General features: G+C 51.8%; 366 protein-coding genes, 6 tRNA genes and 3 pseudogenes (2 of these 375 cut by a window edge). 199 read left to right on the top strand and 176 right to left on the bottom strand.

The genetic code is table 11. The features are described from left to right. Positions 1-1,181, bottom strand: partial view of a hypothetical protein gene (locus SH580_RS05965; RefSeq protein ID WP_319834097.1) — the 5' portion only. 211 nt of this gene lie to the left of the window's left edge; only the first 1,181 of its 1,392 coding nucleotides appear in the window; the start codon lies at positions 1,179-1,181; its stop codon lies beyond the left edge, outside the window. 73 nt (positions 1,182-1,254) lie between these two features. Here SH580_RS05965 and SH580_RS05970 point away from each other — a divergent pair, with 73 nt between their 5' ends. Further along, on the top strand, positions 1,255-2,250 hold the full coding sequence (locus SH580_RS05970) for a LacI family DNA-binding transcriptional regulator (RefSeq protein WP_319834098.1): 996 nt from the start codon (positions 1,255-1,257) through the stop codon (positions 2,248-2,250). A gap of 39 nt (positions 2,251-2,289) precedes the next feature. Here SH580_RS05970 and SH580_RS05975 read toward each other — a convergent pair whose 3' ends face one another. From SH580_RS05975 to SH580_RS05985, 3 genes are all read right to left on the bottom strand, one after another. Beyond that, the gene (locus SH580_RS05975) at positions 2,290-2,664 is read right to left on the bottom strand and encodes a hypothetical protein (protein ID WP_319834099.1); all 375 of its coding nucleotides are present in this window, start codon (positions 2,662-2,664) and stop codon (positions 2,290-2,292) included. A 172-nt stretch (positions 2,665-2,836) separates the two neighbouring features. After that, a complete protein-coding gene (locus SH580_RS05980; protein ID WP_319834100.1) occupies positions 2,837-3,733 on the bottom strand; it encodes a hypothetical protein in 897 nt (298 codons plus the stop codon). A gap of 125 nt (positions 3,734-3,858) precedes the next feature. Beyond that, positions 3,859-5,772: a sodium:solute symporter family protein gene (locus SH580_RS05985; RefSeq protein WP_319834101.1), complete on the bottom strand. Its 1,914-nt coding sequence runs from the start codon at positions 5,770-5,772 to the stop codon at positions 3,859-3,861. 216 nt (positions 5,773-5,988) lie between these two features. Here SH580_RS05985 and SH580_RS05990 point away from each other — a divergent pair, with 216 nt between their 5' ends. Further along, positions 5,989-6,777 carry a LamG-like jellyroll fold domain-containing protein gene (locus tag SH580_RS05990; protein ID WP_319834102.1) on the top strand — a complete coding sequence of 263 codons (789 nt, stop codon included), beginning with the start codon at positions 5,989-5,991 and terminating at the stop codon, positions 6,775-6,777. 109 nt (positions 6,778-6,886) lie between these two features. Here SH580_RS05990 and SH580_RS05995 read toward each other — a convergent pair whose 3' ends face one another. Then, positions 6,887-9,490, bottom strand: coding sequence for a glycoside hydrolase family 71/99 protein (locus SH580_RS05995; protein WP_319834103.1), 2,604 nt, complete (start codon positions 9,488-9,490; stop codon positions 6,887-6,889). A gap of 81 nt (positions 9,491-9,571) precedes the next feature. After that, positions 9,572-12,565 (bottom strand): glycoside hydrolase family 2 TIM barrel-domain containing protein, encoded by a 2,994-nt coding sequence (locus tag SH580_RS06000; protein ID WP_319834104.1) that lies wholly within the window; start codon positions 12,563-12,565, stop codon positions 9,572-9,574. Between the two features lie 338 nt (positions 12,566-12,903). On the opposite strand from SH580_RS06000, the gene SH580_RS06005 reads away from it, so the two are divergent. From SH580_RS06005 to SH580_RS06025, 5 genes are all read left to right on the top strand, one after another. Next, positions 12,904-13,968, top strand: coding sequence for a LacI family DNA-binding transcriptional regulator (locus SH580_RS06005; protein WP_319834105.1), 1,065 nt, complete (start codon positions 12,904-12,906; stop codon positions 13,966-13,968). A gap of 165 nt (positions 13,969-14,133) precedes the next feature. After that, positions 14,134-14,898, top strand: coding sequence for a hypothetical protein (locus tag SH580_RS06010; RefSeq protein ID WP_319834106.1), 765 nt, complete (start codon positions 14,134-14,136; stop codon positions 14,896-14,898). Positions 14,899-15,474: 576 nt separating this feature from the next. After that, a complete protein-coding gene (locus tag SH580_RS06015; RefSeq protein ID WP_319834107.1) occupies positions 15,475-18,015 on the top strand; it encodes a right-handed parallel beta-helix repeat-containing protein in 2,541 nt (846 codons plus the stop codon). A gap of 194 nt (positions 18,016-18,209) precedes the next feature. Beyond that, positions 18,210-18,944: a prepilin-type N-terminal cleavage/methylation domain-containing protein gene (locus SH580_RS06020; RefSeq protein WP_319834108.1), complete on the top strand. Its 735-nt coding sequence runs from the start codon at positions 18,210-18,212 to the stop codon at positions 18,942-18,944. Between the two features lie 83 nt (positions 18,945-19,027). Continuing rightward, a complete protein-coding gene (locus SH580_RS06025; RefSeq protein WP_319834109.1) occupies positions 19,028-19,801 on the top strand; it encodes a hypothetical protein in 774 nt (257 codons plus the stop codon). Positions 19,802-20,557: 756 nt separating this feature from the next. On the opposite strand, the gene SH580_RS06030 is transcribed toward SH580_RS06025, so the two are convergent. The 30 genes and pseudogenes from SH580_RS06030 to SH580_RS06175 form a co-directional block, all read right to left on the bottom strand. After that, on the bottom strand, positions 20,558-20,971 hold the full coding sequence (locus tag SH580_RS06030; protein WP_319834110.1) for an integrase core domain-containing protein: 414 nt from the start codon (positions 20,969-20,971) through the stop codon (positions 20,558-20,560). A 413-nt stretch (positions 20,972-21,384) separates the two neighbouring features. Continuing rightward, the gene (locus tag SH580_RS06035; RefSeq protein WP_319834111.1) at positions 21,385-21,576 is read right to left on the bottom strand and encodes a hypothetical protein; all 192 of its coding nucleotides are present in this window, start codon (positions 21,574-21,576) and stop codon (positions 21,385-21,387) included. Positions 21,577-21,832: 256 nt separating this feature from the next. After that, positions 21,833-23,134 (bottom strand): TRAP transporter large permease, encoded by a 1,302-nt coding sequence (locus SH580_RS06040; protein WP_319834112.1) that lies wholly within the window; start codon positions 23,132-23,134, stop codon positions 21,833-21,835. Next, positions 23,131-23,619 carry a TRAP transporter small permease gene (locus tag SH580_RS06045; RefSeq protein WP_319834113.1) on the bottom strand — a complete coding sequence of 163 codons (489 nt, stop codon included), beginning with the start codon at positions 23,617-23,619 and terminating at the stop codon, positions 23,131-23,133. Before SH580_RS06045 ends, SH580_RS06040 begins: the two co-directional genes overlap by 4 nt. 14 nt (positions 23,620-23,633) lie before the next feature. Then, entirely contained in the window at positions 23,634-24,659 is a 1,026-nt protein-coding gene (locus tag SH580_RS06050; protein ID WP_319834114.1) for a TRAP transporter substrate-binding protein, read from the bottom strand. A gap of 274 nt (positions 24,660-24,933) precedes the next feature. After that, positions 24,934-25,776: pseudogene (locus SH580_RS22155) on the bottom strand (DUF6786 family protein). Between the two features lie 258 nt (positions 25,777-26,034). Further along, positions 26,035-28,749 carry a carbohydrate-binding protein gene (locus tag SH580_RS06060; protein WP_319834115.1) on the bottom strand — a complete coding sequence of 905 codons (2,715 nt, stop codon included), beginning with the start codon at positions 28,747-28,749 and terminating at the stop codon, positions 26,035-26,037. Next, on the bottom strand, positions 28,736-29,158 hold the full coding sequence (locus tag SH580_RS06065; RefSeq protein WP_319834116.1) for a hypothetical protein: 423 nt from the start codon (positions 29,156-29,158) through the stop codon (positions 28,736-28,738). Before SH580_RS06065 ends, SH580_RS06060 begins: the two co-directional genes overlap by 14 nt. A gap of 279 nt (positions 29,159-29,437) precedes the next feature. After that, on the bottom strand, positions 29,438-31,840 hold the full coding sequence (locus SH580_RS06070) for a carboxypeptidase-like regulatory domain-containing protein (protein WP_319834117.1): 2,403 nt from the start codon (positions 31,838-31,840) through the stop codon (positions 29,438-29,440). Between the two features lie 13 nt (positions 31,841-31,853). Next, positions 31,854-35,459, bottom strand: a complete 3,606-nt coding sequence (locus SH580_RS06075) for a sulfatase-like hydrolase/transferase (protein WP_319834118.1) — start codon at positions 35,457-35,459, stop codon at positions 31,854-31,856. A 312-nt stretch (positions 35,460-35,771) separates the two neighbouring features. Next, a complete protein-coding gene (locus tag SH580_RS06080; protein WP_319834119.1) occupies positions 35,772-39,479 on the bottom strand; it encodes an alpha-L-rhamnosidase-related protein in 3,708 nt (1,235 codons plus the stop codon). 74 nt (positions 39,480-39,553) lie between these two features. Beyond that, a complete protein-coding gene (locus SH580_RS06085; RefSeq protein ID WP_319834120.1) occupies positions 39,554-42,202 on the bottom strand; it encodes an alpha-L-rhamnosidase-related protein in 2,649 nt (882 codons plus the stop codon). A 127-nt stretch (positions 42,203-42,329) separates the two neighbouring features. Beyond that, positions 42,330-43,838, bottom strand: coding sequence for an alpha-L-fucosidase (locus SH580_RS06090; RefSeq protein WP_319834121.1), 1,509 nt, complete (start codon positions 43,836-43,838; stop codon positions 42,330-42,332). Between the two features lie 35 nt (positions 43,839-43,873). Then, positions 43,874-46,174 (bottom strand): glycosyl hydrolase family 95 catalytic domain-containing protein, encoded by a 2,301-nt coding sequence (locus tag SH580_RS06095; protein WP_319834122.1) that lies wholly within the window; start codon positions 46,172-46,174, stop codon positions 43,874-43,876. 398 nt (positions 46,175-46,572) lie between these two features. Further along, positions 46,573-47,418: a PEP-CTERM sorting domain-containing protein gene (locus tag SH580_RS06100; protein WP_319834123.1), complete on the bottom strand. Its 846-nt coding sequence runs from the start codon at positions 47,416-47,418 to the stop codon at positions 46,573-46,575. 404 nt (positions 47,419-47,822) lie between these two features. Continuing rightward, the gene (locus tag SH580_RS06105) at positions 47,823-48,521 is read right to left on the bottom strand and encodes a hypothetical protein (RefSeq protein WP_319834124.1); all 699 of its coding nucleotides are present in this window, start codon (positions 48,519-48,521) and stop codon (positions 47,823-47,825) included. A 5-nt stretch (positions 48,522-48,526) separates the two neighbouring features. Then, on the bottom strand, positions 48,527-49,234 hold the full coding sequence (locus SH580_RS06110; protein ID WP_319834125.1) for a hypothetical protein: 708 nt from the start codon (positions 49,232-49,234) through the stop codon (positions 48,527-48,529). 23 nt (positions 49,235-49,257) lie between these two features. After that, the gene (locus tag SH580_RS06115; RefSeq protein WP_319834126.1) at positions 49,258-53,130 is read right to left on the bottom strand and encodes a hypothetical protein; all 3,873 of its coding nucleotides are present in this window, start codon (positions 53,128-53,130) and stop codon (positions 49,258-49,260) included. 9 nt (positions 53,131-53,139) lie between these two features. Continuing rightward, entirely contained in the window at positions 53,140-55,584 is a 2,445-nt protein-coding gene (locus SH580_RS06120; protein ID WP_319834127.1) for a glycosyl hydrolase family 95 catalytic domain-containing protein, read from the bottom strand. Between the two features lie 560 nt (positions 55,585-56,144). After that, positions 56,145-57,941 (bottom strand): alpha-L-fucosidase, encoded by a 1,797-nt coding sequence (locus tag SH580_RS06125; RefSeq protein ID WP_319834128.1) that lies wholly within the window; start codon positions 57,939-57,941, stop codon positions 56,145-56,147. 197 nt (positions 57,942-58,138) lie between these two features. Next, positions 58,139-60,085, bottom strand: a complete 1,947-nt coding sequence (locus SH580_RS06130; protein ID WP_319834129.1) for a sulfatase family protein — start codon at positions 60,083-60,085, stop codon at positions 58,139-58,141. A gap of 108 nt (positions 60,086-60,193) precedes the next feature. After that, entirely contained in the window at positions 60,194-61,528 is a 1,335-nt protein-coding gene (locus SH580_RS06135; protein WP_319834130.1) for a GDSL-type esterase/lipase family protein, read from the bottom strand. A 234-nt stretch (positions 61,529-61,762) separates the two neighbouring features. Beyond that, positions 61,763-65,419, bottom strand: a complete 3,657-nt coding sequence (locus SH580_RS06140) for a GH116 family glycosyl hydrolase (RefSeq protein WP_319834131.1) — start codon at positions 65,417-65,419, stop codon at positions 61,763-61,765. 48 nt (positions 65,420-65,467) lie between these two features. Continuing rightward, entirely contained in the window at positions 65,468-68,374 is a 2,907-nt protein-coding gene (locus SH580_RS06145; RefSeq protein WP_319834132.1) for a PDZ domain-containing protein, read from the bottom strand. Positions 68,375-68,857: 483 nt separating this feature from the next. Beyond that, on the bottom strand, positions 68,858-69,589 hold the full coding sequence (locus SH580_RS06150; RefSeq protein ID WP_319834133.1) for a hypothetical protein: 732 nt from the start codon (positions 69,587-69,589) through the stop codon (positions 68,858-68,860). Between the two features lie 67 nt (positions 69,590-69,656). Next, the gene (locus SH580_RS06155) at positions 69,657-70,106 is read right to left on the bottom strand and encodes an integrase core domain-containing protein (RefSeq protein WP_319834134.1); all 450 of its coding nucleotides are present in this window, start codon (positions 70,104-70,106) and stop codon (positions 69,657-69,659) included. A 249-nt stretch (positions 70,107-70,355) separates the two neighbouring features. Then, complete coding sequence (locus tag SH580_RS06160) at positions 70,356-71,786, bottom strand: sulfatase family protein (RefSeq protein WP_319834135.1); 1,431 nt, start codon at positions 71,784-71,786, stop codon at positions 70,356-70,358. A 247-nt stretch (positions 71,787-72,033) separates the two neighbouring features. After that, entirely contained in the window at positions 72,034-72,204 is a 171-nt protein-coding gene (locus SH580_RS06165) for a hypothetical protein (protein WP_319834136.1), read from the bottom strand. Then, entirely contained in the window at positions 72,201-73,598 is a 1,398-nt protein-coding gene (locus SH580_RS06170) for a purine-cytosine permease family protein (protein WP_319834137.1), read from the bottom strand. The genes SH580_RS06165 and SH580_RS06170 overlap by 4 nt, the downstream gene beginning before the upstream one ends. A 112-nt stretch (positions 73,599-73,710) precedes the next feature. Further along, positions 73,711-73,965 carry a hypothetical protein gene (locus tag SH580_RS06175; protein ID WP_319834138.1) on the bottom strand — a complete coding sequence of 85 codons (255 nt, stop codon included), beginning with the start codon at positions 73,963-73,965 and terminating at the stop codon, positions 73,711-73,713. A gap of 410 nt (positions 73,966-74,375) precedes the next feature. Here SH580_RS06175 and SH580_RS06180 point away from each other — a divergent pair, with 410 nt between their 5' ends. Continuing rightward, positions 74,376-76,307 carry a histidine kinase gene (locus SH580_RS06180; RefSeq protein ID WP_319834139.1) on the top strand — a complete coding sequence of 644 codons (1,932 nt, stop codon included), beginning with the start codon at positions 74,376-74,378 and terminating at the stop codon, positions 76,305-76,307. Positions 76,308-76,359: 52 nt separating this feature from the next. After that, positions 76,360-77,022 (top strand): response regulator, encoded by a 663-nt coding sequence (locus tag SH580_RS06185; protein WP_319834140.1) that lies wholly within the window; start codon positions 76,360-76,362, stop codon positions 77,020-77,022. 679 nt (positions 77,023-77,701) lie between these two features. Here the strand turns inward: SH580_RS06185 and SH580_RS06190 are convergent. From SH580_RS06190 to lysS, 7 genes are all read right to left on the bottom strand, one after another. After that, a complete protein-coding gene (locus tag SH580_RS06190; protein ID WP_319834141.1) occupies positions 77,702-78,136 on the bottom strand; it encodes an integrase core domain-containing protein in 435 nt (144 codons plus the stop codon). A 173-nt stretch (positions 78,137-78,309) separates the two neighbouring features. Next, a complete protein-coding gene (locus SH580_RS06195; protein ID WP_319834142.1) occupies positions 78,310-79,794 on the bottom strand; it encodes a hypothetical protein in 1,485 nt (494 codons plus the stop codon). A 77-nt stretch (positions 79,795-79,871) separates the two neighbouring features. Next, a complete protein-coding gene (locus SH580_RS06200) occupies positions 79,872-80,171 on the bottom strand; it encodes a hypothetical protein (protein WP_319834143.1) in 300 nt (99 codons plus the stop codon). Further along, the gene (locus tag SH580_RS06205; RefSeq protein WP_319834144.1) at positions 80,168-80,695 is read right to left on the bottom strand and encodes a hypothetical protein; all 528 of its coding nucleotides are present in this window, start codon (positions 80,693-80,695) and stop codon (positions 80,168-80,170) included. Before SH580_RS06205 ends, SH580_RS06200 begins: the two co-directional genes overlap by 4 nt. 340 nt (positions 80,696-81,035) lie before the next feature. Further along, a complete protein-coding gene (locus tag SH580_RS06210; RefSeq protein WP_319834145.1) occupies positions 81,036-81,296 on the bottom strand; it encodes a GIY-YIG nuclease family protein in 261 nt (86 codons plus the stop codon). A gap of 69 nt (positions 81,297-81,365) precedes the next feature. Continuing rightward, positions 81,366-81,440 (bottom strand) — tRNA-Asn (locus SH580_RS06215). 185 nt (positions 81,441-81,625) lie between these two features. After that, positions 81,626-83,122, bottom strand: coding sequence for a lysine--tRNA ligase (gene lysS / locus SH580_RS06220; RefSeq protein ID WP_319834146.1), 1,497 nt, complete (start codon positions 83,120-83,122; stop codon positions 81,626-81,628). A gap of 213 nt (positions 83,123-83,335) precedes the next feature. On the opposite strand from lysS, the gene parS reads away from it, so the two are divergent. From parS to SH580_RS06235, 3 genes are read left to right on the top strand one after another with little or no spacing between them, the layout of a single operon-like run. After that, on the top strand, positions 83,336-83,797 hold the full coding sequence (gene parS / locus SH580_RS06225; RefSeq protein WP_319834147.1) for an Xre family toxin-antitoxin system antitoxin: 462 nt from the start codon (positions 83,336-83,338) through the stop codon (positions 83,795-83,797). Further along, positions 83,797-84,255, top strand: a complete 459-nt coding sequence (locus tag SH580_RS06230) for an RES family NAD+ phosphorylase (RefSeq protein WP_319834148.1) — start codon at positions 83,797-83,799, stop codon at positions 84,253-84,255. The genes parS and SH580_RS06230 overlap by 1 nt, the downstream gene beginning before the upstream one ends. A 43-nt stretch (positions 84,256-84,298) precedes the next feature. Next, positions 84,299-84,799, top strand: a complete 501-nt coding sequence (locus tag SH580_RS06235) for a DUF456 domain-containing protein (RefSeq protein WP_319834149.1) — start codon at positions 84,299-84,301, stop codon at positions 84,797-84,799. On the opposite strand, the gene SH580_RS06240 is transcribed toward SH580_RS06235, so the two are convergent. Together SH580_RS06240 and SH580_RS06245 are read right to left on the bottom strand one after the other, a co-directional pair. Then, positions 84,785-87,010 carry a heavy metal translocating P-type ATPase gene (locus tag SH580_RS06240; RefSeq protein WP_319834150.1) on the bottom strand — a complete coding sequence of 742 codons (2,226 nt, stop codon included), beginning with the start codon at positions 87,008-87,010 and terminating at the stop codon, positions 84,785-84,787. The two genes, SH580_RS06235 and SH580_RS06240, sit on opposite strands and share 15 nt — an antisense overlap. A gap of 53 nt (positions 87,011-87,063) precedes the next feature. Continuing rightward, positions 87,064-88,821 carry a hypothetical protein gene (locus SH580_RS06245; protein ID WP_319834151.1) on the bottom strand — a complete coding sequence of 586 codons (1,758 nt, stop codon included), beginning with the start codon at positions 88,819-88,821 and terminating at the stop codon, positions 87,064-87,066. Positions 88,822-88,950: 129 nt separating this feature from the next. Here SH580_RS06245 and SH580_RS06250 point away from each other — a divergent pair, with 129 nt between their 5' ends. From SH580_RS06250 to SH580_RS06260, 3 genes are all read left to right on the top strand, one after another. Further along, positions 88,951-89,910, top strand: coding sequence for a type II secretion system F family protein (locus SH580_RS06250; protein WP_319834152.1), 960 nt, complete (start codon positions 88,951-88,953; stop codon positions 89,908-89,910). Between the two features lie 109 nt (positions 89,911-90,019). Next, positions 90,020-90,403, top strand: coding sequence for a hypothetical protein (locus SH580_RS06255; protein WP_319834153.1), 384 nt, complete (start codon positions 90,020-90,022; stop codon positions 90,401-90,403). A gap of 114 nt (positions 90,404-90,517) precedes the next feature. Next, the gene (locus tag SH580_RS06260) at positions 90,518-92,455 is read left to right on the top strand and encodes a RecQ family ATP-dependent DNA helicase (protein ID WP_319834154.1); all 1,938 of its coding nucleotides are present in this window, start codon (positions 90,518-90,520) and stop codon (positions 92,453-92,455) included. A 40-nt stretch (positions 92,456-92,495) separates the two neighbouring features. Here the strand turns inward: SH580_RS06260 and SH580_RS06265 are convergent, their stop codons facing one another. Continuing rightward, a complete protein-coding gene (locus SH580_RS06265; protein WP_319834155.1) occupies positions 92,496-95,918 on the bottom strand; it encodes a DEAD/DEAH box helicase in 3,423 nt (1,140 codons plus the stop codon). A gap of 113 nt (positions 95,919-96,031) precedes the next feature. On the opposite strand from SH580_RS06265, the gene SH580_RS06270 reads away from it, so the two are divergent. Beyond that, the gene (locus tag SH580_RS06270) at positions 96,032-96,985 is read left to right on the top strand and encodes a GDP-mannose 4,6-dehydratase (RefSeq protein ID WP_319834156.1); all 954 of its coding nucleotides are present in this window, start codon (positions 96,032-96,034) and stop codon (positions 96,983-96,985) included. A gap of 17 nt (positions 96,986-97,002) precedes the next feature. Continuing rightward, a complete protein-coding gene (locus tag SH580_RS06275; RefSeq protein WP_319834157.1) occupies positions 97,003-97,914 on the top strand; it encodes a mitochondrial fission ELM1 family protein in 912 nt (303 codons plus the stop codon). Positions 97,915-97,943: 29 nt separating this feature from the next. Here the strand turns inward: SH580_RS06275 and SH580_RS06280 are convergent, their stop codons facing one another. Both SH580_RS06280 and SH580_RS06285 read right to left on the bottom strand, forming a co-directional pair. Next, a complete protein-coding gene (locus SH580_RS06280; RefSeq protein ID WP_308952017.1) occupies positions 97,944-98,411 on the bottom strand; it encodes a PIN domain-containing protein in 468 nt (155 codons plus the stop codon). Beyond that, on the bottom strand, positions 98,401-98,610 hold the full coding sequence (locus SH580_RS06285) for a ribbon-helix-helix protein, CopG family (protein WP_319834158.1): 210 nt from the start codon (positions 98,608-98,610) through the stop codon (positions 98,401-98,403). Before SH580_RS06285 ends, SH580_RS06280 begins: the two co-directional genes overlap by 11 nt. Positions 98,611-98,783: 173 nt before the next feature. On the opposite strand from SH580_RS06285, the gene SH580_RS06290 reads away from it, so the two are divergent. Next, complete coding sequence (locus SH580_RS06290; RefSeq protein WP_319834159.1) at positions 98,784-99,899, top strand: glycosyltransferase family 4 protein; 1,116 nt, start codon at positions 98,784-98,786, stop codon at positions 99,897-99,899. A 33-nt stretch (positions 99,900-99,932) separates the two neighbouring features. On the opposite strand, the gene SH580_RS06295 is transcribed toward SH580_RS06290, so the two are convergent. Next, complete coding sequence (locus SH580_RS06295; RefSeq protein ID WP_319834160.1) at positions 99,933-100,955, bottom strand: glycosyltransferase; 1,023 nt, start codon at positions 100,953-100,955, stop codon at positions 99,933-99,935. Between the two features lie 113 nt (positions 100,956-101,068). Here SH580_RS06295 and SH580_RS06300 point away from each other — a divergent pair, with 113 nt between their 5' ends. Genes SH580_RS06300 through SH580_RS06310 form a run of 3 tightly spaced genes read left to right on the top strand, consistent with a single transcriptional unit; the run spans position 101,069 to position 103,476 of the window. Further along, entirely contained in the window at positions 101,069-102,094 is a 1,026-nt protein-coding gene (locus SH580_RS06300) for a glycosyltransferase family protein (protein ID WP_319834161.1), read from the top strand. Continuing rightward, the gene (locus SH580_RS06305) at positions 102,078-102,767 is read left to right on the top strand and encodes a YrbL family protein (RefSeq protein WP_319834162.1); all 690 of its coding nucleotides are present in this window, start codon (positions 102,078-102,080) and stop codon (positions 102,765-102,767) included. Before SH580_RS06300 ends, SH580_RS06305 begins: the two co-directional genes overlap by 17 nt. Positions 102,768-102,807: 40 nt before the next feature. Continuing rightward, the gene (locus SH580_RS06310) at positions 102,808-103,476 is read left to right on the top strand and encodes a YrbL family protein (protein ID WP_319834163.1); all 669 of its coding nucleotides are present in this window, start codon (positions 102,808-102,810) and stop codon (positions 103,474-103,476) included. Here the strand turns inward: SH580_RS06310 and SH580_RS06315 are convergent. Continuing rightward, positions 103,456-104,316: a GT-D fold domain-containing glycosyltransferase gene (locus SH580_RS06315; protein WP_319834164.1), complete on the bottom strand. Its 861-nt coding sequence runs from the start codon at positions 104,314-104,316 to the stop codon at positions 103,456-103,458. The two genes, SH580_RS06310 and SH580_RS06315, sit on opposite strands and share 21 nt — an antisense overlap. A 21-nt stretch (positions 104,317-104,337) precedes the next feature. Between SH580_RS06315 and SH580_RS06320 the strand changes: the two genes are divergently transcribed. The 7 genes from SH580_RS06320 to SH580_RS06350 all read left to right on the top strand — a co-directional run bounded on the left by SH580_RS06320 (position 104,338) and on the right by SH580_RS06350 (position 112,231). After that, positions 104,338-105,195 (top strand): hypothetical protein, encoded by an 858-nt coding sequence (locus SH580_RS06320; protein ID WP_319834165.1) that lies wholly within the window; start codon positions 104,338-104,340, stop codon positions 105,193-105,195. A gap of 13 nt (positions 105,196-105,208) precedes the next feature. Then, a complete protein-coding gene (locus SH580_RS06325; protein ID WP_319834166.1) occupies positions 105,209-106,462 on the top strand; it encodes a glycosyltransferase in 1,254 nt (417 codons plus the stop codon). A 109-nt stretch (positions 106,463-106,571) separates the two neighbouring features. After that, entirely contained in the window at positions 106,572-107,789 is a 1,218-nt protein-coding gene (locus SH580_RS06330) for an alcohol dehydrogenase catalytic domain-containing protein (RefSeq protein WP_319834167.1), read from the top strand. 5 nt (positions 107,790-107,794) lie between these two features. Further along, entirely contained in the window at positions 107,795-108,676 is an 882-nt protein-coding gene (locus SH580_RS06335) for a glycosyltransferase family 2 protein (RefSeq protein WP_319834168.1), read from the top strand. Between the two features lie 16 nt (positions 108,677-108,692). Then, positions 108,693-110,018 carry an enolase C-terminal domain-like protein gene (locus SH580_RS06340; RefSeq protein ID WP_319834169.1) on the top strand — a complete coding sequence of 442 codons (1,326 nt, stop codon included), beginning with the start codon at positions 108,693-108,695 and terminating at the stop codon, positions 110,016-110,018. Between the two features lie 64 nt (positions 110,019-110,082). Then, positions 110,083-110,799 carry an acylneuraminate cytidylyltransferase family protein gene (locus SH580_RS06345; RefSeq protein ID WP_319834170.1) on the top strand — a complete coding sequence of 239 codons (717 nt, stop codon included), beginning with the start codon at positions 110,083-110,085 and terminating at the stop codon, positions 110,797-110,799. Between the two features lie 10 nt (positions 110,800-110,809). After that, entirely contained in the window at positions 110,810-112,231 is a 1,422-nt protein-coding gene (locus tag SH580_RS06350; protein WP_319834171.1) for a hypothetical protein, read from the top strand. Positions 112,232-112,246: 15 nt separating this feature from the next. Here SH580_RS06350 and SH580_RS06355 read toward each other — a convergent pair whose 3' ends face one another. The 9 genes from SH580_RS06355 to SH580_RS06395 all read right to left on the bottom strand — a co-directional run bounded on the left by SH580_RS06355 (position 112,247) and on the right by SH580_RS06395 (position 121,507). Next, positions 112,247-114,037 (bottom strand): hypothetical protein, encoded by a 1,791-nt coding sequence (locus SH580_RS06355; protein WP_319834172.1) that lies wholly within the window; start codon positions 114,035-114,037, stop codon positions 112,247-112,249. Between the two features lie 20 nt (positions 114,038-114,057). Then, positions 114,058-115,107 carry a pseudaminic acid synthase gene (gene pseI, locus SH580_RS06360; protein ID WP_319834173.1) on the bottom strand — a complete coding sequence of 350 codons (1,050 nt, stop codon included), beginning with the start codon at positions 115,105-115,107 and terminating at the stop codon, positions 114,058-114,060. Continuing rightward, positions 115,104-115,739, bottom strand: coding sequence for a formyltransferase family protein (locus tag SH580_RS06365; RefSeq protein ID WP_319834174.1), 636 nt, complete (start codon positions 115,737-115,739; stop codon positions 115,104-115,106). The genes pseI and SH580_RS06365 overlap by 4 nt, the downstream gene beginning before the upstream one ends. Positions 115,740-115,747: 8 nt before the next feature. After that, positions 115,748-116,794 carry a UDP-2,4-diacetamido-2,4,6-trideoxy-beta-L-altropyranose hydrolase gene (gene pseG, locus SH580_RS06370; RefSeq protein WP_319834175.1) on the bottom strand — a complete coding sequence of 349 codons (1,047 nt, stop codon included), beginning with the start codon at positions 116,792-116,794 and terminating at the stop codon, positions 115,748-115,750. Positions 116,795-116,888: 94 nt separating this feature from the next. Further along, positions 116,889-117,521 (bottom strand): pseudaminic acid biosynthesis-associated methylase, encoded by a 633-nt coding sequence (locus SH580_RS06375; protein WP_319834176.1) that lies wholly within the window; start codon positions 117,519-117,521, stop codon positions 116,889-116,891. 8 nt (positions 117,522-117,529) lie between these two features. Continuing rightward, entirely contained in the window at positions 117,530-118,234 is a 705-nt protein-coding gene (pseF, locus tag SH580_RS06380; RefSeq protein WP_319834177.1) for a pseudaminic acid cytidylyltransferase, read from the bottom strand. Continuing rightward, on the bottom strand, positions 118,231-119,421 hold the full coding sequence (gene pseC, locus SH580_RS06385) for a UDP-4-amino-4,6-dideoxy-N-acetyl-beta-L-altrosamine transaminase (protein ID WP_319834178.1): 1,191 nt from the start codon (positions 119,419-119,421) through the stop codon (positions 118,231-118,233). Before pseC ends, pseF begins: the two co-directional genes overlap by 4 nt. 21 nt (positions 119,422-119,442) lie before the next feature. Then, positions 119,443-120,459, bottom strand: coding sequence for a UDP-N-acetylglucosamine 4,6-dehydratase (inverting) (gene pseB, locus SH580_RS06390; protein ID WP_319834179.1), 1,017 nt, complete (start codon positions 120,457-120,459; stop codon positions 119,443-119,445). Between the two features lie 97 nt (positions 120,460-120,556). Further along, positions 120,557-121,507 (bottom strand): lysophospholipid acyltransferase family protein, encoded by a 951-nt coding sequence (locus SH580_RS06395; RefSeq protein WP_319834180.1) that lies wholly within the window; start codon positions 121,505-121,507, stop codon positions 120,557-120,559. A 236-nt stretch (positions 121,508-121,743) separates the two neighbouring features. Here SH580_RS06395 and SH580_RS06400 point away from each other — a divergent pair, with 236 nt between their 5' ends. Further along, positions 121,744-123,522: an ABC transporter ATP-binding protein gene (locus SH580_RS06400; protein ID WP_319834181.1), complete on the top strand. Its 1,779-nt coding sequence runs from the start codon at positions 121,744-121,746 to the stop codon at positions 123,520-123,522. Here SH580_RS06400 and SH580_RS06405 read toward each other — a convergent pair. Then, positions 123,502-124,380 carry a 1,4-dihydroxy-2-naphthoate polyprenyltransferase gene (locus SH580_RS06405; protein ID WP_319834182.1) on the bottom strand — a complete coding sequence of 293 codons (879 nt, stop codon included), beginning with the start codon at positions 124,378-124,380 and terminating at the stop codon, positions 123,502-123,504. The genes SH580_RS06400 and SH580_RS06405 overlap by 21 nt on opposite strands. Positions 124,381-124,387: 7 nt before the next feature. Next, on the bottom strand, positions 124,388-125,059 hold the full coding sequence (locus SH580_RS06410) for a DUF4126 domain-containing protein (protein ID WP_319834183.1): 672 nt from the start codon (positions 125,057-125,059) through the stop codon (positions 124,388-124,390). 236 nt (positions 125,060-125,295) lie between these two features. Here SH580_RS06410 and SH580_RS06415 point away from each other — a divergent pair, with 236 nt between their 5' ends. Then, positions 125,296-126,594 (top strand): SGNH/GDSL hydrolase family protein, encoded by a 1,299-nt coding sequence (locus tag SH580_RS06415; protein WP_319834184.1) that lies wholly within the window; start codon positions 125,296-125,298, stop codon positions 126,592-126,594. Positions 126,595-126,745: 151 nt separating this feature from the next. On the opposite strand, the gene SH580_RS06420 is transcribed toward SH580_RS06415, so the two are convergent. The 9 genes from SH580_RS06420 to SH580_RS06460 form a co-directional block, all read right to left on the bottom strand. Next, positions 126,746-129,952 carry a glycoside hydrolase family 2 TIM barrel-domain containing protein gene (locus tag SH580_RS06420; protein WP_319834185.1) on the bottom strand — a complete coding sequence of 1,069 codons (3,207 nt, stop codon included), beginning with the start codon at positions 129,950-129,952 and terminating at the stop codon, positions 126,746-126,748. A 16-nt stretch (positions 129,953-129,968) separates the two neighbouring features. Beyond that, complete coding sequence (locus tag SH580_RS06425) at positions 129,969-130,772, bottom strand: SGNH/GDSL hydrolase family protein (protein WP_319834186.1); 804 nt, start codon at positions 130,770-130,772, stop codon at positions 129,969-129,971. Between the two features lie 16 nt (positions 130,773-130,788). Further along, positions 130,789-132,381, bottom strand: coding sequence for a GDSL-type esterase/lipase family protein (locus SH580_RS06430; RefSeq protein ID WP_319834187.1), 1,593 nt, complete (start codon positions 132,379-132,381; stop codon positions 130,789-130,791). Positions 132,382-132,403: 22 nt separating this feature from the next. Continuing rightward, a complete protein-coding gene (locus SH580_RS06435; protein ID WP_319834188.1) occupies positions 132,404-134,428 on the bottom strand; it encodes an alpha-L-fucosidase in 2,025 nt (674 codons plus the stop codon). Positions 134,429-134,448: 20 nt separating this feature from the next. Then, a complete protein-coding gene (locus SH580_RS06440) occupies positions 134,449-135,222 on the bottom strand; it encodes an alpha/beta hydrolase family protein (protein ID WP_319834189.1) in 774 nt (257 codons plus the stop codon). Between the two features lie 11 nt (positions 135,223-135,233). After that, positions 135,234-137,315, bottom strand: coding sequence for an alpha-L-fucosidase (locus tag SH580_RS06445; protein ID WP_319834190.1), 2,082 nt, complete (start codon positions 137,313-137,315; stop codon positions 135,234-135,236). A gap of 46 nt (positions 137,316-137,361) precedes the next feature. Next, entirely contained in the window at positions 137,362-137,994 is a 633-nt protein-coding gene (locus tag SH580_RS06450; protein ID WP_319834191.1) for a sugar-binding protein, read from the bottom strand. A 1-nt stretch (position 137,995) separates the two neighbouring features. Beyond that, complete coding sequence (locus tag SH580_RS06455) at positions 137,996-141,406, bottom strand: carbohydrate binding domain-containing protein (RefSeq protein WP_319834192.1); 3,411 nt, start codon at positions 141,404-141,406, stop codon at positions 137,996-137,998. Positions 141,407-141,573: 167 nt separating this feature from the next. Continuing rightward, positions 141,574-143,433: a BNR-4 repeat-containing protein gene (locus SH580_RS06460; protein ID WP_319834193.1), complete on the bottom strand. Its 1,860-nt coding sequence runs from the start codon at positions 143,431-143,433 to the stop codon at positions 141,574-141,576. Between the two features lie 225 nt (positions 143,434-143,658). Here SH580_RS06460 and SH580_RS06465 point away from each other — a divergent pair, with 225 nt between their 5' ends. Continuing rightward, positions 143,659-145,008, top strand: a complete 1,350-nt coding sequence (locus SH580_RS06465; RefSeq protein WP_319834194.1) for a DUF2254 domain-containing protein — start codon at positions 143,659-143,661, stop codon at positions 145,006-145,008. An 18-nt stretch (positions 145,009-145,026) separates the two neighbouring features. On the opposite strand, the gene SH580_RS06470 is transcribed toward SH580_RS06465, so the two are convergent. Together SH580_RS06470 and SH580_RS06475 are read right to left on the bottom strand one after the other, a co-directional pair. Beyond that, the gene (locus tag SH580_RS06470; RefSeq protein WP_319834195.1) at positions 145,027-146,127 is read right to left on the bottom strand and encodes a class I SAM-dependent rRNA methyltransferase; all 1,101 of its coding nucleotides are present in this window, start codon (positions 146,125-146,127) and stop codon (positions 145,027-145,029) included. 10 nt (positions 146,128-146,137) lie between these two features. Beyond that, complete coding sequence (locus SH580_RS06475; RefSeq protein WP_319834196.1) at positions 146,138-147,250, bottom strand: LptF/LptG family permease; 1,113 nt, start codon at positions 147,248-147,250, stop codon at positions 146,138-146,140. Between the two features lie 96 nt (positions 147,251-147,346). On the opposite strand from SH580_RS06475, the gene SH580_RS06480 reads away from it, so the two are divergent. Together SH580_RS06480 and SH580_RS06485 are read left to right on the top strand one after the other, a co-directional pair. Next, the gene (locus tag SH580_RS06480) at positions 147,347-149,065 is read left to right on the top strand and encodes a sodium-dependent transporter (protein ID WP_319834197.1); all 1,719 of its coding nucleotides are present in this window, start codon (positions 147,347-147,349) and stop codon (positions 149,063-149,065) included. Positions 149,066-149,092: 27 nt separating this feature from the next. Next, a complete protein-coding gene (locus tag SH580_RS06485) occupies positions 149,093-149,215 on the top strand; it encodes a hypothetical protein (RefSeq protein ID WP_319834198.1) in 123 nt (40 codons plus the stop codon). Positions 149,216-149,218: 3 nt separating this feature from the next. On the opposite strand, the gene SH580_RS06490 is transcribed toward SH580_RS06485, so the two are convergent. Both SH580_RS06490 and SH580_RS06495 read right to left on the bottom strand, forming a co-directional pair. Beyond that, positions 149,219-149,617 (bottom strand): Hpt domain-containing protein, encoded by a 399-nt coding sequence (locus SH580_RS06490; RefSeq protein WP_319834199.1) that lies wholly within the window; start codon positions 149,615-149,617, stop codon positions 149,219-149,221. 63 nt (positions 149,618-149,680) lie between these two features. Then, positions 149,681-150,886, bottom strand: a complete 1,206-nt coding sequence (locus SH580_RS06495; protein ID WP_319834200.1) for a glycosyltransferase family 4 protein — start codon at positions 150,884-150,886, stop codon at positions 149,681-149,683. 395 nt (positions 150,887-151,281) lie between these two features. On the opposite strand from SH580_RS06495, the gene SH580_RS06500 reads away from it, so the two are divergent. From SH580_RS06500 to SH580_RS06515, 4 genes are all read left to right on the top strand, one after another. After that, positions 151,282-152,085: a DUF4339 domain-containing protein gene (locus SH580_RS06500; RefSeq protein ID WP_319834201.1), complete on the top strand. Its 804-nt coding sequence runs from the start codon at positions 151,282-151,284 to the stop codon at positions 152,083-152,085. A 108-nt stretch (positions 152,086-152,193) separates the two neighbouring features. Next, positions 152,194-153,600: a YihY/virulence factor BrkB family protein gene (locus tag SH580_RS06505; RefSeq protein ID WP_319834202.1), complete on the top strand. Its 1,407-nt coding sequence runs from the start codon at positions 152,194-152,196 to the stop codon at positions 153,598-153,600. Positions 153,601-153,665: 65 nt separating this feature from the next. After that, entirely contained in the window at positions 153,666-155,333 is a 1,668-nt protein-coding gene (locus SH580_RS06510; protein ID WP_319834203.1) for a peptidylprolyl isomerase, read from the top strand. Between the two features lie 10 nt (positions 155,334-155,343). Continuing rightward, positions 155,344-155,532 carry a DUF4250 domain-containing protein gene (locus SH580_RS06515; protein WP_319834204.1) on the top strand — a complete coding sequence of 63 codons (189 nt, stop codon included), beginning with the start codon at positions 155,344-155,346 and terminating at the stop codon, positions 155,530-155,532. A 66-nt stretch (positions 155,533-155,598) separates the two neighbouring features. Here the strand turns inward: SH580_RS06515 and SH580_RS06520 are convergent, their stop codons facing one another. After that, entirely contained in the window at positions 155,599-155,991 is a 393-nt protein-coding gene (locus SH580_RS06520) for a DUF3568 family protein (protein WP_319834205.1), read from the bottom strand. A gap of 524 nt (positions 155,992-156,515) precedes the next feature. Here SH580_RS06520 and SH580_RS06525 point away from each other — a divergent pair. From SH580_RS06525 to SH580_RS06610, 19 genes are all read left to right on the top strand, one after another. After that, on the top strand, positions 156,516-157,505 hold the full coding sequence (locus SH580_RS06525; protein WP_319834206.1) for an NAD-dependent epimerase/dehydratase family protein: 990 nt from the start codon (positions 156,516-156,518) through the stop codon (positions 157,503-157,505). Positions 157,506-157,626: 121 nt separating this feature from the next. Continuing rightward, on the top strand, positions 157,627-158,760 hold the full coding sequence (locus tag SH580_RS06530; RefSeq protein WP_319834207.1) for an outer membrane beta-barrel protein: 1,134 nt from the start codon (positions 157,627-157,629) through the stop codon (positions 158,758-158,760). Positions 158,761-158,775: 15 nt separating this feature from the next. Then, positions 158,776-159,420 carry a polysaccharide biosynthesis/export family protein gene (locus SH580_RS06535; protein WP_319834208.1) on the top strand — a complete coding sequence of 215 codons (645 nt, stop codon included), beginning with the start codon at positions 158,776-158,778 and terminating at the stop codon, positions 159,418-159,420. A 20-nt stretch (positions 159,421-159,440) separates the two neighbouring features. Beyond that, a complete protein-coding gene (locus SH580_RS06540; RefSeq protein WP_319834209.1) occupies positions 159,441-160,247 on the top strand; it encodes a GumC family protein in 807 nt (268 codons plus the stop codon). Beyond that, entirely contained in the window at positions 160,247-161,641 is a 1,395-nt protein-coding gene (locus tag SH580_RS06545; protein WP_319834210.1) for a polysaccharide biosynthesis tyrosine autokinase, read from the top strand. Before SH580_RS06540 ends, SH580_RS06545 begins: the two co-directional genes overlap by 1 nt. Positions 161,642-161,694: 53 nt before the next feature. Beyond that, positions 161,695-162,633 carry a hypothetical protein gene (locus tag SH580_RS06550; RefSeq protein ID WP_319834211.1) on the top strand — a complete coding sequence of 313 codons (939 nt, stop codon included), beginning with the start codon at positions 161,695-161,697 and terminating at the stop codon, positions 162,631-162,633. Between the two features lie 8 nt (positions 162,634-162,641). Beyond that, positions 162,642-163,826, top strand: a complete 1,185-nt coding sequence (locus SH580_RS06555) for a glycosyltransferase (RefSeq protein WP_319834212.1) — start codon at positions 162,642-162,644, stop codon at positions 163,824-163,826. A 12-nt stretch (positions 163,827-163,838) separates the two neighbouring features. After that, positions 163,839-164,765 (top strand): hypothetical protein, encoded by a 927-nt coding sequence (locus tag SH580_RS06560; RefSeq protein WP_319834213.1) that lies wholly within the window; start codon positions 163,839-163,841, stop codon positions 164,763-164,765. A 29-nt stretch (positions 164,766-164,794) separates the two neighbouring features. Further along, positions 164,795-165,928 carry a hypothetical protein gene (locus tag SH580_RS06565; RefSeq protein WP_319834214.1) on the top strand — a complete coding sequence of 378 codons (1,134 nt, stop codon included), beginning with the start codon at positions 164,795-164,797 and terminating at the stop codon, positions 165,926-165,928. A gap of 47 nt (positions 165,929-165,975) precedes the next feature. Next, positions 165,976-167,544 carry a lipopolysaccharide biosynthesis protein gene (locus tag SH580_RS06570; RefSeq protein WP_319834215.1) on the top strand — a complete coding sequence of 523 codons (1,569 nt, stop codon included), beginning with the start codon at positions 165,976-165,978 and terminating at the stop codon, positions 167,542-167,544. A 12-nt stretch (positions 167,545-167,556) separates the two neighbouring features. Next, entirely contained in the window at positions 167,557-168,126 is a 570-nt protein-coding gene (locus tag SH580_RS06575; protein WP_319834216.1) for an acyltransferase, read from the top strand. Then, positions 168,116-169,252: a glycosyltransferase gene (locus tag SH580_RS06580; protein ID WP_319834217.1), complete on the top strand. Its 1,137-nt coding sequence runs from the start codon at positions 168,116-168,118 to the stop codon at positions 169,250-169,252. Before SH580_RS06575 ends, SH580_RS06580 begins: the two co-directional genes overlap by 11 nt. Beyond that, positions 169,249-170,199, top strand: a complete 951-nt coding sequence (locus SH580_RS06585; protein ID WP_319834218.1) for a hypothetical protein — start codon at positions 169,249-169,251, stop codon at positions 170,197-170,199. Before SH580_RS06580 ends, SH580_RS06585 begins: the two co-directional genes overlap by 4 nt. A gap of 110 nt (positions 170,200-170,309) precedes the next feature. Continuing rightward, a complete protein-coding gene (locus tag SH580_RS22160) occupies positions 170,310-170,870 on the top strand; it encodes a glycosyltransferase (protein WP_425607137.1) in 561 nt (186 codons plus the stop codon). Next, on the top strand, positions 170,852-171,400 hold the full coding sequence (locus SH580_RS06590; protein WP_319834219.1) for a glycosyltransferase family 4 protein: 549 nt from the start codon (positions 170,852-170,854) through the stop codon (positions 171,398-171,400). Before SH580_RS22160 ends, SH580_RS06590 begins: the two co-directional genes overlap by 19 nt. Positions 171,401-171,412: 12 nt before the next feature. Then, positions 171,413-172,084 carry an acyltransferase gene (locus tag SH580_RS06595; protein ID WP_319834220.1) on the top strand — a complete coding sequence of 224 codons (672 nt, stop codon included), beginning with the start codon at positions 171,413-171,415 and terminating at the stop codon, positions 172,082-172,084. Then, positions 172,085-172,885, top strand: a complete 801-nt coding sequence (locus SH580_RS06600; RefSeq protein ID WP_319834221.1) for a glycosyltransferase — start codon at positions 172,085-172,087, stop codon at positions 172,883-172,885. It abuts the gene before it with no gap. 59 nt (positions 172,886-172,944) lie between these two features. Then, positions 172,945-174,072: a glycosyltransferase family 4 protein gene (locus SH580_RS06605; RefSeq protein WP_319834222.1), complete on the top strand. Its 1,128-nt coding sequence runs from the start codon at positions 172,945-172,947 to the stop codon at positions 174,070-174,072. Next, complete coding sequence (locus tag SH580_RS06610; protein ID WP_319834223.1) at positions 174,072-175,223, top strand: glycosyltransferase; 1,152 nt, start codon at positions 174,072-174,074, stop codon at positions 175,221-175,223. Before SH580_RS06605 ends, SH580_RS06610 begins: the two co-directional genes overlap by 1 nt. A gap of 28 nt (positions 175,224-175,251) precedes the next feature. Here SH580_RS06610 and SH580_RS06615 read toward each other — a convergent pair whose 3' ends face one another. After that, entirely contained in the window at positions 175,252-176,679 is a 1,428-nt protein-coding gene (locus SH580_RS06615) for an O-antigen ligase family protein (RefSeq protein WP_319834224.1), read from the bottom strand. A 94-nt stretch (positions 176,680-176,773) separates the two neighbouring features. On the opposite strand from SH580_RS06615, the gene SH580_RS06620 reads away from it, so the two are divergent. From SH580_RS06620 to SH580_RS06675, 12 genes are all read left to right on the top strand, one after another. Beyond that, on the top strand, positions 176,774-177,283 hold the full coding sequence (locus SH580_RS06620) for a hypothetical protein (protein ID WP_319834225.1): 510 nt from the start codon (positions 176,774-176,776) through the stop codon (positions 177,281-177,283). A 75-nt stretch (positions 177,284-177,358) separates the two neighbouring features. Beyond that, entirely contained in the window at positions 177,359-177,814 is a 456-nt protein-coding gene (locus SH580_RS06625; protein ID WP_319834226.1) for a hypothetical protein, read from the top strand. Between the two features lie 126 nt (positions 177,815-177,940). Then, positions 177,941-178,588 carry a hypothetical protein gene (locus tag SH580_RS06630; RefSeq protein ID WP_319834227.1) on the top strand — a complete coding sequence of 216 codons (648 nt, stop codon included), beginning with the start codon at positions 177,941-177,943 and terminating at the stop codon, positions 178,586-178,588. Continuing rightward, a complete protein-coding gene (locus SH580_RS06635; protein ID WP_319834228.1) occupies positions 178,536-179,411 on the top strand; it encodes a sugar transferase in 876 nt (291 codons plus the stop codon). The genes SH580_RS06630 and SH580_RS06635 overlap by 53 nt, the downstream gene beginning before the upstream one ends. A 219-nt stretch (positions 179,412-179,630) precedes the next feature. Further along, a complete protein-coding gene (locus tag SH580_RS06640; protein ID WP_319834229.1) occupies positions 179,631-180,065 on the top strand; it encodes a hypothetical protein in 435 nt (144 codons plus the stop codon). 236 nt (positions 180,066-180,301) lie between these two features. Further along, on the top strand, positions 180,302-182,194 hold the full coding sequence (gene htpG / locus SH580_RS06645) for a molecular chaperone HtpG (RefSeq protein ID WP_319834230.1): 1,893 nt from the start codon (positions 180,302-180,304) through the stop codon (positions 182,192-182,194). A gap of 157 nt (positions 182,195-182,351) precedes the next feature. Then, on the top strand, positions 182,352-182,816 hold the full coding sequence (locus tag SH580_RS06650) for an SRPBCC family protein (protein ID WP_319834231.1): 465 nt from the start codon (positions 182,352-182,354) through the stop codon (positions 182,814-182,816). 286 nt (positions 182,817-183,102) lie between these two features. Continuing rightward, positions 183,103-183,522, top strand: a complete 420-nt coding sequence (locus SH580_RS06655; RefSeq protein ID WP_319834232.1) for a hypothetical protein — start codon at positions 183,103-183,105, stop codon at positions 183,520-183,522. A 56-nt stretch (positions 183,523-183,578) separates the two neighbouring features. Then, complete coding sequence (locus SH580_RS06660; RefSeq protein ID WP_319834233.1) at positions 183,579-184,724, top strand: TMEM43 family protein; 1,146 nt, start codon at positions 183,579-183,581, stop codon at positions 184,722-184,724. 211 nt (positions 184,725-184,935) lie between these two features. After that, on the top strand, positions 184,936-185,538 hold the full coding sequence (locus SH580_RS06665; RefSeq protein WP_319834234.1) for a type II secretion system protein: 603 nt from the start codon (positions 184,936-184,938) through the stop codon (positions 185,536-185,538). Positions 185,539-185,589: 51 nt separating this feature from the next. Then, positions 185,590-186,075 carry a pantetheine-phosphate adenylyltransferase gene (gene coaD, locus SH580_RS06670; protein WP_319834235.1) on the top strand — a complete coding sequence of 162 codons (486 nt, stop codon included), beginning with the start codon at positions 185,590-185,592 and terminating at the stop codon, positions 186,073-186,075. A 4-nt stretch (positions 186,076-186,079) separates the two neighbouring features. Beyond that, the gene (locus SH580_RS06675) at positions 186,080-187,432 is read left to right on the top strand and encodes an MFS transporter (RefSeq protein WP_319834236.1); all 1,353 of its coding nucleotides are present in this window, start codon (positions 186,080-186,082) and stop codon (positions 187,430-187,432) included. A 14-nt stretch (positions 187,433-187,446) separates the two neighbouring features. Here the strand turns inward: SH580_RS06675 and SH580_RS06680 are convergent, their stop codons facing one another. Next, on the bottom strand, positions 187,447-187,722 hold the full coding sequence (locus SH580_RS06680; protein ID WP_319834237.1) for an RNA recognition motif domain-containing protein: 276 nt from the start codon (positions 187,720-187,722) through the stop codon (positions 187,447-187,449). A gap of 314 nt (positions 187,723-188,036) precedes the next feature. Here SH580_RS06680 and SH580_RS06685 point away from each other — a divergent pair, with 314 nt between their 5' ends. Both SH580_RS06685 and SH580_RS06690 read left to right on the top strand, forming a co-directional pair. After that, positions 188,037-189,803 carry an ABC transporter ATP-binding protein gene (locus tag SH580_RS06685; RefSeq protein WP_319834238.1) on the top strand — a complete coding sequence of 589 codons (1,767 nt, stop codon included), beginning with the start codon at positions 188,037-188,039 and terminating at the stop codon, positions 189,801-189,803. A 173-nt stretch (positions 189,804-189,976) separates the two neighbouring features. Continuing rightward, positions 189,977-190,282 carry an HPr family phosphocarrier protein gene (locus SH580_RS06690; protein ID WP_319834239.1) on the top strand — a complete coding sequence of 102 codons (306 nt, stop codon included), beginning with the start codon at positions 189,977-189,979 and terminating at the stop codon, positions 190,280-190,282. 263 nt (positions 190,283-190,545) lie between these two features. On the opposite strand, the gene SH580_RS06695 is transcribed toward SH580_RS06690, so the two are convergent. The 4 genes from SH580_RS06695 to SH580_RS06710 form a co-directional block, all read right to left on the bottom strand. Beyond that, positions 190,546-190,932 carry an RNA recognition motif domain-containing protein gene (locus SH580_RS06695; protein WP_319834240.1) on the bottom strand — a complete coding sequence of 129 codons (387 nt, stop codon included), beginning with the start codon at positions 190,930-190,932 and terminating at the stop codon, positions 190,546-190,548. A 193-nt stretch (positions 190,933-191,125) separates the two neighbouring features. After that, positions 191,126-191,569, bottom strand: coding sequence for a 23S rRNA (pseudouridine(1915)-N(3))-methyltransferase RlmH (locus tag SH580_RS06700; RefSeq protein WP_319834241.1), 444 nt, complete (start codon positions 191,567-191,569; stop codon positions 191,126-191,128). Between the two features lie 30 nt (positions 191,570-191,599). Next, positions 191,600-192,400, bottom strand: coding sequence for an endonuclease/exonuclease/phosphatase family protein (locus tag SH580_RS06705; protein WP_319834242.1), 801 nt, complete (start codon positions 192,398-192,400; stop codon positions 191,600-191,602). Between the two features lie 7 nt (positions 192,401-192,407). Further along, complete coding sequence (locus SH580_RS06710; protein ID WP_319834243.1) at positions 192,408-193,178, bottom strand: hypothetical protein; 771 nt, start codon at positions 193,176-193,178, stop codon at positions 192,408-192,410. Between SH580_RS06710 and SH580_RS06715 the strand changes: the two genes are divergently transcribed. The 3 genes from SH580_RS06715 (at position 193,179) to SH580_RS06725 (ending at position 196,791) form a co-directional block, all read left to right on the top strand. Beyond that, the gene (locus SH580_RS06715; protein ID WP_319834244.1) at positions 193,179-194,717 is read left to right on the top strand and encodes a phospholipase D-like domain-containing protein; all 1,539 of its coding nucleotides are present in this window, start codon (positions 193,179-193,181) and stop codon (positions 194,715-194,717) included. A 142-nt stretch (positions 194,718-194,859) separates the two neighbouring features. Then, the gene (locus SH580_RS06720; RefSeq protein ID WP_319834245.1) at positions 194,860-195,075 is read left to right on the top strand and encodes a dodecin; all 216 of its coding nucleotides are present in this window, start codon (positions 194,860-194,862) and stop codon (positions 195,073-195,075) included. Positions 195,076-195,171: 96 nt separating this feature from the next. After that, on the top strand, positions 195,172-196,791 hold the full coding sequence (locus tag SH580_RS06725) for a peptide ABC transporter substrate-binding protein (protein WP_319834246.1): 1,620 nt from the start codon (positions 195,172-195,174) through the stop codon (positions 196,789-196,791). 125 nt (positions 196,792-196,916) lie between these two features. On the opposite strand, the gene SH580_RS06730 is transcribed toward SH580_RS06725, so the two are convergent. Both SH580_RS06730 and SH580_RS06735 read right to left on the bottom strand, forming a co-directional pair. Further along, complete coding sequence (locus SH580_RS06730; protein ID WP_319834247.1) at positions 196,917-197,771, bottom strand: hypothetical protein; 855 nt, start codon at positions 197,769-197,771, stop codon at positions 196,917-196,919. Between the two features lie 178 nt (positions 197,772-197,949). Then, complete coding sequence (locus SH580_RS06735) at positions 197,950-198,831, bottom strand: LysR substrate-binding domain-containing protein (RefSeq protein ID WP_319834248.1); 882 nt, start codon at positions 198,829-198,831, stop codon at positions 197,950-197,952. A 127-nt stretch (positions 198,832-198,958) separates the two neighbouring features. Between SH580_RS06735 and SH580_RS06740 the strand changes: the two genes are divergently transcribed. Together SH580_RS06740 and SH580_RS06745 are read left to right on the top strand one after the other, a co-directional pair. Next, on the top strand, positions 198,959-200,398 hold the full coding sequence (locus tag SH580_RS06740; RefSeq protein ID WP_319834249.1) for a catalase: 1,440 nt from the start codon (positions 198,959-198,961) through the stop codon (positions 200,396-200,398). Positions 200,399-200,410: 12 nt separating this feature from the next. Further along, positions 200,411-200,914 (top strand): ankyrin repeat domain-containing protein, encoded by a 504-nt coding sequence (locus tag SH580_RS06745; RefSeq protein WP_319834250.1) that lies wholly within the window; start codon positions 200,411-200,413, stop codon positions 200,912-200,914. A 207-nt stretch (positions 200,915-201,121) separates the two neighbouring features. Here SH580_RS06745 and SH580_RS06750 read toward each other — a convergent pair whose 3' ends face one another. The 6 genes from SH580_RS06750 to SH580_RS06775 all read right to left on the bottom strand — a co-directional run bounded on the left by SH580_RS06750 (position 201,122) and on the right by SH580_RS06775 (position 207,660). After that, positions 201,122-202,330 (bottom strand): carbohydrate porin, encoded by a 1,209-nt coding sequence (locus SH580_RS06750; RefSeq protein WP_319834251.1) that lies wholly within the window; start codon positions 202,328-202,330, stop codon positions 201,122-201,124. Positions 202,331-202,450: 120 nt separating this feature from the next. Continuing rightward, the gene (locus SH580_RS06755; protein WP_319834252.1) at positions 202,451-203,107 is read right to left on the bottom strand and encodes a cytidylate kinase-like family protein; all 657 of its coding nucleotides are present in this window, start codon (positions 203,105-203,107) and stop codon (positions 202,451-202,453) included. Positions 203,108-203,146: 39 nt separating this feature from the next. After that, positions 203,147-204,115 (bottom strand): ABC transporter permease, encoded by a 969-nt coding sequence (locus SH580_RS06760; protein ID WP_319834253.1) that lies wholly within the window; start codon positions 204,113-204,115, stop codon positions 203,147-203,149. A gap of 12 nt (positions 204,116-204,127) precedes the next feature. Next, the gene (locus SH580_RS06765; RefSeq protein ID WP_319834254.1) at positions 204,128-205,606 is read right to left on the bottom strand and encodes a sugar ABC transporter ATP-binding protein; all 1,479 of its coding nucleotides are present in this window, start codon (positions 205,604-205,606) and stop codon (positions 204,128-204,130) included. A 124-nt stretch (positions 205,607-205,730) separates the two neighbouring features. Further along, entirely contained in the window at positions 205,731-206,690 is a 960-nt protein-coding gene (locus SH580_RS06770) for a sugar ABC transporter substrate-binding protein (protein WP_319834255.1), read from the bottom strand. 58 nt (positions 206,691-206,748) lie between these two features. After that, positions 206,749-207,660 carry a carbohydrate kinase family protein gene (locus SH580_RS06775; protein ID WP_319834256.1) on the bottom strand — a complete coding sequence of 304 codons (912 nt, stop codon included), beginning with the start codon at positions 207,658-207,660 and terminating at the stop codon, positions 206,749-206,751. Between the two features lie 138 nt (positions 207,661-207,798). Between SH580_RS06775 and SH580_RS06780 the strand changes: the two genes are divergently transcribed. Then, positions 207,799-208,896, top strand: a complete 1,098-nt coding sequence (locus SH580_RS06780) for a GntR family transcriptional regulator (RefSeq protein ID WP_319834257.1) — start codon at positions 207,799-207,801, stop codon at positions 208,894-208,896. A 27-nt stretch (positions 208,897-208,923) separates the two neighbouring features. On the opposite strand, the gene SH580_RS06785 is transcribed toward SH580_RS06780, so the two are convergent. Both SH580_RS06785 and SH580_RS06790 read right to left on the bottom strand, forming a co-directional pair. Further along, positions 208,924-210,120 (bottom strand): PP2C family protein-serine/threonine phosphatase, encoded by a 1,197-nt coding sequence (locus SH580_RS06785; protein WP_319834258.1) that lies wholly within the window; start codon positions 210,118-210,120, stop codon positions 208,924-208,926. 9 nt (positions 210,121-210,129) lie between these two features. Continuing rightward, positions 210,130-211,752 carry an alpha-amylase family glycosyl hydrolase gene (locus SH580_RS06790; RefSeq protein ID WP_319834259.1) on the bottom strand — a complete coding sequence of 541 codons (1,623 nt, stop codon included), beginning with the start codon at positions 211,750-211,752 and terminating at the stop codon, positions 210,130-210,132. Between the two features lie 269 nt (positions 211,753-212,021). Here SH580_RS06790 and SH580_RS06795 point away from each other — a divergent pair, with 269 nt between their 5' ends. Then, positions 212,022-213,431, top strand: coding sequence for a GH39 family glycosyl hydrolase (locus SH580_RS06795; protein ID WP_319834260.1), 1,410 nt, complete (start codon positions 212,022-212,024; stop codon positions 213,429-213,431). 39 nt (positions 213,432-213,470) lie between these two features. Here SH580_RS06795 and SH580_RS06800 read toward each other — a convergent pair whose 3' ends face one another. The 3 genes from SH580_RS06800 to SH580_RS06810 all read right to left on the bottom strand — a co-directional run bounded on the left by SH580_RS06800 (position 213,471) and on the right by SH580_RS06810 (position 217,810). Then, positions 213,471-215,645, bottom strand: coding sequence for a glycosyl hydrolase family 95 catalytic domain-containing protein (locus SH580_RS06800; RefSeq protein WP_319834261.1), 2,175 nt, complete (start codon positions 215,643-215,645; stop codon positions 213,471-213,473). 42 nt (positions 215,646-215,687) lie between these two features. Then, positions 215,688-216,488, bottom strand: coding sequence for a hypothetical protein (locus tag SH580_RS06805; RefSeq protein ID WP_319834262.1), 801 nt, complete (start codon positions 216,486-216,488; stop codon positions 215,688-215,690). Between the two features lie 245 nt (positions 216,489-216,733). Then, positions 216,734-217,810 (bottom strand): LacI family DNA-binding transcriptional regulator, encoded by a 1,077-nt coding sequence (locus SH580_RS06810; protein WP_319834263.1) that lies wholly within the window; start codon positions 217,808-217,810, stop codon positions 216,734-216,736. A 180-nt stretch (positions 217,811-217,990) separates the two neighbouring features. Between SH580_RS06810 and SH580_RS06815 the strand changes: the two genes are divergently transcribed. The 3 genes from SH580_RS06815 (at position 217,991) to SH580_RS06825 (ending at position 231,229) form a co-directional block, all read left to right on the top strand. Continuing rightward, on the top strand, positions 217,991-226,339 hold the full coding sequence (locus SH580_RS06815; protein ID WP_319834264.1) for an alpha-amylase family glycosyl hydrolase: 8,349 nt from the start codon (positions 217,991-217,993) through the stop codon (positions 226,337-226,339). A 12-nt stretch (positions 226,340-226,351) separates the two neighbouring features. Next, positions 226,352-229,354: an alpha-amylase family protein gene (locus SH580_RS06820; protein ID WP_319834265.1), complete on the top strand. Its 3,003-nt coding sequence runs from the start codon at positions 226,352-226,354 to the stop codon at positions 229,352-229,354. Positions 229,355-229,492: 138 nt separating this feature from the next. After that, entirely contained in the window at positions 229,493-231,229 is a 1,737-nt protein-coding gene (locus SH580_RS06825) for a glycoside hydrolase family 13 protein (protein ID WP_319834266.1), read from the top strand. Positions 231,230-231,326: 97 nt separating this feature from the next. On the opposite strand, the gene SH580_RS06830 is transcribed toward SH580_RS06825, so the two are convergent. The 7 genes from SH580_RS06830 to SH580_RS06860 all read right to left on the bottom strand — a co-directional run bounded on the left by SH580_RS06830 (position 231,327) and on the right by SH580_RS06860 (position 235,742). Next, complete coding sequence (locus tag SH580_RS06830; RefSeq protein WP_319834267.1) at positions 231,327-231,899, bottom strand: hypothetical protein; 573 nt, start codon at positions 231,897-231,899, stop codon at positions 231,327-231,329. Positions 231,900-231,906: 7 nt separating this feature from the next. Next, positions 231,907-232,182: a hypothetical protein gene (locus SH580_RS06835; protein ID WP_319834268.1), complete on the bottom strand. Its 276-nt coding sequence runs from the start codon at positions 232,180-232,182 to the stop codon at positions 231,907-231,909. Positions 232,183-232,229: 47 nt separating this feature from the next. Further along, positions 232,230-233,120, bottom strand: a complete 891-nt coding sequence (locus SH580_RS06840; RefSeq protein ID WP_319834269.1) for an ankyrin repeat domain-containing protein — start codon at positions 233,118-233,120, stop codon at positions 232,230-232,232. 138 nt (positions 233,121-233,258) lie between these two features. Next, positions 233,259-233,822, bottom strand: a complete 564-nt coding sequence (locus SH580_RS06845; protein ID WP_319834270.1) for a LemA family protein — start codon at positions 233,820-233,822, stop codon at positions 233,259-233,261. Positions 233,823-233,831: 9 nt separating this feature from the next. Next, positions 233,832-234,524 carry a hypothetical protein gene (locus SH580_RS06850; protein WP_319834271.1) on the bottom strand — a complete coding sequence of 231 codons (693 nt, stop codon included), beginning with the start codon at positions 234,522-234,524 and terminating at the stop codon, positions 233,832-233,834. A gap of 565 nt (positions 234,525-235,089) precedes the next feature. Beyond that, positions 235,090-235,344, bottom strand: coding sequence for a GIY-YIG nuclease family protein (locus SH580_RS06855; RefSeq protein ID WP_319834272.1), 255 nt, complete (start codon positions 235,342-235,344; stop codon positions 235,090-235,092). Beyond that, on the bottom strand, positions 235,341-235,742 hold the full coding sequence (locus SH580_RS06860) for a YchJ family protein (RefSeq protein ID WP_319834273.1): 402 nt from the start codon (positions 235,740-235,742) through the stop codon (positions 235,341-235,343). Before SH580_RS06860 ends, SH580_RS06855 begins: the two co-directional genes overlap by 4 nt. Positions 235,743-235,868: 126 nt before the next feature. Here SH580_RS06860 and SH580_RS06865 point away from each other — a divergent pair, with 126 nt between their 5' ends. Further along, complete coding sequence (locus tag SH580_RS06865; protein ID WP_319834274.1) at positions 235,869-236,354, top strand: hypothetical protein; 486 nt, start codon at positions 235,869-235,871, stop codon at positions 236,352-236,354. 11 nt (positions 236,355-236,365) lie between these two features. Here the strand turns inward: SH580_RS06865 and SH580_RS06870 are convergent, their stop codons facing one another. Together SH580_RS06870 and SH580_RS06875 are read right to left on the bottom strand one after the other, a co-directional pair. Next, entirely contained in the window at positions 236,366-237,133 is a 768-nt protein-coding gene (locus SH580_RS06870; protein WP_319834275.1) for a peptidase associated/transthyretin-like domain-containing protein, read from the bottom strand. Beyond that, entirely contained in the window at positions 237,130-238,407 is a 1,278-nt protein-coding gene (locus SH580_RS06875) for a hypothetical protein (RefSeq protein ID WP_319834276.1), read from the bottom strand. The genes SH580_RS06870 and SH580_RS06875 overlap by 4 nt, the downstream gene beginning before the upstream one ends. 146 nt (positions 238,408-238,553) lie before the next feature. On the opposite strand from SH580_RS06875, the gene SH580_RS06880 reads away from it, so the two are divergent. From SH580_RS06880 to SH580_RS06905, 6 genes are all read left to right on the top strand, one after another. After that, on the top strand, positions 238,554-241,190 hold the full coding sequence (locus SH580_RS06880; protein ID WP_319834277.1) for a DEAD/DEAH box helicase: 2,637 nt from the start codon (positions 238,554-238,556) through the stop codon (positions 241,188-241,190). After that, positions 241,187-241,924 carry an SWIM zinc finger family protein gene (locus SH580_RS06885; RefSeq protein ID WP_319834278.1) on the top strand — a complete coding sequence of 246 codons (738 nt, stop codon included), beginning with the start codon at positions 241,187-241,189 and terminating at the stop codon, positions 241,922-241,924. The genes SH580_RS06880 and SH580_RS06885 overlap by 4 nt, the downstream gene beginning before the upstream one ends. Before the next feature lie 130 nt (positions 241,925-242,054). After that, positions 242,055-243,491 carry a nitronate monooxygenase gene (locus SH580_RS06890; protein ID WP_319834279.1) on the top strand — a complete coding sequence of 479 codons (1,437 nt, stop codon included), beginning with the start codon at positions 242,055-242,057 and terminating at the stop codon, positions 243,489-243,491. 115 nt (positions 243,492-243,606) lie between these two features. Continuing rightward, a complete protein-coding gene (locus tag SH580_RS06895) occupies positions 243,607-244,782 on the top strand; it encodes an SO_0444 family Cu/Zn efflux transporter (RefSeq protein ID WP_319834280.1) in 1,176 nt (391 codons plus the stop codon). Positions 244,783-244,862: 80 nt separating this feature from the next. After that, positions 244,863-245,852 (top strand): sodium:calcium symporter, encoded by a 990-nt coding sequence (locus SH580_RS06900; RefSeq protein ID WP_319834281.1) that lies wholly within the window; start codon positions 244,863-244,865, stop codon positions 245,850-245,852. Continuing rightward, the gene (locus SH580_RS06905; RefSeq protein ID WP_319834282.1) at positions 245,849-246,748 is read left to right on the top strand and encodes a PfkB family carbohydrate kinase; all 900 of its coding nucleotides are present in this window, start codon (positions 245,849-245,851) and stop codon (positions 246,746-246,748) included. The genes SH580_RS06900 and SH580_RS06905 overlap by 4 nt, the downstream gene beginning before the upstream one ends. 25 nt (positions 246,749-246,773) lie before the next feature. On the opposite strand, the gene SH580_RS06910 is transcribed toward SH580_RS06905, so the two are convergent. Next, positions 246,774-248,201, bottom strand: a complete 1,428-nt coding sequence (locus SH580_RS06910; protein ID WP_319834283.1) for an alkaline phosphatase — start codon at positions 248,199-248,201, stop codon at positions 246,774-246,776. A 130-nt stretch (positions 248,202-248,331) separates the two neighbouring features. Beyond that, positions 248,332-248,556 carry a hypothetical protein gene (locus SH580_RS06915; protein WP_319834284.1) on the bottom strand — a complete coding sequence of 75 codons (225 nt, stop codon included), beginning with the start codon at positions 248,554-248,556 and terminating at the stop codon, positions 248,332-248,334. A gap of 190 nt (positions 248,557-248,746) precedes the next feature. On the opposite strand from SH580_RS06915, the gene ppk1 reads away from it, so the two are divergent. From ppk1 to SH580_RS06930, 3 genes are all read left to right on the top strand, one after another. Next, positions 248,747-250,909 carry a polyphosphate kinase 1 gene (gene ppk1, locus SH580_RS06920; RefSeq protein ID WP_319834285.1) on the top strand — a complete coding sequence of 721 codons (2,163 nt, stop codon included), beginning with the start codon at positions 248,747-248,749 and terminating at the stop codon, positions 250,907-250,909. 97 nt (positions 250,910-251,006) lie between these two features. Beyond that, the gene (locus SH580_RS06925) at positions 251,007-252,860 is read left to right on the top strand and encodes a DNA topoisomerase IV subunit B (protein ID WP_319834286.1); all 1,854 of its coding nucleotides are present in this window, start codon (positions 251,007-251,009) and stop codon (positions 252,858-252,860) included. Positions 252,861-253,972: 1,112 nt separating this feature from the next. After that, positions 253,973-259,393: a choice-of-anchor I family protein gene (locus SH580_RS06930; RefSeq protein ID WP_319834287.1), complete on the top strand. Its 5,421-nt coding sequence runs from the start codon at positions 253,973-253,975 to the stop codon at positions 259,391-259,393. Between the two features lie 451 nt (positions 259,394-259,844). Here the strand turns inward: SH580_RS06930 and SH580_RS06935 are convergent, their stop codons facing one another. The 7 genes from SH580_RS06935 to SH580_RS06965 all read right to left on the bottom strand — a co-directional run bounded on the left by SH580_RS06935 (position 259,845) and on the right by SH580_RS06965 (position 264,964). Further along, positions 259,845-260,153 (bottom strand): hypothetical protein, encoded by a 309-nt coding sequence (locus SH580_RS06935; RefSeq protein ID WP_319834288.1) that lies wholly within the window; start codon positions 260,151-260,153, stop codon positions 259,845-259,847. 155 nt (positions 260,154-260,308) lie between these two features. Further along, positions 260,309-260,758 carry a hypothetical protein gene (locus SH580_RS06940; RefSeq protein WP_319834289.1) on the bottom strand — a complete coding sequence of 150 codons (450 nt, stop codon included), beginning with the start codon at positions 260,756-260,758 and terminating at the stop codon, positions 260,309-260,311. A 21-nt stretch (positions 260,759-260,779) separates the two neighbouring features. After that, positions 260,780-261,376, bottom strand: coding sequence for a hypothetical protein (locus SH580_RS06945; protein WP_319834290.1), 597 nt, complete (start codon positions 261,374-261,376; stop codon positions 260,780-260,782). Between the two features lie 54 nt (positions 261,377-261,430). Continuing rightward, positions 261,431-261,634, bottom strand: a complete 204-nt coding sequence (locus SH580_RS06950) for a hypothetical protein (protein WP_319834291.1) — start codon at positions 261,632-261,634, stop codon at positions 261,431-261,433. 20 nt (positions 261,635-261,654) lie between these two features. Beyond that, a complete protein-coding gene (locus tag SH580_RS06955) occupies positions 261,655-262,998 on the bottom strand; it encodes a hypothetical protein (RefSeq protein ID WP_319834292.1) in 1,344 nt (447 codons plus the stop codon). A gap of 32 nt (positions 262,999-263,030) precedes the next feature. Beyond that, positions 263,031-263,399: a hypothetical protein gene (locus SH580_RS06960; protein ID WP_319834293.1), complete on the bottom strand. Its 369-nt coding sequence runs from the start codon at positions 263,397-263,399 to the stop codon at positions 263,031-263,033. A 20-nt stretch (positions 263,400-263,419) separates the two neighbouring features. Next, the gene (locus SH580_RS06965; RefSeq protein WP_319834294.1) at positions 263,420-264,964 is read right to left on the bottom strand and encodes an alkaline phosphatase D family protein; all 1,545 of its coding nucleotides are present in this window, start codon (positions 264,962-264,964) and stop codon (positions 263,420-263,422) included. A gap of 234 nt (positions 264,965-265,198) precedes the next feature. On the opposite strand from SH580_RS06965, the gene SH580_RS06970 reads away from it, so the two are divergent. From SH580_RS06970 to SH580_RS07020, 11 genes are all read left to right on the top strand, one after another. Further along, entirely contained in the window at positions 265,199-265,771 is a 573-nt protein-coding gene (locus SH580_RS06970; protein WP_319834295.1) for a TetR/AcrR family transcriptional regulator, read from the top strand. 150 nt (positions 265,772-265,921) lie between these two features. Continuing rightward, positions 265,922-266,473: a carboxymuconolactone decarboxylase family protein gene (locus SH580_RS06975; RefSeq protein ID WP_319834296.1), complete on the top strand. Its 552-nt coding sequence runs from the start codon at positions 265,922-265,924 to the stop codon at positions 266,471-266,473. 72 nt (positions 266,474-266,545) lie between these two features. Further along, positions 266,546-266,965, top strand: a complete 420-nt coding sequence (locus tag SH580_RS06980; protein ID WP_319834297.1) for a nuclear transport factor 2 family protein — start codon at positions 266,546-266,548, stop codon at positions 266,963-266,965. Between the two features lie 29 nt (positions 266,966-266,994). Further along, positions 266,995-267,453, top strand: coding sequence for a DUF5069 domain-containing protein (locus SH580_RS06985; protein WP_319834298.1), 459 nt, complete (start codon positions 266,995-266,997; stop codon positions 267,451-267,453). Positions 267,454-267,497: 44 nt separating this feature from the next. Further along, positions 267,498-267,950 carry a hypothetical protein gene (locus SH580_RS06990; RefSeq protein ID WP_319834299.1) on the top strand — a complete coding sequence of 151 codons (453 nt, stop codon included), beginning with the start codon at positions 267,498-267,500 and terminating at the stop codon, positions 267,948-267,950. A gap of 60 nt (positions 267,951-268,010) precedes the next feature. Further along, on the top strand, positions 268,011-268,571 hold the full coding sequence (locus SH580_RS06995; RefSeq protein WP_319834300.1) for an RNA polymerase sigma factor: 561 nt from the start codon (positions 268,011-268,013) through the stop codon (positions 268,569-268,571). Positions 268,572-268,651: 80 nt separating this feature from the next. Continuing rightward, positions 268,652-269,089 (top strand): YHS domain-containing (seleno)protein, encoded by a 438-nt coding sequence (locus SH580_RS07000; RefSeq protein ID WP_319834301.1) that lies wholly within the window; start codon positions 268,652-268,654, stop codon positions 269,087-269,089. Positions 269,090-269,479: 390 nt separating this feature from the next. Continuing rightward, positions 269,480-269,830, top strand: coding sequence for a thioredoxin (gene trxA / locus SH580_RS07005; protein WP_319834302.1), 351 nt, complete (start codon positions 269,480-269,482; stop codon positions 269,828-269,830). A gap of 78 nt (positions 269,831-269,908) precedes the next feature. Beyond that, positions 269,909-270,460, top strand: a complete 552-nt coding sequence (locus SH580_RS07010; protein WP_319834303.1) for a pyridoxamine 5'-phosphate oxidase family protein — start codon at positions 269,909-269,911, stop codon at positions 270,458-270,460. A 74-nt stretch (positions 270,461-270,534) separates the two neighbouring features. Beyond that, positions 270,535-271,083 carry a carboxymuconolactone decarboxylase family protein gene (locus SH580_RS07015; protein ID WP_345786251.1) on the top strand — a complete coding sequence of 183 codons (549 nt, stop codon included), beginning with the start codon at positions 270,535-270,537 and terminating at the stop codon, positions 271,081-271,083. Positions 271,084-271,213: 130 nt separating this feature from the next. Further along, positions 271,214-271,879 carry an FMN-dependent NADH-azoreductase gene (locus SH580_RS07020; RefSeq protein WP_319834305.1) on the top strand — a complete coding sequence of 222 codons (666 nt, stop codon included), beginning with the start codon at positions 271,214-271,216 and terminating at the stop codon, positions 271,877-271,879. A gap of 166 nt (positions 271,880-272,045) precedes the next feature. Here SH580_RS07020 and SH580_RS07025 read toward each other — a convergent pair. After that, a tRNA-Leu gene (locus SH580_RS07025) sits at positions 272,046-272,131 on the bottom strand. Positions 272,132-272,331: 200 nt separating this feature from the next. On the opposite strand from SH580_RS07025, the gene nrfH reads away from it, so the two are divergent. Then, the gene (gene nrfH, locus SH580_RS07030) at positions 272,332-272,889 is read left to right on the top strand and encodes a cytochrome c nitrite reductase small subunit (protein WP_319834306.1); all 558 of its coding nucleotides are present in this window, start codon (positions 272,332-272,334) and stop codon (positions 272,887-272,889) included. Next, positions 272,886-274,352, top strand: a complete 1,467-nt coding sequence (locus SH580_RS07035; protein ID WP_319834307.1) for an ammonia-forming cytochrome c nitrite reductase subunit c552 — start codon at positions 272,886-272,888, stop codon at positions 274,350-274,352. Before nrfH ends, SH580_RS07035 begins: the two co-directional genes overlap by 4 nt. Here SH580_RS07035 and SH580_RS07040 read toward each other — a convergent pair. From SH580_RS07040 to SH580_RS07050, 3 genes are all read right to left on the bottom strand, one after another. Continuing rightward, complete coding sequence (locus SH580_RS07040; protein ID WP_319834308.1) at positions 274,336-275,916, bottom strand: hypothetical protein; 1,581 nt, start codon at positions 275,914-275,916, stop codon at positions 274,336-274,338. The two genes, SH580_RS07035 and SH580_RS07040, sit on opposite strands and share 17 nt — an antisense overlap. A 109-nt stretch (positions 275,917-276,025) precedes the next feature. Further along, positions 276,026-278,383: a PAS domain S-box protein gene (locus SH580_RS07045; RefSeq protein WP_319834309.1), complete on the bottom strand. Its 2,358-nt coding sequence runs from the start codon at positions 278,381-278,383 to the stop codon at positions 276,026-276,028. Positions 278,384-278,531: 148 nt separating this feature from the next. Then, positions 278,532-278,828: an ArsR/SmtB family transcription factor gene (locus SH580_RS07050; RefSeq protein ID WP_319834310.1), complete on the bottom strand. Its 297-nt coding sequence runs from the start codon at positions 278,826-278,828 to the stop codon at positions 278,532-278,534. Positions 278,829-278,928: 100 nt separating this feature from the next. Between SH580_RS07050 and SH580_RS07055 the strand changes: the two genes are divergently transcribed. Then, positions 278,929-280,005, top strand: a complete 1,077-nt coding sequence (locus SH580_RS07055) for an alkene reductase (protein ID WP_319834311.1) — start codon at positions 278,929-278,931, stop codon at positions 280,003-280,005. Here the strand turns inward: SH580_RS07055 and SH580_RS07060 are convergent. Continuing rightward, on the bottom strand, positions 279,987-280,592 hold the full coding sequence (locus tag SH580_RS07060) for a rhomboid family protein (RefSeq protein ID WP_319834312.1): 606 nt from the start codon (positions 280,590-280,592) through the stop codon (positions 279,987-279,989). The genes SH580_RS07055 and SH580_RS07060 overlap by 19 nt on opposite strands. A 239-nt stretch (positions 280,593-280,831) precedes the next feature. Further along, positions 280,832-282,850: a VIT and vWA domain-containing protein gene (locus tag SH580_RS07065; protein WP_319834313.1), complete on the bottom strand. Its 2,019-nt coding sequence runs from the start codon at positions 282,848-282,850 to the stop codon at positions 280,832-280,834. 155 nt (positions 282,851-283,005) lie between these two features. Here SH580_RS07065 and SH580_RS07070 point away from each other — a divergent pair, with 155 nt between their 5' ends. Beyond that, on the top strand, positions 283,006-284,499 hold the full coding sequence (locus SH580_RS07070; RefSeq protein ID WP_319834314.1) for a sigma-54-dependent transcriptional regulator: 1,494 nt from the start codon (positions 283,006-283,008) through the stop codon (positions 284,497-284,499). Between the two features lie 30 nt (positions 284,500-284,529). Here SH580_RS07070 and SH580_RS07075 read toward each other — a convergent pair whose 3' ends face one another. Then, complete coding sequence (locus SH580_RS07075) at positions 284,530-285,930, bottom strand: GH39 family glycosyl hydrolase (RefSeq protein ID WP_319834315.1); 1,401 nt, start codon at positions 285,928-285,930, stop codon at positions 284,530-284,532. A gap of 303 nt (positions 285,931-286,233) precedes the next feature. Further along, positions 286,234-287,994: an NADPH-dependent assimilatory sulfite reductase hemoprotein subunit gene (locus SH580_RS07080; protein ID WP_308948731.1), complete on the bottom strand. Its 1,761-nt coding sequence runs from the start codon at positions 287,992-287,994 to the stop codon at positions 286,234-286,236. Positions 287,995-288,191: 197 nt separating this feature from the next. Here SH580_RS07080 and SH580_RS07085 point away from each other — a divergent pair, with 197 nt between their 5' ends. Next, positions 288,192-289,997: an assimilatory sulfite reductase (NADPH) flavoprotein subunit gene (locus tag SH580_RS07085; protein WP_319834316.1), complete on the top strand. Its 1,806-nt coding sequence runs from the start codon at positions 288,192-288,194 to the stop codon at positions 289,995-289,997. 279 nt (positions 289,998-290,276) lie between these two features. Here the strand turns inward: SH580_RS07085 and msrB are convergent, their stop codons facing one another. Then, complete coding sequence (gene msrB / locus SH580_RS07090; RefSeq protein WP_319834317.1) at positions 290,277-290,891, bottom strand: peptide-methionine (R)-S-oxide reductase MsrB; 615 nt, start codon at positions 290,889-290,891, stop codon at positions 290,277-290,279. 385 nt (positions 290,892-291,276) lie between these two features. Between msrB and SH580_RS07095 the strand changes: the two genes are divergently transcribed. Beyond that, the gene (locus SH580_RS07095; protein WP_319834318.1) at positions 291,277-292,476 is read left to right on the top strand and encodes a saccharopine dehydrogenase family protein; all 1,200 of its coding nucleotides are present in this window, start codon (positions 291,277-291,279) and stop codon (positions 292,474-292,476) included. Between the two features lie 546 nt (positions 292,477-293,022). Here the strand turns inward: SH580_RS07095 and SH580_RS07100 are convergent. The 3 genes from SH580_RS07100 to SH580_RS07110 form a co-directional block, all read right to left on the bottom strand. Next, positions 293,023-293,098, bottom strand: a tRNA-Gly gene (locus tag SH580_RS07100). 89 nt (positions 293,099-293,187) lie between these two features. Beyond that, positions 293,188-294,057, bottom strand: a complete 870-nt coding sequence (locus tag SH580_RS07105) for a PstS family phosphate ABC transporter substrate-binding protein (RefSeq protein ID WP_319834319.1) — start codon at positions 294,055-294,057, stop codon at positions 293,188-293,190. A 94-nt stretch (positions 294,058-294,151) separates the two neighbouring features. Beyond that, the gene (locus SH580_RS07110; protein WP_319834320.1) at positions 294,152-295,522 is read right to left on the bottom strand and encodes a sigma-54-dependent transcriptional regulator; all 1,371 of its coding nucleotides are present in this window, start codon (positions 295,520-295,522) and stop codon (positions 294,152-294,154) included. A 123-nt stretch (positions 295,523-295,645) separates the two neighbouring features. On the opposite strand from SH580_RS07110, the gene SH580_RS07115 reads away from it, so the two are divergent. The 14 genes from SH580_RS07115 (at position 295,646) to SH580_RS07180 (ending at position 310,635) form a co-directional block, all read left to right on the top strand. Beyond that, a complete protein-coding gene (locus SH580_RS07115) occupies positions 295,646-296,638 on the top strand; it encodes an AAA family ATPase (protein ID WP_319834321.1) in 993 nt (330 codons plus the stop codon). A 41-nt stretch (positions 296,639-296,679) separates the two neighbouring features. Next, positions 296,680-297,579 carry a DUF58 domain-containing protein gene (locus SH580_RS07120; protein WP_319834322.1) on the top strand — a complete coding sequence of 300 codons (900 nt, stop codon included), beginning with the start codon at positions 296,680-296,682 and terminating at the stop codon, positions 297,577-297,579. 19 nt (positions 297,580-297,598) lie between these two features. Continuing rightward, positions 297,599-298,156, top strand: a complete 558-nt coding sequence (locus tag SH580_RS07125) for a DUF4381 family protein (RefSeq protein ID WP_319834323.1) — start codon at positions 297,599-297,601, stop codon at positions 298,154-298,156. Beyond that, a complete protein-coding gene (locus SH580_RS07130) occupies positions 298,153-299,190 on the top strand; it encodes a vWA domain-containing protein (protein WP_319834324.1) in 1,038 nt (345 codons plus the stop codon). Before SH580_RS07125 ends, SH580_RS07130 begins: the two co-directional genes overlap by 4 nt. Beyond that, the gene (locus tag SH580_RS07135; RefSeq protein WP_319834325.1) at positions 299,187-301,226 is read left to right on the top strand and encodes a VWA domain-containing protein; all 2,040 of its coding nucleotides are present in this window, start codon (positions 299,187-299,189) and stop codon (positions 301,224-301,226) included. Before SH580_RS07130 ends, SH580_RS07135 begins: the two co-directional genes overlap by 4 nt. 10 nt (positions 301,227-301,236) lie before the next feature. Then, positions 301,237-303,057, top strand: a complete 1,821-nt coding sequence (locus tag SH580_RS07140; RefSeq protein WP_319834326.1) for a BatD family protein — start codon at positions 301,237-301,239, stop codon at positions 303,055-303,057. 65 nt (positions 303,058-303,122) lie between these two features. After that, a complete protein-coding gene (locus SH580_RS07145; protein ID WP_319834327.1) occupies positions 303,123-303,848 on the top strand; it encodes a tetratricopeptide repeat protein in 726 nt (241 codons plus the stop codon). A 97-nt stretch (positions 303,849-303,945) separates the two neighbouring features. Then, complete coding sequence (locus SH580_RS07150; protein ID WP_319834328.1) at positions 303,946-304,956, top strand: transposase; 1,011 nt, start codon at positions 303,946-303,948, stop codon at positions 304,954-304,956. Between the two features lie 159 nt (positions 304,957-305,115). Continuing rightward, complete coding sequence (locus SH580_RS07155) at positions 305,116-305,547, top strand: Fur family transcriptional regulator (protein ID WP_308948631.1); 432 nt, start codon at positions 305,116-305,118, stop codon at positions 305,545-305,547. Between the two features lie 121 nt (positions 305,548-305,668). After that, a complete protein-coding gene (gene sufC / locus SH580_RS07160; protein WP_319834329.1) occupies positions 305,669-306,430 on the top strand; it encodes a Fe-S cluster assembly ATPase SufC in 762 nt (253 codons plus the stop codon). Between the two features lie 43 nt (positions 306,431-306,473). Continuing rightward, a complete protein-coding gene (sufB, locus tag SH580_RS07165; protein ID WP_319834330.1) occupies positions 306,474-307,892 on the top strand; it encodes a Fe-S cluster assembly protein SufB in 1,419 nt (472 codons plus the stop codon). A gap of 69 nt (positions 307,893-307,961) precedes the next feature. Beyond that, a complete protein-coding gene (gene sufD / locus SH580_RS07170; protein WP_319834331.1) occupies positions 307,962-309,263 on the top strand; it encodes a Fe-S cluster assembly protein SufD in 1,302 nt (433 codons plus the stop codon). A gap of 6 nt (positions 309,264-309,269) precedes the next feature. Beyond that, the gene (sufT, locus tag SH580_RS07175; protein ID WP_319834332.1) at positions 309,270-309,884 is read left to right on the top strand and encodes a putative Fe-S cluster assembly protein SufT; all 615 of its coding nucleotides are present in this window, start codon (positions 309,270-309,272) and stop codon (positions 309,882-309,884) included. Between the two features lie 145 nt (positions 309,885-310,029). After that, a complete protein-coding gene (locus tag SH580_RS07180) occupies positions 310,030-310,635 on the top strand; it encodes a hypothetical protein (RefSeq protein WP_319834333.1) in 606 nt (201 codons plus the stop codon). A 383-nt stretch (positions 310,636-311,018) separates the two neighbouring features. On the opposite strand, the gene SH580_RS07185 is transcribed toward SH580_RS07180, so the two are convergent. Both SH580_RS07185 and SH580_RS07190 read right to left on the bottom strand, forming a co-directional pair. Beyond that, entirely contained in the window at positions 311,019-311,522 is a 504-nt protein-coding gene (locus SH580_RS07185) for an anthrone oxygenase family protein (protein WP_319834334.1), read from the bottom strand. Positions 311,523-311,609: 87 nt separating this feature from the next. Next, on the bottom strand, positions 311,610-312,464 hold the full coding sequence (locus SH580_RS07190) for an NmrA family NAD(P)-binding protein (protein ID WP_319834335.1): 855 nt from the start codon (positions 312,462-312,464) through the stop codon (positions 311,610-311,612). A gap of 93 nt (positions 312,465-312,557) precedes the next feature. Between SH580_RS07190 and SH580_RS07195 the strand changes: the two genes are divergently transcribed. Next, positions 312,558-313,520: an AraC family transcriptional regulator gene (locus SH580_RS07195; protein WP_319834336.1), complete on the top strand. Its 963-nt coding sequence runs from the start codon at positions 312,558-312,560 to the stop codon at positions 313,518-313,520. Between the two features lie 38 nt (positions 313,521-313,558). Here the strand turns inward: SH580_RS07195 and SH580_RS07200 are convergent, their stop codons facing one another. Genes SH580_RS07200 through SH580_RS07215 form a run of 4 tightly spaced genes read right to left on the bottom strand, consistent with a single transcriptional unit; the run spans position 313,559 to position 316,406 of the window. After that, positions 313,559-314,284, bottom strand: a complete 726-nt coding sequence (locus SH580_RS07200) for an NAD(P)-dependent oxidoreductase (protein WP_319834337.1) — start codon at positions 314,282-314,284, stop codon at positions 313,559-313,561. Between the two features lie 47 nt (positions 314,285-314,331). Then, positions 314,332-314,949, bottom strand: a complete 618-nt coding sequence (locus SH580_RS07205) for a nitroreductase family protein (protein WP_319834338.1) — start codon at positions 314,947-314,949, stop codon at positions 314,332-314,334. A 42-nt stretch (positions 314,950-314,991) separates the two neighbouring features. After that, the gene (locus SH580_RS07210; protein ID WP_319834339.1) at positions 314,992-315,903 is read right to left on the bottom strand and encodes an EamA family transporter; all 912 of its coding nucleotides are present in this window, start codon (positions 315,901-315,903) and stop codon (positions 314,992-314,994) included. Continuing rightward, complete coding sequence (locus SH580_RS07215) at positions 315,900-316,406, bottom strand: DoxX family protein (protein ID WP_319834340.1); 507 nt, start codon at positions 316,404-316,406, stop codon at positions 315,900-315,902. The genes SH580_RS07210 and SH580_RS07215 overlap by 4 nt, the downstream gene beginning before the upstream one ends. A gap of 82 nt (positions 316,407-316,488) precedes the next feature. Between SH580_RS07215 and SH580_RS07220 the strand changes: the two genes are divergently transcribed. Beyond that, positions 316,489-317,364, top strand: a complete 876-nt coding sequence (locus tag SH580_RS07220) for a LysR family transcriptional regulator (RefSeq protein WP_319834341.1) — start codon at positions 316,489-316,491, stop codon at positions 317,362-317,364. A gap of 13 nt (positions 317,365-317,377) precedes the next feature. On the opposite strand, the gene SH580_RS07225 is transcribed toward SH580_RS07220, so the two are convergent. The 3 genes from SH580_RS07225 to SH580_RS07235 all read right to left on the bottom strand — a co-directional run bounded on the left by SH580_RS07225 (position 317,378) and on the right by SH580_RS07235 (position 320,543). Further along, complete coding sequence (locus SH580_RS07225; protein ID WP_319834342.1) at positions 317,378-318,250, bottom strand: DMT family transporter; 873 nt, start codon at positions 318,248-318,250, stop codon at positions 317,378-317,380. A gap of 111 nt (positions 318,251-318,361) precedes the next feature. After that, a complete protein-coding gene (locus tag SH580_RS07230) occupies positions 318,362-320,128 on the bottom strand; it encodes a SulP family inorganic anion transporter (RefSeq protein WP_319834343.1) in 1,767 nt (588 codons plus the stop codon). Positions 320,129-320,300: 172 nt separating this feature from the next. Beyond that, positions 320,301-320,543: a hypothetical protein gene (locus tag SH580_RS07235; RefSeq protein WP_319834344.1), complete on the bottom strand. Its 243-nt coding sequence runs from the start codon at positions 320,541-320,543 to the stop codon at positions 320,301-320,303. Between the two features lie 73 nt (positions 320,544-320,616). Here SH580_RS07235 and SH580_RS07240 point away from each other — a divergent pair, with 73 nt between their 5' ends. After that, positions 320,617-322,524 (top strand): tetratricopeptide repeat protein, encoded by a 1,908-nt coding sequence (locus SH580_RS07240; protein ID WP_319834345.1) that lies wholly within the window; start codon positions 320,617-320,619, stop codon positions 322,522-322,524. Positions 322,525-322,614: 90 nt separating this feature from the next. Here the strand turns inward: SH580_RS07240 and SH580_RS07245 are convergent, their stop codons facing one another. Further along, positions 322,615-325,437, bottom strand: a complete 2,823-nt coding sequence (locus SH580_RS07245; protein WP_319834346.1) for a DUF748 domain-containing protein — start codon at positions 325,435-325,437, stop codon at positions 322,615-322,617. A 171-nt stretch (positions 325,438-325,608) separates the two neighbouring features. On the opposite strand from SH580_RS07245, the gene relB reads away from it, so the two are divergent. Continuing rightward, a complete protein-coding gene (gene relB / locus SH580_RS07250; protein WP_319834347.1) occupies positions 325,609-325,815 on the top strand; it encodes a type II toxin-antitoxin system RelB family antitoxin in 207 nt (68 codons plus the stop codon). Between the two features lie 62 nt (positions 325,816-325,877). On the opposite strand, the gene SH580_RS07255 is transcribed toward relB, so the two are convergent. Then, the gene (locus SH580_RS07255; RefSeq protein WP_425607173.1) at positions 325,878-326,078 is read right to left on the bottom strand and encodes a transposase; all 201 of its coding nucleotides are present in this window, start codon (positions 326,076-326,078) and stop codon (positions 325,878-325,880) included. A gap of 461 nt (positions 326,079-326,539) precedes the next feature. On the opposite strand from SH580_RS07255, the gene SH580_RS07260 reads away from it, so the two are divergent. Next, the gene (locus tag SH580_RS07260) at positions 326,540-327,739 is read left to right on the top strand and encodes a right-handed parallel beta-helix repeat-containing protein (protein WP_319834348.1); all 1,200 of its coding nucleotides are present in this window, start codon (positions 326,540-326,542) and stop codon (positions 327,737-327,739) included. A gap of 181 nt (positions 327,740-327,920) precedes the next feature. Beyond that, positions 327,921-328,190, top strand: coding sequence for a choice-of-anchor Q domain-containing protein (locus SH580_RS07265; protein ID WP_319834349.1), 270 nt, complete (start codon positions 327,921-327,923; stop codon positions 328,188-328,190). Between the two features lie 483 nt (positions 328,191-328,673). On the opposite strand, the gene SH580_RS07270 is transcribed toward SH580_RS07265, so the two are convergent. Beyond that, positions 328,674-330,152 (bottom strand): sensor histidine kinase, encoded by a 1,479-nt coding sequence (locus SH580_RS07270; RefSeq protein ID WP_319834350.1) that lies wholly within the window; start codon positions 330,150-330,152, stop codon positions 328,674-328,676. 20 nt (positions 330,153-330,172) lie between these two features. Then, the gene (locus SH580_RS07275) at positions 330,173-331,012 is read right to left on the bottom strand and encodes a response regulator transcription factor (protein WP_319834351.1); all 840 of its coding nucleotides are present in this window, start codon (positions 331,010-331,012) and stop codon (positions 330,173-330,175) included. A gap of 448 nt (positions 331,013-331,460) precedes the next feature. On the opposite strand from SH580_RS07275, the gene SH580_RS22165 reads away from it, so the two are divergent. The 5 genes and pseudogenes from SH580_RS22165 to SH580_RS22000 form a co-directional block, all read left to right on the top strand. Beyond that, complete coding sequence (locus tag SH580_RS22165; RefSeq protein ID WP_425607174.1) at positions 331,461-331,526, top strand: hypothetical protein; 66 nt, start codon at positions 331,461-331,463, stop codon at positions 331,524-331,526. A gap of 39 nt (positions 331,527-331,565) precedes the next feature. Continuing rightward, positions 331,566-331,811, top strand: coding sequence for a hypothetical protein (locus SH580_RS07285; RefSeq protein ID WP_319834353.1), 246 nt, complete (start codon positions 331,566-331,568; stop codon positions 331,809-331,811). A gap of 56 nt (positions 331,812-331,867) precedes the next feature. Beyond that, on the top strand, positions 331,868-333,019 hold the full coding sequence (locus SH580_RS07290; RefSeq protein WP_319834354.1) for an IS110 family RNA-guided transposase: 1,152 nt from the start codon (positions 331,868-331,870) through the stop codon (positions 333,017-333,019). Positions 333,020-333,366: 347 nt separating this feature from the next. Further along, positions 333,367-334,362 (top strand): transposase, encoded by a 996-nt coding sequence (locus SH580_RS07295; protein ID WP_319834355.1) that lies wholly within the window; start codon positions 333,367-333,369, stop codon positions 334,360-334,362. Positions 334,363-334,396: 34 nt separating this feature from the next. Then, a pseudogene (locus SH580_RS22000) lies at positions 334,397-334,606 on the top strand (potassium channel family protein); the annotation flags it as partial. Here the strand turns inward: SH580_RS22000 and SH580_RS07300 are convergent. From SH580_RS07300 to SH580_RS07315, 5 genes are all read right to left on the bottom strand, one after another. Continuing rightward, on the bottom strand, positions 334,595-335,686 hold the full coding sequence (locus SH580_RS07300) for a DUF4236 domain-containing protein (RefSeq protein WP_319834356.1): 1,092 nt from the start codon (positions 335,684-335,686) through the stop codon (positions 334,595-334,597). The pseudogene SH580_RS22000 and the gene SH580_RS07300 overlap by 12 nt on opposite strands. 10 nt (positions 335,687-335,696) lie before the next feature. Beyond that, on the bottom strand, positions 335,697-336,275 hold the full coding sequence (locus tag SH580_RS07305; RefSeq protein ID WP_319834357.1) for a hypothetical protein: 579 nt from the start codon (positions 336,273-336,275) through the stop codon (positions 335,697-335,699). 317 nt (positions 336,276-336,592) lie between these two features. Further along, positions 336,593-336,730: a hypothetical protein gene (locus SH580_RS22005; protein WP_345786252.1), complete on the bottom strand. Its 138-nt coding sequence runs from the start codon at positions 336,728-336,730 to the stop codon at positions 336,593-336,595. 34 nt (positions 336,731-336,764) lie between these two features. Next, positions 336,765-337,856: a Fic family protein gene (locus SH580_RS07310; RefSeq protein WP_319834358.1), complete on the bottom strand. Its 1,092-nt coding sequence runs from the start codon at positions 337,854-337,856 to the stop codon at positions 336,765-336,767. A 158-nt stretch (positions 337,857-338,014) separates the two neighbouring features. Then, entirely contained in the window at positions 338,015-339,115 is a 1,101-nt protein-coding gene (locus SH580_RS07315; RefSeq protein ID WP_319834359.1) for a DNA glycosylase AlkZ-like family protein, read from the bottom strand. 503 nt (positions 339,116-339,618) lie between these two features. On the opposite strand from SH580_RS07315, the gene rpsO reads away from it, so the two are divergent. The 4 genes from rpsO to SH580_RS07335 all read left to right on the top strand — a co-directional run bounded on the left by rpsO (position 339,619) and on the right by SH580_RS07335 (position 344,146). Further along, entirely contained in the window at positions 339,619-339,906 is a 288-nt protein-coding gene (rpsO, locus tag SH580_RS07320; protein ID WP_319834360.1) for a 30S ribosomal protein S15, read from the top strand. A 445-nt stretch (positions 339,907-340,351) separates the two neighbouring features. Then, entirely contained in the window at positions 340,352-342,538 is a 2,187-nt protein-coding gene (gene pnp, locus SH580_RS07325) for a polyribonucleotide nucleotidyltransferase (protein WP_319834361.1), read from the top strand. A 143-nt stretch (positions 342,539-342,681) separates the two neighbouring features. Next, a complete protein-coding gene (locus tag SH580_RS07330) occupies positions 342,682-343,515 on the top strand; it encodes an alpha/beta hydrolase (RefSeq protein WP_319834362.1) in 834 nt (277 codons plus the stop codon). A gap of 16 nt (positions 343,516-343,531) precedes the next feature. Continuing rightward, a complete protein-coding gene (locus tag SH580_RS07335; protein WP_319834363.1) occupies positions 343,532-344,146 on the top strand; it encodes a trimeric intracellular cation channel family protein in 615 nt (204 codons plus the stop codon). Here the strand turns inward: SH580_RS07335 and SH580_RS07340 are convergent. Further along, positions 344,143-344,982, bottom strand: a complete 840-nt coding sequence (locus SH580_RS07340; protein WP_319834364.1) for a hypothetical protein — start codon at positions 344,980-344,982, stop codon at positions 344,143-344,145. The genes SH580_RS07335 and SH580_RS07340 overlap by 4 nt on opposite strands. Positions 344,983-345,417: 435 nt before the next feature. Here SH580_RS07340 and SH580_RS07345 point away from each other — a divergent pair, with 435 nt between their 5' ends. The 15 genes from SH580_RS07345 to SH580_RS07415 all read left to right on the top strand — a co-directional run bounded on the left by SH580_RS07345 (position 345,418) and on the right by SH580_RS07415 (position 362,209). Continuing rightward, positions 345,418-348,297, top strand: a complete 2,880-nt coding sequence (locus SH580_RS07345) for a type I restriction endonuclease subunit R (protein ID WP_319834365.1) — start codon at positions 345,418-345,420, stop codon at positions 348,295-348,297. Between the two features lie 28 nt (positions 348,298-348,325). After that, a complete protein-coding gene (locus SH580_RS07350) occupies positions 348,326-348,508 on the top strand; it encodes a hypothetical protein (protein ID WP_319834366.1) in 183 nt (60 codons plus the stop codon). Next, positions 348,505-349,413, top strand: a complete 909-nt coding sequence (locus SH580_RS07355; RefSeq protein ID WP_319834367.1) for an Abi family protein — start codon at positions 348,505-348,507, stop codon at positions 349,411-349,413. Before SH580_RS07350 ends, SH580_RS07355 begins: the two co-directional genes overlap by 4 nt. A gap of 69 nt (positions 349,414-349,482) precedes the next feature. Next, a complete protein-coding gene (locus SH580_RS07360) occupies positions 349,483-350,166 on the top strand; it encodes a hypothetical protein (RefSeq protein WP_319834368.1) in 684 nt (227 codons plus the stop codon). Further along, the gene (locus SH580_RS07365) at positions 350,163-351,479 is read left to right on the top strand and encodes a ComEC/Rec2 family competence protein (protein ID WP_319834369.1); all 1,317 of its coding nucleotides are present in this window, start codon (positions 350,163-350,165) and stop codon (positions 351,477-351,479) included. The genes SH580_RS07360 and SH580_RS07365 overlap by 4 nt, the downstream gene beginning before the upstream one ends. 56 nt (positions 351,480-351,535) lie before the next feature. Further along, positions 351,536-353,449 (top strand): tetratricopeptide repeat protein, encoded by a 1,914-nt coding sequence (locus tag SH580_RS07370; protein WP_319834370.1) that lies wholly within the window; start codon positions 351,536-351,538, stop codon positions 353,447-353,449. Continuing rightward, positions 353,446-354,831: a restriction endonuclease subunit S gene (locus SH580_RS07375; protein ID WP_319834371.1), complete on the top strand. Its 1,386-nt coding sequence runs from the start codon at positions 353,446-353,448 to the stop codon at positions 354,829-354,831. Before SH580_RS07370 ends, SH580_RS07375 begins: the two co-directional genes overlap by 4 nt. Next, positions 354,828-356,963 carry a nuclease-related domain-containing protein gene (locus SH580_RS07380; protein ID WP_319834372.1) on the top strand — a complete coding sequence of 712 codons (2,136 nt, stop codon included), beginning with the start codon at positions 354,828-354,830 and terminating at the stop codon, positions 356,961-356,963. Before SH580_RS07375 ends, SH580_RS07380 begins: the two co-directional genes overlap by 4 nt. Before the next feature lie 64 nt (positions 356,964-357,027). Continuing rightward, positions 357,028-357,375 (top strand): type I restriction-modification system subunit M N-terminal domain-containing protein, encoded by a 348-nt coding sequence (locus tag SH580_RS07385; RefSeq protein WP_319834373.1) that lies wholly within the window; start codon positions 357,028-357,030, stop codon positions 357,373-357,375. 114 nt (positions 357,376-357,489) lie between these two features. Further along, a complete protein-coding gene (locus tag SH580_RS07390) occupies positions 357,490-358,071 on the top strand; it encodes an RES family NAD+ phosphorylase (RefSeq protein WP_319834374.1) in 582 nt (193 codons plus the stop codon). A 67-nt stretch (positions 358,072-358,138) separates the two neighbouring features. After that, positions 358,139-358,516 carry an antitoxin Xre/MbcA/ParS toxin-binding domain-containing protein gene (locus SH580_RS07395; protein WP_319834375.1) on the top strand — a complete coding sequence of 126 codons (378 nt, stop codon included), beginning with the start codon at positions 358,139-358,141 and terminating at the stop codon, positions 358,514-358,516. A gap of 464 nt (positions 358,517-358,980) precedes the next feature. Beyond that, on the top strand, positions 358,981-360,486 hold the full coding sequence (locus SH580_RS07400) for a type I restriction-modification system subunit M (RefSeq protein WP_345786253.1): 1,506 nt from the start codon (positions 358,981-358,983) through the stop codon (positions 360,484-360,486). 19 nt (positions 360,487-360,505) lie between these two features. Then, positions 360,506-360,934 carry a GNAT family N-acetyltransferase gene (locus SH580_RS07405; protein ID WP_319834377.1) on the top strand — a complete coding sequence of 143 codons (429 nt, stop codon included), beginning with the start codon at positions 360,506-360,508 and terminating at the stop codon, positions 360,932-360,934. Between the two features lie 51 nt (positions 360,935-360,985). Continuing rightward, on the top strand, positions 360,986-361,582 hold the full coding sequence (locus SH580_RS07410) for a hypothetical protein (RefSeq protein ID WP_319834378.1): 597 nt from the start codon (positions 360,986-360,988) through the stop codon (positions 361,580-361,582). A gap of 87 nt (positions 361,583-361,669) precedes the next feature. Then, on the top strand, positions 361,670-362,209 hold the full coding sequence (locus SH580_RS07415) for a hypothetical protein (RefSeq protein ID WP_319834379.1): 540 nt from the start codon (positions 361,670-361,672) through the stop codon (positions 362,207-362,209). 431 nt (positions 362,210-362,640) lie between these two features. Here SH580_RS07415 and SH580_RS07420 read toward each other — a convergent pair whose 3' ends face one another. Continuing rightward, the gene (locus SH580_RS07420; RefSeq protein ID WP_319834380.1) at positions 362,641-363,519 is read right to left on the bottom strand and encodes a helix-turn-helix domain-containing protein; all 879 of its coding nucleotides are present in this window, start codon (positions 363,517-363,519) and stop codon (positions 362,641-362,643) included. Between the two features lie 82 nt (positions 363,520-363,601). Between SH580_RS07420 and SH580_RS07425 the strand changes: the two genes are divergently transcribed. Beyond that, positions 363,602-367,135 (top strand): DUF5107 domain-containing protein, encoded by a 3,534-nt coding sequence (locus tag SH580_RS07425; RefSeq protein ID WP_319834381.1) that lies wholly within the window; start codon positions 363,602-363,604, stop codon positions 367,133-367,135. Positions 367,136-367,159: 24 nt separating this feature from the next. Here SH580_RS07425 and SH580_RS07430 read toward each other — a convergent pair whose 3' ends face one another. Both SH580_RS07430 and SH580_RS07435 read right to left on the bottom strand, forming a co-directional pair. Next, positions 367,160-368,977, bottom strand: a complete 1,818-nt coding sequence (locus tag SH580_RS07430; RefSeq protein ID WP_319834382.1) for a ShlB/FhaC/HecB family hemolysin secretion/activation protein — start codon at positions 368,975-368,977, stop codon at positions 367,160-367,162. 47 nt (positions 368,978-369,024) lie between these two features. Beyond that, positions 369,025-380,358, bottom strand: coding sequence for a YDG domain-containing protein (locus tag SH580_RS07435; protein ID WP_319834383.1), 11,334 nt, complete (start codon positions 380,356-380,358; stop codon positions 369,025-369,027). Between the two features lie 340 nt (positions 380,359-380,698). Between SH580_RS07435 and SH580_RS07440 the strand changes: the two genes are divergently transcribed. The 5 genes from SH580_RS07440 to SH580_RS07460 all read left to right on the top strand — a co-directional run bounded on the left by SH580_RS07440 (position 380,699) and on the right by SH580_RS07460 (position 387,317). Continuing rightward, positions 380,699-381,835: a transporter gene (locus tag SH580_RS07440; protein ID WP_319834384.1), complete on the top strand. Its 1,137-nt coding sequence runs from the start codon at positions 380,699-380,701 to the stop codon at positions 381,833-381,835. A gap of 51 nt (positions 381,836-381,886) precedes the next feature. After that, a complete protein-coding gene (locus tag SH580_RS07445; RefSeq protein ID WP_319834385.1) occupies positions 381,887-382,390 on the top strand; it encodes a YfiR family protein in 504 nt (167 codons plus the stop codon). Between the two features lie 6 nt (positions 382,391-382,396). Continuing rightward, positions 382,397-384,454: an ATP-binding protein gene (locus tag SH580_RS07450; protein WP_319834386.1), complete on the top strand. Its 2,058-nt coding sequence runs from the start codon at positions 382,397-382,399 to the stop codon at positions 384,452-384,454. 42 nt (positions 384,455-384,496) lie between these two features. Next, positions 384,497-386,233, top strand: a complete 1,737-nt coding sequence (radD, locus tag SH580_RS07455; protein WP_319834387.1) for a DNA repair helicase RadD — start codon at positions 384,497-384,499, stop codon at positions 386,231-386,233. A gap of 172 nt (positions 386,234-386,405) precedes the next feature. Then, entirely contained in the window at positions 386,406-387,317 is a 912-nt protein-coding gene (locus tag SH580_RS07460) for an ion transporter (protein ID WP_319834388.1), read from the top strand. Between the two features lie 43 nt (positions 387,318-387,360). On the opposite strand, the gene SH580_RS07465 is transcribed toward SH580_RS07460, so the two are convergent. Continuing rightward, positions 387,361-388,638, bottom strand: a complete 1,278-nt coding sequence (locus tag SH580_RS07465) for a glycoside hydrolase family 140 protein (RefSeq protein WP_345786254.1) — start codon at positions 388,636-388,638, stop codon at positions 387,361-387,363. A 335-nt stretch (positions 388,639-388,973) separates the two neighbouring features. Between SH580_RS07465 and hpt the strand changes: the two genes are divergently transcribed. Next, entirely contained in the window at positions 388,974-389,516 is a 543-nt protein-coding gene (gene hpt, locus SH580_RS07470; RefSeq protein ID WP_319834390.1) for a hypoxanthine phosphoribosyltransferase, read from the top strand. A gap of 33 nt (positions 389,517-389,549) precedes the next feature. On the opposite strand, the gene SH580_RS07475 is transcribed toward hpt, so the two are convergent. After that, entirely contained in the window at positions 389,550-390,536 is a 987-nt protein-coding gene (locus tag SH580_RS07475; protein ID WP_319834391.1) for a transposase, read from the bottom strand. A 308-nt stretch (positions 390,537-390,844) separates the two neighbouring features. On the opposite strand from SH580_RS07475, the gene SH580_RS07480 reads away from it, so the two are divergent. Beyond that, positions 390,845-391,495 carry a PEP-CTERM sorting domain-containing protein gene (locus SH580_RS07480; protein WP_319834392.1) on the top strand — a complete coding sequence of 217 codons (651 nt, stop codon included), beginning with the start codon at positions 390,845-390,847 and terminating at the stop codon, positions 391,493-391,495. 287 nt (positions 391,496-391,782) lie between these two features. On the opposite strand, the gene SH580_RS07485 is transcribed toward SH580_RS07480, so the two are convergent. Beyond that, positions 391,783-392,658 (bottom strand): LysR family transcriptional regulator, encoded by an 876-nt coding sequence (locus tag SH580_RS07485; RefSeq protein ID WP_319834393.1) that lies wholly within the window; start codon positions 392,656-392,658, stop codon positions 391,783-391,785. Between the two features lie 143 nt (positions 392,659-392,801). Between SH580_RS07485 and SH580_RS07490 the strand changes: the two genes are divergently transcribed. Together SH580_RS07490 and SH580_RS07495 are read left to right on the top strand one after the other, a co-directional pair. After that, entirely contained in the window at positions 392,802-393,194 is a 393-nt protein-coding gene (locus tag SH580_RS07490; protein ID WP_319834394.1) for a DoxX family protein, read from the top strand. A gap of 334 nt (positions 393,195-393,528) precedes the next feature. Then, the gene (locus SH580_RS07495) at positions 393,529-394,542 is read left to right on the top strand and encodes a transposase (protein ID WP_319834395.1); all 1,014 of its coding nucleotides are present in this window, start codon (positions 393,529-393,531) and stop codon (positions 394,540-394,542) included. Here SH580_RS07495 and SH580_RS07500 read toward each other — a convergent pair. From SH580_RS07500 to SH580_RS07510, 3 genes are all read right to left on the bottom strand, one after another. After that, the gene (locus SH580_RS07500; protein WP_319834396.1) at positions 394,513-395,520 is read right to left on the bottom strand and encodes an NACHT domain-containing protein; all 1,008 of its coding nucleotides are present in this window, start codon (positions 395,518-395,520) and stop codon (positions 394,513-394,515) included. The genes SH580_RS07495 and SH580_RS07500 overlap by 30 nt on opposite strands. A 75-nt stretch (positions 395,521-395,595) precedes the next feature. After that, positions 395,596-398,850 carry a ribonucleoside-diphosphate reductase subunit alpha gene (locus tag SH580_RS07505; protein WP_319834397.1) on the bottom strand — a complete coding sequence of 1,085 codons (3,255 nt, stop codon included), beginning with the start codon at positions 398,848-398,850 and terminating at the stop codon, positions 395,596-395,598. 129 nt (positions 398,851-398,979) lie between these two features. After that, entirely contained in the window at positions 398,980-400,062 is a 1,083-nt protein-coding gene (locus SH580_RS07510; RefSeq protein WP_308985197.1) for a ribonucleotide-diphosphate reductase subunit beta, read from the bottom strand. 443 nt (positions 400,063-400,505) lie between these two features. Here SH580_RS07510 and SH580_RS07515 point away from each other — a divergent pair, with 443 nt between their 5' ends. From SH580_RS07515 to SH580_RS07535, 5 genes are all read left to right on the top strand, one after another. Continuing rightward, a complete protein-coding gene (locus SH580_RS07515) occupies positions 400,506-401,153 on the top strand; it encodes an RNA polymerase sigma factor (protein ID WP_319834398.1) in 648 nt (215 codons plus the stop codon). Between the two features lie 34 nt (positions 401,154-401,187). Further along, positions 401,188-401,613 (top strand): hypothetical protein, encoded by a 426-nt coding sequence (locus tag SH580_RS07520; protein ID WP_319834399.1) that lies wholly within the window; start codon positions 401,188-401,190, stop codon positions 401,611-401,613. Between the two features lie 3 nt (positions 401,614-401,616). Continuing rightward, positions 401,617-402,096: a DUF3106 domain-containing protein gene (locus tag SH580_RS07525; RefSeq protein WP_319834400.1), complete on the top strand. Its 480-nt coding sequence runs from the start codon at positions 401,617-401,619 to the stop codon at positions 402,094-402,096. A 93-nt stretch (positions 402,097-402,189) separates the two neighbouring features. Next, a tRNA-Lys gene (locus SH580_RS07530) sits at positions 402,190-402,262 on the top strand. A gap of 19 nt (positions 402,263-402,281) precedes the next feature. Further along, positions 402,282-402,357: transfer RNA gene (locus tag SH580_RS07535), tRNA-Thr, on the top strand. A 191-nt stretch (positions 402,358-402,548) separates the two neighbouring features. Here the strand turns inward: SH580_RS07535 and hisB are convergent. Together hisB and hisC are read right to left on the bottom strand one after the other, a co-directional pair. Further along, positions 402,549-403,151, bottom strand: a complete 603-nt coding sequence (gene hisB / locus SH580_RS07540; RefSeq protein WP_308984192.1) for an imidazoleglycerol-phosphate dehydratase HisB — start codon at positions 403,149-403,151, stop codon at positions 402,549-402,551. Next, positions 403,133-404,224, bottom strand: coding sequence for a histidinol-phosphate transaminase (gene hisC / locus SH580_RS07545; RefSeq protein WP_319834401.1), 1,092 nt, complete (start codon positions 404,222-404,224; stop codon positions 403,133-403,135). The genes hisB and hisC overlap by 19 nt, the downstream gene beginning before the upstream one ends. Positions 404,225-404,366: 142 nt before the next feature. Between hisC and SH580_RS07550 the strand changes: the two genes are divergently transcribed. Then, positions 404,367-405,260, top strand: a complete 894-nt coding sequence (locus SH580_RS07550; RefSeq protein WP_319834402.1) for a nucleotidyltransferase family protein — start codon at positions 404,367-404,369, stop codon at positions 405,258-405,260. A 1-nt stretch (position 405,261) separates the two neighbouring features. Here SH580_RS07550 and SH580_RS07555 read toward each other — a convergent pair whose 3' ends face one another. The 3 genes from SH580_RS07555 to hisD form a co-directional block, all read right to left on the bottom strand. Continuing rightward, positions 405,262-405,639 carry a type II toxin-antitoxin system VapC family toxin gene (locus SH580_RS07555; RefSeq protein ID WP_319834403.1) on the bottom strand — a complete coding sequence of 126 codons (378 nt, stop codon included), beginning with the start codon at positions 405,637-405,639 and terminating at the stop codon, positions 405,262-405,264. Then, entirely contained in the window at positions 405,639-405,869 is a 231-nt protein-coding gene (locus tag SH580_RS07560; RefSeq protein ID WP_319834404.1) for a hypothetical protein, read from the bottom strand. Before SH580_RS07560 ends, SH580_RS07555 begins: the two co-directional genes overlap by 1 nt. A 90-nt stretch (positions 405,870-405,959) precedes the next feature. Further along, positions 405,960-407,255 carry a histidinol dehydrogenase gene (gene hisD, locus SH580_RS07565; RefSeq protein WP_319834405.1) on the bottom strand — a complete coding sequence of 432 codons (1,296 nt, stop codon included), beginning with the start codon at positions 407,253-407,255 and terminating at the stop codon, positions 405,960-405,962. Between the two features lie 252 nt (positions 407,256-407,507). Here hisD and SH580_RS07570 point away from each other — a divergent pair, with 252 nt between their 5' ends. From SH580_RS07570 to SH580_RS07605, 8 genes are all read left to right on the top strand, one after another. Further along, on the top strand, positions 407,508-408,260 hold the full coding sequence (locus SH580_RS07570; RefSeq protein WP_319834406.1) for a hypothetical protein: 753 nt from the start codon (positions 407,508-407,510) through the stop codon (positions 408,258-408,260). A gap of 116 nt (positions 408,261-408,376) precedes the next feature. Beyond that, positions 408,377-409,210, top strand: coding sequence for a hypothetical protein (locus SH580_RS07575; protein ID WP_319834407.1), 834 nt, complete (start codon positions 408,377-408,379; stop codon positions 409,208-409,210). Positions 409,211-409,232: 22 nt separating this feature from the next. Then, complete coding sequence (locus SH580_RS07580; protein WP_319834408.1) at positions 409,233-411,446, top strand: TonB-dependent hemoglobin/transferrin/lactoferrin family receptor; 2,214 nt, start codon at positions 409,233-409,235, stop codon at positions 411,444-411,446. A gap of 22 nt (positions 411,447-411,468) precedes the next feature. Beyond that, complete coding sequence (locus SH580_RS07585; RefSeq protein WP_319834409.1) at positions 411,469-412,332, top strand: heme/hemin ABC transporter substrate-binding protein; 864 nt, start codon at positions 411,469-411,471, stop codon at positions 412,330-412,332. Continuing rightward, positions 412,333-413,388 (top strand): FecCD family ABC transporter permease, encoded by a 1,056-nt coding sequence (locus SH580_RS07590; protein ID WP_319834410.1) that lies wholly within the window; start codon positions 412,333-412,335, stop codon positions 413,386-413,388. 1 nt (position 413,389) lies between these two features. Further along, a complete protein-coding gene (locus SH580_RS07595) occupies positions 413,390-414,205 on the top strand; it encodes a heme ABC transporter ATP-binding protein (protein WP_319834411.1) in 816 nt (271 codons plus the stop codon). After that, positions 414,202-414,753, top strand: a complete 552-nt coding sequence (locus SH580_RS07600) for a HugZ family pyridoxamine 5'-phosphate oxidase (protein WP_319834412.1) — start codon at positions 414,202-414,204, stop codon at positions 414,751-414,753. The genes SH580_RS07595 and SH580_RS07600 overlap by 4 nt, the downstream gene beginning before the upstream one ends. 6 nt (positions 414,754-414,759) lie before the next feature. Next, positions 414,760-415,068 carry a DUF2470 domain-containing protein gene (locus SH580_RS07605; protein ID WP_319834413.1) on the top strand — a complete coding sequence of 103 codons (309 nt, stop codon included), beginning with the start codon at positions 414,760-414,762 and terminating at the stop codon, positions 415,066-415,068. A 62-nt stretch (positions 415,069-415,130) separates the two neighbouring features. Here the strand turns inward: SH580_RS07605 and SH580_RS07610 are convergent, their stop codons facing one another. From SH580_RS07610 to SH580_RS07675, 14 genes are all read right to left on the bottom strand, one after another. After that, a complete protein-coding gene (locus tag SH580_RS07610; RefSeq protein WP_319834414.1) occupies positions 415,131-415,859 on the bottom strand; it encodes a hypothetical protein in 729 nt (242 codons plus the stop codon). Positions 415,860-415,897: 38 nt separating this feature from the next. Next, positions 415,898-417,445, bottom strand: a complete 1,548-nt coding sequence (gene guaA, locus SH580_RS07615) for a glutamine-hydrolyzing GMP synthase (RefSeq protein ID WP_319834415.1) — start codon at positions 417,443-417,445, stop codon at positions 415,898-415,900. Between the two features lie 293 nt (positions 417,446-417,738). Next, positions 417,739-418,692: a ribose-phosphate diphosphokinase gene (locus SH580_RS07620; protein WP_345786255.1), complete on the bottom strand. Its 954-nt coding sequence runs from the start codon at positions 418,690-418,692 to the stop codon at positions 417,739-417,741. A 14-nt stretch (positions 418,693-418,706) separates the two neighbouring features. Continuing rightward, the gene (gene lpxD / locus SH580_RS07625) at positions 418,707-419,759 is read right to left on the bottom strand and encodes a UDP-3-O-(3-hydroxymyristoyl)glucosamine N-acyltransferase (RefSeq protein ID WP_319834417.1); all 1,053 of its coding nucleotides are present in this window, start codon (positions 419,757-419,759) and stop codon (positions 418,707-418,709) included. A 70-nt stretch (positions 419,760-419,829) separates the two neighbouring features. Further along, positions 419,830-420,372, bottom strand: a complete 543-nt coding sequence (locus SH580_RS07630; RefSeq protein ID WP_319834418.1) for an OmpH/Skp family outer membrane protein — start codon at positions 420,370-420,372, stop codon at positions 419,830-419,832. Between the two features lie 42 nt (positions 420,373-420,414). After that, positions 420,415-422,787: an outer membrane protein assembly factor BamA gene (gene bamA, locus SH580_RS07635; RefSeq protein WP_319834419.1), complete on the bottom strand. Its 2,373-nt coding sequence runs from the start codon at positions 422,785-422,787 to the stop codon at positions 420,415-420,417. Between the two features lie 32 nt (positions 422,788-422,819). Then, the gene (locus tag SH580_RS07640) at positions 422,820-423,830 is read right to left on the bottom strand and encodes a replicative DNA helicase (protein WP_319834420.1); all 1,011 of its coding nucleotides are present in this window, start codon (positions 423,828-423,830) and stop codon (positions 422,820-422,822) included. After that, positions 423,827-424,264, bottom strand: coding sequence for a DnaB-like helicase N-terminal domain-containing protein (locus SH580_RS07645; RefSeq protein ID WP_319834421.1), 438 nt, complete (start codon positions 424,262-424,264; stop codon positions 423,827-423,829). Before SH580_RS07645 ends, SH580_RS07640 begins: the two co-directional genes overlap by 4 nt. 36 nt (positions 424,265-424,300) lie before the next feature. Then, positions 424,301-424,804 carry a 50S ribosomal protein L9 gene (gene rplI / locus SH580_RS07650; RefSeq protein WP_319834422.1) on the bottom strand — a complete coding sequence of 168 codons (504 nt, stop codon included), beginning with the start codon at positions 424,802-424,804 and terminating at the stop codon, positions 424,301-424,303. Positions 424,805-424,866: 62 nt separating this feature from the next. Next, positions 424,867-425,337 (bottom strand): single-stranded DNA-binding protein, encoded by a 471-nt coding sequence (locus SH580_RS07655; protein ID WP_319834423.1) that lies wholly within the window; start codon positions 425,335-425,337, stop codon positions 424,867-424,869. A 21-nt stretch (positions 425,338-425,358) separates the two neighbouring features. Continuing rightward, positions 425,359-425,658 carry a 30S ribosomal protein S6 gene (locus tag SH580_RS07660; protein WP_319834424.1) on the bottom strand — a complete coding sequence of 100 codons (300 nt, stop codon included), beginning with the start codon at positions 425,656-425,658 and terminating at the stop codon, positions 425,359-425,361. Continuing rightward, positions 425,636-426,241: an aminoacyl-tRNA hydrolase gene (gene pth, locus SH580_RS07665; protein ID WP_319834425.1), complete on the bottom strand. Its 606-nt coding sequence runs from the start codon at positions 426,239-426,241 to the stop codon at positions 425,636-425,638. Before pth ends, SH580_RS07660 begins: the two co-directional genes overlap by 23 nt. Before the next feature lie 57 nt (positions 426,242-426,298). Next, entirely contained in the window at positions 426,299-426,943 is a 645-nt protein-coding gene (locus SH580_RS07670) for a 50S ribosomal protein L25 (protein ID WP_319834426.1), read from the bottom strand. A 233-nt stretch (positions 426,944-427,176) separates the two neighbouring features. Further along, positions 427,177-427,623 carry a thioredoxin family protein gene (locus tag SH580_RS07675; protein WP_319834427.1) on the bottom strand — a complete coding sequence of 149 codons (447 nt, stop codon included), beginning with the start codon at positions 427,621-427,623 and terminating at the stop codon, positions 427,177-427,179. A gap of 208 nt (positions 427,624-427,831) precedes the next feature. Here SH580_RS07675 and SH580_RS07680 point away from each other — a divergent pair, with 208 nt between their 5' ends. The 6 genes from SH580_RS07680 (at position 427,832) to modC (ending at position 433,412) form a co-directional block, all read left to right on the top strand. After that, positions 427,832-428,464 (top strand): zinc metallopeptidase, encoded by a 633-nt coding sequence (locus tag SH580_RS07680; protein ID WP_425607142.1) that lies wholly within the window; start codon positions 427,832-427,834, stop codon positions 428,462-428,464. Between the two features lie 131 nt (positions 428,465-428,595). After that, positions 428,596-430,299, top strand: a complete 1,704-nt coding sequence (locus SH580_RS07685; protein WP_319834429.1) for a S8 family peptidase — start codon at positions 428,596-428,598, stop codon at positions 430,297-430,299. 56 nt (positions 430,300-430,355) lie between these two features. Continuing rightward, positions 430,356-430,432 (top strand) — tRNA-Pro (locus SH580_RS07690). 378 nt (positions 430,433-430,810) lie between these two features. Then, complete coding sequence (gene modA / locus SH580_RS07695; protein ID WP_319834430.1) at positions 430,811-431,632, top strand: molybdate ABC transporter substrate-binding protein; 822 nt, start codon at positions 430,811-430,813, stop codon at positions 431,630-431,632. A gap of 17 nt (positions 431,633-431,649) precedes the next feature. After that, on the top strand, positions 431,650-432,318 hold the full coding sequence (gene modB, locus SH580_RS07700) for a molybdate ABC transporter permease subunit (protein ID WP_319834431.1): 669 nt from the start codon (positions 431,650-431,652) through the stop codon (positions 432,316-432,318). Continuing rightward, positions 432,315-433,412 carry a molybdenum ABC transporter ATP-binding protein gene (gene modC, locus SH580_RS07705; RefSeq protein WP_319834432.1) on the top strand — a complete coding sequence of 366 codons (1,098 nt, stop codon included), beginning with the start codon at positions 432,315-432,317 and terminating at the stop codon, positions 433,410-433,412. The genes modB and modC overlap by 4 nt, the downstream gene beginning before the upstream one ends. Here the strand turns inward: modC and SH580_RS07710 are convergent. Then, on the bottom strand, positions 433,403-435,025 hold the full coding sequence (locus tag SH580_RS07710; protein WP_319834433.1) for a sigma 54-interacting transcriptional regulator: 1,623 nt from the start codon (positions 435,023-435,025) through the stop codon (positions 433,403-433,405). The genes modC and SH580_RS07710 overlap by 10 nt on opposite strands. Before the next feature lie 419 nt (positions 435,026-435,444). Between SH580_RS07710 and nifH the strand changes: the two genes are divergently transcribed. From nifH to SH580_RS07790, 16 genes and pseudogenes are all read left to right on the top strand, one after another. Further along, entirely contained in the window at positions 435,445-436,269 is an 825-nt protein-coding gene (gene nifH, locus SH580_RS07715) for a nitrogenase iron protein (protein WP_345786256.1), read from the top strand. Positions 436,270-436,369: 100 nt separating this feature from the next. After that, positions 436,370-438,033 (top strand): annotated as a pseudogene (nifD, locus tag SH580_RS07720) (nitrogenase molybdenum-iron protein alpha chain). 38 nt (positions 438,034-438,071) lie between these two features. After that, on the top strand, positions 438,072-439,445 hold the full coding sequence (gene nifK, locus SH580_RS07725; RefSeq protein ID WP_319834436.1) for a nitrogenase molybdenum-iron protein subunit beta: 1,374 nt from the start codon (positions 438,072-438,074) through the stop codon (positions 439,443-439,445). 43 nt (positions 439,446-439,488) lie between these two features. Then, on the top strand, positions 439,489-439,929 hold the full coding sequence (locus SH580_RS07730) for a Dps family protein (protein ID WP_319834437.1): 441 nt from the start codon (positions 439,489-439,491) through the stop codon (positions 439,927-439,929). 127 nt (positions 439,930-440,056) lie between these two features. After that, a complete protein-coding gene (locus SH580_RS07735; RefSeq protein ID WP_319834438.1) occupies positions 440,057-440,557 on the top strand; it encodes a ferritin in 501 nt (166 codons plus the stop codon). A 111-nt stretch (positions 440,558-440,668) separates the two neighbouring features. Beyond that, positions 440,669-442,063 carry a nitrogenase iron-molybdenum cofactor biosynthesis protein NifE gene (gene nifE / locus SH580_RS07740; RefSeq protein WP_319834439.1) on the top strand — a complete coding sequence of 465 codons (1,395 nt, stop codon included), beginning with the start codon at positions 440,669-440,671 and terminating at the stop codon, positions 442,061-442,063. Then, positions 442,063-443,463 carry a nitrogenase component 1 gene (locus tag SH580_RS07745; protein ID WP_425607175.1) on the top strand — a complete coding sequence of 467 codons (1,401 nt, stop codon included), beginning with the start codon at positions 442,063-442,065 and terminating at the stop codon, positions 443,461-443,463. Before nifE ends, SH580_RS07745 begins: the two co-directional genes overlap by 1 nt. Positions 443,464-443,490: 27 nt before the next feature. Next, positions 443,491-444,801 (top strand): radical SAM protein, encoded by a 1,311-nt coding sequence (locus SH580_RS07750; RefSeq protein WP_319834441.1) that lies wholly within the window; start codon positions 443,491-443,493, stop codon positions 444,799-444,801. 177 nt (positions 444,802-444,978) lie between these two features. Next, complete coding sequence (locus SH580_RS07755) at positions 444,979-445,287, top strand: (2Fe-2S) ferredoxin domain-containing protein (RefSeq protein ID WP_308983919.1); 309 nt, start codon at positions 444,979-444,981, stop codon at positions 445,285-445,287. A 30-nt stretch (positions 445,288-445,317) separates the two neighbouring features. Next, entirely contained in the window at positions 445,318-446,454 is a 1,137-nt protein-coding gene (locus tag SH580_RS07760; protein WP_319834442.1) for a hydroxymethylglutaryl-CoA lyase-like TIM-barrel protein, read from the top strand. 4 nt (positions 446,455-446,458) lie between these two features. Beyond that, positions 446,459-446,971, top strand: a complete 513-nt coding sequence (locus SH580_RS07765; RefSeq protein WP_319834443.1) for a hypothetical protein — start codon at positions 446,459-446,461, stop codon at positions 446,969-446,971. Between the two features lie 10 nt (positions 446,972-446,981). Beyond that, complete coding sequence (locus tag SH580_RS07770) at positions 446,982-447,440, top strand: flavodoxin domain-containing protein (RefSeq protein ID WP_319834444.1); 459 nt, start codon at positions 446,982-446,984, stop codon at positions 447,438-447,440. 139 nt (positions 447,441-447,579) lie between these two features. Continuing rightward, complete coding sequence (gene nifJ, locus SH580_RS07775) at positions 447,580-451,161, top strand: pyruvate:ferredoxin (flavodoxin) oxidoreductase (RefSeq protein ID WP_319834445.1); 3,582 nt, start codon at positions 447,580-447,582, stop codon at positions 451,159-451,161. A 22-nt stretch (positions 451,162-451,183) separates the two neighbouring features. Then, positions 451,184-451,960: an NAD(+)--dinitrogen-reductase ADP-D-ribosyltransferase gene (locus SH580_RS07780; RefSeq protein WP_319834446.1), complete on the top strand. Its 777-nt coding sequence runs from the start codon at positions 451,184-451,186 to the stop codon at positions 451,958-451,960. Continuing rightward, positions 451,957-452,973 (top strand): ADP-ribosylglycohydrolase family protein, encoded by a 1,017-nt coding sequence (locus SH580_RS07785; RefSeq protein WP_319834447.1) that lies wholly within the window; start codon positions 451,957-451,959, stop codon positions 452,971-452,973. Before SH580_RS07780 ends, SH580_RS07785 begins: the two co-directional genes overlap by 4 nt. Then, complete coding sequence (locus SH580_RS07790; RefSeq protein ID WP_308983926.1) at positions 452,966-453,187, top strand: Nif11-like leader peptide family natural product precursor; 222 nt, start codon at positions 452,966-452,968, stop codon at positions 453,185-453,187. The genes SH580_RS07785 and SH580_RS07790 overlap by 8 nt, the downstream gene beginning before the upstream one ends. An 84-nt stretch (positions 453,188-453,271) precedes the next feature. Here SH580_RS07790 and SH580_RS07795 read toward each other — a convergent pair whose 3' ends face one another. From SH580_RS07795 to SH580_RS07810, 4 genes are all read right to left on the bottom strand, one after another. Beyond that, positions 453,272-455,620, bottom strand: a complete 2,349-nt coding sequence (locus SH580_RS07795) for a glycosyltransferase family 4 protein (RefSeq protein ID WP_319834448.1) — start codon at positions 455,618-455,620, stop codon at positions 453,272-453,274. 19 nt (positions 455,621-455,639) lie between these two features. Further along, on the bottom strand, positions 455,640-457,103 hold the full coding sequence (locus SH580_RS07800; protein ID WP_319834449.1) for a glycoside hydrolase family 130 protein: 1,464 nt from the start codon (positions 457,101-457,103) through the stop codon (positions 455,640-455,642). 66 nt (positions 457,104-457,169) lie between these two features. After that, entirely contained in the window at positions 457,170-457,673 is a 504-nt protein-coding gene (locus SH580_RS07805; protein ID WP_319834450.1) for an Hsp20/alpha crystallin family protein, read from the bottom strand. Positions 457,674-458,126: 453 nt separating this feature from the next. Further along, the gene (locus tag SH580_RS07810; protein ID WP_319834451.1) at positions 458,127-459,095 is read right to left on the bottom strand and encodes a glycoside hydrolase family 130 protein; all 969 of its coding nucleotides are present in this window, start codon (positions 459,093-459,095) and stop codon (positions 458,127-458,129) included. 136 nt (positions 459,096-459,231) lie between these two features. Between SH580_RS07810 and SH580_RS07815 the strand changes: the two genes are divergently transcribed. After that, positions 459,232-460,665, top strand: a complete 1,434-nt coding sequence (locus SH580_RS07815; RefSeq protein ID WP_319834452.1) for a beta-N-acetylhexosaminidase — start codon at positions 459,232-459,234, stop codon at positions 460,663-460,665. Between the two features lie 63 nt (positions 460,666-460,728). Then, positions 460,729-461,373 carry the 5' portion of a sugar ABC transporter substrate-binding protein gene (locus SH580_RS07820; protein ID WP_319834453.1) on the top strand. 312 nt of this gene lie beyond the right edge of the window, so the window shows 645 of its 957 coding nt (coding positions 1-645); its start codon is at positions 460,729-460,731; the stop codon falls past the right edge of the window.

The raw sequence follows: 461,373 nt of genomic DNA on the forward strand, positions 1-461,373 counted from the left end.
ACCTTTTGATCAAAACCAGTCATCAGATAGGGGTCGGAAGTCTCGTTAGACCGGACTTCATCGTTCCACCATGGTCCTCCCCAGCCAGTGGGTTTCCCGTATTGCCAAAGGTCGTCGGTCTTGCCCATCCAAATCCCTGATTGAGGCTCCGCACAGTGCACATTCTCACCACCATCATGGCTACAATTGTCCGCTCCGATAACGAGTAGCCCCTTCCAAGTGCAAAAGTCACTGTGCACCCATAGGTGAGTCGAGATCGGACGGATGCCCCAGACTTTATTACCATAAGCCCACGGGGAAAGTTCATACCACATGCCGTGATGATCCATGAGCAGGCGCTCGTGTTCAACGGATCGGATACGTGGCCATTCCGTTTGCCACTTGTGCTCGTAAGTATGCGACGCTTTCGGGAGTCGATATCGGCGCCAAGTTTTATCAGCCTCCGTATAGACTTTCAAGATAGCGGACGCGCGATCCCAACCCGAGGCGAAAGTGGTTCCGCCAAAGTCCCCTAGGCCATGAACAGTGACGAAAGGCTTGCGCTCCAGAACGACCCATTCTTCACCATCAAACTCCGCGAGTGTGCCCTCCTGTTGTTCGCCGAGGTAATCTGCCTCGCTATAGTCATTATTAGAGACCACTAACTTATCTTTATTAGTATAGCAGTCTTTGAAATGACATTTCATTTCACCGGGCGTATCCAACTCTTGAGTGAGATCGAAGAGTAGTTGGCATTCCAGCGTCTGGACATTCAACTCGAAGAGTTCCCCCTCCATACCCAGCATGTAAACATGGCTATCAGGTTTACTCAGGTGCTTGGCGGTGCCACATAGGCGAATGTCAATCAGTTCTTCGACAGTGCGTACGTTATGCTCCCGGTCAATGACGTGGGGTCCGATAACCAACTGACTCGTCGGGCTATGGACGAAACGATTCGCATAGGTCCCATCGACTCCAGCCGGATGACGGGTCATGTTAAAATCTCCATCAATCACACGGAGGCCGGATCCAGTGCCCGATGTTTTTCGATGAGAGACATAATTCAGAACATACAGTTTGCCAAGCCATGGCATAAGGCAGCCGATTCCAATTTCGCTGCGGGGCGGCCCAAAGTCGGCAACCTGTGCGAGTGAAGGAATGACACCTGAGTAATTTGCGGGGAGATGAGTATTTTGATTCATGACCACCACTCTGAGACCTATTTCCTTCTTGTGGAAGTCCGGTAAAATGTGTTCAGTCACATTTTACCGACACATGCAAAATACCCCCAATAAACGACCTACAATTTATGATGTGGCAAAGTTGGCCGGAGTCAGTCACGCCACTGTATCTCGGGTCGTGCGCGGCGCAGACATCGTCAAGCCCACAACGATTGAAATAGTAAAAGCAGCCATTGAAAAATTAGGTTATCGCCCCGATCCAGCTCTATCCGCTCTGGCCGCATATCGCTCGAATATGCAGCCGCATCAAGGCCATGGTGAGACCTTGGCCTTTATAGATTGCGACGGTTCTGAATATTCAGAAATCGTATATGCAGGGAGTTTAAAAGAAGCGTCCTCACTCGGCTATCAAGTCGAGAAATATGAACTGTCTGAACAAACCCGCGAACAACATCAACTTGCTAGACAACTGTATCACCGAGGAGTCCGTGGATTGATATTCGGCCCCAGCAATCAAGAAAGAGAGCTGAGCGGGTGGAACTGGGATGAACATGCGGCACTGACCTTAGGAACCTTAATGCACTCCCCGAGGCTGCATGCCGTGGCCGCAGACTACTTCTTTGGAGCTTACTCAGCCTGCCACCTATTACGGGGGCGAGGTTGCCAGAGAATCGGTTTAGCCATTGACCCGAGCCTCGAGGCCCGAACCAGCCATCGATGGCTGGGAGGATATTGCGCCGCAATGGATGGTCTTAATCAAAATATCTACCGAAAACCTTGGCCTCCCGCAAAACATTTTCGCACATGGTGCCGGCGCAAAAAGATCGACGGAATCGTCACTATCCACGGAGAATTGAGGGAATACTGGGAAGAGAATTTTGGAAATTTCCTAATGATATCTAGCTTAGACAATCAAGTAAACAAAGAGGGACAGCACTATGTCTTGGAACCGAGCGGTCTTGGCGAAGAAGCCATCCGTATGATCCATCACTTGCTACTAAAAAGAGAATACGGCCTACCTACGAAACCGAGGATAGTAATGATACCGGGCACGTGGACCGGCATCAATGAAATACCGAACTCAAACTGAGCTTCGCTCAAAAAGAAACCAACAAATCGACAGAATCGGTCACCGGATACGCTCCGGCTTCTGATAGTCTTCATCCATAGTATATGGCAAACGCCAGACCGCATCGCCAGATACATTGCAAAAATGCAGGTTCGAGGGCGACATCGTATCGGGATTGTCATTGCCCCCGTCCCAGGAAGCCACCTCCCAATGGCGAGGCGAACCACCGGGTCCAGGTCGTGGGTCGGAGCTCGTTGAATATAGAACAGCAGGATCCCCCCGGGCATCCAGACAGACATTGTGCAAATATACCAGACGCCCCTCGGATGCATAATCACGAACCAATGCCGCAATCTTGGGACAAGTCAGCGGCGGAACAACCGTTCCTCCATCTAACGCAGACCAAGTTTCACCCCCATCATGCGTTTGCACCACATACTAGAGTTCACGCCCCAAGGCGTGGCCGGTGTATTTCGTGAACAAAAGCAGAAAGCGGCCATCCGGCTGAGTGTGTAGATGAATACGCCCGAGGTCAAGAACCTCGGGCGTACAATTAAGTCAACTTAGACTTCCAGAACTGAATAGCACTAGAAGGCAAAAAATACTCCTACTGACGGCGACTTCTTCGAAGCATGGCCACCGCACCAAGAGCAGTGATCGCCATCACCAAGCTGGCACCGTTTGGCTCTGGCACAGTAACGAGGATATTGTCGATGTAATTACTACTATTCCCCTTAATGTAGATCGTAGAGAAACTCGAGAAGTCCGTATCGGTATGGGTTACAATTTCCTCTCCATCGACAGATAACGTCAGCAAGCCGGTCGACGCCTTCCACGACAAACTTATGCTCGCAAATCCAGTCCAATTTTCAGTGTCGTATGTAGCCAGATCGTCATTCGAAGAGCTTGTTTCGTCTGTTGCGGTAACATCATAGCCCGTAATGGCATGTCCAGAATTGCCAATGGCAAGGTCCGCGCTCCCATTGAATGTTGACCAGTCAGAGTAAGTGGTATCTTGGAATTTCGTAATGCTAACACTACCATTTCCTCCATACTGATTCACTAGACCGCTATTCCAGCCGAAACCATAGCCTGCCTCACCATCAGCGTCCAGCAACAGCATCCGCATCCCCCGCTGATAGTCGCTATGGAGCACATTCACAGACAGTGTCCAATCCTGGGTTATTGTCTGCCCTAAGTCCGTGTAGGCGACCCCATTCGCCAATTTCATGTATCTGTTGCCCGTCGGATTAGGATTCAGTCCATCCAACGGGGCAGGACCAAAATCCATAAGGGAGCCGGATAGCGGCGACGAAGCAAAACTCGACCATACCGCCTGAAGTTCAGTAGTATTCGCGTACTGCATATCATCCTCAAAGACAGTGGTCTGCGCGTGAGCCATCCCGGGAAAGAGAGCAAACGAGCCAAGGGCGAATGCAGGCAGGCTCATCAATGAACGCATGCTTATTATATTCGAGTATGTGTATTTGGGTGTTATTTTCATAGTTGTAGTTTATGGTGTTATTCTTAGTGGTGGGATAAATAATAGCTCAACAAAACCCCCGAAGACATCTCACTGCAAATCAGACTTCATGCAGCAAGCTGCAGGCTACATTCCCAGTCCTATCTTCAATGTGAATCTGTCTTTCCAGTTACTTGGGCTTCATCCAAGTTTTGATGCCCGAGGACAGTTCCGTCGTCCAACTCGTTCACCTGCTCAACTTTCAGGCGTGAGAAAAGTGCAATAATATCGCGCACCCCGCCCCAGGTAAACCAAACTGCAGTAATCAAAGCCATACACACCGGGATTCCAACACCGGTGACATGCCAGAAGGACTTCCAAACCTCTTCAGACCACGGCGAGATTAGGTTCCAGATGGAACCAATGACAAAGGTGGAAAACCAAAGCATACTCCAAGCAAATAAACCGTAGGAAATGCATTTATCACCAAACGTGAAATGTTCATTGAAATTGAGAATTCGCTCAAGGATCCCCTTGTTTTTATAGTCAACAGTCTGCATTTTAGCATCCCCAACTGCATCGACGATTTTAGCATACTTCCCACGGTGCAACATTCGATCCAGGTTGAAATCCTCCTTGCAGGTCAGCAACGACACGAGCACGTAGACGGTAATCGCGCACAGAGTCGCGATGAAAGACACTTGCATTCCGTGTAGCGGAAAGGACTCCGCCCAAATCAGACGAGCAATGATTCCGGAAACGGCTAGGCTGGACCCCGTAAGCAAGGCTGCCCATGCCCCAGTAGTTGTGCCCTTTTTCCAATAGAGTCCGCCAATGATCACGGCACCGGCACCACCGACATAAATCGCCGTCGTGACCGCCCACCACATTGCGATAAACTCAGTCTGCGGAAACATGGCGCCGAAGATGAAAGCGAAGATGGCAACCCCCGCAATGGATCGGCGAAGGATCTTAACATGCTGTTTGGGACCAAATGGCTTCTTCCGCAAAGGAACCAAAATATCCTGTACAAATAGACTCCCCCACGAATGCAAATGCGTCGAGTCCCCTCCAAAAATCCCCATGATCAAGATCGCACAAAACGCGCCTTTCACTCCAATAGGCAAGAGATACGAAACTGCCATCGGAATACGCATTTGATCTTGTGAATTCTCTCCCGGGATCATCGCAAGTGCGTTGTTCACCTGTATTGACTCCTGAAGAAAATCCGGATGCATCATGTAGGTCATGGCACACATGGCGAGCAGGTAGACCAATGCTTGTTTACCAAACTCCCGCCAGCGACCGAGAATGCTACCCATTCTGTTTTCGTGCGCGGTCAGACCGGCCGAGTTGTAGGCACTCTGATTCTGCCAAGCCATTGTTCCGTAGACGTTCACAAACGCCGCCATGAGAATGAACCATATATTGAAATCCTTCAGCGATAGAGAATCAAAAGGGTTGATCAAAGACTCTCCATCCGGGCGATCCGTGAGCACATCAGTGATCTGCCCCCAATCAAACATCAGCAGCAAACTGACAATAACAACCAAATAGAGAATCTGCGAAAGCATCCCTTCGATGCAATCAGTCACCATCACAGTGATCTGACCACCGACCAGGGTCAGGTAGAGTGTGACCGACAGCAGCAGTGCCATCACGATCATGTGAGTCGCAACGTCATACCCGAGGACTTCCGTGACGGGAGGTAATCCTATAAATGTAGTGATGACACGCGCACCGATCACCGGAATAATCCCAAAGTTGACGATCCCGGCGAAAAAGCCGAGGAAACCTGTAAAAACCCGAAAGCGCTTACTATAACGCAACTCGAAAAATTGAGCCAAGGTCATCGCCCGCGTCTCACGATACCGGTAGACAACAAACCCTGTGATCGAGATCATGAGCCCCACAGGTATGTTAATCCATGACCACCATGTCCAAGTGAAGCCAGCACGTGAGATGATCTCAAACACAGCGACAAAAACCACAGCCCCTGCCTGCATTTCACCTCGGGCTACCGCGAGAAGATAGCGCCCCGCAACCCGGCCGCCTGACATAAAGTCAGCGACACTTTTCATATACTTCTGCGTGAAAGCGCCGATAAAAAAAACCAACGCCAATGGGGCGATAACAAAGATCCAATCTATAATATGCATAACTCATTTCGATATTCAAAATAGCTGAGCCACTTGGCAATTCACCAAGAATGCAGCAAGCTGCAACGTATTGAAATTGCACAAGGCATTTGCTTAGGATCAAGTATTTGATTCTGCATTAACTCTATAATTCGACACATGACTGAACACGCCGAAAAGACTTTTCTCATCCCATCTCAACCGTCCGACTTCCCTGGTCTCGTTGCGTACTGGGAATTCAATCAACCGGGTCACTCATGGCGCGCCATCCAGGGGGAACCTTATACACTGACCACCTCGGGCGAACCACTACAAATAACGAGGGATAAATCAGTTCCACTCGGAGGCTCTGCCATCGTCATCCCTGAAGGCACATGGCTGACTTGCCCACGATCCGAATGCCCCAAGCTAGATATTCATGGCGAAAATTGCCAGTTAACTGTAATCGCATGGTTGCGGCGAGAATCCACACAACATGGCGGTTGCGAGTTCATCGCGGGGCAGTGGAACGAAAGTCAATTAGGCCGCCAATATGGTTTATTTTTAAACATATCCGTATGGCGACAGCATCACCAGATTACAGGACACCTATCTAATGTGGGCGGTCCGACTCCCGGGTATAAATACTGTATCGACGGTGCAGTCGGACAATCCGCAGTCCCATGTGACGAATGGTCAGTTGTCGCAATGAGTTACGATGGTTCCCAAGGCTACGTCTGGCTGAATGGAGCCCTCGATGTCAGACCAGGATTGAACCCCTACAGTATGGCAGGAGGCTTACACGATGGTGGTTCCAGTGGTTCTGATTTCACAGTAGCCGGAGTCGACCGTAGCGGGTGTATGGGTAATTTTTTCAAAGGTCAGCTCGCGGGACTTGCGACCTATAACCGTGCCCTCACTCCCGCCGAGATTTACGCCTTATCGACATGCCACGAGCGAGGCTGCTAAGCAGCTCCCTTTAATTGAAACAATTTGACGGTGATTCCCTTATTAAGGAAATCACCGTCAGGAAAGAGGCACTCACTCCAAGTGAATAAATCAAATGCAGATGAGTACGCTACTCTTGCATGACTAGTATATCGTCAAACAATACAAACTTACCCCCTTTTAAGCCAATTTTACTAAAAGTAGTGAAACTAGAATCACGTGCACGTGATCGGATAACTCCATCAACCTTGACGACAAGCTCTCCACTGGAACCATCCAAGATAAACTCGAAATCGGCATACTCTCCACCAACGGCGACATGCCCACTCGAATATCTCTGAGACAGCGATTCGGAAGGAGATCTGTATTTGATTGGTGCCTCACTATCAAATTTAGTAATCGAAACATTCCCCTGACCTTTATACTGGTTTTCGCTCGAAGAGTCCCAATTGATTCCATAACCTTGATTGCCTGCATCATTTAAAATAATCAAGCCTCCACCACGGCCATACTTGGTGTGTAGCATCTTGAATTTGATCGATATGGGTTTTCGAGCGCTATCCAGCGTCTGCCCAACATTCGCAACAAAGAGAGAATCCCCGATTCCAGTGTGCTCTTGCTTCACGATTTTCTCCGTTTTGATAGTACGGCTAATCGCATGACCAATCCCCTTCCACTGATCCATGGAGTTCAGGTCATCCCAAAAAATACTCCCCTCAGGTGCAGGCTTTTCGGTCACATTCACCTGCTGAGCCTCCTGCCTTTTTTCGTAGTTAGGCACGGTGACCAACTTAGGGTGGCCCCAGTTGCCAGAAGAGTCTTTCGCTCTGATCCAAAATATGTGCAGCCCCGGAGTCTCGATCGTATGACGCGGCAGCTTGAGCAGGTAGCTGACTCGCGTCCCTTCAATGTTCGACATATAGGGCTCGGGACGGATTACCCGACGATCCTGAACATCCCCAAGTATCGAGATCGCGGCAATACGCTTCCCTTTTCCGGCAACTTCGATGCCTTCACTCGAAACCTTTTCGTAATCCACTGGAGTGTACAGGGCTGAAGTCCTGACTTGCCAACCATCCCAGACGCTGTGCCCGACATCATCGCTTCGATAGGCCGGCTGCAACTTGATCCTGTAATCGTGTTCCACTTTACCGACAGGCTCCGACACCTCGACCGGATTCTTCCTCGGTAATTTGATTGTCACACCACCGAATGGATCCAGTCGATCAAAAGCATAGACCACACCAATGACAGGATTATCCTGCCGCATTTCAGACGGAAAATTACTATCCGTTTTAAATCGGATACTGGGCTGCAGTATTTCAGAAGCATATCCAGCGGAAAAGTCTAATGCGTTCAGCACTTCAGAGCTTTCCCCCAATCCATCGTCATGCGTAAGCCCGCCCTGCAATTTCAGTCCTGAAGGTTGTTCTGAAATCCAGAATACATCTCCGTTCTGAACGAGCTCTAACTCAGTCACCCGACTGACGCTATCCCTCACAGTCACCTCAAGTGAATTACCCTTATCGTGACTACGCCGGACGTCTTCAATAATCGGACCAGCTCCGTCACCATAGCCAAACTTCTCCCAAATAGTCGGATGCACAGCCGACTTGGATGGCGGAGGAGGAGGCACAAATTCGACACCATTGACTTTGGCTAAAGCACGGCAATAGGCATAGGGGTCGCCCATATAACCATCGAAATCCCAACCCGGCTCAAAATTGGCGCCCTCTTCCCAGTCATTCCAAGAGGAGAACATCAGCAGGTCAGGCTCGTGACGCATCGCCTCCTCAACACTTTTGACAAAAACATTTCCGCCATCACCATACATCGCCACACCTTTAGTTCGCCAAGGTTGGGCGGTTCCATCGAATTTGGGATAGATCAATTCCCCTGCATTTTTACCGTATTGCTTAGCCTGTCTCAACAAGGCTTCCAGCGATTGCTTCGATGAGTCCCACTCACGAGTACGACTATCCATCCGATTGATATTCGCAACCCCGATAACGTCATCGATTTGTTCAATTTCCCCTAGCCGATTGATATCTCCAAAAACCATCCAATGAACGGGGCCGACTTCATTCTCAACAGTTTCGATCATTGTCTCCGTTTCTTGCTGACCAACCCAATACCCCCAGGTCTGATAATAATACACTGGCTCATTGTTGATCTTAAAAAAGCCCTGATGGCTTCCATACTTCTTGATAAAGCGAATGATCCTTTGCGCCATGACCTCGGGATCTTGACTGACAGAGCCTTTTCTAAAGGCCACTTCGTCCATAAAGAAGACCTGAAAGTCTTCCTCAGCAGCAATATCTAGAATCTTGTTCAGGAAATCATCCTTTTCTTGAATAAACACCAGCCCTTTCACCATATCCGGATGAACCATAATCGCCACGGATTTCACACCGGTTGCTTTAATACAACGGATTTGCCAACGGATAATTTCAAGATTGCCCGAGTCATATAATCCAGGTAGCGGGTAGCCGTTCCGATCCCAGTTGAGACGCCATGGCTCACGGTATTGGTCAAAATTAGCCTCCATATGCCCAATGCGCTCGTCAGTGTCTGGAAACGGGAATCCCCACCAAATGTGCCACTCTTGTAAATAAGTGGGGATGTCTTTAGCGACAGCAAAGCCCTGTTCTTTTCCGACTAGAGTGTGCAGCGAACAACAAGCTAAAATAGCCAGAAACCAATTCCGCAGTTTCAGTTTTTCAAATATAATCATATCGATGATAATTCTTTCAAGTAGGGTTAACATTAGGTGGAACAGAGATACAACTGAGAGCATATAGTTTTCTTCAACGTCTTAGGTTATTGAGATTTTAAACGAGAAGTCGTATTTACTTTCGCTCAAACGGTAAGCGGCAAATGTATCCGGACCACAACTTCCAGTCCCCAGTCCACGGTGAGCAATATCAAGACAGAGCAAGGTCTGAGGTCTCGCGACGAGGTCGGTCGCATGAAAGGCATTCGTTAAATCTCTCGGATGGAAATGTAAGGCACTAAACATAAATGGTAAATGAGACTCAACTTTGATGAGGCTCGAATCAGAAGCGAGCGTTAGCCAATCAACATCGCATTTCAGGCCATTTTCCTGCGGCATCACATAGGGCACATATTGTTGATCGACGGTACTACGATGGACGGCACGCCAAACAGAGGACTTGCGGTCTGGATAATTTTCATATGGCCCTAAGCCCAGCCATTCCAAATCTTCGAGTCTAGGGTTAAGCGTAAAGATTGCCCCGACCCGTGGTAGATCTTCGATCTCATTCCCAACCTCCACATGGAAATCAAAGTCGACAGTCTCCTGATCGCGAATGGTAATTTTATAGCTCCAGTAGAAGTCCTGCCACTCCTGCCTCCCGGACGCTTCAAATCCCCATCGGAGTTCGACCTCCTCCCCTGGGATCGTTTCTTCATAAGCAAAATCAACAAGCCTGGATTCCAGTTGATCCAAACCCAGCTTTTGCCACCGCTTCAGAGGCTTGTTTTCCTGCCCACTCCATAGTTTAATCCCATCGTTATCGGTGGGCGCACGCCATAGGCTAATCTGTGGCGGGGTCGATAAGATCTCTCGACCTGCGTGGGTAAGCCGAACCAGCCCACCGGCCTGCGCATCCGCTTCAACTATCAGCTTACCAGATTTCACAAGAACTAGATCGCCATTTTGACAAATCTGACTAATGCCAGAATTCCGACTTTGGCTTGTCGCACCGGCCTCAGCCTGCCCCCCAAGGACACACTTAGGCAACGAGATCCACTCCTTAGCCACTTCGTGCCCTGCAGGACACCAAGCTTGAGTTTCCTTCGAGACGAATCGGATGAGTAATGCCGCTTCTTCTCCTTTGTAAGTATCTTTTGGAGACTGCCACACCACATTCAATTCACTTCCGGGGGCAATTGAATCCAGTTGAAAAGCGCCATCGGCAACGGCCCGGCCATCAATTAAAAGCTCCCAACTCGCATCCAGCCATCCAGTTTCAATGAAATCAAACCGTGAGCGGAACGACAAAGTTACGGGATCATCTTCAACAAGACTCACAGAAACGGGTTGAGCGAGCTTCTTTAATTCATAGATGGATGGGTGAGGCGTCCGGTCAGGCCAAAGTAAACCATCACACACAAAATTGGCATCGTTCGGTTCATCTCCATAATCACCTCCATAGGCCCAGTATGACACCCCGTTCTCATTCAAAGCTTTTAGGCCTTGATCGATCCATTCCCAAATAAATCCTCCCTGCAGCCCGGGAACAGTCTTGAACAGCTCGTAGTAGTCCGAGAGCCCTCCATTACTATTCCCCATCGAATGTGAATATTCACAGAGAATACATGGTCGCCTTTGATCCGGATGCTGCTCGTCAAACGCCCATGCCTTCAACAACTCTAAAGTCGGGTACATGGGACAAACCAGATCAGTTGCCGCGTAACCTTTATCATATGCATGCTCATCGTTAGTTCCATACATATCCCAGAGCGCGCTTTCATAATGAATAGGACGCGATCCATCATAATGCCGGATCCATGCGGCCAAACCATCATGATGTGCACCATGCCCACTTTCATTCCCCAACGACCATGCAATGATCGAAGGATGATTCTTATCTCGTTCAACCATGCGTTTCCCGCGATCATGGAATGCCAAGGAATACGATGAATTATGACATAACCACGGAGCGAATGCATGACTCTCAATGTTCGCCTCATCAATCACATACAAGCCCAGTTCGTCACATAGATCAAGCCAATATGGATCGTTAGGATAATGGGAACACCGAACCGAATTAATGTTATACTGCTTCATCAACACCGCATCTTGTCGCATCGTATCGCGGTCGACTGCTTTGCCCCGAGTCTCGTGGTGATCGTGTCGATTCACTCCATGAATGAGCACCCGCTTGCCATTGATCAGAAGCATTCGATCCCTGACCTCTACGGCCTTGAAGCCAATGCGCATTGACGTGTGCTCAACTTCACGGCCGTCAGCATTCTTCAGGCATAAGACCGCAGTATATAGATTTGGAACTTCAGCAGACCAAACGGAGACATCCCGCAGACACTCGTTGAATTTCGCACACAAGCGGTAGCGTGACCTAGACTCCGAGGCAATAGCTTCGGAGTCTAATGCCTGCTGATAAACTGCCTGACCAGATGGGCTAAAGAGTTGCAACTCCACTTGCCAGCCTTCGGGTAGATGGCCAGAAAACCCAAGCCCAACGGACATATCCAGAACCCCATCTCGGTATTCATTCTCCAAACTCGCACCACAAAACACATCTTCGATAAATACACTGTCTGTAGAATAAAGATAAACTTCGCGGTGAAGCCCGCCCATCCACCATTGATCCTGATCTTCCACAAAACTGGCATCCGACCACTTCACTACAATCGCTACGATGAGATTAGTTTCACCACACTTTATGTATGAACTCACATCGAATTCGGACGGCAAGCGGCTATCCTTGCCCATACCAACAAATTCCCCGTTCACGTAGAGGTAGAGAAGGCTTTCAGCACCACCAAAATGTAAAATGACCCGCCGATTGTCCCATGCTTCCGGAATACGAACTTCTTGCGAATACACTCCAGTCGGGTTCATTTTGGGAACAGTAGGAGGCTCATTCGAAAATGGCATTTGAACGTTGGTATAATGAGGGCGATCATATCCCTGCATGGTCCAGTTACCCGGAACCTCCACATGCCCCCAGTCGCCACGATCCGTATCAATGGCGACATCTCCCACTTGAAGGTCCCCCACTTGATCATGCATCTTGAAACGCCAGATTCTATTCAATGACATAAACCATGGCGAACGCTCACGATCTAAGGTTCTAGCGCTCAGATGTGTATCGAATGGATAGCACGTGGAACGCATCGGGAGTCGGCTTATCGAAACCACCTGTGGGTTTTCCCACAACCGAGTATCTAAAACCAACCCCAGTTCATCCGATTGAGCACTGGTTGCACTTTCCTTGAGGCAAATTCCTGAGGTATTTGAATCCATTAATTCCATCTCATCCAGTAAACTTGAATTTTCAATCTTGCGAAGTTGCAGCAAGCTGCATACATAAATCTACAAGATGAGTTTCATCGACCATTCCCCCGACTATCCCCCAATATATAGAATGGCAGGACAGCATGAAAAGCCCGACGATACGCGAGATTGCCAAGGCCTGTGGCGTTAATAACTCCACGGTATCTAGAGCCCTGAGTAATAAACCCTTGGTCTCCGCCGATACCCGTGAACGAATCTTGGCCATAGCCAAAGACATGGGCTGGAAACCAAATCCCCTGGCATCTGCGTATCTAGCGCATCGCCGCGCAACAAGATCGCCCAAATACAAGGCGCACATTGCCTATATTCTTGCTAGGGGCGATATCACCAAATTTTCCGCGCTGCCCGACTATGTTAAAATCCATTATACAGGCGCTCAAAAACGCGCTGAAGCACTCGGCTACACTTTAGAAATTTTTTGGCTTCACGAAATCAACTACAACCTCAAATCGCTATCGCGACTCTTATATGATCGCGGCGTGCCAGGTGCGATCTTTGCAACTCAGGATTTCCTCAATGAAAAGCAACTCGCGGAATTCAACTGGGACGCCTTTGCGACTGCCGCGACTGCCTATGACATGCTTCAGCCGATGCTTCACCGGGCCGCATTTTATTGGCCACACGCGGTTCGGTTAGCACTCGATAACATTGAAAGAGCAGGTTACAAAAAAATAGGCTTGGCGATTCCAGAATCAATGGATCGCCGTACTGATTATGCCTTAGCGGCGACCTATCACTACGCGGAAAAACATTCTGCTAGAGCCAAACGTTATGATTCTTACATATTCCCCGACACTCATGAGGGAAAGACGACCCTAAAGAACTGGATCTCAAAGAAGATGCCCGAAGTCATTATTGGCACAGAGGAAGTATGGAAGTCATTAAAACAACTAGGGTTGAAAGTCCCCAATGACATTGCCTTCGTGTCACCGCAATGGTCTTCTGTCTGGCCAGATGTTGCAGGGATCGACCAAGACCCGGCTTTGGTCGGAGCTAACACCTTAGACTTAGTGGCCAACCAACTCTTATGCAACGAACGCGGGATACCCAGCAAACCTCAGCTATTGCTCAGCGAAGGCATATGGAGGAACGGAAGAAGCCTACCGCAAAAATCATTAACTGACGACAAATTTTCGACCAAGGGCTGAGATGCAGCTTGCTGCATTAATTATAATTCGTAGCTGCGGTGATGTATCATTATCAAATCTACAACTTCAAAAACCTACCTATTCCCCAAACGCCTGAGAAAGAGCCGCATTGTTAACAACAATTCCCGAACCTAACACCAATAAAAACATTAAACTCACCAAAATATGAATAAATTATATCCGATCCCTAGCTTCTCTGTATTGGCCTTTAGCGCTCTAGCAATTCACGCGCACGGTGATGTAATATACTCAGAAACCTTTGACAACAATACTGCGGGTAATTTGGGCAGCTCATCCATTGGTTGGAGCGCTTATGTTGGAGCTTTCGCCACCGACATCTCTGGCACCATCCCTAACGGAGGCGATCGAATGGGAGTTGCTGACATCCCGGGTAACCCCTCTAGTGATGGCGATTCATATTTCTTCGCCTCCAACACAGGCAACACTCAAGACATTTCCTGGACGGGAATAGAAACCGGCTTATCACTATCCAATGTTTCTAGCATTTCCTGGCGTATGGGTAATGCGACAACTGCAACTACTGTAAAGATCCTCGTGCAAATTGGAGGTAGTTGGTATGCATCCTCAAGTGACTTCTCAAACAGTAGCACCTATACTGGTGGCACGTTTAGTTCAGCTGGAGCTGCCGACGATGTCCTCCAAGAGTTCACATTCTCCACAGATGCAGAGGATTGGCTCGAGCTGACTCTGAATCCGGGGGTCACAATGAGCCTTGGTTCTGCTCCAGTCTCAGACCTTTCATCATCAACAATCACAGGTCTAGGCTTCTACGTCGATACCAACAATACATTCACCACGGCTCGTTTAGACACACTGCAAGTTAACAGCATTCCTGAGGCATCAGTATTTGCCTTATACAGTGCATTGAGCGTGATGGCTCTAGTCTTTACGCGACGTCGTCGAAATTAGAAGAGATTCCCCTCTTGCTTCGAAAAATCGCAGCAACTAGTTGCCGCGCATCCTTCAGATGCGCGGCAATTAAAACGTCAGAAACCTTATTACTTCCCTGCGGCTTGGGCTCCAATGGAGGCAAACTAACCGCCGGCGCGTCCCAGAGACCGGAACAAGCACCGAAGGAGCCGGTTTTCTGACGAAAACTTCAACCGGCAATCAAGGCAGCATCCTGGAATTATCAAATGAAAATCCAGTGCAAATTCAGCTGGGGCTGATCGAAGCAGCAGGCTTCTTTCATACGCAAACAGCTCTACAATTCGCAAAGATAATGACAAACTCTTGTCTAGGATCAGCCAGATTCGAAGATTCATGTGCAGCTTGCTGCAATTCGTAAGTGTTTACGCCAAGATCCGGCTTTGTATGGTATGGCACAGCGCCTATAGCGGGCGTATAACCCCACCCCAAAGCAAATACCCCATGAAGACCTACGAAAACTGCAACCTCTCTCCTCATCTAAAACGAGCACATGGCTTTCTTGCCATAGCAACGCAAATAAAGCACCTGAGAATGGTGCCGCTCGTTGCCATTTTTTTGCTTACATTTTGCAGCACCTCGCATGCGCAAATCTTCGCAGACACCTGCGACGACCTATTGAACTGGACGACAGTCTATGGCTCGAGCCCAAACTTAAGCAATGCCGACAGTTCACTGTCCACGCTTCCCTACATCACGCTGAACAATGGCATCATCCAAGCCGAATTGCCCTACACAGTTACGGGAAGCTGGACACTCCGTTTCAATGCAAGCCATGGCGACTGGCAACGCGCTCTTTTAGCCAACGTACTAAATGCCGATGGTACCGAGGGCTATGGCCTTTGCTGGGACTCAGCCAGCAGCACTCAATACAACGGCGAAGGCCGAATGAGCCTACGCAAATTTTCGCCCGGCACCGCACACGGCTGGAATTACGGTGGAGACATCATGGGGGACACCCCACAAGATTACTGGGCTAGCAGCGGCCATGGTGCCCTAAGTGCACCGATGGCCCGGATTGAGCTGAGTTGGGATGCCATCAGCGGCACACTCGCATTGAGAGTCGACGGCGATCTCGTAAGCCAAGTAACCGACCAGACCTACATCCAGGACGGCCGATCAAAAAGGTTCCGGCGTGTTGAATTGCGCGGCAATACGACCTCCTTTTTTGACAACATTAAGTTTCAAACGACTTTCGAGGATTCAATGGATAGGCTATCGGGCTGGACTACAATGAGCGGGTCAGCACCAGACCTGTCGAATGCAGACTCCTCGCTAAGCAAAGTGCCCTACCTGACACTCGGCAATGGCCTGATCCGAGCCGATCTGGGAACTACGGTCACCACAAGCTGGACGCTCCGATTCAAGGCCAGCCACAGCGATTGGCAGCGCTACCTCTATGCCTGCGTAGTCAATGCCGACGGCACCGAAGGCTATGGGGTGCTCTGGGACTCCGCCAACAGCACACAGTACAACGGAGAAGGCCGAATCAGCATAAGAAAATTTTCGTCCGGCGATCCTCCAACTTTGTATAATGGCGGCGCCATACTGGCCGATCCACCAAATCCGGTTCGCAGCGGCCACAGAAGCCTGAGTGCGCCCATGGCATTGATTGAACTGAGCTGGGACGCATTCGATAACACGCTTTACCTGCGGGTCGATGGGATGCCGATCGCCAGTTACACCGATAACAGCTACGACTCGTTCAGTGCTGTTTACCTAAAGGGAAACACCACTTCAATGTTCGACGATGTCGTTCTTCTTCAAGACAATCCACCCACCCAAAGCGAAATCGATAATGCAATCGACATCACATCCCCCAGTTTCGGCGCAATTGGAGACGGCGTAACCGATAACCAAACCGCAATTACAAATGCCATCGCGGCGGCCAACAGCCAAAACAAAGCACTCTACATTCCACCGGGAGTATTCAAACACTCATCGATCCTATTGCTCAATGGAGCCAGTATATTTGGGCATGGTTATACCAGCGTATTGACAGGATCTGATCCAGCATACAGCACCGTCCGCCTCACGGGGAATGATGTCTTTCTGAAAAACTGTCGTTTAATTTCAAGCCACGCAACAGAACGCCTTCATACTGCCGAATCGACACTAATTCATGCCTACGAGGCCACTGACTTTGTCGTCACCGGGTGCTACCTTGAAGGAGCCGCATCTGCAGCTCTCATTACTGCAAATAAACCATCAATAGGTGGCTCAATCTATAACAACTGGATCTGGGATTCACTCGCCGACGGCATCCATATCACTTCAGGAAACCAAAACATTGGGATATGGGACAACCGAACCCGTAACACTGGAGATGATATGATCGCAGTCGTGTCCTATAACGGACCATTCGATGCCTGCGAGAACATCTGGATTGTCGGCAATGATGTTCGAAATCAACCCCACGGTCGAGGCATCACCTGCATCGGTGGGAAGAGTGTCACAATCGAAGGTAACCACATCAAAAATAGCAAAGGGGCAGGCATACATATCGCCTCCGAGGCATCCTATGATACTTATGGAGTCGAAGACATATCAGTAGTCGACAACCTGATTGTCGAAACAAGCGACAATCAGCATGGCGGTATCTTCATACGAGGCCGGAACGGATACCCAGTCGATGACGTAATGATCGAAAGAAATCGCATTCTGGACTGCGAAACTACCGGCATCCGCATACTGGATTATACGATGAACCTGACAGTGTACGATAATTACATCTACAACACGGCAAAGTCAGGGATCTCCCTATCAGGCATCCTCAAGAATATTACCATCTCAGGAAATGAACTATTGGACATCGGAGCTTACGGCATCCGCAGCTATAATAGTGCAAGTGGCACTGGAAGCTCTTTCATAATAAGTAACAATATCTTCACGGACATCCACTCAATCGGAACAGAAACATACATCGACGTCATTCAAATTGCAGCAGGATCCAATTGGTCGGATGTATCGATTACGGACAACCAATACGAAAACCCATCGAACCATTCAATCGAGCGATTCTTGGAAAGTCACTTCTCCAATGTCATCTTCAACGGTAATTCTTGGCCGAGTGGAGTCAACTATTACATAGCGCCGTAATCACTGCGTCGGAGCCTTCCAACCTATTGATTGGATAAAATAATTCAGCAACCTCGCTCCAATGCAGCTTGCTGCATTGGAGCGAGGTTGCTTTCTCTGAATATCGATACCATGTTGAATACTAAGTTTGAATGAGGCTTCACTAAAAGATTTGCCAAGCCTTCCCGAGACTGGAACCGCGTCCAGAAAAATCTATGAGCACACAGACACGATCAACCGAGCGAGGCACAGTAGCACTACCGTCTGGGTTCACATTGATTGAATTGCTGGCGACGATTGCAATTGTCGCGATTCTGGCCGCGATACTGTTCCCTACAGTCGCCAATGTTCGGCAATCAGTCCAGCAGACAGAATGCGTCAGCAATATGCGGCAAATCGGGATCGCGACTATGGCTTACGTTCAAGACAACAATGGCCGATATCCGTTGAGCAACGAAGAAGCTTCCTGGGACGCCAGGTTATTACCTTACTTGGATCACCCAAACACAGAGACTCCCTGCGAAGCACTCAAATGCCCGAGTGACGTGCGAAATTTAGTTTTAGAAAACAATAAATTTGCACGATCATACACCGCCAGCGCCCCATATACCAACTCAACCACGGGAAATACTGACAAGCGCGGAATGATCAGTGGCAAATATTCGCGCACGATCTTCGAATTAACAAACCCGCCGCAAACGGTCTTACTGACTGAGTGGTACACCGGTGCCGGAGGCGTTCCACTCGAGCGGCAACAGCAATTCAAAGAATCCTATTCCTACATCACGGGCTGGCTCGGCGGAGAAAGCGCACGAGGCTGGCCGAAACGTAGCGACGGGCAAGCATACCATGGTAATGTTATGAACTTTTGCTTTGCCGATGGACATGTGGAAAGCCTACCGCCCTGGGGAGTCAACACCCCAAAAAACAGATGGACCGCCATTGATTAAATCATTCTGACGTTAGGATTTCAACAATTCATCATTTATTTGGAGCATCCAACATTCCGGAAACTATTACTTCTTATCCGACGATGAACACTCCCAAGCCACTTTACCGCATCCCCCTACTCGCCATCAGCATCTTTTCCGCGATAACACATGCAGAGACCATTGTCCTTGAGGACGACATGGATTACGCGAACACTAGCTCACTCAGGTCTAAATGGTCTAGCATCAATTCCTCACCTTCTCTTGCTTCTGAGCTCAAATTCACCCCCCTCCCTTTGAGTTTGGAAAACCCAATCCCTATTAGCGGGAAATTCATGCTTTTGAACAATGGGATCGCATACCGCAAATTAGGGCAAACCATCACGACGGACTGGACATTGACAGCAAGAGTCCTCTTTTCCAGCTATCGACGCGGCCTTCGAGTTTTCCTGCTCAACGATACAGGTGAAGAAGGCTATGGCTTCGGTTGGTCCAGCCAAAACCCGGATCAGTTTGATGGCAACGGCAGCGTAAGAATCACAAAGTTCCAAGACGATGATTACGACAGCTGGAACACTTTCAGAGGAAGCCAAGACTTCGAAGCTGTAAATTCCGGACACCCAGTCACAGGCTATAAAGTCACAGCCACTCCTGACTCCGATCAGCATAATGCCAATTATGACATGACTAACTGGCATGACATGATGACTGCCACTTTGACATGGGACGCTTCAAGCGGGCAGTTGACTTTATTCATCAATGGTGAACGAGTTTCGTCCCATCAAGACACTGAGTTCAATCGCTTCTCTTCGATCTACTTGAGAGGCAATACAAGCGCCTACTTCGACAAGATCGTGCTCACAGTAAGTGATCATTAGTCTATTCTCCCAGCAGTCGAGTTAGCTGCCGACCGAAGCAAATGCGATGAGATTAAGTAAGTAGCTCGACGAAGCCATCCTCCGAATAAGTGAGGTTACGGGCGACCTGCGCCATCACCGGACTATTCATCTGGCAGCTAATCTGAACAATCATGGCCTGACACTTAGCAAGTTTTCGTCTTTGGGTATTACTCAAAGACAACTTCACATCCTTCTTCTCCAGCTCTTCCTTGAGTATCTTATTCTCGGGTATGCAAACAGTTGATCACATCAAGCAGAGTTTGCGGTTCAGCCAGCCTGTCATTGCGACGAGTTCCGTGGCAAAGCCGACAACCGAAGGCAATATGGTCAATCGCGTCCTCAAAACGTTTTGTCGTATTGTGATAAATCGTTGGCAAGTCATGTAGATGCTAAATTTGAGCCTCTCATCGCAACAATTTAAGGTCGCAAACAACTGACAACCAAGTTCCTTCTTCCGACTCCCCCAACTAATTTAATAAGCTAGACCTTATGATGGGCTAATAGGCTGTATGCTACCGTATTTGGTTCAATTTTTACACCGCTGCTTCCACCTTCCTTTTCTTCATGATGATAGTAGTTCAGCACCCCTCCTAGCCGTTCACTTTTCACGATTGAACCACTCTCTGAGTGGCTCTGAGGGATGTTCGGAAAAGGTATTTGATGATCAAGCCCTTGGTGATTCCGTTCTTGATGAAAATGCTCAATATACTGCCCGATAGCCTTACGGAGTGACTTCTAACTGAAGAATATCATCTGGTCAATGCACTCACGCTTGATGGCTGATACGAAACTTTCCGCATAGCCGTTTTGCTGCGGGCACCCCACCCTTGTTTGGATGACTTCAACCCCGGAATCCGTGAGTATCTGACGAAACTCTTTTGTATAAAGCGGATCGTGGTCACAGACAAAGAAACGCCGTCGTTTGAGAATGCCGTCACAGCTGTCAGTCATGTTCCGAGCCACTTGTGCCATCACCGCCCCGTTCACCTGACAGCCGATGTGAGCGACCTCCACCTGACGTTTCGCCAAGTTCATCACGAAGAACACGTGATATCGAACCAGCCCGCGAAGAGTCCATACTTCTACCGTGAAAAAATCTGCGACGGACATCACATCCATGTGAGAGCGCACGAAAGTTTTGCTGTTCATGTCGCCCAAAGGGCACCCACACAAACATCCCTTCGGGCCATCTACGATGCACCATCTTCGCACTGTTGTGCTTCGTCCAGTTGGATTGCTTGCCGCGCTCTGGTGAAGGAATGATTCCTTTAGCCCTGAGTATATTGCCAACAGTCGTCATACTCACTTTGTAACCAAGATTAGAAAGAGCCCCTTGGATGCGGCCATAGGAAATAGCTAGTATTTGGACGCTATGCTTTTGTCGTCGCTACGCGACTCGGAACCTCGGCAAATTTGACGCAGAGTTCCCGAATAACCTCCATCCGTTCCTGTCGGTCGGTTTTCACGACTCGCTTACCAGTATATTTAAGAGCTATTAACTTCCGATGCCATCCCAGGATCGTTTCCGGTCGATCCAAAGCCGCATATTTCTGCAACTGAGCTCAACCCATCGCCTTGCCTCGATTGGCCAAATTACGACGCTGATGATTGTCCAAACGCAGCTTCTTACCCGTCGATTCGAACTGCTGTTTCAAAATCTGGTTCTCCTCAAGGAGATACTCGATCACCTTCTGCTGCTTGCGGTTCATCCAACCCGCCAAAACCACTAAGAATATCTGGACTTGTTTATTCAAGCGCACGAAGGTCGGAAATTGAGAAAAGGCCGTCAAGGCGCATTAACACAGAACTGACCGTATAAGTGAAGGGGGCAGGAACCAATCTGGGAGTCTTTGAGGAAATACTGCTGCTACGAGAAAAGAACCCGACTTAACTACAATCAAGTTTGCGAAGCCATTGAATTCATCGAAACAATGTAGAGCATAAAAGCGTAAGTTGACGCGTATGCCCTCAGGGGCAGTAACATCGTAATAGGAATACGCGGAAATCGAGCTACAATCCCATCCAGGTAGGCAAGGTCATACATAAAGGCGACCAGTATGTGATAATGAGTAAAGCCAGCACCATAACCATGTAGAAAGGTAACATCGCCCGAGATACGCTCACGATATTGCTCTTCCCCACTCCAGCTCCCACAAAGAGGCAGGTGCCAACGGGAGGGGTCAACAAGCCAATACAAAGATTGGCAATTAGGATAATACCGAAGTGAACTGGATCGATCCCAAGCACAGTCGCAATGGGCAAAAAGATCGGAGTGAAAATCAGCACTGCGGGCGTCATGTCCATAAAGACGCCCACCATCAACAGTATCAGGTTCATGATCAATAAGATCACAATCGGATTATCCGACAAGCTGAGTAAACCGGCACTTACCTGCTGTGGCACTTGCTCACTTGTTAACAATCGGCTCATCGCATAGCTACACGCCACTAAAAACAGCACGATCGCCGTGGTGCGAGCCGCTCGTAAAATAATCCCCGACAACTCATGCCACTTAATCTCACGGTAACAACCAACGCCTAAAATAAAGGCCCACAGCACGGCGATGGCCGAAGCCTCTGTCGCCGTAAAAATCCCTCCGAGAATCCCTCCTAGGACAATAAAAACAAGCAGCAAGCTAGGCAACGCTCCGAAAATCGATTTAAACAATGGAGGATAAGTCACGACAGCACCGTCCACGGACTTCCCGTATCCGCGTTTCAAGCACAGCACCAGAGCCACTGCCATAATACCAGAGCCCACCAGCACGCCCGGCAGGACACCTGCCATGAACAAGGCAGCCACCGAGACATTCCCAGCCACCAAGGCATACACGATCATGATATTACTCGGCGGTATCAGCAATCCAGTGGTCGCCGCACTGGCGGTAATGGCGATATTGAAATCACGGTCGTAGCCCTTGCGATTCATCTCAGGAATGAGAGTGCCACCGATACTGGAAACCGCCGCCACCGAAGAGCCGCTAATCGCGCCAAAGAGCATACAAGTAAGCGTATTCACCGCAGCGAGACCGCCGGGTAAACGTCCAACGATCGCGGTCGCCAGATCAATCAATCGACGTGCCAGCCCGCCGCAGCCCATCAGCTCGCCCGCAAGAATAAAGAATGGAATCGCCAACAATGAAAAGCTATCGATCCCGTTGCTCAGGTCACTGGCCATTGCCAGCGGTATGTTGTCATAGTCCAAGGCAACCGCCGTCACAACAGTGACCATGCCCAAAACAAACGCGATCGGCACCCTCAGACACAGCAGCGACGCGAACAGCGCCAGTAAGATCATGAGCTCTTGATTCATTTTGAATCCTCCTTCGCAATTACTAACGCAGCGATGTCTATAAACAAATTCTCGATGCTAAACAGACAAACCAACACACCACTCACCGGTAATGCCAAATAAAACCACGCCCTAGAAATATCGAGCGCGGGCAACATCTGCCCCGACTCAAAACGAGCGACCACTAGTTGCCCCCCGCCCCATGCCATGATCGCCACGGCAAAAATGGCCACCGCACAATGCACAAAGATGGAAGCCAGGCACTGCACTTCATCAGGCCACTGACGCACTAAGACATCTAGGCCGAGGTGCTGCTGCTCCCGCGTCGCGAGCGCCGCACCGAGCAAGGCGAGCCAGACCATCAGCAAGCGAGCGAGCTCCTCCGACCAACGCGCTTGATTCCCCAGTAAATAGCGCGAACCCACGCCCCACAAGACATCGACGACCAGCACAATAAAGATAAAGATCAGCAAGAAATTCAGGCACTTCGATGCCCGTTGATTCATAGCGTTTAACATGACTATTCAACCTCCCCGATTTTAACGACCAACTCACGCAAGGGGCCGGTAGCATATTTATCACGCACCGACTGAGTCGCTTCGATAAAGGAGTCGGCATTGACCTCCACCACCTGCACACCCTCTTCCTTCATAATGCCCACCGCCTCAGCCACACCCGCCGCCCATGCCGCTCGTTGAAACGTGCTCGATTCGGCCGCAGCTTGCGACAGCCACGCCTGCTCCTGCTCGCTCAGGCGATTCCATGTTAGACTGCTCATTAGTAAGACATCAGGAACACGTGCATGGTGATCTAATGAAAATTGTTTGCACACCTCGAAGTGCCGAGACGACACAAAGCTGGGCGAGTTATTCTCAGCCCCATCGACCACCCCTTGTTGCAAGGCAGTATACAGCTCGCCCCACGCCACGGGCGTCGGCGCGGCCCCCATCGCTTCGACCATGTCCATCGCCACAGGGTCGTTTTGCACTCGGATCTTCATCCCTGCCAAATCGGCTGGCGAGTGGATGGCTTTCTTCGCATAGAAACTCCGGCTGCCGGCATCGTAATACGTCAAGCCACGCAAACCACTCGGACGGCCCGCGTCATTTGTGGCAAGTGACTCCAGAATTCCAGCGCCCACTTCACCATTTAATACCGCCCAGAAATGATCTTCGTCACGAAACAGGTAGGGCAAGCTGAAGACCTTGCAGACCGAAATGAAATTACTGATCGGAGCCGAGCTCCCCTTGGCAATGTCGAGTGTGCCCGCTTGCAACTGCTCCATCGTCTGCGTTTCGCTGCCGAGTTGACCATTTGGAAAGACATCCAAACGCATACGTCCGCCCGAAAGCGCTGCAACGCGCTCGGCCATGTGCTGAATCCCGAGATGGACAGGATGCGTGGTCGGTTGATTATGTGCGACTTTCAGAACGTGCACAGATGCGCCGCCCGAATCACTACTAGAGTCAAAAAAGGCAAATAGCAACGAAGCCGCAACGACTCCGAGCAATACTCCGAAAGCTAAATTGGCAGTATTTTTGTTCATAAGAGATTAGAAATTAATAGCTGAATCGAGTCGATCATCTAGTGTCGTGTTGAATAAATCGTTGTATAATCTTACTTTGATATGGCGAGTGCCCAGGTTTTTCCGAGCGCGGAACAGATACAGGGGCGTCCGCAAGCGGACACGCCACGTATGGCGCAGGGCTCAAAATTAAAAACAGACCACGATGAAATAATAAATTGGATACCGTCTTGAGAATATCCCCCATAGCAGGGGTAAGGCTGCGCTTTATTCTTTTTGGTCGAAGGTAGCATACCTAGAAACTATTCTTGATTTGATTGAGAGTGACGCCGAAGACGCGTTGAGCGATAGGATCGAGCAGCGCTTCAGAGCCATGCAGGTGCATGGTGCGTGATATATGTGTCATTGTTTCGCCTGGTTTTAAAGCGGCTGCTGGAGATGATGTCTCGATCTCATAGAATGGACCTAATGGGGCAGCGCCGGGCTCTGGAGATCCATCATTGTAAGCGTTGATGACATCGCCCACATAAGGCTCTTTTTGGATTTCCCAAGATGAGTTTACAAAACCGGCTGGTGCTTCCTGTTTGTTCTAGGTAACGATAGTTAAAACCTGTCCATCTGCATCGTAACTGCCCGCAACTCCTTTGCTACGTTCTGGGCTGATACCGATTTTGCCACGACGTGTGCCATCTCCCTTAAAGAAGAGCACGTTCTTCTTAACAGATAAATAGTCTTCTGGCACTTTACCGAAGTAGTCATCTTTTACCTTAGGTCCAAGTTTCGCAACAGGGCCCGCCGCTTTATAGACTTTACCGATGGTTGGGAGCTCCGGGTTAAGCGGCGCGTCGTTCATGAAAAGGCCATGAGACAGCGCATATTGCCCCGTCAGCAAGCTGGCGCGATACGGCGTAAACACGGGCATGGTCGAAACCGCGTTGACTAAATTAATCCCCTCCTTCGCCAGCTGATCCAGATGCGGCGTTTTCCCCAGCAGATTCGGGTGGCCCGCATAGCCCGTTCGCTTGACCTCGCCACTGATCGGCAAATACAAACAGAAGATTGGGCCGCTGCTCCGCAACGGCTGAGCAAAGCGAAGCGAGCGTGATGACCGCGGCGGCGACGTGTAAGCGTATCTCAAATAGTTTTAGCATCATTTGTTCCTTTTTCTGATTTCGGGGAGAGTTGTCAGGTAGCTATCAAGCGTCGCCTTCATCTGCTTGCGCACGCTGCGCATATTCACAGCTTGCTGCCAGATTGACCATTTCGGCGGGATCTTTGAGAAGTTTTACGCCGACCAAGATGTTCCACAGTCTGCAAAAAATCGCGACTCAAAAACATACGCAGCGATTCTCCACAAACTTGATTCTGTGTTATTCGATCCTGAATAACGACTTGATCAATTCATTATTAATTCAAACCAATTAATATTCCATCCACCGGAAGTAGAATATAACCTAATGGTTTGAGGACCTGACAGCAAAGATACGGAGGTTGATAGCGTCGTCCATTCTTGCCACCCCCCCGTTGAAGCAATACTGGTGGTTGCTTGGGCACTTCCATCCACCTGAAATTGAACAGAAGATCCGCCATTCAAGCTGGCAACCCGATAATTTACCGTGTACGTTCCAGAAGAAGGAATACTCACTTCATAGTCCATCCAATCTCCGGTCCTGATCCAGCCCACATTGAGACCCCCATCCGCATCGGTGGTTGGTTGTGTCGCAATACCACTCATGCCAGTATAGTCTTCTGCCTCGACAAAAAGAGATTCAACAAACGCCCCTACTGGAACAATTTGAAAGGAATCAATAGAACCAATCGTTCCATTAGCCCGCGTGTCGACAAAGACGCCGACGTAGTCCGCCGAGTTGGCGGTGGACGGATTACGCGTTACAACCACCGAACGAGTCGCGCCCACATAGAAACCAAGTTCAAAGGCGTTTGTCGAGGTCCGCGCTGCGAAGAGCGTATCGGCTCCGGAAGCATTTGCATGCGGGTTAACAGAAAACTGAGAGCTTCCGTCATAACCGTGAGTCATGACGGTATCAGAATTTAACGAACTATATATGGTCATATAGTCCTCACGTACATCAAACGCCGGAGCCGTACCGCCGACATAAAGACCCAAGTTTCGGTTCCCCGTATTAGGAAGGTCCATCTTCAGCCTGGCTTCCTGGCCGACGGCCAATGTGGTATCGGAGCGAATCAAGGCGATTTGCTCAATGCCATCGTAATCTGAGGTAACTAGCTCCAACTGATCGTCATTGTTCGCCTGTAGGGTCAAAGTATTGGCCGCGCCATCATTATGATCCAGAATAACGGTCCCCTCCCAATGATCCAGCGCATTCACTCCTGAGAAGTCATCGACAACCCATCCGACTGGAACAATTCGGAAAGAATTAATGGCACCCAGCGTTCCGTTCTTACGAACGTCTGCATAAATACCGACGTAGTCCGCCGAGTTGGCGGTGGACGGATTACGCGTCACAACCACGGTGCGAGTCGACCCCACATAGAAGCCGACCTCGAAGGTATTCTCCGCTGTCCGGGCAATGAAAAACGTATCGGCTCCTGCAGCATCTGCAAACGGGGTGGAAGAAAATACGGAGGTTCCGTCAAAACCGTGAGTCATGACGATATCAGAAATTGACGAACTATAGATGGATATATAGTCCTGCCGCACATCGAACGTTGGAGCCGTGCCTCCGACGTAAAGACCCAAGTTTCTATTCCCCGTATTCGGAATATCCATCTTCAGCTGGGCTTCCTGGCCGACGGCCAATGTGGTATCGTCCCGAATGAAGGCAATTTGTTCAATGTCATCGTAATTAGAGGTGACCAGTTCCAACTGGTCAGCAGCATTCACGCGCCATACTGATGTATTGGCCGCGCCATCATTGTTATCCAGAATAACCGTAGACGTCCAGTTATCAGAACCGGCAAAAGTTACCTCTGGCACATCAAGCTTCCAATCGTAGACTGTTTCTTGGGTTTCTACATTCACCCAGAGATCTAGGTGTTCGAAGGAACGCGTGTATTCATAGCCGTTCTTGATCGGCGGGCCTAAGGGCGCTCCTAAAGGACGGGATAACAGGTCAGAAAAAATTGGGTTAACAGAAATATAGGAATACTCTCCTGCCCCCATTAAAAATACCGCCACAGTGAAAAGGGTCTCAGCCTCCGTATCTGAGACTCCGGTTATATTGACCATTTTCCCCTTGAGTGACGCCTCACGAAGTAACTGAATCATCACAGTGAATGGATCTGCGGAACTTTGACCATGACCTGGAGATTTCCACGCTTCTCGGTAGGAACCGTCCATGTTGGCCATATTTTCCCGCCAGGCGTCAAAATCGAGCCCCGAATTTCCGATGACGAATTTATCAGAAGGCATCCGATTATATAAAGAGGCGACCATATCCCGCGCATCCGCTCCCGCAATCCGATCAAAAAAGAGCCCATCAATATTCGGAATATCGAGGAACGACAGAGCCGACTCGATCCACCACTCACGCACGACAGGATCACCCAAGTGTAACCCCCTCAACGTCCCCCATGATAACGGAGAGGAAAACGTGTCACGATCATATACCCCATCTTGTTGGACAAGATAATCGCCATAGTCTATCGTGGCATTCCAATAAAACATAATCTTGATGTCCGGATTAATTGCTTTTACTCGCGCTGCGAAGTCCGCGCTGCCTTGCTCGTTATAATCCATCCCCAGAAGGGTATTCTTCTCGATCATGAGCATATCAACTTCCGCACAGGCCACCACATCTGCCTGATTTGCAGGATTTGGGTTACTATAATATCTCCAACGCGGAATCGTATCCCAGGAAAAATCGGGCATATCAAAGCTCGTTTTTGATTGGGCAGGATAATAAGAATACGTCGCACCAGTAGTTAAGACCAGATCCCCGTCATTATAATTTGAAGGATCTTCTATGGAGGCCTGCGCACTGCCTTGTATGCCAGAAGACAGGCACAAGATCAGGGCGGCCTGCAATATCTTCTTGGAGTAAGGCACCGTTCTACTAAATATAGATTTGGCCGGAACCTGACGTTTCAATTTACATCTGTTAGTCATCATCCTATTATTTCTCATCATGGTTTATTCCTTTATTGGGGTTTATTAGGTTTGGTATTTCCGTAGGCTTGCCAAATCTCGGCAAGATCTGCATCGGGAAGCCAATTAACAAGGGAGACGTCTCCCTTAAATTCTGTATAGGGAGCAATCTCCAACAACTGCTGCCCTTTCCGCTCGGTGTCATAAACTTCTCCAGCCAGCAGGATTCAATTTTAACAGGTTTGAGATTACCATCTTCGTTCAGGCGGATACGGATGGCCGCCTTGCAAAATTCAATGATGAACTCCCAAGTAGCATCCTTGTCTTCCGGCCCGTGCCCGACACTGCCTTCCATCATCATAGCCATCGCCGCATTTCTCTTCTTGCGCATTGTTGCAAAAGCTTGGTCCTGATGCTGGCGATGAAACCAGCCATCTAGCATACCATGCATAATCAAAGATGGAACCTTTTCGGTATTAGGGAATTGCAGGTAGTTGCTATACCCAGAATGATACGAAATCCAAGCGATCGCTCGATCGGGTCGTTGCGAAGGCAAACAAGCGGCGAAGCCCTAACCATTTGAATGACCAAAGGTAATAAACGGCACATCCATCGGCTCGGTCTGGGAAAAGAAGTTGATTGAATCAATGTTAATACTTTCTTTAACATGTCCCTCCTTCTCAAATTCGAACTGGCTATAAGACTCATCTTTATTTAGTTTGGACACTTTTTAGCGGTCAAATCTTAAGGTAAATTTCCCGTTTGGATCCGTCAGAGTTTTCGCTCCAATCGTTCGTAAAGACACCCTTGCATTAGGCAGCCGGTTATCACTGGTGTCCATCACTCGCCCCGTAAGTAGGCATTGACTCTTAGCGGTACGAACCGTTTCTGCCGAGCGTTCACCAATTGAGCCAAACAGCGCCATTCCGTCGAATTCCATCGAGATACCCGGGCTTGGCGTCAGCGGATAATAGCGGAAGGTTATGCAGTCGATCCCCTGATAGGTAGCAGCGCTCAAATCTACCGATACCTTCCGTGGTGCGTCGCGCGTACCGGTTTCATTGATTACGGTAGAAACGGGCGTGTCGCCGAAGTTTATTGCGCCGCCGTTGACGGAGGCAAATAGAACGTAGCCGCGTGTACTGCTCGACCCGCCACGCGCCGATGCAAAGGTCAGCTCGCGGCAATTCAGTGCGAAACCCGTTAGTGCCTCAATCGTAAATTCAAGATAGCCCCGAGAAAACTCCGTCGCATTGTCGAGCGAATTTCCGTTATTGGCCTCTAAGCTGAACCCCGCCCATTCTGAATTAGCCAGTCTGTCGAGCGTGCTTCCCGCCTTTAATGCGGCACCGTCTGCCGGCCCAATTACGCGCTTATCGCTGAGCACCGATACAATCGAAGGGGTAAAGGTTTTCTTGCCCGCTGCCATTCCGTCCGCCGTGGTCAACTTGAAAAGCGCGCCGTCGAGCGATACCGGCTTGCGAGGAATCGAAAGAACGGGAGGGGCTGGTACTCCCACTGCAGCGCGCAAACGCTTTAGATTTTCATCTGCCTTGTATTGTTTATATAACGAAGCAACTGAAGGGTATTGCTCTGGCAACTGATCATAGGTCGCCCATGCTGCGTCGTAGGCCTTAAGCCATTTCTTGATTCCATCGCGATCTCCTTTGGCCTCTGCGTCCGCCATATAGATTTTGCTCCGGTAGATTTCATAAAGATGCAGTCCGTAATAGGCTGAAGCGATTGCGTGCTCGCGCGTGGCTTCATCGGCCCATTGGATCGATTCCGCCAGCGAGACGATTTCCTGCCATTGAGCAATGGCCTCATCCTTTTGTTGCAGGCTCCGTTGCTGTTTCGCGGCATCGCTGATGACTCCCGGCCAGCCGATCCCCTGATCGCGCGTCCAAATCACCCGCATCCCACCGGGTTCCGAGTAGCGGCCTTTCAACACGCTATTGGCGGACAGCAGGCATAGGCGACGGAATTTGGCGACATCCCCATCTTTTAATTTGAGTCGTTCCGTCGCATAGCGGTTGAAAACGGATTCTTCGCTTTTGGAAGGATCCAACGCCCACTGTGCCGTGACCCACGCATTCAGATCGCACCACATTTCGTTTTTAATGTAGGGACCGCGCCAGCCGCCACCACGCGACCAAGTCCAGATGCCGGCAAAGAGCTCTGGAGTCTTTTCGTAGAACGAACGCAAGCTGTTGATTTTATCCTTGGGCATATCGGCGTGCTCTTCGAAGCCTTCGATGACGCCGTTGGCTATATAGTTCGGATAGGCCCCCTTCCCTTCGTATTCACGGGCGCACTGCACCTCGATGATCTGCCGATGCCGTCCCATACCAATGCAACGGCTGAACGGATGGGTGCGGAAGAAATCGCCTTCGCAATGCTTGATGCTGATGACCAAATTCGGGTGCGGCTCTACCGCATCACTGACAGCCATATAGCGCGACTCATTGTTGTCGAATGCCCGCCACGTGCGAAAAATCAGCTGCTTGTCGCGTTTCACACAAATTTCTTCCCGCAAAATCTGCAGCAATGGAATGATCGTCTTCTGCGGATCGGTTTTGTTTTCAATGTGTCCCTGATGGAACGGTGCATCCTCAAGGTAGGTTTCGCCGATGCGCACAACGAGCCCATCGAAATCGGGGAACTGGTTGAACATCTCATTAATCTGAGCACGAAGTAATTTTTCGACCTGCGGGTGATTCGGGTCGCCGAACGTTTTCTCGATTCCGTATTTCGCGATCAACCGTTTAGGGAACAGGATCAAATCAGACATCGCGTAGGTTTTAATATCCTGCGCCTTACAGGCCGCATGCATCTGTCTAATTTGTTCGGCTTTGGCATCCACCCATTTTCGTTCCTCCGAACCTTTCGGCAAGATGTCCGAATCGACTGATTCCCAGTTAATTGCCAGCGCGGGCGACTCAAACAGAAAATAGACCTTCCCGTTGTATCCCATCTCTTTAATGACCGCGGGATCATTATAGGCGCTATCGTAAGTGGTCTCACCAGGGTTGTGGTGCACCATATCCAAAATCAATCGATCTCCAGCAAAAACCACGGCACACCACAATAAGCCGAACCCGACCACGAAACTCTTCATCTTTATCCAATTCATATTTTTCTCTTTTCTATATATCTACTTTTAAACGAAAAAATTCAGCTTGATTACTCACAACTCCCGAGAGGGGAAGCACGGCCACGCCGTTGGTTTCGAGCACTATCGTATCTAATACTGACCAGGAAACTAGATTGGTAGAATGCTGGAGGTTGTAGCTAATGCCTCGTTTCGCGGACCACTGAATGGAGACCGCATTGGAGATCGAGAGCGACAGCCCGTCTTCAGGATCCACGGGACTGGTGCCGATCTGAAATTCATTGCGATCGGTAATGCCGTCCCCGTCATAGTCATCATCGGGCGCGTTGCCCAAGCCGGCAGACCCCGGTGGTGTAAAGCTCTGTTCCCAGTGGTCAGGAAGCTGGTCGCCATCGGCATCCAGCGTCGCTATTGTCAAGAGCGCCTGCCCAAGATCCTCTCCGATCTGAACCAGCGCGGACGAGAGAAAATGAATTTGGCCATCCGCGAAACCGACGGCTCCCAGATAATTGGCTCCCTCGGTTTCGGTTGCAACCACGAGCGGGTCGGCCGCCGCCACTGCAGCCTGCGCGGCCCTAACGATCTGCCAATCGTCATAATAGGCGTCGTTCTCTTCGATTTGATTCATGGAAAGCCTGGAAAGGACAAAGGGCATATTCGTGGCAAAAGTGGCGCGCACATCGGCGATAAAGGTGGTCAACTTCGCTTCGTAACCGGAAGCAAAGTAGCGGTCGGATTCGCCCTGCACCCACCCCATGCCGATGATCTCGACTTCGTGATAGGGATACTTGGTCTGAATGGCCGCGATCCCGGCATGCACGGTGGTTTGAAATGCTTGGTAGACTGGCCCGTCGGCCGAACGATCGGCGGTGCCATCGCCATACCATTGATTCGCCAAAGCGGTGCCGCCCACTCCATATTTGATAACGATCACCTTGGAGTCGAGGATGTCGATCCCGTCGCGCACCGTGCGCGCCATACTCAGCTCGGGGCCGAAGCGGTTAACGGGCTCCGTCGTCAGGGCCGGATACTGCATCGTCCCGGGATTGTTCCAATCACTTCCTGTGCCGGATTGGAGCGGGAGCAGTTGATTGATCATGGCATCCAGACCGCACCCCGCATACATCTCCACGTCCGTTTGCGGCTGTGCCAACGGATGCGCTTCGTCCAGCAAATATTGGTGATACCCCCAGCCCACCGCGTTGGATTGTCCGCCAAAAAGAATGACATAGATCTTCTTGTTCGAGGGCTGAGCAACAACCGGTGGTGGTTCGACCGGAATCGACGTGATTTGAAAGGCCTCAATGCCTGAAAGTGTTCCGTTCGCTCGAGTATCTGCATAGATACCGACGAAGTCAGCCGAGTTGGCGGTAGTCGGACTACGCGTCCCAACAACCGTGCGCGTCGCGCCCACATAAAAGCCGAGCTCGAAAAGGTTATCAGCAGTCCGGGCAACGAAGAGCGTATCGGCCCCTGCGGCATCCTTGGACGGATCGGGACCATACTGAGTGGTTCCATCAAAACCGTGCATATAAGCAACCGTACCACCAGCCTTGCCATAGATATTCACATAGTCTTGACGCACATTAAACGTCGGGGCCGTGCCCCCCACATAAAGGCCGAATGAATCATTATTATTTGCGCCTGAGAGCGGCCACGACAGCGAAATCTGAGCCTCCTGACCGACCGCCAGAGTTGCCCCGGATCGGATATAGGCATGTTGCTCGATGGCATCGTAATCAGTGGTAATGAGCTCCAGGCTTCCATCGGTTGCGTTCGTTTGCCAAGTGGATGTATTTTGGGTGCCGGTATTACCGTTGTCCAGGATGACCGTATGGGTCCATTCGTCCAATCCGCCAAATCCGTCCTCCCCTTCGGTGTATCTAAAGAAGTCGAACATGATATTCGACCCAGATGCACTCGGATTCTTCGTCCCGGTTGCTTCGAGCTTGATGGTATGTGCTCCGTTGGTCAGCGCGAACTCATAGATAATGACTTGCCCCACTTTTGCCGATGCATAGGTATCGACATCGTTCGCGACGAGCACGCCGTCGAGATACACATCGCACAGGCCGCCACTGGCTCCTTTACGAACGCCGACCTGAATCGAGTCGCCGTTAAAGGTATATTCAACCGATTCCCCCGCCGCATCGGCATAATGCATCGAGCCGTTGTAATCTTCTGAAAAATCGCTAACCAGCGTCCACGTTCCATAGTAGGCCAGCGCGGCATCCGTGTTGTCGACATATCCCGAATCCAGCTCCGGTTCCTCGGGAGGCCAGTTGGAGTAGAGGTCGACATACGCACTGGACGCGGTCTGCATCAATGCCAGCTCGTCGGCATAGGCCGCATTGCCTGCCAAGTTGGTCACTTCACCAGGATCGGCCTGCAAATCATAGAGCTGTTCAAAGTTATCGAGCGGATATTTTACATATTTCCATTGATCGGTTCGAACCCCCTCACTTCTGGGAATCTGACCATTGGCGGTAAAATAGTGCTCAAAAAAGAACTCATTACGCCAGGGTGGATTTTCTCCAGACAGCAGCGGATAGAGGCTCTTACCCTGATACATGTCAGGAATGTCAATCCCTGCTAATTCCAAAATCGTCGGTGCCAGGTCGATATTTAAAGCCACTTGATCCAGCTCCGCGCCCCGCAGGCCTCCATCACGCGGGTCGTAAATAATGAGCGGCACCTGCAAACACTCATCCCATCCCAACCACTTGCCAGCCAACTGTCGCTCATTTATCATGTAGCCGTTATCCCCCATATAGATAATGACCGTATTGTCCGCGATGCCGAGCTCGGTCAGCTTGTCACGGATCATTTGAACGCCTTTATCCACGCCAGTTATGGAGCGATAGTGGCGCTTCACCATTCGTTGATATTTTTCCGGGGTTTCGTAACGCCAGCCCCAGCGGGTTCTGCACATCGACGTTTTGATAAAGTCCGGCAACGCGTTAAAGGTGGCATCATCGGAAATCCGCGCATCGGGAATCGTCACATCATCGTACAGCGTTTCGAATTCCGGCGGATAATAATACTGATTCTCCAAATCATGATCAAAGGCATGGGGATCCCAGAAGCTGACCGACATACACCAGGGCGTTCCTGCATGATTCGTATGAGCGTCTTCAATAAAATCGCGCGCTTTCTGGGCTTTATAATAGGTCTGCGGGATTGCTTCACCGTTGTAGGTTTTATTAATCGTACGCCAGAAATCCTCATAGTAATCAAACCGTTCCGAGCTAGTTTCACTCAGCTCACAACCGAACTTGCCAACGAATCCGGTTCTGTAGCCGTTTTCCTTGAGCATCTTTGGATAGGCGGTGGCCGTAAATTGAGCAGGCACGGCGGATTCACCAAATGTGTAGCCATGTGTTCGCTCCGTTAATCCAGTAAAAATACTGGCTCGACTCGCCGCACAAATCGGAGTGGTTGCATACGCATTATTAAAAAATACACCTGTATCGCACAAATCATCCAACGCGGGGGTTACAACGATGTCATGATACTTACCAATGAGGTCTTTTCGGTGGTCGTCGGCAATCAACACGAGAATATTGGGGCGAGTCAGCGCATCACTTCCAAAAGCGGCAGCACAAGACAGTAGATAACATCCGACTATAAGATTCTTCATTATTCTGGATTTACCATTTATCATCATTTTAATCCAAATTTCACGAGGGCGTAGCCCAATCCAGCTACGATACTAAAAAAGAAAGCGGCAACCATTGGGTCAGAAGACCGTGAGCCGAAGCAAGCGATGGCAGCTATAAGCCACACGCCAAGAATCATTACTACGAACCAATTTATATTTTTCATATTTTATCTTTTTTGAAATTAAAGGGATAACCATTCGAGACAGAGCAATTCTACTCGTGCCTCTCTCCATGTCAGCTCTTAGAGTAATTCTTTATGTAATTCTGCGATCCATTCTGAGCAGATCTGGCTAGGGAAGTTCAACCCGAGTGCGGTAGAACAACGTATTCGAGGTGGCGGAGAATGAGTCGACTAGCCGAACGTCCGTATCTGTGGAGAGTATTTTCGTATCTACGTCCGTCCAGCTCGTGGGCAGGAGTGAGGGTGAACGTTCTAGCGTGTAGCGCCGCCCTCCTTTTCCTGAAAAGGTCGATTCAAATGGGCCGATCGGCGCATTGAAGATCATGTGAGGCATCCAGCGGTCTGCTGCATTTGTAGGATCCGTGTTGGCAATAAACTCCTCCTCGGTCGTGGCTCCATCTCCGTCCCAATCGAGTTCGTCACCGGAAACTTCGGGGTTGTCAGCCTTTTCCCCAAACATCGCTTCCTTCCAGTTTGCCTTGAGCGTTGCGGCGTCCGGAGAGTGTGTTGCGCTCAACCAGAACGAGTGCTTACCCCCGGGCACATTTTCGATCACTAATCGCCCATCGGTGACGGGAACCGTGACCACCTTACCGTTGTAGAGCACCACTGGAGAGGCTAGCCCTTTGGAAGGGAGCGACACGGTGGCCGCCATATTGCCGGGAATCTCCACGGTCAACTGAAAGTTCGTCGGCGAATTTTCGATATTGATGGTAACTGGGCCACGGATGGTAGGGATGGTTCCCGCCGCATGAGTCAGTCCGTTGGCACCATCGCCGGTTCCGAGTTGAGGCTTGATCTCGACTTCTCCGAAACCGGCTGTCAACGGCTTAAGACCCAAGACATAGGTCGGAATGATATTTCCGGGAGCAGCGCCCCAAGCATGGTTCCAATCCGTATTGGATTTAAAGTCGTTGTCCCATGCTTCCATCGTGATCGTCGCGCCCTCAAGCAGCATGTTATACCAATGGCGTTTATAATCGGGATCGTTATCGGCCATCAGGCCGATGGCATAGTCGGACTCGCCTCCTTCGAACAGCGCTTCCAGCAGATATTGTGCGCCATAGACACTCGGTGCCATGCGCTTAGTTTTCAGGTAATCCATAACAGAGGAGACCCGACTAGAGGGAACCAAACCAAAGGCCATCGGGAAAAAATTACCATGTGCTGAGACATGCGTACTGGATTCCCCATCCTGATATTGTGAACCGTTCCAGAAGACCGAATTAAAACTGGTTTCGATGGTATTAGCCCGAGCGGTATAATCCGCAGAGTCAGCCGTTTTTCCGAGGACATCGGCCATCTGCGCCATCAGACGCAAGTTTCTATAGTGGAAAGCATTGATGACCGAGCTATAGCTGGTCTGCACATATCCGTCCCGTTCGCTGCGCGGCCAGTCGATGATGTCCGATGGATTGTTCGCTCCGGTTCCGTTGTTTGGCCAACTCGCGACGAGATTGTCAGACGCACGTTCGCGATCGCTGAGTAAGAAGGCTTTGATATCGTCATAGCTTGCCGCCAGCGCATCGGAATTTCCGGTATACATGTAGTCGGCCCAGGCCATGAGCGGGAAATGCATCCGCCACTCCGTCGGCCACGTCGTGTGATCCAGTAGGTATTCGTAACTGTAGCGCGCGAGGGTATATTCACGATCCACTGCGTAGTGGGTAAGCTGATTAAGGTAGGCATCAGCTTCGTAGGGACATCGTTCCCGATCCCCATCGACATAAACCCCACAAAAGGTGGTAGCCTTCATGGAATAGCGGCACATTTCCCAGACCTTATTCAACGTGTCGTCAGACGAGGTGAAGCGGGCGGCATCATCATCGAACGGTGTATGTAAGACCCATTGACGGATATCGCCGGCCGTGATGGCGGTTGGGCAACCGATCAGTTCAATATACCGAAACGGTGTAACGTCTCCAGCCCATCCAGTGATATCGGTAGCATCGTAGTAAGGCGGGTAAACCGTGGTGGGCGGGCGGATTTCATACGTCACATTCCCGTCACTTAAGGTTTTCGTCGTCGCGCTATAGCGGATGGACGCCCCGGGTGAGGTATCGACACTCATACCCGACGCTTTTTCGCCAAAGCGAATCTCCATCGATTCCCCTGCAAAACTGCCATCCAGTTGGAGAGTGATATAGCCAAAGGCATCCTGACCGAAGTCGATAAAGAAGTTTCCGTTCCCCTTATCCACTACTTTAACAGGCACCACGACAGTGCCGAAGGCGGGTTGGTAGCGACCGGCCCAGTCGAAACCGTTAGCGTCCGCAGCCGAAGCCATATATAGAGAGCGTGAGCCAGCTTGCGGGGTGCTTGCTTCGATCCGAAACGATTGAACAAACGACCAATCGCTGGCCGTCTCAGCCACGCCCCAAGTTCGCACGCGCCAGAAATAGCCATTGCCTCGCATCAGTTCAGATCCAGCGGCATAAGCAACATCCACGGATTCCCCAGAGCTCACCTTGCCACTATCCCATACATCACCAGTGCCGGAACGAGCGAGTGTGTTGGACGACGATACGATAATTTGATAGGCGGTTTGATGATCTCCCCGCATTGCGGGGTGGAAGATCCAGGTGAACTCAGGTTCGGTGTCCGGAATCGTCGTACGGTGGGGATAAGCCAACAGATCAACCATGAGTCCGGTCGGCGTAGTCGAGTCCACGAATCCGGGAGTTGCCTTGCTATTGTTTGGATCCGTATTGGAGGCCTGCTCACTGCTATTATTAGAGGAGTCGCCGTCGGGGTCATCGACACCACTCTGAGACAAATCGCCAAAGTGAGCGAGTTCCCAGTCGTCGGTCAGGCCATCGGCATCGGTATCGCCCGGAACGGACGACGCATGATATGGATTGGTTCCGGCGGCGAACTCTTGAGCGTTGGTGAATCCATCGCGATCGTGATCGTCTTTTCCACCTTCAGCAAGGGAGCCAATATAAAATCGTTCCCAGTCGTCCAATAGGCCATCTTCATCGATATCGTTAATCTTGAAAATAAAATCGAAAGGGCCGCGAGCCACGTTACTAATTCGAGCCTCGTCGATCAGCCCCGGAAAGGACTCAGTTGAGCCGAGCCCAGAGCGCCCCTCATTGCCCAGCATTAATTCGGCGGTCAGATTAGTGGTAGTTAAAGGACTGGTCCATGTATGCAGGACATGAGCTTGACTACTACCGCCATCGACCGGGGTCCAATACATCGTGTAGTTGCCATCAGAGTAGGTTATGGCGGCATGATACCAACTATTCGGCGTAATCGTTCCAACCGATATACTCACTGGACCATCGCCCCCCAAATCAATCGGATGCCATTCCAATTGCTCGGAACTGTTCAAACGGAATTGCCCCCCCCGTGATCCGTCCCCAGAATCCATAGACCAAATATGCCCGTGCTCGGTTAGATCGGATACAGAAGGTTTCACTAATGCCTCCAGAGTAAACTGGCCATTGCTGATTATCGTATTGAAATTAATCTCATCTCCATACTCGAACCCATCTGAAGGCGAATCCACGTCGATACCGATTCCCCGGTGTGAGCTAGGCCCCATCATATTCGCCGCGCCGCCAAATAGCCCCGAAGCCCCCAACACATCGGTCACCTCGTTCGCAGAGATGTCGACGGTATACGCACCGGTTCCTCCGCCGGAACCTTCCCAACTTGCCATACCCGAACCTGCTACTTCATCCAGATGTAAGAGGTAAACCGTATGGGCATCGACCGTGTAGGGTGCATACGTTTGCCCGTAAGACGAAGTTACGGAGAGAGCCATCCCGACGATAGCGAGGCGATGAATTGAATTTAACAGAAAAATCATAGTCGTATGGGGCTCGGTGCCCGAAGAAACTCCCTCACTACGTACTCATGAGCCGCAACATGGGAATGTGGCCCCTAAAAGGCGCTTCCTTTCGGCCGATTCCTTGCGGATGTTCCCGATAGCGCTTTTATGAACACATGCGTCCCGGACCCCACACCGTCGAACACAATGAATCCGCCCTCAACTACCCCCTCCTGGTCGATGCCGTTCACGTTAACAGCGCCGCCAAGAACCGAATTGGAGGGTATTAAGATTTTGGCCGTGGCATTGGCAGGAATTTCAATGGTGTAAACTGCATTGCTCGAAGTTTGCTCAACCGAAACCGAGACCGGACCACGTACGGTAGGCATGGTGAGTGAGGCGAATTCGAGGTCGCCAATCTGAGGCTTTATTTGTATTTTTTCAAACCCCGGCTTCAACGGTGTGACCCCCATCAGCTGACGCGGAATGATATTTGCAGGGGCCGCGCCCCATGCGTGATTCCAATCGAGGTTGCGCTTATACGCCTGTCCCCACGCCTCCAGTGTAACTGTGGACCCCTCCTGCATCATATTCCACCAACTGCGCGAGCCGGTGGAGCGCATTAATTCCAACGCGGCCTGACCTCGGCCGGCATTATACAACCCGTCGAGCAAAAACTGCGCTCCGTACACACTCGGCGCCATGCCCTTGGATTCCACAAAATCCGCCACAGTCTGCATATTAGCTTCAGAAACCAGATCAAATGCCAACGGGAAAAAGTTGGCATGGGCCGCCGAATGCGTGGAGCCCACGCCATCTAGATAAATCCCGGAACCTGCATCAAAAAGTAGGCTTTGGAACACCTGAGTATGTGCGGTAATTTCGCTTTCCCAGAAAGCAACCTCGGTTGGCATATCCAGCGCCTCCGAAATGTCTCGCATCATGTTCAGCCCACGGTTGTAGAAGGCATTAACAACCGTATTGTAACCTCGGAAGTCATACCCGTCCCTTTCGCTGATGGGCCAGTCCACAATATCCTGAATCGCCTTGGGTCCGTCATAATGGACCGACGCATTGAACTTCGCATCCACTCGGCCAGTGGTCGTGGAAATCAGTCCATTGGATTCCTTGAGGGCAATCAGCGACTTTGCTTTCAAATCGTCATAATATTCTGCCAATGAGTCGGTATTCCCGGTATACATCCAGTCGTAATAGGCCATCAGCACAGAATGCGAAAGCCACTCGGTGGGCCACGTGGCATTCTTAATCAGGTATTCATGGCTGTGGCGCGCCGTCGTGAATTCACGCGTGGTGGAATAGTGCCCCAACTGTTGGATAAACGCATCCGCTTCATACGGCAGGGTTTCGCGTATACCGTCCACATAAATCCCTAGCCAGGTCAGCACCTTCATGCTGTAGCGCGAAAACTCCCACACTTCATTCAGGACCGGATCACTGCACACAAAAGATGAATCGCCCTCGTTAAACGGTACCCAGTAAGCAATTTGCTTCACATTGGCCGGTGCAACAGGAAGACCGATGATCTCTGCATAACGAAATGGCAACGTGTTTTCCGTCTGGTCATAAAAATTCCGTAGTCCGGTTTCATATGGATCCAGATCCACATGAACCCTCTGGCTTCCTTCCGGCAAATCGATGGAGAGCGAGTGATAAACAATAGAGCCGCCCGGATTCGTTTCCACGGTATTTTCATTGCGCTTTTCGCCAAAGCGTATTTCCACACCACTCGTTCCACCCAACGGGATCTCTACATCAAACTCCAAGGTTCCGAAGGCTGCCTTGCCGAAATCAACAAAATAGTTTTCACCGTTCTCAACCACGCTTTCCGCCGGAATTTCATGGGCGGAAGGCAAATAGCGGTTCGGAGCCAATGTTCCCGTCGTAAGGTCAGAATTATCCACGGAGAGCGTAGTAACAGTAAACGATTCCGTCCTACCCGTACGAAAACCAACCGTACCCTGCGCATGCACACTATTGGTATGCGTATCAACCAGGACTCCGTCAATATAGGTTTGGAACACCGAACCTGTGGCTGTGATGACCACGTCATATTCGGTACCGGCATTGAAATCGTATGCAATTTCATCCAACAGCGTATACGTACCGTTGGTTCGAATGTGTAGACGGAGTGCATCTTTCGAAGCACTCAATTGCCACATATAAAAATTATTATCGTCCGACATTCGGAAGTTGATACCTGCGGCACCGGAATCGATTAGAACTGTGGTTTCCAGACGATAATCCGTCCAACCAAATCCATTTGGATAAGAGACTAGATGCCCCATCGGAACAACAATTTCGCCATCTCCGTTGACCTCACTCCAGGCATGGGGACTCCGATCCACAACGAAATTTTGCGCATCGGAAAAAGGGCTCGCCTGATCGGTTTTATCCCAGGTGCGTACGGACCACCAATAACTCCCGTCAGCTAGAGCAGTTCCGCCAAACTCAACATTCACGGAAGAATTGCTCAATACCTTCCCAGAATCCCAAATATCCGCAGAGCCGGCCACGAGATTCGATTCGCTGGTAGCCACGAGAATCTGATACGCCGTCTGCACCTCATCGCGATCCTGGTCGTTCACGATCCATGTAAATTCCGGCAATGTATCGGTAATAACGGTCTGCTCCGGATATTCCAAAAGCTCCGTCATCAATCCCGTCGGCGCATCGGCCGCAAGGGCAGACGCTACGCTGAAAACCATACAAATCAGTACTGTGTTAATAAGATTTCGTTTCATACCTTACTCCTTCTTTTCATGCGTCGAAATGGAAACTCATCCGTTACCGTCAAAAACCAGATGGTGGCATTTTCCAGTGCCAACTGAGCGTTGGTTTGACTCCCGTTCAACAGCATTTCCGACGCGGTTATTTCGCAGTAATGCAAAAGCCAGTGACTAAGCGACCCGATAATGTTTGTGGCAGAGTGATGGTCAATCCATCGGTCGTGCGATTCCACTGTAGCTTCTCTTGACTACCGAGCATGGTGATGGACTCGATGTCATCCTCATAGATGCCTCCCGTTGCTAATGTTTTGATCAGGATGTCGTCCGTCGGCGGAGCGAGCACAAAGGCATACAGCTTGCCGCCCTTTGTGGTAAAGCGGATATCCTCTTGGCTGTAGGCTTTCATGTTCTCACTACCACGGCCTTTCTTGATCACGAGTGGGCCTTCACCGAAAACCTTCCACGGACGACTGCCGTAGATCCCCTCACCATTCACCTTCATCAAATCACGAAAGGCATTCAGATATTCCATTTGGTTTTCAGGAATCGTGCCATCCCCCTTCAGGGCGATATTTAACATCACCACGCCATTCTTGCTAATGGAATCAACCGCATTGCTCACCATAACCGGAACACTCATACGGTTGGTCACCCCATCACGGTAGAACCATATGCCAGACAAGTCAGTCGCCCACATCCAGGGCTCAGGTTCAATTTGAGAGGCACTGCCGCGCTCCATGTTATAGGTGAACGCCTGCTTACTCTTGCTCGGATCCTTGAAAGAAAGCACGACGTTCTGCTTCCCATGATTCTCGCGAAGGTCTTTGTTCACATAGTCCGTGAACAGCTTCAGCCCGATTCCTTTTCCGAATTTAAGATCCGGATACGGCGAATCATTATTAAACATGTCGGGATCGTACTTCTCAATGATTTCCCAACAACGCGCGTACCAATGTTCGTTCCAAGCATCATCTGCATGATAGCCATTGGCGGGATAGTCCATGTTAAACAGACTCCAAGCGAGCGTGCCGGGCTTTTGATACTTACGTGCAGAACTGAAAAAGCGCGGCGACCAATAAAGGTGGGTTGAAACCCCGAATTTCAGACCGTGTTTCTGGGCCGCCGCCTTCCACTCCTTGAGCGTGTCACGGTGCGGCCCCATATCGACAGAGTTCCATGGGTGCGAGGAGTCATACATGTCAAAATTATCATGATGGGTCGCGACTGGCATGATAAAATGCGCGCCCACGTCTTTGACCAGAGCCACCAGTGCATCGGGATCCCAGTTGTCCGCAGTAAATCCTGGGATCAGATCTTCATAGCCAAATGTCGCATGAGGCCCATAGGTTTTGTCATGCCAGTCAGTCAATTGTTGAACCGCCTCTGGGTATTTCGCAGCGCTCAATTGATCCTCAGTTCCATACATCCATGCGCCATAATGTGAGCCATCGTGGGGCCGCCCGTCTTTGAGCGAAGAAGGTATCCCCCAGTGAAACCAGACACCGAGTTTGCCATCGACAAACCAGTCGGGGACCTGGTAATTCTCAGCAAGTGATTCCCATGTGGGCTGTATCTCTTTCGCGGATACGGAACCGTTAGGCAAGCTCAAGCCGAAAAATGCAAATGCGATCAATATATTCTCAATTTTCATAGTATTTTTTAAGGAGTTTTTTTGGGGGAAGGCGCTTATTGCGCGGCAGCTTCCCGCTCAGCCTGAACAGGTTTAATAGTGAGATTCGGCAAAGTGTTACCAGTATACAGGATGCACCACTGCCCCTGCTTCAAATTGTTGATTTGCACGACTCCATCACCAAGGTCTGTGAGTGTGCAAGCAAAGTCGCTCGCCACTTTGACGGTGCCGACCATATCTGTTTTCACGCTGCATGGCTCGCCAGCCAAACTTTCAATTTTTATAAATTTCGTCTGACGGTTTTCGCGCTTTGCTGAAACGAGGAAAGCTCCCTTCGCCCTAAAATCACTGTATGCCAAGTTATCCCAATCCGCATCGTCAGGCACCGCGGGAAAGACCCGTATAATATCATCCCCCCAACTCTGTAGCAACATTTCTTGAATAACACGATCCCCCAGGAAGGGGCCCTCTTCGACGTAAGCGGTATCATAAACCGCAAGGCGGGTTGTGTAGTTGCTCACGTCCGGATGATTTACATATCCCGTCTCGTGGGTAATCGACCAAAGGGCGTCATTACCGTCGCCGAACATCGCCCGCATAATTCCCCAAGCGGCATCGGCCATGCCCTGATCTTGAAAGCCTATTTTCTTATGATGCGCCAGCGTCTTGCGAATTACATCCACCTGTGCTGGATTATCAGGTGTATATTCGTAATACGGAAAGATCTGTAACTCATGTGAGTCGTGCCGATGAGCATGCTCCAACGGTGTATCTTTGCCGATCATAAACCCCTGCTCCGGATCGATCGGATAGTCGGTGAGCGTATTCAAGGTGATTTGGCAGTCTGCAGCTTCGGCATCAAGTCCCCCATAGCGCTTGTTGATTTTAATGATCGTATTACAGACCCAGCGCATCGTCGCTATACGGAAGGTGATATCTTCAAACTCGCGTATCTTTTTGCCATCGATTATCTGATGATATTCGGGGCTCGCTGCGGACTTAAAGTGCAGTTTCCCATCCTCCCCGGTAGACAGATCATGATGTTTCATCAAGTTATACGCCCCCTTCAACAAGGGGACCATCTTGTTGAGTAGCATATCTGAGTCCATCGTGCACTGATAACGCTCCCAGCTCAAACTGAGCAACCAGGCAAAACAATAGGCATCACGCCACTTCCCGCGAGCAAGATTCAGGGCCCCCATCCCACCCCAAGGAATTCCATATCCGTCACTTTCCTTATCGTAGAGATTTCCGCGCTGGTTCCACAGGCTGTTTAGCAACGAGTCGGCGAGTTCTGGGTGATTGGAGGTAAAGACATTACTGTATTGCTTCTGCGTATTCCAATTCGCCCAAACTCCGTTCCATTTCAGGTTCCGGTCAAACCATGGGCCGACTAGATCGATAATCACGGGCGCATCCTGCCGAGTCATGCAGCCGATCTTGTAGATCTGCATCCAATGAAACCATTCAAACTTGTGCGGAAGGGTCACAAAACTCTTCTGATAAAAATCGTGCCACCAGTTTTGGTGCTCTGCCTCAAGACGCGCCAATCCTTTGGCAACCGCATGATTAACGTTATCCACGGCCTCCTGCATCGCAGTGGACGCGCGGTAGGACATGGTCGTGCTGGCGTAAATGTAGGTCTTGTTACCTTCGTTAACGATGCGCCAGGCGGTTGCATGCTGGGATGCCGCAGGTTCGCCTTGAGTCGAATAGATCTTACTCACCGGCATGTCCTGCACGCTTACCTTACAGTTCTCAACCTCTGAGAGAATCGGATCGGGATATGCCACATAATGATCAACTGGCACCTTCGGAGCGGTGCCCGCCCATCCACGATTGTCCGGCACCCAGTCCCATTCGCACTTCACATCAGAGCGGCTCCGAGTCAGTTCAAAGACAATGACATCACTGTTCGCATCCGTAAACGCCCGGACCGACACGGCGCGATTACCGGTCGTGAGTTGCGCCTGCAACTGTGCATCCCACAAATCCAAGCGGCAGGTCCCTGTGGGTGTACCGTCAGTCATCTTTAACTTAAAGTAACCATTCGTCTTTCTTCGATTAAAGATCGATCGCACATCACACAAGTCGCCTCGACTCATCTCAAAGCGTATCTCCCCTGTTTCCGAATCCTGAATCAGATAGGTGCCTAGCATCCCATTGCCGATCATCGGCCCATGCTTCGGATGCGTTGGAAGTTCATCCCAGAGGGGATCTAAATTGCCAAGAAAGTCAGCCCAGTTCACGTCGACCACTACATCGGGTGTAACCGCCCTTGCTTGCATCATTCCTACAAAAAGAAAAGCAGTCAGCGCGAAACTACCGCCGCTGAGAAATCGAATTATATATTGCATTATTAATGAAGGCTGGACGATGGGGAAAACGCGTAGGAGCAGTCTGTTTCAAAATTTACTGCGATTTGGGCGGGACAGTTCATCTTTGTTAATGAATGGTCTAAACAATCTAAAATCGATTAAACCAAATAGAACTGTAATGAGCTTATGGGTTTTCTGCATACTACAGATCCCCAGTAAATTCGTCTAGTCACCTTATTAGGTGACAAGACGCTGGACCTTAGATAATAAGCAGACCCGAATGATAACAGGCTTCTCTTTATCAAGGGACACACGAACCTAAGCTGGCACTCGCACTGCCGGATTTCATCGCACTCAAACGCCATGGGGGCAGAAAAAAGCCGAGTTGCCATTAGAGAGGCAACTCGGCTACTAACTTCAAATATTCTTAGGTCTGATTATGAACGGCGACGACGCATCACGACTAAACCAAATACACACGCACCACCGACCAGCGCAAATGCACTAGGCTCAGGAATCACTGAGATCATACCTCCACCATCGTTGAAGAGCGCGGTGTAGTTCGCGTCGAGTGCAGTGAAATCTGCTACTGAATATGTGCCTGCTCCAATCGTATCACCCAAAAGGTTTAGCCCAGAGAAAGACAGATTTTCGTCTAAATTTAGCAAGCCACCTGAGACGATCGACAGACTAGCTGCAGTATCATGCGCATAATCGAAATCGAGCAAGCCACCACTCTGCACCGTTATCGTGCCAGTGAACGAGTTCGACGCATTCGATAAAGTAACTGAATTCCCAGCAACAAGGCTAGTAATATCGATATTACCCTCACCACTGATCGCGGATGCAAAAACAAGGTTACGGCCTGCTTGGGGACCTGCTTCAAACGTGCTAGTCGTCGCGCTGGTTAAGGTAATGCCGCCATTGAGTGTCATAGTGACATTCGCAGAACCATAACCTTGATTCGAAACGGTGCCACCTGACAAAATTAAATTACCAATAGTTGAGCTAACCGCTTTATGACTTAAGATTCCTTCAACAGTTAAGCTGTCACCCTGAAATGTCGTGCTGGGAGCTTGAACCGTGCGCACGGTAAATGCAGATCCCACGGTGTAGTCGTTACCTGAGGTTGCAGCGTTACCATCGCTCCAATCACCTCCAGTAAGCCACGATTCGCCAAAACTATTGGAGCCTACCATAGTGACAGGTGCGGCGTTAAGCGTAAACCCGATCAAGCAGGTTGCCGCTGCAAGTGCATAACGTATGTTTATTTTGTTTATCATATCTTTTCCTCAGTTTTTTGCGTCATTTTACACCACAGATATCTAGTCTATAGCATGCTAGTGGCTTGGGATAATTGTGTTAGTTTTGTTAAATCCGAATAACACATCACAGGCACCAAAATATCGTTTTTAATAAAACCCGTCTAGTCACCTAATTAGGTGACAGAGCATAGTCGCGATCTATCTGCAGGTCATTGCTGTGCCAGTAATGCACAAGTGGCACGGCCCGATTTGCAGAGCCACTCCATCGACCAACTCAAACAACAGCTTGATGACATTGAATCCGAACTCAAGAAATTGGCCCATATCAGCCTTCCCAGTTGAATCGAAAACGTAGGCTATCGCTCGTAGGCTCAAGACGCGTAGAATCATCCCCAATGGAGAGATATACTCCAATCGATCAATCATCTCTGAGCTGGCACGCTTTGCGGGATGAACTTAAATTCCAAAGGCTTTCGGGTGTTCTTGGATTTTCGGATTAATACGAGTTCACGTGATCGTGTGTGCGCGTAAAATCGATTAAATTGCAGTAACTCACCTGCGAGGCTAGTGAAAGTAACCGGAACCATGCCATCGTCGTCCAAAGACTGAGCAGACACCGTCGCTGTCTGCCCCGACTCCAATTCGGTCAATTCATTCCTGACCTTAACCAGCAATGCGGAATCGGTGAAATTCGAAAATTGAAATGAGCCCGGAGGGAAGCCTGCAAGCGAATCATCCAGACTTATTATACTCAGAGGCATCTCTGACTCCGCTTCCGCCGACATAATGATGAAGAGCATCTCTTGAGTTCCCGCAACTAGGGGCGTCGCACCGACCAATTTGTAAGACGGTTCGCTCGCAGCGTTTACATCTGGCACATACAGCTCAAAGACTTCACTCTTCTTTAAAGGATAGTCTTGAGATCGCTTTCCTTTTCTAAACGTAATCAGTTGATAGGATTGGCCATCTTTGTAATACAGCTCCTGCATCGGCAATCTATCCCAAATGAGACAGGTGAATTTTAATCCCGACGCGCCTGCTTCTAACTGAGCCGCAAATACTTGCGTGAACAATGGTAAACAAAGCGCAATGAGTAGGATGAGGCGATTCAAGTTTTTCATAACTTCTATTCAGCGAACTTTTGTGCTTTGGGCATATTTTGCGGGACAAACTTAAAATCAAATTTCTTTCGCAAGTCCTGAGATCTTAGAATAAACACCATCTCACGTGATCTTGCATGGGAATAAATTCGAGTGAAATGTAGTAGCTCACCTGCAGGACTACCAAATGCCACTGGAACCATGCCGCCATCCTCCGAGGATTGAGCATCTGTAACCGTAATCTTACCTGTCTCCAATTGAGTCACTTCATCCCTGACCTTCACCAACAATTTGGAACCAGTGAAATTAGCAAATCGAAAGGATCCGGGAGGGAAGCCCTCTAACGAATCATCCAAGGCTAATATACTCAGCGGCATGTCTGGTTTCCGCTCTAATGGAACCACGATAAAAAGAATTTGCTGCGTCCCCTCAACCAGTGGCGACGACCCCACTAGCTTGAAATACCGCTCACCCTCCTCATTCACTGCGGGCACAAACAATTCAAACACACTGGCGTTTCTAAAGTAATATTCTTGGGAGCGTTTCCCCTTCCTAAAAGTGATCGGCTTATAGGATTTCCCTTCTTTGTAATGTAAGTCCTCCATTGGCAGATCATCCCACATCAGGCAGGTAAATTTTAATCCCGATTCATTTGATTGCGCCACGGCGGACACAGCCAGAGTCGAGAGGAAACACAGAAAGACAACTAATTGACTGAAACGATGGGGGTGCATAAGTTCGATTTTAAAGATTCGTTTTAATTGAGCTCCTCGGGAGACAGCCACCTGAAACTCACAATTTTGAAGCGACGACCAAACTGGGAATTCAGAGCATTCAGGGAAGAGGCGGAGGCTGTCGCAGTGTAAGACAAGGGGTTGGCCAGCTCCTGATCCCATGGTTCGTTATTGGCTGCATCTGTATCCGGATCCACATATTCGGGCACCCGTTGCAACACCGCCTCACAGATTGCTTTGGAAAGGATGGTGCCCCCATCCAAAGAGCGGCGTTCGCCGTAGGCACGCACACGGAAAGTGTCTGAGCGGGCACTGAGACGTGGCGCGAGCGGTAGTAGCAAGTTCGCTTGAGTGATGTCTCCAGGTATGCCTGTCGTTGTTTTGCGGTCACCATTAGGAAGTGGATCGGGGAAATACTCAGCAAAAATGCTGCTGGTATAATCCGGCTCCACCCCTCCGGCGCCGCTTTGCACCGAACTGTTGATACCAGAAGCCTCGATCGCGGCTTGCAGAGCGCCCATGTAGTGCACATCGGTGGCGGAACTTCCTCCGACACGGTGATTCACAAAGTCGGACAAACTCATGAAGGGGCCGCGCAGCTTGACCTGATCAACAATAGCCTCGGCCAGATCTTGGATCTGACCATCGTCAAGCCGAGACAAGCCCGACCAGTAATTACCCGCACCGCTATCGAATGCTGGCGTTGGGCCTGCAGGAAATGGGACTCCGTTGGTGGTGTCGCTGCCAGAACCAGCATAGTCCACGTCAAGGTTTCGATTGGCTCGCAATAGCGCAGCCCACGCCTCCACCGAGGTAGAGTTCACATTGAATTGACCGTCAATCAGACTATAAGCACCCATTTTCAGGTAGCCCTTGCCATTCGTCGTATCATCTAGCTGATCAATGACTTCGGCAACGGTCGTTCCCTCGGGCAAATAGGGTCGCAAAACGGGATTCGCATTGGCCGAACGGTAGTCGGCGCTGAAGAACTTTGTCAGCGTATCGCGGAGCGTACCAGTCGCGGAATAGCCAGTAGAAGAAATGCTATAATCCGGCGCGATGCCCGAAAGGTAGTATCGGTCAAAGAGCGCGTCATTCAGCAACCAAGACGCGTCGGCAGCAGTCACTTCACCAGCGTTGTCTCCATCTTCTAATTTCCCATACGGCGAGACCGGCTCAATCAATACGCTGGCCCATGAGTTGCCTACGGCGTGGAATGCCTCTGAGGTTTTCGTGGTGAGCGCAGCGTGTGAAAACTGAGCCATTGAAAACAGTGGGCTCGACGGGATGTCATTAGTGGGTAGGTGCGTGGATCCATAATCTTCAAAACTAGTGCCCCAATAGGCGTTGCGAATGTTCGGCGGAAAATCAAAACCCATTTCGTCGATGAGCGTGTTGAACCCACCGTCCATACAACGCGCTCGGAACGTATAGTTCGGATCACATCTGCGATTGAATGAACGCTCGTTGCCTCCCAAGGATGCCGGATTGAATTGCGTAAGAATCTCCACTGGCATGGTGGAGTCGGCAGGCAGGGCCAAATACGCGGTGGCTCCAAATGGACTCTTCAAACTAAGCTCCGAATCGCTGAAGGTGACGCCATCGGGTGCCAGCTCGATATCGTAATAGGAGTCGTAGCTAAGGGTGCTCGGCAACAGGGGCACCCAAAAGTCAATGGCTTGAATTTGATCCCCCCAATTATTCCTGTTGCTGAGTTGATTGGCAGCCGTAACTCCACTAGGAGGCAGGCCGGTATGGGTTCTATTTGACCATGCAAAGTATGCGCTGCCAACTCCGAGGGTGGCCGTCACCGTATCACCCGGCGCGAGTGGGACGGTTTCAAATGAAGGACTTTTATTATTACCGATGGGAAACCTCCTAATCGTCAATCCCGAGGTATTGGTAGGCCCTCCACCGATAACCAAACCACTATTCTTGTTGGTATCTCCTGGAGGAGGTGATGCAGAAACGACCTCTCCTGGTGCTAACGTTAAATTCGAGAGCAGATAGGTAATATTATAGCTAGCACCTGAAGAGCCGACATAGGCGCTAAAGTTTCTGGGGCCGTAGGTATTCTTGGTGCTGCCGTCAGCCGCCTTAACTTCAAATTTGAGCGTGCCAGAAAAACCTTTTTCCATACAAACAGCGAATGTATCGGCTTTAATCGTGCGGTTGTATGGGTTCCATAAGTAAAAAACCGGATCCGCGATTAACTCCAAAAATCCAGCGTTATTCTTTAAGCTATAGTAACAAACGGAACCTAACAAGACCGGTGCGTAGTTGGATCTCGCGGGCCGATAAATGTATCTCAGATCCATACTCATTTCGCAATTCCAGGCATTTCTTCCAGAGTTGCTCCGGTCAACCAGGGTTTTCTCTGTCCGACATAACTCACCTAAGGTATGATTTAAATCAAAACTTGAATCAATATTCCGCACAGACAGATTAGGGTAATGCGCCCGAGCATTCATTGTGTAATTCCCACTCGAACCCTCCAAGCGTTTATACAAATTGGCATAATCACGTAGCGCCCACCAGGTCGGCCCCCTCACTGAGGCCCAATGAGGGCTCACGTAGGAATTCGCGATGTCACTGGAAAAGAGCGAACCAGAGCTCGATGTATCACGATACAGAAAGCGTTCATACACCCCGCGCATCCCTTTGGCCAGTTGCGGCGAGGCCAACCGGTCACTGCCGCCGACAAACTCACCGTCCTGTGCGCTGAATAACGTAGGAAAGGAAGTCGCGGATACATCCGCCTCACCATCCATTTCAAAAGCCAAGCTTAAGTCACGGCGGAGGCCACCGAGTTTCACATCGGCCATCACTCCCCTGCTACCCCAGGTGACGTTGGCTTGCGCATCCTGCAGCCAAGCAGCCGCGTCCACTCCATTGGTCATCGTGCTGGTAATACTTTCAACATCACTAAGCTTTAAAATACCGTCTGCTATTAAGGTAGTGCTGTCACTGCTTAGTGGATACGTAATAGTATCGAACGGCCCAGTCGCACCGGAACCATTCAAAGCGCCATAATCCGGCCCAGGGGCAGCCGTTAGACGAGACGCTTGGTAGCGCTCGGCACTTAGGTTACTAGGCGCAAGCTCGTTCCATGATAAATCGGCCTTCAGGCTTTCGTCTTCAACTGCAAAGGCGAAAGCCGTAGTGCCGCCATCCGTCGCATCCACCCGCACTTTTTCGACCTGCACATAGGTCTTGTTGCCGTTGGCATCGGCTGTCGCTCGTGTCGACAAAACAACTAAATCGCTCGGATCATTTGTATTCACGTCGGTTGCCACATCGTCTAGCGTGGTGGGCAACTCAAACTGCCCTGTCGTGTCGTTGGCACTGGAGACCAGCCAACCGACAAGCTCGCGCTCATTGGGAGCTTTAGGACTATAGCTAGCTGTGTCCGTTGAGACGGTGTCCGACTTCCAGACACCTGTCCATGAACTTTGGCCTGCAACGGGACTAACGCTCGCCCCAGTTGCGCTCGAACCATCCGGATTAGTGCTTACATGCGCATTGTTTGCATCACCAAGAATCGCGGCAGCAGCCGTCACTCGTTGATCCGGCCCCGCGACTTCCTGCAACTTACCAATCGCAATGTTGAGGCTCAGCAACGCAGCCTGCTCCGCCTCTAAACGATGTTTATGCGTTTGCGCGCTCTGAGACTCGACTTGCACCAGAGTAGTTATCGACAAAAGCAAGAGTAGCACAAAAGCCATCAAACTGAGGGCGATGACGATGGCGAAGCCAGAATTACGAGTGGATTTCATAGTGGTGTAGCTGCGTGCTTCAGCCGCAGTTCCGATTGTAAGTTGTGGATAGCGCACCAAACGCGGGCTAAAGCACCGCGCTACGCTGGATAGCGCACCATTGACAAATACCTTAAGCATACCTCGTTATTAACGCTCCTTCTTAAAACCTTTCACGACTTCTTCATAGCGGCTGTTAAGCCCAAAGATGTTGGCACTCTTCACAGACGATTTTACAGGATGGATCGCGGCCAGATCGGTGCCTGCAACGGTCGCCCTCAGTGAGGTATCGGCAGGCAGCTCTACCTGATAAAAGCCATCCGCATTCGTCCGCAGCGAGACGGATTGTACGATGCCCCCAGAGTCGATAATGGCGAATTGAGGATCGAGCATTTCCATTTTAAATGTCAGTTGACGCGCACGTTTAGGCGAATCAATCTGGACATAAATTAATTGTCCCTCGCTGCGATCAGCACTCACGGTCGCACCGCCTTGACAAAGCAAGGAACGGAAATGCGCATCCTTCCACGATGACGGCACACCGGGCATGATACGGATGGTATCCCCCCAGCTCTGCAACAGCATATCGTGAATCGCAGTGGCTGCCGAGAAGGGGCTCTCGATCACCGGGTTACCTTCGGCATACATCGTAGTGCACGACACGTTATTGAACGGCAACATTCTCAAATAGCTAAGAGCGGTATCGCCGTCATTTAGCGAGGCATACATCGAGGCCGCCCCAGTGCAAGTGTAGCCAGTCACAGATCTCGCAGTATCTTTTTTATTGTCCAAATTCTGGGTAATCCTCAACCAATGATCGACCGAGCGTTTCAGTAGGTCGCGATCCTTATCTGGCGTCAAATCATACAAGGGATAGAACGCAAGTAGGTGCGAGTAGTGCCGGTGTGCTTTATCAAATGGAATGTCGCGACCGATCCGCAGGCCAGTTTCATCTACCTGATAGTCCGTCAAATTGTCCAGCAAGTGCTGCCATGCCGCCGCCTTCGGATCGTTCAATTGATGCTCGCGGTTGATATCGAGTAGAGTTTCAGCCGCCCACTTCGTTAACGCGATGGTGTAGTTGATATCCACCCCCCTTCCGCCGGGATACTCCGGCGACCATGTGTTCTTAAAATGAATATTACCATCCCCAAGATCGATCGGATGCTCTTCGATGTAACGCAGGTTTGTATTGAGCGCACGCTTGAGTAACGGAAAGAGATCGTCCCGCATTTTATTGGCATTATCCGCATAGCGACATTGCAGCCAGTAATCGTGCAGCAGCCAGATCATGTGATCCGCCACACTTTTCCCTACGGGAGCCACCATGTCCGCAGGAAAGATCGTTCCCGCATTTAGGCAATCCTCACGCCAGTCCTCTGGCACGTTGGTGATCAAATTATGCGTATATTGGTCGGTCTTGTTCACCAATGAAGCTCCCACCTCCAAGCGATTCGCGGTGAGATGTGTCCAATACGTGAGCTGCACGTTTAAGTCCGTCCAGATCATTGGCCAAAACCCTGGCTGATACCAAGGCCCCATCACATCCAGCATCATACCATTAGAGCGCGTCGCCGATGCAAATTTATACATTTGCAGCCAGTAGAACTGCTCCCAGAAATCATCCGAAATCGAAACAAAACTCTGTGGATAATACGCATTCCACCAACGCTCGTGATTCGACAGGTAAGTGCCCTTCTCGACTTCTTGGAGTCCGCGGCGCATATCTGCCTTCACTTGAGGCAGCGCCTCGCCCATTGCCTGCGAAAACGCGATGGAACCAACCAAGGTCTTCGAGCGATCGGTAGTATCTTCGATTACTTTCCATGCGGTGATTAATTCGCCCGACTCCGCATAGAGTTCTTGACGGCTGATATTCCCATTCGGGTTGAGCGAAACCTCGACTTCGGGTGCCTTCGGATACGGCATCGAAGTAAAGCCTTTATCGATCCCAGTCACTTCCTCCCCATTGGCGATTTTACGCGCCGCATTGCGATCACAGACGCGGCGCGGATAGGAATGCGCCTCTTGAGGCTGCCACTCAAAGTCCACCGCCTCATCGCCTTCGGCAGTCACTTTAAAGTAAAAGGAGTCAAACTCCGCATGCACCACACTTTCGATTTGGTAACTGCCCACCGACGTTTGAACCGTGCCCACCAATTTGGCATTCCACAAATCCAAGCGCCAATCCACTCCCGTCACATCACCTTTAGAGCGAATTCGATAAAAACCAATTGGCAGACGCCCACGGTAAATCCAGGTATGGTCGCGCCCGTCTACAGGTGGCCGATTGTCATTATAATCACCACGACCGACGTGAAGGGAGAGCACATTCTTATCATTGGTCGCCTCTGGGTTTTTGAAACCCGCCTTTTCTTGAAACAGCATCAGCCCGAGCATACCATTGCCAAGATACGGTGCCTGCAGCCAGTCCGTGGGCGCTTCATTCTCCCACTTCATATCCTGCCTGCCAATAAAGGACGGCCAATCAATGGGCGGCGTGTTCGCGGAGGAGACAGCGTCCTCATATGCCGAGCAAGCAGATAAAGTGAGCAGAAAGAGTGCAGATGAAACGATTTGAATAAGATGTTTCATATTAGTGGGGCATTCTTAGAGTAAAAAGGGGAGATAGATTGAGCGGAGAACACGTGAATTTTCTACTTCTTGCGATTTAGCACGACGACAACATGCTACATACTATAGTTTCTCTGACAGTTTGTCTCGTCACCTAATTAGGTGATAGAGATACCCAAGTTGACTCACAAATGGTGACACCGGAGAACCTATCCATCTTTAGACTATATTCAGTTTCACGCTCTCAATAAAGAGTCTTTCCATAAGAGTATGTGATTTCGTAGCTTGTGCTGCTTGGCCCGAATTGAGTTTGGATTGCGGTGCCCGTGCATCCAACCTAGTAACCTACGACCTTCTCCCCTGAGAGGATCCTCTCTGCGGCAACTAAACGCTGCACCTCGTAGGCATCCAATATTGAAGCTCGCTGAGGTCAGAATCATTCTCGCCTCGCCATTCATTCTTGTAAAAGGCGTGATAGAAATGTGTGGCTAATGTGCGCAGAGGATTCATCATTTCTTTAATGGAGGAGCCCTTCAGAGTTGGCAGAAACGACACGCTAGTTCATCGGCACCAGCCTGACTTCACGTACCTTGAATCGGCTTCCAGTCCAGATGCCCGACCGACTGGAGCACTAAGTCCAAATGATCGGCATTCGGAAAACTCATTTCCCCGACCTTCACCCGTTGAAAGTCGTCCACACTTCCAGTTACCGGAATTGCAGAGTAAAGATGCTTACCTGGGCCAAAGTAAACAACCATCATGGAATCAATCTCGGTCGCCGAAACCAACAATTCGACAGCGTAACGCCCGGGGCTCCCGATTTCAAGCGGCCAGCGAATCTTCGTGCCTTTATCATTCCAGCCGACAATCGTGGCCGTAGCGCCCTGCCCTTGGAGTATCGCTTCGCCCTCAATTTTAGCGTCAGCCGGACGAAAAACTAAGGTGCCGGGAATCATTTGCTCCGATTCTCCCTTTAAAGCAGATCCATATTGAATGCCCCCAACCTCCTGATCCAAGGTAATCTTCACAATGCTCACGTATGGGTTGCGCTCTTCTTTGGGTATCGTTATCTTAAGGCTACGGGTATCTAAATTCTGGACGAATGGAATCGCTTTACCATTCATCGTAGTCACCGATTCCACGTTCTGCGGGAGGCGATTCAGCTCAATGCCCGCATCGTCTGGATTAAAGACATGCAGATAAACATGGCGACCACGATAGCTTGCGCCGCCCCAGTCGCCATTCAGCCACGGTCCGCCGCGGGTGCCATAAAGCGCCTCCTGGTATTGTGCTGTCCATGGAGCCAAACCTTCTAAGATGGCACGTTCTTCCGCGCGCAACGAGCCATCCGGTAAGGGCGCGACATTGAGCAGCATATTGCCGTCGCCCGTAACACAGGAAGAGAGCAATTGAATCGTTTCCTTTAAAGAGCGGGTCACTCCATCGGGGCGATAGGACCAACCTCCATGATCATCACTAGGTGATAGAATCATACAGGACTCCCAAGCACGGCCCGCCTGAAAGGAGCCCATACGGTTCTCTGGCGTATCATAATCTCCATGCTTTAGCGCGACATACTCACTTGGAATATTCTTAAGCCCACGAGCGGCACGGTTGTTTACCAGCAGGTTCGGAGCAATGTCATACATTTTTTGATACAAACGCGGAATGGTATATTGATCCCATTCACCAAAACAATGGTCGAACCAGAGTATATCAACTGGTCCATAATCGCGGAGCAGTTCTTCCACCTGATTCTCGTAGTAGGAATTATAGGCGACATTGTCCCCTTGCAGATAATCTGGATGCGTCCAGTCACGCGTGCTGTAATACCAACCAACTTTCAGCCCATTGTTCTGAGCGGCATCCCGCACCATTGAGACGATGTCCTTTTGATAGGGCGTGTCGGCGATCGAATAGTGAACCGGATATTCCGAATCCTCGGGAAAGCGTTTCTCTTGAGTGTCCCAGAGACTGAACCCATCGTGATGCTTGGTCACAAACACTGAGTAAGTCATGCCCGCCTCCTTAGCCAAAGCCATGATTTCGTCGGGATTGAAGTTCACCGGATTAAAGTCCCGATAGAGATTCATATACTCATCGCGCGGCACTTTTTGGTGCTGCGCCCCACGCTCGATTCGATCTTTCATCCCCCAACTGATCTCCGCACCGCTCAACGCAGCGGGCCCCCAGTGGATGAACAAGCCGAACTTGGCATCACGAAACCATTGCACACGGGCATCCCGTTCTTCAATCGTTTCCACCAACTGAGGCACACGCACCCGATTAAGCTCTTCAGCATCAACCTGGGCAGCAGCCTGTATCAGAATTGCTGATACAACGGCTGATGCACATTTTATGAATTGTTTTGTTTTCATTATTATTGCGATTATCGAATACTACGTAAACCGAGAAGTAACAAAATGGGTTTAATAGACTGAGGCATTATCGGTTCTGATTGGTCGCTTGCGTATGAAGCCTGTGCATCTTCTTGCGCAATTTGGAGAGCACCTCTGCGTATTCCGGATGGGCAATCAGGTTGTTCATCTCGTATGGATTCGCCTCTTTTCCAAAACTAACGAAGCTCAACTGCGAGTTCCTGGAAAGCGGTGTGTTCGCCGCCGCCTCGTTCCGTGACCGGATAGACCGCCCAGAGGATCCAGCGGAATTGACCGAGTGACCGCCCCGCCGGAGCGCGTAACGACGCGGCAGTGAACTTGGCCTTGGCTCCGCCAGTCGTGTCGATGGTGCCGAGCGCGGTAAACTTCGCCAGATCCCAGCCGGGATCAGTGGCCGAATTGCTGCCATACAACACAATTTTCTGCGCCCCCCGATGCTTGTCCTTGTTATATGACCAGCTGGTAACCGCAGCAACGGGCTGCGCGCGGCCCAGATCCATTTTATACGCACCGCTTTCAACACCATTGTTGAAAATAGGCCCGAAATCCTCGGCTATTTTCCCGTCTACCAGCGAGCCCAACAGGGGCTTTACCACATTCTGATTCGCTGTAACCTTTCCCGATGCAGATTTTGGCAATGGAAATTTAGAAAAACCGCCCGCTTCTGAAGCTGTTTCAATCTCGACGCTCGCAGGGTGCGGCCCCGTCTGCTGAATGGGTTTGAATGCAGGTATTGCCTTGCCTGCTGCTTTTGCGGCGGCTTTTGCACGATTGCGGCTCCGTTCGATCTCCCCCCATGAGGGAATCACGGCAGGCAAGCTCCATTCCTCTGGTTGCGGGTTTTCTACCATGATCGGATCGGTGTCGCCATAGCCCTTACGCGTCGTCTCGAGCAAAGCGGAAAGCTCGGCAATTCTCCCTTCGTGCTCAGGATTAGTCGACAGGTCGTTCAACTCATAGGGATCGGCTTCCAAATCGAAGAGCTGAGTCTTGTTGATCAAGGGATAGCGGATCAGTTTCCAGCGTTCGTCACGGATGGAGCGCTGCCCATCAATGTAGGCGGTGAACAAGGTATCGCGCACCTTGGGCTGCTCGCCCTGGATGACAGGAGATAAATCTTTGGCGTCCAGGCCGGCGGGCACTTCAATGCCGGCAAGATGGCACATCGTTGGATAGATATCATAGAGGTGGGCAAAAGCATCCGTGTCCCCTTTAGGAACGCCCGGACCAGCGAACAAAAGCGGGACATGCATACCGCCCAATTCGTAGAGATTCTGCTTGCCGATCAAGCCGTGAGCTCCCATCGCCATACCGTTGTCGCCAGCGACGACGAAGATAGTATTCTCGAACTGGCCAGCCTGCTTCAACGCTTCGATGATGCGACCCGCTTGGGCGTCCATATACTCGATCGATGCATAGTAACGGGCGAGTGTGCCGCCGACATTTTTCTGTGTGCGCGGCCACTTCACGAGCTGCTCATCCTGTCCTAGCATCTCACCATTATCGAAGGGATGCATTGGCATAAAGTTTGGAGGCATCGGGATCTCGTCAGCCTGGTAATGCGCATGGTATTCTTTGGGCGCAGCATGCGGGTAATGCGGCTCGACGGGCGCGAAATAGAGGAACAGCGGCTTTTTACCAGCATTCTCCTGAATGAATCCGATGATATTGTCGGCATGAGTCGCCGCCGATTGATGAGAGGTTGGATGCTGATCAAAAACCTTATCCAAGTTGTTCGGATTATTGCCATGTTTACCACTGCGAATCGAGGCATACCCAGCTGCCTTAACTGTTTCTGCAAGCGTCGGCGTGCTGATCTGTTCGCGCATATAGCTGACGCCCGTCTGAATCATCGTGCGACTGGGCATACAGACAGCACCCCGGTCCCCGCCCAGCACATACGCATTGCGAAAGATAAATCCATCGCGACACAGCCGGTCGAGGTTTGGGGTTTTGACGAGCTCGTGTCCGAGCAGGCCCATGCAGTCGGCCCGCCAATCGTCGGCAAGAATCAGGCAGATGTTCAGTTTTTCCGACTCGGCTGTGGCTCTAGCGGATGTTCCGAGAAGGAGCACGGTAAGCAGCAAGCAGATCCGTTTCATGATGTTGATAGGTGATTTCATTATTTTGTTTTAATACTCACTTAATTCTAGTTACTTTTATTCGACCGAAGAGTTTATCTTCCTTCGCGAGACTCTTACTGTCGGTCACGATGACGGCATGGAGACCGCTCATTCCGTTACAGTGACATAGACTGGCGCAGAAATCGCATCAAACCATGTTTGGGCAATGATCTCGTTGCCTGTTGCATTCGGGTGCAGATTATCCCTCCTCATGCAGCTCGCATACGCATCGTCGAGCGCAGTGAACTGATCTACAAAATGGACATCTTTCCCTTCGGCCTGAAACTCGGCTACGATTCCTGGAACCTCGGCATTAAACGCGGCCACATATGCGGTATCACTGGCGTTTCTCCGATTCGGCGGAATAGATGCAAGGTAAATGGCGGGGTTCCCCACATCAGGTAATGAATAAATGTCTTCAACGAGACTCCTTAACCGATCGGTCGCTCCAACCGGTGTCGCCACATCATTGGTGCCAAGCATGATCAGAATAGTATCAGGTTTCTCCTCCGCTAACCGGCCACTGTTCCAATAGGTGACGAGGTTCTTGGCGAAGCCTGACGCGCCACCCGCCTCTCCAATTCGGATTCCGGAAACTCCGGAGTGATAGTGATAGAGGTTGTCGGCAGGCTTGCCTCCCGTTGTCGGCAAGCCATCCACATTGGCCGTGAAATGTCCGGTATAGCTGAAGTCGAAACCATCCGCCATCAACAGATCGTAGAGCGATTTGCGGGGAGATCCTGTTGGATCCCCATCGGCCACGCTTTGCGTAATCGAATCGCCGATGAACCAAATAGCCCCCAACTCTTTACCGGCACTGGTGTTCTGTTTAATGAACTCAATGACCGGAGCCGGGGCTTTCATGCCGTGAGAGTGGCCTTTTTTTTCTACAATCACCTCGATGGAACCGCCGAGCGCTTTATAGCGCTCTTCCACGATCGCATCGTTTTCCTCATAAGGAACGGCGGGGTCGCTGTCTCCGCAAACCATCAGAATCGAAATATCGGCTGCGGCCATCGGTGCCAGCATGCCAATGAGGCTCTCCGCCTCTTGCTTCGCAAGCGCCTCTGCATCCGAGGTCCAGCCAAAGGTATCTTTGACTTGCCCCCAGAGCGTGTAGTTCCCAGAGGCAATGGAATCACTGCCCGGTACGGATTTGCCTCCGGGCCAGCTCTTCAAGCTACAAACGCCGTTGTCGATATAGAGACTGTCCACCCGTTCCGAGTGGGTGTAGGCCCAGCGTGCCAACGCCAGCGTTTCACGACTCATGGACGCCAGATTGCACTTTTTCGAGAACCCATACTCCGTGGTCAGCAGATCATACGCCGCATCAATGGTGGCATTTCCGCTCGGATGTCCATAGACATTGCCCGGTGCTAGCACAACATGATATCCCTGCCGAACCAGCTCCAGATCCGCATTGTAAAATCGCGGTATTGACATCCAGAACATACCATACCTCCACAGCCAGGGTTTCCCAGGCGCAGCGGTCTTAGGACAAACGACCCTAATCTTGCCGCTTGATGTCGGAACGGTATAAAGATCAAACCCTTTAAAGTCGGTTGGCTCACCTGGAAATTGATTCGCCCAGGCAGATGGAAAGAGCTGCAGCGCCAGGCAAGCTAATAATAGTAATTGAAATTTCTTCATAGTTTCATTTTTGCTCGATTTCGTTTCTTAGTTAAAGGCGACTTCCAGGCGTTGGCCGGCCTGCAAGCTGACGGTCGTGTCGAAATGCACGACGTAATTACCCTCGTTATAGTTCAATGTCGCAGGGATCACTTTCCCACCGATTTTCACTGAGACAGCATTTGCCTGCGTGCCCTTGACCTTGCCCAAGCTCAGCTGCTTCAATTCGAGCGTTCCGTAGCCTAAATCGATCACGGCAAATTGACGACCACCAGATACCTTTTGCGCAAAACTCCCCCAACCTTCGGCGGTGGTGAAGGCGGCGCGAAAGTCTTCTGGCGTCAGGCGCGGTGCAAACGACAACTCCCCTTTGGGGCCGTGATACTGATAGCCGCACATCGCTTGATAAGCGCCGTAGCTGGCCATGGCACGGGCGTAGTGATCGCCACACTCAATCTCATTATACGGATTGCGTAGTTCCGCACTGTAGCGGTCATGAATCGCACGAGACACGATCAATCCTTTCTCCAGTAGATCGGGTGCATCGATCCCTTCAAAGATCATATGCGATGCGGCCTGCCACTCGAAACCACTCATGATTTCGTAGAAGTAGATGTGGTCTTCCCCTTTGCCCATCGGCCCTTTCGGCCAAGTGCACATCAGCAGTCCGGCATCTCCCGGCAAGGCATACACCCTTCCGTTACGAAACACCTCGCGGTAAGGCCCGAAGTCAGAAATAAAGTTGTAGCGATAGATCGATCGCAAGGCGCTGCGCTGCATATCGACATCGATGATATGCCCCAGCCCGACCCAGTGTGCCCAGCTCTGGCCAAAGACTTGATCAATAAAGCAGCCGTCGCCGTGTCCAAAAGAGTCGGGTTTATCCCCTTTGTCCTGAATGAAATATTCGCCATTGAAGAGCTCATCAACTGCCGTAGAACCCTGATCGGCGAGATGCTTGCACTGCTGCGCATATTCCGTATCGCCGATTTCGTTGGCCATCGCTTCGGCGGCACGCAGGCCAGCGACATACTGGGTGATCGACCAAGAGAATTTGCCATACCACTTACCGTCCAAGGTATTTTGATAAGACCCATCCAGCACACCGTCCTGATCCTTATCCTTGGCGATGATATAATCCATGCCTTTCTTCACGCGCGGCCACATGTGCTCCAAGAACGTATTGTCGGTCGTCATCTGATGCTCGCGATAGACACTCAGGATTCGCCCGAGCTGACCGTCGTCGGCGACCAGACCGCCGCCCATACTGATACGGTGACCAATGCCGCCTTGTGCACTGAAGCCAACACCGAAGTCCGCGACATCACGGGTGTTCCGTTCCAGCGAGGGAAACAAGCGAGAAACTGCCTGCGCATACTGCCACACGTGAGAGCACGTTCCGGCGCAGGAGGAAACCCCTTCCCATCCCCAAAAGCGTCCGTCCTCAAATCTCTGACTGGTCATAGTGGCCAAGGTCGAGGTGTTGGCCATGGTGCGATCCAGGAACCAATACGGCAGCGACGAGTTATACCAGGTATCAACCCATTGACGCGTCTGAGTAAAAAGGCGGTCGGAGTTTTCCAATAAATAGGCGGTCACTTCGGTCGAAGACGCAAAGCGTGAGGCATAATGATGCCCGGCGTGTTCTCTCGGCATATGCACATTGCTATAATTCGGTATAAACCACGAGACCACAAAGGTGAAGGTCGCTTCCTCGCCTGGAGCGAGACGCACGGAGCGACCCACTTCGCCCACCAGCGATTCGCCAAGCTCGGCCGTTGCCTCCGCTTGCTGATTCGCCGCAGTCGTCGAGGCATCCACCTCCCCGTCACCCAATAAGGCCAGCGACATGGTTCCGAAATCTGGCAGGTCTTCCAGAAGCGTGCGCGGCACCGCAGGTGTGTCGGTGAAAACAATATCGTCCACGATGATGCCAGCCATGGTTCGCAAGTGCGGCGTCTGCGGCTTCTCATGGTCGCGGATCTCCAAGGTCGCCATTTTGCCCTCGAAACGCGACACGTCCAGCGTGACTGGTATCAAATTGTTACTATAGCTTCCCGAGGTAGAGGCAACGACCTCACCATCCACCAGCACGTAAAGCCCGACCTTGGTGAGGTCGGCAGCGCCCGCTACCGATGCGGTGATAAACTGGCGTTCAATTTTAAACGGCCGACTGGTTAAAGTTCCGGTCAATCCCCCTATGCGTTGATTCGCCTGCCGTTGTTCATTGCCCGATAATGCCTCACCTTCTTTAGGCTCAAAGGTAAGGGTATTGACTCGCCCCTCGCTATTGTCTCCGAAAGGGCTTTTCCCAAAGGCACTCCCTGTGCCAGTCCAGCGTTGCGCGGCATCTGCATCGAATGTTTCGAACGGGATCGCTTCGCGCGGAGAATCTCTGACCACCGTATCATAAGAGTATACGGAGCACTCCACGCCGACAAATCCATTCTGATCCACTACGCGGTTTCGGATCTGCCCAGTTTTATAATCTCTGGATATAAAACTCACCGCATTCTCGAGGGAACCAGCAAGTGTCAGATCCAATGGCTGAGCACCTTCGTTCTTCACCGTGTAGTGCATCACGGTAGCTGGCAGTTCCGAATCATCGGGATTCATCGGAATGAACGGCGAAAACGCCTCCAGTTGAGCACTCACCGGCAGTTCCGCACCTTGAAAGCTAACCAGCGCACGTGGGTATTGCCCGTTAAAGGTCACGTCCTTAAAACCCTTAGCATCCAAGCTCACCTCCTTGCCATTTGCCCGAATCGTAAAGCCTTGATGGAAGGGTTGCTCTGGCTTCATCGGAGCCACATAGAGGGCGCCATTATCCCATGGCCGATTACGTCCCTCGAACTCCATACGCCCCGGCAGGATGCCCAATGATTCTTTATTAAAAATATCCCAGTTGAACAACCGCCCATCGCCACTCAAATACACCGTGCCAGCAAACAGCCCACCAACCGGCATGCCGATATGCTGCATCGCCGCATCCGAGCTATAGACCTCTTTCTCGCCGCGCTCGAACAAGGACTTCACCCAGGCCGGATCGAGGCCTTTATCCTCTGGAATAAGCGTCAGGTAAACATTCTCGATGCTTTCGGCGGGCACGATCCGTTGGTTGGCCCCCAGCTCTACCGAGAGTTCCTGAAACGCGGTATTCTCACCGCCGCCGCGATTGGAAATCAGTGCAGGTGCCCACACGATCCAGCGGTAGGATCCGAGCGACTGCTGGAGAGGCGCACGCAGGGAAGCTGCGGAATATTGGGTCGAGGCCCCGCCAGTATCGATCGTGCCGAGCGCAGTAAACTTGGAAAGATCCCAACCGGGATCGGAGGTAGCATTGCTGCCGTAGAGTGAAAGCTTCTGGGCGCCGCGCACTCTTCCCTCGTTATACGACCAACTGGTAATGGCCGCGACAGGCTGCACACGACCCAGATCCATCTTATAGGCCCCGTCCTTGACACCATTATTGAAGACCGGCCCAAACCCTTCAGCGAGCGCTCCATCGACCAAGGTTTCGAGTGAATTATCGACGACCTTCTGGTTGGCCGTCACCCTGCCGACAGGAGTCGTAGGTAAGGGAAGATGGCTGAAGCCGCTTGGGCTATTGACTTTTTCAATACAAACCATCGGGTCAGCGTGTGCTTGAAAGGTGCCCGCGATCATTGTCGTGGTGAACAAAGCGAGTAGTGAGTGTTTCTTCATTTAGTTGTTTTGTAAGTTTGTATGTAAGTAAATTGTAGTGATCTGATCCTAGCGAACCTCGACCGAGAATTCCTGAAAAGCGGTATTCTCACCACCTCCGATTTCACTGACAGGGCTAACGGCCCAGGCAATCCAGCGGTAGCTTCCCAGTGACTTCCCAGAGCGTGCGCGTAGCGATACCGCAGAGTAGTCTTTTCTGGTAAGGGCGGTCGTGTCGATCGACCCGAGCGCGGTAAACTTTCCGAGGTCCCAACCGGGATCCTTCGAGTCATTACTGCCATAGATCGTCAGCATCTGAGCCCCGCGCGATCCACTTTGGTTGAACGACCAAGCGGTGACAGCGGAGAGATCCTTCACCGCGCCAAGGTCCATCCTGTATACGCCATTGCGAATGGTATTACCAAAGACGCACCCGAAATCATCAGCAAGCCTTCCATCCGTCAATACGGCCACGGGCTCGTTGCTGGTCTTCGGCTTGGTAGTGATTGTACCGGAGGCTTTTGCCGCTAGTGGCAACTTCGAGAAACCGCCTGCTTCGTTACTGGTCTCCACCACCACATCGCTATGGGGAACAATGCGCAGTTTCCCACTCTGTTGGTTGCGAACAACAGTCATCTCATAGGACTCCGCAGGCTTCGACGCCAGAATCTTGAAAAGGTCGGTGGTCGTACTGACCTTCTGCCCGTCGATTCTCTGAATCAGATCACCTGTCTTGAAGCCGGCTTGCGCCATGACCGATCCCGGGACGATACGCTTGAGCGCGACTCCGCCATCCGACTTGGTGACGCCGTAAGCGGAGAACTCTTCCCCTTGTAGTGAATGCAGCGTCGCGCCCTGCCAGACCTGCGCTTGCGGAACAACCGCCGCCTTGTCAGGAGTCGGTTTAGCCTTGCTCGGCTTTGGTCCGAACGAGGGAGTCCTCGCGATGGCCTTCAACGACGGCTTCTTCACTCCGAATTGATCCATGGGGAAATTCTTGAACCCAACCGCGAAGGCCGGTGAGCCTTCTTTCACGGAAAAGTCACCATTCTCGGGATCCACGAATAAAGGGTCACCAACCTTAGAATCGGCATCCCAGTTGTATTTAGCCTGCAACTGTTTCAGCGTTACTTCGTTAGAGCTGTAGTAGAAGTTCCTGTTCACCAAGCCCTCCACTGTGACATCCTCTTTGATATAGGGCCCATTCGCCCTAGCCATGATGTTGGAATGCACGGAGTCATTACTATTCTGAAACCAAACATGTGAACTGAGACCATTATTGATAATCACATTATTCCAGACACGGCGGCGGAAACCTTCACGCAACTTCAGGCCACCACAGAGCATCAGATTATTATAAATATCGTAGTTGCTGGACCCGTCATCCAAATCGATATCCCAGCCATGCTCGCAACGCCAGCGACTGTCTCGAATGACCGTGGTCTTTATGGCATCGAGAAACGGAAGGTCTGGTTCCTTATCGACTGCTGCCTGTGACGCCGTCAGGTGATCCGAGCGCCAATAGCGGTCGCGTCCCCAGGAGTTAAAGGAGCCGTGGTCGTGAGTCTCCAGCACGGTATCGAACACATCCACACGCTCGATCAAATGTCCGCCCCAGGCACCGTCGCCAATATTGAGCCCCGCACGCGCGGTGTCGTAGATCGACGTATCTCGAATGGTAATCTCCATCGCCATGTCCATCATCACTCCGGCAGGCTGGCGCTCAGTGCGACCGATGCCATGAATCAGGCAATCCTCTACCACACCGAGAGAGGGATAGTTGTTGGTCTTCGGACCAGGCGTGCGGCTGATGCTCGCAAGGTCGTTCTTCTCGTTGTATTCAAAAAGTGGATTTCTCACGGCATCGGGATCCCCGACAAAGCAGACGCCACTGGCGCCGGAATCGTGAATATGGCAGCCCTTCACCAAAGTGCGTCGGTTGTAGTTGTTGACGAATATCGCGTTACCCCCAACCTGATCGAATTCTGTATCCAGAATTTGGATATCTTCAGTGCCAGTCAGCATAAAGGCACCGCCACGGTAAATAGCCCAGTCCGAGCGTAACAATTGCTCTTTAGTGTCCATAAAGGTGCGCGCCGCATGACGCACCACGAATCCTTGAAGGGTGATGTGTTTCACAGGTGCGGACTCTGAACCTTGAAACTCGACGAGGTGACGCAAACGCACCACTTCGACAGTGGCAGAGTGCAAATCCGTTCCAGCCGCGGGCTTGTAGTAGAGCGTATCGGTTTTGGCGTTGTGATACCACTCCCCTTCCGCATCGAGCTCCTCAAAGATATTCTCCACCATTCGGAATTTCTCGTGCATTCCAGACTTGCGGTTGTTCTGCCAGCCTCCCTCATAAGTGACCTTGCCGGTCGCATCCTTGCCGGTAATGAGAAAATGGTAGCCACCCCAGCTAGCCCGGTGCATTCCGTGAATATAGCCGCCGGTCGGATCCGCCCAATTAGCGGCACGATCCTTCGAGAAAGCATCAGCAGAGTATCCCTGATAGGGCTCCGCTTTCTTATTCGGATCGTAATTCGGGTAACGTGCCATGCGCTGATTGCGGCCATTGATAAAGAGTTGGTCGATCTCCAAACCAGTCGGAGTCGTGGCCTGATAGATGCCGTCGCGATACGGTTGCCAGCTAAGGTTCAACTTCGAGCCACCACTCAAGACCGCCCCCCCCTCATTTTCCGCCATAAAAACAACCGGGTAGGCCGCCGTCCCTGAATCAGCAGGCGTGAAGACCAGCGTCTCTGGCAGATAATAGATACCATCGCCCACATGCACCGTAACCGGCGTTTTGCCTGCATGGGAGCGGACCAGCGCTTGCGCACGGGCCAGCGAGGCCACCGGGGCGGCTTGGCTCCCGCCATTGGAGTCCGAACCCGCAGGAGAGACATACAGATCCGCCGCATGGGCAAAGTTCGCAACAACCAGCATGCCCAGTAATAGTTTTGTTTTTAACATAGTTTCTAATGGATCAAAGGAAAAGCGCGGTGTCGCTGAGGTATATTTTAAAATCATATGATACAAATTCAGCGGTTCTTCAGAACTCGTTGGACGACTAAAAATAACATCTTTCCATACTATCAGCTTTTAGAGCGCTTGTCTTGTCACCGTAATGGGTGACCCTCTGCCAATCGGAACTCTTAATCCTAAAAGAGCCGTTGAGTGTCATCATCCATCAGTATGGAGAGTTCCTCGTGATTTCATCAAAACCATCATCTCCCCCTGCTCGCCCAACATGCTCACCGTAACCGCGAAGATCGAAGAAGGGGGCCGAAATCCTATCACCCCACAACGGCGCGTTGAGCGCAAAAAAGTCCGGCACACTTTCTCAAGCGTGCCGGACTCAACCATCGGCCCCCTATAAGCTGATGATTAACCCTAATAATAAATAAGTTAAGCGAATCATCGAGTGTTCGCGCTCGCGACGTCCATTCGACAAGCTCAGGAGCTGCGACGGCGAAGCATCACACCCAGCAAGCCGGTGAGACCGGCAAGCAAGGCGAAGCTGCCTGGCTCTGGAATGATTTGAAAGGAATCAATACTTGAAAGCGTTCCATTCGCTCGAGTGTCAGCGAAAATACCGACAACATCCGCGTCAGTTATTTGCCCGACACGAGTTGAAACAATTGTGCGGGTAGCACCAGTATAGTAGCCTACCTCATAAGTGTCCGTCGCAGTCCGAGCAATGAAAAGCGTATCGGCACCTGTAATAGTTCCAAATTGGCTAGCAATGGCAGTGGTGCCATTAAAACCAGTGGAAAAGCTACTAGCAGACCCACTCTTGTTATAGTGCGTGAGGAAGTCCTGGCGCACATTAAACACCGGAGCGGTGCCACCGACGTAAATACCAAAAGAATCATTCGCATTATTTCCGGAAATAGGAAGCGTCAGAGTAATTTGAGCTTCCTCGCCGACAGCCACGCTGGCACCGGAGCGGATATAGGCATGTTGCTCGATGGCATCGAAATTAGTGGTAACCAATTCCAGCTGGTCAGAGCCATTCACCTGCCAAGTGGATGTATTTTGGGTGCCGGTGTTACCGTTGTCCAGAATGACCGTATGGGTCCAGTTATCCAGTGCATTGACCCCAGTAAAGTCGTCAAAAAGGGTCGCGGCGGACAAAGAGCCACCGAGGCCTGCGAGCATTGCTATGATACTAAGTTGCTTTTTCATTGTTGTATTACGTAGTTTGGGATAATAATTTTTTATTTGCCTAGAGACGAATAACTCCAGACTCACACTAGAATATCGTTATATATAAGATTTGTATAGTCACCTGATTAGGTGACAGAGCCATAGGCAGTGAAATGTGCTTTACGTATTGCTCAACTGCTCGAAGCAGGAGCTTTTCGCCGAGAAAAATATAATGATCGAGGCACCCTGTCTTGATTGGTTTCACGAAGCGCTCGGCATATCCATTCTGTTGCGGTCTCCCTACCCGTGTTCGAATGACTTCAACTCCTGAGCCTTCAAGTATACTTCGGTATTCTTTGGTAAACAGCACATCGCGATCACAAATAAAATATTTCATGTCACGCAGGAATCCGTCTTCAACATCGCTTAGGTTACGTGCAACTTGCGCCATAACTTCACCATTCACCTGACATCCGATATGAGCGATCTCTACTTTTCGCTTAGCCAGAGACATTACAAAAATACATGAAAGCGCACTAAGCCACGTTTTGTCCATGCTTCGACATTCAAAAAGTCAGCCACTGCCATAACATCCATATGCGTACGCACGAACGTTTGCTGTTCATGCCGCCCAAAGGGCCCCCGCACTCACATCCCTGTCAATCAAACGCATGGGGCGAACTAATCCAATAACTTCACCCCACAGGTCAGACACAGGCCAAGTGTAGCGAGTGACAATTTTAATGCGTTATTTTTCATAGTAATCTTCTAATCAGGAAGCATCCTGCTAGATGCTCTGCTAATTTTACTTAATGTAAGGAATGGTTCCGCGGCCATCGACTTTGTAGCCCCATTTTTTGATGTATGCTTCACCGGGCATAAATTCGTCGGATCGTTCTGCTAGTTTTTGCGTAAGCATCGCATCGAGTTTTTTTAGCACAGGTTCCGCATCGGGCGAGTCGACAAGGTTGGTTGTTTGATACGGATCTTTTTTGTTATCAAAAAGGAGCCACGGACCTTTGAGATCGCGCGCGTAGGTGTATTGCCGCGTGCGGAGGCCACGGTATTCGCGCCCGCCGTTGCCACGATGCCAGGACCCGAACGGAGTGATGCATTCAATCAGCGCCGCGTCATTGCTGGGCTCGGATTCGCCCGTCAGAACGCGGGAATAGTCGCTACCTTCCACACCTTCGGGAATTGGGAGGCTGCTGAGTCCGAGGAGTGTAGGCATGATATCCGGCGAGCCGATCGGCATATCGATTTCCCGCCCGTCGCAGCGGGCTGGATAACGCACCAACAATGGGACTCGAGTCGATTCGTCGTATGGCTGCTGTTTGCGTTGTTCGCTGTGCGAATAGAGCATATCGCCATGGTCGGAGGTGAAAACGAGGATCGTGTTGTCGCGAATACCCGCCTCATCAAGTGTCGCCATTAGATCGCCGAGGCATTCGTCGAGCGCGATAATATGGGCGTAGTAGCCCGCGAGATCTTTGCGCGCTCTTTTTGCATTTGCGGCGGGGACATTGGGGCGAAGTTGAATCTTCGACACCGGAAACTGCTTTTTATATTTAGCGGGCGCGGTGTTGTACGGGTCGTGCGGCGCCCCCCAAGAGAGAACGGCCATAAACGGCTTTTGGGTTTGAGCGTGCTCGATAATATAGCGCTGCATGTCGCGGGTCTGCGCGATGGCGTCGTAACCCTCCCATTTTTTCTTTTTGAGATCGTTCCCTGCGTAGTAGGCGGAGTTGTTGTTGTAGTTGTGCGTGCATTCGAGCACTTTCCAGTAATCAAAACCGTGCCGCCGCTCTTCAGGAATATAAGCCGAGCGTCCGTGCCCGTCGATGTGCCATTTACCGACATAGGCGGTGTCATAGCCCGCCGCTTTATAGACTTTGCCGATGGTTGTGAGCTCCGGATTAAGCGGCGCGTCGTTCATGAAAAGGCCATGAGACAGCGCATATTGCCCCGTCAGCAAGCTGGCGCGATACGGCGTACACACGGGCATGGTCGAAACCGCGTTGACTAAATTAACCCCCTCTTTCGCCAGCCGATCCAGATGCGGCGTTTTCCCCAGCAGATTCGGGTCGCCCGCATAGCCCGTCGCTTGACCTCGCCACTGATCGGCAAATACAAACAGAAGATTGGGCCGCTGCTCCGCAACGGCTGAGCAAAGCGAAGCGAGCGTGATGACCGCGGCGGCGACGTGTAGGCGTATCTCAAATAGTTTCAGCATCATTTGTTCCTTTTTCTGATTTCGGGGAGAGTTGTCAGGTAGCTATCAAGCGTCGGGGTTTGAATAAGCTCGTTGCCCTAACAGCCGAGCACATCGCTGCGCTGATCATCCGCAAGAATGCAGAGAATGTTTTTGGGTGCCACCGCAGAAAGTCGCCCCCCCCGAAGAGGGCAAGGGAAAGGAGGAAGAATTTCATTTTCTTGGTACGACAGTGAACATGTACTGGCAGGCTGTGATATTGGGCGATGATCTACTCGGAGTTCCACATCCAGAGCGACGCGGTGACGAACCAGACCAAGGTTCCGACCGCAAGCAGGCTCTTGAGCAGATCCTCGCCAATAGTGTTGGAGAAATAAAGGAAAGGCGGGATGATGATCAGCAGTAGCGAGATCCAACTTATAGGTTTGCAGATAGCTTTCATGAAGTAGTTTTTTGAAGGAATCGGCTGAACACGAGATAGAGCATGCCGCAGGCGATCCATGCGGGGAGCGGGAAATACCAGGCGGTGCCCCCTTTCCCGACAATGAAGTAGAGAGCGACGGCGACAGGGATCAGCCATGCGAGCAACACGGATGGGTTGTATAGAATGCCGTGCCTTTCGGCGTAGAACTGAGTGATGCCGACTCGGCGGCTAAAGGACCAGTCAGCGAAGATGATCGCGCCCATCGGGGCGAGAATGGTGCCGTAGAGGCCGACGAAGCCGAGCAGCTTGAAGGCGAACGCCGGGAACACGGCGGCGAAGGTCGCGATGGCGCCGGCCGTCAGCGTCATGGTCAGGCGCCGACTCTTCGGAAAGATCGCCTGGAACGCCAACCCGGCGCGGTAGATGGTGGGGTTCGCGGTGGTCCATCCGGCGACGATCACGCAGATGATGCCCGCGAGCCCCGCGACGTTGTTGGCCATAGGACCGGGAACGGGCGTGGCGCTCTGCACGAGCTTGATCTGTGCGGCGAGCATGAACGCGGCGGCGATCCATGCCATATAGTGGCCGATGAACATGCCGCCAAGCGTGGCCCACCCAGCGGAAGGCTTTTTCGCATAGCGGAAGACAGAAAGATCCGACATCCCGACGTGCATGGCCGCGTTGCAGAACCATGCGAAAAGGACCACGCTCCAGAAGCCCATCGGGGCGCCCTCCGTTCCGGCCTGGGCGAAGGTGATGGATTCCGACCAGATCGATTCGAGTTCGGCGTATGAGGTGACTCCGAGTTGCTTGAGCGCGACGACGCCGCAGCCGAAAAACACCAGCACCATCCAAGGCGCGGCGATGTTGGCGAACTTGGCAACGGCCTCGTAGCCGAGCGAGGCGACCACGGTAATGACCGCGCCGACTCCGACGACGATGGCGACGAATGTCAGGCTATTCGGATAGATCGCGTCAAACGCGGGCATTTCCAGGTTGAACGGTATGCCCACGGCGGTGGCAGAGACGGTGATCATCGCACCCGCGAGGAAGCAGAACAGGATGCCGTTGGCTAAGTTGTAAACCTTGACCAGGCCCTTGCCCGCGATCTTCTCCAGTTGAAAGTAGAGCGTCATACGGGCGCGGGTGGCGATCGGAGCACAGAGAAAACGCCAACTGCAGACGGCAAGGATGTTTCCTAAGAGGAGCCCCCAGAAGATATTCTGCAGGCTGACCCCCGCGAGCAGGAATAGTGGCCCGATCATAAATTCCGTGCCGGCGGCATGTTCGCCCGCATACATTCCCCAAAATGACTTGGGGCCTTTCAGCGCGTGCTCGGGGACGGGTTCTCGCTCATATTCGTTTTTTACGACGTTTGCGACAACCGGAGGTTCGTGTTCAAAATCACTCATAGATGAAAAGTTAAAGGGTTCGGATGGTTAAGTTTATTACTAGAATAACAGATTGCCTGTCCTGTTATTGTTATAGCCCCTGCAGCGAGTAGTGTTCTCCGGCGACGGTATCTTAAAGACGATCTGCTTGCCATCCGGTGTCCGGACGGCCATAGGGTGCCGAGCAGAGACTAGATCTCCGCTTTGAAGAGTGCCCCCCACGTAATTGACCATACGAATTGTTGTCATCTCCTGATCCAGACACCGGCCATTGCGCCATCGTCAACAGAGCCTCCTCGCCGGCAGCCATAGTTGCTCCGGATCGAATCAAGGCATGTTGCTCGATGTCATCGTAATCAGTGGTAACCAATTTCAGATCGCCCCCCATTCACCAGCCAGATGGATGCATCTCGGGTGCCGATATGACCGTATAGGTCCAGTTTCCCAAACCGCTCGAGGAAGTCATTAATAAATCGGCCCCGTGGATAAAGAGTCACCGAGGCCTAAGAGCATTGCTATGATACTAAGTTGCGTTCTCATAATTATTTGTATTACAAAGTATGGGGAATTTGTTTCAGTTTGTTTAGAGCCAAATAACTCATCAACGGCGACATTATATCGTTTTTTATAAATCCACCTAGTCACCTTTTTAGGTGACAAGGCATAGTCGCAGTCTACGGCGAAGGGCACATGCTGCTCACTCAGAAAAATTAAAAATGACAGGCCGCTGCTAGCGTGCTACCTATATCCAACATGGATCTGCGCATACTTTTATTCTCAACTGCTCTAATCCTGTCTATGCTGCCAGCGCACGCCGAACAACAGGAGTTGTCACTCGACGCGCTTGAGCAACGCTTGGCGGTCATCGACGAAGCACTCGCTCAACTGGCCCCGATCAATCTGCGCGGCGGGGCGGGCTCCATCGGCTACCGCTCAGATCCCAGAGAAATCAGCGAGCACACCGAATGGGTGCAAGTCGATCTAGGGGGCGAATTCCCGATTGACGAAATCGTGCTAGTCCCCTGCCTGTGGCGATCCACCGAATCAGGCATCCAAGCGGACGGATTCCCTTTAAGCTTTCAAATCATTGCGGGCAATGGCAACGAAGACGAAGGTCAAGTAATCGCTTCATACACAGAGGTGGATGGCCTACTGCCACGTATCGCACCAGTCGTAATACCTTGCTCAAACACAACTGCCTCATGGATACGGGTCAATGCGGATCGCCTGTCCCCCCGGGGGTATGACGGCCAATACATTCTACAATTGACGGAACTTTTCGTCTTCAGCGGATCAGAAAACGTCGCCCTGAAAAGGCCGGTCACCGCGTCCACCCAAGGCCCGGTGCTGGCTATCCCATGGGGCGCACGTTATTTGACAGATGGATTCGTCCCCTATCTCATGGATGAAAGCCACGGGTGGAAAAGTAACGCATGGATGAGTTCAGTCATTTCGACGGACACACCCGCAATAACGATCGATTTGAAAGCGCCGCAGACGATTTCTCGTATCCACCTGCACGCAATTGAACTGAGCGACACAATCCCACAGGGAAACATCAATGATCCTGGGACACCTAAACATCTGAAGATCGAAGCCTCTAACGATGCTGACTTTTCGGATGCAGTCACCTTAGTGGATCACCAAGCGTCGTCCATTTTTGAGATGGGCCCCATACTCATGTGGAACCTTCCCGAAACTCGATGCCGCTTTGTCCGCTTGACGGGTCTGCCCACAGACGACCATGACGATAGGGGCACTACAAAATCGTTCATTGGTTTCGCTGAGATTGAGATTTTCTCCGAAGGTCAAAACGTGGCTTACGGCATACAAGCCAGCGTCAACTTTGATGCGCCCAAAGTAGATAGAGATATATCGACCCTAACGGATGGCCACAACTTCTACGGAAAAATCCTACCGATTCGACAATGGATTCAAGAGCTCGCCCAGCGGCACGAATTAGAAAAAGAACGTCCAATCGTCATGGCAGAACTGAGCCAACGCTATGCGAGCCAGAAGACCCACTTCAAGCGCTTGATCTGGCTAGCGGCCCTATTGATCGTCAGCATCGGCGCGATTATTCTAATAGACCGCATCATCCGGCTCAGGCAAATCGCCCTTATCAAAGAACGACTGGCCGCCGACCTACACGATGAACTCGGCGCCAACATACACTCGATTAGAATGCTGAGCGATCTAGCCCAAGACACAGAATCTCCTGACGAATGGAAATCTACACATCAACGCATCCTGATGCTCGCGAATCGAACCACGACAGCTATTCGCTACTGCACAAATATACTGGAAGCCAAAGGGCTTTTTATCGGGCTGGTCAGCGATATGCAACGCACGGCCAAACGTATCGGGGGCAATTTCGATCACAGCTTTTCAGTCGAAGGCGAAGAATGGATCGAACAACTCAAGCCCCGCACAAGCATTGATCTTTTTCTCTTTTACAAAGAGGCGCTCATCAACATATGTCGTCACTCTGGAGCCACACAAGTCTACACGCAGCTAACAGCTAACTACAAAGAGATTATTCTAATCATTAGCGACAACGGCAAAGGCCTATCAGGACAAACGCCTTCCTCACTCAAGCGGCGCGCCCGTCTAATCGGTGCTCAAGTCGACACAGTAAATCCAAGCACGGGCGGCACACAAATCACCCTACGCTTGAACTACGACAAGTTTAAATTTCTCAATCCATTCCGTTGGCGAAAGATTAAATAATCAGACGATCCACCAGAAGAAGTCACACTCATAGATAATACGAAAAGACGTTATGCAAAAACAAATCCAAATCATGCTGGTCGAAGACAGTCCCGAATACCGAGAAACCATCACCCTCGCGGTTGAAAGAGAAGACGACATTAAAATCAGTAGTCAATTTGGCACGGCCGAGGAAGCCATTGGCAAGCTGGAAGCAGGGTCAAGCGACGACACTCCCGACCTCATTCTACTCGACCTAAATTTACCGGGACTTTCTGGCATCGAGGCCATTCCCCATTTAACTAAAATCAATCCCAAGATCCCGATCATCGTGCTAACTCAATCGGAACACGAAGCAGACGTCGTCGCCGCGATCTCAGCCGGAGCGTCCGGCTATTTACTTAAAGATGCAACGCGCCGACAAATATTCGACGGCGTCCGAACGACAGTTCATGGCGGCGCCATTATCGATCCCGAAGTTGCACACTATCTGGTTCATGCCTTAAACAAAGGCACACGCTCAAGCTATACGCAGAAACCTCTCTCAGATCGTGAGCTGGAGATCCTAACCTTACTGGCAGAAGGGAGAGTTCAAAAAGAAATTTCAGATCATTTAAATATCTCCAACAACACAGTCTCCACCCACATCAGGCGCATCTACGACAAACTCAAAGTTCAAAATGCACCCGCAGCCGTCGCCAAAGCCTATAAAGACGGCATCTTCGCGGTAAAGTAATACCGTTTTCAACTATAATTGATATAATGACTATGGTTACTCCGGTTCAAAGAACCTACATCCGATAAATTTTATCAGATGCCCTCAATCCCTAATTCCCTACTTGGGCTAAGCGCTTCAGTCGAGGCAGTAGCGGCGCATCAAAATCAACTTTTGGCTCGTGGCTGGCCAATGGGGATCGGAGAATCCTCCGCACTATTGCCTCTTATGTCGAATCAGAAGCATCCGTCCAATAACGCTTATGTCTAATTAGCTCTATTCACCGAGCACTCGAGAAGCTTAAACATCAACTTAGATCTAGGTTCTATCTTGAGACAATGCCATTGCCAGGGAAGAGCTTGCATCCACAGAATTTGAGATGCGTAAACTAGACAGTCTGCAAACATTGAAGCGAGACTTGTGTATTTGCTGGAATAAACGCCGAGCAAAGATGAACCCTACTCTGCACAAATTTGGACATTCTCTCTCAAAACTCAACAAGTGACTCAGCAGCCGAGTGAAAACTACAGGAAAACAAGCTTCGACCGCCTCATCTCCAGTTAACCACTTTGCTCGTTTTTTAGAACCTTAACGCTTCAGGCATGTTGGCTGGCCAATCACTATTGAAAAAGCGAACTGATCGAAATAAATTCCCATAAGGTAACTGCGAGTGCCGTTTCGGAAATATTTGGTTCAGTTTTTAAGCCGCTTCGCCCACCTCCTGTTCTTCTCGATGATAATAGTTGAGCAACCCTCCTAGCCGTTCACTTTTTACGATCGGCCCACTCTCGGAGTGGTTTTGAGGGATGTTCGGAAACGGTATTAAATTATCGAGCCCTTGGTGATTCCGTTCTTGGTGATAATGCTCAACGTATTGTCCGACAGCGCGACGAAGTGACGTCTCACTGAAAAAAATCATGTGATCAATGCACTCACGCTTAATCGCCGAAACAAAACTCTCAGCATAACCGTTTTGCTGCGGGCAGCCTACCCGAGTTTGGATGACTTCAACTTCTGAATCCGTGAGTATCTGACGAAACTCTTTGGTGTAGAGCGGATCATGGTCGCAGACAAAGAAACGCCTACCTTTGAGCCCGTCCCAGATGAGCGGCTTTTCTGGCAATTTAGGTAGCATGTTAGTTGGCGTTTTTCAGTCTAGCTCTGCTTGCAGTGCAAAAAGAGCTGATATCACCTAAAAATCAGCAACGACAACGTCAGAAACGTGATTTTCAGTAATTTGAATCGATGCGCGTGCGTTGGAACCTCTGCTGGTAAGTTCCGGATATCATTTCGATGTGGTGTGGGAAGTTAAGCGGCTGCCGATTCAATTTGCGGGGGCTGCTTGGCCTGTTCGAGTCGAGCGAGTTTCCACAGGTTGTGAGCTAGCACTGCCCATCCCACCATCATTTCTCGGTGCTCAAAACCTTTGGCACGGGCGGGAGCTCCCATAAACTTGCGGATGATGATGCTGATCCGTGCCTCGGTGCCGGCACGGCGTTTCAGGCCTTCACGCAGCTGCGGTTCAGCCTGCAGACGCTCGCTCAACTCGGTGACGTCACGCGGACACAAGCCGCTGTAAATACTTTTGTTTTTCAACGTTTGTTCGTTCTTCGTGCGATGCAGTCCTCGGTCGCCCCATGCGCTGGTCACTGCTAGTGATTGCTCTTTGGTCAGCCGCTCGATGGCCAACTCGACCTGTTTTGAATCGCTGGTCTTTTCCTTTTCCAAAAGGTAATCGACAATAAAGCCGTCCAAGGATTCTCCCAGCCAGAGGTTGTTGCCGAACTCAACTTCTCCATTACTTTTGCCGCGTTTGATCACTTGCACATCTGGGTCATACAAACTCAAGATCTTATCTTTATTGGCCAGCTTGCGCCCACCAATGATACGCTCATGGGCCTGCTTGAGAATCGCGGGCACCTGCTCGATGACATTCTCCATCTCGGTAATAATACACTGGATCTGCCTGGGGCTCAGGTCGGTATTTTCACCTAGTTCTTTAAGTCGATTTAAGTGCCTTTGTGCGTGCTGTTGGATACGGCGCAGCAAAGCTTTCATTTGTCGCAGGACCTTTTTCCGGTGCTTCTTACCTTCGCTAGTGCGATGCTTGGCACTCATAGCCATGCACAAGGTGTTCATCTCGCTTAAAAACAATAGAGGGGCTTTGGGCATGCGCAGGAGCAGTCCCTTTTTGCGGATACGATCCACCGCCTTCATCAGCGTGCGAGTGGCGTCGCGTAGCAACACCCAATCTACGGGATGGTGGACTGGTGCCTTCAGGCAAGTGCTGTCAAAGAAAACCGCATCAAAACGAACAGCCTTTTCCAATCCAAAATCGCATTGCGCTCCCGGCTGGAGCATCCCGATCAACTTCACATTCAATTTTTGCAGCGAATCTGCATCAATAAAGTGGGCGAAGCGATCACTGGTGCTTTTGGCAAACGTGCTCACTCCATCGACACGCCCGACTTGAAGGAACCACTGCAACAATGAACTATCGGCTAAGCGGATGCAAAAGTCCCGATGGTTCAGGCCAGTGATCAACCGAGCCAGATTACTGCGAAGCGCCAGTGTGCAACTTCTGCTCAGCGATTGAACTTCTGCAGCACTGCGAACAGATAAATCAATCTTACGATGCGCCATGCTCAAAGTGAAGAACTCACCCTCCAGCCCACTTTGACTGAGCAAATTATCCAAGCGCACGAACAAAGCTCGTTGCTCGCGGTATTCTTTCGGCCCATCCACTAAAGGAAGTTCTGGACGTAGGTCAGGTTGGAAGCTTATCGTCGGCATCGTTCGTTTCTATTGGTTTTTGTTTGCACCTAAATTTATAGACGACGAATCTGGGGCATGGGAGCCAATTTTGGCTCTTATGCCCCTTTAACTTTTAGACGATTGCTTAGTAGACCAACACGATGGCTAGACTTGGGACGGGCTCTACCTTTAAGAAAGCCATCGTAACTATCAGTCATATTGCGGGCAACCTGTGCCATCACCGCTCCGTTCACCTGACAGCCGATGTGAGCGACCTCCACCTGACGCTTCGACAAGTTCATCACGAAGAACACATGGTATCGAACCAGCCCGCGAAGAGTCCATACTTCTACCGTGAAAAAATCTGCGACGGACATCACATCCATGTGAGAGCGCACGAAAGTCTTGCTGTTCATGTCGCCCAAAGGGCACCCACACAAACATCCCTTCGGGCACATCTACGATGCACCATCTTCGCACTGTCGTGCTCCGTCCAATTCGATTGCTTACCCCGCTCTGGCGATGGAATGATGCCTTTAGCTCTAAGAATATTCCCAACCGTCGTCAGACTCACTTTGTAGCCGAGATTTGACAGAGCACCTTGGATGCGACCATAGCCCCACCCCACATTCTCCTCAGCAAATTTGACGCAGAGCTCCCGAATGACCTCCATGCGTTCCTGACGGTCGGTTTTCACTACGCGCCTTCCAGTATACTTGAGAGCGACCAATTTCCGGTGCCATCCCAGGATCGTTTCCGGACGAACCAAAGTCGCATATTCCTGTAACTGAGCCCAACCCATGGCCTTGCCTCGCTTGGCCAGATTACGACGCTGATGATTGTCCAAACGCAGCTTCTTCCCCGTCAACTCGAACTGTTGTTTCAAAATGCGGTTCTCCTCCAGAAGATACTCGATCACCTTCTGCTGCTTACGGTTCACTTGTCTCGGCGTAACTTCAGCAAAGACGGATCCAACCCGCCATAACCGCTAAAAATATCTGGACTTGTTTATTCAAGCGAACGAAGGTCGAAAATTGAGAAAAGCCCATCAAGGCGCATCAGCACTGAACTGATCGTATAAGTGAAGGGGCCAAGTCCACCGCAAAACAGCTCTCCAAAACTAGTCCAATTCTAGTCCACCACAATTTTTATTAGTCCCGAAACCGAGACACAAAAAAGCCCTAAGTCGTTCAAATTTCGGGCTTTAAAATGGCTACTTCCCGACAAGTCGGGGCAGGCGAACCAGCGACCAAGTGATTAATCCCGACTTCGTCGGGACTCTACCGCTCGGGAACAAATAGGGCTCGAACTTTCTCTGGGGATTTCCATGACTTGAGTTGCTTTTCGCGCCGCATGGCTTCGCTGCGTGTTTCAAACTTTTCAAAACCCAACAAAGACCACGGGCCGTTGCGATGGGTGTATTTGCCTAAATGGCCTTTACCCTCAGTTGAATTGTGCTCTTCGATTCGGCGAGCGACATCATTGGTATGCCCAATATAAAGACGGCCACTTGCATTTTCTAACACGTAGACGAAATACATGTCTGAATCCTCATTGTCTCCAGCAATCCAGACAACAAAAAAGCCCTCCGATTTCTCGAAGGGCTTAAATGGCTGCTCGGGCTGGGATCGAACCAGCGACCAAGTGATTAACAGTCACCTGCTCTACCGCTGAGCTACCGAGCAATAAAATTAAATAAAGAACTATCTCTGGCTCAATAACTCAAGTGATTAATCCCGATGGAATCGGGACTCTACCGCTGAGCTACCGAGCAATAAAATCGTTTCTTCGGAGCCTCTCGGCTCGTGGGAAAGCGCGTATAAAGGGAATGATTTTGCCCCTTGTCAATAGTTTCGTGAGAATTTTTTATTTATTTTTCTGCCTCTTGTTTGAGGGGCTTTAAACTTGGGAAAAGGATGGTGTCGCGAATGCTCTCAGCGCCTGTTAGAAGGATGATGAGACGGTCGATTCCTAGGCCCATGCCACCTGCGGGGGGCATGCCGTGCTCAAGCGCGGTGAGGAAGTCGGTGTCCATGTCTTGCACTTCTTCCCCGACCTGAGCCTCGAACATTTTGCGCTGGATGATGGGATCGTTCTGCTCGGAGTATGCGGGCGCGATCTCTTGTCCGTTGATGCAGAGCTCGAAGACGTCGATGGTGGTGTCGTCGTCTTGCGTGATCTTGGCCAAGGGGCAAAGCTCCTTGGGAATGTGGGTCACAAAGGTGGGCTGTATCAGCGTGGGCTCAATGAGCTTTTCAAAGACGTTGTTGGTGATCTCGTAGTCTTCGAGCTCGCCATCGACCTCGATATTGAGGGCGCGGGCTTTTTCGAGCTTGTCCTCGCGGCTGTGGCTGAACCAGTCGGCGTCGCCGGTGGCTTCGATGATGAGGTCCTTATATTTGGCTTCGCGCCATTCGCCGTCGAGGTTGATGACGGTGCCATCTGGACGAGCGATTTCGAGGCTGCCGATCACGGTCTTAGCGACGTGTTGGATGAGCCCTTGTGTGAGTTCCATCATGCCGCGGAAGTCGGTGTAGGCCTGATAGAGTTCCAACATGGTGAACTCTGGGTTGTGGCGTCGGGAGAGGCCTTCGTTGCGGAAGACGCGGCCGATCTCGAAGACGCGGTCTTCGCCTGCGACGAGCATGCGCTTGAGATAGAGTTCCAAAGCAATGCGCATATAGAAGTCGCAATCGAGGGCGTTGGAATGAGTGATGAATGGACGTGCGGCCGCACCGCCGGCAACGGACTGCAACATGGGTGTCTCGACTTCGGTGAAGTCACGCTCCCAGAGATACTTGCGCATTTCCTGAATAATTTTGGCGCGGTGACGGAAGCGTTGACGTGACTCTTGATTCACAATCAGGTCGAGATAGCGCTGACGATAGATCTTGTCGTCGTCGGTGAGGCCAGCCCACTTTTCGGGCAATGGACGCAGGGACTTGGAGACGAGCGTATAGCTTTCGGCACGGACGGTGATCTCGCCGGTCTTGGTTTTAAAAAGTCGGCCTTCGATGCCGATGATGTCGCCAAGATCGAGCTTTTTGAAATAGGTGTTATACTCCCCTTCTGGCAATTCGTCGCGGGTGACGTAGGCCTGGATCTGACCGTCGCGGTCTTGGATCTTAATAAAGCTGGCCTTGCCCATCACGCGGAAGACGACGATGCGTCCGGCCACGGCGACTTTGGGCTGTTCCTCATCGGCGCCGCCTTCTTTATAGAGTTTAATCGCCTCCTCAGATGTATGGCTTTGCGCGCAGTTAGCGGCAAAGGGGTTGCGATCCTCTTTGCAGAGATTCTCAAGCTTTTGCAGGCGCACGGCGTATAAATCGTGCGAATTGTCGGGATTGGCGGTCTTATCTGTCATAACGAAGCCCGCGAATGTGCGCGCCTTGCTAGAAATGGCAAACGCAAATTCGACCGCTTCACGAACTGGAACTAGCTGCGTCCGCAGGCACTGCGATTTGAACCGTTAATTTCGTGAATTTTCGTTAATTACTGCAAAGCTGACTTTGTCTCCCCTGGTGATACTGATCAAAAGACTTGCGATCTAGCCAAATGAGCATTAAATAAGGTTCAAATGAATAAAAAAGAGAAAGCATGCGATCTTATCATTGAAGAACCCGCTGCGATCTATGGCGAAAAGCCCGGCATGCCCAAAGGCGAAGCAATGGGACCGGGCGAAACGGTAGCATGCATCCGTGCGGGGCTGCCGATGGTCGAATTTGAAGCACTGCAGGCACTTTTAGGCTTGGGGGCTGAGGAGTTGGCAGGGCATTTGGGGATTTCGCGCAGCACTTTGGTTCGTCGGCGCAAGGGGCGTCGTTTAGACCCACAGGAATCGGATCGGCTCTTACGATATGCGCGGCTGTATGCACGGGCCAAAAGCACATTGGGCGATGAAGCTGCGGCACAACAATGGCTGAAAGCGCCCACACGTGCGCTGGGCTACGAGAATCCGCTACAGTTTGCCGAGACCGAAGCGGGTGCACGTGAAGTGGAAAATTTATTAGGTCGCATCGAGCACGGTGTATTTAGCTAATGATTACGGCTTGGCGGATCGTGCAGACACGTTGGGCAGGACGTGCTTTTGACGGTGAAGGCGCGCGGCTGTATGGTGGACGCTGGAATCCGCCGGGACTGCCTGTAGTGTATCTGGCCGACACGCGGGCGTTGGCAGCGCTGGAAACCTTGGTGCACGCAGAGGGTTCACTGCACAAGGTGCAGTATGTCCGCTATCCAGTGAGTTTTTCAAAGCAATTGATCGAGACGGCGGCACTCTCTGAATTAACGGATGCCTTGTCATCGTTAACGGTTTCGCCCCGCACGCAAACAGTGGGGCGGGATTGGCTTAGGCGCGCCCAACAACCAATCCTGGAAGTGCGCAGTGCGATTATCCCCGAAGAGCCGAACTACTTATTAAATCCTCGGCATGCGAAATTTGACCGAATAAAGATCGGCATGGCCGAACCCTTTGCCTTTGATCCGCGTCTGATTTGAAATGAATTGGAACCGTTAATTTCGTGAATTACCATTAATTATTATGACTGCAATGGAATATACGGCGCTGGGTGTCAGCGTGTTGATTTTTATGATCGGCTTGGCTGGCTCTTTGCTGCCGGTGGTGCCTGGGAGTCTCATCGTATGGCTGGGTGTGATCGTACACCGCCTCTGGATGGGTGCGGAAGACTCGGTGACTTGGAAGATCGTGATCCTTGGCGGCGTGCTGACACTACTCGGGCAGTTGGCAGACTTCGTGATGGGCGTCTGGGGCGCGCGGCGATTTGGCGCGACTTGGAAAGGCGCGGTCGGCGCTTTTGTGGGAGCCTTCGTGGGCTTCTTCATCCCTCCCCCGCTCTTCTGGCTGATCGTCGGCCCGATTCTGGGTGCGGTGATTGGCGAACTGGCCGCGGGCCGCAGTTTTCGTGATGGTGGCAAAGCGGGCATCGGCACCGTGGTGGGCGGCATCTTGGCCTTTGCGCTCAAGTTTGGAATCAGCGTGTGCGTGATCTGCCTGTTCTTTTTGGACTTATTCTTTGTTTGATTGAAAGAGCAGCCGCAGGCTGTTGAGGCAGACGACGACGGTGCTGCCTTCGTGGGCGAAGACTCCGATGCTGAGTGGAATCCAACCTAGGATCGCAGCACCGGCCATTAGGATGACGGTGCCGAGGGCGATAGCGAGGTTTTGACGAATGATGGCGCGGGCTCGATTACTCAGAGAGACCGCCGCTAGAAAATTCTCGATGCGATCTTTCATCAGCACCACCTCGCTCTGCTCCAGCGCCGCATCACTGCCGCGGGCTCCCATGGCTACCGAGACATAGGCGGCCGCCAAGCATGGCGCATCATTGACGCCATCACCAACCATCGCGACCTTGTATCCAGCTTCGGTATACTCCCGAATGGCAGACACTTTACCTTCCGGGCTGAGGGCGGCTCGTATCTCGTCGATACCAATCTGGCTCCCGACAGATTCAGCTGCCGCGCGGCGGTCACCAGTCAGCATCACAGTGCGCACGCCTAGCCCGCGCAAGGCCTCAAGGGTGGCCGCGGATTCAAGCCGTATTTGATCGCGCAATAAGATGCGAGCGATCAGATCGCCCTTAAAAATCCAGTTTTCAACAAACTCCTGCGACGGCTCCGGCACGGACTGGATCCACTCAGCCAAGGGGCCAGCCTCCAGCAGTTCGCGTTGTCCCAGCACACAGAGCGCATCGCCTGCCCGGCCCTGCACGCCTTGACCGCTCATTGCTTCAAAGTCGTCGATTTTCCTTTGGTGAGCCCCTTGTGCTTTGGCGTATTTTTGAATCGCACGTCCGATCGGGTGCGAACCGTGACTCTCCAGTGAATAGGCCAGCTCCAATGCCTCATCTTCGCGTCCAGGAGGGAAACTTTCGATACGATCCACTTCCATTTCGCCCGTGGTCAGCGTGCCTGTTTTATCCAATGCCACTAGATTCACCTCTGCCAATTTTTCGATCGCCGCCCCGCCGCGGAAAAGCACGCCATGCCGGGCGCCCCATGCGATGGAAGCAAGAATCGCCGAAGGAATCGAAATGACTAAGGCGCAGGGGCTAGCGACCACCAGCAAAGTCATGGCGCGGTAAAAGGCCGAAAAGCCGAGCTCGGTATTAGTGAAAGCGGGAATGCCAAAGCCGAGCCACCACACAAAAAACATCAGCGCAGTGAGCCCCAAGATACCAACAGTATACCCCGTGCCAAAGCGGTCAGTGAAGCGCTGACTGGGCGCTTTTAAATGCTGCGCTTCTTGGATCAGCCGAATCACTTTCTGCAAAGCACTCTCCCCCGCGAGCTTCGTCGCCCGAACGCGCACCGCGCCCCACAGATTGAGCGTGCCACTAAACACAGGATCACCTTGGAGCTTCGCGACTGGGTTCGCCTCACCTGTGAGATTGGACTCGTCGGCGGCAGTTTTCCCTTCGATCACTTCGGCATCTACCGGAAATAGCCCGCCGGGCTTGACCGACAGTATATGGCCGACCTGCACCTGAGACACCGGTATCTGATGCTCGCTCCCTGAGGCATCCACTCGCAAGGCCGTCTTAGGAGCCGCATCGAATAGACTGTTTATCTCGCGGCGCGTGCGGTGCAGCGCAAAATGCTCCAAGGCCCCCGAAAACGAAAAGAGAAAGAGCAACAATGCCCCTTCCGCCCACGCACCGATGCAGGCCGCACCGACCGCCACGGCCAACATTAGAAAGTGTATATCCAGCTCCCCCTTGGGCAGTCCCTCCCGCGCATCCTGAAAGGCGTCCCAACCACCCGCCAGCATCGCAGCGAGATACAGCCCCATCGGCAGCCAGGCAGGAGCCACGTCCGCAGTATCCATGCCCCAAGCCGTAAGACCCAAGATGGCACAGGCGCCGGCCAGCATGGCCAGAGTTCGCCAATCCTCTTCCTCGGCCGCAGCCTCCCCAGGCATCGACAATTCGCGCCAGCGCCAAAGTTTAGGCGCAGTCAGGCAAGTCGCTTTGCTCAATTCCAGTCCACCATCAGGCTTGGAATCGACCGAGACTCCGATTGCTTTGGAGTGTGGGCTTTGTTCAATGGCAGCCAGCGTCGCCTCCAGACGCGCTTGCAACGCAGCGACATCCACTTCGCCCAAGGTCGCAACCTCGACTCGATGATGCGTAGCATCCACCCGGATCGCCTCGACGCGACTGCTCTCCTGTAAAAATACAGCCAGAGCATCGACCCATTCAGCAGCATTTGGACTCGGCCTTACTTTACTCATACTTAATTTAGAATTATTCTAAATAAGCAAAATAGCAAGCTAGAAGGCTAAGATCAGACGCCTAAAATCTGCCGCAACTGCTCGACGATTTGAGAACGCCCTGCTTCCGGGGGCGCAGCTCCCACAGCTTGAAGCGCATCCGCACTGGAGCGTGCCTTCGCGCCGAAGTCTCGAACAGCGGCCTGCCAGATCGCGATGGCCTGCTGCGGCTGAGCTTCGCGCCACAAAAATACGCCACGAATAAATTCAACAGCCGCATCGCTGGACTGAATCCTCTCAAGCGCGGGGGCTAAATCTTGCCAATAAATCGGCTCACGCTGGAGCAACCACAGGTTAAAGAGACTCGTCAACTCGAGGCCTTGCGCCTCTGCGCGCATAGGGTCACGCGCCAAAACGGAGCGCGATAGCGCTAAAGCCTGCAAATCATCTCCAAGCTCGCTATTGGCTTTCGCGAGCAGCACTTCGTCTTGGATAAAAGGCGCACGGTCTCTGACATCAAACCAGTTACCAAACGTCAAGCCTCCCAAGCATAACAGCAGTATAGTCGCCAGGCTCCAATCGCGCCAACCTTGCGGCCTACGCAAAAAGACACAGCCCCCCGCGGCCACGCAGAGCAGAGGAACCAGCGGCAAGCGAAAACGCGCACTGACAAAAAAGAGCAACAGCCCTGCGGCATATGCCAGCCCGAGTATAGTGATTCCCCAAAAAGCAGGTCGATCGGAATTCCGGTAACCAAAGCAGAGCCCGGCCCCTGCGAACAACAAGAGCACTCCCCAGCTCAAAGGGTTCCAGGCCAACAAAGGCCAACGTGCCTGATGATAATGATAGCTCAGATTGTTATACTGCTCCCAATTATTAAAAACATAGAACCCCTTGCGCGCCATGAGCCCCAGCCATCGCCACGGATCTGCGGCGACGGACTCGCGCAATTGTTCGCGCCAATATGCATTCATCGCATCCACCTCCAAATCCGCATCCGCACCAAATGCCTCACGATAGAAATGCTCGGACTCCATGCGCGTCGTATTCGCGCCTGCGGGCACTGCATCGAAAGTGACGCGCTGCATGTAGTATTTACCATTCGCCCCCTCACGATTGGCGGCGAAGAGATTATACGCGCCCTGCCAAGGCAACAGGCGGAATTGCCCCGACAGCTGTTGATTGACAAAGCCTTGTACCGCAAGTGCAGCAATCAAGCCCACGGCCACCATCAACGACGCCCTCCATGGACGCGTCTGCGCCAGCAAAATGACTATGGGAAAACAAAGCACTGCGGGCAAAAAATTAGGCCGCGCCAAAACAGCGAGCCCGCCCAACAGGCCCGCAACAAGAGCGAGAGCCAATTGCGAACGCGTGCAATTCGCCCCCATACTTCGCAACAACAGAAAGAGCGCTCCCAAAAAGAACGTCATCGACATCGTGATATCCAAAATTTGCCCCGCAAAATAGAGGGCGACAGGATAAACCGCGAAGAGCAGAGCCGCAGTCCAAGCCGCAGCGCGGACACGCCACAAGCGCCGAGCGATGAGCCCCACCAGCGTGGCACTGAGCAAATGCATGAACAGCCCCAGGCAGGTGGCACTCCCGGGAAGGCTCGACACCGGCATTTGAGCCAAAATAAGAGGATAGAGCAAAGCCCGATAGATCGGCTCAGCAGGCAAGCGACCTTCACGGATCACTTGCGCCCAGGCGATATTTTCACGCGCATCCAAGACGGGGACTTGCCCCAGTGGATCTGCCAAAAACGTCAGGCCGAATAGCAAGACATACACGACTGCAGCCGCCGCCAGGAGCTTGTAAAAACGACTCACGCTTCAACCTTTTCGTTATCACCAATAGTATTCATGCAGTAGTGCCCACGAATGAAGCGCATTTAGACCAGGGATCAAAGCTGAATTTTACCAATCGCCTTTATTGGAAGAATCCGCATTGCTGGAAAGATGGCTTCCCACCAAGCTCTCTCTAATTGGTATACACAACTCGGACAACACCTTGAGGCAGGCGTGTTACTCAGCGCTGCGCTACGCCTCAGTGTAGGGCCGCCACAGACAGAACGCTTTGCGATGGCGGATCGCTTGGAGCAAGGCAAGCCCTTCTACGCCGTGATGGCCACTGCGCCCCAATGGCTACCACGGGCGGACCGCCAATTTCTATTGGCCGGCATGCAAACAGGCAACCTACCGCGCACCTTGGAACACTTATCGGCGCGTCACGCCAGTATTGGAGCCACACAGAGAAAACTACTGCTCGGAGCCATTTACCCACTGCTGGTGCTGCACATCACTGCCCTACTACTGCCAGTCGCGCGGATGATCGACTATGAAACGGGATTCAACTGGAGCCTTCCTCGCTATTTAATAGAAAGTACAAGTTGCATCCTGCCGATATGGCTGCTGATCGGAGCACTCATTTATCTGGCCCGCAACAACAGCCCCTGGATGCCACGTATTTTACGACTATTGCCGATTTTCCGACACTACAGCCACATGCAAGCCATGGGCAATTTAGCCTATGCGCTGGGCACCTTCATTGCCGCGGGCGTGCCCGTTCCAAGTGCGTGGCGACTTTCCGTAAAATTAGTGAACGACCCACGCTACACCCAAGCCGTCGCACAACTGGAGCCTATTTTCGCAGCAGAGCGAGATCCATCGACAGAGCTCAAACAATTTAAGTGTTTTCCAGCAGACTTTACTGCATTCTACCAAACCGGCGCTCAAAGCGGCAAACTTGATACATGCCTCTTAACCGCTGGTCGCCAATTCCAAGAACGTGCGAATCGCGCGTTGACACAGGCCTCGATCGCCTATCCAAGCGGGGCGATGGCTGCCGTTGCGTGCATCGTTATATATATAGTTTTCAATGTATTTAGAGGGTATCTACAGATCTTTGATAGCTTTTAACTTTGAGAATTGAGCTCAATTAGCTCATTTTGACACTTGAGAGTTATCCTCTAGCATGCGTGAATTACAGAAGTATACCTAAATAAGATTATCCACTATTTCAATTTCAATGCCTTATACAACAACATGGCGAAGCAATGGCATCATCTGGACATATACAGGAGTCTTGACCGGAGAAGATTTGCTCAACTCAAACTTCGAAATATTTGGGGATGAACGCTTTGACGACATTCGCTACCAGATCGTAGATCTCACAGCTGTGGAGAAAGTAGAGGTCACTCAAAATCACATGCGTAAGGTCGCCCACCTGGACATGGCAGCCGCACGCAGTAACCCTCGCGTTAAGATCGCAGTCATCACCACATCTACGGACGGCAAGCTCCTCTCCGATACCTATGACCAATACATCGAAGGAAAATCCCCATGGAGCACACAAATATTCCCCACACTGGCTCAGGCAGAGGATTGGGTGAAGACCGAGATTGAGGAATAGGTCACTTCTTGCCCTAGAATTTCCGATGACGTTCGCAAAGCTGTAGGCTAGCCACGCAGACATCCGTTCGGCTCAACTCAGAGAACGACAGACGTCACCACTGCACCAATGACAATGCCCGACAAAACCGCCCCACTCGCCCTGCTTAAAGAACGCTTCGGCTTCGACGCCTTTCGCCCCGGTCAGCAGACCGTGATTGAATGTCTACTCGATGGCCGCAGCGCCGGTGCCATCTTCCCCACCGGCTCGGGCAAGAGTCTGTGCTACCAACTGCCCTCGCTACTACTGCCGGGGCTGACACTCGTGATCTCGCCCTTATTGGCGCTGATGAAAGATCAAATCGACAGCCTGCGCGCCAAAGGCATCCAAGCCGAGCGTTTGGACTCCAGCCTGGATGAGGCCGACTACCGCCGCGTGACCGACGACATACGCAGCGGCACAGTCAAACTACTCTTCGTCGCACCCGAGCGCCTCAGCAACGAACGCTTCCTCAACCTGATTCGCGGTCAGAATATTAGCTTACTCGCCGTCGACGAGGCCCACTGTATCTCCTCTTGGGGCCACAACTTCCGCCCCGACTACCTAAAACTGGCCGACGCCGCACGCGCACTCAAAGTCGAGCGGGTGCTGGCACTCACCGCCACCGCCACACCGCAAGTCGCCAGCGACATGGCGAGCGCCTTTGACATTGCGCCCGCCGACATCACCAACACCGGATTTTACCGTGCCAACCTAGAGCTGCGAGTCACCGCCTGCAACGACGCCGAGCGCCCCGCGCTGCTGGTAGAGCGCCTCAAGCAGCGCCCTGCGGGCGCGACCATCGTATACGTCAGCCTACAGCGTCACGCCGAAGAAGTCGCCGAGCACTTGCAACAAGCCGGCTTCAACGCGGCCGCCTACCACGCAGGCATGGCTGCGGAAAAACGCGTCGCCACCCAAGAGGCCTTCATGCAAGGCCGCACACCCATCATTTGCGCCACCATCGCCTTCGGCATGGGCATCGACAAGTCCGACATCCGCTATATTTACCACTATCACATGGCTAAAGGCTACGAAAGCTACATGCAGGAGATCGGCCGCGCCGGACGCGATGGACAGCCCTCAGTCTGCGAGCTCTTCGCCTGCCCCGACGACGCCACCACTTTGGAAAACTTCGTCTATGGCGACACGCCCGACAGCACCAGTCTGCGCGGACTACTCGACGAATTACTAACTAGCGGCAACGAGATCGACTTCGCACTCACCGACCTCTCGCGCCGCTTCGACATGCGTCAGCTAGTAGTCAGCACCTTGCTCACCCGCTTGGAATTGGCGGGCATCATTCGCTCTGTCGGACACTACTATGGCAGCATACGTTTCGCCCCCAAAGTAGACAGCAAGCGGTTACTCGCCCAATACCCCTCCAACCAAGCCGCCTTTTTGAAGAAAGTCTTCAGCTGCTGCAGCAAAGCCAAGAAATGGGTCACCCTAGACATGGACAAGGCCATGGCCCACACCGGACAGGACCGCGGCGTCATTCTGCGGGCACTGGAAAGTATGGAGCACAAAGACCTCGCCCAGCTGCAACTGGCCGGCTACCGACAGCGCTTTGAACTCCTTGCGGATACACCCGACATCGATGCCCTCAGCGCGGAGATAGCGACCAGCTTTGAAACCCACGAGCACATGGAGATCGAGCGCATCCACCGCATGCTCGACTATGCCCAAGGGGATCGCTGCCTAACCGCAAACCTACTCGAATATTTTGGAGAGCAGATCCAAGACTGCGGGCACTGCAGCATCTGCCAAGGCGACGCTCCCGACGAGCTGCCAGCAAGGCAGACCCCCGGCATGAACAGCTGCGATCTGACGGGATTTGATGAACTGATAAAAGCGCATCCCGCAGCCTTGGGCCGCCCACGCCAGCAAGCCCGATTCCTCTGCGGACTCAACTCGCCTGCGGTGTCCGCCGTGCGCGGCCTGCGCGGCAAAGCACTGTTCGCGCGCTGCGCCGAAGTGCCCTTCGCCGAGGTGCTGAAGAACCTCGAACGCTCAACGTCCAACATCGAATGATGAATTCGATGTAACTTGAGCGCAGCGGATCCGAAGCGCCTTAGCCATTTAGCAAATAATCAAAGTCATGACGCGTCAGGCCAGCCTTCGCCGCCTTCGCACCTGGCTCTTCGACCAATTGCTTAAACAGCTCAGCCTTGCGAGCCTTAAGCTCCAACATGCGCGCCTCGATACTGTGCTTCATGATTAGACGCTGCACGAAAACTGAACGCGTCTGGCCGATACGGTGCGCACGGTCACTGGCTTGATTCTCCACCGCCGGGTTCCACCACGGATCGAGGTGAAAGACATAATTGGCGCGCGTCAAATTAAGACCGACACCACCAGTTTTGAGGCTGATAAAGAAGAAGGCCGGCCCTTGCCCACTCTGGAAGGATTGCACGATCTCTTTACGCTTAGCCACTGGAGTGCGTCCATCCATACGTAAGTAATCGATGCCACGCTCTTTGGCCACTGCTTCCATTTGATCCAGTCCACCGATGAATTGGCTAAAGACCAAGGCACCGTGCCCTTCGGCATGTAGCTCTTCCAGTTTGTCCGCCATATAGCCAAACTTCGGAGCGTGTTCCGGCAGGTGCTTGCCCAATAACTCCGGACTGACGCACACTTGACGTAAGCGCAAGATCGCGGCCAGCGCTACGATGCCTGCCTGTTGCTCCGGACGATCCTCATAAGCTTCTGCCACCTCAGCTTTGACCTCCGCGACAGTGCGCGTGTAGATTTCTTTCTGCATCGGCGACATTTCCAGAAAGAGTTCATGCTCTTCCTTCTTCGGCAAATCCTTCAAAATTTTGTCCTTGGTGCGACGCAAAATAAAGGGCCGTGAACGCCCCAAAATACGATCGGGGGCTTCACGAAAGTATTCTTTGAAGGCTTTTAATGTGCCAAAAATACCAGGCACCGCAGCCGACATCACAGAGTAAAACTCCGACGCGTTGTTTTCCACCGGCGTTCCCGTCAGACAAAGTGTGAAACGACGGTTTATATGCGCCGCCGCTTTAGTGCGAGCCGCAGACACGTTCTTCAGGTTGTGCGCCTCATCAAAGACAACAATCTCGAAACGGTTCCCCTCCATCGCTTCCAAATCCAATCGCACGCGATCATAAGTTGTCAAAATCACCTGCGCATCTGACAAAGCATCATGCCAAGCTCCCTTCCTCAAGCAATCGACCACCTTCAGACTCGGAGCAAAGCGTACAAATTCTTCCTGCCAATTAAAGACCAAGCTGGGCGGCAACACAATCAACACACTGGCTCGCTTCAGATTAGGATTTTTCTCAAAATACCCCGCCAAAAAGGCGATGGTCTGTACGGTTTTTCCCAAACCCATGTCATCTGCCAAACAAGCGCCAAAGCGGTGATGGTAGAGAAAATCAATCCACGCGCAGCCCTCCTGCTGATAAGGTCGCAGATCCGCATTCAAACTCGCAGGCTTCACAAAATCGCCGACACCATTAAATTGAGATAAACTGGAAAACAGACTTTCCGCTTCTTCAGGCAAGGTCACATGCACCCCATGCTTGCGCAACATGATCCAGTCAAGCATCTCCAAACGTGAAACTTGCAATGTATCATCCGCCGCAGCACGACTCCCATCCGGCTTCTGACGCTGTGGCCGTAAAAGTTCGGCTAACATTTCGAGTCCGCCCTCGCCCCCTTCAATCTGAGGCATAATCAAGCTACCATCCTTATCCTCGATCAAGAGTTGCCCCAAAATAAGCTTCTGCCACTCCTCAGGTTTGATAGTGCGATCGCCACAACGAATCGAAGGGTGCAACTGAAACCAATCAATATCTGAGCCCGAAGCTCGTGTATCGACCGAGATACTGAGAGGCTCCGAGCGAATGGCCTGCTCGTTAAATTGCACTTGAACCCCCAAGGTGCGGCACACGGAAACAATTCGCTGCAGCGCCTCTGCCCCCGCCTCGGGGTGCGCCAACTCAATAGAGCCCTCCTCCAAATTAAGTAAATCCGTGCGGCTCGATGCATCACTAACGCTAAATAGCAACATCGCCACTTTACGCAAATCCAAGCAACCACGCAACCAGCGCTGCCCATCCTCATCAGCCAGTGTCACTTGATAATCGGCATCATAGGCCTCGATCGCTTGCACCAATTTCTCCGCGATCTCACACACGCCCACACGATAGTTAACGTCAAAAAGCTCCGGATAGTCCGATGCGTAATTTTGTAGCTCCAACTCCCCCGACGGAAGCTCCGACGACAGTACCCGGCGCAGCAGATCGCACAGGCTGCGCACACGGCGTTTTGCGCTAAGCAACTTACCGCCATAGACATGCAATGCGGGTGCTAAGAAACGCGAGACCAACTCGTAGAGCTCCACGCGACATCCATCGAAATTGAGCCAGAGGTCAAATTCAAAGGCTTCCCATTCGCCCGCCACATTTTCCATAGCAGTCAGGTCCAATTCCAGCCGAATCTGCTTCGGTTTCAGTTGGCGCGGCTTCTTTTTTGCACCATTGGCCGCAAACAAGTACGATTCGTTAGATGAATTCGGCGTTAGATTCTGTTCATTAAAGGCTTCCACCTCAAGGTCCATACGGATCGGACCTAAATTACCCGCAAGCCCCAGGCCATTTGAATCCACTCGACAGACTCCACCTTCCGCCAACAGAACAAAAGAGCTATTAGGTATCAAGTGGACGACATCCAATTCCATGCCCACTGTATCGAGAAAACGCATACGTCGCACCACTCGATCATCAGATAGCGTATGCTGAATTTCCAGGTGTGCAATTCCCGACTCCATCGTCAACGGGTGCGGCTCACCATCCAACATCGACAACACCGCGATCTTAGCCGCTTGAGCTTCTTCCAAAAATCGCTGCAACTGCTCTTCCGGATCATTCAAGACAAACTCCCGGGAAAGGCGAAAACCATAACTGCTGGCGAGAACAATTCCAAATGAGGCTAGAAAGCTCTTCGGCACCGAACCCTCAATGCTGAAACCTAAATTACCATTGTTATCGACCTCCATCAGCTGAAACTCGACCGCCTGCTGCGGCACCTCTGTTTCACCTTGATGCCCCTCACCGCCGACATCACGGTAACCGAGCTGTTTACGTAGCTCTTGCGCATAATCGTCTGGCATCGATTGCCCCCCGACGCTCATACCTTGCACCGAAAGAAACATCGCAGCCGCAGCCGCCACAGCATGCCTACAGCCACCATAGGTCTCCCAGTCTCCGCACTCACATTCGTGCACCAAACGTCCGTTGCGCACTTGTAGTCCCACTTCGTAGGCATGATGGCGACGTCCCTGCACCAACGCAGTCATACGCTTTTGCCGGCCGTCCCATTCTAAACCTTCGACAGCGAACTGACGGTAGTAAGCTAAGCCTTGATCTACAAAGCGGCGGTCACCGATGTAGTATAGCTCGCCAATATCGAGTTTTTCGAAGCCTTCCAGCCCTTCTAATTTTCCTGTAGCAGTAGTCGTCATTGCAATCGTCGACTCAATACCCGAATGAAACGCAGTGACGAGCGTTAAATCATAGAAATTATTTCAATTTGTTCGCCATCCCCTAAATCTGCCTCCAAAATCCCCTCTAAAATATGGCTAAAAAACACTACTTTATTACTGGAGGAGCCGGCTTCATAGGCTCTCATCTCGCCGAACGTATTCTAAAGGAAGGCCACCGCGTGACGATCATCGATGACTTCAATAGCTACTATGATCCAGCCATCAAACGTCAAAACATCGCAGGGATATTAGATCAAATCGAATTAATTGAAGGCGATATACGCGACGCTATTCTGGTAGAACGCAGCTTTGCAAAAGGGCAATTTGACCATGTCATCCACATCGCCGCCCGCGCGGGCGTGCGCCCCTCGATCAAGGACCCGAAACTCTATTTCACCACTAATATCGACGGCACATTTAACCTGCTCGATGCCTGCCGTTATCATGGTGTAAAACGCTTCACCTTCGCCTCGTCCTCGTCCGTCTACGGCGTCAACAAAAAAGTCCCCTTTGCGGAGAGCGATGCCCTGGAGCGCACAATTTCCCCTTATGCCGCCACCAAACTAGCCGGCGAACAAATTTGCTCCAACTATGCCAATCTGTTTGGCATGCATTGCCAATGCCTACGCTTCTTCACTGTCTATGGCCCGCGTCAGCGCCCGGACCTGGCAATCTCCAAGTTTACCAAACACATACTCGCGGGCATACCGATTCAAAAATACGGCGACGGCAGCACCGCCCGTGACTACACTTACATCGACGATATTATCAACGGCATCATCGCAGCCTCGAACTACAATGAGGCCGACTTCGAGATCTTTAATCTCGGCGGCTCTGCCACCACCACATTGAGCGAACTCATCACCATGATCGAGGAGGCCACTGGTAAAAAAGCAATCATCGAACAGCTTCCCGACCAACCCGGCGACGTGCCCCGCACCTACGCAGATGTAAGTAAAGCTCACAAACTGCTAGGCTACGCTCCAGCGACACCGATCGCCGAAGGAATACGTAAGTATGTCGAATGGTTTAAGGCTCAGAACTAAAGCTAGTGAGAATCGACATGCCACCAGCAAAGGTCATTTGGCAGATCTGTGACAATAAACGCGGACATGAAAACCAGAGTTCCGGTTTAATACACGCACTGTCCAAGCAAACAAAAATTGAGGCCATCCGGGTCGATATCGCCATGCATAGAGCGTCCTGGTGGCAAGTTGTGCGCGGCACATTCCCCTCAGCCTCAACGCTGCCGCAGCCCGACCTCATTATTGCGGCAGGCAGTCAAACCCACTCCAGCCTATTGGCCGCAGGCCGTGCGACGGGTGCTCCCACCTTACTGATCATGGCGCCTCCCAAGGGCCTGACACGGTTCTTTGACCTCTGCGTCGTGCCCGCGCATGACCAACGCCAGGGCCCCAACATCATTCAAACTACAGGCGCGATGAACACCGTCGAAGCCAGCCCCAATAAAGCCCCCAACACAGGACTCTTTCTCATCGGCGGCCCTTCACAACATCACAATTGGGACGAAGCTTCTCTGTGGAAGCAAATTTCAACGATCATAGACTCAAATTCACAGTTACAATGGAAATTGACTACGTCTCGCCGCACCCTGGAAAGCACGACGGCCCGACTGCAGTCACTAGAAAGCAATCAGCTTGAAGTCATTCCAGTGGAACAAACGAAAGCGGACTGGCTTCCGCAACAGCTGGCACGAAGCTCCTATGTTTGGGTCACCGAAGACAGTGTCTCTATGGTATATGAAGCCCTCAGCTCCGGCGCTAAAGTAGGCCTACTGCCAGGACCACGCAAGGCCGGTGAATCCCGCATCATCCGTGGCCTCGATGCCCTCCAACAAAGCAAGCATGTTCTAAGCTACTCCGAGGACCAGACCGACCTTACCAGTTTCAAAGCTCCCCCACCACTGAACGAAGCCGCACGCATCGCAAAAATCGTCTCCCATCGCTTCTTTTAACGAGGAATCCATCCTCATCTCAGGACCAGTCACGAAATCACGGTGGTGAAAGGATTAATGGCTCGAATACCTTTGATTGGTTTAAAATCTTTCACTTTCTCCGTGAGCAAGAAACTGATCCCTTCCTCAAGCATGGTGCCCACGAGCTGCATATCAAAATATTGCTGCCGTCGAATCGAGTAAGTTTCACAAAGTCGAAGGGCCCGTCGTGTAATCGATAAACTTAACGGTAATACAGTCAGAAAGTCCAAGCCCGCAATCGAATCAATCTTAGTTCTAGCCAATTCTGGTGAGTCGGGTGGATTATTTTTGGGGCCAGTAAGATTGGGGTACATTTCAGCCAAATTTTGCACGGAAACACACAGTTCCAGCCCCTCTCGAAAGCGGAGGTCGAGGACATCCCTCGCTTGTTCATGGCGATCATCTCCCGCTAAAGTCGCATAGATGAGCACATTTGTGTCCACGAGGACACGGCCCATTAAGTGCTCAGCGCTCATAAGTGTCGTTCCTCGAAAATTCGCCAGTAAACTGACCTGTCGAAGTCACCACAGTTGTCGACTCAGGCTGTTCTTCTCTCAGAAGTTTTTCGATAGCGATTTCAATTACTTGGCTCCGCGAACGCTTGACTCCGCGACGATAGCGATCCACTCGTGCAAGAATATCCTGATCTATTGTAGCACTGATATGAGATTTCATAATACCAATATGCTACTATAAATTCATAGAACGTCAATCACCGAACCAAAACCGAAAAAGCCCGCGTTGGTCATCCTCAAGCCATTGCTTTGACCTAGGACTTGACTAAGCTGTCACTCATTCATGACCTCTATCAACATCCACGCGCCAAAGTTCACTTCTCGCATCTCGCTATGAAAGTCATCCAAATCTTACCAGAGCTTAACTCCGGCGGCGTCGAACGTGGGACGCTCGAAGTCGGCAAGCACCTCATAGAGAACGGCCACCAATCCATAGTAATTTCCAACGGTGGACGCCAAGTCGAGCAACTAGAGGCCGAAGGCAGCCGTCACATCACCCTGCCTGTCCACAAGAAACGCCTCAGTTCACTCAAACAAGTCAAAGTCCTCAGAAAATTATTTGAGCAAGAACAGCCCAACATCCTCCACTTGCGCTCTCGCCTGCCCGCGTGGCTGGCTTGGCTAGCTTGGCGTAAGATGGACCCACAAACGCGCCCACGCCTCATCACCACAGTGCACGGCTTTTACTCAGTCAATCTCTACTCCAAGATCATGACTCGTGGCGAGCGTGTCATCTGCGTCTCTAATAGTGTCAAAGACTACGTGCGGCACAACTATCCCGATGTGCCCGCCGAGAAACTCACCGTCATTCACCGTGGAGTCTCTCCAGAGCAATTCCCCTACGGCTTTGAGCCTGATGCAAAATGGCTGACCGAATGGCAACAAAAGTACCCACAGCTCAAAGACAAATACGTCATCACCCTCCCCGGCCGCATCACCCGCTGGAAGGGACCGCTCGATTTCATAGAAGTGCTTGCAGCCCTAAAAGCCAAAGGCATCCCCGCCCACGGTCTACTAGTGGGCGAGCCACACCCGAAAAAAATGGATTTTTTCGAGGAAGTTAAAGCGGCAATTAAGGCCTCCAGTCTAGAGCGCGACATCACTCTAGTGGGACACCGCAGCGACTTACGCGAGATCATGGCCGTCTCCAACGTTGTCGTATCCTGCTCCACCGATCCAGAGGCCTTTGGACGCGTCACACTCGAAGCACTTGCACTAGGTAAACCAGTAGCTGGCTACGCACACGGTGGAGTCGCGGAACAACTCGATGCTCTGCTCCCAGCGGGTAAGATCAATCTGGGCGATCACAGGGCCATGGTGAATCTGCTGACCACATGGCATGCAGCCCCTCCGAGCGTAACGCAAAGACAAGAGTTCAGCCTGCAATCCATGCTAAATGCAGTCATGACGAGCTATACTGAACTCGATAAAGCTCCACGCGAGCTGTAACCAATCGCGTATTTCTGCATCCTTAAAATGCTGCTATGAAGCAGCAATCACGCGACGGTAAAGCGCCTCAATACGCGGAATGACCGCAGCCTCATAATAACGATCTCGGTAAAGTTGCAAAGCAGTCTCGGCCCGTTGATCAGCCGCAAGGCGATCATTTTCCACCGCCAACATCCCTTTAAATAAGTCGCCTTCGCTGCCGATTTCGACTAAAATAGCAGTGTCCGCATTCAGAACCTCCAACGGCCCTTTTGTCTTCGTACTAACGATCGGCACTCCACTCGCCATCGCTTCCAACATGACAACACCAAAGGGCTCATCCAATGAAGGAAGTACAAACAAATCGGCCATGCTTAAGGCATCCGAGACATCATCGATCCACACGCCGAGCTCCACCTGTTGCGATAGTTTCAAGTCGGCGGCAAGTGCCAGCAAAGCCGCAAGTTCGCTGCCTTGTCCCCCAATCACCAATTGAGCATCGATGCCGGCATCTAATAAACTGCGAAAGGCACGTAACAACACATCAAAGCCCTTCTTAGGCACATAACGACCATAAGTCAGAATCCGCAGTGGCCCTGCTGAGGCTTTTTTGACGAAATCAACGGGTTCGATTCTCGAAAAATTTGGGACAACTTCGACTCTGTCCTCCGGCCAATTCGCTTCGAGCACATGGCGTCGCTGATCCTGAGTCGTACAAAACAGTGTATGCACATACTTATAACGTGCAAGCTGCACATAATTGTGCAGCTTCGCAACGACTGGGACACCTGCTCGCTTGGCGGCTCGCCCCCCATGCCAAGCCGCTCGTTTCAACTGCGTATGCACAATCTCCGTGCCAAACTCAAGTAAGAGCTTCTCAATCTTGCGGGGAGTCAAAAAATCCCACTCTCCTCCGGCACGAACCCTGCAAAGCTCCAAATTCGGCACATTCTCCAACAAGTTTTGCTTTGAAAATTCCGCATGGCAAATCGCTTGAACTGCGTGCCCTCGCGCGGCCAGTGCCAGCGCCGTGTCCACAAACGAACGCTCCGCGCCACCAAAAGCTTTGCCCAACATTATTTGAGAAATACGCATGATAGCCCACCAAAAATGCTCGAAGCCACAAGTAAGACAAATACAAAATAATTCGCATCGACTCCGCTGAGATGTTGAAGAAGGATCAAAAATCAATGCGCATACTACATTCAGACAATTTGATGATACGTCGCTACGGGCACACCAAGGTAGCCACCGGACGTAAGCTCTTTAACGGCATGATTCGGAATAATTGGAAGGTATATGAATTTAGCGAACGCGACATTGCCAAGTTCGAAGCACCTCTGGGCATCAAACCTCTGGGTATTCGGGCAGCCAATAGACGTTTCATTGAAACATTCGATAATTTCAAACCCGATGTATGCATAATCGGGCACAGTGACCTGCTGACGAACAAGACGCTACAAAGCGTAAAAAAACTCTCACCAAGCACACCCATTATTTATCGTAACGTTGACCCCCTCTGGCGGGAACGAAACGTAAAGATGATCCACCACCGCAAAGAAGTAGTGGATGCTATATTTGTAACCACTGCCGGCGAACCACTGAAACAGTTTAAAACGAGTAACAACATCGTAGGCTACATCCCCAACCCGACGGATCCCGGCGTCGAGACCTTTGACAATTCCAAGAAAACCGAATTTACACATGACCTGCTCTACTGCGGAAAGGGCAGTCAATCCGATGACCGTTACCAACTGCTGGTAGAACTCCACGCAGACCTGAAGAACGAGCTTCGCTTCGACACCTACGGCATCTACGGCCATCCTCCAATCTTCGGCCAAAGCTACGACGATGCACTTTCCAGTAGCAAAATGGCGCTCAACCTAAACCGTTTTGAGGATTGGCCATGGTATTCCTCCGCACGTATCTCTCAACTCATGGGCAATGGCCTCCTCACCTTTGTCTGGGACAAAGGTGATATGCGACAATTTTTCAACGATGAGCATGTCGTATTCTTTCAAGACTCCGCATCACTTAAAAAGCAAATCCGCAACTTTCACAACGATGACGCTCGTCGTCAAACTGTCGCAGGCCAGGGAAGAAAGTTCTATCATGAGGAGTTCTCCGGGCAAAAAGTAGCCAGCTACATGGTTGAAACGACACTGAATTTACCTTACTCTCACGATTACCTTTGGAAAGATGCCGTCTACCAATAAGCCATTAATAGAGCTCAAAAATAAAGAGCCTTTCAGCTCAGGTGGCAATCGGCTCTGCTTTCGTCACCCTGATGACAGAGCGCGTTGCCTCAAAGTAATCCGACCAGACCGGACACCCGACATTCGTCGAGCCGAAAAAGGCTTTCCAGCTAATCTGCGTCCATTAAAAGCATTCGATGAGAATTTGGTCGAAGAAAGTGTATTGCGCGGTCTACTGCATCGTTTCCCCAGCGAAATCAGACGACACTTACCGCAGTCTTATGGTATGATCGATACCGATCTCGGTCCCGCCCATGAGACCGATTTGATTTGTGATGCAGACGGTTTAATCTCGCAGACATTGGAACAGTACATCTGGAAATATGGAATCGATACGACAGTCCAAACGGCCATCTCAGAATTCAAGCAGGACTGGTCGACTCGCCCCCCCAATACACGCGACCTCATCCCACATAACTTCGTCATCCACATCAACGAATCTAAAGGCCATCTGTATCTAATTGATGGCTACGGCCGTCAACCTCGCATAAAATGGTTACAAAAGGACACCATGCCAGCTTCACGCCTTCGCCGACGCTTTGAAAACTTTGACCATCGCATCGCTCTGATCCTTGAACGCAAAGCGAACAACAACGGCCCGAAGCACCGAATAAACAATTTAAAAAGGACTTAATCTCCTTGCTTCTGCACCGTAATTAACGGAGCCTACACAGATGATACATCTATCTGACCATAAGGCCTTTGCGATTGGGAATCATCGTGCGATTTACACCCACCCGCATCGCCGTGATAGATGCGTTAAAGTGAATCATGCGCACATGCCCCCAGCTTTAAAGCGGCAACTGGTACCATGGTATCAGAGGTTTCGACGCTCATTTCACTTTGATGAGAATTTGGCAGAATTACGCCAGATCACCAAGATTCACGATAGAGCAACAACCACTTGTCTGAGCATACCAACTGTTGAAGGGATGGTGGAAACCGACTTAGGCCCCGGCTTGGTCGTTGAACTAATTACCGATGCCAATGGCAGTATTAGTCGCACTGCCATTGAATATGTAAAACTTTTTGGCTATACGCCAGAAGTAAAAACTGCGCTAAATAATTTACGCAGTAGCATGGTACAACACAACATTCAGCTAAAAGACCCCGGCACCAGTAATATCGTTTTTCAACAAAGAGAGGATCACACATTACGTGCTGTTATCATCGATGGACTTGGGGCCCCCACGATACTCCCCATTCATCGCCTCTCACCAAAGCATTCAACCATGCGTATAGATGCCAAAATCTCAAAGATAAAGAGGCGCCTGAAAAAAACCAAAACTCTGAATTCTGGCGGTAAAGAGACTCCAACTGATTTACTTCAAATCAGGGAATAAACGATCCCGCACTTTCCTATATTTGCCAGGCATTTGGCCAAAATCGATCGCCTGATACCCCATACGCCCCAAATCATAAGCCATCACAGTGGCGGTAGGCCCCAACACCAGCAGGATTAAATACTGTGTTTTATCATAGGCTTGGACCTTCTGCAGGATCGAATCATACTCGTGGAAAGCATTCTTCGCCGGACCATAGACATAATCAACTGAGGCCACATTATCGAAGAGTTCATGCTCAAAATGAAATCGACTGCCCTTTCCGACAACTATAACGACTTTCCGCCCAGCCCAAAGACTTTTAATGAGTTGCACACGTTGTGTAAACTCCGCCCGGCTGCCAGTGGGCAAACGATGAAAAAGGCCGGTGGAATCGTAAATGCGGTCAGTATCCAAAAGACCGAGAACCTCTCTACCGATACGAATAATGAACTTTTGCCAAATGCGCCCCAAGGAGTCAAAATCTCTCACAGGATGGATGGCGACTAAGACATTTGGATCCGAAGAACGCAATACTTCTAACATCCTCTGATTGAGAGTTTCATTTACATCCTGAAAGGACTTATGCCTCTCCCCAATAATCAGTTTAAACTCTCCATCACCAAAACGTGTGATGCTTTTCCGACTTTGAATCAACCTTTCCAGGGATTGCTCTTCAGAATACACTTTAGGATATTCACTCACAAATGACTCAATCTGCGAGCGGAAGAGTCGAATCACCCAAGCATCGCCAGCCTCCCGCACTCTCTTCCTTAGAGGAACTGAAGGAAGGAAACAGGACACTAACAAACAAGTCTTGCGAATAATTGCCCTAAGCATCATTTTGAAAATGGTCATCATAAAGTTTTTATTTCAATTAAAATGCCGAAACCAAGCAAATATGGCCCCCTCAAGCCCATTTATCAGCTAACTTTCAATTTGAGCCAATCATCTGCTTCGAAATGCTCGTTGGCATATTCAGGACGCGAAGACGGCATCGGTGCACAAATCCACTCACTTTTCTCCTTACACGCATACGCAAAACTTCGAGGAATGACGGTACTACCGCAAGCCTTGTCCAATATTGCGCATAACGACCAAGAAGACCCTGATTGGGATGACAAGTGGAACCGTTTTTTTAATTTACCAAGATCCAGGACGACGCCCCAAGAACCGTATATTAAACGCATAAAGCTCGAACGTCTTTTTTTTCCGACTTCGGGCACTTGTTATGTCACCCAGAAAGCGCATACAATCACAGATCTGTTTCCCGAATCCTACCGTGCAGTCATGCCAGAGCTAAGAAAGCAATATGATCAGGCACCCATCGAGAAAACCCACTTCTTAAAGGATGATAGGATCAGTGTCGCAATACATTTACGCCTAGGAGATGTCGCCAACCATAGCGCCCGCTCCAGTCGAATAGACCGTGCCGTGCAACAAATAAGCACGATTCGTAAATATCTAGAACAAAAGGGAGAAAATTTTGAAATTCTAGTTTTATCCCAAGGCTCTCCAGCAAATTTCACTCCGTTAGTCGACTTAGGCGCTCAACTCCACTTAAATGAAGATTTGTTCAAAACATTTCACACATTAGTCTGCGCTGACATACTCTGTATGGCAAAAAGCTCGCTCTCTTACGCAGCAGCCTTACTCAATCAAAAAACAGTGATCTACGAACCCTTCTGGCACCCCAAATTACCGAATTGGCTCAATGATGCCAATCAGCTGCCTCAATAACATAAGCCCTTCCATGAATCCAATTCGAGTTCTACACATTGGCACATCCAGCAAAGGCGGCGCATCCCGTGCGATGCTAAGAATTGTAAAAGCGCAGGAATCTGATTTGATTAATACCTATGGTGCATTTCATCTGGGTCCCACTCCAGGCCCCAATTGGCATCGCTTAGCGGCCCCGAAAAAGGACTGGAGCTTCCCCCTCAGACGTTTGCGCATGAGTATCGCAAAGAAAGGCCGCGATCGAAGCTTGGAAAGTTTCACCCCCGCCACCCCTGGGCGTAGCCTACACATCCCAGCCGAACTACTGGCTGAAATACAAATTGTAAATTTCCACTATTTGGGCGGGCAAATCTGGAACCTATCTGAACTATTTGCATCTATTCCGCCCCACATACCAATTGTCGTGACAATGCACGACATGAATCAAGTGACTGGCGGATGCCATTACTCCAATGGTTGCACTCAATATAAAGATAGCTGCAACAGCTGCCCACAACTCCCAGGCACCCTCGGCAACAAGATCAGTCAAGAAACTTTCCACAGCAAGCAAGCCCTATACCGGGCAAGAGAAACTAACTTTGTCCTACCCTCAAAATGGCTCGAGCGTATCACTCGCGAAAGTAGCCTCGGACAACTCGGCCACCGTATAGACTATATCGGATACCCATTCCCACAACTAAAGCCACTCATCCAACGCGAAAAGGCTCAGGCAAAACTACAACTGAAGCCCAGCTCAAAAAAACGAATTTTAATCGTCGCTCAAGATTTGGCGAATCGTCGCAAAGGAACCTACCTACTCATCGACGCACTACTACAAAATCGACTACCAGAATGCACATTATTGCTGATGGGGAAGAAAATTGACATAACAGATGATCGAATCGAACAACTCGGATTCATCAACGACGATGAAATGCTGAGGAACGCCTATGCCTCTGCCAACGTGCTCTGCTTGCCCTCAATAGAAGAAAACCTAGCACAAACTGGCATCGAAAGCCTGGCTGAGGGCACCCCTGTGGTCTGCTTCGATAGAACAGGCCCAGCGGACTATGTCATCGACGGAGAGACAGGCATCAGGGCGCCAGAATGCACAGCCATCGCCTTAGCCGAAGCGCTCATAAATTGCTTAAGTCATGCGCAAATGTCCGAGCAATCCTATGTACGTGAAGCTTACAGCCAAATTTACGAGAGCACATATTCTACACAGTTCATTCGAAAGCGCTACCACGAAGTCTACAAACAGCTGTTAACGGAGAAAACCACCTAGGCCCCTCCTATCCGCGCAATCATAATTACCTTATAAAAATGACTTTACCTGCCGTTTTCCCGCTCATTTAACTCAAATCCTGAAGCCCGGCAAAACCACACAACAGACAATGAAAAATAGACAGATTGAAACCACTTGGAAAGACCGAGAAGCAGGCACCTTAAAAACTCAATTGATTGAGTCTCAAGTACCGGCCCTAAAACCAGGTGAAATCTTAGTCAAATTATTACATGTGCCCATGCATGGGAGTTTTTGGTTGGCCACACATCCAAATGGCATTCACCCCCGAAAGGAAGAGTTTTTGAGTGAGGGACGATTCGTATTCGGCAACGGTGGCGTCGCACAAGTCGTTGATACAACACTAGACGAACGAGACTTCCGCAAGGGAGACTACGTTTGCATATTTGGACATATTCCTTGCCGCCGATACAATTGCTATGCCTGCACAGTCCTACATCGCTATTCAGAATGTGATTTCAATGAAAGCTCCATCCTAGGTCACGGCAAGGGCTCAACTGAAGGAACCTATGCGGAATACGCCGTGTTGCCGCGCCATTCATATGAAATCTGCTTTCGTCGAGAAGAATCCCCCTCTACGAGCCTGCTAAAATCATTTATGTTTGGCTTTCTTTTTGCAGATGTTCGCAATGCCCTGACTCGACACATGGATTCCTTACGCATGCGCCGTATGCTACTAATCGGAGCTGGGTTTTCCGGTATGATTGCAGCCTACATCCACAATCGGACATGCCCCGAATCAAAAATATTCGTAGTTGATTCTTCGCCCGAACGTTTGGCACACTTAAAGTCGATCGATCCAGAAGGAATCGGGACCTACCTACTGCCCCACTCGATTGCGACGGAATTAAATAGCCGTCACCAACATGTCGGCTTCAGGCATGAACTCTCCAGCATAATCGATGACGTGTCTAAAGAAATGCATGCACATTTCGGAGGAAGAAGCTGCAATTTACTATTCGATAGTTCATCCGGCAACACCACTCCTATCTGGGACAATCCACAAATACTTGCGCCATCGGCACACTGCATACCCTTTGGATTTGGGTCACAATACATCTTACTCAGTAAGGAGCTCATACAAATGTCTGGTTTGACCATAATGATGTCACGGGGCGTCGGCAACATCCGTAACCGTAAAGAAGTGATCGAGCTGATCAAAGCTGGCGCAGGGAAATTCATCAATGAAAAGCTGCTAGCAGAAACGAAAGAGCTACATGGAATAGATGAAGCAGCAACATTTATAGAGCAGATGCAGAACCCTCCACGCCAACTTCATGAAATATCACATGCATATATCTCTTTTTAAATATTATGCGCGTAGATTGGATCTTACTACTTTACAATCGACCAGAGCATAGCAGACGAGTTTTAGAAAGCTTAGCCAATAACCAGATCGACCGTATTTTCGTTTATATCGACCATCCGCAAGACTCGACAGCGCGATACGCCCAAAAAGAGTTACTCCAAATCCTAGAGGCACCATGGCCATTTGAAATTAAGTTAACGCAACGCCAAGAAAGCTTCGGACTGGCACGCAGTGTCTGCACTTCACTAAACGATGCATTCAAAGATGGCGCCGAAGCTGCTGTATTACTCGAAGACGACTGCGTATTAAAGGATAATGGCAAGCACTTCTTCGAAGCAGGACTACAATACCTAAAAAACGACAAGTCCGTCCGTAGCCTCTGCGGTTATACAAACCCACAATGCCCTTTCGTATTTGAGCCGGGCAGCGACCTATTGTCGCTGCATCGTTTCTCAACTTGGGGTTGGGCCACATGGTCGGACCGCTGGCAAGACTACAACCGCGACAGCACCCTCGGCTCACTCTTAGAGCGCACAAAAACCTCGGTAGAATCCATCAAGCATTTCGCACCAGATCTCGCAACACTTTGTCAAGATTCAGATTATTTAAATGGCTTTATAGATATATGGAGCGTGCCTTGGACCCTACTCCACTTTCTGACGGAGACATATGCCATTTTTCCGATCGAGTCTGTAATCGAAAACATCGGTTTAGATGGTAGCGGTTCGAATTGCTCAGAAACTGATGTCTTTAACATAAAAAATGCACCCAACACCGTAAAATCGGCCTATACATGGGATCGAAGAAACTACATTTTCCAGAACGAAGATCTAATACGTATATTTATGGAATCTCATGGCTTGAAAACCTTTCCATCAAAGTCTTAATTGAACCCATTCACGCATGCCCAAACAAACCATTGAAGAAATAGAAATCATCCCTGTCGCGGGTTACGACAGCATGCTACTCAATTTGAGCGGTGCGCACACACCCACATTCTCGCGCATACTGGTGATCATCACGGATAACCACGGGCGCGAAGGCATCGGAGAGATACCATGCAGCCAATCCATATTAAGCATGCTCGATTTAATAGCCCCCTCCTTGCGCGGCCAAACAGTCGAAAACTATAGATCCCTACTCCGATCGTTACTCGATCGCTACAAAGAGCACGACGCGGCAGGACGCGGCCTACAGACTTTCGACCAACGCACAACAATCCATGCAGTAACCGCAATCGAGGCTGCCCTGCTCGACCTCAGGGGCAAGACGCTAGGCATGCCAGTCTGTGAACTACTCGGACGTGGAAAAATAAGAGAGTCCATCCCCTTTCTTGCTTATTTATTTTTCATAGGAGAATCCGAAGCCACAGAATTTGATTATAAACAAGAGATCACGCAGCCAAATAGCTGGCATTCAGCACGCCGCTCACCTGCGATGGATACTCAGGCAATTATTGAGCAAGCCGGGCTAGTTGCTGAAACCTATGGCTTTAAGGACTTTAAACTCAAAGGCGGTGTTTTCGCACCAGAAAAGGAAATCGAAGCAGTCATCGGCCTCAGTCAAACATTTCCGCAAGCACACTTAACTTTAGATCCGAACGGCTGCTGGGACCTAGCAACTGCACTCGAAGCAGCCAAACAGCTGAAAGGAAGGGTTAGTTACCTCGAAGACCCATGCGGAGCAGAAGGACGCTTCTCCTCTCGCGAGATCATGGCCGAGTTCAGGCAACGTAGCGGCATCCCGACAGCAACCAATATGGTCGCCACTGACAGTCGAGAACTCGCTCACGCAATCAAGCAATCCGCCGTAGATATTCCGCTCGCTGACCCACATTTCTGGGGAATGGAAGGAGCCGTTCAGGTTTCGAATCTGTGCCGGCAAAACGGCTTGTGTTGGGGTGCCCACTCCAACAACCACTTCGATATTTCACTCGCAATGGTCAGTCAAGTGGCAGCTGCCGCGGAAGGCACGATCACGGCCATCGATACACATTGGATTTGGCAAGAAGGCCAACACCTCACTTTAAATCCACCTAAAATAATCGATGGTGCGATCCAAATAGACGACTCCGTGGGCTTGGGCGTCGAAATAGATCGAGCGGCAATTCAAAAAGCTCATGCACTCTATCAAGAAGTAGGACAGTCCGACCGTGACGATAGTCTAGCTATGCAAGCTTTAATCCCAAATTGGGAATTCGACCCGAAAAGTCCTTGCATGGTACGATAGCCGGCACGAAATTTCGAATACACTTGCGACGTAAACAGCACCGCCCCCATCCACATCCAAATTTATGAAAAAGAACATCAGCCTAGCCATCATTCCAGCTCGTGGAGGTTCTCGCGGGATTCCTCGGAAAAATTTAGAATTAATCGGCGAAAAACCACTCGTAGCACACACCATAGAGCACGCAAAAAAGGCCCAGAACGTAGATGTATTCCTAGTGAACAGCGATGATGCTGAGATTCGAGCAGTGGCTGAATCCTATGGTGCCCTAACGATGGACCGGCCGGATATGTATGCACACGACAAGATCCTACAAGAAGTGGACTTGCTCCTAAAGTGGACCGTCGAAACTTACGAAAAAGCACATCCCGAAGAGCAAGTAGATATAGTCGCATTACTGTACCCGACCGCTCCACTTCGCGACGTTAAAGCAATCGATAAAGCAATCGAGTTAGTTCGAGACCAAGACTATGACTCAGCGCTTTCCCTCTATTATGATGACTCCTATCTATGGCAGATCAATCAAGACGGAAAAACCGTTCGTCCGACAAACTACGACCCCAATAAACGCATGCCCCGACAAAAAGAATCGTGGAATCAATGGGTTGAAAATAAAGCCGTCTATGCAATTAAACGTAGTATTCTATTTGAGGTGGGACGTATCGGTCCCAAAACAGGCTTAGTTGAGATGGACAAATGGCGCTCCATAGACATCGATAACCCTAGCGATTTAGAATTAGCGAGAGCGGTCTATAAAGAAAAGCAAGACGAACTCGATTCGTAGGAAACTGAGAATGGAAAACAAAAAAACAAAAGTCCTGCTAGTAATCGCTGGAGATTTATTTGTTCGAAATTACATACGCTCAGGTGTTGCCCACAAAATTTCAGAAGCATTTCAGCTATCTATCATCGCCAATGACGCATGTAGCCTAAAGGCAGACCTTGAAAGCGCCCCGAACTTCTCAGGCTACTTCAAAACCGACCCAAAACACGAAGCGGCCCATTATAATTACTTCACCCTACTCATTTTTCGCTATCGAAACAGGTCAAAAACCTTTCCATTTCGCTTAAAAAGAGATATAGGCTGGAACCTTCCGGACGAAGCATTTTCACGAATCAAAAAGCTCAAGCTTTTATTAAAAAAGGGAAAAAGAGGGCGTGAAGCTCGCCGCTGTGTCCTGCAAGGGAATCGTCTACTGTTCAGGTTTTATAAAAAGCGAATCGAAGCCAAACTCCCGATTAATCAAGATCTATCGCAGCAAATTAGTGAGATCCGCCCCGACATCCTATTATTTCCATCATCTGCCTATGATCCTGCTGGCAATGATGTGGCTAGAATCTGTAAGAAATTAGGCATCAAAAGTGTATACTTAATTGATAATTGGGACAATTTAAGCAGTAAGTCGGTCTTCTGGGCACGACCTGACTTCTTAGGCGTCTGGAGTGAGCAACATCAAGAGCACGCCATTCGAATTCACGGTTTTGAATCATCAAGAGTCTACCCGATCGGCACACCTCGTTTTGACGACTATTTCTCCCAAAGAGGTGCCACGACATCTAAGCCTTTTGATTTCCCATATGTTGTATTCTCAGGATGCTGTCTGCCCTTTGATGAGACCACAGCATTAAAGGCACTCGATCAAGAAATCCGAGAACACCCAGAAATATACAATGAGCTTCGAATTGTCTACAGGCCCCACCCTTGGCGGCAGAAAAGAAAAGCTGAAGCCACCTTTATCGAATCTGAGTTTACACATGTAGTGTTGGATCCGCAAATCCGAGATCAGTTTCTCAGTAACTCAGAGAATATGTCTGAACAGGTATCTTTTCAACCTAGCACCGACTATTACCCTCTACTCTTAGATAACGCACAATTCGTCTGCGGCCCGCTGACTACATTTCTATTGGAAAGTTTAATCTTCAAGAAACACTACATAGGGCTTAGCTACGACGACGGAACACACATAACCAGCCCGCATAATGCATTTAAATACTATGAGATGTATAAAGGCATTGATAAACACCCAGGCGTCACACTGGTGCATAACATTCAACTCTTAACCAGTTCATTCAGAACCACCTTCGAAACATATACGCCGAACTGTAAAGAATATAAAAGCTGGGACAAAGCCCTGAACTACTACTTACGAATTGATGATAGCCCGTACCCTCAGCGTTTAACTCAACTAATTAAAGCTGTAGAAAAAGATAGTTAGAAGCAGATTCGACGGTCAACCTCCGAGCGATGCCTCGCTAGGTTGAGAGCGAATTGCAGAATAAACATATTGGCTCGGTCCGTCTCCGTGGATGCTGGAACGTGATAAATCATCAAATTCAAATCCCCAGCGTTTCATGCTTTCAATCAATCGCACAAGTGTTGAATCTTCAGGCACAAGTCTTCGGCTATGCATCCATATAAAATTAACGCTAGCAGACTGGGCCAGGCTAGACTCAACAACTTGACATGATGTTAGGTCAAGATCGACATAAAGGAAGTTGGTCGCTTGTGCATTCAACCTCTCACTCAGGGACTTGGTCTGAACAAGCACAGGCAGTAAGGGACCTGTATCCACTTCAATGAGATCGGACGGATGTTCACAATATCTACTTTCAAGATCTGGCAATTCACGAAGAATATCCACTTTTTGGTATCCGAAACGAACTAAGTTGGCTTCAAGTAAATCAGCTTGAATGGAATTTGAGCCAATGTAGCTAAGCTCAAGACCTGGACAATTACGCAAACAGCAAATGAGCTCAAGCTCACTCCCTCCAACAAAAATCGCTCGATTGATCGACTTGGAATGCGCCCTCGACCATTGATATAAGCGCGAAAGCCGATCCAGAGCACGCAGGAGTGAGCCCACGGCATGACACCGAAACGCAATCCCCTCCAAGCTTACAATACCTGATTGAGACGGGTCCAATTTCGCAAGACGCGCTCGAGTATCACCACGTAGAAACTCTAGACAGCGCTCAAGCTTCCCTTTTGCTGTGGTAGAGCTTGAAAAATCGACGAACTCATCAATTTCGATGGCACTTGAGCTCGCTCGACTGGAACGCGCCCAACCAAACAGATCAGCCAGCTCCTCGACAGGCTTCTTGTAGGCTTCCCCCAACTGCTGAGCCGCCCAATCTTTAAGTACAACCGCATCTTGAGGAGATTCATGAAACAACTGCCCATAATGCGCCCGCATCCAAGCTTGTGTCCCCCAGCTTAAGGAGTCCGCTAAAAAATCTTCCTTATCTTTGTAAATCGGTTCATTGATAAAATCTTCCGGCCGATACAGATCCTGCCACCCCCAGATAGAGATTTTACACCCTTCGTAACTCGAGTAGACGATATGCGAACCCACGCAATTCGTGGTCACGAACTCAAACTGGCTAAATAAACAACGCATGCGACGAAGAGCATTACGGTCGTAAATCCATGCGCCCATCACCCAAGGTATACCTTTGGCCTCAAATTCATGAACCCACTGCTCACGTTCGATACAATTGGCTGAGAGGCATACCAAGACATCACTAAAACCTTCTTTAATTTCAACAATACGTTCAGCATATTCCTCGGCGTTTTTCGACCAGTCTTGATCCGAATAGGTCGAAGTATGCCCTGGACACACTAACAATGATCCCTTGCGACGCTTAAGCTTTGGCTGATCCGCATACAAATATGGAAGGCCGACAGCATGCACATTCGAAAAGCCCTCAGAGCGTAAGATCGCTTCATGTTTTTGAGTGCTAACCAAATGTAGACTTTTCCGTTTCTTGAGCTGGTAGCCCCCGATGTGCTCGGCAGTAGAAACCGCGCCATGCTTCCAACCATGCTCCCAGCGAGCACCAGAGGCAGATTGCTCCACAGAGCCAAGCTGGCGTGCGACTTCGCTAGATGCGCCATAGTAATTCGCCTCTCCCTTCAATTTCTCAATAACATCAACGGGAGGCAAATGACTCACAACTTCGCTCAAAGATTCACTCAATAAAATATTAGCTGAGAAGGTCCTCCTGTAGTTATTTTTTTTCATCTATGTATACTCATTTAAAACTACACAAAAACATCCCAAGTTACCGGCGTGGCATACTGAACATCTACTTTCAACTGCTTACCGACAATCGTATCCAGATGCTTCGGCGCTAAGCCATAACCAGGACGGATGCAACGGACATGTTGAGGACCAATTATTTCACCGGCTTTAACACTCTCAACAAAGTACAAGGAGCGACGAAATTTGACGTTCCCAGACTCACTAGACTTTCGACCGTAGTCAACTTGTCCAAGCGCCTCCCAAGCGGTCTTAGAGTCTCTAACTAAAGCTCGCAACTCATCCGCCTCAAGTGAGAAACTATCATCAGGTCCTCCACGCGAACGATCCAAGGTAAAATGCTTCTCAATGATAGATGCACCTAAAGCTACAGAAGCAATCGCAGTGCTGTTGTCTAAGGTATGATCCGACAGACCGGTCACACAGCCGAAACGCTCAGCTAGATCTGTAATCGTCCTGAGATTGTAATCCTTTGCAGGCGCAGGATATCCACTCACACAATGCAATATAGCCAATTCACGGCAACCACCATCACGCGCGGCCTCAACGGCCTCTTCAATCTCTTCCAAATCTGCCATACCAGTCGAAATAATCAACGGCTTGCCAGTGGAAGCAGCATAACGGATAAGCTGATGATCGACTGCCTCAAAGGACGCAATTTTATATGCTGGCGCATTTAAATCTTCGAGCAAGTCGATCGCCGTAGAATCAAAAGGAGAGCTAAATATCGTAATCCCACACTGCTTCGCGTATTCAAACAGGGACGCATGCCATTCCCAAGGCGTATGGGCTTGCTCATAAAGATCATAGAGACTGCGTCCTGCCCATAACCCATCATTTATTACAAAATCAGGTTTGTCTGAATCAATGGTCAGCGTATCCGCACGATACGTCTGAATTTTAATCGCATCCGCCCCGCACTGCGCCGCAGCATTAATAATCAGTTTCGCGGCATCAATATTACCATTATGATTTGCCGACATCTCAGCGATCACATAGGGCCGTGAGCTTGAACCGATTTCTCGATTTCCAATTTTAATAAAAGTGTTCATTTTCGCTCTAATCGTATGATATATTCGCTTCCACGAAGGGAAAAATAAGCAGGAAATCGATCCGGGTCACATACGCGTATCAAATCAAACTGATCGGCAATGCTTTTCTGGGGATCTAACTCACTATCTGCAGGCGTACGCTTAGGATAATAAGTGGGAGGAATGCTCCTATTCTGTTGCGTTGGCTTAATAGAATGAAAATTTTCTACAGCATAATCCATCAAAGAACATTCAGCTTCAAAAATAATGTCATTAATTTCGGTCCACAATGCATCAACAGGAATCGCGACCCATATTTTATTCCAAATATCACCACTATCGATATGATCTTCCGCCTCCAATAGCGTCACACATACATTTTCACTTCCCTCAACGATTTGCCACACATGCGGGCTCCAGCCACGCCCAAGTGGTAAATCACTGGCGTGTATCACTAAGACTTTTTTAAATCGATCCCGCACCTCACGATCAATGATTTCGCTGCAGGAAATAAGAAAAAGAAGATCACCAGAATCGAGTTCGTCTCGTCTCCTCATCAATGCAACTTCATGCATCGCGTGACTGGATATCCACTGGTTAAGATAAGCATTCACAGGGTGCGTCGCATCCGAGCATAGTATAGAGATTTTCATATATTAATTTATTTAACTTCAAAGCCATCAGAAAGCATCTGACATACTCGCTCAACCCCGATACCATCAACCAAGTTACAAGCAACATTACGATCCGTGATCGAACTCGGGGCCTCCAGCCATGACTTTAGCTTTGAAGATGAAGAATTGACATGAATCTCATGAAACCACCCCAGCGACAGTGCCGCCTTACGCTGTTCTGTTAGCGCACGAACGATGGGCAACTGGTTATCAGCAATTGTCACAATCGCCCCAGGAAGTCCGCAATAGAGCCATTCCCAACAGGTACTACCACCGGCAGAAATAATCCCATCCGCCCAAGCGTATTGCTCTGGCATGTTAGTTATATTCTGCACAACTTCCATGTGATGGTGACTTTTAATTGAGCGTAAGCGCTCTACATGCGGATTATCTGCTCCCACTAAAACACGTATCAGCAAGGAGCGAAAAGCAAATTGATTTAACAAATGCAAAACCGTTTCAGTTGCATTATCAGAATCGGATCCACCTAAGGTTACGAGCAAACATTCAATTTTCCCCCAGCTCCGAGGCTGAGCTTTTTCCTTCAAAAACTCTTCGCGCAACAAACAGAAACGCCCCCCTGCCAATACCTGTGTGTCCTCCAAATCACTTACATATTCAAAATTGAGATCAGCATCTAAATTTTGATTTAATATCACATCACAAAACCATCGATTAGAGTATCCATAATCATCGACACAAAGCAGTGATAGCCCAGCTTGCTTGACATACTTCTGATAGTCATAGTCAAAATGATAACCATCCACGACTAACCATTCTGCTCCGACCTCTCTTGCGAGTTCTGTAGTCAATTGAGCATCATTCAAATGCCCAGGCTGCTTAGTATTGATAAAATAATGTTCAATATTATGACTGCGCACACGTTCTACCAGCTTTTCAGGGCAATTTACAGAAGCCAAAACCACGCGACCACCACAACGCAAGTATCCCTGCGCCAACGCAATCATACGCATGACATGCCCTGTGCCAGTCGCGCCGCCCGCATCGGCACGAATCAGTAAAGTTGCCTTCATAAAGATGGATATAAAATAGAATAAATCACACGATTGTAGGTTAAACCTCTATCTCAAAGCAGCAATGCTCAGGCATTGAGTATCTTGCCAGACTTCAACCTCTTTTCTCCATTAAAAACCATGTGATATCATCCTGCGGAAAAACGGGATCACGACGATAACTAAAACCATAATCTATTAATTCGAGATCTGGATATATTTCCATCATTTCACCCGCAAAATCACGTTTAAACAAACGATCACTATGCCCACGATAGTTTATTGTCACGGGTGCAGGGTTATAATATTCGCAAACCAGCACATAACGACTCGAAGTCTGATAGAGTGCCTGATAAACATCCTTTAGCTTATCCGGATTAATGTGTATGAGCACACCTTTGATTAGCGATAGCTCAACTTGTTCCTGTGATTGCCATTCAAAAATCGATTGACAAAATACATTTTCCTCGCCGAGGAAATCAGCTAATTGAGCAGCAGCAGTCTCATTAATCTCAATACCTTGCAGCCTTAGTTCTGGACGCAAGAGTTTAAGCGCCTTCAGATTCATTCCGACATTAGCACCGAATTCGATACAGCTACTAAACTCACCTGCACTGCGTAATGCGTGAGTAAAAAAGTTTAAATTGGAGGCGAGAAGAGCACTTCCTTTATTACGAGTAATGTATTCGGTACCGAATTCTCCAGCCCAAAATTGTTCCTGTTCAGTTTCAAACTTTTTGTGAGTCATAGTATATATTACATGTTTAAGTAGTGAAGTTTTTCTGCACAATCCCAGTCCTCGAAAGTATCGACATCCTGCACCTGCGAGCGAGGCAAGATTATGGGAGCTGATTTTGAAGTAAGTACATTGTCGCAATTAACAAAAGCATCCCGTCGCCCCCAATAAAACTGCCCTGCGTCGTGATAAGCCTCACGAAGATCCTGTGACCGAGTATTTGCATGCTCTGGCTGGAACATGTTTACAATACCATTCTCAGGTTCTATGTAAATCGCACGCTGAATCGGAAAAGCGTAACTAGTCACGGAAAAAACAAATTCCAGGTCAGCATTCGCCTGCAGACAATCATAGCCTTGGACTAAGTTAGAAGCCTGCAGAAAGGGAGCGGTCGCATAAATGCAGCAAACGGATTCAAGTTTTAGCTGCTGTTGCGCCTCAAGAACCTGAATCGCATGTCGAATAACTGGTATCGTTGGGGTATGATCATCCGAAAGCTCAGCGGGACGCTCAAAGGGAGTGCTCGCTCCATATTGATTGGCGACCTGAGCGATTTCTGCATCATCAGTGGACACGATGACCTGATCAAACCGACCACTATCAATTGCTGCCTCGATCGAATAAGCGATCATCGGCTTACCGCAAAATTCTTTGATATTCTTCCTCGGAATACGTTTACTCCCGCCACGGGCTGGAATCACTGCGACTGTTCTGAGTCTACTCATTTGATAAGATGTTTCACACTACGGATGACTGCATCGACATCCGACTCATTCATTCCAGGAAAGAGTGGCAAGCTAAGCGTTTTCTGGTAATAGATTTCTGCATTTGGGCATTTACCGACGGCGTAGTCATAGAGCTTTCGATACCACGGTTGTAAATAAACAGGAATGTAAAGGACTTGTGTGCCGACCCCTTGACTCCGAAGTTCCGCCATCACCTCCGAACGAGATTTCCCCAAGGCCTCAAAGTCGATCTGTACCGTATATAAATGCCAGGAAATTTGAGACCGAGAAGCTTCTAGTAAAACCTGAGGGGTTTGAAGCCATGAAAGGGCCTGAAATGCTTCATTGTATTTAGCGACGATCTCCTGACGCCGTTCAATAAAGCGAGGAAGTTTTTTCAATTGGCTGCGCCCCAGAGCACATTGCAGATCGGTAATCCGATAATTATAGCCGAGTTGCTGCATTTCATACATCCAGGGGCCTCGTTCGGCTAATGGCCCCACATGTGTGCCTAAACCTTCAAGCTTCTCAGGCTCTCGAACCATGCCATGCCCACGCAATAAACGAGCTTTAGCTGCATATTCTGCATTATCCGTCACTAGCACCCCCCCCTCGCCAGTGGTCATCGTCTTAACCGGATGAAACGAAAATGTCGTCATATCAGCCCACGGATGGCCCCCTATTTTATACTTTTCACCCTCGTAAAAAAAGCCGCCACCGGTGCCATGACAGCCATCCTCAATCACGACCGCCCCGTGAGCACGAGCGACACGAGCAATTTCCGGCATATCTGGTGATTGCCCTGCATAAGCAACGGCGACCACAGCCTTAGTATCTGCTTGCCAATGCTGCTCAAGCGCAACAGGACACAAATTGTAGCTGTCCGAGTCTATATCCGCAAAATCTGGAATGGCTCCAACAAAAGCCGCACAATTCGCAGACGACAAAAATGTATTAGGCGAAGTGACCACTCGATCCCCCACTCCAACATCAGCAACCAGCATCGCAAGGTGCAGTGCCGCTGTGGCATTACACACGACGACTGCATGCTTCGCGCCAACCATTGCGGCAAACTCTTGTTCAAAAGCATCAATTTCAGGACCGCAGGTCAAAAAGTCTGACTTCAGAGCTGCGACGACCGCAGCGATGTCATCTTCATCGATCGTTTGTTTTCCGTAGGGGATCATCGTAATATGCAGGCTTAAATATTACGAATCGGCAACAAAACTCGAATCCACATGCTCTCCGATCAACGCTCGAAGACTTTCAACAGTTTCAAATTCTTCATTATCGCCTGAAGTATAGTTGAACCCCGACGGAACCAGCTGAGCATCGAATTTCTTTATATAGTCTGGCAGACTCCACTTAGTGACCTGAGGCAATATGACGTAATACTCCCCTAGATCGTAAGTTGTAAACGAATCAGAACTAGTGATCATTTCTTCATGGATTTTTTCTCCAGGACGAATGCCAATCACTGGCTTTTCGCATTCAGGGCCAATCGCTTCCGCTACATCTGTAATACGGTATGACGGAATTTTAGGCACATAAAGCTCCCCCCCCCATGCATGCTCTAGCGCATGCAGCACCATTTTAACTCCATCCGCGAGGGAGATGTTAAATCGAGTCATCGTAGGATCTGTGATCGGCAACACGCCAGACGCCCGCCGACTCAAAAAGAACGGGATCACCGAACCATTCGAGCCCATCACGTTACCATAACGAACGACCGAGAACTTCACGTTCTGCTTGCCAACTATATTATTGGCGGCAATAAATAACTTATCGGATGCCAGCTTTGTAGCTCCATACAAATTAATCGGCGCACAGGCCTTGTCAGTAGACAGTGCCACCACATCTGTCACATTGCTACCGAGCGTGGCTTTAATCACATTCTCCGCCCCCCCAATGTTCGTTTTCACGCACTCATCAGGATTGTACTCTGCAATATGCACATGCTTCATCGCAGCCGCATGAATCACATAATCCACACCAATGAATGCACGCTTCAAACGCTCTAGATCTCTCACATCCCCAATAAAAAATCGAATCATGGGGTAACGATCAGCTGGATACTCTTGAGCCATCTGAAACTGCTTTTGCTCATCACGAGAATAGATAATCAAGCGCTCAACATTAGGCCACTTTTGTAAAATCGTTTTTGTCAGTTCTTTCCCTAGTGATCCTGTCCCACCGGTGATCAGTATATTTTTATTGTTCAGCATGTTATCTAGTGACGATGAATTGTATATTTTGTTTATGTAATATAGTTCGAGGCTCAAGCATGAGTTGCAACCAACTTCGAAGAGCTGCTTGTTTTCCTTAAAATCGCTTACTCAACCAAAACCCATCACATGGGCTACGCCCCAGCACTCGCTCTAGGGCCTGATTACAAACGAGGCACAGGGCTTCACGGCTGGGCTTTTCAGGGACGCCCGTAAGATCGACGAAATCAACGGTCAGTTTCCACTGAGCGAAGCCCACCGTTTCTATTGACATCGCTAGCATGGGTGCTCCTGAGCGGCGATGAAATAACCCTGCGATCGGCGAAGTTTTACATTCAACCCCAAAGAAAGACACTCGCTCTCCTTGCCTCATTTTCTGATCCGCGAGAATACCAAGCACCCCACCGGCTCGAATAAAGTCGACTGGTTGATGGAAACCATCACGCCGGCTAAAAAGCCGAGTTCCTACAGACTCACGGCGGCGGTGAATCCACTGATCGAGATAGGTATTATTCAAAGGTCGATACATCGCAGCCAGTGGAGCGACGACCCCGTGCGCAGCTGCAATCTGTGGCAGATGCGTCAAAACCTCCCAAGGTCCCATATGACTTAATAACATAACAGCCCCTCTGCCTTGCTCTAGAGCGCTCCGTAAATGCTCAAAACCCTCGACTTCAAGATGTTGCCCCATACGCTCTGGGCTCACTCGGGAGAGTGGAAAACTCGCTAATAAATTAGCTCCTGAGCGCTTAAATACCTCCTTAACTTGCTCCTCTAAAGTAAGACTGCGGCATGCGTCGGCAGTTGAAGACCCACTTTTCTGGCGTGCGGCCAGAAAGGAATTCACCACTGTAAGGTTCTTACGCACCACCGCCCGCCGCGCGACCAGCAAGCTCCAAGCGCACCAACCGATGCCGCGCCCGATTCGATAAGTTAAGCGGATCGGTAAATGCGCCAAAACCGAAATCAAGGCACGAGCACAGATATACTGAAACCATTTAACTGGGCCTCGATAGCGTTCCTCTTCAGGTATTAAGTGCTTTGCCATTGAAATGCGTGAGCATGCTCGATAACTGTCCACCCAGTCAAGTCAGCTGATATTTATCCTACAAAATCATTAGAAATGAAAAAAATCTGATCTAGACAAGCTCCCTGGCGCCCCCCAAAAGTGCCGCATTGGCAAATAGAATGAAACTCGACACAAGCCTAGCAGACTGTGATCGTAAGCTCATTAGCTCTCTCCGTTAACTGGCAGCCAGAGAGCCGACAAAACACCTTAAAGTAATGTTCATCAAACGCTTCGGCCCCTATTTCAAATTCCTCAAGCCCGTCCGTGTGCAATTTGCACTCGGGCTGTTGGCTGGTATTATCTATGCCGCCTCATCAGGCTTTGGCTTGCCTCTAGTAATCAAGTATCTCGTGCCGCTCGTCACCGAACCAGACGGACCAACTGGCTGGAAACTCCTTGGTATACTGTCGATGGTCCCCGCGGTCTTTATCTTTCGAGCACTCGGCAGTTTTGCCAATTCTTATCTAATGGCCTTCTCTGGCATGCACGTGCTGGAACAAGTACGGCGAATGGTATTTGATCATATTCAAAGCCTACCATTGGCATTTTTTGGGCGCAATAAAGTGGGCGACTTGATGAGTCGCGTCATGGGCGATACCAGCCAACTACAAGGTGCAATTGTCAAAGTGGTCGACAGTCTGATCAAGGAACCAGCCACGCTCATCAGCGCCGCAGCCTACTTAGTTTATTTGTCGTCTCAAGAAAATGACATTAGCTTCATCCTAATTGCACTCGCCTCAGTGCCCGCCTGCGTATTGCCCGTTAAAATAGTTGGCACTCGCATCCTAAAGAAGGCTGGCAAAGCTCAAAAACAAGCCGGCGAACTGAACCATGTGCTCAACGAAAATCTGTCCGCCACACGTGAAGTCCGCGCATACAATCTGGAAGCGCGTGAGAGCGAACGCTTTGGCGCCGCCTGCCGGGATTTTCTAAAAAAATCCTTAAAGGTCGTCAAATACGATAAGGCACTGACTCCACTGATTGAGCTAGTCACCTCCTTCGCGATCGTGATCGCGCTCTATGTGGCCGTCGTCAATGAAGTCGATGAAGGCGCTCTGGCCTCGATTCTCGCAGCGCTCTACATGTGCTACCAGCCAGTCAAGAAGCTGGGCTCTGTCTCCAATACGATTCGCAAAGCCGAAGCCTCGCTGGATCGCTTGGAATTTGTGCTGCATACAGTCGATACCGTGCCCGAAACAACTGCTCCGCAAAGCCTCGGCAGTGTGAAGGGCCAAATTTCTATGCAGCGGGTGCAATTTAAATATACGGACGACAGCGTGGTGCTGGACGACATTCAGGTAGAAATTCAAGCAGGCGAGGTAGTGGCCCTCGTCGGCCCCAGTGGCGCAGGCAAAACGACTTTTGCCAACCTGGTGCCCCGTTTCTACGACGTCACAGAGGGCAGCATTCGTATCGACGGCATCGATGTGCGCGACGTTCTCAAATCTGAACTGCGCAGTCACATCGCACTGGTCTCGCAAGAAGCGCTGCTATTCAGCGACAGCATCGCCAATAACATCCGGATCGGCAAACCAGATGCCAGCTTGGAGGAAATCAAAGCTGCCGCCCAAATGGCCAATGCGCACGAGTTTATCGAAGCCTTGGACGATGGCTACGAAACTGAAGTCGGCGAGCGTGGCTCCCGCCTATCCGGTGGCCAACGGCAACGCATTTCCATTGCCCGTGCCTTTCTGAAAAACGCGCCTATCATCATTCTTGATGAGCCAACCTCAGCACTCGACGCGGAAAGTGAACACCAAATACAGGCGGCCCTGGAGAATCTATCCAAAGGTCGCACGGTATTGATCATCGCGCACCGCTTTAGCACCATTCAACACGCCAACCGTATCCTAGTCTTTGATGCAGGCAAAATCGTAGCCAGCGGTAGCCACAGCGAACTCTACCCCAGCAGTGAACTCTACCGTAGCTTATACGACAAGCAGGCACATACCGTGCACACTGAAGAAGACAGACTAGGCGAAAAAAAGTCCTAGCGAGACCAACAAACCGTAAGCGACCACCACGATTGCGGCCCTTTTCAAACACATGAGATAATCACTGGCTTGCTCGGCTTGCGGTAATTTCCGCATATGATACAGCCCCCAGCCAACAGGAATCCATCCCAGTAAAACCAAAGCTCCATAGCCTTGGCATGCCAGCCAGATCAGCACCGCCCCGGCCCACAGCAGAGAAGCTCCATACTGTAGCAGTGCCCAGCGCCTGCCTAACATTACGACGAGTGTGCGCTTTTGCGCCTTGCGATCCTCTTCCAGATCTCGGTAATTATTGACGACCAATAGGTTGTTAACCACCAAGCCACAAGCCAAGCCGAGCCACACCACTTCCTGGTGAATACTGCCTGTTTGCACATAGAAGGTACAGCCAACAGCGATGAGGCCAAAAAACAAAACAACAAACAGGTCACCTAAGCCATTATAAGCCAATGGGTAAGGACCTCCGGTATAAATCCATGCGCATAGAATACTCGCAATACCGATCGCCAATAACCACCAGCCACCAAAATAAATTAGGCTCAAGCCCAGACAAAAGGCAAAGGCCAGTATGCCAATCGTCGCCGCTTTCATCGTGGCAGGAGCGACTAGCCCAGAAGCCACCGCACGCCGAGGCCCCAAGCGCGCATCAGTATCGGTGCCCTTAACGCCATCGAGGTAGTCATTTGCAAAATTCGTCCCGATCTGCACCAACAAAGCAAAGCCCAAACATATCAGCGCGGGCACAACAAGCAACTGCCCCTGACTATGTGCCATCGCGGTGCCCAACAGCACGGGTGCCACCGCAGCAGGCAGTGTTTTAGGACGTGTCGCTTCAAGCCAAATCTTAAAATCTGCCATTGTAATGCTACAAACCAGGTGGCAAAGGAGGACGGGGCTCTGCAGCCGCTGGCACAGCAGCACTCACCTGCCCAGCTCGCTTATTCGCAGCGCGGCGCACGAAATAACGGTAGATGGTTCGAATAAAGAAATAGAGCAAAAACAGAACTAGAACTGCAGCTAAAATGGGGATCATCACAGCCAACCCCGCAGTCAAAATAGAGCCTCCCAGCTCTGCAGTCGAAACGGCCGGGTTGCCGATCCCCCCAGTCGTCGCCGTCGAAGCACCGCGTGTAATGACCGATGCGCCTTGCACAATGCCAGCGGTGCCACCTCCCATAATCGCTGCCGTAATCCATTTAAAGGCGTCGTTCCCCATAAACTCGGGCAGCATCGCCCCGGAAATGAAGGTGCCTGCCACCACTGCGGCTGGCGTAGCGATCGTATCCAAAGCATTGTCCAGCCAAGGGATGTAGTAACTGCCGATTTCCAAAACCGTCGCCACCCCCAGCGCAATCGTCACCCAATCATTGCCCAACCATTCAAAATTCGCGCCGATCATATCCTCAAAATTCACACCACCGAGGGCATCAATTCCCTGATTGGCAGCTAGACTGGCAATAAAAAGTGGCACAAAAACTCGAAATCCGCAGGCAGCAGCCAGCCCAACTCCGGCAAAAATGGCAATGATCTCATTCATAATAGTAGATACAATAAGGACTTATGTCGCTATCGGGAAGCCCAGAGTTCCACAAAAAAATGAACTAACAATCGCTCAGACGATCCAAAGCTCCTCGAACATTATAATAGAATAAGGGACTGCTTGCGTTTCTAATGATTAGCTTTTTCATACAAGAATGATCGGTATCTATGCCGAATCGACTCAAAGAGTTTCCCCCAAGGCTCAGCGCGAAATAAACCCAAATACTGCAGATCATGACGCATCTTAGAAAAATCATCACGCAATGGATCCTCTTGACGATCACCACATTCGCCTGGGCGCAAGCAAGCCCCCACCCCGTCTGGGATTTATCCAGCAACGAAATCCCCCCGGAACTACAATCCGGTCACATCGAAAGAGTAAACGGCACAATCACACTAAAAGCCGGTGCTGCCTTTGCAGTTCCAGCAGATGCCTTCAAGGATCCGAAGAATTACACAGTTCAAGTAACAGCCTCCATCAATGAGTTTGTGGAAAATGCCCGATTCACTGCCATGAAGAAGCAGGGAACAGAGGACAGTGGTTTTAGCTTTTCCATGAATTATCGAAGTGACCCATGGTATGCACGTGCAGTGTTCACTGTCGTCAACAACGTAGTCATGCGAAGTAATGGGATCGGCGGCAAAAGCGGGCCGAAACTCAACACTCCATATACTTTCACACTCTCGCTGAGAGACGGATTTGCATCATTCTATATTGATGGAGTTCCCTATAAAAAATGCTATATGGAGGTCACCCCAAACAATGAACCCATGTGGATCGGTCGTAACATCGACGAAGATAAACTGCCCATGGATGTCACTATTAGCGAAGTCAAAGTCTACGGCCCCGACTTCGTATATACCTCGGATAAAGAAACGGAAGAAGAACATCCGCGTGGCGTAGTGGCCGGCAAGGGCTGGGCTCTCGACGTGCCTCAAGTGGAGCACCCGGAATGGCCTAAAGTCATGATTTACGGTGACTCCATCTCGATGGGATACCAAAGGTATTTGATCCCGGACTTACTGGAAGCACATGCCTATCTATTCCACTGCGTGCACTTCATCAACGGCCACGTCCCGCAACAGCCTATGGCAGAAATGGCTGCCAGCTACCCATTCGATGCCATTGTGTTTAATAACGGCCTGCATTCACTCCACTGGACTCCGGACCAAGTCTCCGATGAAGAAATATACAAACGCATGAGCCAACTCGCTCAATCCTTCAAGAAGGGAGCCCCACAAGCTAAAATCTTCTACTTGATGACCACCCCTCATACCGCAAAACGTCCAGCTCCGAATCAAGAGGTCAATGCATTAGGCGAAAAGAATGATATAGTCATTCGACTCAACGACATCTCTCGCCAAGTAATGCAGGATGAAGGCATCGAAATCATCGATGTATATTCCATACTCGCCGACAGACTGGAACTAGCAAGCGGGGATCAATACCACTGGAAGGGTCCGGCCTATGAGATCATCAGCAATGAGATCCAGAAAAAGTTACGACCAGTATTGAAAATAAAGACCCCATAGCCCCCGCCTGCTGGTGAAGCGTTCTGTATCCCCATCGTTTGATCAGCCGGGGCGCCCAGTGCGAATCAATGCGGGAAAGAACGTGCGATAGCGAACCGGATTATCCGCATTTGGCTCGCCTTGATACCACACCATTTGGTTTCACTTATGATCAACAAGCAAAATTTTCCTCTGGGTGTACAAAGTGCTTTTGATTAACAGAGGCCGACAGCGGCTTCCCCACACGTTTAACTTGATTCGCAGAAAAGCTCTCAGGTGAATCGATCCAGCTCACAGCCTCTGCCATCAATTCCGCCCCCGGTAGGATGGGCGCCATTTGCATTCGCATCCCAAAGGGCCGCGGGCGGCACTCATATCGTTCCTCTGGCTCCGGGCCACAACTCGCACTGCCCAGACCGCGAATGCTATGATCCAAGTTAAGATGAATACAGCCCGAATCATCCAAGTCTAGAATGCGCATGGCACGGGCGAGTGTTTGTTCCGAATAACGCCCAGCATTAAAGCCAAAATCATCGCGCCCCACAACGCTCACGCCGAAACCACTCTGATCACGCAGGGCCAATCGTTGAGTGCCTATTCGAGTGCCATTGGACTGTGGAAATACGTAAGGCGTATGTAGCTCATCAATACCAGCACAATAGTGGCCCACACGCGCAGCGGCTTGGCTGTCAGGGTAGCACTCGCCAGGACCGAGCCCCAGCCACTCGACTTGTTGGTAGCGCTGCGGCAAGGCCATCTTCATCCCCAACCTGCCCACAACCTCCGGCCAGTCACCATAGGGAACCGCCTGCATGTCCACAAACCAGCGCCCGTCATTAAGAATGGTATACACGAACTGACAATCATAGGCCAAACTATAGGCCTGCGGCAACATTTGCCCCTCGATGTATACAGTGACACGCTCTGATCCATTGTTCTCAAATTCCAATGCACGGGGACGAAAGAACATTTCAAAAAGCCGGGCCTGCTCCCACTCACCTGCGCGCTGTCGGCGCCGATGCACACCATCATTATCAATCGGTGCACGCCATACATTCAATTCGGGCCCAGTCTCTAACAGTTGATGATCTCCGACCTGCCATGCTGCCAAAGTGCCTCGCACACAGTCAAAGTTCAGCTGAAAATCTGTGCCGAACACCTTTAAAATCTCGCCTCTCAATTCCGCATTCAGTCGTGAAGTGCAGCGTGCTAACGCTGGCGCCGTCACGATGGCTGGCATCGGCAATTCAAACTGATCCCAAGCTAACACATGAGCAGCGCGCCCCCACAAGCAATCTTCCTTTAATACAAAATCGACGTTAAGAAAAGCGCATGAATCCGCATGCAACGGCTTTGGAATCGTAAACGGCACGGTGAGCGAGCCGATGTGGCCAGGCTCAAGTGGCGGCAAGTTCATGCTGCCTTCTTCGATTCTCTTCCCGTCCCGCCAAACCGACCAACAAAGGCTCAGGTGATCTAAACTAGAAAAATCAAAACGGTTCTGAATCTGAAACAAGCCCTGACTGAGCTCAACTAAAGTCAAGCGCACAGGCTGCATCGCCTTCTTGATCTCGTTTAACGCAGGACTGGGGCTGCGATCTGGAAATAAGAGCCCGTCGATACAGAAATTTTTATCGGAGGGCTCATCGCCGAAGTCCTCGCCATAGCCATAGTAATCTTGCCCTTCAGCGGTATGCGTCAACAAGCCGTGATCCATCCACTCCCAGAGAAATCCCCCCTGCAGGTGCCGATACTTGTAAAATGCGTCCCAATAATCGGCTAAACCACCGGGACCATTCCCCATAGCATGCCCATACTCCGTAGCGATTGCAGGCCAGCCACCATGCTCCATTTCTCCCATTTCATGCACTCGCTCAAGCCTACAATAACCGAACTGCCGGAAGTCTGTGACCGTAGGCGCATTCTGACTGGATTGCGGATAGTGTACCGGCCGGTGTGGATCGCGACTTTTTATCCATCGACATACTTTTTCGATATTCTCCCCAAAACCACATTCATTGCCCACCGACCATATAATGATCGAAGGATGATTCTTGTTTTGTTCAAACATCCGCTCCACACGATCATGATAGGCAGGCAGCCATGCCGTATCCATACTGAGCAAGCCCTGATTTCCTCCAGCCTGACAGCCATGTGTTTCCAAGTCGGCTTCGTCCATCACGTACAGCCCAAGTTCATCACAGAGATCGTAAAACTCACTAATGTTGGGATAATGACTACAACGAACTGCATTGAAATTGCTCTGCTTCATCAGCAACAAATCCTTGCGTAAGTTTCCCATTCTTGGCGCGCGCCCCGTCTCTGGATCCCATTCATGCCGGTTGACTCCTTTCAACATAATAGGCGCACCGTTAATTCGCAGCAATCCGTCCTCGATCGTCACCTCGCGAAATCCAACCCGAAATGGAATGTAGGTATCCACATCGATTCGTAATACCAGAGTATAGAGCACGGGCGTCTCCGCAGTCCATAACTGAGGACGCTCGATTGTCACATAAAGACTCCGACGCGTCACTCCCGCGACGGTCACCTGACTGACAAGTGGTGCATGTGGGACACGACGCCCCTGTTCATCATAGAGCTGAACCTCCAAGCTAAGATCTGCGGCAGCGGCTCCCACGTTCTCTAGAGCGAGATCCATCTTTAGTTGTGCAGAACTATAGTCGGCCAAAAGTTTCGTTTGTATCTCGGCATCCCAAAGCGAGACCAAGGGCTCACTGCGCAGGCTCACACTTCGAAAAATACCACTCAACAACCACATGTCCTGCGCTTCAAGATAACTGCCGTCGCACCAACGATAGACAGTGACTGCGAACACATTCTCTCCAGGAATCAGTGCTGCGGTGATGTCAAACTCAGCAGCCATTCGGCTCCCCTTGGAGAAGCCCACCTGAACACCGTTTATCCAAACATGGAAGGCACTGTCCACCCCATCAAAGCGTAACAAAGTCCGACGCCCATCCCATGCTGCAGGAAGGGTCCATGTTCGCCGATAACAACCAGTCGGATTGTCTTCAGGCACATAGGGTGGGTCCAGCGGGAAGGGATACTTCGTATTTGTATAACGTGGAACATCATAGCCCTGACACTGCCAGTGTGAAGGAACTGGCAAAGTCGCCCATTTCGTATCGTCAAAACGACTCGACTGAAACTTAGCTGGAACATGACTCGGACAATCCGCTAAGTGAAACTTCCACGCACCATCGAGTGAACAACGCCACGGTGACGCCTCGCACTTAAAAGCCAGAGCGGACGCTAGATCGCTATAGGCGAACCATTCTGCGCGTGCGGGCAGCCTCGATTGATGTGTCAGAGCCGGATTTTCCAATTCTGACTGACGATGTAAAATGGACTTCATAGGAGCAGAAGGCGAACTAGTTCACACAGTTATGCAGCAATTCAGTGATATAGTCGGCGGGATCCATACCTGAAGCTTTCGCTGCAAGTTTCAGGCGCTCGTAGGTGTTGACCGATAAGGAAGGTGGAAATTGAACCCCTGGAATATCTAGCCAGGACTCCTTCGCTGCCGCGATGGCTTCATCACTCATATCGAGCGCGCGCAACACCTCCGCCGCCAACATTTGGTTGATCAATATTCTAGCCGCGAGACTGCCATCGAGCGGGACCACAGTATCCGAAGAGTGAAGCAACTCGACGAAATCAATCAACGCTACCTGATACGTTTGAGCCAATTCCCGGATGGCATTATTGTGTGCGAGCGTATTCTCATTACGACGCTCGGAGGGCTTGCTATTCTTCGCATAGCTAGTCACCAGCACCATAGAAATTTGAGCGGTCTGTAGCTTTTCAATGACAGCACTCAGATTCTGCTTAAACGACTCCTCCACCTGCTCTCCTTTAAATACATTATAGTCACGCGTGCCTGGAATAATGAGAACAGCCGCGGGCTTTTTTGCAATGACCTCCGAGTCAAGCGCAGCTAACATTTGAGAGGTCTTCCAATTTTCGAGACAGATGGAAACCGCCCCGCTCACTCCAGTCTTTCCGAGTTCCTCAACCACCAGCCGGATGTAGCCGGAAGGGCCCCATCCCCAGGTTTCAAAACTCTGGCCCGACAGGATTGCCATTTTCTCACCAGGTTGAAGTTCTTTCGCCAGCAAACCATTCAGAGCTGCTAGAAACAGCGTAGTCAGCGTAAGTTTTTTAATAATATTCATACGAGTGTTCTTATGATTATAGTGATGATTCCGACGGTATAAACAGATCGACGGGGTCGATCCACTCGGCATCTGGATCGGCCGCAATCCTTGCGTAGATACGCTCCAGCTTGTCCCAGGTATCGGGGTCGTCGCCCATTTCACAAGAATGTCCCCAAAAATAGAATACACCACCCTCACGTTTTGCAGCTTCATAGCGTTGCCAAAATTGCGAACTGTCCCATTTACAGCTCGTGGCCAGCTCCATCGGTGTATCCAGTGGCAACGCGCCCTCGACGGATCGCGTCGTTCGGGCGTATAAATAGCCGGCATCACGAACGGCTTCCAAGACAGTTTGATTATAGTTTCCACCAGGATAGACATAACCGACATGCTCTTGTCCAAAGTCTTCTCGAATCCAACGCATGGTCTCCGTCAGCGCTCGCTGGCGACTCTCCACAGATCTGGGACTGTCGTCATTGGCAAAATTACAGTGAGCGGCCAGTGTGAACCCTTGATAGATCGCCTTCATCTCATCCGTACGTAAATATTCAAACTCAAATCCGCCCTCCGTGTCCCGTGGCACAAACGAAAAAGAGGCACCTTTGGCGGGGTTGATTTTCTTTACGATTCCGTAGCCCCGCTCCGTTCTCGGGATAATATTAAAGGTCGCTTTGGCATTATACTTCTCAAGTAACTCGATCAACTTAATATCGTTGGTTGAGCTATCATCCCAATCTTGCATTACTTTGAGTTTAACGGTTTTTGAAGGCTCATCCGAGGGCATAGGCAGATCGCCAGTCGCCGCGAGATCAGTCAAAACCTTTGAGACTTGCGCCTCCACACTCAGTCCATTCTCCTCCGCAAGCAGCTTCATTTTGGCATAGTCCCGCAGAGATATTTTAGGCTGAGCCACTGCAAACGGATAATCATTCCACTTCGCACGCAGTTCGGCAAGGTCCGACTCCGCTACGCCTAATGCACGAAGAATTTCCGCCGCCATGATCTGATTCCCCAGCCCATTCAAATGGGTCCCGTCGTATGTGAGCTTGAGCCCCTGAATGCCCTCAAACTGTCGTTTTCTGAGTTCCCGAGCCATTACAGTGTTCATATCGACGACGATCAAACCACGCTCCTGACCGAGCTGCTTAAACGCCTCTGCAAAGGTCTTACGTTTAGCGGTTTCCGGAGAATCCAAATTCTCCCCCGACCCAATGGTAGTGGTAATTAAGATCACCTTAATCCCAGCCGCAGTGCTGCGATCGACGATCTCTGCAATATTGGCGCTAAACTCTGCAAGATCCATTCGCGGTGAATCATTAATCCCACTATTAAGCGTCATCCAAGTCGGATGTTTCGAAATCACATCACGATCCAACCTTTGTAGCATATCTCGGGTGGTGTGACCACCGACACCAGCCGGAATCGCTGTAGCTTGCACTCCTGCATGCTCCAGACCTTCGATGACCAAGTGAAGATAACCATTAGGCTGATGAGCATAGCCCAATTGAGTGAGCGAATCGCCGAGAAACGCAATCGAATCACCGTCTTTAATCACGACATTGCCCCGCGCCAGACAAGTCGCCAGCGTCCACATCGAGCATAAAATTATGTATATTTTTATTTTCATTTTTAGAGTCAAACTAGGAAGATTAGACCTTCGATTCGATGATACCGATTCCAGCAACAATAACATTGTCAGCATCATCAACTGCATGTTTTGCAACGAAGCGTAAATAACGGCCTAGCACCGATTGAGAGAGTTCTACAATATGCATGCCCAAGTTCTCACGCAAATCATCCCATATTCCCTCAGCGGCAAGTGTCCAGCCATGCCCATCTACACTCAGATAAAATGCATACTGATCGGGCGTACCGCTGTAGCTCCCGTCATTGCGAGGCAAGAAAGTAAATGCGGCGACTTCCCGCTCGGCCCCCATATCAAGCACCACTTCATGTGGCGGGGCACTGAGTTTTTTATCCGTGTGATAGGTATGCCAGTAGGTCTTTGAATTATCGTCCAACAAATGCACCACATCAGCAGCGCCACCATTTGGGAAAGGACTATTTAAGCTGGTTCGAACCACGCGCCAGGCTTGACGATCGACACCAAAAATCGCAGTCACCGTGGGACTTTGGCTTAAGTGGTTAATGCAGGCCTTGGCCTTTACCGTGCCGCCACCGGGCAGGGCAAACGGAGCGTCATAGATCGGTGATTCGGCATTCGGCTCACTGCCGTCGAGGGTATAGCGAAGCGATAGTGCGGGATTGGTACAAGACATCTCCACCAATCCACTCGCGCCACGTTGGATGCAAATTTGGCAGCGTTGCGTCATATCCAGTGGGCCACTTAACAAGGACGCCTCCACTTCCCATGCACTGAACTCTGTGATCTGTGGCGATGCCACACGATCGAGAATATTCAACCGAAGCTCTGTGGCATGGATAGGCTCAAAACGCTCGATACGATGGTGACCGATGACAGTTCCAGCCCAAATTTTCGTCCAAATACCAGACATCAATGCTTCGACTTCAAAGCGACGCACACATTCCCCCTGAGCTATATCCTCACTAAGGAGCAGCACTGTGGGCGCACGACCATCCGGCAGCGAGAGTGATAACGAATACTCCGTGCCCGCAGTCTTCGCAACAGGCTCAGTAAAGATCTGTCGCATGCGCGTTCCAAACTGCTCAAATTGTAGACGCTCCGCATCAGGCACCAATCCCCGGTCATCCACAACCATACCAATCAGGAGGTTGGTATTGCGGCCAATACTGCTAAAATATCGTTCTACAAGGTGATCAACGGAATACAGATATCGCTCCTCGCCATCTCGCCAGAACCAACCGCCCTGAAACGCCTGCAACTGACCACGATTCGGTAAATCCGCCTCACCACACACCCAACGTGCACCATCTGGCGAGCCACCACGATCATCGACTTCAACCGTGCCATCATCTGAGGTGAAGTCATGAGTGGTATTCCAAAAAGGATCGGGCGCCTCGCCTCGTTCGTTGCCTGTAAAACGTGTCAACGAATACCAATCATGCGGACCTTGGTAAACCACTGCATGAGGCTGCAATTGCTCAAGCAGTGGCACGATGTCAGGCCCCCCTTCTTCCGGCGGTAAGACCCCGCCATCAAACCAAATATAGAAAATCTCACCATAGTTACCCCAGAGCTCGGAGAGCTGTAACTCGATCACTCGATTATAATTGGCCTGCTCTTCGGGATCACCTGTTCGAACCCGACCTGGATTATCCACATTCATATACGCATTCGTGGCCGCACTGCAATAAAGCCCAGGTTTTAAGCCGAATTTATGACACGATTGAATAAAATCACCAACAATATCGCCCTGTCCATCTTTCCAGGGGCTCGATTGGACACTATAATCATGCGCCTGAGTGGGCCAAAGTGAGAAACCACTGCAATGCTTGGCAACCAGCACAGCGTACTCTGCCCCCGCAGCCTTGGCCGTAGCAATCCACTGATCCGTATCGAGTTCACTCGGATTAAAGACAGCAGGATCGGGCGTATAGCCCCATTGCTCACGAAAGGCATAATCAGGTTCGAAAACCTGAACATCCAGATGAATGATGACGCCAATACCACGATCCATCCACTCAAGCTGAGCAGCGGTGGGAACGACAAGTTGAAGCGTATTTTCAGACATAAGCATCGCAGCGAGCGAGTTTAATTTAGAACATTTGCCAAAACCCAGTCTGAGAAAGCGACGGGGTCTTCAGGACCGTGCGGATGATGCCGACACCCAGGTTTACGATAGAGTTGAACTTGAGCGCCTAAGGCTTCGGCGCGCTCGGCGATCACTTGAGTGTTTTCCTGATACGGCACCACTTCATCAGCATCTCCATAGGAGTGCACTAGAGGTATTCCAGCGGCAATGATCGGCGCGAGCTGATCCACAGGATTGCTCGGCCAGGCAAGTGCCTCTTCTTCCGACTCGAAACCATAACACTTCAATAAAGCCTCCCAATCGCCCTTGCTGCCTGGACCCATACCTTGCCCCCCGGGCCAACTCTTAAAATCACACACCGGATTATCTGCGTAGATCATACCGACCGATTCAGGATTCTGAGCGGCCCAATTATAAACATATAATCCCCCACGACTTAAGCCTTCGAGAATTGGCTTTTTGTGAAAGCCGTATTTTTCAGTCATCTCCTGATAGAAAACATCAAAGCGCGCCATAGCCGATGGACACCCAAAGGTATTGCCCACATTCATATAGGCGATCCACCAGCCTCGTTGCAGCATCTCTAAATTAAAGGCTGGAAACGCACCAAAAAATTCCGCTCGCCAAACCCAGCGTCGGCCGGGAATTGCAGCATGAGGCTCAATTACGGTAATCGAATTTTCACCAATTTGAAAATCATGACGACGATAGCCATGATACATATTATCAGGAAAGGCCGGACAGGCCATGGTTGCATTTGAGTTATTAGTCATAAAAAACAATATCACGCCTCGACCACCCCGAGCCCTGCGACGATTACATAATTCCCTTCATCAATTACATGCAGCGCAACAAAGCGCAGATAACGAGCTACGACCGGCTGCATCAACGGGACCAGCTGCATCTCCGGATTGGCCTTTATATTGCCAAACTCACCTTCGGCGGCGAGTGTCCACGATTCACCATCGAGACTCAGGTGAAACTCATATTTATCTGGAATGGCGCACGGTATCCCCGTGGTTAGATGCGGCTGAAAAGTAAAGGCTTTGACCGGCACCGCTTGCCCCATATCAAGGGTCACATCATGTGGTGGTGCGCTCTTTTTTTTGTCAGCATGATAAGTATGCCAGTAGGTCTCGGGATCGTCATCCAGCAATTTCTCCACGCCGGCGATGCCGTCGTTAGTAAAAGGGCTATCTAAACTCACGTCTACAACAGACCATCCACGACGATCCATGCCAAAGGTGGAGGAAACACTCGCGATCTGCGCGCCTTCGACATTCTCAATGTAGCCAAACGCCTTAATCGTGCCACTTTGAGTAAACGGAAAAGGCCCGGTATAGAGCAAAGAACTCCGATTAGGCTCAGAGCCATCGAGGGTATAGCGCACAGTCAACCCGGAATTGCTGGAACGTATCGTCACCCTCCCCTCGCGGTTGCGAACGATGGACAGTTGCCCCCGTAGAATCAGACCAATGGGAGCCCGATACAGAGCAACCGCACGAATTGCGGGGCAAGCGGCGCAGTCGGTAAAACGGATGCGGAACTTCTGAGCCTGCGCATTCTTAAGAATCAGCAAACGCCGATTCCCGATGCTCGTCGCCGTGCCGACTTCTTGCCACTGCCCCTCCGTCCATATATCTACGGAGAATGCATCCACACGCTGGCCAAGCGGTAAGAACTCACCAATGGAAAGTAGATTAAAAGTAATCGGAGTATCCAATTCGAATACCAGCTCAGGATGGGGCAGATCATCATCACAAGCCCAATAAGTACCAGCCTCACCATCGAGCACACAACTCGCAGCATACTGTGAATCCCCTGCTCGAACATTGTTCGCTGACACTCCTGTGACATTTGATTGTAACAGATCGACTCCAAACGTTTGGTCCATCAGCGCCTTCCAACCTTGCAGCGCAACAATGTCATCGTCATGCAAAAGACCACGGGTATCGGGAGCCAAACCAATATTCATCGCACCGCCACGCCCAACTGACGTGCAATAAATATCAAACAGCTTCTCAGGCTGACGAATCCAGTCGTTGGCGTGAAAGAACCACCCCTTACGTAAGGGGAAGTCACACTCAGCTGGCATCCACTCGCCATGGCGATCCCCCAACGTGGAAGGAGACTCACTCTGCTGCGCCGAAGGATGGCCGATAAATGTCTGTGTCGCCCAGCACGTCTCCCCTGCAACACCACTTTCGTTGCCGACATAACGGATATCCTCAAGGCCAAACATACAAGCCTCAGGCTGATGCTTTCGCACTAAAGCCTTGATCTGATCCCATTGATAGTAGCTTTCAGAATCAATCGAGCGCCGTTCATTTGTCCCGCCATAGTACCCATCGCCGCCATTAGCGCCATCGAACCACACCTCATACAATGGACCATACTGCGTGAGTAACTCAGTGAGTTGTTGATGATATACTGCCACGTATTCGGGACGACCATACTGCGCATGATTACGGTCCCAAGGAGAGAGGTAGACGCCAAACTTAAGTCCATACTCACGACACGCCGCCGACACTTCGGCGACCACATCCCCCTGCCCCTCTTTCCATGGACTATTCCGCACACAATATTCGGTAGTCTTCGTCGGCCATAGACAGAACCCGTCGTGATGCTTACACACTAGAATCATGCCCTGGATACCGGCGTCTTTCGCCACTCGCACCCATTGCCCCGCATCCAACGCACTGGGATTAAACAGCGAAGCGGGATCTTCACCATAGCCCCACTCCTTGTCCGCGAAAGTACTCAAGCTAAAGTGCACAATAGACATCAGTTCCGTACTCTGCCATTGCAACTGACGTGGTGAAGGGATCGCCCCATACGGATGCGGTTTGGTAGACGATAGGCTCATCGGGTAACGCTCTATTGAAAGTTTATATTCAGTTCTGCCTTTGCACTTATTCGCTAAGTATCATCAATGGCCAAAGTTCGGGATGATAATCACATGCAGCCCCCGCTTGAGTCGCCAATGACAGCCCTTTGGGACAATACCCCAACATCGGTTCATCATTATCGTGAAGATACAGAGCAAATCCACTGGTGAAGCCCTTTCGCAACATCAGAGGCTCAAGATAGCGCTGGCCAAATGTGATCGTATAAGTATAGCCCGTCTCCGTGCGCTGGAAGTCAGATACAACTTTCTCTGCCACTTCAGCTTTGGTTGGCATATGAATGCCATCTGCCAACTGATGATAGACCTCACGAAAACGATTCACCTGCCCAGGCCCGGACTCCCCGGTTTTGGAAATTGAAAAGTCATAGCGATAGTCGTCATCATCAAATGTCTTTTCCAAGTTAGTACGTCCGTCAGCCCCGGTATCAAAATAGACCTCCAAAGCGCCATCGTGTACCCATAGACTATTCTCAGCCTTAGGCCGTTCCCATAATTCCGGCGAAACAAGGAAACGATCATCTTCCACCTCTACTCGCAGATAAAGGTTTTCCTCATCCCAGGCGACGCGGAAGCGGGCGCTTTGATCACCTGCGGGTAATTCTCCTTTGTAATTCTTAGAGACGACTCGATTATTCATCTCAATTGCAGGTACCGTTCGACCAGTCCGGCATACCATGCGTTTTCGGAACATAGAAATATTCCATATCCCAGTCTCCGCGCACGCCTTTACCCTTCGCCGGTTGCACAGTATAAGAATCTCTCCAACTATACATTTTTCCAAACTCAACTGGCGTCGCCTGCTCGGGGATCTCGATACGAGCGACCTCCTCACCTGCCAACTCATAGTTCAAAAGCTGTCCCGCGACCGTCACCACGCCCGCCTGAGGACGCCCAGTCAGGTTTTTCACGTCCACATAAATCGGCCCCTCCAGAGAGGGCGTCAACGCCACTGCGAGTGCGGAGGTCGCGTCGTTGAGCTCTCCGTTTTGTAACGATTGAGTCAAAGAGACCACATCCGCTGCCTCAATGAATAAGGGTGCCGGAGTCAATGGAATGCTAACTCTACCCTGGCTATCAGCAACGGCACTACGAGGATTGCCCATGAAATCAAACAACTCAACGTCTTGGTCAAAGCTCAACTCCATGACTGGTCCCTGTTTTAAACCGTTTTCAACATCGTGATCCACACACCACAGCGCGGCAATCGCACTCCCATCGGGACGTTTAAAACTATAGCCACGAACCCCAGCAGCTGGCTTGATATCCGCCACATACTCAACCTCTGCAAAATGATGCCCCATAGTGTTGGCGGCTTTAGCAAATAGAGTCGGCGCAAAATAGTAATCCAGAAATGGACGACCCACCCAGAGATTGGTACTTTGCACACGCGGCCAATATTTTAAAACAATCGTCCAGACCCGCGCAGCAGTCGCCGCCTGAATAAACTCACGGTTACCAAAATCATAACTCAATTTCCCCGCAGAATAATGGTCATACGCAGGTCCCGCCCCCCATGCAGGAAACAATGTCTCCGGAATGTTAAACATTTCGGTGTAATAGATCGGCGTTTCCTCTCCGTAGCCATAACGTGCCATTTGCTCAATCAAGCGCGCCGTCTCCTCATCCAGATCACTGGTACTCAAGGTCCCTTTATCCGCGCTTCCATATGGATGCACCGCAACAGCATCATACTCAAAACCGTGATCGACAGAGGCCTTTAGATAGCCCTCGATCGCATCGTAACCTCGCAAGCGGTTGTAGCCACTGGTGCCATTAGTTGGAGCAAAGATCGCGTTGGGATTCGCCCGTTTCACCCCACGCCCAGCAGCCGATTGCGCTTTAAAATACTCATCAAAACGACCGTTCCCCACCAATGGGGAACTCTCTTCTTCGTTGCCCATGCTCCATGTATAATACTGCTCTGGATCATACAGTTTCACTTTCTGATAAGCTTCCTCCTCGATCAAAGCCTCCAACTCGGGGCTGACCTCAGTCCAGTATTTAAACTCCTTTAGCTGCTGATGCTGACTGCCATACAAAAACCGTGTGGGTGCAAAATAATTAGCGATACGATATTTCTTCTCCATTGGAGCCCGCACTTCAAAATCCTCAGGTGAAGTGGTGATCCCCCAACTGGTGGACCCAAAGCCCCATTCCATAAACTTACGAGCCAGATCTTCACCTCGTCCTAGTGTTCGTATATGCCCGACAAGTGCCCCAAAGACATCCTTAGTGGCATGGGTATTCGACAGCGGCCTCATCACCGAGAGTCGATAATAATGTGTATAAGGCTCATACCCCTCGACTTGATAGTCCGCCCGAACCACAAAGACCCCCTCCCCCATAGCTTGGGCGTCCAATGGCAAAGGCAGCGTAAGCATTCCCCCCTCAGGCACACTCACACTAAAACTGTCCTCATATATCACCTCGCGAAATGCGTTCTTCAGTGAAATTTCGACCTGTCCAGAGGTGCCTGGCTCCCCCACAAATCGGAATGCTCCCTGGATAGGATTTCCTTTCACGAGATCGTTATCCGGATCACTCGTCAGCAACCAACCATCGAGTGGAGCACTCACAAACTCAGACGCGGTGTCACCCTCTTCCAACTGAAGCCCGTCTAGCAGCGTATTAAAACGCCCTGATAGTATGACCTGAACGCCGGCCCCATCAGCAGTGAAGGTACGGCTGTAGCGCTCCCACTCCGTGCCGATCTGAAACTTTGCATCCGGCGAATCGTTGTCGCCAAACACTAAACCATAGCGCCCCTGAAACTTCCCTCCACGGGCAGCGCTCCCGAGCGCAACATTCAATTCACAAGCTCGATCCGCTTTAGCATAGAAGCTCAAGGTATACGTCTTGCCCACCTCTAACGGCATCGGAAAGCTTCGCAGCGCAGAAGAACGTAACTGTCGATCATTCAGCCTAAGCGCAGTTGGCCCAAATAATCCTGCCGCAACAGCTTCGAATCGCGGTCCCTCTCCTGGCGTATAATAGGCGCCTCCATGCGTCCACTGCCAATGCCGGAGCCCCTGCTCAAAACTGGGGTTAGGCATGAGATTACGCACCGGTGAAGCAGGCACATGAATGCCATCAATCTTCCAGAAATCGTGCCCCATCAAGGGCGCTGGCACATTCGCTTGCGGCAACTGGCCCTCCTCTAAATCAATCACAACCTGTCCCGAACTCTCCGCGACTTGATTTCTCACACGTAGAATCCAGCCATAGCGTTCACGATCCAGATCATCAATAAAGACAGACTCAGTCACCACACCTGTTCGCCCACCTAACAATACAGAATAACTGCCAGCCGGCTGACCTGGAGCATAGTGAAAATCACCTGCCACATCTGTGGAAACCTTCCCTTGCAGGAGTTCATGCAGGGGCGCGTGCTCCAAGACCTCGTCTCCGAAACGAATTTCCTGTTCCCGCACAATACCATCGATCACAAACCACAAGGCGACACCAAAAGGCACCGAGGACGCCTGCATCTCAGCTTCAGACACTCCTAAATCCCAGGCCAACTCAAGCTGACTATTCCCCAAAGACCGTAAGGTATATGTAAAGAGTGCCCGTCGCCCTGCCGGGGTCAAATAGGGCTTAGTGTAGCGAACCAAGTCTGCGGCTTTGTCGACCTCCAATGTTTCGGGATCGCCTTCGATCGCCTCGAAAGGATAACCAGAGTTCCCCTGATAACTTCCCCAGAAGCTAAAGCGGCCCACCTCTTTGCCATCAATATAGATCGAGACGTATTCCTCCTTGTCTGCCAAATCACGTCCATCAATCTTCCGCACACAAACCATCTTATTACCCACTGTGAAAACAGGCTGCTCGTAGATCTGCGTGCCCGCATCCCCTCCTTTGCCCGGAAAAGAACTTATATCCAATCGAGCATCCATTCGCTGCATCTCCTCGCCCCGGGCAAACGCAACAGGATTCGGAAGCGAAGGTGCCCCACGAACGCCGACCTCAACGGAGCCCAGCGCCTGGCCTGAAAATCCCGAACCGATGCGGCTTCCCGAATCAGAGGCCTCAGACTGGAGGACAAGCATATGCAGAGTAAATAACGAGACCATATACGCAGCGCAGGCGCATACTTTCGGATACTTCGAGAACTTCATATTAAACTTTGGGGTGGCAGATTTCTTTGGGAAGACTCTGAATCTATGCCACAAAAATATTCAACGTCGAATACAATTCGTGCTTTATCGAAAAAAATTTACTTCAGCTGTCGAAACTCTGGAAAGTAAAGGCGACGCAGCACCGCAATCGCTTCGCCCCGCGACAGGTATTGCTTCCAGGACTCAGGCGTGCTCATCCATCCCGCTGGCAGCAAGCCCAAGGTATCCGCCGACGCCATCATCCGCCAAGCCTGCTGACTTAGAGTCTCGCTGGAGTCTTGGGAGAGCTCCACTGCCACATCCTGCGGCCATGCCTCTCCTGGAGCAGAGCGAACAAGCGTCGTAATCGCATCGGAGCGCGTAAGCGGGGCATCCTCACGCTCGACCATCAGAAGCTCCTCGCCCAGGGCTTGTTGCCAATTGGCAGCCGAATCAATCGCACCATCGACCGCCCAGGCTCTGGCGCTCAATAACATATCCACCCATTCACTAGCCGTAATCGCATCGTTTGGTCGAAACTCACCACGCTCCCCGGAATTCAAACGACGCCCCGCCTCGACCATTGCGACCACTTCGTCCAGCGGACTCCCCGCCAAATCCTCATAATCACTACGCCAACCGTCCTCAGGCACTGGCACGAAATCAATGCGATAAACTGCGGTTCGCTCGGAGCCGATACCGAGCACAGCCAGCATCACGTTGTGCTCCAACAGAGCGATCGGATCAATAAAGGCAAACTGCCCAGGCACCTGAAAGTCCCGCCCGACTTGTTCATATCCAGGCGCACGATAGAGACGATTGTAGCAAACAAAATTAATCATTCCATCACGCCCAAGGTAGAAATTTTTCGTCCAATGCCGTGCCCGGGGGATCGGCACATCCACCAACCCCGACCATGCCTGCTGCGCTCGATCCCAATAAATATATTTGTTTTCCGAAGGAGCATCTTGTTTTTTCACATCAACCGATACGGCCGGCGCACCGCGCGAATCAAAGAACGGATAGGTTGGACCACGTGTGCCCAGGTCATTCCCAGCAGGTGCAAAAATCATGTCGGGCCGATTGGCATGTGGCACCAAACTATCTATCATAGGCAAGGCCACGGAGCTGCCATCGGCTCGTTGCCAGCTCTCACCGCCATCATCGGAAGCTCCATAAAAGACATGCGTGCCCTCCCCCATCGGGGTATTCGCATTGACCGCGAAATGCAGTCGATTGTGCTGATCAAAAGCCATTCCAACCATATTCCAGCGATACCAAATGGGTGTATCCGGCGAAGCCAGATTCCCCCATTCATTCACGCTATTGAAGAGCGTCTTGGATAATTCAACTCCATTCACAGGATTGCGAGTGCCACCAAGTGCCTTCCAAGTAAGCTCCTCAGTATCATAGCGATACAAGCCCACACCACGATGCGCCTCGGGAACTTTCTTCCGATCAGGGTTAGCCACAATCCGCCCCGCAAAATATAATTCGTCGTTTCGGTCGCGTAAAAAGAATGCATAAGTGGCATTCGGCATCGGAATCGTACGTGCTGGATCCTTCCCCAGGAAATCGAAACGAGAGACATCCCCCGCACGAGTGGAACGCCAATAGAGAACATTCGCGCCCCGGAATCGCTCAGTGCTCAATTTACGATCATTCACCCCACCATGCATATCTCCTGCGATATGGATATAACCATCGGCATCTACGCCCAGGGATAAGCGATGATGCCCATCGGGATAAGCCTGATAATCGGGAGCATCCACCGCAGTGACAATGCGAGAACCATCTGGCCGGATCTGCACAATCTGCGGACGACGCGTATCATCGAGCCAGGTGTAATAAACATGCCCACGGTAGCTGGAGATCGGGGAATATATGAAGGTCCCCGGCCCATTGCCGACCGAGGTCGGAGTTTGAAATAGACGCTGCATGCGCAAAACTTCCGGCTGCACCACAGTCACAGGCTCCACGTCAAAGACGCCAGACGCTCTGCAGACAGAAATGCCTGACGACCCTATCGATAGCGACAAACTCACAGTAAGCAGCACAGCATGCATCCTCATATTCAACGACGAATCACCATATTTCAGATCGCCTGTCAACGGGCAAAGAGATGCTCCCACCAAAAATTCAAACGCGAGCCGAAGCTTAGATACGCATTGCTTACTGTGGATCTAGTAGTAGCCTAAAGGGCGATGAACAAATCTCTGTTTCTGCTGCTCTTTCGACGAATCACCCAATCGTTTTGGTTTATTCCTGCCGGCCTCTTTCTCTCAGCGATTTGTATCGCCTTCCTACTCACAGGCACAGACCACCTCCTAGGACTCCACCAGCGGCTCCAGAACTTCGAATGGCTCGTTGCCAGCAGCCCGGATGGTGCACGTGCGGTGCTCTCGACGATCGCAGGCTCGATGATCACTGTCGCGGGCGTGTTGATTTCGACCACCATCGTGGTGCTCACCCTCGCCTCGCAGCAGTATGGTCCCCGCTTAGTAAAAAACTTTATAGAAGACCGCCCCAGCCAGATTGTGATCGGCTCATTTGCCGCCTGCTTCATATACAGCATTCTCATTATGCGCAACATTCACTCCGGCGAGGTGGAGTTCGTGCCGCACCTATCCATCCTGGTCGCGGTGGTTGCCGCTGTCGTGTGTATCGGGATGATGATTTATTTCATCCATCACATCTCTGTCACAATTCAAGTGCAGTCCATTCTAGAGCGCGTGCACGAAGACCTCAGTGGATTGGTGCATGACATTTTCCCAGAGAACCTATCAAAGCCATTGGATACGCCAGCTGTAGTGCTGGAGCAAGAGGCCGTCGCGGCCAGCCTGCAAGCTAAGATCGCGAGCCCCATCACCACCCCCAAGCCCGGCTACTTACAGGCTGTTCGTAGTGATCGCTTGCTAGAACTGGCGCAAACGCACGCTCTCATCGTCAAACTGCACGTTCAGCCCGGCACGTTCCTACTCCAAAACGAGCATGTCTGCCAAGCCTTCGCCGACGAAGCACTTTGCGAGGACACTGCCGAAACTTTACTCAGCTGTTTCGTGTTTGGCCGCTTTCCAACCAGTGAGCAGGACTTGACCTTTCCAATCAAGCAATTGGAAGAGATGGCGATACGGGCGCTGTCCCCCGGCATCAACGATCCACACACCGCAATCGAGTGCATCGATTACCTCGCCACATCACTACGGGCAATCGCCCAGCGACCATTCCCGTCGAACTATCGAGCCGATGCGGAAGGAGCACTGCGCCTCATCACGCCCAAGCACGATTTCGAAAAAATCCTGCGGACCGCATTTCAACAGATCCACCATTATGGTCGCGAAGATGTCAATGTGGTGAGCCGAATCTTCATGGCTTTACAAAAAATTGGCGACGATCCTGCGCTCGATGGAGCACGTCGGGACAGTCTGACCAAGTTTGCCAAAGAACTGCTGGATAAAAGCGAGGCCTGCGCCAGCTGCGAAGGCGACAAACAACAGATCCGAGAGGCCTATCAGGCCGCGGTGAAGACACATTTAACTGAGATACCCGTTTAAAATAAACGCCCCACGAGTTCACTCGACCTGCAGTATTAAACCTTTGAGGTAGCGGCTCTCAGGAAAGTTCAACAAAACAGGAAAATCGAAAGGCTGTGCGGTGCGGGCAAAGATGCGGGCTTCGCGCCCCGCAGCACTCGCTGCCTGCGCCACCACGGCTTCGAATGCAGCAGCCGTGGTCGTGGTAGAGCGACAGTAAGTCGCCAGCAGCCCGCCCTCCGGCAGACAAGTAAATGCACTGGTATGCAGCGCCTCTACCCGAACAGCATCGAAAGCTTCCGTATGTGGCGGATCGAGAATAATCGCATCCAAATCGCCGACACCACGCTCTGCCAAAAATGCAGCCACATCGGCATCGATGGTTTCCACAAAACAGTTGTTCTTTTGCGCCTGCGCACCGATTGCTTTAATGCAAATTTCCGAGCAATCGACCGCCACCACGTGCTCGGCTCCATTGCGTGCCGCTTGTAGTGCAAAGGCACCGCTGTGTGCGTAGCCATCCAGCACCGTACGACCTTCACACAAGCTGCCGACGAGGGCGTGTTGCTCACGCTGATCCAGATAAAAACGCGGCTTTTCCGTGTTGAGCAGATCGATCCGATAGGCGATGCCGTCGATCTCGATCCAGCGTGCTTTAAGATTTTGCCCGCTCAAAGTCTGTGCGGTCCCCGGCTTCAAAAATACAATTTCCTTCGGCTCACAGGCTTCCTTCAGCGACTCCACAATCGCATCCATCACAGCATCCACAACTGGGTGCGTCGAAGTCACCGTGAGCACCCCGTCGTATAGCTCCACTTCGAGACCGGGCAAATAGTCGGCATCCGAGCAGATCAGACGCTGGCAATGCTCATCGCTGCGGCGGGCCAGCGCATCGTTGATCGCGCCCGCGAGATAGGCACCGTCAAAATGTGCCCCTTCGGCATAGCTGAAACGTCGCCATGCAGCCGACGGATCACGGGGATCGAACAGACCGCTTCCAAGCACTTGACCAGAAACATCGAGTAAGGTCGCCACACAGGGAGCTTCCGGCAACGGGCCAGAGAGTGCCTCCAACGAAACCCACGGGTGCCCCGCGCCTTGAGCGGCCCCAGTCAGTTGAATACTAGTTAAATTTTCCATAAGTCTAAAATCAGCGAGCCTTAATAAACAAGCGGGCTGACAGCGCCAGCATCACTAAATTCGGAATCCATGCGGCCAGCATCGCGGAAACGAGCTGACGCTCTCCCAGAATCGATGCGACGCTCATTAAGACATAAAAAATCGCAAAGAACCCCATCGCCTTGGAGACACCAATCATAGGATTCGTGCGAACGCCCGCAACCGCAAATGGCACCGCAATGCCAACCACGACCAAGCAACTGAAAGGTGCCGCCAACAAGGAATAATACTGCACCAAGTAGGCACGCACAGACGGATTCTCCTCTGGCGTTACGGTATCTATTATACGCTTCAATTCGTTGAGCGAGAGCTCCTTGGGCTTCTTATGCAGCGCCAGCATGAGCGTGGGATCTTCGTCAAAGTCCTCGAACTTCTTTTCTTTAAACGTAAGTGCACGCAACGGATCGCCCGTCTCGGGGTCCAGCATCAGCTCACGCCCATTGATAAAGACCCAACTGCCTTGAGTATTATCGAAATAGGCCTCACTGGCTGAAATGCGGCTGAGCTCTTGCCCGGACTGATCACGACTGTGCACGTTCACCCCCAGCCCCAGCCAAGCCCGCTCACTGAAGCGATTCATAAACCACAAACGCCCATCTTTGAGGTTATCAAATCCAAGATTGTAAATCAGCCCCACCTCGCGCGCATCCTGCTCCACTTCATCGGCCGCAAACTCAAGATTATCAAAAAATGTGCGCGACTGCTCCACCGATTTCGGAATGACCGAAGCGGTCAGGTAAAACAGCAAGGCAGTGAGCAGCAGGCCAGCGCCCCACAGGGAGCGACTGATCCGGAAGAGGCTCGCCCCGGATGCACGCATCGCGATGATTTCATTATTCCGGTGTAAGGTGCCAAGCGTAAACAGTAGCGATACCAGTAATGCGATGGGCAAAATAGCAGGTAAATAACTCGGCAAAGCCAGACTGTAATAAAAAAGTATTTGCTGAAAACTGGCATCGGTATCCAGCAAGTCGGGCAAGGAGTCATACATGTTCTGCAGAATCAGAATACCGATAATCACGCCCATTGTGAGCGTGAAACCAATAAGCCATTCCTTCAAAACATAGCGATCAATCAAAGACATTCCGCGATCTAAAAGCCCCCGCTGCGTAAAGTCACTCCGATAGCTTGGATTTTTTTCTGGCGCAGAGCCCCTAGCGGTCACTTGATACTATTCAAGATGGTTAAACGAATCAAAGAATCCTGGAACTCGCGACTCGGTGTCATTTTAGCGGTCGCGGGTAGTGCCGTGGGGCTGGGCAATTTCCTACGCTTCCCCGGACAAGCAGCGGAATACGGCGGTGGTGCCTTCATGTTGGCCTACTTTATCTCTTTTCTCCTAATCGGGCTGCCCATCTGTTGGGCGGAATGGATCATGGGCCGCCATGGCGGACAGGCTGGCTTTAATTCATGCCCAGGCATCTTCAACTACATCACCCGTCATCCGGCCTTCAAATACGTCGGCGTGATCGGGGTGTTGATTCCGGTAATCATCTACATGTATTATGTGTATATCGAAGCCTGGTGCCTCGGCTATGCAGTCAATTTTCTAACGGGAGACATGGACTTCGCCACAGTCGAGCAATCCGGCGAATTCTGGGGCAATTTCATCGGCATCGGCGCAGACGGCAGTGCGCTGGGCTTTGGCCTGCAGCAAGTAGGATTTTACCTCCTACTGGTGTTCCTTTTGAACTTTATTCTGATTTATCGCGGCATCTCCAAGGGGATTGAATTGTTCTGCAAATATGCGATGCCAACCCTGGTATTCATCGCGTTCATCATTCTGCTACGGGTATTGACACTGGGCACCCCAGACGCCGAGCACCCCGCGCGTAACGTAAGTAACGGCTTGGGCTTCATGTGGAACCCGGTCAAACACGTGGTCGAACTCAAAGACGAGACCGGAGAGTGGATCGTAGATCGCGAGGTCGTCGACGAACAGCGCCTGGCCGCCGTGAACGCCGCCGCTGCCAATAGCGAGACCATGCGCGTGCGCCATATTTCAATGCGCCAACAATTACTCAACCCACAGCTGTGGTTAGCGGCGGCGGGACAAATCTTCTTCTCTCTCTCGGTGGGCTTTGGCGTAATCATCACCTACTCCAGCTATATGTCGAAAAACGACGACGTGGTGCTCAGTGGCCTGGCGGCCACCAGTGCCAACGAGTTTTGTGAAGTCGCCTTGGGTGGACTGATCACCCTGCCTGCGGCGGTCACTTTTCTCGGCGTCGCTGGCGTCGCGGGCATGGGCACCTTCGGACTAGGCTTTAATGTGCTACCAATGGTCTTTGCCAATATGGCTTTTGGCGAAATATTTGGCTTTCTGTTTTTCTTCCTGCTGTTCCTCGCAGCTGTTACCAGCTCGCTGTCCATGCTACAACCGGGCATCGCGTTCCTAGAAGAAGCGATGAAAATCAACCGCAAACAATCGGTCGCACTACTGGGTTTGATCACAGCGATCGGCTGCGGCTTCGTCGTCTACTTCAGTAAAGATGTGAAAGCGCTCGACACCATGGACTTCTGGGTCGGCACTTTCCTGATCTTCATACTCGCGACCATGCAAATCATTATTTTTGGCTGGATGCTGGGAGCCGAGAAAGGCCTGGAATTATCGCATCAAGGTGCCGCCATCCGTATCCCACGCTTTTTCACGTTTGTGATGAAATATGTCAGCCCAAGTTTGCTACTAATCATTTTTGCGCTGTGGATGGCCACAAATATATTTGGGGTCAATCTCAGCACCGGCGAAGCCCATTATAGTAGCTATGTAGTCGATCTTTTTATAGAGCCCAATACCGTGGCACGCTTAAGTGTAGGACTGATCTTACTCGTAGCGGCGCTATTTACCATAATCACCGTAATCAACCCTGGCTACAAAAACCTTAAGAAGGGAAAATAAACTATGACAACCGCAGGCTGGATAATCATGACACTCTCTGTAGGCTCGGTCAGCGCCCTACTCTTTTGGTGCGTCTATAAAGTAATGACGACGCCGGATGAGACCGAACACATCCATGGATTCGAACAAGAAACCCCGGATAACGACTAAAAATCACAAATTAAAAGCATCTCGAAAGACGTCGCGGGCAGTTTCAAACTCAAGCCGAATGGTCGCCTCAATTTGAGAGATGTCAGTCAGTTGCTTCTCATCGATCGCTTGCTCGATCCCGCGATAGAAAGATGCCAAGCGTGCCAGCCCCATATTCCCCGCACTGCCTGCGATAAAGTGCACGATATTGCGTAACTGCAATACATCGCCCTGCGCACAAACTTCTGGCAACAACTCCAGCTTGGCAGCACTCTCATTGGCAAACAGGTCAAATAGCTCAGCCGCCAGCGCCTGATCGATTTCATCTTCGTCCCCCATAATCAGCATATCAAGCTGCTCTCGGTCTAATATAAGACTGTTCTCGTCATAGTGGACGTGATTGATTTTTGGTGCTTCAGACATCTTAATAATGGGTCCAATCCTGCGGAGGTCTACGGACGCGCAGCGAGAATAGGCATAATTTGTTCACAGAATGTGTTCGACAGTCTGCTCGGCTTGCAATCTTTCAATCGAGCTCTCTGCCAATTCGCGCCCATAATCCTTACGACGCATAAACTCAAACATCGCATCCGCTAATGCGTCTGGACTGTCAGCCTGAAACAACAATGCATTTTGCTGATGCTCCAAGATTTCCTGATTACCGCCCACATCCGCCACTATGCACGGAAGTTTCGATAGCATCGCTTCCAGCACCGTCATAGAAAAAGGCTCTCCATAACGACTCGTATACAGCAATGCGTCATAATTAGCATAATGATCTGCCAACTCCCCGGGTCGAATGCCCCGCATCGTCACTTGATCAATGAGTCCGGCCGTTTGTATTCGCTCGCGCTTAGCCTTGCGCTCGCTAGGCTCCCCCATCGCAAAAAGATCGAGCGACACGTTGATACCGCGCTGTTTTAAAATACCGACTGCATCCACCGCAATATCCGCTCCCTTCGCTTCCGTCAGTCGTCCCGCCCAAACAAAACGGCGGCGCGTCACATACCGTTCCTTAGGCGTAATCATTCGCGCATCGATCGCAGGGTAGATAATCGGCAATGTTTCGACCTGCTTCAGTCCCGCTTCGATCAACTGCTCACGCAGCCAACGACTCGCGACGTAGCTTCCATCCAAACGCAATTGATGCACCTCACCGATTGGCATCCTACCCAACACGGCCCGCGCCTTCCCCACGCAGCGCAGCAACCCACGATAGAATTTGGAACGCTTGCTTAAATTATCGAACCACCAACAATACCAAGGATCACGATTGAACAACTCTGGCAGCAGCCAATCCATATGCAAATCGTAAACGAGCCGATGCCCTTTATTTTGCAAGCGAAACAATAGAGACTTCGAAAGGTCGCGCATATTCCAGACATAGATAACATCGGGCGCAAATCGGCGAATGCGATAATCAAGTGCTTCTGCATTGATTCGCTCATGTGCATACGTCGCGGCATACGACCGCCCCAACTGCGATTCTGCCAAAGCACTGGGATAGAGCCGTAGCTCTCGGAAAACCCCTTTTTCACCGACCACGCCCATCGGAGGCAAGCGATGATTGGAAGTCAGCACCTGTATCTGGTGACCATGGCGCACCAAAGCCTGCACAGTCTGACGACAGCGTTCATCATGCCCACTATACCCGAGAGGCGGGTAGACAGACGTTAGTACTAGTATTCTCACAGGTGGCAATCAGTCATCCAAGTCAGCACCAATCCAGCCAAATCTTAACAAATAGCGAGATTTTACCTTAATTTATATTTAATCGAAAGCACGTTAGCCGACGACTAATCCAGAAAAACTTCAACGATACCCACCGCAAAGATCATTAATCGACAAAGCATAAACTAACTAGCCCATACGTCATATCGCAGAACCAGATAAGTCCTGTATACACATCGGCCGCCCCGGATAAAAGGCCGTTCACACCTCAAACAAAGGCATCGGCAGCCAGATTGACAATTTTCATAAGCTTGTAAAATAGACACATGCAAACGGAGCCAGCTTTCTTTGCGCTTGCTGAAAGCTAGGGACATTGGCCTAATCTACACTACAAACGTCGATCACCCACACGAAACATGCCCGACTACTACATAAGAACACCTGAGCAAGACGAGTCACGCGGGCCCTTTGATATTTCGAAGCTGCTCACGCTGGCTGAAGCGGGTCAGGTCACCCCAAACACGCTTTATTACGACGAAGACAAGGAGGAATGGACTCCCCTCGCCCTCAATGAAACGCTCAGCGCTCAAGTCTTTCCAGAACGCGACAAACTGACACTCAGAGTCGATGAGTCTAAAAAAGACAAGTCAAAGGGGCGCAGCGAGCAAGGTCTTGATGTGGAGACGATACTTGCTGCCGCCGAAGGCGATACTGCTGAAAAGCGCAAACTAACTCGTCAAAAAAGAAGCTTCGAACTGGCCGCCAATATTTCATCTTCCGGACTAGGCTTGATGATGGTCTTTTCCGCACTCTTCATGGTGCTGCCACTGGTCCCCAAGATTCAAATGCTCCTCAACGAGGGCAACGTCGCCTCGATTTTAAACTATCCGAACATTTTAATCGGCATATTCGACCTAATAGTGGGGCTACTGCTCTACCTCTCTGTTACCGAAGCCTTTCAAGTGGCACGCGGGCGCGCCATGTTAACACTGGGCTTCGGCGTCTATGTCGCGTGGGCACTGGGCGATCCATTGCTTATGGGACTCACGGCATCCGCAGGCATTGGCATTTTCCTCGCGACCATCTCCCAGAGCATGGTCACGATGCTACTCGCCTTCCTACTCGGGATCGGCGGCAACGGTTACCTCGCCTACTTAGCCTTGAATGGTCGATTTGACGGATTTTTTGACCATATAGTATTGAACTTAGTCGCAAACTAGGCCGTTTCCGTATCTGTTTTGCATACAAAAGAACAAAACTCGATCCTCTCAAAAGTCCGCCGTGGCATAGAACAGCTCAAAACGCACACTGCGCGATTACAAGCGCTCATGCGGAAAGACATATGGGAGCTCGAATACCTTGGCCGCCGCACCGTGCGCGCCCGCATGTATCACCTGCTGCGCATTTTAACCCTCACCGGGCAAGGACTGAAGCGCAACCAACTCCCCATGCAGTCGGCCGCGCTTACATTCTACTCCTCCATTGGCATCGGTCCCATTATTGCATTTGGTATCATGATCTCGGGTATTCTGATCGATCGTGACATCTCCGATCCCAACGCAGACCACCACGATAGCGTCATTGTCAAAAAAATCACTGAAATTATAGCCTTCGCCGCCCCACAAGTCGCGGTGACGGTGAATGAAAACGGCGACAGCGACACACGAACCGAGCTCGCTCCCGAACTGCTCGACCTCATCAGCAACTTCAGCTCCGTTGCCAAATCTGGAACCGTCGGCGTCATTGGCACCCTGGTCTTACTCTTCATCTGCTTACGCGTACTCACTTCGATCGAAAGCTCCTTTAACACACTGTGGGGCGTCGAAAAAGGACGCAATTTCACCGAACGCATCGTCACCTACTGGACCTTCATCAGCTTAGGCGCACTCATCGGCACCGCCGCAATCTCGCTTCAGGTATTAAACGTCTTCATCCGCTTCGCGGAAAATCTTCCTTTTGGCGCCACGATCACCGCCGTAATCCAGTTCTTTCTGCCACTGCTCACGCTGATAATGATCACCCTACTGCTGGCCGCGTTTCTGCGTTTCATTCCCAACACTCAGGTGCAATGGCGCCCCGCATTACTCGGTTCCTTGCTCGTTGTCGCCCTACTGCAGATCTACAAAACACTCTCCTTTCTCTATGTGCAGCAAGTTGTCAGCAATAACAGTCTTTACGGCTCAGTGGGCATCATTGTGGTACTCATGCTCGGCCTCTACGTGTTCTGGCTCTTAATTTTACTCGGCGGCCAAGTAACCTACGCGGTGCAGAATGCCGATTTCCTGACCAATGAAAACGCTTGGCAAAATACCAGCGAGCGCTCCCGCGAGTTAATCTCCCTCGATGTGCTGCTCATCGTCATGCGCCGCTTCCACTCGGGACATCCCCCCATCAAAACCAGCGAATTACTGAAAAAGCTGCGCATCCCCAGCCACATTCTCAATACCAGTATCAATCGCCTATGCGCCATCGGTTTCCTCAGCCAAATCGAAGACCACAACGCTGAAGAAGAGCGCGACCATGCCTACCAAGCAGGGTGTCCCGCCGAAAACATCACTCTCGCCGACTTTAAACAGGCCATCGAAACCTTCGGCAATGACGAAGGTTCCGACATCGTAGCCAGTAGCTCCCCAGCGATTCGCATCTACATCGACGAGGTCCTCGCACTCAAACATTGCCCACGCTCCAAAATGACCTTGGCCGAGCTGATTGGCCTGAAAGACCCCGCTAGCTAAAGTTAGCAACCAATTGGTTGACAGAGTAGAATGGGCACCTAACCTCACCCGTTTTTTCGTATCTCATGATCTCTTGGATTCAACACCACCTCATCCGTCACGGACGCTGGATTTTCCTGTCCCTGTTGGCTATTATTATCGTCGCATTTGTCTTCACCATCGGCAACACGCCCGGTTGCACGACAGATCGCAGTGGCTATCAGGAGAACCTATTTTATGGGATCGATCTGAATGCACCGCGCGAGCGCGAAGTCATCATCGAAAAAGTGCAGCTTAGCGCCTACCTCAATGGCCAACAGATCCGCAGCGACGAACAATTCCAATCACAGCTAACCAGCCGCATCGCACTGCTACACTTGGCAGACGAACTGGGCGTGCCCGCTCCCAGCCAAGAGACGCTGGCAGACTACATCACCACCAAGAATGCCTTTCGCGGCCCGGATGGCAAGTTCAGTGCCGACGCCTACACGAGCTTCGTGGATAACATGGAGTCGAACCCACGCGCACAAAAAGGACTCGTCCTATTGGTGTTGGAAGAAGATTACCGCATCAATCAAATCGGCTCCGTTCTAGCGGGTCCAGGCTACCTACTACCTTCCGAAGCACTGGCACAAACGCAACGCAACCGCACCGAGTTCACGCTCGCCACTGCTGAAATCAACTACGCCAGCTTTGCCCCCGAAATCGCGGCCGACGAGACGGCACTGCGCGAATACTACGAAAACAACAAGCTTCGCTACGAAATCCCCGAGCGCATCAAAGCCAGCTACGTATTTTTCGAGGATTCCAAATATGCTTCACAAATTACCGAAGCCACCGAAGCGGAACTGCGCGAGCACTTCATCGCCAATCGCGCCCAATTCGTAGCCGACTTTGAAGCCAATAAACCTGAGCCCGCAGAAGGCGAAGAAGCCGATGCAGATACAGCTGTCACCTTTGCCGATGTGCGCGAAGCCGTCGCCCAAAGCTACCTAACCGAGCAAGAAGCCCGCATCGCCAACGAAGCAGCCCAAGCCTTTGCGTACAGCCTCTACCGCGACGAGATCAAACGCGACTCCGCCGCCTTCAACGAATTACTCAATAAGTCAGGCGTCAGCCTCACCAAAATCGAGCCCTACACTCTAGCCGGCGCTCGCCAACGCGCCCTCTCGCCAGAGCTACTGGAGTCGGCCTTCAAACTGGGAGGCAACCGCTACTTCTCCGATGCCTACGCCATCGAGGGTGGCTACGCGGTGCTGATCTATGAAGGTCGTATCGCACCTGAGATTCCAGCCTTCGAAAGCGTGCAAGCCGAAGTCACCGCCGACTACAAGGCCGATGAAAAACGTCGCCTCTTCAACGAAAAAGGCGAGAGCCTGAAGTCCGAGCTCGAAGCCAAGATCGCCGCAGGCACAGAATTTGTCGCAGCCGCAGAAGCCCTTGGCCTCAAAGCACAGGCCTTCGACACTTTCAGCACACAAGAAGCCCCTAGCGAGCTCAACCGCAGCGCCCTGCAAACAGCACAAGGCATGCAAGCGGGTGAAATATCTCCCATGCTCACCACCGGCGGCACGGGCCTTTTCGTCTACGTGAAAGACAAAACAGTGCCCGAAATCGCAAGCGACGACGAAGACTTGGCGCAAGCCGAGGAATACCTCGCCCGATTCGCAGCCTACACCAGTGGCGCATCCTTCGCCAATGAACTCGTGTTTCACGGCCTCCCCGATGAGGCTAGCGAAGACCTTTCCGAATAGAACAAGACACATGGATTGGAGTCAGTTCCAACGAATCGACCCCCACCTACTTGTCGGTCTAGTCAACACCGAGCTCCGCAATCACGCGGACTCGTTGGATGACCTATGCCGCACTCACGACATCGATCGAGGTGAGCTATGCGCTCACCTCGCCAGTGCGGACTACCACTTTCAAACAGAGCAACAACAGTTCCGCTAAGTAATCGCGGAGAGAGAGAGTGATGCGACTGTGCGTGACTGTGCACGATTGCGCGCGACAGGCACGCTATAGGTATTTCTGAATCGCTTGATTCAAGCGGGAAGCCACCTCTTCGTCCCCAAAGGTGCCCACGCGAATACTTAACTCATAATACACGGGCGACTTCACTGCATAGCTCACAGTAATCTTCTGGTCAGCTGCATTCCGAAAAAGATACTTTCCCGCGGTCTGATCGCCCGAACCATTTATAAACTGTAGCCCAAGTTCTTGGCCCCCAAGCTTGATTGCCCGCTCTAACTGCTCGGGAGTCCCCTCGGCCAGCACCTGCAGATCCCCTAAGACATAGGCGGTGCTTCCAGCCGCAGCTCCGCCCGCAACAATAGCGACACAACCCGAGAATTGAAAGGTCGCTCCAACAAACAGAGCGGAAAGTAAACTGAGACGGACTAATCTATTCATAAGCGATACGATAGCACACAATCCATGACTCTCAACACTGAGTTAATTGAAAATATGGGGAATTATCAGTGGATATGCCGGACATATAAATAGAAGCGAATCAGTGATTTTAATGCAAAGGACTGGCCCTGACTTCTAAATTTAAGGTTCAAACATCGACCACTCTCAGAGTCGGCCCCAGGCATGTGACTCACCATGACAGCGCGCAGCCAAAATAGCTGATCATAAACTAGCGACATAAAGCTCACTCAAAATAAACAAGAAATCACATGCACATAGTTTGGTGTCTTTTCAGTAAATATAATCTACCGAAAAGACACCTCGCCCAAAATGGCATCCGAACTGCTAAGTCAAAATCCTCTTGGCAACAGGAAACAGTCCACACAACTATTCAGATTGGTTTTACTTATACAGGTAAGCGACCAATGGCGGAAGCTTCTTAGCAACTGCAACATCGCAAGCATGTATCACCAAGATACTAGCGATCGAACCACTTGACTTTCAACACACCTTAAAGAGTTCCAATGAAAATCTTACTAACAGGATGCGCCGGCTTTATCGGCTCACACCTGCTGGATCGCTTACTATCGGAAGGTCATGAAGTAGTTGGAATCGACTGCCTAGACGCTAACTATGCTGAACAAATCAAGCGGACTAACATCGCAAAGCATCTGCTCAAACCGCAGCAAAACTCCTCATTTAAGTTCATCCAATCCAATCTAGACGTAGAAACAACCTATGCTAAGCTCCGCAGTCAAAAGCTAACAAATTTTGACTGCATCCTTCATTTAGCCAGCACCACCAATCTACATGGATACGATGAAGCTGAGGAAGATCACACTTCAAATATCAACATCACCTTGCGCCTACTTGAATTTGCTCGCGAAGAGGAAATCCCACAATTCATCTTTGCATCATCCATACGCGTGTATGGACGTAACAGCAAAGTCCCCTGGTCCGAAACTCTCGAAAACCTGCAGCCAGTGAACAGCTCCGATAGCATTAAATACTACTGCGAGCAACTTGGCAGAGTTTATAGTGCCAACTATCCAATCCGCTTTTTGGCTCTACGCCTAGCCACAACCTACGGACCTAGGCAACCTCCGACGATGGCACTACACACCTTCGCACAAAACATTAGAGATGGAAGCACAATCCTACTGAACGGCGACGGCTACACCCGCCGAGATTACGTCTATATAGATGACGTTGTCGACGGCTTTATCGCTGCACTCAACTACAAGTCGAGTGCATACGAAGTCATCAACCTGGGCGGCAATCAAGCGCTGGAACTTTACGATCTCATCGCACAACTCGAAGTCTGCCTCAACCTTCAAGCTGACATTGAACAACTCCCTCGCACACAGCAGGAACTGGACATCACACATGCTTCCACCGAGAAAGCCACACAGCTATTACATTATCACCCGAAGGTAAGCTTCGAAGATGGCGTTCAACACTTCGCCGAATGGTTTATAAACACAAATCATACAAACACCCCTCTTACATCCTAATTTAAACAGACCTTATGCTACCTGACCCGTTTCTGATTAAGGAAACATTTATAATATTACGAATCACAATTAAGCGCGAATACTCTCCACAGAAGATCAATGAATGCACTCTCCAAAACTCATGAATAAAGGTACTATCATAACAGCGATACTTGGAGTCGCCACCCACGCACATGCTGAAATAAAACTGGGAGACATGGGCTCTGTTGGCTTTGGGCTCGAAACCACAATCCGCAGCACATCCAATGTCATATTAGACGAAACCCAACAGGACGACACAATATACTCCTTCATGCCAAAGGCGGTTTTTCGCTCAGACCAAGGAGCCGCCTCGATTGAAGCATATGCGGGTCTAAATATCATTCGCTACCACAACCTAAACAATAACGATTCAGAAAACATAAAAAGCGGCATTACGATTCTCTTTCCAGATGAACCACAAGGGGAAAATTATTCACTCAAGCTGAATGCGGCCTACAATCAAAACACCAATGCCAACTCCGCTCTACTCTCGGTCATCGAAACCGAAAATATCGCCCTATCCGCCACCGGCAACTATTTCATCAGCGAATATGTCTCCCTTCGAAGCGGACTAAGCTACTTAGAAAATACGTCGCAAACCGCTGGATTTGCGGACACCAGCACCCTGACCTGGCCCATCGCAATGTTCTACAAATATGACGAAGCGCTCAGCCTAGGAACCGGCTATCGCTACCGCAGATCCGAAGTCTCCAATGTCACGCCCGTGGCCAGTTCAGACGACCATGCATTCTATATTGGCGTCGAAGACCTCATTTCCCCCCTACTACAATATGAGTTACAGTGGGGCTACCAATACCGCGACTTCGACAACGATCAAAGTTTCGAGAATCTAGGCGGAGTCTACGCAGAAGCGATCCTAAGTTGGTATGCCACACAAAGATCTATATTTATGTTCAATGTCGGTAACGAATTCGGCACATCTGCAGCGAACCAATCTAGCGAAACATTTTCAACTAGTATACAATGGATGCACAAGTTTGACGAGCGCCTAAGCACAACCCTCGGCGCCGAGTATCAAGACATCGCTTACAAACAGATTATCGGCACACGTAATGACGAAGACTACTCCGCATTCCTAAATGCGGAGTATAAAGTGCTGGACGACAACATGATCCTTAGGGCCAGACTCCGCTATGCGGATCATAGCTCAAGCCTTGACGCAGCAAATTACGATGTAATCGAAGCCAGCATCAGTTGCTTCCTCCTCTTCTAACCGACCGAGCTATCCATGACACGTATATTTTTCTCACTAACTATATTGCTAGTAGTCAACATAACCGCGCTGACAGCAGTGGGCCAATCGACTGCGAGCGCACCGCATGAACCTGAAAATACGACTAGCTCAATCTATAAGCTCGCCCCTTTCGACATGCTAATGATCTCGGTCTATGGACAACCGGATTTAAGCAGTGAGCAACGAGTCACCGACCAAGGCTCGATCTCCGTTCCACTACTAGGTGAAGTGTCAGTCGGCGGCCTCACTGTATCACAAGCACAAAAGCAAATCGAAGAAGCTTTCATCGAGCAGAGATACCTGGTTAAGCCGGTGATCACCATTAGCATCGAAGCGTTCTCACCTAAGGTGATTACTGTGCTAGGCGAAGTCACGAATCCAGGTTCGATTGAGATACCTCATGGCCGAAATGGACTACCAATCCAAATAGCGATTGCTCAAGCCGGCGGCTTTACCGGAGCCGCGGCCAAGACTAATGTAAAGATCACACGCGCTAACACAGACGCCACAACGACTGAGCCAAAGAATGACACCGTCAATATCAGCGCGATCCTCGAGTCTGAGGGTGATGAAAAACTCCGCAGCCCCTACTTCGTCATGCCCGATGACATTATTTTTGTGCCTCGGAGACTATTTTAACCAATCAAGCTACACTTTATATGTCACAAGCTTCCAGCAACCAATTTCTATCAATTACAGACCTAATCAACATCCTGCGCCAGCGTTGGATACTTTCAGGGAGTCTCGCTCTCTTCGCAGCCATAGTCTTCGCAATTTATTTTCTAAATAAGACTCCAATCTACGAAGCCGAAGCATCTATGGTCGTCGAGTTGAATGCCGACAAAGTCGTCAATGTTCAGGAAGTAGTCGAAAGCAGTGTCCACAATAGTAGTCTACTCGAAACAGCGATGAATACACACATCGAGCGTTTAAAGAGTCGAATAATGGCCCAGAAAGTAGCTGACGACCTCTCGGAAGATGAACAAAAACGAGTGCTCAACTTTGGCCCGGAGAACTCGGCGGAATGGGACGCTCAACGCCTGCACACCGATCTCATCAATCGAATTAGCGGAAGTATGCTGCATATAAACTGGCTACCGGACTCACAAGTTCTTCGAGTCAGAGTCCAACACTCGGACCCCTACATCACGAAACGAATAGCTGATAGCTATGTCGCTCACTACATCCGACTTCAAATAGAACTCAAAGGTCAATCAACCGACCAGGCTGTCAGCTTTCTCGATGAACAAACCATTGAGCTCAGAAATCGTCTGGAAAAAGAGGAAGAGGCTCTGCAGAATTACAGAACTCAAAACGACTTGGTCACAGTAGAGCAAAACCAACAAATCGTCACTGAGCGCCTGAGCGACCTGAGTTCTGCAATCACTAAAGCTCAGTACGCCTGCTCGCGGCCGAAAGCCGACTCAAACAAGTCAAGCACGCTAAAGATGATCTCGAAAACTTAATGAATATCCCTCTAATCGGCGGTCGAAAGAACATCACCGCGATCTATAACGAACTGCAGGATCTCAAGCGCCAACAGGAAGTACTTTCCGAAACATACCTGGAACGCCACCCACGAATGGTCGAGAATATAGCCGCCATCAAAGCGGTCGAACGCGCCTTATGGACCGCAATCCAACAAGCCAGCAAAGAGCACGAAATCGAACAAAGTATGATCAAGGACGAGCTAGCTAGTTTAGAAAACAAGCTACAAGAAGCGGAAGAGGAAGCACGCCGACTAGAAAGCCTCTCCATCGAATATCGAGTTCTTTCACGCAAGGTAGAAGCACAACGTGAAATCTTCGATCAAATCACTTCGCGCTTTAATGAGACGAGCATCACCCAGCAGATGAACCTCACCACGATACGCACACTCGACCATGCTGCCCTCCCCAAACAAGCGATTTGGCCTGACATCAAAAAGATTGGACTCGCTTCCTGCATGCTATTCGGATGCCTCTTTGTCAGCGTGCCTTTAGCGCTTGAATTCATCGACAACAGACTCAAAACGTTCAACGACATTGAACGCTTTGTAGGCAAGCCAGTCATTGGGGATATTAAACTTCATAAAGGAAGGACGGACAATGAAATCGCCACCCTCGCATTAAACGATGATTTTCATTTCTCGGAACCCTTTGACACGATCTACGGCGCGTTACGTTTACAAATGGGGAATTTCGCCCCACCACTGAGCTTTGTCATTACCAGCTCAGTCCCCTCCGAAGGGAAAACCATTGTGGCCACCAACTTAGCCGGGACACTCGCCAAGCATCAGTTCAAGGCCATCATCATCGATTGCGATCTTCGACGGCCCAGCGTCCACCGCTATCTTGATATCGAGAATGATCGAGGTCTGCTCCACTGGCTACGCGGTGATACACAACTGGCAGACGATCCGCTCGCTGACGAAGCGCTCGGCATCAGCCAAATCAAAGCTGGTATCAATGCCTACATTCTCCCTGCCGGCGGTTCGACCAAACAAGCGGGCCCAGTTTTTGAAGAACCGCGCTTCGACCAATTGATTTCCAAGCTCAAGCAACACTTCGATTTCGTAATTTTTGATACATCCCCTGTCGGCCTTTTCCACGATGCCACGATTGTAGCCGACTATGCCGACCACACCATTTTCGTCGCGAGGCAAAACGCGACCAATCGCCAGAAAGTCCGTCACTCGATTGCCCAAATGGACCGAACTGAAGCCCCAGTTCTCGGCGTCGTCTTTAATGGAGTAAAAAACCACAACCTAGCTACAGGTTATGGCTACAATAGCAGCGGCTACAGTTACAGCGATCGTTACAGCTACGGCGACCATAAAGCAGCAAAGAAATACCATGCTGCCTATTTGGAGGCAGAATAAAGCCTAAGAACACAGTCTTCAAATCGCATTGCATTCTAAATTTCAAAAAAGAAATGAGTATCAAAACTAGCCTCAAATCGGCCTTTCCGTTCTTAAATGGAATCACAACCAAACCTGCGCTCTATCGGGAAAAGTTTAAGTATCTAGGGTCACCGAAACAGAGTGGCGATGCATTTAACTCATGGATGGCTGAACAGGTAAAAAAAGAAGAACCGACCTGTGTCTGCCGACTCGGGAGCGTGGAGCTCTCAGCCCTCAGGCACTACATAGAGTACGAAGGGTATAGCAAAGACAATGATTCAGTAGGAGTCCTAAATAACTTATTCAATAATGCAGGCGTCTACCCCAACGAACCAACAAGCTTCAATGCATTTGCAAAAACATACCTCAACGACCTCCCATTAGCTGACCTAGTAGGTATATGGTATAACCCTGGGGAGCGCGCAACCCTAGAGCAATACGCTCCTTGCGCACACTTCACCGAACTGCAAAACCTAGAGCCGTATTATTTTAATCAATCGTGGCTGAACAGCGCCAAAGGCAAACGTTTCCTGATTATCACACCATTTATAAAAACAGCACGATCTCAGGTGGCGCAACTTAAGGCCATTTGGCCTCAATATAAGGGGCTCTTTCACGAAGCAGCTTTCGAATTCATCAAAGCACCTGCTCATGCAGCCATGGTCACTCCTTCACATCTCAACTGGTCCACCGCCTTAGATGCCTTAAAAGCACAAATGGACACCATTGACTATGACGTTCTAATCGTCGGCGCAGGTGCATGGGGCTTGCCCCTTGCCGTCCATGCTAAACGCACCGGAAAGATAGGTTACCACCTCGGGGGCTCGACACAGTTACTTTTTGGCATCAAAGGTAAACGTTGGGACACTCACCCTATCATTTCAAAACTCTACAATGACCATTGGGTGCGTCCCTACGAAAGTGAGATTCCCAAGAAAGCGAACTTAGTTGAGGAAGGTTGCTACTGGTGAATTCAAAAATGAAAACAGTTATTCTAGCGGATACAGGTCATTCAGGGCATCGTCGCGTGTGGTTGGCAGCCTTCGCGGAGACATTCCTAGCGCAAGGCCACCACGTCATCCTAGTATTACCCGATCCGCAGCCTGTGTTGGAATTGATTCAATCCCGAATTAATGACACCTCCACAGTTAGTCACCAATCGTGGGATCTGCCACGTGTAACGAAGCGCAATCGTGCCTTCTTCAAGAATCTGGGATCATCCATTCGGATCTGGCGCTCACTCTCGAGCACAATCAAGGCACTTCCTCAAAAGCCAGATCTCGTCCTCCTTCCTTTTCTGGATGTGTTTGTCTGCCACGGCATATTCCCCCAGTTCCTTGATCGAGTGTTCCCATTTGTGTGGTATGGCATTTATTTTCAGCCACAATGGACACGACGCCACACCGAGAAACATATGAACCGAAGTGCCTACTTCTTAGAGACCATCGCAGTTCGTTCCAAATATTGCCGTGGCTTAGGCATCCTCGATGAAGGGGTTGGCGATATCGTGGCAAGCAAACACAAAGTGCCAGTCCATTGCTTCCCAGACTTTATCTATCCTTCAATCGAAGCACACGAATCCGAACTTGGAAAATCGGTAAGAAACAAAGCAAACAACCGTAAAATCGTGAGCTTTGTAGGGACCATTCAAAGCCGTAAAGGTTTCGAATCCTTTCTACAGCTCATGGATGTTGCCGATCCTCTAAAATACTATTTTCTAATAGCAGGAAAATTCACCCCAAATTGCTTCCCAACAACAGTCATTGAACGCTGGGAATCATTAAAAAAAGAGCCACCCGAAAATGTCACTGTCTTCAATGGGGCGATTGAAAACGATCAGGACTACTATGACCTGTTCAGGCAAAGCGATGTCATTTGGGGCGCCTACGAAGACTGGCCGCACAGTAGTAATGTGCTCACCCTATCTGCCGCCTTTAAAACCCCGATCCTTGTCAGTGATCATTACCTGATGGCGGAACGCGTGCGGCAGTTTAAATTAGGAGCTGTATTGCCGGATGAGCGATCTGGAGCAGCGCTACTCAAGGCAGTCGAGCAGTTAACCGTCAATACCAACGGGGCTTACGATGATTTTACCAAATTGCACAGCTTAGATGCCCTAAGCACTCAACTTGTTCATATTTTAGCACTCAACCAAGCCACCTGAAACCTAAATCCAATGGACCCCTTCTACGTCAGTCACCCATTAGTCAAAAACGCTTGGAAAAACGGCCCCAACTTCAAGGAAGTTGCAGGCGAAAATCCAAACGGCGAGGTCTATATCTATTTTTCAAGCAACGGGCTTTACTACCCCAACACCGAAGAGAATTTCCACAAATCAATCATTGAGAAAGACCGCTACGACTTCTTCAACTTCCGGTCCAAAGGGGCTGCAACCCACGTTTTTCTACGTGATGTGCATAAGCAATGGTATGTAACGGGGATCAGTCGATCGCTACCAGACCTACCAAGCGTAATTGAATTCTTAAGAGATCGATACAAAGGAAAGACAATCATTACAGTCGGTTCATCCGCAGGAGCCTATGCTGCCATCATCGCAGGTGTGCAATTACAGGCCAAACGAGTGTTCGCATTTGCCCCACAACTTGACTTAATCTCCTTAGCGGAAAAATCGGATTGGAAGGACTACGAGCTAGTCCAGCAATTTAAAAATGTTTATACATTCTGTTCTATTGCATCTGCAGCAGAAGTCGCAACCAGTGTAAAATCTAACTGTATTTATTATTTTGCACAAATTGACTCCAAGGAAGATCAGGAAGATATTCAACTGGCACTAAAATCCAAAACGATCACACCACTGCTATTTCAGGGGAACGCTCATGGAGTTCCGATCATCGCCCCGCTACTTCCAAAACTATTGGCTAGTAGTGCAGAAGACTTATCTTCACTCGCACAACGATCAAGCCAATGGGGACAACATCGATTTGGATTCCATCTAATTGGAATTCGTTATGTCCCACTGTTACTCAAATATAAACTCTATCAACTACTGAAGAAGTATGCCTTGAAGCCAATTGTGCAGGTCAAGAAGGAAATCGCATCACGAAAACGACAAGCAGCCACAAAACCTGAATCGCGGTGCTAAAGCTCAACTTACATCTGTGCGTCTTTTATGTGGCACATATTCTCTTCTACGCAGAACTATTAAATAAACTATTGGGGCGCGGAGAGCTACGCATGGCGGGACTGCAAGGACAAGATCTCGCGCTGATTGGCGTGCTCGGCTATAGTTTCTTTTTTGTTTCAGGTTTCCAGGCGATCCTGAACAGCACATGGTCGAGAGTCTATCTAGTCTTCCTCGCCATTTTTACAGTTTACGGCGTGCTGCAAGGGAATGAATTGGGTTGGATACGAACGGATCTGCGGACATGGCTTTGGCTGTACGGAGGGATCTCCCTGTTCTTAATACTCCAGAGCAGTCAAAGACCTGTCTGGCACTTAGCCATCATCTTCATCGCGCTTTCTGGGATGGCTCACTTGGGCACACAACAAGCAAACTCATCAGGGAACCTTGTGGTGGGGATGGATCGATTCTATAATCTCAATCTAATGGAAGTGAGCATCATCTTTATTGGCTATCTAGGCTTGCTTCTCAATTTCTTTGATGGATTTAAGCAGAGCAAATGGCTCACAATTCCAGCAGTCATTGTCTTTCTATACTATGGTATCTATATCTGCGCGACACGTAACATCATGCTGTCCTTCGTCGTGCTGATGACACTGTCAATCTATCGAGTATATATAAAAGGAAAAGGGATCCATCTACTACGAATAACGGGCTTCGGCGTCGCAGGGCTAGTGGCATTACTCCTCGTCTCAAACACTCCAGCAGGTCAGCGTTTTTTGAATAGTGATAAGCAGGATAAAAAATCAACATCCGCACGTTGGGAAGAAATTGTAAATGTCTCCAAAGAATTCCAAGCAGCCGAATTACTCTTTGGTAAAGGAATGGGGACAACCTTTCAAAACGCTCATAACCCAGGAAATTATTTTTTACACCTTGGGGTCTTTAATTTATACTTTAAATTTGGTCTCATTACATTCATCGGATTCATCATCGTTGCATGTATCTACTTCCCATGCTATTTCGTCGTTTACCCAAGCATAATGGCCAATCAAGCCTTCTTAAAATTCCTGCCCTATTTCTTTTCATGGTTAGTAATCTTCCTAATTTCCGGTGGCTACCAAGCATATAATTTCCTTGGGATTGGTATGAGTTTATGTCTATGGGCCACATCTAAAGACTAAAAAATATCTCTCGGCTCGTGAAATTCGCTCCTAGCCGCTCTATCACAATGAAAACTTCTATACTCAAAATATCCAGCTACGCCGGCGCTGCCAATATTATAGAACTAATATTAGCTCTACTAACTGCGGGCCTCAGCATTCGATTCTTAGGCTTGGAGGATGCAGGTTTTTTTCTATTTTTTGAAAGCCTAATACAAGTCAACGGAGGGTTATTTAATTTAGGTTTTCAATCCGCAGTTACTAAACAAGCAGGTCAAGCAATTGCTGAAGGAAACGAATTGAAAGCTCGTCGCCTATTTGAGGTAGGTATGACTATTGATCTCATTGCTGTATTCATCCCTGGTTTCACGATCCTTCTACTGGCTCCTCTAATTATAGAATACTCAGGATATACAGGCTCCTCCTCTCCCGCTATTATCTATATTTACTTTTCAATAGCCTCACTCATTCTTTCGAAGCTGACCTTAATATTCACAGTAGGTTTAGTCACACGTCACGCGTTTGGAATAGTTAGCGCTTATAGAATAATATCGAACATAACAACCAACTTAGTGAGAATCGGCATCCTAGTGTGGATTCCCTCACTGCCTACTCTCGGCTGTGCAAACACTTTATCCCTATTATTAGGGACCTGCTTCCTAGCAGTGGTATGCATTAAAAGAAACGGATATATTCCGAAACTGAGTATTCGAAAAACGGAAATTTCAGAACTATGGAACTTCAGTAAATGGGAATATGCATGGAATTTGAGTAGCATGCTTACTGCGAATCTCGACCGTATTTTAATAGTGAAATACTTTGGTCTGACAATGCTTCCTATATACAGCATGTCGAAGCGTGTCCTAACGCTAGGACACCGCTTCATTGTTGGTTTCACTGATTACTTTTTCCCATTATTATCAGGACAAACCAAGAAGGATCGAGCAACAATGATTCAGAAATTAGAATACCCACTGCCTTGGGGATTATTTTGTCTTGGAGCAATAGTATATGGCACTGCAGTCATTCTTGGACCGAATTTATTAGATCTCATGGTTGGAGATCAATTTGGCAGTCGCGCATTACCTGGCATTCTCGGATTTACAATCGTAGGGATGACTTGGCTGGTAGGAGTGCTACCTTACTACGTTGCACGTTCAGATGGCAAAACGTACCTCAATACATATGTCGCAGTCAGTAATTCCGCAATCGTTTTCACCTCCATTTGGATTTTCGCATATCAAGGTTCCTTTGTATCCACGATTTTTTGTCAAGCGCTAGTCATACCGGCATTTCTCATTCAATACCAAATATTGATCCCTGGTAGAAGTTTGCTTAAATCATTTATGCATCAGATAAAGCCCACTCTGGGATTTACGTTTGTATGGGCATTTGTGCTTCTCAGCTACTTCGCTAGCGATAGCTTTAACAAGGGTTGGCCTGCTGCAGTATTTTTTGAAGCACTCCTATTAATCGCAACTGGATTTATCATATTATATGAAATTATATACGGCAAGGATATGGAATTAAAGAAAGTGTTTCAAAAACTATTTCGATTCATCTTGCCGACGCTAAAAAAGATCCCCCCCGTGCCATTGAAATGCAGCGAGTTCGCTGCACGTTCACGTGACGTTTAATTTAGAATTTTAATGAAAAAGTCTTATAGGAGCCTGAGGGCATTGGTTAGAGCAAAAGCTCTGAATTCCCTTACAATATTACACGAACGAGTGATCGAGCACAGAAATCAATCATTACTGGCAAAGTTTAGCAAATTAGGAAACAATGTACTAGTGTATGGAAAGATCGAGGTCGGAAATCCAGAGAACATTCGTATTGGTAACGATGTTGCACTGAATGAAGGAGTTGTTCTAAATGCAAGAGCACCAATCACGATAGGAAACTCAGTAACAATTTCAGCAGGCGTTCAAATTCACACAGCTTATCTGGACATCGAACTACCTTATAACATCCGCAGACAAGAAACGGATAGCACAACGGGAGATGACCATTTAAAAAAACCTATCATCATTGAAGATGGCGTTTGGATAACTGCAGGTGTGATCATAACAGCTGGTAGCATCCTACGTGAAGGGTCTGTAATTCTACCAAACAGTTGCGTGTCAGGTGAAGTACCGGCCTTTCAACTATGGGGCGGATCTCCTGCAAAGTTAATTAGACCACTCAATCATTCAAAACGATATAAATCCAATGAGCACTAAAATTAAATTAAAAATATTAGTGCTAGGACAAGCGCCTCTTTCTAAGACCCTTAATCGTGAACGCTTTTTCTTGGAGCTACTTAGTCACTCGTATGATAATGTCGTTTACCACAGTGTTGAAATACACAAAGGTATAATACTACGAAGCTATCGCAAAATTTGCAGAATGCTAGAGAAAGACGTTGATTTACTACGAATTCCATACAACGAGAGAAATAACGTGAATCAAATCATTGCTGAAGAAGCACCTGATTGCATCTTGAGCCTCAGCTCACTAATAACAGGAAGAATAAGTAACTTCAGGCAAGTAGTCACTTGGGCAGATGCAGTATTTTCGAATATTATCGGACTATATGATAATTACAAGAAGCTTGATCCACTATCATTAGCCTTCGGCCATCAACTAGAACGACGGGCAATTCAACGATCACAGATTTTCGCAACGACATCGACCTGGTCCTCCCAAATTGCCCAAAGCACATATTGCAAGAAGATGAACAAAGTAAATATAGCAACGATCCCAAGATGCGCCATACTACCAACACTCCCTGAATATACCCAAAGGCACTTTGAAGATAAAGAAACCCTCAATCTTTTATTGATTACGAGCGATTGGGAGCGAAAAGGAGGGGATTACGTTCTCAATCTCTCAAAGTTATTAATATCCAACGGCATAGAACATCGATTACATATCATTGGCGACTGCCCTACACACATAGAGAAAAAGCCACATATAACAGGATACGGATATCTAAATAAATCCGATCCAAATGACTGGAAACTGTGGATGTCGATCATGAATATGATTCATTATAGTCTTTTATTCTCTTTTGCCGATTTCACCCCAAACACCATATACGAATCATATGCATTCGGAGTCCCAGTCATGGCCAATCGTATTGGTGCAACCCCTGAAATGGTAGTCGACAGTAGATCAGGGTATCTAATTCAGAATATAGATAACATGAATCAACTCATAACCCAACTAGAACCATTACTACTCGAGAGAAAACAATGGGCCGAACAATCTTCATATTGCCGTAAACTCTATGAAACCCGCTATTCAGACTCAGCATTACTTGAAAACCTACAAAACGCCATTATAGAATGCACAAAAACAGTATGAATACGCCGACCCTTATCATCATCTTTAACCGCCCGCAAAAAACACGAACGTTGATTGATGCACTACGTCCAGTGCGCCCCAACAGAATCTATGTTGCCGCCGATGGTCCACGTCCTGACCGCGAAGGAGAGGCAGCACTCTGCGAAGAAACTAGAGCAATCATTGATACTATTGATTGGCCATGCGAAATATTTAAAGATTATTCTAAAGAAAACATGGGCTGCGGACCACGGCCAGCGACTGCAATTTCGTGGGTTTTCGAACATGAAGAGTCTGCAATCATATTAGAGGATGACTGCATCCCCGATCCCTCGTTATTTCCATATTGTTCAGAGCTACTAGAAAAATATAAAAGTGACTCTCAGATTATGCAGATCTGTGGTACAAACCATATAGATAACTTACAAATAGAAGAGAGCTACTTCTACACACATTACATCTCTTGTTGGGGTTGGGCAACATGGCGAAGGGCCTGGCAGCATTTCGATTACGATATGACAGATTGTAAGGAAGAGCCAGTGACAGAGCTCTTACAAGGAATATTCAATGATATACCGTCTATCAAATTCTGGAAGAACACATTACTCAAAACACAAGAAGGTGATGATTCAGTCTGGGATTATCGCTGGCAATACGCGGTTTGGAAAAAACAAGGACTTTGCATAATACCTCGTGTAAACTTAGTTAGCAATATTGGATTCGGCCTAGATTCGACACATACATTTGACATAAAGAACCCAGACAACTCTAAAAAAATAAATACAATTAAGCAACCACTGATTCATCCTGCGTCGAAAAGCCAGAACCTAACATACAATTCTGAACGACAAAAGTCATTCAATGAAAGAAGTCTATGGAAGCATCTAAAAAAACAGCTCAAAAAGATTATTCCAGCTCAAGTAATCAAGCGCTACCAAATTAGAAAATATGGTCAAACATTCGACTAGATATCAGTTGCCAAATGCGGCAACAGGCAAAATTCGTATGCTCAAGAAATCCTCAAAAAGAAAAGAGCAATATGGACTGTCATATACAACGCATTTAACGACAATTCAGAATGAAAGTCCTATTTGATTATGCAGCATTCGTGCTACAAGCACGCGGCGGAGTCTCGCGAGTCCTATTTGAGTTATTTAAGAGCCTATCCAAACAAGCGAGACTACAGTGCAAGCTCTTCGCTGGCTTTCATTGCAATCAATACATTCGCGAAGCTCCACCAGAGCTCAAGAAACGAATCATAGGTTGTTACCTACCACCCAATTTTGTTCACCCTAAACTATTCTTTCCAATCAATCGCGTAATGTTTCAACTCTATGCGAAATGGTTTAATCCGGATATATGTCATTATACATATTTTGAAACTCCAAAAGTCCCTAATAACTGTAAAGCAGTTATTACTGTCCACGACATGATTCACGAGATCTTTCCGGAGACATTCTCCAATGACAATGAACATAAAAGGAAACAACAAGCCGTCCATAAGGCAGATGGTATCATCTGTATATCAGACAATACTAAGAAAGATTTAGAAAAATTTATTCCGTTAGAAAACAAGGCTGTCACAGTCATTCATCATGGGAACAATCTAGTTCCCACACTATGGCCGAACTCAACCTAGGCTATAGATATTGGCTATATGTTGGAAATAGAGGCTTTGACTATAAAAACTTTGATATCGTACTACAAGCTCTTCAGATACAGCAAGAAGAGACTGAGGCGCACTTAGTTTGCTTTGGGGGTGGTATTCTCACAGACAAGGAAGTAGCGAGATTCGAAGAACTCAAGCTGAGTGCCAAGGTACACCAAATCAGCGGGAATGACGAGCTCCTCTCGACCTATTACGCGAATGCTCACTGCTTAGTGTATCCATCCAAATACGAAGGGTTTGGCCTCCCTCCACTAGAGGCCATGGCAACGGGGTGCCCAGTTATCGCTAGTAATGCGCCTCCCATGCCTGAAATCATAGGCAACGCTGGCCTCTACTTCAACCCGGAAAGCCCACAGGAACTGGCTTCAATCATCCAGACATTAGACAGGCACACACGCGAATCACTCATAGATTTAGGAGTTCAACATGTTGCTAAATATACTTGGGAGCTATCCTCAGAACAAACGGTAGCTTTCTATAAATCACTTTCACCTCAATAATTATAAGCACTCGTGAGTAAATACACAGAAGTCATTTGGTATCTGCGTGGTTGGTATAAAACCCTACGCTTTAACTTTAACTATCTGCCCATTCAACAAGCAATCAAGCTCCCCATCTTGGTATCTCCCAAAACGCGATTCAAAGACCTCGGTGGCACAATTCTCTTACCCGATAAAATACACTGCGGAATGATACGAATTGGCGGCGGTAATTATTCGGTGTCAGATCGTGAGCACGTCTATACGATATGGGAAAACTGCGGTCGCATTGAGTTTAAAGGAACGGCTCGTTTAAGCCATGGTTCGCGCATATGCTGCCATGGAAAAATAATCTTTGGAAATAACATTTTGCTAAGTCCCGAATGTGACCTGATTTGTTACGACTGTATCGAGATACAAGACGGAGCCCGAATTTCGTGGCACTCTCAAATATGTGACAACGACTTCCACCCAATTGACAACCTGGATGGACAGCAAGTGAACGAACTAACAAAACCCATCTCTATAGGTAAACACGTCTGGCTCGGAAATCATGTCAAAGTCAGCAAGGGCGTGCGTATTGACGACTATAACATCGTAGCTTTTTCCAGTGTCGTCACACGGTCGATAAAAGGAAACAATCAGATATTTGGAGGGTTCCCTGCAAAATTAATCCGTGAAGGCGTGCGAAGAACACGAGACTAAATGAGCTTACTAATCATCACACCGACCCTGAATCGTTCCAAATTTTTGGACGAAACTATTCGTTCCGTAAAGGCATGCGCGCCCGGAGCTGAGCATATATTAAGTGCACCCGCCGCTGAAGTGGCCTCTCTGCAACAGCAGTATCCTTCCATCAAGGTCGTTGCAGACCGTGGACGCGCAGGAGGTATGTATGGTGCCATCAATGCAGGCATTACAGCTGCCGAAAGTGAATGGGAGTGGTTTACTTATATCAACGACGACGACCTACTCTATCCAGGTTTTTCAAAAATGGTCAAAGTCCATACCACAAAACATGCAGCTGCGGATTTTGCGCATGGTGTGGCGAATCATATTGATGAGACTGGCAAGCTACTTTACCCGATCCCGTCTTGCCCACGAACGTCCCTACTACCCTATCTAATCGCAGCTGGTGTTAGCCCCATATCCCAACAGGGCATGTTAATTAAACGGGCAGTATTTGAACGGATCGGAACATATGACCAGAGCTTCAAGTATGCCGCGGATATGGAATTCTACTGCCGGCTATATGCCAAGGGTGGAACTTTCTCATTCTACCCCATCGAAGTGGCAGGTTTCAGGATTTGCAATGAACAACTGTCTCAGGATATCGCACCTTTTGAGAAAGAAAAAGTAACCATTAGAACAAAGTATTTCTCACAGCCCTCATTCATAAATCGCGCAATGGCTAAATTAACTTTCCGCATATACAATCTACCGAAATATTTGATACGCCTGTCCCGAATCGGTTTTAAAACAAGTAAATCTGCCTTCAGTAGCTAATCTGGCTCATTGCTCGCTTCAATGAACCGCTCCATGCCACATCATACTGAATTAACAACATGACCAAACCGAAGAGCAATTTACATATCAATGCTCGCTTTTTAGGAAGCCCTCATCAGACCGGCACACACCGTTCTTCAACGCGTTTTTTACAGTCAATTTTAAAACATTCATCTGATCGCCAAACTATAATACACGGAGAAAAAGCAGCGATACAGGCTCTTACAAACACGGCCGATTGCAGAATCATCGACAGTGGCAAAGCTGGCAAATTCGGCAAACACTTCTACGAACAGTTTCGTTTCCCGACTCAAATAGGTAGTTCATTTACACTGCACATGATGAACACCGGACCTTTCATCCTGCCGAATAAGCGTCAGATTTTAATCATTCACGATTTAAATCCTTTTAAATGCAAAGATTCATTTTCCCGACAATTCCGCTACTGGAATTGGTTTGCGTGTAAGCTGGCAATTAAACGCTCATTTCACATCATCAGTTTTAGTCGTTTTGTTTCCGACGAAATACGCAGCGAGTTCAACCTTGATGCATCTCAAGTCTCAACAATCTATCAAGGCCCGGGGCTCGACATTCCACTGGACTCCTCCGAACCTTTGGGATCTCAAAAGAAAAACTATTTTTTGTGTGTAGGGAGCCTACAACCGCACAAAAACCTCCCCCGAATCTTAGAAGCATGGACCCAGTCTAGACTGGGTTCACAGGGATTCAGCCTCAAAATAATCGGAAAAAAGCAAGCCGGCTTTCAAGACTTGCTACTTGATTTTAATCCAGATGAAGACTCAAGCGTAGAATTTTCAGGCTATGTAACCGACAAAGAACTAATGCAGCTCTATCAAGAGGCGCAGGGATTGATCTACCCCAGCATCGAAGAAGGCTTCGGACTGCCTATCGTAGAAGCATTTAAACTCGGCTGCCCGGTGATTACGTCGAACCGAAGTTGCCTCCCCGAAATCGCAGGTGATGCGGCACTTTTAGTCGATCCGTATCAGGTATCCTCAATCACCGCTGCGATAGTGAATCTGGCGAACAACTCTTCGAGACAACAGCAACTGATACGTGCTGGGAGTGATCGTGCCTCGATATTCAATTGGGATAAAGCTGGCCGCGATTTCTGGCAATTATTGGAAAAACTTAACGAAATGAATCCAGTAGAATCCAGCCAATAATGACTCACATTCTGATTGTTTCTGAACCAGGCATCGACGGCGTCTTTCGTCATGTCGAAGGGCTAATCCATTATCTATTAGAATCGGGCGTGAAAGTAGATTTCGCTTATTCATCGACACGCGCGGGTCCTACTCTCATAGAATTAGTTCATAATGTTAAGGCCGCAGGCGGTGAAAGTATTGATCTGGCAACGAGCAATGCCCCCTCAATCAAAGATTTGCGTGCGCTAATACGCTTAAGAGCATTTGTTCAAAGGCGGCAACCGAATGTCATCCATGGCCATTCATCCAAAGCAGGTGCCCTCGTTCGCCTGCTCCCGATACAAAAACATATTCGCCGGTATTACACTCCACATGCTTACTATGGAATGGGGGGCAACAAAGGCCTAAAAGCATCCGTATTTAACGTAATTGAGCAATTACTGGGAAACTGTGGCCGCACCATTCACCTATCCCCCGAAGAATCTGATTTCGCCAAGTCAACACTTAGGCTCACTAAGGCTGAGAGCATAATCATTCCCAATGGAGTCGACTTCTCACTCTTTCGTCCTTGCACGTCCACGAGTGAACGCCTGCAAATACGTCAAGAACTTGGAATCGTGCCAGATGACATTGTAATTGGATCGATTGGACGTCTTAGCTATCAAAAAGATCCGGGCACGCTTTATCGCGCTTTTGCTCATTTCCGACGAAATACAAAAAATACCGACAATGTGAAATTACTACATGTTGGCAATGGTGAGGTCAAAGACACCGTGGAACTGACAGAGCTGGCGGAGCAGCTAGAGATCACGGAACATATAATACGTCCCCCCTATCGGACAGACCCTGAAGTTTTCTATCGGGCGATGGACGCGTTTTGTCTCAGTAGCCGCTACGAAGGCCTTCCTTACACAGGTTTAGAAGCGTTAGCTAGCAATTTGCCATTAATTCTAGCAGACTCTCCAGGCTTAAAATCTTTCGGCAACATTCAGTATGGCTTCAATCAAGTTTATTACGGAAAAACAGAGTGCCCCCAAAGTATCGCAAATGCGATGCAGCAATGGTTTAAAGCTAAACATATAACCACAGAGCATCGCGCACTAGCAGAACAGCACTTTTCGATTCAAGTCGCCTGTCGTCAAATTTTGGAATTATATCAAACAGAGTGAGTCACGATTCGAGACACAGAATATGCGATCAGCTATGATCTAAAACCAACCTACCGTGATCGTTATTATATGCATAGTTTACAGCCACAGTTCCTACAAGTAACACTCCCATCGCAATAGCAGGTGCCGACAACGTAAAATCAAAACAAGCACTCACAGCCACCAAAATTACAGCCAATAGTGGCCAACGACTATAACGGTTATTGAGTATATCACGTTTGCGAAGTCCGATTAATAGCACGAAAAAAGGAGCGAATAGTAAGCAACAGCCGATCAACCCCATCTCACTCAGTGATTGCAAATAATCAGAGTGGGTAAATTCATAAGCCACCGGATAAGTGAAACCTTCGGGATAAAACTCAGCTCCAGCATAGACAGGATGAATATGAATAAAGCTGCCGATCCCCCAACCCCAGAATGGTTTATCTCGTATCATCAGCCAAGTATCACGATAAAGCGCAAGACGCTTAACATGATGCAAGTCGCGTGCTTTAATTGCCTGCAGCTGTCCTTCACTGCGCTGCAAAGAGCGCTGAATTTGTGGGGCTGACAACTGATAAATTGCGAAACAACTGAGCATTGGCAGCACAATAGCAAGTAGCAAACCCAGAGCTCTACGTTTAGCAATTAATCGATGAAATAAAGATATCAAAAAATAAAACAGCAAGAGCAACGCTAACAAAGCCGCGCCTCTGGCTTCAGCCAATGCGATACTAACAAATATTAAACTTAAAAAAAGAGCATACGCGATACTCGTCTCAGGGATGTGGGCACTGCGACACTCCTTAAAGTAATGATAACTAAATCGCCCCATACCAATCCCAATACAAATAAGAGCAAAATAAGCGTAATGATTCTTATAGAAAAAAGTGGCAAAGGCACAAGGCTCACGAAATTCAAAAATCCATAGAAACGCTTGAGTACCGCTAAGCTTCATCAAGCTACCGATCACCGCCAACATACAGCCAAAAAATAGAATCATATTTAAGCTACGCCGTATACCGCGTCGGCTCAAAGGAGCGACCAGCAAGTACATTGTCATAAAAAATAATCCAATAAGAAACTGAAGAAACAAACGACTGCGCTCAGGGTTAGGCGTCGTCGGAAAAAACATCTGATAATCCAAAGGTAACAAAGGGCTGAACAGGTTATTATAAATCGTGGTATAATTTGGATTAAATAAACTATAACTAAAAAACGCAGAGAACGCCATCCACGGAAGCCACACGCCCAATAGCCAAAACACGGGACCATGCCCCAGCAGACAACATCGCGTCGCCACCAGACGAGCACACAAAGGCACCGAATTCATCCAAAGTGCAAGGGCCCCCCACTCATAAACCCAATCATAGCGCCCACCATTAGCCATCACGAGAACAAGTAGGATCACAACATTATAGAGTAGCATAAAAATAGTTGGTACAATGAATGCGTGCGGCACTAAAATTGCTAACAATAGAAATATTTACAATAACGCAAACCACATTTCTTACAAGCAATGCAAGAATCCTACCACTGATACAAAAACCTTCACATACGAGCAAAACACTATGAAAACGAGATTCGCACTCTGCCTAATAGGCATACTCGGATACCTCTCACTGGTATCTGCACAGAATACTGCGGCTGAGGTTTCCGAAATCACGACGATCACACTTACAGAAGAACTCACGACTGCTAAAACTCAAACTGAGGTCGAAGCTGCAATCGCAAAAGCAATTGAAGCCAACATCCCTCTAGAGGAAATCACAGCGATTGCTAAAGCTGTTGCAGTCAAAAACCCGTTGCTCGCTCGGCTCACTATTCCTAAATTAATTGCCACTATCCGAGGTCAGAACGATCAAGGAGGCACAAACGAGCCAAATCAGCTCCAGGAAATTGAACCCACAGGTAATGATACATTACAGACTGAATTGAGTGAAACGAACAAGAAAAAGATCCCAAAGGCACCACTCAATCAGAACGTTGGTATCATCGGCGGGTCCACAACAAGCAAAGAACCTAGCAACATCCCTGCTGGTGGGACCAATGCGATCGAAACAGGTTCAACCTACAACTGATCGACTCTAGGTAAGCCTTGAAAGTAAATTTGCACAGAAGAACGAATATAAACTAGAGTTGATATAGGGCAAAACATGACAGATTTGCTAGTTCGCATATTAAGACTTCGTGTCGCGCTACTGGGCTTAGTGGGCTTCGCTTTAATAGCCTATTTATCCTGGCGCCCATCCCCGGACCTGACCGACATTACCTGGCTACCCAACTGGTTATCAACTTGGAGCAACCTACCAGGCAATTGGGATCGGCGCACTTTCGTCCCCCATTTTCTACTAAGCAGCTATATCGCGGCAGAGATGACATGGAGCTTCCGACATTCCAAAAGTTTACCATTCTTACTATGGATTCTCGGCGTGTATGCATTAGGGGCACTACTCATCATGACTGAATGCGCTCAAGTATGGATCCCCGGGCGCTTTGCTTCTTGGAGCGACATGCGATGGGGAGGCTTAGGCATTCTACTAGGAGGCTGGCCTATTTTTGTTAAGAGTATAATTTGTAGCATTCGCGAAGCACTAACGACAGAGAGATAAACTTTATCTGATCAAAATACACCAACGGTTTTATTTTGGCACAAAACATGTTTCCACAAAAGGAACAATTTCTAAAAATAGAAACTCACTACCAATCAAAACGAGCGTTAATTCACTACCGTAATCATGAAAGCTTCTACTCATGCACAGCCATGGCTGCTACCACATGCGGAACGCCATACAGCGACCCGCTCCACCTTGATGCTAATCTTCCTAGGGGATTTAATCGTCATTACAATCGCGGCAGTCACAGCCCATTACTTCAAATTTTCCTCCTCAGGCGCGCAGGCAGCATCTGAATGGCTTACCAGCTTCCAAGCTTATAAAATTCACATTCTATTAAGTGTCATTACAATGGCAACGGTCCTCTACTTCAAGGAGAGCTATGCATTACAGCAGTTAGCTAGATATCGGTATGGAGCCCTGCACATGTTTTCCTGCGCGTTGCTATGGTCACTCATCTTTCTCTCTGGCTCACTTTTTTTAAATATCAATCCACCGATTTCACGCTTATGGGTGGGTATGACAGGCTTACTGAGTGGATGCGGTCTAGCAATATGGAGGTACTCTTTATGCCGCTATCTAATAGGTCGAAACATGCTACAAACGAGTCGACGTACAACGCTAATCGTAGGCTGGAATAATACCGTAGAGAATATCTATCAACGCTCCGAAGCCTCGAACCATCGAGGCACATTTTGTCCCTTTCGCATACGTTCACTTGTCATTCTCGAAGACGAGGGCACTGGCACGAACACCAAGGTACCCTGCTAGGATATATAGAGGCAGTAAAATTAAAGACATTGAGCGTCTGCTACAAAGCGGTCGCCATGACACTCTAATCTTAGCCGAGTCAAATCTACCAGCAAAAACAATGCTGCGCATCCAAGAAATCTGTGGACGTGAGATGATAGACTTCATGGTGATACCGGACTTCGTTCACACGCTCAACGCATGCCTGCGAATTGAATCTTTCGCAGGGCTCCCCATGTTAACCCAAGGCCAACGGGAGATCAGCCGTACTTTTAATGCTTTAATCAAACGTAGTTTCGACATCATTGGAGCAGTCATGGGATTGCTAGCCTTCACACCTGTCATTGCCTACTTTTGCTGGCGAGTCTATCGAGAATCACCAGGAGCCGTCTTCTACCGTCAAGTACGCCTGGGCGAAAATGGACGCCCCTTTGAAATTATAAAGATTCGAAGCATGCGCTTGGACGCCGAAAAACAAACAGGTGCAAAATGGTGCACCCAAGACGACCCTCGTCGTCTCAGTGTGGGCACATTTATGCGAAAGTATAATATCGATGAATTGCCTCAATTTTGGAATGTATTAAAGGGGGACATGAGCTTGGTCGGCCCGAGACCCGAACGCCCCGAACTGATTGAAAACTTCAAACACGAAATCAGCTTCTACAACATACGTCACATAGTCAAACCTGGCATCACCGGGTGGGCACAGATAAATGGCTGGCGTGGCGATACATCACTTCAATCGCGCATTGCCTGCGATCTGGAATACATCGAACGCTGGAACTTCTGGTTTGATATTTACATCTGTCTGCGGACACTACGATCCAATAAGAATGCTTACTAAATTCGCGCATTAATAAATATATTGAGCTAAACTCCGTTCTTTCCATAGGGCGGAGTTTTTTTCTTCACGGAAGCGACGATCACTAACATCAAGTCCGAAATTGTAACTTGATAATTTTCAATAGCATGCAATCCTGCATTTAGAATAGATGCAGGATTACAGCATTTAACTGATAAAGCCCCCACCTTCCCCAGACACTAAGTAAAAGTCGAAAGCTCAATGAAAAGCCACCTAGGCAACATTATCTACGAACTGGTCGAAAACAACCAAGGCAGCATTCAAGACTTGGCGACAAAAGTTCCCAACACGAATTCTTCAACGTTTTCGAAAATCCGAGCAGGCAGCTACGTCCGAATCAGCGACGAACGACTCGAAGCGATTGCTGAGGCCCTCGCCAAGGATTCTCCCGGAATCAAAACCGAAATCATATGCGAATATCTCAAAGATATGTGTCCACGTAACTTCCGACACTTGATCGCCATCAAACCCAAGAAAGCACTCTCACCACAGCATAGGCATGAAAGCAGTGGCATCAACGAGACTTTAGATATCTTAGGACAAGCTGCAGCTAAAGACACTGCCTTTAAAACACATCTAGATTCACTGCGCACACTCGCAGAAAGTGTCATCGAAAGTAAAAGACGAAACACTTAGCGTGCGCCAAAACCGCGCACAAACGCCACAAGCAGCTGTCCATAAATAAGATACGAAACAACGGGACAAGCACACAGCTGCTTATTGTTTCATCTAAATCGCATTCACAAATCAAAAAATCACAACTCTTGATTTTTTGAAAAACTGCACTACGCTTCCGCGCTTCTCTGGGATAAGGCATGCCCTGCGCCCAAATTCCTTTTTTCAACGAAACTAAATTACACCATAAAACAACTATGAGCACACAAGCACCTGAACGCCACGAATTCCAAGCCGAGGTCAAGCAAGTCCTCGATATCGTCGTCCACTCGCTCTACACGGACAAAGAAATCTTCGTCCGTGAGCTCGTCTCCAATGCGTCTGACGCCACAGAGAAGCTACGCCATACGCAAGTTGCCGAGAAGGATGCCGATATCTTCGACGCGGATCTCGACCTGGAAATTCAAGTCACCTCCGACGAAGAAGCCGGCGAAATCACCATCCGCGACTTCGGCATCGGCATGACCCACGATGAGTTGATCGAGAACCTCGGCACCATCGCTCACTCTGGCTCCAAAGCCTTCCTTAACGCGCTCAAAGAGAGTGGCGAGCGCAACGACAATCTGATCGGTCAGTTCGGTGTCGGCTTCTACTCGGTCTTTATGGTCGCCGATTCCGTCAAGGTATACACACGCTCCTGGAAAAAAGAGGGCGAGTGCTACTGCTGGTCCAGCGATGGCTCCGGTGCCTACGAGATCGAACAAGTCGAAGGTGAACGCCGTGGCACACGTATCGTGATTTCACTCAAGGATGAATATAAGGACTTCGCCAAGAAGAACCGCATCGAGGAAATCATCAAAAAGTATTCCGCATTCGTACAATTCCCCGTCAAAGTCGACGGCGAAAAGCTCAACACCATCGGCGCAATCTGGCTCAAGAATAAGAGCGACGTGAGCGACGACGAATACAAAGAGTTCTATAAATTCCAGGCTAAGGCTTTTGACGAGCCGCGCTTCTGGCTGCACTTCAATGCCGATGCACCGCTGGAAATCAACGCCCTACTCTACGCCCCCACCGAAAACATGGAAGGTTTCGGCTTCGGCCGTATGGAGCCCGGAGTCGGTCTCTACTGCCGCAAGGTGCTGATCGACAGCGAGCCCAAGAACTTACTGCCCGATTGGTTACGCTTCGTGCGCGGCGTGGTCGACAGCGCCGACTTGCCACTCAACATCTCGCGTGAGTCCATGCAGGACAGCAGCCTGATTCAAAAGCTGAACAAGGTCATCACCAAGCGCTTCCTCAAGACACTGGAAGAAAAAGCCAAAAAAGAGCCCGAAGTTTACAATGATTTCTGGAGCAGCTTCGGCCTCTTCCTCAAGGAAGGTGTCACCACTGACTTCACTCACCGCGACCAGTTGCTCAAGCTGCTGCGCTACGAGTCCTCCTACACCGAAGCAGGCACCACCACCAGCCTAGCCGACTACCTCTCACGCGCACCGGAAGGCCAAAAGGAGATCTACTACCTCTTCGGCCCCAGCCGCGAAGCGATTGAGAGCGGGCCTTATATCGAAGCCTTCAAAGCACGTAACATTGAGGTGCTCTATCTGTATGAGCCGATCGACGAGTTCGTCATGAACCACGCACGCGCTTTCGAAGAAAAGAACTTCGTCTCCGCCGACAACGACGACATCGATCTGGATGCAATTGCCCCCGAAACCGATACAGATAAGGGCGAAGCCCTTGAAGCCAGCGCTTCCGAAGCACTTTGCAGCTTCATCAAGGAAAAGCTCGGCGACGAAGTGAGCGAAGTCTCTGCCAGCGACCGTCTAGTCGGCAGCCCGGCCATGATCGTCAACGCGGACAAGATGATGACCGCCCAGATGCGCAAGATGATGAAGGCCATGCAACAAAAAGCAGGTGGCCCCGAAATGCCCGGTATGGGCGGCGAGCCTCCCGTCAAGTTGCAAGTCAACCCACGCCACCCACTGGTCAAGAACCTGGCGGCGCTCCATGAGAGCAATGGCGAACTTGCGGGCCTCATCAGCCAACAGCTACTCGATAACGCCCGCATTGCCGCCGGCCTGCTGGAAGACCCCAGTAAGATGGTGCAGCGCAATTACCAAATCCTGGAGCAACTCAGCTCAAAGTAGCCTCTATCCTCAGTTGAATACAAAAGCCGCCCTCCCAACCGGGAGCGCGGCTTTTTCATTTTGTACATGCGACCATTCCGAATGGCAATGCCGACTCGCGCCCGGTAACGGCTGCACGGATCTAGTAAGGATTCATCTTCGACAACGATAGGATTGTATGTCCAAAATCCACCATCTCTGTCGCGAACAAATAATTGGCACCGACCTACAAACAGCCTGGGACTTCATCAGTTCGCCCCAAAACCTAGACCGGATCACGCCAGATGATATGGACTTTGAAATAGTCAGCAAACTGCCTGAACAGATGTATGACGGTCTGCTCATCGAATATCGCGTCGGCATCCCCATCCTAGGGAAGCAGACTTGGCTGACAGAACTAAAACATATTCGCGAACAGCACTCATTTGTAGATGAACAACGCATTGGCCCTTACAAACTCTGGTATCACTACCATGAAATCACGAAAGTAAAAGGCGGCGTGCGTTTCAGCGATCAAGTGAGTTATGTGATGCCCCTAGGGCCACTGGGCGCAATCGCACGAGCAATCTATGTAAAAAACGAACTACGACGGATCTTCGACTACCGCCAACAGGCAATGGCCCGACATCTAATATCTGATTAACTTTAATCACTACTGGAGCGAAGATAAAGGCCGGCATCTGCCATGGCGAGTTTCGATATGGCAGATGCTGAAAGTGCAGCTTCCAGCTCTTCGCAGCACGGAATTCAATATTGGATGTTCGACGTCACCAAGACCGCGCTAGCGCGACAGCTCCGGACAAACAATCGACCAAACGTATTATTCACTTGCCTCAAAACACCATTAGCGTCACGTCATTAAGCGGTATCTCACTCCGTAAAAATTCAAACTTCACTCATACATGGGACTCTTCGATAAAGTAAAATCTATGGCGAACGCCATCACTGGCAACGCAGCTAAAGTATCCATTACCGCAGCTCCTATCACAATTGGCGTCCCCTTCGAGCTCAATATTCAAGCGCTGGCCAGCGACAGCACCGTCGCTTACGCTCGCGTCTACGTAAAGGTGCGTGGCCTGGAAAAGATCGACCTACACGATCGCGACCGGGACGGCACCGAGCGCATACGTCGTAAAGAAACTACCTTTGAAACCGAAATCGTCGTCGAAGGCGCAGGCGAATTGGCCGCACACGAAAACAAGACGTGGACCTGCGAAGTCAGCATTCCCGGCACTGCGCCCGCGATCTACCGTGGACGCTACGCAGAACATTTCTACGAAGCGCAAGCTGCACTCGATTGCACCGGCAACGACCCCGACTCGGGTTGGGTACGCCTGCAACACGCCTAAGCGATCCTCTCTGGCTTTCTTTTTTTTGACTCACTCACTTTTGACCGTCTCGCTTTATGGCAGCTGACAGCTTCTCCGAAATCTCAAGCAATTCGTGGTTCTCACGGATCGCGTCCTCTTTCAAAGGCATTCTAACAGGCATCCTGTTGATCATAGTATCCATCGTACTATTGAGTTGGAATGAAGGACGGGCCGTTAAACGCTACAAAACGCTCAAAGAAGGTGCCGGGGCAGTCGTCAGCATCGACTCCGCGCAAGTCGATCCGAGCCGCGAGGGTCAGTTGGTTCACACCAGCGGCACGGCTGTGACAACAGACACCCCCTCTGACAGCGAATTTGGCATCTCCACCCATGCTCTGAAACTGACACGTCAGGTCGAGATGTATCAGTGGAAAGAAAGTAAAAGTAAAGACACGCAAAAGAAACTCGGAGGCAGCACGGAAACCGTCACCACCTACAAATACACCAAAGAGTGGAACACGCGTCCGGTGCGTTCCGATAACTTCCAAGAACTCGAGGGGCACCGCAACCCTGCAGAAATGCGATTCACCAATTCCAGCTTCAAGGCGAGCCCAGTCACAGTGGGAGGCTTCACCCTCACCCCCTCCCAAGTCGACATGATTGGTGGTGCCCAAGCGCTCCCTTTCCCTAGTGATTACAAAGTGCCCTCGCACATTGGCGAGAGCCACTTAAGCCCCACCGAGCTCTATATCGGCAAAGACCCCGCGAACCCTGCCATCGGCGATCTCAAGGTGAGCTTCGCCATGGTGCCGGAACAAAGCATCAGCCTAGTCGCCGCACAAGTGCAGGATAGCTTCCAGCCCTATCGCACTAAAGTCGGCGGCACCATCAACCTGCTACAAAGCGGCACCTACTCGGCAGATGCCATGATCCAAGTCGCTCAAGACAACAACAAGATCATGACCTGGGCGCTCCGAGCGGGCGGTCTACTGCTTATGTTCATTGGCTTCAATTTATTGATGGGCCCCCTCAGTGTGCTGGCCGATGTGGTCCCATTCATTGGCAACATTGTCGGAATCGGCACCGCCATCGTCGCGATGATGCTAACAGCCATCGCTGGACTCATCACCATCGCAGTCGCTTGGATCGTATTCCGCCCGGTGCTCGCCATAAGTTTATTACTCATCTCTGGCGGCGTGATCTACATGATCTTCAAGCAAGCAAAGAGCGCCAAGGCTTAGCAGCAAATCGCCACTGAATTCTGTAGCCGAGTGTGCTTTAGCCTCGCTTCAAGCTGGCCGACCACTGCAACTCTGAACATGACGCATACGGGGTCTAAAGAACCTCGCCACCACTTCGAACCCCGACAGTCAACTGTCAAACTGGTTAATCGTTTGCACGCATGCAGCAAAAGCATTGAATGAGACAACCATGACAGTTTACCCCCGATCTATGGCGCCGCGCAGGGCGTTTACCCTCATCGAACTGCTCGTCACGCTAGCGATTATCGGCATCTTAGCCGCCATACTCATTCCTACAGTCGGCAAAGTGCGCGAACGCGCCAAAATCCTCGAAGCCACGGCAGATGCGCGCTCTATCATGACTGCCTTTAAACTCTATTACGCGACCTACGGACAATGGCCCACAACAAATGGTAAGATATTTGGCAGTAACACCCCGGGACAAGAAGACTGGGGCAAAGATGCCGAGTTTTCCGACGGCGAACAGGTGTGGGACTTCATCACAAGTATGTTTAAGGGCGGCTTAGGTTACGATGCCGACGGACGTGCACGAAATCCACAGCAGGTTGCCTTTGCTCCATTCCCAGAAGATAAAATCATCGATGGACACATCGTCGACCCATGGGGCAATCCATTTAAATTTAAATTGGACGTGAATAATGATGGTCGCATCCCTCGATTTTTAGAAACCCACTTAGATGATCCCAAGAAAGACCAAGTCTGGATCGGCGACACAGTGATCGTCTGGTCGCGTGGCCCCGACGGGATGGATTGGCGCAAAGAAGAAGCCGAGGACGACCCGAAGACTTGGTAAGCTGGAATTGTGTTGGACTTCGCGGCGTATTTGCTCTGAATCGCCCGCAATATGAAAATCGGCATTTATCCAGGGTCCTTTGATCCAATTACAAATGGTCACCTTGACGTGATTAACCGAGCGCGGCACATTTTTGACAAAGTGATTGTGGCCGTGGCCAATAATGCAGCCAAAAAGCCGCTCTTCACCAGTGAAGAGCGCGTCAAATTAATCGAGGACAACCTGCTCGACCGCCCCAATATATCAGTCATTTCTTTCGATGGCTTGATTGTGGACCTGGCCAAACAGACCAAAGCCGTGGCTCTCATCCGCGGCCTACGCGCCGTGTCGGACTTCGAGCACGAATTTCAAATGGCGCAAATGAATCGTCATTTGGACGATTCAATCGAAACCATCTTCCTGATGCCCAATGAGCAATTTTTCTTTACCAGCTCCAATCTAGTCAAACAGGTCTTTAAATTTACCGATCGAGAACGTCGCCTGATTCCAGCCAATGTGCACGCGGCACTGTCGAAGAAGTTTGGCCACGAAGCTTAAAAGCATGAGCGATATCACCTCCACTCCTACCAAAAGCAAGCAGAGCCCTAGCAGTCTCGGCATCATTTTCCTAACGCTGTTCTTGGATTTGGTCGGTTTTTCGATCATCTTCCCGCTGTTTCCAGCGATGCTCAAGTATTACTTGCCGAGCGGCGATGGGGCCGAAAGCCTACTGGGGCAGCTGATCGCGCCGCTGACTAATTTAGCAGAAAGTAGCGGCGCGGCCGACCCGGAGTTTATGACGGCGGTGCTTTTCGGCGGCATCCTCGGCTCGCTCTACTCGATCCTACAATTTGTCTGTGCGCCACTGTGGGGTGCGTATTCCGACCGCGTCGGACGCCGCAAGGTGCTACTCATAACCATCAGCGGCCTCGGGCTCAGTTACATCGCTTGGTTTTTTGCCGCATCTTTCTGGGTGCTAGTTTTTGCCCGTGTGCTGGGCGGTGCCATGGGGGGCAATCTCTCCGTGGCCACCGCAGCTGTCGCCGATACCACCACACGTGAAAAGCGCTCCAGCGGCCTCGCGATTATCGGAATCGCCTTTGGGCTAGGCTTTATCGTGGGGCCCGCCATCGGCGGCCTACTCGCCAAGATTGACCTGACTGAGATCGCGCCCTCGCTCAAAGCCTTTGGCGTGAACCCCTTCTCGGTGCCTGCACTGGTCAGCCTTATATTGACAGTCATCAATTTGATCTGGGTCAGCCGCCGCTTTAAAGAGACCTTGCCCGAGTCCAAACGCGGCAAGCCCAACCCGGAGTGCAAAGGCTTAGCGGTCTTTCGCATCTTCCAATGCCCGGAACCGGCCACTCGTCGGACGAATTTCGTATATTTAATCTATATGTTAGCCTTTAGCGGGATGGAGTTCACCCTCACCTTCCTGGCCGTCGAGCGCTTCGGCTTCAGCCCCGCACAGAATGGAGGCATGTTTGTGTTTATCGGCCTCATTCTGGTGCTGGTGCAAGGTGGCATCGTGCGCCGCCTCGCCACACCGGTCGGCGAAAAACGCCTCGCCTTGGCCGGCTTGGTCTGCGGCGTCACGGCATTTCTGCTGATCGCCATCGGCCACGGCTATGGTCTATTTTTCACAGGCTTGGCACTGATGGCCTGCTCGATCGGACTCGCGTCTCCGACACTGAGCGCGCTGGTATCACTCTACTCCAATGAATCCGATCAAGGTGCCAACCTGGGCATCTTCCGCTCGGCCGGCTCGCTGGCACGCGCCATCGGCCCACTGCTAGCCGCCTTCACTTACTTCGCATACGGCTCTCAGAATGCGTATTTATTTGGTGCTCTGGTCGTGCTGGTCCCCCTGAGCATGGCAATTAAGCTACCTAAGCCTGTGAAGGGAAAGGAGTGATTTCGTCGCGCGAATCACTCCTCTTCGCTATTATCCCCGCTCTGACGCTCCTTCGCGACATTCACCACTAACTGACGTCCTGCCAACTCTTGTCCATCGAGTTGACGGATCGCTTCTTGCCCTGCGGCTTCATCAGCCATCGTCACAAAACCAAAACCGCGGGGGCGACCACCACCTGGGCGCGTCACAATGACAGAGTCCTCCACCACACCGGTTTGTCCAAAAATCTCACGGAGATCTTCGGCAGTGGCATCGAAAGAAAGGTTACCTACATAGAGTCGGACGGACATAATATTAAGAATTAGAAATTAAGAATTTGGAAATGGGAAATGGGAAATGGGAAATGAAGATTGGGAATGATGGACTGGCAATCTAATAGCGAAGCACTAAAAACCCTAGGCCAGCCACCTGAAAACACTGCGGCATTCCACGACTGACAACCTTTTATTGTAATTTACTCAGATTCAGATTTGCCAACATCAGCCATGGGGGCTTGCTTGAGAGCTTCACAGAGTCAGCATGCCGAAGGGCTAGGCGGCTCTTGTATCGATTTAAAACTGGGGGCGTAATGTGCTATAGCACGCCCCACCGACCACTGACGCACGTGAGCAAGAAAACTAAAAAGAAAAGTACGATCCTGCGGGTCTCCGCCTACCTGTTCCGCTACAAAAGCTTATTTTGGCTGACGATCGGGCTGGCAGGCAGTATGGCAGCGATGGAAATTGCAGTGCCTATTGCAATCCAGCGCATCTTCGACGGGCTACAGGCCACCGATGCCCTCGACGGCTTACTCTACGGCGTCGGCCTGATCGCACTCCTCTACCTAGGCAGCGAGGTTTTCAATAGCCTGCGCATTCGGGTCAACAATACCCTGGAACAACGCGTATTACTGGAAATGCGCCGCGACCTACACAGTAAACTGCTACGCCTGCCGGTATCTTTTTACGACCAACGCAAGAGCGGAGAAATCTCCTCGCGTGTGATCGAAGACGTAGCCGCGGTGGAGCGCGCCCTGCTCGACGGCACCGAACAGGGCACGGGCGCCATCCTACGCATCGTCGGCATCACCACTGTGCTCTTCATCATGCAGCCCTTCTTGGCCTGGTTCGTATTTCTCCCCGTGCCCATCCTATTGCTAGTGGGCGTGCTTTACTCCAAGCGCTCGCGCAAGGTATGGAAAAGCGTGCGTGAAAGCGCTGGCGAGCTCAACAGCTTGTTGGTCGAAGACATCCAAGGCAACCGCCTGATTCAGACCTTCGGCTTGCAAAAGCGTGAATCCGCTCGCTTCGAAACCAAGGCAGAAGACCTGCGCGCCAAGACGCTCTTCGCGATGTTCCGCTGGTCGCTCTACAACCCGGCCACCTCACTGGTCACCAAGCTGGGCTTCCTCAGTATCGTCGCGGTAGGCGGCTACCTGGTGCTACAAGACACCGCCGACTTCACAATGGGCAAGCTGATCGCCTTCTTCTTGTTGGCCAACATGCTCTATCAGCCCATCTCGCAGCTACATGGGCTCAACCACTTGATCGCCGCGGGGCGCGCCTCCGGCGAACGCGTGTTTGAAGTATTGGATGCACAAGTCGAAGTCGACGAACCAGAAAAAGTGACACCACTGCCCGCGGGCCCGATCGAAGTGACTTTCGATCAGGCAGGCTTTGAATACCCGGGCCGCCCCGCCGTGCTCGACCAATTCGAGCTGACGCTGGAAGCCAACAAGGTGACCGCCATCGTCGGCCATACAGGTGCGGGTAAGTCCACCGTGGCCAACCTCGCCATGCGCACCTATGATGTGAGCACGGGCACCGTTAAACTCTCTGGCGTCGACATTCGCGAGCTCAGCCTTAGCGAGCTACACGACAAAGTCGGCCACGTCGCGCAAGATCCCTTCCTCTTCGAAGGCACCGTGCGCGACAACCTGGTGCTAGCCAAAGCAGATGCCAGCGATGCCGAAATCGTGCACGCCCTGGAACAAGCCTGCGCGTGGGAATTCGTCGATGCCCTGCCCGAAGGCCTCGACACCAATATCGGCGAAAAAGGCATTCGCCTGAGTCAAGGTGAGAAACAACGCCTCACCATTGCCCGGGTCTTACTCAAGAACCCGCCGTTCGTCATTTTGGACGAAGCCACCGCCAGTGTCGACACCATCACCGAGCGCAAAATCCAAGAGGCTCTCGACCGCTTGGTGCAACAGCGCACTGTGCTGGTGATCGCCCACCGCCTCTCCACTGTGCGTCGTGCGGATAAGATCGTCGTGATGGAGCAAGGCCAAATTATCGAATCCGGCTCCCACGAGGCACTCATCGAGCAAGGGGGCCACTATGCCGACCTCTGGCAACACCAGAGCGACCTGATTCCCGAATACTCCAGCTAAACTGCAGGTTCAACCTTCAATGTTCCAGCTTCGGTCTTCTATCTACGTTTCCCCCTTGACGATAATTTTCCAGACAGGCTTAATTAAAAATCAACAGAGTTCACAACGATTTCAGCAAAATTGGATTATTTCTTGCTAATATCAGCAGTAACTCTTTTTTAACGGCACTACACATGAGCACACCAGAAACAAGTGACAGCAGCGAATCTTTACAAAAAGAACTCGTTGTACAAAATAAGATGGGTATCCACGCCCGTCCTGCAGCCATGATCGTACGTATTGCAAACACATACGGCGGCGAAGTTTGGGTGGAAAAAGATGGCGAGCAGGTCAATGGCAAAAGCATCATGGGCCTCATGATGCTAGCAGCGGGAAAAGGCTCCAAACTCGTAGTCCGCACCGAAGGTGCCGCCCAAGACGGCGAGCGCATGCTAAACGAACTTGGCGATCTCTTTGATCGTCGCTTCGAAGAAGCTTAGGCACAACGACTAGCGAAGCTCTTAGACCTCGTTGGCCACAAGCCACTAAACACGCAGGCAACGGGCCAAGAAATCCAAGCCTACGGGGCTTAACGACGCCTGGCCGCAAGCGCGTAGCAGCTGTCTCCGCTCTTCGAACAGAGGCAAGGGTGCCAGCACACGCCGCAGCCCACACATAAAAAACGGGGCTCGCTTACGCGAACCCCGTTGAAAGTGATTTATTTCCTCAAATGGAGGAAATGGTGTGATGAAACCAGTCGGAACTAGTAGCTATCACGACCACGGCCACCACGGTCTCCGCCGCGTCCGCCACGGTCACCACCGCGTCCGCCACGATCACCGCCACGGTTAAAACCGCCACGACCACCGCCACCGTAACCGCCGCCACCTTGTGGACGTTCTTCACGGGGACGTGCTTCATTAATGGTGAGGGCACGACCGAGGAATTCCTCGCCGTTCAGGCCTTCGATTGCTGCATTCATTTCTTCTGGAGTTCCCATCGAGACGAAAGCGAAACCGCGGGGGCGGCCTGACTCACGGTCTTTGACGATGAAAACGTCGCTTACAGTTCCGTGCGCTTCGAAAAGCTCGCGGAGATCACTATCAGTAGTGTCGTAGGACAGATTGCCTACATACATCTTTGTATTCATTTATTTACCTTTATCTTTGGGCTATCCCACTTGCTTCGTTGCTTTGAGTTTCGCTTGAATGCGAATTCGACCTGACTGAATACATTTTTACTTTATCCAACTGATGCTACCCATGCTCTGAATGTTAACATGTGTTATAGAAAGTGCATCCTTATCGTGACTTTTTTTAAAATTGCAAGACGCATTTTGTGAACTAAACGTGATGATATTTGGAGCCAGTTTGAATCGAAACGGCACGATAGAGCTGCTCACACACCAGCATCCGGGCAATCTCGTGAGTGAAGGTAAGTGGCGAGAGCGCAAAGAGCGCGTCGGCGCGCTGCTTCACCGAATCACTGAGGCCATAGGCCCCCCCGATAATAAAAACAGCTGGCCGGCCCTGCAGGGCATACAGCTCATCGGCAAGCTTCTGCGAGCTGCGCGTGACGCCCTCTTCCGCCATGGCATAAATGCGGGCATCGCTACGTTTACTCAGCGCTTCTAGAATGCGCTGCCCCTCGCTCTCGACATCGCCGTCCTTCAACTCAAGTAAGTCAAAATTCCCCTGCCGCTTCAGACGCTTGCAAAAATCCTCACACAGCGCCGCCAATGGACGATTTTTCATTTTGCCAATGGCAATTACGGTGTAACGAAACATTTATAAGAATTAGGATTTAAAAATTAAGATTTAGGATTTCCGCAGTATATCCAACTCGATAAAGACAGGGCGGTGATCGCTTACATAGCTACGCAAAACCTGACTGGAACGCACTCTGTAGCTTGGCGGCACAAAGATAAAATCGAGCCCATGCATCGGCAATAGCGAAGGAAACGTACGACACTTACGCCCAGTCGGACACAGCGCATATTCGCATTGATCTTGTAAATAGCTAAACAAGTGACGCACCGCATCCCCAAGCTTACCCGAGCCACTGTTAAAATCGCCACAAACGATGGGCGAGAGGTGCGGCGTCCCCTCTACAGTATATTTCTTATCATCCAAGAATTGGATCAAACGCTCAACCTGCTCAATCCGCCGTACCCGCGAGCGAAAATCGAGGTGTAAATTAACCACGGGCAAAATACCATGCGGGGTCTCCAGCTCAGCACACATAAAGCCCTTTTCGCCTAGCGAAGCGCGACCAAACGCCTTGTGCTCGGCATGCACGATCGGGTAGCGCGACAACAGACCGTTGCCATAAGCAAGTGGCAATTTACCCGCACGACGATTGTGCACTCCCAGATAAGCATGCGCATATTCCGTCTGTGCCTGTAGCGAATCCAGCAAATGAATACGTCGATTCCAATGCGAATCTTCATCGACCTCTTGCAAGGCCACAATATCGGCGCCCACTTGATTCAACAAGTGGGCGACCCGTTTGAGACTGCGCTCGATCCCACGCGCAGAGTGAAATCCCTGATAGGTGGACAAACCTCGCCCGTGCGCTATATTCAGCGTCAGCACGCGAAGCGTATCCGAACCAGGCATCGTGTAATTACGACTCGTTAGCGTCTTTGACCGACTTAGCGTAAAGCGAGACCGACTTAAACAAGCTATCGGCAAAAGAGGCGATTGTAACGAGGATCAGTTGCAACTCCACATCGGAAAAGCTCAACGACTCGCCCTCCTTGAATACCTTACGCTCATCGACCAGCTTGCCCTGTGGCTTCTCCGAATTTGATTCGAGAATCTTAATGGTTTTCAGCTCCAGCACCAATTCACCATTTTCGTCAAGTTGTGGCTCTTTGACCACGCCCCCTTGCTGCATAAACGCCTGCATGATGAATCCCAGCGAAATGATCGAATCTTCCAGCTCGCACATAATGCCATAGTCTTGTTCCAAACGGTTAAACTTTTCGTCCAACTGCACAGGAACAAAGGCCTGCTGTGCTTTCTGAGCCTCTTGCTGCGCTTCCTGGCTGACATTGGCATTAGCCTTCGTCGCCTTAACCAAGGCCAAGAAAAAGTGCGCATTATTCATCCCCGTCACAGCAAGATTCAAGCAGTCGCCGATCACTTGGCGCACCAATAAATCGCGCGCATACGCCTGCATTTGTTCAAAATTCTGATGGCTGGGCGCCGCAGGCATAATCTTCGGGGCATTCACACGCGCATTATACGCGGCCTCCTGCACTCCCTCACGAGCGGCGAGGTTAAATGCAAGCATGTCGAAATGACGCTGCAATCCAACCATGAACTGTTGAGCAATCTGTTGTAAATTGACCTGCTGAGGCTGGCCTTGATTTGGTTGTGGGTTTTCTGACATATGCTGCTTAAACAATCAAAAGTAAGAGCTGGCACAATACTTGATTCTAAAATTAACAATTTCGTCGCACTCGCAGCCGAACTGGCATGGAATTCAACTATGTGGTCTTGGGTAAATGAACAGATAGTCGATCCGCTGATCCAACTGCTCGGGGGCAGTCTCGTCTTTGTATTCACAAATTTCACAGCCATCATCGGCTTCCTGCTCGCGGCACTCATCATCCGTCGGGTCTTTGAAGAAAAGCGCAATCCCAGCAACTTCTTTGCCTGGTTTTTTATCGTGATCTTCATGCCTATCATCGGCGTGCCTCTCTACTTTATATTCGGAGGGCGCAAGAGCCGCAAGCTGGCCCGCAACAAACTAGAAGTCACCAGTCGCGCACTCGACATCGCCCAACAAACACAGCAGCACAAACATACGATCCAGCGCACCCATAGTCAGGGCAACCATTTCGAACTGCTGCCCGACGGCGAAACCGCATTCAAACGACTCTGTCACGAGATCGAGACTGCCGAGCACACCATCCATATCGCGACCTATATACTTGGAAACGACGAAACGGGTCACGCCATTGTCGATCGCTTGGCACAACGCGCCCAAGCCGGCATCAAGGTCCGGCTATTACTCGACTCACTCGGCAGCTGGAACTGCACCCGCGCAGCTCGCTATAAAATTCGCCGTGCAGGGGGTGAGGTCGCCATGTTCATGCCCGTCCTGCCAATCCAGACACAGACCTCTTCCAACCTGCGCAATCACCGGAAAATCGCAATCTTCGACAACTACCGCGCCATCACCGGCGGCCAAAACATAGACATCCGCTTCATGGGTGCAGAGCAGACACCCGGACGCTTTACCGACTTCAGTATAGTCACTCAAGGCCCCGCCGTGGCCACTTTCACCCGCACCTTTATCGCCGACTGGGCCTTTTCCCACAAGGAATCCCCCGCAGTGCACGAGGCATTGCTCCGCTACGTGCCCGAAGAGGCAGGCAACAGCACTACCGAAATCATCACCAGTGGCCCCGATGCTCCCAACGACCCGCTCTGGGAGCAAATCGTACGTATCATTCAAGAATTCAAACAAAGCCTCACCATCATCACCCCCTACTTCATCCCCGACGAAGTGGTCTTTCGTTCACTGATAGTTAAAGCCCACACCGGCCGCCATATACGACTGATCCTACCGCTCAAATCCAATCAGCGACTGACCGACATCGCTCGCTACCACTACCTCCGCGAACTCGACCAAGCAGGCATCGACATCCAATTCTATACCCCGCGCATGATGCACGGCAAACTCATCCTAGCCGATGGGATTGTGGCCATGACAGGCTCTGCCAATATCGACATGCGCTCGCTCTTCGTCAATTTCGAGATCGGTCAGCTACACTACACTCCCTCCGACATAGCCATACTCACTCAATGGGCCGAATCGCTAGAAAAAGACTGCATCAGCTACCGCGAAGCCATCCGAGATCGCAAAATCCTGCCCAACCGCATGCTCGAAGACCTTGTGCACCTAATTGCGCCCATGCTCTAACACCCCTCCCATGCGGCATCGACTCCGCTCCACACAGCACCCTACTGCGAACAGACATCAGCTTGCTTACTTGCGTACTGTTACACCCAAAATCCTTCACCACCGTTCGACTCATCGCCATTTTTAACATAGGCTGAGTGCTATGAGTGATCACGTATATAAAAAAATCGAACTCGTTGGCTCTTCAAAGGAATCAATCGAAGCCGCCGCCCAAAATGCAGTCACCACTGCAAGCAAAACTGTGCGCAATATGCGCTGGCTGGAAGTCGGCGAAATCCGCGGCCATATCGTAGATGGCCAAGTCGAGCACTGGCAAGTCGGCGTCAAAATCGGTTTCACCTTAGACTCCGACGCATAGAGCGCTACAGCCATCGACAAAAGACGACGCCACGAAACAGTCTCCCCGCCTTTCCTCTTGCGAGACAGGCACGCGCCATTTATCGCCTAGGTGTAAATGCGCATTCAATTTCTGCCCCGTTGCTTACTCTTATTTTCTGCCCTGACAAGCGCAGCCTTCCTCGGCTGCTCCAAAAACCAAAGTAACGTCGAAAAAGGCAACGCCGAGCAAGAGCTGTACATCGGTATCGGCACCGAACCAGAGGGACTCGACCCTCACATTGTAACGGGAGTTACGGAGCATTATGTGCTACTTTCCCTCTTTGAAGGACTCACCACCGTACACCCTGAAACACTAGCGATCGAGCCCGGCGTCGCGCAATCCTGGGACATCTCCCCCGACGGCTTACGCTACACCTTCCACCTCAATCCCAGTGCGAGTTGGTCCAACGGCGATCCACTTACAGCCGAAGATTTTCTCTTCGCTTACGAACGCATCCTCACCCCCGCCATGGGTGCCCCCTACGCCTACATGCTCTACTGCATTCGCGGTGCCGAAGCCTTCAATAAAGGCGAGCTGCAAGATTTCACACAAGTAGGTCTCAGCTCCCCCGATCCCCATACGCTCATGATCGAGCTTGAAGCCCCCACCCCTTATTTACTGAGTTTACCCACTCACTACACATGGTTCCCGCTACACAAGGCCAGCGTGCTCGCCCACGGCAGCATGACCGACCGCATTTCCAAATGGACCAAACCTGGAAATCTCGTCAGCAACGGCCCCTTCCAACTGGACACCTGGCGCCTCAACCACTCCATTCACGTCACAAAAAACCCTCACTACACCGCTCGCGACAGCGTGCGACTCAATGGCATTCACTTTCTACCAATCGCCATCGACGCCGAGGAGCGCGCCTTCCGCACTCACCAACTGCACATCACCAGCACGGTGCCCATCCCACGCATCGACTGGTACCGCGAAAACCAGCCTGAGCGCATGCGTTTCGACACCTACCTCGGGGTCTACTACTACGCAATCAACACCGAACGTGGTCCACTCAAAGACCCACGCGTGCGCAAAGCACTCGCGTATTCCATCAACCGCGAAGCCCTCACCGAGCACGTGCTCAAAGGAGGACAAAAGCCCGCCTACAACTTCACCCCGCCCAACACGGCTGGCTATACCGCTAAAGTCCAATTGCCCTACGATCCCGAACTCGCACGACAACTACTGGCCGAGGCCGGCTACCCGAGAGGCGAAGGCTTCCCGACCTTTGAGCTCCTGTTCAACACCAGCGAATCCCACCGCACCGTTGCCGTTGCCATCCAACAAATGTGGAAAAAAGAACTCGGCATCGACATCGGACTCTACAACCAAGAATGGAAAGTTTATCTCGCCACCCGCAAAGCACGCGACTTCGACATCGTCAGAGCCGCCTGGATTGGCGACTACGTCGACCCCAACACCTTCCTCAGCTTAACCACCAGCGATAACGGCAATAACCACACGAACTGGGGCAGCACGCAGTATGACCAACTCATCCGCCAGGCTGCCTCCGAACAAGACCCCAGCGCACGCTACGCCCTCTTCCAAAAAGCTGAAAAAATCCTGATCGACGAGATGCCGATCATCCCCATCTACTTCTACGTACGCAGCATGCTAATCGATGAATCTGTGCAAGGTTGGCACCCCAATATTTTGGATTACCATCCCTATCAAGATGTATGGCTGGACTAGACTCCACATCCCCTCCCCCCGTGCCCCAGTCGTTGGAACCGAAGCTCAGAGCGAATCATCCAGCAGTACAAAACATTCAGCCCTCCCCCAAAATAGAGCTATAAAACTGACTCATAGTGAGTCTCTCAATACAACGCACGCCGACGCACGACCATAAACGCGGCCCCCACACCTAAGATAAAAGCAAACGCCGAAGGCTCTGGCACTGCTTGCCCATAAATATCCAGCGCAACTTCATACCCAATATCATAGAAACTCTGTAAAGTCGTGTTGCTGAGCCAAGCCTCTCCAGTCAGATATCCGGTCATCAACTCGTTATCCAGCGTCAAACCATTATTGATACTGGTATACACGATACCATCGCCAGGATCGTCTCTAGAATCGGCCTCTTCATAGGTGCCCAAATCAACTCCCATATTCCAATGGCCATTCGCCGTTCCAGCGCCTCCATCTAATTCAACAGGTATATAGCTGGCTCCAGCTTGATCGAACTCAATTTGAAAGGCAGACAGCGCAGCGGCCCCGGTATATTGCCCCGTGCCCGAACTATAGACTCCATTTAATCCCCAGAGCGTTCCAAGCCCTAATACATGGCCAAGCTCATGTCGAATCACACTGTCAAAAATCCCAGCGGCAACCAGAGAATCGATATCCACAGTATCAAACGTCATATCCCCTTCTGTCGTCTCCACAAACGTGCCACCGAAATTACCATATGTTGGCCCCGCAGAACCTAATACGCCCCCTGCCCCGTCGATTTCGGATAAATTCACATTGACCAGCACTTGAGTGGGTGCGTTCAAGCCAGTGTCGCGATAGCCAGTCAACTGCGACTCCCAGAAAGATTCTGCTGAAGAAAATGCTGCTCCATAGCTCTCAATATCCTCGGAAGAAGTGGTCCCATAATCCAAAACAATATTAATGGCGGGGTATGCTGTAGAGGCCGCACAAAAAGTCAGAATCGGTATAGAACGAAACATAGAGGGGAGCTAAACTAGAAAAAACCACTTTGATATGAGTTCTGCCCATTGGTAGTGAGCAAACACTCTAAAGAACAAATCACTAGATCAGTAAACTCCACAATTGGCAAGCCATGTAGCCTCTCCATATAGGAGAATATTGCCCCATCCCAATACCTGCGAATTCAGGACGAACGCATCACATGCGCAGACCTTCGAGCAATTTTCTCGCAGCTTTAGAAAGTTGTGTGCCACTACGGTGCAGTAAGTAAATCTTACGAGTTGGCATCGGACTGGCAAATCGCCGTAAAGCGACGTTGAGCATCTTGCGACCATTCACCGCAAGCTCTGGCACCACCGCGATGCCGAGATTAGCTGCGACCATTGCCAGCGCAGTCTCCAGTTGATCACATTGGAGCCGAGCATGACACTCGTGAAGCCCACAAGCCCGCAACACCTGATCACGTAAACAATGGCCGTCCTTTAAATGAATCAATTCGTCCGCCCGCAGTGATTGGGTCGTGGGGGCAGCACTCTGCTGCGTCAATGGATGCCCTTCATAAGTGGCGAGTAAGAGGGTCTCACTAAAGAGTTGCTGCGTCTGTAACGAATACTTCTTCAGCTCCTTATCAGCAACGTCACTCAAGATTGCAAACTCAAGCTTTCCCGAAACAATTTCCTGTATTAAAGAACTGGTGCGGTCCTCGATCACCTCAATTTCTATACTGGGGTACTCACGCTGAAACTCAGTAAAAAGACGCGGCAGTAAATAAGGTGCCAGAGTCGGAATAATTCCAAAATGAACTTTGCCCAACTGCAGCTCACTGCGCGCACGCAGCTGTTCCCGCAAGATCGACTCTTCGCGCAATAAACGCTTTGCATGACGCAGCAGCAACTCTCCCCCTGCAGTCAATTCAATCCCGCGTGGACGACGCTCCATCAGCTGCTCCCCCACCTCTTCTTCCAAGGACATAATCTGCTGACTCAGCGAGGGCTGACTGATCGAGCAGCGTTTCGCCGCAGCACTGATCGAGCCCGCTTCGGCGGCCTCTGTAAAATAACGCAACTGACGTAAATCCATGCGACGAGTAAAACATAAACAACACACATAGGCAAAACCTATATTCAGTATTTTTCAAAAATGTTTTACCTATATCAATTCACTCGCATGATCATTGTCAGTTAAACAACTCAACCCATGAATCACTATGAGTAAGACACATAAACAAATGACAACTACGGCGGGTAATCCGATCGCCGATAATCAGAATTCAATGACAGCCGGCGCACGCGGTCCGGTACTGATGCAAGACTATCAGCTATTGGAAAAGTTGGCCCACCAGAACCGTGAGCGCATTCCTGAACGCGTAGTACACGCCAAGGGTTCAGGTGCATTTGGAAAGCTCACCATCACTCACGACATCACCCAATACTCTAAAGCGGCCGTTTTCTCTGAAATCGGCAAAGAGACAGAATGCTTACTTCGTTTCTCGACTGTTGCCGGGGAACGTGGAGCCGCAGATGCCGAGCGCGATGTCCGCGGCTGGGCCTTAAAATTCTACACTGATGAAGGCAACTGGGATTTAGTGGGCAACAACACACCCGTATTTTTTGTAAGAGACCCACTCAAGTTTCCCGACTTCATTCACACCCAGAAGCGTCATCCTAAGACCAATATGCGCAGTGCCACCGCCATGTGGGACTTCTGGTCCTTGAGCCCCGAAAGCCTGCATCAAGTCACCATATTGATGTCTGACCGCGGCTTGCCCAAAAGTTACCGCCACACCAATGGATATGGCTCACATACCTACAGTTTTATCAATGCAAAGAATGAGCGTTTTTGGGTAAAGTTCCACTTCAAGACCCGTCAGGGCATTGAAACCATGACCAACGAAGAAGCCGCCAAATTAATCGGCGAAGATCGTGAATCTTCCCAGAAAGACCTCTACCAAGCGATTGAAGACGGCAATTATCCGCAATGGGACTTCAAGATTCAGGTGATGCCGGAAGCGGACGCTGAGAACTACTCAATCAATCCCTTCGACCTGACTAAAGTGTGGCCGCACGCGGATTATCCTTTAATCGATGTCGGAACTTTAGAGCTTAATCGCAATCCGGAAAATTACTTTCAGGAAATAGAGCAAGCGGCATTTTCGCCCTCTAACATCGTGCCAGGTATTAGCTTCTCACCCGATAAAATGTTGCAGGCGCGCATCTTCTCCTATGCAGACGCCCACCGCTATCGAGTCGGCACCTGGTATGAATCGCTTCCAGTCAATCGCCCGAGGTCGGCAGTCAATACCTATCACATGGACGGCTCGATGAATGCCCACACACCCGCAAGCAGCGATGCCTACTATGAGCCCAACTCCATGGGGGGCCCGACAGAAGACGCCCGCTTTGCGGAGCCGGCACTGAAGATTTCCGGTGATGCCGACCGCTACAATCATCGCGAGGGCAACGACGACTACACCCAAGCCGGCAATCTCTTCCGCTTAATGAGCGAAGATCAAAAGCAACAACTGTGCAGCAACATTGCAGCCGCCATGCAAGGCGTGCCACAACACATCGTAGAGCGACAACTCGCACACTTCGACCAGGCCGATCCAGCCTACGGAACCGGCGTGCGCGCAGCACTTAAAGCATAGAGGCTTAAGATTATGATTACCGAAACCGAAGAAAAACGATACGTAGAACTGCAACAGATCGCGCTCGACGCAGCACGCGCGGGCGATGTGGAAACATTGCGTCCAATGATCCAGGCGGGACTCCCGGTCGAGCTCAAGGACAGCAAGGGAAATAGCCTACTAATGCTGGCGGCCTATCATGGCAATGTGCAAGCCGTGCGCATGTTACTGGCCGAAGGGGCCAACCCCGATGCACGCAACGATCGCGCACAAACACCTCTGGCTGGAGTCGCCTTCAAAGGCTATCTGGAAGTCGCACAAGTGCTGGTCGAAACCGGCGCAGATGCCAACGCAGATCAAGGTGGCGGACGCACACCAGTGATGTTTGCCGCAATGTTCGGCCACCAGACAATGGTCGAGTATTTGGAATCGAAGATCGAAACGAAGCAGCAATCGCGAATTTGGGGTTTGAAAGTCGATACCTTGGCACGTTTCACAAGTGGGTTGCGTCGCCTCTTTCGCTTCGCATCTGCCTAATCGACTTTTTGCAGCTGCTTGCTTTATTACATACGGAGATAAAGCAAGCAGCTGCCCGAACTCCTGGATTATCCAAGAAACAAAAAATGGGCCACTCCTCCGAATGGAAGAGTGGCCTCTTTTTTACTAGTTGGACTTGCCCCGGCGCGAACGAAGTACGGCCGCAGACAAATCCTTATCACCCCCAGTGACAAATGTTATGCGAGTCTAGAACGACATGCCGATCCATGCGCCAACAACGAAGGCATCATCGACATTACCATTTGTGCCTCCACCTGGATCCACGATATATTGAACCGCTGGCTGGATGTAGAAGGCTGGTGTTAACTGAATTCGATGTCCCAGTTCGAAGACCATTTCGGAATCGACATCAGCAAGCGTTACGTGATCGCCGTATTCATCGCTGACTTGACCATAGGTGGCAAAGAACACCGTGTGATCGTTTTCACGTCCGGGAATCAAACCCTTCCAGTTGGCACCACCGCTGATTTGGAGAGGAATTTTAGCAGATTCCTCTTGTGGATTATAAGCACCAAAGGCGAAAAGGCGCAGGCCTTCGGCCACCTCGACTTCACCATGACCGTAGACGGTCGTCATGCTTGAAGATTCACCACCATCGAAGTCAGTGTAATCATACACAGAATGAGCGACCCCAAAATAGAAGCGTGCGGGACGGTCAAAAACGTCTGGCGTCCAGTCGTACTGCGCCATGTAAGTAACGCCGTCATCACTATCGATCCCCCAATCAGTCCCTTTCAAGTGTGTGCCAAAAGGGTTGTCATTAATCTGGTATGCACCCAATTGAAACTGATGCTCATCACTGATCTTATACTTCGCACGTGCGCCCCACAGAGCGAGTGGGAAGGAAAAGATCTGTGCATTATCCAACATCATGGAACGAATCGGACCGTTGATGGACGTGCTCAGTGAATAACGATACAAATCGCTGTTGGCGAAATCCTCATCCATGGATGTCCGACCAAATTTAATCGCCAGGTTATCGCCAAACATTTTCTCCAGCCAGACTTCATACAACCAAGTGACCTGTCCATCAGCACCGCCATTGATTGTCATCGGGTCGTAAATGCCGCCTACGTTGTGGGAAATGCCGTTACCATGACGATTGACGATGGAGATTTTCCCAGTGGTGGTGTCCCAACCAAACATTTTTTCAAAATCCAATCGTACACCTGCATAAACTTGGCCGGTGAACTGATCATCGTGTTGAATCCCTCCACTAACGCTCGCTGCGGCAATGGAATCGTAATACAGGAAGGCATCGATGCCTTTATCTTCGAGGCTGGTGCGCAAGCCGCCCCAGTCCCCAGTCACCTGCTCGCGTTCATTCCAGGCCTCACCATTTGCAAATGCGATGCTGGTTAAGCCAATTAACATTGTAGTTGTTATTATTTTCATATCGTTATTCTTTGAGGTTTTTATTGCTTATTCGTTAGTATTTCCTTCGTGCCAGATGGGAAAATATAGAAAATTAAAATTGTTGGTGACTTGTCAGCGGACGGGCCGCCAAGTGGAATCTTAGCGACGGCGTTGGAGTGCTTGATCAATCGCATCCAATAAGAGAGGGTCGACCTCTTGTTGAGAAACAGTTTGAACCGGTGTGACTGGCTCAATGGACTCAAACATTCGAACGGCATCGAGCAGCCATTCATCGGTGGTTCGAACAGAAATGATCGCAGTATTGATCACCAAGTCGAAATCAGTCGCGTCACTGTCTTTTTTGTTATAAAACAACTTCACAAATTTCTTTCGAGCTTTGTCATCCAATACGATGCGCTCTTCGACTTGCTCAGGGTCATCACATTCTTCACGTGCCATCATGCGTTGAACACGCACCGCGAGAGGCGCCTGTAAGCGAACCTTCAATACATTACTGTAATCACTCAGAGCCGCATACGCACCTCGTGCTAGAATTACGGTCCGTCCGCGATACGCCAGGGCTTTCATCGTATCGTTCAACATCGAAATAACCTGTATGTTCTTCGAGTTGGTCAGGTCCCATAGATTGGGAGTCGAATTATAGAGCTTACCAAAGCGTGTGATGCCGTATTGCTCCAAAGTTGCTTGCAAGATGGCCTTATCGACCAGATCGTATCCCAGTGCTTCGGCTAAGCGTTTTGCGATTTCGCCCGCATCACTACCAATCAATCTAGAAATTGCTATTGTCGTATTCATGACATCTACCTCCTATGGCTTGTTAGATTAAATAAAGGCTCAGCTCACCTTGCGGTGTTGTAAGCAATCAAAGGCGACAGCGATCAAAAGGACGGAACCTTTGATCACCATTTGTGTAAACTCCGTCACATTGAGCAGCACCATACCATTGCTGAGCACTCCGAGGATCAAAACACCAGCCACCACATTGGAGATGCGTCCGACACCACCAGTGACACTCACTCCCCCCAGCACACAGGCTGTCAAAATCTCGAGTTCTAACATTTTGCCTGCGGTGACAGTCGCGGAGTTAGTTCTGGAAAGAATGACAATCGCGGCCACGCCGGCAAAGAACCCCGACAAAGAATAGACAAGGTATTTGACGTTCTTGACTTTAATACCAGAGAGTTTGGCGGCCTCTTCATTACCACCGACTGCATAGAAATAACGACCAAAGTATGTCTTATTCAAAATCAAGGCACCGAGTGCCATAATCACGATCATAATAATCACCGGAATGGGAATAGGGCCGATGTAGCCTTGGCCGATTACAGCGAAGGACTCAGGAAACCCATAGATGGGCAGACCTTTACTGATCAAGAAGGCCACCCCTTCAATGATAATCATCATTGCCAGCGTCACAATCAGAGGTGGCATTCCGATGTTTGCAATGATCCAGCCGTTACCGAAACCAATCATAGTCGCCATCGCCAATGTGATCACAATCGCCATCACTGGGTGCATCCCCGCGTTCACCATAAACCAGCCACAGACAACGTTGACCAGTGTGATCACCGAACCCACCGAGAGATCAATCCCTCCCAGCAATAAGACAAATGCGAAGCCGACCGCTGCAATGCCGAGCATTGAGACTTGGCGGGCAACGTTCATCAAATTCTGACTGACGAGGAAGTTCTCCGAGGCAAAGGAGAAGAACCCAATCAGAGCGAACAACACGATATAAATGCCGTTTTGTTTTGCGAAATCAACGGCTTTAGCCGTGCTTTTTAAATTTTCTAAATGTGCCATTATAGTGTTCTCCTATTTTTGAGATGCGAAATTCATGATAGTTTCTTGATTAAAATCTTTTCGGTCCAAGCTGCCCGATATTTTGCCGTCGCATAAGACGACGATCCGGTCGGACATGCCCATCACTTCCTCCATCTCGGAGGAGATCATCAGCACGGACTTGCCGTCCTCGACCAGTGAATTGACCAGTGCGTAAATTTCCGACTTGGCCCCCACATCGATACCACGGGTGGGTTCGTCAAAAATCACCAAATCCGGCTCTGAAGCCAACCAGCGTGCAATGATCACTTTCTGTTGATTACCACCGCTCAAATTTTTAATCTTCTGCTCAATCGAAGGCGTTTTAATGCGAATCGATTCGCGGTATTGATTGGCGAGCCGCACTTCCTCCTTCTTATCGACGATGAAGAAACTGGAGATCCGCTCCAAAATTGCCATGCTCGTATTGCTACGAATAGTCATGTCTAACAAAGCCCCCTTGCCTTTGCGGTCTTCGGGAACCAGCGCAATGCCACTGTCAATGGCATCTCTTGGGCTCTTGGGGCTCACTTCATTGCCGCGAAGACGCACACTGCCACCAGTCTTCTTGGCGGCCCCGAATAGTAACTCTGCAGTCTCCGTGCGCCCCGCACCAATCAAACCAGCAAAGCCAAGCACTTCGCCCTTTTTAATTTGAAAACTAATATCGCTCACGCCGTTACCAGAGAGATTCTGCACATCCAGCATCACCTCATCTGAGATACAGGCCTTACGCTCAGGATAGGTCTCTTTTAATTCGCGCCCCACCATCAACTTTACGAGGTCATCCATATTGGTCTCGTCGGTCTTCACAGTCGCGATTTTTTGCCCATCTCTCAGCACCGTAATGCGCTCCGTCAATCGGAAGATTTCCTCCATGCGGTGCGAGATGTATATAATCGTCACTCCCTTCGCTTTCAGTTTCTCGACGACTTGATAGAGACGCTCCGCTTCGGCTGAAGTGAGCGGCGCCGAAGGCTCATCCATAATCAATACTTGCGCATTCTGGGACAAGGCTTTGGCGATTTCCACTAACTGCTGATAACCGACGGTTAAACTACTGACCAGGGCGTATGGATCGATATCAATATTGAACTGTTCAAAGATCGCAGCGGCCTCACGAGCCATCGCTTTTTTATTAATAATCAGGCCTTTGCGGATGGCTCGACCGAGAAAGATATTCTCTGCCACGGACAATTCGCCAACTAAATTAAATTCCTGATAAATAACGCCGATTCCGTGTGCTTCAGAAATCTGTGGAGTCAGTGCAGTAAAGGATTCTCCACCGATGACGATATTACCGGAATTTGGTTTCACTGCACCCGTGCAACTCTTGATCAGAGTCGATTTGCCAGCACCGTTTTCACCAACCAGGGCATGTGCTTCTCCTTTGACAAAATCGATACTGACATCGTTGAGCGCAATGACACCAGGGTATTTCTTCGTTATATTCTTTAACTCTAGAATATTCATGTCTGCTTTGTATTGGGGGGGGGGATAAGATGAGAGGAAGATAACAGGCTGGCGCTGGACACCGGTGAGGCATGCTCAGATGATAGCCCCAGCGCCAACCTGGAATTGAAGACTGCGATGTGGCTTATTTGCCTAAGTAATCATCCACATTGTCGTGGGTGACGGGGATGAACTCGCGGTAAATTTCCTTGGTCGCGATCGGTTCGCCGGATTGAAGCAAGCTCACCATTTCCCAGATTTCCTTAGCGATGTCGGTGTTGGTGCCAGTGACTGTCACAGTCATACGGATACCTTCATTGTTCTTCATCGCCGACAATTCCGGCTGCGTTGCATCGGCTGCAAAGATGCCGAAGTCATCGGTAATCTTCCCAGCAGCTTTAGCGGATTCGTTCGCACCGACCGAGCCACCGCCACCGATGGAGCAAACGACTTTAACGTTTGGATTGGATTGAAAGATCGTTTCCATCTTTGCAATACCTTCCTTGGTATCGATCGCGCTACTTTCAGCCACAATCTTCGCATTAGGAGCGAGTTTCACGATCGCATCGCGAATACCATTTCCACGCTCCAAAAGAATTGGCAATTGCGGGTAGTTCAAAATGGCGACTTCGGCACTGCCACCAAGCTTTTCATTGATCCATTTGGCAGCATGCTCACCGATGGTGTATCCCAACTCGTGATTATCAATCAACCATGCCAAGTCAGCATTCTTTAGGTTATCATCCCATGCCAACACCTTGATGCCGCTCGCACGGGCTTGCTTTAAGGCAAACTCCACGCCTTCGGGATCGGCTGGGTGAATGATGATGACATCCACACCGCTGGAGATGAAATTCTCAATTTGTGTGATCTGCTTACTCACATTACTATCGCAAGCCACATAATTAATACTTCCACCTTGAGCTTTGACCTCCTTCTCAATGGACTGACAATAACCAGCCCAGGTCGGGTTACTCAAAGACTGCACGGTCATACCAATACGGACTTTTTTCTCTCCGTTGGCAGCGCTCTCATTTTTAGGGCCACATCCGATAATCAAAAATGCCGTGGCAATGATTAGGAATCCAATTAATATTCTTCTCATAGTATTAGGGGTTTTAGTGTTCATGTTTATATATTTAGACGAAATGAAAGTTCGTGAATCACAGCTGACAAGCCGCCGACTTGATTGCTGGCCCGATCAGTTTTTCGGGTAGCGTGGGAGTCGCCCCCTTTTGGCCACAAACATAGGCAGCCACGGAATTGGCAAAAGCATTGATCTCGCTCAAAGGCCAATTCTGCAAAAGCCCGACACAGAGTGCTGCTGTAAATGAGTCGCCTGCACCAACGGAATCAACAACAGTCACTGGCAAGCCAGCATGCACATCCTGCGCATTCGCACAGCAGAGTACACTCCCCTCGTCGCCACGCGTATAAGCGACCAAGTCCAGCTTAAATAAGGCACGCAAGCCCTCAAGCTGCTCGAACACAGTTCCTTGCAGCTCAAAGGACTCGGCCAATTGCGGCAACTCCTCGTCACTTAACTTCAAGACTGTAGCGCGCTCTAAACATTCCTCGACAAGCGCCTTGGAATAATAAGATTGGCGCAAGTTAATATCAAAAATCTTAATCGTCTGCGATGGCATCAAATCCAAAAAGCCCTGAACTGCACGTCGAGCTGGCTCGCAGCGCTGCGAAAGCACTCCAAAACATACAGCGTCCACCGAGGGTGCCAACTCGGCTAATTCTTCAGTCAGTTCCAAATGATCCCATGCAACATTCTCGATAATTTCATATACTGGCTTACCATGCTCACTAAGACTTACCAATACTTGGCTAGTCGGCCAAGCCGCGGTCTCTTGCACATAAGTCAGATCGATTCCTTTTGCTTCAAGTTGACGACGCGCCGCCCGCCCTAATGCATCTGCACCCAGCGCGGAAACAGGATATGCACAGGCACCTAATTGATGACAATGATAGGCGAAATTCGCGGGCGCGCCTCCGAGACGCTTGCGTGCAGGAAACACATCCCAGACGACTTCACCAAGTCCAACGATTTTATATGAGGTATTCACGGTAGTAGGGGTTTGTCAGCGTATCGAATATTCGACGGGGGTTGCTGAGGTAAATCATCAAGCCATCACACAATATATATGTAAAACAAATAAATTACAATTGACCAAGTTAGAGCTTACATTTAACTTACATTGCAAATGACAAATGCCAAGCCACTTTATCTTCAAATCTACGACGACCTACGCATATCGATACGCAATCAAAGCTATAGCCCGGGCGATCTACTCCCGAGCGAGAAATCGATTTGCGAACGCTATAGTGCCTCTCGCCCGACCGTGGCTCGAGCACTCAAAATGTTGAGCGAAGAAAAATTAATCGAACGCCGTGCTGGATTCGGCACGCAGGTATTGGCACCCGAGCAGTCAAGCCTGACAGCGGGCCTACTCCTACCCCAAATTATGGAGACCGAAATATTCCAACCAATCGCCGCCAGCATAATTAATGCAGGTATCACATCCGAACTGCAGATTAGCAGTCCCTATGAATTAAATCGCCCACAAGATCGCAAAGCCGTCACACTCTCCCAAGCGGAACAATTCATCCACAAAAAAGTCAACGGGGTCTTTTTCGCGCCACTTGAAAATATCCCAGACCCGCAGTCCTTCAATCGCAGCGTCATCGATCGACTCACAAGTCAAGGCATACAAGTGGTGCTGCTGGATCGCGACATATATCCTTGGCCCCGCCAAACGCCCTACGATTTAATTGGCATCGATAACATCGAAGCCGGCTACACCATGGCCAATCACTTACTGGAGATGGGTTGTCACCAATTAGCCTTTGTCTCTCAGGAGAACCCGGCGATGACAGTCAAATTGCGAAAAATCGGCACCCGCGAAGCACTCATACACAATGGTTTGTCCGCCCGCAGCTTACTACGTATTCACTATGATATTGAGCAACCAGCCGAAGCGGCCAAACAACTGCTCAAGGCAAATGTAGATGGTATTCTTTGCTCCAACGACGCAACTGCCGCCTCAATTCTACGAGCCATGTTTGACCTGGGTGCCCGAATACCTGAGCAAATCAAAGTCTGTGGCTTTGATGATGTCAAATACGCCAGCCTCTTAAGCATACCTCTCACTAGTTATAAACAACCCTGCGAAGACATCGGCCGCATCGCCGTTGAAACAATGATCCACCGCATTCAGCACCCGGAGAGCCCCCCGCATCGCATTGCTCTCCAAGGTAATCTGATCGCACGCAGCTCTACCGCAAGATGCCGCCCACAATAACGCTCCATGGCGAAACACCGCTTGCCTTTATTCAGTCACTTCAAAGGCAAGCAGGGTCACATCATCCTGCTGCCCCATTCGCCCCGCATACTCCGAAACTTGCTGAAACACAGACTCCAAGCTGGCCTGAAGCGGCAGCGAGGCACAGGACGCAATCATTCGCTCAAGACGCTCAAATCCTAACTGCTGGCCCGCGGAGTTCTCGGCTTCGACCGCACCATCGGTAAAAGTGTACACACGGTCTCCCCGCTCCAATTCGATCGCACGATTCTCCGCGGCAGCGCCCCCGGGCAGCCCCATCACCATGGAGTTTGGCAAGGCGACTGACTCGATCCTTCTATTGCCAGAACGAAGCACCAGTAAATGTGGATGCCCGGTATGCGAAATCCGAAGCGTACAGGACTCCCCCACTTCACCTGGCTCAAAATGCCCAGCGATTCCAGTAATAAAGCCACCTCGCAACTGACTACTGATCTGGCTGTTCACAACATCCAAAAATGCTGCAGGCGAACGCTGATAATCGATCGCAGCCTGAGCGGTCATGTATTTCAAAAGCACTGTATAAAAAGCCGCCTGCACCCCATGCCCACAAACATCACCCATAAAAAAAAGTAGGTCGTGATTCGGGTTTCTGGGAAAATTAATAATATCGCCGCCAACGGCTCCCATCGGTTTCCACACATAGGCGAGCTCAATCCCCGCGACTTCAGGTATCCGCCCGGGGATCATCACCGTCTGCACGCGCTCGGCACTATGATAATCATCGAGCATGGTTTCGTTGGCTTCGCGCAACTGCTCTTGCATCCGGCACTGCTCCGTGACGTCGCGGGAAATACCCAGTATCCCCACCGCCTCACCAGAGTCCAAACGCAAGGGAACCTTCGACACAGAAACCCACGAAGTTCGACCATCCAGCCAGATCTCCTTCTCGACTCGATTTACGACAGGCGTGTTGCTACGTAAAATTTCCTGTTCTTCGCTATAGAAAGAATCCGCGATCTCTTTATCGTAAAAATCGAAATCGCTCATACCTTCAAGATCCGACCGATGCGCATGACCATGCACTCGTGCAAGTGCATCGCTTACAAAAACGAAACGTCCCTTAGTATCCTTAATATAGATGCGGTCGGCGATCTGCTCCATGATCGTCTCAAATAGACGCTTAAAGGAGCTTCGAATATGCGCCGCACTTTGCTGAAAATCTTGGTCTGTTTCGTTTCGCATAGGCAGCACTCACTCGGTTTGAACTTCCACAATACTGTAGCTGAAGCGCTCGACGTCAACACGAAGCATCCCCTGTCCGCCTGCCCATTGACAGCCTTGGTTGAGCAAAAATTCGCCCAAGCTACCATCGACTGCCAACGAAATCGACTGCCTGACCGCTGAAGGATTCAATGCAATCAGATAACGCAGCCCATTCAGTTCGCGCATGTAAACCATCGGATACGATTGTTCCACCGGATTCAAAATAGTATAGCTCCCCTCAGAGCCGAGTGCCGGATGACTCTTTCGAAGCCGCACCAACTCACGTACAAAATGCAATAACGAATTCGGATCCGCCTCCTGCTTCGCGACAGTTGGCCGCTCCGGATCGGAATCGATCGGCAGGTATAATTCGCTCTCACTGGCAGTGGAAAACCCGGCGTTATCAGAATCATCCCACTGCATTGGCGTACGTGTGCCTGCACGTTCCCCTAAATCCAAAGTACCGGCATTGGCAGCGGTGATCCCCTGTAGCGTCGAGCCTTCCTTTGCGGGCGCATCTTCAACATAGCGCATACCAATCTCTTCACCGTAATAGATAGTAGGCGGCCCCGCTTGCGTCATAAAAAACACCCATGCGCAACGCAACTCATCCCAGGAACGCGCCCCACAGCGCAAGCGTTGAAAATCATGATTAGCAACCGGCAGAGAAACGAAGCCCTGACCACGCGTGCCGTCGAGCTGCTCAGAATATGCTTTTCGGAAAACCTCCAAACTTCCGCGACCTTCGCGATCGAAATAACAAGGCCCCTCTTTATTCGGAATGGCACCGACTCCATTAAAAAACAAGGAGGGATAGCCTGGCACATTGAAGTGCATGATAAAATCCAGATCAAAGCCCGCATTAATGGCCTGAACTGGATGGCTCCATTCCGCGAATAAAAGTTTATCTGGATACGTCGCATCAATCCAGACACGCATTTCCTGCCACAGCCGGATCGTTTCGGCCAATGCCTGCGGATCGCTGGGTTTAACCATCGCCCCCGCCATGTCCACACGAAATCCATCACAGCCACGATCAAACCAGTAAGCCATAATCCGTCGCAACTCTGCACGATTTTTTTGAGGCCCTGGCGCATCAACAGAATCCTGCCAGGCTTCCGTGGGCACCGCGTATCCAAAATTTAGCGCAGGCTGATACCAGAAAAAGTTAGATACGAAATCTCCCTTCTTCGGTCCCAGCTTGGGGTCGAAATCGCGATTCTTCCAAATGTATCGATTAGCCTCTGGGCTTTTCGGATTCGCCGCCTCTTCCAGAAACCATGGATTATCCATCGAAGTGTGCCCTGCCACCAAGTCCAAGATCACCTTGATCCCGCGAGCGTGCGCCGCTTCCACCAAATCGGAAAGATCAGCCTCATCGCCATAGCGTGGCGCTATCTTATAAAAATCGCGAATATCGTAGCCCGCATCCCCAAACGGTGAATCGAAACAGGGATTGAGCCAGATCACATCCACTCCGAGTTCTTGAATATAATCGAGACGGCGCACCAGCCCCTGAAAATCACCAATCCCATCTCCATTGCTGTCCTGGAAAGTTTGTGGATATACTTGATAAATGATGGCGTCTTTCAGCCAAGAATTGGAGCGCATAAGGTCAATTGAGTGAATGGGGTGAAACAATGTCTGTATGATCTCACATCACGACTCTCTGCGAGCCACAATCTAATTACGAAAACAGAATTAACTTTTTTTGATCATTATAAAGCAAAAGGAGCTTCATACATACGATTTACAACATAGTGATATAGCCCGTATCGTCACACGACAAGAAAAAGAATTCATCGTTGAATAAAGTTATTGTGCTAGGCTGGGAACTTAGCTTAATTTTCCAGCTCAATCGTCCAAGCGCCCCCTAAATCATGAGTAAGATGACTGTCAAAGATTTTGGTTTTCCCTACCTCGGAAAACTCACACCGCCTCAAGCCACTAAAATAAGTTCCTCACGCCTGGGAGTCGGCTTTGAAACACTCGACCGTGACATGTGGGACGTCGCTCCGGCCTGGCCTGTATTGAATGAGTTGGGCGTCAAATGGGCACGGGTGCAGACAGGCTGGGCCAAGACAGAAAAAGTCTCAGGTGTCTACGATTTCGCGTGGTTGGACGAGATCGTGGATCAGCTGCTAGAGCGCGGCGTGCAACCGTGGCTCAGCGTCAGTTACGGCAACCCACTCTACACACCAACGGCCACAGCGGATGGCACCGGATTTCCTCCCGTCTACACAGAAGCTGAGCGTCAAGGCTGGGCCGCCTATGTCAGAGCCCTAACCCGCCACTACCGCACACGCATCCAGCACTACGAAATCTGGAACGAGCCCGATGCTGGATTTTTTAAACCCAAATCGGATGCCGCGCTCTACGTCGAGCTAGTCAAAGCGACTAGCTTGGCCATACGTGCCGAGCATCCCAACGCGTACATAATCGGTGGTGCATTAGGTGTAGCCATGCACCCCGGCGGACTTGAATTCACGCAGAAGTGCCTCGAACACGGCATGGCCGAAATGATCGATGCAATCAGTTATCACGGCTACAAGTTTCTGCCGGAACAATACGCCGATCAAGAATTCCCAGCCTACCTGCGCCTGATTCGCAGCTACAAGCCCGACATCGCCTATTGGCAAGGGGAAACGGGCTGTCCCTCAAAAGTGCCAGCGGGTAACGGACAAGCGCTTGCAGAAATGACCGTGAGCGAAGAGATTCAAGCGCGCTGGTTGACACGCCGCATCTTAGTCGAGCTTGGGTTCGATGCCGCGATTGTGAGTTATTTCAACATGGGGGACTTCACCAAGTATCTATTCGGTGGCGAACTTGGCTACACCTCGCACTATGGCCTGATCCGAATGGAAGACGGCTTACCCAAACCCGCCTACTACGCCTTACAAAGTCTGGCTGCGCTACTGCACGATCCACTGGAGGTCGCCAAGGGGCGCACCTCCTTCCGCCTTCAAACCGGAGATGACACCAATCCAATCACTCGCGAACAAGCAGCCGCCGCCTATCAAGTCAACCTCGTCCGCGGCAACGTACCCGTACACGCCTGGTGGCTACGTGAACTGGTAGAAAGTGACTGCAAATGGCAAAGTATCACCTTCTACTACTGGCTTGATCAGGCCCTTAAGCTGCCCAATCCTGTCTTAATCGATCCGATCGCTCAGGACGTATACCAACTGGAATTAAAGCGTAACTACAACATGAATGAATTCGCCAATTTACCCATTTCAAATTCACCGATGTTGCTGACTGATCGCTCTATCGTATCCTACCAAAGCTAAGATAGGTAAGAAACAGAAGCGCCGATGGGGCGCGAGCTCTCAGCTCGAAGCGTGGCCAGCAAGTAACTCGACCACCTCACCCGCGGCAAGTGTTTGCTCAATGATTGGACCACGTGGATCTTCAGGCCAGAGATTAGCGACTCGACAGATACCCGCTCGCGATGCAGTGATCCGCACCCATTCGACTCCACTTGGACCACGACGAGCACTCAGACGAAAGCCTCCTTCGACGTGTATATTCTCAAACGCGCATGTGCGCCATGCAGCGGGTACACCTTGGAAGAGATGCAACACCCCACGGCGCGAGTGCACCATGGCGTCAAGTACGGCTGTCGTCGCACACATCCCGGCATCCATTTGCATCTTCTCATCTAGAACATCGGACTTCACTGCCTCAGCGGTGCTCAAGTTCGAATTGGAAAACTGCGGATCATGCAAGGTGCCTTGCCCTTCATTGGTATAAATCGAAGACCAGTAATGCATCTGAGCGACAGCAACTTCAGGATTCCCCGCGCGATGATGCAGCATCGCTGCCCACGGAATACACCAGCCACTCCAATGTCCCATGCCCAACCGGTGCCACTGCCGAATGGATCGCTCCAAAATCGGCCTCCACTTCAGATCCTCAAAATCAAAAACATCAAACGGACACATTCCTGCTAAATGCGAATGATGCCGATGACTCTCCTCCAAAGCTAAGCCTTCCCACAGCGCCACCACGTCCCCGCCCTTTGCCGGTTCAGTCGCCACGGTTGCCAGCGGTAATTGCTCACGGATTTCTTGCCAGATAGGTGCAGGCGTCTCTTGCAAGACGTCAGCCGCAGTCTGCAGCGACTCCGCCAAGCTATGACACGCTGCAAGTTGGAAGCTGGCATCTCTACCCCAGGCATTCATCGCCGCTCCACGGTATTCAGGAGAGACACTCAAGGCCATGCTAAAGGAACCATCCCCGCGACGCTCTAGCATCGCCTCATAAACACGCATGGCTCCCTTCATGAATGGAAATGCGGTTTCACGCAAAAAGGCCTCGTCCCCCGAATAAACCCAATAATCAAACATCATCCGAGCCACCCATGCCGTGCATGCATGATCCACTGTCCCAGTCCAGAAAGCCCCGATAATACCACAGTGATCATCCACCGCATGTGGCAGCAAATAGCCATCATCGATGCCGACAAACAGACGCGCATTTTCACGCAAGATCGGCAACCAGCCCTCAATCATTCGAAAGAGTGGCAACAGGTGCTCAAACAATCCCGCTCGATAAGCAGGCCAATAGCACATTTGTACATTGATGTTGAAGTGATAATCACTCGACCACGGAGGCATCTGATAGTCTTCAATCCACGGCCCTTGTAAAGTCGCCGCAACACCACTGGGTTTAGTGAGCCCTGCAAATTTATATAGACCATAGTTCAATAAGAACTCGTAAGACTTGTCCGGAACTTCAATCGTCGGCACCCGTGCCCAATAAGCGTCCCACCATTGAGCATTCGCCTCACATGAGGCGGAAGACAAGACCTCGACGAGGTCTTCGGAAAGAGTCGCAGCGAGTTTCAAGCCCGCTCCGTCGAATGCATCCACCCACCCTACCGAAACTGTTTCATCAATAGGCGTCCGCTGCATCCATCCATCTGCGCCATGGGGCAGCGCTTCTGGGGGCGGGAAGGAAATCTCTCGCAAATAGTCACCGACAGACTCCCAAGCGGGACGTGCACTCGCCTCAGGAAGCTTGAGACCATCTACACTTTTAATCTCTAATAAGGGCGCGTCCAAGCAAAGCTCAAGTGTCACACGTGCCAGCTGACCTGCAGTATTTTGCAACTGTACAGTCGCAACCGCCGAACAAAAATCCAAGTCCACCTGCATGAGCGACCATTCAGCAGGAAAGATGAATTCCACCCGTCCAATTGGCAGCACTGAAGAGCGAGCGGGGTCGCCAGGATTGGCGGGTGCTTCTGAAAAAATCTCCCGAATCGCCGACTCGTCCCCTGCCACCAGCAAGCTGTGCAAGTTCTGGTAGTTCATCTCAGGCTTCCAGGATTTCCCACCCCGATGATCCCAGAAATCAGCCCGGCTAATTGTCAGCTTTAGGCACTGCCCACTCCCCCAAACCAGCACGCCCATACGCCCATTCCCCAGAGGCACCCCCGCATGTGGACGTACCAAAGGAAACGGCCAAGTGTGGCCTTTATTGACGGAAACTTGCTCCATGATCCAAAATGCTCTTAACCACCTGATTAGAAGGCAATTGTATTAAGCACAGCGACGCCCCAAGCCCAAGGCCAAGACCCCCAGCCCGAACCATAATGCGGAATTTGGTTCGGGGATGACAGCAAGATTCAAATCACTCATACTAGTCCCCACACGAATTTCATCCTGATAATAATTCAAGCCAGCAGAGCCATGGACATCTGTCTTCACATCAACAGCCCCCCAATCTCCATAAATATGGCTCAGGCTTTGATCCCCTAGGATCGTACCTTGAGCGCTGCTCGTCAAACTAGCAATACTCGTGGCATCTGTTGGATTAAACCAAAAATCAAATGTCTCCTTACCCGCAAGTATCGAACTCGAGGCGAACTCATCCGTAACCGTCATCCGACCGACGATCAAAGCAGTCTCTCCGGTTCCTGTCTCGCCCGCCACACCATACTGCGTGCCAACATATCCAGCAGTGGAGCCATTAAAGACAAACTGATTATCCAATAGACCGAAGCTAAAATAGGTGCTATTTCCACCATCAAACTTCATCGAAATATAATTATAGTCACCACCTGCATTGTCTGTCATTGCAACAAGTGCCGCAAACCAATACTGCGTCGTGGAGCCTAAAGCGCTATCAGCACTAAATGTCGGCGCAACCACGACTGCAGAACTAACAAAATTCGAATTGTCGACCGAAAGCGAGCCCCCGGTCTCCCCCAGCATCCCTGCATGCTCTAAACCCGTAGACCGAACGTCCACTAAATCCGAAGTGACCGAGCCACTCGTCCACCCCTGCTGCCCGACGAGATCCCCCTCCACATATGGTGGCATAGAGAAAGAATCACTCATGAGCGTAGCGGCTGATGCGTTGCAACAAAGTAAAGCAAGAGAGAATAGGGACGAAGTATGCTGTTTCATTAGTTATTTTTGAGAAAAAGAAGGTTATGTGAAACGTACATCTCTCACTTATTTTCAATTAATTCAAGGTTGAATTAACGCATTGCGCATTTTAGCTACGCCCCTAACTTTACTTAGAGCCCAAGGAGGAAACATGCAGCCTGTCTTAAGCTAAAAACGCTCCCACGACATTCCCGTCACGTCTTTTTCTTTGAAACGTTTTTCTCGACGGGCTTTTGCAGCTTCACGCTGGGCCCGTCGATCCAAACACTCTCAATCTGCACGACTTTAGGAAATTCCTGCGAGCCAAACTCATTTTTCTGAAGCTGCCCCACCACTAAATCCACGCCTGCGCTACCAACGACACGATTGTTTTGACGCATACCCGCGATATTCGCGAGGGCATCGTGCCAGTCCAGATGCACCAGCCCCAGATCTTTGGGAATACGGATACCGTCATCCTGTAAAACACTATAAAATTCGGATTTATTTGTGATCACCACGTCGGGTCTTTGCTGGCGAATGGCCTGGAGCGCCGCATGTGGATCGTCGAGATCCAATGGCACGACGGGAATCTGATCCAGCACAGATAAATGACGAGCCGCACTGTAAAAACCTGCGCTAAATTTATCTTCCAACAAGGCATCATCATGGGGCGGCACCACCAGCATAGGGCGCTTATAGCCCAGTTCTAATACCTTTCCGGTGGCACGACGAGCAGTGAGATACTGATCATTGGAAGCGCAATTCAAACGGTTATTCAAATGTGTCACTCCAATTACCGCACAGGCAAAATCATACCAAAAATCCACATAACCACGGTCAATGGTATCCGGGCTGAGCGCCGCAATCAATATCAGGCCACGAATGCCGCGCGTCTCTACGATCTGTTTGAGTCGCTGCGGACGCATATCAGGCTGTTGCAACCAAAACTCTTCGATCCCATAGCCCAGGTCTTCAGCTCGTCGCAAGACACCTTCACGCAAGCGTCGAAAGGTATGATTCTTACTCAAATCACTAATTGGAGAGCAGTTGATCAAGCCAAGATTCGCCTGAAAAGTCGGCTGACGACCAGCACGCAGCTGTGTCATCAGCGAGTCCACCACCGGATTACGCCGATAGCCCATTTCTTCAGCAATCTGCTGTATGCGCAGACGCGTCGCCTCGGGGATACGGGGATCGTTACGCAGAGCGAGGGAAACAGCAGATTTACTGACTCCAGCAGCTTGGCCGATTTGCTGCATATTAGGGCGGCGCTCAGGGGAATGGGGCATTAAAACTATTAGATGGTAGTGTCTCTCTAATCACAATCAAAGCAGCTCGTCGACCGTTGAACAAGCTTTAATTACGTTTGTTTGACTGTCGAATCGTCGGACTACTTTCGCCAGAGACAAAATCACCTAGGCTGCCTGCCAATCATCCCCGAACGGTCTACTTCGTAGGCTCCCCACCCAATGCTTTTATCCCTAAAACCGCTCACAGCCACACTACGGCTGACTGCCCTGCTACTCATAACTCTAAGCGTCCGCACGACCCTAGGCGAGGCCATGCTCCAGTATTTCAACACGGACTGGGCAGAGATCACCCGCAAGATGCCGGAGCTGGCCGAAGCGGGCTACTCCTCGCTGTGGCTGCCGCCCCCCACTAAAGGCTCGGGCGGTCTTTCCGTCGGCTACGACCTGTGGGACCCCTTCGACCTGGGCAGCAAGAACCAGCGCAACACCGTGCGTACTCGCTACGGCACAGAAGCGGAGTTGCTGGAGCTGGTCAAAACCGCTCACCGTTTTGGCATCCGGGTCTATTTTGATAACATCATGAACCACCGGGCCTTTGACATCCCGGGCTACAATGAAGACACCCCGATCGACGTCTACCCTGGCATGGTGCCGGAAGATTTCCACCTACAGACCACCCAGGAGGGCTTTTACCGCAAGTGGAACAACACCCGCGACTGGAACAGCGCCTGGCAGGTGCAAAACCTCGGCCTCGCCGATTTGATCGACATCGCCCAGGAGCCCGGCACCACCAACTACAATTTTGGCCCCACCGAAGGCAGCACTTTTCCGAAGATCAAATTCATCCGCGACCCCGATCGCCCCGAGCAATACGCTTACGATAAAGACGACAACTACATCGGCTTCGGCGGCCTGCTCCCGCTCGCCGAAGGCCTGTTAAACACTGAGGGCAACCCCACTCCCAGCGAGGCCCAAATCAAAGCCCGAGCACAGCAATACCTACAAGACAACGCCGGCTACTACGAAGAGTATGTGCAAGACTACCTCAACCGCGCGGCTCGTTGGCTAATGGATCGCACCCATGCGGACGGCCTGCGCCTCGACGCGGTGAAACACGCGCAGGCGGATTTCTTCGGCGCGACCTTTGGCGAGGACAAAGACTCCAGCAACTACGGCTACCTGGGCCAAGTGCAGGTGCAGTATAATCTCACCCGCGGCTTCTCCGATTGGAACAACCACCGCGACACCGTCTTCGACACTGAAGCGCCCCGCGACGATGCCATGGTCTTTGGCGAACACCTCGGCGAGCCTCCAGGCTATAGCGACTACTTCAGTGCGGGTATGCGACTGGTCGACAATCCCCTCCGCACGGAATTCAACAGTCGTCTCGGTAGCCCTTGGAATGGTCTCAATGGTTTCGATAACTCCGGCGCAGGCGGCTTCGACCCCGCACTCACAGTCATGCACGCGCAGAGTCACGACAACGACTACGCCTCCCGCCGCGAGCTGCAACACGCCATGTATTTCACCCGCGCCGGACTCGGCCTGCTCTACACTGATGGCAACTACCAAGCCGAAACCCTCGGCGAATCCGGCGGCGCCTTCCCTCGTCACGCCAACACCTCCTTCCTCGGCCAATGGGATGACTCTCGCGTGCCCAACATCCTCTACATCCACGAGCAATTCGCCCGTGGCTACCAACTCGGCAAATACTCCGACAGCGATGTCGTTGTTTACGAGCGCATGGATAAACGCGAAAACGGCAGCATGAGCGATGCCGACGGCGTCACCATGCTCTTTATGCTCAACGACGATTACTCGTCAGGCCACGGCGTCAATTTCGGCACCAGTTTTCCCGCTACCCCCGGCGGCAACGATGCTTACCTGTATAACTACTCCAGCTACTACGGCGGCCCTTTCTACACTTACGCGTCCAACATCGTGAATGGCTCCACCATCGTCCCCGCCGGCGGCTACTTCGTATTTGGTTGGAAAAACCCCGATCCTTCTAGCCTGTGGGCCAACTCCGGCGGCCGCCCGCTCACCATCTATCAAGGCGGCGTCGAAGTCGGCACCGTTGATGTGCTGCGCAAAGACGGCCCCAACGGCGATGCCGATTTCCACGGCGACACACTGCCGAGTTCCAGCCAACCAATCATCAGCAATCTCGAAAACAACGACTTCGCCTACACCGCCACCGTGCCCCGCATCACCGACGGCACACAGGTGCGCTTCGTCGCTCGCGTTGATGGCTCCGCCGAAAACATCCTGCTCAAACTCGACGGCGGCATCGACCTCAACGACACCAACCACGCCGGCGGCGACCCGCGCGACAATCCTCCCGCACTCGCGACCGACACCTTCCTCGGCTACGAACAAGCCACTTTTGTCGACCGCATCGGCCCCGAAAAATTCGCCGCCACGGACACCGCACGTTGCATCTTCGGCTCTGCTGGCGCGGAGACCTTCACCGCGGGCGCAGCAACCGCAAACGGCTTTGGCGACAACCCACAAGAGACGGCCGCCGCGACCTTCGTCTTTCACGATCCCACGGCCGGATTCGACAGTTGGACACCGGACGACGGCGCGCTCGCCACAGCCACCCAGCTCGACCAGACCGGCAGCTCCACCATCATTTGGGTAAAGACCAACAGCGTCGGCGCAGGCTTCAAAGCTTACGTTTATTACACCACCGATGGCAGTGCCCCCGAAGGCGCGGGCGCATGGGGCCGCGGCACCACTCAAGTCGCCGAAGCCTTCTACGTCGTGCCCAACACCGAGGACGGCGACAACTGGTGGCGCGCCGAAATCAACCCCACTCCCGCGGGCACTTTAAAATATAAGATCAGTGTTTATAAAACATTCCAGCCGAGCGTGTTCCCCAGCGGCGCGGCCGAAGTCGCCCTCAAGACGAAGATGATGACCACCTTCCAAACCTCCGAGCGCGACCTCACCACCGTCACCGTGCGTCCACACAACGACTACGGCGTCAGCGAAACCGGCCTCGAAGAAGGCATGCACATGATCGCCGCACGCACCTTCCTCGATCGCCCCGGCAAAGCCTCCATTTACAACACCTTCAAGCAAACCTTCTACTACGATGCCGAACGCCCACAAGGCGAAGTGCGCTTCCCTGAAAACAACGGCGACACCATCGGCGGCTCCAGTTACGGTATCGTCGTCCGCACCGATGCCACCGTCAAAGAAGTTTGGTATCGTATCGAAGATTCGGATACGACCAACGACGACATCAACACCGGCGGCAGTAATGGCAACGGCGTCGGCTTCGAGCCCTTCACCGACACCAATCAAAACGGCACCCGCGACGCTGGCGAAAGCTACGACGACCTCAACGGCAACGAACAGTGGGATAACAACGTCGCCGAAATCTGGGCGCTCGCCTCCGAGCAAACACCCAGCCTCAACATCACCCCCGGCGATCCTGCCTATCGTAAAGAGTGGCGCTTCAACTACGTCAACGTACCCGCCACCGGCAGCGCCGACATCAAAGTGCGCTTCCGCGAACTCTCCTCTAGCAATTACGAAGACTTTGCGCTCAGCGACGAAGCTGGCCACTTCACCACACTCACACGCACCGTCAACACCGCCGGCCCCGACGAACGTATGTTCATCGCCTTCCCCGCGCAGAATCGCCAGATCGTAGACGATAACTACGTGATGAAGGTTTACTTCACCAAATCACTGGCCGATGGCTTAACCGAACAGCAACTCATCGATCGCTTCTTGATTAACATCGGCTCGACCGAAGAGAACGACGCCGGTGAATCACAAAGCCGCGACGACTACTCGATCGTTTATAACGAGACCAGCGAATACCACGCGCTGGCCTATCAATTGCCCAATCTCTATAACGACATCAACGACTACGATCACAAGATCACCGTCACCCACGACCGCCCCACGCCCGCCACCGACTTCGAGTCGACCCGCATCGTGCGCGCGCTCCCCGTCACCACGCCACGCGTGCTGATCGTCAACCCACCGGAACTCGGCTCAGACAGCCGCCCTTACGAAATCATCCTGCCCGACGTGCCCGCCCCCACTGCCGACCAGCGCGAGTTTACCATACAAATCGCCACCAATCTGGATGCGACCAACGTGGCACTCAACTTCGTCGATTTGAAAGGCTCCAGCATCGGCACACCGACCAGCGTAGTCTCGGGCAACAGCAAACTCTGGGACTTCACCTGGTCCGCCATCGCCGAGGGCAGCTACCGCTTCACCGCCACCGTCACCGCTCCAGGTGGCACCGGCACCGCCGATCGCAACACCAAGGTCATCTTCCGCGAGCTGGTCGAGGAAGACCCCAACAACACCGACGATGATAACGACGGCCTGCTCGATGCCGATGAAAACACCGCTCAGCTCTTGCCCATCGTCAATTCGGATCAATGGACCAACGGCGACATTCACGCTTATTTCGCATTCGGCAGTTCCAATCCCTTCTCGCCCGACACCGACGGCGACGGCCTGCCCGACGGGCTCGAAGTCGGCTGGCGCAATGCCCTCAACGCCGACACCGACGCAGCCGCCGACACCGACGGTGACGGCTTCAAAAACTTTATCGGCGACCTCGACCCGCCCTTTTACAACACGGTCGACAACTATGGCAATGTGCCCAACGTCGACAGCATCAGCGCAGGCGGCGACCGCACACGCCAGTCCGCCGGCAGTGTCACCGATCCCACCAATCCCGACTCCGATTACGACGGCATTTCCGACGGGGTCGAAGACGCCAACCGCAACGGCTGGGTCGATGGCGATGGTGCCATCATCCCCGTCGACTATAATCCATGGGCAGGACGCGACTGGCCAGACGGCGTCAGACAGCCCAGCGAAACCTGGACCGAAACCGATCCCAACAACGCCGACACGGACGGCGATGGTGCCAGCGACGGCTATGGCGAAGACAGCAACTTCGATGGCGTCATCGCAGGCGACAGCAACAATGATCGCGTCTACGATGCAGGTGAAGCATGGTCCGAAACCGATCCTCTCAATCGCGACACCGACGGTGACGGACTCCCCGATGGCTGGGAAATCAACAACGGCCTCGACCCGCTCGATAACGGCACCGATTCACTGCGCACCGCCGCAGTCGACGATGGCGACACCAACCAAGGCGCCACCGGCGACCCCGATGGCGACAGCTTCAGCAATGCCACCGAATTGGTGAACGGCACACGCCCGCTGGAAGACGATAACGTGCCACCGCCCCCCGCCAACTCGATCATCATCGGCCCCGGCGCAGACGACTCCGTCGGTAGCGTGAGCAACCTCAACGAATTCACCGATTGGACCATCGACGACCTGCTCGCTCTCGACGAATACGATGGCAACGGCGGCAACAACCAGGGCTCCGATATCTATAAAGCCTACGACGGCTTCGATGAATCACGCGACATCGTGGCCTTCTACTTCCGCGACGGCGGAGCGGACGGCAAACTCTACTTCCGATTCGACTTCCAAGACCTCAAAGCCTTTGCAGAGGAAGGCAATCTCGATGCCTACATCGTCATCGACACCGGCAACACAGCCGTCGGCGAGTCCGCCCTACCCGAAGAAGTCGACACTCGCACCAACATGAAATGGGAGGCCGTCGTCGCGATCTACAATGCCGACAACGGCGCCGTTTACATCGACACCGACTCCGGCAGCAACACCACCGCCATCGGCGAGGACCTCTTCAGCAAGGGCGTCGTGCGCCGCACCCAAGCCGATGCCAACGGTTTCAAACAAGCCTACTTCAATTCCCAATTGGACGCGATGGAAGCCTCTATCAGTCGCCAAGCCTTGCTCGACGCAGGTTGGAATGGCAATGCCGACAACCTAAACTTCCAAGTCTACACCACCCGCGACGGCATCGACAACTCAGGCCCTGGCCTCGGTGATATCGGTGGCCGCAGCGACGTGCGCGACTCCATCCGCAACGACTACATCGCGTCTTCTTATTATAAAGATCAAAGCAATCTCAGCGGCGACAAGAGCATCCTCTACAGTTGGTTCAGCCGCACAGGCGACAACGACCGTGGCAAACGCGCCAAGGTCGCGCTCATCACACATGGCAATCAAGCCATCCGCTCCGCCAACGAAATGCACGACCGCATCCACGACGATGCCAGCACCGATCCCGCGGGCTACTTCCGCTTAGTCGATGCGCACGATGCCTTTGCTGCCGCGGTCAATTTGCACATCACACCAACCCTCGCCTCGGCACTGCAATGGGCCGCCGTCGATCCAAGCATCGGCAAAGCTTACCGCGACGGCCCGACGCTCAACGCGCGCATTAGCAGCCTCCTTCTCTCGGGAGAAGCCATGCTCTTTGGCACCACCTTTGCCGACCAAGTCGTGCCCTTCGCCACCACCGCATTCACGCAGGACAGTGTCAACTTATCCAACACCGTGCTCACCGAGATCTACAGCGCAGCGCCTTCCAGCACAACCTTCTGGCCCGCCGAGCGCGTGGTCGACGACGGCGTGCTCGCCACCATCCAATCAATGGGCTACAGCCACACTGTGGTGGATCAAATGCGCCACTTCTTCAAATGGTTTGGCCGCACGCAAACTCTCGGACAAGCGGGCTACCAGATCAACGAAGTCAACAACGTCGGCCTCTTCCCAATCCACGACTTCGCCAGCACCTTCCTTTTCCAAAACCAGGATCTCGGGCTCAACATCTCCCTGCGCGAACTACTCGGTCGTCGCGCCCGCAGCGGCACCCAAGATCAAGTGCTCAGCCTGCTCAGCGATTGGGAAGACTTCCGTAGCGCCGCCAACGCCGAGGCCTACGATCTGAACCTGCGCTGGATCGCCAACCGCCCGTGGATCGAACTCGTCACACTCGACGATGTCGCGCACGGCGATATCGACCTCTCGCAGCCGGCCGATGGCAGCGGCGACACATGGAGCACCGTCGACCGCGGCACCGGCCAAAGCCTGCAACGCACCGCTAAGGACTTTATCGACCACGCCACCCAAGAGAACTACGGCAACTGGTATAATGGCCAGTCCGGCCGCGAAGAAGGTCTCGCGGGTAAGACCTTTGAAGTGCGCCCGGGCGTGAACGTGCCCGCCGCCTTCGGCGAAGTAGGCGTCAGCGGTATCGCCGACGATGCCTGGGGCGACGTCGCCGCCATCAGCAACAGCAGCACCAGCCAATTGGGCCGCTCCGTCGCGCACGCGGCCATGTTTGTGACTGCCTTCCATGAGCAGCAGAACAATAACCTTAGCAAGTTCTCCACCGGCACTTACATCTATCCCGACACCGACTTCAACAACCTGGCCGAGTTCTCCAAACTGGCACAGTCGCAGTTGCGCTTTGCCGCCCTCTACCAACGAGTCGATGCCTGGGCCGCCGCCGCACCCGTCATCGCACAAACCAGCGCTGAAGACATCGACCTCGACGGCGAAGATGAATACCTGCTCTACAACGAAACCGCCTTCGCCGTCTTCGAAGCCATCGGCGGACGCTGCGTGGCCGCCTTTGCGCGCAACCCCGCCAGCGGCACCGTCTATCAAATCATCGGCACTCAGCCAAGCTACGCCGGCAACGAAACCGAAGAAGAAGGCACCGCCAATGTGGACGGCAGCAGCATCGGCGCACGCCGCACCTCCGCGTTTAAGGACTGGTATGCCGACGGCTCCGGCGGGGGCACCACCCAATACGTGAACAGCCTCTACACTGTCGCCGCCAGTGGCAGCAATGGTTGGACGTTTACCGCGCCCGGTAGCCACATCATAAAGACCATCACGCTCGACGACGTGCTCCCCGACCTGCAAGCCAACTACACCCTCAGCGGCACCAATGTCGACAAGCTCTACGTGCGTCACGGTCTCTCGCCCAATCTCTGGAACCTGATCAGCCGCGGTCAATACGACCTCGACAATCTCAGCGTATCCACCGGCCGGATACGCCTCGCCAACCGTGGCGGTGCCGAGCCCGTCGTCGCTGAAGTCACCTACGATGCCAACACAGTCTTCAACGGCGACGCGGTCGACGACCAACCCGGCACCCTCGAATGGGATTCGCCCAACATGCGCAACCAAGCACTGACGCAACAAGTCGAGTTCACCAACGTCGACGGTCAGAACAGCTTTTCGATGACCTTGAGCCTCGAAAGCGGCATGACGGATAACGACGGCGACGACCTGCCCAACTGGTGGGAGCTGGACAACGGCCTCGATCCCGACGACGCCACTGGCAGCAACGGAAAAACCGGCAACGACGACGGCGACGCCTTCACCAACTTCGAAGAATACGTGCTCGGGCTCGACCTCACAGAGGCGGAGTTCAACGGTCTACCGCAGGGCCTGATTGAAACAAACGAGAGCGGCCACTTCACTGTGACCTTCCCCGTTCTCGCGGGCCGCAGCTACCGCGTCTGGTATGTCGATGATTTGACACAAACTTGGCAACCCGCCGGCGGCCGCTTCTCCATCACCGAGGACGCCCCCGCCTACACATGGACCGACGACGGCTCCGCCACCACTCCCGATCCCGCGACAGTCGACAATCGTTTCTTCAAGATCGAGATCACCCGACCTTAGCACCCCCCTCACATGAAAGCCCCACTCACCACCACAGCACTCTTCCTTAGCGCCTCTAGTCTCGCGCAGGCCGCTGGCTATCTCGAAGTCAATGCACCCGGTTACGATTTTCGCAGTGCGGAATACACCACCACCCACGTCTTCGTCGACGAAATCGTGGGCACCTCGGTGGACATCGAGATTCTTTATAACTTGGCAGGGTTTTCAAATATCACCGACGTCGAAGTCTTTACCAATGTAAACCGCCGCGACCTCGCTCGCATTGATAAAGACAGCGACGGCTATGCCGACGGCATCCAGCCAATCGACGGCAACAGCATCACCGATTCGCCTGCAGATGTTGATCCCAGCACCGGCCATTACTACGCCCCACTCAACATGACGGACGGCGACAGTAACAACATTTGGGAGTTAACCATCCCAGCCTCCAAGACTGGAGCCTACCGCCTGACCGCTCGTTTCAAAACATCCGACGCCATTGCGGAAAACAACTACGATCCCAACAACTGGATTTGGTATGGCCTGCGCGATCACGCCGTGGTCGTCTCGCCAGTCGATGCGCGAGAAGTGCGTCTTTACGAGATCAATGTTTTCAATATCGAAGCCTCTGGCGACACCTTCGAAACACGTTCCACCTTTGAAGATCTGCACAATGCCGCCGGCGCCGCGCACAACGCCAGTAATCGCTGGGATCTCAGCTACCTGAAAAACCTCGGCATGAACTGGCTCTGGTTCCAACCGATCCACCCCAACGGCATCGACGGCCGCGAGCCCAATGATGGCTGGGGCGGCAGCGGCGATCCCTATGACCCCGGCAGCCCTTACGCCGTAAAGAACTTCTTCGAAGTGAACGAGCTGATGACGATCAACTACAACGGCGCCAATACCATCGCACAAAACCGCGCCGCCTCGATGACTGCCTTTCAAAACTTCGTCGCCGCCGCCGACACCGAAGAAGTCGGCATCATGCTCGACGCGCCCTTTAATCACACGGCCTTCGATGTCGAGCTCGCGCAAATCGGCGTCGATTTGTTTGAGCGTTCAGGCGAAACCTGGGCACCCACCGATGAGATTCGTAATCGCGACGCACGCTTCTTCTCCGCCGATGGTAACTACGGCAACCGCGCAACCGGCGCGGGAAACATCGCCGCCGGCCCCGACCGTTTTGACTTTGGCAAATGGAACGACGTCAAAGATGTGTTCTTCGGTCGCTACGATTCGCTCGTCGAATACGACTCAGAACCGGAACGCTCCAGCTATAACAGCGAAGGCGATTGGTTCGACTTCACCGACAGCGACTGGACAAACGACGACGATACAGTGGCCCCAGGTCTGCAAAATGTCACCCGCCGCGTCTGGGATTACTTTGCTGAATATGCAGTCTTCTGGCTCGATCAAACCGGCTACGTCGACGGCACCCCAAAGATCGAAGCCAACCGCCACCTCGGCATCGACGGCCTGCGTTGCGACTTTGGCCAAGGCCTCCCTCCCCGCGCCTGGGAATATATGATCAACGTCGCCCGCACCCGCAAATGGAACTTCGTGATGATGTCCGAATCCCTCGACGGTGGCGCGGTGACTTACCGTTCCAATCGACACTTCGACATTCTCAACGAGAACATCACCTTCTCGCTCAACTCTGCGAGCGATAAGGCCAGCTACCGCTCCATTTTCGATGATCGTCGCAACGCCTACGGCCAAGGCCTCGTGCTGCTCAACAACACCTCGCACGACGAAGCCACCCCCAGCGACCCATGGGAATCCGTCGTACGCACCGCAGCCGTCGGCATGATGGATGGCACCAGCATGATCTTTCCCGGCCAAGAGCTCGGCATCGCCGGCACCTTCGGTTACAGCCACTACGAAAACAATTTTGGCAAAGACATTCCACATTTCAAACGCTGGAACTCTATGATGCCGATCTGGAACGATGGCAACTTCGGCAACGATCAACTCTACCCGGTCTATTCCGGCATTCAAACCGCACGTAAAAATAGCCCCGCACTCACCAGTTCCAATCGTTGGTTCCTCGACGGTGACGGCAACAACACCAAGATCTTTGCAGCTGCCAAATACGAAACAGCCAACGCCTCGCCCGCCAGTAGCGATGTCGTGCTCGGCTTCGTCAACGTCGATCGCAACAACGCTCAAAGTGATAACTTTAAAATTCCTGAAAGTCTCGCTCCCCTGCTCGGCTTACAAGATGGACGCACCTATAACGTCAAAAATATCGCCGCCTACTTAAACGACTCCATCGGCATGAGCGGACGCCGTGACACCTGGCTCTGGGGCAGCGGCATCACCGGCGCCGACCTCAAGGACAGCGGTTTCTTCGTCAGCCTCAACAAAGTGCCGACCACCGATGGCGACTGGAGCAGTGCTCCTTACGAAGCGCAATACCTCAAAGTTTACGACGTCACCGCACCGACAACGATGCCGGCCACTCCGGACATGCCGAATAATTACGCCTACGAAATCGGCACCGAGGCCACCTTCGACTGGGAAGACGTGGCTCCGGATTCGGCAGGCATTGTGCCCGACTACGAAGTCACCGTGATTATCAACAGCGGCGATCCCACCACCTACATCACCTCTGAAAGCGAATACACCGTCAGCGCCTCTGAGGGTCAGCAAGTCTCCATCTCGGTCCGAGCGGTCAATCCAAACGCCACCGAAAACAAAGGCCCCACCAGTTCGCAGAGCCAGTTCGTCAAACTGCTTTCCGCAAACGGCGACGAAGACCACGACGGCCTCTCCAATGCCAACGAAAAAATCGCAGGCACCAACCCGCTGGATAATAGTTCGAGATTCGTCATCGGCGACCAGACAGTAGCAAGCAACGGCGACTTCACCCTCACCTGGGATCCAGTTGCCGGGAAGACGTACACCATTCAATCCCGCGTCGACTTAGTCGCAGGCGATTGGATCAACGACGCCACCGGCCAAAGCTCCGGCAGCTGGACCGACACCAACCCCGATCTAGAAAAGAAATTCTATCGCATCGTAGTGGAATAAAGCTTCAAACGTAGGGGCGCGACTTGTGAAGACCGCCGCAGCCCAGTCCTCCAAGCCATGCCTACGACGGCGCTTCACAAGTGAAGGCCCTACGATCCACCTCGTGTCCATCAATATTCGTGTTTATCTCAGAAGTCCGTGCTAAAAAAATTCACTCACCTCCTGCAATTATCCTCTTTCCTCGCTGCGTCATTAAACGTCACGCAGGCCGCCCCCGATTGGGCGAAGGACATAATCTGGTATCAAATCTTCCCGGAGCGCTTTAACAACGGTGATCCCAGCAACGATCCCACCCGTGCCTCACTGGACGACCCGCGCAATGTTTCGCCCAAGTGGGAAATCACCCCGTGGGATTCCGAATGGTTCGACCGCGCGGATTGGGAAAAGGAGATGAGCTATCATTTCCCCGATACCCTACAACACCGCCGTTATGGTGGCGACCTGCAAGGTGTCATCGACAAGCTCGACTACTTGAAAGAGCTCGGCATCACTGGCATTTATTTCAACCCGATCTTTTACGCCAACTCTCTGCATAAATACGACGGCAACAGCTTTCACCACATCGATCCGCACTTCGGCCCCGACCCCGCAGGTGACCTCGCACTGATCGCCGAAGAATCCAGCAATCCGCGCAGCTGGCAATGGACCGCCGCCGACAAGCTTTTCCTCAAGCTGCTAGCAGAAGCCAAAGCGCGCGGCATCCGTATCATCATCGACGGCGTCTGGAACCATACCGGGCGCGACTTCTTCGCCTTCGCCGACATTCGCACCACCTTTCAAAAGTCCCGCTACGCGCGCTGGTATCACATCAAAGAGTTCGACGATCCCCGCACCGCGCGCAACGAGTTCGACTACCACGGCTGGTATGGTTTCAAGAGCCTACCCGAATTTGCCAACGATCCCAGCGGCAACAACCTCGCCCCTGGCCCCAAGCGCTACATTTTCAACGCAACGAAGCGCTGGATGGACCCCAACAACGACGGCGATCCCAGCGACGGCATCGCCGGCTGGCGCCTCGACGTGGCCGAAGAAGTGCCAGCCGGATTTTGGAAGGAATGGCACGCCTACATCCGCGAGATCAACCCCGAGGTCTTCACCTCTGCCGAGATCTGGGGCAGCGCGGCGAACTATCTAAAAGACACCCACTTCGCCTCTGCCATGAATTACCGCGGCTTCGCCATCCCCGTCAAAGGCTGGCTGATCGACGGAAAAATTACCGCCAGTGAATTCGCCGCACGGCTCGACCAAGAGCGCAACAGCCACCAAGGCGACACCGCCTATATTCTGCAAAATCTAGTCGATTCGCACGACACCCAACGCGTCGCTTCCGCCATCGCCAACCGCGACAGTTTCCCCGAATACAAAAACGCCGACTGGTTCGACTACGACGACGGCGAACGCGTGCACGCCCGCACCCACGGCTACAACAACGGCCCCCCCGACGCCGATGGACGCCGTATCTGGAAAATGCTCACCCTCTGTCAAGCCACCTACGTCGGTGCGCCCATGATCTACTACGGCAGCGAAGTCGGCATGTGGGGCGCCGACGACCCCGAAGACCGCATGCCCACCTGGTGGCATCGCTTCGATCCAGAAATCCACGACAGCTATCAAAGCGCGTTCAAATTACGTCACGCCCAGCCCGCATTGCGCCGAGGAGATTTCAAAGTGCTCGAAACTCGCGACGGCAGCCAACTCTTCGCCTTCGAGCGCACCCTCGGCGACCAGCGCCTAGTGATCGTCCTCAATCGCGGCAAAGGCGATGTCACCCTCGACGGCGATTACCTCGACGGTTTAAAAGTCATCCACAGCACCGATCCCGCAGCCAACACCCGTCGCCTCCCCCCGCTCAGCGCCGCGGTGTTTGGCAAGTAGCGTCGTAGCAAGGTTGGCTCTGCCGCCTGGCCTCTGGGCAGCCACTCCTACGAAGCGGGCGCCCCATGCTTCGCTCTGCGAGCTACACAGTCTACACCTATTCAGTCGGTTTCCCCTTAAAACGCAGAACGTCTGCCTGTGCGGAAACAAACAAATCACTCCACGGTTGCACCGCTGCAATCGTAGCCGGTACGGCATCTATCTGAGTGTTCAACACGCCAATCACAGCAATGCTCTCTTTGCGATTAAACATTCGCAAGCGCAGTCCCAGCTCATCCAGCATAGGCTTGAGCTCGGTAACATCGACGCCTTGCGCCAAATAAATGCAAATCTGATCCGCCGCCATAAAACTGAATTCACCGCTCGCAACTGATTCGACCGCGCGCACATAAGGGTAGCTCTCCTCAAAGTTCAGCAGCCACACACGCTGTTCAGGCTGCTCCGCATTGGGCAAATAGCCGAAATCGATAATCTGGCCCTGATGAATCGCCGCAGGCATCGCACTCGGTAAAGGCTCCGCTCCAGCCGCCACCATCTCGGCATTATGCGCCACCCATGGATCCACTGCCGCTTCTTCCCTTTGCGTGCGCCGCGACAGCAGCATGGAAACAAGTAACATACCAATTAGGAAGCCGACGCCATAGACGATAATACGATCTGAAGTTTTCATAAAGCGTCTACTGTTCTGATTCCCCGTGTCGCTGCAAGTATTCCTTACGTGCCCGCATCACACAGAGCACAATCGCCAAGCCACCAGCCCAGACGCCTCCATAGGTCAATCCATTGGTAAAACCAAAGGCCGCCAAGAACCCGTAGTCCGGGCCATCCATGAAACAAAGCCCAAACAACAGATGCGAGAGCACCCCGAGCATGGCCCCTATAAAACAGATGATCAGCACAAAATAGAGCCAAGTCAGCAACCAGTGGAAAATTTGAAGTAAGATTCGAAGCATTATCCCCGAAACTTGGAAGCCTCCGCCTAAGCTGGCAAGTCATTCATCTACTTTGCCGATTTGAGTTTAGACTCCTTAAGCTCCTGCTTAAACAGCTTAAGAAAGTTCTTTGAGCGCCGCTCCAATTCACCCTGAGCAGTCTCGCCGCGCGTACTGGCCAACGATAAATCCACATCCGCCGCCAACAAAACACGAACCAGTTGACGGTATTCTCCACAGCTGTCCGCAGCCACGTGCAGTGGCGTGCGCCCCTGACTATCCTGAACATTAGGATTCGCCCCCGCAGCAAGGAGTAACTTCAAAATCTCCAACTCACTCTTAAGAATCGCCGCATAGATCGGCGTGCGCATTCGCTCATTCACATTACACGTATCGGGAGAAGCCCCTGCCGCCAACAATGCCTTCACCATCTCCAAATTCCCCAGCGAAGCTGCCTGATAGAGCGGCGTTCGCCCAAGAGGGTTATACACATCATCGACCGCCACCCCATCCAACTGAAGGGCCGCGACATTCCCCTCACGAATCGCGCTAAAAAGCGCATCCTCCAACAACGGCTCAAAGTAATTCCCAGAATAAACCTTTATCATTCGCTCCTCACTCTTCGCAACGGTGAGCCGTCCAGGCTCATAATCCAGAACGAGCCCCACATAGTGATCTTTCTTAACATTCGTCTTTGGTAAGCGGTGAAACTGCCCCTCACGCAATTCGTAGCTCGCATCATAAATAGTTGAAGTCCCCTCGTTTGAAGCCAGCTGGAAGCCCACCGTACGGTAAAGACCGGGAGAGGTCCTCCGATAACGAAAAAGTCGTTGATCACTGAGTGACGCACGCCGCACACCGGCGGCTTCCAGTTTCGGACTCAAACGTATTTCCAACATCCGCTGCGGGAATTTCAATGAATGCGCCACCCAAATGCCATCCTTCAGAGATGGCTCCACGGCTATTTGCTGTGGATCAAGCGTCGAGCAACCAAACTGATTAAGGCATGCAAAAATAAAAATGAAGGGTATTATTGGCGTAAAGACAGAGCGCATATCTAACGATTATTAATTTAGATACACGCAGTCAAACGAATATTAAAAGGACACTTTGACCGGCTCGCGCTCCACGGGATCAACCTCAAAGAACTCTTCCGCCTCCGCCGGAAAGCCAAACATATTGGCTACGATATTACTGGGAAAAGACTGCGCCTTGTTGCGGTAATCCCGCACGTTGCCGTTGTAAAAGCGACGCGCTGCTTGTATGCGGTCTTCGGTATTCACCAGCTCTGATTGCAGTTGGAGGAAATTTGTGTTCGCCTTGAGGTCGGGGTAATTCTCTGCTAGTGCAAAAAGACCATTCAGACTAGAAACCAGCAGCTTCTCAGTCGTCGCCTGCTGGCCGGGCGAACCGGTGTTGGCTCGGCACTGATTCCGCAACGCAATGACTTTTTCCAAGGTCTCGCTCTCGTGCTTGGCGTAGGCCTTCGTCGTTTTCACGAGGTTCGGGATCAAGTCGTAACGACGCTTCAATTCCGTATCGATATTGGCCCATGCATCACGGATATGGTTCCGAATCGCGACCAATCCATTGTAGGTAAGCACCAGATAGAGCAGTGGAATACCTAAGAAAACGGCGAGGACAATGAGCGTCGGAATCATAATACTATATTATTCGAAAAGATAGTTGGGCATGAGTGAGCGAATCTTCAACAAGCGATTTATATTCGGCCGTATCGCTTCAATTGAAAGCTTACCTCGAAAAGTCAGCGCCAAGGTATTGCCATCCACTTCGATAATCAAATCCTGCTGACCGAGCAAATAATCAATCATCTGTGCGTTGCAAAAATCGTACGCAAATTTTTTATCACGTGACTTCACTTTATAGCGCTTGGAAAACTCAAGCGACTCAAAGTCGATGTCATCAAAGCCCAGAGCTTGACCGATCTTAGAGAAAAAACCTTCGCGCTCGATATTCAGCTCAGGAAAGCTAACCGGTAGGCTCAAGGTAAAGATGGAAAAGTAATGGTGATGCGTGCTCCGGCGCCCCTTGCTATCACGAGAATACGTCTCGTAGTGGTAATCGAATACATGCACTCCCTGCCCCTCGATCTCGCCCGAGATTCGGTTGAAAACATAGCGACGGCTCCCATCATCCATGTTCTCCAAAAATCCATAACGTCGAGCAAAAGAGCTGTCCTTCTGTGGGTAGAAACGAAACCCCAAGTCCGACGCAATCCGTTCAAATGCCTCACGACGCTTCTTGGCCTGTAAATGCCCGAAATACGCGATCACTCCGACCAAGATGATAAATCCAATAAATAGTAAGATCTGTGGTTCCACCGAGATAGAAAGTAAAATCATAACGTGAATGACCAGATAAAACTCAAAATGACTGGAACCGTGAATTACGTGAATTTCCGTTAATTTAAAAGACGCATAGTTGATGCTACCTGGTACGATGCAGACGCTATTGGCATAGCGTCGCTACAACCAACGATCCCCCGACGACTCCCAACTGTAGCGATACCGCGCTAGCGGCGTCTCCGGAACTCGCTCACCGCAGACGCTATTAGCATAGCGTCGCTACACCCAACGATCCCCGACGACTCCCGACTGTAGCGATACCGCGCTAGCGGCGTCTCCGACACTTGCCCACCGCAGACGCTATTGGCATAGCGTCGCTACACCCAACGATCCCCGACGACTCCCGACTGTAGCGATGCCGCGCTAGCGGCGTCTCCGACACTTGCCCACCGCAGACGCTATTGGCATAGCGTCGCTACAACCAACGATCCCCCGACGACTCCCGACTGTAGCGATGCCGCGCTAGCGGCGTCTCCAGAACTCGCCCACAGCGACGCTATTAGCATAGCGTCGCTACAACCCTGACGATGCCTGACGCTCCCCAATGATACCGTGCTCGCGACTATTTAACTCCAACTAATTTCACCTTCTGCGCTTTTGTCAGACGCTTAATACGTCGTTCCTCAATGGTGGCTTCCGACCGCGTACCTATTTCTTTGGTATAGATCAATTCCAGTGGCGCGCGCCCACGTACGTATTTCGCTGACTTGGGACTGCCGCTCGCATGCTCTTCAAAACGCCGTGCCACATCGGTGGAAATTCCGGTGTAGAAAGAACCATCCCCACAGCGAATCATGTAGACCCACCACTGACTCACAGCGCTTGGTCGTCAATGACTCCATCCAAATAATACCATTGCCCGGCATGCCGCTTGAAACGCGACTTTTCGTGATGAATCGCACGCTGCCCCGCCTGCACGTAACTGGCCTTGAACTCGACTTTTCCAATTTTGTCGTTCTTGCCACCTTGAAAAGTGCTCACGACTTCCAAACCCATCCATTGAATACTTTCCGCAGTCGAGCGGTAGCCCGCAGCCAGGTCGGGCTGGCGCTCAGTGGGATGCGTGGTCGCGAGTAAATAATCGATTTCGCCTAATACATAAGCGGCGTAGCGCGAGCGCATCAACGCCTCCGCCGTAGGCGCAGTGCCAGGCTTCGCATGGTAGGCTTGGCAGCATAGGGAATATTCCAATCCACTCTCACAAGGGCATTTCATAGATCGCCGATAAAAAGCCTCCGAAATCTGAACCGCAATAATGAAGCGTTAAAAACACGTCCCGCTCCCCATCCTAAGTCTAAGTTTGGATTTACATCGAGTGACGATTCGGCATTACTGCGCCTCATGCGCCCTTTCTTTACCCTGATTCTAACTGCTGCTCTCTGCTTTGTCGCTGGCTATACGATCGGCAAAAAACACAAGCCCTACCCGATAGCTCCAGCCATTGAGCAAGCCGCAGCTGTGCCAGTAAGCGAGCCAGCGCCCATCCCCGCACCCATTCCGGAGACAAGACAACCAACAGCCCCCGAGGTGATCCCCCAAAAGCCCACCGAACCGGAACGATTTGCGGCCCGCGCACTACAAGCCGAGATTACCCTGACGGACTCCATCGCACGCTCGCTGGTCTGTGAACTACTCACCGCCACCGAAAAACACCTCAAAGTGCGTAGAAAATCAGATAACCGCATCGTCGAAGTGCCAGTCACCATGCTCAGCCAAGAGGATCAAGCCTTCGCCGCCTATTTATATAAAGTTGAACAGGAGAAACAGCTGCCGGCTTCGATCAGCGATGCGGATAAAATTTGGGACGAACTGCTTAAAGGGATGTAGGCTTTTGCCAATTATGGAGTTTGCGTGATTTGTAGACGCAAGAAGATCTGTGCCACGGAAGCTTCCAAACGAAGCGTCAATTCACTCGCATCGTCTGTTGTGATACTGGCTCCGCTGACTTCGCTCGGAGATTTCCAATCTTCATTCAAGTCTGTGGTCACCTGAATCAGATAACTCACATCCGTTGCTCCACTGCGCTTACTCACGCTGAAGACACGAGAACCATCCGGATTCGCCTCCAAACGGGGAAAGTTTTCGTGATCAATGCTGCTTGCGGACATGCCGGCCACCGCATACTCGATTAGATTCACAATGCCATCGTGGTCGTCATCATCATTGGCTGCACCAACTAATTCGTTCTCATAAGCCCACAAGGCATAGCCAGATAGAGCGACTGGTTGATAGTCAAACTTCGTATTCAAACCACCTGCGATCACAATCGATGTCGTAAAAGTCTCCAGCCCATCGCCAGAAAACGTCACCGTGTAGTTACCATCTTCGGACACCGGAATGGCATAGGCACCTGAGCTGGTGCTCAGGGTATAAAGAGCACTGCCTTCGACATCGATGCGCACGCCCCCGTAACCTTCATGCTCAGTATGATTGGTCACCGTGTAAAAGCCATCCTCATTGGTATCATTATAGACAAGTCCAGTGATATAAGTCACACCGCTCGCAATTCCTAAATCTTGAGTGACCAGCTGTGGTCCAACAGAGCCATTGCTGCCATTGACCACACCGATGCCCGCTTCGTTAAATGACGCGTTGTGGATATTCATACGGTGCCCCGCAGGATTCTGCATGCCCTGCCCCACGAAGTCTGCGTTATAATTAGCTGCCCCGGTGTCGACAGTATTTCCCCAGTCCACGTCAAAGCCCGCGTGCCCGTGCTCCACTGAATCCGCATAGGAATACACATTCTCGCCCGCGCCCCCGAGTAGCCGACTCGATTCAAACGCGTGCCAAAGCTATCACCCGCCTGAAAGGGCGCAATCGGATTACTCGAACTATCGTGCCCCTGAAATTGGTTTAGATACATATCTTGACTGTGCTTAGTCGCCGTCTCCATAAGAAGCGCGTTGAAGGCTAAAGGTTGCGCACTGGCCGCAAAATAGCCGTTGTTAATCGAGGTCTGAAACTGACTGATAATGTCGGATGGATTGACACTAAAGTAAGTGTACGCATTCGTCACATCCAGATCAGTCAAGGCCGCAAGACGCGCGGCTTCAGCCATCGCATCCGCACGCGAGCGATTGAGGAATTCCAAATACAGCACCTCATCGGGCGTGGGATCCCCAATCACCCACTCGGTTTTCTGTAGTTCACCACCGATCTGAATGTCATCGATCAACCAGCCGACATGAACACCAGAGCCATTGTAATAACTGCCAAACTCATAATCATAATAAAAGCGAATGCGGATCTGCTGATTCTCATATAGACTGCCCAGATCCACCTGTCTCAGCGTAAACACCCCTTCACCACTATCACTCAAACCGGCCTGCGAATAAATAGTATCCGGCCAGCTACTGCCTCCGTCATGCGAAACCTGCACTTTGGCAATTTGGCCACTAGCCGCATACTGCAAGCGAGATTGAAAAAATAACTGGGTATCCGCCAGCACGTCAATATCCACATCCAATTCAAACCAGTTGTCGTTAAAAGACGGATGAGCCAGATGAAAGGCGTAGCTCCCTTTCGCGACACGCTCCGACTGGATCAAGTCATAATCTGCATCACTAAAATCAGAAACATCCGTCAACCCATTCTCAGCACCTTCCTCCCAATGACTCACGCCCGCTCCGAAGAGTGCAGCCGATGGTGCATCCAATGGCTGCTCACTGCTTCGCACCTGACTCCTCGCAGAGAAATCTAACTCGTTCTCCCGCAAGTCAACCGGTGCCTCTGTAACAACGGGCACCTCCGGCTGGTAAAAGACAGGCGGCGGTGCCGCACGCTCCTGCGCCGTCAAAGCGAGTGAGGTGAATAGAAAAAGAAAACAACCCACTCCACCGAGGCGGAAACAACTCTTAATAAGCACGACTACTCGCATTCATAAGACGATGACCATTTTGATTCATTCGGCAAGCACTACCGCCTACCAGAAGCACCCATCCCCCATTTAATCAGCCTTCAGCGTCAATTCAGACTTTGCTTTGACATTAATTTCACCCAGAACTAAGGATACCCCGCATCCAGATGCATAGCCAACTAGAACTCACACCGCACGGAGTCGTCATCGCGCAGCGCCCCGTGGCGGCGTCACTCGAGGCCTTTAGCGACTCCGAGTCGGCCGGGCTGTTTCAGATTGCGGGACATAAACTCCCCAGCGACCTAGATGCCTCGGTCCATTTTTGGAAAGCCTTCACGGAATCTTTTATCCGCGCAATTTGTCACCTACCAGAGACAACAAGCACTACGGTCAATATTCCCGCCCCGGATCCAAGCACACTGACCGAGCGCATACTCACCGCGCCGCCCATGCGGGGGGCGGAATACCTCTCGAGCGACTGTCTATTGGCGATTTGGCAACGGCTGAACGACTGGGCCGCAGCGCAAATCGCCCGCGATGGGCTGGCTCCTTTTCTAGCCGAGCATGCGCCGCGCTGGGCACGTGTCGGGCGGGTCACCCTACACCTCGCCGAGAACAAGAGCGACCCCGAGTATCCTTTCGCATTTATGGCCTCCTACGCCTCGGGGCTCACTGCTTCGGGACAAGTGCAACAGCTCCCGCTCGGCAAAGCGCTGCAAGAATACGCAGGCGCGCAAGATAAGGGCGCACTGTTAAAGCTGCTCTCACCGCTACATGCGGCCGCGCAGCAGTGCGACTTCCTCAACGAATTAATCGAGACGGGCGACATTTTCCACCCGCTGGTCTGGCTACCGGAAGAGGCCTTCCGCTTTCTGAAAAATGCGCCCATCTACGAAGATGCAGGCCTGCTGGTGCGCCTACCGAACTGGTGGAAAAAGCGCGGCAAGCGGCCTCAAGTGAGCGCGACGCTGGGACAAAAAAAGCGCAGCTCCGTCGGCAAAGACGCGCTGTTGGATTTCAAATTGGAGGTCGTAATCGATGGCGTGCCACTCTCGGCAGCGGAAATAGAACAGCTGCTCGCCGGCGAAGATGGTCTGGTGCTATTGAGTGGGCAGTGGATCGAAGTCGACCGCGCCAAACTGCAGCAAGCCCTCGAGCACTGGCAGGCAGTCGCAGCACAAGGTGGCCTCTCCTTAATCGAGGGCATGCGTCTATTGGCAGGCGCGCCCGCCGACCTGAGTCCGGAAGCGGACAAGGAAGACAGCCAAGAATGGGCCTTCGCCCAGGCGGGCGACTGGCTTCAGAAAACACTTGATCAGTTACGCAATCCGGAGCGAACGGCACCACCTGAAACCTTGCAGGCCACCTTACGCCCCTATCAGGAAAAAGGGCTCAACTGGCTCTGGTTCTGTGCACAGACAGGTCTGGGTGCCTGCTTGGCCGACGACATGGGACTGGGAAAGACCATTCAAGTGCTGGCCGCCCTGCTGCGCAAACAGGCCGAGCTGCCCGACACGCCCCCGAGCCTACTGGTGGTTCCCGCCTCTCTGATTGGGAACTGGCAACGCGAAGCACAGAAATTTGCACCCTCGTTGCGAATCGGCGTCGCCCACCGCTCTTCCGCAGCCAGCGACACGATGCGACACTCCGCCGAAGGACTCGCCGACGGCGCATACGATTTGATCATCACCACCTACGGCATGCTCTCGCGCCTCGATTGGCTCAGCAAAGTCGCATGGCACTGGGTGGTATTGGACGAAGCGCAGGCAATTAAAAACCACAGCACACGTCAGAGCAAAGCCGTGCGCCAACTGCAGGCCCACGCGCGCTTCGCCCTCACCGGCACGCCGATCGAGAACCACCTCGGCGACCTCTGGTCACTCTTCGACTTCCTCAATCCCGGCCTGCTCGGCAACGCCAACCAATTTAAACGGTTCGCCAAATCCCTAGCTTCCGGCGACGGCGAGAACTACGCCCCGCTACGCCGGCTGGTGGCTCCGTATATTCTGCGTCGGCTCAAAACTGACAAAAGTATCATCAGCGACCTGCCCGATAAGACCGAGATGAAGGTCTTCTGCGGCCTCTCCACGAAGCAGGCCAAACTCTACCAGCAGACAGCCAAAACTTTAGAGACGGAACTCAAAAGCACCGAGGGCATCCAGCGCAAGGGCCTGGTGCTCGCTTACCTGATGCGCTTCAAGCAGATCTGCAACCACCCCGACCAACTCACTAAGACCGGCGATTACACGCCCAAAGACAGCGCAAAATTCACCCGACTCGCCGAGCTTTGCAGTGAGATTGAATCGCGCGGCGAAAAAGTTCTCATTTTCACACAGTTCAAAGAAATCACCGATCCACTCGAAGCCTGCTTGGCCGAGGTCTTCGGCCGCAACGGACTCATTCTGCATGGCGGCACCCCGATTACAGAGCGCCCAAGCATGGTCGAGCGCTTTCAACGCGAAGACGGCCCGCCCTTTTTCATACTCTCTCTCAAAGCCGGCGGCACGGGGCTCAATCTGACAGCTGCCTCACATGTCATTCACTTCGACCGCTGGTGGAACCCCGCCATTGAAAACCAGGCCACCGACCGCGCTTTTCGCATTGGCCAACGGCGCAACGTCTTGGTGCATAAGTTCATTACCACAGGCACGCTGGAAGAAAGAATCGACAAACTGATCTCTGGAAAACAAAACACTGCCAATCAGATCTTGACCAGCGGCAGTGCAGAAAAAGCATTCACTGATATGAACAACGATGAGCTAATGGACTTCGTCCGCCTCGACCTGAGCCAATCCCAATCATGAGCTGGGACGACGAATCCCCCCGCTATCTGAGCGTCGCAGAGCGCAAGCGCCTCGCGGCCCAAAAAGCGAAAGAACTGGCAGAAGAAGGCTACCAGCTAAAGCCCTTGGGCGAGCTCAAGAGCCGCCAAAAAATCGCCAGCAGCTTCTGGGGGCGCAGCTGGTGCCGCCATTTGGAGTCCTTTAGCGACTACGACAGCCGCCTGCCACGCGGCCGCAGCTACCTGCGCAACGGCGCCATTCTGCACCTCTCCATCGAGCCTGGCAGGATCGAAGCCATGGTGCACGGCTCCGAGCTCTACGAACTCAGCATCGAGATCGCCCCCCTGCCCCCCGAACAATGGACCGCGGTCAAGCAGGCCTGCCAAGGTAAGATCGCCAGCCTGATCGAATTGCTACAGGGCAAGCTATCCGACGAGATTATGCGCGTAGTGACCCATCCCGGCAGCGGGCTCTTCCCCCAGCCAGAGCAGATTCATTTCAACTGCAACTGCCCCGACTGGGCCGACATGTGCAAACACGTGGCCGCCGTGCTCTACGGCGTGGGCGCACGACTCGACGACTGCCCCGAGCTACTCTTCAAACTCCGGGGCGTCGATCAGAGCGAGCTGATCCACTTGGACAGCGCGCAATCAGGCATCGCGCGCGGAAGCCGCCGTTCTCGCCGCCGCACCTTGTCCGACGACGCCGTCAGCGATGTCTTCGGCCTGAGCGCGGAAGACCCAGAACTGGACTGATCACTCCACCCTGCCCCTAAAGCACGGTCAACTCGCCCACCTCGTAAAATATTAGAGAGGCCGCTTGCCTGATTGAATTTGGAACTTATAGTCGACGTAGTCTACTAAGGTCTCAAATACTAGATAAACTATGTTTCTTCCAAAAATAATTCAAGGCGGTATGGGTGCGGGTGTATCTGACTGGAAACTCGCAAATTCAGTTGCAGCCGCCGGACAACTAGGCGTGATCTCTGGCACAGCCTTAGACTCTGTCATGGTGCGACGTTTACAACTGGGTGACATTGGCGGTCACATGCGACGTGGCTTGGCCGCCTTCCCCGTGCCTGCAGTCGCCGAGCGCATTTTAGCCCGTTACTTTAGATCGGAAGCGGAACAAAACGATAAACCACTCCGTCTCATCTCGGGCTTCCGGATCGATCCCAACGAACATGTCGTGGACCTGGCGATCGCGGCGAACTTCGTCGAAGTTTTCCTCGCCAAAGAAGGGCACGATGGCCATGTCGGCGTGAATTATTTGGAAAAGATTCAACTGCCCAATTTGACCTCCATGTTTGGCGCCATGCTCGCGGGCGTGGACAACGTCCTGATGGGAGCCGGCATTCCTCGCACGATTCCTGGTATTTTGGACTCGCTAGCAGAGTGGAAGCCAGTGGAGATGCGTATCAACGTAGAAGACGCCGACAAAGAGGATGCTTACTATACCCGTTTCGATCCGCTCCAGTGGATTCGCTCTCACTTGCCACATTTCGAGCTGCCGCAGCTCAAGCGGCCCGATTTCTTTCCCATTATTTCCTCCAATGTATTAGCCCTCACTTTGGCTAAAAAATCGACGGGGAAAGTCAACGGCTTCATCGTCGAGCGCCACATCGCTGGCGGCCACAATGCGCCGCCACGCGGCGGCATGAAATTGGACGAAAATGACGAACCGATCTATGGCCCCAAGGACGAAGCCAACCTGGCTCAGCTCAGCAAGATGGGCATCCCCTTTTGGCTCGCAGGCGGCGGCTCCTCCGAAACGGGGCTAAAAGATGCATTGGCCGCTGGTGCGGCCGGCATCCAAGTCGGCACAGCCTTCGCCTATTGTGATGAGTCTGGCTTTGATGCATCCATCAAGAAACGTGTGCTCGAAAAAGTGAAAAACGGTGAAGCCAAGATATTCACCGACTCACGCGGCTCGCCGACAGGTTTCCCATTTAAAGTCGTCAACTTGGAGGGCACCCTCTTCGAGCCCGAGGTCTATGAATCGCGCAAGCGTATTTGCGACCTATGCTACCTGCGTCATCCTTACAAAAAAGCCGATGCCACCATCGGCTATCGCTGCCCCTCCGAACCGGTCAAAGACTACATCAAAAAGGGCGGCAAAGAAGAAGATACGGTCGGTCGCAAATGCCTGTGCAATGGCTTGATGGCAGCCATCGGCATGCCACAAAAATATAAAGACGGCGGCGAGGAGCCAGCCATGGTGACCAGTGGTGATGATGTCACCAAGCTCAGCCGTTTTGTGAATTGGGACACTATGAGTTACTCTTCACAGGATGTGATCAAAGAACTGCTCAGCCAGATATAGTCTGTCTGGATCTGACGCGGACGACGAGCAAGGAAACTCAAACGTGAATCCAATCAAGAATACAGATGAGCGCTGACTAGCTTCTGTTGCCTGATCTCTGATCTCTGACTCAAGGATGAATAACTTTATCACAAGTTTCGCCCGGAATACTTGGGACATGGTGGCCGAAATGGCCCCCTATCTATTGTTCGGCTTCGCCTTTGCGGGACTGCTGCATATCTTGATACGCAAGGACTTCGTGCAACATTGGCTGGGAAAACCTGGACTGGGCGGCGTCATCAAAGCCAGTGTGTTAGGTGTGCCGATGCCCCTGTGCTCCTGCGCAGTCATTCCAGTCGCCGCTTCCTTGCGCAAAAGTGGAGCCACTCGCGGGGCCACCGCCTCTTTCCTCAGCTCCACCCCGCAGACGGGCATCGACAGCATTCTGGCAACTTACGCCCTGCTCGGTGGACTCTTCACCATGGTGCGCATCGCTGTCGCCTTTGTAACAGGAATCGTAACGGGCTACATCATTGAGCTCTTTTGTAAAGATACGCCCAGCACCCCCGCCGCCTCAATAAAGCCTGTGGTGGTGCCGAACAGTGCAAATTTTGCCGCCCTCTCACTGGCGCCCCCCACGCACACCCCGACCATGGGACTGCCCACCGGCCCCTTAATCAGGACCGCCCCCGAAGACCAAACTGACACCACTGCCAAGCCAGACACATGTTGCTGCAGTCGCCCCGCTCCCAAGCGCAAGCCGATAGATGCACTCCGCTACGGCTTCGTCACCTTGCCCTCCGACTTAGCCACATCCTTGATCATCGGTCTAGTGCTGGCTGGCTTGATCACCACCCTGCTGCCGACCGACCTACTGAGTGGCTCCTTTAGCACTGGCCCGCTGGCCTTTTTACTCGCGACAGCGATCAGCCTACCACTCTACGTATGTGCGACCGCCTCCATCCCGATGGCCTATGCACTCATGGCAGCGGGGCTTTCGCCCGGCGCAGCCTTGGTATTTCTGATTGCAGGCCCTGCAACGAATACCGCCACCATCGTCACCGTATGGAAGATGCTCGGCCGGCGCGCCACCGCGATCTACCTACTCTGCCTCTTGCTGATCTCTTGGCTGGCTGGCTGGTTATTAAACTCTGCCCTCAAGCAAGATGCCGATGCCAGCGCCATGCACGCGCACGGCAGCATGCACCCCAGCCTCTGGCAACATGCCACCGGTATATTGCTGATCGGCTTGCTGGTTTTCTCGTATTGGAAAAGCCGCCAGCAGACCACAAAGTCTTGCTGTGCAGGCTAAGACCTAGGGGCTTCATTGATGAAGCCCCTGGAAATGAATAATTATTTGCGATTCACGTATCCACGACACAGCTTGGCGGATTGGAATATTTACACACAAAGATCGCTGAATTCGCGGGAGACTGGACTCCTTGGACTTTGCTTGCGCTCTATACTCTTAGCTCAGGGCTCATTCTGTGGCGTCTGCATGCGATGGCGCAACGCGGCCGCAGTAGTGCCGTCCTGAGTGCCGGTTTACTGCCCTATGCCACGGGATGGGGAAACCTATGCTTAGTCTGGCTGCTGCTCCGAATCGACGGCCCCACCGAAGCCATCCCCCTCAACCTATGGACAAATAATCTCACGAGTCTCAGCCTCATGCTGGCCTTACCCGCGCTCATCTGGGGGCTTAAACTCATTCCGGACTCACAAAGCAAAAAATCGTCGCCAGCATCCCCCGCAATCCGCGGCCCGTTCATACTGAATTGTGTCACGTTCATACTCTTAAGCCTGGCCACCTGGCAGCTGGGGCAAGATGGCGAGATCGATCGTAACGAAGGCTTCGCTCTACTAGGTCTATTTGCCCTGTGGCAATGCCTACAAATCTTTCAAGCGCTCAAACGAACACCTGCTGCAAGCACTGTAAGTATCCCTCTGAGCTTGCTCGATGGCCTACTCATTTTAGTCGGTGGCTTTATCAGCCTACTCGCCGTCGATGGTATCGTCACGACGCTCATGGCACAAGAAACAGGCTTCTTCAGCATCCTGCAGCTAGGCCTGCTCACGGGAGCACTCATGCTATTGCCCAATGCAATGCTAGCCTGGCACTACGCGCGCCAACAACGTGCGGACGCGGTCTACCACTCGCAACTGAGCGACGCTCATATCTGCATGCCGCTTTGCCTCGCTCTGTGCGCGATCTTCAAACCTCTGGCATTGCCGACTTTTTTACTAGACGGCCTGCTATTCCTATCCGCGCTCGCACTGGTGCACCTGCTCTGCCTACAACTACTCAAGGAATTACCCAAATTAGTGGCGGCCGGACTACTCGCCGTCTATGCGTATGCGCTCTTTATACAGTTTTCGCTATGACAACAAACTCCCCCATCATTGATGTGCTTTGCGTGGGCTACGCCTGTGTCGACATTAACTTCACAGCGCCCCACCACCCCGGAACGGACGAAAAAGTGCGTGCTTTGTCGATGCATAGCTGCGGTGGCGGCCCCGCCTCCAACGCGGCCGTGGCGATCGCACGCCTGGGAGGCAATGCCGCTTTTGCCGGCTATTTAGGCAGCGACGCTTTTGGTGAAGCCCACCTGCGAGAGCTGATCGAAGCAGGCGTCCAAAGCAGCGGCATCCATCGCGCCGCCGCCCCCACCCCAGTGGCTGCTGTCACCATTAAGCCAGACGGCCAACGCTCGATTATAGATTATCGTGCACCCAGTGCACTCGCCCCCGATGACAGCATAAGCCTGCACAGCAGCCCCGCCCGTGTCTTATTGGTCGATGGTCACCAACCACTCCTCTCATTAAAGCTGGTAGACGAGGCACGGAGTCTGGGCATACCCAGTGTGTTGGATGCCGGCTCGATTAACGACGGCACTCAACTGCTCTATAACAAGGTCGACTACTTGATCACTTCAGAGAAATTTGCCCGTCAGTTTAGTGGAGAAGACGCGCCACGCTCGGCACTGGCCTCACTGGACGGTGCGGCACCGTTCACCGCAGTGACTTGGGGCGCTGAGGGTGTTTATTGGCAAGATGAGGAGGGCCAGCACCACATGCCGGCCTTCGACATCGAAGCCGTCGACACCACCGGAGCAGGCGATGCCTTTCACGGCGCCTTCGCACTAGGACTCGCACAAGGCATGCCGCTACGCGAAAATCTCAGACGCGCCTGCGCCACCGCAGCTTTGACCTGCCTAAAAACAGGTGCACGCGACGCACTGCCGAAGCGACAGCAAGTGGACGCACTTTGCGGGCTGTGAATTTCACCCCGCACCGACTCAGAAGCTACGAGGTCTGAATGCCCAGTGACTTTGTTAGGATTCCAAACAGCTCATAATTTCGAACAAATGCAGGCACAGTCTCCGAACCGGGACCGAAGGCAAACAGCTCCACACACTCCGAAGTGTGATTCCCCGAAGTCCAACCGACTGCAGTCATCGCTTGAAGCTGCGCACCAAAGGCTTCGATAAAGGCGCCACTTAAATATTTCGCTTTTGCTTTAATCGCACGTTGAACGATGGCCGCCTGCTCGGGAGTCGCATCGATGCCGAAGGCCATTTTGACATACTTAGGATCAAACTTCTTTGCCTCCATCAGACGTGAATGCAGCCATTCGAAGCTGTATTTCAGTTGATTGATTCGGTCCAGTGCGGGGCCACTATCTTTATAACCAGCCCCCGCGCCGTTCAGCTGACAACCTGCGGTGCCATGATCTGTCGTAATCACCAACATCGTGTCTGGGTGCGCATCAATATACTCCAATGCAAGAGGAATGCAGGCATCAAACTCCAAAAACTCATGTAATATGGCTCCTGCATCATTGGCGTGCCCGGCATGATCCACACGCCCTCCTTCGACTTGTAGCACAAAACCATCTTTAGCCCGATCCAGCCGGGCTAACGCGACGCGAAACATATCGACCAAGCTAGGCGTGTCCTCGCGTGGCTGCTGATTTTCACGATCAATTGCATAAGGTATGTGACTCTTTGCAAATAAACCGATCAAAGGCCCCTGCCCCGCAGCGGCCTCGGTCAGCTCTGTGCGGTTTCTCACATACGTGTAGCCCTTATCCACAAAGCGTGGGATATATTGAATCACACTGCCATCTTCACGCTTCTGGGTGAAATGACGTGCCCCGCCACCGAGAATAACATCGACCTCGCGCTCTAAATATTGCTGAGCGATCTCATCTTCCATGTTACGTTCAGGCACATTGGCCGCAAAACCTGCCGGCGTGGCATGCGTGACACGACAAGTCGTCACCAGTCCAGTCGCCTTACCCGCCTCCTTCGCGTAGCTAAAGATAGGCTTCAGCGATTCCCCGGCTGCGTCTACATTGACCGCGCCGTTGTCAATGCGCTGACCACAGCCCCAGGAGCTGGCGGCCGCCGAAGAGTCCGTAACTGGCGAACTCGCCGAAGCAGTATCCTGATACGCACGCTGCAGATCTTCGCGTTCAAACAGCTGCATCCAATTTAATGGCGTCTGCTGGTGTCGCAATTTCCAATGGTGAGCCAGGCCCACAGTGCCATTAGACAAGCCATCCACCACTAGAAAAATGACGTTTTTTGCCTGTCCTGACGAGTGCTCCGCACCTCGCCCCGCAGTCGACGCTGAAGCGACCGCAGCAGAGCTCGATAAAAATGAAGCCGCACCAGCAAGTCCGGACAGTTTTAAAAATTGGCGACGAGAGGCTGGAGTTAAATTTTCCATGCCACAAGAGCTATCAGTAAAACGTCGCTGCGAAAGCCGGAAATTAAAATTATAGGCTTATTCACCAAAATATAAAAAACGCCGTCCCCGGAACAGGAACGACGTTGAAAGATCAGCGTGCTGCTGAAGACTAGTCACGGTAGCCTTCAATATTGCCAGACTTGTAACGCTCCATCAGTAGCCCCGACCCCGTCGAGCCCTCATATGCGGTCTTTTGCGTCGCACCGTCATTGCCCATGGTCGAAGAACCTGTAGCAGGCGCAGCTTCTTCAGTCATGGATGCGTTATCGTTCGACGCGCAGCCAGAAAAGAAGAGTGCAGCGATGAGAAGTGTAATAATGTGTGATAGTTTCATAATATATAATGAGTTGCAGTCTTACGCTCAGCCATTTTTTCAATGATTGCAACACTCTTGAGGTTTATTCTTCAATTCAATTAGGGTCTCGCCTAAAATATTGGGCAGGATTCTATGTTAAAAGTCAGCATGGAGACGGGCTCTGGCTTGCTTAAAGGCCTGAACCCACACATGGTCCCAAAATCTATAGATGATGAGCACAGCTAATACGACACACACACATCCCCGTTTTCCTTATTTTAACCGCGAACTGAGTTGGTTGGCCTTCAATCGGCGTGTGCTGGAACAAGCTGAGTCGACTGAATATCCACTGCTGGAAAGAATGAAGTTCCTGGCCTTCGTCAGCTCGAACCTCGACGAATTCTTCGAAATCCGGGTCGCAGGCCTACTCCAGCAAGTCAAATCCGGCGCAATCGAACGCGGTCCCGACGGTCTCGGCCCTAAAGAGCAAATTCGCCGTATCCATAGTATTTGTAAGCGTCTGGTCGCGGATCAGTACGATTGCTGGGAGCAGCAAATCGTCCCAGGTCTAAAGAAATCCGACATTTTATTCTCCAGTATCGACGAATTAACCCGCAACGAGAAGAAATGGGTGGAGACCTACTTCGAGGAACAGATCTTCCCCGTGCTCACACCACTGGCGATCGACCCCGCTCACCCATTCCCGCAGCTGACCAATAAGGCGCTCTACATTCTCGCCTCCATCGACGACCCAGAAACACGTATCATCGAGCGCATGATGGCGATCATTCCCATCCCTCGGGTGCTGCCCCGAATTATCAAAGTCGGCGTCACTCGCCGTGGTAAGCCCGAAGTTTATGTATTTCTCAGCGATATCGTGCAGCGCTTCATTAAGCGCCTGTTCCCTGGCTATCGTGTGACCTCCTCCGTGCCCTTCCGCATCACTCGCAACAGCGATCTCTATATCGACGAAGAAGAAGTCGAAAACCTCCTGCGCAAGATCGAAGAAGAATTAATGAACATGCACAAGGGAGCTGCCGTGCGTTTGGAGATCGCTAAAGGGGCCGATCCGGCACTCATGCAAGAGTTCCTCGAAGCGATCAAGCTACAGCCGGAAAACGTATACACCATCGAAGGCCCACTCAATTTCTTCCGCCTAATGAGCGCCTACGACCTAATCGATCGTCCTGACCTAAAATTCCCCCACCACACGCCCTACGTACCCAAGGAACTCGAGAATCCGGAACGCATCTTCGAGCAAATCGCAACCAAGGACATACTTCTGCACCATCCTTACGAGAGCTTTCAGCCCTTTATTGATTTTCTCAATCAAGCCGCACGCGATCCCCATGTGTTTGCCATCAAGCAGACTCTCTATCGCACATCGGGTGACTCTCCAATTATTAAAGCTCTCATCGATGCTTCCCGCCGCGGCAAGCAAGTCACCGTGCTGGTCGAAATCAAAGCACGCTTCGATGAAGCCAATAACATCCAATGGGCACGCCAGCTCGAAGATGTCGGCGTCCACGTGGTCTACGGCCTCGTCGGCCTCAAAACCCACTGTAAGACCTGCATGGTCGTTCGCCGCGAAGATACCATTCTACGTCGTTACGTCCACCTCGGCACCGGTAACTACAATCCCAAAACCGCCCGCCTCTACACCGATCTCAGCTTTTTTACATGTAAGGAAGACATCACCAGTGAGGTCGCCGGCCTCTTTAACACCCTCACCGGCTTCTCTCTCACTCCGAGTTTCAAGAAGCTTCTCGTCGCACCTTTCACCCTGCATAGTAACATGCAGAAACACATTCGCGCCGAAACGCGTAACGCCAAGGCAGGCAAGCCCGCACGCATCATTGTGCAGACCAATAGCCTCGTAGACCAAGAGACCATCGACAATCTTTACCGTGCCTCACAAGCCGGCGTAAAAATCGACCTCATCGTACGTGGCATTTGCAACCTGGTGCCGAACATCAAAGGCGTCAGCGACAACATCCGCGTACGCAGCATCCTCGGGCGCTACCTCGAGCACAGCCGAATCTTCTACTTCGAAAACAGCAGCGGCAACCAACCACATATTTTTGCCGGTAGCGCCGACTGGATGCCACGCAACTTCTACCGCCGCATCGAGGCCATCTTCCCAATCGAAGACCCCGATCATCGCGCCCGCATACTCGACCTGCTTGAAACCTATCTCAAAGATACGCGTAACGCCCGAATCCTGCGCTCCAACGGCTCCTATCATAAGCCCTCGCGTAAGAATGATGCCCAACTCTTCAGCGCTCAAGAAGCCTTCTTCAAGCATTTCGAAGCCAAACGCACTGCACAGGCCCAAGAACTGACCGAAGATCCTAAAATCATGCCAGTCACGGAAGTGATCGAGCCTGCATAAGCGCCCCGGCAGCTGCCTAGAATTGTCATCACCAGCGGCCCCAGCACTTCTGATTTTCACACTTTCAATTTCCGCCAACTTTCATATCCACAAATAAATGTCCGCCGAATATAACGAAGATAGTATCAAATCCCTCGACTGGAAACAACACATCCGCCTCCGCCCCGGTATGTACATCGGGAAACTGGGCGATGGTTCCTCCTCCGACGACGGTATTTATATCCTCCTCAAAGAAGTCATCGACAACTCGATCGATGAATTCGTGATGGGCAACGGCAAGGTGATCGAAGTCAACATCGATGGCACCCACGTCGCCGTCCGCGACTACGGACGCGGCATCCCCCTCGGCAAACTCAAAGACTGCGCTTCCAAAATCAACACCGGTGCGAAGTACGACTCCGAAGCTTTCAAAAAGTCTGTCGGCCTCAACGGCGTCGGTATCAAGGCCGTTAACGCCCTCTCTTCCGAATTCGAAATCCAAGCCTACCGCGACGGTAAAACTCGTTGCGTCAGCTTTTCACAAGGCGAAGTCGTCTCCGAAGATCTCAAAGACCGCGACGACAGCGAGTCTAAAGACGGCACCGCACTACGCTTCGACGCCGATCCAGAAATTTTCGGTGCCGTACGCTTCCGCGACGACTACGTCGAAAACATGCTCTGGAACTACGCCTATCTAAACAGTGGCCTGACCATCGTCTACAACGGCAAAAAATTTAAGTCCGACAAAGGCCTTCACGACCTACTGGACAATAAAATCGATGGCGAGCCCATGTATCCCATCATCCATCTCAAAGACACCGACATCGAGATCGCCTTCACCCACAACGATTCCTACGGCGAAGACTACTACTCCTTTGTCAACGGCCAGCACACCACCATGGGCGGCACCCACCTCGCCGCTTTCCGCGAGGCCTTAGCCAAGACCATCAAAGACTTTTATAAAAAGGACTTCGACGCCGTCGACATCCGCACCTCAATCTGCGCCGCAGTCAGCGTAAAAGTCGAAGAGCCCGTCTTTGAGTCACAGACCAAGACCAAACTCGGCTCCACCGACATGGGCCCCAAAGGTCCCACTGTCCGCACCTTCATGAGTAATTTCATGAAACAGGCGCTCGACAACTACCTACACCGCAATCCCGAAACCGCCGAAATTCTAGGTAAAAAAATTCAGGAGTCCGAACGTAACCGCAAGGAACTCAAAGGCATCCAAAAGCTCGCCCGCGAACGCGCACGCAAGGCCAAAGTGCACAATAAAAAACTGCGCGACTGCCGTATCCACCTCGACAGCAAAAAGGACGGCCGCCTCGACTCCACCCTCTTTATTACCGAGGGCGATTCCGCTTCCGGCTCCATCACCAAGGCGCGCGACGTCAACTCTCAGGCCGTCTTCTCACTAAAAGGCAAGCCGCTCAACTCCTTCGGACTGACGAAGAAAGTCGTCTACGAAAACGAAGAGTTCAACCTCTTGCAAGATGCACTCAACATCGAGAACGGCCTCGACGACTTACGCTACAACAACGTCGTCATTGCCACCGATGCCGACGTCGACGGCATGCACATCCGCCTGTTACTGATCACCTTCTTCCTCCAGTTCTTTCCCGAACTGATCAAACAAGGGCATCTGCATATTTTGCAAACACCCCTCTTCCGCGTGCGTAATAAGAAGGTCACCCGCTACTGCTATACCGACGAAGAGCGCCGCGCCGCGATGGAAGAGTGCAAACCCAAGCCAGAGATCACGCGCTTCAAAGGGCTCGGTGAAATTTCCCCCGACGAGTTTCAACACTTCATCGGCAAAAACATTCGCCTCGACCCCGTAATCATCCCCAAGGGCATGACGATTAAGGAAATGCTCACCTTCTACATGGGCAAAAACACACCCGAACGCCAAGAGTTCATCATCGACAACCTCAAGGTCGAAAAAGACGCAGCCGAAGCAATTCCTGCCTGATCCACCTGAACAGAAGACCTCGCTAGCGCGAGGTCGCTACAAAGTCCGAAGGTATCCTCGGTTCTATGAACCGGGGTCCGTTGCCGGAGACCAACATAATTCTTCGCGCAATGGTAAGAGCCTACCTTCAACATTGAAGCCACGATTCACCAGAAGACCTCGCTAGCGCGAGGTCACTACAAAGTCCGAGGGTATCCTCGGTTCTATGAACCGGGGCCGTTGCCGGAGACCAAAATAATTCTTCGCGCAATGGTAAGAGCCTACCTTCAACATTGAAGCCATGATTCGCCAGAAGACCTCGCTAGCGCGAGGTCGCTACAAAGTCCGACGGTATCCTCGGTTCTATGAACCGGGGTCCGTTGCCGGAGACCAACATAATTCTTCGCGCAATGGTAAGAGCCTACCTTCAACATTGAAGCCACGATTCACCAGAAGACCTCGCTAGCGCGAGGTCACTACAAAGTCCGAAGGTATCCTCGGTTCTATGAACCGGGGCCGTTGCCGGAGACCAAAATAATTCTTCGCGCAATGGTAAGAGCCTACCTTCAACATTGAAGCCGCGATTCACCCAAAGACCTCGCTAGCGCGAGGTCGCTACAAAGACCGAAGGTATCCTCGGTTCTATGAACCGGGGCCGTGCGGCCGGAGACCAACATGATTCTTCATGCAATGGTAAGAGCCAACCTTCAAAATTGAAGCCACGATTCGCCAAAAGACCTCGCTAGCGCGAGGTCGCGACAAAGTCCGAAGGTATCCTCGGTTCTATGAACCGGGGTCCTTTGCCGGAGACCTGCATGATTCTGGCAGAAGCGCCGCGCCAAACATAACGTTAATTAAACAAGAGTAACTCTTCCAACATTGAGGAAAGGTGACGACCTGTCTTGGCGTTTTGACAATGTCGCAGGGCTGTAACTGTGTTCCCGTAAATTTACATGTGAACGTTTGTTTTTTGTGCGTAAGCGACTTTGGATCGATTTCGCAGGGACCTCCCTGCCTCATTCAGGCAGCTCTAAATATAAAAATATAACTATACTACTGAACAGCTACGCATGCGCTACAAATCATTCATCTCTCATTCGAGCATCGATGCTTTTCCTGCCGGGAAAATTCGAATGTCTCGTCTCTCAGGCGATAGGAAACTATCACTCTCCAGCATCGGTCTGGCTACACTTTCTCTGTCGCTTGGTGCACTAACTGCCTCGGCTGAATCCTGGAGCTATGGGGTGATGACGGATACCCAGGGGGCCGCCGCTTATCCGGATGTCTCCACGCGCTTAATGGCTCCGGTGGTGGATCAGTTCGTAAATGTCCACGGTGTCGATATGATTATAAGTGTCGGCGATTTGACGGACACGGGGACGGTTGAAGAAAATGCGCTGTGGCTAAGCGTGGCACAGCCGATCTACGACGCGGGCATTCCGATCTATATTCAGCGTGGCAATCACGATGTTAAAACGGAATCCACCAGCGCGGTGAACGATCCTCTGTTTGGACCGGTCGAACTCAACGATAGCACCATCTGGGACGCGCAGTTTCCTCTGCCGACGAATCCTTTATTAGTCGAGGGACCTGGCACTTGCTACTATTTCACATTCAACAATATGTTTGTGATCTCGATGGATCTATATGGCGTGGCTCCAAGCGAGTTGATCGGTTGGTTGCAATCGGTCGCATTGCCGGCAGCGGCCGCATCCGGGGCAGACCACCGCGTGCTGGTGCAGCACGCGCCTTATTTTGGAAAGGGGCGCGATGGCATCTTTCAAGGCGCCAGTGGTGATCCTGAATTCGAATTGCAGTTACTAAAAGGAATGGCGCAAGCGGGCGTCGATACCATCTTAGTGGGCCACGATCATCAATACAGTCGTAGTGTTGCACTGGATACAGAGGGCGAAGTGCTGCTCAACCATATTCTGGTGGGCTCCAATAGTGAGAAATATTACAACTTCGAAATGCCGGAGGGCGATAATGAGGGGCAGGTCGTACAAATGAACGGTCGTGTCAGTTATTGCGTGGTTGAAGTGGACGGACCACAAATTGTGTTTAACCATTACAGCAGCGAGGCCCCAGATCCTTACACCACCGATGCATGGATTCCGAACTGGGTGCTGTCGGATCGGTTGGTGTATTCCACGGAAGGGGATCGTTTCTTCGTCGAACCAAACGCGGACTATGCCGGGCTCACCAGCACCTCGCCGAATGGAACTCAGGTTGAAATCGTATCCGGCACTAATGACGTTTTTGAAAGTCAAATGACTGTGCCAGACGCGGGCGTCACACCTGAACTGGTGGAGTTCGGTGCGCTGGTTGATTTCAGCTGGCTGGATGGCACATCGGACCCACAGGTGCTTGGAGACATCCTCGTATTGGATGGTCTGGCGAATACACCTGATGGTGAAGAAAGTGAACTCTACCGGTTGGAAATGACCTATGCGGAAACTGTGGGCATCGATGAGTCGACTTTGACGCTTGCTGTTTACGATCCCGTATCCGGCACATGGATGGATGCGCGCTTGGCTAATATTTATGACAGCCCCACCGCAGCGGCCGCACTTGCAAGTGCAGGCGTGGATACCACTCAAAACAAAGTCTGGGCCGAGTTGAATCACAATGCCGATGGCGCGCGCTTCGCGGTCGTCAGCAATGCTGCTTCGCTCAATAGCCCCGTTCGCATGACTCGCTTGGGCTCTTACGAATCGGGCATCTTCGATGGCTCGGCCACTGAGATCCCCGCCTACGATGCCGCGACACAACGTGTATTCGTCACCAACGCCCACGATCACTCCGTAGATGTGATCGATTTATCCAATCCAGCCACTCCAGTTAAAATCGGAAGCTTGAGTTTCGCCGATATCGATGGCCAGGCTTACAGTCCTAACAGCGTTGCAGTTAAGAACGGCATTGTAGCTGTGGCCCTGCAAGCGGACACCGTCTACGAAACTGGGATCGTCGCATTCTACGACGCAGCCGCGAGCTTGGACGAAGGTCCGGTGGCCCCGGTCGCAACCGCTGATGCGGGCTACCTGCCCGATATGCTGACCTTCACCCCCGACGGGCTCAAGGTGCTGGTCGCCAATGAAGGAGAGGCCTCGGATAACTTAACGGGTGGCGGCACTCCTGATTTTAACCCCGAAGGTTCTGTCACGATCATTCCCATCAATGGAGCGGGCGCTTCGGTGACACCGGGCACACCCGTTCAACTTGACTTCAGCGTATTCGAGCCAGGTGGTTCACTGGCGCTGGGAGCGAGCCTGGCCGAGATTAAAGCACCGGTCGATTTGAGCACAACAGCTAAGGTGCGCATTCACCCGAATGCCGCATCGGTCGCACAGGACCTCGAGCCTGAATATATCGCAGTCGCACCTGATGGTGGCACCGCATACGTTGGCCTACAGGAAAACAATGCGATCCTGTCCATCGACCTTGCGACAGATACCATTACGGGAATTTTCCCGCTGGGTGCGAAGAATCACTCACTGCTAGTCAATGCGCTGGATGCCGAGAAAAACGATGATGCGGTGCACATCGTTCCTCAGCCTTTCTTTGGTCTCTATATGCCCGATGCGATGTCGGCCTACACAGTCAATGGTCAGACCTACATCGTGACCGCCAATGAAGGCGATGGTCGTGATCCAGAGTTGTTCGGTGATTACCCGGGCAATGGCCTGGGCGATGAGGCGGATCTACAAGATGCGATTCTCGATGAAACCATCTTCCCGAATCGCGACATCCTCACGGATGGTTCGGGCCTCGGTGATGTCGGCACCTTCTCCTTTGGTGGCGACTTGGACAATGACGGCGACGTGGATCAGATACAAATTGCAGGCGCGCGTTCCTTTTCGATCTGGAATGCATCGACCGGAGAACTGGTCTTTGATTCCGGCGGCGATTTTGAACGTATCACAGCTCAATTCCTGCCCGATCATTTCAATGCCAGCAATGATGACAACGCAATTGATGATCGTTCGGACAATAAGGGCCCAGAACCTGAAGCCGTTCAAATAGCTGAAATCGGCGGACGTCAGATCGCCTTTGTCGCACTTGAGCGTGTGGGTGGCGTGATGATCTACGACATCACAGACCCAACTTCGCCGCTCTTTATCGATTACGTCAACGACCGTGATTTCACAGTCGATGCGGAACAGTCCAGCGACATCGGTCCAGAAGGCTTCGCCTTTGTGCCTGCGGCTGAAAGTCCAAATGGTCATGCACTGCTACTGGTCGCAAGCGAAGTGAGCGGATCGCTCACCGCCTATCAAATCGATTTGGAAGCCGACAGCACTTGGAATCTCACACTCTTACACCACAACGATGGTGAGTCCAAGCTGCCGGAATACTCCAGTTCGTTCCCTGACTACGGCAATGTAGCTCGAATGAAGACTGCAATCGATGCCCACCGTAGCTTCTACCAATCCGTCGATCACGGCGTGGTTGTAGTCTATGCCGGCGATAGCTTCCTCGCGGGGAAGCAGTTTCAAGCCAGCGTTGATAGCGAGCCACAGGTTTATTACGACGCACTGGCTCTGAGTCATATCGGTTACGACGCCATTGCAATTGGTAATCATGAGTTTGACTTCGGTCCCGAAGTGCTGGCCGCATTCATCGAAGATGCACAAACCACCAACGCGGTGCCTTACTTGAGCGCTAACTTGGATTTCACGGGCGAGCCTGCGCTGCAAGCCTTGGTCAACACTGGTGATATTGTGAAAAGTAAAACCATCACCGTCAGCACCGCTCAGGGCGATAAGGTCATCGGGCTCATCGGTGCCACCACCGTAAACCTTCCCTTCATTAGTTCACCCGGAGCAGTGATTGCTTCTGAAGTGGCCGCAGCTGTGAACGCCGAGGCAGCCGCACTGGCGAGCAGCACCGACGCCATCATCCTGATCTCACACTTGCAGGGTGTGGCCGAAGACGAGGCACTCGCCTCACTGCTCTCTGCCGATGTCAATGCGATCATCGCCGGCGGCGGTGACGAGATTCTGGGCTCGACTGCGCTCTTGTCACCACGAGCAGTTTACGGAGCCTCCGCTCCGGGCAATGCGGCCGACAGTGGTCTGGTGCCCAGTGACAGTTATAACGAAGTGGGCCTGAGCTATCCGACTTACGCCAATGGTATCCCGATTGCAACGACTGGTGGTAACTACGGCTACCTAGGGCGCCTCACGCTACGCTTCGATGCAGACAATCACTTCCTCGGCGTCGATCTAAGCTCTGGCCCCGCAGTGATTGTGGCCGACAGCGTCGATGCGGAAAATGGTTATGCACTCGATCCCACTATCGAAAGCGAAGTCATCGATAAAGTCGTCGCCTTCACCCATGCGATCGATAGTGAAATCATTGGCTCCACCGACAGTCTGATTGTTGGCGGCACAGATACAGACCTCATTCGCTCGCAAGAGCAAAATGGGGGCAACCTGGTCGCCGACGCACTGCTGGCTGCAGCCCAAGAACGTGCTGCCAGTTTCGATGTCAACCTGCCACAGATTGCGATCGCCAATGGCGGTGGCATTCGCTCCGACATCGCCGTTGGCGCTATCAGCGTGGGCGATACCTTCGATGTTTCACCCTTCGGAAATTTCGTCTCGGTGGTGGAAAATGTCACGACGGCGGACCTCAAGCTAGTGCTTGAAAATGCCCTCTCGCGCACCATCGACAACGATCCCGGCACCGGGGTGGATCCGCTACGTGTCGGTGATGGCACCGGCCGTTTCCCCCAACTTGCAGGTATGACGGTGACCTACGACATTACCCGTCAGCCATTGGTATTGGACGGCGAGAATGAAGTCATCACTCAGCAAGGGCAACGCGTCATCGAAGCTCGCCTCAACGATGGCACAGCACTCATCATCGCAGGCATTCCCGTTCCCGGCACCACAGTGGATCTAGTCTTACCGTCTTTTAATGCAGACGGAGGCGATCAGTATTTCCGCTACGGCTTCGGTGCAGCTTCCTACACCAGTCAGGATTACATCAAAACCACGCTCGGCATCACCGACCAGCAGGCCTTGCAAAACTATATTGCAAGCTTCGGAATGGCCAAAGTCGATAGTGACACTCGCTATGATTCGATTCCCGACGGCCGTGTGCTTGCGGTTTCCGACCGTGACAACGACGGCCTATCGGACGCCGAAGAAGCGCTCATCGGCACCAATCCCGACATCGCGGATCAAAGCGGCCCCGTCGCGGAGACCTACACCCAAGCCGGCAAGGATGCAGTGACCAGCAATCCCAGCCAGTATGACCTGTTCACACAGAGCGAGCTCAACGCGAATTACACCGCCGGCGAACAAAGCGTGCTCAGCGATCCCAGCGCATATGGCTTAAGCGATGTGCCCGTCGCAGGCTTACGGATTGACGGTCAAGTCATGCAGCTCAACTCCGAGAACCAGAGTGCAACCTTCGAAGTGCAGGTGCAAAGCACCACCGATCTGACTCAGCCCTTCACCAACGCAGGTGATACGGCAACCGTCACACTCGACTTCTCCGTAGGCAGTCAGTTCATCCGCGTGCAAGCGGTCGAACAAGCTCCTTAGTCCAGTTCCAATTAAGCAGCTTCAGCACCATTCAAGCCCCCGCCACCGCGGGGGCTTTTTTTTGCGTACGTCTGAATCAATCTGACATAGTTAGGTTAGCGCCTCGAGCAGCTCAATTAGAATGAGGCAATTGAAAGCGATATCCCCCTCGCTTCGGGGCTAATTGAAGGCCCTCATTGGGCACCTTTCAAAAAAAGACTCCAAATATCCCGCAATCGGTGGAACACTCATAACCTGCAAAAAGTGAAAGTAATACTGCGCGAAGTCACTGGATGCTACCGAATGTAATTACACCCGATCAGCGCTTAAAACAGATAGTGATCTTTTAGTAAGGTGGATCCTCAAGCGCGATAAGCGATGCGGATACTACAATACTACAAGACAAAGCCAAACTCAGTAAATATGAAATCTCAGATTAAGTTAGAAACGCATATGACTCATCAGACATAATCTAGAAGATATCGACGTTCATATGTGCCGATCGAAGATAATCCTCACTCAACTTCAAATCTTTCTTCACATCGATCTCCCCGATTTTTGTCACGATATCGACCTCGGTATCATGTGGCACCAGTCTAGCCTCAGCGCCTTTCCATGTTACGGCATATTTTCGATCGGGCTCAGAACCAGCATGGATCTCAACGTCCTCAAACAACTCTCTGTCTCTCACTACCTCCAACGGTGACACTTCAGCACCAGACGGCTTGAAAACATGCCCCGTATAATCACTCGCTAACATTTGGCCGTATCGTGAAGACAATATCGCGATAGATCGTTGAATTTCATTTGATCGATACGCAGCCACGTATTGCTGTGTCGATGCGTGCTTGATGTTTGCTTCAGATAAAATGGCACCCACGTACAATTCTGCAGCATTTCTATCAGCAGCATCTTCGATAGTGGCGACGTGTAGATTCAGAGCACTGATATCCTCTTCAAAAGACTTTGAGAGTTCAAAATCTGATTTTCTTTATTCTTAATAAGCTTAGTCAGTCGGGTAGTCAACTTAGCTTCAAACCAATTATTAATTGATGCATATTCAGATTCTTTTATCTCAAGTGAGTCGGCATAAACCGTCGTCTTCAACACATCCTTCTTCACTACAAAAATCCTAAAGAGTGAATCTTCGCCTTCTAGCTCGATCCTAGAAATTACAATCATTTTCACATCCTCTTTGTCAGTTCCATTGACCATGTCTATAAGCCGCTGGCTCTCGACGTCGATGAATTTCAATGCTACCGCGTAGTAGAACTTACCGATCCAACCTGAGTTTTCGTGAGTCAGTACTAACGTTCGGTCACTCGCAGACAGAAGGGAAAAGACAAAAGCGAAGAAACAAATATAGGTTATCTTTAATAAATTCATTATTACTCTATAGACCTGTGTTTAATTTAAACTAGAGCTTATCTCTAAGTATTCGGAATTCCGATGAGCAGAGACTGGCACTCTTTTGTCCCGATCATCTCCGCTAAATTTTAATTTAAATGTTTTAGAAGTTTCATTCGGATTATAACGAATGGCAAAGCCCAACAAATCGTTATTCGAATCCAGTATCCGACACCACTCAACGCCTCTTTCCGTAGATTCTATTGTGGTCGATGAAACGAGCTTATACTCAACACCATCATATATAATTGACTCAAACAAGAATGGCTTCCACTCGACTGGATGCGGCATCATTCTATTCAAAAATAAAAATAGAGCTACCGTGACCGCCAATGGGCCGACGAAGCGTAAACCCAGTTTAAAGTCAACTTTGGTGTCTGTGGGATGCGGATAAAGAACAAATGAGAATATGCCCAGCGAAATGGATACACAGAGAATCACCAGTCCCCTACCTATAGGTGAAAAAATAGTATTCTGCCAAAGCAGACTACCGAACAATACGAAAAATGTAAGGAACAAGTTTAGAACAGCAATTTGCACCACCAACCATCGAGGCATAATGCTAGTCAAGTTTGTCGCTGGGTCTGATTCGGGCATTATAATTTCAGACAGGTTTGAGGAGGATGATGCAAAAGCACTCTATCAACCACATTAGAGATCACCAGTTTCAACCTCGGCATCAAAGGCACTCACACGCGTAGCATCCCAGCCATTCGGGTTATTTGGATCACCTGGCGTGCCATTAAATCGACGTATGATTGCAATGTCTTCATCTTGCCATCCTCCAGCCGTCAAAAGGTCGGCCAATCTAGTGTTCTTATCGTTTACGGTAGTTGCATTGTCTGGCTTGAACATATCTAATATTTTTGGTGTTATTATTTCATAAAGAGAGATAAATAATGCCTCACCGCAGCATTTATTGAAGGATCAGACTTAATGCGTGCAATTATATCAGCATGTAACTTTTCTTGTTTTAATACTTCAGCTTCAAGTGCCGCTTTTGAATTCAGGACCGCGCTTCCACTATAAGTATAAGTCGAAGGTGCAGCTAACGATGTCTTCAAGCTCTGTATTGAAGAGCGCAGAGAGGATTCATAATTTATGATTCGGTTGAAGCTATCCGGGTTACGGACAACCTTACCAGTCTGCTTATGCACAACCTTAGAAAGCGTAGTTGGCCCAGATAATTCATAGGCATCAAAGTCGTATACTCTCGGGTAATGATTCGCTAAGTCATCGAGTGCCTCAACTTGAGCTTGAGCATCTTTGGAATCCTTCAGATTAACACTTAACACCGTATAGATGTCCTTAAGAGCATGAACGACAGGAGCGGTTCCAATATTATCAAACCCTTTTTCTGTATTAGCTTCGAACTGTTCAAGCGCGTCTTCTGCAGCACCACCCATTGACTGAAACATCGCCTTTCGAATATACTCTTGCTGCGACAATAAATTTGCGGAATCACCTACTGCAAAAAATTGTACTGATTTAGCGTCAGTCGTTTGCACACCTGCGATTTTCGAACCTGTATCGAGTGTCGCGAGCAATGAAGCCTGCTTCATTTTATAAGATGCTTGTGCCCCACCAGAAGCTGCGGTTTGTGTCATAGATATAGGAAGTATACCAATCTCTTTCCGATTATAACCAGCATTCACCGAATCTGGGAGAGTGGCAGTTAGGCCAGACCACGACACCTTTACCCCTAAGCTTGTTTCAGTCGCAAAAAACACAGGCCTGACTTTGACAGTATTATCTACTTCATTCTTTTGAAACTCAGTCTTCAACAAGCCAAAAAATAGGCCAGGAATTATGGGTTTGTAAGTCAGAGTTCGACTACTATCAAAATCTGGATCATCTCTCTGGATGTCTTCAACTCGACTTGTAGGCGTACCAGGCGTCGGATCCGCAAACAGTGCAGACATTGCTACTGCTGCGTCACCAGTAGCAAATGTTGAACCCGCAGCAGGCGAGAACAGGTTTTTCGCACTCCCTTTAAAACTAGCCATTGCCGGAAGTACCTCACCATCTTGAAACTGCGGAGTAACGACACCTTCAGTTCGATTCACACTGAGCGCTGCAGTCGGCGGCGTCGTCGAGAACTCCAACCCCGCGTTCGTCTTTGTGACCAGCATCGTGCTATCATAGCCTACTGCGCATCCAGACAATAATAAAGTGACGCTAGTTACAATACCTAACGCAATCGGTGTTTTATGGTTCATATTCATGAGTTAATTTTGATTAAAAAAAGTGACTATTCAGACTTTTTTGATACAACTTCATACTGGTAATAAATCGGTTTTGGCATCTTCGCTCCAACTCGAACGCTGAAAAAGTCTGCCTCAGGCCATTCGACTCTGAACTGTGCGTCTTCATTAAGAATAATTGTTTTATGGTTCTTAAACCAGCCCAGAGCCGCAAATGCGCCGCTTTGGGTAGTACCAATGGAGGCGCCATAAGATTCAGTCCCCGCAATCAATGCTTGGCGACCTTCATGCGGCTCTTGAACTTTCATCCTCATATGCCCAAAGCCCCAAACATTCTCAACACCCGCTTCCTTATCGAAGTAGTGGATCGCACAACCGGACAGCAATGCAGTGCCAGTGATTGAAAGTGAAATCATGATAAGACGAACAGTTAGAATCATACCGAATAAACAATCTCCCGGCAGGGATAGTTGGAACCTTCGAAATACCACTCCGCGCGATAAGCGTCGTCGTCCTGAGGCAGGAGGCTGAGCCAATTGCGCTCCCACACGTAGCGGGCAGTTTTGGAGCTGGCGCCATTTGTACCAATTGCGACCTGAAGCGGCAACATCCGCGCGCTCATCGTAGGGTTGATGACCTCCGCGGCATCGCCCTGCCATTCGACCAGTTTCTCCACGACGGGATTGCCAGCCTTATTCATGATGGGAGACGAAATCAGTTGGTGAATACGGTTCGTGCGAGTGTGATCGCCCTGACCGTCCTTAAGTTCCACCACTCCATGCGCAGCTACGTGCACGTCGCCGGAAATAATGGTGACGCGACAAGCACTCTCTTTCGAATAGGCGAACAGATCTTTGAGCAAGCGTTCGCGGCAGACTTGATGCGGCACACTGCGCCAATGGTCGCGCAAGTCATCTTCAATTCCCTGGTCAAAAGGAATGAGCCGAAGAATCTTCTCTATGGTTTCAAAGTCGGCATAGACCATAGGCACACTAACACACAGGAAGAGATGCTTGAGTTCAGTATTACTTTCACGCCATTGTGCGAACTTCTCCCAATTTTTCTCAGACATGACTTGGTGTTGCGTTCGCTCACTTCGTGTATCGAGATGCACGACTCCAAGCGATCCCATCACGTGTCCAGTCGAGAAATTATTACGCGTGCCTAAAGAGCCTCCAGGTTTTTCATTAGGCTTGCAGTGATGCTGAAACAGCAAAAAAGCACGCCGCGCTTCGGGGAAAACTCCCTCTTTGAATACAGGCCATTTTTCACGCTCATCCTCGTAAGAGCCCCATCCATCCATGATGTCATGATCGTCCCACATCATCAACGAGGGACAGGTCGAAAGCATTTTCTTCATTTCCGGGTTACGCCCCCAACTATTGACATACATATCGGTGTATAAATCTCGCAGAGCTTCCACTTCACCTGCAGTTAAGCTGCGCGCTTTGCGCTCTGATCGAGTCGTATGCCAGGACCATTTCAATACATGATCCTCAAATCCCTCCAGCGCAATGTCAGAGTAGATCTGATCGCCACCAAGTATACATACATTATAGCGCCTCGAGCTATGATACTGCAGCATATTACGCCAGCGTTCGGTGGCTTTCATCGCATTGCCTTTTCCACCCTCGACGAATTCCTTCAATATTTTCTGACTGTGAAATCCATTACAGGACCCATAGCAAACCTTAGGCATACGATGGAGCTCAGGCACATGAAAGCTATAGCGCTTTCCCCCAACCTTGTAATCCACCCGTGTATGACTGGCCCTTAGCGGCACCTCAAAACGAACTCTAAAGTAAGTAAGCTCTCCTCTTGTCTCAAGTAACTCCATCTCCGCCAGCTGATAACTCCCCTCACTAGGAAGCTTATACGAAAACGAAGGAGGCGCTTCCCCTATCTTACCATACAACACGCTAATTTCCCACTCGTCATGAGAACTCGACCAAAGCTTAAGATGAGGACCGAAGCTATTCATAGTATATTCTACAGAAGTGGAGATGTAAGTTAGACACAAAACCACAAATCAGATTTACTAATAATTACAAATAGATGCACTAATCAATCATAAAAACTAACCGTTCACACTTTTGAACAAAGACCTTACCTATTATAAATGATACACCCCATCCAAGCGCGGCTACGGAGAAAATTCATATAAACATGTAAAGTAAACTTGACCGACCGGTCGGTATTCATTTCTTACACAGGTATGACCAAGCCCCAAAACAGCCTATCCAAGCGGGACGAAATCATCGAAGTGGCCTCCAAGCTCTTCTATGAACAAGGCTACCATTGTACCGGCATCCAACAAATCATCCAGGAAGCAGGTGCTGCTAAAGGCACATTTTATTCTCACTTCAAATCCAAGGAAGAACTGGGCATCGCATGGCTGAAAGCACGTCACGCCACTTGGAACCACTGGCTCCTCCAGTTCATCAACCCAAAGAAAACTCCTAAATCCAAAATAGTCGGCATCTTCGATTTCCTCGGCCAGTGGATGCAGGATGCCAACTTCCGCGGCTGTGCCTTTCTCAACACCATGTGCGAGACCCCCGACTGCGAAAATGCGCTGCGTCTTGAAATTTCTAATCATAAGCGGGAATTATTTGAACTCTTTCGTGCTCTTACCGCCGAACACCACGCTACGAAGACTAAGATCGAACAGGAACAAATCGCCACGACCCTATTCATTCTCTTCGAAGGCACCCTCATCCAACTACAGAACTTCCAAGACCTTTCGTTTCTCCAAGTCGCCAAGAAACAAGTCACGGCACTTCTGTAATTTCAGCCAAATTAATTTTTCAAACTTTTCCTATAACCACATGCAGACCGACCGGTCGGTTATCCTAAAAGAACAAAGCATCTCTTTTTTTCACATAAGCTGACCGACCAGTCGGTTTATAATCATAAAAACACACAACTAAAAAACACAATGAGCCGTATCCACACACTCGAATCCGAAAACGCATCGCAAGAAGTCGCCGCACTCTACGATGCCGTCAAACAAAAGCTGGGCCTGGTCCCAAACATGGTCAAAGCCCTCGGCAACAGCCAGGCAGCCCTCGAAGGCTATCTGGGCCTAAGCGGAGCGGTCTCGGGCGACAGTCTGAGCCCTCAAACACGGGAGAAGATCGCTCTTCTCTCCGCCCAACTAAACGACTGCGACTACTGTCTTCGCGCCCATACCGCCATCGGCAGCCTGATGAAGATTCCGTCCGACGAGCTGAAAGCCGCGCGCCATGCAGAGTCTACAGACCTCAAGGAGCAAGCCATCCTCACCCTGACCAAAGCAATTATTGAGACCAAGGGCCAGGTGCCTGAGTCGACACAAATTGCCGTCAAGTCCGCCGGAGTCACCGAAGCCGAAGCCGCCGAGGTCGTCGCGAACGTAGCCGTCAATCTCTACACGAACTACTTCAACCGCTACGCACAAACAGAATGCGAATTCCCGGAAGTGGAAGCCGCCCAGTGCAGCTGCTGCTAAGGCGACTCGCTAGCGTTCCCAAATCCAATCCTGCGATGGGGGCCCACAGCCTCCATCGCTCACCCTCCAGCAATGATGCATACAGAACAACGTTCCCCGCTTCCACCCTTCACCGAAGCCAGCGCGCGCCTAAAGGTACAACTCGCCGAAGACGCCTGGAACTCCCAAGACCCCGAACGGGTGGCTCAGGCCTACACCGAAGATTCCGAATGGCGCAACCGTGCCGATTTCATCAATGGTCGCGCCGAGATCGTCGACTTTCTCCGCCGCAAGTGGGCCAAAGAGCATGAGTACAAACTAAAAAAGACGCTCTGGGCCTTCAGCGACAACCGCATCGCGGTGCGCTTCGAATACGAATGGCGCGACGACTCCGGCCAATGGTTTCGCGCCCACGGAAATGAAAATTGGGAGTTCGACGCCAACGGACTCATGGCCCGCCGCTTCGCATCGATCAACGACCAAGCCATCGACGCATCCGAGCGCCGTCTCTGAGAACAAACACATCCACCACCCATCGCAACATGAACACATCCATCACCACCGATCTAACACAACAGGCGCCACGCAGCCCACGCGTACGTCTGGGCGGATTCGCCCACCTTCCACGACTCATCGACAAGGCCCGCGCCACTGTAAACGACCGCGCCGGCGTCTACATCTATGGTCGCGAAAGCCTCCTCGACCTCCAGTTCTTCAAGTTCACCGGCATCACTCCAGACGAGCTCCTGGCCAAAGTCAGCGAAGGGCTGGGCGATTTCGAGATCCTTGAATGGATCCACACGCAGACGCCCTACCAGCTCCTGCCTCATCAAATCGATTCCTGGAGCGCATGGATCGAAAAGCTCCCCGGCCTAAACCCTCAAGTCCGTGCCTGGATCGCAGAGTTTTCCCTCGCGCAGTCTCCTCCGCGGACAGACGTCGGCACGCTCTTCGAATACCTCGACCTCGACGACTATGTCCGCTTCGGCGGCCAAGCCTAATCCCTCTCCTCCAATAAAAAAACAAACCAAAGAAAGAAACTACCATGAAAATCAACTGGATCAAAGCCGGCATCGCCGGCGTCATCGGCACACTGCTCTTCGATATCGTCGGGCTTCTCTTCACCGGAACCTGGTGGGACATCCCCGGAGTCCTCGCTCAAGCCGTGGGGCTCCCCTTCCCGATCGCATTGCTCATGCACTATGGCAACGGCATCGCGCTCGCGGCAATCTACGCGGCCCTCGCGCCTTCACTCTTCGGACCGGGATGGTTTCGCGCACTACTCTTTACTACTCTGGAGACCGTCATGCTGGTTTGGTTTCTCCTCTTTCCTTTGCTCGGTCTTGGTATCGCAGGGACAGCAGGCGGACTGATCTTCCCGGTTCTTTCGATGACACGTCACTGGGCCTATGCACTACCACTCGCCTACTACTTCCCCATTCTAAATGCAGGGAAAGACGAGTCTGACATCCACCTCGCTCATTCGTCTCTGACCTAAGCGCACATCACCAACCGCACCGATACGACAATGATTGGTCCGCAAACTTCCCAAATCACCATGAAGCCGCAAACACTCACTTACGCACATGATGGGCAAGTTCTTGCCGATCATTTCGAACAAATCGTATCCGACTATCAACAGTCGCTCTACCGCTTCGCCTACAGCCTGGCGAAGAGCACGCACGAAGCCGACGACATCGTCCAACAAACCTTCTACATCTACGCAAGCAAAGGCAGTAGCTTACGCGATCCAAGCAAAATAAAATCCTGGCTCTTCACTACGCTCTACCGCGAGTTCCTGCGTCGTAAACGCGACCGGAACCGCCTCGAAAGCCGTGATCCGGAAATTCTCGAGGCGATCGCAGGATCCACTGAAACGGACGTACACCGTCGCCTCGACGCACAACTCGCGGTCGAAGCCTTACAGGAAGTCGATCCCACCTACCGAGCGCCACTCGCGCTCTTCTATCTGAACGACCTCTCTTACCAGGAGATCGCAAACTCACTGAGCATTCCAATCGGAACCGTCATGTCACGCCTCTCACGCGGCAAATCACGACTGCGCGAAGTCTTTCAGCAGAAGACCTCAACCGCGGCATGTTTTACCCACAGCAGTTAAACGCCCTTTAAACCCTTCTCGGCACGATCTGCCACGAAACAATAATAACCATAAATAAGTAATACAAAATAAAAACAGAAATGAAAAGCATCAGACACATCATCAACATCAGCATCCTCATCTTCGCCAGCGCACTGACCGCGTCAGCGATCGACGCAGACCAGTATGACCTCCCCGCAGTGGGTGGATACGACCTCGTCAGCTACCATCAGGAATCAGGCCCCATCCGCGGCACTGGTTTTCAAGCCGCGCAACACGAAGGGGTCACTTATCTCTTCGCGAACGAGGCCAACAAAGCTGCCTTCGAGGCCAACCCGGAGAAATATCTCCCAGCCTACAACGGCTACTGCGCCTACGGACTCGCGTTGGGTAAGAAGTTCAACAGCAACCCGACGGTCTATGAGTTCATCGACGGCACGCTCTACCTCAACCTCGACGGCGACATTCAGAAAGAATGGGCCAAAGACATCCAAGGCAACATCCGAAAGGCCAATGCCAACTGGAAATCGATCCGCTAATCTCCAAACCACAACTCAAATCAATCCAATAGCGAAAAAAATCACAATGAAACCATACATCCCACACAGACTCGCGATTCTTGGCTTACTCCTGTTCGGTTCATCAGTACTTTCAGCGAACACTGCTGGCACGATCAATCGTGCTCGAAGTGACACCAGTCACACGCACTGCCACACATGGGAAAAGCTCCAGCATCGCCCCGCCAAGAACCTCACGAAGAAGCGAACCCCCTTCTCGATTAACCACGCCCGAAGCGCGTCAGCTGCACAATCTCGCGAGTATACAAAGAAGGTGCCCACGCACGTGATCAGTAGTTCGCAACAACGCACGCCTAGCCAGCTCAACAGACTGCGCCACAACAGAAGCTAACCCAGGAATGGACATTCAAGATGAAAAACATCCATCACATACAATCCGCCTCCGAACTGGATACAATTATCCAACACTCGACCCAACCGGTTGTCGTCGATTACTGGGCTCCCTGGTGCGGCCCCTGCAAGGCACTGAATCCCATCCTTGAATCCGCCGCCGATGAGCTCGGCGACGAAGCCATCATCGCCAAAGTCAACATCGACGAACACCCGCAACTCGCCCGCAAGAACGACGTCGGCTCGATCCCGACACTCTTCTACTTCAACAAGGGTAGAATCCGCCACCGATCGACTGGTATCACCGACCGCTCAGGCATCGTCACCCGCGTGCGCAGCTATGCCACGGCCAGCGAACCGCAAGCCGTCTAATCCCACCTGCTCCTGGAACAAACGACACACAAGAAACGTCGCCCGCCAACATTGCGGGCGGCGTTCACCTGAACCACCATGGACCAAAACTTCACCCACTACGCATTCACTGACTCCGTCAAGGCGGTCCAATCCGCACAAGGGTCCCGCAAAGCCTACGCTCGTGCCGAGTGCAGCGGTGACCGCTACCGACTCAGTGCCGACGAGATCCATTTCGTAGAAATGCGAGACAGCTTCTACCTGAGCTCTGTCGGAGAAAACGGCTGGCCTTATGTACAATTCCGAGGCGGCCCTCCGGGATTCCTCAAAGTCATTAATCCGGAAACGCTCGCCATGCCTGATTTCAGCGGCAACCGCCAATACATCAGCACTGGCAATATTAATGCCATCGGCAAAGTGATGCTCTTCCTCATCGACTACCCCACCCGCCAGCGACTCAAGATCTGGGCAACCGCCGATGTGCTACAGCTCGAGCACTACCCCGAACTCGAAGCACATCTCAAACTCCCCAAATACCGCGCACGCGTCGAACGCCTACTGCGCTTCCGCATCCAGGCATTCGACTGGAACTGCCAACAACACATCACCCCTCGCTTCACGATCGAAGAAATCAATGCACTCGATCTCTAAGACTGGCACGCCTGCCGGTGACTAATTTCACCCACAACATAAATACAAATAACCAACCAAATAAAATGAGTCACATTACAACTTTACACAACATCGAGAGCGCACCGGCTGCCAGTAAGCCGCTGCTCGAAAACTCGGTCAAAGCCTTTGGCATGATCCCTAACTTGCACGCCGCCGCTGCCGAAGCTCCGGGACTACTGGAAGCCTACCAACGCCTGCACGAACTATTTCAAGAAAGCTCTTTCAACGAAGAGGAACTCACCGTCGTCTGGCAAACAATCAACGTCGAGCATGCTTGCCACTACTGTGTGCCAGCTCACACCTACATTGCCAATGCAATGGGAGTGGATCCCTCGATCACCGAAGCCCTACGCAATCAAACACGATTGGAAAACGACAAGCTGCAAGCACTCCACGAAACGACACTCGCGATCGTTCGTAATCGTGGACATCTGAGCGAAGACGAAGCGCGCGCGTTCTTTGACGCCGGCTACGGCCCGCGCCAGCTCTTGGAAATCGTGCTCGGTCTCTCACAGAAGGTGATCAGCAACTATGTCAATCACTTGGCCGAAACACCCATCGATGCCCCCTTCCAACGCTTCGCCTGGAAACCATCGGCTTAATTACTAAAATATCAAACGGCCACCCGTGTCGCAGTTCGGGTGGCCGTTTCAGCTCAAGAATCCAGCTCGGACAAAACGAAGCCGGGCGCCCAACTCTCTCCAAATCAAACGCAACAATTGCTCCATCCCTATGAAGAATCAGACAAATCTCTTGGTGATCAACGGCAGCGCCCGTTCTTCACGCTCTCTTTCCAGAATGCTCACGCAAAGATTTCTAGACAGCTGGCACTCGGCTGGCCTCACCGGCGAAATCACACAACGAGATGTGGGCAAGAATCCACCTCCGTTCATCAGCGAAGAATGGATCGCGTCAGCCTTTACACCAGAGGCCGAACGAAGTGAGCAAGATCACCGAGTCCTGGAATATTCGGATCAAGCCATCGCCGAGCTATCGCAAGCGGATGTAATCGTCATCGCGACGCCGATGTATAACTATGGTCTACCCGCTGCGGTGAAGGCATGGTTCGATCAGGTCATCCGCGTAGGCAAAACCTTTTCATTTGATCTGGCGCGCGGAGATACGCCCTTGGAACCGATCTTATCAGGCAAGCGACTCGTTACGCTCTCCGCCTCCGGTGAGTTTGGTTTTGATCCGGGAGGTGTTCGTGCCTCCATGAACCACTTGCACCCCCACATCCAAACCATGTCGAAATACCTCGGAGTGTCCCAGTCATGGAATGTATCGATCGAGTATCAGGAATTTGGCGACGAACGATTCGAAAAGTCGAAACATGAAGCCATCGAAAAAATAGAACCCGTCGTTCGTGAACTGACCAGATCATTCGTGCAGGCATAGGAGAGGGGCGTTGCTCAATTCAATGAAACCAACAGACGACAGCAGCCGAAATCCTTCTGTGTGGTAAAAAACAGCCACAAAAAGGACTTCTGCGACAAGAACACAGCACACGCAGCAAAAACACAAAAGTTGAATTTCAGAGACTTAGTAACTGGGTGAAATTCTATGGTACTCAGGGAGGGATTTGAACCCTCACGCCCTTGCGGGCACCACGACCTGAACGTGGCGTGTCTGCCGTTCCACCACCTGAGCATCTTTCGAAGCTGCGTATCTCATAGATTAAATAATGCCTGTCAATGATTTCATTGCTGTGAATTGCGTGCATCCGTGTAAAATTGGTTAAATCCGCAATCGAAACGCAACCTCGACTGCGTGTGAGAAACTGAAACTCAAGTCAATCCGCTACGAAAGCTGGATTGACTTGTTGTATGCTAACGCTATTCTGAGTTCTGATGTCAAAAGCGCCTGCCAGCCCCGAGCAAGCGTATCCCCCGCGCCGCATCTTCGGTATGACGCTGGTAGGCTTCGCGCTGGCCATCGCAGCAGGCTCCCTACTTGGCTTGGGCGGTTACACCTTTAAATACGGAGAGGGACTGTCCTACTTCAGTAAAGATCCCGCGGCTTGTGTGAATTGCCATATCATGCAGCCACAGTTTGATTCATGGCAAAAAGCGAGCCATCACACCGTAGCCACCTGCGTGGACTGCCACCTACCACACGATTTCATCGGCAAATACATCGCTAAAGCGGAGAATGGCTACCTCCACTCGAAGGGCTTCACATTACAAGATTTCCCCGAACCAATCGTCATTCGTGATAAAGCGGCACGCATCCTACAGAAAAATTGCATTCTCTGTCATCAGGATTTCCTACACGAGCTCCTAAGCGATGCCACGACCGCAGCCGACTCGGTTCAATGCGTGCACTGTCACCGCACAGTAGGACACGGCGAACGCGTGGGACTCGGAAAATTCGAAGATATATCACAACTCACCAAGGAACGAAAATGAATGCTTCCAACCCCCACCGCACTCGTGGCGCGACCGCCTATATAATTACCTTTCTATTGGCCACGATCGCCATCGCGCTCATCGCCGCACTGTTATTAAATATCTTCGAGCGCAAATCCGAAGCCAAGAACCCCTATATACGTCTGGTCGAAGTCGATGAGGACAGTACCGATCCCGAGCAATGGGGCATCAACTGGCCCAAACAATACGAAAGCTATCTACTCACCGCCGAGACCACCCGCACCCGCTTCGGCGGCCATGGCGGCAGCGAAGCCCTGCCAGAGGAAAAAATCGACCGTGATCCTTGGCTCAAGCGTATGTTTAAAGGCTACGCCTTTTCTATCGATTATCGCGATCGCCGCGGCCACGCCTACATGCTGGAAGACCAAGAACAGACCGAACGCCTTTCCAAACCACAAAGTGGCTCTTGCTTACACTGCCACGCATCCATCATGCCTGTCTATCGTGAACTCGGCGATGGCGATGCCATGGCAGGCTTTGAAGCAACACATAAAATGTCCTACCAAGAGCTGAATAAAATAGTCCACGACATGGGACACGGGCACCCAGTCAGTTGCGTAGATTGCCACGACTCCGCAACCATGAAACTACGCGTAACGCGCCCGGGATTTATTCTAGGCATTCAAGCACTCGCAGAGTCCGATGCTCCCTTGCCACAAATGCCTTCAATCGAGCGCTGGCGTAAAGGAAGTCGCGACCAAGCTTACGATCCCAACCGTTTGGCCAGTCGCACCGAAATGCGCTCATTTGCCTGCGCGCAATGTCACGTCGAATACTACTGCTCCAGTGCCATGCCGCTCGAATTTCCCTGGAGCAAAGGCCTGCGCGTTGAGGATCAAGAAGCGCACTGGAACGCAACCACCTTCGAAGATGGCAAACGTTTCTATGACTATATCCATACCGAGTCTGGCGCCGAAATTTTAAAAGCACAACACCCCGAATTTGAGCTCTGGTCGCAAGGCATTCACTCCCGTGCAGGCGTCGCTTGCGCCGATTGCCATATGCCCTACCAACGCGATGGCGCGACCAAGGTTTCTGATCACTGGGTACGTAGCCCACTACTCAACGTCAACCGTGCCTGCCAGACTTGTCACCACGTGGAAGAAAAAGAAATTTTGGCGCGCGTGGATGCCATTCAAGATCGTAACTTCAAACTACTCCAACGCGGCGGCACCGCATTGATGGCACTGCTCGACGCCATAGCCGACGCGAAGGAAGCCGGCGCAACTCAAGCTGAGCTCAAAGAGGCCCTTGAATTTCAACGTAAAGCACAGTGGCGCCTCGACTTCATCGCCGCCGAAAACTCAATGGGCTTCCATGCGCCTCAAGAAGCGGCCCGCATTCTAGGCGAAGCCGCCGACTATGCCCGCCAAGGCCAGGTCGCCGCCCTCAAAGCCATGGCGACTGCGAAAGAGTCAGCAAGTTCTACTCCGCAGCGCTAAATGCCTCAAAGAGGCTTAATGGAGTCGTGCCTTTAAGTAAAAGACTTTCATTGGCTTCGATGACATATGTGATGCGCGCATCTAAATCATCGAAGGCCGCAGGCATTGACTCTCCTGCAACGCTGGCGCCCATCTGCATCATCGAAGCAAAATTAATCACCCCGAGGAGGCGTGTATTCGAATGGATGCGAAGTGGAGGATTAGCCCCCCCGGGACTGGCGAATGCGGACTCTAACTCGCCCTCGGTGGCCATATAGATACGGTCCCCGACCAGAACCATTTCATATACGACCTGCCCATTCTTAAAAAACTGCTCCATCACTGCTTGCTGCTCAGGCATCTGCATCGAAGGGTGCTCGGGATTGATAGTCATCTCAATACGATCCACGGAATGTCCGTTAAATGTCCGAACGTCCCGTTCGATCTTAATGTCGGAATAGTAAGACATCGCAGGCCCCTCACCGAGCCCCGCTGCTGTTGTAATTTCTAGCCATTGATCATACACCTCAGCACTCGACGCATCCATGATCTCACAAAAGCCTGAAAACGTCATACCGTGCTGAAAAGAGATATTATATACGCCTTTGAACGGCAGTGTCGCCTGCATGACTTCAGTCCATTCAGCTGCAGCCTGTCCTTCCAAACCATAAAGCGGCATGATGCTCTGCATGGAAGCGTCGATCAATGGTTGCCATGCGGCGGGCAGGTCTCCCATGCCGACGACCATCGCCATATCCGAAGTCCAATCCACCGCAGTGGCGAGGTCGGTGATATCGACATTCTGCGAAGATACGAAATCCGCAAATCCAGAGCCAGCCACAGGCTCCACATCTAACGAAAAGGACAAATCACCGTCATCGACATCCATGCGTAACTCCAGACGCTCAGTCTCCATCAGCATCGTTTGGTAGAACGAGAAATAACTTTCCATCATCTCTTGCATCATCTCGGGAGACATTCCTGTGGTATCGACACCCGGCTGATCAAAGGCCGACAGCATTTGAGCCTTCGACATCTCGATCGCTGCCGTCGCGGCGGTACGTAGTTCATCGTCGAGTTTCAAACCGACTTCGATTGTTTCTTTGGGCGCGAGTGTCAACGCCGAGCAATACGCATCGATTTTTGCATTCAAGCCATCTGGGACAATCGCTCCCGGAGTGCTACCAAAAAGGACCACCCGATCTCCCGCATCCAAATACTGCGCCCCTAACATAGCGAGCATGCTGGCCTGTGCTGCAGCTTGAAAAGCCTCGAAATCAGCAACTGGTAGAACAATCGAAATTACAGGCGACTGGTCCAAGCGATCCATCCAGACTCCAACTTGCCATGGCTGAGTCGTATCGATCAAGCTGACGATTTGCGCACCGAGCATGCCTTCCAACTGAAGCTGGGCCATGGAAGCATCCTGCCCCACGGCAGCCATCAGCGCCCCCGCATCCGCGAGCAATGACTCATAGCTCTCGATATCCACGGTGACCAACGGCTCACTTCGCTCCGCGAAACTAGTGGCGCTACAGGCTAAGACGAGGCTTGTAAGCCTAAGAAAATCAGAAATTTTGGGCATAATGAACAGTTGGGTGAAAAGCTGCAAGCTCACCCATCTCTCGATATAGGTCAACGCGAAAGACTCACGCTCACGAAACAGGTCATCACCTCCGGATGCATTAACAGCTTTATAACATCCGCCGGAGGAGCTCTCTGAGACTGTGCGGACGCACGGGCTTTGAAATATAATCATCCATGCCCGCTTGCAACGCGCGTTCGCGATCGCCTTTGATCGCGTCTGCAGTGACAGCCGCAATTTTAAGCGGCTGTATTTTAAGAGGTGCGTGCGCCATCAACTGCGCCTCGGCCTGACGAATGCGTTGGGTGGTATCCAATCCATTCAAACGTGGCATTTGCAGATCCATCAGAACGAGGTCGTAGTGCTTGGCGCGGAGTGCTTCAAGACAACGCTCACCGTCGATCACATAGTCCGGCGCATAGCCCATCTTCCTCAACTGCCGGAGGAGCACATCCCGATTGGCAGAATTGTCCTCGACGACGAGTATCTGCCCTGGATGTCGCTCAGCAAAATCAGGTTCACGCTCGACCACACTAGGCGGCTGCTGAACAAAAGTTTCCATTAGAGCGTCCAGCAGCTGAGATTGGCGGATCGGATTCTGCAAAATACGAACAGGTAAGTCCAAGCAAGCACTGGGGCAACCATACGAGCTGACCAAAATTAAAGGTGCAGGTAGCTGCCCCTCAGCATCGCGTAGCGGGTCCAACACCTCCAAGCCAACATCATCAGGATCCATTCCGTATATAATTAAATCACTGCCCTCTTCTTCCTGCGCCTGCTGTATGCTGTCGATATTGGCGTGCTCGCTGACGATCAGCCCAAGACGACGAAGCTGACAGGACAAAACCTTACGTAGCGTACCTTTACCATCTAATAGAAGCACACGCCTCCCCTGCATTATTCGATGGTCGGCAGTATACTTAGGCTCGAGCGGCTCCGAATCGACCGCATTCAGCGGCAGGTAAAAAGTGAAAGTGCTCCCCTTACCGACTTCGCTGGAGACACTGATTTCGCCCCCCATCGCCTCCACTAATTTACGACAGATTGCCAGTCCTAGTCCCGTGCCTCCAAAACGGCGAGTCGTGGAACTATCGGCTTGGCTAAAAGGGCGAAAGAGCTCTTCTTGCTGCAACTCACTGATACCAATCCCCGTATCACTCACAGCACAAACCAGCTGATCGACTTGCCCGGAATCCCGATCCGGCCAAACCTTTAAAGTCACATTTCCGCGATCAGTAAACTTAATCGCATTCCCCAACAGGTTAATCAGAATCTGCCGCAAGCGATATTCATCACCAAGCACGATTCGGGGCAGCTGACTGGAAAAATTATCCCGTAAATCAATCTGATTCTCATCCGCACGCGGACGCAACAAATGCACAGTCTCCTGCAAACAGTTGTGAAGATCGAAAGCACGCGTCTCCACGGTAAGCTCACCGGCTTCAATTTTAGAAAAGTCCAGAATATCGTTAATTAAATTCAACAAAAGCTCACTGTGACTAGTAATCGTTTCAAGAAAGCTGCGTTGCTCCGAATCAATGCCTGAATCCGCTAGGATGTCGGCATATCCGATGATCGCATTCATCGGTGTGCGAATTTCGTGACTCATCATCGCAAGAAAGCTACTCTTAGCCCGGTCGGCAGCTTCCGCTCGTTCGCGCGCCTCATGCAACTCCACTTCATATTGCTTTTGTGCACATATATCTCGTATTTGTGCGATAAAATACTTCGGCAATCCATGCTCATTCGGGACCCCAGACACGGCCAAATGAACCCAGATGATGTGCCCGTCCTGATGGAAATAACGCTTTTCCATCTCATAATATTTAATCTCCCCCGCAACCATCTGATGTAAATATCCAACATCGCGGTCCAAATCCTCAGGATGCGTGATATCCTGAAAAGTAAGCGAGAGCAACTGGGGCCCGGAATAGCCGGTGATTCTTGAAAAAGACTCATTGAGCCTAAGAAATTCCCCCGTCGTAGAGACCAAGGCCATACCACTGGCTGCGTGCTCAAAAGCACTCCACAACTGCTCTTCTGCATGCAACTTAGCCTCTTCAATCTCTTTGCGGGCAGTCACATCTGTATGCGTGCCGACAATGCGCACTGGCCGCCCATTTTCATCTCTCTGAGCAACTTTACCGCGCCCCAGAATCCAACGGTATTTCCCATCTTTATGCCGCAAACGATATTCATTCACATAGGCCTCTGTTTCGCCCTCCGCATGCCGACGTAAACGCTCCAGTGTAATCGCCAAATCGTCTGGATGTATACGACTCTCCCACTCACTAAAACGATTTTCCAACTCATGATCCTCGTAGCCAATCATCGCTTTCCACTGCGGTGAATAATACGCCTCATTGGTCAGGGCATTCCAATCCCACAAGCCATCCTCGGCACACTCCAGAGCGAGTTGCCATCGATTCTGACTCCGCTCCCCGGGAATATAAGACTGTGCTGCCAAATTAGTGTCCTCGTTTCATTTTAAAAATCTGAATCAATCTACTGGTATAAACCACTTTAATGCTGTCAAACACAAGGACCCCATAACTAATCAAATGTTACAAATCAGCTAGCTAGCTGCGCGAAACTCAGCCGAAAACGCCCACATATTACGCGGCCTTCAACAAGTCCAGCAGGCCAGGGAAATAATCCTCGAAGGCCTCCATCCGCACTGAATTAAGACATTTAGTGCCTTCCACGCGAGTCAAGATCAAGCCCGCATCGCGCAGCACCGCCATATGATGCGATAACGTAGCCTTGGCCACTGTAACCGGTAGCGCATTACAGGCGAGCTCCTCCTCCGCCATGAGAGCCTGCATGATGGAGATACGACAAGGATCTGACAGCGCTTGCATCACTTGTGGGAGTGACACTTGTTCGAGGTCTGGATGCGTGTAGGCTTTCATCCGAATCAGACTACGCCCTTTGTTCGATAAAATGCGAACTATTAATTGACTTCCAAAATAAAAGGCTCACTTGTTCGATCAAACTAGAACAAGAAGAATTATGACAACAGCAGCCCAGCTCTCCGAATCCAAGCTCCTCAGCCCGATCCAAATCGGCGCTTGGGAATTAAGCAATCGTATGATCATGGCACCGCTCACCCGCTGCCGCGCCAGCGAAGGTCGCGTGCCAAATGCGATGATGGCCGAGTATTATGCACAGCGCGCCAGCGCAGGATTAATTATAAGTGAAGCCACATCAGTGGACCCCATGGGGGTCGGCTACCCCGACACACCGGGTATCTGGTCGGACGAGCAAGTCGCAGGCTGGAAGATGGTCACTGAGGCCGTGCACGCCAAGGGCGGAACAATAGTTTTACAGCTCTGGCATGTGGGCCGCATTTCGGACCCGATCTATTTAGATGGGGCGCTTCCAGTGGCCCCCAGCGCGATTGCCGCGGAGGGCCATGTCAGCCTAGTGCGTCCGATCAAGGCCTTTGAAACGCCGCGCGCCCTAGAACTGGATGAGATTGCCGGTATCGTCGAAGCCTATCGCAAAGGCGCTGAAAATGCCCAACTCGCCGGCTTCGATGGCGTGGAACTACACGGCGCCAACGGCTACCTATTGGATCAATTTTTACAGGATTCCACCAACAAACGGACCGATGAATACGGTGGCCCAACTGAAAATCGCGCGCGCTTGATGCTGGAAGCCGTGGATGCTGCGATTTCTGTTTGGGGTGCAGATCGCGTTGGCCTGCACATTGCACCACGCTGCGATTCACACGACATGGGCGACTCCGATCCCGAAGCAACTTTTGGCTACGTGGCCGATGCGATGAAAGCGCGTGGCATCGCGTTCATCTTTGCTCGCGAATCACAAGAGGCGCCACGACTCGGCCCCAAGCTCAAAGAGCGTTTTGGCGGTGCCTTTATCGCCAACCAACAATTGGATCAAACCACAGCGGAAGCACTTCTCGCAAAGGGTGAAGCCGATGCCATCGCATGGGGCCAACAGTTTATAGCCAACCCTGATTTAGTGCACCGCTTCGAGCAAGGCCTCGCACTGAATGAGCCCCGCGCAGATCACTTTTACGCAGGCGGCGCGGAAGGTTATACCGACTACCCCTTCGCAGAGTAAGTCCCCCAGGCCCATAGGCTCCCAGCAAGGAAGCCAAGCAAATGCGCAAGGGGCAAGGGCACCACGCCGGGGCCGAGATCGCTCACGAACAGTGTGGTCCCGCTGAGCAGCTCAAAGAGAACTTTGCCCAAAAATCCGAGCAAAGGCAGCCAAGCAAAGAGCACCCGCTGCCAGCGCTCGCCTAGGCGGCAGAGCCCCCAACAGACACGGGCATAGAGCATACTATCCAAGGCAGACAAACCGCGATACTCTGTGAGCGTAGGATCCAAATAGAACAATAAAATCGAAAGCAAGGGAGCGACCAATAAGAGCCAAGCCCACAAGCACCACCTCTCTTCGCGCCACAATAGTAAAGCCAGGAAAGCAAACATCACCGCGTCCCAAAGAAAATGATCATAGGTAAAATGCAGTAAATGCCCCGTCCACAATTGATACCATGCGCCAACAGTGAAGCTCTCTGATGTCAGACGCAAGCCGTCTGCATCTTGCAAAAAGAAGAACGCCAAGGCTGGAACCAAGAGGCAGAGAACCCACCCCAAAGCGTCACTTTTTCGAGCGAAAGGAGAAAGTATAGGATGCTTTTTCATACAGATAAAAAGACGTTAAAAACGTAGCGCGCAGTCGGATGGTATTAAATATTTCGAAGTCCATCATTTAAATAAGTTCAATAGATTGGCTTACGACCTAAGACAGACACTTGTCTGCCTCTACCATCTGCCCATTGCTGACAGGCGGGGCGCCTGTCCTACATTCTCCAACAAAACGCTCTCCCCACCGAAGGCACCCGCAAGGAGAGAATCTCCCTGCGGGCACGTTAGAACTAAACTCAGCGACGACGCAATAAGGCGCCGGCTCCAAGGAATACGATAATCCCAATCACCTCCAAGCCCATGGCACCGCCACCGCCTCCACCGCCGCCGATGCGTGGAGCGGGCATTTTAAACATGGGTTGCTTGCTATCGACACGCGTCGAGCTCACACTGGTTTGGCGCTGGGATTGTGCGACTCGCTCGCGCTCGATACGCTCTTGATTGTTACGCTCGATACCATGGCGTTGAAAGCCTTCTTCAGCCATCACGATCATCGAAGTCTCGTCAGTCACCAATTGATAGGCCACCCCGAGGTCGCGAATGCTCTCTTTGGACTCCTGCCCGGAAACTTTTCCGATGCTTTGTAGCAATTCGATCTGCTCAATCCGGCTCATGGCCCACAGACGTTCGAGTTCGGGATACTCGACGCTCTGCTCCAGAAACTGAATGCGGGTTTGGTAATCCAAATCGCCAGTGGTTTTGCGAGCTTGCAAGCGCAACTCAGCCTCACCGCCTTGTGTGTAACGACCAAAGGTGACGAGTTGCTGTCCGCGAAATACTTTGCCGCTAAAGTCCTTAGTGAGTTCGCTGGTACGGACACCGTCGATCTTGACGTCGACATCCAGCAAGGACTCATAAGCGATCTTTTCTTTAGCGACCAGGACCTTACCCACGATGTCATCGGCATTGGAAACGCTGGAATAGAAACCGTCGGAGGCGTCGCATATTGCACGCATCAATGGCCAGTTCGCACTATTGCCCATCAAGAAGCCAAATAGACGCACATCATGTTGTTTGAGCAAGGCATGGAAGTCCGCAGGATCGAGCGAGCCTTGATTCGTCACGGCGTCGGTAATCAAAACCACACTGGTCGGACGGTCGTCATCAATTTGCTTCAAGCCGAGGCGCAGGCCGTCGTAGAGATTGGTACTGCCGCCCGCAGTTAGCCCAGACACTTGTTGAATCAGGCCAGCGGCATTGTCCGATGAAAGTGTCACCCAATCACGCGTGAGTTTACGTGCCTTGTCCGAGAACGTAACGACGTGCACACGGTCTTCAGGACGCAATTTGCCGAGCGCTTTTTCCACGCCAGAAGTGAGCGTGGCCATTTTACCATTCATACTGCCCGATAGATCGAGAATGAATAAATAGTCCGTGCCTTGGGTGATCGGCTGTAGATCCACACCGGGGGTCAGCGTCAACATGAAGTAACCTGGTTCGGCATCGCTGGGCTTGTAACTGAGCAAATCCACACGACCTGGCAGGTCTTGAGCCAAACGATAATATACCACTAGATCCTGATTCAGCGTGCCGCCCGGACTGTCGAAGCGCCAAGTGTAATGGTTGGCGTCCTCTTGCACAGGAGTGCCGGGAAAGCCTTTGACGCGCAAGTCATCCAGCGGGTAGCTGGAACGCACCGAGACCTCGGCCGAAAAAGAGCGTGCCACGCGCTCGTTACGCGTCCAAAACGATTCACTCTCTTCATCGGTGCCGCCCTCCTCGATCGGATAGACATAGCGCCCGACCCCAAGATCGATTTTTAAAGGCTGATAATAAACCACCTCGATCTGAGTCTCCACGCCGGGACGAATCGGGAAGACACGAAACTCATAGCGTTGATAACTTTCTTTCGAGCCGAGACCGACATCGTTCCCTTGCGCCTTCTCCTCCTGGTAGATCCGCTCAGCCTCGGCGCGCGCAATCACTTCGCCCTCCAGCACAGTCTCGCCCGAGTGAATCGTGATCTCCGAAAGACTGGCCGACTCTGGCACAGGAAAGGCGTAAATCGCTTCCACCTCGTGCGGGTTGGGATTACTAAAAGTCTGCTGAATCAAGGTGCGAGCAAAGCCATCCGTGATGCGCACATCGACATGGTGATCCTGAATTTCGACCGCCTGATCGGCGGAGTTCACCGGAGTCAAGATGCCCGCCGCATATGATTGCGAAACAGCCAACAGGCTAGAGACCGCACAGAGCAATCCCGAGAAAAGGCCGCGGCCTCTGAGTATTGTAGATATTCGTGTTTTGTTTTTCATAACAAAACATCACTTAACAACTCCCATGCCAAGAATCCCCAAAAACACGCTAACACCTACTGATCAACGAATTACAAATTATATAAATTATAAAATCAATTTCACTCAAAAATATAGTTACATTATACGTATAGCTTGATTACATTTTGTGTAACATGACTCGTTCCCAAATTGAATACGTGCTCACCGAGATCCGTCAACTCACCTTCGACAACCCCTTCGGTCCTGAGCGAGCGCAACGTATCGAGCGCATGCTCAAGCAGCTCGGCACGCCTAACGGTGAGGCACATCCACTGCAGCTCGCGTCTGCAAACTTCCGCAAGCTGCTACCATGGATACGCAGCACTGAACAAGCGCTCTTGAAACAGCTAGCGACGCGGCCACTGCCCGAGGCATGGAAAGATCGTGCGTCTTGTTTTGCCTTTTTCGCGCTCTACCACGAGGTCGCCAACGCACTCGACCAACTCATTCGCAACCGAGCCGCCGACAGTCATCAAAACCGACAAGTCTACACAAAGATCCAGCAAGGCGTAGCGGAGCGTCACCGCCTGATCGAGGGCATGACGGATCGTATCTGGAATCAGCCCGAGCACCTATTCGCCTGTTTCTATCAATTGCGCCGCGCCTTTCACCACATTCACCATGAGATCATCGGCGACAGCACGCCGATTCAGCGCCTACGGATGCAAGTGTGGGAAAGCGTCTTCACCAAGGACATGATGAGTTACCAACAGTGGATGTATGAAGCCGTCGGCCGCTTCCCCACCCTGATCCTCGGTCCCTCAGGCTCGGGTAAAGAAATCGTCGCACGCGCGATTGGCCTCTCGCGCTTCATTCCCTACCAAGTCAAAGCAGGCACATTCGAAGCCTCGGCCCCCGATAGTTTTCACCCCGTCAACCTATCCGCACTGTCAGAAACGCTGATCGAGTCGGAGTTATTCGGACACCGCAAAGGCGCGTTTACCGGTGCCAACCAAGACCGCGCGGGGCTCTTTGCTAGCGCAGGCGCCTACGGCACCGTGTTTTTGGATGAGATCGGCGACGTCAGCGAGTCCACACAGGTCAAACTACTGCGCCTGCTCCAATCCGGCGAATACCAAGCCGTGGGCGACAATCAGACACAACACTACTCGGGTAAAATACTAGCCGCGACGCACAAGGATCTACATGCCGAGATGCAGGCTGGGCGCTTCCGCGAAGACTTCTTTTACCGCCTCTGCGGCGATCAAGTGCAAACCGTCTCTTTAAATGAAATCCTGAAAGATCGCCCCGAAGAACTGGACAACTCCGTGCACTACATCTGTCGCAAATTATTTGGCACAGATGGGGCCGAGCAGCTCAGCCCACGCATCGTCAGCACCCTGCAAAGCCAAGTGCCAGTCGATTACGACTGGCCCGGCAACTTCCGCGAACTCGAGCAAGCGGTGCGCAACATCGTGGTCCGCAACGAGTATCAAGCAGTCAGGCGCCCGCCATCGCAGAGCCCCACACAGCAAATCAGCCAAGCCTATCAGCGCAGCAGTATGACCATGGCCGAATGGATGCAGGCCTATGCGAAGCAGGCCTACCAACAGCTCGGCAGCTACAAAAAGGCCGCCGAACGTCTGCAGGTCGACCAGCGCACAATCAAGAAATGGGTGGACTCATGAGACCGCGATGCAAGGTCGCCGAATGTTTAGTCAGCTAATTTCCAAGATCGAACGATCCGTCAATAACAACGGAGAGTTCGAGATCGGGAGATTTGCAAACTCATTCATATTATAGTTACGCTTCAGATCGAGCTGATAAACCTCCCCAGTCGCTGGATTGATTAATACCGGATCTTCAAGTTTCAAGCCCTGCTCCAGCCAGTAATACATAGTAATACTCTTCCACTCCGTCTCCTGTTCCACTGATTCGCGTAACCACCAAGCATGAACGGGCACATCGCCACGCACCAGATTCACCTGATAAGCCGCAGCAGCCTGCTCGCGAGTGATCGCATGATCATCATCACCGGTTTGCAGTCGAAACGAAGTTCGACCATTCGCGACTTCCAACGGATCATGCAGTAAACTCGCCAAAGTCTGCAGTGCAAAATAAGCAGGTTTGCGACTACCATCTTCCAAACGAAGTAGGCCTTTGTGTGAAGAAAAACCAAGATCTCCCCCCAGCAGATACTTACCAAAGTCACCCATGGTAAAATAGTTAATCATTTGAGCATCCAAGCCTAGCTCTAACAGGACGCGGCGCAACAACCACTTTACCTGAATAGCTTCACTCACCTTCATCTCGTTGAGCGCCATAGTGTTGCCCGGGGGGTTCTTCGAAGGACAACCGGTCTCGCCCTGCCAATACCCCAACGATGGCTTATACTTCTTCAATAAAGCGATAAACGCAGGAAACTCCTGCTCAATATACTGTTCAGGTAAAAACTTGTAGCCATGATAACTAATAATATCACAGAATTCTGCCATCCCGTGCTCAAAGCAGGTCTCTAAAAATGCCAAACCACCTGGATTCATCGCAGAGCCGAACGCCCCCCCAATAATCACAGAATCGGCATGCACTGCCTTGATCGCAGGCACCGTGAGTCGTACAAGGTCGGCATACAAAACTGGATCGACCTGGGGCTTAAAAAAGCCACTGCAATCCGGCTCGTTCCAAATTTCGAAATGCGTCACACGATCCTTATAGTGCAATGCCAATGCCTTTACATAATTAATCCAGGCCTGCCTTTCAAGCTCCGTGTAAATAGGCGGAAAGCCCGCCCCATCCGGTGTCGCATCAGCCGTGTATAGGGAATTACCATAACTCACGCTCAACCATGGTTGCACTCCACGCTTCAGCAAGTTGTCGACAATTTCATCAAGCCATTTAAAGTCATAAATCCCTCGCTCGCGCTCGGTCTTCGCCCAACCACTCTGCACTCTCGCCCACTTCACCCCGAGCTCATTCAAGACTGGCCACGCTTGATTGACGTCCCACATGTCACGATCAAGCGTTTCAAAGCCAATGCCTAGGCGGGAGGAATTAATATCGACGCTACACTTAGAAGCAAGCTGCCCAAGCGCACAAAAACCAAAGTCTTCTATTCTCATAACTATTTCTTAAAATTCTCTTTGAATCACAACGCCCTCAAGGTGAAATCCCCCAGCTAACACCGCACACACACAAGCTGTAGCGGAACAATTACTGTCAGCATAATCTCCGACCGTTCAATTCAATGTCGAATTAACTTAAGATTAGAAAGACTGTCAAGAGCTTCTAGGATCCTCTCAAACAATCTGCTAACTCCCCATCCAAAGATAAGAGCGAGCGCGATTGCGCTTCGACAGCAATCTACTAGCTGCCGAAGCGCATCGAAATGTGCTCATCCGCAAATTTAGCAAACAGCGAACTAACTAGGCCTCCGCGCCGATGTTGGCGTGGAAGTTGTTGCCGGCAGTGGTCGCTTGAACATAGCCCTTGCGGATGGTGAAATCGCCGAAGCGTTCGCCCTCTTCGCGCTCTTTGGCGTATGCAAGTAGGATCGGCTTGAGCTCATCGATGATCTGCTGGTGGGTGACGGATGTGCGGTAGAGCTTATTTAAACGCTCACCGTCGAAACCGGCACCGAGGTAAAGGTTGTATTTACCAGGCACCTTGCCCACGAGGCCGATCTCACCCAAATACGGGCGACCACAACCATTGGGGCAACCGGTGGAGCGAATCACGATCTCGTCGTTTTGCAGACCCGCTTCTTCGAGGATCACTTCCAAGTCGGAAACCAGTGTCGGCAAATAACGCTCCGACTCTGCCAGCGCGAGACCGCAAGTGGGCAGCGCCACACAGGCAATCTGACTGCGACGCATGCCGGACGCGCTCTTGTAGCCATCCAGACCGTATTGCTCGACCATCGCATCGATGGTCGCCTTGTCTTCGGCCGCGACGTTGCTGATGATCAAATTCTGATTGGCAGTCAGGCGGAATTCGCCCTTGTGCACTTTCGCGATCTCCAGCAAGCCGGTCTTAAGCGGCTTATCTGCGAGGTCGACGACACGCCCACCTTCGATGAAGAGACCGAGGTGCCATTTGCCATCCGCACCTTCAGTCCAACCATAGCGGTCGCAATTACTGACAAATTTGTATTCGCGAGCCTCTTCCAGCTTATAGCCGAGACGGTTTTCCAACTCTTCGCGAATCCACTCCTTACCGAGGCGCTCCACGGTGTATTTGAAACGGGCGTTGGCGCGGTCTTCGCGGTTACCATGGTCGCGCTGAATCGTGACGATCTTTTCGGCCACAGCGACAACTTGCTCCGGTGTGCAGAAAGCGATGACTTCCCCCAAGCGCGGGAAGGTCTTTTCGTTACCATGAGTCATGCCCATGCCACCACCTACGCTGACGTTGAAACCGAGCAGTTTGCCATCTTCAACAATCGCGATGAACCCGAGGCAATGCGCAAAGACGTCGACGTCATTGTATGGAGGAATCGCGATCGCGATCTTAAATTTACGCGGCAAATAAGTCGGCCCATAAAGTGGCTCAACCTCATCGCCCTTGCAGTCCTGCGAGCGCTCCGCAGCCTGCGGCACAGTCAGCTGGATCGGCTTACCGTCCAACCACATTTCAGAAAATGCAGGTGTCTGCGGCTTCAAATGCGCATCCACCTCGAGCGCCACTTGCTGCACCGCCGCATGCACTTCGGAAGCAAAAGGGTTGGGATTGCACATTACGTTGCGATTCACATCACCACAGGCGGCCAAGGTCGTCATCGCCACCTCGTTGCAAGAATTGATCACATTCTTGAGGTTCCCCTTCAAGATGCCGTGCAATTGAAAAGCCTGACGCGTGGTGATCTTAAGCGTGTTAAAAGCGCAATAATTCGCCAGGTCATCCATCACGATCCACTGTTCGGGCGTGCACACGCCACCCGGCAAGCAAATACGAGCAAGAAAGGAGTAGGCTTTGTCCAGCTTATGCTTACGGCGATTCGCGCGCACATCGCGGTCGTCCTGCTGATAAATACCATGGAACTTGGAAACCTGCTGGTCATCAGCAGAAATGGAGCCCGTGGATACATCGGCCAGACCTTCAAGGATCGTGCCACGCAGATAGTTACTGCGAGTCTTGATACCCTCATTTTTGTGGAGTTGCGGAGCTGATTGGCTGTCAGAAATCATAATAAACCTCTTAGTAAGTGTCTCCCGTTCAGTGTTGCAAACGTAGAAACACCGCCAGGGAAAAAGAAATCTACTCGTAAACTGATTCTTTTCTTAGGTTTGTCACTCAAAAACCTAAGAAAAGACCGAAAAAGCAGAAAAAGTCTAGCATTTCGGTCGATGCGTGGTTTCATACCAGCTTTTCAAAAAGCAGAAATATGAGCACCACCGATCCAGTCGTTCCGCAAACAGCGCCGCTTGCCCCTGAGCAAGTCGCCTCGTTGAACAGCCTCCTCAAGGGCCTCCAAGCCGACCAGTTACTCTGGATAGAGGGCTTCATCAGCGGCCTACGCGCCGGAAGTGGCAGCGCGACGCCTGCCACAGTAGCACCGGCTGCGGCCCCCGTAGCCACACCAGAACTGACCGTGCTCTATGGCACCGAGTCTGGCAACTCCGAGAGTTTGGCCGATCTGACTGTGAAAGCAGCCAAGGCAGCAGGCTTCAAATCCAAAGCGGTCAACATGGCCGACCTCAAGCTCGGCAAGCTCAAAGACATTCAAAACTTGCTCGTCATCGTGAGCACCTGGGGCGAGGGCGATCCCCCCGAAACAGCAGCCGATTTCTACGAAGCATTCATGAGCGATAAAGCGCCCAAGCTCGCCGACACCCGCTTCTCGGTAATGGGCCTCGGCGACACCAGCTACGAGGACTTTTGCAAAATGGGCAAAGACTTCGACGCGCGCCTGGAAGCACTGGGCGGCAAGCGAATCGCAGACCGCGTCGACGCGGATGTGGACTACGACGACGACTTCGCCAAATGGCACAAAGCGGCGCTTAAAGCGCTTAAAGCCGCCGCCCCAGCCAGCGCCCCAGCACCGGCAGCCCAGCCGGCCGCCCCCATCAAATACTCTCGCAAGAACCCCTTCCCTGCCGAGCTCAACGAACGCGTGATGCTCAACGGCGAAGGTTCGGCCAAGGAAACCATCCACCTCGAATTCAGCCTGGAAGGCTCCGGCCTCGAATACCAGGCTGGCGACGCACTCGCCGTGGTTCCCCACAATGCGGAAGATGTGGTCGAGGACTTCATTCAGACCGCCCGACTCGACCCCGAGGGCCCCGTCCTAATTAAGGAGCGCGAATTCACACTGCGCGAAGCACTCACCAGTCAGCTGGACATCACTTCCCTCTCGATGCCCGTCATCAAGCGCTACAACGAGATCGCCAAGGACCCGAAGCTCACTGAGCTGCTAGATCCAAGCAACAAGTCAGAGCTACAGAGCTACATTTACGGCCGCGAGATCATCGATCTCTTACACGAGTTTCCTGCCAAGGAAATCAGTGCCGATGCACTCGTCGGCATCATGCGCAAGCTACCACCACGCCTCTACTCGATCGCATCCAGCCCCAAGGCACACCCGGGCGAAGTGCACCTGACTGTCGGCGTGGTTCGCTACGATGCTCACGGCCGCAACCGCAAGGGCGTCTGCTCCACCTACTTGGCGGAACGGATCGCTGAGGGCGAAAAGGCCGACGTCTTCGTCACCCCCAACAAGCACTTCAAGGTGCCCGCCGACAACGACCTGCCGATGATCATGGTCGGCCCCGGCACTGGCATCGCTCCCTTCCGCGCCTTCATCGAAGAGCGCAAGGAACTCGGCGCCAAGGGCGACAACTGGCTCTTCTTCGGCGATCAACACTACTTGACCGACTTCCTGTATCAGACCGAGTGGCAGGACTACCTCGCCGACGGCATTTTGACTAAGCTCGACCTGGCCTTCTCACGCGACCAAAAGGAAAAAGTCTACGTGCAAGACCGCATGCGCGAGAACAGCAAAGAGCTCTACGCTTGGCTGGAAAAAGGCGCTTACTTCTACGTCTGCGGCGATGCCAGCCGCATGGCGACCGACGTCGACGTTGCGCTGCACGACATCCTCCAACAAGAAGGTGGCCTCAGCGAAGACGATGCCAAGGCCTACGTCAAAAAGCTTAAAGACGACAAGCGCTACCTACGCGACGTTTACTAGCACGGGTTTTTCGCCCCGCCTGGCAATGGAGCATGGTTCATTGCCAGGCAGGCCCTAAGATCGAAGGCCATGCGCGAACTTAGTCTCATACAGGAGAGCAAGTTCGCCGAGCGCTCGCCTATCAGAATTGAACGAATCGACGATCCATCCCAACCGATAGAGTTAGACAAATTTATCGCAGAATACTCTGGAAAACAAACGGCTAAAGCCGTCACTCTTACCTTACATAGAATGTGGTAAGAGTGAGCGCTTCAGCGCTTAATGGTAACCTCACTCGGACTACTCGTGATACCACGCTTCAACCAGCGCTTTCACCGCTTCGGGTGACTCCGCGACCTCAAAGCTCAGCGAGGCCGAATTGATGCAGTAACGCAGTCCGGTCGGCTTCGGCCCGTCGGGAAAGACGTGTCCCTGATGCGAGCCACAGACATTGCAGTGCACTTCGACACGCACCATCCCGTAGCTCACATCGCGGGTCTCGCCCAGTGTGCGCTCATCGATCGGACGCACAAAACTCGGCCAGCCCGTGCCGGAGTCAAACTTATCGGTGCTACTGAACAGCGGCGTATCGCAGCCGATGCAACGGTAGAGCCCGGTTTGCTTATTCGAATTGTAAGGATTTTGGAAAGGACGCTCCGTCCCCTGCTCACGCGCGACATGATACTGCAGATCCGTCAGGCGCTCCTTCCACTCTGCCTCCGTGCGTTGCACCGGATACTCACCGCTGGTCAAATCCACATGCGAAGGTAGGCCGCAGGCCGACGCACATTCGTTGACATTCACATCAGTCGTTGCGGGAGGAGTATTATTATCAGGCATAGCAAAAGAAAAGAGTGCACCGGCCAACAAAAGAAGAAGGACCACAGGGCCGACACTGCGGAATTTAAGATTCATATTCATAAAACCTAAGAGCCCCCAAGCTAGCCAGTATTCCCACGAATGCAAATCACGAAGCCAGCGTAAGACAGGCGCCTCGCCTGTCACTCAGATAAGCAGCCCCGCCGCTCGCCTAGAGCGTTTCTAAAAAGTAATGACGTAAATCGTATTATGAAATGAAGAAATCTAAATAAACCGCCTCATGCCCCAAAGCGCTGAAGCGCTCACTCATACCTAAGGATACACAGTCAAAGGTAAGAGTAACGGCTTAAGCCGTTAAGCATATTCTAAATTCTTATGTTGTAGTATAAGCGCAAAGACTTTTGAGAAACGCTCTAAGCAAGTGTCCATCCAATGCGAAATAAACTTGAAGAATACGCAGCACTAAGACTTATGTACGCGCATGTCTAAAGTTATTATCATCGGTGCCGGGGGTGTAGGTAATGTAGTTGCGCAAAAATGCGCCCAACTCACAGATATTTTCACCGAAATCGTGCTCGCTTCGCGCACAGTCTCTAAATGCGATGCCATCGCAGCCGATGTGCTCGCCAAGACGGGCGTCACCATTCGCACCGCCGCCATCGATGCCGACAACGTCGCCGAGACCACCACTTTCCTCCAGGCCGAAAAGCCAGAGCTACTGATCAATGTCGCGCTGCCCTATCAAGACCTGACACTCATGGACGCCTGCCTCGCAGCTGGCGTGCACTACATGGACACCGCCAACTACGAGCCCTTGGACGAAGCCAAGTTCGAATACAAGTGGCAGTGGGCCTACCAGGACCGTTTCAAAGAAGCAGGGCTCACCGCCCTACTCGGCTCCGGCTTCGATCCCGGCGTGACCAATGTCTTCTGCGCCTACGCACAAAAACACCTCTTCGACGAGATCGAGACCATCGACATCCTCGACGCCAACGCAGGCGATCACGGCTACCACTTTGCCACCAACTTCAACCCCGAGATCAACATCCGCGAGATCACCGCCAACGGCCGCTACTGGGAAGAAGGCGAGTGGAAGGAGGTCGAGCCCATGAGCGTGCACCAGGTCTACGACTTCCCCGTCGTCGGCGAACAAGATGCCTACCTGCTCTACCACGAAGAGATGGAATCGCTGTGCCAGAACATTAAGGGCCTCAAGCGCATTCGTTTCTGGATGACTTTCTCACAAAAGTACCTCACGCACCTACGGGTGTTGGAAAACGTCGGCATGACCTCGATCGAGCCAATTGATTTCCAAGGCCAGCAGATCAAGCCCATCGAATTCCTCAAAGCCGTGCTGCCCGACCCAGCCAGCCTCGGCCCCCGCACCAAGGGCAAGACTTGCATCGGTTGCGACATCGTCGGCATCAAAGACGGCCAAAAGAAACGCGTCTTCATTTACAACACCTGCGATCACCAAGAGTGCTACCAAGAGGTATCCAGCCAAGCGATCAGCTACACCACCGGCGTGCCTGCGATGATCGGCGCACAAATGATCTTAAAAGGCCTGTGGCAAGAGCCCGGCGTTTGGAACATGGAGCAACGCGATCCCGATCCCTTCATGGAAGAGCTCAACCTGCGCGGCCTCCCCTGGCAGGTGATTGATCTGCCCTTGGAAGGATAATCCCTCCACGCCCAGATATAAAGCTGGTAGCAAAAATTCCACCTTTTGTACGAAAGGCCTAAACACCTCGTACATTGAGCGCTCAGTCCTTAATGGCGGCTTAAACATGCCTTCGCCAATAGGCAAAGCGCTCAGCAGACACGCTGTCGAGTTCAGCTCTACCGTCCCAGGTCGTTTGCCATATACGAGCGCCAACTTAGAGCGTAGCTCAGAATTTTGCTGGGAGGTTAACGTATGATTTTCGTTAAATTCCGGACTCGCGAAGCGATTTCGAGTTGTGGCAGCGCTACCACTGTCGGTCGAAACGGCTTCGCCGACCCACGACACCACAGAGCTCTTATCAGCTTTTCCTGAATAGAGCTCTTAGCGCATGGATGCATTGGTCATAGGCAGAGCTGCAGATAGTGATGCCCGCCGCTCCACAGCAGCCAGAACAATGCGGGCGCGACTACTTGCGGCCCTCCCCTTCCAATGCACAGCCCCCGCATTTCATAGGCTGTAGAGCATAAAAAAGGCCTCCGAAGTGATCGGAGGCCTTTAAGAAAATGGAGTGAGTGAAGAGGTTCGAACTCTCGACATCTACCTTGGCAAGGTAGTGCTCTACCAACTGAGCTACACTCACTTTTTGTTGAAGAAGTCGGTAGAATCTATAACAAACTCCTTATGTCAATGCGTTTTTAGAAAAAAATCAAAAAAACTTTTTAAGCCCAATTATTCCAGATCCAGATCAATTAAAAGCTTACGACGGACCGTGTCAGGAAGCGCAATCAGATCATTCGAACGGAGGCTCTCAGCCACTTCATCATCAAATAATTCACGGATCACTTTGCGCAGCTTTTCAGCATCCCGCTTGTTATATGCGATATAAAACGAGAGCCGAATGGGATAGTCTCCATAATGCACATTGTCATCCGAAGGGCCAAATGCAGGCGCATCAGAATCGGAGCCAGACGATACCATTAACACCTTGACGCCACTCTTCGTTGGCATGCGAGATAGAATGGCAATCGAGGCAGCATCAGAACGCAATAGATCCTCAATTTCTGTATCCTTCACCATAGCCACACTGGGCTTCATGGCGCCTCCTTTGAAAACGGAGTATTTAAACAATTCCAGTGCGATACTCTCTTCACTTGTCCCCGCAAGCGGTTTGATATTACGACTGCCCCAGCCGGAAAGTCCCAATTCTCCCCAGGTATTGAAGTTAAATTCTTCGTTGGCACCAAAGATACCGCCTAAGTGCGAAAGACTAATCTCATCGATAGGATTACTTTCATTGACCGCGACAACCGCGACATCGTAAGCGAAAGGATATATGCTGAACTCCTCACGTGGCACTTCTGTGCCTTCAGGCACTGCAACAATGGCCAAATCAATCTCATCTGAGCGCAAGCGGTCGAGCGCCGGCAGGCTACCGATGCTATTAATCGCAAATGTCATATCATACTCGCTGCCGTAGGCTTCAAGTGGTGCTTCAATATACTCAGCGAGCAAATCGGATGCAGCGATACGAATTTCTTCAGCCTGCACAGAAGCAAGCAGTGTCAGGGGTAGTAATAGAAGCGTTTTGCCAAAATTCATGGTCAATCGTCGTTAAAATATCTATGGTTTGTATAAGAAACTATGCCTCCTTTGTGAATGCTACTCATAGAGAGTCAAACTATAAGCGGAGTGCTTATTTATGCACATCAAGTTCTGGCCACTGTATCAGCTTTCGATGCAAGGTACGGCGGCTAATTCCCATCAGTTCGGCGGCGTGAGTACGATTTCCGTTAGCCTTGATTAGTGCATTTCGAAGCAAGCGTTTCTCATTCTCCTCCTTACTTAAGGTCGGACTGCTGGAAAGTGTGGGCGTCTCCATCGCCACCGCTACAGCTTGGTTGTGGTATTTGGGGTCGAGGTCATACTCCGTCACTTGGTTGCCACGCTTGAGCACCACCGTGTTTTCACAAAAATTACGCAACTCACGAATATTCCCCGGCCAACGATATGCACGCAGCAGGCGCAGCGCTCCCTCGCTCAGCTCCGGCGGCTCCAATTCGTTTTCCTCGGCAAAATAATCGATATAGTGATTGAGCAATACCGGCAGGTCTTCCTGTCGCTCGCGCAATGGCGGCAAATGAATAGTGACGACATTGAGCCGGTACAACAAGTCTTCTCTAAATTCTCCCCGCTTGGCCATTTCGGCAAGATTACGATTTGTCGCGCAAACCAGACGCACGTCCACACTCACAGACTTGGAGCTGCCTAGCCGCTCAAAGCTTCGGGTTTCAAGAAAACGGAGCAGTTTGACCTGAGTAGAGGCATCGATTTCACCGATTTCATCCAGAAAAAGTGTGCCGCCATCTGCCGCTTCAAAACGCCCGATTCTCCGCTCGGTCGCTCCCGTATAAGCTCCCTTTTCATGCCCAAAAAGCTCGCTCTCCAGCAAATTTGCAGCGAGCGCGGCACAGTGTATCGGCACGAAAGCCTGCCGTGCACGTTGACTATTCTGGTGAATGGCTTGAGCGATCAGCTCCTTACCCGTACCGGTTTCTCCTTCCAATAGGACGGTCGCCTTAGAGGGAGCGACGAGTTTGACCTTATCCAGCACATCAGTGAGCCCAGGCGAATTCCCCACGATGCCGTCAAAACTGTATTTCTTATCCAAGCGCTCATGCAAAACAACGTTTTCCTCCTCGATATGACGGCTTTGCAACGCACGCTTAATTAAAATTTCCAGCTTCTCCAGACTCACGGGCTTCGTCAGAAAGTCGAATGCACCACGCCGCATCGCTTCGACCGCAGTTTCCACACTGCCGTAAGCCGTCATCATGATACAAATGGGGCGATTGGGCAGTGCAATCGCTCGATCGATCACCTTAAGCCCTGACTTTCCCGCCATTCTAAGGTCGGTCAAAACTACATCAAAAACCTCCGCATCCATCAGGTTAAATGCTTCCTCCGCGCCCGAAGCCATATAGACTTCATACTCCTCCTCGAGTGCTAGAGCGAGACCTTCACGGGTGTTTTTCTCATCATCGACAATTAATATAGTTGCTGGCATGTGAGACAATTAGACACATTGAGCGAAACAATGCAATATTCTGATTGCAATGAAACCTCTCGTTTTCTCCTTTGTCAGTTTATACCTCGAAAACGTTTCTGCAAAAAAAAGACTACTAGTTAAATGAGCCAAGATTCACACGCACCTATAGAAGATAAACTCAAATCGGCAATCCAATGGATTCCTACACTGCGCGAAGAAATCGGACGCGTCATCGTCGGTCAGCACTACTTAGTGGATCGGCTACTGGTGGGTTTACTCGCCAATGGACACGTATTACTGGAAGGTGTGCCCGGTCTGGCCAAGACCTTAAGTATTCGTACACTCGCGACAGCGACTGCAGCCGATTTCAAACGAATCCAGTTCACACCAGACCTGCTACCAGCCGACATCATTGGCACACTCATCTACAGTCCGAAAGAAAACACTTTTCACACTCGCAAAGGCCCCATTTTTGCAAACTTAATTTTGGCTGACGAAATCAACCGCGCCCCAGCCAAGGTGCAGAGCGCCCTACTCGAAGCGATGCAGGAGCATCAAGTCACTATCGGCGATGAAACCTACCCATTGCCAGAGCCATTTCTTGTATTAGCCACAGAAAACCCGATCGACCAAGAAGGCACTTACCCACTTCCAGAAGCTCAGGTGGACCGCTTCATGCTCAAGCTCAAAGTCGGCTATCCGAGCAAAGCTGACGAACGGGCCATCCTGGATCGCATGTCCTCCACCGCACCCAATTTAAATGTCAACGCGGTCACAACCCTCACGGCAATCAGTGAAGCACGCACCCTGGTCAACGAAGTCTATGTCGACCCAAAGATTCGCGACTACATCGTCGACCTCATTCTCGCCACGCGTGATCCAGCCACATACAATCTCAAACTCGGCCAATACATCCAATTCGGAGCCAGCCCTCGCGCCACCATCAGCCTCACACTAGCCGCAAAGGCTTGGGCCCTTATGCAAGGTCGCGCATACGTCATCCCTCAAGATATCAAGGAGATCGGCATGGACGTATTGCGACACCGCGTAATCCCATCCTACGAGGCAGAAGCCGAGGAAATTACAAGCGAAGATCTCGTCAGCTCCATTTTCGACGCCGTCCCCGTGCCTTAAGCCTAAATCACTGATCAGTCATCACTCATCCCCCATCCATAGTGACTCCATCCGACATCATCAAAAAAGTCCGTCGCCTAGAAATCCGCACGCGGCGTCTAGTCACCGACTCGGTGACTGGAGCTTACTATAGCTCTTTCAAAGGCCGTGGCATGGATTTCGAAGAAGTGCGCGAATACGCGATCGGCGATGACGTGCGCACAATCGACTGGAATGTCTCGGCTAAAATGGATCGCCCTTTTGTCAAAGTCTTTCGCGAAGAACGAGAACTCACCTTAATGCTCTTGGTCGACTTGAGCGCCTCCGGTATTTTCGGCTCGGTCGATCAAAGTAAGCGCGAACGTGCCGCCGAAATCGCCAGCGTCATCGCATTCTCAGCCTCCCAAAATAATGACAAAGTCGGCCTCTTAATCTATACCGACGAAGTCGAACACTACCTTCCACCCAAAAAAGGACGGCGCCATATACTTCGCGTCATCCGAGAACTACTCTTCTACCAAGCCAAGGGTAAAGGCACGAACCACAAAGCCGCCCTCGACTACCTCAACCGAGTGCAGCACCGCAAGTGCGTCGTCTTCCTCATTTCCGATTTTTTAGAAAATGAGACCGCCCCCCCACAAGATCGCCCACTTTTCACCACCCTGGCACTCACCCATCAACGCCACGACTTAGTCAGCATCGCACTGAGCGATCCGCGTGAATATGAACTCCCCCAGGTGGGTCTCATTACTCTTGAGGACGCGGAGACTGGTGAAATGGTTGAAGTTGACACCAGTAGTCGTCACGTGCGCGAGCGCTACCGCGAACACGCTCGACAGCGACATGAAAACTTCAAACTAGGCATGCGCAAAAAGGGCCTCGACTGGGTAGAAGCCCGCACAGATGAGCCCTACCTCCCCGCCCTCCGCCAACTATTCGCCCGCCGTGCCAGCCGACATTAGGCAATCGATCTCCCCTCTTATGTTTCTCGCTCAATTGCCAGCAAGCGCCCCCAAACTACCGGCCCTCCCAGAGGGACCAACGTTTGAGCGCGTACGTGGACCGATCGAAATCCCAAGCTACGAACCGTGGCAAATCACACTGGCGATCCTCGCGACAATCTTCTTTTTAGCGATCCTCACTTGGCAAATATTACGAAATCGACGCAAGACAAGCACACCCACACCGCCCTACCAAGTAGCACTAGCCGAACTAGAAACGGCCGAACAACTCACCGACAACGACGACGAACGATTCGCCATCCTCTGTTCCCAAGCCCTCCGCCGCTACCTGGAAGATGCCCTACACTTGCACAGTCGCGCACGAACCAGCCAAGAATTCCTGCACAACTTGAAAGGCAACCCTCACTTGGATCAAAACTTTCAGGACACACTCGCCGAGACGCTTACCCAGTTTGATCAAATAAAATTCGCACAAAAACCAGTGAGTCAGGAAGTGCGTATTCATATCTCGACTACGGTGCGTCAACTAATCGAACAAGCGCATACCATCACTCAAGAGGAAGGAACACACAAATGACTTTCTTCCAGTTCGACGACCCCGCATTTTTCTTTCTACTTCTACTGCTACCGATTTTGGCATGGTGGGCTGGACGCATGGGGCCGGAAGCCGCGATTCGTTTTTCCAGCACCGCTTTGGTCAAAAACATTAGCCAGAATCGCCATAGCCGCCCAGGAAAGTTTTTATTCGGCCTACGGCTGTTGGCTTTGGGCACATTGATCACCGCACTCGCTCGTCCGCAAATCGGCCGAATGAACGATAGCACCGAAGCCGAAGGCATTGACATCGTCGTGACACTTGACCTCTCAGGCTCAATGCGGGCACTCGACCTCTCCACTCGTGACGACATCGTTACCCGCCTCGACGCCGCCAAGCGCGTGGTCGACAGCTTTATTGACAAGCGCACATACGATCGCATCGGTCTGGTAGCCTTCGCAGCCAACGCATACGTAGTCAGCCCACTCACCCTCAACCACGATTGGCTCAAGCGCAACCTGAGACGCCTCGAACTCGGCGAAATCGACGGCGGCGGCACCGCCATCGGCACCGCGCTCGGCGCCAGCGCCAATCGCTTGCGCGATCACGAAGCACGCAGCCGCATCATCATTCTTTTAACTGATGGTGAAAACAATGCAGGCACGCTTTCGCCAATCGCCGCCGCGGAAGTCGCCAAGACCATGGGAGTGAAAATCTACACCATCGCAACTGGTAAAAAAGGCCGCGTTCCGATCCCTGAAACGGATCGCAACGGCCGCATCGTCCGAGACAACAAAGGGGCCCCCGTCTATCGTGGACGCAGCGACATATCCAACTACGATGAAACAGAACTCACCCAAATCGCAGAGCTCACGGGGGGACGCTTTTTCAACGCAACTGAAGATGGAGACCTGGAACGAATCTACGACGAAATTGACCAACTGGAAACCACCGAAATCGAGCTGCGCTCCTACGCCACATTCACCGAACTGTTCGTATGGCCTGCCAGCCTCGGTCTGCTACTCCTCGCACTAGAACAACTCCTTCGTAACACACGCTACCGCCGCCTGCCATGAGTTTCCAAGAACCAGTCTGGCTCACCCTCATACCGATCCTACTCCTCATATTCGGCGGTATGTTAACGTACGGTTTTCGACGCCGCGACGCACTACTCAGCCGCTTTGCAGCGGGCCGTCTATTGGAGCAACTCACCGAACAAGCCAGTCTAAGCCGAACCTGGATCAAAGCAGCATGTATTCTATTAGCAGTCGTCGCGATTGGGGTCGCCCTTGCTCGCCCCCAGTTTGGAGTCGAGTGGTCTGAGCGCAAGGCCCGCGGCCTCGACATCGTATTCGTGCTCGACAGTTCCAAAAGTATGCTCGCTACCGATCTGCGCCCCACTCGCCTCGATCGAGCGAAACTCGCCATCATCGATTTAGTCGAACGCCTCGAAAGTGACCGCATTGGCCTCGTCGCCTTTGCAGGACAAGCCTTTCTACAAACTCCACCCACCCTCGACTATTCCGCCTTCCGCGAAAGTCTCGACGCAGTCGACCCATCCATTATGACCAGCGGTGGAAGTGATTTAGGTAATGCCATCAAAGAAGCCGCCGAAGCCTTCCCCACGGAGAGCAATGTTAAAGTCGTCGTCCTGCTAACCGACGGCGAAGATCTGGGTGGACACGCAAGCCAAGCAGCCACAGCTGCCCGCGAAGATGGCATCCAAATTTTCGCCATTGGTATCGGCACCCCCGAAGGCGAATACCTAAAAATCCGCAATTCCCAAGGCATCGAAGAATTTGTTCGCGACGCAGAAGGTCAACCCGTACGTAGCCAACTCGACGAGAGCACCTTACAACAAATCGCAAAAGCCACCGGCGGCAGCTACAGTCGCCTCAGTAACGCATCGCTGGATCAACTCTACCGTTCCGTAATCGCAACACTACCACGCGAAGAGCGCGAATCCGAACTACAAGAGATACACATTGAACGCTTCCAATGGGCCCTCTCCACTGCGATATGCTTACTCGTATTGGAAATCCTCATACGTCGCCGACGCAGCGCAGCCATCCACGCGAGCTTACTATTACTCGCCGTATTTGTTGCTAGCCCAACAGAGTCCCAAGCGCAATCCGAGCCCACCGACGAGGCTCAAGCCCTATCAGAAACAACATTGCCAAACGACGCCCGCAGCAGCTATAACGCCGCCTACGAAGCACTCAGTTCAGGCGACTACGAAACTGCCATCCAAGGCTACGAAGCCGCAATCGCTCAGTCCGACGATTTTACACTACAACGTGATGCCCTCTACAACCTTGGCTACGCCACTTACCAACAAGGCCGTGGCAGCTACGAAACAGGCGATCCACAAACGGCCCTCGAACAAATCCAAAAGGCGGAAGCGCTTTACAAGTCAGCCCAAGAAATCGATCCCAACGACACGTCCATTCAACAAGACCTGGAGAAAGTGACAGCAGTTCGCGAAGTAATTGAGAAATTAATCGAAGAACAAAAAAAACAGGATCCACAGCAACAAGATCAATCCCAGGACTCCGACAACTCCGACCAACAAAACGAGCAATCTCCAGAGAACCAAAACTCGGATCAAAATCAGGAACAAAACCAAAACGAATCACAGCAAGGCGACGAACAGGAACAAAACAAAGGCGAACAATCGGAAGACTCCAAGCAAGACCAACAAGGGGATCAGTCGCAGCAAAATGAACAAGGGGAATCGGGGGATCAAAGCTCCGAAGAACAACAGCAAGCACAAAACGGAGCCGAAAGCGAAGACGACCATTCTCAAAACAGTGCCTCTGAAAGTGAGACACAAGAATCCACTCAGGACCCCGTCGACGACATTCCGCAACCCGCTGAGGAAAACGAAGCCACCTCCGAATCCCAGCAACCAAGCGGCATGCCTGAACCAAGCGAAGACCAGACCAGCCCAGAAGCTCCAGGCGCAGCCAGCGGCACGATCAGTGAACCCGTCGAAGGTATGAGTCCAGAAGAAGCAGCCGCGCTACTCGACTCGCTTCAAGGCAAAGAAACTCTTCTCCCATTTATCGATCAATCCCGCCGAGGGCGCCAAAGCGACCTCCGCGACTGGTAATCTAACTGCTATGCATCGACTCTACTTACTGATTCCACTCTGCTTTGCACTACTCGCAACCTCTGCCTCTGCAGCGGTCCAAGTGACCGCGATCTTTAATCCACCGCGCATCGCGATGGGCGACAAGTCGCAGTACATCGTTGAAATCAAAGAAACCGACACCAGTAAGCTACCCGATCCTGAACGCGTCACCAGCCTTCCCATCCCCCAATCTGGCGGCCTCGAACTCACCAATGGCCGTACCTCCACCAGTCAACAAACCAGTATTATAAACGGTGCTGCCGAATACAGCATCACTCAGCAACTCATCATCGATGCCAAACCTCCACGCGTCGGTAAATTCACAATTCCCAGCTACGTCTTCCAATACAAAGGAGAAACCTACCGCGTCCCCGCTGCCACCCTGGAAACAGTCGAACGCCCCGCCGATGCAGGCCCCACTACCGACGAATTAATCTTTCTAAAAACCGACACTCCCGAACAGCTCTACGTCGGCCAGACCACCCCCATCCAACTAAAGCTTTATATTTCGGAAAACATAAGGCTCAGCAGCCTCAATAGTTTCGACCGTAGCGCAGACGGTTTCACGATAAGCGAACTTCCCGACAGCCAAGAAAGCACCGAAATCGTCAAAGGTCGCCGCTACCGCGTTCTCACTTGGCCGCTCACAATCACCCCCATTCAAACAGGCGAACAAGATCTCAGTTTCCAATTTACCGTATCAGCCAATGTGCCAGGCCAGAACAACCGTCGCGATCCCTTTGGTCGTCGAGGCTTAGGCGGCAGCCTATTTGACGACCTATTCGGCCAAACAGAACGCTTCACCGTTTACACCGAACCGACAAAAGTCGACGTACTCAGTTTGCCCAACGACGGGAAACCAGACAGTTTCACAGGTGCCATCGGAGACTTCAGCATGAAAGTTTATACCGACCGGGACGAAACCCAAACAGGCGAACCCATTATGCTGTCCGTGGAGATTACCGGCAATGGCAACTTCGACCGTATCAATGGCCCCATCATTCCCCAGATCGACGAATGGCGCACCTACGCTCCTGAATCGCAATTCCAACCACACTCAGCAGAGAGCACCTTACGCGGCACGAAACGTTTCGACTACGTAATGATTCCAAATCACGACGGAAACATCCAAATTCCATCAATAGCATTCGCCTATTTCGATGCGAAAAACAAACGCTACACGGAGCTCAGCTCGCCAGCGATCCCAATCAAAGTCACACCATCCAGTAAACAGGCAGCGCCCCCGACAGTCAGCAATCTTCCCACCAACACTCAAACAATCACAACAGCCCCCCCCTTACAAAAAGAACTCAGCATGGAGGATGCCCTACTCACACTCGACTATCGTCCAACACCCAGCAAACACTCAAATTCCAAAGCCCTAAAAGACCCATCCATCTGGATCATCAACCTATCCCTAGCAGTCATCCTAACAATCAGCAGCTTATGGTTACGCCATAAACGACGCCTCAAAGAAGACTCCGCTTACGCCGATCAACAAGCCGCCAAACACGAATTGCGCGCAATTACAAATTCTGCACAGCATGCTAAAGACGCCGAAAGCTTCTATGCCCAAGCCCAGAGCGCGATACGCCTGGCCATCACCTGTCGGACACATAAAAACCATCGTACCGCCAACATCAACGAACTCGAGAGCGCTCTCGAAAAAGCCAAAGTAGCCGAAGAAACAATTAGCCAAACACGCGAACTCTTCCAAACAGCCGACGCACAACGCTTCGCCGGTAATACAGCTCCCAGCGATCTCTCCAGCGCAAAATCACAACTGGAAAGGATATTGAAAGCGATATGAACTTACCAAGCCCCCAAGGGAAGATAGAAACATCTCACAAAGCACCACATAGAATACAACAATTCTTGAAATTCTCTCGGCGAATTCCCCTCTATCTAGTCACAATCCTGGCCAGCATATTGACCGCTCAGGCAGACGACTTTACAGACGGCCTTGAAGCCTACCATGAATCCAAGTATGCAGAGTCGGCCGCCGCATTCGAGCGCAGCCTCGAGCAAGGCGAAAGCGCCGCAACCCACCACAACCTGGCGCTCAGCCTCTTCCAGCAAGGCAAACTCGCCCAAGCAGTCTGGCAGCTAGAACGCGCCGTCCGACTCGCCCCCACCAATCAAACCTATCTTTACAAACTCGGGGCACTACGCCAGCAGCTCGGGCTCTATAAGCTTCCCACCACCTGGTGGCAAAGCGCCGCCAATTTTCAACCTCAGCGCACATGGATGAGCATCGCATCCATATGTTTTTGGATCATCGCCGCGGCCCTCATAGGACCACGCGTCGGAGGCTTCAGGCGCCCCATCCTGCTAAAGCTTTCGCTCAGCTTCGCAGTAATCGTCCTAACAATCAGCACTGCAGCCCTCATCATTCAAAGCACCCAGCAAGCTTCCGGAGTCATCATTTCAGAAGAACCCACGCCCCTGCACCACGCTCCTGCCAGCGCAGCCCCCGAAGCAGGAATCGCCCGCCCCGGCGAACGTGCCCGCATCCTCGATCAGCACAACCAATTCTTAAAAATCAAAACCGAGGCCAAACTCAGCGGCTGGATACCAGCCCAAGCCTTCCGCAAACTTTAAGCTCAAGCATAGCAATCCACACACTCAACAATCCAAAGAATAAATACCCTGCGTATTTATTCTTGATTAATTTTAAGATTTAATTCAACTTATAGGCATGAATCGCCGACGCTTGATTATCCCCGAGAGCACTACGGCTTATCACTTAATCTGCCGAACGGCTTGCCAAGCCTACCTGTTTGGGGATCAAGAAAAAGAGGTTTTTGTCCGTCTATTACTACAACAAGCGCGCTTTGCGGGGATAGAAATCTTATCCTACTGCATCATGTCGAATCATGTGCACCTGCTCGTTCGTATTTCTCCAATCGAGTCCTTGCCGGATCGAGAACTGCTACACCGCTACCGGAGTTATTATGGGGCGGAGAAGGTTCCGCAGTCGACCTATTCAGTGGAAGAACTGCAAACTCTTCTCCGAATCGGAGGGCCGGATGCCGAAGTGGCTCGCCGACGTGTTCTAGCGCGCATGGGAGACTTGTCGGCTTTTATGCGCGAACTGAAACAACGCTTTACTATCTGGTATAATCATAAGCACGACAATCAGGGCACGATCTGGGCTTCTCGCTATAAGAGCTTGATTGTGGAAAACGCCTCTGAAAGTTTGGCTAAGGTCGCGGCTTACATCGACTTAAATCCAATTAGAGCGGAAATGGTGGATGACCCCAAAGATTATCGCTGGTGCGGATATGCGGCTGCCATGGCCGGGCGTAAAGCGCAGAAGGATGCGATCATAAAACTTTTCTCCGAAGAGGACACATTCTCACAAGCCATCGCAAATTATCGCTTGATTCTATTTGGAAAGGGATACATCAGCAAAGGCTCAGCCACTAAAGACCAAGGGTCTATCTCTCCTGCAGCTTTAGAAAAGGTCATCGCCGACAAGGGACATGTTTCAACTCACGAATTACTACGGATGCGAGTGCGCTATTTTGCAGATGGCACGGCGATCGGCTCAAAGGTATTTGTTGAAGACATTGTGCATCGCAATCGAGCGGCCTTTGGCCTTAAAAGGAAGAAGACGAGCACCGCCCTCCCCCCGCAGATCTGGGGCGACTTGCATGTTTTAAGAGATCTAAAGAGGGACGTCTACACACAGCCTCGAACTGAATAGGCGACATAAAGCGCGGGCACTAGTCCCCAACAGGGACACTAATGATATTTAGAATAATTCCAATTATTGCTTGAGTTTGAGCGCACCTGGGCTTTATTGCTAATTGGTCTCATTATCCACGGGACTATTAAAAGCGACTAATCAGGCCTACCACTCACCATGCGACTCGAACCACAGTATAAAGATCTGCTAGATCACGCCCTCGAAGGCAGCGGTCAACGCGCAACCAAGCAGCGTGAGCATGTCTATGCACTCCTACTAGAGAAGCGCGATCACCCGACCGCGGACGAGGTTTACGCCCGCGCACGGGCTGACATGCCGACCATTTCCTTGGCCACCGTCTATAATTGCCTCGAAACTTTGGTCGAAACAAAACTGATTCGCCAAGTCAACTTCGAGCGCGAACCTACGCGCTACTGCCCGAATCTCACCCAACATGCGCACTTCTACTGCCGTGAAAGCGGCGAAATCATAGACATCGACCTGTCGGATGAATTGGTTCAGGCACTCATGAAAGTGCTGCCGGAAGGCTTTTCCGCTCAACACATCGACATCGCCTACGACGGCAAATGCAACGGCTGCCATGACTAGCGAGCGCTCCCAAGCCAGCCACAGCTCCGAACGCGACAGTAACTTCCCATCACTCAACTCTTAATTAGAAAACTAAAAACCACTCGGATCACGCTAAACGAAAAACGTATCCCGCATCACAATGAACACACTCGAAATCAAAAACCTTAATGTCTCCATCGATGGCCAAGCTATCCTAAAAGACTTCAGCTTGACCATCCCTAAGGGCGAAGTACACGCACTGATGGGCCCCAACGGCACAGGTAAAAGCACTCTGGCCAAAGTCATGGCCGGCCACGAGGACTACACAGTCGAGAGCGGCGAGATCCTGCTTGATGGCGAAAACATTTTGGGCAAGGAAGCCGACGAAATTTCCCACGCAGGCTTGTTTTTGGCCTTCCAATATCCGATGGAAATACCTGGCGTGAGCATCGCTAACTTCATCCGCGCCGCTCGCCAAGCACGTCTCCCCGAAGGCGAAGACATAAATGCGGTCGAATACTACAAAGAGCTCTACGCGAAAATGGATTCGCTCAAGATGGATCGTAAGTTCACTGCACGTTCGTTGAACGAAGGTTTCTCGGGCGGTGAGAAGAAGCGCTGCGAGATCTTACAAATGGCGATGCTGGACCCGAAGTATTGCGTGATGGACGAAACCGACTCCGGCCTCGACATCGATGCACTCCGCATCGTTTCCGAAGGTGTGAACCACATGCGCAGCGAGGAGCGCGGTTTCCTCGTGATCACTCACTACCAGCGCTTGCTCGACTACATCGTGCCTGACGTCGTGCACGTAATGTATGACGGCCGCATCGTCCACAGTGGCGATAAAGAACTGGCCAAAGAGCTCGAAAGCAAAGGCTACGACTGGGTCAAAGAAGAATTCGCCGGCGCCAGCGCGTAAGCGAGGTACAATTCTGACTCCTAAATTCTAACAAGTTTCAAATATGAGCGATACAGATTTACAAGACCAGGCCATACAGGTCGATACCGAGAAGGGCAACTTCAGCTATCCAGAAGATTACGCCTTCGATGCGGGCGTGGGGCTCAACGAAGAGACCGTCAAATACATTTCCAAGGTCAAAAACGAAGACCCATGGGTGCTCGACTTTCGCCTCAAGGCCCTCGAAATCTTCAATAAAAAGCCTATGCCGACCAAATGGGCAGACGAAGATCTGGAGAACATTGAGTTCGAAAAGATTCGCTACTACCTATCCAAGGGACAAGGACCCGCGCGCTCATGGGACGACGTGCCCGACGACGTGAAGGAAACCTTCGAGCGCCTCGGCATCCCCGAGCAGGAGCGCAAGTTCCTCGCAGGCGTGGAAGCTCAGTTTGACTCGGAAGCCTCCTACTCCCGCATGAAGGAGGACTTGGAAAAAGAGGGCGTCATTTTTGTCGGCTCAACCGAGGGCTTGGCCAAATATCCCGAAATTTTCAAACCTTACTTCGGCAAGGTCATCCCGACCTCGGACAACAAATTTTCCGCACTCAATAGCGCGACCTTCTCGGGCGGCAGCTTCATTTACGTGCCCAAGGGCGTAAAGCTCAAGCAGCCACTGCAAGCCTACTTCCGTATCAATGCGGAAAACTTCGGTCAGTTCGAGCGCACACTCATCATCGCCGATGAAGGTGCCGAGATCACCTACATGGAAGGCTGCACCGCACCCAAGTTCGAAACCGCCACCTTGCACAGCGCGGTGGTTGAGCTGGTCGCACTGAAAAACGCCAAGATTCAATACATCACAGTTCAGAACTGGTCATCCAACGTCTTCAACCTCGTCACCAAGCGTGGCATGGCCGACGAGGGCGCGGAAGTCAAATGGATCGACTGCAACATCGGCTCACGCCTCACCATGAAGTATCCAGGCGTCGTGCTCAAGGGCAAAGGCGCTCGCGGCGAAGTGCTCTCCATCGCACTCGCCAATGACGGCCAGCACCAGGACACCGGGGCAAAAATGATGCACTTGGCGGACAACACCACCAGTAACATCATCTCGAAGTCGATCTCGATCGGCAAGGGCCGCTCCACCTACCGCGGTCAGGTCCACATGCCCAAGCACCTCAAAAATTGCAAAAACAATACCGAGTGCGACGCCTTGCTGATCAACACCAACAGTCGGACCGACACCTACCCCGCGATCACAACTCGCGGCCAAAACAACACCGTGCAGCACGAAGCCAGTGTCTCCAAAGTCAGCGCCGAGCAAATCTTCTACATGATGCAACGCGGACTCTCCGAAGGCGAAGCCATGAGCCTGGCAGTGAACGGCTTCGTAAATGATCTAATGAAAGCTTTCCCGATGGAGTATTCCGTCGAGCTAAAGCGCCTCATCGACATGGAAATGGAAGGAAGCGTCGGCTAACGCCGCGACCCCGGTGATATCACCGGGGAAACGGAGGTCGAACATTGAACGTCCAACTTTGAACATCGAATGACAACAATTTCAGAACAACCCATGCCTACAAGCATCACCGACGAACCGACTTGGCTCGCAAAACGCCGCGCCACAGGTGTGGATCTATTTAAGAGCCTCGCCATGCCCACCGCCCGCGACGAAGATTGGCGCTTTGCCAGCGTCGGCAAGCTCAGCATCGACGACTTCGCGCCAGTTGAAGCTCCTGCAAACGCCACACTCGACGCCCTCACAGAGCGCTCGAACTTGGTATCAACACGTGCCGGCCGCAGCGTCTACGTGGACGATGCACCCGCCAACTTCGAAGGCGTCAGCCAAGAACTCGCCGAGCAAGGCGTGATCTATCTGCCGCTGGCCGAAGCGATCGCACAGCATCCAGAGCTCTTGGAGAAATACTTCCTGCAGGAGTCCACCGAGCTAGGTTCACAAAAATTCTTCGGTCTACACGCGGCCACCGTAAAGGCCGGCGCCGTGCTCTATGTGCCCAAGGGGGTCGAGATCGCCGATCCATTTGTTAATTACTACTGGACCAGCGGTGCTCGCTCAGCCGTGTTCCCGCACACCTTGGTGATCGCAGAGGACAACTCTAAGATATCCGTCGTCGATCTCTTCTTCTCCGAAACTACGGAAAACGAAGCGCTGAACATCTCCGTGTCGAACATCCACGCCGGTGCCAATGCCCACGTCTTCCGCAAAATCGTGCAAGACTGGAACGAAAAGACAGTCTCCTTCCAGCTCGACACCACGGTAGCCGAGCGAGATGCCCAAGTGCAAAACGTCGCCGTCAATATCGGTGCCGAACGCGCACGCTTCGAAAGCCAGACCCGCATCGAAGGTCCCGGCGCTGACGTGAAGATGTATTCACTCACCGTCGCCGAAGAGTCACAAGAGTTCGACCAACGCACTTACCAGACGCACAACGCAGGTAACGCCGTATCCGACCTACTGTATAAGAATGCACTGCTCGATAACAGTCGCACCATCTTCTCCGGCCTGATCAAAGTCGCCGAAGGGGCGCAACAAACCGACGCTTACCAGACCAACCGCAACTTGTTGCTCGATCCCACCGCCGATGCCAACGCGCTGCCCGGCCTAGAGATCCTAGCCAATGACGTGCGCTGCTCCCACGGCGCCACCACTGGCAACGTCGACGAAGCAGAGCTCTTCTACATGATGCAACGCGGGATTTCGCGTCGCGTCGCCATGCAGCTCATGGTATTCGGCTTCTTCGAAGAGGTCATCGAAAAGATCGACAGCGACGAGCTGGCCGAAAATGTCCGCCAATTAATTCACAACAAATTTGAATCGAAGATCAAATAACACAATTTGTTGAAGTCCCGCCCTTGGGCGGTCATAAAAGCACCGAAACCGCCTGAAGGCGGGACTCCAACCTCAGCCACCATGGACGAACAACGCACACTCACTCGCGAAGTCGAGGCCACACTCATCCCCCAAGGCACGCCCATGAGCTTGCCCGAGGGAGAAATGGTGACCATCACCCACCGCCTCGGCGGCAACTTCACCGTCATGACTCACAACGGCATGTTCCGTATCAAAGGCGTCGATGGCGACGCCCTCGGCGAGGACGTGACCGAAGCGGCACAGAGCGAGCACGACCACGACGGCCCCCCCGAGCAAGACGCGCTCTGGGAATCCCTCAAAAAGGTCTTCGATCCCGAGATCCCCGTCAATATCGTCGATCTAGGTCTCGTGTCCTCACTCGAAACCAAAGAACGGCTTGAAGGCGGTCACAAAGTCGACATGGACATGACTTTGACAGCCCCTGGCTGTGGCATGGGCCCCGCAATCGCTGAAGACGCCAAAGGCCAACTCGAACGCGTGCCTGGCGTAAGCGAAGCCGAAGTCAACATCGTCTGGGACCCACCCTGGAATCAAGATATGATCACCGAAGAGGGCAAAATGGTGCTCGGGCTGGTTTAAAAAGCCTCAAGTTGACAGAATCGTCACTAAAATGCGGTTCAATTGTAATTAATTTAGCATAATATTATGTTATTGCCAATTGGCACTGATCCTGCATAGTCCAAATTACGCCTACCAACATATAATCAACAACCCGATTCGACTAATGAAATTAACTCAAACACTCCTCTCCGCCGCGGCGATCAGCTGCTTTGCTCTTTCGGCTTCAGCCGCAGATTTTGTTTTTTCCGACGATTCAACTACTATTGGAAGCGCGCTAGACGGAACGACAGGTGGAGCCTTCACAGTTGACACAATCGAGATCACAATAGCTACGTTGAATGGAGATTTCAATGGAACAAGCAATGAATTTGGAGTTAATGGCCCCGAAAGCGGGGACGATACAGATGGCTTTAATATCGCAGAATCAGAAGGCCCCGGTCCTGCGGAGGGATTCACCTTCTACTTTGATCAAGACGTATATTTAAACGACTTCTCAGTTTCAAGTTTTGGAGACAGTGATGTAATCTCAATCACTGATACCAGTACACTAAATACAACAATTACTAGCACTGGAACCACTTCCCTTGGAGATTATTTGCTAACTAGTGGCTCTGTCGTAACGGTCCTAACAACTGGAGGCAGTGCCTATACCAACGGTTGGACCCTAGAATCGATCTCAGTCTCCGCCGTCCCCGAGCCAGGCACTTTCGCGCTGCTCTCCGGCTTCGCGGCTTTGACTTTTGTCATGCTACGCCGTCGCTCAGCTTAGTCAGTTAACTGAGCTACATACATTTTCTAAAGGCCACTCTTCGGAGTGGCCTTTTTTTGTGTAGACTTACAGCAAGCAGCCTATGCAAAGCTTACGAATACACTTTCCATAAGAAATGCGAGCCCCCTCCATCAACAGAATGACTGCTTCAGGTTTGCTGCAGGAGCTTCACTGGTGAAGACCGCAGTTTTTGTTGGCTCAGAATCGGCGGTCTTCACAAGTGAAGCCCCTACGATCTATCGCATTCGATCAAATTAATCCGTGACTCTGCCACCTACTGGTCTGCTCTGGGATGGTAGAGCGCATGCTCATCGAGCAGTCGCTGCGATTTCTACCGAAGTGTTAAAAACAACAAGAGAATGGAAACCGTCCATTACAATTCCTCACAGCAGGAACAAAACCAAGAGTAACATTACGACGACAAGGATCGCCGCATAGGTCCGAAAACGGTTGGCGAGATTCCAGCTTTCCTCGAAGTGCTCACGTGCCTGCCGGATCGTATCTTCCCCGGATTCCGCGACCACGATCGTCTGCAGCTGATTATTGAGCGGTACATTGATGCCGAAAGTGGGCAACTGAACACCGCTGATATAGAGCAGATTGGCCGACAAGAGTAGCCATTTTGGCAGCCCCTCCAGTTGCCAGAGGCCGAGGATCGAGACCGCGCATAATGACAGGATCGACCCCAGCCAAACCAAGCCAAAGATCGGCTGACCGTTTTGTATAATGCCATCGATCACTTGAAAGGCGCGAACGAAACCGCGATCATCGAGCTTAGCGATCCCCGGCATGATGATGACCGCAAAGGTAAAAACGAGCCCCGCCACCAAAGCTGTACTAAGCGTAGCGAAGCCTAGCAACAATGAGAATACACTTGGATGGATCATAATTTTGTCTTTTATTCTAAATGTTCTAGAGCGCACCACAATGGACAGGAGAATGGACACTCCTGTCCATTGCAGAGCATGAACTCGCTAGGCGTCCCACGCCCTGCTCGCATGGGCGTCCGCAACGAAATCGCTGAAGTCGCGTGGTTCACGCCCCAGCGCGCGCTGGACTCCATCGCCGAGGCTCTCGTTGCGCCCATCGAGAACTTGCGTGAAGAGGTATTGGATCAGTTCAACCATCCCATCCGGCAGGTCCGCCGCGCGCAGGCCGGCGACGAAATCTTCCATGGGGATTTCCACAAAGCGGACTTCCCTTCCGGTATGCACAGCGATCTCTTGAGCGACCTCGGCAAAGTTCATCAGTCGTGGACCGGTGATCTCGTAGATCTCACCGGCATGCCCGTCTTCCGTCAGTGCGGCCACCGCCACATCGGCGATGTCATTCACATCGACAAAGGGTTCGCGCACCGTGCTCACCGGCAGTGCAATCGTGCCATCGACCACCATCCCGCGGAGGAAGGACTCGCTAAAGTTTTGGTTGAACCAACTGCAACGGACAACCGTCGCGGGCACGCCTGAGTGCATGACAATACGTTCGCAGAGCTGAGCTTCTTCTTCGCCTCGCCCGGACAGTAGGACAATTCGACGAACAGCCTTCTCCTTTGCCAGGGCGACCAATTCCCGGATGTGTTCGGAAGCACCGGGCACTGCGAGGTCGGGATGATACGCGACATACATCTCGCTAACGCCCTCGAGGACTTCGCCCCAGTTACTTGAATCGTTCCAATCGAAACTCGGCGAGGCCGAGCGTGAGCCAATCCGAACCTTGCGCCCCTGAGCATGCAGTGCTTCGACAACGCGTCGTCCGGTTTTTCCATTGCCGCCAAGGACAAGGGTGGCAGTTGTAGTTTGTGTGGATGTGTGGTGTTTTTGTGTTTTCATCAGCACCATACTAGCGGAGTTAATCGGCGGTTTATATGGCACTTAGTCCTCATAAATTGACATTTCGTCCAGAAAGCCGGATTCTGGAGCATCATGAGCATCGATACCTTGGAAACTGCCTTCCGTGCTGTGGATCCTCTGGGTGAGGCACTGCACTCACTCCACATGAGCGGCACCTTCTACAGCCGTTCCGAACTGACGGCTCCCTGGGGGATCGATCTGCCCGCGATGCCGGAATGCCTGATGTTTCATGTTGTCACCAAAGGGCGCTGCTGGATTGAGTTTCCCAATGGGGAGACGCAAGTGCTCAACAGCGGCGATTTCGCGCTCATACCACACGGACAAGGTCACACGATCGTGGACAATCCGGAGAGCAAAGCGATCAACATCTTCGAGCTCGATCGGGAACAGATCAGCCCTCGATATGAATTATTGAAGCACGGCGGCGGCGGCGAGCTCGCACGTATCATCTGTGGCGCCGTAGCGGTTAAAGACCCCGCCGCGCAACGCGTCGTGAGTCTCTTGCCGAAGATTATCGTGATGCAAACGAACACGCCGGAGAATGATTGGCTGCTCGGAACGATTCGAATGATGATGAACGAAGCCGAAACGCTCAAGCCCGGCGGCGATACGATCATCACGCGCGTTTCGGACATCCTCGTCGTCCAGGCGATTCGCCATTGGCTGGAAAAGGAACCGCTCGCCAAAACTGGCTGGCTGGGCGCACTCCACGACGAACAGATCGGCAAAGCCATCGCGCGGATTCACCGTCAACCGACGCATCCATGGTCCGTCGAGGCACTGGCCGAACAAGTCGGCATGTCACGGTCCAGCTTTGCAAAACGCTTCATGGACATGGTCGGCCAATCGCCCATGCAATACGTACGCCAATGGCGCTTTCAAGTCGCCAGTAACTGGCTTCGCGAGACCGACCTACCACTCGCAGAGATCGCAGAAAAGTTAAGCTACGAATCCGAGGCCTCCTTCAACCGCAGCTTTAAGAAGTTTACCGGACAAACTCCCGGCAGCCTGCGACGCACTCGAAGCAGAAACTAGCCCCCCCCCCCCTATCTCAGTGAGACTGGACACCCCGCCTAAGCTTCTTCGTTGTAAATCACAGGCATCTGCCCTTTCCAGTGATCCCATAGCTCGGCGTCCTCAATAAGGCACGACATAAAGTCGGCCACGTTGATCCGACTGGTCTTACCCGCATCAAAGATCGCACTGCGGGTCGGCGAAGGATGCAGTGTATACGCACTGACTTCGGCCGCATCGATCAGACCATCCGGCCGAACAGCCACCCACTCGATCATGGCATCGTCTTGCCCGACTTGAGCCCGAAGAAATTCCGCGGCCTGCTCATTGTCGGGATGCGGTGGCAAAAGCAAGCGTAACAAGCCGATCACACAATGCTGGGCGAATGAGATCGGCTCTGCCAGATCACGATTCCGGTTGCCCGTGGTATTCATCAACAGAAACTTCACTGGCTTCTGTGGCGAGTGAACGCGTATCGCAGCGCACAGGCGACGGGTCGCCTCCGTCACCAGACGACGGGGTTGCCCATAAATCCCTTTCAAGGAAAGATTGTGCCCCAAGCAAAGCGCCACCGCATCGCAATCACGCACCTGCTGCGCCAACTCGGCATCGCTCAGATCAAACAAAGCAGCCTCCGTCACATTAACACGTGTTTGCCCCAGTAACGAATCCGGCAAACGCTCCGCAGAACGCACGACCACATTCAAATCATGGCCCTGGGCATACAAACTTTTAGATAATAGGCGTCCCGTGGCACCCGTGGCTCCTGCTATGAAAATTTTCATCAAGGAAGCACTACATGCCCTCGAACAAAAGCCGAGTCGAAACGTGATCAAACAAAGCGCAACACTTCATCAACCGGACGTCGTATCTTCTGCGGCCAATTCCCCGCGGCCGCGCGACCGACGGTGACTAACATGACCGGAATGGCATCAGCAGACAGGGCAAAGGCCTTGCATACAGCAGCCGCATCAAAACCACCGAGCACCCCGGTATCGAGGCCCCTTTCCCGGGCGGCCACGATCAGCGACATCGTCGCCAAAGAAGCCGAACGAATCGCCTCGTCGCGCTGCAGTGCCACATTGCCTTCGTGCGATCCGGTCGCCATATCGACCCAGGTTTGCTGTGTCGCGGCATCGATGATCCCAGAGTCCACCGACGGCTGTAAACGCTCGGCTAATGATTCATAAGCACACACATGCCCCGCGACAATAAAAGTCACCGCGGCATCACGCACCTGTCGCTGCCCATAGGATAGATCCATTAATTGTTGCTTCGCGGCATCGGAGTGCACCGCGGTGAAGCTCCAGTTCTGCAAATGAAAGGCGGAGGGTGCCTGCGTGGCCAAACGAACGAGTTCGCGGATGCTCGTGCTGTCGAGTGTCGCACTCGGATCAAAACGCCCGGTAGTGACACGATTTTCAAGGATGGATGGACTGAGTTCTATCATAATATTTCCTGGTTGAGGTTGGAGGATTGGTGAAAATTCGATTTAAGCGGCCTTTACTTTCAGTATCCTTCGACTGTCGCCCTTCGGCGTCACTCGCCGCTGCCACTGCAGCGCGAACACCGAAGCAAGCACGATCAGGATGCCGAGGATTTCGCGCAGTCGCATCGTTTCGCCGAGCATGAGCCAGCCCAAGAGAATGGCAGTCACTGGACTGAGTAATCCGAGCGCGGAGACAGCCACAGAGGACAAACGGGCAATTCCACGAAACCACAAGGCATAGGCAAACAACGTGCCAAGGATACTGAGGTAGGTATAGCCAACGATATTCGTCATGGATAAACTGGCGAGCGGGGGCTCGATGAATATTGCCAAGGGCAATAATAGCAGGCCACCGAGTGCCAGTTGCCAACCAGTGAACGCCAGTAGCGGCATGTCCGATTTCCAGCGCCGCGACAGAAATATACCAGCCGCCATACTAACCGAAGCAGTCAAGGCTGCGCAGATCCCAACAAGATCCCATTTCGCTTCAGGCGACAAAATCAGCAGAGCCATTCCGGCCACTGCACACAATGCAGTGCCCACAGCGCTTCCTGACGGCCGAATCTGGTCGACACCCCAAGCCAAGGCCAGGATTATCAACGGCTGCAAAGCACCAGCGATCGCGGCGATGCCACCGGGCAAGCGATACGCAGCCACAAATAACAATGCCTGAAAGGCAGAAATGTTCAGCGCCGACAACAGCAACAAACGGCCCCACGAAATAGAGTGCACACGCTGACGCGTATAGGCAATAAGCAGCAAGCCAGCTGGCAAGGTGCGAATCACAGCCGCCCACAAAGGACGCCCTTCAGGCAAATATTCGGTGGCCACGAGATAAGTGGTCCCCCAAAGAATGGGCGCGAGCGCGGTCAGCAAGACACTCCCAAGCGCGAACGGAAACATCGGCCTGCTCATCCTTTCCCCTTTCCGAATGAAGGGCTTAAACGATCAACCACGTATCGATCCAGTGAATACAAACCACCGCCGGATCCGACCAGTGCAATTGCTGCCCCGATAAACAACAGCGTAAACTGAATGCCCTCACCCGCTTGGGTGCCCGACCAGTTCATAAAAAATCCATGCGGCCATTGCACCATGACCATCGCGCCCAACATCACGGCAGCCAAAGCCGCCGAAGCCACGCGTGTGCCAAGCCCCAGCAAGAGCATGAGCGGGGCAAAGAATTCCACCAAGATGACGCCCAAAGCAATCGGAGCAGGTATGCCCAAACTCTCAGTGAAAAATGCCATCGTACCAGACAAACCATAGCCTCCAAACCAGCCAAAGAGCTTTTGCGCACCGTGCGGCCACATCACCACGGCCAGGCTGATGCGAAGTGGAAGTGTGTGAACCGCAGCCGTGGTTGCCAGCAGACTGCGAATCAAGGAGAGTTTCGTGCTATTCTTTTCGTTTTTCATGTCCCTATTATAGCAGCCAATCCTCCGGCTGACTAATACCGCGGGCTTGCCTTTGTTATGCACTTTCTGCATACCCACTCCTATGTTGGATCGAATACGGAGTTTTCTCGCCGTGCTGGAAGCGGGCAGCGTCAACCGCGCGGCCGGGCAGCTCGGCATCGCCCAGCCGACGCTTTCCCGCCACATTCAGAGTCTGGAGCAAGAAATCGGCGGGCCGCTCTTTGAACGGGACAATAAAGGCATGCTCCCGACTGATCTGGGCTTTCACCTGCGCGACAGCTTTGAACCGATCATTAAAAACTACGACCTCGCGCTGGCGGATGTCTGCGCCTTTGCGCAAGGACGACAGCAACAATTACGCGTCGGCTATCTGGGGATGGCGGCCTCCAAATTTCTAAATCCTGCGCTCAGCAAATTGAAGGCAGCCCATCCCGACATCCAACTACTCCTCTTCGATCAAACGCCTGCGGAGCAGCTACAAGCCCTACAAGCGGGCAAACTCGACGTGGCACTCATCGGACAAGAAGGTGCCGCACAAACCAACGACTTTTATAAACGGCGCGCCGCAAAACTGGGCGTTTGCGCCGCCCTTCCCTCAGAGCATCCTCTTGCCGCAGAACCCGAGCTTTCTTTAGCCCAGCTCAAGGGCGAGCGCTTCATCGGCGTCACCCCCAAGGATGTGCCTGGGCGTAATCACTGGATGACCGAACTTTGCAGTCAGGCAGGCTTCAAGCCGCGCTTTATCAAAAATAGCGAAAGCGTGACCGAGACCTTCACCCTCATCGCTGGTGAGAATGCCGTCACCCTTTTACCCGACTACATCAGCAGCCCGCCACCACCGGGCGTCGTATTCTGCAGACTCACCGACAAATGGGCGCATTGGGAACTCTTTGTACTACGCCAACGCGGACGCGGCTCTGCACCCGCCCGCCAACTCGTCGACTGGATCGGCATATAGAACAATTCCCCCCCTAACGTCGCATGCGTAAATTTTCCGCAGTGGCTGCAACCATCACTAAAAGGCAACCTATCAGTGTGCGCGGGGCGGGCACTTCGTCCAAGAAAAACAGGCCGAGTACAATCCCATAGGGCACCATCAAACTGGTGATGATTAAAACACTTTTCGCCTCCAGTTCGCGCAAGGCGGAGACGTTGAGGAAGTGTGGGATTGCGGTAAAAAAAACGCCTAAAAGTAATAGATTGACCCAATTGTCTTTCAAATCGTCCTGTGGAATGCCGACGCCTGCATACGCAAACAGAACTGCGATCCCGATCAATTGATAGAATAAGAGCACTAAGCTGGAGGAATTTTTCGCCCGACTGCGGTGATGCAGGTTTTGTCGCAGCGCGAGAAAGAGCGCGGAGATCACACCTAGCACCACGCCTTTGAGGTAGCCACTGTTCCAATCAAAGTTCGGAATCAGGCACAGCACCCCTAGAAAGACGACTCCACAAAGTAATAAGTCCACCACATCCGGCCACTCTCGACGCATGACAGCCTCAATCAATACAGAGAGCACAGGCGCCACAAAGAGCGAGGTAATGCCGATCGCCACCGTCGACACTTGAATGGATGCATAATAGGTGGCCCAATGGATGCCAAACATAGCACCGAGTCCGATCTGATAATACACGTCGCGCCGACGCTCAAGCTTCATGGAGCGCCCGGTCAGGCGACAAAGTAGCCACATCACAAACATGGCCACAACAGTGCGCCAAAATGTGATCACATCGGCAGCGAGTGGAATCAACTTCGCAAACAGTGCCGTGCCCCCAAACAGCAGCGCAGCCAGATGAGCGTGTAGTATTCCTTGTTTTCGAGTGGCAATCACGCTGCGCACCATTCAGCAGGCTTGCACTAGGTCAACTCAGGAGCGAATAAAGACTGATTATTTCCACTTGTGATCACGCAATCCGCCTTCCAGAACGTAGAACAGCGTCGTAAGCGAACGCCTTCACTCTTTTTTCTCGCTGGCGTAGATCGTAATGTCTGCCGACTTCTCACCTGTAATTTCCTGAGCGCGTTTCAGCGCATCACGGGTGGAAATGGTCGGATTTTCCGGATGATAGCGAAAGAAGTTACTTTCTCCCAAAGTCGCTAATAATCCGGAATTCTTAAAAACACGTTCTACATAGGGATGCGCCCCACTGACAATGACATCGCGCCCGTTCGAACGCGCGAAGACCACCAATTCCTTAATCGTCAGTGCCACCGAGGCATCGAGATTATGTGCATTGCGTAGTCGCAGAATAATGACACTGAGGGCGGGATGCGTGACCACGTGTCGCATTTGATCCAGAAAAACATCGCTAGATGCAAAAAACAGGTCTCCCTCCACATGCACAATTGCAATTTCCGGACGCTCTTTACGCTCTTGCTGCAACTGTTGCTCAACTAACTTACCACTGTCATCAAACGAAACTTCCATCAACCCCGGCTTAGCTGCTTTATGTAAAAAGAGGCCGATCGACGCGGCAGTGCCGATATATATCGCAGTGTCCAAGGATAAAAAAAGCCCTCCAATAAAGGTCACCAAAAATACCGTCGCATCACTGCGAGTGGTCTTCAGCATCACCGCAATGTTCGCTCGGTTGATCAAAGAAATTCCAACCAAGATAACCAGCATCGCCAGGGCTGGCTTCGGAATGTAGCCAATCAAGCGCCCCAGAGCAAAAAGTCCGATCACCAAAAAGATACCATTAAAAATACTCGAAACGGCGGTCTGCGCACCGCTTTTAAAATTGAGCACCGAACGCGTTAAAGACCCGGAAACAACCATTCCACCGCCAAAGGCACAGGCAGCACTGGCTGCGCCCATACTCAGCATTTGTTGATTCAAATCAACCCGGTCTCCTGATTGCGCAGCCAGAGTTTTGGCAATTGAGGAACTCTCCAACAGCGATAAAAACGCTACCGCTAAAGCTCCATTCGCAAGCACCGCCAGATCCCCAAACCTCAATTCAGGTAATCCAAATTGCCACGAACTGACGCTCACAGGACTCAGCATTTCCGCATGAATACCGTAATGCCCCATCACAGCCGCTAAGCCACCAACGATCAATAAACTCAAGGCCACCGTCGGCAGGCCTTTTGCCCATCGCTTGAGCGGCAAGTAGACCAAGATAGTCAATGAGGCCACAGCCAATGCCTCCCACTGCGTCTCTCCGATTCCCAGTATCAACAGTTTTAAAGATTCCGCAAAGGTGCCCGCTCTCGGCACGTGTAGCCCCAGCACCGTCTTCAATTGATTCACTATAATTAAAAAAGCAGCTGCGGTGATATAGCCCACAACTACGGCTCGCGAGACGTACTGCGTAAGATTTGCAATGCCGATAAAGGCGCCCACAACCATAAAGATGGCGACCAAAATCAGTAACACGGGCAACGCAAGCATTGCCTGCTCAGGCGCATAGCCCAGCGTCAGAAAAGTACTCAGTAGCATGACGGCGGTCGCATTTGAGGGACCGATCATCACGAAACGGGAACTGGCAAACATAGGCGCCGTCACACTCGATAGAGCCGAACAAAAAATCCCCATCTGCACAGGAAGTCCCGCAATTAAAGCGTATGCCATACTCTGGGGAAAATCGAGCAAGGAGACATTCATCCCGGCACGCATATCCGCCAGTGCTTTTCGAAAGGTATAGTTACGCAGCGTATTAAAAAGTGGAAAGGGATGCAGACCACTTTGACGAAACCAATTCAAGACTTTACCTAACATCGGAAATAAAAGTTAAGTCACAATGAGGCAGCCTCCGCATATCACTGTCAACCTCACACTCTCCAGCAAAAAAGGTTCTGTAACTCAAGCACCTAGGCTCTGAGTCGCTCATGCGCCCTGACTCGTCAGCAACACGCAGTCATAGAGCATGCCTGTCATACATGAGCAAGCATCAACGCGCACTCCGCATCTTTGCCTTTTCTTCGTTAAACTTCGCGCGATTACAATTACAGTGCGGGCAAAGTGGCGTATTATACAGCAAGACGAATTTCTCCCCCAACTTAAGAGGGCGCTGTTGCCCCAGCTCCACCATACGCATCGCAGGGCCACAACTCGGAACCATCGCACCGACGGCATCAAAAAACACATCAATGGCGGAACGTTTCCCTTTCTTTGGCTTAGGTGAATGACTCATGAACATTAGATAGAGCAGAGTTTCACGATTTTCCAATCGTCCTCTGTCTTTTTTTGTAGCAAACCCCTTATCCATGCTTCTTCGCACTCTCATTTTCGGCCTACTCTTGAACCTGACTGGCCTCTATTTATGCGCAGTCCCCCAAACCGACCGTATCGAGTTCTACTACGGCATCGCCGAAGGTAACTATCTGATCGGTGATCTGCAAGGGGCTGAACGCGGTATAGAGCAGATGCTACGCCTGAACCCCGACCACCTACCTGCGCTCACCCTGCAGGCTCGCGTGATGCTCGACCAAGGCAAAGCCGAACAAGCCCTGGCCGCAGCCGAGCGCGCCATCGCCCTCGCCCCCAACAACCACGAACACAAACTACTGAAAGCACTCATACTTGGCAATATGCAACGCCGCGACGCAGCCAGCGCCCTCATACAAGAAGTGATCGCGCAAGCCCCCACCACCAGCGACGACGCGCGCGCAGCCAACCAATTGCTCGGCCTACTACGCATGGCTGCAGGCGAATGGGACCAAGCTGCCGAGGCTTTTAACAACATCTACTTGGCCGATCCTGCCAGCGCAGGCAGCAGTCTGCGCCTCAGCAGCGAAGCCTATCTGGAAAAAGCCCGCGCCAGTATGGCCGCCGGCGAACACGATGCCGCCGTCGCCGCCATCGACCAAGCCATCGGCGTCTACCAACACCAAACTGGGCAAGAAGCCCTGGAACAACGCACCACGCTACGCCTCATTCGCGCCCGCCTGCTATCCCAACTCGGCCGCTTCGAAGCCGCCATCAAAGACTTACAAGTCCTCACCGGCCAACAACCTGAAAACTACGAAGCTCTCATCACCCTCGCATCGCTTTACGCCAGTGTCGAGCGTTGGGACTCCCTCGAAGCCATCATCCGCCCCATCGCCCAACAACCACAACTCAAAGACGTCGCACTCTACCTCGAAGGCCGCGCCGCACTGGCCAAAAACCGAGTCGGCACCGCACGCGCCAAATTCGAAGCCGCCATCGACGCCCTGCCCAAAGAAGCCGACCTGCTACGCCGCTCGCTCTATTTCTACCGCGGGATCTGCCTGCAAAAGCTTGACCGTCCGGCAGAAGCGGAGACCGCCCTACTCGCCGCCATCGACGCAGGCTTCCGCCCTGAAACCAGCGAAGAAGCCCTCATCGCCAGCCGCACTCTGCTACGCGCTCAACGCCCCGGCGATGCCATTCCAATACTGGAGGCCATCACCTTAAATCGTATCGCGCCCGATGCCGCGGTCTGGGCAATGCTCGGGCGCGCACATCTTGCAGCCGACACCCCGGCTCTAGCACTCAGCGCCTTTAACGAATCTTTGCTGATAGACCCTGAACAAGTCGACACCCGTGCCCTGCGCGGCTCGCTCCTACGCAAAATCGGCGATCTCGCAGGCGCCCTCAGCGACTACCAAGTAGCCCGTCGCTTGGCCCCGGAAAATGCATCTATCGCCTATGCCAGCGGACTCGTTCACTTACAGCTCGGAGAGATCCCCCAAGCCGAACAAGTCATCGCCGGAGCGGCTCAGCAACTCCCCGACAACGCGGGCATCCAATTGCTACATGCACTCCTCGCCCACACCACCAGCCAGCCCGACGCGGCCATTGCATCGCTGCGCAGGTATCAAACAAAGGTCACAGAAAACCCAAACCCCACAGCACTCTACCTCGACTTCCTGCTCGATTCGCAAGATTTGAAAAAGTTAAACGACGATGAAGTCAGCCGTTATTTCAAAGGAGAATACACACGCAAACAAGCACTGGACGCCTCCGGAAAAGCCGAAACGCCCGAACAAGCCCGCAGGCAGATCTGCTCGACCGCCTTTTGGCTAGCGCAATTTGAACACGCTCAAGGCAAGGACACGAGCAGCCAAGAGTTACTCAAGATCGCGCTCGAAGCCGGCAATTCCGATCTAACAGAATTCCAACTAGCCAAATGGCAGCTCGGGAAAGATTAAACTGCCCCCTCCCCGTATCCTCGGTTCTATGAACCGGGGCCGTATCCTCGGTTCTCAGAACCGGGGCCCGCCACAGCAAAACACCACACACTACTTCAAATCAAAACGTGCGCCGGGCTCACTCGCTCCGACTTCAGCTTCGGCGAGGCTTAAGCGCTCTGGATCAATGCCTTGCGCAGTGATCAGATGCTCACGAATGGCGCGGGCTCGTACCGCAGCCAATGACACGCGTTCCGCATCCGCCAACTGGATACCAGGCAGCAATGCAGTCACCATTTTCTTGAGTCCGAGCGCGTCATCGACCTGAGTCACTTCGTCAGGAGTGCCCGCTGCTTCCATTGCTTCGCGGTAGCGTTGAGCGAGACGCTTACGGTATAATTGCTCGTCACTAAGATCCACCTCTCCAAGTAAGTCGACGCGCAGTTGATCTTCAGCCAGCTGCACTTCATCAGCGGTCGATATCTGTGGCGTGATCGCGAGTTTCAATCCAGGCCGCTCCTTGAGCGCGGAGGCCAATGTATTGATACGCGTGATCATCGCAGGCGACAGCGCGGCAGAGCCTGCATCAAAATTCACGACTGAGAGATCTTCCTCCGCACCGACAAGACCAGACAATAACTTAAAGGGCGATGTCGCCACATTAGTAATTAAGCCAACAATCGCGGTCCGCACAATTTGCCCGATCCCAACTTTCGGATCGTTCAAATCCCCGGACAAGGGCAAGGATAAATCCATCACACCATTCGGCCCGGTGAGCAAAGTCACCGCAAGATCGAGCGGTAGGCTCACGGCATGCTCACTGTCGACCTTGTCACCGAATTCCAGTTGTTCGATACGTATCTGATTGCTCGCCTTGAGTTGGCTCGCCTCAATCGTCCAATCGGACTCTAAATTAAACGTGCCATTCGCGATACGTCGTCCAACGGCTTGCCCCGAATAGCTGGAAAACGCTGGCAGCGAAAGACCAGTGAGTGAAGCCTTTAACTGAGTCGACTCTTTTAGTTGACTGGTATTGAGCGCCCCATGCAATTCAAAGGCACTGCCATTGATATGGGCATTCAAGTCAAGTTTCGCCGGCTGACTGCCCGCCAGATCCAAGTCGCGAAGAATCAGCCCCAAAGAGTCTATTTCGATCTGGGACACTGCTTGCATACTTTCATCAACGAAAGTGACGCGCCCCTGAGAAATGCTCAATAAGTCGACACGGATCGGAGGCATGGGGGAACTCCCTGAAACATTTGGAGTCTCGACCACATCGGCGACGACATCGGCTTCCTCTACCATCTCTTCACTCACTTCAGATACAGCCTTGGTCCACACGACTTCAGGTTGATCCAACACCGCAGATTCCAGCGCCAGCGAAAAAGGAGCCAAATCCATGCGCAAGCCTCCGACGTCGAGCCCCACCCATTTGGCTTTCAGATTATCAGCGTAAACAAATGTGAGTCCTCGAACCGAAGCATCGCCAACAAGCAATTGTTCACCTGTCGCGGCATATTGAAAGCGACCATCGAAACTAAAAGTGCCACTCTCGATCTCGGTCTCCCCAAAACTCTGTGCATATGGCGAGAGCAGATGCAGCGGCACGCCCTCGATTTGCATCGAAAGATCCAGCACCGGCTCAGCTGGCACGATTCGACCGTCGATCTGTGCGGTTCCAGAATCCCCGATTTGATAATTAGCGGAGAATTGAATCGGTGCATCAAGGTCCGACGACACGGCCGAAAGTTCAAGATTAGGGATTTCAACCGTCAAATTCGCCAAGCCAGCAGTCAAAGCTTCCTCCCATACAATACGATAATCCGTGAGTCGGACCTTTTCGATACGATAGCTGAACTCAGGCAGCGAACTTTCACTCGTCGCAACTTCGGCTGCGGGCTCCCCGCTCGCCGCAGGCAAGACGAGTAACTGCGCTAAATTGATTTGCCCATCCGCATCACGAAAAATCCGAGTGGCCCCATTCGTCACTGCAAGGCTGGCAACCTCGAGCGCCATATCTGGAAAACGGAAACCGATCCCCTCCAGCGAGACAGAGTCCACGGAGATGAGCTGATCATCTTGCTCGATCGGCTCACAGAGCACTTCGGTGAGTGACATTTGGCCATTCTCAATTTGAAAGAGATTTTCCAAATCTGAGAGATCCAGTTGATAATCGAATCCAAGCCCAAAGACTGCCCGCTTCAGGTGGAAGCGGATATACGGATTATAATACGGCGATAAATCATTCACCACCAATCCGTTTAAGCTCAAAGAGCCAGAACTACGAATTGGTTGGCTTTTCAAGTCCCCCTCCCACCGAAGCACCGCCCCATCGTCCATATCTGCGATAAATCGCATGCTCGTGTCGCCCTCAACCACCGTCGTGAAATCGCGCAGGGTAAAATCAATCGGATCCATCACCTTTTTATAGGTCGTCGCGGCCGTCTGATCGACAAATTCGATCCGCCCCTCAGAGACTTCTAATAAATCCACTCTCATCTGTGGGATCTCGGTCAAGTTCAAATCTTTGACCAAGTCGCGCCAGTCACCGCCAGCGCTCGGCTCACTCACTTTTGACACTTCAACTGCCTGACTCGGCCTTTTTTCAAAACGAATATCCGCCCCGGCCAGCCGCAGCGCATCCACGACTGGATAAAATTTGAACAAACTCGCGGCACTAATGTTCAGCTCCGCCGCCTGCCATTCCACCGACCAAGCCCCCGCGAGGTCCGCCAGCTTCAAACCTTCCACTCGAAAAGAGCCCGCAAACGGATTGATACGCACCTGTGCAATGCTCGAATCCGGACTAAAGCGCGCCTGCAGTTGCTGCTCGCCAAAGTGCCGGATCAGAGCTGGAGCGATCCAAAACCCGATTAAGGCATACCAAATAACCAACGCGGCGAAGATGACCAAGGTCTTCGAATATCGATTCATGCACATATAACTAACACTCGAGCAGCCCAAAGCAACCGCTGAGTCGAAATGGGGCACGGAGACCAAGCGGAATAAAATAAAACCGAGCGCAGCTTGCACTGAGGCGCAACAAGCAGAATTAGATGCCAAATCAGCTCGCTCTAAACGTATTTCTGCACAATACGTGTATATATGTTAGCCATTCGATTAGATCAGGAAGTCGAAAACCGTCTAGCTTCTTTAGCCAAGAAGACCGGACGGACCAAGACTGACTATGCACGGGAAGCGATCCTCCAACACCTTGAAGATATGGAGGATTACTACCTAGCCGTCGAGGCGATCCAGAATCCGAGCAAGCTCTATACCCCCGAAGAAGCTAAACGTGAGTTAGGATTATAAGATTTCAGAGAGGGCTCTAAAGCAGCTCAAAAAACTGGAATGACTCTTCTATCCGTGATTTCTCAATTCGCGCAAGGTTGGAGCGAGGGGCTTTGGAGATTTTCCCAGGTGATGCGCCGGAACAATCGGTTTAAGTTGCACGCAGTTCCGATCAGGTGATTTTGCAGACTCACTTTTGCCAGTCCACGATAGCGCGCTTTGCGTAGTCCGTAAGCTCTGATCAGTTCGCTTTGTGTGCCTTCGATTCCGTTGCGCCGCTCCATTAGAATCAACTTCGTCACAGCTTCCTCGGTTGTAAATGGGCAGGCCTTCGACCGGCGACTGTGATCAGCCAAACCTGCCCTGCCATCAGTCTCATACCACTTCTAAGAATATATGATCTATAAGCTTGGCCTTTGCGTAGCCTCGAAACTTTGTTTCGGGGGACGATCGGCATCGCCCCGGTTCCGAGAACCGAGGTTACAAAAGACATATCTATTAGGACCAAACTTTTTTCGAATGGGTATCATAACGACGCAGATACTTATGCCCAGTCTTGCGACTGATGCCGAAGTCGGTACATAGCATACGGTAGTAGCAACTACATTATGCTAAGTTTATTTATCTATCCACACGGCCTAGGCTTCTGCCGTCGGATTACGGTGGCGGGTCAGAGTAGCGTAAAGGGACAAAAAAGTTCATCTGTTCACTCTCCGTTAAGTTTCAGTTTGGCATCATGCATGTCATGAGTATATTCTTTTCAACAACCAACCGCTCCCGATCTCTGGTCTGTGCGATCATTGTCTTGGCTTTCGGCAAAAGTTTTGCTAACATCAATGTTACGAATCTGATGGATAGTGGCGCAGGATCCTTGCGTGATGCGATTAACCAAGCCGAAGCCTCTGCAGGGGCGGATCAGATCAATTTCCAAATTGGGGGAACGCTTAATTTTTCCGGAGTCCTTCCTACGATTAACAGTGGTATTTCCATTAGCAGCAATGGGTTCAGTGTCACTTTCGACGGGACCGGGGCAAGTGACCGCGCTTTCCTAGTTTCCTCCACCGGAAGTCTCACGCTTTCCGGCTTATCAATCCAGAGTTTTTCTTCCGGTGCGAGTAGTGGCGGGGCGATTCGTGTAGAAGGCGGGAACCTTGAGTTGATTGACAGCAGCTTGACTGGTAATGCTTCCGAAGGCGCAGGTGGGGCGATTCTTCTTCTAAATAGCGGTTCGGCTGTTATCCAAAAAAGCACTTTAACGGGCAATAATGGCTTGCAGGGGGGCGCAATAGCAATGTCGACGGGTTCGTTGCAGCTTAGAGACTCGCAAATTACAAATAATACAGCGTCCCTTGGCTCGTCCGGAACCACCGGATTAGCGGGAGGTATTTTGGGTTTAAGTAGTCCGACGATCACGATCGAAAATTCCAGCATTTCCAACAATACAGCTGAGAATTACAACGGAGGAATCTACCATGCAGGCGGCACGCTCGACATCAGCGGTTCCTCCATCAACGGAAACTCCGCCGAAGAAGCGGGCCGTGATGGCGCAGGCTTGCTCGTCGGTGCAGGTGCCCAGGTTACCATTACGGATAGCGAGATCAATGGCAACACAGCTGCAACGGACGGTAGCCGAGGGGGAGGTATCAATGCTCAGGGCGAGACTACGTCCGTGACAATCGAGCGAACGACCATCGACGGTAACTCCGCTGAAGGGGGTGGCGGAATCAGCGCGTTAGACGCCACCGTCAAGGTAGTGGATTCGACGATCAGTAACAACGAGGCGACCGGTGCGGGCGGCGGCGGCATCAGTGCCAATAGGGGCCAGGAAATCATCATTGAAAACAGCACGATCACTGGAAACACGAGTGCGACTGGTGGCGGAGGCCTGGTGCTTGTGGCCGGAGTTTCCGGACGGGTCATCAATAGGTACCATCGCTTTCAATGAATCCGGGTCCGAGGGAGCCGCTCTCGTTTTCACTTCCGATGAGGGAAGCACCTTCGAGGTCGGGAACTCGATTTTTAGCGATAATCTCTCAAACGGGAGCCCCAGCACGATCTCGGGAACCGTCGACTCGCTCGGATACAATCTCTTTGATGATGCCGGCGGGGGTATCGTTGCTTCGGCTATGGGAGACCAGTTTAATGCCTTCGCCGACCTTGGACTTCTGGCTGATAATGGAGGGCCCACCTTCACCCACGCGCTCGGAAGTTCCAGCGATGCCATTGATGCCGGAATGACCGATCTAACGACCGATCAACGCGGTTTTTTCCGTCTGGCGGGCTTGGCCGATGACATCGGTGCCTATGAACTCGGTGCCATTCCCGAGCCGGAGACCTTCGCCCTCATCGCCGCCCTTGGCGCACTGGGGCTAGTCATGACGAAACGGCGACGCTAACAAAAATAGTGAGCCGTCTCCGATTGAGGGAGAGGCGAACTTTAGTCGCCGCCTGTAAGCTTCCCAGAGAAGTCCGAAAAAGTCAGGGTATTCTCCACAGCGGCAGCTCAAGGCTTCGCAGTGACCGTTCGGGTAGGGATTTCGTTCATGCTTCGATTTTCATCTAAGCTGAACATGTTGAGCCTTTTCAAAATGTTTAGTCCAAAATTTAACTCCATGAACAACAGGGGATTAATTATTTTCAATAATGTGCCCTGAGTCAGGAATCGAGGGGGAATATGAATCCTGGCGTAAAGCCAGTCGCTACGATCCATGGCCTAACCGTCTTTATAGATTCTCCAGAAAAATGTATGCTTAAACCATTTTTCATGAGTCATCGGCAAACAAGATAGATCCTAAAGTTGAACCACAATAAGTAAGGGCGCGAGTATTTTGGAACGAACTGAATCGCGGTCGGCCTACAGAGATTAGCAGCATTTGTGGCTACAGCGGCAGGCGAATGCTAAACTTGGTTTCAACTCCCGACTGGCTGGAAACATGGATACTCCCTCCGTGCGCTTCAACGATTGCTTTCGAAATAGCCAGGCCCAACCCGACATTTATTGCTCTCCCATTTGCACTGTGCGATGGGTCTTCCCGGTAAAACCGGTCAAACAATTTATCGATATTTTCCGCTTGGATTCCTTTCCCGTTATCCACGGCTTCGATCTTTACCCAGTCTCTCTCAAGTGCGCAGTGGATACCGATTTTGATCGGCTGCGAGTTGTGCTGCAAGGCGTTATTGACCAGGTTCGTCACCACCTGCTCTAAGCGAAACGGATCACAGCAAAGCCTCACCGGTTTCAAATCCATTTCCAGGAGGCTTCCATTTCTCTCGATGTGCGGCCGTAAGTCTTCGCATAAATCCTGTAGCAACGAGTCTAGCGGCATCGGCTCCAGATCAAGCCTGACCTCGCCTGAGTCGAGCCGCGAAAGTTCTAATAGATCATCGGTGATTCGTTGAATGCGTGTGGCGGAGCGTTTGCAGGTCGCAAAAAGTTTGACATATTCCTCCGGGCTGCGGACACGATCAAGCCCAAGGTCGATGTGCGAAACCAGCGCTGTCAACGGCGTTCGCAGCTCGTGCGATGCGTCGGAGGTAAACTGCACCTGACGGTGGTAAAGCTGTGAAAGCGTTTCGAAGGTAGTATTCAAGTCACGTGAAAGCAGCCGAATTTCATTCGTGGAGCTATCTGTAGACTTGTGTATCCGTGCTTTAACGTCGCCTTTGGAAATGGCAGAAGCGGTGCGACGGATTTCTTCTAAGGGCGCGACGGAGCGGAAGACGAGAATTCCCCCGAGAATCAAGCTGAGAACATAGACCGAAACGGTCCCACCCGTAATTTGCAGCTTTAGGTGCCCGAGCTCCTCCTGGAGCGCGTCGAGATGATATCCGGTGAGCAGCGCGGTCGAGGGTGAGGCGTGGTAGAGTTCGCGGTAACGGCCTTCTCGTGTGCGTAGGTGATAGCCGGGAGGCATTTGAGTTGGGAAGTCCAGCTCAGGAGCACCCTCCGATTTGAATACCAACTCACCAGTCTTTCGACTGAAAGCGTAAGCGTAGTGTCCACTCCGTGCGAGTTGATCATTAAAATAAGCGAAGGCATCCTGCTTGAAATCTTTCCGTCTCGATTGGTTAAATTCATCAATCGGCAAGGTGCGGCGCACCCACCCCCCTCCGGGCTCCAATCCAGGCTGCGGGGCAAACGCCGAGGATTTATTTCGCGGCGGGCCGCGGGGCCCGTCCGGGAGCTTCCTTTCGGCTTCAAACAGGATCGGCCCCATCTTTTGATCGAGCATCGCATCGACCTGCCCCAACCGGTGTGCTTTTTCGTAGTGATAAAAACCGATACCAAAGTGGCCAAGCACGACGGCAAGCACCAAGGCGTACCAGGCCTGTATTTTCCATTTAAGCGAGAGCGTCATCGTCTAATCATCTTCGGGCTTTATTCAGCTATCGCGATCCAAAGGAAATACGTGAGCGGGCAAAGCACCCTCTTCAGCACGCGGAATATAGTAGCCTTGTCCGCGTTTGTTGCGGATGAAATGCTTGCCGAGTTTTTTCGAATCCTGTAGATTTGTACATCCAGAACGTTGGAAAACCCTTCTTCGTTTCTCGTTGAGAGGACGTCCGACAATAAACCATGACTCACGGTGTTTCCTGCTCTAATAGCCAAATGGGTGACAATTTTTATCTGATCCGCCGTCAAATCAACAGTTTGACCATCAAGTAGTACATCCTGAGCATCCAGGTTGATCGTGACTCGCCCGATCTCGATGCAATTAGCGGCTTGTCCCGCAGAGCGGCGAATCAGTGCTTGGAGGCGCGCAACCAACTCGCGAGCATCGAAAGGTTTCACCATGTAGTCATCAGCTCCGGTTTGAAGGCCCCGGACTCGATCATGGATCTCTCCGCGGGCAGTCAACATTAGGACAGGTGTTTTCTTCTCGCGGCGAATTGCTTCCAGGACCGTCCATCCGTTCATCTCGGGAAGCATCACGTCGAGAACGATCGCGTCGAAATCCCAATAACGTGCTCGATAAAGGCCCTCGGCCCCGTTGTCGACCGCTTCCACAGAGAACTCGGAATCCATCAAAGCCTGAGTGAGCCCGTGGCGCACGTCTTCGTCATCTTCCACTACGAGGATTTTCATGAAATTGTAAGTAACCATTAGGCACAGGGTAGCAAAACGAAAGTTAATCAGGAATGAACGCAGAACAATTAACGTATTCTCCAAAGAGCCGTAGATAAGAGCATCCGCATTTTGAGAAAGTTTCGGAGCCATTCATTCTTGGTTAAGTTTTCAACTGATAAACTCCTGTTTCAAATGACCCCGACTAGACTCCCTAAAGGTAAGTCCTGCAGCGGGAACAAAATTTTCACACTCACTATCACTATGATAGCAATAATCGCTTCCATATTTTTTGGCCTCGCACTTGTCGTTCTGCCTAGTGCAAATGCTGTCGTGAATTTCAAGGTCATCGGCACCAGAACCGAAGCCTCCGGCACTGCTTTTACTGTGGGCGAGCAGGTCACGGTAAACTTAACCACGATTAACGGGCTCGGTGCTCCCCCAGAGAATACCTTCATCAACGATGTCTACACTGATTTTAGCGGGTCGCCAAATATAGATCTCGTCTCGGAGAATTACGCCAACAGCTACTCAGCGTCTGTCACCTCACTTCATTCAGATCACGGGAGCCGTGCCCGAGTCTGCCACAGCAGCTTTTCTCATGTCCGCCTTAGCGGGAGGAGTTGTTTTCCTGCGCCGCAACCGCAGAAAAAACAACCATAAATAGGTCTCTCTGACGCCAAAACCTTCAAAAAGAAACCTCATTATGAAAACAACCAGTATACTCACCACTATTTCCTTCATCGGTCTAAGTCTTTCAACAGCCTCGGGTACGATACAAATCATCAACACGCTCGACACTATCGACTACCAGTGGATCGAGGACACTTCATCGACCTATAGTTACGGACATTCGGAATATAAGGTGACCGCCTCGGTCGAAAACCCGATTGATCTCGATTTCCGCACGCTTGGTGAAGAAACCCTTGAGATCATCTGGCAGGGCCAATAAAGATGACATGGGAGGAGTTGCCAGTGGTGATTAATCACTAAACTGACACTTCAGCCATGAAGAATACAAAATCACTCACTCCCATATCAGACAAACAGACTGAGACGAAAGCCGAAGTCCTCAAGCTTGGAATCGACATTCACAAGCGAGAATATGTGGTTGTCCATCAACTGGACAACCAATCGCCGAAGTCTCCACAGAAGTTCAGCCCAGACGCGTTCCTTACGTGGATTGCAGGGCAGCGCGATCGAGCCATACGGATCGTTACCTGCTACGAAGCTGGTTGCTTTGGATACGTTTTGCATCGGCAGCTAGAATCAATGGGGATCGAGAACTTCGTAGTGCGTCCGCGAAACTGGGACGACTATGGATCCAAGGTCAAAACTGACGCTCGTGATGCACGAGAACTCTGCAGCCACTTAGATCGCTTTCTAGCAGGCAATGAACGAGCATTGAGCGTTGTCCGAGTGCCCACCGAAGAACAAGAACGCTCTCGCAGTCTGAGCCGCCAACGCGACACCTTATCGAAGGAACTCAAGCGGCTACAAAACGTAGGTATTAGTAATGCGCGCTACTATGGATACGAGTTGCAGATGAGCTGGTGGAAGTCATGTAACTTTAAGAAACTACTTGAAGAGTTGCCAGACTACTTGATTGCGATCCTTCAACCATTCCAGGCAGTGCTAGCGGCAATCGATAAACAGTTCCGTGAAACCACTGCACGTGAAGAGCGCTCCGCAAATCGGAAACTCCCTGTGGGCTTAGGCGCACTGACTGCATCCATTTTAGATAATGAGTTTCGTGATTACACACGTTTCAAGAATCGTCGAGAAGTTGCCAGTTATACCGGCTTATGTCCAGGCGAAGCCTCTAGCGGCGGCACTCGCAAGCAAGGTAGTATCAATAAGCACGGAAACCCACGCATACGTCACAATCTAGTAGAAGCTGTTTGGCGCTTCCTACAGTTCCAACCAGACTACGAACCGATCAAGTATTGGAAGCAACGAATGTGCAATGAACCCTTTGGTAAGGCGAAGAAGAAAATGACCGTAGCGATTGCTCGACGCTTTGCCGTGGACTGGTGGCGAATCAATACGGGGCAAATTGAACCTGAAGCAGTTGGCTTGAGAGTGGCCTATCCTACTGCTTACTCAACACGGGCATTACGTGAAGGACGAGTTGCTAAGGTGAACGCGAAAACGATGTAACGAATAAATTTACCGAATTTGGAACGGAGGCCTGCGCGTTTTGACCCCTGGATTTTTGAAGATCCGACTTAAAGGTTGCGCGGCCTTTGTTCCTCCTGCCGATTGAATAGATCAACTTGCACCGCCGAGAACGGTGAGTGCGGATAGCAGGTTATGCACGGCAGTTTGCCGACTGCATCCAGCAGAGGAAACGTTTCAAATTACAATCATCAATACTGATAACTTACACATCATGATTTAGCCAAATCTAAACCGCTTGACAATATCTCCCATAGCAGGGGTCATTCCGTATTTTTCGATATTTATAATTGCCCAGATCACCTTCTTTCTCCATAAGCTTACCAATCATGCCACGCAGTCTACGGATCGAACGCGAGAACGGAGTTTATCACGTGATCAATCGTGGGAACTACCAACAGGATTTGTTCATCAATGAGGGGGCGCACCGGTCTTTCGAAAAGTGCTTGTTTGAGGCATGCAAAAAGTGCGGCTGGATACTGGAGGGGTTTTGCGTGATGACCAATCACTTCCATCTGGTGATCCGCACTCCCAAAGGGAACCTCGTCTATGGGATGAAATGGCTGCAATCGACCTTTGCGAATCGTTACCACAAGTTCAGGCAAGTACATGGCAAACTGTTCCAGGGGCGCTACAAGAGTCTCATTGTTGAAGAGGATACTTACCTCGGGGCGCTGTTGCACTACGTCGCATTGAACCCTGTCAGGGCGGGCATCTGCGATGTGGAGGGGCTACACAACTACCGCTGGTCGAGCTATTGGTATCTGCGAAACCCGGCTTCAAGACCCGAATTCCTGGATCCAACGGGTGCACTCAGAGCGGCTGGCAATCTATCGGATACAGCGCAAGGACATCGCAGCTACCAGGCCTACCTCCTATGGCTAAGCGAGGATCAGACGGCGCGTAAGGATATGGCTTTTGACAAAATGTGCCGGGGTTGGGCACTGGGGACCAAAGAGTTCAAACGGGAACTTCTCCAGAGCGAAGGGCTTTTGAAAGACGGAACGTCTGAGCGCTTGCGCATGGAGGGCAAAGACTTGGCCGAGGCCAATGAGTTAATCTGGGAGGATACACTACAAAGAGGCATGCAGGCGGTGAGCAGAACGGATGTAGATATTGCCAACGATCGGAAATCCGCGGCCTGGAAAGTATGGATCGCCGCTGAACTCAAGCGCCACACCAGCGCGCCCAGCACTTGGATTGCGCACAAGCTAAACATGGGCTCTCCTCAACTCGTGGGTGTCTATGCGAAACGCTTGGAGCGAGAGATCGAGCAGAAACCGAACCCGGAATACCAAGATTTTATATCGAAATATACGGAATGACCCGTTTTTCACGGAATGACCCGTTTTTAAACCCCAACCCGAAGTCTTCAACTCCATCTTCTCGTCCATGTGATGGGCCGTCGTCACCCTGACCACCGTCGGCTACGGCGATGTCTATCCAATCACCGCCGGCGGACGCATCTTTACAACCCTCATCCTCATCGTAGGCCTCGGCGTCGTCGCCGTGCCCACCGGCTTGTTTGCTTCGACTTTGAGCAAACTGAAGGAAGAGTCACGCACCTAGAAGTTTCGCGGATGCCTCGACTGCAGACTTAACCGTAGAGACGGCTCCTACTTTTGAAACGTATAATAACTCATTGAGCCCGGACAGGCTCTTTAGGTGAACGGAATCATATTCAGCGATCGGTAACTCTTTATTATCTTTGAAGCGCCGATCTGGTCCGCCCTTCTTATTCACATACCTCCAAGTTCGATCAACAACTTGAGAATCACGAGGCACACCTTCGTCTTCAATAAAACGAACAGGTGAACGCTCGATAATTAAGTTGGAAAAGGACAAACCACCGACACCCGAATTATCAAATATTAGAATCTTATCCGGAAAGAAATAGATCTGCTGTGTCCCAACCGAAAAATTAGGCGTCGGCACGTTGGTTTTCACGAATTTGGGGTTTGTAAATGACACGGAAACCAATTTCCGAGTCACCAAACGACTAGCTCCAGCGTGATACTTTGAATCATGAACATTCCCAGCAGAAGGTATATGCCAAATCTTCTTACATCTCTTGAATTGTTCGAAGCTGTCATAGAGCGACTTAAAGACTCCCTCAGAAACTTCATCCATCTCATAGAAGACAACTGTAGTCTTCCGATTACGATCAAGAATCACGAAGAAGATTAGTATTGGAATTGCGACGATGAGGGTCAGGGCAAATAGCCCCCCTGTGCTTTCATTTAACAAGGAGACAAATCCCAATATTCCAAGTGCCACTGCAACTAGAGGCGTATATCTTGTTTTCTTACGTTTAAGCGTCAGTTCTTCGACTAGATCGCTGGATGAAGAATCAACAATCTGACCAACATCGCCACTGTCGATTTCATCCATGACAATATCGCCAGGTAAACTAGGCTGGACCTGCTCGTGAGAATCAACTGCTTGCTGCTTCGACCCTGAAGTTCCATTGCGGCCAGCGGGTAAAGTCTTCCGGTAGTAAACGCCACCTCGCCCCATATGGACGTAGTTGCCTCTCGGTCCAGAACCAACTCGAAATCCCTTGATCCCAGCAGATACACCTACGCCCGACTTCGACAAATTAAATCGGACGGGGCCAAAACGAAGACTCTTTCTTAAGTAAAAGCCCACAATAAAACCCTCAAGCTATCGAAACGATTGTATCTTTAAACTCTTTGATGATTCCACCTGCACCCGGGAGGACTAGATCAGCGCATTTTAATATCGAATCCAAAGTCGCATCAATAGCAGTAACGAGTTTCTTAAACCACTCTCTTAGACCAAACCAATTTCTAACTACCTTCTTAAATGACTTTGAATCTAGTTCGTCGGAAGCAAAGTCCGGAAGAAAAGATGTCAACTCACGGTCTAATTGCGCGATTACACTAAACTTAAATCGCAGTGGAGACCCGATTAAACCATGTCTATTCAAGGGCAATGGATCCAGATCCATAATAACTGAATCGATCTCTAGACCCGGCCCTTCTACTATGAAGTTCTGATAGGTGTTATAGGCTTGTTCTCTCAAGCCCTGATAGTCCATCCATAGCCACCAAAATCTGTCATCCTTAACTACATCACCAAGGAATCGGCGCGTTTGCTCTACAAAAAGCAATAGTTCTTTCGCACCAGGATTTTCAATTTTTTCTAGCTCATCAAACCACATAACCGTTATTTTGATTGTATCGATAGATAATACAAGGAAAAGGAAGGACAACACTTGAAATAGAAAGCTATAAAGGGTCCGGGAACTCAAAAGGGTCAGTCCAATTTTTCATGTTTTAGTAGGCTCTTCCATTCTGGGACCCAAAAGCTGACATGGGGAATTTCGTATTTCTTTGAATTAAAGGCCTAAAAAGCGGCCAAACGTAGGATCTAAAAATCTCCCCGTAAAAACAGTTATCGCTTCGAGCTGAAATTCAAAGCCCAGGCGCCACTGCCCAAACCCAGAAAAACCGTCATCGCTTCGATTTCGATTTCCAATGCAGGGCGAAATTTCAATGGGCTTGCGGGTTCACTGACGTATCCGATCTCTATCTAGAGCCGCTCATCGATCACCTTGGCATTTGCCCAAGCGATTACCTGTTCCTGCCAGTGCAATGGCATGGCATAGTAGCCCCGCTCACGTTTGGATGCGGGGACGTAAGCCTCAAAGCGGTAGCTCCAGCCCCACAGCTGCTCAAAGCGTTGACGGTTCCGAACGAGCGGATCAAAGGTTCACTTCATAGCGGGTGCTGCGTCCGCCTCCGATCGAGGTGAGCACTCCCTGTTGCAAGAGCTCCTGCAGGTCGCGGGTCGCGGTTGGTTTCGAGACACCCGTGAGTCGCTGATACTTACTTGCGTTGACGCCACCTTCGAAACCAGCTGGTCCTGCATCCAGCATCCGCCGAACGACTTTAAGTTGACGCTCCGAAAGTGCTTCGCGGTATCGGTCAAAGAATCGGGCCTTCTTCAGCACAAAGTCGATGCGCGCCTGCGATTCGTCTAAGGCTCGCAACAGCAGATCGACAAAGTAACGTAGCCAGTCGGTCACCTCGTTGCTACGTTGTGCGCGTTGCAATGCCGTATAATAACTCGTTTTGTCGGCTTCAATTGCCTGAGAAAGACTCATTAACAACGGACGCCCCGCTCCCTGAAACAAGGCCTTTTCTGCCACTGCGCGCCCGACCCGACCATTGCCATCCTCGAAAGGATGGATCGACTCAAAATAAAGGTGAGCCAGCCCTGCGCGTATCGGTGCATGACGAATCTGATCGCGACTCGTATTAAACCATTCCACAAAGCCTTTGATTTCAGCGGGCACTAAGTCTGAAGGGGGCGCTTCGTAGAGCACTCTCGGCTCCCCTAAGGTCAATTCAACGACCTGCATCGGCTCCACATGCGAGCGCCACTGGCCGATCGCCATATTGTTTGCGCCCTGCATTAATACACGGTGCCAATCCAGTAAAACGGAGCCTGAGAGATCCGCAGCCCAGTCGGAGCGCACTGCCAGCATCAATTCTGCCGCACCTGCCGAAGCTCGATCACGCACAGGCTGATGCGGGTAATTGAGCCCCAAGCCATTACGAATCGAAGACGCCACATCGGGGCGACTTAGGACGGCTCCCTCAATCTCAGAAGTCTTTAGAGCCTCCACAATCATCAGATCCGCGATGGCATTGTTTTGCTCGCTTTCGGGCAAAGCCTGGACAGAGCCACTTACGAGGCCCGCACGATCCACAAAATCGAGCAAAGACGCTTCCAACTCGCCCAATTCGTAGCGAAATTCCGGCCAGTCTGGCAGTTGCCAATGATACTCCATGAGCTGAATATGGCACTTATTCGGCTCATGTAAACTACAATAATGAGCCGAATATACACACTAATCGGCTCATTAGAACCAAGCCGATAGGCACAAGCGATGAATTTCCTGAACACCATGCCAACCAAAACACCGATGCGCCGCGAGACGCGGCTGCGCTACCTGAAATTCAGAGCCCAGACGCCACTTTGCAAACCCAGGAAATTCGTCATCGCTTCGATTTCGGCTTCCAATGCACGGCGAAATTTCAATGAGCTTGTCGGTTCACTGACGTATCCGATCTCTACCTGAAGCCGCTCATCGACCACCTTGGCATTTGCCCAACCGATTACCTTTTCCCTCCAAAGCAATGGCATGGCATAGTAGCCCCGTTCACGTTTGGATGCGGGGACGTAAGCCTCAAAGCGGTAGCTCCAGCCCCACAGCTGCTCGAAGCGTTGACGGTTCCGAACGAGCGGATCAAAGGGAGCGAGAATCCGCACCCTGTCGGGGACTGCATCCGACTGCCAATGGTCGGGCTGCAAAAGATACCTGAGCCCGTCCACCTCGACCTCGGCGAGCTGCCCCGAGGCGACCAGTTGATCGACGATCCCTTCCCTCTCTTTACGCTTGGGCACGAGGTGCGTGAGGCTTTTAAGTTCCGAGAGTAAAAAGGACTTCGTCGTTGGGCCAAAGACCTGAGCCGTCGTCATGGCTAAGCGCGCATAGCGAGCCTCCGGATTCGCTTCTTTTGGGCGCGAGTGCTCAGCCGCTGCGTAAATCCTGACGCCTTTCTGGCGGCGACTGATTCGCAAATGCCCCTCGTCGTGCAAGTCCTCCAAAACGCGCTTGGTCGCTTGCGATTGACCGCCCCAATAATTGGTCACCGAACGCGACCCGAAACTTTCAGCTAGTGCCCGAGGGTGAACCTCTCCGTGCTTTTTAACGAAGGCCAGCACTTGGCGCTCCAGCGCTTTCAACTTCCCGACTGGTGGCTTGGTGTGGAGATCCTGCCAAACCTTTGGCTGCATAAACCCATAGGCAAAGAGATAGCCCTCTTCGGCATCTAACTGAGGATACGTTTCTTCCAAGTCACCGGAGACATACGCATCCACTCGATGGCGGAGCATCAAATCTTGCGCCCGCGCAGGCGACCGGATCGGATCCGCCTGCACAAAACGCAATCCGCGAAGGCCCGCGGCCAAATCTGAATACTGCGGAAAGGATCCGGCGACGACTCGACGCCGGAACGCCTGTAGCTGAATTTTGAGAGGGCTCATTTTTGGAAGCGGGTGTTGTCGATGGTGTGGTAAATCATAAGCCAATCTAACCTAAAAGGTTAAGTTAAGCCACTAATGAACATTAACGGGAAAGAAAACTAAAGGCCAAGCTGCCGCACTTTGTCAGCACGAAATCAATCGCTCCCCTTTTCCATGAATGCGTCAGGCGATAGCCCCATCCAAGGAAAATCGCGACCAGCATGAATGCCTCGACGATGAATGCGAGGGCGAGCTAGAGCACTCAACACTGGCGCAGGGCATCACACGCGCACGCCCACCGGAAATGCTAAAACAATCACCCCACTTTTTTCCTTGCACCGAGCCTCCGAACTTACATCTTCCTGCCCTTCAGCGTTAGAGCGCGCTCTGCGAAGAGCCCGTTCCTCGACTTCTCTCTCCTCCGCACGGACGGGAGAGTTCAACGGTTCAAACGGCTCAGTGGCGGTTTGAACGGTTTCGACAACTCGAAGCCCGCAAGTCGTGATCACAAAAATCAAAATACTATGTCAAAATCAGCACCCGTCGGGGATACAACAATCGATAAAGCAGCGATCATCAAAGAGTTCGGTCTTAAAGAAGGCGACACCGGTTCATCCGAGGTCCAAATCGCGCTGCTCACAGCACGTGTGAAGCACCTAACCGAGCACCTTCGCGAAAACCGCAAAGATTACCACTCACGCCGTGGCCTAATCGCCATGACAGCTCGCCGCCGTAAGCTACTCGACTACCTCAAGCGCACCGAGTTCAACCGCTACACCGCGATCCTCGAAAAGCTGGGTCTTCGCCGATAGCCAATCACTTTTCCAATGCCGGACTTCCTCGATGGAGGTCCGGCATTTTACTTTAGATCCCCAGTCCCCAAGCCATCACCGGCAAAGCCCGCTAAAATCCCTGTTCTTTCACTCCACTGCCCTTTTTGTTCTTAATCATAATCTTAATCGTAATCCTCCAGTAGTCGGGTTGGCTTCGCCGCCCGACAATCAAGCAGGGCGGCAAAGCCAACCCTGCTACGAAAAAAGAGGATTACGATTAGGAGTAAGATTAAGAGCTGAAGGTCACATACCTCACCAAAATCATAATTCAATATTGGACGTTCAGTGTTCGGCATTGAACGTTCCCAGCCTCCCATAAATTTTCATCCGAGCGACTCAACCGATTTGAGCCGCGAGCGACATAGTAAGGTCCGATCCCAGAACAGTCGTTTTGAATGCATAAAGCAAAATACAAGACAAAGATATGAAACAAAAACATAACGTAAAAGTTGAAGGACTCGATATCGAGTTCGCAACAGGTACCCTCGCAGGCCTCGCAAGTGGCGCTGTCACCATCCGCTCCGGCGAAACAGAGCTCTTCGTTTCGACTACCGCAGCCTCCGCACTCCGCCCCGGACAAGACTTTTTCCCCCTAACTGTGGACTACCGCGAGAAGTTCTCCGCCGGTGGTAAATTCCCAGGTGGCTACTTCAAACGTGAAGGCAAGCCTTCTGAAAAAGAAATCCTGACATCGCGCCTCTGCGACCGTCCCCTTCGTCCGCTCTTCCCTAAGGGCTTCATGAACGAAGTTCAAGTCATCGGCCTGCTGCTCTCCACCGACCAACTCAACGAGCCGGATGTGCTCATGGTCAACGCCGCATCTGCTGCCACTCTGATCTCCGACATCCCCTGGAATGGCCCTGTCGGCTGTGTGCGCGTCGGTCAAATCGACGGTGAGTTTGTCACCAACCCGAACCACGATGAGATGCTCGACTCCGACCTCGACCTCATCTACGTCGGCTCCGAAACCGAAATGTTGATGATCGAAGGTTCTGCTGAGTTCATCTCCGACGAGCGTTTCTACGAAGCTCTTGAATACGGCCAAAAGGCCATCCAGCCCATCATCGCCGCTCAACGTGAGCTCGCGAAGCTAGCCGGCAAGGAAAAGAAGGAATTCCCACTCATCATCACTCCTAAGGAAGTGACTGACTTCTGCGAAGAACACGCAGCAGACAAGGTAAAGGAAGCCCTCGGCCACGACAGCTACACCGAGCGCAAGCTTGCGATCGAAGCCATCGCCAAGGAAACCACTGCGGCTCTCGAAGCCAAGCTTGGCGCTGAAAACGTAAAGGGCGACGACGTCGCTCGCGCTTTCGACGAAATCCAAGAAAAGCTCTACCGTCAAAACATCCTCGACACAGGCAAGCGCGTCGATGGTCGTGGCGCGAAGGATCTTCGCACCATCTCTTGTGACACTGGCGTGCTCCCTCGCGTGCACGGCTCCGCCATCTTCAACCGCGGTGAAACACAAGCCCTCGTCATCTCGACACTCGGCACCAGCCGTGACACACAAGACATCGACGGTCTTACAGGCGGCGCCACTAGCAAGTCTTTCATCCTGCACTACAACTTCCCTCCGTTCTCCACGGGTGAAGCGGGTCGCTTCGGATTCACCGGTCGCCGCGAAATCGGTCACGGTGCCCTTGCAGAGCGTTCACTCCTGCCGATCCTTCCTCCTGAAGACGAGTTCCCATACGCCATCCGCGTAGTGTCTGAAGTGATGAGCTCCAACGGCTCCACTTCGATGGCTTCCATCTGTGGCGGTTGCTTGTCTCTCATGGATGCTGGTGTGCCGATCACCGCACCTTGTGCTGGTATCTCCACTGGTCTCGTGACTGAAAAGGACGAAAACGGTAAGATCACCAAGAGCGTCATCCTGACCGACATCCTCGGTGCAGAAGACCACTTCGGTGACATGGACTTCAAGATCGCTGGTACTCCAGACGGTATCACAGGCTTCCAACTCGACCTCAAGATCAGCGGCCTGCCCTTCGACATCACACTCGAAGCGATCAAGCAAAACCGCGACGCTCGTATGAAGATCCTCGCGATCATGTCCGAGCACATGCCTGAGTCCCGCAAGGATCTACGTGAGCACGCACCACGCATCCACACCATCAAGATCTCTCCCGAGAAGATCGGTGCTCTCATCGGCCCCGGTGGTAAAAACATCCGCCGCATCACTGAAGTTTCCGGCGCCCAAGTCGACATCAACGACGAAGGCCAAGTGCTCATCTTCGCAACCGACAAAGAATCCATGGACCGCGCGATCATGGAAGTCGATGCCTGCACTGCAGAAATCGAAGTCGGCAAGACCTACCGTGGCATCGTTCGCGGCGTAAAGGACTTCGGCGCATTCGTCGAATGCCTACCTGGTAAAGAAGGCCTGGTGCACATCTCCGAGCTGGCTGACTTCCGCGTCAAAAAGACCGAAGACATCTGCAAGCTGGGCGACGAAATGGTCGTCAAGTGCATCGGCGTTGAAAAGGGCAAGGTTCGCCTCTCCCGCAAGGCTGCACTCGAAGAAGCTAAGGAAGCTGCCGAAGGCGAAGCTGAAGAAGCCACTGAAGCAGAAGCTCCAGCCGCTGAAGACACAAAAGCAGCGGAATAGCGGATCAGCGGTCTCCACCGCTCACACGATTCATTCTACTCAAAGCGGTCGCCGAAAGGCGGCCGCTTTTTATTTTGTAGCAGAGGTAGAAAGAGAACGACTTGGGAATTGGCCTTTAACAAAAATTCACTTTGTTTAACCGGATGACACACGTTTCTTCATCTGAAGGTCTCAACATACAAGGTTTCGATGCCTCACACACTGCGGTTTACAAGGTGGTTGATGGCCACTCGCTTAAGTTGCATGTCTTTCTGCCGCCAGATCATGCGTCCACAGATCAACGCACCGCGATTCTTTTCTTCTTTGGAGGCGGTTGGATGATAGGAAACCCCAGCCAGTTTTTTCCACACTGCGCCTACTTGGCATCGCGTGGCATGGTTGCCGTTTCCGCCGAATACCGCGTGCAGAAACAGCACGGAACCAGTCCGCAGGAGTGCGTCAAAGATGGTAAATCGGCGATGCGCTGGCTACGTGCCCATGCGGCAGAATGGGGCATCGATCCGGATAAAATCCTCGCTGGAGGCGGCTCTGCGGGGGGCCATGTGGCCGCCGCGACGGCGACGCTTGAAGATTTCAACGAAAGCGAGGATGACTGCTCGATCAGTTGCAAGCCCGCAGCCTTGGTGCTCTTTAACCCCGTATTTAATAACGGCCCCGAGAGCTATGGCTATGATCGAGTCAAAGATTACTGGCAGTCCTTCTCGCCGGCCCACAACCTGAGCACAGAGCCCCCCCCCACGCTCGTATTGTTCGGCACTCAGGATGTTCATGTTCCGGTCACGATGGCAGAGGATTACAAGCAGCAAATGGAAGCCCTCGGCCGACGCTGCGACCTGCATTTCTACGAAGGGCAGCCGCATGGATTTTTCAACTACACCGAAGCGCAGATGCCCTATTATAGAGCAACCGTGCGAGTGATGGACCGATTCTTAGCTTCCTTAAACTATCTGGACGGCGAACCAACCATCGAAGACTGAGCGGGGCCCTGCAAGAATGGATCCGATACAAGTGCAAGGGATGCTAGAATACTGGGACTACTTAGGCACCTTTGTCTTCTGCGTCTCGGGGGCCATCGCAGGACGACAACACCAAATGGACTGGTTCGGCATGTTCATCGTCGCACTCGTGACTGGCACGGGAGGCGGCTTATTACGAAGTATCATGTTGGGCGACTTGCCTCCCGCATTTCTAACCAACCCCGCCTATTTTATACTAGCCGTCAGCGCGGTCATGGTGGCCTTACATGGCACCAATAGTTGGCAAAAAATCACTCGTATCGTCTCCATAATAGATGCATTAGGGCTCGGCATCTTTCTCGTCACTGGCATGCGAATTGCCCAAAGTTATGGGCTCGCAGGGTGGGCCGCCATCGCGATCGGTGTGGTGAGTGCCACCTTTGGTGGCCTCTTGCGCGACGTGCTTCGTAACGAAGTACCACTGGTGCTGCGCAAAGAAATCTATGCCACCGCCTGTATCATCGGCGGGCTCGCCCTGCTCGGCTTCGACTATGCAAACTTCAATGAGACCGTCTCACTCCTACTCACCAGCCTCATTGTAGTCGTCATTCGCCTCGTCGCCATTCACTATGCGATCAATCTCCCGCGCTAGAAGCCACGCGGATTGCGGCCATTGCCACGCACACGCTGCTGCTTAACAGGGGGCGGATTCTCCAAATAGAGACTGTACCATTCATCCCCCAATCCTGCATTAGAGAAACTCTTTACACGATCATTGGACAGGTGTTCCCAATTCCGGGCAAAGGTATCGACGCCCGTGGACTCTTTGGCCTTCAACAGCACCCGGCGTGCCTCATCGGGCTCGCCAACCTTAACGTAGATCCACGACATTAAGCCATACAACAAAGCACCGCGGTCCCCCCGAAACCACATAATATGGCGCTTGAAGACCTTTTTCGCCCCCTCCAGATCATTCTTCTTATAACAACGCGCCATCCTCATGGCCACCGACATAGGTTCCATCATCAGCGGGCCCCTTAAAAAACCGCAGGTGGCGAGGATCTCATCAACCTTGTCGAACTCCTTGAGCTGGTAGTGAAACTGCAGGCGCATGGTCGCAATCTGACGCCCCGTGAGCAAAGACCACTTCCGGAAGGGCTCAAGCCCCTTGGTGAGCTCCAAGCCCTGCTTAAACATGGCCTGTTGATCCATTTCGAGCTGACGTTGTATCTGCTTAACATTGCCGCCCGGCTTGTTTTGGAACTGCTGCACCTTCCGCTGCATACGCCTCTGAGCGGTTTCCATGCTCTCCTGAAGCGCAGCTTGAGCCTTGGACATTCTTTTCCGGACCAGGAATCCGATCAGGAAAAACGTGCCAGCAAATCCGGCGATACTAAAGAAGACCGTCGTCCCCGTACGATATTGCAAAGCGTTCGAGGCACTAGCCAATGCGATAGCGACCAGCGCTGAAATGAGAAGTGAAAGCATACTTTGAGACTATTTGTTGAATAAATTTAATCGGTATTTTGATTTTTCGACAGATATGACATGAGCAACAGAAAGGCGTCAAAGGCCAATTTAAACTGCCGCTCCCTTTCAAAAAGTTCATCTCGCCCCCTCGGGCCAATCACGGAGCGCGGATCGTTCCAACTGACTGACACGGATGCCTTTGAAATCCGCGACCGCGACATCCGTATTATTTTTTTTTTGCAAGGTCGATTGAGGGCCAGTGTCACGATTGGTAACACGAGTGCTTTTAGCGATTTAAGAGAAGCATCTAGCGAAATCACACCAAACTGGGAACAAAAAACAATATCCCGTAAACTCACAAAGCAAAAATCCTCACCAAATTTTACTTTGCAAGAGTTCACACAAACAGCTTTTATCTATGAATTACCACTCAAAGATCGTCTCCTGATTCACATGTCCGTCTCCCAACCAGAACTACAGGCTCGCCAACACATTGACGGGCAGCTCTCCGCTGCTGGCTGGGTGGTCCAAGATATAAAGTCCATCAACCTTGCGGCTCAATGTGGCGTCGCCGTTCGCGAGTTCCCAACGGCCACTGGCCCAGCCGACTACATGCTCTTCGCAGATGGCAAAGCGATCGGTATCGTCGAAGCTAAAAAGGAAGGCGTCACACTCAGTGCAGTCCACATGCAAGCAGCCGAATATGGCACCGCCGCAACCAGGCACATTCAGCGCTGGGCCGACCCGCTACCGTTCATCTACGAGACCACTGGCCTCGAGACGCTGTTCACCGACGAGCGTGAACCCGACGCCCGTGCGCGCAAAGTATTCGCCTTTCATCGCCCTGAAGAGCTACTGGCCCGCGTGCGCCAGCCCGACACACTGCGCGATCGGCTCAAGACCTTCCCCACTCTCATCACCGCGCCACTGCGGGACTGCCAGATCGATGCCATTTCCAAGCTAGAAACCTCGCTAGCCGACAACCGCCCTCGTTCGCTCATTCAAATGGCAACCGGATCAGGCAAAACCTACACCGCAGCCACCACTTGCTATCGACTCATCAAGCACGCGGGAGCCAAGCGCATTCTCTTCCTAGTCGACCGTGGCAACCTTGGCCGCCAAACCGTCAACGAATTCCAGCAATTCACCACACCCGACGATGGCCGCAAATTCACCGAGCTCTACAATGTGCAGATGCTCGGCCCCGCTGGCATTGATCCCGTCGCCAAGGTCACCGTCTCCACTATTCAGCGCCTCTACTCACAGCTTGCTGGCAAAGAGATGGAAGAAGATCTCGACGAGCATTCCGGCTACGAGCTCGCCGCAACTCAGGCCGACGACAACAAGGAGCCTAAGGCGATCAGCTACAATCCACAGATCCCCATTGAAGAGTTCGATTTCGTGATCGTCGATGAGTGCCACCGCTCGATCTACAATCTTTGGAAGCAAGTCATCGAATATTTCGACGCCTTCTTGATCGGTCTCACCGCCACTCCTTCCAAACACAACCTCGGTTTCTTTAACCAAAACCTCGTCACTGAATACCCCCACGTGCAAGCCGTCGCCGATGGCGTCAACGTCGGTTACGACATCTACCGTATCAAGACCCAGATCACCGAGGGCGGCAGCACGCTCGAATCTGGTTTCGACTACAAGAAGCGCGACCGTCTCACCCGCACCGAGCGCTGGAAGCTGCAAGACGAGGCCGAAGACTACACGGGAAAAGACCTTGACCGCAGCGTCATCGCACCTGACCAGATACGCACCGTCATTCGCACCTTTCGCAACAAACTCTTTACCGACCTCTTCCCCAGCCGCCCCGCACGTGCCAAGGCGCTCGGCTATCCCGAGCCATGGGTGCCCAAGACACTCATTTTCGCCAAAGACGACAACCACGCCGAAGAGATTGTGCACCTCGTCCGCGAGGAATTTGGCAAGGGCAACGACTTCTGCCAGAAGATCACCTACCGCGCGGGTGCCAAGCCCGAGGATTTAATCAAAGCCTTCCGCACCGCGCCCGAGTTTCGCATCGCCGTCACCGTCGACATGATCGCCACCGGCACCGACATCAAGCCACTGGAGTGCCTCATCTTTATGCGCGACGTTCGCAGCCAGCTCTACTTTGAGCAAATGAAAGGTCGTGGCACCCGCACCATCGACCCCACCGACTTTCAGAGCGTCACACCCGACGGCGGCAACAAGACACACTTCGTCCTCGTCGATGCCGTTGGCGTGACCGAATCCGACAAGACCGACTCCCGCCCACTCGAGCGCAAGCCCACCGTCGCCTTTGACAAGCTCTTGCTCGGCATCGCCATGGGCGACCGTGATCCCGACACCCTCGCCAGCGCAGCCAATCGATTGGCACGCCTCGATTGCAATCTCACCGAGAGCGACCGCCAAACTGTCCGCGAACTCAGCGGCGGGCTCAGCGTCAAACAAATCGCCGCCAGCCTGCTCCGCGCCACCGATCCCGACGTCATCGCCGACCACGCCGCAGGCCATACTGATGCCTCTGCCGACGAAGTCACTCCCGAGGCACTACAACTCGCGACCGACACCTTGGCCGACGAAGCTGCCAAGCCCATTGCCGCCAATCCCGCACTGCGCGAATTCTTAGAGCAAAAGCGCCGCGATACCGAGGTCACTATTGATCATACCTCTTCCGACACCGTCCTCTTCGCCGGTTACGATACCGAAAAAGCCGAAGGTCTAATCGATAGCTGGAAACAATTCATCGAGGACACCAAAGACGAACTCACCGCCTTACAGTTCATCTACAACCTGCCGCACAAAGACCGGCACCTCAACTACAGCCATATCAAGCAACTCGCGGCCGCCGTCACCAAGCCTCCGTATAACATCGCCCCTGAGGAAGTCTGGCGCGCCTACGAAAACCTCGAAGGCCGCAAGCCCAGTGAAGCGCCCCTGCGCACCTTAACCAATCTCATCACCCTCGTCCGTCACAGCATACAGCCCGAAAGCATCCCCCTCGTCCCTTATGCCGAGATCGTCGATCAACGCTTTGCCGCCTGGCTCGACGAGCAGAACTCCAGCGCATCGCAAGACACCGAACCAGCGCGCAATGCCGATGGATCGATCACTGCCGCCGAGCCACGCCCGAGCGCCTTCGGCACCAACCCGTTTAGCAGCACCCACCTCGAATGGCTCCACATGATCAAAGATCACATCGCCAGCAGCGCCGCCATCGAGCCCGACGACTTTGAAGACGTCCCCTTCAATCAAAAGGGCGGCCTCGCCAAAGCCCGAAAACTCTTCGGCAAGGATTTCAAATCCGTTCTCGAAGACCTCAACACCGCCTTAGTCGGGTAATTCATATATGGGTCAAACAACCATAGCTATGGACAACAAAGAATTAGAGGTCACAAACAACAGTTCGCATCCCAATGGGATACAAAATATGTTTGACGTGAAGACTGGTTACGCGGCACACTACATCCATCAACACCTCCCACACCTCTCTACGATGTGCACCACGGGAGGTTTCTTTTTGCCCAAATCCCAGAAAGTGCGTGCCGCATGAACAAGCCTCCACTCACTTATGTAGCGCAGCTTCAACTGCTTAAAGACCGAGGGCTCACGGTAGACGACGAGGCGTATGCCCTGCACTGCCTCGCAAATTATAACTATTATCGCCTCTCAATCTACTGGCGCTGTTTCACAGATCCCACGAATCACGACCGATTTCATGCGGGCACTACTTTTGAGCAAATTTGGCAGCTCTACGACTTCGACCGCGAACTTCGTAAACTCGTGAATGAAGCCTGCAAACGCCTAGAAATTTCAGCGCGCTCACGCTGGGCGTATGAACTTGGGCAGGCATACGGATGCCAAGCCTATGAAGATCCTGCTGCCTTTAGCCACGTCCCCGCACATACAAAACTACTCGCATGGTTTGACGACTGCTTTGAGGCTAGCAAAGAAATATTCGTCCAACACTACAAAACGAAGCCCTGCCACCGGCCCGAGATCTGGGTCGCCATCGAACTCCTTGAATTTGGTAAATTCTGCCGATTCTATCGCTTAACCAAGCAAGCGCAACTACGTGAGTGTATCGCGGACCATTATCATTTAAACGAAAGCAGCTTTAGCTCACTGCTCACTCAATGTAATTATATCCGTAACATTTGTGCGCACCACAGCCGCCTCTGGAATCGACGCCTAACAATCAAACTGAGCGTGCCGAAAAAGAAACCGATTCCTCTCGCACAAGCACTTGAGCATTATCCGAAATCAGAGGAGATCGAGAGCCGTAAGCTCTACAACACACTCACTCTTTTAATTCACTGCGTGCAAGTCATCGAGCCACGCGGCGACTGGCCGCAGCGACTCGTCACGCACCTGCAAACCTTACCCGCGAACTTGATCCCCCACATGGGCTTCCCTGCCGACTGGCAAACCCGCCCGATCTGGGCTGCTGTCCATTAACAGTCTCTTCCTAGCCGCCAACGAAGTGCAAAAGCTCAATTCGATACAACTACAGACCCTATATACATTATGAGTGTTTTCGGAAAAATCCCTAAAACGGCGCGAAACGACGTCCTAGAAACATTGCTCGACAACTACGTTGAGCGACAAGGCCTCGGAGCCATGCCCAAAGCCGACTTCGACGCACTGCTCATCCACACCTTCCTGAAGCATTCGAAGGAACCCTTCGACTCATTCACTCTAAGTGAACTATTCAAGATCAAGGAGTCGCGACTGAAGGCCTTACTTGAAACCGCTGCCGTCAAATTTGAAGAGGACACCATCGAAACCATTTGGATGGACATCCTCAAACAATGGAAAACAACGATTACCGAAGTGAATCGAATCGAGTCAGGTGAAGTGCGCTTTAAATTAGAAAATCCAGCTTACTTCCGCTACGTTCAACGTGAAGTGCGCATCGCTGAAGGCACCGTCAAATACGATAAGAACTCCGAAGCCATCGTCGTATCCCTGAGCACACTATTCAAAGTGCTAGACCATGTGCATGGCGTGATTTTCAAAGATCTCACAGGGCACCAAGCACTCATAAAGGATTTGATTGAGAAAATTAAGAAAGACTTGATTGGAGAAAATGAGCTTAAGAAGATGAAAGATGATAAGGAGAAGAAATTAAAACTGACTCAGATCATCTCAACCGCCTCATCACTCAGCTCCATTGGAGGACTCATCCAAACCATTTTCTTTCCAGCATGAGCGTAACCTTGCATCATTACTTCGCATTTCGCCCCGTCGGGCAAGGGCTCTTCGCTCATGGTTCATTGGCCCGTCGTGAGGGAAAGATAAAGCCATTTAACTGGCTCTACGACTGCGGTATATCTGGAAAATTCTCAATTCTCCAAAATCAGATTCAACAATACCTGAAGACCGAGGGGAACGAGATCGATTTAGCGATGCTATCGCACTACGATCAAGATCACGTCAACGGCGTCGTGGAGCTGATTAAGCATGGCGGTCAAATACGAACACTAGTTCTTCCCTATCTATACCCCGCTCAGAGGCTACGTTTACTCATGGACGCATCCGGCTCTGCAAATTGGTATTTAAGATTTCTGACTTCTCCCGCACAATACCTGCAATCACTGGAAGCCGAAGGAAGCGTCGAACAAGTTCTATTTATAAGCCCTGGGGGCGACGAATACCCCCAAGAGCCGGAATCCAATACTCCAGAGCCGGACTTTCCTCCTAAAGAAAATAAAAAACCACGTCGAAACCTAGACATGGGGGATGAAAAGACCTCCACTCAGCCAATCGATGGATTTTCAGCAGAGGAGGATTCAGACTTCAATCATCGCACATTGCTACAAAACTCATCTCAGCCCTTCACTGCTTTAGGTCTATGGGAGTTCTGCTTCTATAATCGACCGCAAGAGTTGAAGGATCTGCAGCAATGGTGGCAGGATGCTGAACCGCATTGGCGTCAGTTCCAATCAAGCAATAAAACGCCGAAAGATTACGAACACCTCATTCGAGACATGCAGGCAGCAACTGTGAATAATCCAGCACTCCCCAAAAGTGCTTTCGATGCAAATGAGGTCTCACTACAAGTGTATGCTGGACCTTTAACAAGAAACCTAAGTCGTGCTGATCGTTTCAATGGTATTCTCACAACCACTGAATTCATTCACCTGCCACTCGCACCAAACCATTTAATGCTGCGACACCGACACCCCTCTACAAATAGCATCCGAGAGAATGGTGGTTTCCTATTCACTGGTGACATCACAATGGATGCACCAACGTCCAAATTGATTGAAGACAAATTCCTAGGACAAGGCAGATGGCAACGGCTCAGTTATCTGCAAGTGCCACATCATGGAGCAAGTAAGTCATGGAGACCGAAAGTTTATAAAAATTGGCATCATCAATTTAGTATCTTTAGTGCACGCTGCATTGGCGGTTATGGACACCCACACAAGGACGTCGTCGATGACCTCGTAAAGCGCAACCCAATCATGGTGAATGCTTATCAGGGCTTCGTCGGTTATGAAAACTACCGCTTCAACTAGGCTCTTAAAAACACTTTCCCACTTTCCCACTTTCTCACCTTCCGACTTCCTCCTCCGTGTCTTTCCTAAAAAAACTCTTTGGCTCCAAAAAGCAGCCGGCCTCAAACGCGTCCAAACCTGCCGCAACCCCCTCTGTCAATCTCGACGAGACGATCACCGCGCATGACAAATACGGCCGCGAGATGCAGATCACTAAACGTGACTGGCTCAACAATGTCCTGCTCGGCAATCTGAAAAAGGCGTGGAGTAATCCCGACGAACTTTACGGCCTCATCGTCAGCGCCTATCAAGATGGCTTCTTTGCCGAGATCGAAGACGCCGTCCAGCAACTCGCCAAGATCGACCCCACTCCCGAGCGCGGCGACACCACACTCGGCATCCTCTATCTACAGACCGATCGCGCAACCGACGCGCAGCGTGTCCTCTCGCAACATATCGCCACCCATGGCGAAAGCGCTGTCGTGCTCACCAATTTAGCCAAAGCACAATCCGCGCTCGGCGACGAGGCGCTGTCACTGCAAACACTCTGGCACGCACTGGAGCTCGACCCAAATCAGGACAACGCCCTGATCTGGTATGAATCCATCCACCGCGATCAAGACGGCAAAGCCGCCGGACTTGCCGCCTTTGAGCGTGTGGCCGCTCTCCCTGGCAGCTGGCGCGCTCAACTGTGGATCGCACGCGCCCGACTCGCACAAGGCGAACTCGATGCGGCCATGAGGCTCTACTGCGAAAGCCTCAGCCGTGCCGAAACTCCCATCCCCACCGATCTACTCATGCAGATCAGCGGCGACCTCGGCAACCAAGGCCACTTGCCACAAATCATCGAGCTCGTCGCCCCCCGCTACGACCTCAGCGTGCATGGCATCCAAGTCGGCAACAATTTGATCAAAGCCAATCTCGACACCGGTCAGCTCGAAGCCGCCCGCGTATTGCTGAAGCAACTACAAGCCCAGCAACGACCCGACTGGGTGCAAACTCTCAACTATTGGGAAGACGCCCTCGCTAAAGCCGATACCGACAGCGCCGCCCCGATCAAAAACGAAGAGCTACGCGTCGGCTTGCTCAAGCTCGAAGGCCCCCTCTGGCTACGTAATCAACACCCCTTCACCGATCTCTTTCCGCCCAAAGCAGCCGACGCCCCGCGCATCAGCTTCGTCGGCAATACTGTGAAGAAGGTTAAAAAGGTCGACGCCATCACCATGCAAAAGACCGACAACCCCGGCCGGATGAGCCGTGCCCTCCCGCTCTTGCTGAGTGAGCATGTCGCGCTACAAAGCGAAGCGCAGACCACCACCTACATCTTCTGGGTGCAAAACGGCAACGGCGGCTTCATGCTCTCTGGAGTCAAAGCCGACGACAACACCATCGCTCAATACAGCCGCCAAGGCACCGACGCCGTGCCCGAGGCAACCGCCGCCGAGTTCACCGTCTATACCCACCTCATCACTCAAGGCGAAAACTGGACCCTGCAACTACGCCTGATCCGCACGATCGACGCCAAGTGCCTTGTCGAGTTCAGCTACGACTTCCCCGAACACGGCTTCCACAAGATCGCCGAGCAAGTCCTAGCCGACCTCGACCAAGCCTTAGAAGCCGAAACCGACTTAGTATTCAACTCTCCACTCCCCACTTCCCACTCCTCACTAACTGGCTCCGCTCTAGACCATTATCTACTCCGCTTGGAGCAATGCCTTGCCGTTCGCTGCGATACCCTCAATAAGACAGGCACCAGCCTCAGTAATCCCACCGAAATCATCGACGGCACCATCCATCTCTGCTTGCAAAATCCAAAACACCTCCCGAGCCGCTTGCTCCTCACCCGCACACTCAACGGTATCCATAAAAAAGATCCCAAACTCGCCGCCGCATTTTCTGAAAAAGTGAACAACCTTCAAACCGAGTTTCCGATTGAGGGAATTGCCAGCCAAGCGCTCGCCCAAGAATTTGAGGAGGCTTTGAACGTATGAGGAGTGCAACTAATTCAACGACTTTATCACATGTTACACTTGGCAATATTGCAGAGGTTAAGCTAGGTAAAATGTTGGATCGATCAAAACACAAATTAGGACGCTCACTGCCCTATTTACGAAACATCAATGTCAGATGGGGAACTTTCGACACTTCAAGCCTACTTGAAATGTTTTTTAAAGATGAGAAAGAGGAAGCAAAATTTTCGATCAAGAAAAACGACGTGCTTGTTTGTGAAGGCGGTGAACCTGGAAGAGCTGCAGTTTGGACGCGAGAAGACACAGATCTAAAATTCCAAAAGGCACTACACCGTGTCCGTTTCATTGAACCTTACGAACCCAAGCTTCTAGTCTATTTCTTAGAATTGGCTGCAACCAGAGGCGAACTAGAAAAGCACTTTACAGGGAGCACAATTAAGCACTTCACCAAGCAGGCATTTGTCCAACTCAAAGTCCCAAATCCGCCACTCCCCGAGCAACGCCGGATCGTCGCCAAGATTGAGGAACTCTTTTCCAAACTCGACGCCGGCGTCGACGCCCTCAAAAAGGCCAAAGCCCAACTCAAACGCTACCGCCAATCCGTCCTCGCCGCCGCCGTCACCGGCGAACTCACCAAAGAATGGAGGGAAGCCAATCCCGACACCGAACCCGCTTCGGAATTGCTGGAGCGGATTCTCAAGCAAAGACGTGAGCAGTGGAATGGAAAAAGGAAATACAAGGAACCTACTCCGCCAGTAGTCGAGAACCTCTCAAAGCTCCCAACCTTTTGGACTTGGGCATCGCCGGATCAACTTTCTGCGGCTGAGGACTACTCACTCGCAATCGGACCATTTGGCAGCAATCTAAAAGTCTCAGATTACACAGACTCCGGAGTTCCGCTCGTTTTTGTCCGACATATCCGCTCCAACAACTACGACCTCACTGAGAAGTTTGTCAGCCATCAAAAGGCAATTGAATTAAAAGCTCATTCGGTCGATCCGGGCGATCTGCTAATCACAAAGATGGGAGAACCACCTGGCGACGCTGCACTCTATCCAGAAGATCGACCGCACGCGATCATCACAGCCGATTGCATCAAGCTTCGCCTCACTAGTGCAATTACTTGCAAGTCATTCTTTGTAAACGCGATTAATTCCAAACTAATAGCGGAACAAATCACGCCAAGAACACGAGGCGTCGCGCAGAAGAAAATCAGTTTAGATCGATTTCGTGACGTAGCATTCCCCCTCCCTCCACTGATAGAACAACAGCAAATTATCGCCGAAACAGAAGCCCGCCTAACCTCCATTGACCACGTCGAAAGTGAACTCGACCAACAACTCCTCCGCGCCTCTAAACTACGGCAGTCGATACTATCGAACGCCTTTAACGCTAAAATATGATTAGTCCCGAAGAATTCAAAAAAGCATGCGGTAAGTTTGACCTTAAAAAATGTAAATCCTTATTGGATGGTGTATCTATAGATGAAAAAACATTAATCCCTACTTTCATAGAAAAACATGTCCGTCTATCTGGTTGTTTAATTAAAAAGAGTCACTCTAAGGAAAAACAAGCCCTACAACAAAAGTTTATTACGTATTGCCGCTCGGAAATTTCAAAGAGCAATGACTCTAAGTTAATTTCGCGATTCGATCAGCATATTATTGAGGCAGCAATTGTTGAACGCGGATATCAGGAGATCCTAAAAACATTAAAAGAAACACCCGCGGGAAAACTACCTCCAAATGATCAAGTTTGGGCCGCAATAGGTCGCGCCGTCCGAGAGATCCAACTCGTGCTAGAACAAAGCACAGGAGCCTTCTCAGCTAACGAAGGCATACTTGACGTCATGTCACCTGTAATAACTGGGGCAGATGGCGAAAGACACAACCCTGATTCAATAATAAACAATGTAACTCATGCGCTAGGCGATACGATTTTAATGCTCGCATACGAAAATGGCTGGATAAGTAACCAAAAGTTAGTTATCCCAAACATTGTAATGAGTGATGAAGATTCACTCTTAAAATCAGGAACGACCGCTTACTTAGGCATGGTTTGGAAAGTATTAAAAACCAGTGAAGAGCAACTTAGATACTTTGGTGGAGAACTAAATCCAGGAAGGATAAAAGCACTCGATCACAAACAGACGCAACAGGACATCGAAGCATTTATTTTCGATCTGGAATCTGAAGATGCTTTGATCGAGGAGATTGCCAATGAGCGCTTAAAAAGAGCTCAACTAAGTTATGCCATGTCACTAGAATTTGAGACTGATGCTTACGATAAAATTTCAAAATCAACATCAAAAGTTCCCCTAGCGCCAAATGGTTACATTTCCAGAGACGAAATTCTGACGTTTCTCACTATAGGTGATTTATTCTGCTATCCAGTTGAAAGTGATAAAGAAATATTCAATGGATTATCCTTAAAACACTGGATTCGAGGTTATGCAGTGTTGAAAGAAAAACTGCTCAAAAAGGATGAGTCATCACCATTAGAGTTAAGAACATTTACAACCACTGAACTAACGGAGGTTCTTGAACAATATGGCCTTTCATCCAAACAAGCCAATAACTTCATTGAAACCCTAAGATTTTCACCTAGTCGCAATGATCTGTTTAATACTCCTCTACTGCGAGGTTCAGACGACGCATGGCACTTCTTCGCACCAGCTTATGTCGGTGCCAACTTGAGTGAAATAATAATATCTCTCCTGTCTGCGAATGGAATACAGATAAAATCCAAAGGGAAACAATTTGAAAAAAACACCTTAGATCTCCTAACCGAGCATGGGTTGAATGCTAAGACCTTTAATTACACTTTAGGCGATGAACAATTTGAATGTGATGCAGTGTTTATATGGAATGAAAAGCTGTTTGTTGTTGAATGCAAAAACTACGGCTTATCGGGAATGAATACGATATCTTCATATTATTTTTCATTAAAAATGAAAGATGCGAGAAAACAAGTTCAACGAATTAGTCGGCAACTCAATGAGAATTCGGAAATTGTAAAACGCCACCTTGGTGAGAATGCTAAATGGTCCGAAACGGTATCTATCGTCCTAAACGCGATGCCATGGTCAGTTGGAAAAGTTGACGGAACATATTTTTATGACTCATCCGCGCTTAGGAAGTTTTTTAACGAAGGTCATGTATCCTTCGAAATGCCAATTCGGCTTAACGACAAAGTAGTAGTCAAGCGAAGGCACAAAGTCAGCTTATGGGCTGGAGAAGAACCAACTTCTCATGATTTTTTGCATCAACTAAATAACCCGATTCAAGTAGAAGCACTGAAAGGCGAATGGGAGTGGGGATTTGATCCACAACTCCCGTTATTATCAAAAAACCTAGCGATCGTGCGCCCATTTTGGAAACGCAAAGACCCTGATCACAGGCGCACTTTAAAAGCATATGGTTTGAGCGATCAGGAAATTTCGGATCTACTAGAAAATTTCAATGAAGTGCATGCAAATGCAATGAAATTGAAAGCCAAGTATTCCGATGAGTGCAAAAAGGACGGGGAAGAATGAGTATATTTCCTGAAAGTAACAAACGTCTACTGCCCCACCATTAAACACACATATATTTCGAAACATGTCCCAAGACCCCTCACAAAACATCGTCTCCAAAGTCTGGAACTACGCGCACGTGCTCAAAAACGCGGGCGTCGGCTATGGCGACTACGTGGAGCAAATCACCTATCTGCTCTTCCTCAAACTCGCGGAAGAGCGCAAAGAGTTGGGCTATGACAACCCGATCCCGGACGACTACCAATGGCCGCAATTGACGCAGCGCAGCGGTGACGATCTGGAAGTCCACTATCGGCACACACTTGAATCGCTCGGCAAAGAAGCGGGCCTCGTCGGCGTGATCTTTCGCAAGGCACAGAATGAACCAAAATGGGGTCACGTCGTTACCTTTGCAGTCACGCCCATTAAGTAAGCTAAGAACCAAAATGGGGTCACGTCGTTACCTTTGCAGTCACGCCCATTAAGTAAGCTAAAATAAATCCGATTAACAGCCATAGAACTCAATCACTGACCAAACACCCTGCCATTGAAAGCACACTCACAACGCGCACAGATAGCAGCTCGCCTAGAAGGACGGGTGAGCGACTTAGTCTCTACTTTCGACGCGGAGGTGTATCGTTTTGTGCAGCCGAAATACACTTCGGTCGCTGACATGTTTGCGGGCAAAGGGCCACTGTATGCAAATGGGCGTTGGCTAGCGAAAGGAACCAAATTAGCAACTTACACTGCCCTCGCACCCGAAGTCGCATTAGCAGAAGCTTTGGCCGCGACGCGTTACTATGGATTTCCTGACAGTCGTGCGGCTCCACTTGTGTTTGTCACGGCACAGGCCAAATTAAAAAAGGTGATCGACCTGCGCGATGGTTCGATTCGCCAACGCCTCCGACTCTCAAACTCAACGATTACCGAACTCGATTGGCGGTTTGAAAATACCAAAGGACGGGAATCCATCACGCAAGCATTTGGTTGGGCCCTGCAGGCTACTGGAGTCGAAGGCTTCCTCTGCCCCAGCGCAGCACTCTCGGACGGCACCAACTTGATCGTCTTTCCTCAAAATCTAAAGCGCCCCACCTCGCTACGCATCCTAAGCGAGGTGAAATGGTCATAAATACAAAACCTGCAATTTTGCAGGTTTTACTTGAAGTTCCATCCATCTTCGCTACATTGATAACTACATGAGCACGACAACCCTAGACAAACCCACCACAAAGCGCAGCAAAATCAGCAGCGGCAGCGCCTTAATGACTTGGCGCAAGCAACGTGGCATCTCAAGGAAGCTCTTCGCGCAGATGGCTGACTGCTCCGAACGAAAGCTGGCAACGTATGAAGCCGCTCCAAAGCTGCCACCAAAAATTAAGCGCCCGGTCAACGAAACCGTCCGCCTCATCCAAGCATTACGCGAATTAGCTGGCGACGATATCGAACTCAAAGACTGGCTCAATCGTCCCAACCCCGCCTTCGGCAAGAAGACACCATTGACGCTCATCACACAGGGCGAATCCGATTTGCTCTGGGAAATGGTCTATCAACTCCGCCAAGGAGCCTTTGCTTAAGTCGAACGCTGATATCGTCGACACCGCCCCTTTTTGAATCACACCTGTCAAATTAAGACATTCGAATATTCCTAAAACTTGAGCCAATTTCACCCCATGAACCAAATGATCATGCTGCGGGAATCCCGCTCGAAGCACACGTTGGGGAGCTACAAAGCCGCCGCGAAGCAACTGTGCGCCTTTAGGACGGTTCTACCTATTTCCGAGAAGAACACGAAATCCTCAAGCAATACACGGGTGAAAAAGGCCGTTACAGTGCATATAGACCGGAAACAATAGATCACACACACGACCACGAATCAATTGTGGTTAGACGATGCGAATGCCGCATTCATCAAGCCACTTATAGAATCCACTACGCTCAGCAAAGCAGTCCATTCACTGTATCCAGACTTCCCACTTTTCAACCTTTCAACTTTTCAAAACCGCGTGAGACGAAGTCTTTTACGCGGCCACTTCTTTTAATGTCCAACGATCCCTCACAAAACATCGTCTCCAAAGTCTGGAACTACGCGCACGTGCTCAAGAACGCGGGCGTCGGTTACGGCGACTACGTGGAGCAGATCACTTATCTCCTTTTCCTCAAACTCGCGGAAGAACGCGAAGAGTTGGGCTATGACAATCCGATCCCGGACGACTACCAATGGCCGCAGTTGACGCAGCGTAGTGGCGACGACTTGGAAGTCCACTATCGGCACACACTGGAATCGCTCGGCAAAGAAGCGGGCCTCGTCGGCGTGATCTTTCGCAAGGCGCAGAACAAGATTTCCAACCCCTCCGATCTGGAGCGTGTGATCAAGATGATCGACGATGAGGATTGGTCCGCGATGGACGTCGATATCAAGGGCGCGATCTATGAAGGCCTGTTGGAAAAGACCGCCTCGTCGTCCGACAAGGGAGCAGGTCAGTATTTCACGCCACGCCCGTTGATCCGCGCGATTGTCGACGTGATGCAGCCCAAGCCAATGCAGACCATCGCCGACCCTGCCAGCGGCACAGGCGGCTTCCTCCTCGCTGCGCACGACTACATCGTTAAGCACCACAAACTCGACAAGGACGAGAAGAAGCACCTCAAGACCAAGGCACTGCACGGCACCGACATCGTCGATAGCGTGACCCGCCTGTGCGCGATGAATCTCTACCTGCACGGCATCGGCTCCGCCGAAGGCAAACCACCGGTCGAGTCCCGCGACGCCTTGGCAAGCCCACCAACCGACAAGGTCGATATGATTTTAGCCAATCCACCCTTCGGTAAAAAAGGCGGCTACACCATCGTCGGCGACGACGGCAAAGTCAGCACCGAGAAGCACAGCTACGAGCGCGACGACTTTTGGGCGACCACCAGCAATAAGCAGCTCAACTTTCTGCAGCACATTGTCAGCATGCTCAACATCAACGGCAGCGCAGCCGTCGTCCTGCCCGACAACGTCCTGTTCGAAGGCGGCGCGGGTGAGACCATCCGCCGCAACCTCCTCCAACGCTGCGACCTCCACACCATCCTCCGCCTCCCCACGGGGCTCTTCTACGCCCAAGGCGTGAAGGCCAACGTGCTCTTCTTCGACCGCAAACCCGCCAGCGAAAAGCCCTGGACCAAAAACCTCTGGATCTACGACCTCCGCACCAACCTGCACTTCACCCTCAAGACGAATCCGCTGAGCCCCAAAGACCTCGCGGACTTCGTGAAATGTTATAAAAGTAGAAGCGGCGTCCCGCCGCTTTCCACAGGAACAAAGCGGCAAGATGCCACTTCCACTGTCGAGACCGAGCGCTTCAAAAAATTCACCTACGAGGAAGTCATCGCCAGAGACAAAGCCAACCTAGACATTTTCTGGCTCAAAGACGACACATTGGAGGACAGCGAAAACCTCCCCGCCCCCGCCATTCTAGCCGCCGAGATCGTCGAGAGTTTACAGACCGCCTTGGAGGAATTCCAAGGCGTGGAAGAGAGTTTACAATCAGCCGAAAGTTAAAAGACCATTTCAGCTAGTGATGATTGATTTTAAAATCGTAGGTGATTGGAGTGATGAACGGTTCGATGTCATTTACAATGAGCAGTGTGCTGGTTATCAAAATTTCATAATTCAAGACGATGGTCAGATTCACCTAGCAGATCTAATCATCTACGAAACAGTCCGCCCCGTTCATCGTTCATGGCTACAAAAAATCGTGAATCCATTTTATAAGCCGCCAGTACCAACTCCACTTCGTCAGAATGGCATTGGCCAGGCACTGCTCTCCAGACTCATAAGACTGGCAAAAGAAAACAAAGCGCGAACGATCTGCGGAAGCATCACAGAAGACGATGAGAAGCGCTCCCCATTACTAGTTCGATGGTATCAAAAAAATGGATTTATAATTGGTCCTCCAATTGAGACTCACTTAGTGCCGGGGAAGCATTCGATTCTATTAAATTTATAAGAATTTGAAGAACAATTTAGCCTACTTAAGATGTAATCGCTCACGCACACTATGGACCTAAAAACCTCAGTCGATGAAGTGCTCCGCAAAATTGGTCGGAACATGCTGCTCTTTCAGCAACTTGAGGGCTTGTTGAAATTCACCCTATCAGGTAATAAACTATCGGGGGTTTCGAGCCAACTGGAGCGGAAGCAAGCTAAACACGTGGCATCGACCCAAAAACAGACACTTGGTATACTCGTAGGGCAATATGTTGAGGAGATCCTAGGTCCTGAGACAGATGACGAAGGGCCAGATCTAGATAAGATCACAGAGCCCCACTTTTCCTACAAATTTCGCTTAGGCCATAATGAAGCATTCTATGAAGAAATTAAGACGTGGCTCGCTCAACTAGTTGATGACCGAAATGAGCTGGTTCACCACTTACTGCCCCAGCTCGATACCACTTCTGCAGCAAGTTGCGAAGAGACCGGACAGAAACTGGATATCCAAGCTGATACGATCCGCCAAGCAATTCGAAACATGCAGTCGATTGCCAAAGCAATGACAGAGACAAAAAAGGAGGTGGTAGCTCTGCTTCAATCACTTGAGGGAAAATCGATGCTGTTCCCAGATGAGCAGCCCAAAACATCGGCGTTGAATAAATGAAAAAATCAGAATGGAGACATGCCGTCGCCTTGACATCGCAACATCACATAAGCCTGCATCCGAATTCCTTAAACCTGCACACCAACCATGAAACTCCCCAAGCGACTGATTTACTTAATTGAAGCGATCCTAGTGATCTTCATTGGCTGGGCGATCTTTGGGGTGCTGACACACTCGAGTAGTCTCGAATCGGTGACGGTGACACTCACGCCTGGGGGTGTGGAATATCATGATAAAACCGTCTTTGGCGTGGGGGCGAATGATCGGGCGGCGGACTATTGGCTACGCGTCCACACGACGGAAGGCACGCGCGATCTGGGGATTTTTGCGAATACTGAAATTGGCGACGGCCTGACGTTTACGCCGCAAAGCAACATCCCGATGGAAGAGATCGTCGACCTTCAATTGCTGGATAAAGACAAATTTGAGAATGATGTGTTGGAGCAATTCCCTTACGAAACAGAGCAACACGTGGGCGTGAATTATACTTTAGAAATAAGCTCTACGATGAAGCTGGAATCCGGCTTTGCTTGGTTCTTTAAGACCCCTGTCGGAATCGCCCTTTTAACCGGCCTCATGCTGGGAATCGTGATCGTAGTCATTGGCAACGGTGGCTTTAGCATTTAATACCAGTTCTGGCAAAGTGGGATCCATTAGAAATAAAAGTGGTCGCGCAGGTCCGTTATGACGCCCTCGGTTACTCGGACTGCACCGAACGTTCGAGACCAATCGTCGACACGGCACAGATGCGCACGGAGACGGTGCGGCCCCGTATGAATAGTCACCGGCAGGCGTTACCACAGGGCGAACGGCGGTTTTGGCAAAACCGCCCTACCATATAGACCTCAAAAGATGGGTAAAACCGTTAATCCTAGAAAGAGTAGTCAAAAGACAGATCCCAAAGACCAGATTTGAATATCAATAAGTTATGGCACTTCCAGTATCGCAAAAATGGCGATCACTCTGATTCACGTCCATTAACGGTTTAAGAAATCACGTATACTGAAGCTGACGAATTTAGGTCAAAAAAGTTCATCCCAATCGCGGATCGATCCAATTTATGGAGTGATCCCACGCTGGCGGGTGCGAAACGCGCTAGGCGACTCTCCCATGTTGGCGCGAAACCATAAGGAGAACTGGCTGAGGTGATCGAAGCCTGTTTCATAGGCGACCTCTTTGGCCTGTCGATCTTCCTGCAAAAGTGCACAGGCCGCCTGCAGACGTCGCCAATTCCAAAAGCGTTTTGGGGTTTGCTCCAACTCACGCATCCAAAGGCGATCCAATTGACTGGCACTGACGCCGACCGTTTGCGCCAGTTGCTCCCGTGAAAAGCCATCCCTCAGGTCGACCTGATTGAGACGGCGATAGCTTTCTCGCACTCGAGCATCCTGCATAGAGGCGACTTCATAACGCATACCAAGCGGTCGCAACAGTTGCACCAGCCTACGAAAAAATGCAGTTAAGCACTCCTTTAGCTCTAAAATGTCCTCTAATGTCGTGAGCTCTCCTTCAGGGTGCAAGCGCCCCTGCTGACTCAAATGCTTCAATAACGAAGTCCGACGCAAACGATGCAGCAAACGATCGAGCTCGGCATCATGCTCAAAGACAACCACCGGATTACCCACCCACCGAGCCGCTCCTGCAGGACATTCGACCTGTAGGTGAAGCGACAACAGGCGCGCAGAATCACTAAACGCCTGATGACGTTTCCCCGGATGACAGACAATCCAATCACCAGCTTGAGCATGCTCAACACAATTCCCCTTACTCAATGTCAGCTCACCGGCTTTCAGCTTCCAGACGGTCAATACCACACCAGTGAATTGACCGACCTGCCCAATAGGCTCTCCCTCCCAAAATCGCTGCAACGAGAGCTTTAAGTCAGCCCAATGACTCTCTTCCGCAGCTTCCATAGTCGTATCTTGCTCCACTCGCATGCGCATTTTTGATAACAAGACTCACAACTTTGTAAAGCCAATCCACTTGTCGTCGTGAGTCCTGCATTCACACAATCAATCCATGCTTAAAACCACAACTCCCCCATCCAGCGCCTCTATTCATAATACCGCCTCAGCAGGCGTCAGTATTCGTCGTGAAAGTACAGTGATCCCAACTTACGCACCGTTTCCAGCCGACAAGAATCCGATGTTTCTTGAAAAGCGTGTGTATCAAGGCAGCAGCGGACGCGTCTACCCCCTCCCCTGCGTCGAGCGCTTTGAGGAAACAAAATCCGATCGTGCCTACGATACGATCACCATCGAGAATGAGTATATCGAAGTCACCATACTCCCCGAGCTCGGCGGACGCATCCACGGTGCACGCGATAAAACAAATGACTACGACTTCGTCTACCGCAATGGCGTGATTAAACCTGCTCTGATTGCGCTATCTGGGTCTTGGATATCCGGCGGCATTGAGTTCAACTGGCCACAGCATCACCGTCCATCCACTTTCATGCCCTGCGACGTGGAAATCGAAGAACACGCCGATGGTTCTAAAACCGTCTGGATGAGTGAGCACGATCCACTCAATCGAATGAAGGGCATGCATGGAATCTGTCTATACCCCGATCGTGCCGTCATCGAATTAAAAGTGCGCGCACATAATCGAACTCCGTTCGTTCAAACCTTTCTATGGTGGGCCAACGTTGCCGTCACTGCCAACGAAGGCTACCAATCATTCCTACCAACAGATGTCACTCACGTGGCCGACCACGCCAAAGGAAGCACCTCGACTTTTCCACTATGCACGGATGTGTATTACGGCATCGATTATGCCCAACGTGCCCAAGAGGGCGTCCCCATTGCTGACCGTCCGCCACAGTTTGTCCCCCCCAGTTGTATCGACGATCCCAAGGACATCCCGCCCCAATTGGCCGAGATCGCCCAAGCGGGCGGCTACGCGGCCAACGACCTGTCTTGGTATTCCAACATTCCGGTGCCGACCTCCTACATGTGTCTGGGCACTCAGGAAGATTTCTTTGGCGGCTACGATCATCTGCGTGGTGCCGGTATCGTGCATGTGGCCAACCACCACATCTCTCCCGGTAAAAAGCAATGGGTCTGGGGCAACCATAATTTCGGCTACGCATGGGACCGCAACTTGTGCGACGACGAAGTGCCTTACGTGGAGCTAATGGCCGGCGTCTACACCGATAATCAACCCGACTTCAGCTTCCTGCAACCTGGAGAAACAAAAACATGGAGCCAATTCTGGTATCCGATACAGGACATCGGCCCCGCTCAAAAGGCCAGCACCGAGGCGGCACTCAGCCTAATACAACGCAACAATAAAGCTCAGCTGGGTGCAATGACAACCCGGCCCAGAAGCCATGCCGTAGTGCAACTCACCAATACAGAATCTGGAAAAGTCTATTACAGCGCAAATGTAGAGCTAGCTCCCAACGCACCCCATCTAGCCCAACTGGACGTGCCGCCGCACACACCCCTCACCTCGCTAAAGCTCAGCATCATTACCAGCGAGGGGCACGAATTGCTCGCCTACCAGCCAGCACAGCCACCAGCAAACGAGCCTGAAGCTGCCACTGAACCGCCCAATCCATCCGAAATTGAAAGCATTGAAGAACTCTATATTACCGGACAGCACCTAGCTCAATACCGACACCCGACACGAATGCCCGAACCATATTGGGAAGAAGCCCTACGTCGCGATCCTTCCGATGCACGCACCAATAATGCCGTCGGCTTACTCTGCTTAACCAATGGAGAATTCGACAAAGCAGAACAACATTTTCGCACCGCGATCGCACGCCTAACCCGCCGCAATCCCAACCCTTACGACGGTGAGCCCTACTACAACCTCGGCCTCACCCTGCGCTATCAAGCTGATGCAATTGTGGCCACTGATACCACTCAAGCCACCAAACTGCTGGAAGCGGCCTATGCTGCACTCTATAAGTCCACCTGGAATCAAGCCTGGCAATCTGCCGCCTATCACGCGCTGGCTGAAATCGATTGCCGCCGACAGAATTGGCACAATGCTCTCGATCATCTGGACCGCTCGCTACGCGTCAACACTGACAACCTCGGTGCCCGCAATCTACGCGCACGGGTGCTGCAATGCCTCGATCGTCATGACGAAGCCGAAGCACAGGTCCTAGCCACACACAGACTTGATCCACTCGACTGGTGGGCCCGCCATTTGATGGGGCACGATTTAAGCTGCGACACAAAAACACGCTTGGACCTGGCCCATGATCACGCCCGTGCAGGCTTCCTAGACGAAGCACTTGCACTCATCGCACCGGAAACCATTGCCACATCACTTGCAAACCGTCCCGAACCCACCAGCGGCACAGGTCCGATGCTCGCCTATACCCGCGCATGGCTACAACAACAGCTCGGCTCTCCCGTATCAGCCCAACGCGAGCTCGAAACTGCACGTACGACGCCGCGCGACTACTGCTTCCCCTCTCGCATCGAAGATATCAATATACTCCAATGGGCCATCCAGCAAAACAACAAGGACGCCCATGCCCCATACTATCTAGGCAATCTCTTCTACGACCGCAAACGCCACCACGATGCCATCGCCAACTGGGAACTCGCCACGCAAATCGACCCTAACGGCAACCCCACAGTCTGGCGCAACTTGGGAATCGCTTATTACAACGTACTCGAAGCACATGAATCAGCACGTGATGCATACGAACGCGCTTACGAGTTAACCCTCAGCGCGGGCGAAAGAGACGCCCGTCTACTCTTCGAGCGCGACCTCTTATGGAAGCGCCTAGGGCGGCCCAGTTCCCAACGTCTAGCCGCGCTGAAAAAACACCTACCTGAAGTCCAGAGCCGAGACGACTTGTCCGTTGAATATCTGGATCTACTCAATCAAGAAGGACGCCACCAAGACGCGCTAGCCTATCTCAACTCACGCAACTTTCAACCTTGGGAAGGCGGCGAAGGCCTGGCACGCAGTCAACACGTTCGCACGCACCTGGCACTCGGGCGCAAAGCACTCACTGCAGGAGATGCCCACACCGCGCGTCAATACTTTGAAGCCGCACTGGAATCGCCCCGCAATCTAGGTGAATCCAAGCACCTACTCGCCAATCAAAGCAACACCTACTACTGGCTGGGATGCGCCCTCGAAGCTCAAGCCGGCGAGGCCAACCTGAGCCGCGCTCGCGAGTTATGGACGGCCGCGTCTAATTTCCAAGGCGACTTTCTAGAACGCGCCGTGCAGAGCTATTCCGAAATGACCTATTATTCAGCACTGTCACTAGATAAACTCGGCCAGCATGATAAAGCGCAACAATTATTCACTCAGTTAAAAGCACATGCCAAACGTCTGTTTAATCAGGAAGCTAAAGTTTACTATTTCGCTACGTCCCTGCCAGCTCGTCTGCTTTTTGAGAATCTTCAACGCCGCCAGGAAACCACCGCTCTGCTCATTGAAGCTCAAGCTGAACTGGGGCTCGGAAATACTCACAGCGCACGCAAACTGCTAGAAGCTGTGCTCGCGAGGGACCCCGCACGGGCCCTCGCCAAAGACTTGCTATCCGGGCTAGAGCCAAATTCAGAGCAAAGCTGAGCACCGACGTAATAGTTCACAACGCTAATACCTGAACTGATAGCTTAAGAAAAAGCGAGAGTCCCCGCGCTCGGTCAGGCGGGCATCCTCACCGGCGACTGCGAATGAGGCAGTTACATTCATGTTCTTAAGCAGCCCTACCTGAGCCTGTAGACCGTAGTCCCAGATGCGTGCATTGCCGCCGCGTTCGAAATCGCTCCATCCAGCCTCAATGAAAGTTGAGGCCGCCACTTGGTCCACCCACTTGCCGAAGAGGCCTAGATGATCACCTGCGATTGGTCTAAAGTGTAAGAACTGGAGTGCATAGAATCCATTGTCCCCACTCACTTCGCTGGACTGATACGCACGTAAGGCATTCGCACCACCAATGGCGAAGTTATCGCTCCCGGCGAGCTCATCACTGGTGATTTGCCAGGAGAGTTGCGTCTCGGTGGACCATCCTTCGAGTGCGCTGATAAACGGCCCCAGTTGTTGAACGCGCGCATAGTTCAAAATGTAATGCGTGGTCTGGGCTTCGCCTGTTGCGGAATTATAGAACTGTCGAAAATTTTGATCCGAGTTATTATCAGTCAGTCCTGCAAAACTAAAGACGACCCCCACTACGAACTGATTCGACGCGGTTGCCTCCTGAATGTTAAAGGTGTTATTGAGTGAGAGTTGAACCGAATCAAACTCAGCTCCCCCCACAACAACAGAGCCAAACAAACTCTCACGCTCAAATTGTTTATACGCACCCAGTGCACTGAAATTCCACTGCACACTTTGGTGGCTCCAAACGGGTAGCTCATACTTTAAAGTAGATTGCATGGTGGTGCTGGCCGAACCGATACCTGGAATCGTGCTCGAAGCTGTATCCGAGTAATTGAAACTCGCCGTCAGTTTGTGCCCCCAACGGTTGGGTATCGTGTAGGTAACTACGTAGTTTTCAAACTCGTTCATCCGAGTGCCCACAGTGGCATTGGCCGAAAGTTGGTGGTCTTCAAAGGGAAGATTGCCGAGACTGCCACCGATGAAAAAACGGTCCTCGCCGGAGGACTCGCTGGCGTGGTTGTTGTAGCCAGCCTGCACCGTCCAGGGGCGCTGTTCATCGATCTGAATATTGGCAAAGGTTTCCCCCATGTTCTGGCCCGGCTCAAAGACAACCCGCGCGGTGCGGAAGGGGTTTTGGTTGATCGCCTTAACCTTTTTATCGAATGCCTCTTGCGACAAGATCGGTTCCGCGAGCAATGGATTGAGCTGCTTCTCAAGACGGGCTTCATCACTCCAGCGTGAATGATCGGCACTGTAATTCCCCTCCTCGTCGGCAAACTGGGTCGTGTAACCGGCGAGCCGGAACTCGTTGATCTGCACCTTCAGGGAACCATTGTGGATCTCTTGCGGGGGCACGACCACAGACATCAGCGGATAGCCATTCGCTTTATAGGCATCGCTAATGTCCTGCTGGATGAAACGGATATCGCCCAGTGTCAGCGGAAGGTCGCGGTAAACGGCCAGCGCCTCGTCGAGGCTGACATACAGGGCCGCCCGATTTGCAGCCGCTCGCGACTCGCCGCGGATTTGGATAAATTCACTCAATGCCTGTCCTCCGCTGGTGCCGACGATCTCAATTTCCAAGCGCGCGACAGCAGGCATGATCTGCGCGCTATCGTTGGCGCCCGGCGCATTGATCATACTCGGAAAGTCGATCAACACCTCACCGGACTCCGACTCTACGACGGGAGCTTGGTATTGCTCGATCACTGATTGCGGCCCGACGACGGTGGCCTGTTGAGCGGATACCGAAAGGACGCAGACATTTAGCGTGCATGCACACATCAATAAGTAATTAGGAAATGGCTTCATTGTAGGATAAGTTGATTGAAGGATGCGGTAGGATTTCGGGAGCTCGATCATCCCCCCACTCCTGTCTCACTGAACGCGACGAGCTTGGCTTTTTCGTGCTGGATCGACTCTTCATACTGCGCGATTTGCTCGGCTTTTGAATCGTTGATGGCTTCGGCACGCGCGGCTTCTTGGTCAATTGCGGCCTCCATGTAGAGATCCAGAGTCATTTCATTAAGGGCCGCCGAGCGCTGCCTTTCGATCTCACTGGGGCTGAGTGTCATAGCCAGTTCAGCTTGGGTTTCATCCTTGCGCCTTTCCGCTACCAAGACGGAGCGAACCGTTTCCAGTTGCGCATCGCGGGCCTGGACGGCGGCTTGCCGGTCTTTTTCCAGTCCGACCAGTGCGCCGCCGAGTTCGAGCAGTTGGTCTTTGCGTACTTGTGCGAGCCTTGCCTGCTCCGCTGCAGCATCTTCACCGCCGCCACCTCCTGTGTATGCATTAATGGCACCGCTGAAGCCTGCTTCGAGCACTTTGCCAACATTGGAAACGGTTTCGACGCCAAACTCAGCGGGATTAGTCATCAGCTTGATATATTGATCGGCCATCGCGTCGACCGCGTCATCGGGACTCCCCAGCAATGCGCCAAAGTCACCATTGGCAAGATTCGCGGCCATTCCTCCGGGATCGATTCCATACTGCACCGCCAATTCACCGAGCGCCTCCCCGACAAAGGCTTGAACGCCAGGGATATCACCGATGCCGTATTTATCGTATTTCTCAAAGAGGGCCATCGTCACGAGCTGCATACTGGTGTCATCCATCGCCTCTTGTGCGGCCAAGTTCGGGTCCATGCCCTGTTCGATCAATGCTTGCTTGGCATTGGCCATCGTTTGCATGGCCTCCTGTAACTCCAGTTGCTGGGTCACGGGCAAGCTAGCGAGCGCGGGATTCGAAAATCTGGGAAGGATACCGTAGCGTTGCATCTCCGACTTAATAGCAACATCCGCCACCTCATCAAAGGCGATGGGCTGATCGATATCTGCCAGACCGCGCTGGGTCGTGCCGGAGTTATCCAACTGATCTGCAAGCGCCCCGCGGATGTCACGCTCCGGGCCAAACAAGCCCGTGACCGCACCCAGCGCATCCATGGCTGCGTCGAGGCGATCGGCGGCGCTGGCAAGATCACGAATCGGCGCCGAGGTGCTAGGTAGCAAGTCTCGGTCTGGGATATTGAGCGTCGTCATGTCCATCGAAGCGATGTCTTCGCTGCTCAACTGCATCTTATTGAGCGCATTCTCTTGTGAACTGGCGACCGAGAACATTCGATCATTCGCCTGCTTCAACTTATCCAGCTCTGCGACGCGCTGGTTTTGTTCTTCATTCAGTGCGTTCCATTCGGCGACCTGAGTATCAAACTTGGCATTCTCTGCGTCCAGTTTGTCTAACTGCTGCGTCGAGAGTTCCACCTCTGTTTGCCTTCTAAAGTCAGCGACACTCATGCCTTCGTATTTACTTTTAACAACTTCTTGGTAATCAACCAACTCTGCTTTCAAACTCGCGAGGTTCTCTTCTCTGTTCTCAAGCTTCTGACGAGCGATTTGTTCGCCTTCGGCACGGGCGGCTTCAAGACTGGCGAGTGCCTCGTTTGCTTGAGCTTTGGCCGAGGCGGTCGCCGTTTGCAGGCTCAAGATACTCGCCTCTGCCTCGTCATATTGCGCCTGCAGTGTCTGCGCGCGCTCGATCTTAGCCTGATTTTCTGCAAGGCGTGCCTCTGCCTCGCCTTTCTCTGCCAGCATCTTCTTGAGCGCGGCCTTGAGCTCAAGCTCCTTAGACAACACCGCTTCAGACTCGGCCAACATCGCTTGGTATTGAGCGACCTCGGCACCGCGCCCGAGGCGAGTCGCTTCGGCAATTTTGTCCTTCAAGCCGGCAATGCTCTGTTTAGCGACTTCAACCATTCGGAGATTTTCTTCGAGCTGTGAAATGGCCTCGTCTGTGCCAGCCAGTTGTTCGCGCAAGGTCGCCGACATGGCATTGGCAACGGCCGCGTCACTTTGGGCGACCTTTAGGTTTTGCGCCAGTTCTTTGAACTCGCGAGTCGCCGCGCGTAGCCCGATGGCATAGCCTTCGTAATTAGCGTAGGCAGCCTGTGCCGTTTCGGCGGCAGCAAGATAATTGGCCACTTCTGGATCCCGTGGATCGAGACGACGTATGGCTGGATTGATGCTTGGAACGGGAAGCCCAGCGGTGAGACTTGATGTCAGTGCCTGGTAGTCGACTGGCGTTATTTTGCTCGCCGCGGCCTCCGCCAACTGATGCAGCTCTGCCTGTTGCGCAGCACGTGCTTCCGCCGCTTGTGCACGAAGCACTTCTGCGGGCACCACATCGACAATTTCTTCCAGTAATGGCAATATACTACCAGTCGCTTGGAGATCCGGATCAATTTGATAATTGTCGGCATCGGTCCCGCTCAATTCGAATCCACTCACCGTTACAGGCTTATCCGTCGCGACATCGGGATCCAGAAACTCAGCAGCAGCGTTGGTGGTGACCAAATCGACAGCATCGCCTGGGATAAAGCCATCGAGTGTGCCACCGCTGACCGTTCCCGCAGTAGTGCCGTCGAAGAATTTATCAGCAATCTCGATGCCGAAGATATCGAGTATTTTACGCGCAATGGTAACGGTGACGTAATCTGGCTGAAGCACTGAGTAGTTGCTGGCATCCGCACCCGTCAAGGCATAGCCTGAAGCCGTCACGTCCTTATCCACTCCGGCATCCTTGGTCGCCATGATCCCCTGTGCATTGCTGGTGTTCAGGCTGACGGCATCATTGAGTAGAACGCCGTCCAAGCTTCCACCTGTCAGCGCAACGTCGAGCGTGGCGTCGTATTCGCGATCCACAGCATCGACGCCGAGGATGTTAACCTGCTTCGGTGTCACGTCTGCGGTCAGATCAAAAGGCAGCGATTGTGTATAATTATCTGCGTCCACTCCCGTTAGGCCATAGCCACTGAGCGATACTGCTTTATCAGACGCCGCATGCTTGTTTTCGAAATGACCAGCAATGCGATCCAGATCGAAAGCGATATCATCCCCTGCAACGGTGTTGCCCAAAGAGGCAGTTCCAGTGAGTTCGGCAACGGTCGTGCCATCATAAATACGGCTCAATGCGCCGATCCCGCTAACTGAAAGAACGCGCGGAATGATGTCGGCAAACAAGCTGGGAAGAACAAAGCTATAGTTGCCTGCATCCACACCTGAAAGGCTAAGACCTGCGATCATCACCTCACGGTTTTCTCCGACATTCTTATCGGCAAAAGTCGCCGAGGGTGCGCCGGCAATCGTCACTTGATCCGTGCCGAGTGGCGTAATTTGAAGCGTGCCGCTAAGCGGTGCCACATTGCTTCCATCGTAAGTCTTATCATTCGCGGTCACGCCGAATAAAGTCAGCACGGCTTGACTGATACTCGCCGTCAGGGTCGTCGGAGTGATTAAGTTGTAATTGGCCGCATCCGCGCCGCTGAGGGTGTATCCGGTGATGGCGACGGGCTTATCTTCGCCGACGTTTTTATTATCAAATGTCGCCGCAAGGCTACCGCCGAGCAACACCGTATCGCCGCTCAGTGCGCTCACGCTACCGGAGTTGGTGATCGTGGCGGTGTCAGTGGCATCATAGACCTTATTGCTAATCTGAGTGCCAGTGATCGCAAGGTTTGCGGGCGTGACATCGGCAGTCAAATCCGTCGGCAGCACCAGCGTGTAGTTCCCCGCGTCGGCTCCTGCGAGGCTGGCCCCCACTAGCGTTAAAGGCTTGTTCAGCTCGGCATTCTTGTTGGCAAACAAGCCGCTCAAGTCGCCGGTCAAACTTACATCTTCCGAAGCATCGAACACACCGGCCAGCGAGCCAAACTCCAGATTTCCAGTGCCGGCGATTTCGGCAGTCATGGTTGTGTCGTAAATACGATCCACGCCGCTCAAACCGCTAATACCGACGTTGGCTGGCGTGATACTAGCCAATAATGTCGGCGCGAGCAGATTGTAATTGAGTGCATCGGTGCTGCTAAGGCTGAGACCATTGACACGCACCGTTTTTTCGATGCCGACGTTCTTATCATCAAAGGCACCCGAGCGGCTAGACTCGTCGAGCATAACCGAGTCTGTGCCAATGATGCCTTGTAAGCTTCCGTTACCGCTGATCGTGGCAACATCCGTGCGGTCATAGACTTTATCCTGCGCCGCAAGACCATCAACCGTGAGGTCCTTTTTGAAGATCGTTGCAGTAATGCCCACTGGAGTTGCGGCGGTATAATTGTCGGCATCCGCGCCGGAAAGCGTCACACCTGAGAGTGCTATCGCTTTGTTCTCACCAGCGTTCTTATCGGCAAAGGTCACGTCGATATTGCCAACGTCCACTGCGAGGTCATCCCCAGCAATGGCGCCGCCAAAAGTGCCAGTGCCGGAGATTTCGCCGATAGTCGTGCCGTCGTAAATCTTATCGGCAATGGTCAAGCCAGACACTGTGATCCCTCGACGGGCGATTTCGCCAAGTAAACCCATGGGCTGACTTAAATCATAGTTCAGTGCGTCTACCCCACCCAACCCGAAGAGCCCGGAGATTGTGATCGGTTTATTTGCGCCCGCGTTTTTATCGGCATAGGTGGCCGACACCGCACTGTCATCGATACTAACCACATCGCTGCCGATCACCGCATCCAGTCCATTATGAGTCAGTGGCGCGTTGACGGTTTGATCGTAAATTTTGTCACCATTCAGCCCGACGATTTGTAAGGAGGCCTTTGAGATGGTAGCAGTCAATCCTGTGGGCTGTGCCACCAGATAGTTGCCAGCGTCGCTTCCGCTGGCGGTATAGCCTTGTGCCGTGACGGCGCGATCGACACCAGCATGCTTATCGGCGAGCTCACCGCGCGCGGATGAACTATCGATCGTCACGTTGTCACTCAGTAAGATGCCATCCAACGAACCACCGGCTAAATCTACACTAGTATCACCATTGTAGATACGATCCGCGGCAATCACCCCAGTCACGGTCAAAGTCGCGGGTGTGATATCCGCAACAAAGCCTACAGCTGAATCCGCAGTGTAATTGAACGCATCCGCCCCACTGAGTGTGATTCCGGATATAATAAATGACTTAGCGCCCCCGACATTCTTATCGGCAAAAACATAATCGAACCCACTGCCATCAATGACCACAGTATCTCCACCTAAAATACCGCCAAAAATAGCCGTTCCCGTGCCTGTCGCAGCTGTCGTGGCATCGTAAATCTTATCATCTGGGGTGAGCCCCGTAATGGTGATTGGTCTTGGGGTGATGTCGGCAGTCAAGCCAGCGGGTTGCTGCACCTGATAGTTACCCGCATCGGCACCTCCGAGAGTGAAGCCACTCACAGCAACCAGTTTATCGTTCTGCACATTTTTATTCGCAAATTCAGCGGTTCCTACGTCCTGAATAATTACTTCATCCGCACCGATTGGGCTCACGCTTGCGGTGCCAAGCAAGGTGACATCTGTAGTGGCATCATAAATACGGTCTACGGCAGTGACGCCAGTGACGACCAATTCGGCCGGAGTCACATCTGCAGTCAGGTTCGTCGGCAGGACCAAATTATAATTACCCGCGTCCCCGCCAGTGAGACTGACACCGGATACCGAAACCGCCTTGGCAGTGCCCACGTTTTTATTGTCAAAACGACCGACGGCGCTGCCGGTAAGATCGACGTTGTCGCCACTGATCGGACTAACTTTGGCTGTGCCCGATAGGGTGGCATCCGTCGTCGTATCGTAAACCCGGCTTTCCGCAATCAAACCCGTGAGGTCGAGATCGAGCTGAAAAATTTCAGCCACCAAATTTGTTCCCGCCGCCAAGACATAGTTGAATGCATCCGATCCTGTCAGGGAAAGACCACTAACCGAAACAGCCTTGTCCGCTCCGACATTCTTATCGGCATAGCTGCCGACAGCTGTGCCTGAGAGAGCAACAACATCACTGCCCAGAGCGGTAACCGCGGCAGTGCCCTCTAAGGTAGCTGCGATCGTGCGGTCATAGGTCTTATCCGCTGCAGTGATTCCTTCGAGCTCGAGCGTCGCTGGAGTGACGTTGGCAGTCACATCCGTTGGCAGCACCAGATTGTAATTCCCCGCACTCGTTCCACTGAGTGAGAATCCGGAAAAGCTCATGGCCTTATCGTCGGCGACATTCTTATCTGCAAACGCTGCCGTTGCAGTGAGCCCGCCGACCACTGCGACGTCGTCACCTGTAAGCGCATTGATCGAAGCCGTTCCGGTAAATAATGCATTCGTAGTGGCATCATAGATACGATCCACGCCCATAAGGCCGGAGAGCAGCAAGTCACGCGCGGTGATGGTCAGTAGCCCCGTGCCAGTGGGATTGAAGAGGTAGTTATGATCGAAGCCCCCCGTCGCCGTCAGGGCGTAGCCACCAACATTAGAGCGCTCGACTGCTGCCGTGGCTACCGTCATCGGCGTGTCCAGATCACTGATACTATCGCCAGTAACAAAGCCAGTATAGTCGATGGTGAATACGGGATTGGCTTCCCCGTAGGTTTTGGTGAAATCGTCCGGGCGCACGTTAAGCGTCGCCTTGTTGACCGTAAGGTCGCCGGGTGCGCCCGTAGTCACCGCTAGGCCATAAAGACTGCCGCTGTTGACCGTTGATTTGGCGGTCGCGGTCAGGCCGCCGGTATAGATGCCTGCATTGGCAAAACCACCGGCGGAGGTCGGAACCGATGCCGCGAGACCGAAGTCGACTAAGTTCGTTAAAGCACCTTCCGTAATCCCGAAGGTGGCTAAGTCGATCGCATTGCCGACGAGCGTCGCGCTATCAAGAGTCAGGTTGGCAGTCAGCGTATCGCCATAGATGATCGTATCGTTCCCCAAGTTGACGACAACCGTTGGCTGCACGCTATAGACGAATCCGCTGCCGGCAGGCATCCCACTGGGACGTGGGTCATTCACATCAAAGCTCGTATTGTATTGCACGAAGTCGCGTCCCGTCGTGGAGAGGTCGGCGAGCAGGTTACCCGCGTCGGGAGCACCGGTGTGATCCGGCGTGTTGGCATAGACGAGGAAGCTGCCGGGCGTCGTGGCATCGAAGATAAAGGGAGACGCACTGCCCGAACGATTCTCAAAGGAATCGCCTGCGCTGATCAAAAGGTCGCCGGTGCCAAGGGTGAGTTTTACACTCTGATTCAAGGCATCGCGTCCGATGACTACCGCGGAGTCGCCCGCATCGCGATAGCTTGAATTCGCACGCGCGTCGTTGGCGATCAGTGTCAGGTCGCCGTTATCGGTATTGATACTGGCATTGACGAGAATGTTGCGGCCCGCGTTAAGGCTGAGCGAGCCGCCATCGCCATCTGGATTATCAGTGAGGAGGGCTTCGTTAATAGTGATATCATTATTCGCCTGCAGTGTGATGTCGGTGCCGAGGCTCAGCGATTGGGTGAGCGCCGCGGCGGCGATACCAATCGAATCACCAGGGCGATTGCTAAAGGTATTGAGGCCCGTGTAGTCGAACGGCCCTTTAACTAGCAGTGCCTGACGATTAAACTCGGCGCTTGTTAGCATCGGGACGACCAGAGTGTCATCGGAGAGATCGATCTCCACGCCGCGAATTGAAATATTTGGCGTAAAGGTAGAGACCAAATTCACAGCACCGTCCTGCCATCCGGATTGGCGCTCAAAAAATGAGAATGCCCCCGAACCGCCCGTGCCGTATACCACAACCGTGTCATCATCTACCGCGACACGACCGCCCCAACCACTAATACGAGTATCCGTTAAACGGGCGGTAGGTGCCGTCGCGGAGGCCCAATCACTGGTGCGCTCAAAGACGTAAACTGATTCCGTATTGGTGCCGCCAGTATCCGAGCCCACAACAATCGTATCCCCCGAGAGATCGAACACCGAACCGAAACTGACATCTGATAAAACACTCGGCATCAGCTCCGTGCGAACCGGGGTCTGCGACCAATCATTGGCAGTGTTTTCAAACACAACCAGCGGATCGAAATGCTCAGAGGCGCTCAGGTTGTAACTGCTCTGCGGCGAATACACTGCGATGGTGTCGCCATCCATTTGGATGCGATTATTGTAATCTCCGGCTCCCATGGGCCGCGTTTCAAAACTGTAGCTAGGGCCCCCGTTAATAGTGGTTTGCCAATCCCCCACTGTATTTTCCCAAACAAGCAAATCGGTGCTCCCATCATAGTCGCGGGCAATCACACTGAGCGCATGACCACTCACCGCAATATCGGAAAAGTCCCCCAAAGCGTCGCGAGCGATCCATGCGGTGCGATTTGCGGTGCCATTCATCCATGCTGAACCTCGCTCGAAGATATGTGCCAGTGGCACCGTGGAATTATTAATAAAATCAGAGCTACGGTAATTTAGAACTGCCAGCGTATCGCCACTCAAATCGATCCGAGAACCGAAGTTTGAGGTGCTGCTCATATTACTCTCGACCACCGCTGCGAGTGCGTCGTTTTCATAGATGTAGACGTAGCCGTAATTGTCCTGATACAGGACATTCCCAAGCCCCGAGTCGGCAATGGCGATGGTATTGCCGTCGACGGCAACATCTGTGCCGAAAGTGCTCCCCGTCTCCACGGCTGCAGGGCCGATCGGGTTGCCGACCAAGACCGTGCCCCCTGTCCCCCAGCTATTTAAGCTTTCGAGCAAGCGAACCGATCCGGTGCCTGCCTGGCTGGTCGACCCGGTCGGACTACCATTGGGATCACCGACTGCAGCAAAGTCGCCACTGATCGCCACGCTCTGTCCAAAGGTCGAACTCGCATCAAATACTTCGTAGATTTGGCCCCCACCGAGATCAGTAACGGATACACGATTCAGCGTCTGCCCCGTCGTAGTGTTTAAATAATTGCCTTGCCCGACAATGATGCGGTCACCCTCCACATCCAATGACTGGATGGTGCCGGAACCGTTCCCGAAGCTCAGTGTGTTATTCGGCCCTCCGACGTGTTGAGTGTATCGCACAGCAGTTCGAGGGTAACTACCAGTCACGATCAGAACTTCGCCAGATGCGTAAAACTCCTGAAGTGGGATGAACGAGCCAAAACTTCCCAACCCGTTATGATTCCCCGTGATAATATTTTGGTAATGATAAGAACTGTTATAGGATGCGCTACTCGCGCTCCAGCCAGCGTAAATCCAACCGTCGGATGCCGCGAGCCCTGTCCCATAGCCGCCACCAGCCAGCGCGGTGGTGTCGATTCCGGGAATGGCATCGGGCGTTTGCTTGAAACTTCCGCCTGCTGAGTTCACCCAATAAACGGCCCCCATATCGACGACCCCGTTATGATCATGGGAAGGGGCTGCGACGTAAAATTGCCCCCCATCGGCCGCAAGATGTGTCCCAAAACTGGTATCATTCGCTTGAGGATTCAGAAAGGTCGCCGTCAGGTTGCTCGATCCATTGGTCCAACCGCTGCCCTCAGTATAGATATGCAGGGCACCTTGCCCGCCTAAGCCGTTACTTTGTAAACTCATCACCCCAACAATGCCATTCGTCAGAGCCACCTGAGTCCCGAAATCAATGGCGTTGGAGCCGGCAGCAGTCAAACGAGCCGCAATGCTACCATTTTCATAAACATAAGCCGCCTGGGAGCCCGGAGCCCCGACCAGGAGTGTCGTGCCCTCCAGATCGACCGCGCTGCCGAAATTAGCCCCGCCGTCGCGATCTGTGGGGTAGCCTCCTTCGTCGGACTCCACGATCCGTTGAAACTCCGAAAATGAATCGGTGACCGTGCCGATCGTGATGTTCTTCGGATCGAGCAGCCATTGCCCGTTCGCGCCATAAGCAGCACGGGCACTGGCATCGACGGTGCCATCGACACCGAGACCTTCAAGCCCGGACGTTTCGACCAGGCCGCCATCGCCACCATTCATACCACCACGCGCAAAGATCGATCCGGCAAATTGAGTGACGCCGTCCGACCAGGCGACGACTGTGCCGCCCTTGCCCAAGGTGCCTGCATCAGCGCTCAGCACGGAGCCAGTGCCGATGTATGTGCTCTGCGAATTACTCACCTCCAGCAGCGCCTCCGCCGCATCCCAAATCGAAGCGCCCTGGTAGCCCCCGCCGACATAGATCTGGCCACCGAGTGGCCCGCCGTTGGCAGAGACTTGCGCTCCGAGCAGCGAAACATTCTCTCCCCAAAGACTGACTTGCCCGCCTTCCAGCTGACCGTTGGCTTTGACCGTTCCGGATAAAATCATGCGCCCGTCACCCGCATCGATGGCAATTGCGCCGCCATTGGCCGAACCGCTCGCATCCATCAGTCCGCCCGAAGTGATGAGCACCTCGTCATTGGCCTCGATCGTCAATGTGCCGCCGTCCCCATTCGTTCCAAGCGCCCGCATGGTGGTATCGCTAATAATCGTATCAGTCGTGATCCGAATCGTGCCGCCTTGCTCGCCGGAAACGTCCTGCACGCCGCCGTAGTTGTGCACCAGCGCCGCATCGATTTCGATCTGGCCGCCGCTGCCACCATTCTCGGCGACGATACTACCGCTACTCTCGACCAGCCCATTTTCGGCAACGAGGATCACGCGGCCGCCTTCGTTGCGGACACCCGTCGCGTGGATCAGGCCCTCGTTATTACCTGCAAGGGCATAAATATTGCCATTGTGCGTGCGCAACTCGGCGACCATCGCTTCGATACGCCCCTCATTGGTCACATCGTTGCCGCGCTCGCCGAGGCTCACACCGTAGGCGCCGTAGAGCCAACTGGCATCGGTCAATACATCGATCCGCGTGCCCGCCGTCAAGGCGACGCGTCCATTGGCGGCTTCGATCACACCTGAATTTTTCACCGTGTAACCCGCCAGCAAGACGTTGCCGCCAGTGGAGGAAATCTGCCCCAAGTTAGTCACTTCAAAAGGGCTGTTGCCAAACAGTGTAAAGTTGCCCCCGTTCAGGAAATCCTCATTGGCCATTTCCAATGTCGAGGCCACGAAGTCGCCCCCCGTCAGCACCTGACCGTCCGCTCCGATGATGATGCCGTTCGGATTTAACAGGTAGAGACTGCCCGTCGCGCTCAGCGTGCCATGAATCGACGAGGCCCCCAATCCAGTGACCCGATTCAGCGTGGCGCCGCTACCGTTATTGAAATGCACTCCATAGCCGCTGCCGACATTAAACGAATCCCAATCGGCGATACCATACTGCCCGCTCTGGTGGATCTGCATATTTTGCCCCGACTGCTGCACCGTTAAGTCGCCATGCACCACGGTCAGCCCGCCTGGCAAATTCCCCGCCAACGCCATATGACCCGATAAAAAGCAAACCACACCTAGACGGAAGGCCGTTTGGATTTGAGCGAGTGGCGGCGACATAAGACAGGGGCGATCGAGTGCTTCATAGTTCGAAAGATCGGTAGGCGAGCGCTACCAGCAACTCGTCAAGGGATAAAGGGGTATTTACAAATTATTAACTAATAGCTAATTCGTACTGACTCCAGCAGCTATTGTAAAGGTATCTTGTGCACCGACGAAGGATTAACTAGTTACACCCAATAAAGAGCACTCAATACTGGGTGCACAGCAACTTCCGCTGCCATACTTTCGACAAGCATTATGAAAAAGTTTAACAATGATTTCCGCTGCTTAGAGGTTGCAGAATGGACAAAACTCCCCAACAACTACTAAGCAATTCTACCCACTGTCCATTAGTAATGTGAATCACCTAAAATACCACTACCTACTGTGCCTTTACCTAGCCGCCGGTCTGTCTGCCTTCGGTCAATCGCCACCAGTCGACCTGATCGATTTGAGCCTGGGAGACCTACTGAACGCTAAAATCATCCGCTCTCAATCCAATCAGATGACGCCAGCATCGCTGGATGCTAGCAGTGTTGCCTCTGCACCTGGCCATTTTGAATCGAATCGCTTCCACTTCAGTCTCAGCTATATCGATGTCAAATTCGAGACATACAAAGATGGCAGCGACGATTTGTCGACCAGTGACGTACTCTGGTCGGGAGCTGGATCGGGCGAAGTTCGTACAGATGACAACTTCCCGGTCGTGCCGACCAAAATCTACCAACAGGCCATGCAGTTTAAAGGTGCCTACGACATTTCCGAGGAGTTTAGCTTCAGTCTTAGTATTCCTTTCATCAGACAGGAAACAGAGCATATCAGCAGTGTGCCCGGCTTTAGCGACTTCATTATCGTAAGTGAAGGCCTAGGCGACATCGAAGCAGCCATATCATGGTTAACATGGTCGAATCATCACAACAGCTTACTCTTTAGCTTAGGCTTGAGTATACCCACCGGATCTATCGACGAGAAAGGACGCACCCCGCGTGATGCGACTCAGGACACTCAACTGCCATACACGATGCAACTGGGCTCAGGCACCTACGACATCAAACCCTCAATTGCATATACGGGTAAAACTGGCGCGTGGAACTACGGAGCGGGCTTGAATCTAACCCTACGCACAGCTGAAAACTCACGTGATTATCGCCTCGGCAATGTGTATCAAGGTAGTATTTGGACACGTTACGAACTTGCCGAATGGATCCAGCCATCCTTCCGCATCAATGGCATTGTCTGGGATCGTATCAGTGGGCAAGATGATGAGATCACCGTGCCCGGCGCCTTCCCCTACCCCGCCGCAGTCACCAACCCGGACTACTTCGGTGGCACTAAACTCTTGGCGCAGTTCGGATTACGCTTACGAGACCCCAATGGCTGGCTCAAAAACTCTTTTCTAGAGCTCGAAGCGGGTGCCCCCTTCTATCAGAAACTAAATGGCCCACAGCCATCAGAAAACTGGCGTTTCTCAGCAAGCCTAGTGCTTAACTTTTGAAGGATGTCAGCCAAGCAGCCCATAACAATCAGTCTGATCTGTGCCATATACTTGGCCCTATCAACAAACGTGGGCACTGCGTCTAATGACAGAGCGATTATAGAGGAAAACGATGGTAAAGCACTGCTCATTTACAATATTGCCAAGTTCACAGTATGGCCCTCCGAAGGAAGCAATCAGTCCGCTCCATTTATCTTTACTCTATGGAATGACCATGCACTCAGCGACGCATTCCGGAATATTGAAGGCCTACAGGCTCAAGGCCGTCCGATTCGAATCAATCACCATGAACAGGATCGCGCACCGATTGATTGCAAAGTCCTCGTGATACCCGGTCATCAGCTACAGGCATTCATACAGTCCAAAGAGCTGCTCCTCATAAGGCCAGTGCTCACAGTCACCACAGATACAAGCGTATTCGAAGCAGGTGCGATGGTGCTCATCGAAGTGCTGGACGACCATCTGTCTTTTTCGGTCAATCTGGCAGCCCTCAAAGCAAGCGGGCTCGAAATCAGCGGCAACCTGCTGCGCCATGCGAGAAAGGTGAACTTCTAACAGATCATGCCCAAGCGCTTCTCACAACTTCCCGTAAGAAACAAGCTGACGCTGATCATTACCTGCGCCGCACTCTTCGCGGTGAGCTTGAGCGGCATGATTACGATCATCACACAAGCTCAAGCCGTGAACAATGGCTTGCAACGCGAAATCGAGACGACAACTGAACTTCTCGCTTCAAACGTAGCCGCATCTCTTTACTTCAATTCGATATCTGAAGCCGAAAAAACACTGTCCGCACTTAGATTCAAAAAACATATAGAAGCGGCCGCTCTATATACCAAAGAAGGTAAAATCTTTGCCGTATATACTCACGCAGACCATCACCACCGACACGACGTATTACCGTCCCCCGAAGAGCGCAGCCCCTTCTCCCCGTGCCTCGCGGTCAAACAAACCGTCTACTTGGACGGAGAAGCCATTGGCCATGTCACAGTCGTGGCATCCAGAAGCCCGGTATTATCCGCCATTCTCAAGTCTGCCACGATAGCAATACTCACGACGATTCTGAGCACCGCTTTAGCGATCACACTCGCGCTACGATATCTGCGCAGTGTGTCCGCGCCTGTTGAAGAACTCGCGAAGATTGCAGACGAAGTCTCTCAAACAGAAAACTACAGCCTGCGTTCGCAGTATAATAGCAAAGACGAGCTCGGACAATTGTCACAGGCATTCAATCATATGTTGGCGCGTATCCAAGAATCTGATGCGCGCCTGCGCCTGACCACTGACGAACTCTCCAAACGAGTAGAAGAGCTCAACAACGAAAAAGAAGAGCGAGCTCAGGCTCAGGATCGCGAACGACGCTTGCAGGAGCGACTGACAGAGGCGCAAAAGCTGAAATCCCAAAGCTTGCGTGAAGCTAAAGAAGCCGCCGAACAGGCAAGCCGCATTAAATCAGAATTTCTCGCCTCCATGAGTCATGAAATACGAACTCCCATGAACGGCGTGATCGGATTCGCTTCACTGCTGAGCGACACTGAAATGACTGAAGAACAGCAAGATTACGTCGAAGTCATAAACAATAGTGGCAATACACTCTTACGACTTTTGGATGACATATTGGACTTTTCAAAAATCGAAGCCGGGCGATTGGAAATCGAAAAACGTATCTTTAATATCCATGAACTCGTCAACGAAGTGATCAAACTGCTACATGCCAAATTGAGCAATAAGGCAGTTGAGATTATCATTAATATTGATGCACGCACCCCTAGTTTCGTGGAAACCGATCCAAACCGCATCCGGCAAATACTCCTCAATCTCATCGGAAATGCGATCAAATTCACGAATGAGGGCAGTATAGAAATCCGTATCTCATTTATAAGCTTCAACGAAAAAAGCAAACCGCACGGCTACATGGGCGTGCTTGAGTGCTCAGTCACAGACACCGGCATCGGCATCTCTGAACACGACCAAAAACGCCTGTTTGAAGTATTCACACAGGTAGACTCATCCGCCACCAGAAAATACGATGGCGTAGGCCTCGGCTTAGCGATCACCAAACGCTTATGTGAAATACTCGGCGGCTCCATCAAATTGAAAAGTGCGCCGGGTGTTGGCTCTACCTTTTACTTTTCCATACCTGTATTTTCCTACACAGAATTTGAATCTACCACCCCATCGGAATCCCCAACTCCATCGACTAGCATATCGAAGGATCGCGACCTGAGAATACTGATCGTCGAAGATAATCAAGTCAACGCACGGCTACTCGCGGCTATGCTGAGCAAAACAGCGGACTCCTGCGATATCGCATACACTTCGACTGAATGTATACAATACATGAACCAGCGGCAGTATGATATCATCTTCATGGACTTGAACATGCCCGACATGGACGGGTTCGAACTGACCGCTCGTATTCGCGAGCAAGAATGTGATGCCGACCAAGCCAATACAGCTCGATCAATTATAATCGCAGTCACCGCCTGGGCCATGAAAGGCATGAAAGAACGTTGCATGGAGGCCGGAATGAATGGCTATTTATCCAAACCGGTCATTCGCGAAGAACTCACGGATTTAATTGAAAGACTTTGCAGCGAGAAGAGTCAAAACGGCTAATTTCCTATACTTTGCGAGGCGCTTCACATAGCCTATCGCTCAATGTATACTCTCAGATCATACCAACAGAAAGCGGTCAACAGCACCCTTCAATACTTCAGGAAGCAGCGTCATCCTGCCGTCATCGTGCTGCCGACCGGGGCTGGCAAAAGTTTAGTCATCGCAGAGTTAGCTAAAATTGCTAAAGGCAGAGTCTTAGTGCTCGCCCATGTTAAAGAGCTGGTGGAGCAAAACCATTTGAAGTATGAAAGCTATGGCCTGCAGGCGGGCATCTATTCCGCGGGCTTAAATCAAAAGGACCACTCTCAAAAGGTCATATTCGGCAGTATTCAGTCTGTAGCCAAAGCAAAAGATACTTTTTTTAGCGATTTCACACTATTGGTCATCGACGAGTGCCACCGCGTAAGCATGGAGCCAGAAAGCCAATACGCAAAAGTCATCCAACAGCTCAAGCGAAACAATCCCCGTATCTGTATTCTGGGGTTAACCGCCACTCCCTATCGCTTAGGACACGGCTGGATCTATAACTACGCACTCCGCGGGGAAATTAAAACGCAAGAACTTCGCTTCTTTAAGCACTGTATCTACGAGCTACCGCTGGAGTATATGATCCGAAACAAATTTCTGACGCCCCCGGTGAAAGTCGACATTCCTGTCACTTCGTATGACTTCTCCGAACTCACCGAAACAGGCCAAAGCTATACCATGGCTCAACTCGAAGAAGTGCTACAACGCCAGAGACGGCTCACCCCACTGATCATAAAGAACATCATCGACATTACCGAGCGCGACCAGCGCCAAGGCGTCATGATTTTCAGCTCCACAGTGAAACACGCACAGGAGATTATGGACCACCTGCCCGCGGGGCAGGCCAGATTGGTAGTCGGCACCACCGAACTCAGCGAACGCGATCAAATCGTGGATGATTTCAAACGAAAAGCGTTTAAATACTTAGTCAATGTATCCGTGTTAACGACTGGTTTCGATGCCGCTCATGTCGATGTGATCGCGATTCTACGCCCTACAGAATCAATCAGCTTGTATCAACAAATCATCGGGCGCGGCCTGCGATTGGAAACCGGCAAAAAGGATTGCTTGGTCTTAGATTACACGGGAATGGGACATAGCATCTTTAGTCCAGAAATTGGAGACAAGAAGCCCGCATCCGAGTCAGTTCCGGTGCAAATCCCCTGCCCCGAATGCGGCTTTGTAAATGATTTCTGGGGCATCGTCGACGAAGCGGGGAATGTGCTGGAGCACTTTGGACGCAAGTGTCGCGGAGGAAAGTTGAACCCACACAGCTACGAATTCACCCCTTGCGGCTATCGTTTCCGCTTTAAAATTTGCGAACAATGCGGCGCACAAAATGACATCACCGCCCGCGATTGTAGCACCTGTGGCAGCGTGCTAATCGATCCTGACGTAAAACTCAAAGAAGCGAAACTCTCTAAAGACGCTCACGTGCTCACACCCGACTCGATTGAAATGTTAGAGCGCGTCGACAAAAAAGGGACTCCATATCTTCAGGTAAAATACTACGATTACGACGCCAACTTCGTTGCTGAAATACACTACCTCAGTAATCCAAACAGTCTGAAGAAATTTAGTATCAACTTCTTAAGATCGCATCTGCGAAAGCCGGAATCGAAGCTTAACATCCGCTCCGTCAGCGAAGTCGTACAAATACAATCCCAGTTGAGAATGCCAGCCTTCGTAATCGCCCGTAAACAGGGCAAATTCTGGAAGATTACAGAAAAGATCTTCAGCGAAGAGCTCTAGGATACGTGCAAGCTTTTTGAGTGTTTATAATCCTCCAGATGAACGGCCAATCAAGAATCAACCATCCTAGTAGCACCCCCACCCACACACATGGTTCGATCTGCAATAATCCCGTGCTCATGACTTGAAAAAACAAAATAGGCTGCATACTACTCAGCGCTTTTTACACACAATGAGCGAACCTACTGCACAAACCACCCACCAAGGTTGGATCTTCCGAAAGATCGTCGATTCGCAGCTATTCTCATCCTTCATAATTGTTGTGATTGTTTTCGCGGGGATCTTAGTCGGCATAGAGACCTTTCCCTCCATTGTAGACCGCCACAACAAACTGCTGCATTTTTTAGACAATGTCGTATTGGCAATCTTCACATTAGAAGTCATTCTGAAGATGGCCGCCGAAAAAAGGCAGCCTTGGCGCTACTTTAAAGATGGCTGGAATATCTTCGACTTCAGCATCGTAGCTGTCTGCTTTCTCCCACTCGGAGGCAGCTATGTCGCAGTGCTGCGCCTCTTCCGACTACTTCGAGTCTTTCGTCTCATTTCAGTCATTCCGAAGCTGCAGCTTCTAGTCACCGCGCTACTTCGCAGCTTACCATCCATGTTCTATGTCTGCCTGTTGCTCTTTTTACTTTTTTACGTCTATGCGGTGATAGGTGTCATGCTCTTCAGTGGTAATGATCCAATTCACTTCGGTAACCTCTGGAGCTCCTTTCTATCACTCTTTCGTATCGTCACACTGGAGGACTGGACGGATGTAATGTATCTGCAGATGTATGGCTCGGACGTCTACCAAGGCTACAATCAAGCCCTGAACGGCCTAGAATTCACCCCTAAAGCAATGCCCATAATCGGAGCCTTCTACTTCGTATCTTTCGTCACCATCGGCACGATGATCATGCTCAACCTCGTGATCGGCGTCATCATCAACGGCATGGATGAAGCTCAGAAAGAAATCGCCGATCGCAACCTACACGACATGCTCACACACGAAAACTCGTACGACCAAACACGTGAACAGAAAATAACCCGCCTAAAACAACAACTAGATAAGGTATCGAAAGAGCTCTCGGACCTCATTTAGAATTGCAGTGCCAGAATCGAATTACCGATTCATAAATCACCGACTAGGATTGAATAACCAGCACCCAATCGTTTCCCTCTGCGATATCCGCTGGCGGTCTAAAGCGATGTATCCCACTCATGGCAGGAAGCTTTGCCAATGGGATTCGTGTCGCGTTACGCGGATTGAACCAGTAGCCAACGCTGGGGACCTCTGAAAGTTTAAGGGAGAAATGTGCTCCAAAAGGAGTGTAAGCGACGACGATATTCCCATCCAAACTTGCAGCGACACGGATCGTATCCGGACCTTCTTTAGGTCCTTCGATTAGTATGGACTCTGTGGGTCTAAGCTCTGTCCATGGTAGAGCACAGAAAAAAGCCTTCATGTATCCCATCTCATAGGCTCCCGGATAAAATAAAGCTTCGGACCAAGGGGTTCGAGGCTGTATCGCACCAGGAATTTCAGGCGTCCACATTTGCCATATACTATGATGCCCATATGTATGGCCCAGTGCGCCCGCGAGGACTGACCAATATGCTGCACGACGTATATCAAATGCATCGAAATAACCGTTCTGCTTTTTAAATGCGATAGCAATATCTTCGTAGCAAGGCTCGCCATCTAAGGCAGGCTTAGCTGGTTCTCGCTGGACATCTGCAAGCGTGGCTTTGAAATTGGGATAAGCTTTTTGGTGGTGCCCGCTTTGGTGCATGTTAAAATCAAGCCAGTCGGCGTCATGAAAAAAGTTGGAGGAACTCTGCCCTCCATATGGATGATATGTCATTAAATGCCGGCCGCCATCGCCCGCTTGTAAACCTTGGACCATCGCTTCAATAATAGCGGTATGTTCAGGAGTTTCCGGAATACGATCACCGCCGAGCACCCATACCACAGAGGCTTCTTTATAGCGCTGGCCAAGAAAATGACCAAAAGCTTCCGAATTATCGATATTAAAAATTTCCGGCCCACCGCCCCACTTCAAATTAAATTTATCGCCCCAAGTGGGCAGCAAGGCGACCTGTATCCCTAATTCGTTCGCATATTCTACCACACGATCCACATGTTGAAAATACGCCTCGTTCGGCTGGCGGGGATCCAGCTCGTAAAGCGGTAAGTCCCCGTTGCAATTAGGCACCTGCAAACCGTCTAATTCAGCTAAAATGACAGTTTGCACCACGTTAAACCCTTGGTCACGGCGAGTTTTCAAATAATGCACGGACTCCGCATAATCCAATCGGTGTAAGAGTTCCCAAGCCGTATCGGCCATCCAAAAAAATGATTCCCCCCAGAGGTCTGCAGATATCTTTGATCCGAACTGACTTGTAGCAGAGGAGCGCGCAATTGATTGGAGCTTTTCATTATTCAACACTAAATACGGAATCATCCCTGCAGGAAACGACGAGGCAACCTGTTGCCATCATTCCCGAAATGCCCTTAGGCATCTAAACTGCTTCAGTCATGAATCGATTGGTTAATTTCCTACATCGGCAAGTTCGACCTCATTTACACAGATCGACGATGACTTCTAAAACGATTTCCAGATACAACGCGAGCCCTTTATATCGCCACGCACCTGCCTCGCGGGGTAGACGCTTCCTCCATCGAATGGCCCTCCGCATCACACGGACTTAAAGTTTTGCATTGGCCTCAAATCCACCTTCAACTAACGACAGTATTATGAATGAACAAGGACTAAAAAAGACACTGCTCTCTCAAGAAGAGATCTCCGAAATAGTGACACGACTGGGCAGTGAGATTACTGAACACTACAAAAACTCCGATAAGGAGCTAATCGTAATTGGCCTCCTCCGCGGCTCTTTCGTATTCATGGCCGATCTTGTGCGTGAAATTAAACACCCAATGATCACAGACTTTATGACTATCTCCAGTTATGGTGATGGCACTGAAAGCACCGGTGATGTTAAAATAGTGATGGACCTGGACGAATCCATCACTGATCGCGATGTACTGCTAGTAGAAGACATCATCGACACGGGCAACACCTTCAGTAAAGTAATCCGCCTGATCGAAGGCCGTGGCCCCGCATCCCTACGGATCTGCACCTTACTCAGCAAACCCTCTCGCAGACAGGTCGAAGTAGACATAGACTTTTGTGGCATAGAGATTCCAGACGAATTTGTCTGCGGCTACGGACTCGATTTCGCTCAAAAATTCCGGAACGTCCCCTACATCGGCATCTACGAAGGCCCCGTTGATTAAACAAAACACCCACAATCCATTATAGATCAAGGTCTAACCAAACACTCGCGTTCGCAGGCCTTGAATCACCGCAAGATCCCCCCAATCCGCGCCCTTAAGAGCATGCGCCTTTGGAGCACGTTTTAGCCGTCGTTCAGCTTGCAAGGTGCCGGAAAAGCCCCTCACAAACTCAGCCGTGCCCAAGATAGCGCCATCTGTGAAGTAACGCACACGACACCGCAGAATCGTCGATTTAGGCAGACAGCCATCCTCCTGCTCCAAAACTTTCAAGGCAGTGCCCCTCGCCTGTTCACTTAACTGCACATCCGAAGCACGTTGACCAAAAATCAACCTACGATGCACTCTAAGAGCCGAATCGATCCGCTTCGCTCCATGGTCACTCCAGATACGAATTAAGCCTCGCTTCGCCGCGACCTCCCCAACGACCGCCTCTGCATAACCGCAAAAGCGGTAATCCTTCGGATCATTTACCAGCCCAGCCCGAACAGGATTCAGATCGATATAAGCAGCCATCGTCTGCAAGGGGTTCCCCGCACCTTCAACCAACACTGACTTAAAGCGCTCCGCCCACAAAGTGCCGTAGCGCTGATGAGAGCGATTATACCAAACTGAAAAGCGCTGTTTCACCCCCTTCATAAACTCAGAAACGTCCCCCATTCGGGCCAACAATTTGCGACGTATCGCGTCCGCATCCTCGCCCCCGGACTGCAGAAGCTTAAACATCTCATCCGCCGTCGCCTGCTGATATTTCGTCGGTTTTGGATAAAGCACTTTGTAGCGACGCTTCAATTCTACATCTGAAACAGAATCCACATTCGGCACACGCACAAGCACATGAAAGTGGTTCGACATTATACAATAAGTCAGCACTTCCACTCCACAGAAGTCCGCCACCTGACGGATCATCTTACGCAAGACCTCCTTCTCTCGATCCTTAAACAGAAGCTCCCCATTCACAGTGCGAGTCATGCAATGATACACCGCATCCCTACCCCCTACTTTCAATCGACGCGTTCTCATTACCAAATGAAGTATGCCACACACCTTGCCTGCGTCAATTATTATTTTTAGTCTGTCCCTTTTATTCCTATCCCTTTTATTCCTCCGGAACTCCTGATCGAGAACTGATGCTCCCAACAAAAAACTTGATAAATTGCCCCTGCGTAGAGCCCCTCATAAAGAACCAACAACTCACCAATATGGCGTGAGGTGCCCTGACTCCAAGATACTCCCTCTAAAAAAAATAATGACTTCACCGAAGAAGTTATCTATTAGTAATCACCTGAAGGCATTTTTCTGATGCTGTACCCACTTAACCAACAATTCTTATGCTAAATTTCAAGAAAACGTCTATCCTACTCGCTGGCGTAGCATTGTCTGCAGTCTCGGCACAGGCTTACATCGTTGTTAACTTTACAGGCGATATGAATCTAAACGTTCCGGGAGGAAACGCTGATTTCTATGATGGTTCAACTTGGGTTTATAGTTTAGAATTCAGTGCTACTGAGTATCAAGCAATTGGTGATTTCGTTGGCATTGTCTCGAACTCAGCAACTTTAACTATTAGCGGAGCCAGTGATCCGATGTATGATGGGACCATCAACATTGTTGATGTCCTACATTCAGACTTTGCGATTCTTCCCAACGTAGGTGGAAGCATTTACGGACTGGTATCGGCGGGCCTAACAAACGGTGAATTCGAGTTGGACGATCCTGTGCCATACCTATCTGGTTTAACTCCTTCTGGAGCATCGGTTCTAGAAGCGGCTCCGAATATAGGCGATCCTGTCCTCGCCGAACATTTCGACGGCATTACAGGACTGGAAAGCAACGCTGTTTATATTGCAACCGCTTCAGGGCCGGGGGCGAGTGAATATACCTTCGGCAATGTTTCGATTAGCGTCGTGCCAGAACCTTCCAGCTACGCACTAATCACGGGTGTTCTGGTCCTAGCGGTATCGATGCGGCGCCACAGATAGATGACTTTGATTCATGCCAAATCCAGACCTTGGAGCTAAAAAGCCCCCAAAGGGGGCACAGCCTCCCATGTCATCTTTTCGAGTCTTTAGAGTCCCCTTGGGCAAACAACCCCTAACGACATGCCCCCTGACTGAAGCAGATGAAACTAAGCTCCGTAGCAGGGTTGGCTCTGCCGCCCTGCCAATGACGATTGGCAATGCCACGAAATAAAAGCACTCGAGAAGATCCCAACAAAAACAAGATAAATTGGACTGGTGCTTTTTGAAGCCGTGAGCCCAATGATGGGCTAAGATAAAGTGTCTAATAGAGTGCGCAATGGCTTCGCAGAATCACCTTTATGCCAAGCAACGATTAAATCCCAAGTGGCCCCCTCATCGCAAACTGGTATGATCACCATACCTGGTCGCTTCTGGTCTCGGAGAAATGCCGGCATCACCACGACAAATCCTTCATTAGCAACCGCCGTAAAAGCATCGGATAGGTCCTCGGAAGTGCCTGAAATTTTCGGCCTGAATTTCCCGAAAGTCTGACACAACTGAGTCATCCGACGACGTAAGCCGAAATGCTCCGAGTCGGAGGCGATGAGGAAGGTCTCGTCCTTTAATTCAGCAAGCGCTATCGTCTGCCGGGAAGCCAGAGGATGTTCAGATGCAAGGCAAACAACGCTACTGACCTCAGCGACCTTCTTCGTGTGAAAATCCCGCCCCAGCAGGTTTCCGAGTTCCAAAGTCAAAGCCATATCCAGATTCCCTCGACGCAATTCGATGATCTGTTCACTCGGAAAGAGATCGATTAATTTTACTTTGGTTTCAGGTTTCAGTCGGCTAAATGCCTCTAATGCAGGTGCAAAGTGATCCTCAAATGCGGATCCAAGATAACCGATTCGCAATTCCTGATCATCACCCCTAATAATTCGGCGAACATCACGAAGGTTTGCGTCGTAGCTCTCAAGCAGTTGCTGCGTCCGTTCAGCAAGCGCTCGCCCGCCCGGAGTTGCCTGAACTCCCGTTGAACTCCGATTAAGAAGGGCGCCACCGACTTCATGCTCAAGTGCCTGCATCTGACGCGAGAGCGCAGACTGCGAAATATTTAGCCGGTCCGCAGCGCGATGCAGACTACCTTCTTCGAGGACTGCCAAAAAGGAGCGAAGCTGCGGAATCATACATGCTACCGTGATGCGCAAAACGCATCACCGCAATGCTAAAGAAACGCTACCGGAATCGTATATTCTGAGGTAGAATATACGCCATCAGTAATACGTGATCCGATCTGGAGCCGCTGACCTTACACTTCGACCAATAAAAAATGACACATATCGTTAAATCCGAATCCAAAGCAAAAAACATTACCCTATGGATCTTACAAGCATTCGTCGCTCTCGCCTTTCTCGGGGCTGGTTTTGCTAAACTATCTGGGCAAGCAACCATGGTAGAGACATTCAACCAAATCGGCGTGGGACAATGGTTTCGCTATCTAACTGGCAGCATTGAAGTGCTCGCGGCTATTATGTTGCTCATTCCCCGAGTGATACCAATCGGGGCGATTTTGCTGGTTTGCACGATGGCAGGAGCCGTTCTGACTCATCTGCTAATCATCGGTGGAACTCCTGTGCCTCCAATAGTCCTGCTTATTCTTGCAGCTGTCATCATCTGGGGACGAAAGCAAATGCTGTTATCACTGATAAAGAAACAACGATAGTTACGAAACCGCCGCCAAGCCCAGCAAATACAAAAAATGGGGTTGCCTATGTCCTGGTGCCGAACCGTCGAAAAGCCGAACGGGGTCATGTCAAAATGGCACGCACTTAAGCGGCTTCATCGAGAATATCAGCAAGTGACGATGCATGTAAAACGTAGCTGCCACTTGTGGCACGCCGCATAGAATCTAGCTGCCGAGCCACTTCTCAGACGCGGTCTTCACAAGTGAAGCCCCTACAATTTTAGCTACAAGCCAAATGGGGGCACAAGCCAAATGGGGTCATGTCGTTATCTTTGCAATTGACAAAATCCCCTCTCTGTGAACTCATAAAACAATGCCACGCAGCCTACGCATTGAGAAAGAGAATGGAGTCTATCACATCATCAACCGCGGAAACTACCGCCAGGATGTGTTTATCAACGAAGGCGCTCACGTATCCTTCGAGCAGTGCCTGTTTGAAACCTGCGAGAAGTGCGGGTGGATACTTGAAGGTTTTTGTGTGATGACCAATCACTTCCACCTGGTCGTGCGCACGCCGAAGGGCAACTTGATCTATGGTATGAAGTGGCTGCAATCCACCTTTGCGAATCGCTACCACAAGTTTCGGAAAGTGCACGGCAAACTATTCCAAGGACGCTACAAGAGCTTAATCGTCGAAGAAGACGGCTATCTGGGTGCCCTCCTTCACTACACACACTTGAATCCTGTGCGAGCAGGCATGACCGATGTCGCTGGACTGCGTCATTACCGCTGGTCGAGCTATTGGTATCTAAACCACCCAGCGAAGCGACCGGCCTTTATGGATTGCTCCGGAGCGCTACTCGCCGCCGGCGGATTGGCTGACACTAGCTATGGCCGACGTAAATATGCGGACTACCTCAATTGGCTCGCGAGCAACAAAACAGCACAAGACGAAATGGCTTTTGATAAAATGTGTCGAGGGTGGGCATTAGGCACTAAAGACTTCAAGAAAGCCCTCATCGCAGAAGCCACAGACACCAGTGAAAGTGACGATGAAGACGACGAACCAACCAAGAAAGTCCCGCGCTACGACGGGGCCACACTTCAAGAAGCCAATGAGCTCAGGTGGGAACTAGTGCTCGAGCAATGCATGCAGACACTGAATAAAACGGATGATGATGCGACCAAAGAAATGAAGTCAGCAGATTGGAAGATACTCATTGCCGCTGTCCTAAAATGCAAAACCAGCGCAAGCAATGTATGGATTGCAGATCAGCTTAACATGGGAGTCCCCCACGCGGTCAGTCGCTATGTCGGCGTATTCAAACAGAATGGAAATCACAATGAGGCGACATTCCTACAGCTCATTGCAAACATAACGACATGACCCTTTTTTTTTGAGCCGAGAATAGATAGAGCTCGGTTGCTCAGGTAAATCTCCCTGCCTAGAATACAAAAAAAGCAACTGAGATAAGATAAGAGGTCTATCTAGTAAATCTTCACTCGGGAACTGCTTAACAGTATCCAAAAATCCGTCAAAGCGATCTCCCAACCAAGCCCGTCCGATCAATTCAATTTGTGGTGAATCCAAGGGTAGGATTTCTATAACATCGAAGTGTTCGAAAGTCTTATCATAATCACCACTTCGACAAGAGGCTACAATCGATGGATTGGATAATAAGCCAGCAAGTGAGGATAGCTCATTTTTATAATTACTAAAATTCAGTAAACCAGTCTCATCCAATCCATCGACAAGGAGAACACACCCAGTTTTATTCATAAAACTGGCAACCTGATTAATCACTGGCTTTCCCGATAAAGTTAAGAACTCATACCTCTTCCGCTTTTTCAGGTCTGAGACGTCGTTTTTGAGAAATTTCGTGAGACCAATTTTTCCAATTACATGCTCAGATATTGTTTCGTCTTCACCTATATCTTTCATCCGTATTAATAACGGACAGTTAAATTTATCTTCCTCTGATTTGCTGGGCGAGAGTAAGCGAATCGCTAATCGTTTAATTGTAGTCGTCTTACCCGCTCCTGGATCTCCCAAAATCAAAATGTTAGATTGTCCACATAAGAGTTGAGATTCGTCGGAAACGGCCTCATCTAACAATTTCCCCCTAAACCTTCGAGGAGTTGTATGGAAATGCAAAGGCACACTCGTCCCATCAGTATCCATAGCTGACGCCATACCAAAAAATTGGATGCGCGACGCCCAATTACTAACCTCACGTAAATGCTGTTCTAAGCTCGACTGGATATCAACATCTTCAATATCGAACTCTTTTTCTCCGCTTTGAGCCTTAATAATATCGCGGACTATTGGCACCAATGTGATCGCGACCTTAACGTATTCGAGCATACATATTTAAAATCCTATGGGGTTTGGATAAGAGAAAGAAAAGGGCCGCCCTCCTGGGCGGCCCTTGTCGTTAATTTATTGGCAGGCTTCGCACTCTTCGCCGTTCATCATGGCTTCGAGGGAGCAGGCTTTTTGCTCGGCGGCAGTGAACTCCTTTTTAGGAGCGTCAACTGCCGGAGAGGCTTGGCCGGCGCGTCCCCTCACCTCTTTCTTTACGCTGGTAGTCGCTTTCTCAATGTTGGAAGCGCCTAGGCTGCGGAGGTAGTAAGTGGTCTTGAGGCCTTTGCGCCAGGCGTCGCGATACATGTGGGACAGGGTCTTGATGTCGGGCGATGCGATGAAGAGGTTGACCGATTGGGATTGGTCGATCCACTTCTGGCGACGGGCGGCGGCGTCGACGAAGTATTTATACTCGATGCCGAAGGCGGTGCGGTATTTTTCGCGTAGGTCTTGTGGCACGCCCTCGATGGAGTCGAGCTCGCCGTCGAAGTATTTGACTTGGTCGAGCATGTTCGCAGTCCAGAGGCCGCGCTTCTTGAGGTCGCGGACGAGCTCGCTGTTGAGCACGATGAAGTCGCCGGAGAGATTGCTCTTCACGAAGAGGTTCTTATAGGTGGGCTCGATGCAGGGCGTGGTGCCCATGATGTTCGAGATGGTGGCGGTGGGTGCGATGGCGAGGACGTTGGAGTTGCGCATGCCGTTCTTGGCGATCTTCTCGCGCAGTGGCATCCAGTCCATCTTGCCGGCGCGGGGCACTTCGACTTTTTCGCCGCGCTCTTGTTCGAGCAGGTCGAGGGTGTCTTGTGGCATCAGGCCGCGATCCCACTTGGAACCTTTGTAAGTGCTGTAGGTGCCGTGCTCGGCTGCGAGCTCGGAGGAGGCTTCGTAGGCGTAGTAAGCGATGGCTTCCATGAACTCGTCGTTGAACTCAACGGCGGCTGGGGAAGCGAAGGCGATGTCTTTCTTATAGAGTGCGTTTTGCAGCCCCATAACGCCGAGACCGATCGGGCGGTGACGGCTGTTGGCTGTCTTGGCGGATTCGGTTGGGTAGAAGTTGATGTCGATGACATTGTCCAAGGCACGCACGGCGATGCTAATCGTCTCACGTAGCTTGGCGTGGTCGAGGTTGCCATCGGCGTCGAGGTGGGAGTCGAGCACGACGGAGCCGAGGTTACAGACAGCGGTCTCTTCGGCGCTGGTGTTGAGCGTGATCTCGGTGCAGAGATTGGAGCTGTGGATGACGCCGCAGTGGTCTTGCGGGCTGCGAATGTTGCAGGGATCTTTGAATGTGATCCATGGGTGACCGGTCTCGAAGAGCATGCGGAGCATGACTTTCCAGAGGTCAATCGCGGGGCGCTTCTGGCCGAAAATTTCGCCGCGCTCGGCCATGGCTTCGTATTCGCAGTAGCGCTCTTCGAAGGCTTTGCCGTAGAGGTCGTGCAGGTCGGGGCATTCGTTGGAGCGGAAGAGTGTCCAGTGCTGACGAGCTTCCATGCGCTTCATGAATAGGTCGGGAATCCAGTTGGCCGTATTCATGTCGTGGGTACGACGACGGTCGTCTCCGGTGTTCTTACGCAACTCGAGGAAGTCGTCGACGTCGTTGTGCCATGTTTCGAGGTAGGCGCAACCGGAGCCGCGACGTTTGCCACCTTGGTTGACGGCGACCAGTTGGTCATTGTGCAATTTGAGGAATGGGATGACGCCTTGTGACTCGCCGTTGGTGCCTTTGATGAAACCGCCGGTGCCACGCACTGCGGTCCAGGAGCCTCCGAGACCGCCGGCCCACTTGGAGAGGAAGGCGTTGTCGGCGATGCCGCGGTGCATGATGGACTCGATGCTGTCGTCGACCTTGTAGAGGTAGCAGGACGAGAGCTGCGAGTGCAGTGTGCCGGAGTTAAAGAGTGTGGGCGTGGAGGAGCAGAAGCGGCGGCTCTTGTAGAGATTGTAGAGGCGCAGGGCGTAGCCTTCGCGGTCGTCCTTCTCATGGTGGAAGAGGCCCATGGCGACGCGAATCCAGAAGTATTGTGGCACTTCCAGGCGGCGGTGCTGCTTGGCAGTCTTATCGACGATCAGGTAGCGGTCGTACATGGTCTGCACACCGAGGTAATCGAAATCCAAGTCCGCGGAGGGATCGAGTGAGGATGCGATCTGATCGATATCGAAGTCGAGCAGCTTGGGATTGACGCGATCGATCTCGATCGCGCGCTTCAGGTAAGGCTTGAAGCCGCGGCGGTGCGCTTCCTTGAGGCTGTCGACACCATCGCGGACGATTTCCCAATCGAGAACTTCTTCGTAAATGTAAGTAAGCAGGATGCGGCCGGCGAATTTGGCGAAGTCGGCATCCTTCTCGATCATGCTCTTGGCATTGAGAATGATGGTCTTTTGCAGATCGGCGCGCTTCATCTCTGGATAGAGTGAGCGGCGAAGCTCTTTTTCGATCACGTCGGAGGCGATATTCAGATCCAGACCGATCGTGGCGAACTCGATACGGCGCTTGAGGTCGACCCCGTCCCAGAAAGTATTTTCACCGTTGGCTTCGGTGACGACAATCATGGACTCTTGCTGCGACTCGGGTGCGGGTGCGATTCCCTCTTCTTCGCGGACGCGGGAGCGATGGGCACGGTAGAGGATGTAGGACTCGGCGACCTTGAAGTGGCCCTGACGCATCATTTCCTCTTGCACGGCGTCTTGCACGTCTTCGATGTTGATGAAAGCTTGTCCACTGGCGACCAGACGATCCGTCACCGCGCGGGCGATCTCGACGGCTGGATCGGAGTCGAGGTGCAAAGCTAGGAAGGACTTGCGCACCGCGATCTCGATCTTGGCTTCGCTCCAGGGCACCACTTGACCATTACGACGGATCAAGCGGATAGATACGGGCTCGCGCTCGACACTTTGCGCGGAGGTATTACGGCCGAACATGAGGCTGCGAGCCACATCGTGCGCGTCGTTTTCGATCAGCGCCTTTTCGATCAGCAAGTGCACATCATGGGTAGAGAGCTTGAGCGCCCTGCCCTGCTCGATCGAAGTAGCCAGCACAGAGCCGACGCTCTTGGCGACGTTGGCCACAAACTTGCGGTTCACTTCCGTGAAAATTTCATCTTCCTGACGCGAGAGCAACAGGTCGGTCAGCGCGTTACCAATGGTATCGGCAATCTCGGCGAGATCGAAATCACGCTCGGAGCCGCCGGCATCCACTTTGATTTCCGGGCGTTGTAGTCGGTCCTCGCCGAGCACGGAGCCCCACTCGAAACGAGGCTTCTTTTCTTTAGGTGTGGAGGCGAAGCGTTTAAGCTCCAGATCTTCTTCGAAGGAGAGTTTATGTATCATGAAACAGTATGTATAGAGAGATAAGCAGGCGTGAAGAGGCCCGTGCCAGGCATCATATTATGTCTTTGGGAAACAGAGCCTGCTGGATGAATGCAGGCTCCGTGCAGTAGGATTTTCTATCGAAAGAAATTACAGCTCGTCATCGTCGACCGAACCAAGCGCGGAGGCCTTTTGATATTCGGTGACGCGACCTTCGAAGAAGTTTTGCTCCTTCTTAATATCCATCATTTCGGCCAACCACGGGAACGGATTCTCGGTGCCGGAGCTGATCGCTTTCAGGCCCACGTCTTCTAGGCGGCGATCGGCGATGTAATCAATATATTGGCAAAACTCGTCCGCGCTCAGGCCAACTGAGTTCACAGGCAGGCAGTCGCGAATAAATTCCTTTTCCAGCGAGACTGCCTCACGCATGAGGTCGCGCAGCTCTTCCTTAAACTCGGGTGTCCAGACATCCTCGTTCTCTTCGATCAGGTCCATGATCAAATTGCGGAATACTTCGATGTGATTGGACTCATCGCGCAGGGTGTAGCGGAACATTTGGCCGATGCCAGGGAACTTGTTCTGACGATAGAGCGAGAGCACCATGCCGAAGAGACCGTAGAACTGCGTGCCTTCCATGCATTGCCCAAAGAGGAAGAGGTTTTTAGTGAAAGCCTGCTTATCCTCGGTGGTGGTCAAATCCATGTCGCGACGCAGCGCGCGCGAATTGCTGACCACGAAATTGGTCTTTTTCTCGATAGTGGGAATGTCTTCGAACATCGCCTCACACTCGTGCGGGTTAATTCCGAGCGAGCTGATCATATAGACCAAGGAGTCGGCGTGGATATTTTCCTCATGAGCGTGACGGCCCAGCAAGAGCTTGAGCTCTGGAGCGGTGACCAACTCGCGCGTGACATGCTGCACATTATCCCCGACAATGCCTTCGGCCGCGGAAAAGTAACCGATCGCCATCTTAATAATCCAGCGTTCAGCGTCGGAGAGGTCAGCACTGCGCCAAAGCTCCACATCCTTCTGCATAGGAATATCCTCCGGCTCCCAGTGATTATTCTTCATCGTCTTGTACAGATCGTAGGCCCACTGGTATTTGAGCGGCAGGATATTAAAGAACATGGTATCCTTACCATTAATGATCTTTTTGGCCGCAAAAGCCTCTTCAGCTTTGGCTTGGTCGAGGACGAAGGTTTTATCACCGATTGTGTAGGTTTTTTCCATGGATAATATGCGTAGTTCTGGAGATGAGATTTAGAAAAAAGTGCTGGCGAAAAATCCCTCGAAGTGGAGACAGCTGACGCCGTGACTGAAGATGTTGCAAGGTAACAAGATAGTGCGCCCGAGGCAGCGAGCGGCACCGAAATGAAGCGCGGAGCATGAGAGCTCTAGATTCCCATGTCAACAAAAGGCACACAAGATATTGTAACTTTTCAGAAATACACCACTATATCTAGTGAATGCCCCTTATTTGGCTGCTATCAGCATGTGAGCAAGTCTTAAGCCGCAAGCAAGCCAGAGATGCAAATTCAGCGAATAATTTTTCAAGCAAACTCGCTCGTAAAAGCAGATCTGATTGATTTATAAAAGCATAGCGACCACGAGCCATCCACAGGCTCGAAATTCGCTGCAACTTTCTAAGAGCAAGGACGATTTAATCTCTACACATGGCATCTACTCTTACAAGTTTCAAACCGTCCGAATGGGTCGAACAACTCGCCCCACGCCCACGGCACATGCACACAAGTTCAACAGCCCCCAGCCAGCCCGTCGAAGATATCGACAGCGCGTGCCTACGTGCACTCGCTGAAGGTGATCGCGCCGCCTTTGCGCAAATCGTCGAGCGCTGGCAGACGCGCCTGATTAATTTCTTTTATCGAGCCACAGGCAATCGTGCCGACGCCGAAGACCTCGCACAAGAAACCTTCATCGAGCTCAACCGGGCAGCGCCTCGCTACCAAGCACAGGGCACCTTCAACGCATTTATCTTCACCCTCGCCCGCCGCCGACTGATCGACGGCTACCGAAAAAAAGCCCGCCGCCCACTCGAATTTGTCGATCCCGGCGAGTATTTCATGCAGAGCCAGCCTGAAGAGATCGACCAAAGCCGCGAAATCGAAGAAGCCTTCCACCGCGCACTGGCCACACTCCCCGACAATCAACGCAACGCAATTCTCATGCTGCAACAACAAGGCCTCAGCTACGAAGAGATCGCGCAAGCGCTCGACGCCACTGTCAGCGCTGTAAAAACCTGGATCCACCGCGCCCGCACACACCTGCGCCACGAACTGAAAGACATCCACCAGCAAGATTAAACAAGCGCTAACAATTTAAACCTCCCACATCACCATGAAACCGAACCACCACAGCGATCCGCTCGACCGACAAATCGACGCCCTCCTCGCCAGCCGCCCGCTCAAACCGAGCGACGACTTTGCCGCACGCGTGCTCGCACAGGCCGAGGCCGAGACTGCCACGCAACACGCAAAACGCCCACTCAGCAAGCTCATCAAGTTCACCCTACCACTCGCCGCAGCCTTCGCGCTCACACTGAGCTTACTACAGCTCAAATCTGGCCCCAAGGAAGGCACACTCACCGCCCACACAAACAGCGCGAATAGCGCCACCGACACAGCTACGAGCTTAAACACAGCAGAAGCGCAGGAAATCTTCATCCTTGAAGAAAGCCTCGCCAATCTAGCCACGCTCAGCACTACCGACTTCGGCACCAAGAACCTACTCAGCACCCTGGATGCCCTTTACCTGGAGATCTAACCAATGAAGACCATCATCACATTGCTATCACTCACACTCGTCTGCCTAGCACCACTCCAAGCAGACCCGCAACGCGGAGAAGGCCCGCCCCAAGGCAGACAAAACGAAACACGCATGCTCCACCACTTACTAGAAATGGAGCAAGAAGACCTCACCGCGCTACGAAAAACCATCGAACGCATCGAGCGCATGACGCCCGAAGAAAAGGCATTACTACGCGAACGGATCAGTAAACTAGAGCGAATGAAACCTGAGCGTCTGGAGGCCATGCGCAAACATTTCGACTCGATTGACCCCGAAACACGCGAGGCCATGCACCAGCGCTGGCTGGAAATGACCTCCGAAGAGCGTCGCAATTGGCGCAAAAAGCTACACGAGATTCCCGAAGAAGAGCGCATCAACCTATTTAAAGAGCAGGGATTCCTCCCCACTCCCGGTAAGCCGCCCAAGGGACCAAGACCCCTCCGTACAGAAGACGAATAATTAATTTAAAAAAAATAAATCGATGGCTTGACAGAGCGGACTTCAGTAACAGTCTCCGCATCTTCGTTAGCGATTAACGTCACTGACACACCTGCTGGATTAGCTCAATTGGTAGAGCAGTTGACTCTTAATCAATTGGTTCGGGGTTCGAGTCCCCGATCCAGTAGGCACAGTTTTTATACCAGGCCACCTTAGCTCAGTTGGTAGAGCAGTTGATTTGTAATCATCAGGTCGTCAGTTCGACTCTGACAGGTGGCTCCATTTGAAGCCGCTCTACTACTGGTAGAGCGGCTTTTTTGTTGCTAAATTCGGGAATGTCGCAAGATGGCAAAAACGACATGACTCGACCAGATACACGGGCGAATAGCGGGCGACACGACGCAAACAACGGCTCTCGCCGTCATCCTACGTAAAGAAGTCGCTTGCCTTGGTATTACCGAAATACGTACGGCCTAAATAGAGAGCGTGCCTTTGGTGCTGGGCAGGGCGTCGGCCATTCGGGGGTCGACCGAAGTCGCGACATCGAGCGCGCGTGCAAAGGCTTTAAAAATAGCCTCGGCGATGTGATGCGGCTCTTCACCATACTCTAGGTTGATGTGCAGGTTGCAGGCGGCCTCGTTGGCAAAGGCTTGGAAAAACTCTTTGACGAGCACGATATTGAAATCGCGCACCATCGGGAATTGATAGGCAACCTTATAGACGAAGGCCTGGCGATTGGAAAGATCCAGCACGACACGCGCGAGCGACTCGTCCATCGGCAAGAGGAAGAAACCGTAGCGGCGAATGCCACGCTTGTCGCCGAGTGCCTTTTTGACGAGCTGCCCCAGCACGATGCCCGTATCTTCTACCATGTGGTGGTAGTCCACATCAAGATCGCCAGTGGCTTTGACCTTGAGATCGAAGAGCCCGTGCTTGGCAAAGAGCGTGAGCATGTGATCGAAAAACGGGATCCCGGTATCAATTTCTGATACGCCGGAGCCATCGACATTCAGCTCCATTTGGATCTGAGTCTCTTTCGTGTTGCGGGTGAGTTGTGCTATGCGTGGTTCGGCCATGATTCGACGGCGGTTAAGAATGCCTTCATTTCTGCATCTGTTCCTATGCTGACTCGAATGAAAGCGCAAGTTAAAGGATGCGAGGGGAAATAGCGCACGAGCACGCGCTGTGATTTGAGATGCTCGAACAGATCGGCGGCCACTTCGGCGTTGGACTCTCCCGCGGCGTTTTTAGGCTCGGTAAACAGGAAATTGGTCGCGGAGGGATAGGTGAACCAACCATAGGCATCCAACTGTGCACGCGTCGCTTCGCGGGTGGCCATCACCTTCTGGCGCTGCACTTCGAAGTAATCGACATCCTCGAAAGCAGCCAAGGCGGCGGCTTGCGCCACGCGATCGAGATTATAGGCATCGCGCACGCGGTCAAGTATACCAATGATCGGCGCCGCAGCCATAGCGAAACCGACGCGCATGCCCGCGAGGCCGTAGGACTTGGAAAAGGTGCGCACCACCACCAGATTTTCATAATCCTTGAGCAGCGTGACCGCGGACTCGCCGCCGAAATCGACATAGGCTTCGTCCACGACTAAGAGGCCATCAATCGCCTGAAGGGCTGCTTCGATCTGCGACAGTGGAAAAGCGACACCTGTCGGCGCGTTGGGATTGGTCAGAAAAAAGACTTTTGCCTGCGTCGCTGCCATCGCGTCGACATCCAGCTGCATGGAACGATCAAAATTGACATCCAATAGGCCCTGCCCCGACATCCCGGCCACCACGGGATAGAGTGAATAACTCGGCACAGTGTGCCCTGCGCCCGGAGCCGAAGCAAAGCAGCGGGTGATCAAATCCAGGATATTATCGGAGCCGTTGCCAATAATGACATTGGCCTGCTCCAGCCCAAAGCGCTGCCCAATCGCTGCGCGTAATTTGGCACTGATCGGCTCTGGATACTTACGTAGATCCGCAAGCTGGGCAGCAATCGCATCGGCCACCTTCGGTGAAGGCGCATACGGGTTTTCATTGGTATTGAGCTTCACCCAGCCCTCCCCTTGTGGCTGTTCGCCGGGCACGTAGGCGTGCAAATCTTGTATGTGCGGCAGCGCACGGTCCAGGGCATCAAAAGTCTTCTTCATTAGATGATAGATAGAAGAACTATTCGCCGCGGAGATTCAATCGGAATATCCATCTTCCAGTGCGAAATACACCGCAGGAGCCCAGAATAATCTACTAGGTTTGAATTGTCAGGCACACGCGCGGCACTTATCACCCTCATTGATGCAAGCAACTCTCTTACTACTCGCGGCCGGAATGGGCTCCCGCTACGGCGGACTGAAACAACTCGATGCCATGGGGCCATCGGGCCAGACCATGGTCGACTACGCGGTGCAAGATGCGGTTCGCGCGGGCTTTAGCAAAGTGGTGTTTGTCATTCGAAAGGACTTTGAAGACGCCTTTCGCACGCAAGTGGGTGAGAAGCATACGGATACAATCGAAGTCTGCTATGCCTTTCAGGACCTCAACGACCTCCCGGGCGACTATCGTGCGCCGGAAGGCCGCAGCAAGCCATGGGGCACCGCCCACGCGGTGCGAGCAGCGCGCGACTGCATCCAAGAGCCCTTCGCGGTGATCAATGCGGACGACTTTTACGGGCGCGAAGCCTACGCGCAAATGGCCGCACAACTGAAAGCGACCGACCCCAAGCAACTCAGCGCCAGCATGGTCGGCTACATTCTGCGCAATACGCTCTCACCACACGGCACCGTGAACCGCGGGATCTGCTCACTCGACGGCGACAATTTACAAGGTGTCGAAGAATACACAGCGATCGGCCACGACGCCGACGGCGAGCTACGCGGCATCAACCTAGCCGACGAACGCGTGTCGCTGTCACCGGAAGCTGTCGTTTCGATGAATTTCTGGGGCTTCACACCTGCGATCTTCGAACACTTGGAAGCCGGCTTTGAAGCCTTTTTACAAGCGCGTGGTCACGAAGAGAAATCGGAGTATTACCTACCCAGCCTAGTCGACAGCCTGATTCAAGAGGGCGCGATCCGCTGCCCGGTCTTACAGACCGAGAGCCCCTGGTTCGGCGTCACCTACCCCGACGACAAGGCCCGCGTAGTTGCCAGCATTCAAAAGCTCACCGACGACGGCGTTTACGAAAACTAGCTCAGACCCGCAAGGGCTGAAATTCGAGGTCTGGAATGAACTGATAGTGCTTAATGTTCGATGAACAAAGTACGCGGTTATTTTCGACAGCAGTGGCTGCGATCAGGGCATCCCCTGCTCGCAAGCCATGCGAAAGACTGTATTGGTCAATATAGACGCTGGCTCGATGCCCGATATTTTCCGTCAGAGGAAGCACTTCGATTTGCAAGTCCCGAATAAAAGCCTTAGCACGCTTTTGCTGCTGCTTGTCTTTTGCACATTGCAACAACTCGAGATAGGTCTGTAGAGAAATCGCGCGAGTCTCAGCCGCATCCAAATGACGAGCCGCCTTTAAATTTCCCCGTTCGATCCAGATTAAGACATCGGTATCGAATACCACTAGTAACGTCCTCCGCGCAGTTCCTCCATCACCTCTTCAACCGAGCCTTCAGCCTGAGACGAAGCAAAAAATGCGTGAGCTTCGGCTTTCACATTTTCATCATGCCCACGCTCAGGAATAATACGTCCTTTGGTTTTACCACGATAGAGTAGACGCACCTCTTCATTGCGATCCAAGGCGCGCAAGACCTCTTTGGTCTTATAACGAAGATCTACGACACTCGCTTCCATAATGTCTAAACAAACTAGACATTTCGCAAAATGTCAAACTCTACGAGGATGGCTAGTCTACAGATAAAAATGGAAGCGATCGAAATCGACCTAAAGCCGAATCGTTAGCGACTTGCCGTGCGCGTCGAGTTTTTCCAGACGTGCGAAGGTCTCCACCACCGGCGCGGCATTGGCTAGGCTTTTAGCATTGTAACGCACGGTGCTGGAACGACGCATAAAATCAGTGGCTTGCAAGCCGCTGAAAAAGCGTCCGACACGGCCGGTCGGCAGCGTGTGGCTGGGACCCGCCGTAAAGTCCCCCAATACGGTCGGTGTTAAATAGCCCTGTAAGATGGCTCCCGCAGTCGTGATTTGCTTACTCAGCGGCTCGATGGATTTGTCAGCAACCTGCAGCTCCAAGTGCTCGGGGGCAATATAGTTGGCCACCTCAGCGGCTTGAGACAATTTCTTACAAGTGACCGCCAGGCAGCGACCGTCCAGCACCTTGGCACATTTCTCCGCATGCGTCAGCGACGGCATTTGTTGCGCAATGGCTTTCTCTACCTTCTTGAGCAGCGCTTTGCTGGTGGTGGCGAAATAAATGATCTCCTTGCCGCTCCCGTGCTCCGCTTGCGCCAGCAAATCGGCCGCAACATGCTGCGGATTGGCTCCGGAATCCGCGATAATCATCACTTCACTGGGCCCTGGTAATAAATCGATCCCGATGGTGCCCAACACCTGACGCTTGGCCTCCATCACGAAGGCATTGCCCGGCCCAAACACTTTATCCACAGCCGGAATCGTCTGAGTGCCGTACGCCATAGCACCAATCGCTTGAATGCCCCCTACTTTATAAACCTCGTCGATCCCGATCATGGAAAGCGCCGCCAACATCGCAGGTGCAATTTGCCCCTCCGCATCCGGCGGCGTGCAGACCGCAATCTCCGGGCACTTGACCAACTTGGCCAAGACAGCCGTCATCACGACCGTCGACACCAGTGGCACATTTCCGCCAGGAATATAGAGGCCGACACGTTGGATCGGATAAAAGCGTTCGCCGACGATCCCGCCTTGTGCGTTTCTGGCTTTCCAGTTTTTGGGCAGTGTTTTCTTATGAAATTCCTTAACCAGCGCGATCGACTCGCGAATCGCCTTACGATCGGCTGGACTCAGAGATTTGACCGAAGCCTTGAGCTCCTCATCTGAGACTCGCATTTGCTTGGCCGCCAATTGAGCACCGTCGAATTTTTCGGTGTATTCGAGCACGGCGGCATCCCCACGCTGACGCACCTCAGCCAAAACAGCAGAAACCACATCAGTCACGTCCCCCGCGACGATCGCCTGCTCGCAGAATGTTCTGAGGGCTTGTTGAAATTTGGGCGTATCGGAAAATTCGATCTTTTGCATAATCACGTGAGAGGAACACTTCGATCCCAAGATCGCAAGAATTCAGATCAACAAAATCTGATGACGCCCTCAGCAGCATAGCTCCGCCCCCGACCTGCAAAGATCCCGAAATAGGCCGAAATAAAGATATGGAGCTTTTTTACTCCGTGACGGAGTAGTTTTTCAACGACCCGATATGCTAACTTATTGTTTTGCATCGCAATCCTCCTACCAGCGGAGCGACGCAATCCTAGAAACATAAAGTTAAATATCATGACTACACATATACTCAAACTATCGGCCATACTGATACTCGCAGCGAGCAGCGCACATGCGATCAATACAATTCCAACCACCGTTGGAGATCCCTCAGACATCTCCGCATTCAACAGCGCCGACGGTGAATACGAAGGCTGGGAAAATCTAAACTCCAGCAATACTGATATCGCTGGCTACGGCGGCAGCTATCCCGGCTATACCGCATGGCCCGATGCGATTGACTCCAACACCAGTGGCTCGACAGGTAACGGAGCTTATAATAAAACTGCGGGCGCCGGCTATGTGGGCAACACTAGTATCTATTCTTCGGATACCGGCAGCTTCAGCATTAGCAGCTCCGTCGATAGCTTGGACGACGTGAACACAGTCATCTTCCAATTCGATGCAGGCCTACAAGATGACTGGACAAATTACGTCGCCACACTCAGCTACAACGGCGGCAGCCAATCACTCACGGCCGACTACACTGCACTTACAAACGGAAGCTTTACCAATGAGTTTGGAGGCGAAACCATTTACTCCTCCAACATACTCTTCCAGTGGGACCTCAGTAGTATCGGCGATACCATTAGCGAATACGTCATCAGCTATGATGTCGCCGCGCACACACAGACCTACGCACTGCAACTCGACAGTAGCGAAGCCATCTTATCCGGCTCGGTCATCCCAGAGCCCAGCAGCTTTGCGCTGCTGGCAGGGCTGGTGGCATTCACCGGCTGCGCGACACGGCGCCGCCACCTGAAATAGCCCCACAACAGAGTTTTCTTCAGCACTGAAGCATCGGATCGAAAGGTCCGGTGTTTCTTCGCTATTCCGACACCTCCGAGTGAGGCGCTCAACACTCATTGCAACGAAACGCTACGATGCTCAACTCTCTCTACACTCGATTCATCCTTATTACTGTTGCCTTCGCAACTCAGGCATTACAAGCGCAGTGGACTGGCTTTAGTGATCCGGCATACGATGGCATCACTCAATACTCCGAATGGGAGCATTTCATCACCACCAACAACGCCACACCCGATGTCGCCAACGGAACCAACGGCAGCCTAAGTGAAACCACGGGAGCTGGCTTCCCCTCCTCGACACTTAATATTTACAGCTATTCGCTGGATACCCAATTTTCAATTTATGGCAGTTCTACCAATGATCTGGGACAGCTCAATTTACAGTTCGTCATCTGGGGCAGCGAAGACTTCCTCAATCTAGAGCCGCTGCTCCAAGTGACTGGTAGCAAAACGGGAATCGCAGCCGATAGCTCCAACCATGCCTCGGATGGCACGATCTATATCGAAGGACAAGGTGACATCGAGATCACAGTCTTTAGCTTCTTCTGGGATCTGAGCGAATACATCGTCACCGATTATCAGATCGACTTCGGTTTGGCCGTGCACACCAGCTTGGACAAAGTTCGTATCGATACCAGGACCGGCACATTGGTAACAGAGCCGGAGCCCATCGTCCCAATCGAGGTCACCACGTCCATCGTGGACGACGACATCGCACTCAATTTCCCGACCTATTCGGGCAATTACTACCAAATCAAATGGACCGACGACCTGACTAGCGCTGGAACCGTTAACAACTGGAACGACCTCGGCACACTCATCGCAGGCAACGGTGCCGTCCAGCAGATCATCGACCCAGACAGCAGCGAAGACGAACAACGCTTCTATTCGATCATCATCACCAACTAAGCGCAATCAAGTAGGCAAACATATGATGCATCGCACGACCTTCGCCCTACTCTTCGGCACGCTGTCACTCTTGGCAGCCAGCGAGCCCACGGAGCCAGAACTGCCCTTACAGCAACTCAGAGAAACCACGCTACTGGCCACCCGCAGTGAGCGCGAGTTAATGAAAACTCCGGGCAGTATCACTTCCATCAATTATGACACCTTTGCGCGTGAAGGCGTCAACAATGCGGGCGACGTGGCACGCTATCAAACCGGGATTTCGATTCCCTTTGAATTCAGCGGGGGCGATTCACTGGTGCCTTACCGTGGCAGCGGATTCACCAACTATCGTATGCGTGGAGTCGAAGGCAATCGCGTGCTGTTGATGATCGACGGCATTCGACAACCCGCTCAAATCGATGGTGCCGGCGGCAACGGGCGAGACTACTTCGATCCCGGAATCTTTGAACGGGTTGAAATCCTTCGCGGCTCAGGCTCCAGCCTCTATGGCAGCGACGCGATGGGCGGCGTGGTTAGTTTTGAAACACGCTCGCTCGAAGAGGAGCTGGAAGCCTCCGAACGGCCCTGGCTACTCAATAACCGCTTAGCTTACCAAAGTGCCAACAACGAATTCAGCCACGTGCTCAACGCCGGCCTGCGCGAAGGCCCCTGGTATGTGACACTCAGCAACGCTCTGCGCAGCGGAGAGGAAACAGAAAACGACAAAGGTGAAATCGCAGCCAATCCCCTCGACTCATGGAGTAACCACCTGCTGGGCAAGATTAGCTATCACATGGACGAGGCACAACAACTGACCTTCACCGCAGAGCATTTCAACCGTGAGCAAGATACCGATTTAGACAGTCTCAAATCCAACGGCGATGGCGTGAGTTCACTCCAAACCGTATTGGCAGAAACCATCGCCGACGACAACCGCACGCGCTACAGCATCGAATACCAGGACAGCAATGCCCATGCGCTTTGGGACCAACTCTCAGTCAAGCTCTACTACCAGTATTCCGAAACCAACACCGAGACCAATACCCAAACTCGCTTTGCCAACATCCTCTCCCGCGACCGGACCGACGACATCCAATTTGCGCAAAGCGCTCTCGGCCTGGCGACTCAGTTTACCAAAGAGTACCAAAGCTTCGGCATGGAGCACAGTTTCATCTATGGCATCGAGAGCTCGACCGAAAATGCCCAAAACACTTTCACCCGCACAGACCGAGCCCTGGGCGGTAGCGACCCGGTCGAGCGTCCCGCCTTCGACGAAGCCGACCTACGTCGCTACGACCTGTTTTTCCAGAACTTGACGACGAAGGACCGCTGGCTCTTTCAAGCAGGCCTGCGACTGGGCTACTACGAAATCCTACCGGCCAATAGCGACGACTTTCTGAACCAAACGAATGCCCCCGAAGCATCGTCCGACTATAGCAAGTTTTCCATCTCACCAAGTGCCTCCATCCAATACGAACTCAACGATGCAACCGTGCTCTGGGCCCGCTATGCCAAAGGCATCCGCAACCCCAGTGCAGAAGATTATGTGGGCTTCTTCAATCACTCTGCCACTGGCGCCTATTTCAGCCAAATCCCAAATCCCAACTTAGAAGAAGAAACCAGCGATTCCTTCGATCTAGGCATCAAATACGCCAGTGAATCACTTGAATTGGAGCTCACCACCTACTACACGCTCTATGATGGCTTTATCTCGCTGGAGACCATCGGACAAGAAGCGGGGCCACCCGTGACTGAAATCCAGCAAGCACGCAACATCGGGGAAGTGGAAATCTACGGCATCGACCTACGTGCCGACTATCAGTTAGGCGCTATCAGCGATGCCTTTAGCGGCTATAGCACAGGATTGAACTTAAGCTGGGCCGACGGACACAATAAAACCACCGACGACAATGTAAATACCGTCGATCCCTTCGAAGCCGTACTGCATTTCGGCTACGACTCAATCGACTCCGAAACTCCCTGGGGGCTCCGACTCTACGGCACCTATCGCGCCGAAAAAAAAGACACCACACGTGACTACGCATACTACGTGCCGCCCGCCTCCTTCGTGCTCGACCTCACTGGCTATTGGAGCCTCTCCGAAAACATCAGCCTCAACTTCGGCCTACGCAACCTGACCGATGAGCGCTACTGGATCTGGAGCAGTTCCAGCAGCACGGACCACGAATCTCTGACTTCCGAATACAGCGTGCAGCCAGGCCTTAACGGCTTCCTCTCCCTCAATATCAAACTGTAAATAACAGATACAAAAAAAAACAATGAAAGCATCCACATTTAAAAAGATCAGCTGTCAGCTGTTCGCACTCACACTCACCGCAGCAGCGCTATCTGCGGAGTCCACTGCCCGTATCGTCACAGTCGGCGGCGCAGCCACCGAAATCGTATTTGCACTCAACCGAGGTGACGACGTCGTCGGAGTCGACCTCTCCAGCACTTACCCCCAAGCCGCGACAAAGTTACCACAGGTTGGCTATGTGCGTAGCATATCCGCAGAAGGCGTGCTCGCACTGGAGCCCACTCACATCGTCGGCACTAGCGATATCGGTCCGGCCAATGCCCTCGATCAAATCAAAGCCAGCGGAGTGCCCACCAGCGTGATCCCCTCCCCCAGCTCTCCCGAAGATTTATACCAAGCCATCCAAGTGCTCGGAAAGGAACTGGAGCAAACAGAAGCTGCCACTCAATTAAAATCTAAAATAGAATCGCAACTCGCTAGTATTCAAAAACTGGAGACAAAACCAAAAGTGGTATTTTTCATGAGCAGCCCCGGACTCGGCCATCTAAATGCCGCAGGGCGCGGAACCAAAGCCACCGCCATGATTGAGCTGGCAGGCGGCGAAAATGTCATTCGCAGTCACCCCGGCTACAAGGGTATCTCGCATGAAGCACTGGTCGCCCTACAGCCCGACATCATTCTCATCGGCCTCGCTGAAGGCATGCCGCACAACGAAACACGCATCCTCGATGGCGTGCTCCACAACGCGGCCTGGCAAAACGTGCCCGCGGTGCGCGAAAAACAGGTGCACACAGTGCCACTCGGACGCACCGTGAGTTTTGGTGTGCGCGTAGGAGAGGCTGCCCTCGAACTTAACCAACTGTTTGCCGAGACAGTTTCGAACTAGATGCAGCCCAGCCCCACCAAGCGAATCTGGCAACAGCCCGGAGTGGTGCTCGGCTTGATTGCCCTGGGCCTGCTGCTGGCGATGTTTGTGAGCGCCGCCTTGGGCGATAAATCCATTCCGCCCACAACGGTCGTGCACGCTCTCCTGAATATGGAAGCACCCGATGATGCCATCAATGGCATCATCGTGCGCGACATACGTGTCCCGCGCATACTGACTGCGGTATTGGTGGGGGCGACGCTGGCGATCGCAGGTGCAGTGCTGCAGGCCATCTTCCGCAATCCGCTGGCCGACCCGGGACTCATCGGTGTCTCTGCCGGCGGAGCCGCAGGTGCGATCAGCTTTATCGTATTCGGCAGTTGGCTGATTCCAGCCAGCTGGACCGTGCTACACGAATTAGGCATCAGTTGCTTCACCATGGCGGGGGGCATCGGAGTGACCTTACTGGTTTATCGACTCGCACTGCATGAAGGCCGCATCCACGTAACAACCATGCTGCTAATCGGGCTGGCGATGAATGCACTGGTCGGCGCCTTGATCGGATACGCCGTTTTTTTCTCCAACGACGATCAACTGCGCGACTACACCTTCTGGTCCTTAGGCAGCCTAGCCCGCGCCAACTGGAACGTATTGAGTTGGTTAGCCCCCATCATTGTGCTACTGATCAGCGCCCTGCTCCGCTATCGCCGTCAACTGAACTTATTACTGCTCGGTGAATACGAAGCCGTTCACCTCGGGCTCAATGTAGAAAAGCTGCGTCGGCGCCTCATATTGTTCACCGCGGGCGGGGTGGGATTGACTGTCGCCCTATGCGGCATGATCGGCTTTGTCGGCCTCATCACACCGCACCTGTGTCGGCTCATGCTGGGGCCGGATCACCGCTGGCTACTGCCCGCTTCGGCCTTGATGGGAGCGACGACTCTTGTCATTGCCGACCTACTGGCCCGCATCAGCATACAATACTCCGAGCTTCCCGTGGGCGTGCTCACCGCCACAGTCGGAGCACCTTTTTTCCTATACTTAATCGTTCGAGCCAAGCGCCGGGCCAGCTTCTAACATGTTACGCTGCGACAACATCACCGTCAAACGCGGCAGCCGTGCCGTGCTACGCCAACTACACTTCGATCTACAAGCTGCGGAGCTCATCGCTGTGATCGGCCCCAATGGTTCGGGCAAATCCACACTGCTCAAAGCCCTGACAGGCGAACTCGCCCTCGCCCGTGGCACGGTCGAACTGAATGGCCAGTCCTTGGCCACGCAGATGCAACGCCCACAAGACATCGCACGCTGGCGCGCGGTGCTCCCCCAGCAAAGCGAGCTCGCGTTCAACTTCCCCGTGATCGATGTCGTGATGATGGGACGCAGCCCGCATCTCGCTCAGGTGGAACAGGCGCGCAATTTGGAAATCTGCGAAGCCGCACTCGAGCAAGTCGACTGCCTGGCCTTAAAAGACCGCCAGTATCAACACCTCTCAGGAGGTGAACGGCAGCGTGTGCACTTAGCCCGCGTGTTGGCTCAGCTGCACGAAGGCCTCAACTCAGACGGCCCCACACTACTCTTTCTGGACGAACCCGCCGCCAATCTCGACCTGAAGCATCAAATACAAATCCTCCAACTGGCCCGCCAATGTGCCGATCGCGGCGCGGCTGTCTTTCTGGTATTGCACGACCTGCAACAAGCACGTGCTTATGCCGACCGTGTGCTCATGCTCAAAGCCGGCCGTTCTGTTGCCTTCGGCAAAGCAGCCTCAGTGCTCTCCGCCAAACGAATTGAACGCGTATTCGACATTCCAGTGGAATGGGTACACCACGAAGGTGATGCGCTTTTAAAAATCAAAAATCCTAACTCAAACACTACCAATACAACAACATGACCGAAAACAAAGATACCATACCACAAAGCGCCCACACTGGCTACGCTTCGCTCCTTTCCGGATTTCAGTCCATTCAACTTGGCACCGTGTCGACTAGCGGCACCCCCGAAGCCAGCTACGCGCCCGCCGTGCTCACCGAGTCACGCGACTTTTACGTGCATGTGAGCGAGCTCTCAGCACACACCGCTAACTTGCGCGACACACAAAAAGCCTCCGTGCTACTGATCGAAGACGAAGAAACCTGCGAGCAAATCTTCGCCCGCAAGCGTGTCACCTACGCTTGCACCACCGCAGAAGTCGAGCGCGATTCCGCCGAATGGAAGGACGCGATGGAGCGCTTTAGCGAAAAATTTGGTGGCATTATGAACCACTTAAAAGGCATGCAAGATTTTCACCTGATCCGCTTGAGCCCCAAGTCTGGTCGATTGGTCGTCGGTTTTGGACAAGCCTACGACATCAGTGGCGAGCAAATGGAAACACTCAGCCACGTGCGCGGCTTCAATGGCAAAGGCCACCGCAACGAACCCGCCACCGCCCACGCAAAATAAAAGATCATGAGCACACCTGAAAGCCCACTTAGCAGTCAAGACATTGCCCGCATCATCAGTCACATGAACGAGGATCATGCCGACTCGGTACTCGCCTACGCGCAGTATTTTGGTCGCTTAACCGAAGCGAGCGAGGCCCAAATCCTCGCACTCGACACGCTCACACTCACGATTCAAGCCAAAGTCGCCCAAAAAGTACGCCAGATCAAGATCCCCTTTCACCATCCACTGGAATCCGCACACGATGCTCACATCAGCATGGTCCAAATGTCGAAAGCCGCGAAACGCGCATTGGCGAACGAGGAATCACACTAAGGCTTATATAATCATCGATGGTTTAACACCAGTCGCGTTTCAGCCGATTGATTGGGTGGGACTCACTGCGTATCGCCTTGAGGGATATCGAAGATACCAGCGGTGAGCGGCTGATTGACCTTAAGCTCGTGGACCAGAATGGTGTGCAACTTGCGCTCACCTTCATAGTATTCGATCTCTTTAGGAAATTTAATACCACCTACGGTCATCGAGCCGCGGCCTATACTCTCGACACCATTTTCTGTGATAGTCGATACAAGCGTATCGTCGGCCACTGAAAAATAACGAATTGTTTTAAGCCCACCTGGGTATTCGTAGTGGAGCTTGTAGCAACGTTGACCACGGTACGTTTCGGTTCCCACTAGGTGGACTTTTTCCCCGTTTTTAAAGTCCGGCCGGAAAAAGTTAAAAAACTGCCGCGTGCTGTAACTAACGCGCTCCAGTTCCGAGCCAATCAAATCGCGCATTTGCGAAGCACCGGCATTGAGATTGGAACGAATGATACAGCCTTTCTTACAATCCAGTATGGTGGTTTCAACAATGTCATCGACCTTGATTTCCAATCGCTGCGAAAGCGGCTTACGAGCGATAATCAACAATGTGGCCGAGGGCATATCCGGGTCCGCGGGCTCGAGAGTGCCAATGATTTGCAAAGTCACCAAACCATCCAGAGCCGCCTCGGTGCCGACTGTGGCACGTGCGCGGTCAATCACTTCGCTCTCACTGACCTCTTGCGCATAAACAGAGGCAGCCACCAAACATAAGAAACAAGTACGCAGCAGTGTCTTCATATCCATACATGGACCGTCACGACGGCAATTTGTTCACACTACTCCCACTCAATTGTGCTAGGTGGCTTGGAACTGATATCGAGGACCACTCGGTTACAACCGGAAACTTCGTTGATAATGCGGCTGGAGATCGTACGGAGCACTTCGTATGGCACACGCGCCCAGTCAGCTGTCATGGCATCGACACTCTCGACGATACGTAGCGCAACGACGTTCTCATAGGTGCGCTCATCCCCCATCACACCCACTGTTTTGACGGGAAGGAAAACACAGAAAGATTGCCAGACCTTGTAGTAAAGATCAGCAGCCAACATTTCTTCTTGTAGGATCGCATCGGCCTTGCGCAACACGACCAAATCTTCGCGCTTGATCGGCCCCATCACGCGGACGCCCAAACCGGGTCCGGGGAATGGCTGACGCCAGACCACTTCCTTAGGCAGGCCCAACTGAGTGCCGAGCTCGCGCACCTCATCCTTAAATAGCTCGCGCAGTGGCTCGAGCAATTTGAGGTTCATCTTCTCAGGCAAGCCGCCCACATTGTGGTGGCTCTTAATCAGCGCTGCTGGATTGCCATCAATGGCGACGGATTCAATCACGTCGGGATAGAGTGTGCCTTGAGCTAAGAAAGTGTAATTGCCGCGCTCCTTGAGTTCAGTGACCGCTTCGTCAAATACTTCAACGAAGGCGTTACCGATAATCTTACGCTTGGTTTCGGGGTCGGAAACGCCAGCGAGGCGATCCAGGAAAAAGTCGGATTTATCCGCGACTCGCACATCAAGGTCGAAATGATCCCCATAGAGTTTTTCAACCTGCTCACGTTCGTGCAGGCGCAAGAGACCATTATCCACAAAGACGCAGGTTAATTGCTTCCCGATCGCCTTATGGATCAATGCCGCGGCGACTGATGAATCCACCCCACCGGAAAGACCCAGAATCACGCGCTCATCTCCCACGGTGTCCTTAATTTTCTGCACACTTTCTTCGATGTAATTGGCCATCGACCAATCGGCAGCACAGCCACAAATCTTAAATAGGAAGTTGGCAATCACCTCAGTGCCCATTTCAGAGTGCGCCACCTCCGGGTGAAACTGCATGCCGTAGAAATTACGCTCGGCATTTTGAATGGTGGCATAGGGCGAATTTTCTGTGGAAGCCACAGCTTCAAACCCTTCAGGCAAAGCCTCTAAGCGGTCGCCGTGGGAATTCCAGACTCGTAGCGAATCAGGCAGACCTTCGAACAGTTTGCCCTTAATCTCAATATTCAGGGTGCCGTGGCCAAACTCCCGCTCCTCACTCTTGCCGACGCGGCCGCCCAACATGTGAGCCATCAACTGCTCGCCATAACAAATGCCCAACACTGGCAGCCCCAGTTCAAAAACTTGCGCATCGGGCCGCGGCGAGCCTTCGATCAATACTGAAGAGGGCCCCCCGGAAAGGATGATGCCCTTCGCACCAGCTTCTTTGAGCACACTGGCTTGCGTATTATAAGGATAAATACGTGAAAGCACATTGGCTTCACGAATACGGCGAGCGATAACTTGCGTGTATTGTGAACCAAAGTCGAGAACGGCGATATGATCTGGCATAAGAGAAATAGAGATTAAGAAATAGGAATTAGGAAAATTAGATTCTGATTTTAAAATCTAAGTCGACCATTGGTAAAACCGCATTCGGGGCAATCGCATTCTTCGCTGAGATACGGCCCCGTGTAGATTTGGCTACATTTGATGCAATGATAAATGACCTTCGAGCGCTGTGCATCATGAATATGCCCATCTCGCCAATCATAGTAGAACCACAAGCCAAAGAGCAGAAAAAATCCCGCCCCAAGATAGAGCAGAAAAAAAATATCCACATCGAGCCCGACCACAGTCTTTGACTAGAAGCCTTTGATGTCAAAGAGGCCCGTGACACTCTCGTTATCGTGAATGCGACGAATCCCCTCACCGAGTAGATCGGCAACACTGAGCACAGTAATCGGCACTCCAGGGCGCGTTTGCACCGGCGTGGTATTCGTAGTGATGAGCTGATCGATCATTCCACCAGCGAGGCGCTCGTAGCCCATCTCGTTCAAAACACCATGGCTGACGGCGGCCATGACGCTCTTGGCACCGTGCTCCTTGAGCAACTTAGCCGCCGCGCATAGCGTGCCGGCAGTCTCGGTCATATCATCGACCAGCAGGATGTCGCGCCCCTCCGTCTCACCAACCAGCGAAGTGGCCTCAACGGTTTCGGCACTGGTGCGCCGTTTGGCGATGAATCCGAGTGGCACATTGAGCATACTCGCATATGCAGAGGCCATCTTCATACCGCCGACGTCGGGCGAAAAGAGCGTTAAATTCTTAGTATCAATGTCTTTCAGATACTGAAAGAGAACGGGCGAGGCATAAAGATGGTCGACCGGAATGTCGAAAAAGCCCTGAATCTGCTGCGCGTGGAGGTCCACAGTGAGCACGCGATCAGTGCCCGCCGAAACGAGCAAATTGGCCACCAGCTTCGAAGTGATCGGCACACGTGGTTGATCCTTGCGATCCTGACGTGCATAGCCGTAAAACGGAATGACTGCCGTGATACGATTCGCCGAAGCACGACGTGCCGCATCGATCATGATGAACAGCTCCATCAAGTTCTGATTGGCTGGGTTACACGTAGACTGGATGATAAAGACATCGGCACCACGCACATTCTCGTTAATACGAACAAAACTTTCACCATCAGGGAAACTGATGACATCAGCTTCCGCCAGCGGCACACCGAGAGATTTGCATATCTCTTTCGCTAGAGCGGGATTGGAATTGCCGCTAAATATTTTAAGGGAGCTATCTTTCATCATCATGATTCGTTCAGTTACTTAGACTCGGGAGCGAGACACTTCACCGTTTTTTCGAGTTGATCAAACCTTTTGAAAAGATCGGGCAACTTTCGTTGTAGAACTGCCATCCGATTAAAGAGCATCATCGGCATGGCTGGGTAGCCGCGTACTTTTAACTGTGGCTCAATATCGCTGACCACAGCGGTGCCACCTGCAATCATCGCACCGGAACCAATTTTTAAATGCCCCGCGAGCCCGGCTTGACCACCGACGACGACTCCATCCCCCAGCACCGTGCTGCCACTGATGCCGACTTGAGCGACGATCAAGCAGTGCTGCCCAACCCTGACATTGTGCGCAATCTGCACCTGATTATCAATCTTAGTGCCTGCACCAATCTGCGTAGAGCCGAAACGGGCGCGATCGATCGTGGAATTGGCCCCCACATCGACGTCCGCCGCTATCACAACATTGCCAATCTGTGGCACCCGCTGATGGGCCCCGTCAAAATATTCGTAGCCGTAGCCGTCGGAGCCGATCACGCAGCCCGGTAAGAGTCGGTTACGCTCCCCGATGACACAATAATCCCCCACGGAGACCCGTGCACCAATCTGCACCTCATCTTTAATCTGAGCGCTGCGCCCCACCGAGACATGGCTCGCCAGAACGGCCGCTCCCACCTTGGCACCGGAGCCAATATAGCAGAAAGCACCGATACTGGCTTCGGGAGAGACTTCCGCGTCTGCTTCCACGACGGCACTCGGATGAATGCCCGCAGGCGGCTTGGGCAGAAGCGTCAACTCGATGTCGCGGCAAATTAAAGCCAGTGCGAAAGAGGGGTTCTCTAACTTCAAGTGCAGCTGCCCAGGCTTAGGTGCCTGCTCATAGTCCTTCGGCACCAGTAGCACAGATGCCTGGGAGTCTGCCACCGCCGCGCGGTATTTAGGGTTTCCGAGAAATGAAAGATCGCCCGCCTGCGCCTCAGCCAGCGACGCGATGCCCTGGATCGTGCCCTCGTATGCGCCGACTGCTTCGCAATCGTTACCGAGAATTTCGAGAATTCGTTGTGTGGAATAAGCTAGTGCCATAATGGGTAGAAAACAAAAAACCCTGCTCTACGCGAGAACAGGGTTTTTGAAAATTTGAAAAATTAAACAATTAGTTGCCTGCGTTCAGCACGGCAATCACAGCATCAGAGATTTCGAGTGCGTCAGAGGAATAGATCACGGTGTTCTTTGGAATCACCAGATCGATGCCCTTATCTTCAGCAACTGTCGTCACAGCTTCAACAGCCTTGGCTTGAAGTGGTGCCAGCTCTTCTTGTTGGCCTTGTTTCGCCAGTTGTTGTGCTTGCTGGCGGAACTGCTGAAGTTCGCCCTGAGCTTGTTGCAGCTTTTGCTGAAGTTGGCCCACTTGAGCTTGAGCTTCAGCGCGCGCTTCGTCGCTGGCAGCCGGGTTCTTGGCTTTTGTTTCGATGCTACGACCTTCACTCACGATCGCCTCGATGTTTGCCTGCATCTTCTTCATTTCTTCTTCCACCGGAGCGACAGAGCCCTTTACCTTTTCAACGGCAGCCTGAAAGTCGGCATAATCAGCGAGCACGCGCTGCACGTCGACGACGCCGACCACGGGAGTCTTTTGCGCGAATAAGCCTGTAGTGACTACAAGCGAGGCAAGAATAAGAGTAGTGATTTTTTTCATATAATATGTATTATGGGTTTGAGACGTTAGAGTTAAGCAGCACTAGAAGCGTGTGCCAAAGGAAAAATTAAACTGTGTGCCACCACCAGCACCCTCGGGGGATGTAATGGGAATACCGAGATCCAGCTTGAGCGGTGAGCCCATAAGCATAATGCGCGCACCAATCCCCCAGTTATCGGCGTAGTCTGACATGCTGAAATCCAAATCATCTGTATTAACAAATCCCCAGTCATAGAACACGACTAGCCCTAAAGGTTCCGCAACTCGGAAAGCATATTCAAAAGAAATCATGGAATACGAGTTACCCCCCACCGATTCATCTTCGTCATCCGGGTCACGCGGGCCCACTTCGCGGTAATCAAATCCACGGAGTGTGTCCGGTCCACCGAGATAGAAACGGTCATAAAAAGGAACGATCTCGCTTTGACCAAATGGCGTCACGCTGCCGACCCGGGCAAGAATCGATAAGGACTGCTTCATCGTATCGAAGGTCGGGATAAAGTGAGCCGTGCGCCCCTCAAACTTGTAGTAGTTTACATCGCCCCCCACGCCCGCGTACTCGAAACTCAAGCTAGAGCGATTGCCCTTGCGCGTAAAAATCAAAGTCTCGCGTGTATCACGTAAGAATGTGAGCCCGACCTTGGAAACAAGCTCCTCACCTTCAGCACGCTGAAACACGTCTGCAATACCGTCACCCGTAATAGAGCCGTCCCCATTATCAACGCCAGTGCCACGATCCACATCGAAAATCTCGACCAGTTCTAGGCGGTAGGAAAGACGCGCTTCAACCAGCTCGAACAGGCGGCGACGCAAGTAGAGCTCGAAGCCTGTGCGAAGTTCATTATAATCGGAGCTATTATAATCGGACTCTGTGCGGTAGAGCTCCACGCCGAATGCAAGGCGCTGCTCAAAGAGCCAAGGCTCCTCAAAGGCGATCAAGATCTGATTACTGCTGGTACCGAGCGAGGCACGGAAGCGGAACTTCTGCCCATCCCCTTGAAATCCATCGCGCCAATTAAAGAGGTCGAAGTTACCCTGCGACATTTCAAAGTAGACCACTGCACTTTCCACCGAGCCGAAACCAGCACCAAAAGTAAAGTTACCTGTACGACCTTCACGAACAGTAATGCCCAAATCTTTACGCCCTGGCACATTTGTGGGCTCGGGGTTCAGGCGCACATCTTCGAAGAAACTGGTATTTTCCAAACGACGCTGGCTCACCTCCATGCGCTTGCGGTCAAACACATCCCCAGGGCTTAGCGCTAATTCGCGCACGATCACCCGCGCTTTGGACTTGGTATTGCCCTCGATCTTAATCGACTCTACGTAAAATTTTTCGCTTTCACTGACACGGAAGACCACGTCAATCTGGCGAGTCTCCATGTTTGGCACCCGCTCAGCGCGCACCCGTGTCTCCAAATAGCCATTGGAGGTGTAGTATTCACGAATCGCGGTTGCCGCGTCATCCACTTCTTGTGGAGAAAATGGACTATTCGTCTCTAATCGCACCGAATTCAATAATTCCGCAGAGGTGTAGATCGTCGCACCTTCGACCGAGAACTCCCCCAGGTAGTAAAGCTGCCCTTCGACCACCGGAATCGTAATCACGATCTCATCGGACTCGATAAAATCGATTTCAACCTGATCTTCGTTGATCTCACAATCGAGATAACCGGAATCACGATAGTATTTACGCAGAATTTTGAGGTCTTCTTTGAATTTCTTTTCGTCGAACTTCCCCGAACCGAGCAACCATGAAAGCCAATTATGCTTCCGTGTATCGAGTTGCTTACGAAGCGTCTTGGAGCTGATCGCATCATTCCCCACAAAGTTAATCTCCTCGATACGCACCTTCCCCCCCTCATCGATGTCGTAATTGACCACCGCATAGCCGGTTGTCTCATCGCGCTGAATTCGGTAATCGACCTCGACATCTGGATAGCCCTTCTCGACGTAATACTCGGCAATCGCGTCTGCACCCACACTGATGCCATACTCATCCAGCGGCATGCCACTCTCGATTTCGGTCTTAGAAGCCAAGCGGGAATCGGAATAAGCCTCATTCCCGGAAAACCGGATGCGCTCGATGGTGTATTTGGAAACCAATTCAAAGACTAAATCGACTTTCTGATCTTGCGCCTTATCCACACGCACTTCCACAAACTCGAAGTGCCCCGTGCTATACAGCGTGCGAATGGATTGATCCAACAGCGCCGGATTGTAATTCATCCCCGGACGCAACTGAATATTGCCAAAGATATACTGATCGCTGACCGAACGAAAGCCGTCGAACTCAGTCACAATGCGGTTGATGACCGGATACGTTTCGGCCTCCTGAGCCACCGAAGTATTAAACGGAAAACCGAGCACGAGCAAGCTAGTGACAGCAAGGAGAAGAGTCTGAATGATTCGCATCTGATCTATTAAGAAAGAATGGCTCGTAGCCTTTAACGGTGGAAATTCTCGTAGCGTGTATAACGGCGGACAAATGTCAGGTCTATTTCACCTACGGGGCCATTCCGCTGCTTTGCAACGATTAATTTAATGTGCTCATGCTCATTATAGAGTCCGCCCCCTTCGACGGTCTCGTCATCGTCGCTCTTTTTGGGCCGGTGCAACAGCATCACCACGTCGGCGTCCTGCTCGATCGAACCGGACTCACGCAAGTCAGATAGGCGCGGATCACGATTCTCTTTCTCCGACTCACGATTGAGCTGACTCAAAACAACCACGGGCACATTCAGCTCTTTGGCCATGCCCTTCATACCGCGAGAAATATCGGCGATCTGCTGCTCACGTTGCATACGGCTATCCGTGCCCTTAATCAGCTGCAAATAGTCGACCACAACCAAGCCCAGCGGGTTCTTCGTATGCAAACGACGCGCTTTGGCTCGAATATCGAGAATGGTGGAGGTCGAGCCGTCATCAATCCACAGCGGCGCTTCCTTCAACTCCTTCACAGTGGTGGCGATGTCGGCCGAATCTTGCTTCGAAATCACGCGATCCCGAATACGCTTCATATCCACACGGGCACGGCTACAAATCAGGCGCATCGCGAGCTGCGCCGCCGTCATTTCCAAACTAAATACAATCACCCCTGCTGGCTTACGGCCACCATCCGGAATCATGGCGTGCTCCGCAAAGTTCATCGCCAAACTGGTTTTACCCACCGAAGGACGCGCAGCGAGCACGATCATCTGCCCGGGGTGGAAGCCGTAGGTCATGCCATCGAGATCGCGGAAGCCGGAGAGCACCCCGTCCGCATCATCGCGCCCATTCAAGAGCGCATGAATATCGGCGACTGCCTCATCCAACGACTGCCGGATGGGAATCGCCGCATCCGTAATACGGTCACGACTGATTTCGAAAATATCCTGCTCGATCTTCTCGATGAAGGTCGTCATGTCCTCCTGCTGCTCATAGCAGGCCTCAATCGCCTCGCGGGAAGTGCGAATCAAACGGCGCAGGAGATACTTCTCGTGTGCACGATTTTCGCAAAATACCGCGCGTGCGCCGCGGTCTCGATACGATCCTGGATCGCATAAATGGTGGCAATACCACCGACCTCTTCTTCGAGGCCATTCTTGCGCAAGTAGTCTAGCAGCAGAATCTCGTCAATCGGATCCCCTGTGGCATAAAGCGCAAGCAGCGCACGAAAAATCTCTTCGTGCGCTGTCTTGTAAAAAAACTCAGGAACAATCTTGGACTCGATACACTCGGTCAAGATCTCACGTCCGCCATCCAGTAGACAAGCGGCAATGAGCCCCTCCTCGGCTTCAATACTATGAGGCTGCACGCGCACGCCATCGTCTTTCGACTCCGACTTACGCTTGCCTTTGTAGTCTCGACCCGAGCGATTCCGATCGAACTTAGAGTTAGAATCAGGCGGCATCGTATTTGAATGTGTCTATACGACAGTGCCTGTTAATTACTCGTCGTCTTCGGCGGCATCTTCAGAATCCGCACCGTCTTCGATCGGATTCTCAGAGACGACTTCAAACTTCAGCTCGGTCTCGATGTCAGCGTGCAACTTAACGGCAGCTGTGTGCGAGCCAAGTTCCTTGATAGGAGCCGCGAGTTGGAGCTGCTTCTTGCTCAGTTCGATGCCTTCTTCCTTGAGGCGCTCCAACAGATCGTTGGCTGTAACTGCACCGAACATCTTACCGCCCTCGCCAGTCTTCACTGCGATGGCAATGCTGGTCTTCTCAACGCGCTCGCTCAATGTGCGTGCGTCTTCGAATTCTTTTTGCTCGCGAGCTTCACGCGCTTTTAGCAGTGACTCGACATGTTTCTTATTCGCTTGCGTGATAGGCAAAGCCAGCTTGCGAGGAAGCAGAAAATTGCGGGCGTAGCCTGCTTTTACGGTGACTGTGTCGCCTTCGGCGCCGAGTCCAGTGATGGGTTGTAAGAGGAGAACCTGATTGTTGGCCATGATACGTTCTTTGATTTAAATGAGTGATTGAAAGAGTAAGAGAAGTTGCAGCTTAGGGTCGCTTAAAAGGGGACGTCTTCATCCAAAGTGTCACCTTCGGCAGAGAAGTCTTGGCTGGCAGCGGGTTTGGACTCGCGCCGTGGGGGCGAGCTCTGCTCGTAACCACCTCCGCTGCCGGAACCACCGCTAGAGTCGTTGTCATCACGACCACCGACAAATTGGAAATTTTCCAAGACAACACCGAGCTTACTACGCTTTTGCCCATCATTGGTCTCCCATTGATCGAGCTTCAGACGCCCCTCCACCATGAGTGGACGCCCCTTGCGCATATATTTAGTGATGACTTCGGCTTGCTTTCCAAATGCGTCAATATCCACAAAAGTGGTTTCTTCGCGACGCTCACCGTCTTTGGTCGAATAGACCCGTGAGACGGCCATGCCCAACTTACAAATCGTGTTGCCATTGACCGTGACGCGAGTTTCTGGGTCGCGCGTTAAGTTTCCAAGAAGGATGACTTTATTAAAGGAGGCCATGGCAATCGGTAAGCTACAGAATTAGAGAGCTTCAGTGAAGATACGATTGACCCGCTTATCGAGCTTCAGCTTCTCGTTAAGAGTCGCAGGCACATCGCCCGTCGCTGCAAAGTAGATTTCGACGTAGTGGCCTTGAGTATAGCGGCGGTCTGCAGCGCGTGCAAACTCACGCATACCGAGGTCTTCGCTGTCAGAAGGCTCCGCTCCGATGGACTTGAGGATTTCGTTAAGATCAGCCATCACCTTCGCGGAATCGTCTTCAGATTCGCGTAGGTCGAGGATGAAAGTGGCTTTGTAGTTATTTTTTGTCGTTGCGCTCATGCGATATAGCTTTGCGTTGGTTAATGATGTTCATGGCGGGTTCGATGCCGTCGCTCAAGATCAACTGTATCTGATCCAGATAGATCGAAGTGCGATCCGCCAAAATGTTTTGTTCGTCCTTGGTAAACTGGCCAAGAACGTAATCTGCGAGGTCCATCTCTTTATGCGGCTTAGCACCGATTCCGACACGATAGCGAGCGAAGCCTGACCCGACCTGAGCGAGCAAATCGGCAATACCATTGTGACCGCCAGCACTACCGTTTACACTCAACTTAGTGCGCCCCAAATCCAAGGTGAGATCGTCGTAAACGACGAGCATCGCCTCAGCAGAAAGCTTACGGTAACGTAAGGCAGCTCCCAATGAGCGCCCGCTGGCATTCATAAAAGTCTGCGGCTTGAGCAACATGAGCTTACGCCCCTGATATACGATAACCGCGACTTCAGCTTCAAATCGTGCCTCATGTTTCCACGTCGCGCCGAATTTAGCAGCCAGCGACTCAACAAGGACAAAGCCTATATTGTGCCGGGTGTTGCGGTATTTAGAGCCCGGATTTCCGAGACCGGCAATGACCGCGATGGACATTTGTAAAAGAACGTTTTCAGGCAAGCCGAACAGCTCGCCTGGAATTAAAATTGACGACTAGTCGGAAGACTCAGCTTCGCTGACCTTAGTAGCAGGAACCTCATCGGCAGCCACCGAAGCGTCATCGCTAGTCTCCACAGCAACTGTGGGTGCTTGGCAAGATACGATTACCTGAGCAGGCTCGCCGAGGTATTCGACATCCTCGATAACTGGAAGATCCGCAATATGAATCGCTTCACCCACAGCAAGACCAGAGACATCTGCATTCACGTGATCGGGAAGCTTGGAAGGACGGCAGCGAATTTCGATTTCATGCGACTTGTGATCGATGATACCGCCTTCATTACGAACGCCGACACAATCTTCTTCACCTACAAGATGCACCGGCACCTTCGTTGTAAACGAGTGACCACGCTCAACTTCTTGAAAATCAATGTGAGTCACAGTGCTCTTAACTGCATGATACTGAACATCCTGCACGAGGCAAAGAGCCGACTCACCCTTTTCGTCGGTCAACTCGACGAGTGCCGCACCGCCGCCAATCTCACGATTCAGCGTGCGAAAATCAACCGCAGAAACGGTGATCGAGCGAGCATTACCCTGACCATACAGCGAGGCAGGAATTTTACCCTCCGCACGAAGGCGGCGAGCTACACCGCGACCGGTGTTTTCACGATTGGTAATATTAAGTGTATGTTGCATGTCTGAAATCTGTTGAAAAATGCCGCTTGGGAAACGGCTTGAATCTGAGAAAACCGCGCAGAGTAAAAGAGAGAAAGCGAAAAGCAACCCTAACTTTGTGGATTTTTCAAATCCAGCCAATTCTCCTCAGAGGCCGTGCCCAGATCGCAATGGCAAGGCGGATACATCAACCATAAAAAAATCGCACAGCCGCCAAGCTGCACGATTCGTAATTAACAAGAGCCAGAATCAGCCTACTGCGCGGAAGCGACAATCTCCTGAATGTGCTCCACATACTGCTCCGCTCCGCCACGACGATAGCCCGTCTTCTCAATCAACTTCCCCTCTGGAGAAAGCACCAGGATCGTCGGAAAGCCGCGAATCCCATATTTTTTAGCCAAAGCCTCATTTTGAGCCTTCAATTCTGCCGACTGAGGCTTCGAACGTGGAAAATCAAGCTCCACCAGCACCAGCGCATCTTCCGCATATTGCTTAAAAGCAGCCTGACTAAAGACCTCCTTGTCTAGCTTGATGCACCATCCGCACCAATCAGATCCAGTAAAATCAACCAGCAGAGGCTTATTCTCCGCAACAGCCTTGGCTTTCGCTGCGTCAAAATCAGTCATCCACCCCTCGCCCGCGCTCAGTGATGCTTGCAGACCTAGAAGTGTAAAAAGTGCAGTAATCAGTATTTTTCTCATAATGTAGTATCAATCGTGGTTTGTAGTTTGGATTCGTATTGTAAGATGACAAGGAATCGAAACTATTCCCCACAAATTTACCTTAAATTCCAAGTTTACTAAAATTGCTCACCAATGCTTGAGAATCTATGGAACTGGAATTGCTATTTAGGTTCCAAAGATAAACACAACTACCATGCCACCACTATTAATATACATACTGATACCAATGGTCATAGGCCTTTGGGCTCAAATGAAAGTCAAAAGCGCCTACGGCAAATATAGCCAAGTCCCCTCGCGTGGACGCATCACCGGCCGCGAAGCGGCGCAAGCCGTCATGGCCAGCGCAGGCATCCACGACGTCGAAATTGTCGAGTGCCACGGCACATTGACCGACCATTACGACCCCACTCATAAGCGTCTCGCGCTCAGCCACGACAACTATCGCGGGCACAGCTTAGCCGCGCTGGGGGTCGCCGCCCACGAAGCCGGCCACGCCATCCAGCACAAGCAAGAGTACGCACCACTCAACCTGCGCATGTCGCTGGTGCCGATCACCAACTTTGCCTCGCAAATGCTCCCGATTGCGATGTTCGGCGGCTTCTTCCTCTTCCACAGCCCGATCTTCATCAACCTCGGCATAGCTATCTACATTGTGTTGACGGTCTTTCAACTTGTTACGCTGCCAGTTGAATTCGACGCCAGCAAGCGGGCCAAAGCGCAACTCGTCGGCCTCGGCATCGTTGACCAAGACGAACTGGTGGGGGTCAACAAGACCCTCGACGCCGCCGCCTACACCTACGTGGCTGCCTTTGTCAGCAGCCTGGGCTGGCTACTCTACTTGCTGGCCTCACGGCGCTAGTCCCTCACAGCAATGATTGACCACAGCCCGACTCGCAAGAGTCGGGCTGTTTCATTTCACGAGTTCTTTACTCTTATACAATTGATACCAAGCCCGCAGCGCCTACAATCCCCCATCCAACGATAGATCAAATGCTTGCGAAAACATCCCTCATCAGTATCAGCTTCATTTATGGCACACAATTATCCTTTGCAGCCTACAAAGAGAGTGTCCGCCATACTGAACTCGCAAATGAATTAAGCCTTCGAGGAGTCAACATTCCCACTGGTGCAGGGGTGAGTGTCACACAGGTAGAAGCCCCAGAAGCCACGGACGAGTATGTCCCCAACACAACAAACTCTGAATTCGCGAATGTAACGATCGTCGATGAAACAGGCACAGGGCTCACATCCAGTCACGCCACACAAGTGGGGCTCAATTTATATGGAAGTAGCACCTCCATCTCCCCCGGCATCAGCAATGTCTCCGTCTACAGCGCAAATGACTTTATCAATAGCGGATGGTTCTCCGGAACGCCGACCACTGAAAACAACCCCCTGCAAAACCATAGTTGGGTCTACTGGTCCGCAAGCGATCAGGCTAGCTTACGAATGGACTACGCGGCAAATCGCGACGAATTCCTACCAATCGCAGGGCTTTACAACTCCGATTACGGAGATCAGAACATAGCCTATGACATTCCAGATACTTATGGGAGCATTTATAATGGTATCACTGTAGGCGTCAGCGATGGAACGCATCGCTATGGAGTCACAAGCTATGATGGCATAGGCCGCACAAAACCAGAAATTGTTGCCCCCTCCGCATACACCAGCTACGCCACCCCAATGATCACCTCCGCAGCGGCCTTATTGATCGAATCAGCAAACGAAGACAGCAACGCACTCCAGCCCATCACGCTCAAAGCAATTCTATTGGCCGGAGCCGACAAATCTATTTCAGAAAGCTGGGATCAGACCACCACACGTCCCATCGACGAAGTCTATGGGGCAGGCGAACTCGACATTTACGAAAGCTACTTCATCCAGCAAGCAGGCCAACAGGTAGCTGGCAACAGTATCGACGAACGAGGCTGGAATCTAAGTAGCGTCTCCAGTAACAGCAGCGATATATATAGCATCAATGTCCCGGTGGGCTTTGAACTACGAAACCTCTCCGCGCTGATCACCTGGAACCGAACCGTCACACAAACAGCAAGTAGAAGAGGTCCATCCATTCAATACACATACACCTCCACCCTCGCCAACCTATCACTCTCCCTAACTGGCAACGCCTCGCAGACCAGCGATAGCGCCGTCGACAACATCGAGCACATCTGGCGCGATAGTAGCCATGCCCTTGCAAGCGGCGACTACACACTAACCGTCGCATCGACCAGTTCAACTAGCACCGACTATGCCATCGCTTGGCGCAGTCAACTTTATCAAGACTATAGCTTATGGACCAATGCCTCCTTCACCGAAGCCACTTCCACTGAACTACGCGATGCCGACGACGACCCCGACGGCGATGGTATCGAAAATCTACTCGAACAAGCCTTTGGAGGAGACCCTGAAGTCAACGACATCAGCATCCTACCAATCAGCGAAACCATCGAGGACAACGGTCAACGCTATTTACAGATCAGCTACCGCAAACCTAATTTCGAGAATGCTCTCACCTACACAGTCGAGACCGTGACCGACCTCAACGACACATGGAGCAGTCAGAACAGCGAAGTGGAGCTGATCAGCATCGCCACTGAATCAGGTAACTTTGATCGCTATACCTATCGCCGCGTCGAGCCCATTTCAGCCAGCGACCAAGCCTTCCTTAGAGTTTCCATCACCGAATAGCATTAAGGGCTTGACGCTACGAAATTCAAAAGCATCGTTCGCAATCTTTCATAAGTCGGGCCGTAGCGCAGTCTGGTAGCGCACTTCGCTGGGGGTGAAGGGGTCGCAGGTTCAAATCCTGTCGGCCCGACCATTTGAAATAATATGAGGCTCAGTTCCCCCCAACTGAGCCTTTATTGTGCCTAAATACCAAAGGCCAATGTCGAACCTGCCCATCCAATAGGTTCTGCGCTTTCTTGCAGTAAGCAAGCACCTCTCACGTAGTGGCAAGCTTCCAACTTGCCCCCAACTACAATCAACAAGCTGGAAGCTTATCATTACACTAAACCTTGCCACTTAAACACGGCATCCACAAATGGTAACAGACAACGGCAACGCTACGTAAGGCGAATCGAATTCACAGCTCCCCAGCAGCAACAGCGCTAATAGATTGCTTTAACGAAACTGGAACATGAGGCTAAGCTCCTCCACGACTCGTACGCGGGCATGTATATTGCTACCTCACTTCAATATGTGCATCTTTCTTAAAGTGATCTTCTGCATTCTGCTTTCGCTCTATCTGGGCGCTTGCTCGGGTGAGCGCACGCAGTCAGCAGCGGATACGCAAACGCTGACGATCCATGCAGCCGTGAGCTTGAGCGCGATGGTGCGCGAGTTGGGCGCGCAATTCGCCGAGGATCATGGGCTGACTTTACATTATAATTTTGCCAGTTCCGGGGCCTTGGCACGTCAACTAATCGCCGCCCCCCGGGGCGAGATCTATCTGAGTGCTAACCAACAGTGGATGCAACGCGCACGTGAAGCCCATGCAGTGCAGCCTGCCACGGTGAGCGTCCTATTTGCCAACCAACTGGCCATGGTGGCGCACCCGGAAAATCCGATCCAAGCGATTGACTCGACAGAGATCTGCTCATTGCCACTGACGCAACTCTCGATAGGCGACCCAGACTACGTGCCTGCGGGCTTATATGCCCGCAGCTGGCTACAAAGTCTCCATTGCGGCGATCACAGCGCATGGGATGCCTTTAAAGACAAAGTGATACCTGCCACTGATGCGCATGCGGCTCTTGCCAGAGTGCAGGCCAGCCGTCAGATGGTGGGCATCGTGTATAAGACCGACTACCTGGCACAGGCAGACTCTTTACGATTGATCTACAGCGTGCCTCAGACAGCCACAGCGCCCATTCACTACTACGGGGCGGTCGTTTCCGGAAGCGCACATTCCGATGTCGCCGCCGACTTTCTGGAATACATAGGCTCGGAAGCCAGCCAAGCGATTGTGGAAAAATACGGTTTTACACCTGTCAAAGCCGCAGCTAGGCTGACTCCCTAGGCATCATGTCAACCACTTTGGAAATTATTACAACGACTGTGTTGTGGGCGATCACCGCAACCTGCCTGGTTGCCGCACCGGGTCTGCCCATCGCCTATTTACTGGCACGTCACCAGTTTCCGGGGCATCGTATTCTTTCAACCTTATTAAGTTTACCAATGGTGCTACCTCCGACAGCTGTCGGCTTTTTACTGCTGCAGCTATTGGCCGACCGCGGCCTGCTGGGCAGGGAACAGCTAGGCATCGATCTTGACATCCTCTATACTTGGAAGGCAGTGGTGCTGGCCTGTAGCGTGATGGCCGCGCCATTGGTGATACGGACGGCACGTGTGAGTTTCGAAGAGGTCGACCCGGAGCTTGAACAGATGGCACGCACCTTAGGATACAGCCGTTTGAAAAGTTTCATACGCGTCACCCTGCCCCTAGCTTGGAAGGGGCTACTCGCTGCTGTGCTACTAGGCTTCACGCGTTCATTAGGTGAATTTGGAGCGACAGTCATGATCGCGGGTAACATTCCTGGAAAGACGCAAACCCTGGCTTCAGCAATCTACAGCGCGCAGCAATCGGGCAAAGATGAGCGCGCATTACTCTTGGTCGCCGTCGCGCTTCTGGTCGGATTTGTGGCAATTTTCCTAACTGAGATTTGCCTACGTCCCAATACAAAGAGCAAGGGGCTAACACGATGAAGCCTTTTTACGAATTCGACTTTCAACTGCCTCTGGGAGCGTTTGATCTGCACCTCAAATGCCAATCTCAGGCGACCATCCTGGGCTTGTTTGGAGCTTCCGGCTGTGGTAAAAGCAGCAGCCTCAAAGCAATTGCCGGTCTGCACAAAGCCTCCGGCACCATTCGCTGTGGCTCCCATGTGCTGCTCGACAGCAATCTGGGCATCGACTTGGACCCGGCGGAGCGCGCGATCGGCTACGTGCCACAGAATCACTGCCTCTTCCCTCATTGGAACGTAAAGCGTAATCTACTTGCGGGCCAACGACCAGCACAGTGCGATGCACCCGCACGTAAGCAACGCTTCGAAGAAGCGGTCGCAATCCTGGAACTCGCCCCGCTGCTGACGCGCCGTATCCATCAACTATCCGGAGGTGAGCGACAACGAATTGCACTCGGACGCGCGCTATGCACCATGCCGGATCTACTGCTACTGGACGAGCCAATGGCCTCATTGGACGCCTCGCTGAAACAACGCATCCTCCCCTTTTTACTGCGCGTGCGCGAAGAACTCGGCATGCCCATGATCATCGTCTCACACAACCCCATCGAACTACAATTACTTTGCGAAGAAGTGATCGTCGTCGAGCGCGGCCAGGCCACGACTCAAGGGAGTCCACTGGAAGTCTTTACCCAGGCTCAAATTTATCCGGGCATCGCCACCGCCTTCGAAAATATTTTAGAGCTCAACATCATCGAACAAAATCCAGAACAAACGCTAGCCTGTCTACAGGACGCAAACCCAGCACAACCGATCGTTCTAGCACCGATCCCCGGCCCCAGCAGAAGTCATATCCGGATTGGCCTCGCCGCCAGCGATCTGCTCATAGCGCTAACACCACCAGTCGGCATCTCCGCGCGCAATATTATAGCCTGCCGAATCAATCGTATTCAAAACCTGCCAACAGCCTGCCTGGTCATTGTGCAGTTACAGACGACCACTCCCACAGAAATCGCGGCCGAGCTCACATCCAGCGCCGTGCAGGAACTCGGCCTAACTCCCGGCATGGATACTTATATTGTATTCAAGAGCAATGCCGCTCGCCTCTACTTATAACGGCTCAGCTCAATATCGTATTTCTTCACTCGCAGCCCCATCTTACGTTCAGTCAACCCAAGACGACGCGCCGCCTCTGCCATATTGCTACCGGTATCCTTAAGCGCATCGATGATCATCTCTCGCTCCAGCGCGACCATCGCATCCTCCAAAGTACAGACCTCCCTGGTTTCCTTCGCCGATTTCTTTTGCAGTGTCGGTGGTAGATGGTGCGCTTTGATCGACTGCCCCTTAGCCAATAACACAGCGCGTTCCATACAGTTTTCAATCTCCCGCACATTACCTGGCCAATGGTAACTGACCAACAAATCAATCGCCGCAGAGGAGATGCGCATCGCTTTGACTCCTTGCCGTTTGGCATATTTCTCAATAAAATAGTCGGCTAGAAGCATCACATCACATTTCCGGTCGCGCAGCGCAGGCATGTAAATGGGGAAAACATTTAAGCGGTAATACAAATCCTCACGAAAGCTTCCATCGGCGATCATCTCTTCCAGATTTCGACTGGTGGCTGCAATCACTCGCACATCGACCTGCATGGTCTCCTGACTACCAACGCGCTCAAACTCGCGCTCTTGTAAGACACGCAGTAATTTCACCTGGGTTGCGGCTGAGATATCCCCAATTTCATCCAGGAAAATCGTGCCCCCATTGGCCAACTCAAAGCGCCCTTTTCGCATGGATAGCGCGCCGGTGAAAGCTCCTTTTTCGTGCCCAAACAGTTCACTCTCGATGATTGAATCTGGCAAAGCTGCACAGTTCACTTTCACAAAGGACTTATGCTTACGGTCACTTTTCTCATGCAGCGCTTTGGCCACTAGCTCCTTGCCCGTCCCGCTTTCACCGCGGATCAATACGGTGGTGGTGCTCTGCGCCACTTGCTCGATATGATAATAGACGGTGCGCATCGAATCCGCGGTCCCGATCATATTTTTCGGGCGAAAATCCTGGGCCATCGCCTCCTGCAGGCGTGTATTTTCGCGACGTAAGCTCTGGATTTGCTCTGCAGCATCTTGTCGCAGGCGCGCCGCTTGCGCGATCACGGATGCGATCATTGTCAACAAACGAAGATCCGCCTCCCAACCTTGCCGTGAGTTGCGCGGCCGCTCGACACTCAGCGTGCCGATGACTTTCTCGCCAAACTTGAGCGGCACACTGATCAACCCGGTGCCGGCATCAATCTGTAGGCCATCCGACAACTGCGGCCGTGCCGCATCCTCAGCGATCCATTCACGAAAGTTCGGCGTCACCACTGGCGCCACCTTGTCTACTGTGCGTTGAAGCAAAGGGTGGATCAATTCGAAGTACTGCGAGGCGGGCACCGTGCGCGGCACTCCGATCGCATCAGAGAGCAATATCTGCCCATCATCTCGATTCAAAATCGCAATCATCCCTCGCTCCATTCCCATCATATCGCGTAGACGGCGCAGCAAGGGCTTCACTATTTCCGACAGATCGAAGCTTTTATCCAGGGTCTGACTGACGGCAAACAGTAAGCTTAACTCCTGCACCGAGCGACAGTGCACACCGAAACTTCGATCCAACATCTCAAATGACGGTCCATCGACCGCTAGATCGCAGTCTTTACCTCTACATTTTGTAGTTAAACTCATTCACAGAATCACAGCTTAAAGGATGCCTGACTGCCGAGAATGCACGCCTTTATCCATGCTTTTCGACAGTTTTACATATCAATTAGAAGCGCTAAGCCAACCGATAATAGCCCCTTTTGAAAAACGGTCAGCAATCCAATACCGCGAATCCTACATTTACGTAGGATTAATGACTACCGCACTACCTAAATGTAGGAAAAGCAGAGGCTGCAGAATGCCCTCGGAACGGAAAAATCGAGCCAGAAAAACTAAAAAAATACATCACTTTCATAAACAGCAACTTACAAGACACATAAAATTATTGGCACGCAGCCTGTTAAGAGTGTTTCCGAGTCACAATCACTCATCACTCAAAACAAATATATACTATGGTCACTACACTTGAAGAACCCACGGCAGAAAAAGTTGTTGAAAAAGCTATGCGCAAAGTCGCCATCTACGGGAAAGGTGGTATCGGTAAATCCACTACAACACAAAACACGGTCGCCGCTCTTGCTGAAATGGGCAAGAAGGTGATGGTCGTCGGATGTGATCCGAAAGCGGACTCCACCCGATTACTGCTCGGCGGCCTGGCGCAACGCTCCGTGCTCGATACGCTGCGTGAAGAAGGCGAAGACGTGGAACTGGAAGACATCCGCTCGGGAGGCTTCTGCAACAGCCTCTGCGTTGAATCCGGCGGACCTGAACCCGGTGTTGGCTGTGCCGGCCGCGGCATCATCACCTCCATCAACATGCTCGAACAGCTCGGCGCTTACGACGCAGAAAACGAGCTCGATTACGTCTTCTACGATGTGCTCGGCAACGTGGTCTGCGGCGGTTTCGCCATGCCGATCCGTGAAGGTAAAGCGGAAGAAATCTATATCGTCTGCTCCGGTGAAATGATGGCGATGTATGCAGCCAATAATATCTGTAAGGGTATTCTCAAGTTTGCAGAGACGGGTGTCGTCCGCTTGGGCGGCCTGATCTGCAATAGTCGCAACTGCGACCGCGAAGCGGAAATGATCGAGGAATTTGCGAAGCGCCTCGGCACCCAGATGATTCACTTCGTCCCACGTGACAACGATGTGCAACGCGCGGAAATCAATCGCAAGACTGTGATCGATTGGAATCCGGACTGCGGGCAGGCCAGCGAGTATCGCACCCTCGCGGAGAATATCGACAAAAACACGATGCGCGTGATCCCCAGCCCGCTCGAAATCGAAGAATTGGAACAGCTCCTCATGGAGTACGGGCTCTTTAGCTAGGGCGCCATACGAGGGGGCGGGTGAATCCTCCCTGCCATGAAGTGTGCCCGGCCCCCTTTTTCCATTCAAATAATCCATCATCTCTCATTTCCACATTATCATGTCCGAAGAAAGCAATTCAAGCACACCGCCCATGGGCCCCACTGGCCCGAGTGCGGCTGAGGCTCGCGAGCAAATGCTCGACATCTATCCGAAGAAGACCTTGCGCAAACGTAGCAAGCAAATCCTCGTCAACGAAACTCCCGGCACTCCCGCAGAGATCGGAGCCAATAGCCGCACAGTGCCAGGCATCATCACCCAACGGGGTTGTTCATACGCCGGCTGTAAGGGTGTGGTCATCGGCCCGATCTACGACGTCCTCCACATCACCCACGGCCCCATCGGCTGTGGCTGGTATAGCTGGCTCTCCCGCCGGAATATGAATAAGATCCGCAAGGAGGGGGAAACGAATTATCTGCAATACAGTATGTCCACTGACATGCAGGAAGACCACATCGTCTTCGGCGGAGAGAAGCAACTGGAGCAAGCGATTCAAGAAGCCTACGACGAATTTAAGCCCAAGGCCATCAGTGTCTATGCCACCTGCCCGGTGGGGCTGATCGGTGACGACATCCACTCGGTCTGCCGCAAGATGAAGGAAAAGCTCGGCATCAATGTCTTCGGCTTCTCTTGCGAAGGTTATAAGGGTGTCAGCCAATCCGCCGGTCACCACATCGCCAACAACGGTGTGTTCAAACACATGATCGGTCACGACGACACGCCTGTTGATTTTAAATACAAGATCAATATCCTCGGTGAATATAATATCGGCGGGGACGCATGGGAGATCGACCGCATCTTCGCGCTCTGCGGGATCAAGATCATCGGAACTCTCTCCGGGGGCGTTAGCTACGACGACATCACAAATTGCCACATGGCGGATCTCAACGTGGTCATGTGCCACCGCTCGATCAACTACATGGCGGAGATGATGGAGACCAAGTTCGGCATCCCATGGTTCAAGGTCAACTTCATCGGCATCGAAGGCACCAAGAAGTCGCTGCGCAAGATCGCCGAATACTTTGGTGACAAAGCACTGATCGACAAAGTCGAGGAAGTCATCGCCAAGGAAATGTCCGAAGTGCGCCCTGTGCTTGAAGACGTGACCACACGCACGCAAGGCAAGACAGCCGCCCTCTTCGTCGGTGGCAGCCGCGCACACCACTATCAGGATCTGTTCAACGACATGGGTATGCAAGTCATTGCCGCCGGTTACGAATTCGCCCACCGGGACGACTACGAAGGTCGCGATGTATTACCCAGCATCAAAGTCGATGCCGACAGTCGTAATATTGAAGAACTCAAAATCGAAGCCGATCCCGAACGCTACAACGCCAGCCATGCGGAACGTAAGAAGTCGCTGGAAGAGGCCGGATTCACCTTCGAAGATTACGAGGGCATGATGCGACAAATGGCCAAGGACACCCTGGTCATCGACGACATCTCACACCACGAATTGGAAAAGCTGATCGAGCTCTATAAGCCCGACGTGATCGGCTCCGGCGTGAAGGACAAATACGTCATCGAGAAGATGGGGGTACCTTTAAGCAACTCCACTCCTATGACTACGGAGGCCCCTACGCGGGCTTCAAGGGCGCGATCAATTTCTACAAGGAGATCGACCGCATGACCTCGTCCAAGGTCTGGCAACTCACACGCGCTCCCTGGCATGAGGCTGGTGACGCGCCTGCCACGGAAACTGCCGAAGTTCCCGTCGGTGCATAAACTGAAACCGATCACTCAACACCAGGAGAACTTATACTATGTTAGAAGGAACCACTGCAGAAATCCGCGAGCGCAAAGCACTTCGCGTCAACCCGGCAAAGACCTGCCAACCCATCGGCGCGATGTATGCCGCCCTCGGGATCAACAAGTGCATGCCGCACTCACACGGCTCGCAAGGTTGCTGCGCCTATCACCGCAGTCATTTGACCCGCCACTACAAGGAACCGATCGTCGCCACGACAAGTTCCTTCACTGAGGGCGCCTCCGTCTTCGGCGGGCTCGCCAACTTGAAGACCGCCTTGAGTAATATCTTCACCATCTATCAACCGGATATCGTCGCGGTGCATACCACCTGCCTATCCGAAGTGATCGGTGACGACATTCCAACCATCATCAAGAAGTCCAAGGTCGAAGGCATCATCCCTGAGGGCAAGATCGTCATCCATGCCAATACTCCGAGCTTCGTGGGCAGCCATGTGACTGGCTTCGCCAATCAATGCGAAGCCTTTGTCAAATATCTGGCAGAATCCAGCGAAGAGACAAAGAATGTGATGAACCTCTTCCCCGGCTGGGTGGAACCGGCCGACATGCGCGAGCTCAAACGCCTCGCTTCCTTGGTCGGAGTCGAGTTCATCATGGCGCCCGACACCTCAGACGTGCTCGACTCTGCCATGGATGGCAAATACGAGATGTATCCAGACGGTGGCACTACAGTGGCTGACCTCAAGGCCATGGGCGACAGCTTCCTAACACTGGCACTCGGCCCACTGGCCAGCACACCGGCGGCCACGACCTTGGAGAAAAAGTGCAATGTGCCGCACAAAGTATTGGAGCTACCGATCGGGGTCAGCGCGACCGATGCCTACATCGATGCGCTCCGCCTCGCCGGCGACACCAGTGTGCCCAAGGAGCTGGAGCGCGAGCGTGGCCGCCTGATCGATATGATCAGCGACATGTCGCAATACCTCCACAAGAAGAAGGTCGCCATCTTCGGCGATCCGGACCACATCACCAGCATGGTGAGCTTCCTGGTCGAGATCGGCATGGAGCCCGCCATCATCGTCACCGGCACTCCGGGCAAGAAGTGGGAGGCAAAGATCAAAGAGATCTGCAAGCCAGTCAACGAAGACGTCGTCGTGCACGCCTTCAGCGATATCCACTTTCTCCACCAATGGGTCAAAGCCAACCCGGTCGACCTGCTCATGGGCAACACCTACGGCAAGTTCGTCGCGAAGTCAGAGAACCTTCCATTCGTCCGCTTCGGCTTTCCGATCCTCGACCGTGTCGGCCACCGAGCCTTCCCAACACTGGGTTACACGGGCGCCATGCGACTGATTGAGAAAATAACGGATGCCTTCTTTGACAAGCGCGACCGCGAAGATGCCGATCAAGACATCGAACTGGTACTCTAAATCAGCGCTCAAGACATCCACTCAAAACGAGATTCAACTTAATATGAACAATACCGAACTCACCAAAGCTCTCAACGTCATGCTGGCTGATATGCACATCATGATCGCGAAGCTGCATAACTATCACTGGAACGTCTATGGCATGCAGTTCTATACGATCCACGAAATCACGGAGGGTTACTATGACTACTTCTTTGGACTATTCGACGACGTCGCCGAACGCCTGCTGCAACTGGAAGCCAAACCGGTCGCCACAGTCAGTGGTTATTTGGAATTAGCCACACTCGAAGATGAAAGCGGAGACCATTTCAAACCTGGTTTCGTGATGGAAAGCCTGATCAAGGACTTCCAGCATTTCATCGCAGCCGCGAAAAAAGCGGATGGCCTCGCCGAGGGCGACATCCCGACTCAAGACATGCTAAGTGGCCTGATCATCAAACTCGAAAAGGAGATTTGGCTAATCAAATCTACACTAGGTAAATAAATTAAAACGGCATTTCGGATGCCCCGGGTTCAATGACGTGCCAATAAAATCACTCATGACACGAAAAAAACACGTCATCGGGCCCGGTTCATCCCACTCATAATAACCGTCACAAGAAATTGTTGAAATGAATCCTTCCATCCAAGCCGCCCTCACCGATCAAGCCAACCACGAGCTTTACGCTGCTCACGCCTATCGTGCCATGGCAATCTGGTGCGACGATCAAGACTACAACGGCTTCGCCAAGTTCTTCTTTACACAAGCCGCCGAAGAACTGGAGCACGCAGACAAATTTATCCGCCACTTATTGGACCGTGGTGTGATGCCCAAACTCACTGCGCTGGAGGCACCCACCGTCGAGTTCACCAAACTAATTGAAGTCGCGCAACTGGCCGAAACGCTTGAACAACGCAACAGCGCCAACATCCACCAATGCTACGCCATTGCTCAAGAGGTGCAGGACTTCGCCTCCTTTCCACTGCTGCTTTCGCTGATTGAAGAGCAAGTCGAAGAAGAGTCTTGGGCAGCCACCATGCTCACGCTGACAAAGCGCGCCGAATGCTCCGGAGCAATTTACAATCTCGATCGTCATATCGTTAAAGAATTAAGCGCTACGAACGCAGCGTAGGGGCTTCACTTGTGAAGACCGCCGATACCAAGTCGTAGCTCAGACGAAACCAACAAGACAGCGGACGTCACAAGTGACGCCCCTACAATCCAAAACGAATTCCATAAAACAATGAATACCGTCACGACAGGCGACTCCATCCACGTTCTTGACGACAGGGCGGCTCAAGTCTGGACCAAAGGCTCCAGCAAGGAGTTTGCTTGTGACCGCAAGAGCACTGCCGGCGCCGTCACGCAACGCGCCTGCGCATTCTGCGGCTCACGTGTCGTGCTCTACCCCATCGCCGATGCACTGCATATCGTGCATGGCCCGATCGGTTGCGCCGTTTATAATTGGGACATACGCGGAGCCCTCTCCTCGGGACCGCAATTACATCGCAACAGTTTCTCTACCGATCTTGCAGAAAAGGAAGTGATCTTCGGCGGCGAAAAGAAACTCAAAGCCTCGCTGATCGAGTTGATCGAGTTTTATAAGCCTAAAGCCGCCTTTGTGTATTCGACTTGCATTGTCGGTTTGATCGGTGACGACGTCGAAGCCATTTGCAAACAAGTCACGCAAATGACTGGCATCGACTGCATCCCCGTCGACTCTCCAGGTTTTAAAGGCACCAAAAAAAGCGGCTACCAAGCCGCCTGCGAAGCTGCTTATAAACTGGTCGGCACCGCTAAGACGGATGGCATAAAAAAGCACAGCATTAACCTGATGGGCGAATTCAACATCGCAGGTGAGGCCTGGATGATACGCAAATACTTTGAACGCATCGGCGTGCAAGTCGTGGCCACTATCACCGGTGATGGCCGGGTCGATGACCTGCGTCGCTGTCATGGAGCCTCGCTCAATCTAGTGCAATGCTCTGGTTCCATGACGCACCTGTCCAAACTACTGGAAGACAAGCACGGGATTCCCATGAAGCGTGTCTCCTTCTTCGGCTTCGAAGACACCGCTCAAGCACTTTATGATACCGCAGAACATTTCGGCGATTCCGAGATGATGGATAAAGCCGAGGCACTGGTGCGCGAAGAAATCGCCAAGTATGCGCCCAGGATCAAAGCCTATAAAAAGCAACTGAAGGGAAAGAAAGCAGCACTCTATGTCGGAGGCGCTTTCAAGGCCTTTTCCCTAGTGCTGGCACTGCGCGCACTAGGCATGCAAACCGTGCTAGCCGGCACGCAAACCGGCAATGCCGAAGATTACGAGCAACTCAAAGAGATTTGCGATCCCGGCACCGTCATCGTCGATGACTCCAATCCACTCGAACTGGCCAAATTCGTATTGGAGAAGGACGTCGATCTCTTCATCGGAGGCGTCAAAGAGCGCCCCATCGCCTACAAGCTGGGCGTTGCATTCTGCGACCATAACCACGAGCGCAAGATCCCACTGGCCGGCTTCGAGGGCATGTTGCACTTCGCCGACGAGGTCGCCCGCAGCGTGCTCAGCCCCGTTTGGAAATTTGCTCCGCGCCGGAGCCTCCACATGAAAACGAACCTAAACCCAGGCAACGATTGATCGCAACGAATACAGATTGCACCACCACCGCAGGCACACCTGCCCTCGGCCCTGAGCCCGAAGCCGCCACTCGTAACGCCTGCAAACTCTGCGCCCCACTGGGTGCGGCCATGGTGTTCAAAGGCATCCGCGGCTGCCTCCCCTTTCTACACGGCAGCCAAGGCTGCGCCACCTATATCCGTCGCTACATGATCAGCCACTTTCGCGAGCCGGTCGATATCGCCTCTTCCAGCTTTAGCGAAGACGACGCGATCTTCGGAGGTGCCCGCAATTTTGAATTGGGGATCGAAAACGTCATCAGCCAATACCAGCCCGAACTGATCGGCGTCGCCACCACCTGCCTCTCTGAAACCATCGGGGATCACATGCTCGGCATGATCAAGACCTATCAGGATAATCACCAAGCGGAGGGTCCCCCACTGGTGCATGTATCCACACCGGCTTACAGCGGCACCCATAGCGACGGCTACTTTGCCACCACGCTGGCGATCGTTAAAAAATTCGCACTACCGTCCAATTTCCGCCTGTCCCATCGTGTCAACATCATCCCGGCCATGATGTCCTGCGCCGACCTGCGCCATATACGCGAGCTCTGCGAGCGCTACGGGCTCAGCAGCACACTGTTACCAGACTACAACGCCACCCTGGAAGGCGGCAGTTGGGACGCCTACCACCGCATCTCCCCCGGCGGCACTTCGCTGGAAGAGATCGAGGAAATGGGCGCCTCCACCGCCACACTGGAGCTCAGCCACAGCCAAGCGAATGTGAAACAAAGCGCGGGCAGCTATCTGAAAAGTGCCTGTGGCGTGCCGCTCCATTCACTCGGCTGGCCGATCGGCATTCGACTCAGCGATCAACTATTCACTTCATTATCCGAGATCTCCGGTCGCGAAATGCCCTCGGAGATCGCCGATGAACGCGCCCGTCTGGTGGATGCCTACGTCGACGCCCATAAATACGTATCTGGAAAAACGGCCGCCCTCTATGGCGAACCGGACTTTGTGATTGGGATGGCCGCCTTCCTCAGCGAGATCGGCGTCCGCCCCATCCTCTGCGCCACAGGCTCCAAAACACCACAATGGAAAGAGCTGCTCCACAACGAAATCGAAGGCGGCATGGCCGATGTCGAGGCACTCGCTGGAGTCGACCATGCCAAACTTGCGAGCCGGGCCCGCGAGCGCAAGCCAGACCTCTTAATCGGCTCCAGCAAGGGCTACCCTCTCGCGCGTGAATTAGGCATTCCGCTGCTGCGCTGCGGCTTCCCTATTCACGACCGCATCGGCGGCCAGCGCCAACTCTATGTCGGCTACCGCGGCACTCAGCAAATATTCGACCGCGTGGTCAACGCCTTCCTCGAAGCTAAACAGGAGTATTCAAAAACTGGATACAGCTACCTATAACCATCACTCATAAAAAGCATTTATACCATGAGCACAAACGACGCACCGAAACCTTCAGAAATTAATTTAGACAACCATCCTTGCTTCAACAAGGAGGCTTGTTCGACTCACGGGCGCATTCACCTGCCCGTCGCTCCGAAGTGCAACATTCAGTGCAACTACTGCAACCGCGACTTTGATTGCGTCAACGAGAGCCGCCCCGGTGTCACCTCTACGATCCTATCCCCCGGTCAAGCGCTCGCCTATCTCGAAAAGATCATGGAGAAGCGGGACGACATTGCTGTGGTCGGCATCGCCGGGCCTGGAGATCCTTTCGCCAATGCAGAGGCCACCATGGAAACGTTTCGTCTAGTGCGTGAGGCCTTCCCGGAAATCATCCTATGCCTATCCACCAACGGGCTGGGCTTAACCGAAGACTACGTCAAGCAACTCGCAGAGCTACAAGTCAGCCATGTCACGATCACCATGAATGGCACCGACCCCGAAGTCGCGGGCAAGATCTACGCTTGGGCTCGTGACAACACCCGCATCTACCGCGGCACAGCTGCTGGCGAGCTAATGATCGAGAAGCAACTGCAAGCTATCCGCTGGATCAAACAATACGGCATGATTGCCAAGATCAACTCGATCATCGTCCCTGGCGTCAACGACGAGCACATTCCGGAAATTGCCAAACAAGTCTCTGGCATGGGGGCCGACATCATGAACTGCATTCCGCTGCTCCCCACCAAGGACACCGCGTTTGAAAATTTGACCGAGCCCGACGCCAAGATGCGCTTCGCACTACGCCTGAAGTGTGGCGACTACGTCAACCAAATGACACACTGCGCGCGCTGCCGCGCCGATGCGATTGGTAAGCTCAGTGAGCCAATGTCTGAAGACATCCACGAACTCATCCAATCGTGCTCACGCCTCCCCATTAATCCCAAGGAGAACCGCCCTTACGTGGCAGTGGCCACCCGCGAAGGCATGTTGGTCAACCAACACCTCGGTGAGGCTCGCGAGTTCACCATCTTCGGCATCGATCCAGAAGACGAAGAAGAATTCATCCAAATCGAGACCCGACCCGCACCGGCTCCTGGCGGACGTGACAACCGCTGGGGAGCGCTCTCCGACAGCCTCAAGGATTGCCGCGCGATTCTCGTCAACGCAGCGGGCACCTCACCGAAAACCGCACTCACCCAAGCGGGCATTCAAGTCATCGAAATGGCCGGCATAATCGATAACGGCCTCAGCCATATTTTCCACGCACAGCCCCTCGCCCCCTCTCTGCGCCGCGAATTCAAATCCTGCGGTGCTGGCGTCACCTGCGGCGGCGACGGCACCGGCTGCGGCTAAATACAAGGTAGGGGCTTCACTTGTGAAGACCGCCGATCCTAAGCCAAAGCGAATCATCCAAATACAATCCAAAACCAGCAGCACCACGGGCGTGACAAGTCGCGCCCCTACGAAAAGCAAACCACTCATCATTCATCAGTCATTAATCATCATTCATCAGTCATCAGTCATCCAACCATGAACAAACCAGAACACCACCTATTCATCTGCGGAAGCGCCCGCGCCACTGGCGAACTCAAGGGCGTCTGCTGCAACAAAGAATCCGTCGCCCTGCTCTCTTACACCCAGGGCGAAATCCAAGACCGCATGCTCGACGGCGTTGAGGTCTCCATGACCGGTTGCCTCAACATGTGCACCCGCGGCCCGGTCGTGATCGACTACCCGGGCGGCCACTTTTACGAGCACGCGACCGAAGAGTTGATCGACGAAATACTCGACTCGATTGAAGACGGCGAACTCTGCGAAACCAATCTCATCGCTGATTAGAACCATTGAATCTTGCCACGACCTGCGGACATGCCACCGAAAGCTCCCTATTTAATCGACACGACACTACGCGACGGCGAACAAGCCGCCGGCGTCGTTTTCGCGCTCTCTGAAAAGCTCCAGATCGCGCGCGAGCTGGATGCACTCGGCTTACCCGAATTGGAAGTCGGAATTCCTGCGATGGGGGCCAGTGAACGCGCACACATCCGCATGATCGCCAGCAGCGGGCTACATTGCAAAATCCTGACCTGGGGACGCGCCACGGTCGAAGACTTACGCGCCGCCATGGGCTCCGGCGCCGACGGATTTCACTTCTCCCTGCCCGCCAGCGAACTACATCAGCGCATTTGGAAAAAAGATGCCGCATGGGTATTCAAAACAATGGAGTCGATCAGCCGCCTCGCAGCGGATCATTTCGAGTATTTCACCATAGGTGCGCAAGACGCCTCCCGCGCCGACAGTGAGTTTCTCAAATACTTCATGCATGCAGCACAAAACTTAGGCGCAAAACGTATTCGCTATGCGGATACAACAGGACGCCTCAACCCTTTGCAAACACAGCAAGTCATTCAAAACCTGCGATCGCACGGAGATATCGAAATCGAGTTCCACGGTCACAATGACCTGGGCATGGCCACTGCCAACAGCGTCACCGCCCTGCTGGCAGGCGCCGACTGCGCCAGCGTCACCGTCAACGGGCTAGGCGAACGTGCGGGCAATGCACCGCTCGAAGAAGTCGCCACCGCACTATTATGCTCCTCACGAATCGACCTCGGGCTCGACATCAGCCGCCTCGCATCGCTCAGCGACTTAGTCGCCCACGCCTCCGACCGCCGACTCAAATGGGACAAACCGGTCACAGGTAAAGGCAGCTTCACCCACGAGTCCGGCATCCATTGCAGCGGCCAGATGCAAGACAAGTCCAGCTACGAAGTCCTCAACCCCGAAGCCGTTGGGCACACACGCCCCCCACATGTCATCGGTCGCCACTCCAGTTGCCGCGCATTGATCGAAGCAGCGGCTCAAATGGGCTGGCAGCTCGAGCAATGCCAAGCGGAGCAATTACTGCCCCAAGTGCGTGAAACCGCCACCCAACTCGGCCGCGCACTCGAACAAAACGAACTCAGGCAAATTATCCACACACTCAACATAAAGAAAGCATCCTAATATTATGGCATTCTGGCTCTACGCAAAAAACGGCTCTACTTACGAGCGGATTCAATCCATCAAGTTAACCGGTAAGGCTGGCATCCTGGCGCGCTTTTTACAATCGCACGCAAGCGATGACACTCCCTTCACCTGGGAGCTGACACCAGCCGCACTGGTCGAACTAGTCGACCCTTCACTGGACAGCGCCAGTCATGAGATCGTCATCGACATGCTGCCCGAGGGCTTAACCGAGGTCAGTCTCTATCGAATGACCTCTCTGCGCGGGAGTTCGGAGTATGATGAATCCGATCTCGTGATGGCCTTCAAGCTACTCCAGCAGGGCCCGATCGCGGCCTCAGCCAACGAGTTCAAGAATCGCTTTGTCTGCAACACCCCACCCAACGGCCGCCAAATGGTCGAAGCCTTCCATCTCACCGGCGGCGTAGCCACCGGCAGCTACTACTGGAGCAAACCCAAGATGGATATCGGTGCCGCGATTTGTCCGGCCACAGCTAAAACATCTAAAATCAACTAGAAAGCAGAACATGAAACTCACGGTATTCTACGGAACTGAAACAGGCAACGCCAAGGGATTGGCTCAAAAGGTCGCCAAAAAAGGCGAAAAGAACGGGGTCGAAGTCGACATTGTCGACCTGGCCAGCAGCGAGGTCTCTGTCCTCGAAAGTATCGATCATCCCTTTGTCGTCATCATCTCCACCTGGGACGACGGCGCGCCCCCACCGAAATGTGTGCCCTTCTGCAAAGCTTTGGCGGAAACCGATCTCTCACTGACGGGAAAGCAATACACCGTGCTCGCTCTCGGTGATACAGAATATCCGCTCTTCTGTGAGTGTGGCAAACAAGTCGACGCCCGCCTCTCAGCTCTAGGCGCCGAAGCAGTCATGCCACGCACCGACCTCGGTGCCGACTTCATGGTCAGCTATATCGGCTGGTCTAAGAACTTTTGGAAGACCATGGCCAAGGTCTATGGCGTCAAAAAGTAAAAACTAAAACGTAGGGGCGCGACTTGTCACGCCCGCGTATGCAAAGCCATCCGAGCCTAAGCCACCGAGCCGCCAATTCGGCCGAACCGAAAAGCCAACAACCACTGCGGGCGTTCACAAGTGAAGCCCCTACATCTTTATGAAAAATAACGAAACAAAGCGCATCACACTTGATGCTAACGAAGCCGTCGCACGGGTCGCCTACCGGATGAGCGAATTGATCTCGATCTATCCGATCACTCCCTCCACCTCGATGGCGGAGCTCTGCGACGAATGGGCCGCAGCCGATAAGCCCAATCTCTGGGGCGAAGTGCCCAAGGTGATGCAAATGCAAAGTGAAGGCGGTGCCGCGGGCACCTTACACGGCACCGCAATGGGGGGCGCACTCAGCACTACTTTTACCGCTTCGCAAGGCCTGCTACTTATGATCCCGATTCTCTACAAGCTGGCTGGTGAATTAACCCCCAGCGTGTTTCACGTCTCCGCCCGCGCCATTGCCACCAATTCACTGTCGATCTTTGGCGACCACAGCGATGTCATGGCCTGCCGCCAAACCGGCGTGGCACAGCTGGTCTCCAACTCGGTGCAAGAAGCTCAGGATATGGCCGCCATCGCCCACGCAGCGAGCCTCGCCACCCGTCTACCCTTCATGCACTTCTTCGACGGCTTTCGCACCTCGCATGAATACAATTCCCTCGACACACTGCCTGACCAAGTGATCGATAGCTTGATCGATCCAGAATCGCTGGCCGCCTTCTATGACCGTGCCCTCAGCCCCGACAAGCCAAGCGTGCGCGGCACTGCTCAAAATCCAGACACCTATTTCCAGACCCGCGAAGCGGTCAACAGCTTCGTCAAAAAGACGCCCGCCATCGTGCAAGCTCTGATGGAGAAGTTTGCCCTGCTCACCGGCCGCGAGTATAAACTCTTTGAGTATTACGGACATCCCGAAGCGGAACAGGTCATCGTCATGATGGGCTCAGGCGTTGAAACGGCAGCGCAAACTGCAGAATACCTGAACGCCAATAGCGGCAGCAAATATGGGGTCGTCGCCGTCCGACTGTATCGTCCGTTCTTCACCCATGCCTTTATGCACGGAGCACTGCCGCAATCCGTCAAATCGATTGCCGTGCTCGACCGCACTAAGGAGCCGGGCTCCATCGGAGAACCGCTCTATCTCGATGTTTCGTTAGCCTGCCGCAAGGCCAGCCGCTGCCCGAACCAATGCCGTAGCATTGACCCTCTGGTCGTCGGCGGCCGCTACGGTCTGGGCTCGAAGGAGTTCACTCCTGCGATGGCGAAGGCTGTATTCGAAAATCTACTACAAGAACGCCCCAAGGATCACTTCACAATCGGCATCCGCGACGACGTCACCGAACAATCGCTGGACTTCGACCCAAGTTTTACGTTAGAGGACAAAGGCACCAAATCGGCGATGTTCTATGGACTAGGCTCGGATGGCACTGTGGGTGCCAACAAGAATACTATCAAGATCATCGGTGAGGCCACCACGCTCAACACACAGGCTTACTTCGTTTACGACTCCAAGAAATCCGGTGGCTTGACCACCTCCCACCTGCGCTTCGGCGAAAAGCCCATCCAAGCGCCCTACCTCATCGACGAGGCCGACTTTATCGGCTGCCACCAACCGCAGTTCCTCGGCCGGGTGGATATGCTGAGCCAACTCAAGTCTGGAGGCACTTTCTTGATCAATACGCCCTGCGCCGCCAGCGACATATGGGGGCGCCTGCCTCACGAAGTGCAAGCAGCACTCATTGCCAAAGAAGCCAAGCTCTACGTCATCGACGCCTACAAGGTCGCTGCTGAGGTCGGCATGGGCCGCCGCATTAATACCATCATGCAGGTGGCTTTCTTTGCACTGAGCGACGTCATTCCCACCGACGAAGCGATCCGCCGAATCAAGGGAGCCATCGAAAAAACCTATGGGCGCAAGGGGCCCAAGATTGTCGAAATGAACTGCGCCGCCGTGGATGCCGCGCTCGCCTACCTGCAAGCCGTCGAGATCCCGGCGGAGACCACCGCCCGCCCTGAAGCGGTCAAGTGGGTGCCCGACGAAGCGCCCGACTTTGTGCAAAGAGTCACCGCTCGTCTGCTGGCAGGCCAAGGCGACCTGCTCCCCGTCAGTGCATTCCCTGTCGACGGCACCTGGCCCAGTGGCACTTCACAATATGAAAAGCGTAAGATTGCCACCGAGATCCCGGTCTGGAACTCAGCCACTTGCACCCAGTGTAATAAGTGCGCCATGTTCTGTCCCCACGCCGCCATTCGTCCCGCCGTCTACGACAAGTCCGCGCTGGCGATGGCACCGGACGGCTTCCCACATGCAGATTACAAGGGAACGGATGGCCCCGGCAAAGCCTACACGCTGCAGGTTTTCCCCGAGGATTGCACGGGCTGTAATGCCTGCGTCGAGCTCTGCCCTGCACGCGATGCTGAAGGCAAACGCGCGATTGAGATGACACCGATCGACGCGCTATTGGAGAAAGAAAAAGAAAAGTTAGCCTTCTTCCAAAGCCTGCCCACCCACGAGATCGACGACGCCAAACTGACAGCCAAGAACCTGCCCCTGCGCAAGCCGCTCTTTGAGTTCTCAGGCGCCTGTTCCGGTTGCACACAAACACCCTATGTGCGCAGCCTAACACAACTCTTCGGCGACCGCCTACTAGTGGCCAATGCCACTGGTTGTTCTTCCATCTATGGCGGCAACTTGCCCACCACGCCCTACTGCACCAACAGCTCAGGCCAGGGTCCCGCATGGGCCAATTCACTCTTCGAGGACAATGCCGAATTCGGCCTCGGCCTTTACCTCTCGGCCAAACACCGGACAGAGAGTGCCCGCCGCTTACTGCTGAAATGCAGCGAACTCATCGGCAGCGACACCATCGACGCCATACTCGACTCCAGCGACAGCACACGCGCACAGACACGTGAACTGATCACAGAGCTAAAAACAAAACTCGCCTCCGCCACCGAAGCGCCGGCCAAACGCCTCCTGCAACAAATCGATTATCTGGTGCCCAAGAGCACTTGGATCGTCGGCGGCGATGGCTGGGCCTACGACATCGGCTTCGGCGGTCTGGACCACGTGCTGGCCAGCGGTGAAAACATCAATGTGCTCGTGCTGGATACCGAAGTCTATTCCAACACAGGCGGCCAATCCAGCAAGTCCACCCCCACCGGGGCGATCGCCAAATTTGCCGCAGCGGGCAAGACTCAGCCCAAGAAGGATCTGGCGCAAATCGCCATGAGTTACGGCGGCATCTACGTCGCCCAAATCGCCCTGGGTGCCAACGAACAACAAGCGATCGAAGTCATCCGTGAAGCGGAAGCCTATGAGGGCCCCTCGCTGATTCTCGCCTACGGCCCCTGCCTCGCGCACGGCATTGATATGGCACTGGGACCGGAGCGTCAAAAGGCCGCAGTCGACAGTGGTTACTGGCCGATCTACCGCTACGATCCACGCAAGACCGAGCAAGGCCTGCCCGCCTTCCGCCTCGATTCCTTCGAGCCCTCCGTGCCGGTGGCTGAGTTCATGCGCAAAGAAAACCGCTTCCGCTCGCTGGAACGCAGTTCTCCGGAACGCGCCGCGGAACTCTTCGCAGCCGCTCAGCAGCAAGTTGATTCCCGCTGGAGTCGATTGGAAAAACTAGCCGCCGCGCAATTGGAGGACGACGACGATGACGACGACGGCTGGGGCTGAGCCGCCCAGAATACGTCATCGAATGAACCTCTGCAATCTTCCGGCATGGGCCGTGGCATCTGTCAGCTTTAACCAAGCACCGACGCCACTGCACATCGCCGGAGTGCGCGAGTCCAACCGCCGACTATTTGAAAAGCTCGACAGCATCCATGCCCCCAGTGAGCGCGCTAAAGTTTTCCACGACTACTTGTGTGTGAAATTTGCCCTGCACCACTGGAAGGCCTTCACGGGCGATAGCCGCAGCAGCTTACGCAACAGCTACCTGCGATTTCTCAATGGTTGGGGCATGGATAGCAACGGCATCGAAGGTGCAGTATTGAAAAGTTGGATACAGAGTCGTTTCGGAGTCTCTCCCACCTATCATCGTGGCATCCTAAAGGACGAAGCATCGGGCGAAGAGGACAACCGCTACGCCTACGATCGTATGCGTGGTCGAGCTCGCACCAATGCCATCGATTCGCAACTCGATCTGCTCTACGAATATTGCCAATACGAACAAGCCCGACGGGCCCCCGAGACCACAACGCTCACTCTGTTTCGAGGCACCAACGATCCAGAAGAGCACTTTGTCCGTCGCATCCAAAACAAGCGCCGTGCCATCGTGCGCCTCAATAACCTCGTCTCTTTTACCGCAGACAGGGAACGCGCATGGGAATTCGGGTCCACCGTCTGGAAGACCACCGTCGCCATCGCCAAGGTCGTCTTTTTTAGCAGCTTGCTCGGAGGCAGTGTCCTGTGTGGCGAAGCCGAATACCTGGTCATCGGCGGCGACTACGAAGTCGAGGAACTACTCTATTGAATAACGAACATTCAGCATCCAAGGCTCCACAGCAAAACCTCGCAGCGACCCGTGATCCGGTGCGTGATGGCATGCTGGGCCTACTGGTGGGCGATGCCTGTGGCGTCCCTTACGAATTTCGCGATCCACGCGATTTACCGCCCTTCGAACAATTGGAGATGCAGCCCCCCAAACGATTCGCGCGCAGCTATGCCCATGTCAAACTAGGCACTTGGTCCGACGACGGCGCACAGGCACTCTGCCTGTATGCCTCGATGCGTGAATGCGGCATGTATCACGCTCAGGACTACGCCGCCCGGCTCATCAAATGGCACGACCGCGGCTATATGGCCATCGACCACTACGTCTTCGACATCGGCAATCAAACCAGCGCCGCCATCGGTCGGCTCAAGCAAGGCACCCCCACCCGCTACTCGGGACTCAGCGGTGAACGCAACAACGGCAACGGCGCACTCATGCGTTGCCTCCCACTCGCCCTCCTGCATCAGGGCAATGACGTCGCCCTGGTCTACGAAGCCCACGCGCAGGCGCGCCTAACCCACGCTCACATACGCTCACAAGTCTGTTGCGCACTCTACTGCCTATGGGCACGCCGCGAAATGCAGCAACACACATCCCCCTGGGAAAGCGCCATCGCCACACTGCGCGCCATCTACCGCCGCGATCCTCCAGCACTCCACGAACTCGACACACACATCCGACCCGAGCGCCGCGCAGACGGCAAAGGCACCGGCTACGTGCTCGACAGTTTGCATAGCGCCCGCTGGGCCTGTCTGGGGCCGAACTACGAAACCATCATTAAGCGCGCCATCTCCCTGGGCAACGACACCGACACCACCGCATGCATCGCGGGCGGCATCGCCGGCCTGCGCCACGGGGCGCAAGGCATCCCCGCCCGTTGGCTCGAACTCCTGCGCGGTAAAGAAGAACTTAAGCGATTGGGCATCTGGCATGACTCATCTCATACCCCCAATGGCCTCCACCAACATCAACCAAGCACCACTCATGTCTGAAGCTAATGTAGAAAAACTCCTCCTCGCCGGAGGCTCCGATAAAAACCTGCGCGCTCGCTACAACGTAATCGAAACGAAGGAAAAGTTCGTCGAGACCGCCTGCGCCGAGGGCTACGAATTCACCCTCGAAGAACTCGAAGCGGTCCTCAAAGAAGAGGAACTGTCCTTCGAATCATCCGGCAACCCACGCTCCCGCGCGATTTGGCTGCGCTAGCGAGCCTTTCGTAGTAACGAGCTTCCAGCCTGTTGTTCTCCCAAACCGACAAGCTGGAAGCTTGTCACTACGCGACGCTCCGCATCATGCACTGAGCTCAGCCATGGGGCTGTGATCGGTTTCCACAGGACGGGCAAAAGCGCTGAGGGCATTCTCCTGAGCTTTCATTTCGGCCAATGAGAGCAAGAAGGCCAACGTGGATTCTGCACCTTGATTGTAATTGAGTCGGTCGACATGCAGACCGTCACGGCAACCACCGGTAGAGGCATCATAGACGGGCACGCCGAGCTTATTAGTCCCGAGGAACCAGTCAAATGCCTGCCAGGCTTGATAAAGCCACTTGTCGTTCTTCGTGACCAAGAAGGCCTCAAGACAGGCAGAGATGGTAACATTGGCTTCGATCGGCTGCTGATCGAAAGTGGCCTTGGCTTGACCTTTGGGGTAGAAGCCTTCGCTACCGATGGGTGCGAAATACCCGCGCTCGTCCACTTGTTGCTGCATCAACCAATCCAAGCTGCTCAGGCCGACTTGCAGCATCTCGTCGTCGTGGAGCCCACGCCCGGACACGATCAGAGCATGCGGCAGGCGTGCGTTGCAGTAGGAAAGTATCGGCTCAAACCACGGCCAATCATCGCTGGCTTGCTCGCGATAGAGTTTGAGTAAGCGCTGCGCCAACTCGGAGCGGGCATCTGAAATCGCGCGCACTCCAGACAAGCGACGCTGATACTCGTGCAGTCCGATCAAGGCAAAGGCCCAGGCGCGGGGCGAGCCCATGCTGAGCACCGCGGGTAACGCGCTTTCAAATAAACGGGCGGCCCAATTTTGCAGGTTGATATCGTGCGAACGTCCAACGCAGGCGCCCAAGGCCCAAAGTGAGCGGGCGTGCGAGTCGTCGGAACCCGCCTCTTCGATCCACCTGCGATCGAAGCTCATAAAGTTGCGAAAGCGCCCGTTCTCCACATTGAAGGCATGCTGCAGAAAGGCCGCGTAGGTCTGAGCTAAGTGTCGATAGCTTTCATTCCATGCGTCGCCGGCATGTATATTGTCGAGCATGGAAGTTAAGACCAACGCGCGCGCATTATCATCGACACAGTACCCCTCATCGAAATTGGGAAAGGAAAAAACTGCATGCTGAAACAGTCCGGTCGAATCAGTCATATTGTGCAGATGCCGGAGATTCAACTTCGGTAATTCAAAATTCTTCCACCACTCTTCAGTCGGACCACGACGCAGGCTGGCGTGCTTGCGCTGCACTTGTTCTGGCGTCACCCCCGCATCGATTCGTGCTTGTCGAAAAACATCTGCATAGGACTGCGCAACGCGGCTCCACACCATACGGCGCCCATCCAGATATGCATGCTTACGCATGGCGGCCAATTTACCTTCGTCGCTGAATAAACCATTTACCGCGGTGGCAATAGCCTTGGCATCTCTGAATGGGACTAGACTACCTCGACCATCGGCCAGTAGCTCTTCGGCGTGCCAGTAAGGCGTAGAGACCACAGCCTTACCGCTGCCGTAGGTATATGCCAGGGTGCCAGAGGTGATCTGCATCTGATTCAAATAAGGCGTCAGATACACATCGCAGGCACCGATAAACTCTTTGAGCTCTTCGATTTCTACGAAGCGGTTGAAAAATAAAACGTTCTTCTCGACTCCCAGATCACGGGTCAACTGTTGTAGGCGGTGCCGATAACTCTCTCCTTCCTGTCGGACCAGATTGGGGTGTGTCGCGCCAAGGATAATATACACGGCATCCGGATGTTCCGCGATAATATCAGGCATGGCTTCGATGGCATATTCCAAACCTTTGCCAGGTGAAAGTAGACCGAAGGTGAGTAAGACCTTTTTCCCTTCCACCCCGAACTGATCTTTAAAGAAGGTCGGATCCACAAACGGCATATCCGGAATGCCGTGCGGGATCAGCGAGATTTTATCTTCAGACACATCATAGGTATCACGTAAGATACTGACGCCCTTTTCACTCATAGTCACCACACGCTGGGACAAACGCACCAGCTCTTCAAAAACGCGGCGTTGATTGGGATTGGGCTCCGTCAGAATGGTGTGAAAAGTCGTGACCACAGGCAAACCGGCCTCACGTAGGAAGGTTAGCAAATGCCCCCCTTCGACACCGCCGTATACGCCGAACTCATGCTGCACACAAATGGTCTCCACATTGTGGAAACGCAAAAACTGAGCGGCGCGACGATAATCATCCAAGTTCTGCTCGTTGACCTCAAACTTCACTTCCGGCGGATACAAGTAATCCTCCTTCGGGTCCGTGACGGCGACGACCAGGCATTCAGTATCCGGTAGATGTGCCGCTACGGATTGTCGCAAGTCGTGAGTAAAGGTGGCAATTCCGCACTTGCGTGGCAGGTAATCCCCAACGAATGCTACTTTGTTTAATTCTGTAATCGGTTTCATCATAATACAAATCATTCAAGCCTCAGCGCGGATTTCCGGCCTGCTTGAGTTCTGTCAGCAATTCTTCTAAATCAAAGGTCGCAAAGCTAGTGCACTGATCACTCAAAGCATATGGAAGTATCAAGCGACCGGCGTGCACCAAGGCGCCACAGCTATACACGACATTCGGCACGTAGCCTTCACGCTCCCGTGCATCGGGCGCCAGCAAGGGACGTTTCAAACGGCCAATCACACGTGAAGGATCGTCCAAATCAAGTAAGACTGCGCCGATGGCATATTTGCGCATAAATCCAACACCGTGGGTCAGCAGCAACCACCCTTCGGAAGTTTCAATCGGCGAACCACAATTGCCTAACTGCACATATTCCCATGGAAATGTCGGGCGCAAAAGCAAGGTCTTCTCATACCAGAAGTGCAACATGTTGGAATACATCAGATAGACGTTCTCATTATCCTGCCGCGAAATCATCGCGTAGCGTCCATTGATCTTACGCGGGAAGAGCGCCATTCCTTTGTTTTGCACTTCGGGCCCGTTGAGGGTATTAATGCTGAACTCACAGAAATTCTTGGTCGCAAGCAGTTGCGGTAAAAAGGCATGCCCGTTGTAGGCCGTATAGGTCGCGTAATAAATCGATTGCCCATCCTCCTCTTCAAAATGGACAAAACGTGCGTCTTCAATCCCACGCGTTTCGGTCGAGGAATAAGGAAAGATCACGCGCTCACTCAAATCACCGGTAGGGTTAAAATCCAATTCGTAATTCGCCCGTGCCAGCGATAAGAGCGCATCGGCATTTTCCCGCTCGATCGCGGGGCTAAAACGATTACGAGCCAAGGCCCGCAGCACCACCGCCTCCAATTGCAGCAAGGTAAAGGAGTCCTCCAACTCTTCCATAATCTCCCGCGACCACGGTGTATCCAGCCCCAGTTCATGCAACTTGCGCAGAAATAACGCTCGGTCATAAGACGGGTCCGCCTCTACGGTCCCACTATTCACCAATGGAGAGGCCGGATCGACGGTCACACGGCCCTGGGCATCGATCCGCCCGGTGCGAAATGTTATCGAGGAAATATGCCCCTCACCTGTCGCCCGCAGGCTCATGATATAACGAAGTTCCCCCTGCGTAAGCCCACTCTGATCGGGATGCGGCACAATGGATGGATTAAACAGAGCCGCTGCTTCCAAAGCATATTCTTGTAAGAAATAGCCACCGATCAATAGCTTCCGATCCTCCGTCATCGGCATATCCGTAAGCAGGAACTCTTTGACCTGATTAAAACGGTCCAGGAAAATGGCGCGCGGATTCGTATGCCGATCTCCAAACTCATCGAGCAAGCGCTTCGCTTGATCCCGTGCGCGCCGCTCACTGAGGGAAAAGACGCGTCCAATGATTTTAGCAATGCGCTCGCGATTGTGTAACTCAAAAGGACGGATCACGACTCTGGATGGATCCGGCTGTAACAGGATGGGCGTTCGATTTCGCTTCATATCATAAATAGCAAGAACAGTCTATTGAAGACATCTAAACAAGGGACGGCGCGCGCGATACCGGGCTCAGTTATCCAAATATTGAACCTTAATTTTGCGTGCCTTGGCTTGCTCAGTTTTGGGGAGTGTCAATTTCAACACGCCTCGCCGGTATTTAGCCACCGTGCGCGCTTGATCCACTTCGCAGGGTAACTCGACCACGCGCGAGAAGGCTCCGAATCGCAGTTCAGAAATATGCGCATGCCCTCTCACCTTCTCCCGACTCTCTTCCTTCTGGCCATGAATTCTCAACAGGCGACCGTCCAGATCGACATGAATCTCATCCTGACGCATATCAGGCAGTTCTGCGGTCACGACGAGCTCATCATCATTCTCCTGAACATTCATCCGTGGCCCATTGAAGGCAGGTAAGAATGACTCATTCCAGAAGTCTGTCGTGAGCGCCTGTGCTCCCTGCGCGCGGTCTTCAGGCTTCAGTCGCTGTAGCCAGCGATCCACACAATGAGCGATATCTTCTCGAAGCTCATCTAAAGATGAGCGCCATGATTGCGGAATAATTGAACCTTTCATAAGCTAACACCTCTTCCATCTAACGTATGATTGAACTATTCTATTTTACATGTTCAAAGGGCTAAGCCCTCGGAACGAAACGACAGTGTAATGCATCCCAAAATAATTGCACTCCCCACGGAGAGATAAGTCATCTACTTATACCCCGATCGGCCTGAGCTAATCTCAGCAACAAGCCTATAGTGAAAAGTTATGCCAATATCATTTCGTTTCATATCTGAACAAAACCTTCGCCCGCATTACCTGCACATAATATGCCAAAAATTCAACCAGCGAACCGGCAATCAAAGCCAGAACCGGGCCTCAACAGAATCTCAGTATTTATCTAAGTTCGCACAGTATTGAATCTTAATGGACGCAATAGTAGCCATAAAATGACAGGCGACACTGCCTTATGACACTGAGACAAAAAGAACTGTTTGAACGACTCAAATGAGACAAAATAACTCAAGGCTAGGATTCCAAACTCGCCAGCAAATCATCCAACGAAACACGCGCAGCGCAAGTCACCCGATCCGTAGCCCCATAGTAGATCTCCAGCTGTCCCTGCCCCAAATCAATGGTTCCATTATGAAAGACCACCTCCGGCATGAAGCCCTCGCATTCATAAGAAGCCTCGGGAGAAAAGAAGGGCTGCCGCGAACGCCGGATCACCTGCCACGGTTTTTCTAAGTCCAGTAGCAGCAGTCCCAGACAGTAGCGTGATTGATGATTACATCCATGATAGAACGTCAACCAGCCTTGCGACGTTTTGATTGGCGGACTCCCGGCGCCGATACGCTCGCAGTCCCAGTGAGCAGAACGCGGCCCAGCTACAAATCGGTGGTGGCCCCAGTCTAACAAATTCTCAGAAGATGCGGTCCAGATGGAAGCTTGCCCCGCGTGAACCACCGCAGGACGATGCAAGACCTGATAGCGCCCATTGATTTTCTCAGGAAACAAGGCACAGTCTTTATTATCCGGTGCAAATATAATGCCCCGTCGCTGAAACGATTTAAAGTCTGCCGTCTCTGCCAGCACAGTGACCACTCCCCGCTCGGACACGGCTGAATAATTAATATAATAGCGCCCCTCCAGCTGTGTGATCCGCGCATCTTCGATCCCATAGGTCTCGTATGCCGTCTCCGGATAAAGAACTGGCTCTGCCCCGATGGAAAAGTGCTGCCCATCCTCCGAAGTCGCCACGCGGAAGTGGCTGAGGCTCGTCAGATAGATCTGATGCTTGTAAGTAAAAAAGCGAGGATCTGTATAGTTCAGCTTCGGATCATCCAAACGAAACTGATGAATACGAACCTCTCCAGCCTCCAGATCCAGGACGGGCGAGGCAATACAGCCCCGCTCGGCGATGGCTTTTTCTGCAACACGAATCAAAAGCAGACGCTTACCTTGAAATAAGGTCGCAGCAGGATTGAACACACACATCACTTCAAGCCCTGCTTGCGATGGCCGAAGCTCTGACGGCGTAAATATAGGATTATTAAGAAAACGAGTAAGTACAGACGACGCATTCATTTCTATTTGTGACTCCAAGTATACTTCTCCAACATGCCCCCAAAGCATGAAAAAATCAACCCCAGCAGGCACGGCACAGAGCCCCGATTTCACCCCCAGCTGGAGCCAGGTGGCTCCTCTCTTTGAACGTCGCGGACTGATGCTCGACATCAGCCGCAACCGGGTGCCCACAATGGAGACACTGCGCCGACTCATCGATGCTCTGGCGGCATTGCAGTATAATGAACTACAGCTCTATACCGAGCACACCTTCGCCTACACCCAACACAAAACGGTCTGGCAACACGCCTCTCCCATGACAGCGGAGGAAATCCGTGAGATCGATCGCTACTGCGCGGAGCGCGGCATCGAGCTGGTGCCCAATCAAAACTCCTTCGGACACATGGAACGTTGGCTGCGGCATGAAGCTTATAAACCGCTGGCAGAATGCCCCGACGGCTTCGAGCATCCCTGGGCAGGCTGGCGTGAATTTGGCAGCACGCTCTATCCAGACGCACGCAGTGCCGACTTTATGGATGACCTCTACTCCGAGCTACTGCCCAACTTCACTTCACGGCAAATCCACATCGGCGGCAACGAGCCCTGGGAGCTCGGCAAAGGCCGCAGCGCGGCACGCGTCGCCAGCGAAGGCAAGCACCGCGTATATCTTGACTTTATGAAGCAACTCTTCGCGCTGACGGCGAAGCATGGGCACACGCCACAGTTCTGGTCCGACATTATCATGGAGCGCCCGGACCTGGTGCCAGAGTTACCCAAAGATGTCATCCCCGTGATATGGGGCTACGAAGCCGACTCCCCCTTTGCCGAACAATGCCGCATCGTCGCCGAAGCCGGCTTTCGCAATCAGTTCTATGTCGCGCCCGGTGCGGGCAATTGGAACTCCTTTAGTGGACGTCTGGATGTGGCCGAAACTAACATTCAACTGGCGGCCCAGCAGGGGCATGCCCACGGCGCCCGTGGTCTGCTACTGACTACCTGGGGAGACAACGGACACCATCAACCCTGGCTCACACTCTATCCCGCCCTGGTGATCGCCGCAGCCGCGACCCATGGTCAAGAATTGGAAGCATCCGAATTGATTGAAACCATCGACAAGCTCTTTTATCCAGATCAGCCCGCGGGCCATGGCGCAGCCATTTGTGCCTTAGGACGCATCGACCACATGCTAACATCGCCCTCGCCCAACGATAGCACCTTGCACAGCGCATTTTTCGCCAGTGATACCAAACTCGCGGAAAGCATTCTTCCCCACACCAGCAAAGACGAATTAACGCAATGTGCCGACGCACTGAATGCAATCTCTACCGAGGGGCTCGATCCCGAAATCGAGCTCAGCGTACGACTCAATCGCGCCGCACTGGAGCGCTGCCTCGGCGAAGCCCCAAGTGAAGAACGAGCTTCGCTACTAAAGAATTTTACAGCCCAATGGCGACGCCACAGCCGCGAAGGCGGCCTCGCCGAAAGCTTAGCGCGTATGTGAACTGATAAATACGAACAAAGTCGGTTGCCAACTGTCAGCGGAGAAGACTACTCTGCTTGACCTATGCTTCAAAGACTTTGCTTACTCACCCTCTTCCTATGCGGCATCTCTCTATTCGCTCAAAACCGCGAACTCTTAGGTGAATATAAAATCGGGTTCATCGGACGCGACCTCGATGACGCCATTTATCAAGCCGCTCACGAAGGCGCTCAAGCAGCCGTGCTGGAACTCAGCCGCAAATATTCGATCGATGTCGAACTGGTAATTCTAACACCCAATGTAGCGCAAGGCGGCAGCCAAGTGAGCGCACTCGCCGAGCTTTTCATCGAAGACGCCGACGGGCTCATCATCAGTCCTGACGATAGCGAGGCAGTCCGTAACTCGATCGAATTCGCCATCAAGCAAGGTCAAGAGCTCATATATTTTGAAAGCCAACTCCCCGGGATTCCCGTGCTCGCATCCATCCTAGCCGACGAAGTCGAGGCAGGACGCATGGCAGCGCGCGAGATTTTAAAGAAACTGCCCACCAAAGGACGCGTCGCCCTACTCACAAGCGATCACCCGGGCCCCGAGCTCGAACAGCGCATGCGAGGGCTGCGCGAAGTGCTAGGCTATCGTCGCATTGAAACCACAGTGACAACTGCGCCGGACTATCAATCTGCCATCGCTGCGATCGTCGCGGCGGAAGAGGCTGATCGCAACGACTTG

The sequence above is a fragment of the Coraliomargarita algicola genome (genome assembly GCF_033878955.1).
In the GTDB taxonomy this organism is placed as follows: domain Bacteria; phylum Verrucomicrobiota; class Verrucomicrobiia; order Opitutales; family Coraliomargaritaceae; genus Thalassobacterium; species Thalassobacterium algicola.

Coding starts and splice junctions, on each gene's coding strand:
- SH580_RS06280 (WP_308952017.1), bottom strand. CDS start 98,411: ATGAGCGCTGAGCACTTAATGGGCCGTGTCCTCGTGGACACAAATGTG.
- SH580_RS07335 (WP_319834363.1), top strand. CDS start 343,532: ATGGATCCGATACAAGTGCAAGGGATGCTAGAATACTGGGACTACTTA.
- SH580_RS07800 (WP_319834449.1), bottom strand. CDS start 457,103: ATGAAGCGAAATCGAACGCCCATCCTGTTACAGCCGGATCCATCCAGA.
- SH580_RS06190 (WP_319834141.1), bottom strand. CDS start 78,136: ATGCTACCTAAATTGCCAGAAAAGCCGCTCATCTGGGACGGGCTCAAA.
- SH580_RS07450 (WP_319834386.1), top strand. CDS start 382,397: ATGCCCAAGCGCTTCTCACAACTTCCCGTAAGAAACAAGCTGACGCTG.
- SH580_RS07085 (WP_319834316.1), top strand. CDS start 288,192: ATGAGCACCACCGATCCAGTCGTTCCGCAAACAGCGCCGCTTGCCCCT.
- SH580_RS06470 (WP_319834195.1), bottom strand. CDS start 146,127: ATGGAAAATTTAACTAGTATTCAACTGACTGGGGCCGCTCAAGGCGCG.
- SH580_RS06320 (WP_319834165.1), top strand. CDS start 104,338: ATGCCGAAACCAAGCAAATATGGCCCCCTCAAGCCCATTTATCAGCTA.
- SH580_RS06080 (WP_319834119.1), bottom strand. CDS start 39,479: ATGATTTTTCTGTTAAATTCAATTCATCGCCTCGCTATCGTCGGGATG.
- SH580_RS06275 (WP_319834157.1), top strand. CDS start 97,003: ATGCCACCAGCAAAGGTCATTTGGCAGATCTGTGACAATAAACGCGGA.
- lpxD (WP_319834417.1), bottom strand. CDS start 419,759: ATGGCACTAGCTTATTCCACACAACGAATTCTCGAAATTCTCGGTAAC.
- SH580_RS06430 (WP_319834187.1), bottom strand. CDS start 132,381: ATGAAAATAAAAATATACATAATTTTATGCTCGATGTGGACGCTGGCG.
- SH580_RS07360 (WP_319834368.1), top strand. CDS start 349,483: ATGAGTGTTTTCGGAAAAATCCCTAAAACGGCGCGAAACGACGTCCTA.
- SH580_RS06425 (WP_319834186.1), bottom strand. CDS start 130,772: ATGAATATTATTAAAAAACTTACGCTGACTACGCTGTTTCTAGCAGCT.
- ppk1 (WP_319834285.1), top strand. CDS start 248,747: ATGATGAGCACAGCTAATACGACACACACACATCCCCGTTTTCCTTAT.
- SH580_RS07275 (WP_319834351.1), bottom strand. CDS start 331,012: ATGGCTCCGAAACTTTCTCAAAATGCGGATGCTCTTATCTACGGCTCT.
- SH580_RS06135 (WP_319834130.1), bottom strand. CDS start 61,528: ATGTCAATACCGCGATTTTACAATGCGGATCTGGAGCTGGTTCGGCAG.
- SH580_RS06060 (WP_319834115.1), bottom strand. CDS start 28,749: ATGATGAGAAATAATAGGATGATGACTAACAGATGTAAATTGAAACGT.
- SH580_RS06295 (WP_319834160.1), bottom strand. CDS start 100,955: ATGTTGGGCAAAGCTTTTGGTGGCGCGGAGCGTTCGTTTGTGGACACG.
- SH580_RS07495 (WP_319834395.1), top strand. CDS start 393,529: ATGCCACGCAGCCTACGCATTGAGAAAGAGAATGGAGTCTATCACATC.
- SH580_RS06160 (WP_319834135.1), bottom strand. CDS start 71,786: ATGATGCTGAAACTATTTGAGATACGCCTACACGTCGCCGCCGCGGTC.
- SH580_RS06720 (WP_319834245.1), top strand. CDS start 194,860: ATGAGTGATCACGTATATAAAAAAATCGAACTCGTTGGCTCTTCAAAG.
- SH580_RS06805 (WP_319834262.1), bottom strand. CDS start 216,488: ATGAGTGATTCTTTCTCTATGCCACCATATGTGGAGGGGGATCTCGTC.
- SH580_RS07510 (WP_308985197.1), bottom strand. CDS start 400,062: ATGGAAAAAACCTACACAATCGGTGATAAAACCTTCGTCCTCGACCAA.
- SH580_RS06180 (WP_319834139.1), top strand. CDS start 74,376: ATGCTGCCAGCGCACGCCGAACAACAGGAGTTGTCACTCGACGCGCTT.
- SH580_RS06120 (WP_319834127.1), bottom strand. CDS start 55,584: ATGAAACATCTTATTCAAATCGTTTCATCTGCACTCTTTCTGCTCACT.
- SH580_RS07380 (WP_319834372.1), top strand. CDS start 354,828: ATGATTAGTCCCGAAGAATTCAAAAAAGCATGCGGTAAGTTTGACCTT.
- lysS (WP_319834146.1), bottom strand. CDS start 83,122: ATGACAGATAAGACCGCCAATCCCGACAATTCGCACGATTTATACGCC.
- SH580_RS06170 (WP_319834137.1), bottom strand. CDS start 73,598: ATGAGTGATTTTGAACACGAACCTCCGGTTGTCGCAAACGTCGTAAAA.
- SH580_RS06750 (WP_319834251.1), bottom strand. CDS start 202,330: ATGAAAATAATAACAACTACAATGTTAATTGGCTTAACCAGCATCGCA.
- SH580_RS06155 (WP_319834134.1), bottom strand. CDS start 70,106: ATGGACAAAACGTGGCTTAGTGCGCTTTCATGTATTTTTGTAATGTCT.
- SH580_RS06745 (WP_319834250.1), top strand. CDS start 200,411: ATGATTACCGAAACCGAAGAAAAACGATACGTAGAACTGCAACAGATC.
- SH580_RS06660 (WP_319834233.1), top strand. CDS start 183,579: ATGGCAGCTGACAGCTTCTCCGAAATCTCAAGCAATTCGTGGTTCTCA.
- SH580_RS07805 (WP_319834450.1), bottom strand. CDS start 457,673: ATGAAAGGTTCAATTATTCCGCAATCATGGCGCTCATCTTTAGATGAG.
- SH580_RS07185 (WP_319834334.1), bottom strand. CDS start 311,522: ATGATCCATCCAAGTGTATTCTCATTGTTGCTAGGCTTCGCTACGCTT.
- SH580_RS07560 (WP_319834404.1), bottom strand. CDS start 405,869: ATGGAAGCGAGTGTCGTAGATCTTCGTTATAAGACCAAAGAGGTCTTG.
- SH580_RS07505 (WP_319834397.1), bottom strand. CDS start 398,850: ATGATACATAAACTCTCCTTCGAAGAAGATCTGGAGCTTAAACGCTTC.
- SH580_RS06830 (WP_319834267.1), bottom strand. CDS start 231,899: ATGAAAACTTCAGATCGTATTATCGTCTATGGCGTCGGCTTCCTAATT.
- SH580_RS06500 (WP_319834201.1), top strand. CDS start 151,282: ATGCCCGACTACTACATAAGAACACCTGAGCAAGACGAGTCACGCGGG.
- SH580_RS06345 (WP_319834170.1), top strand. CDS start 110,083: ATGAAAAAGAACATCAGCCTAGCCATCATTCCAGCTCGTGGAGGTTCT.
- SH580_RS06955 (WP_319834292.1), bottom strand. CDS start 262,998: ATGAACCATAAAACACCGATTGCGTTAGGTATTGTAACTAGCGTCACT.
- SH580_RS06820 (WP_319834265.1), top strand. CDS start 226,352: ATGAAAGCCCCACTCACCACCACAGCACTCTTCCTTAGCGCCTCTAGT.
- SH580_RS06555 (WP_319834212.1), top strand. CDS start 162,642: ATGAAAACAGTTATTCTAGCGGATACAGGTCATTCAGGGCATCGTCGC.
- guaA (WP_319834415.1), bottom strand. CDS start 417,445: ATGCCAGATCATATCGCCGTTCTCGACTTTGGTTCACAATACACGCAA.
- SH580_RS06085 (WP_319834120.1), bottom strand. CDS start 42,202: ATGAAACGAAATCTTATTAACACAGTACTGATTTGTATGGTTTTCAGC.
- msrB (WP_319834317.1), bottom strand. CDS start 290,891: ATGAATCTTAAATTCCGCAGTGTCGGCCCTGTGGTCCTTCTTCTTTTG.
- SH580_RS07430 (WP_319834382.1), bottom strand. CDS start 368,977: ATGAAGCCATTTCCTAATTACTTATTGATGTGTGCATGCACGCTAAAT.
- SH580_RS07575 (WP_319834407.1), top strand. CDS start 408,377: ATGCTCAACTCTCTCTACACTCGATTCATCCTTATTACTGTTGCCTTC.
- SH580_RS05970 (WP_319834098.1), top strand. CDS start 1,255: ATGCAAAATACCCCCAATAAACGACCTACAATTTATGATGTGGCAAAG.
- SH580_RS06075 (WP_319834118.1), bottom strand. CDS start 35,459: ATGAAGAATCTTATAGTCGGATGTTATCTACTGTCTTGTGCTGCCGCT.
- SH580_RS06145 (WP_319834132.1), bottom strand. CDS start 68,374: ATGTTAAAAACAAAACTATTACTGGGCATGCTGGTTGTTGCGAACTTT.
- SH580_RS06950 (WP_319834291.1), bottom strand. CDS start 261,634: ATGTTCAAGCCAGACAATGCAACTACCGTAAACGATAAGAACACTAGA.
- SH580_RS06255 (WP_319834153.1), top strand. CDS start 90,020: ATGCCTTATACAACAACATGGCGAAGCAATGGCATCATCTGGACATAT.
- SH580_RS06925 (WP_319834286.1), top strand. CDS start 251,007: ATGTCCGCCGAATATAACGAAGATAGTATCAAATCCCTCGACTGGAAA.
- SH580_RS06770 (WP_319834255.1), bottom strand. CDS start 206,690: ATGAGAAGAATATTAATTGGATTCCTAATCATTGCCACGGCATTTTTG.
- SH580_RS06850 (WP_319834271.1), bottom strand. CDS start 234,524: ATGATTTTACTTTCTATCTCGGTGGAACCACAGATCTTACTATTTATT.
- rplI (WP_319834422.1), bottom strand. CDS start 424,804: ATGGCCAACAATCAGGTTCTCCTCTTACAACCCATCACTGGACTCGGC.
- rpsO (WP_319834360.1), top strand. CDS start 339,619: ATGTCAAAATCAGCACCCGTCGGGGATACAACAATCGATAAAGCAGCG.
- SH580_RS07420 (WP_319834380.1), bottom strand. CDS start 363,519: ATGCGAGTGGAGCAAGATACGACTATGGAAGCTGCGGAAGAGAGTCAT.
- SH580_RS07520 (WP_319834399.1), top strand. CDS start 401,188: ATGAAACCGAACCACCACAGCGATCCGCTCGACCGACAAATCGACGCC.
- SH580_RS06835 (WP_319834268.1), bottom strand. CDS start 232,182: ATGCTTCGAATCTTACTTCAAATTTTCCACTGGTTGCTGACTTGGCTC.
- SH580_RS07645 (WP_319834421.1), bottom strand. CDS start 424,264: ATGCCGCCTGATTCTAACTCTAAGTTCGATCGGAATCGCTCGGGTCGA.
- SH580_RS06960 (WP_319834293.1), bottom strand. CDS start 263,399: ATGATTTCACTTTCAATCACTGGCACTGCATTGCTGTCCGGTTGTGCG.
- SH580_RS06520 (WP_319834205.1), bottom strand. CDS start 155,991: ATGAATAGATTAGTCCGTCTCAGTTTACTTTCCGCTCTGTTTGTTGGA.
- SH580_RS07330 (WP_319834362.1), top strand. CDS start 342,682: ATGACACACGTTTCTTCATCTGAAGGTCTCAACATACAAGGTTTCGAT.
- SH580_RS07475 (WP_319834391.1), bottom strand. CDS start 390,536: ATGAGAACGCGTCGATTGAAAGTAGGGGGTAGGGATGCGGTGTATCAT.
- SH580_RS06310 (WP_319834163.1), top strand. CDS start 102,808: ATGATACATCTATCTGACCATAAGGCCTTTGCGATTGGGAATCATCGT.
- SH580_RS07210 (WP_319834339.1), bottom strand. CDS start 315,903: ATGAGCAGGCCGATGTTTCCGTTCGCGCTTGGGAGTGTCTTGCTGACC.
- SH580_RS07355 (WP_319834367.1), top strand. CDS start 348,505: ATGAACAAGCCTCCACTCACTTATGTAGCGCAGCTTCAACTGCTTAAA.
- SH580_RS07500 (WP_319834396.1), bottom strand. CDS start 395,520: ATGCTCGAATACGTTAAGGTCGCGATCACATTGGTGCCAATAGTCCGC.
- SH580_RS06185 (WP_319834140.1), top strand. CDS start 76,360: ATGCAAAAACAAATCCAAATCATGCTGGTCGAAGACAGTCCCGAATAC.
- SH580_RS07345 (WP_319834365.1), top strand. CDS start 345,418: ATGTCCGTCTCCCAACCAGAACTACAGGCTCGCCAACACATTGACGGG.
- SH580_RS07385 (WP_319834373.1), top strand. CDS start 357,028: ATGTCCCAAGACCCCTCACAAAACATCGTCTCCAAAGTCTGGAACTAC.
- SH580_RS07150 (WP_319834328.1), top strand. CDS start 303,946: ATGAATCGCCGACGCTTGATTATCCCCGAGAGCACTACGGCTTATCAC.
- radD (WP_319834387.1), top strand. CDS start 384,497: ATGTATACTCTCAGATCATACCAACAGAAAGCGGTCAACAGCACCCTT.
- SH580_RS07735 (WP_319834438.1), top strand. CDS start 440,057: ATGAATCCTTCCATCCAAGCCGCCCTCACCGATCAAGCCAACCACGAG.
- SH580_RS06505 (WP_319834202.1), top strand. CDS start 152,194: ATGCGGAAAGACATATGGGAGCTCGAATACCTTGGCCGCCGCACCGTG.
- SH580_RS06995 (WP_319834300.1), top strand. CDS start 268,011: ATGAAGCCGCAAACACTCACTTACGCACATGATGGGCAAGTTCTTGCC.
- SH580_RS06550 (WP_319834211.1), top strand. CDS start 161,695: ATGAGTATCAAAACTAGCCTCAAATCGGCCTTTCCGTTCTTAAATGGA.
- SH580_RS06045 (WP_319834113.1), bottom strand. CDS start 23,619: ATGAATCAACGGGCATCGAAGTGCCTGAATTTCTTGCTGATCTTTATC.
- SH580_RS07000 (WP_319834301.1), top strand. CDS start 268,652: ATGAAAAGCATCAGACACATCATCAACATCAGCATCCTCATCTTCGCC.
- SH580_RS06195 (WP_319834142.1), bottom strand. CDS start 79,794: ATGCCGACGATAAGCTTCCAACCTGACCTACGTCCAGAACTTCCTTTA.
- SH580_RS07010 (WP_319834303.1), top strand. CDS start 269,909: ATGGACCAAAACTTCACCCACTACGCATTCACTGACTCCGTCAAGGCG.
- SH580_RS07130 (WP_319834324.1), top strand. CDS start 298,153: ATGACTTTCTTCCAGTTCGACGACCCCGCATTTTTCTTTCTACTTCTA.
- SH580_RS06020 (WP_319834108.1), top strand. CDS start 18,210: ATGAGCACACAGACACGATCAACCGAGCGAGGCACAGTAGCACTACCG.
- SH580_RS06715 (WP_319834244.1), top strand. CDS start 193,179: ATGCTGCTTAAACAATCAAAAGTAAGAGCTGGCACAATACTTGATTCT.
- SH580_RS07195 (WP_319834336.1), top strand. CDS start 312,558: ATGAGCATCGATACCTTGGAAACTGCCTTCCGTGCTGTGGATCCTCTG.
- SH580_RS06740 (WP_319834249.1), top strand. CDS start 198,959: ATGAGTAAGACACATAAACAAATGACAACTACGGCGGGTAATCCGATC.
- SH580_RS06905 (WP_319834282.1), top strand. CDS start 245,849: ATGACAACAAACTCCCCCATCATTGATGTGCTTTGCGTGGGCTACGCC.
- SH580_RS07055 (WP_319834311.1), top strand. CDS start 278,929: ATGACAACAGCAGCCCAGCTCTCCGAATCCAAGCTCCTCAGCCCGATC.
- SH580_RS05990 (WP_319834102.1), top strand. CDS start 5,989: ATGACTGAACACGCCGAAAAGACTTTTCTCATCCCATCTCAACCGTCC.
- SH580_RS07400 (WP_345786253.1), top strand. CDS start 358,981: ATGTCCAACGATCCCTCACAAAACATCGTCTCCAAAGTCTGGAACTAC.
- SH580_RS07810 (WP_319834451.1), bottom strand. CDS start 459,095: ATGTGTGTGTTCAATCCTGCTGCGACCTTATTTCAAGGTAAGCGTCTG.
- pseC (WP_319834178.1), bottom strand. CDS start 119,421: ATGATCCCCTACGGAAAACAAACGATCGATGAAGATGACATCGCTGCG.
- SH580_RS07670 (WP_319834426.1), bottom strand. CDS start 426,943: ATGCAACATACACTTAATATTACCAATCGTGAAAACACCGGTCGCGGT.
- SH580_RS07220 (WP_319834341.1), top strand. CDS start 316,489: ATGTTGGATCGAATACGGAGTTTTCTCGCCGTGCTGGAAGCGGGCAGC.
- bamA (WP_319834419.1), bottom strand. CDS start 422,787: ATGCGAATCATTCAGACTCTTCTCCTTGCTGTCACTAGCTTGCTCGTG.
- SH580_RS06445 (WP_319834190.1), bottom strand. CDS start 137,315: ATGAGCCTATCGTCTACCAAACCGCATCCGTATGGGGCGATCCCTTCA.
- SH580_RS07395 (WP_319834375.1), top strand. CDS start 358,139: ATGAGCACGACAACCCTAGACAAACCCACCACAAAGCGCAGCAAAATC.
- SH580_RS06070 (WP_319834117.1), bottom strand. CDS start 31,840: ATGAATTGGATAAAGATGAAGAGTTTCGTGGTCGGGTTCGGCTTATTG.
- pseI (WP_319834173.1), bottom strand. CDS start 115,107: ATGAACACTTTTATTAAAATTGGAAATCGAGAAATCGGTTCAAGCTCA.
- SH580_RS06010 (WP_319834106.1), top strand. CDS start 14,134: ATGAATAAATTATATCCGATCCCTAGCTTCTCTGTATTGGCCTTTAGC.
- SH580_RS05980 (WP_319834100.1), bottom strand. CDS start 3,733: ATGAAAATAACACCCAAATACACATACTCGAATATAATAAGCATGCGT.
- SH580_RS07140 (WP_319834326.1), top strand. CDS start 301,237: ATGCATCGACTCTACTTACTGATTCCACTCTGCTTTGCACTACTCGCA.
- SH580_RS06810 (WP_319834263.1), bottom strand. CDS start 217,810: ATGCCCCATTCCCCTGAGCGCCGCCCTAATATGCAGCAAATCGGCCAA.
- SH580_RS06420 (WP_319834185.1), bottom strand. CDS start 129,952: ATGAAGTCCATTTTACATCGTCAGTCAGAATTGGAAAATCCGGCTCTG.
- SH580_RS07290 (WP_319834354.1), top strand. CDS start 331,868: ATGAAGAATACAAAATCACTCACTCCCATATCAGACAAACAGACTGAG.
- SH580_RS07595 (WP_319834411.1), top strand. CDS start 413,390: ATGTTACGCTGCGACAACATCACCGTCAAACGCGGCAGCCGTGCCGTG.
- SH580_RS06300 (WP_319834161.1), top strand. CDS start 101,069: ATGCGCATACTACATTCAGACAATTTGATGATACGTCGCTACGGGCAC.
- SH580_RS06405 (WP_319834182.1), bottom strand. CDS start 124,380: ATGGCAGATTTTAAGATTTGGCTTGAAGCGACACGTCCTAAAACACTG.
- SH580_RS07410 (WP_319834378.1), top strand. CDS start 360,986: ATGGACCTAAAAACCTCAGTCGATGAAGTGCTCCGCAAAATTGGTCGG.
- SH580_RS06315 (WP_319834164.1), bottom strand. CDS start 104,316: ATGATGACCATTTTCAAAATGATGCTTAGGGCAATTATTCGCAAGACT.
- SH580_RS07095 (WP_319834318.1), top strand. CDS start 291,277: ATGTCTAAAGTTATTATCATCGGTGCCGGGGGTGTAGGTAATGTAGTT.
- SH580_RS06945 (WP_319834290.1), bottom strand. CDS start 261,376: ATGCCCGAATCAGACCCAGCGACAAACTTGACTAGCATTATGCCTCGA.
- SH580_RS06150 (WP_319834133.1), bottom strand. CDS start 69,589: ATGAAAAAGCAACTTAGTATCATAGCAATGCTCGCAGGCCTCGGTGGC.
- SH580_RS06090 (WP_319834121.1), bottom strand. CDS start 43,838: ATGAAAATTGAGAATATATTGATCGCATTTGCATTTTTCGGCTTGAGC.
- SH580_RS07270 (WP_319834350.1), bottom strand. CDS start 330,152: ATGACGCTCTCGCTTAAATGGAAAATACAGGCCTGGTACGCCTTGGTG.
- SH580_RS22160 (WP_425607137.1), top strand. CDS start 170,310: ATGAAAGTCCTATTTGATTATGCAGCATTCGTGCTACAAGCACGCGGC.
- SH580_RS06040 (WP_319834112.1), bottom strand. CDS start 23,134: ATGAATCAAGAGCTCATGATCTTACTGGCGCTGTTCGCGTCGCTGCTG.
- SH580_RS06515 (WP_319834204.1), top strand. CDS start 155,344: ATGGATTGGAGTCAGTTCCAACGAATCGACCCCCACCTACTTGTCGGT.
- SH580_RS07760 (WP_319834442.1), top strand. CDS start 445,318: ATGCCACCGAAAGCTCCCTATTTAATCGACACGACACTACGCGACGGC.
- SH580_RS06915 (WP_319834284.1), bottom strand. CDS start 248,556: ATGAAACTATCACACATTATTACACTTCTCATCGCTGCACTCTTCTTT.
- SH580_RS06755 (WP_319834252.1), bottom strand. CDS start 203,107: ATGAATACGACAATAGCAATTTCTAGATTGATTGGTAGTGATGCGGGC.
- SH580_RS06710 (WP_319834243.1), bottom strand. CDS start 193,178: ATGTCAGAAAACCCACAACCAAATCAAGGCCAGCCTCAGCAGGTCAAT.
- SH580_RS06785 (WP_319834258.1), bottom strand. CDS start 210,120: ATGCGAAACGAAACAGACCAAGATTTTCAGCAAAGTGCGGCGCATATT.
- SH580_RS06365 (WP_319834174.1), bottom strand. CDS start 115,739: ATGAAAATCTCTATACTATGCTCGGATGCGACGCACCCTGTGAATGCT.
- SH580_RS06725 (WP_319834246.1), top strand. CDS start 195,172: ATGCGCATTCAATTTCTGCCCCGTTGCTTACTCTTATTTTCTGCCCTG.
- SH580_RS07070 (WP_319834314.1), top strand. CDS start 283,006: ATGACTCGTTCCCAAATTGAATACGTGCTCACCGAGATCCGTCAACTC.
- SH580_RS07200 (WP_319834337.1), bottom strand. CDS start 314,284: ATGAAAATTTTCATAGCAGGAGCCACGGGTGCCACGGGACGCCTATTA.
- SH580_RS07710 (WP_319834433.1), bottom strand. CDS start 435,025: ATGAGTTTAACTACAAAATGTAGAGGTAAAGACTGCGATCTAGCGGTC.
- SH580_RS06580 (WP_319834217.1), top strand. CDS start 168,116: ATGAGCACTAAAATTAAATTAAAAATATTAGTGCTAGGACAAGCGCCT.
- SH580_RS07105 (WP_319834319.1), bottom strand. CDS start 294,057: ATGAATTTTGGCAAAACGCTTCTATTACTACCCCTGACACTGCTTGCT.
- nrfH (WP_319834306.1), top strand. CDS start 272,332: ATGTCAAAAGCGCCTGCCAGCCCCGAGCAAGCGTATCCCCCGCGCCGC.
- modC (WP_319834432.1), top strand. CDS start 432,315: ATGAAGCCTTTTTACGAATTCGACTTTCAACTGCCTCTGGGAGCGTTT.
- modA (WP_319834430.1), top strand. CDS start 430,811: ATGTGCATCTTTCTTAAAGTGATCTTCTGCATTCTGCTTTCGCTCTAT.
- SH580_RS07285 (WP_319834353.1), top strand. CDS start 331,566: ATGAAAACAACCAGTATACTCACCACTATTTCCTTCATCGGTCTAAGT.
- SH580_RS07550 (WP_319834402.1), top strand. CDS start 404,367: ATGCAAGCAACTCTCTTACTACTCGCGGCCGGAATGGGCTCCCGCTAC.
- SH580_RS06795 (WP_319834260.1), top strand. CDS start 212,022: ATGAGTAAGATGACTGTCAAAGATTTTGGTTTTCCCTACCTCGGAAAA.
- SH580_RS06620 (WP_319834225.1), top strand. CDS start 176,774: ATGAAAACGAGATTCGCACTCTGCCTAATAGGCATACTCGGATACCTC.
- SH580_RS06815 (WP_319834264.1), top strand. CDS start 217,991: ATGCTTTTATCCCTAAAACCGCTCACAGCCACACTACGGCTGACTGCC.
- SH580_RS07065 (WP_319834313.1), bottom strand. CDS start 282,850: ATGAAAAACAAAACACGAATATCTACAATACTCAGAGGCCGCGGCCTT.
- SH580_RS06930 (WP_319834287.1), top strand. CDS start 253,973: ATGTCTCGTCTCTCAGGCGATAGGAAACTATCACTCTCCAGCATCGGT.
- SH580_RS06265 (WP_319834155.1), bottom strand. CDS start 95,918: ATGACGACTACTGCTACAGGAAAATTAGAAGGGCTGGAAGGCTTCGAA.
- SH580_RS06025 (WP_319834109.1), top strand. CDS start 19,028: ATGAACACTCCCAAGCCACTTTACCGCATCCCCCTACTCGCCATCAGC.
- SH580_RS06625 (WP_319834226.1), top strand. CDS start 177,359: ATGACAGATTTGCTAGTTCGCATATTAAGACTTCGTGTCGCGCTACTG.
- SH580_RS06990 (WP_319834299.1), top strand. CDS start 267,498: ATGAAAATCAACTGGATCAAAGCCGGCATCGCCGGCGTCATCGGCACA.
- SH580_RS07790 (WP_308983926.1), top strand. CDS start 452,966: ATGTCTGAAGCTAATGTAGAAAAACTCCTCCTCGCCGGAGGCTCCGAT.
- SH580_RS07435 (WP_319834383.1), bottom strand. CDS start 380,358: ATGTCGCCGCCACTCGCTCAAATCCAAACGGCCTTCCGTCTAGGTGTG.
- SH580_RS06235 (WP_319834149.1), top strand. CDS start 84,299: ATGACTGCAATGGAATATACGGCGCTGGGTGTCAGCGTGTTGATTTTT.
- SH580_RS06340 (WP_319834169.1), top strand. CDS start 108,693: ATGCCCAAACAAACCATTGAAGAAATAGAAATCATCCCTGTCGCGGGT.
- SH580_RS06630 (WP_319834227.1), top strand. CDS start 177,941: ATGAAAGCTTCTACTCATGCACAGCCATGGCTGCTACCACATGCGGAA.
- SH580_RS07080 (WP_308948731.1), bottom strand. CDS start 287,994: ATGATTTCTGACAGCCAATCAGCTCCGCAACTCCACAAAAATGAGGGT.
- SH580_RS07235 (WP_319834344.1), bottom strand. CDS start 320,543: ATGAGTCATTCACCTAAGCCAAAGAAAGGGAAACGTTCCGCCATTGAT.
- SH580_RS06270 (WP_319834156.1), top strand. CDS start 96,032: ATGGCTAAAAAACACTACTTTATTACTGGAGGAGCCGGCTTCATAGGC.
- SH580_RS06355 (WP_319834172.1), bottom strand. CDS start 114,037: ATGAAAAAAAATAACTACAGGAGGACCTTCTCAGCTAATATTTTATTG.
- coaD (WP_319834235.1), top strand. CDS start 185,590: ATGAAAATCGGCATTTATCCAGGGTCCTTTGATCCAATTACAAATGGT.
- SH580_RS07125 (WP_319834323.1), top strand. CDS start 297,599: ATGTTTCTCGCTCAATTGCCAGCAAGCGCCCCCAAACTACCGGCCCTC.
- SH580_RS07315 (WP_319834359.1), bottom strand. CDS start 339,115: ATGAGCCCTCTCAAAATTCAGCTACAGGCGTTCCGGCGTCGAGTCGTC.
- SH580_RS06455 (WP_319834192.1), bottom strand. CDS start 141,406: ATGCTTGTCCTCCAGTCTGAGGCCTCTGATTCGGGAAGCCGCATCGGT.
- SH580_RS07245 (WP_319834346.1), bottom strand. CDS start 325,437: ATGAATCGATATTCGAAGACCTTGGTCATCTTCGCCGCGTTGGTTATT.
- SH580_RS06435 (WP_319834188.1), bottom strand. CDS start 134,428: ATGTCTGAAAATACGCTTCAACTTGTCGTTCCCACCGCTGCTCAGCTT.
- SH580_RS07040 (WP_319834308.1), bottom strand. CDS start 275,916: ATGCCCAAAATTTCTGATTTTCTTAGGCTTACAAGCCTCGTCTTAGCC.
- SH580_RS06140 (WP_319834131.1), bottom strand. CDS start 65,419: ATGAAGAAACACTCACTACTCGCTTTGTTCACCACGACAATGATCGCG.
- SH580_RS06880 (WP_319834277.1), top strand. CDS start 238,554: ATGCATAGCCAACTAGAACTCACACCGCACGGAGTCGTCATCGCGCAG.
- SH580_RS06065 (WP_319834116.1), bottom strand. CDS start 29,158: ATGCATGGTATGCTAGATGGCTGGTTTCATCGCCAGCATCAGGACCAA.
- SH580_RS07425 (WP_319834381.1), top strand. CDS start 363,602: ATGCTTAAAACCACAACTCCCCCATCCAGCGCCTCTATTCATAATACC.
- SH580_RS07180 (WP_319834333.1), top strand. CDS start 310,030: ATGAAATTAACTCAAACACTCCTCTCCGCCGCGGCGATCAGCTGCTTT.
- SH580_RS07415 (WP_319834379.1), top strand. CDS start 361,670: ATGAAACTCCCCAAGCGACTGATTTACTTAATTGAAGCGATCCTAGTG.
- hisD (WP_319834405.1), bottom strand. CDS start 407,255: ATGCAAAAGATCGAATTTTCCGATACGCCCAAATTTCAACAAGCCCTC.
- SH580_RS06735 (WP_319834248.1), bottom strand. CDS start 198,831: ATGGATTTACGTCAGTTGCGTTATTTTACAGAGGCCGCCGAAGCGGGC.
- SH580_RS06690 (WP_319834239.1), top strand. CDS start 189,977: ATGAGCACACCAGAAACAAGTGACAGCAGCGAATCTTTACAAAAAGAA.
- trxA (WP_319834302.1), top strand. CDS start 269,480: ATGAAAAACATCCATCACATACAATCCGCCTCCGAACTGGATACAATT.
- SH580_RS06415 (WP_319834184.1), top strand. CDS start 125,296: ATGACGCATCTTAGAAAAATCATCACGCAATGGATCCTCTTGACGATC.
- SH580_RS06875 (WP_319834276.1), bottom strand. CDS start 238,407: ATGCGAGTAGTCGTGCTTATTAAGAGTTGTTTCCGCCTCGGTGGAGTG.
- SH580_RS06165 (WP_319834136.1), bottom strand. CDS start 72,204: ATGAAAGCTATCTGCAAACCTATAAGTTGGATCTCGCTACTGCTGATC.
- relB (WP_319834347.1), top strand. CDS start 325,609: ATGTTAGCCATTCGATTAGATCAGGAAGTCGAAAACCGTCTAGCTTCT.
- SH580_RS06230 (WP_319834148.1), top strand. CDS start 83,797: ATGATTACGGCTTGGCGGATCGTGCAGACACGTTGGGCAGGACGTGCT.
- SH580_RS07730 (WP_319834437.1), top strand. CDS start 439,489: ATGAACAATACCGAACTCACCAAAGCTCTCAACGTCATGCTGGCTGAT.
- SH580_RS06970 (WP_319834295.1), top strand. CDS start 265,199: ATGACCAAGCCCCAAAACAGCCTATCCAAGCGGGACGAAATCATCGAA.
- SH580_RS07480 (WP_319834392.1), top strand. CDS start 390,845: ATGCTAAATTTCAAGAAAACGTCTATCCTACTCGCTGGCGTAGCATTG.
- SH580_RS06605 (WP_319834222.1), top strand. CDS start 172,945: ATGACCAAACCGAAGAGCAATTTACATATCAATGCTCGCTTTTTAGGA.
- SH580_RS06870 (WP_319834275.1), bottom strand. CDS start 237,133: ATGAATATCCACAACGCGTCATTTAACGAAGCGGGCATCGGTGTGGTC.
- SH580_RS07590 (WP_319834410.1), top strand. CDS start 412,333: ATGCAGCCCAGCCCCACCAAGCGAATCTGGCAACAGCCCGGAGTGGTG.
- SH580_RS06095 (WP_319834122.1), bottom strand. CDS start 46,174: ATGCAATATATAATTCGATTTCTCAGCGGCGGTAGTTTCGCGCTGACT.
- SH580_RS07115 (WP_319834321.1), top strand. CDS start 295,646: ATGAGCCAAGATTCACACGCACCTATAGAAGATAAACTCAAATCGGCA.
- SH580_RS07460 (WP_319834388.1), top strand. CDS start 386,406: ATGAGCGAACCTACTGCACAAACCACCCACCAAGGTTGGATCTTCCGA.
- parS (WP_319834147.1), top strand. CDS start 83,336: ATGAATAAAAAAGAGAAAGCATGCGATCTTATCATTGAAGAACCCGCT.
- SH580_RS07135 (WP_319834325.1), top strand. CDS start 299,187: ATGAGTTTCCAAGAACCAGTCTGGCTCACCCTCATACCGATCCTACTC.
- SH580_RS07110 (WP_319834320.1), bottom strand. CDS start 295,522: ATGCCAGCAACTATATTAATTGTCGATGATGAGAAAAACACCCGTGAA.
- SH580_RS07620 (WP_345786255.1), bottom strand. CDS start 418,692: ATGATGAAAGATAGCTCCCTTAAAATATTTAGCGGCAATTCCAATCCC.
- nifJ (WP_319834445.1), top strand. CDS start 447,580: ATGAAAAATAACGAAACAAAGCGCATCACACTTGATGCTAACGAAGCC.
- SH580_RS06410 (WP_319834183.1), bottom strand. CDS start 125,059: ATGAATGAGATCATTGCCATTTTTGCCGGAGTTGGGCTGGCTGCTGCC.
- SH580_RS06375 (WP_319834176.1), bottom strand. CDS start 117,521: ATGACTCACAAAAAGTTTGAAACTGAACAGGAACAATTTTGGGCTGGA.
- SH580_RS06050 (WP_319834114.1), bottom strand. CDS start 24,659: ATGAACAAAAATACTGCCAATTTAGCTTTCGGAGTATTGCTCGGAGTC.
- SH580_RS07225 (WP_319834342.1), bottom strand. CDS start 318,250: ATGGTGCGCAGCGTGATTGCCACTCGAAAACAAGGAATACTACACGCT.
- SH580_RS06290 (WP_319834159.1), top strand. CDS start 98,784: ATGAAAGTCATCCAAATCTTACCAGAGCTTAACTCCGGCGGCGTCGAA.
- SH580_RS07600 (WP_319834412.1), top strand. CDS start 414,202: ATGACCGAAAACAAAGATACCATACCACAAAGCGCCCACACTGGCTAC.
- SH580_RS06130 (WP_319834129.1), bottom strand. CDS start 60,085: ATGAAATCACCTATCAACATCATGAAACGGATCTGCTTGCTGCTTACC.
- SH580_RS06865 (WP_319834274.1), top strand. CDS start 235,869: ATGCGCCCTTTCTTTACCCTGATTCTAACTGCTGCTCTCTGCTTTGTC.
- SH580_RS06510 (WP_319834203.1), top strand. CDS start 153,666: ATGATCTCTTGGATTCAACACCACCTCATCCGTCACGGACGCTGGATT.
- SH580_RS07755 (WP_308983919.1), top strand. CDS start 444,979: ATGAACAAACCAGAACACCACCTATTCATCTGCGGAAGCGCCCGCGCC.
- SH580_RS06730 (WP_319834247.1), bottom strand. CDS start 197,771: ATGTTTCGTTCTATACCGATTCTGACTTTTTGTGCGGCCTCTACAGCA.
- SH580_RS06885 (WP_319834278.1), top strand. CDS start 241,187: ATGAGCTGGGACGACGAATCCCCCCGCTATCTGAGCGTCGCAGAGCGC.
- SH580_RS06675 (WP_319834236.1), top strand. CDS start 186,080: ATGAGCGATATCACCTCCACTCCTACCAAAAGCAAGCAGAGCCCTAGC.
- SH580_RS07255 (WP_425607173.1), bottom strand. CDS start 326,078: ATGGAGCGGCGCAACGGAATCGAAGGCACACAAAGCGAACTGATCAGA.
- SH580_RS06285 (WP_319834158.1), bottom strand. CDS start 98,610: ATGAAATCTCATATCAGTGCTACAATAGATCAGGATATTCTTGCACGA.
- SH580_RS06350 (WP_319834171.1), top strand. CDS start 110,810: ATGGAAAACAAAAAAACAAAAGTCCTGCTAGTAATCGCTGGAGATTTA.
- sufB (WP_319834330.1), top strand. CDS start 306,474: ATGAGCGATACAGATTTACAAGACCAGGCCATACAGGTCGATACCGAG.
- nifK (WP_319834436.1), top strand. CDS start 438,072: ATGTTAGAAGGAACCACTGCAGAAATCCGCGAGCGCAAAGCACTTCGC.
- SH580_RS06975 (WP_319834296.1), top strand. CDS start 265,922: ATGAGCCGTATCCACACACTCGAATCCGAAAACGCATCGCAAGAAGTC.
- SH580_RS06910 (WP_319834283.1), bottom strand. CDS start 248,201: ATGGAAAATTTAACTCCAGCCTCTCGTCGCCAATTTTTAAAACTGTCC.
- SH580_RS06640 (WP_319834229.1), top strand. CDS start 179,631: ATGAAAAGCCACCTAGGCAACATTATCTACGAACTGGTCGAAAACAAC.
- SH580_RS07020 (WP_319834305.1), top strand. CDS start 271,214: ATGAAGAATCAGACAAATCTCTTGGTGATCAACGGCAGCGCCCGTTCT.
- hpt (WP_319834390.1), top strand. CDS start 388,974: ATGAATGAACAAGGACTAAAAAAGACACTGCTCTCTCAAGAAGAGATC.
- SH580_RS07260 (WP_319834348.1), top strand. CDS start 326,540: ATGAGTATATTCTTTTCAACAACCAACCGCTCCCGATCTCTGGTCTGT.
- SH580_RS06100 (WP_319834123.1), bottom strand. CDS start 47,418: ATGATAAACAAAATAAACATACGTTATGCACTTGCAGCGGCAACCTGC.
- sufD (WP_319834331.1), top strand. CDS start 307,962: ATGACAACAATTTCAGAACAACCCATGCCTACAAGCATCACCGACGAA.
- SH580_RS06000 (WP_319834104.1), bottom strand. CDS start 12,565: ATGTCATTGAATAGAATCTGGCGTTTCAAGATGCATGATCAAGTGGGG.
- pnp (WP_319834361.1), top strand. CDS start 340,352: ATGAAACAAAAACATAACGTAAAAGTTGAAGGACTCGATATCGAGTTC.
- SH580_RS06450 (WP_319834191.1), bottom strand. CDS start 137,994: ATGAATAATCGAGTCGTCTCTAAGAATTACAAAGGAGAATTACCCGCA.
- SH580_RS06940 (WP_319834289.1), bottom strand. CDS start 260,758: ATGAATTTATTAAAGATAACCTATATTTGTTTCTTCGCTTTTGTCTTT.
- SH580_RS06545 (WP_319834210.1), top strand. CDS start 160,247: ATGAATATCCCTCTAATCGGCGGTCGAAAGAACATCACCGCGATCTAT.
- SH580_RS07815 (WP_319834452.1), top strand. CDS start 459,232: ATGAAAAAATCAACCCCAGCAGGCACGGCACAGAGCCCCGATTTCACC.
- SH580_RS06705 (WP_319834242.1), bottom strand. CDS start 192,400: ATGCCTGGTTCGGATACGCTTCGCGTGCTGACGCTGAATATAGCGCAC.
- SH580_RS06890 (WP_319834279.1), top strand. CDS start 242,055: ATGTTTCTTCCAAAAATAATTCAAGGCGGTATGGGTGCGGGTGTATCT.
- SH580_RS06585 (WP_319834218.1), top strand. CDS start 169,249: ATGAATACGCCGACCCTTATCATCATCTTTAACCGCCCGCAAAAAACA.
- SH580_RS07365 (WP_319834369.1), top strand. CDS start 350,163: ATGAGCGTAACCTTGCATCATTACTTCGCATTTCGCCCCGTCGGGCAA.
- SH580_RS06125 (WP_319834128.1), bottom strand. CDS start 57,941: ATGAAAACAAAACAATTCATAAAATGTGCATCAGCCGTTGTATCAGCA.
- SH580_RS06535 (WP_319834208.1), top strand. CDS start 158,776: ATGACACGTATATTTTTCTCACTAACTATATTGCTAGTAGTCAACATA.
- SH580_RS06210 (WP_319834145.1), bottom strand. CDS start 81,296: ATGTATTTCGTCTACGTGTTAGAAAATGCAAGTGGCCGTCTTTATATT.
- SH580_RS06845 (WP_319834270.1), bottom strand. CDS start 233,822: ATGATTCCGACGCTCATTGTCCTCGCCGTTTTCTTAGGTATTCCACTG.
- SH580_RS07340 (WP_319834364.1), bottom strand. CDS start 344,982: ATGCTTTCACTTCTCATTTCAGCGCTGGTCGCTATCGCATTGGCTAGT.
- SH580_RS06115 (WP_319834126.1), bottom strand. CDS start 53,130: ATGCTTAAGGTATTTGTCAATGGTGCGCTATCCAGCGTAGCGCGGTGC.
- SH580_RS06395 (WP_319834180.1), bottom strand. CDS start 121,507: ATGGCAAAGCACTTAATACCTGAAGAGGAACGCTATCGAGGCCCAGTT.
- SH580_RS06525 (WP_319834206.1), top strand. CDS start 156,516: ATGAAAATCTTACTAACAGGATGCGCCGGCTTTATCGGCTCACACCTG.
- hisC (WP_319834401.1), bottom strand. CDS start 404,224: ATGAAGAAGACTTTTGATGCCCTGGACCGTGCGCTGCCGCACATACAA.
- SH580_RS06480 (WP_319834197.1), top strand. CDS start 147,347: ATGGTTAAACGAATCAAAGAATCCTGGAACTCGCGACTCGGTGTCATT.
- SH580_RS06250 (WP_319834152.1), top strand. CDS start 88,951: ATGGCTTCCCACCAAGCTCTCTCTAATTGGTATACACAACTCGGACAA.
- SH580_RS07605 (WP_319834413.1), top strand. CDS start 414,760: ATGAGCACACCTGAAAGCCCACTTAGCAGTCAAGACATTGCCCGCATC.
- SH580_RS07060 (WP_319834312.1), bottom strand. CDS start 280,592: ATGAAAAAGCATCCTATACTTTCTCCTTTCGCTCGAAAAAGTGACGCT.
- SH580_RS06530 (WP_319834207.1), top strand. CDS start 157,627: ATGAATAAAGGTACTATCATAACAGCGATACTTGGAGTCGCCACCCAC.
- SH580_RS06575 (WP_319834216.1), top strand. CDS start 167,557: ATGAAAAAGTCTTATAGGAGCCTGAGGGCATTGGTTAGAGCAAAAGCT.
- SH580_RS07685 (WP_319834429.1), top strand. CDS start 428,596: ATGCTTGCGAAAACATCCCTCATCAGTATCAGCTTCATTTATGGCACA.
- SH580_RS07680 (WP_425607142.1), top strand. CDS start 427,832: ATGGTCATAGGCCTTTGGGCTCAAATGAAAGTCAAAAGCGCCTACGGC.
- sufC (WP_319834329.1), top strand. CDS start 305,669: ATGAACACACTCGAAATCAAAAACCTTAATGTCTCCATCGATGGCCAA.
- SH580_RS07610 (WP_319834414.1), bottom strand. CDS start 415,859: ATGAAGACACTGCTGCGTACTTGTTTCTTATGTTTGGTGGCTGCCTCT.
- SH580_RS06030 (WP_319834110.1), bottom strand. CDS start 20,971: ATGAACAGCAAAACTTTCGTGCGCTCTCACATGGATGTGATGTCCGTC.
- SH580_RS06110 (WP_319834125.1), bottom strand. CDS start 49,234: ATGCACCCCCATCGTTTCAGTCAATTAGTTGTCTTTCTGTGTTTCCTC.
- SH580_RS07310 (WP_319834358.1), bottom strand. CDS start 337,856: ATGGAGTATCATTGGCAACTGCCAGACTGGCCGGAATTTCGCTACGAA.
- pseF (WP_319834177.1), bottom strand. CDS start 118,234: ATGAGTAGACTCAGAACAGTCGCAGTGATTCCAGCCCGTGGCGGGAGT.
- SH580_RS06465 (WP_319834194.1), top strand. CDS start 143,659: ATGAACAAATCTCTGTTTCTGCTGCTCTTTCGACGAATCACCCAATCG.
- SH580_RS06760 (WP_319834253.1), bottom strand. CDS start 204,115: ATGGCACATTTAGAAAATTTAAAAAGCACGGCTAAAGCCGTTGATTTC.
- SH580_RS06980 (WP_319834297.1), top strand. CDS start 266,546: ATGATGCATACAGAACAACGTTCCCCGCTTCCACCCTTCACCGAAGCC.
- pseG (WP_319834175.1), bottom strand. CDS start 116,794: ATGAAGGCAACTTTACTGATTCGTGCCGATGCGGGCGGCGCGACTGGC.
- SH580_RS06790 (WP_319834259.1), bottom strand. CDS start 211,752: ATGCGCTCCAATTCTTGGCTGAAAGACGCCATCATTTATCAAGTATAT.
- SH580_RS07075 (WP_319834315.1), bottom strand. CDS start 285,930: ATGAGAATAGAAGACTTTGGTTTTTGTGCGCTTGGGCAGCTTGCTTCT.
- SH580_RS06325 (WP_319834166.1), top strand. CDS start 105,209: ATGAATCCAATTCGAGTTCTACACATTGGCACATCCAGCAAAGGCGGC.
- SH580_RS05985 (WP_319834101.1), bottom strand. CDS start 5,772: ATGAAAAGTGTCGCTGACTTTATGTCAGGCGGCCGGGTTGCGGGGCGC.
- SH580_RS06610 (WP_319834223.1), top strand. CDS start 174,072: ATGACTCACATTCTGATTGTTTCTGAACCAGGCATCGACGGCGTCTTT.
- SH580_RS06860 (WP_319834273.1), bottom strand. CDS start 235,742: ATGAAATGCCCTTGTGAGAGTGGATTGGAATATTCCCTATGCTGCCAA.
- hisB (WP_308984192.1), bottom strand. CDS start 403,151: ATGGCCGAACCACGCATAGCACAACTCACCCGCAACACGAAAGAGACT.
- SH580_RS06335 (WP_319834168.1), top strand. CDS start 107,795: ATGCGCGTAGATTGGATCTTACTACTTTACAATCGACCAGAGCATAGC.
- SH580_RS07155 (WP_308948631.1), top strand. CDS start 305,116: ATGCGACTCGAACCACAGTATAAAGATCTGCTAGATCACGCCCTCGAA.
- SH580_RS07035 (WP_319834307.1), top strand. CDS start 272,886: ATGAATGCTTCCAACCCCCACCGCACTCGTGGCGCGACCGCCTATATA.
- SH580_RS07750 (WP_319834441.1), top strand. CDS start 443,491: ATGAGCACAAACGACGCACCGAAACCTTCAGAAATTAATTTAGACAAC.
- SH580_RS07770 (WP_319834444.1), top strand. CDS start 446,982: ATGAAACTCACGGTATTCTACGGAACTGAAACAGGCAACGCCAAGGGA.
- SH580_RS06655 (WP_319834232.1), top strand. CDS start 183,103: ATGGCGAACGCCATCACTGGCAACGCAGCTAAAGTATCCATTACCGCA.
- SH580_RS07215 (WP_319834340.1), bottom strand. CDS start 316,406: ATGAAAAACGAAAAGAATAGCACGAAACTCTCCTTGATTCGCAGTCTG.
- SH580_RS06650 (WP_319834231.1), top strand. CDS start 182,352: ATGTCCAAAATCCACCATCTCTGTCGCGAACAAATAATTGGCACCGAC.
- SH580_RS06700 (WP_319834241.1), bottom strand. CDS start 191,569: ATGTTTCGTTACACCGTAATTGCCATTGGCAAAATGAAAAATCGTCCA.
- SH580_RS07525 (WP_319834400.1), top strand. CDS start 401,617: ATGAAGACCATCATCACATTGCTATCACTCACACTCGTCTGCCTAGCA.
- SH580_RS06305 (WP_319834162.1), top strand. CDS start 102,078: ATGCCGTCTACCAATAAGCCATTAATAGAGCTCAAAAATAAAGAGCCT.
- SH580_RS06780 (WP_319834257.1), top strand. CDS start 207,799: ATGACAAATGCCAAGCCACTTTATCTTCAAATCTACGACGACCTACGC.
- SH580_RS06695 (WP_319834240.1), bottom strand. CDS start 190,932: ATGAATACAAAGATGTATGTAGGCAATCTGTCCTACGACACTACTGAT.
- SH580_RS06200 (WP_319834143.1), bottom strand. CDS start 80,171: ATGAACAGCAAGACTTTCGTGCGCTCTCACATGGATGTGATGTCCGTC.
- SH580_RS07190 (WP_319834335.1), bottom strand. CDS start 312,464: ATGAAAACACAAAAACACCACACATCCACACAAACTACAACTGCCACC.
- SH580_RS06440 (WP_319834189.1), bottom strand. CDS start 135,222: ATGACTAATAACTCAAATGCAACCATGGCCTGTCCGGCCTTTCCTGAT.
- SH580_RS07675 (WP_319834427.1), bottom strand. CDS start 427,623: ATGAGAAAAATACTGATTACTGCACTTTTTACACTTCTAGGTCTGCAA.
- htpG (WP_319834230.1), top strand. CDS start 180,302: ATGAGCACACAAGCACCTGAACGCCACGAATTCCAAGCCGAGGTCAAG.
- SH580_RS06665 (WP_319834234.1), top strand. CDS start 184,936: ATGGCGCCGCGCAGGGCGTTTACCCTCATCGAACTGCTCGTCACGCTA.
- SH580_RS06680 (WP_319834237.1), bottom strand. CDS start 187,722: ATGTCCGTCCGACTCTATGTAGGTAACCTTTCTTTCGATGCCACTGCC.
- SH580_RS06895 (WP_319834280.1), top strand. CDS start 243,607: ATGAATAACTTTATCACAAGTTTCGCCCGGAATACTTGGGACATGGTG.
- SH580_RS06330 (WP_319834167.1), top strand. CDS start 106,572: ATGAAAAATAGACAGATTGAAACCACTTGGAAAGACCGAGAAGCAGGC.
- SH580_RS06400 (WP_319834181.1), top strand. CDS start 121,744: ATGTTCATCAAACGCTTCGGCCCCTATTTCAAATTCCTCAAGCCCGTC.
- SH580_RS07655 (WP_319834423.1), bottom strand. CDS start 425,337: ATGGCCTCCTTTAATAAAGTCATCCTTCTTGGAAACTTAACGCGCGAC.
- SH580_RS07050 (WP_319834310.1), bottom strand. CDS start 278,828: ATGAAAGCCTACACGCATCCAGACCTCGAACAAGTGTCACTCCCACAA.
- SH580_RS07765 (WP_319834443.1), top strand. CDS start 446,459: ATGGCATTCTGGCTCTACGCAAAAAACGGCTCTACTTACGAGCGGATT.
- SH580_RS07295 (WP_319834355.1), top strand. CDS start 333,367: ATGCCACGCAGTCTACGGATCGAACGCGAGAACGGAGTTTATCACGTG.
- SH580_RS06800 (WP_319834261.1), bottom strand. CDS start 215,645: ATGGAGCAAGTTTCCGTCAATAAAGGCCACACTTGGCCGTTTCCTTTG.
- SH580_RS07780 (WP_319834446.1), top strand. CDS start 451,184: ATGAACCTCTGCAATCTTCCGGCATGGGCCGTGGCATCTGTCAGCTTT.
- pth (WP_319834425.1), bottom strand. CDS start 426,241: ATGTCCATCGCGGTCATTGCCGGTCTCGGAAATCCGGGCTCTAAATAC.
- SH580_RS06475 (WP_319834196.1), bottom strand. CDS start 147,250: ATGTCTTTGATTGATCGCTATGTTTTGAAGGAATGGCTTATTGGTTTC.
- SH580_RS07265 (WP_319834349.1), top strand. CDS start 327,921: ATGGGAGACCAGTTTAATGCCTTCGCCGACCTTGGACTTCTGGCTGAT.
- SH580_RS07240 (WP_319834345.1), top strand. CDS start 320,617: ATGCTTCTTCGCACTCTCATTTTCGGCCTACTCTTGAACCTGACTGGC.
- SH580_RS06485 (WP_319834198.1), top strand. CDS start 149,093: ATGACACTCTCTGTAGGCTCGGTCAGCGCCCTACTCTTTTGGTGCGTC.
- SH580_RS06175 (WP_319834138.1), bottom strand. CDS start 73,965: ATGGGGGGCGATCTGAAATTGGTTACCACTGATTACGATGACATCGAG.
- SH580_RS07485 (WP_319834393.1), bottom strand. CDS start 392,658: ATGATTCCGCAGCTTCGCTCCTTTTTGGCAGTCCTCGAAGAAGGTAGT.
- SH580_RS07630 (WP_319834418.1), bottom strand. CDS start 420,372: ATGAAAAAAATCACTACTCTTATTCTTGCCTCGCTTGTAGTCACTACA.
- SH580_RS07570 (WP_319834406.1), top strand. CDS start 407,508: ATGACTACACATATACTCAAACTATCGGCCATACTGATACTCGCAGCG.
- nifE (WP_319834439.1), top strand. CDS start 440,669: ATGAATACCGTCACGACAGGCGACTCCATCCACGTTCTTGACGACAGG.
- SH580_RS07205 (WP_319834338.1), bottom strand. CDS start 314,949: ATGATAGAACTCAGTCCATCCATCCTTGAAAATCGTGTCACTACCGGG.
- SH580_RS06600 (WP_319834221.1), top strand. CDS start 172,085: ATGAGCTTACTAATCATCACACCGACCCTGAATCGTTCCAAATTTTTG.
- SH580_RS07585 (WP_319834409.1), top strand. CDS start 411,469: ATGAAAGCATCCACATTTAAAAAGATCAGCTGTCAGCTGTTCGCACTC.
- SH580_RS05995 (WP_319834103.1), bottom strand. CDS start 9,490: ATGATTATATTTGAAAAACTGAAACTGCGGAATTGGTTTCTGGCTATT.
- SH580_RS07795 (WP_319834448.1), bottom strand. CDS start 455,620: ATGATGAAACCGATTACAGAATTAAACAAAGTAGCATTCGTTGGGGAT.
- SH580_RS07515 (WP_319834398.1), top strand. CDS start 400,506: ATGGCATCTACTCTTACAAGTTTCAAACCGTCCGAATGGGTCGAACAA.
- SH580_RS07490 (WP_319834394.1), top strand. CDS start 392,802: ATGACACATATCGTTAAATCCGAATCCAAAGCAAAAAACATTACCCTA.
- SH580_RS06570 (WP_319834215.1), top strand. CDS start 165,976: ATGAAAACTTCTATACTCAAAATATCCAGCTACGCCGGCGCTGCCAAT.
- SH580_RS07375 (WP_319834371.1), top strand. CDS start 353,446: ATGAGGAGTGCAACTAATTCAACGACTTTATCACATGTTACACTTGGC.
- SH580_RS06985 (WP_319834298.1), top strand. CDS start 266,995: ATGAACACATCCATCACCACCGATCTAACACAACAGGCGCCACGCAGC.
- SH580_RS06540 (WP_319834209.1), top strand. CDS start 159,441: ATGTCACAAGCTTCCAGCAACCAATTTCTATCAATTACAGACCTAATC.
- SH580_RS06005 (WP_319834105.1), top strand. CDS start 12,904: ATGAAAAGCCCGACGATACGCGAGATTGCCAAGGCCTGTGGCGTTAAT.
- nifH (WP_345786256.1), top strand. CDS start 435,445: ATGCGCAAAGTCGCCATCTACGGGAAAGGTGGTATCGGTAAATCCACT.
- SH580_RS07660 (WP_319834424.1), bottom strand. CDS start 425,658: ATGAGCGCAACGACAAAAAATAACTACAAAGCCACTTTCATCCTCGAC.
- SH580_RS07350 (WP_319834366.1), top strand. CDS start 348,326: ATGGACAACAAAGAATTAGAGGTCACAAACAACAGTTCGCATCCCAAT.
- SH580_RS06105 (WP_319834124.1), bottom strand. CDS start 48,521: ATGAAAAACTTGAATCGCCTCATCCTACTCATTGCGCTTTGTTTACCA.
- SH580_RS06590 (WP_319834219.1), top strand. CDS start 170,852: ATGGCCGAACTCAACCTAGGCTATAGATATTGGCTATATGTTGGAAAT.
- SH580_RS06260 (WP_319834154.1), top strand. CDS start 90,518: ATGCCCGACAAAACCGCCCCACTCGCCCTGCTTAAAGAACGCTTCGGC.
- SH580_RS07405 (WP_319834377.1), top strand. CDS start 360,506: ATGATTGATTTTAAAATCGTAGGTGATTGGAGTGATGAACGGTTCGAT.
- SH580_RS06965 (WP_319834294.1), bottom strand. CDS start 264,964: ATGAATAGCTTCGGTCCTCATCTTAAGCTTTGGTCGAGTTCTCATGAC.
- SH580_RS06490 (WP_319834199.1), bottom strand. CDS start 149,617: ATGTCTGAAGCACCAAAAATCAATCACGTCCACTATGACGAGAACAGT.
- SH580_RS06560 (WP_319834213.1), top strand. CDS start 163,839: ATGGACCCCTTCTACGTCAGTCACCCATTAGTCAAAAACGCTTGGAAA.
- SH580_RS06765 (WP_319834254.1), bottom strand. CDS start 205,606: ATGAATATTCTAGAGTTAAAGAATATAACGAAGAAATACCCTGGTGTC.
- SH580_RS07580 (WP_319834408.1), top strand. CDS start 409,233: ATGATGCATCGCACGACCTTCGCCCTACTCTTCGGCACGCTGTCACTC.
- pseB (WP_319834179.1), bottom strand. CDS start 120,459: ATGCTGAACAATAAAAATATACTGATCACCGGTGGGACAGGATCACTA.
- SH580_RS06240 (WP_319834150.1), bottom strand. CDS start 87,010: ATGAGTAAAGTAAGGCCGAGTCCAAATGCTGCTGAATGGGTCGATGCT.
- SH580_RS07230 (WP_319834343.1), bottom strand. CDS start 320,128: ATGTTAGGTAAAGTCTTGAATTGGTTTCGTCAAAGTGGTCTGCATCCC.